This window comes from Roseovarius sp. W115, assembly GCF_032842945.2.
GTDB classification, from domain to species: Bacteria; Pseudomonadota; Alphaproteobacteria; order Rhodobacterales; family Rhodobacteraceae; genus Roseovarius; species Roseovarius rhodophyticola.
In genome coordinates, this window is the sequence record NZ_CP146606.1 from 2,482,583 (window position 1) to 2,933,152 (window position 450,570).

At 57.8% G+C, this 450,570-nt stretch carries 447 protein-coding genes, 3 tRNA genes, 1 other RNA gene, 12 pseudogenes, 1 riboswitch and 2 other annotated features (2 of these 466 only partly in view); of the genes and pseudogenes, 266 read left to right on the forward strand and 197 right to left on the reverse strand.

Going from position 1 to position 450,570, the window contains the following annotated elements:
* The 5 genes from RZS32_RS12595 to RZS32_RS12615 form a co-directional block, all read right to left on the reverse strand.
* A protein-coding gene (locus RZS32_RS12595; RefSeq protein ID WP_317057321.1) for an acyl-CoA dehydrogenase family protein crosses the window boundary here: on the reverse strand, nt 1-706 show its 5' portion. 434 nt of this gene lie to the left of the window's left edge; only the first 706 of its 1,140 coding nucleotides appear in the window; its start codon is at nt 704-706; its stop codon lies beyond the left edge, outside the window.
* 12 nt (nt 707-718) lie between these two features.
* Nucleotides 719-931: a hypothetical protein gene (locus tag RZS32_RS12600; RefSeq protein ID WP_317057322.1), complete on the reverse strand. Its 213-nt coding sequence runs from the start codon at nt 929-931 to the stop codon at nt 719-721.
* 58 nt (nt 932-989) lie between these two features.
* A complete protein-coding gene (locus tag RZS32_RS12605) occupies nt 990-2,768 on the reverse strand; it encodes an acyl-CoA dehydrogenase C-terminal domain-containing protein (protein WP_317057323.1) in 1,779 nt (592 codons plus the stop codon).
* A 40-nt stretch (nt 2,769-2,808) separates the two neighbouring features.
* The gene (locus RZS32_RS12610) at nt 2,809-3,210 is read right to left on the reverse strand and encodes a MerR family transcriptional regulator (protein WP_317057324.1); all 402 of its coding nucleotides are present in this window, start codon (nt 3,208-3,210) and stop codon (nt 2,809-2,811) included.
* 202 nt (nt 3,211-3,412) lie between these two features.
* On the reverse strand, nt 3,413-3,781 hold the full coding sequence (locus tag RZS32_RS12615; RefSeq protein WP_317057325.1) for a MerR family transcriptional regulator: 369 nt from the start codon (nt 3,779-3,781) through the stop codon (nt 3,413-3,415).
* A gap of 117 nt (nt 3,782-3,898) precedes the next feature.
* On the opposite strand from RZS32_RS12615, the gene RZS32_RS12620 reads away from it, so the two are divergent.
* The 4 genes from RZS32_RS12620 (at nt 3,899) to RZS32_RS12635 (ending at nt 7,237) form a co-directional block, all read left to right on the forward strand.
* Nucleotides 3,899-4,318 (forward strand): PaaI family thioesterase, encoded by a 420-nt coding sequence (locus RZS32_RS12620; protein ID WP_317057326.1) that lies wholly within the window; start codon nt 3,899-3,901, stop codon nt 4,316-4,318.
* Entirely contained in the window at nt 4,315-4,824 is a 510-nt protein-coding gene (locus RZS32_RS12625) for a PaaI family thioesterase (protein ID WP_317057327.1), read from the forward strand. Before RZS32_RS12620 ends, RZS32_RS12625 begins: the two co-directional genes overlap by 4 nt.
* On the forward strand, nt 4,817-6,151 hold the full coding sequence (locus tag RZS32_RS12630; protein ID WP_317057328.1) for an MATE family efflux transporter: 1,335 nt from the start codon (nt 4,817-4,819) through the stop codon (nt 6,149-6,151). Before RZS32_RS12625 ends, RZS32_RS12630 begins: the two co-directional genes overlap by 8 nt.
* A gap of 93 nt (nt 6,152-6,244) precedes the next feature.
* Nucleotides 6,245-7,237: a type I glyceraldehyde-3-phosphate dehydrogenase gene (locus RZS32_RS12635; RefSeq protein WP_317057329.1), complete on the forward strand. Its 993-nt coding sequence runs from the start codon at nt 6,245-6,247 to the stop codon at nt 7,235-7,237.
* A gap of 15 nt (nt 7,238-7,252) precedes the next feature.
* Here RZS32_RS12635 and RZS32_RS12640 read toward each other — a convergent pair whose 3' ends face one another.
* Both RZS32_RS12640 and RZS32_RS12645 read right to left on the reverse strand, forming a co-directional pair.
* Nucleotides 7,253-7,918: an SOS response-associated peptidase gene (locus tag RZS32_RS12640; protein ID WP_317057330.1), complete on the reverse strand. Its 666-nt coding sequence runs from the start codon at nt 7,916-7,918 to the stop codon at nt 7,253-7,255.
* 3 nt (nt 7,919-7,921) lie between these two features.
* A complete protein-coding gene (locus RZS32_RS12645; RefSeq protein ID WP_317057331.1) occupies nt 7,922-9,115 on the reverse strand; it encodes a class I SAM-dependent methyltransferase in 1,194 nt (397 codons plus the stop codon).
* A gap of 153 nt (nt 9,116-9,268) precedes the next feature.
* Here RZS32_RS12645 and RZS32_RS12650 point away from each other — a divergent pair, with 153 nt between their 5' ends.
* Genes RZS32_RS12650 through RZS32_RS12665 form a run of 4 tightly spaced genes read left to right on the forward strand, consistent with a single transcriptional unit; the run spans nt 9,269 to nt 12,636 of the window.
* Nucleotides 9,269-9,607 carry a DUF952 domain-containing protein gene (locus RZS32_RS12650; RefSeq protein ID WP_317057908.1) on the forward strand — a complete coding sequence of 113 codons (339 nt, stop codon included), beginning with the start codon at nt 9,269-9,271 and terminating at the stop codon, nt 9,605-9,607.
* The gene (locus tag RZS32_RS12655; RefSeq protein WP_317057332.1) at nt 9,604-10,662 is read left to right on the forward strand and encodes a quinone-dependent dihydroorotate dehydrogenase; all 1,059 of its coding nucleotides are present in this window, start codon (nt 9,604-9,606) and stop codon (nt 10,660-10,662) included. Before RZS32_RS12650 ends, RZS32_RS12655 begins: the two co-directional genes overlap by 4 nt.
* A complete protein-coding gene (arsC, locus tag RZS32_RS12660) occupies nt 10,653-10,997 on the forward strand; it encodes an arsenate reductase (glutaredoxin) (protein ID WP_317057333.1) in 345 nt (114 codons plus the stop codon). Before RZS32_RS12655 ends, arsC begins: the two co-directional genes overlap by 10 nt.
* A gap of 49 nt (nt 10,998-11,046) precedes the next feature.
* Complete coding sequence (locus RZS32_RS12665; protein WP_317057334.1) at nt 11,047-12,636, forward strand: hypothetical protein; 1,590 nt, start codon at nt 11,047-11,049, stop codon at nt 12,634-12,636.
* Nucleotides 12,637-12,737: 101 nt separating this feature from the next.
* Here RZS32_RS12665 and RZS32_RS12670 read toward each other — a convergent pair whose 3' ends face one another.
* The gene (locus tag RZS32_RS12670) at nt 12,738-13,496 is read right to left on the reverse strand and encodes an outer membrane protein (RefSeq protein WP_317057335.1); all 759 of its coding nucleotides are present in this window, start codon (nt 13,494-13,496) and stop codon (nt 12,738-12,740) included.
* Here RZS32_RS12670 and RZS32_RS12675 point away from each other — a divergent pair.
* On the forward strand, nt 13,471-13,710 hold the full coding sequence (locus tag RZS32_RS12675) for a hypothetical protein (RefSeq protein WP_339106650.1): 240 nt from the start codon (nt 13,471-13,473) through the stop codon (nt 13,708-13,710). The genes RZS32_RS12670 and RZS32_RS12675 overlap by 26 nt on opposite strands.
* A gap of 73 nt (nt 13,711-13,783) precedes the next feature.
* Here RZS32_RS12675 and RZS32_RS12680 read toward each other — a convergent pair whose 3' ends face one another.
* Together RZS32_RS12680 and RZS32_RS12685 are read right to left on the reverse strand one after the other, a co-directional pair.
* Nucleotides 13,784-14,218: a DUF1489 family protein gene (locus tag RZS32_RS12680; protein WP_317057337.1), complete on the reverse strand. Its 435-nt coding sequence runs from the start codon at nt 14,216-14,218 to the stop codon at nt 13,784-13,786.
* A 50-nt stretch (nt 14,219-14,268) separates the two neighbouring features.
* The gene (locus RZS32_RS12685) at nt 14,269-15,225 is read right to left on the reverse strand and encodes a DMT family transporter (protein ID WP_317057338.1); all 957 of its coding nucleotides are present in this window, start codon (nt 15,223-15,225) and stop codon (nt 14,269-14,271) included.
* A gap of 218 nt (nt 15,226-15,443) precedes the next feature.
* Here RZS32_RS12685 and RZS32_RS12690 point away from each other — a divergent pair, with 218 nt between their 5' ends.
* Nucleotides 15,444-17,717: an adenosylcobalamin-dependent ribonucleoside-diphosphate reductase gene (locus RZS32_RS12690; RefSeq protein WP_339106651.1), complete on the forward strand. Its 2,274-nt coding sequence runs from the start codon at nt 15,444-15,446 to the stop codon at nt 17,715-17,717.
* A gap of 9 nt (nt 17,718-17,726) precedes the next feature.
* Here the strand turns inward: RZS32_RS12690 and ugpC are convergent, their stop codons facing one another.
* From ugpC to ugpB, 4 genes are read right to left on the reverse strand one after another with little or no spacing between them, the layout of a single operon-like run.
* On the reverse strand, nt 17,727-18,782 hold the full coding sequence (ugpC, locus tag RZS32_RS12695) for a sn-glycerol-3-phosphate ABC transporter ATP-binding protein UgpC (protein WP_317057339.1): 1,056 nt from the start codon (nt 18,780-18,782) through the stop codon (nt 17,727-17,729).
* Nucleotides 18,783-18,784: 2 nt separating this feature from the next.
* Nucleotides 18,785-19,621 carry a sn-glycerol-3-phosphate ABC transporter permease UgpE gene (ugpE, locus tag RZS32_RS12700; protein ID WP_317057909.1) on the reverse strand — a complete coding sequence of 279 codons (837 nt, stop codon included), beginning with the start codon at nt 19,619-19,621 and terminating at the stop codon, nt 18,785-18,787.
* Between the two features lie 17 nt (nt 19,622-19,638).
* The gene (gene ugpA / locus RZS32_RS12705) at nt 19,639-20,520 is read right to left on the reverse strand and encodes a sn-glycerol-3-phosphate ABC transporter permease UgpA (protein WP_317057340.1); all 882 of its coding nucleotides are present in this window, start codon (nt 20,518-20,520) and stop codon (nt 19,639-19,641) included.
* Nucleotides 20,521-20,572: 52 nt separating this feature from the next.
* On the reverse strand, nt 20,573-21,886 hold the full coding sequence (gene ugpB, locus RZS32_RS12710) for a sn-glycerol-3-phosphate ABC transporter substrate-binding protein UgpB (protein WP_317057341.1): 1,314 nt from the start codon (nt 21,884-21,886) through the stop codon (nt 20,573-20,575).
* 525 nt (nt 21,887-22,411) lie between these two features.
* Between ugpB and RZS32_RS12715 the strand changes: the two genes are divergently transcribed.
* The 6 genes from RZS32_RS12715 (at nt 22,412) to RZS32_RS12740 (ending at nt 25,942) form a co-directional block, all read left to right on the forward strand.
* The gene (locus RZS32_RS12715) at nt 22,412-23,536 is read left to right on the forward strand and encodes a TonB family protein (protein ID WP_317057343.1); all 1,125 of its coding nucleotides are present in this window, start codon (nt 22,412-22,414) and stop codon (nt 23,534-23,536) included.
* A 78-nt stretch (nt 23,537-23,614) separates the two neighbouring features.
* On the forward strand, nt 23,615-24,049 hold the full coding sequence (locus RZS32_RS12720) for a hypothetical protein (RefSeq protein WP_317057344.1): 435 nt from the start codon (nt 23,615-23,617) through the stop codon (nt 24,047-24,049).
* Nucleotides 24,046-24,702, forward strand: coding sequence for a MotA/TolQ/ExbB proton channel family protein (locus RZS32_RS12725; RefSeq protein ID WP_339106652.1), 657 nt, complete (start codon nt 24,046-24,048; stop codon nt 24,700-24,702). Before RZS32_RS12720 ends, RZS32_RS12725 begins: the two co-directional genes overlap by 4 nt.
* Nucleotides 24,695-25,075 (forward strand): ExbD/TolR family protein, encoded by a 381-nt coding sequence (locus tag RZS32_RS12730; RefSeq protein ID WP_339106653.1) that lies wholly within the window; start codon nt 24,695-24,697, stop codon nt 25,073-25,075. Before RZS32_RS12725 ends, RZS32_RS12730 begins: the two co-directional genes overlap by 8 nt.
* Nucleotides 25,075-25,434, forward strand: coding sequence for an ExbD/TolR family protein (locus RZS32_RS12735; protein ID WP_339106654.1), 360 nt, complete (start codon nt 25,075-25,077; stop codon nt 25,432-25,434). Before RZS32_RS12730 ends, RZS32_RS12735 begins: the two co-directional genes overlap by 1 nt.
* Nucleotides 25,435-25,462: 28 nt before the next feature.
* The gene (locus tag RZS32_RS12740; protein ID WP_317057347.1) at nt 25,463-25,942 is read left to right on the forward strand and encodes a protein tyrosine phosphatase family protein; all 480 of its coding nucleotides are present in this window, start codon (nt 25,463-25,465) and stop codon (nt 25,940-25,942) included.
* Between the two features lie 43 nt (nt 25,943-25,985).
* Here RZS32_RS12740 and RZS32_RS12745 read toward each other — a convergent pair whose 3' ends face one another.
* Entirely contained in the window at nt 25,986-26,261 is a 276-nt protein-coding gene (locus RZS32_RS12745) for a hypothetical protein (RefSeq protein ID WP_317057348.1), read from the reverse strand.
* 283 nt (nt 26,262-26,544) lie between these two features.
* On the opposite strand from RZS32_RS12745, the gene RZS32_RS12750 reads away from it, so the two are divergent.
* Nucleotides 26,545-26,997 carry a flavodoxin domain-containing protein gene (locus tag RZS32_RS12750; protein ID WP_317057349.1) on the forward strand — a complete coding sequence of 151 codons (453 nt, stop codon included), beginning with the start codon at nt 26,545-26,547 and terminating at the stop codon, nt 26,995-26,997.
* A gap of 124 nt (nt 26,998-27,121) precedes the next feature.
* Here RZS32_RS12750 and RZS32_RS12755 read toward each other — a convergent pair whose 3' ends face one another.
* From RZS32_RS12755 to RZS32_RS12775, 5 genes are all read right to left on the reverse strand, one after another.
* Nucleotides 27,122-27,613 (reverse strand): hypothetical protein, encoded by a 492-nt coding sequence (locus tag RZS32_RS12755; RefSeq protein WP_317057350.1) that lies wholly within the window; start codon nt 27,611-27,613, stop codon nt 27,122-27,124.
* Complete coding sequence (locus tag RZS32_RS12760) at nt 27,610-29,691, reverse strand: NAD(P)-binding protein (protein WP_317057351.1); 2,082 nt, start codon at nt 29,689-29,691, stop codon at nt 27,610-27,612. The genes RZS32_RS12755 and RZS32_RS12760 overlap by 4 nt, the downstream gene beginning before the upstream one ends.
* Before the next feature lie 254 nt (nt 29,692-29,945).
* Entirely contained in the window at nt 29,946-30,743 is a 798-nt protein-coding gene (locus tag RZS32_RS12765; RefSeq protein ID WP_317057352.1) for an iron chelate uptake ABC transporter family permease subunit, read from the reverse strand.
* Nucleotides 30,743-31,486 (reverse strand): metal ABC transporter ATP-binding protein, encoded by a 744-nt coding sequence (locus tag RZS32_RS12770; RefSeq protein WP_317057353.1) that lies wholly within the window; start codon nt 31,484-31,486, stop codon nt 30,743-30,745. The genes RZS32_RS12765 and RZS32_RS12770 overlap by 1 nt, the downstream gene beginning before the upstream one ends.
* Nucleotides 31,483-32,001, reverse strand: a complete 519-nt coding sequence (locus RZS32_RS12775) for a Fur family transcriptional regulator (RefSeq protein WP_317057354.1) — start codon at nt 31,999-32,001, stop codon at nt 31,483-31,485. Before RZS32_RS12775 ends, RZS32_RS12770 begins: the two co-directional genes overlap by 4 nt.
* 56 nt (nt 32,002-32,057) lie before the next feature.
* On the opposite strand from RZS32_RS12775, the gene RZS32_RS12780 reads away from it, so the two are divergent.
* The gene (locus RZS32_RS12780) at nt 32,058-33,143 is read left to right on the forward strand and encodes a zinc ABC transporter substrate-binding protein (RefSeq protein WP_317057355.1); all 1,086 of its coding nucleotides are present in this window, start codon (nt 32,058-32,060) and stop codon (nt 33,141-33,143) included.
* Nucleotides 33,144-33,383: 240 nt separating this feature from the next.
* Here the strand turns inward: RZS32_RS12780 and RZS32_RS12785 are convergent, their stop codons facing one another.
* Both RZS32_RS12785 and RZS32_RS12790 read right to left on the reverse strand, forming a co-directional pair.
* The gene (locus RZS32_RS12785; protein ID WP_317057356.1) at nt 33,384-35,570 is read right to left on the reverse strand and encodes a xanthine dehydrogenase family protein molybdopterin-binding subunit; all 2,187 of its coding nucleotides are present in this window, start codon (nt 35,568-35,570) and stop codon (nt 33,384-33,386) included.
* A 2-nt stretch (nt 35,571-35,572) separates the two neighbouring features.
* The gene (locus RZS32_RS12790; RefSeq protein ID WP_317057357.1) at nt 35,573-36,037 is read right to left on the reverse strand and encodes a (2Fe-2S)-binding protein; all 465 of its coding nucleotides are present in this window, start codon (nt 36,035-36,037) and stop codon (nt 35,573-35,575) included.
* Nucleotides 36,038-36,180: 143 nt separating this feature from the next.
* On the opposite strand from RZS32_RS12790, the gene RZS32_RS12795 reads away from it, so the two are divergent.
* The 6 genes from RZS32_RS12795 (at nt 36,181) to spt (ending at nt 41,213) form a co-directional block, all read left to right on the forward strand.
* Nucleotides 36,181-36,786 carry a TetR/AcrR family transcriptional regulator gene (locus tag RZS32_RS12795; RefSeq protein WP_317057358.1) on the forward strand — a complete coding sequence of 202 codons (606 nt, stop codon included), beginning with the start codon at nt 36,181-36,183 and terminating at the stop codon, nt 36,784-36,786.
* Between the two features lie 266 nt (nt 36,787-37,052).
* Nucleotides 37,053-38,813, forward strand: a complete 1,761-nt coding sequence (locus RZS32_RS12800) for a fatty acyl-AMP ligase (protein WP_317057359.1) — start codon at nt 37,053-37,055, stop codon at nt 38,811-38,813.
* Complete coding sequence (locus tag RZS32_RS19010) at nt 38,791-39,273, forward strand: NAD-dependent epimerase/dehydratase family protein (protein ID WP_422395915.1); 483 nt, start codon at nt 38,791-38,793, stop codon at nt 39,271-39,273. Before RZS32_RS12800 ends, RZS32_RS19010 begins: the two co-directional genes overlap by 23 nt.
* Nucleotides 39,224-39,727 (forward strand): hypothetical protein, encoded by a 504-nt coding sequence (locus RZS32_RS12805; RefSeq protein ID WP_317057361.1) that lies wholly within the window; start codon nt 39,224-39,226, stop codon nt 39,725-39,727. Before RZS32_RS19010 ends, RZS32_RS12805 begins: the two co-directional genes overlap by 50 nt.
* Nucleotides 39,728-39,748: 21 nt before the next feature.
* A complete protein-coding gene (locus RZS32_RS12810) occupies nt 39,749-39,997 on the forward strand; it encodes an acyl carrier protein (RefSeq protein WP_317057362.1) in 249 nt (82 codons plus the stop codon).
* On the forward strand, nt 39,990-41,213 hold the full coding sequence (spt, locus tag RZS32_RS12815) for a serine palmitoyltransferase (protein ID WP_317057363.1): 1,224 nt from the start codon (nt 39,990-39,992) through the stop codon (nt 41,211-41,213). Before RZS32_RS12810 ends, spt begins: the two co-directional genes overlap by 8 nt.
* 123 nt (nt 41,214-41,336) lie before the next feature.
* Here the strand turns inward: spt and RZS32_RS12820 are convergent, their stop codons facing one another.
* The 4 genes from RZS32_RS12820 to RZS32_RS12835 are packed head-to-tail and all read right to left on the reverse strand — an operon-like array spanning nt 41,337 to nt 45,424.
* Nucleotides 41,337-42,242 (reverse strand): hypothetical protein, encoded by a 906-nt coding sequence (locus tag RZS32_RS12820; protein ID WP_317057364.1) that lies wholly within the window; start codon nt 42,240-42,242, stop codon nt 41,337-41,339.
* Complete coding sequence (locus RZS32_RS12825) at nt 42,239-43,204, reverse strand: diacylglycerol/lipid kinase family protein (RefSeq protein ID WP_317057365.1); 966 nt, start codon at nt 43,202-43,204, stop codon at nt 42,239-42,241. The genes RZS32_RS12820 and RZS32_RS12825 overlap by 4 nt, the downstream gene beginning before the upstream one ends.
* Nucleotides 43,204-44,253: an LptF/LptG family permease gene (locus RZS32_RS12830; RefSeq protein WP_317057366.1), complete on the reverse strand. Its 1,050-nt coding sequence runs from the start codon at nt 44,251-44,253 to the stop codon at nt 43,204-43,206. Before RZS32_RS12830 ends, RZS32_RS12825 begins: the two co-directional genes overlap by 1 nt.
* Nucleotides 44,254-44,263: 10 nt before the next feature.
* A complete protein-coding gene (locus RZS32_RS12835) occupies nt 44,264-45,424 on the reverse strand; it encodes an LptF/LptG family permease (protein WP_317057367.1) in 1,161 nt (386 codons plus the stop codon).
* A gap of 162 nt (nt 45,425-45,586) precedes the next feature.
* Between RZS32_RS12835 and RZS32_RS12840 the strand changes: the two genes are divergently transcribed.
* From RZS32_RS12840 to RZS32_RS12880, 9 genes are all read left to right on the forward strand, one after another.
* Nucleotides 45,587-46,768, forward strand: coding sequence for a hypothetical protein (locus RZS32_RS12840; protein ID WP_339106656.1), 1,182 nt, complete (start codon nt 45,587-45,589; stop codon nt 46,766-46,768).
* Nucleotides 46,765-47,001 (forward strand): hypothetical protein, encoded by a 237-nt coding sequence (locus RZS32_RS12845; RefSeq protein ID WP_317057369.1) that lies wholly within the window; start codon nt 46,765-46,767, stop codon nt 46,999-47,001. The genes RZS32_RS12840 and RZS32_RS12845 overlap by 4 nt, the downstream gene beginning before the upstream one ends.
* Nucleotides 46,998-47,549, forward strand: coding sequence for an NTP transferase domain-containing protein (locus tag RZS32_RS12850; protein ID WP_317057370.1), 552 nt, complete (start codon nt 46,998-47,000; stop codon nt 47,547-47,549). The genes RZS32_RS12845 and RZS32_RS12850 overlap by 4 nt, the downstream gene beginning before the upstream one ends.
* A gap of 58 nt (nt 47,550-47,607) precedes the next feature.
* Nucleotides 47,608-48,954, forward strand: a complete 1,347-nt coding sequence (locus RZS32_RS12855) for a lipopolysaccharide biosynthesis protein (protein ID WP_317057371.1) — start codon at nt 47,608-47,610, stop codon at nt 48,952-48,954.
* Nucleotides 48,955-49,127: 173 nt separating this feature from the next.
* On the forward strand, nt 49,128-49,931 hold the full coding sequence (locus RZS32_RS12860) for an aspartyl/asparaginyl beta-hydroxylase domain-containing protein (RefSeq protein ID WP_317057372.1): 804 nt from the start codon (nt 49,128-49,130) through the stop codon (nt 49,929-49,931).
* A 381-nt stretch (nt 49,932-50,312) separates the two neighbouring features.
* On the forward strand, nt 50,313-50,765 hold the full coding sequence (locus tag RZS32_RS12865) for a hypothetical protein (protein WP_339106657.1): 453 nt from the start codon (nt 50,313-50,315) through the stop codon (nt 50,763-50,765).
* A 47-nt stretch (nt 50,766-50,812) separates the two neighbouring features.
* On the forward strand, nt 50,813-51,475 hold the full coding sequence (locus RZS32_RS12870; protein WP_339106658.1) for an adenylate/guanylate cyclase domain-containing protein: 663 nt from the start codon (nt 50,813-50,815) through the stop codon (nt 51,473-51,475).
* Nucleotides 51,476-51,590: 115 nt separating this feature from the next.
* Nucleotides 51,591-52,727: a DUF3095 domain-containing protein gene (locus RZS32_RS12875; protein ID WP_317057375.1), complete on the forward strand. Its 1,137-nt coding sequence runs from the start codon at nt 51,591-51,593 to the stop codon at nt 52,725-52,727.
* A 135-nt stretch (nt 52,728-52,862) separates the two neighbouring features.
* On the forward strand, nt 52,863-53,714 hold the full coding sequence (locus tag RZS32_RS12880) for a hypothetical protein (protein WP_317057376.1): 852 nt from the start codon (nt 52,863-52,865) through the stop codon (nt 53,712-53,714).
* 38 nt (nt 53,715-53,752) lie between these two features.
* Here the strand turns inward: RZS32_RS12880 and RZS32_RS12885 are convergent, their stop codons facing one another.
* The 9 genes from RZS32_RS12885 to RZS32_RS12925 form a co-directional block, all read right to left on the reverse strand.
* Complete coding sequence (locus tag RZS32_RS12885; RefSeq protein WP_317057377.1) at nt 53,753-54,376, reverse strand: Crp/Fnr family transcriptional regulator; 624 nt, start codon at nt 54,374-54,376, stop codon at nt 53,753-53,755.
* Between the two features lie 115 nt (nt 54,377-54,491).
* Entirely contained in the window at nt 54,492-55,910 is a 1,419-nt protein-coding gene (locus RZS32_RS12890; RefSeq protein WP_317057378.1) for an MATE family efflux transporter, read from the reverse strand.
* 375 nt (nt 55,911-56,285) lie between these two features.
* Nucleotides 56,286-56,360: transfer RNA gene (locus RZS32_RS12895), tRNA-Glu, on the reverse strand.
* Nucleotides 56,361-56,462: 102 nt separating this feature from the next.
* A complete protein-coding gene (gene bfr, locus RZS32_RS12900; protein WP_317057379.1) occupies nt 56,463-56,948 on the reverse strand; it encodes a bacterioferritin in 486 nt (161 codons plus the stop codon).
* Nucleotides 56,915-57,190 carry a (2Fe-2S)-binding protein gene (locus tag RZS32_RS12905; RefSeq protein ID WP_317057380.1) on the reverse strand — a complete coding sequence of 92 codons (276 nt, stop codon included), beginning with the start codon at nt 57,188-57,190 and terminating at the stop codon, nt 56,915-56,917. The genes bfr and RZS32_RS12905 overlap by 34 nt, the downstream gene beginning before the upstream one ends.
* Nucleotides 57,191-57,305: 115 nt before the next feature.
* A complete protein-coding gene (gene recJ / locus RZS32_RS12910) occupies nt 57,306-59,048 on the reverse strand; it encodes a single-stranded-DNA-specific exonuclease RecJ (protein WP_317057381.1) in 1,743 nt (580 codons plus the stop codon).
* The gene (gene glpX, locus RZS32_RS12915) at nt 59,045-60,004 is read right to left on the reverse strand and encodes a class II fructose-bisphosphatase (RefSeq protein ID WP_317057382.1); all 960 of its coding nucleotides are present in this window, start codon (nt 60,002-60,004) and stop codon (nt 59,045-59,047) included. Before glpX ends, recJ begins: the two co-directional genes overlap by 4 nt.
* Nucleotides 60,005-60,076: 72 nt before the next feature.
* Nucleotides 60,077-61,363, reverse strand: a complete 1,287-nt coding sequence (locus tag RZS32_RS12920; protein WP_317057383.1) for a homoserine dehydrogenase — start codon at nt 61,361-61,363, stop codon at nt 60,077-60,079.
* Nucleotides 61,364-61,475: 112 nt separating this feature from the next.
* Nucleotides 61,476-61,811 (reverse strand): hypothetical protein, encoded by a 336-nt coding sequence (locus RZS32_RS12925; RefSeq protein ID WP_317057384.1) that lies wholly within the window; start codon nt 61,809-61,811, stop codon nt 61,476-61,478.
* 79 nt (nt 61,812-61,890) lie between these two features.
* Between RZS32_RS12925 and RZS32_RS12930 the strand changes: the two genes are divergently transcribed.
* A complete protein-coding gene (locus RZS32_RS12930; RefSeq protein WP_317057385.1) occupies nt 61,891-62,487 on the forward strand; it encodes a TetR/AcrR family transcriptional regulator in 597 nt (198 codons plus the stop codon).
* 30 nt (nt 62,488-62,517) lie between these two features.
* A complete protein-coding gene (locus RZS32_RS12935; protein WP_339106659.1) occupies nt 62,518-62,979 on the forward strand; it encodes a hypothetical protein in 462 nt (153 codons plus the stop codon).
* Nucleotides 62,980-63,017: 38 nt separating this feature from the next.
* Here the strand turns inward: RZS32_RS12935 and RZS32_RS12940 are convergent, their stop codons facing one another.
* Genes RZS32_RS12940 through RZS32_RS12950 form a run of 3 tightly spaced genes read right to left on the reverse strand, consistent with a single transcriptional unit; the run spans nt 63,018 to nt 66,171 of the window.
* The gene (locus RZS32_RS12940; RefSeq protein ID WP_317057387.1) at nt 63,018-63,668 is read right to left on the reverse strand and encodes a TadE/TadG family type IV pilus assembly protein; all 651 of its coding nucleotides are present in this window, start codon (nt 63,666-63,668) and stop codon (nt 63,018-63,020) included.
* Complete coding sequence (locus RZS32_RS12945; protein ID WP_317057388.1) at nt 63,668-64,228, reverse strand: TadE/TadG family type IV pilus assembly protein; 561 nt, start codon at nt 64,226-64,228, stop codon at nt 63,668-63,670. Before RZS32_RS12945 ends, RZS32_RS12940 begins: the two co-directional genes overlap by 1 nt.
* Nucleotides 64,225-66,171 (reverse strand): TadE/TadG family type IV pilus assembly protein, encoded by a 1,947-nt coding sequence (locus RZS32_RS12950; RefSeq protein WP_339106660.1) that lies wholly within the window; start codon nt 66,169-66,171, stop codon nt 64,225-64,227. Before RZS32_RS12950 ends, RZS32_RS12945 begins: the two co-directional genes overlap by 4 nt.
* Nucleotides 66,172-66,487: 316 nt before the next feature.
* Between RZS32_RS12950 and RZS32_RS12955 the strand changes: the two genes are divergently transcribed.
* From RZS32_RS12955 to RZS32_RS13015, 13 genes are all read left to right on the forward strand, one after another.
* Nucleotides 66,488-67,921, forward strand: a complete 1,434-nt coding sequence (locus RZS32_RS12955; protein WP_317057390.1) for a Glu/Leu/Phe/Val family dehydrogenase — start codon at nt 66,488-66,490, stop codon at nt 67,919-67,921.
* A 183-nt stretch (nt 67,922-68,104) separates the two neighbouring features.
* Nucleotides 68,105-69,358 carry a sarcosine oxidase subunit beta family protein gene (locus RZS32_RS12960; protein ID WP_317057391.1) on the forward strand — a complete coding sequence of 418 codons (1,254 nt, stop codon included), beginning with the start codon at nt 68,105-68,107 and terminating at the stop codon, nt 69,356-69,358.
* Between the two features lie 50 nt (nt 69,359-69,408).
* Nucleotides 69,409-69,672, forward strand: a complete 264-nt coding sequence (locus RZS32_RS12965) for a sarcosine oxidase subunit delta (protein WP_317057392.1) — start codon at nt 69,409-69,411, stop codon at nt 69,670-69,672.
* Nucleotides 69,669-72,599 (forward strand): sarcosine oxidase subunit alpha family protein, encoded by a 2,931-nt coding sequence (locus RZS32_RS12970; RefSeq protein ID WP_317057393.1) that lies wholly within the window; start codon nt 69,669-69,671, stop codon nt 72,597-72,599. The genes RZS32_RS12965 and RZS32_RS12970 overlap by 4 nt, the downstream gene beginning before the upstream one ends.
* A complete protein-coding gene (locus tag RZS32_RS12975) occupies nt 72,592-73,140 on the forward strand; it encodes a sarcosine oxidase subunit gamma (RefSeq protein ID WP_317057394.1) in 549 nt (182 codons plus the stop codon). Before RZS32_RS12970 ends, RZS32_RS12975 begins: the two co-directional genes overlap by 8 nt.
* A gap of 43 nt (nt 73,141-73,183) precedes the next feature.
* Nucleotides 73,184-73,516, forward strand: a complete 333-nt coding sequence (locus RZS32_RS12980) for a hypothetical protein (protein WP_317057395.1) — start codon at nt 73,184-73,186, stop codon at nt 73,514-73,516.
* Between the two features lie 55 nt (nt 73,517-73,571).
* Nucleotides 73,572-75,509 (forward strand): DNA primase, encoded by a 1,938-nt coding sequence (gene dnaG / locus RZS32_RS12985; RefSeq protein WP_317057396.1) that lies wholly within the window; start codon nt 73,572-73,574, stop codon nt 75,507-75,509.
* 114 nt (nt 75,510-75,623) lie between these two features.
* Entirely contained in the window at nt 75,624-77,609 is a 1,986-nt protein-coding gene (gene rpoD / locus RZS32_RS12990) for an RNA polymerase sigma factor RpoD (protein ID WP_317057397.1), read from the forward strand.
* 78 nt (nt 77,610-77,687) lie between these two features.
* The gene (locus RZS32_RS12995) at nt 77,688-77,957 is read left to right on the forward strand and encodes a DUF1294 domain-containing protein (protein ID WP_317057910.1); all 270 of its coding nucleotides are present in this window, start codon (nt 77,688-77,690) and stop codon (nt 77,955-77,957) included.
* Between the two features lie 55 nt (nt 77,958-78,012).
* Nucleotides 78,013-78,435 carry a secondary thiamine-phosphate synthase enzyme YjbQ gene (locus RZS32_RS13000; RefSeq protein ID WP_317057398.1) on the forward strand — a complete coding sequence of 141 codons (423 nt, stop codon included), beginning with the start codon at nt 78,013-78,015 and terminating at the stop codon, nt 78,433-78,435.
* A gap of 137 nt (nt 78,436-78,572) precedes the next feature.
* On the forward strand, nt 78,573-79,043 hold the full coding sequence (gene nrdR, locus RZS32_RS13005) for a transcriptional regulator NrdR (RefSeq protein ID WP_317057399.1): 471 nt from the start codon (nt 78,573-78,575) through the stop codon (nt 79,041-79,043).
* Nucleotides 79,044-79,048: 5 nt separating this feature from the next.
* Entirely contained in the window at nt 79,049-80,155 is a 1,107-nt protein-coding gene (ribD, locus tag RZS32_RS13010; protein ID WP_317057400.1) for a bifunctional diaminohydroxyphosphoribosylaminopyrimidine deaminase/5-amino-6-(5-phosphoribosylamino)uracil reductase RibD, read from the forward strand.
* A gap of 11 nt (nt 80,156-80,166) precedes the next feature.
* On the forward strand, nt 80,167-81,210 hold the full coding sequence (locus RZS32_RS13015; RefSeq protein ID WP_317057401.1) for a hypothetical protein: 1,044 nt from the start codon (nt 80,167-80,169) through the stop codon (nt 81,208-81,210).
* Between the two features lie 9 nt (nt 81,211-81,219).
* Here RZS32_RS13015 and RZS32_RS13020 read toward each other — a convergent pair.
* The 3 genes and pseudogenes from RZS32_RS13020 to RZS32_RS13030 all read right to left on the reverse strand — a co-directional run bounded on the left by RZS32_RS13020 (nt 81,220) and on the right by RZS32_RS13030 (nt 85,795).
* Nucleotides 81,220-83,258 (reverse strand): annotated as a pseudogene (locus tag RZS32_RS13020) (capsular polysaccharide biosynthesis protein).
* Entirely contained in the window at nt 83,258-84,406 is a 1,149-nt protein-coding gene (locus tag RZS32_RS13025; RefSeq protein ID WP_317057403.1) for a polysaccharide biosynthesis/export family protein, read from the reverse strand. The pseudogene RZS32_RS13020 and the gene RZS32_RS13025 overlap by 1 nt, the downstream one beginning before the upstream one ends.
* Before the next feature lie 96 nt (nt 84,407-84,502).
* A complete protein-coding gene (locus RZS32_RS13030; protein ID WP_317057404.1) occupies nt 84,503-85,795 on the reverse strand; it encodes a capsule biosynthesis protein in 1,293 nt (430 codons plus the stop codon).
* A gap of 165 nt (nt 85,796-85,960) precedes the next feature.
* Here RZS32_RS13030 and RZS32_RS13035 point away from each other — a divergent pair, with 165 nt between their 5' ends.
* Nucleotides 85,961-86,548, forward strand: coding sequence for a riboflavin synthase (locus RZS32_RS13035; protein WP_317057405.1), 588 nt, complete (start codon nt 85,961-85,963; stop codon nt 86,546-86,548).
* A gap of 10 nt (nt 86,549-86,558) precedes the next feature.
* On the opposite strand, the gene RZS32_RS13040 is transcribed toward RZS32_RS13035, so the two are convergent.
* The 8 genes from RZS32_RS13040 to RZS32_RS13075 form a co-directional block, all read right to left on the reverse strand.
* A complete protein-coding gene (locus tag RZS32_RS13040) occupies nt 86,559-87,614 on the reverse strand; it encodes a proline racemase family protein (protein WP_317057406.1) in 1,056 nt (351 codons plus the stop codon).
* 12 nt (nt 87,615-87,626) lie between these two features.
* Complete coding sequence (locus tag RZS32_RS13045; RefSeq protein ID WP_317057407.1) at nt 87,627-88,292, reverse strand: DUF3726 domain-containing protein; 666 nt, start codon at nt 88,290-88,292, stop codon at nt 87,627-87,629.
* Nucleotides 88,289-89,968, reverse strand: coding sequence for a hypothetical protein (locus RZS32_RS13050; protein ID WP_317057408.1), 1,680 nt, complete (start codon nt 89,966-89,968; stop codon nt 88,289-88,291). The genes RZS32_RS13045 and RZS32_RS13050 overlap by 4 nt, the downstream gene beginning before the upstream one ends.
* A complete protein-coding gene (locus tag RZS32_RS13055; RefSeq protein ID WP_317057409.1) occupies nt 89,961-90,944 on the reverse strand; it encodes a membrane dipeptidase in 984 nt (327 codons plus the stop codon). The genes RZS32_RS13050 and RZS32_RS13055 overlap by 8 nt, the downstream gene beginning before the upstream one ends.
* Nucleotides 90,941-92,392, reverse strand: a complete 1,452-nt coding sequence (locus RZS32_RS13060; protein WP_317057410.1) for an aldehyde dehydrogenase family protein — start codon at nt 92,390-92,392, stop codon at nt 90,941-90,943. The genes RZS32_RS13055 and RZS32_RS13060 overlap by 4 nt, the downstream gene beginning before the upstream one ends.
* 97 nt (nt 92,393-92,489) lie before the next feature.
* On the reverse strand, nt 92,490-93,371 hold the full coding sequence (locus RZS32_RS13065) for a LysR family transcriptional regulator (RefSeq protein ID WP_317057411.1): 882 nt from the start codon (nt 93,369-93,371) through the stop codon (nt 92,490-92,492).
* 57 nt (nt 93,372-93,428) lie between these two features.
* A complete protein-coding gene (gene glpK, locus RZS32_RS13070; protein WP_317057412.1) occupies nt 93,429-94,916 on the reverse strand; it encodes a glycerol kinase GlpK in 1,488 nt (495 codons plus the stop codon).
* A gap of 68 nt (nt 94,917-94,984) precedes the next feature.
* The gene (locus tag RZS32_RS13075; RefSeq protein WP_317057413.1) at nt 94,985-95,830 is read right to left on the reverse strand and encodes a LysR family transcriptional regulator; all 846 of its coding nucleotides are present in this window, start codon (nt 95,828-95,830) and stop codon (nt 94,985-94,987) included.
* Nucleotides 95,831-95,967: 137 nt separating this feature from the next.
* Between RZS32_RS13075 and RZS32_RS13080 the strand changes: the two genes are divergently transcribed.
* The 5 genes from RZS32_RS13080 to RZS32_RS13100 are packed head-to-tail and all read left to right on the forward strand — an operon-like array spanning nt 95,968 to nt 101,030.
* Complete coding sequence (locus RZS32_RS13080; RefSeq protein WP_317057414.1) at nt 95,968-97,443, forward strand: aldehyde dehydrogenase; 1,476 nt, start codon at nt 95,968-95,970, stop codon at nt 97,441-97,443.
* Between the two features lie 3 nt (nt 97,444-97,446).
* Complete coding sequence (locus RZS32_RS13085) at nt 97,447-98,604, forward strand: aromatic ring-hydroxylating oxygenase subunit alpha (RefSeq protein ID WP_317057415.1); 1,158 nt, start codon at nt 97,447-97,449, stop codon at nt 98,602-98,604.
* Nucleotides 98,601-99,659 carry an LLM class flavin-dependent oxidoreductase gene (locus RZS32_RS13090; RefSeq protein ID WP_317057416.1) on the forward strand — a complete coding sequence of 353 codons (1,059 nt, stop codon included), beginning with the start codon at nt 98,601-98,603 and terminating at the stop codon, nt 99,657-99,659. The genes RZS32_RS13085 and RZS32_RS13090 overlap by 4 nt, the downstream gene beginning before the upstream one ends.
* Nucleotides 99,649-100,245, forward strand: a complete 597-nt coding sequence (locus RZS32_RS13095) for an amino acid synthesis family protein (RefSeq protein ID WP_317057417.1) — start codon at nt 99,649-99,651, stop codon at nt 100,243-100,245. Before RZS32_RS13090 ends, RZS32_RS13095 begins: the two co-directional genes overlap by 11 nt.
* Complete coding sequence (locus RZS32_RS13100) at nt 100,245-101,030, forward strand: alpha/beta fold hydrolase (protein ID WP_317057418.1); 786 nt, start codon at nt 100,245-100,247, stop codon at nt 101,028-101,030. The genes RZS32_RS13095 and RZS32_RS13100 overlap by 1 nt, the downstream gene beginning before the upstream one ends.
* A 132-nt stretch (nt 101,031-101,162) precedes the next feature.
* Here RZS32_RS13100 and RZS32_RS13105 read toward each other — a convergent pair whose 3' ends face one another.
* The 6 genes from RZS32_RS13105 to RZS32_RS13130 form a co-directional block, all read right to left on the reverse strand.
* On the reverse strand, nt 101,163-102,383 hold the full coding sequence (locus tag RZS32_RS13105) for a PAS domain-containing protein (protein WP_317057419.1): 1,221 nt from the start codon (nt 102,381-102,383) through the stop codon (nt 101,163-101,165).
* 92 nt (nt 102,384-102,475) lie between these two features.
* Nucleotides 102,476-102,808, reverse strand: a complete 333-nt coding sequence (locus tag RZS32_RS13110) for a MoaD/ThiS family protein (protein ID WP_339106661.1) — start codon at nt 102,806-102,808, stop codon at nt 102,476-102,478.
* Between the two features lie 45 nt (nt 102,809-102,853).
* The gene (locus RZS32_RS13115; protein ID WP_317057421.1) at nt 102,854-105,106 is read right to left on the reverse strand and encodes a xanthine dehydrogenase family protein molybdopterin-binding subunit; all 2,253 of its coding nucleotides are present in this window, start codon (nt 105,104-105,106) and stop codon (nt 102,854-102,856) included.
* Nucleotides 105,106-105,585 carry a (2Fe-2S)-binding protein gene (locus RZS32_RS13120; RefSeq protein ID WP_317057422.1) on the reverse strand — a complete coding sequence of 160 codons (480 nt, stop codon included), beginning with the start codon at nt 105,583-105,585 and terminating at the stop codon, nt 105,106-105,108. Before RZS32_RS13120 ends, RZS32_RS13115 begins: the two co-directional genes overlap by 1 nt.
* Before the next feature lie 4 nt (nt 105,586-105,589).
* On the reverse strand, nt 105,590-106,447 hold the full coding sequence (locus RZS32_RS13125) for an FAD binding domain-containing protein (RefSeq protein WP_317057423.1): 858 nt from the start codon (nt 106,445-106,447) through the stop codon (nt 105,590-105,592).
* Nucleotides 106,448-106,562: 115 nt separating this feature from the next.
* Nucleotides 106,563-107,450, reverse strand: coding sequence for a LysR substrate-binding domain-containing protein (locus RZS32_RS13130; RefSeq protein ID WP_317057424.1), 888 nt, complete (start codon nt 107,448-107,450; stop codon nt 106,563-106,565).
* A gap of 93 nt (nt 107,451-107,543) precedes the next feature.
* Here RZS32_RS13130 and RZS32_RS13135 point away from each other — a divergent pair, with 93 nt between their 5' ends.
* From RZS32_RS13135 to RZS32_RS13145, 3 genes are all read left to right on the forward strand, one after another.
* Nucleotides 107,544-108,698 (forward strand): aromatic ring-hydroxylating oxygenase subunit alpha, encoded by a 1,155-nt coding sequence (locus RZS32_RS13135; RefSeq protein ID WP_317057425.1) that lies wholly within the window; start codon nt 107,544-107,546, stop codon nt 108,696-108,698.
* Nucleotides 108,695-109,879: an aminomethyltransferase family protein gene (locus RZS32_RS13140; RefSeq protein ID WP_317057426.1), complete on the forward strand. Its 1,185-nt coding sequence runs from the start codon at nt 108,695-108,697 to the stop codon at nt 109,877-109,879. The genes RZS32_RS13135 and RZS32_RS13140 overlap by 4 nt, the downstream gene beginning before the upstream one ends.
* 212 nt (nt 109,880-110,091) lie before the next feature.
* Nucleotides 110,092-110,790: a DMT family transporter gene (locus tag RZS32_RS13145; protein ID WP_339106663.1), complete on the forward strand. Its 699-nt coding sequence runs from the start codon at nt 110,092-110,094 to the stop codon at nt 110,788-110,790.
* On the opposite strand, the gene RZS32_RS13150 is transcribed toward RZS32_RS13145, so the two are convergent.
* The 3 genes from RZS32_RS13150 to RZS32_RS13160 all read right to left on the reverse strand — a co-directional run bounded on the left by RZS32_RS13150 (nt 110,791) and on the right by RZS32_RS13160 (nt 114,935).
* On the reverse strand, nt 110,791-112,854 hold the full coding sequence (locus tag RZS32_RS13150; protein WP_317057428.1) for an ABC transporter permease subunit: 2,064 nt from the start codon (nt 112,852-112,854) through the stop codon (nt 110,791-110,793).
* The gene (locus RZS32_RS13155; protein WP_317057429.1) at nt 112,851-113,918 is read right to left on the reverse strand and encodes a quaternary amine ABC transporter ATP-binding protein; all 1,068 of its coding nucleotides are present in this window, start codon (nt 113,916-113,918) and stop codon (nt 112,851-112,853) included. Before RZS32_RS13155 ends, RZS32_RS13150 begins: the two co-directional genes overlap by 4 nt.
* Nucleotides 113,919-113,990: 72 nt before the next feature.
* A complete protein-coding gene (locus RZS32_RS13160) occupies nt 113,991-114,935 on the reverse strand; it encodes an ABC transporter substrate-binding protein (RefSeq protein WP_317057430.1) in 945 nt (314 codons plus the stop codon).
* Nucleotides 114,936-115,126: 191 nt separating this feature from the next.
* Between RZS32_RS13160 and RZS32_RS13165 the strand changes: the two genes are divergently transcribed.
* Nucleotides 115,127-115,906, forward strand: coding sequence for an MBL fold metallo-hydrolase (locus RZS32_RS13165; protein WP_339106664.1), 780 nt, complete (start codon nt 115,127-115,129; stop codon nt 115,904-115,906).
* The gene (locus RZS32_RS13170; protein ID WP_317057432.1) at nt 115,903-116,667 is read left to right on the forward strand and encodes an SDR family NAD(P)-dependent oxidoreductase; all 765 of its coding nucleotides are present in this window, start codon (nt 115,903-115,905) and stop codon (nt 116,665-116,667) included. Before RZS32_RS13165 ends, RZS32_RS13170 begins: the two co-directional genes overlap by 4 nt.
* Before the next feature lie 5 nt (nt 116,668-116,672).
* On the opposite strand, the gene bchO is transcribed toward RZS32_RS13170, so the two are convergent.
* From bchO to crtA, 4 genes are read right to left on the reverse strand one after another with little or no spacing between them, the layout of a single operon-like run.
* Complete coding sequence (gene bchO, locus RZS32_RS13175) at nt 116,673-117,539, reverse strand: alpha/beta fold hydrolase BchO (protein WP_317057433.1); 867 nt, start codon at nt 117,537-117,539, stop codon at nt 116,673-116,675.
* A 3-nt stretch (nt 117,540-117,542) separates the two neighbouring features.
* Nucleotides 117,543-119,228: a magnesium chelatase subunit D gene (locus tag RZS32_RS13180; protein WP_317057434.1), complete on the reverse strand. Its 1,686-nt coding sequence runs from the start codon at nt 119,226-119,228 to the stop codon at nt 117,543-117,545.
* Nucleotides 119,225-120,229 carry a magnesium chelatase ATPase subunit I gene (bchI, locus tag RZS32_RS13185; protein ID WP_317057435.1) on the reverse strand — a complete coding sequence of 335 codons (1,005 nt, stop codon included), beginning with the start codon at nt 120,227-120,229 and terminating at the stop codon, nt 119,225-119,227. Before bchI ends, RZS32_RS13180 begins: the two co-directional genes overlap by 4 nt.
* A complete protein-coding gene (gene crtA, locus RZS32_RS13190) occupies nt 120,226-120,948 on the reverse strand; it encodes a spheroidene monooxygenase (protein ID WP_317057436.1) in 723 nt (240 codons plus the stop codon). The genes bchI and crtA overlap by 4 nt, the downstream gene beginning before the upstream one ends.
* Nucleotides 120,949-121,040: 92 nt before the next feature.
* Here crtA and RZS32_RS13195 point away from each other — a divergent pair, with 92 nt between their 5' ends.
* The 3 genes from RZS32_RS13195 to tspO are packed head-to-tail and all read left to right on the forward strand — an operon-like array spanning nt 121,041 to nt 124,101.
* On the forward strand, nt 121,041-122,594 hold the full coding sequence (locus tag RZS32_RS13195; RefSeq protein WP_317057437.1) for a phytoene desaturase: 1,554 nt from the start codon (nt 121,041-121,043) through the stop codon (nt 122,592-122,594).
* Nucleotides 122,591-123,637: a 15-cis-phytoene synthase gene (gene crtB / locus RZS32_RS13200; RefSeq protein ID WP_317057438.1), complete on the forward strand. Its 1,047-nt coding sequence runs from the start codon at nt 122,591-122,593 to the stop codon at nt 123,635-123,637. Before RZS32_RS13195 ends, crtB begins: the two co-directional genes overlap by 4 nt.
* Complete coding sequence (gene tspO / locus RZS32_RS13205) at nt 123,634-124,101, forward strand: tryptophan-rich sensory protein TspO (RefSeq protein WP_317057439.1); 468 nt, start codon at nt 123,634-123,636, stop codon at nt 124,099-124,101. Before crtB ends, tspO begins: the two co-directional genes overlap by 4 nt.
* Before the next feature lie 110 nt (nt 124,102-124,211).
* On the opposite strand, the gene crtC is transcribed toward tspO, so the two are convergent.
* Both crtC and crtD read right to left on the reverse strand, forming a co-directional pair.
* Complete coding sequence (gene crtC / locus RZS32_RS13210) at nt 124,212-125,087, reverse strand: carotenoid 1,2-hydratase (protein WP_317057911.1); 876 nt, start codon at nt 125,085-125,087, stop codon at nt 124,212-124,214.
* On the reverse strand, nt 125,042-126,628 hold the full coding sequence (crtD, locus tag RZS32_RS13215) for a 1-hydroxycarotenoid 3,4-desaturase CrtD (protein ID WP_422395969.1): 1,587 nt from the start codon (nt 126,626-126,628) through the stop codon (nt 125,042-125,044). The genes crtC and crtD overlap by 46 nt, the downstream gene beginning before the upstream one ends.
* A 108-nt stretch (nt 126,629-126,736) precedes the next feature.
* Here crtD and RZS32_RS13220 point away from each other — a divergent pair, with 108 nt between their 5' ends.
* The 16 genes from RZS32_RS13220 (at nt 126,737) to RZS32_RS13295 (ending at nt 141,930) form a co-directional block, all read left to right on the forward strand.
* Complete coding sequence (locus tag RZS32_RS13220; RefSeq protein WP_317057441.1) at nt 126,737-127,606, forward strand: polyprenyl synthetase family protein; 870 nt, start codon at nt 126,737-126,739, stop codon at nt 127,604-127,606.
* A 6-nt stretch (nt 127,607-127,612) separates the two neighbouring features.
* A complete protein-coding gene (locus RZS32_RS13225; RefSeq protein WP_339106665.1) occupies nt 127,613-128,236 on the forward strand; it encodes a methyltransferase family protein in 624 nt (207 codons plus the stop codon).
* The gene (locus tag RZS32_RS13230) at nt 128,140-128,760 is read left to right on the forward strand and encodes a methyltransferase (RefSeq protein WP_339106909.1); all 621 of its coding nucleotides are present in this window, start codon (nt 128,140-128,142) and stop codon (nt 128,758-128,760) included. The genes RZS32_RS13225 and RZS32_RS13230 overlap by 97 nt, the downstream gene beginning before the upstream one ends.
* 86 nt (nt 128,761-128,846) lie before the next feature.
* Nucleotides 128,847-129,833: a chlorophyll synthesis pathway protein BchC gene (gene bchC, locus RZS32_RS13235; RefSeq protein ID WP_422395916.1), complete on the forward strand. Its 987-nt coding sequence runs from the start codon at nt 128,847-128,849 to the stop codon at nt 129,831-129,833.
* A complete protein-coding gene (locus RZS32_RS13240; protein ID WP_317057443.1) occupies nt 129,830-130,834 on the forward strand; it encodes a chlorophyllide a reductase iron protein subunit X in 1,005 nt (334 codons plus the stop codon). The genes bchC and RZS32_RS13240 overlap by 4 nt, the downstream gene beginning before the upstream one ends.
* Before the next feature lie 126 nt (nt 130,835-130,960).
* Nucleotides 130,961-132,523 (forward strand): chlorophyllide a reductase subunit Y, encoded by a 1,563-nt coding sequence (gene bchY, locus RZS32_RS13245; RefSeq protein WP_317057445.1) that lies wholly within the window; start codon nt 130,961-130,963, stop codon nt 132,521-132,523.
* Nucleotides 132,523-132,681 carry a hypothetical protein gene (locus tag RZS32_RS13250; protein WP_317057446.1) on the forward strand — a complete coding sequence of 53 codons (159 nt, stop codon included), beginning with the start codon at nt 132,523-132,525 and terminating at the stop codon, nt 132,679-132,681. The genes bchY and RZS32_RS13250 overlap by 1 nt, the downstream gene beginning before the upstream one ends.
* A complete protein-coding gene (bchZ, locus tag RZS32_RS13255; protein WP_317057447.1) occupies nt 132,675-134,147 on the forward strand; it encodes a chlorophyllide a reductase subunit Z in 1,473 nt (490 codons plus the stop codon). Before RZS32_RS13250 ends, bchZ begins: the two co-directional genes overlap by 7 nt.
* A gap of 4 nt (nt 134,148-134,151) precedes the next feature.
* A complete protein-coding gene (pufQ, locus tag RZS32_RS13260; RefSeq protein ID WP_317057448.1) occupies nt 134,152-134,376 on the forward strand; it encodes a cytochrome PufQ in 225 nt (74 codons plus the stop codon).
* Nucleotides 134,377-134,509: 133 nt separating this feature from the next.
* Nucleotides 134,510-134,659: a light-harvesting antenna LH1, beta subunit gene (gene pufB / locus RZS32_RS13265; protein ID WP_317057449.1), complete on the forward strand. Its 150-nt coding sequence runs from the start codon at nt 134,510-134,512 to the stop codon at nt 134,657-134,659.
* Nucleotides 134,660-134,672: 13 nt separating this feature from the next.
* The gene (gene pufA, locus RZS32_RS13270) at nt 134,673-134,840 is read left to right on the forward strand and encodes a light-harvesting antenna LH1, alpha subunit (protein WP_317057450.1); all 168 of its coding nucleotides are present in this window, start codon (nt 134,673-134,675) and stop codon (nt 134,838-134,840) included.
* Nucleotides 134,841-134,957: 117 nt separating this feature from the next.
* A complete protein-coding gene (pufL, locus tag RZS32_RS13275) occupies nt 134,958-135,797 on the forward strand; it encodes a photosynthetic reaction center subunit L (RefSeq protein WP_317057451.1) in 840 nt (279 codons plus the stop codon).
* A 3-nt stretch (nt 135,798-135,800) separates the two neighbouring features.
* Nucleotides 135,801-136,787 carry a photosynthetic reaction center subunit M gene (gene pufM, locus RZS32_RS13280; RefSeq protein ID WP_317057452.1) on the forward strand — a complete coding sequence of 329 codons (987 nt, stop codon included), beginning with the start codon at nt 135,801-135,803 and terminating at the stop codon, nt 136,785-136,787.
* A gap of 3 nt (nt 136,788-136,790) precedes the next feature.
* Nucleotides 136,791-137,909 (forward strand): photosynthetic reaction center cytochrome PufC, encoded by a 1,119-nt coding sequence (pufC, locus tag RZS32_RS13285; protein ID WP_317057453.1) that lies wholly within the window; start codon nt 136,791-136,793, stop codon nt 137,907-137,909.
* Nucleotides 137,910-138,008: 99 nt separating this feature from the next.
* A complete protein-coding gene (dxs, locus tag RZS32_RS13290; RefSeq protein WP_317057454.1) occupies nt 138,009-139,937 on the forward strand; it encodes a 1-deoxy-D-xylulose-5-phosphate synthase in 1,929 nt (642 codons plus the stop codon).
* A gap of 391 nt (nt 139,938-140,328) precedes the next feature.
* Nucleotides 140,329-141,930: a BCCT family transporter gene (locus RZS32_RS13295; protein WP_317057455.1), complete on the forward strand. Its 1,602-nt coding sequence runs from the start codon at nt 140,329-140,331 to the stop codon at nt 141,928-141,930.
* Nucleotides 141,931-142,051: 121 nt separating this feature from the next.
* Here RZS32_RS13295 and RZS32_RS13300 read toward each other — a convergent pair whose 3' ends face one another.
* The 15 genes and pseudogenes from RZS32_RS13300 to bchF form a co-directional block, all read right to left on the reverse strand.
* Complete coding sequence (locus RZS32_RS13300) at nt 142,052-142,486, reverse strand: c-type cytochrome (RefSeq protein ID WP_317057456.1); 435 nt, start codon at nt 142,484-142,486, stop codon at nt 142,052-142,054.
* 87 nt (nt 142,487-142,573) lie between these two features.
* Nucleotides 142,574-143,788, reverse strand: a complete 1,215-nt coding sequence (hemA, locus tag RZS32_RS13305; RefSeq protein WP_317057457.1) for a 5-aminolevulinate synthase — start codon at nt 143,786-143,788, stop codon at nt 142,574-142,576.
* Nucleotides 143,778-144,596, reverse strand: coding sequence for a putative photosynthetic complex assembly protein PuhE (gene puhE / locus RZS32_RS13310; protein ID WP_317057458.1), 819 nt, complete (start codon nt 144,594-144,596; stop codon nt 143,778-143,780). The genes hemA (RZS32_RS13305) and puhE overlap by 11 nt, the downstream gene beginning before the upstream one ends.
* Nucleotides 144,597-144,696: 100 nt before the next feature.
* Nucleotides 144,697-145,827, reverse strand: coding sequence for a magnesium-protoporphyrin IX monomethyl ester (oxidative) cyclase (gene acsF / locus RZS32_RS13315; protein ID WP_317057459.1), 1,131 nt, complete (start codon nt 145,825-145,827; stop codon nt 144,697-144,699).
* Nucleotides 145,824-146,120, reverse strand: a complete 297-nt coding sequence (locus RZS32_RS13320) for a hypothetical protein (protein ID WP_317057460.1) — start codon at nt 146,118-146,120, stop codon at nt 145,824-145,826. The genes acsF and RZS32_RS13320 overlap by 4 nt, the downstream gene beginning before the upstream one ends.
* 16 nt (nt 146,121-146,136) lie before the next feature.
* Nucleotides 146,137-146,613 (reverse strand): photosynthetic complex assembly protein PuhC, encoded by a 477-nt coding sequence (gene puhC, locus RZS32_RS13325; protein ID WP_317057461.1) that lies wholly within the window; start codon nt 146,611-146,613, stop codon nt 146,137-146,139.
* Between the two features lie 12 nt (nt 146,614-146,625).
* Nucleotides 146,626-147,263, reverse strand: a pseudogene (gene puhB, locus RZS32_RS13330) (photosynthetic complex putative assembly protein PuhB).
* 23 nt (nt 147,264-147,286) lie between these two features.
* A complete protein-coding gene (gene puhA, locus RZS32_RS13335) occupies nt 147,287-148,060 on the reverse strand; it encodes a photosynthetic reaction center subunit H (protein WP_317057463.1) in 774 nt (257 codons plus the stop codon).
* 28 nt (nt 148,061-148,088) lie between these two features.
* Nucleotides 148,089-149,528, reverse strand: coding sequence for a PucC family protein (locus tag RZS32_RS13340; RefSeq protein WP_317057464.1), 1,440 nt, complete (start codon nt 149,526-149,528; stop codon nt 148,089-148,091).
* Nucleotides 149,525-150,205: a magnesium protoporphyrin IX methyltransferase gene (gene bchM, locus RZS32_RS13345; protein WP_317057465.1), complete on the reverse strand. Its 681-nt coding sequence runs from the start codon at nt 150,203-150,205 to the stop codon at nt 149,525-149,527. Before bchM ends, RZS32_RS13340 begins: the two co-directional genes overlap by 4 nt.
* Complete coding sequence (gene bchL, locus RZS32_RS13350) at nt 150,205-151,101, reverse strand: ferredoxin:protochlorophyllide reductase (ATP-dependent) iron-sulfur ATP-binding protein (RefSeq protein WP_317057466.1); 897 nt, start codon at nt 151,099-151,101, stop codon at nt 150,205-150,207. Before bchL ends, bchM begins: the two co-directional genes overlap by 1 nt.
* 28 nt (nt 151,102-151,129) lie before the next feature.
* Nucleotides 151,130-154,693 carry a magnesium chelatase subunit H gene (locus RZS32_RS13355; protein WP_317057467.1) on the reverse strand — a complete coding sequence of 1,188 codons (3,564 nt, stop codon included), beginning with the start codon at nt 154,691-154,693 and terminating at the stop codon, nt 151,130-151,132.
* Nucleotides 154,683-156,212, reverse strand: coding sequence for a ferredoxin:protochlorophyllide reductase (ATP-dependent) subunit B (gene bchB / locus RZS32_RS13360; RefSeq protein ID WP_317057468.1), 1,530 nt, complete (start codon nt 156,210-156,212; stop codon nt 154,683-154,685). The genes RZS32_RS13355 and bchB overlap by 11 nt, the downstream gene beginning before the upstream one ends.
* Nucleotides 156,209-157,495, reverse strand: coding sequence for a ferredoxin:protochlorophyllide reductase (ATP-dependent) subunit N (locus RZS32_RS13365; RefSeq protein WP_317057469.1), 1,287 nt, complete (start codon nt 157,493-157,495; stop codon nt 156,209-156,211). The genes bchB and RZS32_RS13365 overlap by 4 nt, the downstream gene beginning before the upstream one ends.
* The gene (bchF, locus tag RZS32_RS13370) at nt 157,492-157,980 is read right to left on the reverse strand and encodes a 2-vinyl bacteriochlorophyllide hydratase (RefSeq protein WP_317057470.1); all 489 of its coding nucleotides are present in this window, start codon (nt 157,978-157,980) and stop codon (nt 157,492-157,494) included. The genes RZS32_RS13365 and bchF overlap by 4 nt, the downstream gene beginning before the upstream one ends.
* Before the next feature lie 353 nt (nt 157,981-158,333).
* Here bchF and RZS32_RS13375 point away from each other — a divergent pair, with 353 nt between their 5' ends.
* The 16 genes and pseudogenes from RZS32_RS13375 (at nt 158,334) to RZS32_RS13450 (ending at nt 177,323) form a co-directional block, all read left to right on the forward strand.
* Nucleotides 158,334-159,137 (forward strand): cobalamin B12-binding domain-containing protein, encoded by an 804-nt coding sequence (locus RZS32_RS13375; RefSeq protein ID WP_317057471.1) that lies wholly within the window; start codon nt 158,334-158,336, stop codon nt 159,135-159,137.
* Nucleotides 159,138-159,171: 34 nt separating this feature from the next.
* Nucleotides 159,172-160,608 (forward strand): transcriptional regulator PpsR, encoded by a 1,437-nt coding sequence (gene ppsR / locus RZS32_RS13380; protein WP_317057472.1) that lies wholly within the window; start codon nt 159,172-159,174, stop codon nt 160,606-160,608.
* 147 nt (nt 160,609-160,755) lie between these two features.
* Nucleotides 160,756-161,658: a chlorophyll synthase ChlG gene (gene chlG / locus RZS32_RS13385; protein ID WP_317057473.1), complete on the forward strand. Its 903-nt coding sequence runs from the start codon at nt 160,756-160,758 to the stop codon at nt 161,656-161,658.
* A complete protein-coding gene (locus tag RZS32_RS13390) occupies nt 161,658-162,905 on the forward strand; it encodes a BCD family MFS transporter (protein ID WP_317057474.1) in 1,248 nt (415 codons plus the stop codon). The genes chlG and RZS32_RS13390 overlap by 1 nt, the downstream gene beginning before the upstream one ends.
* A gap of 2 nt (nt 162,906-162,907) precedes the next feature.
* Nucleotides 162,908-164,085, forward strand: a pseudogene (locus RZS32_RS13395) (geranylgeranyl diphosphate reductase).
* Nucleotides 164,082-164,597 (forward strand): isopentenyl-diphosphate delta-isomerase, encoded by a 516-nt coding sequence (gene idi / locus RZS32_RS13400; protein ID WP_317057475.1) that lies wholly within the window; start codon nt 164,082-164,084, stop codon nt 164,595-164,597. Before RZS32_RS13395 ends, idi begins: the two are co-directional and overlap by 4 nt.
* Before the next feature lie 262 nt (nt 164,598-164,859).
* Nucleotides 164,860-165,435: a bacteriochlorophyll 4-vinyl reductase gene (bchJ, locus tag RZS32_RS13405; protein ID WP_317057476.1), complete on the forward strand. Its 576-nt coding sequence runs from the start codon at nt 164,860-164,862 to the stop codon at nt 165,433-165,435.
* A gap of 91 nt (nt 165,436-165,526) precedes the next feature.
* Nucleotides 165,527-166,402, forward strand: coding sequence for a LysR family transcriptional regulator (locus RZS32_RS13410; RefSeq protein ID WP_317057477.1), 876 nt, complete (start codon nt 165,527-165,529; stop codon nt 166,400-166,402).
* 86 nt (nt 166,403-166,488) lie between these two features.
* Nucleotides 166,489-168,174 (forward strand): NAD(P)H-dependent oxidoreductase subunit E, encoded by a 1,686-nt coding sequence (locus RZS32_RS13415; RefSeq protein WP_317057478.1) that lies wholly within the window; start codon nt 166,489-166,491, stop codon nt 168,172-168,174.
* A gap of 3 nt (nt 168,175-168,177) precedes the next feature.
* Complete coding sequence (fdhF, locus tag RZS32_RS13420) at nt 168,178-170,943, forward strand: formate dehydrogenase subunit alpha (protein ID WP_317057479.1); 2,766 nt, start codon at nt 168,178-168,180, stop codon at nt 170,941-170,943.
* Nucleotides 170,944-171,146: 203 nt separating this feature from the next.
* Entirely contained in the window at nt 171,147-171,851 is a 705-nt protein-coding gene (locus tag RZS32_RS13425) for a GntR family transcriptional regulator (RefSeq protein ID WP_317057480.1), read from the forward strand.
* Complete coding sequence (frc, locus tag RZS32_RS13430; protein ID WP_317057481.1) at nt 171,848-173,122, forward strand: formyl-CoA transferase; 1,275 nt, start codon at nt 171,848-171,850, stop codon at nt 173,120-173,122. The genes RZS32_RS13425 and frc overlap by 4 nt, the downstream gene beginning before the upstream one ends.
* 6 nt (nt 173,123-173,128) lie before the next feature.
* Entirely contained in the window at nt 173,129-173,989 is an 861-nt protein-coding gene (locus RZS32_RS13435; protein WP_317057482.1) for a universal stress protein, read from the forward strand.
* A gap of 167 nt (nt 173,990-174,156) precedes the next feature.
* Nucleotides 174,157-175,140, forward strand: coding sequence for a Bug family tripartite tricarboxylate transporter substrate binding protein (locus RZS32_RS13440; protein WP_317057483.1), 984 nt, complete (start codon nt 174,157-174,159; stop codon nt 175,138-175,140).
* A 128-nt stretch (nt 175,141-175,268) separates the two neighbouring features.
* The gene (locus tag RZS32_RS13445) at nt 175,269-175,796 is read left to right on the forward strand and encodes a tripartite tricarboxylate transporter TctB family protein (RefSeq protein WP_317057484.1); all 528 of its coding nucleotides are present in this window, start codon (nt 175,269-175,271) and stop codon (nt 175,794-175,796) included.
* 12 nt (nt 175,797-175,808) lie between these two features.
* Entirely contained in the window at nt 175,809-177,323 is a 1,515-nt protein-coding gene (locus RZS32_RS13450) for a tripartite tricarboxylate transporter permease (RefSeq protein ID WP_317057485.1), read from the forward strand.
* 60 nt (nt 177,324-177,383) lie between these two features.
* Here the strand turns inward: RZS32_RS13450 and RZS32_RS13455 are convergent, their stop codons facing one another.
* Entirely contained in the window at nt 177,384-178,367 is a 984-nt protein-coding gene (locus RZS32_RS13455; RefSeq protein ID WP_317057486.1) for an NAD(P)H-quinone oxidoreductase, read from the reverse strand.
* A gap of 115 nt (nt 178,368-178,482) precedes the next feature.
* Between RZS32_RS13455 and RZS32_RS13460 the strand changes: the two genes are divergently transcribed.
* The 4 genes from RZS32_RS13460 to RZS32_RS13475 all read left to right on the forward strand — a co-directional run bounded on the left by RZS32_RS13460 (nt 178,483) and on the right by RZS32_RS13475 (nt 183,392).
* Nucleotides 178,483-179,532, forward strand: coding sequence for a ketopantoate reductase family protein (locus RZS32_RS13460; RefSeq protein WP_317057487.1), 1,050 nt, complete (start codon nt 178,483-178,485; stop codon nt 179,530-179,532).
* Nucleotides 179,533-179,752: 220 nt separating this feature from the next.
* Complete coding sequence (locus tag RZS32_RS13465) at nt 179,753-180,700, forward strand: ring-cleaving dioxygenase (RefSeq protein ID WP_317057488.1); 948 nt, start codon at nt 179,753-179,755, stop codon at nt 180,698-180,700.
* The gene (locus RZS32_RS13470) at nt 180,697-181,671 is read left to right on the forward strand and encodes a pirin family protein (RefSeq protein WP_317057489.1); all 975 of its coding nucleotides are present in this window, start codon (nt 180,697-180,699) and stop codon (nt 181,669-181,671) included. The genes RZS32_RS13465 and RZS32_RS13470 overlap by 4 nt, the downstream gene beginning before the upstream one ends.
* A gap of 56 nt (nt 181,672-181,727) precedes the next feature.
* Nucleotides 181,728-183,392: a thiamine pyrophosphate-binding protein gene (locus tag RZS32_RS13475; RefSeq protein WP_317057490.1), complete on the forward strand. Its 1,665-nt coding sequence runs from the start codon at nt 181,728-181,730 to the stop codon at nt 183,390-183,392.
* 36 nt (nt 183,393-183,428) lie between these two features.
* Here the strand turns inward: RZS32_RS13475 and RZS32_RS13480 are convergent, their stop codons facing one another.
* The 5 genes from RZS32_RS13480 to RZS32_RS13500 are packed head-to-tail and all read right to left on the reverse strand — an operon-like array spanning nt 183,429 to nt 186,936.
* Complete coding sequence (locus RZS32_RS13480; protein ID WP_317057491.1) at nt 183,429-183,956, reverse strand: hypothetical protein; 528 nt, start codon at nt 183,954-183,956, stop codon at nt 183,429-183,431.
* Nucleotides 183,957-183,987: 31 nt separating this feature from the next.
* On the reverse strand, nt 183,988-184,632 hold the full coding sequence (gene otnC, locus RZS32_RS13485; protein ID WP_317057492.1) for a 3-oxo-tetronate 4-phosphate decarboxylase: 645 nt from the start codon (nt 184,630-184,632) through the stop codon (nt 183,988-183,990).
* Nucleotides 184,629-185,858: a 3-oxo-tetronate kinase gene (gene otnK, locus RZS32_RS13490; protein ID WP_317057493.1), complete on the reverse strand. Its 1,230-nt coding sequence runs from the start codon at nt 185,856-185,858 to the stop codon at nt 184,629-184,631. Before otnK ends, otnC begins: the two co-directional genes overlap by 4 nt.
* Nucleotides 185,855-186,652 (reverse strand): N-acyl homoserine lactonase family protein, encoded by a 798-nt coding sequence (locus RZS32_RS13495; protein ID WP_317057494.1) that lies wholly within the window; start codon nt 186,650-186,652, stop codon nt 185,855-185,857. Before RZS32_RS13495 ends, otnK begins: the two co-directional genes overlap by 4 nt.
* Nucleotides 186,649-186,936 (reverse strand): putative quinol monooxygenase, encoded by a 288-nt coding sequence (locus RZS32_RS13500; protein ID WP_317057495.1) that lies wholly within the window; start codon nt 186,934-186,936, stop codon nt 186,649-186,651. Before RZS32_RS13500 ends, RZS32_RS13495 begins: the two co-directional genes overlap by 4 nt.
* 171 nt (nt 186,937-187,107) lie before the next feature.
* On the opposite strand from RZS32_RS13500, the pseudogene RZS32_RS13505 reads away from it, so the two are divergent.
* The 10 genes and pseudogenes from RZS32_RS13505 to RZS32_RS13550 form a co-directional block, all read left to right on the forward strand.
* Nucleotides 187,108-187,524: pseudogene (locus tag RZS32_RS13505) on the forward strand (isocitrate/isopropylmalate family dehydrogenase); the annotation flags it as partial.
* A 110-nt stretch (nt 187,525-187,634) separates the two neighbouring features.
* Complete coding sequence (locus tag RZS32_RS13510; RefSeq protein WP_339106666.1) at nt 187,635-188,141, forward strand: isocitrate/isopropylmalate family dehydrogenase; 507 nt, start codon at nt 187,635-187,637, stop codon at nt 188,139-188,141.
* Nucleotides 188,138-189,169 (forward strand): Gfo/Idh/MocA family protein, encoded by a 1,032-nt coding sequence (locus RZS32_RS13515; protein ID WP_317057497.1) that lies wholly within the window; start codon nt 188,138-188,140, stop codon nt 189,167-189,169. The genes RZS32_RS13510 and RZS32_RS13515 overlap by 4 nt, the downstream gene beginning before the upstream one ends.
* Nucleotides 189,166-189,837, forward strand: coding sequence for a GntR family transcriptional regulator (locus RZS32_RS13520; RefSeq protein ID WP_317057498.1), 672 nt, complete (start codon nt 189,166-189,168; stop codon nt 189,835-189,837). The genes RZS32_RS13515 and RZS32_RS13520 overlap by 4 nt, the downstream gene beginning before the upstream one ends.
* Nucleotides 189,838-190,220: 383 nt before the next feature.
* Entirely contained in the window at nt 190,221-191,270 is a 1,050-nt protein-coding gene (locus tag RZS32_RS13525) for a TRAP transporter substrate-binding protein (RefSeq protein ID WP_317057499.1), read from the forward strand.
* A 118-nt stretch (nt 191,271-191,388) separates the two neighbouring features.
* Nucleotides 191,389-192,216: a TRAP transporter small permease subunit gene (locus tag RZS32_RS13530; protein WP_317057500.1), complete on the forward strand. Its 828-nt coding sequence runs from the start codon at nt 191,389-191,391 to the stop codon at nt 192,214-192,216.
* Between the two features lie 10 nt (nt 192,217-192,226).
* Complete coding sequence (locus tag RZS32_RS13535) at nt 192,227-193,669, forward strand: TRAP transporter large permease (RefSeq protein WP_317057501.1); 1,443 nt, start codon at nt 192,227-192,229, stop codon at nt 193,667-193,669.
* 384 nt (nt 193,670-194,053) lie between these two features.
* Nucleotides 194,054-194,806 (forward strand): acyl-homoserine-lactone synthase, encoded by a 753-nt coding sequence (locus RZS32_RS13540; RefSeq protein ID WP_317057502.1) that lies wholly within the window; start codon nt 194,054-194,056, stop codon nt 194,804-194,806.
* A 303-nt stretch (nt 194,807-195,109) separates the two neighbouring features.
* Nucleotides 195,110-195,967, forward strand: coding sequence for a response regulator (locus RZS32_RS13545; protein WP_339106667.1), 858 nt, complete (start codon nt 195,110-195,112; stop codon nt 195,965-195,967).
* The gene (locus RZS32_RS13550) at nt 195,913-196,248 is read left to right on the forward strand and encodes a hypothetical protein (protein ID WP_339106668.1); all 336 of its coding nucleotides are present in this window, start codon (nt 195,913-195,915) and stop codon (nt 196,246-196,248) included. The genes RZS32_RS13545 and RZS32_RS13550 overlap by 55 nt, the downstream gene beginning before the upstream one ends.
* Nucleotides 196,249-196,330: 82 nt before the next feature.
* Here the strand turns inward: RZS32_RS13550 and RZS32_RS13555 are convergent, their stop codons facing one another.
* Nucleotides 196,331-197,701 (reverse strand): cytochrome P450, encoded by a 1,371-nt coding sequence (locus RZS32_RS13555; protein WP_317057504.1) that lies wholly within the window; start codon nt 197,699-197,701, stop codon nt 196,331-196,333.
* 341 nt (nt 197,702-198,042) lie between these two features.
* On the opposite strand from RZS32_RS13555, the gene RZS32_RS13560 reads away from it, so the two are divergent.
* The 4 genes from RZS32_RS13560 to RZS32_RS13575 all read left to right on the forward strand — a co-directional run bounded on the left by RZS32_RS13560 (nt 198,043) and on the right by RZS32_RS13575 (nt 200,887).
* The gene (locus RZS32_RS13560; protein WP_339106669.1) at nt 198,043-198,471 is read left to right on the forward strand and encodes a hypothetical protein; all 429 of its coding nucleotides are present in this window, start codon (nt 198,043-198,045) and stop codon (nt 198,469-198,471) included.
* 17 nt (nt 198,472-198,488) lie between these two features.
* A complete protein-coding gene (locus RZS32_RS13565; protein ID WP_339106670.1) occupies nt 198,489-199,412 on the forward strand; it encodes a sensor histidine kinase in 924 nt (307 codons plus the stop codon).
* Nucleotides 199,413-199,755: 343 nt separating this feature from the next.
* Nucleotides 199,756-199,914: a hypothetical protein gene (locus tag RZS32_RS13570; protein ID WP_339106671.1), complete on the forward strand. Its 159-nt coding sequence runs from the start codon at nt 199,756-199,758 to the stop codon at nt 199,912-199,914.
* Nucleotides 199,901-200,887, forward strand: a complete 987-nt coding sequence (locus tag RZS32_RS13575) for an Lrp/AsnC family transcriptional regulator (RefSeq protein ID WP_339106672.1) — start codon at nt 199,901-199,903, stop codon at nt 200,885-200,887. Before RZS32_RS13570 ends, RZS32_RS13575 begins: the two co-directional genes overlap by 14 nt.
* Here RZS32_RS13575 and RZS32_RS13580 read toward each other — a convergent pair.
* Complete coding sequence (locus tag RZS32_RS13580; RefSeq protein WP_317057507.1) at nt 200,882-201,598, reverse strand: Crp/Fnr family transcriptional regulator; 717 nt, start codon at nt 201,596-201,598, stop codon at nt 200,882-200,884. The genes RZS32_RS13575 and RZS32_RS13580 overlap by 6 nt on opposite strands.
* A gap of 274 nt (nt 201,599-201,872) precedes the next feature.
* Between RZS32_RS13580 and RZS32_RS13585 the strand changes: the two genes are divergently transcribed.
* Nucleotides 201,873-202,571, forward strand: coding sequence for a Crp/Fnr family transcriptional regulator (locus RZS32_RS13585; protein WP_339106673.1), 699 nt, complete (start codon nt 201,873-201,875; stop codon nt 202,569-202,571).
* A 340-nt stretch (nt 202,572-202,911) separates the two neighbouring features.
* On the opposite strand, the gene RZS32_RS13590 is transcribed toward RZS32_RS13585, so the two are convergent.
* The 3 genes from RZS32_RS13590 to RZS32_RS13600 form a co-directional block, all read right to left on the reverse strand.
* On the reverse strand, nt 202,912-203,967 hold the full coding sequence (locus RZS32_RS13590; protein ID WP_317057509.1) for a YeeE/YedE family protein: 1,056 nt from the start codon (nt 203,965-203,967) through the stop codon (nt 202,912-202,914).
* 41 nt (nt 203,968-204,008) lie between these two features.
* Entirely contained in the window at nt 204,009-204,317 is a 309-nt protein-coding gene (locus tag RZS32_RS13595) for an ArsR/SmtB family transcription factor (RefSeq protein ID WP_422395970.1), read from the reverse strand.
* 233 nt (nt 204,318-204,550) lie between these two features.
* On the reverse strand, nt 204,551-204,766 hold the full coding sequence (locus RZS32_RS13600; RefSeq protein ID WP_339106674.1) for a hypothetical protein: 216 nt from the start codon (nt 204,764-204,766) through the stop codon (nt 204,551-204,553).
* 81 nt (nt 204,767-204,847) lie between these two features.
* Here RZS32_RS13600 and RZS32_RS13605 point away from each other — a divergent pair, with 81 nt between their 5' ends.
* From RZS32_RS13605 to hemA (RZS32_RS13665), 13 genes are all read left to right on the forward strand, one after another.
* Nucleotides 204,848-205,588 (forward strand): cytochrome c biogenesis CcdA family protein, encoded by a 741-nt coding sequence (locus tag RZS32_RS13605; protein WP_317057512.1) that lies wholly within the window; start codon nt 204,848-204,850, stop codon nt 205,586-205,588.
* Nucleotides 205,589-205,603: 15 nt separating this feature from the next.
* Complete coding sequence (locus RZS32_RS13610; protein ID WP_317057513.1) at nt 205,604-206,161, forward strand: thioredoxin family protein; 558 nt, start codon at nt 205,604-205,606, stop codon at nt 206,159-206,161.
* A gap of 149 nt (nt 206,162-206,310) precedes the next feature.
* Nucleotides 206,311-206,763 (forward strand): sulfur oxidation c-type cytochrome SoxX, encoded by a 453-nt coding sequence (gene soxX / locus RZS32_RS13615; RefSeq protein ID WP_317057514.1) that lies wholly within the window; start codon nt 206,311-206,313, stop codon nt 206,761-206,763.
* Nucleotides 206,764-206,791: 28 nt separating this feature from the next.
* Nucleotides 206,792-207,214 carry a thiosulfate oxidation carrier protein SoxY gene (gene soxY, locus RZS32_RS13620; protein ID WP_317057515.1) on the forward strand — a complete coding sequence of 141 codons (423 nt, stop codon included), beginning with the start codon at nt 206,792-206,794 and terminating at the stop codon, nt 207,212-207,214.
* A gap of 22 nt (nt 207,215-207,236) precedes the next feature.
* Nucleotides 207,237-207,566, forward strand: a complete 330-nt coding sequence (gene soxZ, locus RZS32_RS13625) for a thiosulfate oxidation carrier complex protein SoxZ (protein ID WP_317057516.1) — start codon at nt 207,237-207,239, stop codon at nt 207,564-207,566.
* Nucleotides 207,567-207,601: 35 nt separating this feature from the next.
* On the forward strand, nt 207,602-208,432 hold the full coding sequence (soxA, locus tag RZS32_RS13630; RefSeq protein ID WP_317057517.1) for a sulfur oxidation c-type cytochrome SoxA: 831 nt from the start codon (nt 207,602-207,604) through the stop codon (nt 208,430-208,432).
* A 90-nt stretch (nt 208,433-208,522) separates the two neighbouring features.
* On the forward strand, nt 208,523-210,220 hold the full coding sequence (soxB, locus tag RZS32_RS13635) for a thiosulfohydrolase SoxB (protein WP_317057518.1): 1,698 nt from the start codon (nt 208,523-208,525) through the stop codon (nt 210,218-210,220).
* An 18-nt stretch (nt 210,221-210,238) separates the two neighbouring features.
* Nucleotides 210,239-211,513: a sulfite dehydrogenase gene (soxC, locus tag RZS32_RS13640; protein ID WP_317057519.1), complete on the forward strand. Its 1,275-nt coding sequence runs from the start codon at nt 210,239-210,241 to the stop codon at nt 211,511-211,513.
* Entirely contained in the window at nt 211,497-212,819 is a 1,323-nt protein-coding gene (locus tag RZS32_RS13645; protein WP_317057520.1) for a c-type cytochrome, read from the forward strand. The genes soxC and RZS32_RS13645 overlap by 17 nt, the downstream gene beginning before the upstream one ends.
* Nucleotides 212,820-212,823: 4 nt before the next feature.
* On the forward strand, nt 212,824-213,531 hold the full coding sequence (locus RZS32_RS13650) for a c-type cytochrome (RefSeq protein ID WP_317057521.1): 708 nt from the start codon (nt 212,824-212,826) through the stop codon (nt 213,529-213,531).
* Nucleotides 213,532-213,557: 26 nt separating this feature from the next.
* Nucleotides 213,558-214,823: an NAD(P)/FAD-dependent oxidoreductase gene (locus tag RZS32_RS13655; protein ID WP_317057522.1), complete on the forward strand. Its 1,266-nt coding sequence runs from the start codon at nt 213,558-213,560 to the stop codon at nt 214,821-214,823.
* A gap of 92 nt (nt 214,824-214,915) precedes the next feature.
* A complete protein-coding gene (locus RZS32_RS13660) occupies nt 214,916-215,344 on the forward strand; it encodes a DUF302 domain-containing protein (protein WP_317057523.1) in 429 nt (142 codons plus the stop codon).
* Entirely contained in the window at nt 215,344-216,561 is a 1,218-nt protein-coding gene (hemA, locus tag RZS32_RS13665; protein WP_317057524.1) for a 5-aminolevulinate synthase, read from the forward strand. The genes RZS32_RS13660 and hemA (RZS32_RS13665) overlap by 1 nt, the downstream gene beginning before the upstream one ends.
* 1 nt (nt 216,562) lies before the next feature.
* Here hemA (RZS32_RS13665) and RZS32_RS13670 read toward each other — a convergent pair whose 3' ends face one another.
* The 8 genes from RZS32_RS13670 to RZS32_RS13705 all read right to left on the reverse strand — a co-directional run bounded on the left by RZS32_RS13670 (nt 216,563) and on the right by RZS32_RS13705 (nt 224,042).
* Entirely contained in the window at nt 216,563-217,627 is a 1,065-nt protein-coding gene (locus RZS32_RS13670) for a YeeE/YedE family protein (protein WP_317057525.1), read from the reverse strand.
* A gap of 64 nt (nt 217,628-217,691) precedes the next feature.
* Nucleotides 217,692-218,639: an MBL fold metallo-hydrolase gene (locus RZS32_RS13675; RefSeq protein ID WP_317057913.1), complete on the reverse strand. Its 948-nt coding sequence runs from the start codon at nt 218,637-218,639 to the stop codon at nt 217,692-217,694.
* Nucleotides 218,639-219,403 (reverse strand): MBL fold metallo-hydrolase, encoded by a 765-nt coding sequence (locus RZS32_RS13680; RefSeq protein WP_339106675.1) that lies wholly within the window; start codon nt 219,401-219,403, stop codon nt 218,639-218,641. The genes RZS32_RS13675 and RZS32_RS13680 overlap by 1 nt, the downstream gene beginning before the upstream one ends.
* Before the next feature lie 651 nt (nt 219,404-220,054).
* Nucleotides 220,055-221,083 (reverse strand): site-specific integrase, encoded by a 1,029-nt coding sequence (locus tag RZS32_RS13685; protein WP_317057527.1) that lies wholly within the window; start codon nt 221,081-221,083, stop codon nt 220,055-220,057.
* A gap of 35 nt (nt 221,084-221,118) precedes the next feature.
* Nucleotides 221,119-221,580 (reverse strand): helix-turn-helix domain-containing protein, encoded by a 462-nt coding sequence (locus RZS32_RS13690; protein ID WP_339106676.1) that lies wholly within the window; start codon nt 221,578-221,580, stop codon nt 221,119-221,121.
* A gap of 3 nt (nt 221,581-221,583) precedes the next feature.
* Nucleotides 221,584-221,793: a helix-turn-helix transcriptional regulator gene (locus RZS32_RS13695; RefSeq protein WP_317057529.1), complete on the reverse strand. Its 210-nt coding sequence runs from the start codon at nt 221,791-221,793 to the stop codon at nt 221,584-221,586.
* A gap of 325 nt (nt 221,794-222,118) precedes the next feature.
* On the reverse strand, nt 222,119-222,766 hold the full coding sequence (locus RZS32_RS13700; RefSeq protein WP_339106677.1) for a hypothetical protein: 648 nt from the start codon (nt 222,764-222,766) through the stop codon (nt 222,119-222,121).
* A 97-nt stretch (nt 222,767-222,863) separates the two neighbouring features.
* Complete coding sequence (locus RZS32_RS13705) at nt 222,864-224,042, reverse strand: tyrosine-type recombinase/integrase (RefSeq protein WP_317057914.1); 1,179 nt, start codon at nt 224,040-224,042, stop codon at nt 222,864-222,866.
* A gap of 18 nt (nt 224,043-224,060) precedes the next feature.
* Here RZS32_RS13705 and RZS32_RS13710 point away from each other — a divergent pair.
* Nucleotides 224,061-225,289 (forward strand): IS3 family transposase gene (locus RZS32_RS13710; RefSeq protein WP_422395913.1). Its coding sequence is split into 2 segments (ribosomal slippage): nt 224,061-224,355 and nt 224,355-225,289, totalling 1,230 coding nucleotides; the frame shifts between segments, so codons are not numbered across the junction.
* Nucleotides 224,348-224,464 (forward strand) — a sequence feature (AL1L pseudoknot). It overlaps the preceding gene by 117 nt.
* A 235-nt stretch (nt 225,290-225,524) precedes the next feature.
* On the opposite strand, the gene RZS32_RS13715 is transcribed toward RZS32_RS13710, so the two are convergent.
* Nucleotides 225,525-225,614 (reverse strand) — tRNA-Ser (locus tag RZS32_RS13715).
* Between the two features lie 205 nt (nt 225,615-225,819).
* Here RZS32_RS13715 and RZS32_RS13720 point away from each other — a divergent pair.
* From RZS32_RS13720 to RZS32_RS13750, 7 genes and pseudogenes are all read left to right on the forward strand, one after another.
* On the forward strand, nt 225,820-226,758 hold the full coding sequence (locus tag RZS32_RS13720) for an SPOR domain-containing protein (protein WP_317057531.1): 939 nt from the start codon (nt 225,820-225,822) through the stop codon (nt 226,756-226,758).
* An 11-nt stretch (nt 226,759-226,769) separates the two neighbouring features.
* Nucleotides 226,770-227,936, forward strand: coding sequence for a D-alanyl-D-alanine carboxypeptidase family protein (locus tag RZS32_RS13725; RefSeq protein ID WP_317057532.1), 1,167 nt, complete (start codon nt 226,770-226,772; stop codon nt 227,934-227,936).
* A gap of 17 nt (nt 227,937-227,953) precedes the next feature.
* Entirely contained in the window at nt 227,954-228,571 is a 618-nt protein-coding gene (gene tmk, locus RZS32_RS13730; protein WP_317057533.1) for a dTMP kinase, read from the forward strand.
* Nucleotides 228,568-229,691: pseudogene (locus RZS32_RS13735) on the forward strand (DNA polymerase III subunit delta'). The gene tmk and the pseudogene RZS32_RS13735 overlap by 4 nt, the downstream one beginning before the upstream one ends.
* An 18-nt stretch (nt 229,692-229,709) precedes the next feature.
* Nucleotides 229,710-230,516, forward strand: coding sequence for a TatD family hydrolase (locus RZS32_RS13740; protein WP_317057534.1), 807 nt, complete (start codon nt 229,710-229,712; stop codon nt 230,514-230,516).
* Entirely contained in the window at nt 230,516-231,313 is a 798-nt protein-coding gene (locus RZS32_RS13745; protein ID WP_317057535.1) for an MBL fold metallo-hydrolase, read from the forward strand. The genes RZS32_RS13740 and RZS32_RS13745 overlap by 1 nt, the downstream gene beginning before the upstream one ends.
* A 4-nt stretch (nt 231,314-231,317) precedes the next feature.
* Complete coding sequence (locus RZS32_RS13750; RefSeq protein WP_317057536.1) at nt 231,318-232,247, forward strand: AEC family transporter; 930 nt, start codon at nt 231,318-231,320, stop codon at nt 232,245-232,247.
* A gap of 244 nt (nt 232,248-232,491) precedes the next feature.
* On the opposite strand, the gene RZS32_RS13755 is transcribed toward RZS32_RS13750, so the two are convergent.
* The 12 genes from RZS32_RS13755 to irrA form a co-directional block, all read right to left on the reverse strand.
* Entirely contained in the window at nt 232,492-233,724 is a 1,233-nt protein-coding gene (locus tag RZS32_RS13755) for a mandelate racemase/muconate lactonizing enzyme family protein (protein WP_317057537.1), read from the reverse strand.
* 80 nt (nt 233,725-233,804) lie between these two features.
* On the reverse strand, nt 233,805-234,890 hold the full coding sequence (locus RZS32_RS13760) for a zinc-binding dehydrogenase (RefSeq protein WP_317057538.1): 1,086 nt from the start codon (nt 234,888-234,890) through the stop codon (nt 233,805-233,807).
* A gap of 69 nt (nt 234,891-234,959) precedes the next feature.
* Nucleotides 234,960-236,180: a TCR/Tet family MFS transporter gene (locus RZS32_RS13765; protein ID WP_317057539.1), complete on the reverse strand. Its 1,221-nt coding sequence runs from the start codon at nt 236,178-236,180 to the stop codon at nt 234,960-234,962.
* Nucleotides 236,181-236,256: 76 nt separating this feature from the next.
* Nucleotides 236,257-237,045 carry a 3-oxoadipate enol-lactonase gene (gene pcaD / locus RZS32_RS13770; protein ID WP_317057540.1) on the reverse strand — a complete coding sequence of 263 codons (789 nt, stop codon included), beginning with the start codon at nt 237,043-237,045 and terminating at the stop codon, nt 236,257-236,259.
* A 21-nt stretch (nt 237,046-237,066) separates the two neighbouring features.
* On the reverse strand, nt 237,067-238,236 hold the full coding sequence (pobA, locus tag RZS32_RS13775; RefSeq protein ID WP_317057541.1) for a 4-hydroxybenzoate 3-monooxygenase: 1,170 nt from the start codon (nt 238,234-238,236) through the stop codon (nt 237,067-237,069).
* Between the two features lie 83 nt (nt 238,237-238,319).
* Complete coding sequence (locus RZS32_RS13780; protein ID WP_317057542.1) at nt 238,320-238,643, reverse strand: 5-aminolevulinate synthase; 324 nt, start codon at nt 238,641-238,643, stop codon at nt 238,320-238,322.
* A gap of 122 nt (nt 238,644-238,765) precedes the next feature.
* The gene (locus RZS32_RS13785; RefSeq protein WP_317057543.1) at nt 238,766-239,986 is read right to left on the reverse strand and encodes an endonuclease/exonuclease/phosphatase family protein; all 1,221 of its coding nucleotides are present in this window, start codon (nt 239,984-239,986) and stop codon (nt 238,766-238,768) included.
* Between the two features lie 5 nt (nt 239,987-239,991).
* A complete protein-coding gene (locus RZS32_RS13790; protein WP_317057544.1) occupies nt 239,992-240,969 on the reverse strand; it encodes a threonine ammonia-lyase in 978 nt (325 codons plus the stop codon).
* Nucleotides 240,966-241,799, reverse strand: a complete 834-nt coding sequence (locus tag RZS32_RS13795) for an alpha/beta fold hydrolase (protein ID WP_317057545.1) — start codon at nt 241,797-241,799, stop codon at nt 240,966-240,968. The genes RZS32_RS13790 and RZS32_RS13795 overlap by 4 nt, the downstream gene beginning before the upstream one ends.
* The gene (locus RZS32_RS13800) at nt 241,799-242,482 is read right to left on the reverse strand and encodes a haloacid dehalogenase type II (protein WP_317057546.1); all 684 of its coding nucleotides are present in this window, start codon (nt 242,480-242,482) and stop codon (nt 241,799-241,801) included. Before RZS32_RS13800 ends, RZS32_RS13795 begins: the two co-directional genes overlap by 1 nt.
* 76 nt (nt 242,483-242,558) lie before the next feature.
* Nucleotides 242,559-243,542: an NADPH:quinone reductase gene (locus tag RZS32_RS13805; RefSeq protein ID WP_317057547.1), complete on the reverse strand. Its 984-nt coding sequence runs from the start codon at nt 243,540-243,542 to the stop codon at nt 242,559-242,561.
* A 9-nt stretch (nt 243,543-243,551) separates the two neighbouring features.
* A complete protein-coding gene (gene irrA, locus RZS32_RS13810; protein ID WP_317057548.1) occupies nt 243,552-243,977 on the reverse strand; it encodes an iron response transcriptional regulator IrrA in 426 nt (141 codons plus the stop codon).
* 157 nt (nt 243,978-244,134) lie between these two features.
* On the opposite strand from irrA, the gene fabA reads away from it, so the two are divergent.
* Both fabA and RZS32_RS13820 read left to right on the forward strand, forming a co-directional pair.
* Entirely contained in the window at nt 244,135-244,644 is a 510-nt protein-coding gene (fabA, locus tag RZS32_RS13815; RefSeq protein WP_317057549.1) for a bifunctional 3-hydroxydecanoyl-ACP dehydratase/trans-2-decenoyl-ACP isomerase, read from the forward strand.
* A 391-nt stretch (nt 244,645-245,035) separates the two neighbouring features.
* Complete coding sequence (locus tag RZS32_RS13820) at nt 245,036-246,592, forward strand: ABC transporter substrate-binding protein (protein WP_317057550.1); 1,557 nt, start codon at nt 245,036-245,038, stop codon at nt 246,590-246,592.
* A gap of 63 nt (nt 246,593-246,655) precedes the next feature.
* Here the strand turns inward: RZS32_RS13820 and RZS32_RS13825 are convergent, their stop codons facing one another.
* Nucleotides 246,656-247,567, reverse strand: coding sequence for a LysR substrate-binding domain-containing protein (locus RZS32_RS13825; RefSeq protein ID WP_317057551.1), 912 nt, complete (start codon nt 247,565-247,567; stop codon nt 246,656-246,658).
* The gene (locus RZS32_RS13830) at nt 247,536-247,817 is read right to left on the reverse strand and encodes a hypothetical protein (protein ID WP_317057552.1); all 282 of its coding nucleotides are present in this window, start codon (nt 247,815-247,817) and stop codon (nt 247,536-247,538) included. The genes RZS32_RS13825 and RZS32_RS13830 overlap by 32 nt, the downstream gene beginning before the upstream one ends.
* On the opposite strand from RZS32_RS13830, the gene RZS32_RS13835 reads away from it, so the two are divergent.
* From RZS32_RS13835 to RZS32_RS13875, 9 genes and pseudogenes are all read left to right on the forward strand, one after another.
* On the forward strand, nt 247,816-249,420 hold the full coding sequence (locus RZS32_RS13835; RefSeq protein ID WP_317057553.1) for a fatty acid--CoA ligase: 1,605 nt from the start codon (nt 247,816-247,818) through the stop codon (nt 249,418-249,420). The two genes, RZS32_RS13830 and RZS32_RS13835, sit on opposite strands and share 2 nt — an antisense overlap.
* Nucleotides 249,417-250,103, forward strand: coding sequence for a dimethylsulfonioproprionate lyase family protein (locus RZS32_RS13840; RefSeq protein ID WP_317057554.1), 687 nt, complete (start codon nt 249,417-249,419; stop codon nt 250,101-250,103). The genes RZS32_RS13835 and RZS32_RS13840 overlap by 4 nt, the downstream gene beginning before the upstream one ends.
* Nucleotides 250,104-250,114: 11 nt before the next feature.
* The gene (locus tag RZS32_RS13845; RefSeq protein WP_317057555.1) at nt 250,115-252,235 is read left to right on the forward strand and encodes a 3-hydroxyacyl-CoA dehydrogenase NAD-binding domain-containing protein; all 2,121 of its coding nucleotides are present in this window, start codon (nt 250,115-250,117) and stop codon (nt 252,233-252,235) included.
* On the forward strand, nt 252,232-253,416 hold the full coding sequence (locus tag RZS32_RS13850; protein ID WP_317057556.1) for an acetyl-CoA C-acyltransferase: 1,185 nt from the start codon (nt 252,232-252,234) through the stop codon (nt 253,414-253,416). The genes RZS32_RS13845 and RZS32_RS13850 overlap by 4 nt, the downstream gene beginning before the upstream one ends.
* A gap of 578 nt (nt 253,417-253,994) precedes the next feature.
* Nucleotides 253,995-255,224 carry a beta-ketoacyl-ACP synthase I gene (fabB, locus tag RZS32_RS13855; RefSeq protein ID WP_317057557.1) on the forward strand — a complete coding sequence of 410 codons (1,230 nt, stop codon included), beginning with the start codon at nt 253,995-253,997 and terminating at the stop codon, nt 255,222-255,224.
* 7 nt (nt 255,225-255,231) lie between these two features.
* The gene (locus RZS32_RS13860; protein WP_317057558.1) at nt 255,232-256,023 is read left to right on the forward strand and encodes an enoyl-ACP reductase FabI; all 792 of its coding nucleotides are present in this window, start codon (nt 255,232-255,234) and stop codon (nt 256,021-256,023) included.
* Between the two features lie 101 nt (nt 256,024-256,124).
* Entirely contained in the window at nt 256,125-256,436 is a 312-nt protein-coding gene (locus tag RZS32_RS13865; RefSeq protein ID WP_317057559.1) for a hypothetical protein, read from the forward strand.
* A gap of 233 nt (nt 256,437-256,669) precedes the next feature.
* A pseudogene (locus RZS32_RS13870) lies at nt 256,670-257,115 on the forward strand (twin-arginine translocation pathway signal).
* Between the two features lie 28 nt (nt 257,116-257,143).
* The gene (locus RZS32_RS13875; protein ID WP_317057561.1) at nt 257,144-257,734 is read left to right on the forward strand and encodes a ferric reductase-like transmembrane domain-containing protein; all 591 of its coding nucleotides are present in this window, start codon (nt 257,144-257,146) and stop codon (nt 257,732-257,734) included.
* A 38-nt stretch (nt 257,735-257,772) separates the two neighbouring features.
* Here RZS32_RS13875 and RZS32_RS13880 read toward each other — a convergent pair whose 3' ends face one another.
* On the reverse strand, nt 257,773-258,642 hold the full coding sequence (locus RZS32_RS13880; RefSeq protein ID WP_317057562.1) for a hypothetical protein: 870 nt from the start codon (nt 258,640-258,642) through the stop codon (nt 257,773-257,775).
* Between the two features lie 110 nt (nt 258,643-258,752).
* Between RZS32_RS13880 and miaB the strand changes: the two genes are divergently transcribed.
* The 11 genes from miaB (at nt 258,753) to RZS32_RS13935 (ending at nt 268,892) form a co-directional block, all read left to right on the forward strand.
* Entirely contained in the window at nt 258,753-260,081 is a 1,329-nt protein-coding gene (gene miaB, locus RZS32_RS13885; protein ID WP_317057563.1) for a tRNA (N6-isopentenyl adenosine(37)-C2)-methylthiotransferase MiaB, read from the forward strand.
* Nucleotides 260,082-260,299: 218 nt separating this feature from the next.
* On the forward strand, nt 260,300-260,800 hold the full coding sequence (locus RZS32_RS13890) for an OmpA family protein (RefSeq protein WP_317057915.1): 501 nt from the start codon (nt 260,300-260,302) through the stop codon (nt 260,798-260,800).
* An 11-nt stretch (nt 260,801-260,811) separates the two neighbouring features.
* The gene (locus tag RZS32_RS13895; RefSeq protein WP_317057564.1) at nt 260,812-261,117 is read left to right on the forward strand and encodes a hypothetical protein; all 306 of its coding nucleotides are present in this window, start codon (nt 260,812-260,814) and stop codon (nt 261,115-261,117) included.
* Nucleotides 261,118-261,260: 143 nt separating this feature from the next.
* The gene (locus tag RZS32_RS13900) at nt 261,261-262,244 is read left to right on the forward strand and encodes a PhoH family protein (protein WP_317057916.1); all 984 of its coding nucleotides are present in this window, start codon (nt 261,261-261,263) and stop codon (nt 262,242-262,244) included.
* 80 nt (nt 262,245-262,324) lie between these two features.
* Nucleotides 262,325-262,813 (forward strand): rRNA maturation RNase YbeY, encoded by a 489-nt coding sequence (gene ybeY, locus RZS32_RS13905; protein WP_317057565.1) that lies wholly within the window; start codon nt 262,325-262,327, stop codon nt 262,811-262,813.
* A gap of 37 nt (nt 262,814-262,850) precedes the next feature.
* Nucleotides 262,851-263,738, forward strand: a complete 888-nt coding sequence (locus tag RZS32_RS13910; RefSeq protein ID WP_317057917.1) for a hemolysin family protein — start codon at nt 262,851-262,853, stop codon at nt 263,736-263,738.
* A gap of 3 nt (nt 263,739-263,741) precedes the next feature.
* Nucleotides 263,742-265,271 (forward strand): apolipoprotein N-acyltransferase, encoded by a 1,530-nt coding sequence (gene lnt, locus RZS32_RS13915; protein WP_317057566.1) that lies wholly within the window; start codon nt 263,742-263,744, stop codon nt 265,269-265,271.
* Between the two features lie 38 nt (nt 265,272-265,309).
* A riboswitch (SAM-SAH riboswitch) is annotated at nt 265,310-265,357 on the forward strand.
* 4 nt (nt 265,358-265,361) lie between these two features.
* Complete coding sequence (gene metK, locus RZS32_RS13920) at nt 265,362-266,528, forward strand: methionine adenosyltransferase (RefSeq protein WP_317057567.1); 1,167 nt, start codon at nt 265,362-265,364, stop codon at nt 266,526-266,528.
* A gap of 76 nt (nt 266,529-266,604) precedes the next feature.
* A complete protein-coding gene (gene trmB / locus RZS32_RS13925) occupies nt 266,605-267,330 on the forward strand; it encodes a tRNA (guanosine(46)-N7)-methyltransferase TrmB (RefSeq protein ID WP_317057568.1) in 726 nt (241 codons plus the stop codon).
* Nucleotides 267,331-267,391: 61 nt separating this feature from the next.
* Nucleotides 267,392-267,481, forward strand: a tRNA-Ser gene (locus tag RZS32_RS13930).
* A 142-nt stretch (nt 267,482-267,623) separates the two neighbouring features.
* Nucleotides 267,624-268,892 (forward strand): DUF6538 domain-containing protein, encoded by a 1,269-nt coding sequence (locus RZS32_RS13935; RefSeq protein WP_317057569.1) that lies wholly within the window; start codon nt 267,624-267,626, stop codon nt 268,890-268,892.
* Here the strand turns inward: RZS32_RS13935 and RZS32_RS13940 are convergent.
* Nucleotides 268,811-269,272 carry a hypothetical protein gene (locus tag RZS32_RS13940; protein WP_317057570.1) on the reverse strand — a complete coding sequence of 154 codons (462 nt, stop codon included), beginning with the start codon at nt 269,270-269,272 and terminating at the stop codon, nt 268,811-268,813. The genes RZS32_RS13935 and RZS32_RS13940 overlap by 82 nt on opposite strands.
* A gap of 640 nt (nt 269,273-269,912) precedes the next feature.
* Complete coding sequence (locus tag RZS32_RS13945) at nt 269,913-270,749, reverse strand: DUF3883 domain-containing protein (RefSeq protein ID WP_317057571.1); 837 nt, start codon at nt 270,747-270,749, stop codon at nt 269,913-269,915.
* Nucleotides 270,750-271,162: 413 nt separating this feature from the next.
* Here RZS32_RS13945 and RZS32_RS13950 point away from each other — a divergent pair, with 413 nt between their 5' ends.
* The 6 genes from RZS32_RS13950 to RZS32_RS13975 all read left to right on the forward strand — a co-directional run bounded on the left by RZS32_RS13950 (nt 271,163) and on the right by RZS32_RS13975 (nt 276,085).
* Complete coding sequence (locus RZS32_RS13950) at nt 271,163-272,080, forward strand: DMT family transporter (RefSeq protein ID WP_317057572.1); 918 nt, start codon at nt 271,163-271,165, stop codon at nt 272,078-272,080.
* Nucleotides 272,081-272,642: 562 nt separating this feature from the next.
* On the forward strand, nt 272,643-273,824 hold the full coding sequence (locus RZS32_RS13955) for a pyridoxal-phosphate-dependent aminotransferase family protein (RefSeq protein WP_317057573.1): 1,182 nt from the start codon (nt 272,643-272,645) through the stop codon (nt 273,822-273,824).
* Complete coding sequence (locus tag RZS32_RS13960; RefSeq protein ID WP_339106679.1) at nt 273,821-274,588, forward strand: CDP-alcohol phosphatidyltransferase family protein; 768 nt, start codon at nt 273,821-273,823, stop codon at nt 274,586-274,588. Before RZS32_RS13955 ends, RZS32_RS13960 begins: the two co-directional genes overlap by 4 nt.
* A 36-nt stretch (nt 274,589-274,624) precedes the next feature.
* The gene (locus RZS32_RS13965; RefSeq protein WP_317057575.1) at nt 274,625-275,452 is read left to right on the forward strand and encodes a phosphocholine cytidylyltransferase family protein; all 828 of its coding nucleotides are present in this window, start codon (nt 274,625-274,627) and stop codon (nt 275,450-275,452) included.
* Nucleotides 275,453-275,552: 100 nt separating this feature from the next.
* Nucleotides 275,553-275,690, forward strand: coding sequence for a hypothetical protein (locus tag RZS32_RS13970; protein WP_298938032.1), 138 nt, complete (start codon nt 275,553-275,555; stop codon nt 275,688-275,690).
* Nucleotides 275,691-275,809: 119 nt separating this feature from the next.
* A complete protein-coding gene (locus tag RZS32_RS13975) occupies nt 275,810-276,085 on the forward strand; it encodes a hypothetical protein (protein WP_317057576.1) in 276 nt (91 codons plus the stop codon).
* Nucleotides 276,086-276,158: 73 nt separating this feature from the next.
* On the opposite strand, the gene groL is transcribed toward RZS32_RS13975, so the two are convergent.
* Nucleotides 276,159-277,793, reverse strand: coding sequence for a chaperonin GroEL (gene groL / locus RZS32_RS13980; RefSeq protein ID WP_317057577.1), 1,635 nt, complete (start codon nt 277,791-277,793; stop codon nt 276,159-276,161).
* A 43-nt stretch (nt 277,794-277,836) separates the two neighbouring features.
* Complete coding sequence (locus RZS32_RS13985; RefSeq protein WP_317057578.1) at nt 277,837-278,124, reverse strand: co-chaperone GroES; 288 nt, start codon at nt 278,122-278,124, stop codon at nt 277,837-277,839.
* Between the two features lie 355 nt (nt 278,125-278,479).
* Here RZS32_RS13985 and RZS32_RS13990 point away from each other — a divergent pair, with 355 nt between their 5' ends.
* A complete protein-coding gene (locus tag RZS32_RS13990) occupies nt 278,480-279,028 on the forward strand; it encodes a 2OG-Fe(II) oxygenase (protein WP_317057579.1) in 549 nt (182 codons plus the stop codon).
* A gap of 16 nt (nt 279,029-279,044) precedes the next feature.
* Here the strand turns inward: RZS32_RS13990 and rpsU are convergent, their stop codons facing one another.
* A complete protein-coding gene (rpsU, locus tag RZS32_RS13995) occupies nt 279,045-279,245 on the reverse strand; it encodes a 30S ribosomal protein S21 (protein WP_090270699.1) in 201 nt (66 codons plus the stop codon).
* Nucleotides 279,246-279,495: 250 nt separating this feature from the next.
* A complete protein-coding gene (locus RZS32_RS14000; RefSeq protein WP_339106680.1) occupies nt 279,496-280,749 on the reverse strand; it encodes an MFS transporter in 1,254 nt (417 codons plus the stop codon).
* Between the two features lie 1,375 nt (nt 280,750-282,124).
* Between RZS32_RS14000 and RZS32_RS14005 the strand changes: the two genes are divergently transcribed.
* The 4 genes from RZS32_RS14005 to RZS32_RS14020 are packed head-to-tail and all read left to right on the forward strand — an operon-like array spanning nt 282,125 to nt 285,157.
* Nucleotides 282,125-283,054, forward strand: coding sequence for a Scr1 family TA system antitoxin-like transcriptional regulator (locus RZS32_RS14005; RefSeq protein ID WP_336623561.1), 930 nt, complete (start codon nt 282,125-282,127; stop codon nt 283,052-283,054).
* Nucleotides 283,055-283,080: 26 nt separating this feature from the next.
* Nucleotides 283,081-283,848, forward strand: a complete 768-nt coding sequence (locus RZS32_RS14010) for a class I SAM-dependent methyltransferase (protein ID WP_317057582.1) — start codon at nt 283,081-283,083, stop codon at nt 283,846-283,848.
* Between the two features lie 41 nt (nt 283,849-283,889).
* Nucleotides 283,890-284,567 (forward strand): oligosaccharide flippase family protein, encoded by a 678-nt coding sequence (locus tag RZS32_RS14015; RefSeq protein WP_339106681.1) that lies wholly within the window; start codon nt 283,890-283,892, stop codon nt 284,565-284,567.
* 8 nt (nt 284,568-284,575) lie between these two features.
* Entirely contained in the window at nt 284,576-285,157 is a 582-nt protein-coding gene (locus RZS32_RS14020) for a lipopolysaccharide biosynthesis protein (protein WP_339106682.1), read from the forward strand.
* A 1-nt stretch (nt 285,158) separates the two neighbouring features.
* Here the strand turns inward: RZS32_RS14020 and RZS32_RS14025 are convergent, their stop codons facing one another.
* The gene (locus RZS32_RS14025; RefSeq protein WP_317057584.1) at nt 285,159-286,208 is read right to left on the reverse strand and encodes a glycosyltransferase family 2 protein; all 1,050 of its coding nucleotides are present in this window, start codon (nt 286,206-286,208) and stop codon (nt 285,159-285,161) included.
* 727 nt (nt 286,209-286,935) lie between these two features.
* Between RZS32_RS14025 and RZS32_RS14030 the strand changes: the two genes are divergently transcribed.
* Complete coding sequence (locus tag RZS32_RS14030) at nt 286,936-287,298, forward strand: cupin domain-containing protein (protein ID WP_317057585.1); 363 nt, start codon at nt 286,936-286,938, stop codon at nt 287,296-287,298.
* On the opposite strand, the gene RZS32_RS14035 is transcribed toward RZS32_RS14030, so the two are convergent.
* The 3 genes from RZS32_RS14035 to RZS32_RS14045 form a co-directional block, all read right to left on the reverse strand.
* Nucleotides 287,295-290,384 carry an efflux RND transporter permease subunit gene (locus RZS32_RS14035; RefSeq protein ID WP_317057586.1) on the reverse strand — a complete coding sequence of 1,030 codons (3,090 nt, stop codon included), beginning with the start codon at nt 290,382-290,384 and terminating at the stop codon, nt 287,295-287,297. The genes RZS32_RS14030 and RZS32_RS14035 overlap by 4 nt on opposite strands.
* The gene (locus RZS32_RS14040; protein WP_317057587.1) at nt 290,381-291,475 is read right to left on the reverse strand and encodes an efflux RND transporter periplasmic adaptor subunit; all 1,095 of its coding nucleotides are present in this window, start codon (nt 291,473-291,475) and stop codon (nt 290,381-290,383) included. The genes RZS32_RS14035 and RZS32_RS14040 overlap by 4 nt, the downstream gene beginning before the upstream one ends.
* Before the next feature lie 87 nt (nt 291,476-291,562).
* On the reverse strand, nt 291,563-293,998 hold the full coding sequence (locus RZS32_RS14045; protein WP_317057588.1) for a GcvT family protein: 2,436 nt from the start codon (nt 293,996-293,998) through the stop codon (nt 291,563-291,565).
* A gap of 178 nt (nt 293,999-294,176) precedes the next feature.
* Between RZS32_RS14045 and RZS32_RS14050 the strand changes: the two genes are divergently transcribed.
* Nucleotides 294,177-295,709 carry a trimethylamine methyltransferase family protein gene (locus tag RZS32_RS14050; RefSeq protein WP_317057589.1) on the forward strand — a complete coding sequence of 511 codons (1,533 nt, stop codon included), beginning with the start codon at nt 294,177-294,179 and terminating at the stop codon, nt 295,707-295,709.
* Here the strand turns inward: RZS32_RS14050 and RZS32_RS14055 are convergent.
* Entirely contained in the window at nt 295,690-296,670 is a 981-nt protein-coding gene (locus RZS32_RS14055) for a LysR family transcriptional regulator (protein WP_317057590.1), read from the reverse strand. The genes RZS32_RS14050 and RZS32_RS14055 overlap by 20 nt on opposite strands.
* A gap of 422 nt (nt 296,671-297,092) precedes the next feature.
* On the opposite strand from RZS32_RS14055, the gene RZS32_RS14060 reads away from it, so the two are divergent.
* On the forward strand, nt 297,093-297,695 hold the full coding sequence (locus tag RZS32_RS14060) for a response regulator transcription factor (protein ID WP_317057591.1): 603 nt from the start codon (nt 297,093-297,095) through the stop codon (nt 297,693-297,695).
* Nucleotides 297,696-297,699: 4 nt separating this feature from the next.
* Here RZS32_RS14060 and argE read toward each other — a convergent pair whose 3' ends face one another.
* The 7 genes from argE to RZS32_RS14095 all read right to left on the reverse strand — a co-directional run bounded on the left by argE (nt 297,700) and on the right by RZS32_RS14095 (nt 303,242).
* Nucleotides 297,700-298,857 (reverse strand): acetylornithine deacetylase, encoded by a 1,158-nt coding sequence (argE, locus tag RZS32_RS14065; protein ID WP_317057592.1) that lies wholly within the window; start codon nt 298,855-298,857, stop codon nt 297,700-297,702.
* 53 nt (nt 298,858-298,910) lie between these two features.
* An RNA gene (rnpB, locus tag RZS32_RS14070) (RNase P RNA component class A) lies at nt 298,911-299,272 on the reverse strand.
* A gap of 13 nt (nt 299,273-299,285) precedes the next feature.
* Entirely contained in the window at nt 299,286-300,014 is a 729-nt protein-coding gene (locus RZS32_RS14075) for an N-acetylmuramoyl-L-alanine amidase (RefSeq protein ID WP_317057593.1), read from the reverse strand.
* A complete protein-coding gene (locus RZS32_RS14080; protein ID WP_317057594.1) occupies nt 299,975-300,745 on the reverse strand; it encodes a hypothetical protein in 771 nt (256 codons plus the stop codon). The genes RZS32_RS14075 and RZS32_RS14080 overlap by 40 nt, the downstream gene beginning before the upstream one ends.
* 34 nt (nt 300,746-300,779) lie before the next feature.
* A complete protein-coding gene (gatA, locus tag RZS32_RS14085) occupies nt 300,780-302,264 on the reverse strand; it encodes an Asp-tRNA(Asn)/Glu-tRNA(Gln) amidotransferase subunit GatA (RefSeq protein ID WP_317057595.1) in 1,485 nt (494 codons plus the stop codon).
* Nucleotides 302,264-302,551, reverse strand: coding sequence for an Asp-tRNA(Asn)/Glu-tRNA(Gln) amidotransferase subunit GatC (gene gatC, locus RZS32_RS14090; protein ID WP_317057596.1), 288 nt, complete (start codon nt 302,549-302,551; stop codon nt 302,264-302,266). The genes gatA and gatC overlap by 1 nt, the downstream gene beginning before the upstream one ends.
* A 31-nt stretch (nt 302,552-302,582) precedes the next feature.
* Complete coding sequence (locus tag RZS32_RS14095; RefSeq protein ID WP_317057597.1) at nt 302,583-303,242, reverse strand: ceramidase domain-containing protein; 660 nt, start codon at nt 303,240-303,242, stop codon at nt 302,583-302,585.
* A gap of 57 nt (nt 303,243-303,299) precedes the next feature.
* Here RZS32_RS14095 and RZS32_RS14100 point away from each other — a divergent pair, with 57 nt between their 5' ends.
* Nucleotides 303,300-303,992, forward strand: a complete 693-nt coding sequence (locus tag RZS32_RS14100) for a metal-dependent hydrolase (RefSeq protein WP_317057598.1) — start codon at nt 303,300-303,302, stop codon at nt 303,990-303,992.
* A gap of 57 nt (nt 303,993-304,049) precedes the next feature.
* Here RZS32_RS14100 and RZS32_RS14105 read toward each other — a convergent pair whose 3' ends face one another.
* Complete coding sequence (locus RZS32_RS14105) at nt 304,050-304,499, reverse strand: nucleoside deaminase (protein WP_317057599.1); 450 nt, start codon at nt 304,497-304,499, stop codon at nt 304,050-304,052.
* Between the two features lie 62 nt (nt 304,500-304,561).
* Between RZS32_RS14105 and RZS32_RS14110 the strand changes: the two genes are divergently transcribed.
* From RZS32_RS14110 to RZS32_RS14120, 3 genes are read left to right on the forward strand one after another with little or no spacing between them, the layout of a single operon-like run.
* Nucleotides 304,562-305,362, forward strand: coding sequence for a pseudouridine synthase (locus tag RZS32_RS14110; RefSeq protein WP_317057600.1), 801 nt, complete (start codon nt 304,562-304,564; stop codon nt 305,360-305,362).
* A gap of 47 nt (nt 305,363-305,409) precedes the next feature.
* On the forward strand, nt 305,410-305,847 hold the full coding sequence (dtd, locus tag RZS32_RS14115; protein WP_317057601.1) for a D-aminoacyl-tRNA deacylase: 438 nt from the start codon (nt 305,410-305,412) through the stop codon (nt 305,845-305,847).
* Nucleotides 305,848-305,901: 54 nt separating this feature from the next.
* Nucleotides 305,902-306,417, forward strand: a complete 516-nt coding sequence (locus RZS32_RS14120) for a DUF2244 domain-containing protein (RefSeq protein ID WP_317057602.1) — start codon at nt 305,902-305,904, stop codon at nt 306,415-306,417.
* Nucleotides 306,418-306,519: 102 nt separating this feature from the next.
* Here the strand turns inward: RZS32_RS14120 and RZS32_RS14125 are convergent, their stop codons facing one another.
* Together RZS32_RS14125 and RZS32_RS14130 are read right to left on the reverse strand one after the other, a co-directional pair.
* Entirely contained in the window at nt 306,520-307,881 is a 1,362-nt protein-coding gene (locus RZS32_RS14125) for a sulfotransferase family protein (RefSeq protein WP_317057603.1), read from the reverse strand.
* A 338-nt stretch (nt 307,882-308,219) separates the two neighbouring features.
* The gene (locus RZS32_RS14130; RefSeq protein ID WP_317057604.1) at nt 308,220-308,693 is read right to left on the reverse strand and encodes a GatB/YqeY domain-containing protein; all 474 of its coding nucleotides are present in this window, start codon (nt 308,691-308,693) and stop codon (nt 308,220-308,222) included.
* Nucleotides 308,694-308,902: 209 nt separating this feature from the next.
* Here RZS32_RS14130 and carA point away from each other — a divergent pair, with 209 nt between their 5' ends.
* Together carA and RZS32_RS14140 are read left to right on the forward strand one after the other, a co-directional pair.
* Nucleotides 308,903-310,051, forward strand: a complete 1,149-nt coding sequence (carA, locus tag RZS32_RS14135; protein WP_317057605.1) for a glutamine-hydrolyzing carbamoyl-phosphate synthase small subunit — start codon at nt 308,903-308,905, stop codon at nt 310,049-310,051.
* A gap of 98 nt (nt 310,052-310,149) precedes the next feature.
* Entirely contained in the window at nt 310,150-312,072 is a 1,923-nt protein-coding gene (locus RZS32_RS14140; RefSeq protein ID WP_339106684.1) for a glycosyltransferase family 2 protein, read from the forward strand.
* Here the strand turns inward: RZS32_RS14140 and RZS32_RS14145 are convergent.
* Complete coding sequence (locus tag RZS32_RS14145; protein WP_317057607.1) at nt 312,046-312,696, reverse strand: GntR family transcriptional regulator; 651 nt, start codon at nt 312,694-312,696, stop codon at nt 312,046-312,048. The two genes, RZS32_RS14140 and RZS32_RS14145, sit on opposite strands and share 27 nt — an antisense overlap.
* Before the next feature lie 127 nt (nt 312,697-312,823).
* Here RZS32_RS14145 and RZS32_RS14150 point away from each other — a divergent pair, with 127 nt between their 5' ends.
* The 3 genes from RZS32_RS14150 (at nt 312,824) to RZS32_RS14160 (ending at nt 315,172) form a co-directional block, all read left to right on the forward strand.
* Complete coding sequence (locus tag RZS32_RS14150) at nt 312,824-313,468, forward strand: pyrimidine 5'-nucleotidase (protein WP_317057608.1); 645 nt, start codon at nt 312,824-312,826, stop codon at nt 313,466-313,468.
* Nucleotides 313,469-313,584: 116 nt separating this feature from the next.
* Nucleotides 313,585-313,800 (forward strand): hypothetical protein, encoded by a 216-nt coding sequence (locus RZS32_RS14155; RefSeq protein ID WP_317057609.1) that lies wholly within the window; start codon nt 313,585-313,587, stop codon nt 313,798-313,800.
* Nucleotides 313,801-313,972: 172 nt separating this feature from the next.
* A complete protein-coding gene (locus tag RZS32_RS14160) occupies nt 313,973-315,172 on the forward strand; it encodes a UbiH/UbiF family hydroxylase (protein WP_317057610.1) in 1,200 nt (399 codons plus the stop codon).
* 59 nt (nt 315,173-315,231) lie between these two features.
* Here RZS32_RS14160 and RZS32_RS14165 read toward each other — a convergent pair whose 3' ends face one another.
* The 3 genes from RZS32_RS14165 to RZS32_RS14175 form a co-directional block, all read right to left on the reverse strand.
* A complete protein-coding gene (locus tag RZS32_RS14165) occupies nt 315,232-316,359 on the reverse strand; it encodes an aminotransferase class V-fold PLP-dependent enzyme (RefSeq protein ID WP_317057611.1) in 1,128 nt (375 codons plus the stop codon).
* 107 nt (nt 316,360-316,466) lie between these two features.
* On the reverse strand, nt 316,467-316,925 hold the full coding sequence (locus tag RZS32_RS14170; RefSeq protein ID WP_317057612.1) for an Lrp/AsnC family transcriptional regulator: 459 nt from the start codon (nt 316,923-316,925) through the stop codon (nt 316,467-316,469).
* Complete coding sequence (locus tag RZS32_RS14175; RefSeq protein WP_317057613.1) at nt 316,922-317,377, reverse strand: Lrp/AsnC family transcriptional regulator; 456 nt, start codon at nt 317,375-317,377, stop codon at nt 316,922-316,924. The genes RZS32_RS14170 and RZS32_RS14175 overlap by 4 nt, the downstream gene beginning before the upstream one ends.
* A gap of 135 nt (nt 317,378-317,512) precedes the next feature.
* On the opposite strand from RZS32_RS14175, the gene ilvC reads away from it, so the two are divergent.
* The 3 genes from ilvC to RZS32_RS14190 all read left to right on the forward strand — a co-directional run bounded on the left by ilvC (nt 317,513) and on the right by RZS32_RS14190 (nt 320,123).
* A complete protein-coding gene (gene ilvC, locus RZS32_RS14180; protein ID WP_317057614.1) occupies nt 317,513-318,535 on the forward strand; it encodes a ketol-acid reductoisomerase in 1,023 nt (340 codons plus the stop codon).
* Nucleotides 318,536-318,642: 107 nt separating this feature from the next.
* Nucleotides 318,643-319,206 carry a GNAT family N-acetyltransferase gene (locus RZS32_RS14185; RefSeq protein WP_317057615.1) on the forward strand — a complete coding sequence of 188 codons (564 nt, stop codon included), beginning with the start codon at nt 318,643-318,645 and terminating at the stop codon, nt 319,204-319,206.
* Complete coding sequence (locus tag RZS32_RS14190; RefSeq protein WP_317057616.1) at nt 319,203-320,123, forward strand: DMT family transporter; 921 nt, start codon at nt 319,203-319,205, stop codon at nt 320,121-320,123. The genes RZS32_RS14185 and RZS32_RS14190 overlap by 4 nt, the downstream gene beginning before the upstream one ends.
* 76 nt (nt 320,124-320,199) lie before the next feature.
* Here RZS32_RS14190 and folP read toward each other — a convergent pair whose 3' ends face one another.
* From folP to RZS32_RS14205, 3 genes are all read right to left on the reverse strand, one after another.
* The gene (folP, locus tag RZS32_RS14195) at nt 320,200-321,204 is read right to left on the reverse strand and encodes a dihydropteroate synthase (protein ID WP_317057617.1); all 1,005 of its coding nucleotides are present in this window, start codon (nt 321,202-321,204) and stop codon (nt 320,200-320,202) included.
* A 17-nt stretch (nt 321,205-321,221) separates the two neighbouring features.
* On the reverse strand, nt 321,222-322,151 hold the full coding sequence (locus RZS32_RS14200) for a dihydroneopterin aldolase (RefSeq protein ID WP_317057618.1): 930 nt from the start codon (nt 322,149-322,151) through the stop codon (nt 321,222-321,224).
* A gap of 245 nt (nt 322,152-322,396) precedes the next feature.
* A complete protein-coding gene (locus RZS32_RS14205) occupies nt 322,397-322,642 on the reverse strand; it encodes a YdcH family protein (RefSeq protein WP_317057619.1) in 246 nt (81 codons plus the stop codon).
* A gap of 147 nt (nt 322,643-322,789) precedes the next feature.
* Between RZS32_RS14205 and RZS32_RS14210 the strand changes: the two genes are divergently transcribed.
* Nucleotides 322,790-323,722 carry a hydrogen peroxide-inducible genes activator gene (locus RZS32_RS14210; RefSeq protein WP_317057620.1) on the forward strand — a complete coding sequence of 311 codons (933 nt, stop codon included), beginning with the start codon at nt 322,790-322,792 and terminating at the stop codon, nt 323,720-323,722.
* Between the two features lie 582 nt (nt 323,723-324,304).
* Here the strand turns inward: RZS32_RS14210 and RZS32_RS14215 are convergent.
* Both RZS32_RS14215 and ctaD read right to left on the reverse strand, forming a co-directional pair.
* Nucleotides 324,305-324,718, reverse strand: coding sequence for a DM13 domain-containing protein (locus RZS32_RS14215; protein ID WP_317057622.1), 414 nt, complete (start codon nt 324,716-324,718; stop codon nt 324,305-324,307).
* A gap of 208 nt (nt 324,719-324,926) precedes the next feature.
* A complete protein-coding gene (ctaD, locus tag RZS32_RS14220) occupies nt 324,927-326,600 on the reverse strand; it encodes a cytochrome c oxidase subunit I (RefSeq protein WP_317057623.1) in 1,674 nt (557 codons plus the stop codon).
* A 486-nt stretch (nt 326,601-327,086) separates the two neighbouring features.
* Between ctaD and RZS32_RS14225 the strand changes: the two genes are divergently transcribed.
* Both RZS32_RS14225 and clpX read left to right on the forward strand, forming a co-directional pair.
* Nucleotides 327,087-327,719 (forward strand): ATP-dependent Clp protease proteolytic subunit, encoded by a 633-nt coding sequence (locus RZS32_RS14225; protein WP_317057624.1) that lies wholly within the window; start codon nt 327,087-327,089, stop codon nt 327,717-327,719.
* Nucleotides 327,720-327,883: 164 nt separating this feature from the next.
* Nucleotides 327,884-329,146, forward strand: coding sequence for an ATP-dependent Clp protease ATP-binding subunit ClpX (gene clpX / locus RZS32_RS14230; protein WP_317057625.1), 1,263 nt, complete (start codon nt 327,884-327,886; stop codon nt 329,144-329,146).
* On the opposite strand, the gene RZS32_RS14235 is transcribed toward clpX, so the two are convergent.
* Nucleotides 329,147-329,875, reverse strand: a complete 729-nt coding sequence (locus RZS32_RS14235; RefSeq protein ID WP_317057626.1) for a DUF4760 domain-containing protein — start codon at nt 329,873-329,875, stop codon at nt 329,147-329,149.
* Nucleotides 329,876-330,122: 247 nt separating this feature from the next.
* Between RZS32_RS14235 and RZS32_RS14240 the strand changes: the two genes are divergently transcribed.
* The 3 genes from RZS32_RS14240 to RZS32_RS14250 are packed head-to-tail and all read left to right on the forward strand — an operon-like array spanning nt 330,123 to nt 331,387.
* Nucleotides 330,123-330,506: an NADH:ubiquinone oxidoreductase subunit NDUFA12 gene (locus tag RZS32_RS14240; protein WP_317057627.1), complete on the forward strand. Its 384-nt coding sequence runs from the start codon at nt 330,123-330,125 to the stop codon at nt 330,504-330,506.
* Between the two features lie 54 nt (nt 330,507-330,560).
* Nucleotides 330,561-331,022, forward strand: coding sequence for an outer membrane lipid asymmetry maintenance protein MlaD (gene mlaD, locus RZS32_RS14245; RefSeq protein ID WP_317057628.1), 462 nt, complete (start codon nt 330,561-330,563; stop codon nt 331,020-331,022).
* A complete protein-coding gene (locus RZS32_RS14250; protein ID WP_317057629.1) occupies nt 331,019-331,387 on the forward strand; it encodes a DUF2155 domain-containing protein in 369 nt (122 codons plus the stop codon). The genes mlaD and RZS32_RS14250 overlap by 4 nt, the downstream gene beginning before the upstream one ends.
* Before the next feature lie 6 nt (nt 331,388-331,393).
* Here RZS32_RS14250 and aat read toward each other — a convergent pair whose 3' ends face one another.
* The 3 genes and pseudogenes from aat to accB all read right to left on the reverse strand — a co-directional run bounded on the left by aat (nt 331,394) and on the right by accB (nt 333,984).
* Entirely contained in the window at nt 331,394-332,026 is a 633-nt protein-coding gene (gene aat / locus RZS32_RS14255) for a leucyl/phenylalanyl-tRNA--protein transferase (RefSeq protein WP_317057630.1), read from the reverse strand.
* Nucleotides 332,027-332,123: 97 nt separating this feature from the next.
* Nucleotides 332,124-333,471 (reverse strand): annotated as a pseudogene (accC, locus tag RZS32_RS14260) (acetyl-CoA carboxylase biotin carboxylase subunit).
* Between the two features lie 12 nt (nt 333,472-333,483).
* Nucleotides 333,484-333,984, reverse strand: a complete 501-nt coding sequence (gene accB / locus RZS32_RS14265) for an acetyl-CoA carboxylase biotin carboxyl carrier protein (RefSeq protein ID WP_317057631.1) — start codon at nt 333,982-333,984, stop codon at nt 333,484-333,486.
* 268 nt (nt 333,985-334,252) lie between these two features.
* On the opposite strand from accB, the gene RZS32_RS14270 reads away from it, so the two are divergent.
* Nucleotides 334,253-335,722: a class I adenylate-forming enzyme family protein gene (locus RZS32_RS14270; protein WP_317057632.1), complete on the forward strand. Its 1,470-nt coding sequence runs from the start codon at nt 334,253-334,255 to the stop codon at nt 335,720-335,722.
* Nucleotides 335,723-335,751: 29 nt separating this feature from the next.
* Here RZS32_RS14270 and RZS32_RS14275 read toward each other — a convergent pair whose 3' ends face one another.
* Together RZS32_RS14275 and RZS32_RS14280 are read right to left on the reverse strand one after the other, a co-directional pair.
* Nucleotides 335,752-336,165 carry a hypothetical protein gene (locus tag RZS32_RS14275; protein ID WP_317057633.1) on the reverse strand — a complete coding sequence of 138 codons (414 nt, stop codon included), beginning with the start codon at nt 336,163-336,165 and terminating at the stop codon, nt 335,752-335,754.
* Between the two features lie 34 nt (nt 336,166-336,199).
* Nucleotides 336,200-337,401: pseudogene (locus RZS32_RS14280) on the reverse strand (pyridoxal phosphate-dependent aminotransferase).
* Nucleotides 337,402-337,515: 114 nt separating this feature from the next.
* Here RZS32_RS14280 and RZS32_RS14285 point away from each other — a divergent pair.
* The 3 genes from RZS32_RS14285 (at nt 337,516) to RZS32_RS14295 (ending at nt 338,766) form a co-directional block, all read left to right on the forward strand.
* Entirely contained in the window at nt 337,516-337,920 is a 405-nt protein-coding gene (locus RZS32_RS14285; RefSeq protein ID WP_317057635.1) for a helix-turn-helix domain-containing protein, read from the forward strand.
* The gene (locus RZS32_RS14290; protein ID WP_422395917.1) at nt 337,913-338,185 is read left to right on the forward strand and encodes a succinate dehydrogenase assembly factor 2; all 273 of its coding nucleotides are present in this window, start codon (nt 337,913-337,915) and stop codon (nt 338,183-338,185) included. Before RZS32_RS14285 ends, RZS32_RS14290 begins: the two co-directional genes overlap by 8 nt.
* Before the next feature lie 80 nt (nt 338,186-338,265).
* Entirely contained in the window at nt 338,266-338,766 is a 501-nt protein-coding gene (locus tag RZS32_RS14295) for a MarR family winged helix-turn-helix transcriptional regulator (protein ID WP_317057637.1), read from the forward strand.
* Between the two features lie 28 nt (nt 338,767-338,794).
* On the opposite strand, the gene RZS32_RS14300 is transcribed toward RZS32_RS14295, so the two are convergent.
* The 4 genes from RZS32_RS14300 to RZS32_RS14315 are packed head-to-tail and all read right to left on the reverse strand — an operon-like array spanning nt 338,795 to nt 341,269.
* Nucleotides 338,795-339,517, reverse strand: a complete 723-nt coding sequence (locus RZS32_RS14300) for a DUF1194 domain-containing protein (protein ID WP_317057638.1) — start codon at nt 339,515-339,517, stop codon at nt 338,795-338,797.
* The gene (locus RZS32_RS14305) at nt 339,514-340,191 is read right to left on the reverse strand and encodes a DUF1194 domain-containing protein (RefSeq protein ID WP_339106685.1); all 678 of its coding nucleotides are present in this window, start codon (nt 340,189-340,191) and stop codon (nt 339,514-339,516) included. The genes RZS32_RS14300 and RZS32_RS14305 overlap by 4 nt, the downstream gene beginning before the upstream one ends.
* A gap of 38 nt (nt 340,192-340,229) precedes the next feature.
* Nucleotides 340,230-340,841, reverse strand: a complete 612-nt coding sequence (locus RZS32_RS14310) for a DUF1287 domain-containing protein (protein ID WP_317057640.1) — start codon at nt 340,839-340,841, stop codon at nt 340,230-340,232.
* Complete coding sequence (locus tag RZS32_RS14315; RefSeq protein ID WP_317057641.1) at nt 340,841-341,269, reverse strand: VOC family protein; 429 nt, start codon at nt 341,267-341,269, stop codon at nt 340,841-340,843. The genes RZS32_RS14310 and RZS32_RS14315 overlap by 1 nt, the downstream gene beginning before the upstream one ends.
* A 228-nt stretch (nt 341,270-341,497) precedes the next feature.
* Between RZS32_RS14315 and RZS32_RS14320 the strand changes: the two genes are divergently transcribed.
* Entirely contained in the window at nt 341,498-342,319 is an 822-nt protein-coding gene (locus RZS32_RS14320) for a thymidylate synthase (protein WP_317057642.1), read from the forward strand.
* Nucleotides 342,319-342,807: a dihydrofolate reductase gene (locus RZS32_RS14325; protein ID WP_317057643.1), complete on the forward strand. Its 489-nt coding sequence runs from the start codon at nt 342,319-342,321 to the stop codon at nt 342,805-342,807. Before RZS32_RS14320 ends, RZS32_RS14325 begins: the two co-directional genes overlap by 1 nt.
* Nucleotides 342,808-342,885: 78 nt before the next feature.
* On the opposite strand, the gene RZS32_RS14330 is transcribed toward RZS32_RS14325, so the two are convergent.
* Nucleotides 342,886-343,092, reverse strand: a complete 207-nt coding sequence (locus RZS32_RS14330; protein ID WP_317057644.1) for a cold-shock protein — start codon at nt 343,090-343,092, stop codon at nt 342,886-342,888.
* Nucleotides 343,093-343,287: 195 nt separating this feature from the next.
* Between RZS32_RS14330 and RZS32_RS14335 the strand changes: the two genes are divergently transcribed.
* Entirely contained in the window at nt 343,288-343,599 is a 312-nt protein-coding gene (locus RZS32_RS14335; RefSeq protein WP_317057645.1) for an ArsC/Spx/MgsR family protein, read from the forward strand.
* 48 nt (nt 343,600-343,647) lie between these two features.
* Complete coding sequence (locus RZS32_RS14340; protein WP_339106686.1) at nt 343,648-344,016, forward strand: hypothetical protein; 369 nt, start codon at nt 343,648-343,650, stop codon at nt 344,014-344,016.
* A gap of 6 nt (nt 344,017-344,022) precedes the next feature.
* On the opposite strand, the gene thrS is transcribed toward RZS32_RS14340, so the two are convergent.
* Nucleotides 344,023-345,969, reverse strand: a complete 1,947-nt coding sequence (gene thrS / locus RZS32_RS14345; RefSeq protein WP_317057646.1) for a threonine--tRNA ligase — start codon at nt 345,967-345,969, stop codon at nt 344,023-344,025.
* Nucleotides 345,970-346,307: 338 nt separating this feature from the next.
* Here thrS and RZS32_RS14350 point away from each other — a divergent pair, with 338 nt between their 5' ends.
* The 4 genes from RZS32_RS14350 to RZS32_RS14365 all read left to right on the forward strand — a co-directional run bounded on the left by RZS32_RS14350 (nt 346,308) and on the right by RZS32_RS14365 (nt 348,780).
* Nucleotides 346,308-346,553, forward strand: a complete 246-nt coding sequence (locus tag RZS32_RS14350) for a hypothetical protein (RefSeq protein ID WP_317057647.1) — start codon at nt 346,308-346,310, stop codon at nt 346,551-346,553.
* Nucleotides 346,554-346,794: 241 nt separating this feature from the next.
* Nucleotides 346,795-346,974, forward strand: coding sequence for a hypothetical protein (locus RZS32_RS14355; RefSeq protein WP_317057648.1), 180 nt, complete (start codon nt 346,795-346,797; stop codon nt 346,972-346,974).
* A 75-nt stretch (nt 346,975-347,049) separates the two neighbouring features.
* Entirely contained in the window at nt 347,050-347,808 is a 759-nt protein-coding gene (locus RZS32_RS14360; RefSeq protein WP_317057649.1) for an alpha/beta fold hydrolase, read from the forward strand.
* A gap of 225 nt (nt 347,809-348,033) precedes the next feature.
* The gene (locus RZS32_RS14365) at nt 348,034-348,780 is read left to right on the forward strand and encodes an alpha/beta fold hydrolase (RefSeq protein ID WP_317057650.1); all 747 of its coding nucleotides are present in this window, start codon (nt 348,034-348,036) and stop codon (nt 348,778-348,780) included.
* A 5-nt stretch (nt 348,781-348,785) separates the two neighbouring features.
* On the opposite strand, the gene phaZ is transcribed toward RZS32_RS14365, so the two are convergent.
* Entirely contained in the window at nt 348,786-350,084 is a 1,299-nt protein-coding gene (gene phaZ, locus RZS32_RS14370) for a polyhydroxyalkanoate depolymerase (protein ID WP_317057651.1), read from the reverse strand.
* 157 nt (nt 350,085-350,241) lie between these two features.
* Between phaZ and RZS32_RS14375 the strand changes: the two genes are divergently transcribed.
* The 4 genes from RZS32_RS14375 to RZS32_RS14390 all read left to right on the forward strand — a co-directional run bounded on the left by RZS32_RS14375 (nt 350,242) and on the right by RZS32_RS14390 (nt 354,320).
* Nucleotides 350,242-352,047 (forward strand): PHA/PHB synthase family protein, encoded by a 1,806-nt coding sequence (locus RZS32_RS14375; RefSeq protein ID WP_317057652.1) that lies wholly within the window; start codon nt 350,242-350,244, stop codon nt 352,045-352,047.
* A 145-nt stretch (nt 352,048-352,192) separates the two neighbouring features.
* Nucleotides 352,193-352,642, forward strand: coding sequence for a phasin, PhaP (locus RZS32_RS14380; RefSeq protein ID WP_317057653.1), 450 nt, complete (start codon nt 352,193-352,195; stop codon nt 352,640-352,642).
* A gap of 133 nt (nt 352,643-352,775) precedes the next feature.
* Nucleotides 352,776-353,348, forward strand: a complete 573-nt coding sequence (gene phaR / locus RZS32_RS14385; protein WP_317057654.1) for a polyhydroxyalkanoate synthesis repressor PhaR — start codon at nt 352,776-352,778, stop codon at nt 353,346-353,348.
* A gap of 6 nt (nt 353,349-353,354) precedes the next feature.
* Complete coding sequence (locus tag RZS32_RS14390; RefSeq protein ID WP_317057655.1) at nt 353,355-354,320, forward strand: LysR family transcriptional regulator; 966 nt, start codon at nt 353,355-353,357, stop codon at nt 354,318-354,320.
* Between the two features lie 54 nt (nt 354,321-354,374).
* On the opposite strand, the gene RZS32_RS14395 is transcribed toward RZS32_RS14390, so the two are convergent.
* Together RZS32_RS14395 and RZS32_RS14400 are read right to left on the reverse strand one after the other, a co-directional pair.
* On the reverse strand, nt 354,375-355,247 hold the full coding sequence (locus RZS32_RS14395) for an aminotransferase class IV (protein WP_339106687.1): 873 nt from the start codon (nt 355,245-355,247) through the stop codon (nt 354,375-354,377).
* Nucleotides 355,248-355,311: 64 nt separating this feature from the next.
* Nucleotides 355,312-356,523, reverse strand: a complete 1,212-nt coding sequence (locus RZS32_RS14400) for a DegT/DnrJ/EryC1/StrS family aminotransferase (protein ID WP_317057657.1) — start codon at nt 356,521-356,523, stop codon at nt 355,312-355,314.
* A 183-nt stretch (nt 356,524-356,706) separates the two neighbouring features.
* On the opposite strand from RZS32_RS14400, the gene RZS32_RS14405 reads away from it, so the two are divergent.
* Nucleotides 356,707-357,300: a ferric reductase-like transmembrane domain-containing protein gene (locus tag RZS32_RS14405; protein ID WP_339106688.1), complete on the forward strand. Its 594-nt coding sequence runs from the start codon at nt 356,707-356,709 to the stop codon at nt 357,298-357,300.
* Here the strand turns inward: RZS32_RS14405 and RZS32_RS14410 are convergent.
* From RZS32_RS14410 to RZS32_RS14425, 4 genes are read right to left on the reverse strand one after another with little or no spacing between them, the layout of a single operon-like run.
* Nucleotides 357,297-358,601: an NAD(P)/FAD-dependent oxidoreductase gene (locus RZS32_RS14410; protein WP_317057659.1), complete on the reverse strand. Its 1,305-nt coding sequence runs from the start codon at nt 358,599-358,601 to the stop codon at nt 357,297-357,299. The genes RZS32_RS14405 and RZS32_RS14410 overlap by 4 nt on opposite strands.
* Before the next feature lie 47 nt (nt 358,602-358,648).
* Nucleotides 358,649-360,010, reverse strand: coding sequence for a glutamine synthetase family protein (locus tag RZS32_RS14415; RefSeq protein ID WP_317057660.1), 1,362 nt, complete (start codon nt 360,008-360,010; stop codon nt 358,649-358,651).
* Between the two features lie 3 nt (nt 360,011-360,013).
* Nucleotides 360,014-360,691, reverse strand: a complete 678-nt coding sequence (locus RZS32_RS14420; RefSeq protein ID WP_317057661.1) for a type 1 glutamine amidotransferase — start codon at nt 360,689-360,691, stop codon at nt 360,014-360,016.
* 60 nt (nt 360,692-360,751) lie between these two features.
* A complete protein-coding gene (locus tag RZS32_RS14425; protein WP_317057662.1) occupies nt 360,752-362,068 on the reverse strand; it encodes a glutamine synthetase family protein in 1,317 nt (438 codons plus the stop codon).
* A gap of 285 nt (nt 362,069-362,353) precedes the next feature.
* Between RZS32_RS14425 and RZS32_RS14430 the strand changes: the two genes are divergently transcribed.
* Nucleotides 362,354-362,587 carry a hypothetical protein gene (locus RZS32_RS14430; RefSeq protein WP_317057663.1) on the forward strand — a complete coding sequence of 78 codons (234 nt, stop codon included), beginning with the start codon at nt 362,354-362,356 and terminating at the stop codon, nt 362,585-362,587.
* 119 nt (nt 362,588-362,706) lie between these two features.
* Here RZS32_RS14430 and RZS32_RS14435 read toward each other — a convergent pair whose 3' ends face one another.
* The 4 genes from RZS32_RS14435 to RZS32_RS14450 all read right to left on the reverse strand — a co-directional run bounded on the left by RZS32_RS14435 (nt 362,707) and on the right by RZS32_RS14450 (nt 366,545).
* On the reverse strand, nt 362,707-363,600 hold the full coding sequence (locus RZS32_RS14435) for a fructose bisphosphate aldolase (protein ID WP_317057664.1): 894 nt from the start codon (nt 363,598-363,600) through the stop codon (nt 362,707-362,709).
* A 102-nt stretch (nt 363,601-363,702) separates the two neighbouring features.
* Nucleotides 363,703-364,482: an SDR family NAD(P)-dependent oxidoreductase gene (locus RZS32_RS14440; protein ID WP_317057665.1), complete on the reverse strand. Its 780-nt coding sequence runs from the start codon at nt 364,480-364,482 to the stop codon at nt 363,703-363,705.
* A gap of 77 nt (nt 364,483-364,559) precedes the next feature.
* The gene (locus RZS32_RS14445; RefSeq protein WP_317057666.1) at nt 364,560-365,153 is read right to left on the reverse strand and encodes a LysE family translocator; all 594 of its coding nucleotides are present in this window, start codon (nt 365,151-365,153) and stop codon (nt 364,560-364,562) included.
* Nucleotides 365,154-365,360: 207 nt separating this feature from the next.
* The gene (locus RZS32_RS14450) at nt 365,361-366,545 is read right to left on the reverse strand and encodes a phosphoglycerate kinase (RefSeq protein ID WP_317057667.1); all 1,185 of its coding nucleotides are present in this window, start codon (nt 366,543-366,545) and stop codon (nt 365,361-365,363) included.
* Nucleotides 366,546-366,685: 140 nt separating this feature from the next.
* On the opposite strand from RZS32_RS14450, the gene RZS32_RS14455 reads away from it, so the two are divergent.
* From RZS32_RS14455 to RZS32_RS14465, 3 genes are read left to right on the forward strand one after another with little or no spacing between them, the layout of a single operon-like run.
* Nucleotides 366,686-367,192, forward strand: coding sequence for a peptidylprolyl isomerase (locus RZS32_RS14455; RefSeq protein WP_317057668.1), 507 nt, complete (start codon nt 366,686-366,688; stop codon nt 367,190-367,192).
* Nucleotides 367,185-367,736, forward strand: coding sequence for a peptidylprolyl isomerase (locus tag RZS32_RS14460; RefSeq protein ID WP_317057669.1), 552 nt, complete (start codon nt 367,185-367,187; stop codon nt 367,734-367,736). The genes RZS32_RS14455 and RZS32_RS14460 overlap by 8 nt, the downstream gene beginning before the upstream one ends.
* Before the next feature lie 3 nt (nt 367,737-367,739).
* Nucleotides 367,740-368,531: a DUF4336 domain-containing protein gene (locus tag RZS32_RS14465; protein ID WP_317057670.1), complete on the forward strand. Its 792-nt coding sequence runs from the start codon at nt 367,740-367,742 to the stop codon at nt 368,529-368,531.
* A 154-nt stretch (nt 368,532-368,685) separates the two neighbouring features.
* On the opposite strand, the gene RZS32_RS14470 is transcribed toward RZS32_RS14465, so the two are convergent.
* Nucleotides 368,686-369,492, reverse strand: a complete 807-nt coding sequence (locus RZS32_RS14470) for an ABC transporter permease (RefSeq protein WP_317057671.1) — start codon at nt 369,490-369,492, stop codon at nt 368,686-368,688.
* Nucleotides 369,489-370,373 (reverse strand): ABC transporter permease, encoded by an 885-nt coding sequence (locus tag RZS32_RS14475; protein ID WP_317057672.1) that lies wholly within the window; start codon nt 370,371-370,373, stop codon nt 369,489-369,491. Before RZS32_RS14475 ends, RZS32_RS14470 begins: the two co-directional genes overlap by 4 nt.
* 134 nt (nt 370,374-370,507) lie before the next feature.
* Between RZS32_RS14475 and RZS32_RS14480 the strand changes: the two genes are divergently transcribed.
* Nucleotides 370,508-371,593, forward strand: coding sequence for an NAD(P)/FAD-dependent oxidoreductase (locus RZS32_RS14480; protein ID WP_317057673.1), 1,086 nt, complete (start codon nt 370,508-370,510; stop codon nt 371,591-371,593).
* A gap of 45 nt (nt 371,594-371,638) precedes the next feature.
* Here the strand turns inward: RZS32_RS14480 and RZS32_RS14485 are convergent, their stop codons facing one another.
* From RZS32_RS14485 to RZS32_RS14510, 6 genes are all read right to left on the reverse strand, one after another.
* Nucleotides 371,639-372,358, reverse strand: coding sequence for a transporter substrate-binding domain-containing protein (locus RZS32_RS14485; RefSeq protein ID WP_317057674.1), 720 nt, complete (start codon nt 372,356-372,358; stop codon nt 371,639-371,641).
* Between the two features lie 30 nt (nt 372,359-372,388).
* Complete coding sequence (locus tag RZS32_RS14490) at nt 372,389-373,165, reverse strand: ABC transporter ATP-binding protein (protein ID WP_317057675.1); 777 nt, start codon at nt 373,163-373,165, stop codon at nt 372,389-372,391.
* Between the two features lie 147 nt (nt 373,166-373,312).
* Complete coding sequence (locus RZS32_RS14495) at nt 373,313-374,053, reverse strand: phosphate/phosphite/phosphonate ABC transporter substrate-binding protein (protein ID WP_317057676.1); 741 nt, start codon at nt 374,051-374,053, stop codon at nt 373,313-373,315.
* 6 nt (nt 374,054-374,059) lie between these two features.
* Complete coding sequence (locus RZS32_RS14500; protein WP_317057677.1) at nt 374,060-374,500, reverse strand: TerB family tellurite resistance protein; 441 nt, start codon at nt 374,498-374,500, stop codon at nt 374,060-374,062.
* A 51-nt stretch (nt 374,501-374,551) separates the two neighbouring features.
* Nucleotides 374,552-375,010: a TerB family tellurite resistance protein gene (locus RZS32_RS14505; protein WP_317057678.1), complete on the reverse strand. Its 459-nt coding sequence runs from the start codon at nt 375,008-375,010 to the stop codon at nt 374,552-374,554.
* A gap of 6 nt (nt 375,011-375,016) precedes the next feature.
* A complete protein-coding gene (locus tag RZS32_RS14510) occupies nt 375,017-375,310 on the reverse strand; it encodes a DUF1330 domain-containing protein (protein ID WP_317057679.1) in 294 nt (97 codons plus the stop codon).
* Between the two features lie 166 nt (nt 375,311-375,476).
* Between RZS32_RS14510 and RZS32_RS14515 the strand changes: the two genes are divergently transcribed.
* Nucleotides 375,477-376,124, forward strand: coding sequence for a hypothetical protein (locus RZS32_RS14515; protein ID WP_317057680.1), 648 nt, complete (start codon nt 375,477-375,479; stop codon nt 376,122-376,124).
* Between the two features lie 6 nt (nt 376,125-376,130).
* Here the strand turns inward: RZS32_RS14515 and RZS32_RS14520 are convergent, their stop codons facing one another.
* From RZS32_RS14520 to RZS32_RS14540, 5 genes are all read right to left on the reverse strand, one after another.
* A complete protein-coding gene (locus RZS32_RS14520; RefSeq protein WP_317057681.1) occupies nt 376,131-377,774 on the reverse strand; it encodes a CTP synthase in 1,644 nt (547 codons plus the stop codon).
* Nucleotides 377,775-377,981: 207 nt separating this feature from the next.
* Nucleotides 377,982-378,350, reverse strand: a complete 369-nt coding sequence (gene secG, locus RZS32_RS14525; protein ID WP_317057682.1) for a preprotein translocase subunit SecG — start codon at nt 378,348-378,350, stop codon at nt 377,982-377,984.
* A 226-nt stretch (nt 378,351-378,576) separates the two neighbouring features.
* Nucleotides 378,577-379,245 carry a hypothetical protein gene (locus RZS32_RS14530; protein ID WP_317057683.1) on the reverse strand — a complete coding sequence of 223 codons (669 nt, stop codon included), beginning with the start codon at nt 379,243-379,245 and terminating at the stop codon, nt 378,577-378,579.
* 23 nt (nt 379,246-379,268) lie between these two features.
* Nucleotides 379,269-379,628, reverse strand: coding sequence for a hypothetical protein (locus RZS32_RS14535; RefSeq protein ID WP_317057684.1), 360 nt, complete (start codon nt 379,626-379,628; stop codon nt 379,269-379,271).
* A 102-nt stretch (nt 379,629-379,730) separates the two neighbouring features.
* A complete protein-coding gene (locus tag RZS32_RS14540) occupies nt 379,731-380,129 on the reverse strand; it encodes a DUF6524 family protein (RefSeq protein WP_317057685.1) in 399 nt (132 codons plus the stop codon).
* Between the two features lie 151 nt (nt 380,130-380,280).
* On the opposite strand from RZS32_RS14540, the gene RZS32_RS14545 reads away from it, so the two are divergent.
* The 3 genes from RZS32_RS14545 to RZS32_RS14555 all read left to right on the forward strand — a co-directional run bounded on the left by RZS32_RS14545 (nt 380,281) and on the right by RZS32_RS14555 (nt 383,373).
* Entirely contained in the window at nt 380,281-381,576 is a 1,296-nt protein-coding gene (locus RZS32_RS14545; RefSeq protein WP_317057918.1) for an adenylosuccinate synthase, read from the forward strand.
* Between the two features lie 9 nt (nt 381,577-381,585).
* Nucleotides 381,586-381,822 carry a DUF2842 domain-containing protein gene (locus RZS32_RS14550; RefSeq protein WP_317057686.1) on the forward strand — a complete coding sequence of 79 codons (237 nt, stop codon included), beginning with the start codon at nt 381,586-381,588 and terminating at the stop codon, nt 381,820-381,822.
* Nucleotides 381,823-382,014: 192 nt separating this feature from the next.
* Entirely contained in the window at nt 382,015-383,373 is a 1,359-nt protein-coding gene (locus RZS32_RS14555) for a DUF3179 domain-containing protein (RefSeq protein ID WP_339106689.1), read from the forward strand.
* 54 nt (nt 383,374-383,427) lie between these two features.
* On the opposite strand, the gene RZS32_RS14560 is transcribed toward RZS32_RS14555, so the two are convergent.
* A complete protein-coding gene (locus tag RZS32_RS14560; protein ID WP_339106690.1) occupies nt 383,428-384,264 on the reverse strand; it encodes a Hint domain-containing protein in 837 nt (278 codons plus the stop codon).
* A 404-nt stretch (nt 384,265-384,668) separates the two neighbouring features.
* Complete coding sequence (gene ribA, locus RZS32_RS14565) at nt 384,669-385,730, reverse strand: GTP cyclohydrolase II (protein ID WP_317057919.1); 1,062 nt, start codon at nt 385,728-385,730, stop codon at nt 384,669-384,671.
* Nucleotides 385,731-385,919: 189 nt separating this feature from the next.
* Here ribA and RZS32_RS14570 point away from each other — a divergent pair, with 189 nt between their 5' ends.
* The 11 genes from RZS32_RS14570 (at nt 385,920) to RZS32_RS14620 (ending at nt 395,263) form a co-directional block, all read left to right on the forward strand.
* Nucleotides 385,920-386,606 (forward strand): response regulator transcription factor, encoded by a 687-nt coding sequence (locus RZS32_RS14570; protein WP_317057689.1) that lies wholly within the window; start codon nt 385,920-385,922, stop codon nt 386,604-386,606.
* A 195-nt stretch (nt 386,607-386,801) separates the two neighbouring features.
* Complete coding sequence (locus RZS32_RS14575) at nt 386,802-387,782, forward strand: alpha/beta fold hydrolase (protein WP_317057690.1); 981 nt, start codon at nt 386,802-386,804, stop codon at nt 387,780-387,782.
* Nucleotides 387,783-387,800: 18 nt separating this feature from the next.
* Entirely contained in the window at nt 387,801-388,589 is a 789-nt protein-coding gene (locus tag RZS32_RS14580; RefSeq protein ID WP_317057691.1) for an exodeoxyribonuclease III, read from the forward strand.
* Nucleotides 388,590-388,750: 161 nt separating this feature from the next.
* Nucleotides 388,751-390,238: an FAD-binding oxidoreductase gene (locus RZS32_RS14585; protein ID WP_317057692.1), complete on the forward strand. Its 1,488-nt coding sequence runs from the start codon at nt 388,751-388,753 to the stop codon at nt 390,236-390,238.
* Nucleotides 390,235-390,642 carry a hypothetical protein gene (locus RZS32_RS14590; protein WP_339106691.1) on the forward strand — a complete coding sequence of 136 codons (408 nt, stop codon included), beginning with the start codon at nt 390,235-390,237 and terminating at the stop codon, nt 390,640-390,642. Before RZS32_RS14585 ends, RZS32_RS14590 begins: the two co-directional genes overlap by 4 nt.
* 1 nt (nt 390,643) lies before the next feature.
* Nucleotides 390,644-391,711 (forward strand): hypothetical protein, encoded by a 1,068-nt coding sequence (locus tag RZS32_RS14595; RefSeq protein ID WP_339106692.1) that lies wholly within the window; start codon nt 390,644-390,646, stop codon nt 391,709-391,711.
* Nucleotides 391,701-391,991, forward strand: a complete 291-nt coding sequence (locus RZS32_RS14600; protein WP_317057694.1) for a hypothetical protein — start codon at nt 391,701-391,703, stop codon at nt 391,989-391,991. Before RZS32_RS14595 ends, RZS32_RS14600 begins: the two co-directional genes overlap by 11 nt.
* 273 nt (nt 391,992-392,264) lie before the next feature.
* Nucleotides 392,265-393,236 (forward strand): hypothetical protein, encoded by a 972-nt coding sequence (locus RZS32_RS14605; RefSeq protein WP_317057695.1) that lies wholly within the window; start codon nt 392,265-392,267, stop codon nt 393,234-393,236.
* A gap of 244 nt (nt 393,237-393,480) precedes the next feature.
* Nucleotides 393,481-394,392 carry a tetratricopeptide repeat protein gene (locus RZS32_RS14610; protein WP_317057696.1) on the forward strand — a complete coding sequence of 304 codons (912 nt, stop codon included), beginning with the start codon at nt 393,481-393,483 and terminating at the stop codon, nt 394,390-394,392.
* A gap of 26 nt (nt 394,393-394,418) precedes the next feature.
* Nucleotides 394,419-395,063, forward strand: a complete 645-nt coding sequence (locus tag RZS32_RS14615; protein WP_317057697.1) for an LON peptidase substrate-binding domain-containing protein — start codon at nt 394,419-394,421, stop codon at nt 395,061-395,063.
* Complete coding sequence (locus tag RZS32_RS14620) at nt 395,060-395,263, forward strand: Trm112 family protein (protein WP_317057698.1); 204 nt, start codon at nt 395,060-395,062, stop codon at nt 395,261-395,263. Before RZS32_RS14615 ends, RZS32_RS14620 begins: the two co-directional genes overlap by 4 nt.
* A gap of 45 nt (nt 395,264-395,308) precedes the next feature.
* Here the strand turns inward: RZS32_RS14620 and RZS32_RS14625 are convergent, their stop codons facing one another.
* Nucleotides 395,309-396,139, reverse strand: a complete 831-nt coding sequence (locus RZS32_RS14625; RefSeq protein WP_317057699.1) for a cysteine hydrolase — start codon at nt 396,137-396,139, stop codon at nt 395,309-395,311.
* Nucleotides 396,140-396,275: 136 nt separating this feature from the next.
* On the opposite strand from RZS32_RS14625, the gene RZS32_RS14630 reads away from it, so the two are divergent.
* The gene (locus tag RZS32_RS14630) at nt 396,276-397,208 is read left to right on the forward strand and encodes a helix-turn-helix transcriptional regulator (RefSeq protein WP_317057700.1); all 933 of its coding nucleotides are present in this window, start codon (nt 396,276-396,278) and stop codon (nt 397,206-397,208) included.
* A 5-nt stretch (nt 397,209-397,213) separates the two neighbouring features.
* Here RZS32_RS14630 and RZS32_RS14635 read toward each other — a convergent pair whose 3' ends face one another.
* A complete protein-coding gene (locus tag RZS32_RS14635; protein ID WP_317057701.1) occupies nt 397,214-397,951 on the reverse strand; it encodes a FadR/GntR family transcriptional regulator in 738 nt (245 codons plus the stop codon).
* A gap of 68 nt (nt 397,952-398,019) precedes the next feature.
* Between RZS32_RS14635 and RZS32_RS14640 the strand changes: the two genes are divergently transcribed.
* The 32 genes and pseudogenes from RZS32_RS14640 (at nt 398,020) to RZS32_RS14795 (ending at nt 429,113) form a co-directional block, all read left to right on the forward strand.
* Nucleotides 398,020-398,826: a DUF2182 domain-containing protein gene (locus tag RZS32_RS14640; RefSeq protein ID WP_317057702.1), complete on the forward strand. Its 807-nt coding sequence runs from the start codon at nt 398,020-398,022 to the stop codon at nt 398,824-398,826.
* Between the two features lie 4 nt (nt 398,827-398,830).
* The gene (locus RZS32_RS14645; RefSeq protein ID WP_317057703.1) at nt 398,831-399,538 is read left to right on the forward strand and encodes a DUF1326 domain-containing protein; all 708 of its coding nucleotides are present in this window, start codon (nt 398,831-398,833) and stop codon (nt 399,536-399,538) included.
* 9 nt (nt 399,539-399,547) lie between these two features.
* Nucleotides 399,548-400,057, forward strand: coding sequence for a DinB family protein (locus RZS32_RS14650; protein WP_317057704.1), 510 nt, complete (start codon nt 399,548-399,550; stop codon nt 400,055-400,057).
* Between the two features lies 1 nt (nt 400,058).
* Complete coding sequence (locus RZS32_RS14655; protein WP_317057705.1) at nt 400,059-400,313, forward strand: hypothetical protein; 255 nt, start codon at nt 400,059-400,061, stop codon at nt 400,311-400,313.
* A complete protein-coding gene (locus RZS32_RS14660; protein WP_317057706.1) occupies nt 400,313-401,416 on the forward strand; it encodes a dimethylsulfoniopropionate demethylase in 1,104 nt (367 codons plus the stop codon). Before RZS32_RS14655 ends, RZS32_RS14660 begins: the two co-directional genes overlap by 1 nt.
* A gap of 58 nt (nt 401,417-401,474) precedes the next feature.
* A complete protein-coding gene (gene acuI, locus RZS32_RS14665; RefSeq protein ID WP_317057707.1) occupies nt 401,475-402,461 on the forward strand; it encodes an acryloyl-CoA reductase in 987 nt (328 codons plus the stop codon).
* Nucleotides 402,448-402,954, forward strand: coding sequence for a GNAT family N-acetyltransferase (locus RZS32_RS14670; RefSeq protein ID WP_317057708.1), 507 nt, complete (start codon nt 402,448-402,450; stop codon nt 402,952-402,954). Before acuI ends, RZS32_RS14670 begins: the two co-directional genes overlap by 14 nt.
* A 1-nt stretch (nt 402,955) precedes the next feature.
* Nucleotides 402,956-403,306, forward strand: coding sequence for a Rid family hydrolase (locus RZS32_RS14675; protein ID WP_317057709.1), 351 nt, complete (start codon nt 402,956-402,958; stop codon nt 403,304-403,306).
* 682 nt (nt 403,307-403,988) lie between these two features.
* Nucleotides 403,989-404,492 carry a division/cell wall cluster transcriptional repressor MraZ gene (locus tag RZS32_RS14680; protein WP_317057710.1) on the forward strand — a complete coding sequence of 168 codons (504 nt, stop codon included), beginning with the start codon at nt 403,989-403,991 and terminating at the stop codon, nt 404,490-404,492.
* Between the two features lie 21 nt (nt 404,493-404,513).
* Nucleotides 404,514-405,479, forward strand: coding sequence for a 16S rRNA (cytosine(1402)-N(4))-methyltransferase RsmH (rsmH, locus tag RZS32_RS14685; RefSeq protein WP_422395918.1), 966 nt, complete (start codon nt 404,514-404,516; stop codon nt 405,477-405,479).
* A complete protein-coding gene (gene ftsL, locus RZS32_RS14690; protein WP_317057712.1) occupies nt 405,479-405,826 on the forward strand; it encodes a cell division protein FtsL in 348 nt (115 codons plus the stop codon). The genes rsmH and ftsL overlap by 1 nt, the downstream gene beginning before the upstream one ends.
* On the forward strand, nt 405,823-407,613 hold the full coding sequence (locus RZS32_RS14695) for a peptidoglycan D,D-transpeptidase FtsI family protein (protein ID WP_317057713.1): 1,791 nt from the start codon (nt 405,823-405,825) through the stop codon (nt 407,611-407,613). Before ftsL ends, RZS32_RS14695 begins: the two co-directional genes overlap by 4 nt.
* A 28-nt stretch (nt 407,614-407,641) precedes the next feature.
* Nucleotides 407,642-409,144 (forward strand): UDP-N-acetylmuramoyl-L-alanyl-D-glutamate--2,6-diaminopimelate ligase, encoded by a 1,503-nt coding sequence (locus tag RZS32_RS14700; protein WP_317057714.1) that lies wholly within the window; start codon nt 407,642-407,644, stop codon nt 409,142-409,144.
* Nucleotides 409,141-410,583 (forward strand): UDP-N-acetylmuramoyl-tripeptide--D-alanyl-D-alanine ligase, encoded by a 1,443-nt coding sequence (locus tag RZS32_RS14705; RefSeq protein ID WP_317057715.1) that lies wholly within the window; start codon nt 409,141-409,143, stop codon nt 410,581-410,583. The genes RZS32_RS14700 and RZS32_RS14705 overlap by 4 nt, the downstream gene beginning before the upstream one ends.
* Nucleotides 410,584-411,666 carry a phospho-N-acetylmuramoyl-pentapeptide-transferase gene (gene mraY, locus RZS32_RS14710; protein ID WP_317057716.1) on the forward strand — a complete coding sequence of 361 codons (1,083 nt, stop codon included), beginning with the start codon at nt 410,584-410,586 and terminating at the stop codon, nt 411,664-411,666. It begins immediately after the preceding gene.
* Nucleotides 411,666-412,085, forward strand: a complete 420-nt coding sequence (locus tag RZS32_RS14715; RefSeq protein ID WP_317057717.1) for an ACT domain-containing protein — start codon at nt 411,666-411,668, stop codon at nt 412,083-412,085. The genes mraY and RZS32_RS14715 overlap by 1 nt, the downstream gene beginning before the upstream one ends.
* Nucleotides 412,082-413,479, forward strand: coding sequence for a UDP-N-acetylmuramoyl-L-alanine--D-glutamate ligase (gene murD, locus RZS32_RS14720; RefSeq protein ID WP_317057718.1), 1,398 nt, complete (start codon nt 412,082-412,084; stop codon nt 413,477-413,479). Before RZS32_RS14715 ends, murD begins: the two co-directional genes overlap by 4 nt.
* 149 nt (nt 413,480-413,628) lie before the next feature.
* A complete protein-coding gene (gene ftsW / locus RZS32_RS14725; RefSeq protein WP_317057719.1) occupies nt 413,629-414,795 on the forward strand; it encodes a putative lipid II flippase FtsW in 1,167 nt (388 codons plus the stop codon).
* Complete coding sequence (locus RZS32_RS14730; protein ID WP_317057720.1) at nt 414,792-415,895, forward strand: UDP-N-acetylglucosamine--N-acetylmuramyl-(pentapeptide) pyrophosphoryl-undecaprenol N-acetylglucosamine transferase; 1,104 nt, start codon at nt 414,792-414,794, stop codon at nt 415,893-415,895. Before ftsW ends, RZS32_RS14730 begins: the two co-directional genes overlap by 4 nt.
* 29 nt (nt 415,896-415,924) lie before the next feature.
* Entirely contained in the window at nt 415,925-417,322 is a 1,398-nt protein-coding gene (gene murC / locus RZS32_RS14735) for a UDP-N-acetylmuramate--L-alanine ligase (RefSeq protein WP_317057920.1), read from the forward strand.
* Nucleotides 417,323-417,387: 65 nt separating this feature from the next.
* Nucleotides 417,388-417,480: pseudogene (locus tag RZS32_RS14740) on the forward strand (UDP-N-acetylmuramate--alanine ligase); the annotation flags it as partial.
* Nucleotides 417,481-417,573: 93 nt separating this feature from the next.
* Nucleotides 417,574-417,837, forward strand: coding sequence for a DUF2484 family protein (locus tag RZS32_RS14745; RefSeq protein ID WP_317057921.1), 264 nt, complete (start codon nt 417,574-417,576; stop codon nt 417,835-417,837).
* Between the two features lie 18 nt (nt 417,838-417,855).
* Nucleotides 417,856-418,134 (forward strand): hypothetical protein, encoded by a 279-nt coding sequence (locus tag RZS32_RS14750; protein ID WP_317057721.1) that lies wholly within the window; start codon nt 417,856-417,858, stop codon nt 418,132-418,134.
* On the forward strand, nt 418,124-419,059 hold the full coding sequence (murB, locus tag RZS32_RS14755; RefSeq protein ID WP_317057722.1) for a UDP-N-acetylmuramate dehydrogenase: 936 nt from the start codon (nt 418,124-418,126) through the stop codon (nt 419,057-419,059). Before RZS32_RS14750 ends, murB begins: the two co-directional genes overlap by 11 nt.
* Before the next feature lie 96 nt (nt 419,060-419,155).
* Nucleotides 419,156-420,034, forward strand: a complete 879-nt coding sequence (locus RZS32_RS14760) for a D-alanine--D-alanine ligase (protein WP_317057922.1) — start codon at nt 419,156-419,158, stop codon at nt 420,032-420,034.
* Nucleotides 420,022-420,906, forward strand: coding sequence for a cell division protein FtsQ/DivIB (locus RZS32_RS14765; RefSeq protein ID WP_317057723.1), 885 nt, complete (start codon nt 420,022-420,024; stop codon nt 420,904-420,906). The genes RZS32_RS14760 and RZS32_RS14765 overlap by 13 nt, the downstream gene beginning before the upstream one ends.
* Nucleotides 420,903-422,237, forward strand: a complete 1,335-nt coding sequence (ftsA, locus tag RZS32_RS14770; RefSeq protein ID WP_317057724.1) for a cell division protein FtsA — start codon at nt 420,903-420,905, stop codon at nt 422,235-422,237. Before RZS32_RS14765 ends, ftsA begins: the two co-directional genes overlap by 4 nt.
* Nucleotides 422,238-422,423: 186 nt before the next feature.
* Nucleotides 422,424-424,019 (forward strand): cell division protein FtsZ, encoded by a 1,596-nt coding sequence (ftsZ, locus tag RZS32_RS14775; protein ID WP_317057725.1) that lies wholly within the window; start codon nt 422,424-422,426, stop codon nt 424,017-424,019.
* A 225-nt stretch (nt 424,020-424,244) separates the two neighbouring features.
* On the forward strand, nt 424,245-425,168 hold the full coding sequence (lpxC, locus tag RZS32_RS14780; protein ID WP_339106693.1) for a UDP-3-O-acyl-N-acetylglucosamine deacetylase: 924 nt from the start codon (nt 424,245-424,247) through the stop codon (nt 425,166-425,168).
* Nucleotides 425,169-425,293: 125 nt separating this feature from the next.
* Complete coding sequence (locus RZS32_RS14785) at nt 425,294-426,145, forward strand: outer membrane protein assembly factor BamD (protein WP_317057727.1); 852 nt, start codon at nt 425,294-425,296, stop codon at nt 426,143-426,145.
* A gap of 21 nt (nt 426,146-426,166) precedes the next feature.
* A pseudogene (gene recN / locus RZS32_RS14790) lies at nt 426,167-427,812 on the forward strand (DNA repair protein RecN).
* Between the two features lie 59 nt (nt 427,813-427,871).
* Nucleotides 427,872-429,113, forward strand: coding sequence for a lytic murein transglycosylase (locus RZS32_RS14795; RefSeq protein WP_339106694.1), 1,242 nt, complete (start codon nt 427,872-427,874; stop codon nt 429,111-429,113).
* 54 nt (nt 429,114-429,167) lie between these two features.
* Here RZS32_RS14795 and RZS32_RS14800 read toward each other — a convergent pair whose 3' ends face one another.
* Together RZS32_RS14800 and RZS32_RS14805 are read right to left on the reverse strand one after the other, a co-directional pair.
* A complete protein-coding gene (locus RZS32_RS14800) occupies nt 429,168-430,193 on the reverse strand; it encodes a Fe(3+) ABC transporter substrate-binding protein (protein WP_317057728.1) in 1,026 nt (341 codons plus the stop codon).
* Between the two features lie 125 nt (nt 430,194-430,318).
* On the reverse strand, nt 430,319-432,031 hold the full coding sequence (locus RZS32_RS14805; RefSeq protein ID WP_317057729.1) for a chloride channel protein: 1,713 nt from the start codon (nt 432,029-432,031) through the stop codon (nt 430,319-430,321).
* 89 nt (nt 432,032-432,120) lie between these two features.
* Here RZS32_RS14805 and RZS32_RS14810 point away from each other — a divergent pair, with 89 nt between their 5' ends.
* Nucleotides 432,121-433,497, forward strand: coding sequence for an FAD-binding oxidoreductase (locus tag RZS32_RS14810; RefSeq protein WP_317057730.1), 1,377 nt, complete (start codon nt 432,121-432,123; stop codon nt 433,495-433,497).
* Nucleotides 433,498-433,695: 198 nt separating this feature from the next.
* Nucleotides 433,696-434,924 (forward strand): IS3 family transposase gene (locus RZS32_RS14815; RefSeq protein WP_422395913.1). Its coding sequence is split into 2 segments (ribosomal slippage): nt 433,696-433,990 and nt 433,990-434,924, totalling 1,230 coding nucleotides; the frame shifts between segments, so codons are not numbered across the junction.
* Nucleotides 433,983-434,099, forward strand: a sequence feature (AL1L pseudoknot). Its footprint overlaps the gene before it by 117 nt.
* A gap of 173 nt (nt 434,925-435,097) precedes the next feature.
* On the opposite strand, the pseudogene RZS32_RS14820 reads toward RZS32_RS14815, so the two are convergent.
* From RZS32_RS14820 to cobT, 3 genes and pseudogenes are all read right to left on the reverse strand, one after another.
* Nucleotides 435,098-435,438 (reverse strand): annotated as a pseudogene (locus RZS32_RS14820) (DUF427 domain-containing protein).
* A 65-nt stretch (nt 435,439-435,503) separates the two neighbouring features.
* A pseudogene (locus RZS32_RS14825) lies at nt 435,504-437,319 on the reverse strand (aminopeptidase P family protein).
* Nucleotides 437,320-437,501: 182 nt separating this feature from the next.
* Nucleotides 437,502-439,379 carry a cobaltochelatase subunit CobT gene (gene cobT / locus RZS32_RS14830; RefSeq protein WP_317057733.1) on the reverse strand — a complete coding sequence of 626 codons (1,878 nt, stop codon included), beginning with the start codon at nt 439,377-439,379 and terminating at the stop codon, nt 437,502-437,504.
* A gap of 82 nt (nt 439,380-439,461) precedes the next feature.
* Between cobT and RZS32_RS14835 the strand changes: the two genes are divergently transcribed.
* Nucleotides 439,462-439,713, forward strand: coding sequence for a hypothetical protein (locus tag RZS32_RS14835; protein ID WP_317057734.1), 252 nt, complete (start codon nt 439,462-439,464; stop codon nt 439,711-439,713).
* A 16-nt stretch (nt 439,714-439,729) separates the two neighbouring features.
* Here RZS32_RS14835 and cobS read toward each other — a convergent pair whose 3' ends face one another.
* A complete protein-coding gene (gene cobS, locus RZS32_RS14840) occupies nt 439,730-440,716 on the reverse strand; it encodes a cobaltochelatase subunit CobS (RefSeq protein WP_317057735.1) in 987 nt (328 codons plus the stop codon).
* Between the two features lie 143 nt (nt 440,717-440,859).
* On the opposite strand from cobS, the gene RZS32_RS14845 reads away from it, so the two are divergent.
* The 4 genes from RZS32_RS14845 (at nt 440,860) to msrB (ending at nt 443,361) form a co-directional block, all read left to right on the forward strand.
* Nucleotides 440,860-441,405, forward strand: coding sequence for a sigma-70 family RNA polymerase sigma factor (locus RZS32_RS14845; RefSeq protein ID WP_317057736.1), 546 nt, complete (start codon nt 440,860-440,862; stop codon nt 441,403-441,405).
* Nucleotides 441,402-442,094 carry an anti-sigma factor gene (locus tag RZS32_RS14850; protein ID WP_317057737.1) on the forward strand — a complete coding sequence of 231 codons (693 nt, stop codon included), beginning with the start codon at nt 441,402-441,404 and terminating at the stop codon, nt 442,092-442,094. Before RZS32_RS14845 ends, RZS32_RS14850 begins: the two co-directional genes overlap by 4 nt.
* A 105-nt stretch (nt 442,095-442,199) precedes the next feature.
* A complete protein-coding gene (locus RZS32_RS14855; protein WP_317057738.1) occupies nt 442,200-442,757 on the forward strand; it encodes a fasciclin domain-containing protein in 558 nt (185 codons plus the stop codon).
* Between the two features lie 130 nt (nt 442,758-442,887).
* Complete coding sequence (gene msrB, locus RZS32_RS14860) at nt 442,888-443,361, forward strand: peptide-methionine (R)-S-oxide reductase MsrB (RefSeq protein WP_317057739.1); 474 nt, start codon at nt 442,888-442,890, stop codon at nt 443,359-443,361.
* Nucleotides 443,362-443,367: 6 nt separating this feature from the next.
* Here msrB and RZS32_RS14865 read toward each other — a convergent pair whose 3' ends face one another.
* The 5 genes from RZS32_RS14865 to moaA form a co-directional block, all read right to left on the reverse strand.
* Entirely contained in the window at nt 443,368-443,991 is a 624-nt protein-coding gene (locus RZS32_RS14865; RefSeq protein ID WP_317057740.1) for a J domain-containing protein, read from the reverse strand.
* 146 nt (nt 443,992-444,137) lie between these two features.
* Complete coding sequence (locus RZS32_RS14870; RefSeq protein ID WP_317057741.1) at nt 444,138-444,521, reverse strand: DUF4177 domain-containing protein; 384 nt, start codon at nt 444,519-444,521, stop codon at nt 444,138-444,140.
* A gap of 93 nt (nt 444,522-444,614) precedes the next feature.
* The gene (locus RZS32_RS14875; RefSeq protein ID WP_317057742.1) at nt 444,615-445,658 is read right to left on the reverse strand and encodes a glycosyltransferase family 4 protein; all 1,044 of its coding nucleotides are present in this window, start codon (nt 445,656-445,658) and stop codon (nt 444,615-444,617) included.
* 35 nt (nt 445,659-445,693) lie between these two features.
* A complete protein-coding gene (locus RZS32_RS14880) occupies nt 445,694-446,974 on the reverse strand; it encodes a 3-deoxy-D-manno-octulosonic acid transferase (RefSeq protein ID WP_317057743.1) in 1,281 nt (426 codons plus the stop codon).
* Nucleotides 446,975-446,993: 19 nt separating this feature from the next.
* A complete protein-coding gene (gene moaA, locus RZS32_RS14885) occupies nt 446,994-448,001 on the reverse strand; it encodes a GTP 3',8-cyclase MoaA (RefSeq protein ID WP_317057924.1) in 1,008 nt (335 codons plus the stop codon).
* Between the two features lie 88 nt (nt 448,002-448,089).
* On the opposite strand from moaA, the gene RZS32_RS14890 reads away from it, so the two are divergent.
* Nucleotides 448,090-448,590, forward strand: coding sequence for a hypothetical protein (locus RZS32_RS14890; protein WP_317057744.1), 501 nt, complete (start codon nt 448,090-448,092; stop codon nt 448,588-448,590).
* Nucleotides 448,591-448,592: 2 nt separating this feature from the next.
* Here RZS32_RS14890 and RZS32_RS14895 read toward each other — a convergent pair whose 3' ends face one another.
* Both RZS32_RS14895 and glmS read right to left on the reverse strand, forming a co-directional pair.
* Complete coding sequence (locus RZS32_RS14895) at nt 448,593-449,303, reverse strand: DNA alkylation repair protein (protein ID WP_317057745.1); 711 nt, start codon at nt 449,301-449,303, stop codon at nt 448,593-448,595.
* On the reverse strand, nt 449,300-450,570 hold the 3' portion of the coding sequence (gene glmS, locus RZS32_RS14900; RefSeq protein WP_317057746.1) for a glutamine--fructose-6-phosphate transaminase (isomerizing). 553 nt of this gene lie beyond the right edge of the window; the window shows 1,271 of its 1,824 coding nt (coding positions 554-1,824); its start codon lies beyond the right edge, outside the window; it ends in the stop codon at nt 449,300-449,302. Before glmS ends, RZS32_RS14895 begins: the two co-directional genes overlap by 4 nt.

Consider the following 450,570-nt stretch of genomic DNA (forward strand, 5'->3'; position numbering starts at 1 on the left):
TCTGGTAGAATCCGCGCCCTTCTTCACCACCCAGAATGTTTTCTGGCGGCACTTCCACATTGTCAAAGAAGAGCTCGGATGTATCGCCCGCCTTCAGCCCGTTCTTGTCGAGGTTACGGCCACGGGTGAACCCTGTCGCGCCATCGGTTTCCACCACCACCATGGAAATGCCCTTAGCCCCTTCCTTGGGGTCGGTCTTGGCGGCCACAATGATCAGATTGGCGTGTTGGCCGTTGGTGATAAAGGTTTTCTGACCGTTCAGCCGGTAGGAGTTCCCATCGCGCAGCGCCTTGGATTTCATCGACTGAAGGTCCGAACCAGCCCCCGGTTCTGTCATGGCCAATGCACCAACCAGCTCGCCAGAAACCATCTTGGGCAACCAGCGTTTCTTTTGATCTTCCGAGCCGTAGGCCAGAATATAATGCGCCACGATGCCCGAATGGATGGGATTGCCCCAGCTTGCCAGATTGGCGCGGCTTTGCTCCATACAGATCACCGCCTCATGGCCGAAATCACCGCCTGCGCCGCCGTATTCTTCGGGGATGGAGGGGCAAAGCAGGCCCAGCTCACCCGCCTGGCTCCAGGTTTCGCGATCCATGATCCCGTCCTTGCGCCAGCGCTCAAAATTCGGGCCCCATTCTTCAGAAATGAACTTATAGGTCATCTCCGCAAGCATCTGGTGCTCGTCTGTCATCCATGTCGACATCGCATCCCTCCCTTATTTCTTGCGCGCCTCAAGCTCTGAATTAAAGAGCCTGAGCCGGTGACCAAACGTGTCTTCGTTGATCACGCTGTCGAAGTTTTCAAAGAGAAAGGACAGCGCCTCGCCTTCATCCAACCCTGCCTCCTGGGCAAAGCGGCGCAAGCGTCGATAGCCATCTTCGGTCATCGCGGCGTTAAACCGCCGGGTCAGGCGAAAGCGTTTGGGCATGATGTCCTCCCAGTCATCTTGCGGGGTAGGGTGGGTTTTCAACCCACCCCGTCTGTCTTTAGAATGCCTCGGCTTCAAGCTCCATGACCGTGTCCGCACCGCTTTCGATACGTGTCAGATGCATGGATGTCGCGGGCAGGCGGCGCTTCATGTAGTAGCGGCCCGTGGCGATCTTTGTCTTGTAGAACGCAGTGTCGCCTTCGCCATTCTCAACCGCGTCCATCGCGGCCTTGCCCATCTGCGCCCACATCAGGCCCAGGCAAACATGCCCAAAGAGGTGCATGAAGTCATAGGATCCGGCCAGTGCCGCGTTTGGGTTTTTCATGCCATTCTGCATGAAATACATACCCGCCGCCTGCAGATGCTTGGACGCTTCTTTCAGTGGGTCGAGGAAATCAGCCTTCAGCGCCTCATTGCCTTCGTTCTCCTTGATGAAGGACTTCACCAGATCAAAGAACGCCATCACATGCTTGCCGCCATCCTGCGCCAGCTTGCGGCCCACAAGGTCCAGCGCCTGAACGCCGTTGGCCCCTTCATAGATCATGGCAATCCGGGCATCTCGGGTGAATTGCGACATGCCCCATTCCTCGATGTAGCCATGTCCGCCATAGACTTGCTGGGCCTGAACGGTCATGTCGTAGCCTTCGTCGGTCAAAAAGCCCTTGATGATCGGCGTGAGCAAGCTCACCAGACCTTCAGCCGCCTCATCGCCACCGCGATGGGACTGATCGATCATTTGACTGCCCCAGAGCAGGAAGGCACGGCCGCCTTCAACAAAGCTCTTTTGGTCCAAGAGGTTGCGGCGAATGTCGGGATGCACGATCAGCGGGTCGGCCGGACCATCGGGGTTTTCGTCACCTGTCACGGCACGTCCTTGCAGGCGATCCTTGGCGTATTCCAGCGCGTTTTGATAGGCCACTTCGGCTTGTGCCAGCCCCTGCATGCCCACGCCGATGCGGGCCTCATTCATCATGGTGAACATCGCACGCATGCCCTTGTGCTCTTCGCCCAAAAGGTAGCCGGTCGCTTCGTCATAGTTCATCACACAGGTCGAGTTGCCGTGGATGCCCATCTTCTCTTCAATCTTGCCGCAGGACGCCCCATTGCGCGCGCCTAGGCTGCCGTCTTCGTTGACCATGAACTTGGGCACGATGAACAGAGACACGCCTTTGATGCCCTCAGGCCCGCCGGGGATCTTGGCCAGTACCAAATGGATGATGTTGTCGGCCATGTCATGTTCGCCAGCCGAGATGAAAATCTTCTGACCGGAAATTTTGAAGCTGCCATCATCCTGCGGTACCGCTTTGGTGCGCATCAGGCCCAGGTCCGTGCCGCAATGCGGTTCGGTGAGGTTCATCGTGCCGGTCCACTCGCACGAGGTCATCTTGGGCAGGTAGGTGGTCTTCTGCTCCTCGGACCCATGTGCAAGGATCGCTGATGCGGCACCATGGGTCAGACCTTGATACATCGTGAAGGCCTGGTTTGCGGCAGAAGACGTCTCGCCCACAGCCGTGTACATGATATAGGGCATGTTCTGCCCGCCATATTCTTCGGGCAGGTCAATGCCGGTCCAACCGCCCGCTTTCACCTGCTCAAACGCATCCTTGAAGCCCGTGGGCGTGCGCACCACGCCGTTTTCCAGAACACAGCCTTCGGTGTCACCAACACTATTCAAGGGGGCCAGCACCTCAGAGGCCAGCTTGCCGGCTTCTTCCAGGATGGCCGATGTGAAATCCCGGTCCAGGTCGGCATAGCCGGGGGTGTCTTGCTCGGACACTTTCAGCACATTGTGCAGAATGAAATCCATGTCTTTGGTGGGGGCTGTGTAGCTGGGCATGTGGTGGTCTCCCTAAATCATCACAAGTTTGCGGCAGAAGTTACTCTGCCGCTTTCGGTGTTTGTCGGATCGAGGCGATCATTTTCTCGCCCCATTTCATTTGGTCTTTAAGATCATCAATAGCTGCGGTCAGTTCATCACGCTGGCGCTCAAGATCATTGAGCCGCGATTTGGCGACCTCATAGGTCTGTGTGAGCTGCGTCAGCTGTTGATCGCCCCGGTCATAGAGGTTCAGCAGTTGCCGAATTTCCTCAAGGCTAAACCCAAAGCGCTTGCCGCGCAGGATCAGCTTCAGTCGGGCCCTGTCGCGCTTGGTGAAAAGGCGCTTCTGGCCTTCGCGCTTGGGGAACAGTAGCTCTTTGGACTCGTAAAACCGCAGCGTACGAGGCGTCACGTGGAACGCATCACACATCTGGCGGATTGTCATCATCTCGGTACTCATATTACCACCTGTTCATCTCGGTCTCGTGGCATTGACCTGGGGGCGCTTCATCTTCGATACAACAGGGAATAGAGTTGACGTAACTGGTACGTAACGTCACTTTTAGGTTTACGTAAGATTAATCAAGGTAAACCGCCCAATTGCACAATTTTATGACGCGCTGGGCAACAGTTTGCCGGTCAAGGTTCAAAGCAAAAGCCGCTTACCCGAGCGATTTCGCGGTCGAATCGCGCATATCCTGAAGCTCTGAAATGCTCTCTTCAAGCTGCGCTTTCTGTTTGCCCAACTCGGCCAGCTTCTGATCGGCAAGATCAATCCAGGTCCGCAGTTGCGCGTTGGTGCCTTCCTCTTCATAGATCAAGAGCCACTGCCGGATTTCCTCCAGTGCAAAGCCCCAGCGCCGACCACGCAAAATAAGCGTCATGCGGACGACTTCTTTATGCGAGTAAAACCGTGACCGGCCTTCGCGCTCTGGGCTGATCAACTCGATGTATTCGTAGTAGCGCAGCGTTCGCGGTGTCACGTCGAACTTGGCGCACATTTCTTTGAAAGACAGTCGTTTGTCCGACATGGCCTCTCCTCCTTATGTGCAATGTTAGAAAAGACCGGCGCGCAGGGCAACCGCTAGCCCTTGAAGCTGTGATCACTTCTGGATCATATAGCGTCAGCCAAGCCCGAAGGTGCGCCAATGGACAAGACCAAGTTTGCCCGACAATTCATTGATGCGATCCCCCATTCCAAAGCTTTGGGCATGGAACTCACCGAAATTGGCGAGGGCACGGCAGAGATTGTCATGGAGTATGACAAACGCTTTGTCGGCGATCCCGAAACCGGTGTCATTCATGGTGGTGCGGTCTCGGCCTTGATGGATACATGCTGCGGGGCCGCGGCCATGAGCCACCCGTCGTCGCCGGGTGCCACGGCCACGATTGATTTGCGCATAGACTACATGCGCCCGGCCACACCTGGCCAGAAAATCAAGGCACGTGCCGAATGCTACCACATCACGCGTTCGGTGGCCTTCCTGCGGGCACAAGCAATGGACGATGATGAAGAGAACCCCGTGGCACAGGCCACCGGCACCTTTACGGTTGAGGCCAAATCATGAGCCGCAAAGCGCCGGAACCCGTTCAGGTCGTCAAACAACGCCGCGATGCCGCTTTGGCCGCCCTGGTGGCCGGGGTGCCTTACATACAGTTTCTTGGCATCAACTTTGACCGACGCGGCGATGAACTGACCGCTGTTATGCCTTTTGAAGACAAACTCATCGGCAACCCGCTATTGCCGGCGCTGCATGGCGGCGCGACGGCGGCTTTTCTGGAGGTCACGTCTATTATTGGCCTGAGCTGGGCGATGCTCTGGGACGAGGTTGAGAGTGGACAGCTCGATCCCGATGCGCTGGCCCAAGGCAAACTGCCTCGTCTGCCCAAGACGATTGGGTTCACTGTTGATTACCTACGCTCGGGTCTGCCGCGTGACGCCTATGCGCGCGCCCATATCACGCGGTCGGGCCGCCGCTATGCGTCGGTGAAGGCAGAAGCCTGGCAGGACAACCGCGCACGCCCCTTTGCGCAGGCGACTGGGCATTTTGTCATGCCACGCCAGAATGGCTGAGACCACAGGCAAGGCCAATGGCGAGATTACCCATAAACGGGTGCTCAACATCGCCATCCCGATCGTGATTTCCAATGCCACCGTGCCGATCCTGGGTGCTGTGGACACCGGCGTTGTGGGTCAACTGGGCGAGGCGGCCCCGATTGGGGCCGTCGGCATTGGCGCCATCATCCTGACGGCCATCTACTGGATCTTCGGCTTCCTGCGCATGGGCACCACGGGCCTCACCAGTCAGGCGCATGGTGCAGGGCAAACCGGCGAAGTTGCCGCGATGCTCACCCGTGCCATGATGATCGGCCTTACAGCGGGTGTGGCCATCATCTTACTGCAAATCCCTATTTTCTATGGGGCTTTCCTCATCTCACCCGCCAGTGCCGAGGTGGAAAGCCTCGCGCGCGATTACATGGCCATCCGCGTCTGGAGCGCCCCTGCGGTCATCGCGCTTTATGGTGTGACTGGTTGGTTAATTGCCCAAGAACGCACCCGCGCCGTCCTGGCGCTTCAGGTGGTGATGAACGGCATCAACATCGTGCTCGACCTGTGGTTTGTTCTTGGCCTTGGCTGGGGGGTTGAGGGCGTGGCCTTTGCCACCTTCATCGCGGAATGGACCGGGCTTGCGCTGGGGCTTTGGCTCTGCCGCGATGTGCTCAAAAGCCCGGCCTGGAAAGACTGGGTGCGCGTGTTTGACCGCGCACGCCTGCGGCTGATGATGGCTGTCAATCGCGATATCCTGCTGCGGTCCCTGATGCTGGAAGCGATCTTTGTCTCGTTTCTGTTCATCGGCGGGGATTTTGGCGATGAACAGCTCGCGGCCAACCAGGTCCTGCTACAATTCCTGCACATTACGGCCTATGCGCTGGATGGGTTTGCCTTTGCGGCGGAAACACTGGTGGGGCAGGCGATGGGTCAACGCAACCGCGCGCGCCTGCGTCAAAGCGCGCTGCGCTCCAGCCTCTGGGGCGGGCTCATCACAGGGGCTATCACGCTGAGTTTTGCGCTCTTTGGCGGGGCCATTATTGATCTCATGACCACATCCCCCGAGGTGCGCGAGACCGCCCGCGTGTACCTCATCTATATGATCCTTGCCCCGGTCACTGGCATCGCGGCGTGGATGTTGGATGGTATTTTCATCGGGGCCACCCGCGCGCAAGATATGCGCAATATGATGGCGGTCAGCCTGGTGGTCTACGTTATTGCTGCGCTGTTGCTGGTGCCGGACTACGGCAATCATGGTCTTTGGATCGCGCTGCTCATCAGCTTCGTGGCCCGGGGCCTCACGCTGGGGTTGCGCTACTCGGCCCTAGAGGCACAGGCGGCCCGCGCCTGATCTGAATAATTTGATCAAATTATGTTTCATGGCTGTTCAAGTGTAGTTTCCTGCATAAAGTCAACATTGCTGACCCATGTGCAGGAGGTGCTCATGTCCACCCGTCCCATCCGCGTAGCCATCAACGGTTTTGGCCGCATTGGCCGCACGCTTCTGCGCATCCTGCTACGGGATGCGGCGGATTTTGAGCTTCTATGCATTAACGAGATCGAGCCGCTTTCGACCTGCGCTTATCTCTTTCAATATGACAGCGTCTTTGGCCCATGGCCGGAACCTGTGAATGGCGAGAATGGCATTCTCAAGATTGGCGGGCGGCATATCCCATTCTATTCCGAACCCGACCTTAGCGCGCTGGATTTGAGTGCTGTGGATGTTGTTCTGGAATGCACAGGCATGGGCGGCACCCGTGCTGTGGCCGAGCGGGGCCTTGTTGCAGGGGCCACCAAGGTGCTTGTCTCCGGCCCATCTGCTGAGGTCGATGTCACGAGTGTTTTGGGCGCCAATGAAGCGCAGATTGGCGATCACAGGATCGTCTCCAACGCCTCCTGCACCACCAATGCGCTGGCGCCGCTTGCGCGTCTGCTGGATGAAGCATTTGGGCTTGTCAGCGGCCAGATGACGACCGTGCATTGCTACACCGGCAGCCAGCCCACCGTCGACAAACCGCGCGCGGCACCCGAACGCAGCCGCGCGGCTGCCATGTCCATGGTTCCAACGACGACCAGTGCCCAGCATCAGACAGGCCTTGTTCTGCCGCATCTTCAGGGGCGGATCGAGGCACGGGCCATCCGCGTGCCCACCGCCAGCGTGTCCTGCATTGACCTGACGGTGCAAACCAACACGCCGGTCAACGCGGCTTCGGCCAATGCGGTTTTGCAAAACGCGGTTCGACCAGGCGGTGTCTTTGGGTGGACCGAACAGCCTTTGGTCAGTGCCGATCTGCGTATGCGGCCTGAATCCGTTGTCATGGTCGGGCCGGAAACCTCGGTCTCCACCGGCGGCCTGCTTCGCGTTTTCGGTTGGTACGACAACGAATGGGGCTTTTCCTGCCGGATGCTGGATATGGCGCGCCTCATGGCGGCCTAAACCTGTCTGCCTCGGTTACTCCTCAAAGGGCTCAATCAATTCCGGCCCGCTGGCGCGGTTGGAATTGACCTTTGGGTCCACCCGGTGAAATCGCAAAGCCTCTTCCGGGGCCGCTTTCATCAGGGCGGCCGCCCCATGCCCGGCCTCACCCAGCCACAGCGCCCAGTCGTTTTCACCCAAAATCACCGGCATCCGGTGGTGGATTGCCTGCATCCGGGGATTGGCCGCCGTTGTGACAATGGCACAGGTGGTAAAGGCGTCCTCCCCCTGCGCCCAATCCTGCCAGACCCCGGCAAAGGCGAGCATTGAGCCTTGCGTCGGCGCAATGTACCACGGCAAACGTTTGCCCTCCGCATCCTTGGTCCATTCATAAAACCCCGTCGCCGGGATCAGGCAGCGCCGCTCTCGCGCGGCTTTGCGGAAGGCAGGTTTTTCGGCAACCGTTTCGCTGCGCGCATTAATCAGCAATGGCCCGTCGGTTGGGCTTTTGTACCAATGGGGTAGGAACCCCCACCGCATCGCGCGGAGCCGCCGCTGACTGTCCTGCGAGGTGACCACATGCACCGCATTGGTGGGGCAAATGTTAAAGTTGGGCACGTCCGGCACATCATTCGCGGGGCGCGCAGCAAAGAGCTGCGCCATCGCGTCTGGCGGCAGGGTCAGAGCAAACCGACCGCACATCTCTCAGCGCAGCACGCTGGAATAGACCAGCAGCCCCCAGGGCGTGAGCTTGCGGTCCACCTGGCTCCAGAGCGCGCCAAAGGCCAATGGGTCCTGTTTTGTGAGCGCGGCAATCTCTTGCAGCGATCTGCGCCCGTCAATCGCCATCAACAGCGCCCCGGTCTCTTTGGGCAGGGACAGGGTTTCGGACAGCGTCGCATCGCCCAGTTTCGGGCTCTGGCCCTGAAGCACGGCTTGTGCCAGAGCCTTGGCTTGTATGCCCTTGATATGGGGCACAAGTTTGCGGTTCGTGCTTTGGGCGATTTGAGGGGCTGTATCTGCTGCGACCGCATAGGCGGTATGGGTGCGGATCGTGCCGTTGAGCTTTTCGGCCACCGCCATTTGGGTCACAGCATCCATGCCCTCGGGCGGCTCTGTGAACCGGGCGAGATCATAATAGACAGATTGCACAAACCCCGATAGCGCCCAGCCTGTGCGCTCCAACGTGGCACATAAGGTTGTCACGTCATAGGTGCGGTCCTGGCTGTGCAACAGCAGGTCATAAAACCCTGCATCCCCGGTCTCGTGATCATTCAGATTGGGGTTCGATTTGAACGGATGCCCCTCGGGCAGCCGGTCAAAGAGCTTGCGCGCCGCCTTGATGCGGTCCTTGGGGATAAGATCCGCATACAGTGCGCCAAAGGCGTCTTGCAGGGGATAGACCCCGGATCTGCCATAGGGCGCATAGACCATGAATCCCATGCCGCCGCCGGGGGCGAGGGCCGCGCGGAGTTGGGAAAACCCTGCGTCGGGATCCGGCAGATGGTGTAGCACGCCGCAGCAATCTATGTAGTCAAACGGACCGTATTTCGGCGCATCCAGAAGGCTTCCGGTGATGAAGGTAATATTGTTTAATTTCCGTATCTTGGCGCGCGCTTCTGCCACATCACGTGATGCTTTGGAGAGGTCAATATAGGTGGCCTCAAAGGGGCGTTTGTATTGTGTCAGAAGTGTTGTCAGTTGAATCAGCCCGTCGCCCGTACCGCCGCCTGCGACGAGAATGCGCAGCGGTTTGTGCCAATCCCGCTGGCCGCCAAAGATGAAATGGTCAATCTCTTGTGGCAACGACGGCGATCCCAGGATCAGGCGCTTTTTCTCGTCGCGTGGGTCGCGTTCGGGATAGGGGAACGCCTCGTATTGATCGCGGACTTTGCTCATGGGCGTTCATAGGCCGGATATGGGCGGCAAATGCAAGAGGGGCAAATGTTTCGCGCGCGAAACGCTGCGGTGCAGAACATGTTCAGGTTGCGTTAAGACTTGGCCTTGGCAATTCGCTTGACCGTTCCTGCGCGCCGGGGCATGACCGAACGCATGCTGATCTACAAGATTTTTCGTCAAGAGGAATGGAAGGCCCTCTGCGATGCAGGCCAGAGCGATGGCGCGCCTGTGGATCTGGCGGATGGATATATTCATTTCTCAACCGCAGACCAGGCGGCGGAGACGGCGGCCAAGCATTTTGCGGGCGAAGAGGATTTAATGCTCTTGGCGGTGGAGGCGGAGGATTTGGGCGCGGCGCTCAAATGGGAACCGTCACGCGGCGGGGCGCTATTCCCGCATCTCTACGCGCCTTTAAAGCTTGAAAATCTCCATTGGGCCTTGCCGCTTTCTCTTGAGCACGGCGTGCATCAGTTTCCGGACCAGATGGTATGAGCGTGATGGACCGGATCGGGCTGGGCCTTCTGCACCGGCTTGACCCTGAACGCGCCCATGGCCTGGCGCTTTGGGCCTTGCGGTCGGGTTTGGCACCTTTGCCCGGAGAGATCACGTCGGACCGACTGCGCACAGAGCTTGCTGGCATTCGCTTGGCCAATCCGATTGGCTTGGCGGCGGGGTTTGACAAAAACGCTGTGGCGTTGTCACCGCTGGCTAAGGCCGGATTTGGGTTTGTCGAAGTTGGCGCCATCACACCGCGGCCTCAGCCGGGCAACCCGAAACCCCGGTTGTTTCGGTTGAGAGAAGATCACGCTGTGATCAACCGGTTTGGCTTTAACAATGAAGGGATGGAGGCCGCAGAACCACGTCTAGCGGCGCGACCCACGGAGGCGGTCATTGGTCTTAACCTTGGGGCCAACAAGGACAGCACAGATCGGGCCGAGGATTTTGCCCGCGTACTGGCCCATTGCGGTGCGCATCTGGATTTCGCAACGGTCAATGTCTCAAGCCCCAACACCGAGAAACTGCGTGATTTGCAGGGCGGAGCTGCACTTCGGGCGCTTTTGGCAGGTGTCATGGAGGTGCGCGACGGGCTGGACCGGCGCATTCCGGTCTTCCTGAAAATCGCGCCGGACTTAACAGATGAGGAACTGGCCGAAGTCGCCGAGGTCGCGCAGGAAAGCAATGTAAGCGCTATCATTGCCACAAACACGACCCTGTCGCGTGATGGATTGCGCAGCCGACATGCCGCAGAGGCGGGTGGGCTTTCAGGCGCACCGCTTTTTGAGCGTTCGACGCGTGTGCTGGCGAAACTCTCGCAGTTAACCGAAGGCAAGATGCCTCTTGTGGGCGTAGGCGGCATTGCCTCAGGGCAGGACGCGTTCCAAAAGATACTCGCCGGAGCCAGCGCTGTGCAGCTTTATTCGGCGCTCGTGTATGAGGGGCTGGGATTGGTTGGGCGGATTGCCAAAGACCTGGATCAACTGCTGGACAGCCAAGGCTATGCCAGTGTTGCTGAGGCTGTGGGGAAAGGGAGAGAGATATGGCTGTGACCGAGATTTGGCACAACCCGAGATGTTCTAAGTCGCGCCAGACGCTGGCGCTTTTGCAGGAGCGGGGGGACGTGGAGGTGCGTCTGTATCTGCAGGATGCGCCAACGGCCGACGAGATTTCTGCCGCTTTGAAGGCCCTTAGCCTGCCCGCTGCAAAACTGATGCGCCGGGGGGAAGCGGTGTTCAAAGAGTTGCGCCTTGCCAAGGAAACGGATGAGGCCAAGCTCATCGAGGCCATGGCGGCGCATCCGATCCTGATCGAACGCCCGGTTGTGTTTGCAAATGGCAAGGCCGCGCTGGGACGCCCACCCGAAGCGGTGCTCGACATCCTATGATTCAATTCTAAGTTTCGCGCGTGAATGACCGGTATGAGGGCGGATTCGGATGCAGAGTAAGGCGGGGGTAGCGGGATATTTCAACGCGGTTGTCTTTGATCTGAGAGATCAAATGCGGCTGTCGTTCCTGCCGCCGCTGATGGTCTACTTCGCGGCTGGGTGTTCTGGGCTGACCCTCATTGTCGGCACGTTCTTCGTTAAAGAATATCTCGACTTTTCAGCCGCCTACATCGCGAGTCTCGCGTTCTGGGCAGGGCTGCCCTGGGCGCTTAAGATGCCATTGGGGCATCTCGTGGACCTCATTTGGAAGTGGAAATGGCTGCTCATCTGGCTGGGGGCGGGATGTGTCGCGGCCAGCGTGGGGATCATGTATTTCGTTCTCACACAGACGGCCATGATGGAAACGATCATGCCGGTCTCAAACTGGTACATCCTGAGCTTTCTTCTGGCCCCCTGCGGTCTGGTTTTGCAAGACGCGGTGGCCGATGCGATGTCGGTCGAGGCGGTTCCGACACGGGACGAAACCGGCGCGCTGATCAGCGAGGAAGACAGCAAGGCGATGCACACCACCATGCAGGCGCTGGGCCGGTTTGCCTTGATCGGCGGCACGGTGGCGGTGGCGCTTCTCAATATCGCGGTGTTTTCCGGCATTGAGAGCATGGATCAGGCGCAGAAGGGCGCGGTCTATGCGCGGGTCTATATGATCGGGTTTTTGATCCCGGTGATCTCGGTGAGCGGCGTGGTTCTTGCCGGGGTGATGAAACGATCAGGCCAGATAAACGGTGCCGATGAACCAGAGACGCAGACCACGCCGAACTGGTGGTATTTCATCGGCGGCGGAGCGTTTGTGGCGCTGTCATTGATCGTTGGACTGGGGCAGGTGCCGTTTGGGCAAGAGATCATCTTTGTTGGTTCCATGGCCGTTGTGGCCTTTCTGATGCGGCAACTGGTGGCAGTGCTGGAACCAGCGCAGGCCAAGGCGCTTGTTGGCACGGCGATCATCATCTTTTTCTTCCGTGCGATCCCAGGGCCAGGGGACGGACAGAAGTGGTTCGAGATTGATGTGCTGGGCTTTGACCAGCAGTTTCAGTCGGTTCTGTCGTTGATCACAGCGGTGGTGACGCTTGTGGTTATTGTGCTTTTGCGCCCGATGATGGCGACGCGGTCCATTGTCTGGATTGTTGTTGTGCTGAGCCTCATTGGCGGGCTTCTGACACTGCCCAATATCGGGCTCTACTACGGTGTGCAGGAATGGACAGCTTCGGTGACTGGCGGGATAGTCGATGCGCGGTTCATCGCGATTTTCGACACAGCGCTAGAAAGCCCGTTGGGGCAGGTGGCGATGATCCCGATGCTGGCCTGGATTGCGCGCAACGCGCCACGTGAGCTGAAGGCCACGTTCTTTGCGGTGATGGCGTCTTTCACCAATCTTGCGCTCTCGGCTTCGACGCTGGGGACGAAGTATCTCAATGAGATTTACATCATCACGCGCGATGTGCGCGAGGGCGATAAGGTCCTGACGAATGCAGATTATTCGGAGCTGGGGATGTTGCTTGTGACCGTCACATGTTTGGCGGTCGTTGTCCCGCTTTTGGTGGTTGTCTTTGTCCAGCGTACGGGGTTTCGCAGCCGGGACTGACCAAAGGGCCGGGGCGAGCACCGATCAAAAAGAGGGGAAACGATGGTGCCCGCCCCATGCGGCCCGCCCCCGATCAAAAAGGGGCGGGTTGGGACAACGCTTTAGAAGCGGAAGGTGCCGCGGATTTGGACGGTCGTGGCCTCTACATCCACGCCTGTGGAGTCGAAGCTGTTGAATTCGTGATAAAGGACCTCACCGCCGATGGTGAAATTCTGGCTGACGAAGTGTTCGTATCCGGCGCCGATGAAATATCCATCATCACTGCCGAGTGTATCGGTGTCTGCAATCGCGTAACCTGCAGTGCCGTAAAGAAGGCCTGATCCGATCTTGTACCCAGCACGCGCGCGAAGGCGGAAAATATTTTCGAGGTCAGCCACACCGCCCGCCACATCGGCGTCGGTAAAGTCATAGTCCAGGCCACCGCCGATCACCACGTTTCCAAGGTCATAGTCGTAGCCCACGAAGATACCGCCGATGAAATCATCATCGTCGCTCGAAATATTGGTGTCGACATTCGCAAAACCGATCTGGCCACCGACATAGAACCCGGTCCAGTCCCGGCCAGTGTTGAAATCAGAGTTCGCATTGCGAGACACGGTGTCCTGGCTCCCGGAGGCGCTTTGACCACTTGCAAAACTCAGTGCAGGAGCTGGCTGCTTGGTTTCGGTCCGCTTCAAGGCGTTTGCCGCAAAGGTTTGTTCATTGGACGCCGTCACGCGCTCTGGTGTGGCAGGTGCGCTGATGTCTGCTGCGATCTTGTCAAAAGACAGATTGCCAACTTCGACATGCGTTGACTGCGCTGCGGCGGGAAGAGCCAGTGTTACAAGAGCAGTGGTGAGCAAGGTTGTCTTTACGGTCATGGCGGAGATCCTTTCCGATCGTTTGTCCAGTGACGTTCTTGGGTGCGTTGTTGGCAGTGATATCTGCATGCTTTCGAGGACGCTCAAGGGCTTGCGTGATCATAGCCGTTCAACTGGCGGTGAACGTCGTGAAGATGGTCAGACAGCATTGTTCGAGCTGGCAGGAGGCAGCGCATCCGAAATCCAAAAAACAACTGATTTTCGATGGCTTTGATCAGTGTGACACTGCTTCACGCTCGCTTGAGCGTGTCGTGTTTCCGGCGTTGGGTCATTTTTGACGTGTTACGTCAGATCACTCCGATGTCAGACAAAGCAGCGGAGAGGTCGGCAGGTAGGGGCTCTTCATTCCGGCGGGCTTTGGGCAAATCCACGGGCGCGTCGCCGGGGTCAAGATAGCGCCAGCCCTGAAATGGGCGTTTGGGGGCTGTTGAGGTGCGGATGAGTTCAGGGTCCAGAACAATGCCGCACCGGCGAATCCCGTCTGCGCGGATAACCTCATCAAGGCGCAAAATGCGCTGTCGGCATTGCACCAGCCCCTGGACCACCCAATAGATGGATCCGCCCTGAAGCAGGTCTGCCTCGCGCCGGGGCCACATGCGTGTGACATGGCGCGGCAGTCCATCGGGGCCTTGCGCCTCGGGGCGGGATTGCCACGCGGTCAGGCTTTCAAAGGATTCCGAGCCGACGCTCAGTTTGATCAGATGTAATTTGGCCGATGCCATGAAACGCCCCCAGCGTGATAGATGATACTCTATTGCGCTGGGCTGGAGTTTCAACCGCCTGCGGAGTGTTGCAGAGGAGATTGGTAGCGGCGCGCGCCCAGGGCAACCATGAGACCGGCGGTAATCACAAGTCCCATGCCGAGAATGCCGCGTGCGTCGGGGTATTCCGAGAAGAACACCACGCCCCACAATAGAGCGAAGCCCACATAGCCATAGTCGAAGGTAGCAATGATATGGGGCGGTGCGATCTGATAGGCACGGGCGACGCCAAGGGTGAAGGCCATCGCCAAAAGCCCAAGCCCTGCCATCAGGGCCCAGTCGTTTGGTGCCATGGCGGCCCAGCCGGTTGTGAGAAAGGGCGTTTGGTCGGACAGGCTGACGGGTAGAGGTACCAATGTATTGAGGGCAAGGCCGATCATGCCGGTCACGATGAAGGCGATGTGCAGGGCGAAGGCCAGGCTGACATAGTCTTCGGATTGACATTTGCTGCGCGTCAGAATCATCGCCAGTGAGTAAAGCAGCGCGCCAGCGATCGGGCCGAGAAGGGGCCAGGAAAATTGCGCATCTGTGGGGCGCAGGATGATGGCGACACCGACGAAGCCGATGGCAATACCCAGCCATTGTATGGGGGTCACGCGCTCTTTGAGCACTGCGGCGGTGATGAGGGCTGTGAAAATGGGATTGGTGTAGACGGCAACGGCAGCGGTGCCGAGATCTAGCCAGGGCAGCGCGCCGTAATAGGCGATCCATCCGGTGACAAGCAACAGGGCGCGCAGGCTAACCCATCCCGGGGCGGTTGGTCTCAGGCGGCGTTTGGCGAGGATGGCGAGCAGGATGATGCAGGGAATGGCAAAGGCCGAGCGCAGCGCGAAAATCTGCCAAAGGGAAAAATCAGCGCTGATAAGTTTGATCGTGGCATCCCCAAGCGCCAGCGCCGAGACAGAGGCGAGGATAATGAGGATGCCAAGAGAGACCTGATCCGTATGTGAGACTTGGGCGCGGTGCATAATGTGGTCACTCTGGGTCAGGGGTGGGGAGGGCGCAACGCCGTTTGCGACATAGTTTGACAGGGCCTGTCAGCAGCACAAATTGCGCCAAGAACGAAGCGATGGAGTGGCGTCACCCTTGGAAATTGGGTATTTGGGACAAGAAAGAAGAAGATTGCATTTTGGACCCCCAAAGTGTAGTGTTCTTGCTCCGTTCTTATACAAGAGATTGTGGTTCTATGACTCGATTCGCTGCCCCGATCGCAGAGTCCATCTGGGATATGAAATACCGCTTCAAGGCTGGCGACGGCACGCCTGTGGATGGGACGGTGGAGGATACCTGGCGGCGGATTGCGCGGTCTTTGGCGGCCGTAGAGGACAAGCCGGACGTTTGGGAAGATCGGTTTTTCAGCGCTCTTGAAGAATTCAAATATCTACCAGCCGGTCGGATCACGGCGGGAGCGGGCACAGGGCGGGCAGTGACGCTCTTTAACTGTTTTGTCATGGGCACCATTCCGGATGACATGAACGGGATTTTCAATGCGCTGCGTGAGGCGGCGCTTACGATGCAGCAGGGTGGCGGGATCGGTTATGACTTCTCGACGCTGCGACCGCGCGGCGCCGAGGTCAAAGGCGTCGGCGCGGATGCGAGCGGGCCGCTGAGTTTCATGGATGTGTGGGATGCAATGTGCCGCACAATCATGAGCGCGGGAAGCCGTCGTGGCGCGATGATGGCGACGATGCGCTGTGATCATCCCGATGTAGAAGAGTTCATCGCGGTGAAATCCGATCCTGCGCGGCTTCGGATGTTCAACCTCTCGGTGCTGGTCACCGATCCGTTCATGGATGCGGTGAAGGCGGACGGGCCTTGGGAATTGGTCTTTGGAGGCAAGGTCTACAAAACCGTGCAGGCGCGGGATCTGTGGAACAAGATCATGCGGGCGACCTATGATTTTGCCGAACCCGGCGTGATTTTCATCGACCGGATCAATGCGGCGAACAACCTGCATTACGCTGAGACGATTGCGGCGACCAATCCCTGCGGCGAACAGCCTTTGCCGCCTTATGGGGCGTGTTTGTTAGGATCTGTTAATCTGGCGCGGTTGGTGGAGGCGCCGTTTGAAGCAAATGCATCTATTGATGAGGCAGCACTCTCAGAGCTTGTGGGCACAGCGATCCGGATGATGGACAATGTGGTGGATGCGTCAAACTTTCCGCTGCCAGAACAGCGCGCCGAGGCGCAGGCCAAGCGGCGGATTGGGCTTGGGGTCACAGGGCTGGCCGATGCATTGCTGATGTGCGGCTTGCGTTATGGCTCGGATGAGGCGGCGGCGCAGACGGAGGTCTGGCTTAAGGCGATTGCGCGGGCGTCTTATCTGGCTTCGGTGGAGCTTGCCAAGGAGAAGGGGGCGTTTCCACTCTTTGAGGCCGATGCCTATCTGGCCAGTGGCACCATGCAGGCGATGGATGACGATGTGCGAGAGGCGGTGCGTGAACACGGTATTCGCAACGCGCTTTTGACCTCGATTGCGCCCACCGGCACGATCAGCCTTTATGCCGGCAACGTGAGTTCCGGCATCGAGCCCGTGTTTGCCTATGCCTACACGCGCAAGGTGCTGCAGAAGGATGGCAGCCGCACCGAAGAAGAGGTGGTGGATTATGCCGTCCAGATGTGGCGCGAGAAGTTTGGCGAGGCAGACCTGCCCGAGTATTTCGTCAACGCCCAGACATTGGAGCCTGAGGCGCATGTGAAGATGCAGGCGGCGGCGCAGAAATGGATTGATTCCAGTATTTCCAAAACGATCAACGTGCCGGCGGATATCGGGTTTGAGGCGTTCAAGGACGTCTACATGCAGGCCTGGGACCTGGGCTGTAAGGGCTGCACGACCTACCGGCCGAATGATGTGACGGGGTCGGTGCTGAGCGTGTCAGAGACCGAAGACAAGGTGCCGGGCGAGGGCGCGGTGTCCATGGAAGGCGGCGAGGTCGTCTATATGTCCGATCCGCTGGACCGTCCGCAGGAGCTGGAAGGGCATACCTACAAGCTCAAATGGCCCGACAGCAACCATGCGATTTATGTCACCGTGAATGATATTATCCTGAATGGGCGTCGGCGGCCGTTTGAGGTGTTCATCAACTCCAAGAATATGGAGCACTATGCCTGGACCGTGGCGTTGACCCGGATGATATCAGCGGTGTTCCGGCGCGGGGGGGACGTGAGTTTTGTGGTAGAAGAACTCAAGGCCGTGTTCGATCCACGCGGCGGGGCCTGGATGAACGGGAAGTATATTCCGTCGATCCTGGCGGCGATTGGCGGGGTTCTGGAAAATCATATGGTGAATATCGGGTTCCTCGAAGGCGAGGGGCTTGGCCTCAAGGAAGACCCACAGGCGCAGGTGGTCAATCACGGCGGCCCGCGTGGTGCGTCCTGTCCGGCCTGTGGCAGTTTTGACATGCGCAAGATTGAGGGCTGTATGACTTGCGGCAGCTGCGGGCATTCGAAGTGTTCGTAACGCGACCTGTCAGCCTGTGATACGGTGACCTGTTGTGCTGTCAAAGAGGTGCGTCATGCCGGGTTGCGCGGCAAAGCGCATCGAGGTCGATTCAGCACCCATGGTGTGAACGCCAGGCAAGCTGATGGTGATGTCGGTCTTGATACTGTCCAAGCGGCCGTGCAGCAGGGTGTTGGCGCCAAGCGGCTCGGTCATTTGAACGCGGACCTCGAAGGGTCCCGCATCGTCCTTTGCAAAGTGTTCAGGCCGAATTCCCAGTTTGACCGGACCGTCCGGGCCTGACGCTTTGGCCACGGTCTGACCGCCAATGTGAACCTGACCGGAGTTCAATTCCGCATCAAAAACGTTCATTGCCGGGCTGCCGATGAATTGCGCGGCAAAAAGCGTGCGCGGGGTTTCATAGACCTCAAGCGGCGTACCGATTTGCTCGGCCACCCCGCCATTCATCACGATCATGCGGTCGGCCATGGTCATCGCCTCAACCTGATCATGGGTGACATAGAGCGAGGTTACGCCAAGTTTGGATTGTAACTCTTTGATCTCAAGGCGCATTTGCACACGCAGTTTGGCATCAAGGTTTGAGAGCGGCTCGTCAAAGAGAAACACGGCCGGTTCGCGCACGATGGCACGGCCCATGGCGACGCGCTGGCGCTGGCCGCCTGAGAGCTGGCGGGGTTTGCGGTCGAGCAGGGCCTGAAGCTGCAAGAGTTTCGCGGTCTCTTCGACCTTGGCGGTGATCTGGTCCTTGGGCAGACCCGCGATCTTGAGCCCATAGCCCATGTTCTGGCGCACGGACATGTGCGGGTAGAGCGCGTAGTTCTGAAACACCATGGCGATGTCGCGGTCCATGGGTTCCTTGTCATTGGCCCGTTCTCCACCGATGAGCACATCGCCCGCGGTGACGGTTTCCAGCCCCGCCACCATGCGCAGCAAGGTGGATTTGCCACAGCCGGAGGGTCCGACGATCACGATGAATTCGCCATCAGCGATCTCGACATTGATGCCGTGGATCACGTCTGTCTGCCCAAAGCTTTTCTTGATGTCGGTGAGGGTGACGGTGGCCATTGTTACTTCTCGCTATCGACAAGGCCGCGGACAAAGAGCCGCTGCATGGAGATGACGACAATCACTGGCGGGATCATCGCAAGGATCGAGGTGGCCATGATCGTCGGCCAATGGGCAAAGTCATCGCCGGATGGGAACATCTGTTTGATGCCCATGACGATGGTGTTCATTTCCGGGTCGGTGGTGATGAGCAGCGGCCAGAGATACTGGTTCCAGCCATAGATGAAGAGGATCACAAAGAGCGCTGCGACATTGGTGCGGCTCATGGGCACAACGATGTCCCAGAAAAACCGCATCGGCGAGGCGCCATCGACTCGCGCTGCTTCGGCCAGTTCGTCAGGGATGGTCAGGAAAAACTGCCGGAAGAGGAAGGTGGCGGTGGCTGAGGCGATGAGTGGGAAGATGAGGCCCGCGTAGCTGTTGAGCATGCCAAAGCCCGCGACGACCTCGAATGTGGGCACAATGCGCACTTCGACGGGCAGCATAAGGGTCAGAAAGATCAGCCAGAAGAAAGTCGTGCGGCCGGGGAAACGAAAATAGACGATGGCAAAGGCCGACAGGAGCGAGATGACGATCTTGCCCACGGCGATGCCCACGGCCATGACCATGGAATTCATCAACATGGTCGCCACAGGCACGTTGATCCCCGAAAAGAGGGCGTTTTTGTAGTTCACCCAAAACTGATCACCGGGCCAGACGGGCATGGGCGGGTTGGTGATCTCGGGCTGGGTGACGGTGGAGGCCACGAAGGCGAGCCATATCGGGAAGAAGATCACCAAGACGCCCAGGATCATGAAGGCATGTGTGAGCCACAGCCCTGCGCCTCGCTTTTCGACCATGCCATGCACCTGCGCCATCAGTAATGCACCCGCTTTTCGATGTATTTGAACTGAATGACCGTCAGCAGTCCGACAACAATCAAAAGGATCACGGATTGTGCCGAGGAGGAGCCGAGATCCTGGCCTACAAAGCCATCTGAGAAGACCTTGTAGACAAGGATTGTCGTGGTTTGTTGTGGGCCGCCTGAGGTGATCGTGTGGATGACGCCGAAAGTCTCGAAGAAGGCGTAGACGATGTTGACCACCAGCAGAAAGAAAGTGGTGGGCGACAAAAGGGGCAGGACAATTGTCCAGAACCTGCGCCAGAAGCGGGCGCCGTCGATGGCGGCGGCTTCAATTACTGAACGAGGAACGGCTTGTAACGCCGCAAAAAAGAACAGGAAATTGTAACTGATCCGCCCCCAGGCGGAGGCGACGACAACAAGACCCATCGCCTCGCCGCCATTGAGCACGTGGTTCCAGTCATATCCCAGCGTGCCAAGGTACCAGGAGATCACGCCCACACGGGTGTTGAACATGAAAAGCCACAGCACACCCGCGACCGCAGGGGCTACGGCATAGGGCCAGATCAGCAGCGTGCGATAGACCCCAGAGCCTTTGATCAGACGGTCCGCGAGAACGGCCAGAAAGAGGGCGGGGACCATTGAGCAGAGGGTCACAAGGATAGAAAAGACCGCCGTGGTCAGGAAGGACGCGCGGTAGAATTTGTCATTGAGGAGGAACTCAAAATTTCCCAGCCCCACAAATTGCGCCGAAAGCCCAAATGGATCGGGGATGAACAGCGACTGCCAGATGGCCTGCCCGGCGGGATAGAAGAAAAAGACCGCCGAGATGATCACCTGCGGCGCGATCAGTAAGAGCGGCAGCAACCAGCCACGAAATGTGACGCGTTTTTCCAAAACTGTCCCCTGTCGGAAAAAGGCGGGCCGCCTGGACCCGCCTTAATCTTACTTACTTGTTGGCCGATTCAAAGCGACGCAGAAGTGCATCGCCACGCTCTTTGGCGCTGTCCATGGCTGCTTGAGCCGTTTTGTCACCGGACCAGATCGCCTCCAGCTCTTCATCGATGATACCGCGGATCTGATCAAAGGACCCAAGGCGCAGGCCCTTGGAGTTGGCCGTGGGTTCCTTGGCGGTCATCTGGATCACGGCAATGTCCGTGCCGGGGTTTTCGTCGTAGAACCCAGCAAGGCGTGTGGCCTCACCCGCAGCAGCCGTGATCGGCAGGTAGCCGGTGTTCTGATGCCAGGACGCTTGTACGTCTGAACTGGACAGGAAGCTCAGGAAGGCGCCCACGCCTTTGTACTCCTCTGCCTCATGGCCTTCCATGACCCAGAGAGACGCACCGCCAATGATGGTGTTTTGCGGCGCGTTGCCGATACCTTCCCAATAGGGCAAGGGGCGGACATCAAAGTCGAACTGCGCTTCGGCCTTGATCCCGGCGTACCCGGCTGAGCTTTCGGTAAAGAGCGCGCATTCACCGGCTCGGAAATTGGCCCCACCTTCGTTGCGGCGACCAGTGTAGATGAACTTACCATCCTTGGCCCATTCGCCCATGGCTGTCAGATGTGCCACCTGCGCTTCGCCGTTGAGCATGAGTTCGGTATCCAGCCCGGAGAACCCGTTGTCTTTCGACGCAAAAGGGACGTCGTGATAGGCCGAGAAGTTTTCCAGATGAATCCAGCTTTGCCATGCCGTGACCAATGGGCATTCCGATCCGCCTGCCTTGAGCTGATCGAGCACAGCATCGACATTCTGCCAGGTGGACAGGTCGGTGTCCGGGTCCACGCCTGCGGCTTTGAATGCATCCCGATTGACCCACAGCACAGGCGTGGAAGAGTTAAACGGCAAGGATAGCATCTCGCCGTCTGTGGTGGTGTAATAGCCTTTAACCGATCCAATAAAGGCATCGGGGTCAAACTCCGCTCCGCTCTCGGCCATCACGGAATAGACCGGCTTGATCGCGCCTTGAGCGGACATCATCGTCGCCGTGCCGACTTCGAACACCATTAGGATGTGAGGTTGCTCTTGTGCGCGAAACGCGGCGATGCCAGCGTTCAGAGTTTCAGAATAGTTGCCCTTGTGGCTTTCGACGACAACATAATCGCTTTGGCTTGCGTTGAATTCTTCGACCTGGGCTTTAACCAATTCTCCCAGACGACCTGTAAAGGCGTGCCAGAACTGAACTTCGGTTTGGGCGTAGGCCGCAAGTGGGCTTAGCATAGTTCCAGATAGCGCCAGTCCGGCGATCAAAGTCTTATTCATATTTTCCTCCCTTGCACCAAAGTTGGCGCATCGACTGATTGGTAAGCCACGCATGTTCTGCGTTTTTCTAGTTGGCTGGTTCAGGCAACTTGACGATACACATCGTAGAACGGATTTCAAACGGTCATGGCAGGCTTCAAAAATCTTTCACAAAGCAAATTCGGCAAGAAAGTTCCGAAAGCGGTGAATGCGTCGATTTCCGGGCGTTTGGATAAGAAATTACCGCGTTGCAACGCACTAAAGCATTCCGTTTTCGCGCCTGTTCAGCACTGTATCCAAGTGCGGCAGCACGTGAGTTCACAATGATGTAGGATGACCTTACACTTGGAGCGATCGGAGGATACAACGCAACCTGTGCATTCCAACGAGATGTGTACCTGTGATAAACACGTCATAGCCTGGCATTGCAAAAGTGATGATTGCGATTAACTCGTCCATGAGAAGAGCTTTTGCATTGCAGATTTCTGATGTCAGCGCGCGCAATAGAGGCAGGGTTTCTTTGCACTTCACGCAACGAGTTGCCACATGATCAGAAGGTCCGGCATTGTCGCCATTGCGGCTATAATTCTGTCACTGATCCTGCACGCGTTGGGCCTGGGCTTCAGCGCGCGTGACGCGAGCGCGCCCTCATCTGAATCCGGCACAACTGACGTGACCGATACCGGAGGCGCGTTTGAGGATTTTGCGGAGTCAGCACCGGAGGCCGAGCAACCTGAAGTGACGCCTGCTGACCCAGTTTCCGAAGAAACGCCAACGTCAGAAGCTCTTGTGGCCTCAGATAATCCGCAAGAGACGTTGGCACCTGATGCGGCGGCAGCATCAGAGCCTTTGCCAGAGGTGGACGAGCAACCGGAAGGTGATCCGCAAGCGGACGAGGCCGAGGAACAAAGCGGTGAGGATGAGGAAAACGTAGGCGAGTTGGCAGCACTGCAACCCGATGAGGTGACGACCGAGGGCTCAACGCCAGAGACTGTGCCGGAGGAGCCGGAGCCAGAAGCCAGTCCAGAAGAAACGCCTGAGGTGGTGGAACCTGAGGTGCCTGAGCTTGCGTCAGAAGAGGAGGCGGACAGCCCCTCGGAAGTGGATGTGTCTGAGGTTGAGCCGTCCGATATCGTTGTAGCATCAGTGCCGGAAGACCCGGAAATTCTAACGACTGATGACGCTGAGGACCTGACTCAATCTGCTGTAACGCGCTCTTTGCGTCCGCCAACACAGCGACCTTCAACAGAAGAATTGGGAGCCACCGAGTATGTCCAGCAGCAGCGGCAGGCCCGGGTTATAGAGTCGCCGCTGGATGTTTATCGCCGAACAGGTGTCGATCAACTGGCGCTGGGCAGACGTAGTGGTTCTGGATCAACAAGTTTTGCCGGTTCAGGCGGCACAGGAAATGCCACGACGACCAATTATGTGGGTCGCGTTCTGGTACAGCTCAACCGTTTTCCGACGGGCAGAACATCCGACAGCGGCACAGCAAGCGTCCAGTTTCAGATCAACCCAAATGGCACGATCGCATGGGTACGTATTGTGCGCAGCTCTGGCTCGGCCGCTGTCGACCGGGCTGCTGCAGCACAAGTGCGCCGTGCAGCACCTTTCCCGCCAACCCCAACCGGCACAAGCCAAAGGTTGGTCTTTTTGTATCGCAACAGGTGATTGGGATGGGCTGCTCGGGCACCGCTATAACTCGGTATCAGACATTGAAGAAATGACGACCATGCAATGGAGACACAGATGAACATCACTGCAAAGGTTGCCGCCGTTTTGACGGCTGGCCTGACATTTGCCACAAGCGCATGGGCGCAGGACGACGAGGTTGGGGAGGCAGTCTTGATTGAGCTGAATGCCGTGAAATCCAATGAGGCGAGTTGCACGCTCTCCTTCCTGGCCTTGAACGGGCATCCAAGCCCGATCGAGAAGGTCGTCTACGAGACAGTCCTGTTCGATGCGTCAGGACAGGTAGACCGCCTGACCTTGTTTGACTTTGGGACATTGCCGCCGGGCCGTCCACGAGTGCGACAGTTCACGTTGCAAGGTCTGAAGTGCGATGGGTTGGGCAAGGTCTTGATCAATGGCGCCCACACCTGTGAAGCGCCGGGTTTGCCCGCCAATGCCTGTGAGGCGGATTTGATACTCGACACGCGAACCAAAATTGAGGTGATCGGATGAACGCGATACTTGAAAGCCTGAGACAGATCGCGGCACTGGGCGGACCGGTTGTGGTCATCCTGTTGTTTATTTCCGTCGTGACGCTGGCCGCTATTCTCTACAAACTCTGGCAGTTTTCGGTAGCAGGTGTTGGGCGACACAAGGCGTTGCAAGCGTCTGTGGCCGCTTGGGATAGAGGCGATCGCAGCGGGGCTGTGGCCGCTCTCAAAACTTCCAAAAGCTATCTAGCTCCGGTGGTGGAAATGGCCTTTGCCGCGAGGCCCGGTGATACCAAACGGCTGGAGGCCGAAGCGGAAGTGCGCTTTGCCCGGCTCGAAGGCGGGTTTCGTCTGTTGGACAGCGTGGCGCAGCTTGCCCCGCTGCTGGGTCTCTTTGGCACGGTTTTGGGTATGATCGAGGCGTTTCAATCTCTGCAGGACGCGGGATCGCAGGTTGATCCCTCGCTTCTGGCCGGGGGGATCTGGGTGGCGCTTTTGACCACGGCGGTCGGGCTTGCCGTGGCGATGCCAACGGCCATGGTGCTGAGCTGGTTCGAAAGCCGCATGGATGCCGAGCGCGTGACCGCGGAGCGCGCGATTGCCTCAATCCTGCACCCGCAGGGCAGGTGGGGTGACGCGGCTCAAGATGCCATAGAGGAGCCGTCTCTTGCGTAAGCATGTCAGACGCAGGCGCTTGTCTTTAACGTCGTTGATCGACGTCATTTTCCTGTTGCTGCTCTTTTTCATGCTGTCCTCAACCTTTTCCAAATTCTCTGAGGTCGAGCTGGCGGCAGCGAGCGCAGGGTCCACAGGCACAAGCGACGTTCAACGCAGCTTCCTGCAATTGGGTGAAAATACCCTCAGCCTGAACGGGGAAGATATTGCGCCCGAGGCTCTTGCGGAGAGATTTGGCCAAACGGCGCCGGAGGCCGAGACACTATCGGTGATTGTCAGCATGCAAGACGGTGTCACAGCCCAACGGCTGACCGACATCCTTGTTGTGCTGCGCGGTATCGACCGGCTCAAAATCAACGTGTTGGGGTCCTGATGCGCCGCCACAGACAAAGCGCCCGGCGAGAACCTACGATTGCGCTGATCAACGTGGTTTTCCTGATGCTCGTGTTCTTCATGGTGGCCAGCACTTTGGCTCAACCGTTGGACCCGGACCTCAAGCTTGTGCGCACATCAGAGCTCGACGGCCGCGCGCCGCCCGACACACTTGTTCTGCACGCGGATGGACAGCTCGCATATCGCGGAGAACCTGTCGCTTCCGCGCAGGATTTTTATGCGGCCTTACCTGATGATGAAGGCGAAGTTGTGCGTATTGTCCCGGACGAGGCAGCACCTGCCGCCACCTTGGTGAACCTGGCGCGCGCGCTACGCCAAGAGGGGCTACGCGGGTGCTGATCGTGACAGAGCGGGGATTGGAGCAAAGATGACGGATCTGCCGCACATTCTGAATTGGCGTCGTTTGAATGATCGGATCACCACGTCTGGTCAGCCTTCTGAGGCCCAACTTGCCGAGATCAAGGGCCTTGGCGTGACGCATGTCATCAACCTCGGGCCGCGTCACAACAAGGGCGCGCTTGAGGACGAAGCAGGCACAGTCGATGCATTGGGCATGACGTATATCTACATTCCTGTGGAGTTCGAAGACCCGACAGACAAAGACTTTGACGACTTCCGCAAGGCGCTGGACGGATTGCAGGACACGAAGGTTCATGTGCACTGCATCTACAACGCCCGTGTCAGCGCGTTCTTTTTTCGATATGGCAAAGGCAATCCATCGGCTCTTGCGGTGGATACCAAGGCAAACATGGACAGCATCTGGAGACCGGGCAACGATTGGGCGGATTTTGTTGGCATTCCAGACGCGACAGGGAAGCCAAATCGTTATGCGGGTGAAGATTACTGACGGGTGTGTTCTGAATGGCCGGGGTCTTTGCACCAGCTTCGCATCACGTCTCGTCCGGCCATTTCCAGGCCATTGCGCCGAGGTAATTTCCGGTTTCCACCGACACAACCGTCATGCGTTCTGGAGCATAGCCATCTGCCTTGCGTGGATTGCGGAAATCTTTCCGGTTCCGAGCCAATCGCGTCAGGCCGGAGACTGTGAGGACGAGAAATTCTCCTTCTCCGCGGAGGGGCACGGTGTCCAACGTTCTCCACTCTGATTGGAGCGCCTGTTGCAGCATTTCAAACGGATCCCGACGCTTTGGCGTAGTATGCTTCATGGAAGATGTCTCAAAATTAACCTCACCCGGGCTGTTTTTAACTGAAATGCCGGTGTTTCTTCAATAGTGCAAACCCGGAATTGAACCGATACCTAGCAGGTTAAAACCTTTCAAGACTTTGCGGATCGCTTTCATTTCAAAGAGTTTTCAGGCTGCTTTGATCCTCGTCAAATCGCATCGCCCCATAGCAGAGTACCCTGACCCCAAGACCGCGCCACAGCGTCATAGATATCATGCATGTCACGCTGCGTGCGAAACGCAATCCCGTCTGAGGAAGTGATTGATGAAAGTCCTGATTATTTTCGAGTCTGTTGAGGGCCAAACTCAAAAGATCACAGACTTTGTGGACCATCAGCTTTCTGCAACTGGCCACGCTGTTAAGGTCTTCAACACGGAAAACAGGACATCACCCATTGATTTGGAAGACTTCGACGGAATTGTTTTGGCGGCCCCGGTGCATGAGCGGCGTCATCCCAAAGCCTTCGAGGTTTTCGTTTCGGCCAGTCGTGAGGACCTGGATAAAAAACAAACACTTCTTCTGTCAGTGAGCCTCAAAGCAGCGTTTCCCGAAGGGCAAGAAGAGGCCTGGGACTACCTCACAGAAATGAAGATGCGGACGGGGTTTACGCCATCTAAAGAAATGATCGTTGCGGGGGCGGTTCGTACGGACAGCTACGACTATTTTGAAAAGCAGGTACTTAACAATGTCGTGCTGGCGGGCGAAAAGTCGATTTAGTAGACGGTGTGCGCGAATTCACCGACTGGGACAAATTGAGCGCTGAGATCGACGCGTTTTGTTCGCAGCTTTAAAGGTCAAAGCTGTTCTTTTAGGCCGATCTGGGTTTTGAAGTGTTTCGCGATCATCCGGGAGACGGGTTTGTCGCGAAACGTTTGAGGTACTGTACCAACGGTTGGGTGCTGCTTTGGTCACCCTTGGCCTCGCGTTCGAGAAATGCGATGGCCGCAATTTCGTGCGCTGTGAGAGTTCTCAATGGAGCCAGATCTTCTGCGGGGGCCATCGCTTCTAGTGCTTCAAAGTCATCAATGTAGCCGGGAAAGGTGCCTCGCATCTCTTCTAACAGGAGAACCCAGTCAGCAGGTTTGGCGTCTGCTTGGCTACGGCCTGACGCGGTTAACTCGGTGGCGGGCCTTGGGGTCAGTTTGTACTTGTCGAGCAAGGGTTTCACCGCGGCCGCAGCATAGGTTTCCACCTCTCCAAGCAAGCGCATCTTGGCGCTGTGACCCGGATCATCGAGCCGCTCTGACATGCGAAAGAAATACGCTTCGCCTTCGATCTCTTCTTCATAGTAAAGCTTGAGCGTCTCCAAATACTTAGGATGCAGTGTCGTCATGGTGCATTGTCCGCAAGATGCACCCCATCGGGTGTTTGGCGCACATCCACACGGTCATGCAGAAGATGCGGTTCGGCCTCCAGTTCGCGCGCATACCTATGTCCGGCATAGACTGCTGCCGCGATGATCGCGGGCGCCTCGCAATCGCCGACGCGTTTCAGGCTGAAAGGCAAGGCGTCGACATCTCCGTCTGCCATCGCCAAGAGGTCGTGCCAAAGAGCGTCGTTGGGTGCGCGGTGCGTGACCATGACGACATGATCAAACGGCAGCAATTTCTCTGCGCCGGAGTAGCTGCATGACAGCTTTGCGGCTTGACCGTCAAACCAGCTCAATTCCTGCGCCAGTTCCAACGAGATACCAAGTTTTTGCAGTCTGGTGCGCACGCGCCAGCGCTCAGACGTGTTGCCCGCCCATTCCGACACGACATCAGAGGGTGTGGCTAGGGTGACGGGCACCCCGGTGGCACCGACGACTTCGGCGATGACACCGCCCAGGTAATAACCATCTTCATCGTAAATCAGCGTTGGCCCGTCCGGCATGCGGCCCGCCATGATATCGTCTGGCGTCAGCAGACTCACATCCGGTGGGGCAACGTTTTCAGCAAACTGACCCGTCCAGCGCTGGGTCAACCATTTGGCTCCAGTGGCCAATGCCACATGATCTGCACCCACGTCGATGACATCCTGCGCGCCAAGCGGGCTGTCATAGAAAATCTCGACATTGGGCATCTGCACAAGCTGTTGCACGCGGTAATCTCGGACGCGAGCATAAGTGGAAAGGCCGGGCAGGGCGGCCTCGCGCGTGACACGCCCGCCAAGCTCGGTTCCGGCTTCGGCCAGCATGACCTTGTAGCCGCGTTTGCCCAAGGCACGCGCGGCCTCCAGCCCGGTTGGACCACTGCCGACGATCAGAACGGAGCTGTCACTGGCCTTGTCCGGCATATGCTCAGGATGCCAGCCGCGCCGCCATTCTTCCCCCATTGTGGGGTTTTGCGTACAGCGGATCGGCACTCCAATGCTGTCACCCGAGTAACAGACATTGCAGCCGATGCACTCGCGTATGTCGTCTTGCAGACCTTCGTTGATTTTCCTGGGCAGGAAGGGATCGGCGATTGAGGGGCGCGCGGCCCCGATGAGGTCGGTGATGCCGCGTTTGATCTGGCTGACCATGGTGTCGGGAGATGTGAAGCGACCGACGGTGACAACGGGCTTGCTGGTGACGGATTTCACGTAGTCCATGTAGGGTTCCAGCGCCGCCTCCGACGTAAACCGCGCCACGCCCATTTCCAGCGCGTAATTGGCGATGTTGATGTCCCACAAGTCCGGTAACTCGGCCAATAGGCCAAGCATATCGCGCCGCTCGCCATGAATGGGCACGCCGTCCTCGCCGATCTCTTCATCGGCTGCAAAACGTACGGCCACGGCGCAGCGGTCGCCGACGGCCTCCTTGGTCTCTTCAATCAATTCGCGCACGAGCCGGATCCGGTTTTCCAGAGACCCGCCATATTCATCACTGCGCTGGTTGATCTTGGGATTGAGGAAGTTTGACAGCAAGTATGTGTGCGTGGCGTAGACATAGACGATATCAAACCCGGCATCACGTGCCCGCAAAGCCGCATCCCGATGCCATCGGCGTAGGTTGCGGATGTCTGTCTTGTCCATCGCGCGCGTCTGAAAGGGATTGCCCGACATATGCGGCATGGAAGCGATGTCCATGGGCACGTCTCGTGTCAGCAAGTTCGCCGAGCGCGCTCCGCCATACCAAAGCTCAGCCCCGGCCAGAGCCCCATATTCATGTACCTTGTCGGTCATCATGCGATGGGCCGCGATATCGCTTTGATCCCAAAGGCTCGCTGATGGGTGAGGCAAATCATCCGACGTTGGATGAATAGAGTTATACTCGGTGCACACAACGCCCCAGCCACCTTCGGCCTTCACACCACGCATCTCGGCGACCATGCGGGGCCGCAGCCAACCCATGCCTGTGCAATGGGGCACTTGATAGAACCGGTTGGGCGCGGTCACAGGGCCAATATCTATTGGATCGAACAGAGAGTCATATCGGGGATCACGGGGCAAATCGGTTGGCCTTCTGGAATTTGGTTGCCAAGTCAGTTGTGGCGCCAATGTATTGCGGGACCAGAGGCGTTTTAATGCGACCCGGACATGTTAGTTTGTCGGCCTCTCTGGGTTTTCTGGCAGACTTTCACTTTTAGATGTTTCCTGCAACAGCATGCTGCGTCACGACCGTCTTGTTGCAGTTTGGAGTTAACCAGCAAAAGCCGATACGTGCCCGGTTCCGTCGGATAAACGAGTGTGGCTCATGCTGTCTCCTAAGGACCCATGCGCTCCTTGCGACCCACAACACTGACCACGGCAAAGATCACAGCCGCGACGCATACGATGGACGGCCCTGCCGGGGTGTCGAATAGATACGCGGCGCGCAGGCCCGCTATGGCCGATATCGCTCCAATCAGAGCGGCCGTTGCGGCCATGACTTCGGGAGTGCGTGCAAAGCCTCGTGCAGCTGCGGCTGGGATGATCAGCATGGCTGCGATGAGCAGAACACCCACCACCTTGATTGCGACGGCCACGGTGACCGCCAAAGCAAGGGTCAGGATCAGTTGTTCGCGCTTGGGGTTGATGCCGCTGGCATAGGCCAGCTCTTCGTTTAAGGTTGACGTCAGAAGAGCGGACCATCGCCAGGCAATGAGTGCAACCACAATGGCAGCTCCGCCCCAAATGACCAAAAGGTCGGTGCGGGAGACCGATAAAATATCACCGAAGAGATAGGCCATCAGGTCAATGCGCACGCCGGAGAGAAATGATACTGCCACAAGCCCAAACGCAAGTGCGGAATGCGCCAGCACACCCAAAAGCGTATCCATCGCGTACCCGCGCCCCGACAGAAGGGTTACGGTTATTGCCATGAGCAAGGCGATGGCCACGGCGCCGGTGAAAATGGACATTTGCAATGCAAGGGACAAAGCCACGCCAAGCATGGCGGCATGTGCTGTTGCATCCCCGAAATAGGCCATGCGCCGCCAAACCACAAAACATCCCAAGGGGGCAGCGGCACAGGCAACACCAACGCCGGCGAGCGTGGCGCGGGTCATGAAATCGTCGAACATTACTCTGCCGCCTCGTGCCCGCAGGCGTGATCGTGATCATGATCATGATCGTGGTCATGCCGATAAAGCGCCAAAGCTCCTCCGGTTCCTGAGCCAAAAAGTGCGCGGTATTCCGGCGCAGAGGCCACAACGGCAGGTGTGCCCTCGCAGCAGACATGCCCATTGAGGCAGATCACCCTGTCAGATGCGCTCATCACCACATGCAGTTCATGGCTGATCATCAGCACAGCGCAACCTGTGTCCTGGCGCACAGTCTCGATCTGCTGATAAAATGCAGCCGACCCGCGCTGATCCAGACCTTGCGTGGCCTCGTCGAGCAGCAAGACATCGGGCCGATTGATCAAGGCTCTGGCCAATAAAACCCGTTGGAACTGACCGCCGGACAATGCGGACATCTGACGTTTTAAAAGGTCAGGGACGCCAGCAGCTTCAAGGGCATTGGCGCAGTCTTTTGTGTCGACGCGCTGCGTCAGACGCATGAAACGTTCGACGGTGATGGGCAGCGTCGGGTCAATATGCAGGCGCTGCGGCACATAGCCAATCTTTAGTCCGGGCTTCTGCGTGACCTGACCCGCAGCAAGCTGGGCGGCACCGATAACCGCCTTGAGAAGACTGGTCTTACCAGATCCGTTCGGGCCAACAATGGTTACAATCTCACCCGGCTCAACGGACAGGCTAACATTGCGCAGCACCGTGTTCGCGCCGTATCTGACGCTGATATTTGTTGCGGAAATAAGACTCATATTGTGGCGTGATCCGCGCAACTGGGGCAAATGCCTTCTGCTTCTACCACTGTGCGTTCAATCTGGAAACCGGCGTCCCGCGCAGCCGCCCCAAGCGCTGTTTTGGCTGGGGTAGAGTGCGCTTCGGCAACGGTTTCGCATTTTCGGCAGATCATAAAGGCGGGCGAATGGTCTTCACCTGGATGTGTGCAGGCGACAAAGGCATTCAGACGTTCAATTTTGTGCACAAAGCCATGTTCTGTTAAGAAATCGAGGGCGCGATAGGCCACCGGCGGTTGAGATCCAAAACCGGCGTCTCGTAATAGATCGAGAATGGCGTATGCCCCAAGGGCGCGGTGCTTTTCCAAAAGCAGCTCGAGAACTTTGCGGCGCACTGGCGTGAGCCGCAATCCATTGCGTGTGCATTGATCCTCAGCGGCCGCCAGCGAAGACGCAACACACACCCCGTGGTCATGATGTCCGAACCCGGTGACGAATGCGTTTTTGTCCTGTTCGGGAAATGTGTCGCTTGTCATGTAAAGCAGTCTCAGCTATGTCTCATGTAATGTTATAAAATCACATGAGATCTCTGATGTCCAGAAAACTTCTTGCCGTATCTGCCACCGCGTCCCTTATCGGGAGTGTCGCTATGGCGGAAGCCCCCAGAGTTGCTGTTGATATCGCGCCGGTTCATTCTCTTGTTGCTCGTGTCATGGAAGGCGTTGGGGCGCCTGCATTGATCGTGCCGCCGGGAGCATCGCCGCATGAATACAGCCTGCGTCCCTCAGAAGCCCAGGCGCTGCAGGATGCGGATCTGGTGTTCTGGATGGGCGAAGACCTGACACCCTGGATGGCAGGTGCGGTGGCCACATTGGCCAAAGGTGCGCAGATAACGACCCTGCTTGAATCAGAGGGCACGACCTTGCTTGAGTTCCGCGAGGGCGCGCTCTTTGAAGCGCATGATCACGGCCACGATGCGCATGATGAAGATGAGCACAGCCACGATGATCACGCGCACAAAGATGAGCACGATCATGAAGAGCACGCCAGTGAGAAAGATCATGACCATGACCATGACGAGCATGCTCATGATGCGACCAAGGAACATGACCATGACGACCATGCACATGATGATCACGCACAGGATGATCATGGGCATGCCCATGGCGCGCATGACCCGCATGCATGGCTGTCACTGGACAACGCCGACTCCTGGCTCAACCTGATCGCGGCACAGCTTTCAGCGACAGACCCGGATAACGCAGGGGTATATTTTGCCAACGCGGCCACAGCACGCGAAGAGATGGCTGCGCTCAAAACCGAGGTCAGCGGTCTGCTTGATCCGGTGCGGGGCGGTAGTTTTATCGTGTTCCATGACGCATACCAATATTTCGAGACGACGTTTGCGTTCTCTGCATCTGGAGCGATTTCACTCAGTGATGCCACAGACCCCAGCCCGGCAAGGGTTGCCGAAATCCAGGGCCGTATTCGCGCGGAGGGCATTGATTGCGTTCTGGCCGAACCGCAGTTCAATGCGGGTCTTGTTGAAACCGTTTTGGATGGAACAGAGGCAAATACCGGTGTGATTGACCCGCTCGGAGCCACTCTTGAACCGGGGTCGAATTTGTACCCTCAACTGATCCGCAAAATGGCCAAGACTCTGGCAGCCTGTCTGTAGGATCAGACCTTGGCGCATCTGGCCTGAGTCTTTTGATAGTGTAGTGTGGCTCTGAGGCGGTGAGCGATACTTGAACCGCGACTCCTGCTGATTTTGGGCGCGCCCTGCCTTTATTTGATGTCATTTGTTAAAGGCCGGATGATTTAGGCTGGCGTGTCGGCCAAGATCCTATTTCGAAAAATCCGGTCATTTGAAAAAATCCCCGCACTGATAACCAGTATCAGCGCGGGGAAATTTGGGTCATGCGAATGCGACGCCGTACTCGGCCATCGGCAGGGTTGTCACCAACTCACCAGACACCTTTGCCAAGGCATTCGCCAAAGCGGGTGCAGCAGGGGGTGTCCCGGGTTCCCCTACTCCGGTGGGGGCTTCGGCAGATGGTACGATGTGCACGTCAATCCGGCCAATGTCGCCTATACGAAGTGGCTCGTAGTCCGGGAAATTGAACTGATCTACGGCACCTCCGGTTAGCGTGATCTGATCCCGCATGGCATGACCAAGGCCATACCCAATCCCGCCTTCCATCTGCGCCTTCACAATGTCGGGGTTCACGGCAATGCCGCAATCCACCGCGCAGGTGACCTTCTCAATCTTAATGCCGGATGACAGATCGCCGGAAACCTCGACAACCTGCGCTGCATAGGACCCAAAGGATTTATGCACAGCGATGCCCTGCACCCGGCCTTCGGGCGCGTTACCCCATCCGGCCTTTTCAGCGACAAGTTTGAGAACGTCCGCCTTGCGGCTCTGATCCGCGTTGGTGTCATCGGCAAGATGCGCCAGACGAAACGCGACCGGATCTGTGCCCGCAGCTTTAGCCGCTAGATCCATCATGACTTCCATCACGTAGGCGGTGTGAGTGTGCCCGACGGACCGCCACCACAACACGGACGTGGCTTTGGGTGTGTCCGTCAAACCCACGGCCATACCTGGTATGTCATAGGGGCTATCGGCAACACCTTCGACGGAACTGTGGTCCACGCCGTCATGCACCATCATGGATTCAAAGGCGGTGCCCTTGATAATGGACTGGCCTGCGATCTGGTGCTGCCAGCCAACGATCTTGCCTACATCATTAAGGCCCACGCGCACCTTGTGGCCAAATGCAGGGCGGTAGTACCCGCTGCGAATGTCATCTTCGCGTGTCCAGATCAGTTTTACAGGCCGCGATCTGTCGGTGACCACGAAAGCAAGTGCCGCTTCAACCTGATAGTCCGCATCCGGTGTTGCGCGCCGTCCAAAAGACCCACCCGCGAGCATCGTGTTGATCTGAATCTTGTCTGCCGGAAGGTTGAAGATTTCCTGATAGGCCATGTGTGGCCCGGTGGGTATCTGACATCCGTCATGAAGAACGATATTGCCCTCAGCGGTCTGTTCAATCGTGCAATTCAGTGGCTCCATCGGGGCGTGGGCCAGAAGCGGGAAGTAGAACGTCTTTTCAAGAACCGTTGACGCGCCATCAATGGCCGCGCTGACTGCAGCTCTGTCTGCTTTGTTGACGTTGTAGGTGGGCTCTGCGTCCAAAGCGGCCATAATTTCCGCCTTGATGTCGTCAGAGCTTCGTGTCTCTGCCGCGGACATATCCCACTTAACGTCAAGCATCTCTCGGGCCTGAATTGCGGCCCATGTGTTTTCGGCATAAACTGCGACACCGGCTTTGTTCGGCAGGATGGTGGCGTTGACAAAGCCTTTCACGCCTTTTGAGGCCGTGTCATCGAAACTTACGGCCAAACCGCCGCGCGATTCAGGACGTTTGATCACCGCGACCATCTGGTTGGGCAAGTGCAGGTCCATGGCATACATCGCTTGACCGTTGCCTTTGATGGCTGAATCTTTGCGGCGCACCGTTTCGTTTCCAATCAGCTGAAACTCTGATGGGTCCTTCAGACGTGGCTCGGCGGGTGCATCAAGCAACGCCGCAGAGGAAACAAAGGCCGCAATGGGCGCTGCGTTGGCGTCTGTCTTGACGATACCTTCCTCAATCTTGATGTCTGCGGGATCCACTCTCCATTCACTCGCCGCCGCCGAGATCAGCATTTCGCGCACGGCAGCCCCGGCCTGACGGTATTGCATCCAGGAATTGGCCATGGCGGTGGACCCGCCGGTGCCCTGGAACTGGCCAAAGGCCAGGTTGTTGTAGACGCCCGGGTCGGATGGTGCGAATTCGTAGTCGATCTGATCCATCCGCAGACCGATCTCTTCGGCGATGAGCGTGGGCAGGCCGGTCGCAGGTCCCTGGCCCTTTTCAAAATGTTTGACGATGGCCGTGACGTTGCCTTCGCCATCGATTTTGACGAATGGATTGAAGGACGCGGTTTCACCTGATGCGGCGGCAAGCGCCCCGTCATTGCGCAGGCCGACCACAAGCACGGCGCCCGCTGCGGCAGCCCCTTTGAGAAAACTGCGACGTGAGGAATTCAATGTCATGATCAGCCCTCCAGGATTTCGGTGGCGCGGTGAATGCCTGCGCGAATGCGTTGATACGTGGCACAGCGGCAGGCATTGCCGGACATGTAGTCATCTATCTCTGCGCTGCTGGGTTTTGGGTTGTCGGCCAGCAATCCGACAGCCGACATGATCTGACCCGATTGACAGTAGCCGCATTGAACCACGTCCAACTCGACCCAGGCCTGTTGAACCGCTGCTCCGATTGCGTTGCTTTCCATCGCTTCAATCGTCGTGATTTCAACACCCTCAACGTCCTCCACATAGGTTTGGCAGGATCGCGCCGGCGCGCCGTCAAGATGCACCGTGCATGCCCCGCAGGACGCCACGCCACATCCGAATTTCGTTCCGGTTAATTTCAATTCATCTCGGATCACCCACAAAAGGGGTGTGCCCGCTTCGGCGTCGACGGTTTTCGTCTCACCATTCAGGTTCAGGGTAAACGCCATCTGGCATTCCTCCGGGTTGGTTAGGGAAACTTGATTGGTGTAAACTAGCCCGTTTACAGTAGGGGCAAGATGTACGAATGTAAACTCACAAGTTTACACATGGAATTGACGGGTGAAGATGCGCGTGGTTTAAGGCTCAACTTATGGCCGACCACAATACTCCAAGCGAATGCAAACGCGTGCAGATCATTGACGCTGCTGTTGCTGAGTTTCAGGAAAACGGCTTTGCCGATGCCAGTATGGATCGCATTTCAACCCGCGCCTCGGTTTCCAAAAGAACGCTTTATAAGCACTTCGAAAGCAAAGAAAATTTGTTCCGCTCCATTGTGTTGGAACTCTCGGACCGCTTCGCAGGTATGCAAGAGATCCGATATGTGTCTGAACGAGATATCCGTGACCAGCTTTTGGATTTGGCCTGGGCAGAAGGCCGAATTCTCTTGCGGTCAGACGTCATGGCGATGGCGCGCATGATCATAAGCGAAACATTGCGCAACCCGAAACTGGCGGAAGAAGCGCAAGGCAAGCTCGACAAGACGGCGACGTTCATACGCATGCTGAAAGACGCGGATTTAGACGGCCAGCTCAGTGTCGGTGACCCAGACGCGGCAGGTCAGGAGTTTATCGGCCTGATCAAAGCCAAAGCATTCTGGCCGATGCTGTTCACGGGCTCTGTCGTCAGTGAAGCGGAAATGACCCAAATCGTCGAAAGCGCCGTCGACATGATGATGAGCCGGTATGGCAAGGCATAACGCGACGCAGTAGAGAACTCTCTTTCTTTGTTTGATTCATGTTCGGGTCACTGTGATTCCATTCCTCAAACCTGTACTCAGTCGAAGGCGCCAATCGCCCGAATGTAACACAATAGTGACACGAATTTTCGTGCGTCAGCCTAAGCTTGTGTTGAATCTTGGCCGCACTTCGGGTCTTGATCCAGAATAGCGCCTGAAATGGCTTTTTAAATGACGTCGATTTGAAGCAAACGGTCGATACAGCGTCAAACTCGGAGTTGCGATACATGACTACCCCCACCTCGAGTGTGAGCGGGCTCGACCACGTACCCGGTACTTTTCGAACGCTCTGGCAAGCACTGGACTATGCTGCGCAGGGTCAGACTGGTGTCAACTTTTACAACTCTGAGACGGCGGTCTACGCCTCGCTTACATATACAGAGCTTCGTGACAGGGCGCGTGCACTGGCGGGTAAACTCGCCGCTCGGTTTCAACGTGGTGCACATATAGGCCTTATCGCAGAGACGTCACCGGATTTTGTGGTGTCGTTTATGGCTTGCCAATATGCGGGTATGATTGCTGCGCCGATGAGCCTGCCTGCTGCATTTGGTCGGCGCGAGACGTATAAGTGGCAGATTGCGAAAATCACCGAAACAGCAGCGCTGGCTACGGTGATGACATCTGCGGACTACAGAGCTTTGATTGAAGACATCGTCGCAGAGCAAAGCATTCCCGTCTTCGATCTCAGTGGCGATGATCTTGGAGAGGCAACAGCCGAACCGATTGCTTTTGAGGCGGATGAGCCATCTTATTTGCAATTCTCGTCGGGCAGCACCAGCGAACCAAAAGGGATTTTCGCAACCCAGCAAAGTGTGATGGCCAACGTGCATGCGATCAGTGATGAAGGTCTGAAGATCACGGGCAAAGACCGCATGGCGAGCTGGCTTCCTTTTTACCATGATATGGGACTGGTCGGGTTTTTCCTCGTTCCGATGTGCAATCAGTGCTCTCTTGATTGCATGTCGCCGTCGACTTTTGCGCGCCGTCCGGGCCTCTGGTTGCGCGTTATCAGCGAAAACCGTGGCACGATCACATACAGCCCAAGCTTTGGCTACGGCCTTTCTGCGCGCAGATATCGAGGTGAGGAGCTTGATTTGAGCTGCCTGCGTGTGGCGGGCATCGGTGGCGATATGATTGAGCATGACGTTCTTGCTCGGTTTGCGGACGTGTTTGGACCGTTGGGTTTTACACATAACGCATTTGTAGCCAGCTACGGTATGGCCGAGGCTACATTGGCAATATCATTTGTGCCTCTCAACCGCGGGCCGTATTACGATACCGTCGGACTGCAGGATCTGCAGACAAAGTCCAGAGCTGAAGCCCCTTCAGATGGCGCGCAAAAGCAGCGTATCTTCACAGCCTGCGGTGTCCCACTTTCTTCCTTCGATATGGCCATCAGGAATGCGGATGGTGATGCCGTTGCATCTCGCGAAATTGGCGAGGTCATGCTGAAAGGCCCGTGCCTCGCACAAGGCTATTTCCGCGCGGGTAAAGGCGTGGAGCCTCTATGTGACGCAGACGGGTGGTTTGCGACCGGAGACCTTGGGTATTGGCTGAATGATGAGATTGTTATTACCGGACGTTCAAAGGACCTCATGCTTTGGAACGGCAAGAACATCTGGCCACAAGACCTTGAGTGGGTCGCACAGAAGGCTGCTGGGACGCAAATCTCGCGTGCAGCGGCCTTTGATTTCCGAAAAGAAGACGGCACATCGCAGGTCATGCTGCTTGCCGAGTGCCGGGTGAAAGACAACGAGGTGCGGGAAAAGATCAGGCGCGACATTGTCAGTGCTGTGCGTGATGTTGTCGGGGTGCCGTTCAAATTTGTTTTTGTCATGATGCATTCCCTGCCTGTGACAAGTTCAGGCAAGCTGAGCCGGTCGGCCGCAAAGGTACGCTATCTCGAAGGTGAATTGACCGATCCCTACGCGGATAATGAGGACGCCGATTTGCCATCCCCCAAACATGTATCCGCTAGTGCCGGTTGAAGACTCAAAATGTCTGGCGATTACAGGGGCGACCGGCTTTATCGGCCAGAGGTTTTTGGCGGATTGCAGGGCCTCCAACATTCCGGTTTCCGCGCTCACACGACGTCCGCAATCTGTGACAAACGGTGTTCGTTGGGTGCATGGGGATTTGTTTGATGCCGAAGCCCTTGAAGATCTGCTGGACGGCGCGGACTGCCTTGTTCATCTTGCCGGGGCCACAAAAGCTCTGCGCCGAGAGGATTTCGACAGGATCAATACTCAGGCGACCGTTGAGCTTGCGCAACTTTGTCGAGCCAAGAACGTACGTCACTTTATCTTCCTGTCCTCACTGGCGGCCACAAGACCAGACGTTTCACCCTATGCAGTCTCAAAAGCGGACGCAGAGAAAGCGCTTGCTGAGCAGGGGGGATATGGCGATTTCCGTAATACGGGCCCCTGCAGTTCTTGGCCCGGGCGATAGCGCGACCTATCCGCTTTTTAGTAATCTCGCCAAGGGCATCTTGGTGGCACCAGGTTCTGCCCGCAACTTCTGCTTCTCAATAATTGACGTCGCAGACCTCAGTAAATTGCTCGTCGCACTCGCAAAAGTCACGACACCGGTGAGTGAAAGGATCGCGCCCTATGGTCATGCGCGCCTTGATTGGCCATCCATCGCACAAAGCGCGCAACGCACGTTGAACCGTCCAATTCGCACACTATATATTCCGCCTTGGTTGATGAAAATTGCTGCGCATGCTGTTGATTTTTTTGCGCGGCTGAGTGGAAAAGCACAGGTTATTTCAGCAGACAAACTTGGCGAAGTTAACGCGGGTGATTGGATAGCGGAACATCCCGTTGAGAACCCGGTGCCGCTTGATGAGACGATGCGGCGATGTCTCGCCCCTTTTGGCAACCTCAACGCAAAGGATGCCTGACGGCACATTAGGATCATGAGAATGGTAAAAGACACATCAGAGATTTACGATCAAGTCGTTGCAATCATGCAACGGCATAGCCAAGAAAACGTTGCATATTCGATGGATACGCATATTGCGTCTGATCTCGCGCTAGACTCGGTGGAAATGTTTGAGCTTTTGATGGACATTGAAGAACACTTCGATATCGGCCTCTCGGTGGAGGAAGGTTCATCTCTCGACACAATAAAGTCCCTCGTGGAAGCGATTTCGGAAAAAACCAATGCCTGAGTTAGCAGTGACCCCAAACAGTCTTTTCTCGAAGTTTAGCGATGTGCGTAAACGCGTAGAGCGGATCGACGCCTTCGGAGATGTACGACCATTCGGCGTCGTCTTTGAAGAGTTGCTTTCGCCGACGAGAGCGATGGTGGATGGGCGCGAAGTTGTTCTGGCTGGAACCAACAACTATCTTGGACTGAGCTACGATGAGACCTGCGTAGCTGCAGCGAAAACCGCCCTGGATCAGCATGGCACTGCGACAACGGGTAGCCGATTGGCCAACGGAACTTATTCCGAACACGTGCGCCTTGAGGAAGAGCTGAAAGACTATTTCGATGCGTCCTCTGCAATTGTTTTCACCACAGGGTATCAAAGCAATCTTGCCGCAATCGGAGCGTTGGCGGGGAAGGGTGATCACCTGATCATCGACACAGACAGCCATGCTTGCATCTACGACGGCTGCCGGCTCAGCGATGCGGAGACGCATGTGTTCCGGCATAATTCGCCAGAAAACCTTGAACGGCGTTTGGCCCGACTGCCTGAAACCGGAGCGCGTCTTGTCGTGATAGAGGGGCTTTATTCTATGTTCGGCGACGTGGCGCCGGTCGCGGAACTGACTGAGGTCGCCCACAAGGGCAATGCGATGATCCTTGTTGATGAGGCGCATTCGGTTGGCTGCTATGGCTACAAGGGCCATGGTGTCAGCGCGGCGCAGGGTGTTTTGGACAAGGTCGATTTCATAACCGGCACGTTTTCCAAGAGCTTTGCGTCAATTGGCGGCTTCTGCGTATCTCGGCATCCGGAATTGGAGATGATCCGTTTCACAAGCCGTCCCTATCTGTTCACAGCTTCCGGGTCTCCCGCAAACGTGGCCGTCGCGCGCCAGGCGCTGGATATTATCGCAAAAAGTGGTGCGAACCGTGCCAACCTTTGGGCTCGGGTACGCCAGCTTTATGATGGGCTGTTGTCTCTTGGGCTGACTCCTCTTTCTCCTCCCGGGCCTATCGTTGCTGTTGAGATATCCGACGAGCTGACGGCAGTGCGAGCCTGGAACGACCTGCTGAACCAGGGTGTGTATTTGAATCTTGCGTTGCCGCCCGCTACGCCACAATCGAAATCGCTTTTGCGCTTGAGTGTCTCCGCTGCGCATAGTGAAGACGAGATCAAGAAGATCCTTGATGCTTTCCGCGTGGTTCCAACAGGCAAAACGCTGCGCACCGCTTCTTAAAAGCGCCTCACTTTCAACCTGATACATCAGCGAAAGCGAAACGCGTGCAAAGATTGGGTGTCGCGCGGCATTTCGCGATCATCTGTGAGCCGGGTTTATCGCGAAACGCTTTAGCCCGCTGCCTCAGCGAAACGCACCGGCGCGGTAAAGCCGCCACGCAATGACTGGTGAGTACAAGATCGGATGCCTGTGTGCGGCATCGCTCAGCTCGATCTCGACACCGGAGTGACTGCCGACCTTTTCGAGCAGGTAATCCAATCCTGCATCAAAGGTCAGTGCAGCTTTGAGAACACGCAGCGCGCCTCGCGGCTTGCCCGTCATGCGGCGCAGCCACCATTTTGCAGTGCATAGCCTGTGTGACATCGGCGAGGGCGAACGCAGCTCTTCGGATAGAATTTCAGTCAAAGCTGCGTAGCGCTCCTTATTGCGCGCCACGATTTCTGCGGCACGTGCGAAGGGCCGTTCTGGTCGAAGTTCTGTACGGTAGCTTTCCGCCAGGCCACGCGTCCAAACACTCTGTGATTTGTCTGTGATAAGTGGCGCTGTTTGACGATAGAAATGTGCGCAGCCCATCGCGAAGCTGGCGATGATTTTGTCGCGTATTTCGGCGCTGCGTGCATGAATGAGCGAGGGTTGCACGAAACGCGCCCAAAGCATCGTTTCAAGCCCGCCGCTTACCCGTCGATGAAAGCCGGCTTCAGACACGATTGCATATTTGGCGCGCAGCCTGTGTCCGTCATCGGTATTTACCTGCAAAAAGTGCACACCGGGTGGCAATAAGGCGGTCGCGAACCGCAAGAATGGGTTCGGATAGACTGAACGATAGTCTTTCACGACAACGTAGAAATCGAGCATTTTGTCCGGGTCATCGCTTTCACGCAGGGCAGAGCCATAGAAAACGAGCGCGATCACGGCATCACCGTGACGTGCCTCAATTGCTTGCGCCATTTTTGTTGCCGGTTGTGAAAGCGGTCGTTGTTCTGCGGCAAAGACAGCGCGCAGTTTTTTCAAAGTCACGTCATCCGTCATCGCAAGAACCTGATCTGATCTGATAGCGTCACATGTACCGGGTCTTGCGCGCTGAAATCAAAGCTTTCCCCGTCGATCATAATGGGTGCATGCGGGGTCAGTTTTACAGCGTCTTCCCGATGACTAAAAAAGCCCAGCTTTTCGAGCCGATCCGGCTGCTTCCAGACCAGTGCCTGAAACAGGCCGCGCCGAAAATGGGGCATGGGCCACGTGGCGTATGTGAGCGAGATCGAACCAGAGCCTTCGCCCCAGAACGGGTAGAGCCCAAGGCTTAACCGTGGCAACGAGGTCATGATGCTAAGGCCGTGCGGTCCGTCATAGGCTAGGTTGTCGCCCTGCAAAGCAATCTGAGAGCCCGCAACGACAGGTTGACCGTTTTGATCCAGATAGGCGTGTGGGGCGCTCAAAAACCTTAAAATTGCTTGCCCGACTGAAAAAGAGCCGCGATGGCCGGGGCCGTGAAGCTCTTCCTGAACGTAACGCATTGCGCGCGCAAGCGTACCGGTCGACAAAACGAACCCAAGCTGCGGTGTCGACAAACCTGGGCTGTCTATCTTTAGAGCGCGTTGTTGCGTCACTTGCTCACGTTTGCCCGCCAAAAGCCCTGCAAACCGTTTTTGAAAGTGGCGTGGGCCAAAGGCGCGAAATCCAAAAAGTTTATGCGCGAGATTTGTGCTTCCGCCAGGTAGAATTGCGAATTGTGGTGGGGTTTCAAACTGATCGGCAAGTGCGTGACAGGCTGACAAAACGGCCAGAACAGTGCCGTCTCCTCCTTCAATGAAAATCGTGGAAACGCCATCTTCCATCACCTTACGAAGCTGAGGCATCAGAGCGGTGTCACCAGAAAACTCAAGTATGTTCAAGTCTGGTGCGGCTGCCGCCGCCTGCGATACCCAGGATCCTTTTCGGGCAACACGGTGACTCTTGGGATTGGTCACAAACGCTATGGATTTGGCATCCATCAACTTCGACCATTCCGCAAGGCCAACACAACGCAGACGAGTAAAAGACAGGCCAAAGGTGCCAATGCCGCTGTCGGCGCTGCAACGTTCATCGTGTCGGGCAAAGTTTTGGAAATACTATTAAAAATGACGTATACAAAGCCACCTGCCATGGCCACAACCAGAATAAGCTCGGGCTTTGCGTTGCGCCCAAACCGCTGCATTACAATGACGGTGACAACCATGAATGTCAGCGCGGCAATAGGCAGTGCCAGGCGACTGTAAATCCACACCTGATAAGCGGATGTGGCGCGATTGCCGGAAACCTCAAGCATGGAAAGCTTCCATAAACTCCTTACAGATAGATAGCGTGGTTCAAGTGCCAGAAGACGTAAGGTATCGGGGTCCAATGTGCTGCGCCAATACCGGGGCAAAGCAAATTCCTGATTATCGTAGCGGACCTGTCGCACGCCGCTGAGACGCCAACCGGCTACATCGGCTTTGGCCGAAGTCGCAAAACTCACTGCGGCCATCTTACCCTCTTCGGCCATGTGAAACAGCGTGATTCCCTTAAGCATTCCACCCTCGACCGACTTAATTCGGACCAGCAGCTTTTCGTCTGTTATCCACAGATCATCCGATAGTGTCGGTGTTTTGACCACTGCCTCGGGGCCAAGCCACGCCGTGAGCGCCTTTTGTGCGCGTGGAGCGGCCTGATCGATCAAGGCGACATAGGCCAGACTTGCCATCAGAACCGCAGGTGCAAGTGCCCGGATCTGACCCATGGCGGACAGACCGGCATAGACAACGGCCACCAGTTCATTGCGCCGGATCAATGCCACATAGGTGATCAGAAGTGAGAGCAGAAAGGCGAAAATGAAGACCTGCTCAAAGATTAAGGGTGCGCGAAGCAGCATGAACTTCATGTGGTCCTGTAGCCCTGCATCAGGCGGTAGAATGTCGCCTTTGCTAAGCGCATCGAGCACGCCGAGGATCGCAACCATGCCAAGGCTGACTGTTAGGTTTCGCGCGAGAAACAAGCGGGACAGATATCGAGACAAACCGTGCATGTGTCAGGGCTCAAGCACCTTCGGCTTTCACCAAGTTTGCACCCTCCAAGGCGTGCCGTCGTTGCAGCCGCAAACGGTTTCCATTCGCACGATGAAACAACACGAGCGCGATCAAGGTCACCGCGAAAAACAGGGGCCATGCGCCTGCCCATGCAGGTATCACACCCTGTTGCGCTTTTAAGAGGCCAAACTCCAACAGTTTCTGGATCGACAGCAACACCAAAATACCGATCACAAGCCCGCCGGTGCGCTGTCGTCGCTGCAAGTTGAGGCCGAGGACGAAACCCACAAAAGTCAGGGAGACCAACATGGCCGCCCGGACCACCCGGTCATGTAGATCTGCTGTGGCAATTATGGGGTCAACGTCATGTGTGCTTTCTTCATAAGACTTTGAAAAAAGCTCGGTAAGTGTCAGTTCTCGTTCATCCAGGCCCCTAATTCTGAAGGGGCCTGATCCAACGGACATCTCCCAGTCGATTTGTTTGACTGTCGCGTGGGTGGCCGTCGTGTTTTCGGTGATGTCTGGCAAGTCACCAATCATCGCATCCCTGAGCGTTATCACCCATTTTCCGTCTTGCGATCGCCGCAGCTCCCCCGATCCACCTAGCATAAATTGCTCTCTGCCGTTTTCGGCCGTCTCGAAAATGAACGTTTCGCCAAGGCCGTCGTCACCTGTATCGGTGCCGCCTGTCCAAACAGTCCAGTTATCGTATTGAATAAATTTCCGATCCTGGAATGCCGTCGTGATGTTGTTCTGACCGATTTCAAAGACCACTGCGCGAAAGCTGTATCGGGAAAGCGGCTTTAGATACCCCGAAGACAGGATGGACAGCGTGGCCAGGATAAGGCTCACCATAACGAATGGCCGTACCAGCCGATACAGCGACACACCGGAAAAAATCATTGCAGTCAGCTCGCCATTCCGGCTCAGCCTGTTGATCGTGAGAATTGTGGTCAGCAACAGTGCTCCGGGCAAAGCCAGTTCAATGTAATGCGGCAACAGCCGGGAAATGAGACGCACCGCATCAAATGCAGGATTCTCGGATCCCGACACGATTTCAGTCAGCCTCACCAGCCGTTCAATCAGCAAAATCGAGCACGCCAGTGCAAGAAATCCGAGAAACAACCAGGAGCTTTCGGTGATAAGGTAACGGTCAAAGCGCCGATACACCTTTGCGACCTCCTGTTGCCTGCAAATTCAAAGGTTACAATAGCTTGATGGTGGTGTAACGGCAAACGTCATTTCTTTTTTTACGCCACGTATCAAGCAGATGTGGAGGAGTGTTTGACCTTTTGGGTGCAGTCCGCGAACATCTGCCGAAATGGAACGAACATGAGAGATTTTTGCCAAATGTCGGCATCGGACACATCGGTTTTTGAAATCTCTCCTGTGCGCAGTCGTCAGGATCGTCAGGCATTTTTGGATCTTCCCTATCGGGCCTATCGTGCAGATCCCAATTGGCGCGCGCCGCTGAGGATGATGCAGGCGGACCAGATTTCGCCAGCCAAGAACGTGGCCCTGTCTACAATGGACTATGAGTTGTTTCTGGCACGTAGAAACGGGAACGTAATCGGGCGGATCGCCGCGATTGTTAATCGGACCTACATTGCCCGGTACCAAAATCAAACGGGGCATTTTGGATTTCTCGACACGCTGGAGCCCGAGCCGGATCTCGTGGGGGCACTTCTGAAGACAGCCGAGCAGCATCTGAAGGCCAGTGGAATGCAACGCATGCTTGGGCCGTTCAATTTTTCGATCAACGAAGAATGCGGTCTGCTTGTTGATGGGTTCGATACGCCACCGATGATTTTGATGCCGCATGGTCGGCCCGAATATGCGTCGGCTTGTGAGGCTGCGGGTCTGACCAAAGCCAAAGACACAATCGCGTATCATTTCCGGTTCCCGCCCGACCATGTAACGCCCCCAAAAATTGCGCGGGTTAGGCAGGCTGTCGAAAGAGAACCCGACCTGCGTATAAGGCCTTTGAACATGAAGCGTTTCAAAAGCGAGATGGCGATTATTCTGGATATGTTCAACGATGCGTGGTCACAGAACTGGGAGTTTCTGCCGTTCAGTGAAGACCAAATCAATCATATGGCCGCAGAACTTCGTCCCTTGGTCACAGAGAACTCAATTCAAATCGCGGAGTACAAAGGCAAACCCATAGCTTTTGCGGTTTTTCTACCAGATCTCAATGAACTTGCGCACGGTCTGAACGGGCGTCTTCTGCCATTTGGTTGGGCTCAGCTTCTGTATCGATTGAAAATCCGCGGACCGCGGCGCGCCCGTCTTCCGCTGGCAGGCCTCAGGCGCGCGCATCACAAAACCAAGCTGGGTTTTCTGGCGGCAGTGGGCAGTTTTGAAGCCGCGATCGCAGCCCAGCACGCGCAAGGTGTGGAAGAGATCGAAGCCAGCTGGGTTCTTGAAGATAACGACGATCTGATTGCCATGTGCCGGACCTACGGCTTGCAGCCGTACAAAACCTATCGGATTTACGAAAAGGTCTTTGGATGACCAACAGCAAACCGACGGCGATAGGGGCCTTGGTGCTGGCTGGTGCGCGGCATGCGGGCGATCCGCTTTGTGCGCAGGAAGGCGTGGCCAGCAAAGCGGTCCTCGATATTGGCGGCAAGCCCATGATCATCCATGTGCTTGACGCGCTTAACATGGCGAATATCGAAGGCGATACGTGGGTCTTGGGGGCGATCAAACAACGCTTGCTCCAGCTCTTTCAGGCCATGATGTGACCCATCTGGAGGCCAGCGGCGCCGGTCCGGCCGCCAGCCTGTGCGCTGCGCTTGCCGGGCCCGTCGGTCCGCCGTTGCTTGTGACAACAGCTGATCATCCGCTTCTGAGTGCGGAAATCATCACCCATTTCGTAACTGCGGCGCAGAGTTCAGGGGCCGACCTTTGTGTTGGCTTCGCGCGGCGTGGTGTGATCGAGACCAAGTTCCCGGACACACGTCGCACGTATTTGCCGATTGGGGCGCGTGATCTGTCCAGCTGCAATCTGTTCTATGTCGCCAACCCGACCGCCAAACGTGTCCTCGATCTTTGGCAAACGGTGGAGTCCGAGCGCAAGCATCCCTGGCGCATGGCCAGACGTCTTGGTCTTTGGTTCCTTTTGCGGCTCTTTTTGATGCGGCGCTCCGAGGCGCAGGTCTTCTCGCTGCTGTCCAAACGTTTGGGCGCATATGTCCAACCTGTTATCCTACCGTTCGCTGACGCCGCGGTGGATGTCGACACGCCGGACGACCTGACGCTGATGCGTGGAATTTTCGAGGGTCGACGGTAAATGCTACCAACTCTTGAAGTTTTCTGATTATAGCTCTCGCAACGGTTCGGAGAGCGTCGTGGTTGAAACTCAGCAACAAAGATCGGCCGGGGAAGAAAAGCCGCCAGAGCTTGTCAGCCCCGTACGCAGAGCGCTCAAGAATGCAGGATGGCTTTTGGCGGGCAAAGGATTGGGCGGTGTGTTCAGCCTCATCTATATGGGCCTCGTCGCGCGCAGTCTTGGTATTGAGCAGTTCGGTATTTTCGCGCTTATTTTGTCTTATATTCAGGCTATTGCGGCATTGGCAAAATTTGAATCCTGGCAAACCGTCATTCGCTACGGCGCGCAACATCTCGAACAACAGGAACCCCAAAAGCTGCGGCGCATCATGAATTTCAGTACCGCACTTGATTTAGGGTCTGCGCTGGTTGGCACCGCGATTGGGGTGGCCGGTGTCTATATCATTGGGCCGCAACTTGGCTGGAATGAGGGGGATCAAACCATTGCGGCATACGCCTGTGTTTTCCTGCTTTTCAACATCCGGGGCACACCTTTAGGCATATTGAGGCTGTTTGACCGGTTTGACATCGCTGCTTTTGCAGAGGCTGTGTTGCCAAGCGTTCGTCTGGTTGGGGCGTTAATCGCCTGGGCCATTGGCGCATCGGTCTTTTCGTATCTTCTTGTGTGGGTCATCGCCGAACTGGTCACCGCCGTGGCGCTTTGGTGGAGTGCCCTGCGCGAACTGCGTGCGAAAAACGAAGAGGTTTTCAAGGCATCAGTCTTTGACGTCGTAGGCGTTCGCGCTGAGAATCCCGGGGTTTGGAAATTTGCCTGGACAACCAATCTCGATTTTTCCCTCAAACAAGTGTGGAAACATTTGCCGGTTCTCGCCGTGGGATGGTGGGTTGACGCTGTGGCGGCAGGCGGCTTTCGGATCGCAACCAATCTGGTGAATGCTGTGGGCAAACCCTCAACCCTGCTGTCCTGGGCAATTTTTCCCGAACTGGCAAAGCTCAAAGTAACGGAACCTGGCCAGATCGGTATGGTTGTGCGCAAAACAAGTATTGCCTCTGCCCTCGTCGGCGTTGTCGCGCTTTTGCTGACCATCCTGTTTGGAAAACAGGCCCTTTGGGCGCTGGGTGGGGATGGTTACGATTTTGCTTACCCGGTTCTGATCATATTGGCCGTAGCGACGGTGATCGAGCTTTGCGGGATGACACTTGAATCTGCCATCGTCGCGCTCGGATTCCCGGAGGCGATGTTGACTATCCGCTCAATTATTGCCGCGACCTATGCAGGTCTGCTGGCCACGATGGTGCCCGCATTTGGCATTTTTGGTGCGGGGTTCACCGCAATAATTGCATCTGCTCTTTTGCTGGTTTTGATCCTGTTCAAGTTTCGCGCTATAGCACGCTCAGTCACGTAAAGTTTAACCTGCCACTCCGATATGGATTCTTCGCTGGTTTTTGGCAGTAATATCCAATTACAGGCTTTGGGCTTTTTAGAAGGCGCATTGCATAAAGTGTGTCGGTCAGCCAAAGAAGGTTGCGCCGAGCAGGTAAAAACAGCATTGAGAAGATTGGATATGTGGGGTCCCGCATGAACGCAGAACAGCCGATTAAGCCCGAGGGGTTGAATAAGACCAAACGCAAAGTCGTAAAGCGTCTGGGAAAACGCATCATGCGTTGGGTCGCCGACTTCCAATCGCGTCAAAGCTTGGTGCCGGACACTCCGTTTATCGATCCTGCACTTTTTCCGTTTTTGCAGGAATTTGAAGAGCAGTCAGATGCCATTCTCACCGAGCTGCGGGGGATACTCGAACATCGCGAGGCGATTCCGGGATTTGAGCAGGTGTCGCCTGATCAGTATCGGATTGCGGTGGCCAAACAGTGGAAGACATTTGTTCTTTACGGGTTCGGAGAGGCGCTTCCCAAAAATTGCAAATCCGCGCCAGTCACCGCAGAGCTTTTGGGGCGAACACCAAACATTCAGACCGCATGGTTCTCGATTTTGGCACCCGGTTATCACATCCCCGCGCATACCGGCGTCACCAAGGGCATCGTGCGGGCGCATTTGGGGCTGATCATCCCTCAGGAGCGCGAGAAATGCCGTATTCGCGTTGATCAGGAATACCGCGCTTGGGAAAAAGGCAAGATTATTGTGCTCGATGATACCTACGAGCATGAGGTCTGGAACGACACAGACGAAGAACGGGTTGTTCTGCTTTTCGACTTTGATCGTCCCATGAAGTGGCGCGCCAGAGTTTTGAACAAGCTTCTGATGCGGGCGTTGAAAATGACTGCCTTCTACCAGGAGCCCCGCAAAAACCTGGCTGATTTTGAGTCTCGCTTCGAGGCCGCAACGCAACGCGCCGATAAAACCCTTGAGAGCTTGAGCGACTAGGGAGTCGGACCGTTCAGTCGGTACTTCGAACGGCTGAATTTATGTTCAACGGCAGCGGTGCGAGCAGAGATGACTTTGACCCCTCGCGCGGCTTTTGGTCAATGGCTGGGCTTACAAGGCTCACTGCTGAGATCTATGGCAAACAGTCGGTCAGTTGATGACGAATGGCTGCCGCAAACATTTCCTTGGGCAGGCTGTTTGCAAACAGCCAAGTCGCACTGTTCCAATTATACTGATGCGCCTCGTGACCCGAGCCGTGGGAAGTTAAATGTCATTTGGTTGCAACAGAGGCTGGGGTGACGAGAGCCGTTCGGATCATGTCGTCAGAAATAGATTCTATGCGTCGTGTATTTCAGCACCTATTTTAATGTAATGGATCACTTGGCCAAGCTTACCAACTGGATGATGAATGAAGGTCGCCGCTCGGGCGACCCCATCAAAGTCGTGTCGCATTTTTGCTCCTCGCTGATCGACGCCGGTGTGCCGCTTTGGCGCGCCAATATTGGTCAGCGGTTTGCCAATCCCTTGCTGATTGCCTGGGGTGTGGTTTGGAAACCCGAAGAGACTGAAGTCTATGACGTCATGCATGAAGTCACGCTGACCGACAGCTACGTCGGCAGCTCGTTTGAGTACATCATGGAGCACAAAAGGCCGCTGCACAAAAGCCTGCGCCAGCTTGATACTGAGAGCGACCATATCTCGTATCTGGAGTTTGCCGAGATGGGCGGCACAGACTACTACGCCACCTTGCTTTACTATGGCGACGGATCGCTGCATGGCTGCACGTTTGTGACACGGGATCGCGATGGGTTCCTGCCGCAGCCCTGGAGATGATCGAAGCGGCGTTACCGGCGCTGTCCTGTGCTATGGAACCCATTACCATGCGCAAATCATCCAAAGGCCTCTTGCGTACATATCTCGGGGATGGGCCGTCTGAGGCCGTTTGGAACGGCACGATCAAACGCGGTGAGCGCACGACCATCGAGGCGGTTGTCATGTTCTGCGACCTACGCGGCTTCACCGCGATGTCCGATAGCTCGTCTCAAGAGCAGGTTTTCGAGGCATTGAACGGGTACTTTGATCTTGTTGTGCAGTCGGTCGAGGAAAATGGTGGCGATGTCCTTAAATTCATAGGCGATGGCATACTGTCGATTTTCCCGATTTCAGACCCAGCGGATCGCGCCAAACAATGTCGAAACGCGGCGCGTGCGGCGCAAGATGCGATGGCCGGACTGGCGGCTCTCAACCTCAATCGAAACGAGGCAGGCCAGCCGTCTTTAGATTTCGGTGTTGGGATCGACGCGGGACGGGTCAGTTACGGCAACATTGGTAGTCCCGGCAGGCTGGATTTTACGGTGCTTGGCGGCGCGGTGAACATCGCAAGTCGTATCGAGGGGCTGACCAAGACCACCGGCAGCCGGATTTTGGCAACAACCGTTGTGGCGGCTGCCACGCCTGATTTGTTTTCCTCGTGTGGTCCCTTCGAAATACGTGGACTGGCGGATCCAATAGAGTTGTTCACGCCTATCGAGCCGTCAAATTAAGTAAAGACGGAGGGTCTGGACAGCGAAGTAAAGGACTGTGAAGTCTGTGGGCATTGGGTGTGAATGCTCTAGGCTCAGCTCTTCAAGAGCGTTATGTTGCAGTATGGGCAATGTAATGACCGAATTCTCGTTCTACGACGGTTTACCCAAATTCACCGATTTCGCCGACATGTCCGACGAGGGGCATTATTCCTCATTGCCCGACGACTGGTGGATCGGAACGTCCGACGTCAAGGGTTCAACCGAAGCCGTCCAAAACGGAAAATACAAAACGGTGAACATGGTCGGGGCCGCTGTGATTTCGGCCCAAATCAATGTGCATAGCGGGGCTTGTTTCCCGTATATTTTCGGCGGTGATGGCGCAAGCTTTGCTGTCCCGCCTTCTTGGAAGGACCGCGCGAGCGATGCATTGGCTGCGGTGAAGCTCTGGGCGCAGGAAGAATTTGAAATGCACCTGCGCGTCGGCATGGTGCCCGTTTCACACATTCGCGCAGCGGGGTTTGATGTAAAGGTCGCCCGGTTCCAAGCCTCAGAAGGCGTCGACTACGCGATGTTTACCGGCGGTGGGCTCAACTGGGCGGAAACGCAAATGAAAGCGGGCAAGCATTCTGTTCCAGAGGCAAATGAGGGGGCGCAGCCAGATTTAACCGGGTTGTCTTGCCGGTGGAGCCACATGCCCAGCAAAAACGGTGTCATCCTGTCAATGATCGTGATGCCACATGATGATGTGCCTTGGCCCACATTCACCGAATTCGTTTCGCGCGTGCTTGACCGGACAAATCGCCTGGAGTCCTTTGGCCACCCCTCCGCAAAGGAAGGTCCGGGCGTTTCGTGGCCTCCCGCCGGTGCCACGCTTGAGGCGCATGCACAGCGCGGGACAGGATCGCTTGGCAAAGCGCGTCGGAAGGCGTTGTTTGAGAGTTTTGTCGCGTGGGTGCTCATCAAAACCGGCCTCAAGGTTGGAGGCTTTGATGCCCGCAGGTATCGTCGCATCGTTGGGGAAAATGCTGATTTTCGAAAATTCGAGGACGGGCTCAAAATGACGCTGGATTGCGACACTGAGACCGAAGCGGATTTGCGGTCTTTGCTCGAAGAAGCTGCGAAAGATGGGATTATCCATTTTGGCCTACATACTCAGTCCGAGGCCATGCTGACTTGCATTGTGCCCTCTATCATGGAGGACAATCATGTTCATTTCGTTGATGGGGCCTCTGGTGGGTACACCGCAGCTTCCCGGTTTTTGAAAGTCTGACGTGATGCGAGTGAAGACCTCACATCTGTTCACATTGAAGCAGGCAGGTCCGGTTGAACGTTTGGTCTGGTTGATAAGACCACAGCTTATGCCTAAACTGACTCAGGGCCTTTCAGCGATTTTGGGGATGCAATAATGTTCAATCCCGCCGCAGTGGTGACCGCTGCTTTTGGCGATCATCTTGCTGAAACGTACCTGCAAGCCTTTCCGGAACAAAAGCCACACTTCGCGGATTTCTTAAATGACGTGGCGCGCGAGAGCCTGGGCCGTATTGGTGCCAGCGATGCACCCTATCACAACGCAGAGCACACGATGCTGGTCACGCTGACAGGTCAGCAGATCATCCTTGGCAAGCAGAAAACGAGCGCCGTGCTCCCGGAAGATTGGCTCCACTACATCGTGGCGCTTTTGCTCCATGATATTGGTTTCACGCGTGGCCTATGTGAGGGTGATACGCCCCAAGAGGTGGTGATCAACGATGCAGGAGAGCAGATTTGCCCGCCGCGCGGTGCCACGGATGCGTCCCTTGCGCCCTACCACGTGGACCGCGGCAAGATCTATGCCCGTCACCGTTTTGCAGATCATGATTTCGTAGACGCAGAGCGTATCGCACAGGCGGTCGAATACACGCGTTTCCCGGTGCCGGATGATCCAGCTTATCAGTGCTTTGACAGCGAACCGGCGCTGGTGCGGGCCGCGGACCTCATTGGTCAAATTGCTGATCCTCGCTATTTTTCCAAAGTAAGCGCGCTGTATCAAGAATTCCTGGAAACCGGTTTTGCGCATGAGCTTGGTTTCAACTCCCCCATGGATTTGGTCGAGCATTTTCCAAGCTTTTTCCATGAACAGGTAGAGCCACTCATTGGCCCGGCGCTTGAGCATTTGCAGCAAACGAAGGACGGCAGAGGGTTGATTGAACAACTCCACAGCCATGTGTCCCAAGCCTCAGGCGGAGAAAACACACCCGGACCGTTCTCTGGCCCGTAAGGCGCACCGGATCACGATGCCGCCTGGCTTTGCATCAGCTACGCCTCTTGCGTTTGTGCGGCGTTGGCCACGAGCCGTTTGGTGACGAGGCGCATCACGGACATGGCAAATTTAGGGTCTTCATACTGCAACCGCGTAAAGCGTTTCTCATTGACTTCGTAGACAACCGTATCCTCTACGCACCGCACCGTCGCCATGCGCTCAGCACTGCTGTTGAAGAACGCCATTTCGCCAAAGATATTGCCCGCAGGGACAGTCACATTCTGCCCTTCGATTTCGACGAGCCCCTCGGCCAGGTAATACATGCAGTCAACCGCATCACCCTTTTCGAAAAGGACATCACCCGCCTCGATGTCCCGTCTTTTGCCATAGGCCATAGCCGCGGAGAAATCAGCTTCGGACTCGTCCGTCATATGCGTCACCAGTCTGCGAAGTGCGATGAGTTCATAGAGCCGATAGGCGTTGATGGCGAGCAGGATGACCTCAATCGCCAGAAGCGGCCAGATCTGAAACACTGCGCTATAGATGATGAAGCAGACCGACGACAAAATCACGAGGACACGCAGCCAGATCATCGAATTCATCGAAAACGTCGCCAACTTGAAGGCAACTGCGAGCCAGCCAACGGCTTCAATGATATGGTGTGTGGTGATGGATTCCATTGGCTTATTCTCCTAAGGCGCCAGCTGAACCAAAATCAGATCAGGGATTTGGCAAATCGCTCAGGTCTTGTTGCCGCGTCCCTGCAAAATTGTACAGTTTTTGTCGGCGTCAGCGTCATTTGCCGTCCATATGTTTCTGGAGGGTATGGGCAATGAGGCTGCCATGACCAAAAAGCGCGCTGTGGCTGCGATGGCGCATGTTTTCCTGCGGCGGATTCTTGATCAGCCGCCAGCCCAACACAATCGCGATTGAGGCAAAAATGACGCTGCCAAGCGCCTGTCCGATCAAAACGCCCTGCGCCCCCATCAAGACGCCACCGGCGACGACAAACGGCCATGTGCCCAGGGTGTTCTGCCCCCAATTCAACCAGGTCGAATAAGACGGGCGACCCAGCGTATTGAACGACGCACTCGCCACAAAGACGGCGCCACTGAAGAACGACGAGAGCGCAATGGGAAAGCAGTAGAGGAAAATTAACTCCCTTGTCAGGTTCGCGGCATTGAAAAGATCAGCAACCGGACCCCGGAAGGCCAACAAAATCATGGTCACACAGACCACATAGATCGCAACAAACTTGATGGCATCGAGATAGGCGCGTCTGACCCGGTCCACATGGCCGGCCCCGAAATTCTGTCCGATGATTGGCCCGATGGCGCCCGACAGAGCCCAAATGACCGAGAAGGCCACTGGCGTCATTCTCCCGATCACGGCCATCCCGGCCACGGCCTCAGACCCGAATTTCGACATTTCGCGTGTCACGATCGCCGTGCCAATGGGTGTTGCCACACTGGCCAGCACGGCCCGGCTGGCGAAATGTGTCACCGTCTGAAGATCACGCCAGAGCAAGCGCAAGTTAGGGCGGACAAACGCATTGTGTTTGCGCAACGCGGGATAAAGGGCAAGGCCCAGCGTGACGAACCGCGCTGCGACTGTGGCCCATGCTGCGCCCGGCAGACCCATGCCAAGCGCGAAGATGAAAATCGGATCAAGCACCGCATTGGTCAGCGCCCCGAAAAGGGATGGGTACATCGCCAACCGATGCTCACCGTAGCATCTGAGCGATGCGACCGTGACCATCGACAGGCCTGATACCCAAGTGAATGGCACAACAATCCAAAGATAGGTTGCCGCCAGCTCAGCCACCTCACCCGTGGCCCCGAGAAGGCCCACGAAAAATTCGACATTAATCAATAAAATCAGAGGAATGGCAATCCCGGTCAGCATAACAAGCATCGCGGTGCTTGTGGCGTATTCGCGGGCCTCCAGCTCATCCTCCTCGCCGATCGAGCGTGACACCAAAACGCCCGCCGCAACCGACAGGCCAATATTGATTGCGCTGGTAAAGAACATCAAAGCGCTGGCATAGCCCGCCGCAGCGGCCATCTCCTCGTGCCCGAGCATCGAGATGAAAATCAGGTCAATCAGATCGACCGCATAGATCGCCATCAGGCCAATGCTGGCCGTGAAAGAGGAAACCGTAACGTGCCGCATGACACTGCCGGTCGTAAATTTCGCGTTGCTCCCGGTCGTCATCTGAGGTCCCTCATAGTTGGGCCGATCTCCACATCAAAAGCACTGCCAGGGCGCATAAATTCCCCGTTATATGCGACCAGTGTATAAAGGATATACGCAAGCTGGTAGCTTTGAGTTTCACAGGCCCCAAGCCAATGGGCCTTTCAACTGCGCCTTAGCTGTGATTGGAAAAAATCTGTATGTGTCATTGCCGATCTCGGAGCGAGGGCAGCGCTTTATCGATAAACCCGTGTCGTTCTGATGAGGTCGGCCCATAAATTGCCTTGCCCGGTGAGGTGGTTTGGACCTTAAGCACGCCTTTTGGAACCATGTTATGGCTGTATTGGAGGATGATAGCCCTCAAAAAGTGAATGACTAAAATGGTTTGGGAAGGTTTGGCAGCCCGTAGGGGAATCGAACCCCTCTTTCCAGGTTGAAAACCTGGCGTCCTAACCGATAGACGAACGGGCCATGCCTTGGCGTGAGGCGTTTCCTAGGGAAAACCGGGCCGTTGCGCAAGAGGGATTCGCAAAAAACCGTGGTTTTCCTAGCTTTGAAAAACAGACGTGTGGCTTACTCTGCCTCATCCATCCTGGACGCGTTCAGTTGGGCGTAATTTTCGGGGCCGATTTTGTCGAGAAGGTCGAGCTGAGTTTCAAGGAAATCAATGTGGCCTTCTTCGTCTCGTAAAAGACCATCAAAGAGATCCTTTGACACGTGATCCCCAACCTTGTCGCAATGTTCTCGGGCTTCTTTATAAAGCGCTCGGGCCTCGTGTTCCGCCGCCAGATCACACTCGAGGGTTTCTTTGGGGGTTTGACCGATGCGCAGGGCGTCCAGTTTTTGCAGATTGGGGTGACCTTCGAGAAAGATGATGCGCTCCATTAGTTTATCGGCGTGATGCATCTCCTCGATGCTTTCCTCGCGACTCTTTTTGGCCATATGGCCGAGGCCCCAGTCCTCCTGCAGTTTGTAGTGCAGCCAATATTGGCTGATCGCGGTCAATTCGCTGCGCAGGGCCGCGTTCAAATAGTCGATAACTTTACTGTCGCCTTGCATTCTCTTTTTTCCTGTGTTGATCCGCATCTTATGTTGCGGAGTTCCATGGGTACTTCCAGATTGGGGTTGCTGCGCATCGTCGCCAGAAAAAGCGACATGCATCCGCCGCAATCCGCCGACTTTCCAAGTGCTTTGTATACTTTGCCAGGTGTGATCAGTGTGGTGTGATCAGAGGCCCGCATCCAGTTTATTGCGGCGTGAACGTCGCGGTCGGTAATGGTTCGGCAGTGACAGATGATCATGTGATAACCCACACGGTTGCAATTGCGCAGGTTTATTCCTGACTAATAAAATCAGGAAAGTCAATCCTGACAATTTTGCTAAGCCAATCTGTCGCAGGCTTGCAGTGAGCTTTCGTCAAGCGAGGGCAGCATCTTCCAGCCGCAGTTGCACGGTCTGGCGGCCGCCCCAAGTGTTGATGTCGAGCCGTCCGGCCAGGTGGAAACGTGCGCCGCCATGTTGTTCCAAGGCCTGCCCGAGCGGCGTGTCAAAGGCCCCAAAAGCAATGGCATCAAGCGTGGGGCCGGTGCCGTCGCCAAAGCGCAATTTCAGGTGGCTGTCGCCGACGCGTTTGGCAAAACTAACACCTTGATCGGCAAAGGCGTAACGGGGGCCCGGCGCGCCTGCGCCGAAAGGGCCAGCGGCCTCAATCTGTTCGACAAGCTCGGTTGTGGCCCCGCCCGGCATCAGCAACCCGTCCAGTCGCAAATCAGCCGGGCCGGATTGGCCCGCGCCCTGTTTCGCCAGAAGCTTGGAGAGCCGGTCCATGGCGGCCTCAAGTTTTTCTCGTGCGACGGTCAGACCGGCGGCCATTTTGTGCCCGCCGCCTTTGATCAAAAGCCCCTCTGCGGCCAATTTCTGGATCGCATGTCCCAGATCGACGCCTGAGACTGAGCGCCCCGAACCTTTGCCTTCATCACCGTCGAAGCCTATGACAATGGCAGGGCGGTTGGTGGCCTCTTTCAGGCGTGAGGCGACGATGCCGACAACACCGGGATGCCAGCCGTCTCCGGCGGCCCAGACAAGCGGGGCCTCCAGCCCGCGCTCTTCGGCCTGATCCAGTGCAGCAGCGCGGACACCTGCTTCAACATCTTGCCGTTCTACATTGAGTTCGTTGAGTTTTTCGGCCAGAGACTTGGCTTCATGGAGGTCATTGCACGCCAGAAGACGCGCCCCCAGATCGGCGCGCCCAACACGTCCCCCGGCATTCACGCGCGGCCCAAAAACAAAGCCGAGGTGATAGGCATTGGGCGCAGCATCAAGCCGAGCCACATCGGACAGCGCCACAAGCCCCGGGCGGGCGCGGTTGGCCATCACGGACAGACCTGTGCGCACAAAGGCGCGGTTCACATCGCGCAGCGGGGCTACATCTGCGACCGTTGCCAGCGCCACGAGGTCGAGCATGGCCATGAGGTCGGGGCCTCGCTTGCCTGCCTCACGCAGTTGGCGGCCGGCCTCGACCAGCATAAGAAACACGACAGCCGCAGCGCAGAGATGCGCCAGTTCGCCGCTCTCGTCTTGGCGGTTGGGGTTCACCACGGCCAAAGCGGGCGGCAGGGTTTCACCTCCCAGATGGTGATCCAGCACGATCACGTCCGCGCCCTTTGCCGCGGCCAGTGCATCGTGGCTGAGCGTGCCGCAATCAACGCAGAGGATCAGGTCATGCGCCGCCGCAAGTTCGGCCATGGCCGGGGCATTGGGGCCATAGCCTTCGTCGATGCGGTCCGGCACATAGAGGGTAGCGGCGCGCCCCATCTGACGCAGCCAGTCGATCAGCAGTGCTGCCGAGGATCCGCCATCGACATCATAATCGGCGAATACAGCGATTTTTTCTTTTGCATCCACAGCCTGCAAAAACCGCGCAGCGGCAGCTTCCATATCTTTCAAACTGCGCGGATCAGGCATCAGGTCGCGCAGCTTGGGCGCAAGATAAGCCTCCGCTGCGTCGCTGGAGACACCAAGGCGGCTCAGGGTTTGGCACAAAGCGCGGGGCAGGGCGGTGGCCTGCGCCATGGCCTCGGCCAGCCGGTCTGTCTCGGGAGAGGGGCCGACCCATTGTCGGCCCGTCAGGGAAGAGGTGACGCCGAGAAAGCCGGTCACGCGACCGGGTGGCGGCAGGTCATGACACGGCGTTCTCCGGTGGACGAACGCAGGAGAAGCGTTTGTGTCTCAACATACCCCGCACCGGGCTTCAAACCGGCCACAAGTGAGCCTTGCGTGACACCAGTGGCGGCAAAAATGACATCGGACGAAACCAACTCATCGCGGCTATAGACCCGGTCAAGATCGGTGATCCCCGCCTTGGCGGCGCGGCCTCTCTCGTCATCGTTGCGGAACAAGAGCCGCCCCCAGATTTGCCCGCCCAGGCATTTCAACGCGCCTGCGGCCAGCACACCTTCGGGTGCGCCACCAGAGCCCATATACATGTCGATGCCGGTGGCTTCGGGGTCGGTGCAATGCATGACACCGGCCACATCGCCATCGCCGATCAGATACACGGCAGCACCCGTGCTGCGCAGGGCGGCGATGGTGTCTTCGTGGCGGGGGCGTTCCAGAACGCAGACGGTGATGTCGGATGGGGCACAGCCTTTGGCCTTGGCCAGGGCTGTGACGCGCTCTTCGGGCGACATATCCAGCGAGACCACGTCCTTGGGGTAGCCCGGACCAATGGCCAGCTTGTCCATATAGACATCCGGTGCATGCAGCATGGTGCCACGCGGGGCCATAGAGATCACGGTCAGCGCGTTGGGCATGGCTTTGGCGGTGATGGTGGTGCCTTCCAGCGGATCGAGCGCGATGTCCACGGCGGGACCAGTGCCGCTGCCGACCTCTTCGCCGATATAGAGCATCGGGGCCTCATCGCGTTCGCCCTCGCCGATGACCACGGTGCCCGCGATGTCCATCTTGCCCAGTTCCTCCCGCATGGCGTTCACAGCGGCCTGATCGGCGGCTTTCTCGTCGCCATGGCCGATCAGCGGGCGACAGGCCAACGCGGCCTGCTCGGACACGCGCGCCAGAGCCAGCGAGAGCGTGGCGTCATCAAAGTCTTGGGTCATAAAAGCTCCTTCGGGCTCAAATCGCGAAAATCATTAGCTGCCAGGCAGCAATTGCACAAGGAAAAGGGTGGGTTAAACGCTTTCGATCCGAAGCGCTACGGGCGCGCCTGTGAGCACATCCAGATTAGTCATCTCGGTCAACGCCTCATCCAAAGCGGCAGGTGCGGTTTTGTGCGTGACGATCAGCACAGGGGCGGTTTCATCATCATGCCGGTACTGCCGCATGCGGTCGATCGAGACACCGGCGTTGCCCAGAACGGTGGCAACCTTGGCCAGCGCACCAGGTTTATCATGCAATGCCATGCGCAGGTAATAGGGAACTGGCGTTGCGGCGGTGGCAGGTGAGGTTTCGGCCAGTTCCTTGGCTGGGATGCCAAAGGTCGAGATGCGCAAACCGCGTGCGATGTCCATCACATCGCCCATAACCGCGCTGGCTGTTGGCCCCATGCCTGCGCCTGGCCCACGTAGAACCACTTGTTCGACTGCGTCGCCTTCGAGAACGACCATGTTGGTGCCGCCTTCGAGCTGACCCAAGGGGCTGCTGGCTGGCACAAGGCAGGGGGACATACGCTGTTCGAGGCCCCGCCCGGTCTTGCGCGCGACGCCCAAAAGCTTGATGCGATAGCCCATATCGGCGGCCTGATGGATGTCTTCGATGGTAATGTTTTGAATGCCTTCGAGCGAGACACCGTCAAAATCCACCTGCGTGCCAAAGGCGATCGAGGCCAGCAGGGCCAGCTTGTGCCCGGCATCAATGCCGCCCACATCCAGGGTCGGATCGGCCTCAAGATAGCCCAGTTGATTGGCTTCTTCAAAGACCTCGTCATAGGGCAGGCCCGCGCTTTGCATGCGGGTCAGGATATAGTTGCAGGTGCCGTTCATCACACCCATAACGCGGGTGATCTCGTTTCCGGCCAGACCCTCGGTTAGGGATTTGATCACCGGAATGCCGCCTGCGACCGCCGCTTCAAAGCGCAGCACGTGACCTGCGTCTTCTGCGGACTGCGCCAAGCCATTGCCATGCAGCGCCAGAAGCGCCTTGTTGGCAGTGACAACGTCCTTGCCCGCGTCAATCGCAGCTTCGGTGGCCGCCTTGGCCGGGCCATCCGAACCGCCCATCAGCTCGACAAACACATCCACGTCGTCACGTGTGGCCAGTTTCACCGGGTCATCTTCCCACGCGTAACCAGTCAACGACACGCCGCGATCTTTGTCGCGGGAGCGGGCGGAAACTGCGGTTATCTCAATGGCGCGTCCTGCACGCTGTGCCAGCAGGTTTGCCTTTTGGCGCACAATTTTCACCACGCCGGTGCCAACAGTGCCCAATCCGGCAATCCCAAGACGTAGAGGGGCGGTCATGGCAGTCTCCATTTACTGGATGTGTTGCGGTTGGGGGCGATGTACCGCGCTCCGCGCGCGCTTGCAACGCAGCTTTTTCGTGGCCTTGACGCCTGACTGGTGCGCTGTCTGATCAACCTTCGGCGGGGATGTCGGGCTTTTGTTCAAGCCGCGCGCGTGCCGACTTATTGAGCACAGTGCCCTTGAGGCGGGCTGCTCGGCTGCGCAGAGCTGCGGCGCGGGCCTCCAGTGAGGTTGTGGTTGTGTCAGTCACTTGTTGCTGAGGAGCGTCTGCCAGAAGGACTTCTACCGGAACGAGGGCGGGAAAACCTCCGCTGCGCGCTTCGGCACTGACACTTTGGTTCAATTCTGGAAACTGCGTGCAGGCTGCAAGGGCAATGCCGCCCAAAAGAAGGGTGCCCCGGCGCAGCGGCGCGAAAGACAGACGGCTTTGCAAGTCAGAACGCATAACAACCTCATGCCATTACTTCGGGGGCACAGGCAAGCAGGGCTTTTATATGAACATTTGTTCAGTTAAGTCTTTCGGCATGGCACGTACACAGGGATCTCATTCCGATATCACCGGCCCCAAGGTCCGCGAGGCCGCGCTCAGACTTTTCGCGCGGCACGGGTTTGCTGCTGTGTCGATGCGCCAAATTGCAACCGAGGTCGGAGTGCAGGCCGGGGCGCTTTATAACTATACCTCTGATAAACAAAGCCTTTTGTTTGATCTTCTAAAGGCACATATGGATGGCCTATTGGCGGGCTGGAAGCAGGAAGCAGTCCGGTTAGAGGCCTCTGACCCGCGCGCGGCGCTGGAGGCGTTTACGCGGTTTCATATTCGCTTCAATACGCAGCGGGCCGATGCGGTGTTCATTTCCTATATGGAACTGCGCAATCTGAGTCCTGAGAATTTTGAGGCGATAGGCGCCTTGCGGCGAACCTATGAGTCGTCTTTGGAAGACATTCTTGCACAAGGCGCGCGTTTGGGGGTGTTCTCGGTACAAGAACCGCGCATCACAGCGATGGCGTTGATTGCGATGCTGACCGGGGTTAACACCTGGTTTCGTGAGCAAGGGCGGCTTTCGCTGCCTGAGGTGGAAACGCTATATTGGAACATGGTGCGACAGACCGTGGGCGCGTAGGCCCAAAACGAGAGCCGGGCAGGAACGAAAATGACGTCTGATTCAGAGATTCTGGCGATTGTGCGCGCTTCACCCGGGCGTCGTGTGCTTGGGGTCAGCGCAATGGGAGTTTTGGGACTACTGACGGTCTATGTGGCTATGGCACGACCGCCAGATGCATTGGTCTGGCAGGCGTTTTTACTCTTGATCGGCGGACTATCTCTTTGGCTGGCTGATGCGATGCGCCGGGCCACGGCGCTTGCGGTGGAGCTCACGCGAGACGGATTGCGGACCAGCGACGGAGAGGTGATTGCCCCGCTGGATCAGATCGAGACGCTGGATCGTGGGATATTTGCCTTCAAGCCGTCCAATGGGTTTCTGATCAAGCTCAAAAGAAAGCCCCGGCGCGATGGCAGCCGGGGCTTTGGTGGCGTTTTGGCAAGCGGATTGGCGTCGGAGGTGTCACACCGGGCGCGCAATCACGGGCCATGGCCGATATCGTCACAGCGCTGATGCGCGATGACATATAGACTTGGGGCACGGTTGATAGATCACGTACCGCCGTCGTTGTTGTTTGCAGTTGAGTCGTCATCGTCGCTGGCGTCCGGTGGCGTGCCGTCATCAGGGCCGCAAACACCCTCGTAGCAAACCTGAGATGCGAAACGGATCGCTGTGAACATGCGCGTGTCTACCAAGAAGCGATCCAGTGCGAGCCCCAAAAACGGCTCGTAGAACGAATTGGATTCGACCAAAATGATCTGATCTCCATTGTCGACAATAGGAAGTGTGTCATGCGCGTTCCGCACATCATCGGTCTCAAGCGGATCAAGCGTTGTTCCCGTGCCGCGCAGCTGTGACCAGACCACCTCGTAGATGTCGTTGATCTCATCGTATTGAACAACCGAAACCCGCATCAGATTGGTGCCTGTATCGTTGGACATCTCGTTGAACAACGTCATGGCGTTGTCCAGATAAGCTACGTTCAGACCTTCTTCGCGGGTTTCACGCGAAATCATATCCGCTACGGTGTAGGTGGCTTTTTCACGTACGCTTTTGTAGCGGTGCACCTCAAAGAATTCGTATGTGGCGGCGATCCCCCAAAAGAGCAGAGGGATCGTGATCACCGCTTCAACCGTGAAGGAGCCGCGTGTTTCTTTCGCAAAACTTTCCAAAGCTGTTTTGATACGTGCATAGACTAACATCAGAGTGGCTCCTGTACAAAAGCAGTCAAAGACACGACTGCTGCTTCGCCTTCAGCGTTTGTACTCAGCGCCGAGCCCAGCACACCTTCGGGGAAAAGCGGCTCATACTTGTAACACGCACGCAGAAGCATCAGCTGATTGGCCGTCCCGGTGCTAAACCGTACGGGCGCGGCATCCTCGGGGCGGTCTGTACATTTCACTTCCGTGTCCAGAGAATTGAACGCAAAGGGATCAGCAACGACCATCTCAAGCTGAAGCTTATTCTCGCAATTCACCAAAACAATGGAGTTGTTACAAACAGTCTGTTTGATCAAGTTATGTGTGGCTTCTTGCTCTTCTTCAGTGTTTGATTGAAACGTACCCGTTCCCAGGCGAAGGTCGCGCACGGCTATGTCCAAACCTCTCTCAAGCATGGTGTTGCGCATGGTAATCAGGCCAAGCTCGACCGAGAACACCATCATGGAAAGGTAGACTGGGACGATTATGACAAACTCTACGGTAGAGTTGCCATCTTCCTCCCGGGCGAAACGGCCCAGGAGTGAACGAAATGGCCAAATCATTGTGTCAACCTCAGCGATTGCACGTTGCCCGCGATTGAGCTGAACGCGCCTGTGATGTCGACCCCTTCCACACGGTAGTAGTTGGTCAAAGAGGATGCACAGCCTTGCAACGCCGTCTCCGCAATGCCGCCTTCCGCAATCTCAAAACCAATAGTGTAGATCACCACACCGTTGGATTTGGCGGCTGTGCAGACATTGCCCATCCGCGTATCTTTTTGCGAACCGGTAACGTTGCTGTCGGAGTTCTCATACTCGTTGTCTGGGCCGCGGTCGCCAGTGAGGTCGCCATACTCATCCGGTGTCATCTGGCCCCAGGCCTCTTCCCAGGTCATGCGATAGCGCGCCACGAAACCATCACCAATCTCTTCTTCGAGATTTACGAATTCGAAACCATCGATCCGTTGACCGGTGAAGGCATTAATATACCAACGTCCATCAAAGTTACGATCATCCTGAACATCATCGCAATCCACATCGAGAATGGAATCGCAGCTGTCATATTCGGACAGGTTATCTGCATCATTGCCAGAATTCGTGTTGTTCAATCCCGGTCCATACTCTGCGTCTTCGTCGCGGATGTAGTAGTTCTCGCGATCCACGGACTGGTATTCACACAACCAGTTGGGATAAGCGGAGGAGCAAAGATACTCATAGACCGAGTTTGATGATCGTATATTCGCGTTGAAACGGTTATAGACATACAGAAACTGGTCTTCAGTGTAGCTGAGTTTGAACACTGTGGAATCTGGTCCGCGGTAGTCGCTGTTTTCCGGCAGGAAGTACGTCGTCGTGTTCTGTCCGTCGCCCATCATCACAATGGCCTTCACAGTGTCGTTTTCATTGTAAGCGACGGGCACGTTGCTGAGTGCGCTGTCCATGCTGCCCGACGCAATCAGAGCCGTTGTCACATCATTGAATGTCGGGTCGAGCAGGGCAGCACCCCATTTCACCCCAAGGCTACCTGTGGTGTTGCCGTCGGCGATCATGTCGTCGATGTAACCATGCAGCTGAGCTTCGTTCGCCGAGAAGGGCCTGATCCGGTAGCCGTCTTCTGTGTAGCAAGACCGCCAGGATTGGTTCAGGCTATCAATCCCAAACTCGGTGCCGAACCCGTTTGAGTTGTCAAAGCGCGATGTATAGATCGCCTGGTCAATCGGCTGCAAAGTAATCGAAGAGCTTGAAGCCGCAGCATCGGTTAGCAGGGCAGTGCTGTTGTAATCGTCGTCATCAAACACAAGGCAATTAGAGTATGTATGCGTTTCATTTACGAGCAAGGCGTCGAAAATTTCGTCTGAAGGAGCCACTGACGTGCTGAAAGGTACAATCGAGATAACCGCGTTGTTTTCCTCAGCTGAATTAATGATCGTGGTCACAAAATCCTTCGCGGCAGTTTGAAGGTTACCGATTTTGTTGTTGTTGTTCATCGAATTCGATACGTCGAGCACCAGCGCGATTTCCAGTTTTGGAATGCGTGTTTCGGCCGTTGCAGACGCCACGGCCGTCAGGTTTTCAACACCGGACAACCGCATCAGAAATGTGTCCATGGTCATTTCGGCGTTCGCATGGACGCTCGATGCGTTCAATGAGGTTACAACGTCACCTTCCTCAAATTCGCTGAGGAATTCAGACATCTCAGCCTTCACGAAGTAATCCCGCACAATGGCTTCAGGATCTTCGCCAAATGGTGCACCCGCACCGGCGAGAACAGCGGCATCGAGTGTGGCCTGAAGACGGGCGCGTTCCATCTCAAATCGCATCATGTCGATACCGATACCGCCCATGACCAGCATCATGATGAAGATAAACAGCGTCAGCACCGTCGCTGCGCCGTCTTCGGCCTTGCGGAAAACTCGTAGAAGTCGAGCAGTGGATTTAGGGTTAAAGGACGACCGGGCACACGCACCCGAACGTCCCTTTTTGGTTGGTCCAGTATAAACCATCATAATGACACCTCAATTGGGCGGACTACGCCCACAGAAAACGGAATTCGACGTAGCGTTTATCGTAGAGGTCTGTGTTCAAATTATGGCGCAAGGCCTTCAAAATAGGCTGGATTGAAGTGCCTCTGCTCTACAAACAGAGTTCATACCTGTTTTTGTTTTCCGTCCGGAGACAAACCTTTCAATCAAGGCTGTCCAGCAAGTATTCTTCGAATCCCTGCTTTGTGTTGCTGGACAAATTTCCGTTCTCCTTTAACGATGTGGTGAAAAGCGCCGGATAGAAGCAGCTTATCAACATACCGCGAAGGGAGGAGACCCAATGAACGCGCCTATCAAAGAACCAAGCTTCCGAGAAAGTGTGGATCTCATGTTCAACCGCGCCGTGTCGCTGATGGACTTGCCACCTGGCTTGGAAGAGAAAATTCGAGTGTGCAACGCGACTTACACCGTGCGGTTCGGTGTTCGATTGCGCGGTCAGATCCATACGTTCACCGGGTATCGCAGCGTGCATTCTGAACATATGGAGCCGGTCAAGGGCGGCATCCGTTACGCCATGGGCGTGAACCAGGATGAAGTTGAGGCGCTCGCTGCGCTTATGACTTACAAATGTTCTCTTGTTGAGGCTCCCTTTGGCGGCTCCAAGGGCGGGTTGCGGATTGATCCGCGCGAATGGGACGATCATGAACTTGAATTGATCACGCGTCGCTTTGCCTACGAACTGGCCAAACGTGACCTGATCCACCCATCACAGAACGTACCGGCCCCCGACATGGGCACGGGCGAGCGTGAGATGGCGTGGATCGCGGATCAGTATCGGCGCATGAACACCACCGATATCAACAGCCGGGCTTGTGTCACGGGAAAACCTGTCAATGCCGGTGGCATTCAGGGCCGGACCGAGGCCACGGGGCGCGGCGTGCAATATGCGTTGCAGGAATTCTTCCGTCACCCGGAAGACATCAAAGCCGCTAAGATGAGCGGCACACTGGATGGCAAACGGGTGATTGTGCAGGGCCTGGGCAATGTGGGCTATCACGCCGCCAAATTCCTGCAAGAGGAAGATGGCTGTGTCATCACCGGGATCATCGAGCGCGACGGCGCGCTCTTCAATGAAAAGGGTCTCGACGTCGAAGCGGTGCGCAACTGGATCATGAAGCATGGCGGTGTGACGGGCTTTCCCGATGCGGCACATCAGGCCGAAGGCGCGGCTGTGCTGGAACAGGATTGCGACATTCTTATCCCGGCGGCACTTGAGGGCGTGATCAACATGGGCAATGCGGACCGGATCAAGGCGCCGCTGATCATTGAGGCCGCAAACGGCCCTGTGACGGCGGGTGCCGATGATGTGCTGCGCGAAAAAGGCACCGTCATTATCCCGGACATGTATGCCAATGCCGGGGGTGTGACCGTGTCTTACTTTGAGTGGGTCAAAAACCTCAGCCATATCCGATTTGGTCGGATGGGTCGCCGTCAGGAAGAGGCGCGCCACCAGTTGATCGTGGATGAGCTGGAACAACTGAGTGCCGACAAAGAACTGGGCTGGACCCTGACACCGGGTTTCAAACAGAAATATCTGCGGGGCGCAGGGGAGCTTGAGCTTGTGCGCTCGGGCCTCGATGACACAATGCGCACGGCCTATCAGTCGATGCGCGAGGTCTGGCATGAGCGGGACGATGTGACCGACCTGCGCACAGCGGCATACCTCGTGGCGATTGACAAGGTGGCTGCGAGCTATCGCGCGCTGGGCCTATAAAACCAAGCTTTGAGCGGTTTCAGACGGCATCCATTTTGTGGATGCCGTTTGTTTTTGGCGTAGCGGCTGTTCTCCAAGTCAAAACCCGGCAAATGTCGGTTTCTTATCTTTCATTTGCCGCAACTGATTGCGCCCGCCTGCGCAAATTGGTTCACTCCGGTCTATGTACCAAAGGAGAATATGATGCGGTTTTCGGGGCTGCGTGTGATCAAGGAAGGGTTGACCGGCAACAAAGGCTGGTCGGCACACTGGCGGGATGCCAGCCCCAAGGATGCCTATGATGTGGTGATCATCGGCGGTGGCGGGCACGGCCTGTCGACGGCCTACTATTTGGCCAAGGAACATGGGATCACCAATGTCGCCGTGCTTGAAAAAGGCTATCTTGGTGGCGGGAATGTCGGACGGAACACGACGATTGTCCGTGCGAATTACTTTCTTCCAGGAAATTCAGAGTTTTACAGCCATTCTTTGAAGCTCTGGGAAGGCTTGGAAGAAGACCTGAATTACAACGTCATGCATTCGCAGCGTGGTCAGATCGTTCTGTTTCACTCCGACGGTCAGCGTGACGCGGCCATCCGGCGGGGCAATGCGATGCGCAATCAGGGCGATGATGCCGAATTGCTCAGCGTCGCACAGCTGAGGCGCATGGTGCCCTATCTGGATTATGATCAGGCACGTTTTCCGATCTATGGCGGGCTGTTGCAGCGGCGTGCGGGCACGGCGCGGCATGACGCCGTGGCCTGGGGCTATGCGCGCGGGGCGAGCGACCGGGGCGTGGACCTGATCCAGAATTGCGAAGTTACCGGTATTGATGTGGAAAATGGGAAGGTCACGGGCGTGCAGACCTCACGCGGGACTATTCGCACCAAGAAGGTCGCGATGATCACTGCCGGACGCTCCAGCCAGACCGCTGCCATGGCCGGGATGCGCCTGCCGATTGAAAGCCACGTGTTGCAAGCCTTTGTCACTGAGGGGCTGAAGCCCTGCATCGACCATGTGATCAGCTTCGGCATGGGGCATTTCTATATCAGCCAGTCGGACAAAGGCGGGCTGGTCTTTGGCGGGGATTTGGACATGTACGCCTCTTATGCCGCGCGGGGGAATTTGCCATTGGTCGAGCATGTGATGGAGGCGGGCATGACGCTTATGCCGATGATCGGGCAGGCCAAGGTGCTGCGCAGCTGGGGCGGGATCATGGATATGAGCCCGGATGGCTCTCCCATCATCGACAAGACGCATATCGACGGGCTCTACCTGAATTGCGGCTGGTGCTACGGCGGGTTCAAGGCGGTGCCAGGCTCGGGCCATTGCATGGCGCACCTGGTCGCAACAGGCACGCCGCATAAAGCAGCGGCACGTCTAAGGCTGGACCGCTTCAAGACGGGTTTTGGCCTCATGGATGAGGAGGGCACCGGTGCGCAGCATAACTTGCATTAAAGCGTTTGTATGTTCGAGTGCTTTTCCCAGAAGAGGTAGGGGGTTGTGAGATGAGGATCACATGCCCTATCTGCGGCGAACGCGACCGGCGAGAGTTCTATTACTCTGGTCATGCGCTGGCGCTGGACCGTCCGACCGAGGATGCCGGATCTGAGGCTTGGGACGATTACGTACACAACCGCGACAACCCCTGCGGCGAGACGCGCGATCTTTGGTATCACGAGATGGGTTGTGGCGCCTGGGTCGTGGTCACGCGCAACACCGCTACGCATGAGGTGATTGCTACCAAGCTGGCAGAAGAGGCGTCGTCATGAGGCTGGAGGGACAGGGCTTGCTTGACCGCAGCCGGCGGATCGGTTTCTCCTATGATGGGCGACGGTATCTCGGGTTTTCCGGAGACACGCTGGCCTCTGCGCTTTTGGCCAATGATATCAAGGTTGTGGGGCGCTCTTTTAAGTACCATCGACCGCGTGGTGTATTTAGCGCGGGGAGTGAAGAACCCAATGCGCTGGTCACTCTGGGGCATGGTCCGGGCCAGGAGCCGAATGCGCGCGCCACGATGGTGGAACTGGCTGAAGGTCTAGAGGCATATAGCCAGAATTGCTGGCCCAACGTTGATTTCGATGTGATGTCGGTCAACGACCTCTTTGCGCCCTTTCTGGGCGCAGGGTTCTATTACAAAACCTTCATGTGGCCCAAGGCCTTCTGGGAAAGGATCTATGAGCCGGTAATCCGTCGCGCGGCGGGTCTGGGCGCGCTCAGTCCAGAGGCTGCACGGCAGAAGTATGACAAGGCCTATACGTTCTGCGACCTTCTGGTCGTCGGGGCGGGACCTGCGGGGCTTATGGCGGCGTTGAGCGCGGCAGAGGCAGGGGCGGATGTGATCCTCGCTGAGGAAGATACGCGCGTCGGCGGGCGTCTGAATGCCGAACGTGAAGAGGTTGAAGATCAATCTGGAAGCGCCTGGGCGCAAAAGATTTTCAAGCGTTTATGCGAGATGCCTAATGTGCGCGCGATGACGCGCACCGCCGTGGTCGGGGCTTATGATCAGGGCACCTATGGCGCGCTGGAACGCATGGCCCCTGAGGTGGCCGCGCGATCCGGAGCGCCAAAGGCGACGTTTTGGCGGATCGTGGCCAGACGCAGCATTTTGGCAGCAGGCGCGCTTGAACGCCCCATCGCGTTTCAGAACAACGATCGGCCCGGTATCATGATGGCGGGGGCCTTGCGCGCCTATGTCAATCGCTGGCGGGTTTGCCCGGGTCAGCGGGTGGCGGTCTTTGCCAATTCTGATGCGGGCCACCGGACTGTGGCGGATTTGCAGGCGGCGGGCGTTCATGTCGCGGCCCTAATCGACGTGCGTCCTGAGGCGGAGTGCACCCTGGGCATCCCGTTTTATCCGGGCGCGCAGGTGAGCAATGCCGAAGGCCGTCGTGCGCTGGAGGCCATCACCATCAAGCAAGATGGCGATGTTGAGAAAATCCAGGCGGATTGTCTCGCGATGTCAGGTGGATGGAACCCCTCCCTGCATCTCAGTTGTCACATGGGCGGGCGTCCGGTTTGGGACGAGCGCATCGTGGCCTTTGTCCCAGCAGACGGCACCATTCCTGGCATGACCGTGGCAGGTGCCGCGAAAGGTGTTTTCTCGACTGCGGGCTGTCTGCAAAGCGGGGTTGAGGCGGCGCAGGCTGTACTTGATGATCTTGGGATCAAGCGTGCGAAGGTGAGCCTGCCCAAAGCTGAGGATGGCAGCTACGAAATCACACCGCTGTGGTCGGTGCCGGGCAAGGGGCGCGCGTGGCTGGATTTTCAGAATGACGTGACCGTCAAGGACGTGACACAGGCCGCGACCGAGAACTTCCGGTCCGTCGAGCATATGAAACGCTACACCACGCAGGGTATGGCACCGGATCAGGGCAAGAACTCCAACATCGCGGCGCTGGCTGTTCTGGCGGATTCCATGGGGCAGGGGATTCCTGAAACAGGCACAACGACTTATCGTCCGCCCTTCATCCCGGTGCCCATCGCGGCGTTGGGCGCGGGTGGGCAGGGCAAAGGTTTTGCGCCCGAGCGGTTCACCACCTCGCATGACCGCACCATCGCCTTGGGCGCGCCGATGATTGAAGCCGGGTTGTGGTATCGGCCAAGCTATTTCCCGCAGGTTGGTGAAACGCATTGGCGGCAGTCTTGTGACCGCGAGGTGCGAATGGTCCGCGACGCGGTCGGTGTTTGCGATGTCTCGACCTTGGGCAAGATTGACGTGCAGGGGCCGGATGCCGGAGCTTTCCTCGATTTTGTCTACACGGGCATGATGTCAACTTTGAAAGAGGGCCGGGTGAAATATGGCCTGATGCTGCGCGAAGACGGGCATGTCATGGATGACGGCACCTGCGCGCGGCTTGGGCCAGATCATTTTCTCGTCACAACCACCACGGCCGCGGCCGGACAGGTGATGCGACATCTCGACTTCGTGCAACAGGCGTTTTGCGCCAAAATGGCGGTGCGCTTTGTCTCGGTCTCGGAGCAATGGGCGCAGTTCGCCGTGGCGGGACCCAAATCACGTACATTGCTGGAAGACATGCTGGGGCAGAAGCTCGATGATACCACTTGGCCCTTTATGGCCTGCGGACATGTCTCAATCGGCGATGTACCTGCGCGGCTCTTCCGTATCTCGTTTTCCGGCGAGCTGGCGTATGAACTGGCCGTGCCCGCGCGCTACGGGGCGGCGCTCTTTGATGCGCTTCTTTCCCGCGCCGAGGCGCTGGAGGGAGGTCCATACGGGATGGAAGCCCTCAATGTCATGCGCATTGAAAAAGGGTTCATTGCGCACGCCGAGATTCATGGCCGCGTGACCGCGTTAGATATCGGCATGCAGGGGATGATGAGCCGCAAGAAGGATTTCATCGGCAAAACGATGGCCGCCCGTCCCGGATTGGTGGATGAGGCGCGTGAGCAGATGGTCGGGCTGAAGCCCATTGGCACGGTCAAGCAACTCATTTCCGGAGCGCATCTTTTTAATCCCGATGCCGAGGCGCAGAGCGAAAACGATCAGGGCTACATCACCTCAGTTGGGTTTTCCCCGGAGCTTGGGCATATGATTGGGCTGGGTTTTTTGAAAAATGGTCGCGCACGGCTTGGGGAGCAGGTGCGCATGGTCGAGCATCTCAACGGCATCTCGACGCTCTGCGAGGTGGTGGACCCGGTGCAGTTCGATGCCAAAGGAGGGCGGATGCGTGGTTAAGCTTGAGCCGACTACGCCCTTGCAGGGCGCGACGCCCGTCGAGGTGGGCACGATGGTGGTGCAAGAGGTGGGCGACCTTGGGCCAGTTACCTCGATTGCGCCTTATCCGGGGCGACAGAAAGCGGTGTCCGATTTGTTGAAAAAGGCACATGGGATCACCTTTCCCAAGCCAAACATGTTTTTGCCGGGCAAAGAGGCGAGCTGCCTTTGGTTCGGACGCGACATGGCGCTTTTGATCGGGGCGGAACCGGACCCGGCACTGGCTAAGGAGGCCGCGTTGACGGATCAGTCGGATGCCTGGGCGGTGCTTTCGCTGCGCGGCGAGGGAATTGAAGCGGCGCTGGCGCGGCTTTGCCCGATCGACACGCGGCTGAGACAATTCCCGATCAACAGCACGGCCCGCACGGAAGTGGCGCATATGACGAGCTCGCTCACCCGTATGTCCGAGACCGAGTTCCAGCTGATGATCTTCCGCGCCTTTGCCCGCACAGCGCTGCATGAGATCACTGACGCGATGGAAGGGGTTGCGGCGCGTGGCTGAGCCTGCCAAAGTCGCAAAAAATGAGGCGTGAGGGACCAGTAATATGCCACGTATCGCAATCGCGCTCGGCGCGGGGGTGCTTATCGGCGCGATAAGCCCTGCATTGGCAAGTGACGAAAAACAAAAAGAAACCTGCGCTGTGACGGCCGGAATCGTGTCGCAGGCTGTCGCTGAACGTGCTGGCGGGGCAGATGTCAACGCCGTCAAAGACGGGTTCATGACTGGCGACTCAGCCGTAGCGGAGAAATACCAACCCACTGTCGGACCATTGGTGGATTGGGTGTACACGCTTGAGGCAGAGGTGATTGCCGAAGATGGCGCCGACAAAACCATCGGCGCGACCTACGAGAAAAGCTGTTTGGGCTACGATCCCTGAGAATACTCTGCGGATGCGCCTTGGCGAGCGGCCAGTCTTGCCGCATATATAGTCCATGAGCCTGCCACCCGGATTCCTTGATGAGTTGCGCACTCGCACGTCGATCGTGCAGGTCGTGGGCCGCAAGGTCATGTGGGACACGCGCAAGTCCAATCAGGGCAAGGGCGATATGTGGGCACCGTGCCCCTTCCATCAGGAAAAAACCGCCAGCTTTCACGTCGATGATCGCAAGGGCTATTATTATTGCTTTGGCTGTCATGCCAAGGGCGATGCGATTTCTTTCGTGCGCGAAACCGAGAACGTCGAGTTCATGGAAGCGGTGCGCATTCTGGCCGGAGAGGCCGGGATGCAAATGCCCGAGCGGGATCCACAAGCGCAGGAAAAGGCAGACAGGCGCACGCAGCTCGCCGAGGTCATGGAGGCGGCTGTGCGCCACTTCCGGCTGATGCTGAAAGCTGGCGCAGGGGCAGCGGCGCGGGATTACCTTGCGGGCCGGGGGCTGGACGAGGCCGCGCAAGAGCGCTTTGAGATCGGCTTTGCGCCCGATGCCTGGCAGGGGCTTTGGGACGCGCTGAAGGGCAAGGGCATCGAGGATGACCTGATCCTGGGCTGTGGTCTGGCCAAGCCAAGCCAGAAGGGCGGCAAGCCCTATGACACATTCCGGGGGAGGATCATCTATCCAATCCGCGATCCGCGTGGCCGGTGCATCGCCTTTGGCGGTCGCGCGATGGACCCCAACGACAACGCCAAATACCTCAACAGCCCCGAGACCGAGCTTTTTGACAAATCCCGCACGCTTTACAACCATGGGCCTGCGCGTGAAGCGGCAGGCAAGGGCCAGCCTTTGGTCGTGGCCGAGGGGTACATGGATGTCATCGCCCTGGCCCAAGCCGGGTTTGGTGCAAGCGTCGCCCCTCTGGGCACGGCTGTGACCGAGCATCAGCTTGCCATGCTCTGGCGGATTGCGGATGAGCCGATCATCGCGCTGGATGGGGATACGGCCGGCCTACGCGCCGCGCACCGGGTGATTGACCTTGCGCTGCCGCTCTTGGAGGCGGGCAAGAGCCTGCGCTTTGCCATCATGCCTGAGGGTAAGGACCCAGATGATCTCTTGCGGTCTGACGGTGCTGGGGCGGTGCAAAAGCTGCTCGATCAGGCGCTTCCGATGGTGCAGCTTTTGTGGCGCCGCGAAACCGAAGGGCAGAACTTCGACAGCCCCGAACGCAAGGCCGCCCTCGACAAGGCTTTGCGCGAAAAGATTAAACTCATTCGCGATCCATCCATCCGAAGCCATTATGGACAGGCGATCAAGGAATTGCGCTGGCAGCTCTTCAATCCCCGCCGTCAGGGTGGGGGTGCGGGCCGCTGGAAGAAACAAGAGCCGGTGCGCGCCAGCACCAAATCCTCTTTGCTGGCCGCATCTCGCGAGGAAAATCAAATTGAACTTCGCGAGGCGGTGATCCTGGCCACGCTCATTCGGACACCTTCGATTTTCGAGGAATTCGAAAGCGCACTGGAGGGTCTAAGCTGCGCGGCACCGCATCTGTCGCAGATCCGCAGCGTGATGCTTCGCTACGACCCGCATGGGCCTAAGGAACTTTTTGATCATCTGACCGCTGATTTAGGCGAAGAGGCGGTTGAAAAGCTTCTCACGCTTCCCCATGTCGCTTTGGTGCCCTCCGTGCGTCGCCCGGGGGACATTGATATTGCGCGTATGACAGTGACCGAAACCCTTGCCAAGCTCGTGACAGAGCAAGGGCTTGCGGCCGAGGTTTCCGAGGCGGAACAGGATCTGGCTGGCGTGGCGGATGAGGCGGTGACCTGGCGTCTGAGCGAAGCCGCGGAGGCGCGCAACAAGGCTTGGAAAAGCCAGAATGAGGACCGCACCGAGTATGACAAGGGCGACAATGGCGCCCAGATCAGCCGGTCGGAAAAGGAACGATTTGATGCGCTGCTTGAGCAAATTGGGTTTGGAAAAGCGTCCGATCGGTAACGATTCGCTAGGATTATTCGAAAAATAAGGGATATCTGATTGCGAATCACTCATTCGCACTATTGATTCGGATTACGCGAATCACCCTTGCGCAACGGGATGCAGGAGAGCTGAATGGCCGCCAAAGATAATGACGACTCGAAGCCGGAAGACCAGGACTCGGAAATCTCTCTTGATATGAGCCAGACTGCGGTCAAGAAAATGATCGCCGAGGCGCGTGAGCGCGGCTTTATCACCTATGATCAGCTGAACAAGGTTTTGCCGCCGGATCAGGTGTCTTCTGAGCAAATCGAAGACGTCATGTCGATGCTCAGCGAGATGGGTATCAACATCATCGAGGAAGAAGAGGCCGAAGAAGAAGAGGCCAAATCCACCGCCGTGGCCGAGATTGGCCGCAAGGGCGAGATCACGCTTGGCTCGGGCAAGGAAGAAAAGCTCGACCGCACGGACGACCCGGTGCGCATGTACCTGCGCGAGATGGGCTCGGTCGAATTGCTCAGCCGCGAAGGCGAGATTGCCATTGCCAAACGCATCGAGGCCGGCCGCAACACGATGATTGCGGGCCTCTGCGAAAGCCCCCTGACATTCCAGGCAATTACAATCTGGCGTGACGAACTTTTGGGTGAAGACATCCTGCTGCGCGATGTGATCGATCTGGAGACCACGTTCGGCAACCAGATGGGTGACGAAGAGGGCGAACCGGTGGTGGAAGCCGCCAATATGACAAGTGCTCCTGCGGCCAAGCCTGAAGCCAGCTCCGAGCCGGAACTGGACGCTGATGGCAATCCGATTGCCACCGATGACGATGATGATGACGACGAACAGGCCAATATGAGCCTTGCTGCGATGGAGGCCGCGCTCAAGCCGCGTGTGCTTGAAACGCTGGATCGCATCGCGGCGGATTACGAGAAACTCTCCGAGATGCAGGACAGCCGGATCTCGGCCACTCTGAACGAAGATGGATCTTTCTCGGACAAACAGGAAAAGACCTATCAAAAGCTGCGCGCCGAGATTGTTGAGCTGGTGAATGAGCTTCACCTGCACAACAACCGGATTGAAGCGCTGATTGACCAGCTTTACGGCATCAACCGCCGGATCATGGCGATCGACAGCGCCATGGTGAAACTCGCCGATCAGGCGCGCATCAACCGAAAGGAATTCATCGAGGAATACCGCGGGCGAGAGCTTGATCCCAACTGGCTTGACGACATGGCCAAGAAGGACGGCCGCGGCTGGAAAATGTTCATGGAGCGCAGCCCCGACAAGGTCGAGGAACTGCGCGCCGACATGGCCCAGGTTGGGCAGTATGTGGGCCTCGACATTCCTGAATTCCGCCGCATCGTGAACCAGGTGCAAAAGGGCGAGAAAGAGGCGCGTCAGGCCAAGAAGGAAATGGTCGAGGCGAACCTGCGCCTGGTGATTTCCATCGCCAAAAAGTACACGAACCGTGGCCTGCAATTCCTTGATCTTATTCAGGAAGGCAACATTGGCCTGATGAAGGCGGTGGACAAGTTCGAGTATCGCCGGGGCTACAAATTCTCGACTTACGCCACATGGTGGATCCGTCAGGCGATCACCCGGTCGATTGCCGACCAGGCCCGCACGATCCGTATTCCGGTGCATATGATCGAGACGATCAACAAGCTGGTGCGGACAGGGCGCCAGATGCTGCACGAAATAGGCCGCGAGCCGACGCCGGAAGAGCTGGCCGAAAAGCTGCAGATGCCGCTTGAGAAGGTCCGCAAGGTGATGAAAATCGCCAAAGAGCCGATTTCTCTGGAAACGCCCATTGGCGACGAGGAAGACAGCCAGCTTGGGGATTTCATCGAGGACAAGAATGTGATCCTGCCTTTGGATTCGGCAATTCAGGACAACCTGAAGGAAACCACAACCCGGGTGCTGTCATCCCTCACGCCCCGCGAAGAACGCGTGCTGCGCATGCGCTTTGGCATCGGCATGAACACCGACCACACATTGGAAGAAGTGGGCCAACAGTTCAGCGTGACCCGCGAACGCATCCGCCAGATTGAGGCCAAGGCGCTGCGCAAGCTGAAACATCCGAGCCGGTCGCGGAAGTTGAGGAGCTTCTTGGACCAGTAAGGCGCTGTTGTTGGTTCGGACTTCGGTGTGATTACTCCATTTGTTGTAGTCGTTATCTGGTTCCAGATAACATGCAGCGTGTGCGCGCTTTTAATGGCTTGGGACAAACGCTGCGCACAAAGGCATAGCTGGCGCGTGTCGGAGAATACATTGTTGACTTGGGCTTTTCTTGGTGGTGCGTTGGGCGGCAAGTATGCTCAATGGGTATGCAGGCACAAAACGTCCAAAGAGCCATTTCGGTCTTCTCTGAATGCTTTGGTGTGCTGGAACACTATTTTGTATCTGGTCGCTATTGTTCCGCCTTTGAGAGAACGAGCCTTGTTCGTTCTGGGCAACTTACTGTTTTAAACGTACGCTTGGATGAGTTGGAATTCTGCGTTCGGGTAAAATGAGAAAGTGCCCCATGCCCCAAACCACCTTCACGATCTCAACCCACGGCCAGGGTCTTTATGAATTCACCCGCGAGGTGACAGGCTGGGTGGCGGAGCAGGGGATTTCCACCGGCCTGCTCACCCTCTTCATCCGTCACACCTCGGCGAGCCTGCTTATTCAGGAAAACGCCGATCCTGAGGTGCAGACCGATCTGCGGAATTACTTTTCCCGACTGGTACCGCCCACCACAGATCCTAGCATGTCTTACCTCACCCACACCTATGAAGGCCCCGATGATATGCCTGCGCATATCAAGGCGGCGATGATGCCGGTGAGCCTTAGTATTCCGGTGGTAGACGGGCGTCTGACCTTGGGTACATGGCAGGGGGTTTACCTTTTTGAGCACCGCGACAGGCCGCATTCACGTGAGATTGCCGCGCATTTATGCCCCTGACATGACCAAAAAACCGCAACATGCAGCGGTTTCATTTCCCCTCTACCCAAAACTTTGCGGACGCCCTATAGTCACGGTAGATACTTGGGCAGCAGACCCATGATCAACAGAGGCAGAGAAGAAAAGGGGAACGGCCGATGCGCTGCCCGTTTTGCGGAAATATTGACACTCAGGTAAAGGATTCGCGGCCTGCGGAGGATCACGTTTCGATCCGGCGGCGGCGGTTTTGTCCGGCCTGCGGGGGACGGTTCACCACCTATGAGCGCGTACAGCTGCGTGACCTGGTGGTGGTTAAATCCAATGGACGCCGTGAGGATTTTGACCGCGACAAGCTGGAACGCTCGATCCGCATCGCGCTGCAGAAGCGCCCGGTGGAACCTGAACGTGTCGAGCAAATGATCTCGGGCATCGTCCGGCGATTGGAGTCGCTGGGTGAGACGGACATCCCGTCAAAGACCGTGGGCGAGATCGTCATGGAAAGCCTGGCGCGGATCGATACAGTGGCTTATGTGAGATTTGCCAGTGTTTACAAGAACTTCCAGGCCGCAGATGATTTCGACAAGTTCGTTAGCGAACTGCGTCCGAACACCGCTCCAGAGGAAACTTAGGTCACGTGCACGAGGCCGACATCCGGTTTCTAAAGCTGGCTCTGGCGCTCGCGCGTCAGGGTACCGGCACATGTTGGCCCAATCCAAGTGTCGGCTGTGTGATCGTCAAAGACGGGCGCATCGTAGGCCGTGGGCGCACTGCGCCCGGAGGACGACCTCATGCTGAGCGGGCGGCGCTAGATCAGGCTGGCACTGCGACGCGCGGTGCCACGGCCTATGTCAGCCTTGAACCCTGTTGCCACCATGGTCAAACACCGCCTTGTGCAGATGCGCTGATTGAAGCCGGCATCGCGCGCGTCGTGGTGCCTATTGTAGATCCGCACCCGAACGTATCCGGGGGTGGGTTTGAGGCTCTGCGCACTGCCGGGCTCATTGTCGAAACCGGTCTTTTGGCGCAAGAGGCGGAAGACGTATTATCAGGCTTCCTGACGCGGGTGCGTCTTGGGCGACCTTGGGTAACGCTCAAGCTTGCCACGTCGTTTGACGGTCGGATTGCAACTGCAAGCGGGCACAGCCAATGGATCACGGGGCCAGAGGCAAGACGGTGGGTGCATGCCATGCGCGCGCGCCACGACGCCGTGATGGTGGGGGCGGGCACGGTACGGGCCGATGACCCATCCCTGACCGTGCGAGACCTCGGCGTGACACATCAACCGGTGCGGATCGCTGTGTCGCGCCGTCTCGACCTGCCCCTGATGAGCAACCTGGCGCGCACAGCGCGTGACGTGCCGGTCTGGCTGTGCCACGGACCGGATGCAGATGCCTCGCTGGTCGAGGCATGGAATGGCGTCGGGGCAGAACTTTTGACTTGTCAATTGACCGGCAGACAGCTCAATCTGACATCAGTTTTGATGGAGCTTGGCCAAAAAGGGCTGACGCGCGTGTTCTGCGAAGGGGGCGGCGCATTGGCCGCCTCACTTCTGGCCGAGGGGCTGGTGGACGAATTGGTGGGCTTCACCGCAGGCCTTGCCATCGGGGCTGAAGGACGGCCCGGCGTGGGGGCGCTGGGACTGGATCGGCTGGACAATGGACGACGCTTTCGATTGGTGGAAAGCCGTGCTGTTGGCAGTGATGTCATGCATCGCTGGGTCGCCCAACACGAGAGCGAATAGGGAACGGAAAAATGAGGGTTTTGCGCGCATTGCTCCTTGCTGGCTTACTGGCAGGACCGGTCCTATTGGGTGTCTCGGCACCGGCCACCGCGCAGACCAGCTTCAACGAGGCGGTTGAACTTTGGTTGCAGGGCAATGACCGTGACAGCCTGCCGGCACTCGCAGTTTTGGCACAGGCCGGAGACAGAAACGCACGCATTTTGCTGGCCCGAATCGAAACATTCGATCGGGGCCCATCCCCGTTTCGCTTTTCGCTCAGCGGGGCAGAGCGGCGTGCGCTTTTCCGGCAGGTGCCGCCGAATGAAATCTTCGGCAAGAGCTGGCTTAAAGTTGAGGCCGAGCGCGGCAACAAATTGGCAGAGAGATTTTTGAAATCACGCCACCCCACGCCGGATCTGGGTCTGATCAAGGACCTCTGGGATGCTGGAGAAGGGCAGGCGACGGACTATCCAACACGCGTTATCGCACTTTACGGAAATGCCGAACAAAAACAGGCCTTGCTGGAAAGCGGGCTTGTTACGGATAGCCTTGCCCCGTTTCTCGAATATTTATCCGGCGAACCTGAGCCGCGTGGTGATGGTTTGGCGGCACTTCGGTTGATTACAGGGGAAAGTAAAACCGACATCAACCCCGGCAATCCACAAGCCTTTGGCATGGCAGGTTTTCTTGCATTGGGGTTTGGCTTTGGCGACGCGTCGCCTGACAATGCATATCGCGAAGACGTGGAAAAATGGGTTTTGGAGAACTCGGCAACCAGACCGATTGCTGACTTGTGCAACGAGGCATGTTCACAAGAGGCTGGCGCTTGCGCCTATGCATTCCTTGCGCTCTCAGGCGGCTATTTTGAAGTCATTCGTCTGGACACCCCCTATCAATCACTTATCTCGCAGCAGCAGTTTCTGGAAAGTCCCCGGGCGCGCATCATGACGTTGCGCCGCGTGGCCTTGGCGCGGGTTGAGGCGAACACGCGTGCGCTGGCCACAACTGAGCAGATTGCAGAAATTTCGTCTTGCGCGGCGGATTTGGTGGCGGCGGAACGTGCGCTTTACAAGTGACGCCCAAGATCAGCGCCACAGCCCCGCATAGGTCGCAAACACACCTTGCAGCTTTGACAAAAGCCGGTTGGCTGCGCCGGGATGCGGGATGTCACCTTTGGCGAGTCGATCCAGCACAATCTCAACCGGGCAGGCCTGATCCGTGACCGGATCAAAGTAGCGCGGATAGTCGATGAGGGCCGCATGCACGAGCCCATGCAGATGGGGTCGCGCGCTGCGACGGGCAGGGACGTCACCTAGATCATTCGTCAGCCCCCAACCGGCATAGAAGGGTGCACCGGTGGTTGTAACCGGGACCCCTCTGAGCAACGCTTCGAACCCCATAAGCGACGTCATGGTCCAGACCTCCTGAACCTCTTTCAGAACCGTATCCGGGTCGGTCTTGGCTAAAGAAACGGCTCCAAGCTCATCAAGTGAGGCTTGTGGCACCTGCCCATCCCGCAGCCCTGCCTCGACATCTGGGTGAGGTTTGTAGAGCACGACGGCATCAGGATTGTCGGCACGTACCCTTTGCAGCAGAGCAAGATTGGTGTTGATGTCACCGGCCCCCTTGAGGATCGACGCATCATCTTCGACTTGGCCGGGCACCAGAATACGGTGTCCTTCAGGCAGGTCCGGCGCATCGCCAGAGAGATTGTATTTGCTCAGACCCAACGCGCGAATCTGCGCAATCAATTGTTCTGCGCGGCGCTCCTGATCCGGGCGCAGCTCTGCGCGCTTGGCAATCCAGTGTTCCAGGCGGCTTTCGCTGGAAGGATCATAGTAAATCCCAAGGTCATCGCAGACCAACGATAAGGCGGGGACAAGTTCCGCGCCTAACCCGCGGGAGCGCAGAAATCCGTCTTCTACGCGGGTGGCCTCTGGGACCGCGTCCGCTTGGCTGGCCCAGACCATATGAGCGCGACCTGTGGTAGAAGCTTTGCGTGAGGCGCGTTCTGCATCATTTTGAAATATAATGCTCTTTTGTGATCCAAAAAACGCTGCAATGGCTTGCGTTTCCACAATCGCATACCTGTTGCAACCCACCCCTCCTGGTCCTCACGCCAAGCTCTCGTTCGGGCTTCCAGCGTTGCCAGCACATCCTCCAACTCGCACAGACGGTCCCGATACGGATCGTACCAAATCGGATAGAGGATCATCGCAGCGGCAAAGAGTTGTGCTTTGCTCAGGTTTCGACCGCGTCGGGCCAGTTCCAGAGGGTGACGATCCTCTGTCAGCCCCCAGCCTGCATAAAACGGCTGCCCAAAGACACGCGGTTTGTGGTCGGCGTAAATTGCCTCAAAACCGAGCTGAGAAGACACGGTGTAGACGCCAATGGCCCCTTCAAAGAGCGTCCAGGGACTGATCGGGTCTGAGAAAAGCGAAATCCGGTCCGTTTCGTCGTCCTTGCTGAAGTAACCCGGACGATGACCTGCCAGTGTCTCGGGATGGGTCTTGATCAGGACGCGTGCGCCCGGATGATCTTCTTGCGCGCAAAACAGCATTTCGCGGAATGAATTTGCATCGGCCCTGCCATGCGCAACAGAGGCATCACCATGGGTCTGATCGATCACAAGCACATAACCCGGCTCGGGTGCAGGGGTATCCAGCGCAAAGCCGCTGTATTTCGTCAGATGCGCTTCTTGCAGCCGGGTAATGGCGGCGCGTGCTCGGTTCATCAGCGCGGTGTCATCCAGAGGATGGCTGGCCAGAAGGGTTTCCAGATCAGAAGGCCCCGAACAGTCAAAATGCACGCCGGTATGGTCGATGTTGAGGCCCAGCGGCGGCTCGCCGTCGCGGCCGGGGTGCAAGGATCGCAAAAATGCGTCTTCCACCCGGATCAGCGCCGCGCCGGTGGCTTCGGCCACAGCCTCGCCGCGCCGGGCATAAGGTGAACGGCCCCAAACGGCGATCTGGTCCTCGGGCCCTGGTTTGCCAAGCTGCAAGGGCAACCCGGCGAGTTCCATGATCCGGCGGATTTGCTTTTGGCGCAGAAAACCTGCGTTAAAATAGACAACCCGCCCAGGCCTTGCGTCTTGGGCGGGGTCTTGGATGTCTGGTTGTGGCATTAGTTGCCGCTGAGCGTATCGCCTGCGGTCGAGACAGATCCCACAGCGCCCAACGTACCTGTCAATGCGCTGATCACCTTGCTCCATTGGGTGAATGGCGCTTCTGTCACGTAAAGCGTGTCCTCGTCGCGAATGGCAAAGTCACGCGCCATGAAAAGCCCGTTCGGTTGTGTCAGATCAAGCACATAAACCACACGCTGCGCCCCGATCAGATCGGTCCGGCCCAGCACCTGATTGGCGATCTCGGCAGGCTCGTTGCGCATCACGAAGACACCGGTGGGATCAGCCGTGTTGGTGTTCAGACCACCCACCTGTGCCAGTGCTTCCACGGCGGATATGGTAGGAGACGGGAAGGGCAGGCGGGCCTGACCTCCTGTGGCCCCCAAAGCGGTAAAGGCGCGGGTGTCTTCTTCGACAAGAATGCGGTCGCCATCGCGCAGGGCGATGTCGAAATTAGGATGGTTGAACAGATCCTGGAACCACACTTTGGAGCGCATATTGCCCCGAATAACAGTGACTTGCGCGATCTCAGGCTGGATTGTCACGCCACCGGCATTGGCCAGCATGGTCGACAAGGTCCGCGTCGGGCGCTCGATGGGGTAAACCCCCTGACCGCCCACAGAACCAATCAGAGACACGGATGCCCCATCACCTGCAAGGCGGCGCACCTCGACCTGCGGATCGGGTGTCTGCTCATCCAGCTTTGAGGTAATCACACGGCGAATGGCCTCGGGCGTGTTGCCTGCCGCGCGAATGCGCCCGGCATAGGGCACAAAGATAAAGCCCGCACCATCCACCTGCACCTCTTGCAGGACAGTCTGGTTCACACCTTCTCCAGCCAGAAGACCGTCATCGACGTTTTCCCAGATCGTCAGGCCCAGCGTATCGCCGGGCCGAATTGTGTCAGAGCCGACAAGACCTGCATTTTTGAACTCATCCGAAAAGCCCAGTGTTGGCTGCACAGCGGTGGCTCGTGTCACCCGGTCATTTACGCTCACAACAAAGGCGTCGCCGGATTGCTGCACCGAGCCTGCAAAGATTTCGCTCTTGTTTGGGCCAGAGCGGGGCAAGACGCCACAGGACGCCACGGTGCTCGCCACAAGCACAATAGCGACGGACTTCGCCCATCGTTTGGATTGGATTTTCACTGCCCGGTCTCCTCGACCTGTTTTTTTACTGCCTCAGTATTTTCGCCTAAGGTAATGGGGTCTTTTGAAAAAATCCAGCCTGTGCCGCTGCGTCGGCTATTTTACGACATATAACTGTTGCCGGGGTGCCGCGGTGCCCGAGATCAGCGCATCGTAGGGATCATCGGCGCTCAGCATCATATCAACAGTCTGGCGCAAAAGCTGTCGGCGGCCGCGTGCGGAATAAAACCCGCCTGCCACCTGGCTGGTTTCCAGCAGATAACGCCGGTAATCGGCATAGGCTTTGCGATCCGGCCGCTCAGCTCCAGCAAAGAAGTCGCGCAAGGGTTTGGTCGAGGTGAATTCCGGCTTGGCATAGACCGCCTGACCAAAGGTTTTAAGCGGAATACCGCGCCACAGAACCTGTTGGGCGGCTGTGGAATTAACCGTCACGGCGCTGCGCGCTTCATCCAGGAGCTGCGCCAGCTTGCCGCCACGCACATAATGCACGCGATCCTCGATATTATACTTTTTTGCCAGCCTCTTAAGCTCTGGCTGGATCGGTGCACGCCCGTCTTCCAGAGGATGCGCCTTGACCACGAGATGGTGATGCTGCGGCGCACCCTCGGCAAAGCTTTCGGTCACCGTTTCCAGAAAATCGGTCATCGTCGAAAAGGGCGAATGCATTTGGAACGACGCGTCATGCTCCAGCTGCAGCAACGCCAGGTGATAGGGGAACCCGCCATGGCGAATGCGTGATGTGGCGATACGGCGTTCAATCGCCTGCGCTGGCATCAGCAACAGACGTTTGAGATAGAGCTTGAACTCCTGCCCCACGCTCAACGCGCGATGGGGACGGAAATTGCGGTAGTTTCCGTTCAAAAGCAGAACGGCGCCGTGATAAACAGCGCCATAAAACACATGCTGGCGCATATCACCCCAGGAGGCCGGGGGCAGGGCGCTGTCCATATCAGAATTCTTCAGGGCGGTGCGCATATCGTCCACGCTCATATGCATCAGCCGTGAATGCCCGTTCGAGCCGCCGCGCTCATAAGTCACCCAATAAGGGCGCATGTACCCTTCTTCAAAGACATGCACAGCCAGACCAAGCGCCTTGGCCTCTTGCACGGCATGGGCGTGGATGGGGCGCGTGTCGCCGTAAATGACAATGTCGGTCACACCCTTTTCGGCCACAAGATTCCGGAACGTGGGGCGCCAGTCGGTCTGCGTGCCATTGAAAGGGATGTAGCTGTCCTTGTCGCGCCAGAAGAGTGCGTCACCTGCATTGAACCCCACGCGCCACACCGACGCGCCGGTTCGTTTGAGCATATTGCCCAAACGCGCAAAAAAGGGCCCATGAGGACCCTGCAAAAACAGGAAGGTTCGTTGGCCTACAGACGGCACACTCATAAACACTCGCCTCTTGTCACGTTTCACGCGCTGCTCATTTTTGTCATTATTACAGCAGGATTAAGGCAAAATTAAGGCTGAATCCATGGGTGTTTGCCTCTCAACATGTCTTGTCATGCCAGTTCCCGCGCTTTAGGTGCAAAGGGGCAAGTTGGGAGACATGCGATGTTTACAGGCATTGTGACCGATATGGGAGAAATCCGGCAGGTTGAGCAACGCGGTGATCTGCGGGCCCGCATCGCCACGCGCTATGACATGAGCCGCGTTGATATCGGCGCGTCGATTTCCTGTGATGGAGTGTGCCTGACCGTGGTGGCCAAGGGCGCGGATTGGTTTGACGTGGATGTCTCGGCTGAGACCGTGTCGAAGACCAATCTCGGCACATGGGCGGCGGGGCGTACGGTCAATCTTGAACGTGCTCTGCGCGTCGGCGATGAGCTTGGCGGGCACATTGTATCAGGGCATGTGGATGGCTTGGCCGAAGTGGTGGAGGTCCGCGACGAAGGCGACAGCACCCGCGTCAGCCTACGCGCGCCCGATAGCCTCGCGCGGTTCATCGCCCCCAAAGGGTCGGTGGCGCTGAACGGAACATCTCTGACTGTGAATGAGGTTGAGGATCTGGTGTTCGGGATCAACTTTATTCCGCATACCAAAGAGGTGACAACCTGGGGCCGCGTGGCCGTGGGGGATCAGGTCAATCTGGAGATCGACACGCTGGCACGCTATGTGGCGCGCCTTGCGGAAATGTCGTGAACACAAGGGTTTAGGCCCAGATATCCCCGATTGTGAAGCCTTCCTGAAACGGATCGGTCGGATCAAGCGTGTAGTTCGACATGCCATAGATCCACCCCTGACCGGAGAGTGTCGGCACGATGGCCTCATATCCGGCCACGTCTGTCAGTTCCTCGATCCGTCCCGTGAAGTTCGTTCCCAGCGGTCCGGCATGCACATAGTCCTGTCCCGGCTTAAGCAGCCCGCGTTTGTGCAAGACCGCCATGCGCGCGCAGGTGCCTGTCCCGCAAGGTGACCGATCCAGGGTACCGGGCAGCGCATGAGGCCGCGCCGGATCAAACCCGCCGGTGGACACGGTGACGGCGTTCTTCCCATCTGTGTCGGGGTCAGTGGGCGCACCGTAAAGCTGGCTGATCGTGGGGCCGGTGATGTCGGGGTTTTCGGGGTGCGTCACCGGCAGTTGCGCACGTGCGGCGGCCAATATGCGCTCGGAGGTTTGCACAATCTGCGCGCCGTTCTCTGCCTCCAGCGATACCCCAAGCGCATCGGCATCGGCCATGACGTAAAACATCCCGCCCCAGCCGATATCAACCGTGATCCGCCCCAGCCCCTCGACCTCCAGCGACGCGTCCAGATGCATCGCAAAGGCCGGGACATTCTTGAACGTGACACGCGTGACTTTGCCATCTGCGCAGTCCGCTCTGACGCGGATCAGCCCTGCCGGCGCTTCGAGGGTCAGCTCAGTCACAGGCTCGACCATCGAAAGCATGCCGGTCTCCAAAAGGACCGTGACCACGCAGATTGTGTTCGATCCCGACATGGGCGGATATTCCGTCTGCTCCATGATGATGAACCCGGCATCGGCATCGGGGTGACAGGGCGGCACGATGAGGTTGGCGCAGAGTGCAGGTTGCCCACGCGGCTCGCGCAGCATGAGCTTGCGAAGATCATCTACATGCGTTTGCATGTACTGCATCTGCGCAAACACCGTCTCGCCTTGCAAAACTGGCGCACCGGCGGTGATGACACGCCCCGGTTCGCCCTCGGCATGAGCCTCAACAGCGGTGATCACTCGGGATGTACGCATATGTCCCCCGGCTCAGTCATTGTCCGTCAGACCCGCGCCAGCGCCGCTGAGACGGCTTTCCTCGGTTTCAGGCGCATAGGTGCGCTGGGCGAAGGCCGTCAGAGTGGCGGTCGTTTCTGCTGACATGTCCGCGCGGTAACAGCGGGTCAGCCGCGCGCCTAGCGTGGGTTTGACCTCTGGGATGGTCGCAGGCGACAGGCGCACCCACTCTGCCCTTGACGTTTGCCGCGCATTCTTTGGGTCATCAAGATAGGTCTCACCATCCGCGCGGGTGAGTGTCAGGCCTTCCCAGCTGAGGGACAGCGCCGCACCGGTGCGATCAGCAGCCCAAACCGCGTAAGGGATCAAAAGCATAGGCTGCAGCACAGGGCCAAGCGACAAAGACGCACCATTGGCCCAGTCAGAGGCCAGATCACACAACACGGCACCGGTCGTAATCGGGCAGAGCGCGCCACTTTTGGCCGTCCAGGTCTTTGAAAGCGAAGCAGGTCCCAACTCAGATGTGGCAACGCCATCGGTCTGCGTCAAAAGCTGGGCCAACGCTGCAGCGCCCGGCCATCCTGCGGCAGAGGTCCAGCGTGTGGCCTTGCCTGCTTCTTCTGCCAGCCCCCAGCTATAGCCCGCGCCTCGCGCGGCCTTACGCGCGAGACCTTCCACCTCGTTCAGGGACCAGCTCATTGCGCCGCAATGGGCAGAGGCGGCAAGGTCCAGTCGTCGCTCGCCTGCGCCAACTCGTGGGGGAAGGGCGCGTGCTGGTACATGTTGATCCTGAGCCAGCGGTCTGAGCGGGGATCGAAATGGCAAGCGCCAAAGAAACTGAGTTTCAGGCGCAGCATGTCGATGGGCAACATCTCGGCGCTCAGGGTATTGTCGCGGATTTCGGCGTAAGGCAGGCGTGCTGCGATTTGCGCGCGGCGGGTCACATGGCGATGCTCGGGATGGGCCAGAAGGAAGGCTGCCACGGTGGTCTCGTCGGTCTGTTTCAGCGCCGTGTAAAGACGTGTCGCATCTCGTCCCGGACCAAGAGGTTGCTCATAAGGCTCAATCGGCTCTTCAAACCGCTCGCCAAGGCGCGGCTCCAGCTTGGCCTCTGACACATACCAAACGCGCGCGTGGCTCTCCGGCGTGTCCCAATCAATATCCAGCGCCCAGCCATAGACATCCTCAAGGATGGTTTGCAACGTGGCCACGGACATTGTGCCGTCAATCGGAAAGGTCATATGCTCGTCAGTGGCCATGCAATCGGTCAACCCGTCAACAAGGTCACCATACGGCTCTAGCAGCAGTGCGGCCAGCTGTTCCTGCCCTTCCAAGGACAATTCAGTCTGCGCCCAGACCCAAAGCCGGTTCCAGGGTTGATCAGAGGTCAGATCAACCGTTTCCACATGCGCCTGCAGCGCCGCCATATCCGAGCGTAATGCGTTTAACTTCTTGATTTGAAGGGGATGTTCTGACCTCCATGCATTCGCATGAATTTTGGCGCGCGCAACAAAGCGACGAAGGGCCTGCACGTCTGTCACTGTGGCCTCAGGCAGGGACCGCACCCGGGACAGCGCCTCTTCGCGCGCGGCAATCCAGGCGTTGAGCAAGGCAGGATGGGTGACCAGAAACGGCGCCATGCCGAGGCCAGTGGAATTGCCAATGCCAAACCGTCGCCGCAGGTTCGGGTCGAGCGGCACAGCCCTTTCGGGTGCTCTCATACGGGCCATATGCTCGACGAGATCCATCACGAAAGCGCGGGTCAGAAACACCGACAGCATCTCGATCTGAAAGGGGCCAGCACATTCCGGACGGTGGCGTGTTTGCTCGCGGTCCGCCGCGCCGAACTTGCCCGAACCATAGACGGCGGTGGTGCGCATCAGATATCCGACATCGCCCACTTTGGTCTCATCCGGCTGTTGCCCCGAGGCCAGCGCCTCAACCACGTGATCCCATAGCCGCACAGACCGGTTGGCGCGCGACAGGCTCAACTCGCGGTCGCTGACGCGTCCGGCCTCTTGCAAGGGCACGTTTTGCGACAGCCGCGTGATATCATCTTGCGTTGGCACGCCGTCAAACAGGGTGAACGTGGCATCCCAAGCAGTCGCAATCACCCGGTCAGAGCGCTGCTCGGGGGGCAGATCATGGGCAAAGGCCAACAAGGAATAGGTGCGGTCCGGCCCCTTGGCCGTGTAGACCGCGTGGCCCTCCCCATTTGCGTCAATGTCGAAGACAGGGACGTCAAATTTCCACGCCTCACGGCTCAGCCGCCGCAACAATTGCCGCATAAAGCTCAGCCGACACTGATGCGCCGAGCCAAGCCGCGCCAGCGTCATGACCTCATTGGGGTCGCGAGGTGGGATCACTTCAACCATCTGACGGCACAAAGTTTTTCTCAAAGAACCGGAACCAGTTGTCCCCCATAATGTCCGCAATTTCCCGCGCGTTAAAGCCCACCTCTTTCAGCCCCTCTTCCAGTCGCGGAAAATCGGCATTGGTGTGGAACCAGTAAGGTTGCTTGGGAAAGCCCGGATTGGCGGCAGAGCCTTCGCCATAGTCGATTTCCTTGGTCCAGCGTCCCACGCGCATCCATTCCACCACGCTGTCAGGCTGGTTCTGACACAGGTCAGACCCGATGCCGAAATGCGTTACGCCATAGCGTTCTGCCGTGTCGGCAATCATCTGACAGAACCCTTTGAGCGTGCAGTCGCTGCCCCCGGCCAGGTGATGCGGATAGATCGAAAAGCCCATCATCCCGCCATTTTGCACCACGGCGCGGATCACGTCATCGGGTTTGTTGCGGCGCGCGGCATGCCAGTCAAACGGGTTGGCATGGGTGATCGCGATAGGCCGCTCGGAATGGTCCGCCGCCTCAATGGTCGACCGGTCGGCGGAATGCGACATGTCAACAACAAGCCCCACGCGGTTCATCTCTCGGATCACCTGCTTGCCCATGCGCGTGAGGCCGGGGTCCTCGTCCTCGTAACATCCCGTCGCGAGAAGCGACTGGTTGTTATAAGTCAGTTGCATAAACCGCGCGCCTAGGTCGTGCCAGACTTCAACGAGGCCGATGTCGTCCTCAATCGGCGAGGGGTTCTGAAAGCCAAAGAAAATCGCCGTGCGTCCGGTGTCATGGGCCAGTTTCACATCACTGGCCCAGCGACCCTTCATGATCAGATCAGGATGTTGTTCGAACCACCGGTTCCACTGTTCCACATTCAGAACCGTTTCGCGGAAATTTTCGTGGTAGGAAATGGTGACGTGCACCGCATCAAGCCCGCCCTCTCGCATCTGGCGAAAGATGTCTTCCGACCAGTTGCAATATTGAAGGCAGTCGATGCGATAGGTCATTTTGGCACCCCTGATGAGATATAGGCCGTCTTGACCACTGTATAGAATTCGCGCGCATGAATGCCCTGTTCACGCGGGCCATAAGAGCTATCGCCGCGCCCGCCGAACTGCACGTGATAATCGGTGCCTGCGGTGGGTAGGTTCACTGTGACCACACCGGTTTGCGCATTCCGACGGAAGTGGTTGGCGCGGGCGAGGGATGTGGTGACAATGCCTGAGGTGAGGCCGAAATTGGTGTCATTCACAACGTTGAGCGCCTCGTCATAGCCCGAGACCTTGATCACCGCTGTGAGCGGCGCGAACATCTCTTCGCGGTTGATGCGCATGTCGTTGGTGCTGTTCAGGAAAACACCGGGGGACATGTAATAGCCCTCATGCGGCATCTCCAGCCGTGCCCCGCCGCAGGCCAGCTCTGCCCCTTCGGATTTGCCCAGCTCAACATAGGCCAGGTTCTCATTCAGTTGCTGTTCAGAGACCACCGGCCCCATCTGCGTGCCGTCCTCCAGCGCATGGCCGACTTTCATCGCCTTGGCCCCGGCCATGAGTTTCTCGACAAAGGCGTCGTGGATGCCCTCATGCACCACAAGGCGCGAGGAGGCCGTGCATTTCTGTCCAGTGCCGCCAAATGCGCCGCCCAAGGCCAGAGTGACCGCCAAATCAAGATCGGCGTCCTCCATCACGGCCAGTGCATTCTTGGAGCCCATCTCAAGCTGGAGCCGAGTGAAATTCGCTGCTGCTGTCGATGCAATCTGGCGGCCTACTGGCACGGAGCCGGTAAAGGAAATCGCCTGAATGTCAGGGCTTTCAATCAGAGCCTGACCAATCTCGCCGCCCGCGCCCATCACAAGCTGAAAGAGGCCCGGTGGGATGTCCTGCTTGGCAATAATCTCGGTCAGGGCCACAGCCGAGGCCGGCGTGATATTGGCCGGCTTCCAGATCACCGCATTGCCATAAGCTAGCGCCGGGGCAATCTTCCAACTCGCTGTGGCCGTTGGGAAATTCCAGGGGCTGATGATCGCCACGGTGCCCACCGGCTCGCGGCGCACGTCAATTTCGATATCGGGGCGCACGGAGTCGGCATTCTCGCCCAACTGGCGCAGCACTTCATGGGCGTAATAGGTGAAAAACTGCCCCGCGCGATAGACCTCGCCTTTGCCCTCCGCAAAAGGCTTGCCCTCTTCGCGGCTCAAAAGCGTGCCCAGGTCCTCGGCCCGCGCCATCATCTCGGAACCGATGGCATGCAACACGGCCTGTTTGCGCTCCAGCCCATGGCTGGCCCAGGTGATTTGCGCCTCCTTGGCGGCGGCAATGGCATCATTCAACTGCGCGCGGCTGGCCTGCGTAAAGTGGCCGATCACGTCGCTCAGATCAGAAGGATTGCGGTTTTCGACCTCTGATGGGCCGCTGACCCAGTTCCCTGCGATATAGTTCTGTTTCAGCTCAGCCATGTGATGTCATCCCGTGAGTGGTGGAGTTTCACTTTTTTCTTATCCTGCGAATTAAGGCAAACGAGAAATTGTTTAGGAAATTTCAGATTTTCTGTATTCAGACATGCGCAAGGCGAATGTTCTGATTGCGAATGACCTCTGTCAAAGCCACCGCGGCAGGGGACATGTCCTGATCCGGCGGTGTCAGCATCCAAATCTCGCGCCGGAGCGTTTTGTCCGACAGCGGCAAGAATGTCAGGTCATCCCCGGCATCAAACGCGGCCAATTCCGGCAAGACGGTCACGCCCATGCCTGCGCGCACAAGGCTCAGGATCGAAGCTGTGTTTCGGACATGTAGCGTGGCGCTATCCTGAATACGGCGAAATTCTGGATCAGGGATCAATTGCCCCAGATCATTGGCAATGAAAGGCGTGTCCTGAAGGTCGGACCAACCCAGATCGTCCCAGTTTTTTGTCAAAGGATGATCTGCGGGACAGATGACACCAAACCGGTCAGAGAACAGCAAGTGTCGTTCGAACCGTGGCAACGGACGCAGGCTGGCCAGCGCAATATCGACGCGCCCTGCCTGAAGCTCGTGGCCGATGCTGGCGCTGTCAATGTCGCGCATGTCGATGCGCACATCCGGATGGTGATTGGCAAAGCTGCGCAGGACATGCGGCATCAAAACTTTGGCCACAGAGGGCGTCACAGCCAATCGCACATGACCCGCCTCGGCGCGCGACAGCCCCTCAATCGCAGCCACAGTGCGGTCGAAATGATTGAGCTCTCGTTTGGCTTCGATGCGCACCAAATCGCCCAGCCGGGTCAGGTGCGACTTGCGCCCCGGTTTGAACAGCGGCGCGCCGATGTGATCTTCCAGTTGTTGCAACATCATCGACACCGCAGAGGGTGTGCGCCCAAGCTCTTTGGCCGCATCACTCAGGTTGCCGCGGTCGGCCACAGTTAGAAAACAGCGAAGCATGTCAATTTTGATTGCCATTTTCACTTTATCTGAAAATTAGGAGTAGAATTCAAGTCAGGCTGAACTCTTTTGCGGTCAAACAGCCATAGTCGCCGCCACAGCGCGCTTCCACGCGGCATAGCGTGTCTCGCGCAGTTCATTGTCCATGGCGGGTTCAAATCGCTCATCCAGCGCCCAGGCCTTCGCAAAACCTGCTTGATCCGGGTAAACTCCAGCCTGCATCCCCGCGAGCCACGCGGCCCCAAGAGCTGTGGTCTCCAACACCTTGGGCCGGTCCACAGGTGCGCCGCTGATATCGGCCAAAAACTGCATGGTCCATCCCGACGCGCTCATGCCGCCATCCACGCGCAGCACCTGATCGGCGTCCGAGGCATTCCAATCGGCTGTCATTGCCTCCAACAGGTCGCGGGTTTGGAACCCCACGCTTTCCAGTGCGGCCCGCGACAACTCTGCCGGGCCGGTGCCACGGGTAATCCCGAACAGGGCCCCGCGACAGTCTGGGTTCCAATAGGGAGCCCCCAGACCGGTAAAGGCCGGGACAAGAATGGGCGACTGATGAGGATCCGCGGCATCGGCAAGGCTTTGGGTCTCGCCAGCCTCCTTAATGACCTTCAGCTCGTCCCGCAGCCATTGCACAACAGCCCCCGCGATAAAGATCGACCCTTCCAGTGCATAGGTTGGCTTGCCGTCTAACTGATACGCGATAGTTGTGAGCAACCGGTTTTGCGAGCGCACCGGCGTGCCGCCGGTGTTCAAAAGCGCGAAACATCCCGTGCCATAGGTCGATTTCATCATGCCCGGAGAAAAACACGCCTGTCCGACCGTCGCCGCCTGTTGGTCCCCTGCGACCCCGAGGATCGGAATTTCGCGACCAAAAAGGTCGGCGCGTGTGCTACCATAATCAGCGGCACTATCGCGCACCTCGGGCAGCATCTGCATAGGCACATCCAAAAGCGCACAAATCTCCTCGCTCCAGGCCCCTTTGCGAATGTCATAAAGCAGTGTGCGTGCGGCATTGGTGGCGTCTGTGGCATGCACCTTGCCGCCCGTCAGCTTCCAGATGAGATAGCAATCCACCGTGCCAAAAAGCAGATCGCCCGCCTTGGCTTTGGCCCTCGCGCCCTCAACCTGATCCAGGATCCAGGTCAGTTTTGTGCCCGAGAAATAAGGGTCAAGCAAAAGCCCCGTGCGCTCGGTCACCATCTCTTCGTGCCCGGCCTCTTTCAAAGTACGACAAAACTCCGCGGTGCGCCGGTCCTGCCAGACAATAGCGTTGTGAATGGCTTTGCCGGTTGAGCGATCCCAGACCAGTGTCGTTTCACGCTGATTGGTGATGCCGATGGCGGCGATATCGGTTGCATTGATGCCTGCAAGTTCAATCACCCCACGGCAGGTGGCGGCGGTGGTGGCCCAGATGTCATCCGGATCATGCTCGACCCAGCCGGAATTGGGGAAATGCTGGGTGAATTCCTCTTGTGCTGTGGCGGTGACGTTAAGCCTATCGTCAAACAAAATGGCCCGGCTGGAGGTCGTGCCCTGATCAATTGCGAGGATATGGGTCATGGTCTTGGTCCTTTGTCGCGCGCAGCGAACCATGCAGGCGTGGTAGAGTCAAAGCAAGATGCACGCACTTAGGCCACAGGCGCGGACAAGGCCTCGACCAGTGGCGCGAACCATGTCCAGTTGCGTGCCGCCGTGTCCCGCACAATCAGGCTTTTCTTGCGATAAAACACCGGGGCATCTGTGGGTAAATGCAAACGCATTTGATCAACATATGGTGCCGCCAAAGCGCGCGGCAGATAGGCAGACCCGCCATGTTCCAGCATGTGCTGCAATGCCCACCAGGAGCTGTCAAAGCTGATCCGTGCCACTCCGGCATGGTGGTAAAATTCATCATGCTGCTGGCGATACTCCGCGCCGTGATCGACAAAGATGTAAAGCGGATCGTTGTCGATTGGCGTGTCAGGTCGGTCGGAGTAAAGCACTAGCTCTTCGGGAGGAAGCGGATGCACCGTCTGCGACCCGCGCGCCACCTGATCATAGGTCAGGATCACGTCCACCATCCCCTCGGCCAGCCAGCTTTCCAATTCCGCCGCACTGCCCTGACGCACCGCCACGGCCATGTCATCGCGCCCGCCCACCACGCCGTTGAAAAACGCCCGTCCCGGCCCGTGCCACAGCTCGCGGTCACAGCCAAAAGTGCAGACTGAGGCCAGACCAGCGGGCAGGGCGGTTTCATATTTCGCCTGCCGCCACAGCCCGGTCATCGTGCGCGCATAGCGCAGGAATTTCGCGCCTGCAGGGGTCAGGGTCGTGCCGGATTTCTGCCGATTGAGAAGTTGCTGGCCCAACGCGTCTTCCAACGTCTTGAGCCGGGCTGTGACAGTTGATTGCGTGACGTTCAGCTCTTGTGAGGCCCGCACGAGGCTTCCGGTGTCGACGATGGACAGAAAGGTTTGGACGGCGGCAAGGTTCATATAAGTGGCTCGGTCAATAATTCGAATAATCCGAACTTAATCTGCAAAACAATTCGATTTCAAGAATTGTCATTCCGTGCCAGACTGGGCGTGTTGAGGGGATCGACCCTCGTTACAGCCTTTGGGAGGAGGACACGATGGTCGAGAGCTATTCCATGTTGATCGGTGGGGCGTGGGCGCAGGCCAGCGATGGCGGCACGTTTGAGACGTTCAACCCGGCTACTGGCGCGGTTTGGGCGCGGGTGCCCGAGGCCACGGCAGAGGACGTGGATCGCGCTGTGCAGGTGGCGCATGCCGCCTGCTATGACGGGCCTTGGGCGTCCATGACGGCCACCCAGCGTGGGGCGTGCCTGCGCAAGCTGGGCGATTTGCTGGCGGATCGTTCTGAGGCGCTAGGCGAGATCGAGACGCGCGACAGCGGCAAGATGTTCAAGGAAACCCGCTGGCAGGCCAAGTATATCGCTGAATTTTTTTACTTTTACGCCGGTGCGGCGGATAAGATCGAGGGCAAGACCCTGCCCATCGACAAGCCCGACATGTTCGCCTTTACCGAACGTGAGCCTTTGGGCGTGATTGCCGCCATTGTCCCCTGGAACAGTCAGCTTTTCCTCACAGCGGTCAAAATCGGCCCGGCTTTGGCGGCGGGCAACACCGTGGTGTTGAAAACGTCCGAGCATGCGCCTGCGGTGATCCTGGAGTTTGGCAAGCTCATCGCCGAGGCGGGTATTCCCGATGGTGTGGTCAATATCCTGACCGGGCATGGCGATCCTTGCGGCAAGGTCCTCACATCGCATCCTTTGGTGGCGCGGGTGAGTTTCACCGGTGGCCCCATGGCCGCGCGGCATGTCATTCACAACTCGGCGGAAAACTTTGCCGAAGTCAGCCTGGAACTGGGTGGAAAATCGCCCTTCATCGTGTTCGAGGACGCGGATATCGAAAGTGCCGTTAACGCCAGTGTGGCGGGTATTTTTGGCGCGTCTGGGCAATCCTGTGTGGCAGGAAGTCGGCTTATCGTACACGAGAATGTCGCCGACCAATTCCTTGAAAAGATGTCAGAAATTGCCGCTGGCATTCGCATTGGCGATCCCATGGCGGAAGAGACCGAAATGGGCCCGCTTTGCACCCATGGGCAGCTTGAGCATATCGAGGCCCAGGTGAAGGGCGCCGTGTCTGAGGGCGCGCGTCTGGTCTGTGGCGGGGCGCGGGCGGATGCGGCAAGCGACATGTTCTTTCAACCGACGATTCTTGATTGCCCGTCGCCCGATCTGACCATCGTGGACACAGAGCTTTTTGGACCGGTTCTCAGTGTGTTGCGGTTCAAAACTGAAGCAGAGGCACTGGCCTTGGCCAACCAAACCAAGCACGGCCTCGCAGCAGGGATATTTACCCGCGATTCCGCGCGCTCGGTGCGTATGGCACGCAAGGTCCGGGCCGGGATTGTCTGGGTGAATACCTATCGCGTGATCTCTCCCATTGCCGAGTTCGGCGGCGTCAAAGGTTCCGGTTATGGCCGCGAGAGCGGGTTTCAGGCGGTCTACGACTACACCCGCCCCAAGACGGTCTGGGTGAACCTGTCGGACGCACCCATGGCCAACCCGTTTCAGATGAGGTGAGCGATGGCCCTCGACGACACGCTCCAACATGCGTTGCAAGCCTGCCGCGCGCCGGCGGCAGAGGCGTATTCCATCCCGCCACGCTGCTACACCGATGCGACCGTTGAGGCGCTGGAGGTTGAGCAGCTCTTTCGTCAAGGTTGGATTGGGGTTGGCCGCGCGGATCTGGTGAAAGCGCCGGGCGATTTTGTAGCACTTGATCTGGCCGGGCAGGCGATCATCCTGTTGCGCGACATAGATGGCGGGTTGCGCGCCTTTGCCAATACCTGCCGCCATCGCGGCGCGCGGCTTGTCGAGGGGCAGGGCACCTGTCGCGGCCTGCGCTGTCCGTTTCATTCGTGGTTCTATGGGCTGGACGGGCGGCTCGTCGCGGCACCTGAGATGGATGCGGTAGAGGGGTTTGACAAGGCCGATTATGGTCTCAAAACCTACCGCGCCGAAGAGCGTCTGGGATTTGCTTTTATCTGCCTCAATCCCGACGCGCCCGCGCTCGATACGGTTCTGGCTGAGTTCCCGGCTATTCATGCGCCCTGGCCACTGGAGAACCTTGTCACCACGCGCCGCCGCGAGATGGTCGTGGGCTGCAACTGGAAGGCCTTTCTGGAGGTCTTTAACGAATATTACCACCTGCCCTTCGTGCATGCAGACTCGATTGACGACGTTTATCTGCCACCCGATGTGCCCGACCCGGTGCAGGGGGCCTTTGCCACGCAGTTCGGCCCAACTGAGGGCACCGGCGGGCTATTGCAGGACGAACAAGACAAGGCGCTCCCGCCCATGCCGGGGCTTTCGGGCCGCGCCGCAGAGGGCGTGCGCTATACTTGGGTCTTTCCAAATATGACATTCGCCGCAGGGCGCGATGCGCTTTGGGTCTATGAGGCTTATCCGCTGGGGCCAAATCAATGCCGCGTCATTCAAACTGCGTGTTTCCCACGCGAAACGCTGGACCTTACCGGCGCGGATGAGGCTCTTGCCGCCTACCATATTCGGCTCGATGCCGCGATTGATGAGGACATTCCGGCGTTGGAAAACCAACAACGCGGTCTTGCCTCGCCCGATGCGGCGCAAGGGCGGTTCCAACCACTTCTAGAGGCCAATGTCGCGCGGTTCGCCGCGTGGTATTCCGACACACTTTTGCACTCGAAAGGGGAGAAGACATGAAATTTCATCTTGCCATCAATCTGGAGCGGATGACCCCGGACACAGATATGAAAGCGGTGCGCGATCATACGCTGGATATGGTCAAAATGGCCGATGCCGCCGGGTTTGAAATCGCCTGGGCCGCTGAGCATCACGCGCTTGAGATGACCATCGCGCCCAACCCGTTTCAGATCCTGGGCTGGTGGGGCGAGCATGCCAAAAACATCCGTCTGGGTGTCGGTGTTGTGAATGCGGCCTACTGGCATCCCATCAACCTGGCTGGCGAGGCCGCGATGCTTGATCTGCTCAGTGACGGACGGCTGGAATTTGGCATCGGATCAGGGGCTTATCAGCGAGAGTTCGACCGAATGAAACCTGGCCTCGATCAGAAAGACAGCTGGCGCTACATGCAGGAAATGCTGCCTGTGGTGCAAAAGCTCTGGGACGGTGACTATGCCCATGACGGCGAATTCTGGCAATTCCCGAGTGCGACGTCCTGCCCCAAGCCGGTTCAGTCGGACGTGCCTGTCTGGGTGGCCGCGCGCGCGCCCATTACCTTTGACTATGCGGTTGAACATGAATGCAATATCCTGAGCTGGCCGCTCACCATGCCGATGAGCGAGGTGGAAACCTATGCCAAAAGGCTCAAGGATGCGGTCGACGCGGCTGGCAAACCGTTCAAGGGCACATGGGCCATAATGCGCCACACTGCTGTCTACGAGACAGAAGCCGATCGTCAAAGTGCGCTGGGCTCGCTACGCCACGTGCTGGGGCAATTTGGCAATCTGATGATGAAACGTGGTAAGGTGATCAACGGCTTCCCCGAACAGGTGCCCCTGGAAGAGCTGGATGGCAATGCGCGCGTGGACCCCGAGATGCTGGAAACCAACCTGATGTTCGGAAGCCCTGCGCAGGTGGTTGAAAAACTCAAAGCGCATCAGGCTCATGGCGCGGATGCCTTTGTTTACTATGCCTCGATGGGGGCCGATATGGACCTGCAAAAGCGCAGCTTGCAGCTTTTCATCGACAAGGTCATGCCGGAATTTGCGGCGCAGGAGCTGGCTCATGCCGGTTGAGATAAGGCGCACGCTTCTCGTTGAACAGACCACCTATCGGGAAGGCTGGAAAGAGGTGACTGAGCCAACCAAGCTTATTGCTGCGATCGCCATCATCCGTAACCCGTGGTTCGGACGCGGGCATGTCGAGGATATGGGCCCCGAGATCCGCGAACACGGCCCCGTACTGGGTAAGCTGCTCACCGAAATGATCATGCAGGCCACCGGCGGTGCGGTTGAGGGCTACGGCAAGGCGTCGGTGGTCGGCATGGGGGGCGAACAGGAGCACGGACAGGGGCTGACGCACACGCTGTGGTTCGGCAATCAGTATCGCGATGCGGTGAAGGCCAAGAGCTATATGGTTTTTGCCAACACGCGGGGTGGGGCGGGAACGTCGCTCGTCATTCCCTTGATGGACAAGGATGATGGTGGCAGGCGTTCGCATTATCAGACCATCCATGCCAGCGTACCGGATGCGCCAGCCGAGGACGAGATCATCATTGCTCTAGGGGCTTCAATGGGCGGCCATCCCAATCACCGGATCGGAGATCGCTATGCGGACCTCGAAGAGATGGGGCATGATCTGGATAACCCGGCGGGTGTATGATGTGGAACGGCACTGCTTTTGACCTGAGCGGTCCCGAAGATGCGCCCGTTGTGGCGCTGATCCACGGGCTGGGGCTCAACCGTCAGATCACCTGGCACGGCGTGCTGCCTGGGGTGTCGTCGCGTTACCGAGTGTTGAGCTACGATCTACTGGGCCATGGTCAAAGTGCTGTGCCGGAGGGCGAGGTCACATTGACGGCGCTCTCACAGCAACTCGTTGATCTCATGGACCATCTGAAAGTTGAGCGGGCTGCTTTGGTGGGCTTTTCGCTCGGCGGCATGATCAACCGGCGCGTGGCGCTTGATCATCCCGAGCGCGTGTCGGCGCTGGCGATCCTGAATTCTCCGCATGAACGCGAACCGGAAGCGCAGGCGATGTACGAAAAGGCCGCGCGCGACAGTGCAGCGGGCGGGCCAAAGGCTACCGTAGATGCCGCGCTGAAGCGGTGGTTCACCGAAGAGTTTCACGCACAATACCCCGATACGGTGGCCCGCGTACGCCAGATTGTCGTGGCAAATGATCCGGCAAACTATGCCGCACACCGCTACGTTCTGGCGGCGGGTGTGACCGAACTTATCCGCCCTGATCCGCCAATAGATGCACCTGCATTGGTCATGACCTGTGAGCATGACAGCGGCTCAACTCCCGCCATGAGCTGGGCCATCGCGCATGAGATGGCAGAGGCTCAGGTCGAGATCGTGCCGGACCTGCGGCATCTGGGGCTGGTTGAGCGGCCGGAGGTGTTTGCGGAGGCTGTGCTGAGGTTTTTTGAGGAGGCGATGTGACACTTTAGATGAACGATGCCTTTGGTCCGCATCCAGCATCTGTGCAAACATGCGCCTTTGCTAAGGTCGTGTCGCAGCCGTTTTCGTCGTGCCCCGCCCTGGGAATCCGGTCCAACATAAAAAATGCACGTCTCAGGCGGCTGCCCGACGCCCAATCAAGATGTCGACGTCGCTGCGCATATGCTTGTTGGCAACATCTACGGCATCCAACCCTTCGCCCAGAACCGATTGAAACTGTCCCAGATCATCGATCAGGTGATCGAGGTTGTTTAGTGAATTGTCGATCGATGCGCTTTCGATCTTACCGATGACCCGGATGACCTTGAGACTGGTTGATAGTCGTCGCATTTCCGCGCAGGATTGCGAAAACAGCTCGATTTGAGACGATATTGCACGCAACCCTTTGAGCGCCTGCTCGGAATAGTTTTGCTGTTGTGTGCGCAAATGCTGCATCTCTACGTCTTGATTGACGGCCGCACAGGTCTCTTCGTATTGGAAAATGTCGATGACCTGGCGCTGAACCATGGTCGTGCTGGTCAAAAACCAACCCGTGCCAACCGCCTGTGACACGTTGCGGCAATTCCTAACAAATTCAGACATTTGCTGCTGAATCTCGTTGGAAATCATGGTGTAGTTGTCCGAAATTGTCCCAATCGGTGTGCCAATATCGCCAAGCTGTGCAGCATGTATTTTCAGGTTCAGTGGGATATGCTTATTCTTTGAAAACACATCGGCAATGTTGCTCGTGCAGTAAAGCAAGTCTTCCGCTGATTTGGCGAGTCTTTCAAAACAGGTCTGACTCGCATCCTTCGTACGGCCCAGATTTTCATTCCGCGCGCTGATTTCCAAACTGAGCGCTTGCGCCATGAAAGCGCTGTAGCTGTCGTATCCCAAACCTGCGAGATTGTCTGTTAGTCGAGCCGCACTTTCTTTGGGCGACACGTTCTGCGTCACTTCGGCATCCCGCAAAGCTGCGTATTGCTTTTTGACGGCTTCGAACACCGTACTGCTTGGTTTGAGCCTGACGGACAAAAATCCACCTTCGATGGGTGTCACAGCCGCAAAAACCCAGTAGTAGCGTCCATCTTTTGCAAGATTTTTAACGTAGGCGCCAATGGGGTTGCCCTTTTGAATGGTGTCCCACATGAGCCAGAAAACGCCACGCGGCATGTCCGGATGGCGGATAAGACGATGTGGTGCATGAAGTATTTCATCCCAGGAATAGGCGCTTATGGATTGGAAAACGCTGTTTCCGGCCTGAATGACTCCGCGCTCATCGGTGCGTGAAAAGAACAGTTCGTCAAATTCGAATGGTCTTTCCTGGTCCAGGGGGACTGACGTTTTCGGGGTCACGTAAATTTCTCTTCGGTCTTCAACGGACGGGAACGTGATCGTGGTAACAGGCACGACCAGGCGACGTTTTTTCGTCTCTTAGCTGCATGAAACTAACGATTGGTGAAGAAGAGCGAGGAGATATCACATCGCGATTTTTTTGGCGCAGAGTTTCTTAAACCGGACGGTGCGAGACCCGGTCTATCCCCCTTCAACCGTGCCAAGAGCACGACTTCACTCTCCGGCTCAATCGGCTGAAACCAGCTGTCATTGTAAATCCGCCCATCGATTGACACCGACACGCCGCGCTCCAGTTGCGGTTTTAATCCGGGGTAGCTTTCGGCCAACCCGTCAAGCAACTCGCGCAGGGTGCTGGCCTCAACCTCAACCTCGCGCTGATCCTCGGTGAAGGTGGCCAGAGAGCCCCAGATTTTCACTTTGACCATGGCGCGCCTCGGGTGGAGGTCCCGGGGCTGGCCCGGGACGTCGCTTCACTGATCTTGTATGGCTTTCAACACCTTAGGGGGTGACATTGGCAAATCCTGCATCCGTACACCAGACGCCGCACTCACCGAGTTGGCGATTGCGGCCAAGGGCGGCACGATGGATGTCTCGCCCACACCACGCACCCCGTAAGGATGGCCCGGGTTGGGGATTTCCAAAATCACCGTGTCGATCATCGGCAGGTCAGAGGCCACAGGGATGCGGTAATCCAGGAACCCGGCATTCTGCAGGATGCCATCCTCGCCGTAGATATATTCCTCGTTCAAAGCCCAGCCGATGCCCTGCACCGCACCGCCCTGAAACTGACCCTCGACATAATCGGGATGCACGGCCTTGCCTGCGTCCTGAAACACCGTGTAGCGCAGGATTTTCACTGCACCTGTGTCCGGATCCACTTCGGTGTCGACCATATGCGTGGCAAAGCTGACGCCAGCGCCTTCTGGGTTGGCCTCGTGATGGCCCGCGATTGGCCCGCCGGTGTTGGACGCAATCTCGGCAATCTCGGCGAGGGACATGGGCGGGTGTGTGCCCGCGTTTGGACCAGCCGGATGCGCGGCCCCGTCTTTCCATTCCACCGCCTCGGGCTCAATGCCCCACACCATGGCGGCGCGTTTGCACATTTCGCGCTTGGCGGCGCGGGCGGCCTCAATGGTGGCCAGACCCACGGCAAAGGTGACGCGAGAGCCATCTGTGACCTCGTTTTGACCAAGCGAACCTGTGTCGGCCACAATCGTGCGGACCTTCTCATAGGGAATGCCCAGCTCTTCTGCCGCCATCATCGACATCGACGCACGAGAGCCGCCGATATCGGGGTTGCCTTCCGACACGGTCACCGTGCCATCGGGCGTGATGTTGAGAGACACACAGGTGTCGCCGCCAAAGTTGAACCAGAAGCCGCACGCCACGCCGCGGCCCTGGTTCTCGCCCAATGGGGCTGTCCAGTGCGGATGATCCTTGGCCGTGCGCAACGTCGCTTCAAGGCCAATGGCGGGGTAGGTAGGACCATAAGAGGCCACCGTACCCTCGCGCGCGGCGTTTTTCAGGCGCACCTCAAGCGGGTCGAGATCAAAGCCCTTGGCCAGTTCGTCAATCGCTGACTCCACCGCAAAGGCGGCCATGGGCGCGCCGGGGGCACGATAGGCGGCTTGCTTGGGGCGGTTGGTGACGATGTCCCAGCCGATTGTCTGCACGTTTTCAAGGTCATAGGGGGCGAAGGCCGACATGGAACCGAATTCCACAGGCGATCCGGCATAGGCCCCACCCTGATAGCGCAGCTCGGCACTTGCGGCGGTGATCTGACCGTCTTTGGTCATGCCGATGCGGATATCGACAGAGCTTGAGGCGGTGGGCCCCGTGGCCCGAAGCACCTCTGAGCGGGTCATCACCATCTTTACTGGGCGCGAGGATTTCTTGGCCAGCATCAGCGCGACAGGTTCCAGGAACACTGTTGTCTTGCCGCCAAAACCGCCGCCAATTTCGGACGCGGTGACGCGCAGTTGTCCCTGATCGAGGCCCAGAATGGCGGCACAGGTGTTGCGCACCATGTAATGCCCTTGGGTGCAGCACCACAGGTCGGCTTGCCCATCAGGCCCCATCTGCGCCAGACAGGCATGCGGCTCAATATAGCCTTGATGCGTGGCCTCGGTCTTGTAGCTGCGCTCCAGCACGCGGTCGGCGTTCTTCAGCCCGGCCTCGACATCGCCATGACCGAACTCATAGCGCGCCATGATGTTCTTGCTGCTGCCCTCTGGCACGGATTCATTGCCGCCGCCCTCATGCAGGATCGGTGCGCCGGGTTTGATCGCCTCATCCACATCTGTGACGTGATCCAGAACTTCATAGTCGATCTTGATCGCTTTCAGCGCCTTTTTGGCGATGTGGTTCGAACTGGCCGCAACCGCAGCAACGGCATGCCCGTCGTAAAGGGCCTTGTCGCGTGCCATGCAGTTGTCGAGCACGTCAGCGGTGAAATCATCGTCCTCAATGGGTGCGAAATCTGCGGCGGTGACCACCGCGTGCACGCCGTCCATGGCCTCAGCCGCAGAGGTATCAATCGACTTGATCCGCGCATGCGCGTGTGGTGAGCGCAGCACCAAGCCCACCAGCATGCCGGGCGCTGTGATATCCGCGCCAAACCGAGCCTTGCCGGTGACCTTGTCAACCCCATCGGGGCGCAGCACGCGTGTGCCGACAACCTTGAATTCCCGTGTGTCCAGAACCTGTTTGCTGTCGAGTGCCATTAGGATGCCTCCCGCATTTCCTTGCCCGCGGCCATCACGGCGCGGATGATTTTGTCATAGCCTGTGCAGCGGCAGAGATTGCCCGCCAGCCAGTACCGGGTTTCTTCCTCGGTGGGGTCGGGGTTGTGCTCCAAAAGCGATTTGGCCGCCACAAGGATGCCCGGCGTGCAGATCCCACATTGCAGGGCGGCGTTTTCTATGAAGTGCCGCTGCAGCGGGTGCAGTTGATCGCCCTCGGCCATGCCTTCGATAGTGGCGACCTCGGCCCCCTCGGCCTCGGCCCCCAGCACAAGGCAGGAACAGACCAGACGGCCATTCACAGTGACCGAACAGGCCCCGCAGTCGCCCGTGCCGCAGCCTTCCTTCGAGCCGGTCATGCCCAGCTGATCGCGCAGCACATCGAGAAGCGTCTCGTCAGGTTCACACAGGAACTCGGTCGGGTCGCCGTTGATCTTGGTGGAAACGTGAATTTTTCTCATGATCTCAAGCTCCTGCGCGGGATGCGGCAATTTTGGCGGCGCGTTTCGCGAGCACGCCGGAGACATGCGTGCGGAACTCGACCGTGCCGCGTTTGTCGGCGATGGGGGTGGCGGCGGCGGAACATGCAGCGGCAAGCGCGTCCAGCGCGGCTTCGTCCACCTTGGTGCCCATCAGGGCCTTGGCGGCGTCCTCGACGATGATGACCTTAGGGCCAACCGCGCCGAGCGCCACACGGGCATCTGTACAGGTGCCATCGCCATCAAGCGTCAGCGACAGACCACAACCCACTACGGCAATATCCATTTCCGTGCGCGGGATGAACCGCAGGTAGGCATCGCCTGAGGTGTCGGGGCGGGCTGGCAGGAAGACCGAGGCGACGAATTCGTCCTTGGCCAAAGAGGTCTTACCGGGCCCCGTGGGCACGTCCTCAACCGGGATATCGCGCGTGCCATTGGGGCCCGCAATCCGCGCGGTGGCGCGTGCGGCCACCAGGGCCGGTACGCTGTCGGCGGCAGGGGAGGCGTTACAGAGGTTGCCCACAACGGTGCAGCGTCCCTGAATCTGCGTCGAGCCAATGAGACCTGCAGCTTCTACCACACCGGGCCAGTCGGCGGTCAGGCCCGCATGCTCGCCCATCTCGGCTCCAGATACTGCCGCGCCCAGACGCCACCCGCCATCCTCTGCCGTGATGTCGCGCATGCCGTCTATGCGTTTGATATCCAGGATGTTGTCCGGTTCGGCAAAGCCCGAGCGCATCCGCACCAAAAGGTCCGTGCCCCCGGCCAAAATCCGGCAGTCTCCCAGATCCGATCCAAGCAGTTGTGTTGCATCCTCAAGGGTCGCAGGCGCATGATAGCGCATCGGCCTTCTCCCAGGTTATTTGTCTCTATCTTACAAAATCAGCAAACACCAAACCTGCCCAAGCTTCAATCGACTTTGATAGGTCTGAAACCGACACCGCGGCTCCATGGTCGCCTTATCGGATCAAAGTAGCGGATTTCAGATGCCGGGCAAGCTTGTGCGGGCTGTCACCGGAATTGTCGCGTACCAGAAGATAATAGCCATAGTCAGGACGCACGGAGATGTGCAGGGGGCGGATCAGCAGGCCATCGGCCAGGTCCTGATCCATCAATGGGCCCCATCCCAGGGCCACCCCAAGCCCCGCGCGCGCGGCATCCAGAAGGGCCATATAGCTGTTGGTGCGCAACAGCACGCGGGCGCGGGCCGGGTCAAACCCGGCTTCGGTCAGCCAGATGCCCCAGTTGATCCAGTTCCAGCGGATGTAGTCGAGGTCAATGAGTTCGGCCTCCAGCAGATCGGAAGGATCACGCATGGGATATCTGGCGAGGTAGCTTCTTGAACATACGGGATAAATTTCGTCCGGAAAGAGCAGCTCTGCGGTAAAGCCGGGCCAGTCTCCGGCCCCGTGAAGGATGGCCACATCGGCATTGAGTACCTCGTCTTCGGTGTCTGACACCGTCAGGTCCACGGCAAGCCCGTGTGCGCCCAGAAGAAAGCTTTCCAGCCGGGGCATCAGCCAGAGCTGCGCAATGGACGTGTCCGCCGATAGGCGCACGATGGGGCGCGATTCCCTTTGGCGCAGGGAATGGGTGGCAGAGGTGAGGTGTTGTAGCGCGACACTGACCCCGTTGAGCAACTCGCGGCCTTCAGGCGTGAGCGTGATGGTGCGGTGCCCGCGCTCAAAAAGCTTGGTGTTGAGCAGGTCCTCTAGCTTGCGCACGCGTTGTGAGATGGCTGATTGCGTGACCGAAAGTTCTTTGGCGGCACGGGTAAAGCTGCCGAGCCGGGCCGAGGCCTCGAACGGTTCTAGCAGGTCGAGTGGCGGTGTAGGCGGCTTTCGCATAAGAAATTCTTGGTCAAATGGTGTAGAAAAGAGCGTTTGCCAATATTCAGAATAATGTGTTGATCTGTCAATACGCGCCAACAGGAGGATGCCATGACCCTTCCGATTCTCAACTTAATGCCAGGTGATCTGCCGTTTCGGGCCGACCCCAGCGACAGCTACACCTTGCCTGCCCGGTTCTACCATGACCCTGCCATCTGGGAGCATGAGAAACAGGCGATTTTCTACCGCAGCTGGAATTATGCGGGGCATGTCAGCCAGGTGGCCGAGCCGGGCGCGTTTCTTACGGTGCGTATTCATGAGCAAAACGTCTTTGTTGCGCGGACGCGGGCCGGCGAGTTGAAGGCGTTTTACAATGTCTGCCCGCACCGGGGGCATGAGCTTGTCTCGGGCACGGGGCGCAAGAATGTCATCACCTGTCCCTACCACGCCTGGGCGTTTGATTTTGACGGCACACTGAAATCAGCGCGGAATACCGAAACCGTTAAAGGCTTCGACAAATCGCAATTCTCGCTCAAGGAGGTGCGGGTTGAGGTGTTCTGTGGTCTGGTTTTGGTCAATCTGGATGCTGATGCCATGCCATTTGCCGAACAAATGGGCGATCTGGAGTCTGAAATTCGTCATTATGTCCCGTCGGTCGATGATCTTCAGTTTGCGCAGCGTGACACCTATGAAGTCGAGGCGAACTGGAAGGTGCTCGTGGATAACTTCCTGGAATGCTACCACTGCCACCCGGCGCACAAGGATTTCGTCGATCTGGTGGACATGGACAGCTACCGCACGATCACGTCGAAATATTACTCCAGCCAATGCGCGGGGAACCCCAAGTCGCTGAGCAACCGCGCCTTTTCCTTCCAACCCGGTGACGTCGATTTTGGTTATGCGGGCTGGTATGTCTGGCCGAATTTTACCATCTGGGCCTATCCCGGAGAGGCCAACCTGTCGGTGCTGCAGATGAACCCGACCGCGCCAGAGCGCTGCGTCGAGTTTCAGGACTGGTTTGTGAAGGACGGACAGGTCACAGATCAGCTGCGCGATGCGATCAACTATCAGATCGACGTGCTGCAACCTGAGGACATCGGTCTTTGTGAAAGCGTGCAAAAAGGTTTGAAGTCTAGCGGGTACAACCAAGGCCGTTTCGTCGTGGATGCAGGCAAAACCGAGCTGAGCGAACATGCGGTGCATCATTTCCAAAACCTTGTCGCAGAGGCGCTGGGAGCAAATCTGGACCCGGAGACAGGCACATGATTTCGAGCGATGGCAAAACCCGTGATCTGATCACGTCTCGCCCCGGGTCGGGGTGGGATTTTAACATGCACCGGCATGTATATCACGATCTCGAGGCCAAACACGGCCCGCATTACACAGTCTATAACCGCCGGTTCATGTGCGTTTACATGGATGATCTGGACACGGACGAGGGCTATTGGCTTTTGCGGACCAAGGCGGCTTGCCTGCACACCGGGGAATGGCCCATTGAGATTGTCGGCCCCGATGCGACCAAACTGATGGACCTGCTTTTTGTGAACAATGTGGCCAAGGTCAAGGTGGGGCGCTGTGGCTATGGGATCGCGTGTTTTGACGATGGCGGGCTGCTTGTTGATGGGGTTTTTGCTAGGCTAGAGGAAAACCGTTACTGGTACGTGCAGGCCGATGGCGATTTCATCAACTGGGCGCGTGCCCATGCCAAGGGCATGGATGTTGAGATCATCGGCACGTATATCAATGTCAGTCAAATTCAGGGCCCGACCTCGATGGATATCCTCGAAGCGGCGGCCAAGGACGGGATTCCATCGCCTTTTGGATATTTTGGCAGCGCCTGGGTCGATTTCGGTGGTCAGCGGGTGCTGATCACCCGGACGGGATACACCAATGAACTGGGCTGGGAGTTTTATACCGAGCCGCATCATGATGCCCATGCGCTCTGGGCGCATCTGGAAAAGGCGGGCGCGCCGCATGGGATGCGCATGTTTGGGCTGGATTCCATGAACATTCGGCGGCTGGAAGCCGGAATTCTCAACGCCAATTCGGATTTCGACGAAACAACAACGCCTTACGATGTGGGGTTGGGTGGTTTCGTGGCGATGGACAAGGATGATTTCATCGGAAAAGCGGCACTAGAGAAAGCCGACAAACGCCAACGCCTGTATGGCATCCTCTGCCCCGAGGCGACACCGCGTATTCATGGGCGCGTGGAGTGGAACGGGGCGGTAGCCGGGCGCGTGACCGCCGGGGCGTTCTCTCCCTATCTTCAAAACGGGATTGGCTATGTGTTGATGGATAGCCCCGAGGCCGGACCCGGCACCGAGGTTAGAATCGAGGGCAATGACGGTCAGATGCATCCCGCGATGCTGGCGGAAACGCCGCTTTATGATAAGGCTTGTGAAATTCCGCGTGGCAAACTGGTGGATATACCAGAACGCCCCTAACATCTGCGAAAGCGTGACATGACGGACGGCAACCGACTGGCTGTGTGGGCTGGCCTCTTTGCGGGGATGTGCTGGGGCATATTCTGGTTGCCTTTGCGGCTGGTCGAAGAGGGCGGGTTTGACGCGCCCTGGGCGATGGCGTTTTTCACGGGCATTCCTGCGCTGATCTGTTTGCCATTGGTTTGGGTGCTTCGCGCGGATTACCGTCTGGGATGGGCGCTTTTGGGCGGCATTCTGGGGGGTGCGCCTATGCGCTTTATGCCGCTGCCCTGCTTTACACCGATGTGGTGCGGGCGGTTTTGCTCTTTTATCTCATGCCGATCTGGGGGTTCTTGCTTGGCTGGGCGTTTCTGGGCGACCGGATGACGTGGTACCGTTGGGCGGCGATTGCGCTGGGCGTGGCGGGCATGATGGTTGTGTTCTCGGACGAAGCCGGATTGCCCCTGCCGCGGGTCTGGGGGGACTGGTTCGGATTGATCTCGGGTGTGTTCTGGGCGCTGGGATGCACCTTGATCCTCACAGAAAAGCGGGTGCGTATCGCGACGCAGGCGACGAACTTCTTTCTTGTTGCGGCACTGGTTTCCGTAGTGGTGGCGCTGGTGTCCACCTCGCAAGGCACGGCATCACCACCGCAGGGCGCGGCAGTGGGTGGCGTGCTCATCTGGTTCCTGCCCGTGGCGCTTTTGCTCATTATTCCAGGGGGATATGCGTCGATCTATGCGCCCTCCAAGCTCAATCCGGGGTTGGTGGGGCTGCTCTTCATGGCAGAGATCGTGGTGGCAGCTGTCTCGGCGGCGATCTGGGCCGGAGAGCCCTTTGGCTGGCGCGAGATGGTGGGCTTGCCGCTAATCCTTTTGGCCGGGTTGATGGAGCCTTTGGCGCTGAGCCGAAGGGCTCGCAGCCCTGCCTGATCACGCCTGACCGAGCGCGGCCTGACCTTTGCGGCTGTAGGCTTTGGTCATGCGGTCGGCAATCATTGCCAGAATGGCCATGCCGATCCCCGCGACCATACCAACGCCGAAATCACCGTTGTTGAGACCGATATAGATTTCCTGTCCCAAATCGCTGGTGCCGACAAGCGCGGTGATCACAAGCATTGCGACGCCGAACATGATCGTCTGGTTGAGACCCAGCATAAGCTGGGGCAGGGCCAGTGGAAGCCGCACGCGCCAGAGCATCTGAAGCCGTGTGCAGCCACAGGCGCGTGCGGCCTCGATCACTTGCGGCGACACCCCCCGCAAACCGTGCTCGGCATAGCGGATGGCAGGCACGATGGAATAGGCCATGATCGCCAGAAGGGCGGTGAAGTCGCCCAGTTTGAAGAACATCACGAAGGGGATGAGGATCACAAAGAGCGGCATGGTCTGCAGCGTGTCGTTGATCGGGCGCAGAAAGGCCGAGACGGTATCGTTTTCCGAAGCCAGAACGCCCAGCGTGGTGCCAATCAGGAAGGACAGCAGCACGGCGATGCCACAGAGATAAAAGGACACCATGGTTTCGGGCCAGACGCCCGCAACCATCAGGAACACAAGGCCGATGCCCGTGCCAATGGCCAGTCGCACGCCGCCTGCCTGCCAGGCGAGCAGGACCATGACAGCGGCAACAGACAGCCAGGGCAGGCGGGTGATGCCGAAATAGATGAGAATGGCCGCCAGCGCGATGCCAATGGCCAGGTTGATGCGGTCGCGCAGGGCGGCGTAGGCCACGAAGCCCGACATCACGACACCAAAGCCGATTTTCATCGGCGTGGTGAATTCAAAGCCCCAGGAAAACGGGCTGATGGTTTGCTCCAGCCCGGATTTCACCGGCAGCATGATGTAGAACAAAGCGAAGGTTTTGATCGTCTTGATGGCGGCGGCGTATTCCACCAGCACATAGTTGAAGGCGTCATTCATCGCCTGTGCCGGGTAGAACTCCCACGCTTGCGGGTAGCTTTTGAGGAACGGAAAGACCTGCGCCAGAGCGAGGATGGCGATGGTCAGAACACCTGCGGCAATCCAGTAGCGGTTGCGCTGGGCAAAGCTTGGTTCATCGCCGCCATCCGGCGCGCGTGCTGTTGCGGCCTGAGCGGTGAGCCGATCCATGACCATGGCCATGAGGGCTATCACGATGCCTGCAAGAATGGCTTCGGCCACGTTGGCCTTGCGGATTTGGGTGAGTACCTCCCAGCCGATATCCGAGGTGCCACCGATGATCGAGGCGATGATGATCATCGAAAAGGCCGCCATCATGGTCTGGTTGATGCCCAAAAGGATCTGCCGCAACGCGTTTGGCACGCGCACGCGCCAGAACATTTGCATGGCCGTGGCTCCGGCCATCGTACCCGCTTCGATGACTTCTTCATTGACGCGTCTGAGGCCAAGGGTCGTATTGCGCACCATGGGCGGCACAGCATAGAGGATCGAGGCGATGAGGCCGACCATCGGCCCAAAGCCAAAGAGCAGCAGGATGGGCAAAAGATAGGCAAAGACCGGTATGGTTTGCAGCACATCCATCGTGGGCGAGATGATCCGGTCGGCGCGGTCTGAATAAAAGGCCGCTGTGCCCACGGCAAATCCGATCATGACCGCCATGGGTACTGAGATCAGGACCAGTGCGAGTGAGTTCATGGACTCTGACCAGTATCCGATCAGGACCATGTAAAACATGGCGAAGAATGTAAAAATCGCCAGCTTGACGCCGGAGACGGCGTAAGAGGCGAGCATCAGCAACCCGATGGTGAGCGCCCAGGGCGTGGATTGCAAAATGGTTCGCACCCAGGACATGGGATGGTCCATCAGAGAGGAAAACCCGCGGAAAAATGGGCCGAACGTGTCGATAATCACGGCCATGATCGCGTTGAGCCAGTCGGTGAGGGGAACCTCCCACGCCTCTGGGAAGGACATCAGCCAGTCAAGCCGATCGCGAAACCCCAATGTCACCAGCGTCAGGCCAATCAGCGCGAACCACGCCCAATGCGTGCGCGTCTCACTCATGCCGTCGCCTCAGCTTTGTCGTCCTGATCTGACAGACGGGCCAGAGCAGAGATCACGCTTTGAGCTGTCACGATACCCTCAACTGTGCCGGCGCGGTCCACAGCCACACCTTCCGGGTGGGCGGCCAGCATGGGCAGGAGCGTTTCAACAGGCGTCTCGGCGGGCACGCGCATGCGGCCTTCATCCGGAACCGCGTCGGTATCTATCACCTCATGCGCGCAGAGCACGCGGACCAGAGGCACGTCATTGGTAAACTCGGCGACATAGTCATCGGCAGGGTTGGTGATCAACTCAGCCGGTGTGCCGGTTTGCACAACCTGACCGCCGCGCATGATCATCATGCGGTCGGCCACGCGCAGCGCCTCAAGGAAGTCATGGGTGATGAACACGATCGATTTGTGCAAGTCATTCTGAATGCGCAGGAATTCGTCCTGCATTTGCCGCCGGATGAGCGGATCAAGCGCTGAAAACGGCTCATCCAGAAGCCATAGATCAGGGTCCACCGCAAGCGATCGGGCGATCCCGACACGTTGTTGCTGACCGCCCGAAAGCTGATGAGGATAGCTTTTCTCGCGCCCCTGAAGACCCACAAGGTCGATGACCTTGTCCACGCGCGGCTTGGCATCAGCAGGTGTGCTGCCCTGAAGGCTGAGCGGGAAGGCGATGTTTTCATAGACTGACAGATGCGGCATGAGGCCGAAATTCTGAAACACCATGCCGATCTTGTGGCGGCGGACCTGGATCATGTCCTTGTCCGACTTGGCCAGAAGGTCCTCGCCATCCAGCACCACTTCGCCATGAGTCGGGTCGACAAGCCGCGACAAACAGCGCACCACAGTGGATTTGCCCGAACCGGACAGCCCCATGATGACAAAAATCTCACCCACGCCCACATCAAAGCTGACATTGGCCGCTGCAGGTATCGCGCCTTCGTCCCGCATTCTGGCGACAAGCGCATCAGGATCATCGGTTGCAGCACTTCCCTTGAAATAGCGTTCCGGGTCTTTGCCGTAGACCTTCCAGATGTTGCGGCAGGACAGGCGGATGTCGGAGGATGAGGTCATGGGATGCGGGCTTTTCTGCAAGGTGACAAAGGCCGGGGGTTATCCCGGCCTTTGCACATAGTCTTCAAAAGGTTACTGCTTGGCCGCGAGGCCTGCATCCACCCAGGGTTTCCACGTTGCCTCATTGGCGTCGATCCATTCGGCAACCACCTCTTCGAGCGGGCGGCCTTTCTGGTCGATTTCCAGCATCAGAGCGTTCTGAACACTGTTATCAAGGGACATGGCCTCAAAGATGGCGTTGGCGCCGGGGTAATCCGTCGCAAAGCCCTTGTTGGCAATCTTGTCAATCGAGGCTTGCTGGAAACCACAAGCCTTGCCACGTTCCTGGCCGGATTCCTCGACACATTCGCCATCAGCAGCGTCCCAGGCCACCCATTCCATGTCCATATCGGCAAAGAGCCAATGGGGTTGCCAGAACATCATCAGGATCGGATCACCTGTGGCGACAGCGGATTTCGCTTCGGCAATCATGGCTCCCTCTGAGCCGCCAGCAACAGGTTCGAATGGCAGTTCGATCATGCCAACCACGTCCTTGGAGCGTGTGCCCCAGTCGGCTGGATAGGTGACCAGACGACCTTTGGGGAATGTATCCGCCGCAGCAAAGGCCTGTGCGCATTCGTAAAGCGCCTCATAGGCAGGAAGGCCGGGACATTTCTCTTTCATATAGGGCGGGAAAATCCAGCCTTCTTGCGGCTGCAGCCCCAGCTGGCCCAGCACAACGATATCGCCGCTCTCCACGGCTTTGGGATAAATGTCGCCAACATTGTTGGTCCAGACCTCTGGCTGCAGGTGCAGATCGCCCTGAGCGATGGCGGCAAACTGTGGTACCGCACCGGCGGTCACATATTCCACTTCGTAGCCAGCTTTTTTGAACAGCGTGCCCGTGATGTGGGCCGAGATATGCTGTCCGGTCCATTCATTGATCGGAATCTTGATCGGATCGCTGCTATCGGCCAGTGCCATGCCAGAGCCGGCCAATGCCATGACTGCCGCGGAAATCAAGGACTTAGCTTTCATTGTGTATTCTCCCCGTTGATTGGTTCTTTTACTGAGGCCGAGTATGATACGACCTTGGATTGAGGCCAAACAAAATCTTTATTGACTGGTAAGTCAATCAAAAATGAGTAACCTAAACCTCCGCTGTGCTGGATTTGAACAGACCAAGCGGCTAGCGTTTCTTTTGTGTGTCAGCGTCAAAGGGGGACTATGTGGGACTTGAGGTTGCGTCACGTTGGTTTGCTGCAAAGCAGATTGAAGAGGGTGTGGTGCATATTCATGAGCCGCATGTGGCCTCGTGGCTGCGGTGCAATATCTGGCATGTGCAGGGGCGGGACCGGGATCTGGTGATCGACACTGGCATGGGTTTGCGTCCCATGCTGGACGAGGTGCCAGAGCTGAGCGCGCGGCCTTTGACAGCGATCATGACACATTCGCATTTTGATCACGCCGGGGGTCTGCACGAGTTTTCGCACCGGTGCGGGCACCCGGCCGAGGCCGACGTTATGGCGCGTCCAACGGCGCAGAACACGGTCGCGGATACAGGCTATGTCCGGGCCGAGACGTTTACGGCACTGCCCTATGCGGGGTTTGATCACACGACCTATCATGTGAAACCAGCGCCTTTGACGGGATATCTGGATGAGGGCGATGTGATTGATCTGGGCGACCGGGTGTTTCAGGTATTTCATCTACCGGGGCATTCACCGGGGTCTATCGCGCTTTATGACAGGGCCAACGAGACACTCTTTAGTGGCGATGTCATCTATGATGGTGATCTGATTGATGACCTCTATCATTCGGAGGCCGAGGTTCTGGCGGAGTCCCATGCGCGGCTCCGCGAATTGCCCATCCGGGTGGTGCATGCCGGGCATTTTACCTCTTTTGGGCGCGACCGGTTGCTTGAGCTTCTCGACCTTTATCGAGATGGCGGGTTGCGAGTTGGAGATGCAAGTGCATGGATTACCAGTGAAATGGAGGGGGAGACATGAGCCGAACTGCGATTGTCACGGGCGGGCTGAGCGGGATCGGTCTTGAGATTGCGCGCGTGCTGATGGCCGAAGGTTACCGTGTTGCCATTGGCGCGCGGCGCGGGGCCGACCCTATGCAGCAGGATATGGCGCGCGAGAGCTTGGGCGAAGACGTCTTTATCGCCCCGCTGGATGTGCGCAAAAAGGGGTCCGTCGCAGCGTTTTGCATGGCGGTCAAAAATCGCCTTGGCGCGGTGGAGATTTTGATAAACTCAGCGGGGATTGAATACAAAGAACCTGTGGCCTCTCATAAAATCGACGCGTGGAATGACGTGATTGAGACCAACCTGACAGGGCCGTTTTTGATGTGTCGTCAGGTGATGCCGGATATGATCGAGGCCGGCTGGGGGCGGATCGTCAACATTGCGTCGACTGCGGCGCATACAGCGAAACCTGAGCATGCGGCTTATTGTGCCTCAAAGGCGGGGCTTTTGGGGCTCACGCGCGCGACCGCGCTGGAGGGCGCGCCGCACGGCGTCACCTGCGTCAGCGTAAGCCCGACCTGGGTGGAGACCGATATGCTGCAGGGGTCGGCGGCCAAGGTGGCCGAAACTGAGGGGCGCGAAGTGGCTGATGTCATCGCCGAGATTGCCCAGGCCAACCCGCAGAACCGTCTGGTACAGCCCAGCGAGATTGCTGATCTGGTGGCGTTTTTGTGCTCGGATGCGGCCCCGGCGCTGACGCTGGAGGATATCCAGGTGAACGCTGGCGCTTTGTGGTAGAGACCTCAGGCCTCCAGCCAATCGAGGATGATCTTGGTGACTTCTGTCGGTGCTTCTTCATGTGCCAGATGCCCCAAACCGTCGAGCTTCTGCACCTCCGCATTTGGCAGCCGCGCGGCGGCGCGGTCTGAGACGGAGGGCGGCACGGCCCCGTCGCTCTCTCCGGTGATCAAAAGGCAGGGTGCGGTGACCTGAGGCATGCGGTCCCAGATGCCATCGGTGTTCCAGGCCGCCATCATTTGCAAGGTCCCGTCCACATGGGCGCGGTCCGAGAGCAGGCGGTTGTAATAGGCCAGACCTTCGTCTGTCAGCTTCGATCCGGTGGAGCGGATCACGTTACGCGCGCGGTCGGGCCGTCCGCCCCCTGCGGCAAAGGCCATGGCCGTGAGTGGGTTCATGGCCAGAAATTTGGCGAGCATCGGAAAAAGCCACCCGGCCATGCCTTCGAACCGGTCCAGAGCGGCGTTTATGCCAATGACTTTAGGTGGTGTGCTGTCTGGTGTTGTGAGGCGCAGCGACAACTCAAGCGCAACAGCGCCACCAGCAGAATGACCGATGATCGCAGATGGGCACCAGCCCTCGGCGGCGCTCAGGGCTGCGATGTCATCGGCGGTGCGCTCAAGCCCGAGGCGAAACCGGCTTCCGGCCTGCGTGAACCCGTGCCCGGGAAGATCAAGCGCGATGACGTGGTGGGTTTGGGCCAGTGTGGGGATCAGATCGCGCCATGTGTGGGTCGTCGCGCCGGCCCCATGCAGCAAAAGAAGGATTGGACCTTCGCCCAGCTCTTGCACATGCCAGTCATGGGGACGATGCCGGATGCGTCGGGAGTGCGCGCTGAGCGGCCAATCGGGGAGGTCACGCTCCCAATCCACCGCTCAATGCTCCAGCGCGGCAGTCACCGAGGCGCTGATCTTGTGCGCATCGGCGCGGGGCAGGGCGAGGTAGTCTGCCCCCAGACGCGCTGCAATAGAGCGGGCGCTCTCGGCGGGGCGGTTGGCTGTGTCGACGAGAACACCGGGCACACCCTGACGCGCGAGACCTGCGGCGATGGTTTCGGCGTCTTGCCGGGCCTCAGCACGATCAGGCGTGCCGCTGAGCGGGATGTTTGCGCGCCCATCGGTCAGCAAAACAAGGGTAGGGCTCATCCCGCGTCCGCGCGCGTGTTGGGCAAGTTCAGATGCGGCAACCAATCCTGCCGCGAGGGGTGTGCCGCCCCCGCCGGGCAGGGAGGAAAGCTGCCGTTTGGCTTGCACCAGAGACCTTGTGGGGGACAAGAGGAGTTCCGCCCCGTCACCGCGAAACGCGATAAGTGCAACATGATCCCGCCGGGCATAGGCCTGCGCCAGCATGAGTTCCACGGCCCCTTTGGCTTCGGCCAGACGGGCGACGGCGGAAGACCCGGAGGCATCCACAGTGAAAATGAGAAGGCGGTCTGAGCGATCCTCAAAACGGCGCAGGCGAATGTCTGAGGGATAGATGATCACTGGGCGGTGCGCATTCTGCGGCGTGCGGCGCAGGCGCTGCCAGGGCGCGGCGCTACGCAGGGTGGCGACAGGATCAATGCGCGCCTGCTGAGACGGACGACCGGGGCGTGAGGGCAAAGGTCGCCCCCGGCGGTTGCCACGCCGTTTGGAGCCAGCGCCACTGCTGGCAGCGCGGGCTTGGGCGGCGCGGGCCACTTTGAGGCGGTCAAGCAGATCCGGGGGCAGCAAGGCGGCAATCGCCTGTACCAGGATTTCATCGGGCAATTCGCCTGCACCTTTGCCGCTGCCCTCATCTGTCGCGTCGTCCGGCGGCTGGGGCGTGTCTGGCGGCGGGTCCATGGCGGGATCCTCTGCCTCTGCCGGAAAACGCGTGGCGCGGCTGGGGTAGACCAGTTCGACCGCTTCCATCAAGGCCGCTTCGCCGACTGACTTTTCACGGTCCAGAGCCGTGAGAGCGCGCGCAGTGCGCAGGGCCAAAAGGGGTGCGCGTAGGCTGTCGATCCCGAACCGCGCGGCCAAGGCCACCAGAAGCCCCATGGCATCTTCGGGCACGGCAATGCGCGCCAAACCTTTGCGCGCCGTGTCCAGATCGGCGCGTGCAGGCAGGCGCAGCGCTTGGGTCCGAAGCGCTTCATCCTCCGGTTCGATATGAAAGGCGAGCCGGTCTTGCAGCGATAAAGGCGGGGCTTCTTCTGCTGTCGCCCCTTCATCCAGAAGGACCAAAGCATGCCCAGTATCAGCATCCAGAATTTGCGACAATCTTGCGGCCAAATCAGCACCAGTGCGTTCTGCCATGGTCAGAACCAGAAGTCCGGGCGTCTCAGAAAGCCCCTTGTCGCGCACGGGCCGGCCTTCGGCGAGTGACGCGGCGATGTTGAGGCCGCCAAAGAGCTGCAAATCAGAAATGCCGGGGTGAATGCGGCGGGGTGTGTCAGGCATGTGTTTCAATGCGGTCTCAAACGCATGCCGCACGGGCGACATGCGCGCGCGCAGGACTATGCCTTTCAATCCGCCGGGGTCCACCGCCAACGCCGCCAGCGCGCGTTCCATTCGGGTCGCGGCGGCAGGGCGGGTCATCCCAGAACGTCCGCAACCATGCGGCTTACACGGGTCACAGACCCGGCCTCATCCAGTGGATCGCGCCGCAATCGGTGCGCCAGAGCCAGCGGCGCCACTTTGCTCAGGTGGTCGCGCGTGATCGTGGGCGCGCCTTCATAAGCGGCCAAGGCCCGCGCGGCGCGCAGCAGCGTCAGTTCCCCACGCAGACCATCCGTGCCAAGCGCAAGGCTGAGCGCGGCGCAGTCTTTGAGGATTGCATCGCTGCTTTCCGTGTCGCGCAGCCTGTCCCGCGCGGTCAGGATCGCCTTGCGGATCTTGCCGTCCTGGCGTTTCCACTTGGTCATGAACCGGTCCGTATCGGTTTCAAACGCGTCTCGGCGGCGGATCACCTCGATCCGTTCGTCAATGTCGGTGGGTGACATGACTTCGACAGAAAGACCAAAGCGATCAAGCAGTTGCGGGCGCAGCTCGCCCTCCTCGGGGTTGCCGGAGCCAACGAGCACAAAGCGGGCGGCGTGCCGGATCGAGAGACCTTCGCGCTCGACCGCGTTGACACCTGATTGCGCCACGTCGAGCAACAGATCAACGATGTGATCCTCAAGCAGGTTCACCTCGTCAATATAGAGATACCCCCGATTGGCGCGGGCCAGAAGGCCCGGTTCAAAGCTCTTTTCGCCTTGGGTCAAAGCGCGTTCAATATCGAGCGCGCCGGTCACGCGGTCCTCTGTGACGCCAAGGGGCAGGTCCACCACCGGGGTAGGGCGTTTGACGATTTTCTTCGAGCGCACCTCCGCCCAGTCGGGGCAATCCTCAGGACGCGCCGCGTTCACCGGGCAGCCCTCAACCACCTCGATGGGTGGCAGGAGTGCGGCCAGCGCGCGCACGGCGGTGGATTTGCCCGTGCCCCGGTCGCCAAAAACCAGAACACCGCCCAATCCGGGGTCAATCGCGGTCAGAATAAGCGCCTGCTTCATCGTGTCCTGACCGACGATGGCAGAAAAAGGGAAGGCCAAAGTCATGCTGCATGCCTCAGATGTTCAAGGGGGTCGCGCCCGTGCCATGTGCCACGGCTGTCGAGGATGCGAAACCGCGCATAAAGCTCTTCGCGGAACCAGTTTCCATCGCGCACGGCCTTGATCGCGCGGGCGTGCGGGCCGTCCTTGCGGGCGAAATTGGCCATGACATGCGTGTCTGGCCAGACCGAAAAAGTAATCTGGTGCAAAAGAGGAATCTCGCCGATGCCGATCTTGAAGGCGACATTGGGGTCTTGTCCGATCACAGAGCTGATGTCCGGAACACGACGCCAGAAACTCAACGCGGCCAGCGGGCTGATCGTCGCGCGCGTAAGGGCGGCAATCGGACCGGTGTCTGATACCGGGTTGCTGTCAAAAGGCGCCGCACCGGACCAGATTCCGCGTGCGGACAGAGTGCTCATGAACAGCGTATAGTTTTCCTCAGATTTAGCTTGATAGCGTTTGAATATATATTCAGAATCAGTACGTTCCTGGGCGACCTTCAAGTTTGGCCATGTGGCGAGGATGGCATAGACCCCGGTATTTGGAATAGGTGTGAACCCTTCGCCGGTGCCCGAGCCGCAGAGTTTCCAAAAGCCAATATCCGGCACGCGGCGCAGGCTTGGCCGCGCCAGACCCATCATGGCAAAGGCCCAGAGCCGCGCGGCACCGCGCGGGAAGCGGAAAAAGCTGAGGCTTACGGTTTGGATCGCACTATTCCTCAAAGCGTGCCCTTCGATTGGGCGCCGTTGGTTTCTAGATAAAAGAGCGGGAATGCAAGATTGTCAATTTAGATTGACACATGTAGGGTTTGAATATGTTGACACGTATAGACCCGACCCTTCAGCAGGCCGTCGAACGCGCCACCGCGCCACATGCGGTTGTGATCGGGGCGGGGTTGGGCGGATTGGCGTCGGCGATGCGGCTTGGGGCCAAGGGGTATCGCGTGACGGTTCTAGACCGGCTGGAAGGGCCGGGCGGACGTGGTTCGGCGATTTGGCAGAACGGGCATCGCTTTGATCTGGGGCCGACGATCGTGACCGTACCGCAGGTGTTTCGCGACCTCTGGGCGGCCTGTGGGCGGGATTTCGAGGCTGAGGTGGATCTGCGACCGCTTGATCCGTTTTATGAGATTCGCTGGCCCGATGGCAGTCACTTCACCGCGCGGCAGGATACCGATGCCATGCGTGCCGAGGTGGCCCGGCTGAGCCCGCCTGACGCCAAGGGTTATGACAGGTTCCTGAAAGACAGCGAGGCGCGCTATCTCTTCGGGTTCGAAGACCTTGGTCGGCGCTCAATGCACAAGCTTTGGGACCTGATCAAGGTGCTGCCGACCTTTGGGATGCTGCGCGCGGACCGGTCGGTCTATGGCCATGCTGCCAAGCGGTTTCGTGATGAGCGGTTGCGCATGGCGTTTTCGTTCCATCCGCTGTTCATCGGGGGCGATCCGTTCCGCGTCACCTCAATGTATATCCTCGTCAGCCATCTCGAAAAAGAGTTCGGCGTGCACTACGCCATGGGCGGGGTCGAGGCGATTGCCAAGGCGATGTCCGATGTGGTGCAAGAGCAGGGGGGCCTTGTGCGCCACAAGGCGGAAGTGGATGAAATCCTTGTTAAATCCAACCGTGCTGCTGGCGTGCGTCTCACCGGTGGAGAGGTGGTCGCTGCTGATGTTGTCGTTTCAAACGCGGATGCCGGGCACACTTATTCGCATCTGATGCGCAATGTGTCGCGCCGCCGCTGGACCGCGCCACGGTTGAAGAAATCGCGATGGTCCATGGGGCTTTTCGTCTGGTATTTCGGCACCAAGGGCACGCGCGGCGACTGGGCGGATGTGGGCCATCATACAATCCTCAATGGACCACGTTACAAGGGGCTGGTGGATGACATCTTTATCAAGGGGCATCTGGCCGAGGACATGAGCCTTTATGTGCATCGGCCCACGGTGACAGACCCCACAGCCGCGCCTGATGGCGATGACACGTTCTACGCGCTGAGCCCGGTGCCGCATTTGGGGCATGACAATGACGTGGATTGGTCGCAGATGGCCGAGTCCTATCGTGAGAAAGTTCAGGCCGTGCTCGAAGATCAGCTTTTGCCGGGGCTGGGGGGCAAGATCACAGCCTCCGAAGTGTTTACGCCCGAGACGTTCCGAGATCGCTATCTCAGCCCCTTTGGAACTGGATTTTCCCTTGAGCCGCGCATTTTCCAAAGTGCCTGGTTCCGGCCGCACAATGTCAGTGAAGAGCTTGAAGGACTGTATTTGACCGGGGCAGGAACGCATCCGGGCGCCGGGTTGCCGGGGGTGGTGTCCAGTGCTGAAGTGCTGGGTCAGCTTGTTCCGGACGCCGCAGAGGTCAAAGCGCGATGATGCAGCCAAAGGATATGGCGCATTGCGCAGAGGCCATTCGCGATGGCTCGCGCTCATTTCATGCCGCCTCCAAACTGTTGCCGCGCAAGGTGCGGGATCCGGCCTTGGCGCTTTATGCGTTTTGTCGTCTGGCCGATGATGCGGTGGATTTGCACGCCGAGAAGGCCGATGCGGTTCTGCGCCTGCATGAGAGGCTGGATCTGGCCTATCGCGGCACGCCGCGTGATGCGCCTGCGGATCGGGCTTTTGCGGCAATGATCGAGACCTTCGATATGCCGCGCGAATTGCCTGAGGCTTTGCTGGAGGGGCTCGCCTGGGACGCGATGGAACGGCGCTATGCGACTTTGTCAGATTTGCGCGCCTATTCCGCACGGGTCGCTTCGGCAGTCGGCGCGATGATGTGTGTGCTGATGCGGGTGCGCGACGCCGATGCTCTGGCGCGGGCCTGCGATCTGGGGGTTGCGATGCAGCTGACCAATATTGCCCGCGATGTGGGTGAAGACGCCCGCGAAGGGCGGCTTTACCTGCCAACCGATTGGCTGATTGATGAAGGGCTGGACGTTGAGGGTTTTCTGGAGAAACCAGAAATGACCATGGCCTTGCGCCGGGTCATCAAGCGGCTCTTGCGCGAGGCTGATGCGCTTTATGTGCGCTCCGAGGCTGGGGTTTCGGCGCTTCCGCTGTCTTCGCGTCCGGGGATTTTTGCGGCGCGCTACATCTATGCCGGGATTGGTGGGCAATTGCGGCGGCTCGATATGGACTCAATTGCGCACCGGGCTAGGACAACCGGCGCGCAAAAGATCGGTTGGCTGATGCTATCTCTGGGTCGTGCGGCGGGCACGCTTGTGATGCCGCGCTCATCGGTCATTCACGCACGACCTTTGCCGGAAACGGCTTACCTTGTAGAGGCGGCCTCTGATCTTGGCCACCGTGCACCGGATTGGAGTGACGCGCTTTATTCAACAATGGCGACCTTGCGGGCGCGCGACGTCACGCAAGCCACCCAAAGACAGGCGCGACCACGCGCCACCAGCGCCGCATGAGCTGGCTTGTCTTCGGCATATTCCTCGTGGCCTGCCTGTCGGCAGGGGCCACGGGCGGGCTTTTTCCGCCGGGCAAGTGGTACGAAGCGCTGAGTAAACCCGCGTGGACGCCCCCCAACTGGGTCTTTCCCGTGGCCTGGACAACGCTTTACCTTTGTATGGCAGCGGCAGGCGCGCGGGCTGCGGTGCGACCTGACAATAGCGTGGCTATGGCGCTATGGGCGTTGCAGATCGCGCTCAATGGGTTGTGGACACCAGTGTTTTTTGGACTGCAGCGGATCAAGCTGGGGCTGGTTGTGCTGATCGGGCTTTGGCTGTCAGTGTTCTTTGGGATGATTGCGCTCTGGCAGGTGGACTGGGTCGCGGGGCTTTTATTTGTGCCTTATCTGGCCTGGGTGTCGACGGCGGGGGCGCTTAACTACTCTGTGATGCGACTGAACCCCGAGGCGGCCAAGGCGGGGTAGAGACTGGAATTTTGCAAAATTCCAGTCTGGAAAATTGCAATTTTCCATCATCTTTAAAGGGCCTCACTGGCGTCAAAGAAGCCAGAGAACGAGTCGAGACCAGGGCTTGATTAGAGGCCAAATGTCCAGCCAGAGCGGCGCGGCACGCGCAGGGCGAGCATCGGCTTCAGGAGTGGCGAGCGAAAGCGTTTGAGATCAAGCGCTTCATGCACGCCTACGGTGTCTTCTCCCTCGATCACTGTGCGCACAGCGGCGCGATTGTAAAACGGGGCATCCAGCATCGGCATCACTTGCGTCGGTTGGTGCCCAGGATCTGCCCGGGCTTCGCGGTAGAGCGCCCAGAGGCTGCGTTTCATGCGCGCCTTGGGTGGGGGCGTGACGACCTCTGCGCGGCCCTCGCCATCAAAGCGGATGCCCATGCCCAACTCGGAACCGTCAAGCCGGGTGGCGTCATAAAAACATGTGCTGCCATCTCCCGTGGGAAAGCGCCCCCAGGTCCAGAAGGTGAAGTCCTGTTCCAGCGCGCGGGTGCCGAAATTAGCGTCGAAATAGCCGTGCCCGTCCCATTGCCAGCCCTCCTTTTCCAGATCGACCTCGATCTTGGCAGTCGGTGCGAAGGGGCGCCAGATATGCGCGCCATCCTCGGTGAGCGGCAGTTCCACTTGGCTGAGCGCGCTGGGCGTGACTGTCACGCGCCCGCGCACGCGGCTGACCAGAGGCGGAGAGCTGATTTCGTTAATCTCAATAATGAGTTGTCCGTCGCGCCACTGCAGCGAAGAGGGGCCAACGGTAAAGCTGTCTTCGGTCTGGCGCAGGGCGCTTTGCCCCCGGTCGGTCATGGTGAATCGCCCGCCGGGACCATAGGTGGCCACATTAATGCAGACGTGGTTTTCCGGGTTGCGGCGGCCTGACCAGGCGTACCAGGGCGAAAAAACCGACCCTATGAACGCGATGATGGAGATGGCGCGTCCGCCGCCATCCTTGATCCCGTCGATATACCACCACGCGTAGCCATTGGGCGGGACGGCGAGGTTGAAATTCGGTCGCTCAAGATCGCCGCGGCCGCGTGCCGGGCGGAGAGGGTGGCCATCGGGACGCCCGCCCCCGGATGGGTCCCGCCCCCCACCAAGTAGAGCCCTGCGACCGGGGTCCGTGCTGTCGGCCTTTGAAAGGCCGCCATTGTTCCATGCGGGCTCTGCCCGTAGAGGGATCCGTCCGAGGCGGGAAACAGCCGGTCGAAGCCCGAAGGCGTCGTCAGCGCCGCGCGTCCCGGTGTCGGACTGAAGTTCAGCCCGAAACGGTCCAGCGTGCGGAAGGTGCGTGTCTGACATCTGGTGAACTCCTCTTGCGCAGGCCAGCCGCCCATGGGCGGGGCATTCGCGATGATCTCAAATCGTTCCAGTTCGGGTCGGGCCTCTGGCAGACCGCGATCCTGGGCGCAGACGTAGAGTGTGGGGTCGGCCACGCGCTCGCCGCGCAGAAGGGCCTCGAATTCCGGCTTGGGTTCGGCGCGGAAAAAGACATTGTGATGCGCCAGATCGAGGCCCTGCGGTGTGGCGGCAAAGGCCCAGACCTCGGCGGAGAGGCTGCGCTGAGCGTGCTTGGTTTGCGGTGCAACATGCGCCACGTCTGATCCGAGCGCGCCTGTGGTCAGCGCCTTGGGGTCGCCGTTGAAGAGAACGCAGTCGGCGGTCACAACGCTTTTGTCGCGCAGCTGGATGCTGCGCACCGCGCCTTTCTGAGTCTCTATGTGTTCGACATGGGCGTCAAAACAGAACTCAGCGCCGCGCGCTTTGGCCAGGTTCATGAGGGCCAGCGCCAGCTGATGCATGCCCCCCTTGGCCACCCAAACGCCTGCAGCTTCGGCTTGCCAGATCAGCGACAGAAGCGCGGGGGACTGATAAGGCGAGCCGCCAACATAGGTAGCGTAGCGGCCAAAAAGTTGTGCCAGACGGGCGTCGTCAAAACTGCTGTCCAGTAGACCCGCGAGGGTTTTGTGCGGAGCCATCTTGGGGATGAGACGCGGGTGCATCAACACATGTGTCGCAAGCTTGGGCAGGCTGGGTGTCGCGGCTTGCATCATTGGCCCATCAAAGCCGTCAAAAAGTTCGCGCGCGCGTGCGCAGAAGCGGCGGAACTGGGTTTGGGCTTTGGCTCCGGCAAAATCTGCAATGGCCTGCGCGCTGGCGTCTTCGCTGTCAAAAAGGTCAAGCTGACTGCCATCAGGCCAGAAATGGCGCGCAACCAGCGGCTGCCGGATCAGGGTTACGTGATCCTCAAGGCGTTCGCCCATGCTGGCAAACAGCTCTTCGAAAACAGGGCGCATGGTCAACACAGTGGGCCCTGTGTCCACGGGGCCGGCGGGTGAGGGCAGGGTACGCAGTTTGCCCCCCGCGTGGCTGTGGCGTTCAAATACCGTCACATCGAGACCCGCATGGGCCAGCCGCGCAGCCGCCGCAAGCCCGCCGATCCCGGCGCCGATCACGGCAACCCGGCGCGATCCTTGGGCAGAGGTGCGCTGTTCCATCATGGAGGTATTGTTGACTCGACGGATCAATGTGTCCAGTATAGTTTACACATTGCTTGTCATGATTGTATGACAGATCCGCTTTTGACCCCTGGCTAGGAGCCTGAAATGCCGCTGTCTCACCGCATAAACTCTGCCGTTTTGAACGCGTTGGAGATCGCGCAGGCCGCGCCTGCTCCCGGCAAGCTGGCCGAGGCGCTCAGCTATGCCACCACACCAGGTGGCGCGCGCATCCGGCCCACAATCCTGCTCTCGGTGGCCAAGGCCTGTGGCGATGATCAGCCTATGCTCACCGATGCAGCCGCCGCAGCACTGGAGCTGATCCATTGCGCCTCACTGGTGCATGATGATCTGCCGTGTTTTGACGATGCCGCGCTCAGGCGGGGCAAACCTTCGGTCCATCTGGCCTATTCCGAGCCACTGGCGGTGCTGACGGGTGACAGCCTGATCATTCTGGCCTTTGAGGTTCTGGCGCGCGCTGCACACCATGACGAGGGCAGGGCGGCCAAACTGGTGCTGTCCCTGGCGCAGCGCACCGGTATGCCGGGCGGCATATGTGCTGGGCAAGGTTGGGAAAGTGAGGCTGAGGTTGACCTGACAGCCTATCACCGGTCCAAAACCGCCGCGCTCTTTATCGCCGCTACTGAAATGGGCGCGATTGCCGCGGGCCATGATGCCGAATCTTGGCATGACCTTGGGGCTTTGATCGGTGAGGCGTTCCAGGTGGCGGATGATCTGCGCGACGCGGTTCTTGATGAGGATAGCCTTGGCAAACCGGTTGGGCAGGACGACCTTCATGGGCGACCCAATGCGGTGGCCACATACGGGGTTGATGGGGCGGTGTCGCGGCTCAAGGATATTCTGGCCGGGGCGATTGCCTCGATCCCATCCTGCCCCGGAGAGGCGCAGCTGGCCGAGATGGTGCGGCTTCAGGCGCAGGCGATCATGCCGAAAATGCCTGCCAAATACCGGACATAGCCACCCATGGCCGTGCGAGACCCGGATATGCGCCAGACCTGGTCGCCATCGGGGTGGTTTGCACGGCTGATCGCGCGCCCCGGATTTCAGAATGTTGCCAGCGCGCTCCCGTTTGGGAGGGGCATGGCGCGGCGTGACGGCGCGGAAATTTTCGATATATTGCAGGGATTTGTTGCTAGTCAGGTGCTGGCTGCGCTGATCGAGCTGAATATCCTGCGGACGCTTCTGGATGGGCCGCAGAGCGCCGAGAAACTGGGCTTTGACCATGCCGTTCCCGCCGACCGTATGGATCAGCTTTTGCGCGGTGGCATGGCGCTTGGCCTGCTCAAACGGCGGCGAGATGGGCGTTACGCGCTGGCACGCAAGGGTGCGGCCATTCTGGGTGTACCGGGATTGGAGAACATGATCCGACACAACCGCGAATTCTATGCCGACATGGCCGATCCCGTGGCGCTTTTGCGGGGGAAGGTGAGACGCATTTGGCGCGGTTCTGGCCCTATGTGTTTGGCGCGCAGGGGGAGATCGCCCCGGACGTGGCGGACCGGTATTCCACTCTTATGGCCGAAAGCCAGGTTTTGGTGGCCCGCGACACCCTGTCGATGTTGCCGATCAAGGGCGATGTCACCGTGATGGATGTCGGCGGTGGCTCTGGCGTGTTTCTTGCCGAAGTGCTGCGGCGCAATAAACAGGCGCGCGGCATTCTGTTTGATCTGCCCCAGGTCATGCCGCAGGCCGAGACCCGCATCGCCAACCTCAAGCTCAGCAAGCGGGTTGCCCTGCATGGGGGCAGTTTTCGAACGGATCCTTTGCCGCGGGACGCAGATGTCGTTTCTCTGATCCGGGTTCTCTATGACCATGAGGATGCAACGGTCGCGGCGTTGTTGCGCGCAGTTTTTGAGGCGCTGCCGAACGGCGGGCGGTTGATTATCTCCGAGCCGATGGCTGGCGGGGCTAAATCTGATCGGTCGGGTGATCTTTATTTCGCCTTCTACACAATGGCGATGGGCACAGGTCGCGCGCGTTCGGCAGAGACCATTGCCCGCATGTGCAGAGAGGCGGGGTTTGAAGGCGTTCAAATACCATCGGCACGCCGACCTTACATCACCAGCGCTTTGAGTTGTCGCAAACCAGGCGGTGATGTTTCAAAAAATTGAGGCTTGTCAAGTTTCTGGGTCAGAGAAAACTGTAAAGAAAACTTGACACTTTAAGCTGTGCCAATAAACTTACACTCAGGCCCGAAATGCGACATGAGTTCGCACTCAAGATCGGGCCGGGGAGTGAAGACTTGGAAGCCCGTGCCGTATTTTTGAATGGTCCCAAGGACCTTAGGCTGGATACTCTGGCGCTGAAGCCGCCGGGCGAAGGTGACCTTGTGGTCGACATCTCTTACTCAGGAATTTCCACCGGAACTGAAAAGCTCTTCTGGACCGGAGAAATGCCGCCTTTTCCGGGGTCTGGCTATCCTTTGGTGCCCGGATACGAGGCCGCAGGCGAGGTCGTTGAGGCGGGCTCTTCCACCGGATTCAAACCCGGAGATCAGGTTTTTGTGCCCGGTGCGGATTGCTTTGCCGATGCGTTCGGGCTCTTTGGTGGTGCTGCGTCTCGATTGGTGACGCGGGCCGACCGGGTGACGCGCATCGATTCGGGTATGGGCCCTGAAGGGGCGCTTTTGGCGCTGGCCGCGACGGCCCGCCATGCGATGGCAGGGCTGAACAAGCGCGTGCCGGACCTCATTGTGGGGCACGGCGTTCTGGGCCGTCTTCTGGCGCGGCTGACAATTGCGGCAGGCGCACCGGCGCCAACCGTTTGGGAAATCAGCAAAGCGCGTCGCAGCGGGGCGGAGGGCTATGAGGTCATCGACCCGGCCGATGATCCGCGCCGTGACTATGAGGCGATATATGATGCATCCGGCAATGCCGCGATCCTGAATGACCTGATTGGTCGCCTGACCAAGGGTGGCGAGATTGTTCTTGCCGGGTTTTATCCGCAGGGCCTGAGCTTTGCGTTTCCACCTGCCTTCATGAAAGAGGCGCGCCTGCGTGTCGCTGCGGAATGGGCGCGTGAAGACCTCACAGCGGTGAGCGCACTTCTCGACAGTGGCGCGCTGAGCCTGAATGGGTTGATCACCCATCATGTTGCCGCCGAAGCCGCCAAACTGGCCTATCCGGCAGCTTTTGAAAATCCCGATTGCCTGAAAATGATACTGAACTGGAAGGACGCCGCGTGAAAGACGATGTGCCAAACCTGAAAGACTTCGACAAGCGCTTGCGCGACGAGGCGTCCGAGGAGCCGACCCTGGAGGTGCCGCAAAGCGAGCCCACCAAGAAAACCCAGATCATTGCGATCTATGGCAAGGGCGGGATCGGCAAGTCGTTCACGTTGGCCAATCTCAGCCACATGATGGCCGAGCAGGGCAAGCGCGTGCTGCTCATTGGCTGTGATCCGAAATCGGATACCACCAGCCTTCTTTTCGGGGGCAAGGCGTGCCCCACGATCATCGAGACCTCGACCAAGAAGAACCTCGCAGGTGAGCAGGTCAAGATCGGCGATGTCTGTTTCAAGCGCGGCGGCGTGTTTGCCATGGAGCTTGGCGGACCCGAAGTGGGCCGGGGCTGTGGCGGGCGCGGGATCATTCACGGGTTTGAGTTGCTGGAAAAGCTGGGCTTCCATGATTGGGATTTTGACTATGTCCTCTTGGATTTCCTGGGTGACGTGGTCTGCGGTGGCTTTGGACTGCCGATTGCGCGGGACATGGCGCAGAAGGTTATTTTGGTTGGCTCCAATGATTTGCAGAGCCTTTACGTGGCCAACAATGTTTGCTCGGCGGTGGAGTATTTCCGCAAGCTGGGTGGCAATGTGGGTGTCGCGGGGCTTGTGATCAACAAGGATGACGGCTCTGGCGAGGCGCAGGCTTTTGCTGAGGCTGTCGACATTCCGGTTCTGGCGTCCATTCCGCAGGATGATGACCTGCGTAAGAAATCTGCGAATTATCAGATCGTTGGCACATCTGAAAGCCAATGGGGCAGCCTTTTTGCCGGCTTGGCTGAGGAGGTTGGTATTGCACCGCCTGTGCGGCCTGCGCCATTGGATCAGGATGGGTTGCTTGAGCTGTTTGACGGCTCGGAAACGGGTGCCGGTGTGACGCTGGAACCCGCCACTGACATGGATATGCGCGGCAAGAATGCCGAGCCGAAAGTGAGCCTGGAGGTGGTCTATGACGATGTCTGAGGTTTCTTCGAACGCCCAGAAAGACGAGGGGCGCACGATGCTTCAGCGGGCGCGCAAAGACCAGCTGCAGAGGCTTCTTTTCGACATTCGCGCCTCGGGTGCCACGCATTCAGTTGAAGGAACCGCATGAGCGACGAAGTCACATATGACAGCGCCGCTGAGGCCGAAGTGATCAAGGGCAAGCCGCGTGAAGATGCGCCGGAACTGACCGGTGATCCGGGGCTGGGATGTCATTCCGGCAAGGATATGGAAGTGGCCGCACGCATGGCCGGGCAGAGTGATTTTCTTGACCAATATGCGCGCGACTACCCGCAAGGCCCGCATGACAAGCCACAGAGCATGTGTCCCGCTTTTGGAAGCTTGCGTGTGGGCCTGCGGATGAAGCGGGTGGCGACGGTTTTGAGTGGCTCGGCGTGCTGTGTTTATGGGCTGACGTTTGTAAGCCACTTTTACGGTGCGCGTCGCTCGGTGGGCTATGTGCCGTTCAACTCAGAGACATTGGTGACCGGCAAGCTTTTTGAGGATATCCGCGATTCCGTTCATGAATTGGCGGACCCCGACCGGTTTGATGCCATTGTGGTGACAAACCTCTGTGTGCCCACCGCAAGCGGCGTGCCGCTGCGGCTTTTGCCGGATGAGATCAACGGTGTGCGCATTGTGGGCATTGATGTGCCCGGATTTGGCATTCCGACCCATGCCGAGGCCAAGGATGTGCTGGCGGGGGCGATGCTCAACTACGCGCGCCAGGAGATCGAAGCGGGGCCTGTGGCCGCGCCCGAGGGTGGCAAATCGGATCGGCCAACCGTCACCATGCTGGGCGAGATGTTCCCCGCCGACCCGATGATGATCGGCCAGATGCTGGCGCCTATGGGGCTGGCAGCGGGACCGGTGGTGCCGTGCCGGGAGTGGCGCGAGCTTTATGCCGCCCTTGATTGTGGCGCTGTGGCGGCGATCCACCCGTTCTACACCGCAGCCATTCGCGAATTCGAAGCCGCAGGGCGACCCATCATCGGCAGTGCGCCTGTGGGCCATGACGGTACCGCAGACTGGTTGAAAGCCATCGGCGAAAGCTTTGGAATTGCTGCAAAAGACATCGCCAAGGCGCAGAACACCTTCCTTCCTGCCATCAAAGGCGCTTTGGGGGCCAAGCCCATCAATGGCACCATTACGTTAAGCGGGTATGAAGGCAGCGAGCTTCTGGTGGCGCGGCTCTTGATCGAGAGCGGTGCGGATGTGCCTTATGTGGGCAGCGCCTGTCCCAAGACCGCCTGGTCTCAGAGTGATATCGACTGGCTTGAGGCCAAGGGAGTCAAAATTAAATTCCGCGCCTCTCTGGAAGAGGATTGCGCGGCGATGGAAGGGATCAAACCCGACCTCGCCATTGGCACAACGCCGGTTGTGCAAAAGGCAAAAGAACTCGGTATTCCAGGGCTTTATTTCACGAACCTCATCTCGGCACGGCCCTTGATGGGCCCCGCTGGCGCGGGCAGTCTGGCCGATGTGGTCAATGCGGCCATCGCCAATAAGGAGCGCATGGATCATATGCGCGAGTTCTTTGAAGGTGTGGGCTCTGGTGACACTGCGGGGGTCTGGGAAGGCACCCCCAATATTCGCGAGGATTTCCGCGCCACGAACCTCAAGAAGCTCGAAAAAGCGGCGCGGGCCGCCAAAGCGCGGGAGATGATCTGATGCGCGTTTGGGGTTCAGAAATCCACGTCGGTATCACGTCGGTATTACGTCGGTATCGCGTCGGTGCGCAGCGCGGTGCGGCCAGCCGCGGGGTTTTGGGTATTTTTGACAAGAAAGAAGCCGGGCTGTCCTCGAAACTGGAGGGCATGGGATGCTGATCCAAGATCATGATCGCGCGGGCGGCTATTGGGGGGCGGTCTACGCCTTTTGTGCCGTGAAGGGCCTGCAGGTGGTGATCGACGGGCCAGTGGGCTGTGAGAACCTGCCGGTGACGTCTGTTCTGCACTACACCGATGCGCTGCCGCCGCATGAGTTGCCAATTGTGGTCACGGGCTTGGGCGAAGAAGAACTGGGCCGGGAAGGCACTGAAGGCGCGATGAAGCGTGCCTGGGGCACGCTTGATCCCGCGCTGCCCGCTGTGGTGGTCACAGGCTCGATTGCCGAGATGATCGGCGGTGGGGTCACGCCGCAAGGCACGAATATCCAACGTTTCCTGCCGCGCACCATTGATGAAGATCAGTGGGAGGCCGCGGATCGGGCGATGACCTGGCTCTTTACCGAGTTCGGCATGACCAAAGGCCGGATGCCACGTGAGAAAAAGCGCGAAGAGGGGGGCAAGCCACGGGTGAACATCCTGGGGCCGATGTATGGCACGTTCAATATGCCGTCCGATCTCGCCGAAATCCGGCGTCTGGTCGAAGGGATCGGGGCCGAGGTCAACATGGTGATGCCCATGGGCGCGCATCTGGCGGAGATGCGCGATCTGGTGAATGCGGATGTGAATATCTGCATGTATCGCGAGTTTGGCCGAGGTCTCTGCGAGGTTCTGGAGAAGCCCTATCTGCAAGCGCCCATTGGTGTGGACAGCACAACGAAGTTCCTGCGCAAGCTCGGCGAGTTGCTGGAGCTTGATCCTGAACCCTTTATTGAGCGCGAGAAACACTCGACGATCAAGCCGGTCTGGGATCTGTGGCGCTCGGTCACGCAGGATTTCTTTGCCACGGCCAGCTTTGGTATCGTGGCCAATGAAACCTATGCGCGGGGCGTGCGCAATTTCCTGGAAAATGACATGGGCCTGCCTTGCGCCTTTGCGGTGGCGCGCGTGGCGGGGCGCAAGACCAATAATGAAGAGGTGCGCGCACTTGTTCAGCAGCACCGCCCACTGATCCTGATGGGGTCGATCAACGAAAAGATGTATCTGGCCGAAATGCAGGCCGGGCATGGGCCGAAGCCCGCGTTTTTGCCAGCGAGTTTTCCCGGCGCCGCGATCCGACGCGCCACGGGCACGCCGTTCATGGGCTATGCCGGGGCGACGTACCTGATCCAGGAGATTTGCAATGGGCTATTCGACGCGCTGTTTCACATCCTGCCGCTCGCGAGCGAGATGGATGCCACCGCCGCGACGCCCACACCGCTCAGACGGGATTTTCCCTGGGATACGGATGCACAGGCTGAACTCGATCGGATTGTGGAAAGCCACCCGGTGCTGACGCGGATATCTGCCGCCAAGACACTCCGCGACGCCGCCGAGGATGCGGCGCTCAGACAGGGCGACGCGCGGGTCGTTCTGGAAACCATACAAGCGCTCGCGCCCAGCGGGCCAAGACTTCAACAGGAGGATTGATCTTATGACGGATCTGACATCCAACCCACCCCAACGCGGTTCAACAAACCGCCGCAGGACATTGGAATATTGGCTTTATTTCGTGCCGATCTTCTTTCTGGCGCTGCCCTTTACCTTTTGGCGCTGGGGGCGGGATATCGTGAACATGAAGTCGCTGAATGTCCGGGGGCCGCTGGCGCGGGCCTGGTCAGAGGCAGACCGGATCACGCCACTGATTTTCTCGGCCTGAGCGCATCGCGCGTGAGGATCGAGATCCGTTCTGCCTTTCCGCTTTGGCGGGCAGACGCCCCAGGACCGAAAGGCCCCCAGGGAACCCGGCCGCGGGGTACGCGGCGTCAGCATAACGTTCCGGAGGAAAGTTCATGGCTGATAACACCGACCTGTCGATGACGGGTCTTACCGACGAGCAAGCCCAGGAGTTGCATGCGGTCTATATGAGCGGCCTTTGGCTGTTCACGCTGATTGCATTGGTTGCGCATATTGCAACCTACATCTGGGCGCCTTGGTTCTGAGGAAGGATCGGAAATGTCTAAGTTCTACAAGATCTGGCTGGTTTTCGATCCGCGCCGTGTGTTTGTCGCACAGGGTGCATTCCTGTTCCTCTTGGCCGCGATGATCCACCTGGTGGTTCTGTCGAATGGGGTCAACTGGTTCGAGAATGCGGCTGCGTCACGCGCTGCGGCCTCTGAGTGATCAAGGCTTGCTTCGTTGAAAACTGTTGCGGGCGGGCCAGCGCCTGCCCGCAACATACCAAAAGAATAACATCGACCGGGCCAATATGGCCACTGGTTGAAAGAGCGGAGAGAAGCAATGGCGTTGCTCAGCTTTGAAAGAAAATACCGCGTCCGCGGGGGGACCTTGATCGGAGGCGACTTGTTCGACTTCTGGGTCGGTCCATTTTATGTGGGCTTTTTCGGGGTCACGACGTTTTTCTTCGCGACGCTGGGGACGATCCTGATTTTCTGGGGGGCGGCGCATCAGGGCACGTTCAATCCCTGGCTCATAAACATTGCCCCACCGGACCTGTCCTATGGGCTTGGGGCCGCGCCGTTGATGGAAGGCGGGTTGTGGCAGATCATCACGATCTGTGCCATTGGCGCTTTCTGTAGCTGGGCGCTCAGAGAGGTTGAGATCTGTCGCAAGCTGGGGATGGGCTATCACGTGCCTTTTGCCTTCAGCGTCGCGATCTTTGCCTATGTCACGCTGGTGGTGTTCCGTCCGGTGCTGATGGGGGCCTGGGGGCATGGGTTCCCCTACGGGATTTTCAGCCATCTCGATTGGGTGTCCAACACCGGCTACGCCTATCTGCACTTCCACTACAACCCGGCGCATATGCTGGCGGTGACGCTCTTTTTCACCACCACTCTGGCGCTGGCGTTGCATGGTGGTCTGATCCTTTCGGCGGCCAACCCTGAGAAGGGCGAAGAGATGCGCACGCCGGATCATGAGGACACATTCTTCCGTGATTTCATCGGCTATTCGGTGGGCACGCTGGGCATTCACCGTGTCGGGCTTCTTCTGGCGCTCAACGCCGGGTTCTGGTCGGCGATCTGTATCATCATTTCCGGCCCGGTCTGGACTAAAGGCTGGCCTGAATGGTGGAACTGGTGGCTTGAGATGCCGATCTGGCCATCTCAGATGGGGGTGTAAGCCATGATTGAGTATCAGAATATCTTCAATCAGGTGCAGGTTCAGGGTCAGCCCGAATGGGGCATGGACGATGACGGCACCTTGACGGCAGAACGCGGCTTTGCCCCACGGTTCAGTAAGCTTGTTGGCTGGATTGGCAACGCGCAGCTGGGGCCCATAAATCTCGGCTGGACCGGAGTTGTCAGCCTGGTGAGCTTTGTCCTGGCGCTGAATATCGTGGGGATGAACATGTTGGCGCAGGTCAACTATTCGATCCCTGAATTCCTGCGGCAGGGCTTCTGGCTGGCGCTGGAGCCGCCGGGACCGGAGCATGGGTTGTCCATTCCACCTCTTAATGAAGGGGGATGGTTTATCATTTCCTCATTCTTCCTTTTGGTGAGCGTGATGAGTTGGCTGGCGCGGACCTGGATCCTCGCGGCGAACCACAAGATGGGCAAACATATCTTCTGGGCCTTTGCCTCGGCCATCTGGCTGATGCTGGTGCTCAACCTCTTCCGCCCGATCCTGATGGGGTCGTGGTCAGAGGCGGTACCTTATGGCATCTTCCCGCATCTGGATTGGACCACGGCGTTCTCGATCCGTTACGGAAACCTTTACTACAACCCGTTCCACTGCCTTTCGATCGTGTTCCTTTATGGCTCGACGCTGCTCTTTGCGATGCATGGGGCGACCATTCTGGCGGTGACGCGCTATGGCGGGGACCGCGAGCTTGAACAGATCGTGGACCGGGGCACAGCCACCGAGCGTGCGGCCCTCTTCTGGCGCTGGACCATGGGGTTCAACGCGACGATGGAGGGCATTCACCGCTGGGCCTGGTGGTTTGCGGTGCTGACACCGATCACGGGTGGCATTGGTATTCTGCTGACCGGGACGGTTGTGGACAACTGGTTCATCTGGGCGCAAGAGCACAACTTTGCCCCCGCTTACGACGGCTCTTACGGCTACGAGGCTTACGGGTCTTACGAAGCCTTCATCGGTAAGGAGGAGTAAGACATGTTTCCCAAATGGTTCAAAGAGTGGAACAAACACAATCCCACCAACATCTACGGGCCAGCGATCTTTGTGGGTGTCGTGGGGGCGGCAGTGTTTGCGGCGGCCATTCTGATTGCCCTTGGGCAGCCCTATGCAACTGAGAGCCTTCAGACCGGGCCGCGCGGGACGGGGATGTCGATCACCGAGTTTGACAGTGACAGGGTGGTGCCGGACCCCGATATTGCAGAGCTTATTGAGGATCCGCCATTCCCAATCGAAGCCGATGAGCCGATTGCATCGGATATCTATGAGAACGTGCAGATCCTTGGCGGGCTGACGGAGTCCAATTTCAACCGGCTGATGGCGGCGATGACACGCTGGGTCGCGCCCGAAGAGGGCTGCGCGTACTGTCACGGAGATGGCGACGTAGAGACGTATGGCGAGGACAGCCTCTACACCAAAGTTGTCTCGCGCCGGATGATCGAGATGACGCAAAACATCAACGAGAACTGGGATGGTCATGTGAATGCCAATGGCCAAGTTGGTGTAACCTGCATGACCTGTCACCGTGGTCAGAACGTGCCAAGCGACATCTGGTTCAAGCTGTCGCCGGTGAATGAGCGTGTGTCCGGATGGGCGGCTGTTCAAAACCGGGCCACACCGCTCAGCTCCTTTACATCGCTGCCTTCGGATGCGCTTGAGACCTATCTGGTCGAGGGCGAGACCATCGGTGTGCATGATCTGGAAAGCCGGGTGGCAGGTATTCCGGGGCAGGACGGGTATCCTGGTATCCAACAGGCCGAGCGGACTTATGCGCTGATGAACTACATTGCCAATTCGCTGGGTGTGAATTGTGTCTTTTGTCACAACAGCCGCGCCTTCTATGACGGGGCCGAAGTGACGCCGCAATGGGGCACTGAGAGCCTTGGTATCTCGATGGTTCAGGAATTGAACAACGACTACCTCATTCCGCTCAAAGACACCTATCCGCCCGAACGGTTGGGCCCGGTGCATCAGGATGCGCCCAAGGCAGCCTGCCGGACCTGTCACAAAGGCTACCAGCAGCCGTTGCAGGGCACGAATGTGATTGCAGATTGGCCGGAGCTGGCGACGACGGGTGTGCCGGATTACGGCAACTGAAGCTTTGGGTCAGGCCTTGCAAGAGGCCTGACCCGTTAAATCGCGCACCTGCTGCCCGAGTGATGCGGGTTGCGCCCAAGCCGCCTTGAGGGGGGTGCGATGCCAAAAGATACACCAACAACACCGCTTCTGGATCGGGTCGCTGGCCCGTCCGATCTACGACAATTGCCGGACAGTGATCTGGCCGAAATTGCGCGGGAACTTCGATCAGAGGTGATTTCCGCGGTGTCCGAGACAGGCGGGCACCTGGGCTCGTCTCTTGGGGTTGTCGAACTGGCCGTGGCCATTCATGCGGTGTTCAACACGCCAATGGACAAGTTGGTCTGGGATGTGGGGCATCAATGCTATCCGCACAAGATCCTGACCGGGCGGCGGGACCGCATTCGCACCTTGCGCCAGAAGGACGGGTTGAGCGGGTTCACCAAACGCGCTGAGAGTGAATACGACCCCTTTGGCGCGGCGCATAGTTCAACGTCGATCAGTGCGGCACTTGGGTTCGCGGTCGGGCGCGATATGGGACGGCCTACGGGCGATGCAATTGCCGTGATCGGCGATGGCTCGATCAGTGCGGGCATGGCCTATGAGGCGATGAACAACGCGGGTGCCGAAGGGCGGCGGATGTTTGTCATTCTCAATGATAATGAAATGAGCATTGCCCCGCCTGTGGGCGCAATGTCGTCATATCTCAGTGGCCTTTATGCCAATGAGCCGCTGGCCAAGATGAAGAGCCTGGCCGAGGGGTTTGAAGCGGCGCTGCCTGCGCCGATGCGCGAAGGGGCGAAGCGCGCGCGACAGCTTGTGACTGGAGTGTCCGAGTCCGGCACGCTCTTTGAAGAACTTGGGTTTGAATATGTCGGGCCGATTAATGGCCACGACATGGATCAACTCTTGCCCGTGCTGCGCGCAGCGCACACGCGGGCCACTGGGCCGGTTCTGATTCATGTCTGCACGGTCAAAGGCAAGGGGTACACCCCTGCGGAGGCCAGCGCGGATTGCTATCATGGTGTCTCCAAGTTCGATGTGGAGACCGGGGCGCAGGCCAAGAAATCGGCGTCCGCGCCGTCTTATACGTCCGTATTTGGCCAGGCGCTGACGCAAGAGGCGGCGAGCGATCCCAATATCGTGGCTGTGACGGCGGCGATGCCGTCGGGCACAGGCGTCAACATCATGGCCGATCGGTTTCCGAACCGGGTGTTCGACGTGGGCATTGCCGAACAACATGGCGTAACCTTTGCAGCCGGGATGGCGGCCAGCGGGCTGCGGCCCTTCTGCGCGATTTATTCGACTTTCCTGCAACGCGGCTATGACCAGGTGGTGCACGACGTGGCTTTGCAAGGCCTGCCGGTGCGGTTTGCGATTGACCGGGCGGGGCTTGTGGGCGCCGATGGGCCGACCCATGCAGGGGCGTTTGACATCGGGTATCTGGGCGCTTTGCCCGGTATGACCTGCATGGCGGCGGCTGATGAGGCGGAGCTGACGCATATGGTGGCGACGGCCGCGGCGCATGACGAGGGACCGATTGCGTTTCGGTATCCGCGTGGCGCGGGGACCGGTGTGGCCATACCTGAGCGCGGCGAGGTTCTAGAGATTGGCAAGGGCCGGGTGCTCTTTGAAGGGTCTGACGTTGCCATCCTGTCTTACGGAGCACATCTGACCGAGTGTCTGGAAGCGGCGGAGATACTGGAGAATGCAGGTCTTTCGGTCACTTTGGCAGATGCGCGGTTTGCCAAGCCTCTGGACCGTGATCTGGTGCTGCAACTGGCAAGCCATCACCGGGTGCTGATCACGGTGGAAGAAGGCGCGATGTGCGGCTTTGGAGCCATAGTGTTGCAAACGCTGGCCGCCGAGGGCGCGTTGGATCGTGGTCTTGCTATACGCACGATGCACCTTCCGGATCGCTACATTGATCAGGCAAGCCCGGATGAGATGTATCAAGCGGCGGGGCTGACGGCACGGGACATTGCGCTCACTGCGACACAAGCCGCCGGGTCAACTGCTGATGTCGTGCCGCTTGGGGTTGTCAAATAGAGGGTGACTCCTTTCGAGTGAGCGCACGATTCTGACCATGTCCCGGCAGAAAAAGTCTATTTTCCGACAAGCTGTTAGGACGAATTTCCCGTCACAGGCGGAAATCACCGGCGGTTTTCAAACGCGATTCTGTTGTTTTTTCTGCCTTGCAGCACGATATGCGGGCATGTTCGCGTTGATTGTAAGAAAATTGATTTTTCACAATTCTGTGCGGGCCCAGCTTAATCTTTCATTTTGCGTCTACTGTGGAGGATCTTTCTGCAGAAAATGCCGCAGGTGCTTGGTCAAATGGTTCAGATGTGGTCCAAGAAATTCTTTGACTTAGCGGCACTGGCGCAGAACCCTTGTCGTAATGCCGGGACAAACCGGCGGGGCAAGAGGGAGCCAAAACATGACCACATCTGAAGACCCGCAAAGCGCGGGCGAAGGCCACATGGAGTATTCGACAGACTACGAAATGGGCCAGGACAATATCAGGCCGATGGGGCTTGATATTCATAACCCGGTATTCCTGATTTCAAGTGTTGTGATTTTTGGGTTCGTGCTGATTGCGCTTGCCAATCAGGAGGCCACCGCAGAGTTCTTTGGCTGGCTGCGGCCATGGCTGACAAGCACGTTTGACTGGTTTCTTGTTCTATCCGTTAACGCAATCACGCTCTTCTGTCTGGTTTTGATCGTTTTGCCCGTAGGCTCGGTCAGGATTGGCGGTAAGGACGCCAAGCCCGATTATTCCTATGCTGGCTGGATCGCGATGATGTTCGCCGCCGGTATCGGCATTGGGCTGTTGTTCTTCGGGGTTCTTGAGCCGGTTTACTACAACTTCGCTGAAGATGGCGGCGCGCGACCTCTTGGAGTCGATATCACGCAGCCGGGCAATGAATATGTGGGTGTGGTCGGAACCATTCACCACTGGGGCCTCGAAGGGTGGGCGATCTATGCCGCCGTTGGTCTGAGCCTTGCCATCTTTTGCTATAACCTCGGCCTTCCGCTGACGCTTCGGTCTGCGTTCTACCCCATTCTGGGCGAACGTGTCTGGGGCTGGTGGGGCCATATGATCGACACGCTGGCTGTCTTTGCGACGCTCTTTGGTCTGACCACATCGCTGGGCCTCGGCGCGCAGCAGGTGGCGGCAGGTCTCAACGAGATCTTTGGCATTGAGCCTTCAAACACGGTCACCGTTGTCCTGATCATCGGCATCACGCTGATTGCTCTGGGCTCAGTCTGCCTTGGCATGGACAAGGGCGTCAAGCGGCTCTCGGAGATCAACATGGTCATGGCGGTCTGCCTCTTTATCTTCGTCATCCTCGTAACCGGTGTTGGTGCAGCGATTTCGCGGTATTTCAGCGTGATGGTTGATTACGTTGTGATGCTTCCGGCACTGTCCAACCCGTTTGGTCGAGAAGACACCAGCTATTTCCACGGCTGGACGACCTTCTACTGGGCCTGGTGGATCGCATGGTCGCCTTTCGTCGGCATGTTTATCGCACGCATCTCCAAGGGGCGTACGGTGCGTGAGTTCATCATCTGTGCACTGCTCGCTCCCACGGCTGTTTGTGCGCTCTGGATGTCGACCTTTGGCGGTGCTGCCATCGACATGCTGAACGCGGGCGGTGCCGAAGGCGTCAAAGCCACGGTGATCGACAGCTATGCCCCCGAGGGCGCGCTCTTTGGGTTCCTCAAGGAACTGCCGCTCTACAGCATCGTGGCACCGATTTCGCTGATCCTGATCGTGATCTTCTTTGTCACGTCCTCGGACAGCGGCAGCCTTGTGATCGATACGATCACGGCAGGCGGCAAGATGGATGCGCCGGTGATCCAGCGGGTCTTCTGGTGCACGCTGGAAGGGCTGGTTGCCATTGCGCTCTTGCTGGGCGGCGGGTTGTCGGCGCTGCAAGGGGCGGCGGTGTCTACGGGCATTCCGTTCACGCTTGTGGTGCTGATGATGTGCTACTGCTTGTGGCTGGCACTTCGCTCAGAACGCGCCAAGCTCTAAGAGCAACCTGAAGATTTAAGATCGGCCTGGGGAGACCCCGGCCGATTTTCTTTTGGGCTGCACAAAGAAAAGGACCGCTCTCTTGAAAGCGGTCCTTTCTCATTTGATATGTGCTGGTCGCTTAACTTTCAGGGCCAACCGAGGCGAGGTAAGCCCAGATGTTTACGGCGTCCTCTTCCTTTCGCGCCTTGAACGTCATTTTGCTGCGCGCTTTGTCATTTCCGGTGACTTCTCTGAGGTAAGCGGTCGGATCTTGAACGTAGGTCACAAAAGAGGCCTCATCCCAGGCCAGGCCGCCTTCACCGGCAGCAACCATGTCTTTCGAGTATTTGAAGTCTTCGGTACCTGCGGTCCGACCGACGACGCCGAAAAGGTTCGGCCCGGTTTTGCCGCCTTTGACAATGGCGTTGCCATCGGCATCCTGAACCATGTGGCAGGACTTACACTGTTTAAACGCTTTTTCGCCGGCTGCGGGATCGCCTGAGGCGGTGTCTGCAGCGAAAGCTGGGGCTGCGATACAGAAAAGCGCAGCCGTGGCTGTTACATAAGATTTCATTACGTCCTCCGTGGTGTTGGCTTGAGCAACACATAGAACCTGAACGCTCGAGTCAACAGTGTTATGGTCAATTTGCCGCTATTAGCATCAAGCCACTGCATGAGCGATGGCGCATTGCTTCCACAAAACGCTCAGCGCTTCGACAAGATGATCGATATCTGCTTCATTGTGCAATGGTCCGGGCGTAAAGCGCAGGCGCTCTGTGCCTTTGGGAACCGTGGGATAGTTGATGGGCTGCACATAGATGCCCCAGTCACGCATCAGGATATCGGCCAGCATCCGGCATTTGACCGGATCCTTGATCATCACGGGGATGATGTGGCTGGGGTTATCCAGGTGCGGAATGCCCTGTTTGTCCAGTTGATTGCGCAGATAGGCCACGCGTTCGCGTTGCATCTGGCGTTCAATCTGGCTTTGCTTGAGATGGGCCACGGATGCCTTGGCAGCGGCGGCCACAGCCGGGGGCAGGGCGGTGGTAAAGATGAAGCCCGAGGCAAAGGATCGGATAAAGTCACACATTGCCGCTGATCCCGTAACGTAGCCGCCCATGCAGCCATAGGCTTTGCCCAAAGTGCCCTCAATGAGGGTGATGCGGTCGGCAAGCCCCTCTCGCTCGGATACGCCACCGCCTCGGGGGCCGTAGAGCCCAACCGCGTGCACCTCATCGAGATAGGTCATGGCGCCATGTTTTTCAGCCACTTCGATGATTTCTTTCATCGGGCAGATGTCGCCATCCATTGAGTAGACGCTTTCAAAGGCGACAATCTTGGGTGCGTTGGCGGGCAAGGCGGCCAGTTTGCGATCCAGGTCTTCGGGATCGTTATGCTTCCAGATGACTTTGCGGGCGCGGCTGTGGCGCATTCCCTCGATCATTGAGGCGTGGTTGAGCTCATCCGACAGGATCACCGCATCGGGCAGGCGCGCACCCAGGGTCGACAGAGCCGCCCAGTTGGAGACATAGCCCGATGTGAAAAGCAGGGCGTCTTCCTTGCCGTGCAGATCGGCCAACTCTTTTTCGAGCTCCACGTGATAGTGGTTGGTGCCCGAGATGTTGCGCGTGCCCCCGGCGCCGGTGCCGCAAAGGTCGATGGCGTCTTTCATCACTTGGCGAATGTCATCGTTCTGGCCCATGCCGAGATAGTCGTTGGAGCACCAGACGGTTACCTCGTCAGGGGCATCATCATCATAGCTCTTGGCCTTGGGAAAAGACCCGCATTGGCGTTCAAGCTCGGCAAATATGCGATAGTTGCCTTCCTCTTTGAGTGCATTGAGTTGCGCGTTGAACATGGCATCAAAATCCATGGGATCCCTCCGGTCTTGTCGTCTTGGTTTGTGTCGGTTTGGGCGCAGGGAGCATCCAGCGCCAGAGTTTGGCATCCGGCAATGGCAGCACCATCAGCCAATGTTCGAGCAGCGCCAGCACGGTGATCGCGCTCAGCAAGGCAAAGCCAGTGATCTCTGCCGGTGTGGTTGCCGCATAAAGCCTTTCCAGCCAGCAGGCGATGGCAAAGGTAAGTGCGGTGATTGAAACGGGAAACACCCAGTTGAGCCGCTGAATGCGGAAATGGCTGGCCAGATGGCCCAAAGCCTCGGGCAGAAACTCGGTATTGATCTTGGGCACGCCGAAATAGAGGTTCAGCTTGGCCGAGATGCGGGCGAAATAGAGGATCGTGAAGGTCCAGAGACCCACGGAATTCTCCGCCCCTGCAGCATAAAGCCAGAGACCTGCAAAGATCACGGTCAGCAGCAATTCGTGATAGGCAATCGTGCCCCAGGCGCGGGCAAACCGCTCCCATTCCGGGAGGTCATCGGGGCAATCACGCAGGTTGGGGCCAGTGATGGCACCCGACAGGAACGACAGCTCCACCCAGCCCCAGATCGCCAAAGCCGCCAGGAACGCCCCATAGGCGGCAGTCACTGTGCCCATGTCCAAAGTGGTGACAAACCCCCAAAGGCCCACACCCAGAAAGGGCAGGGCCATCAGAGGCGAGAGCAGCCGCGTGCGAGCGCCCTTGGTATCGGCATGGCGCACGACCATCAGGATCACTCCCGTGGAGAACCACCAGATGAACAGTGCGAAAACCGCAGCGATCCAGGGCGAAGCGGACATCACGGGCCTCCCGCGTCCCGGGCTTGACCCGGGACCTCGTCGCCGTGGAGGTCCCGGATCAGGTCCGGGACTGCGGCTGCCTTATGCCAAAGGGCGTGTCTCAATAGACAGGTTCCAGTCTTACGTTAGCGGGCACTTGGTGTCCCTTCGATGGGATGAGCAGAAGCTGCACAAAGGCCGTGGCAGCACGCGCCGAGGCGCTCATGCGTTTGATAAAGCCAATTGGCCCGCCCTGTTTCTTGGCCGCGTCCAGATCGACATTGGCCTTTTGCAGACGCTCCAGAAGCGGCTGCCATTTGGGGCTGTCGATATCGAGCGTGATCGGGAAGATCTGTTTGGAGAGCTCAGAGGTTTTCGTGAAAACCTCATGTGCATACCAATCGGGATCCACACCAAGCGCCGCATGGAAGGCCGGACGCTGGTGGTCACGCACATACATCGTGGCATAGACCGCCGTCAGGAAGAACTTGATCCAGTAGACATTCTTGCCCGAGGTCAGCTTGGGATCTGTCTTCATCAGAAGGGCAAAGGCCTCGCCATGGCTGAACTCGTCATTGCACCATTCCCGGAACCATTTGAAGATCGGGTGGAAGCGGTGTTCTGGGTTCGCCTCCAGATGGCGGAAGATGGTGATGTATCGCGCATATCCAATCTTTTCAGAGAGATACGTGGCGTAGTAGATGAATTTTGGTCGGAAGTAGGTGTATTTCTTCTTCTGAGTCAGAAAGCCCAGATTCACCCGTAGACCTGCTTCGCGCAGCGCGTCGTTGATAAAGCCAGCATGTCGTGCCTCATCGCGCGCCATCAGTTGGAAAAGCTGGGTGATGTCCTTGTTGTTGCCGCGGCGCTTCATCTCTTTGTAGAGGACGCAGCCCGAAAACTCAGCGGTGCAGCTTGAGATCAGGAAGTCGATGAATTCCTTCTTCAGCTGTGGCTCCATGTTTTCCCAATCAACATGGTCCCAGTCTTCGTTCTTTTTGAAATGCCCGCGGTTCGGGTCTGCCTCCATCTGGTCAATCAGCTTGTCCCAGTCTTCGCGCACTTCGCTGACGTCGATGGCGTCAAGCTCATCAAAATCGGTGGTGTAAAAGCGCGGCGTCAACAGGGTGTTCTGCATCGCAGTCTCGGTGGCCATTTCGTTGGTGTACTGGCGGTCTTGCTCTTCAGCGATAGCCAGACCTTCTTCGACGGTGGTGGCGTCGGCGGTGTGTTTTCCGGAATGCGCATTCATAGCGTGACCTCCTCTGAAAAGGAGAACTCGCAAAGCTCCATCACCTCAAAATCGCCGGTCAGGCGGGTCCAGAGCTGTTCAAGTTTGCTGGCACGAATGATGGTCGCTTCGCGCTGTTCGCGGACCACTTCACCGAACGGCGCCATGATTTCGTCGCCATGTACCTTCACCTCGTCGCCGGGATAGATCACCGCGCCATTGTCGAACCGCACATGCGCGTGCAGGCTCTCAAAGCAGTGACTGACCTCAACCGTACAAGGTGCCCTCTCAAAGTCTTTCGTAAGCCAACCCATTTCTTGGCCTCCTCTCCTATTGTGCCAAAAGGCGTGCAAACGCCCTGGCGTTATCTGCGCCGAACCCCATCAGATCGGCGCTCCACCCCGTGCTGGGGTCGTAAATTGCGATGCGTCCGGTTTCGTACCGGACAAGCGTCAGCGGGCCGTCCTCGGCCACGCGGTGTTTCGTGCGCTCGCGCTGAATCACGCGCCAGACGCCGGAAATGAATCCGCCTTCCTCAGGGGAAAGATCGGCGATCAGCGTGCCGTTCAGTTCGGTCACCGTGGCACTTCCGGCCATGTCGCCGGTGAGATGGAAGGTGCGCTCATGCGTGATCTCACCCTTGGGCGGCACATAGGTGACGGGCTGATCCGTCACCCGGGCCCATGTCACCAGCGCCAGAATGGTCAGAACCAGCGTGCAAACTGCCACGATCAGGATGCGCGGGACAAGTTCCTTGTCATGCGATGCCTGTGGTGCGGGAGGCAGGTTGGTGTCGGTTCGGGCCATTCTTCTTCGTCCTTATTCGGCGGCGACGGTTGCGGGGCTTGGTCTGCGGGCCACTTGCGGTGTGTTGATGCGTGCCTCTGCCGCCTCGGCCATCATTTCGGCAATGCGCTGGGCATCCGGGATGCAGCGCAGGGCGGGCTGGGTCTTGCTGATCCGCCAGGGGCGGACATGCGGCCAGCACACCAGATAGCTGAGTTTGGTGGTGCCCAAGAGGTCAAAGGCAATGGTGCCGGTTCCGGATTTGCGCAGGTCCAGATCGGCGCGGGCAATCTGTGTGTAGGGCAGGTTGAGCGTAACGGTCAGAGCAGCCCCGATGCGCATGGCGACGCGTTTGTTGGTGATGGTGTAGATCGTCGCGCGCGCCTGCACATAGCCAATGATGATCAACAAGGCCGCTGCGATCCCTCCCAGGATGATGAAGGGGAAGGAGGCGGCAAAGGCCGTGTCAAACGGCACGCGGTCAATCAGCGTGATAAAGCGCCAGGCAAAAAGCCCCACGAAATAGGCAATGACCCAGTAAAGATTGAGCGACTCGCGGGTGAGGGCCCACCAGTTGGGGCGACCCTGCCATAGGATCTGCTCGCCCTCGGGGGGCGTTCGGGCAGGCCGGGAACCGGTTCTACTGCGAAATCATCATGATCGTGAGGCATGCCGCCCTCCGTTTGCGCTTGGCTTAGCCGATGATCGGGCCAAAGCGGGCGTCATTGCCGTAAAGCGTGCCGCCGCCGTAATAGGCCGATATTTTGTCTTCTTCGAGCTTGGTCACCTGCCGGTTCGAGGCATGTGTTGGCACGTCAGCGAACTGGTGGCCCATGATCTTGAGGACCTTCACCTTGTCCTTCCAGACCCGCACCAGCGTCATCGGGACAAGCCGCTTGCCGCCGCCGTGCTCTTCGCTGAGCTCATATTCAAGGTAGCGGACAAGCTGTTCCGGCTCGTCGATCCAAAGATCTGTGATGGTGCCCACCGCTTCGCCGTCGGCTGCCACAACAGGCAGCCCACGCGGGTCGCGCCCTGCAGCGACGTGGAAATGTTCTGTGGCGGCCATCGGCACGATCTTGGGGTGACCATGACCATCTAGCTCGGGTTGATCTTCGCGCGGGGCCCAGGATGCGGGGCCGACGCCATCGGTCATCGGGTTGCCGGTGGGCTGGAAAGGAAAGCCGTTGCCATGGGCAGTCTTTGCCAGCGGCAGGTTGTCCCGGTCGCCGCGTTGGCCCGAGGGGACAGTCAGCTCACCGCGGCCATGTGGCAGGATAAAGGTTTTGTCCTCTGGGACGGGAAACATGCCCTGATTGGCCGAGATATTGCCATCATCATCCTCAAGCGGATAGCCCTCGCGCATGTTCTCGCGCTGAATGTAGTAGATCAGCCCCGCGAAGAAGAACCAGAAGAGCCAAATGGCCACGCTGGCGAGGTCGAAGTTACCGAAAAATGCATTGCTCATGGCATCATCCTTTCCATGGCTCGGCCCGTCATGTCGGGAAATCGGCCAGGCCGATACGGGCCGATCCTTGTGGGTTTGTGTCGGAGGTCAGCTTGACGTGGCGCACGAGGGGTCCGAGGACCGCGAGTGTCACGAAAAGCAGAACGATTTCTGTGTGATAGACAAATGTGTAGCCGGTGGCCGTGCTATCGAGCACCTCGCCCCATGCGCCGGATGTGGCCATCGCATTGACCCCGTCACGCAGTGCGCCGCCAAAGGCAATCGAAAGGCCCGCCGCGGTGGCTTGGGCCGCGCCCCAGGCCCCGAGTGCCAGCCCGTGACCGGCAAGGCCGCGTGCAGGCATGTTCATCGCGGCTGTGAGTGTTGAGACAGCAAAGATGCCGCTGCCCAGGCCAATAAGGCCGGCACCGGCAAAGAACATCGCTGTGGACTGCACAGGTGCGGCAAAGACCACGATGGAGAATGCGGCGACGCCCACCAGAACGCCAAGTGCCGCCAGACGGTAGGGGTTGCGCCCCTGGGTGAGAAGCCTGCCACTGAGGACAAACCCGGTCAGTGCGCCGACGGCCCAGATAGCCGTGAGTGTCGTGGTGGCTGCAACAGACAGGCCAAGCACTTCGCCGCCATAAGGTTCCAGCAGCACATCTTGCATGTTGAATGCCATGGTGCCGAGGAAGACCACGGCCAGAAGCCGACCCGCCTCGCCGCCCTGCATCAGGTCGGCCCAGGCCTCACGGAAGCGCGGGCGGGGTGCGGCGCGTTCTTCCTTGGTCATCGGAGCCATCTTTTCCTGTTTCCAGAGCGCGATCAGGTTGAGGATGATCCCCACCATGGCCGCCCCCTGGACGACCTTCACAAGACCCAACTCGGTGAAGTCCCGCAGCAGGAAGCCCACGATGATGGCCGAGAGACCCATACCCAGCAGGAACATGACGTAAAGCAAGGCCACAACACGTGGCCGCGTGTCGGGGTCGGCACGGTCTGTGGCCAATGCCAGACCGGCGGTTTGGGTCATATGGAGGCCAAGACCAGTCATCAGGAAGGCAATGGCGGCCAGCACTTCGCCTGCCCATGTGGGGCCTACGGCTTGCTGTCCTGAGAGCACCAGAAGGGCAAAGGGCGTGACGGCCAGACCACCCATTTGCCACAGCGAGCCGAACCAGAGGTAGGGAATACGCTTCCAGCCGATGGCGCTGCGATAGGTGTCGGAGCGGAAGCCGAGCAGCGTGCGGAAGGGAGCAATGAGCACGGGCAGGGCGATCATGACCGCCACGATGGTGGCCGGCACCGAAAGCTCGACGATCATCACGCGGTTGAGCGTGCCTAAAAGCATGACCGTGGCCATGCCCACCGAGACCTGAAAGAGCGAAAGCCGCAAAAGCTCACCCATAGGCAGACCTTCACTGGCGGCATCTGCAAAGGGCAGGCTGCTCAACGGAAGCTGCTTAAGGCGTGAGGAGAAGCTCATGCAGTCACCTCCAACGCCTGCGAGATGTAAAAGCCGGATGTGATGCGGTTCAGAGGTGTAAGCCTGCCCGGTGCGCCGGTGTCGGCATATGCTCGGGCCAGACGTGTCGGGCTGTGCGGGATCATGGTGGGCGAGCGGTCAGAGCGCGGGAAAAGCTTTCCCGCGTACCACATGGCCATCAAAAGCGGCGTGCGGGGGGCGACAGTAAAGACAATGCGTCCCGTGGTGCGGTGCATCAGAGTTGCGAGCGATCGGGCAATATCGGCGTCGCGGTAGTAAATCAGGCTGTCCATGGCCGTGACATGGTCGAACCGGCCAAGTTCCTCGCGGAGCATGTCGCCGGTGTGAAAGGACACGCGCGGGCGCAAAGCCTCTGGCAGGCGGGATTGCGCGATGCCCACCAATGAGGGCGAGATATCCACGGCGACCACATCCGCGCCGCGCTGGGCCAGTTCCGTGGTCATTTGACCGGCACCGCAGCCTGCGTCGAGCACACGAGCGCCGCGCAAGTCATTGGGCAGGCGCGCCAGCATTTGCGCGCGCATGGCATCGCGGCCCCGACGCACGGTTTCGCGGATCTTTGAGACCGGCGCATCACTGGTCAGCCGTTCCCAGGTGCGGGTGGCTGTCTTGTCGAAATAGGTTTCGACGTCAGAGAGCGTGCGGTCGTAGCTCATCAATCAAATCCCAGAAGTTCAAAGATATCGCGGTCTTCCATCGGTGCGGGCGCCAGCGGCTCTGTGCCGTTCCAGAGTGTTTCGGCCAGCCGGACATATTCCGCGCGGCAGGCGATGATGTCGTCTTCGTCGTCCATCTCGAAAAGCGTCTTTTTCTTCAGGCGCGAGCGGCGGATGGCGTCCACATCGGGCATATGGGCGATCCGGTTGAACCCCACAGTGTCGCAATAGCGGTCCACCTCATTGGTGTCCTTCGACCGGTTCGCGACGCAGCCCGCCAGGCGCACCTTGTAGTTGGCGGATTTGGCCTGGACCGCGGCGATGATGCGGTTCATCGCGTAGATGCTGTCAAAGTCATTTGCCGTCACTATGACCGCGCGGTCGGCATGTTGCAGTGGCGCGGCAAAGCCGCCGCAGACGACGTCGCCGAGAACATCAAAGATCACCACGTCGGTGTCTTCCAGCATGTGATGCTGCTTGAGCAGTTTCACCGTCTGCCCCACAACGTAACCACCACAGCCCGTGCCCGCAGGCGGGCCGCCCGCTTCGACACATTTCACACCGCCCCAGCCATCTGCCACGAAGTCTTCGGGGCGCAGCTCTTCTGGGTGGAAATCGACCTCTTTGAGGATGTCGATCACTGTGGGTTGCAGCCGTCCCGTGAGTGTAAACGTGCTGTCATGCTTGGGATCGCAGCCGATCTGCAGAACCCGCTTGCCCATCTTGGCGAAGGCCGCAGAAAGGTTCGAGGAGGTCGTGGATTTGCCGATCCCGCCCTTGCCGTAGACCGAAAACACCTTGGCGCCTTCGATTTTCAATGACGCGTCCTGATGCACTTGCACCGATCCTTCGCCGTCCTGGCCCTTGAGGGCTGGTATCTCGTCGCGCGGGCTCATATCTGGCCTGTCCTTTCGAGGGTCATTGTCATTCTGCGGCCACTCCTTCGAGGTGATCTTCCAGCGCATCGGCTGCGTCACGGAGGGCGGCAAGGGTGTCTTCGTCGGGTTGCCAATAGGCGCGGTCATGCGCCTCAAGCAGGCGGTTGGCCATGCGTGAAGAAGCGGTCGGGTTGAGATCGGCCAGCCGCTGGCGCATGTCGTCATCAAGGATGAAGGTCTCGGAGAGGCGCTGATAGACCCACGGCTCGACCTGTCCGGTGGTGGCGGACCAACCCATGGTGTTGGTGAAGGCGCTTTCGATCTGGCGCACGCCTTCGGCACCGTGTTGCAGCAGGGCCTCGTGGAATTTGGGGTTGAGGGCACGAGAGCGGGATTCAAGGGATACCTGATCTGCCAGGGTGCGTACCTTGCCCGCGCCGCGCGTGGTGTCGGAGATGTAGATCGCCGCCTCTTCACCGCCACGGGCGCGTTTCACTGCGCGGGAAATGCCCCCCAGCGTGTCAAAGTAATGATCCACCGTGGTCACGCCCAGCTCAACCGACTCCAGGTTCTGATAGGCCAGTTCCACATCGCTCAGCGCGGTTTGCAGTAGCGTGTCATTGGCCGCCGCCTTGCCGTCGACGCCATAGGCAAAGCTCTTGCGCGCCACATAGGCATCGGCCAGCTCGTCCTCATCGTCAAATGCAGAGCTGTCGACCATCATGTTGACGTTTGAGCCATAGGCGCCTTCTGCGTTTGAAAAGACGCGCAGGGCGGCGGTTTGCAAGTCACAGCCGATTTTCTCGGCATAGCTCAGCGCATGGGCGCGGATGAAATTCATCTCCAGCGGCTCATCGGCTTGCGCTGCTTTAAGGGCGGCTTCGGCCAGTAATTTGGTCTGCAAGGGTAGCAGATCGCGGAATATGCCCGAAAGCGTCATGATCACGTCGATGCGTGGACGACCCAGCTCTTCGAGCGGGATAAGGTCCGCACCGCAGAGCCGCCCGAAACTGTCGAAACGAGGCGTCGCACCCATAAGCGCAAGGGCCTGCGCCAGTTGCTCGCCGTCTGATTTGATGTTGTCCGACCCCCACAGCACGATGGCCACCGTGCGGGGCAGGGTCTGATGCGTTTCAAGCAAGAGCTGCGCCTGTTTGGCTCCGGCGCGGCAGGCAAATTCGCTTGGCATGCGGAAAGGGTCAAATGCGTGGATGTTGCGGCCCGTGGGCAGGATGTCAGGCGAGCGGATCAAATCGCCGCCATGTACCGGCGGGGTGAAACGGCCCTCAAGCGCGTGCATCAAAGCGGGGATTTCCGTGCTTTGCTGAAGCTGGTGATCGACCTCTGCGCGGGTGGTCTCATCGGCATCGGTGAGAAGCGACAGGTATTCGGCCCGCGCCTCGTGTGACATCGGTTTGCCCAGCACGTGCAGCCCCTCGGGGATAAGCGCGTCCTCGGTCTCCAGAAGCGCGAGCCACAGATCTTCGGGCGGGGCGCCGCCCATATCCACCGCCTCGGCCTGTTCGGCGATGAGCGTCTCAAGCTCGGCACGTTCCGGCGCGTCGGGCGCAGTTTTGCGCCACCGGGTCAGGCTATCCTTCAGCTCGGCCAGTCCTTTGTAGAGGCCTGCGGTGACCAGAGGGGGCGTCAGGTGCGAGATGGTGACAGCGCCCGAGCGGCGCTTGGCAAGGCTCGCCTCAGAGGGGTTGTTGGCCGCATAAAGATAGATGTTGGGCATCTCGCCAATAAGACGATCCGGCCAGTCGCGTGGACCCATACCCGCCTGACGTCCCGGCATGAATTCCAAAGCGCCGTGCATGCCGAAATGCAGGATGGCGTCGGCCTCAAAGCGGTTTCTGAGCCAGAGGTAGAACTGCACAAAGGCGTGGGTGGGCGCAAAGCTGCGCTCAAAGAGAAGGCGCATCGGATCGCCTTCATAGCCAAAGGCAGGTTGCACGCCGACAAAGACATTGCCGAAATGCTGTCCCAGAACAAAGACGCCGCGCCCGTCGGATTGCACCTTGCCGGGGGCAGGGCCCCAGACCTCTTCGACCTCGGCCAAAGGCGGCGTGCCTGCGACAATCTCATCGGCGCTTACATGAGCGGCGACATTGGCCTCTTGGCCATATTGCGTCGCGTTGCCCTCAAGCACGGAGGCGCGCAGGGCGTCCACGGTTTCGGGCACATCAATGGCGTAGCCATCTTCTTTCATCTGCAGCATCGTGTTGTGCAAGCTTTCAAAGACCGACAGATACGCAGCCGTCCCCACAGCCCCGGCGTTGGGCGGGAAACCGAAGAGGACGATGGCCACTTTCTTTTCCGCCAGTTTGCGGCGGCGCAGGCGGATGAGGCGGTCAACTTTCTCGGTCAGGGTCTCAATGCGCTCATGGCAGGGGGCCATGGCCTTGTCAGTTCCCTGATGCGTACACATATGGGCGCAGCCATCACAGCCGCCTTCGCCATGACGACCAGCAAAGACCGTGGGGCAGGTTGCGCCGTCGAGCTCGGGTAGAGCGATGAGCATGGTGGTCTCAATCGGGCCAAGCCCCTGAGGTGAGGCGGCCCATTGGGCGAGGGTCTGGAATTCCAGCGGATGTGCGGCCACGTAGGGCACATCAAGCGCGGTCAGTTCCTTGATTGCCGCGTCGTTGTCGTTATAGGCCGGCCCGCCCACAAGCGAAAAGCCGGTGAGAGACAAGAGCGTGTCGATCTTGGTGCCTGTGGGCCCTTTGAAGAACCCGTCTATCGCAGGGCGCGCATCCAGCCCACCGGCAAAGGCAGGCAGCACATTCAGCCCGCGGGCCTCCAGCGCGCGGATCACCGCGTCGTAATGCGCGGTATCGCCAGAAAGCACATAAGACCGCATCATCAAAAGACCGACCGTCGCCGCGCCCTTGGTGATATGCGGCAAGGCACTTGGGTCAGTTGTGATACGTTCAGGCAGGTCTGGGTGATAAAGTGCGGTATCGGGGTATTCTACAGGCAAGGCGGTCTTGGCCCCGCGCCAATCGTCATAACGGCAATAGCGCGAAATCAGAAAACGCAGCATGCCTTCGACATTCTCATTTGACGCCCCGAGCCAGTATTGCATGACCAAAAACCACGCGCGCAAGTCTTGGGCCTTGCCGGGGATCAGCTTGAGGATGCGCGGCAGGCGGCGCAGCATCTTCATCTTCTTGGCGCCGGAATCGACATTCTGCTTGGTCTGCCCGCGGAGCTTTTTCATCAGCTTGCGCGTGGCGCTTTCAGGGGCCGACATATCCAGCGTGCCCATGCGTGTCAGCTTGACGATCTTGGCATCGGCAATCACACCTACCATGGCATCGCAGTCCTCGCGCCGGGCGGTGAGGTCTGGCAGGACGGCGTTGATGTGATCCTCAAGGAACAGAAGATTTGCGATGATGATGTCGCCCCGGCCGATATCGGCGCGTGCTGCCTCAAGCGCGGCCGGACTCTCGCCCCACTCCGCGGCGGAATGCAGGCACAGCTCAAGGCCAGGAAAATCCTGAGCCAAATTGTGCATGGCCTCGGCGCAGGGGGCGTTGGCGTGGCTGTCCAGGGTCAGGATCACCACGCGGTAGGGCCGCGTTATGGAGACGTCATCGCGCATAATGGGCCTTGGCCTCGTAAAGCGTGTCGATGGAAATCTCCTGCACACCTCGTTCGGCGGCAAAAATCTCGGTGTTGCGGCGGGCTTTGCCGCGGACGAAGAAGGGGATCTTCTTCAACTCTTTTTCCGCGTCGGCGAGCCAGATGATGTTGTCGTCCGTGGGTGTGGTTTGCACTTCGGTCGGCTCGGGCGTCTCAACGCGCGCCTTAGCGGCATGGCCGTGGTGGCTGGCGCCCGCATCATCGTGGAACTCGAAATCATCGCGGAACATGTGCAGCAGGTGCTCTTCCAGACCCATGACCAGCGGATGCACCCACGTGTCGAAGATCACGTTGGCCCCTTCGATGCCCATTTGCGGGCTGTAGCGGGCCGGGAAGTCCTGTACGTGGACAGGGGCCGAGATGACGGCGCAGGGAATGCCGAGGCGCTTGCCGATATGGCGTTCCATCTGTGTGCCCAAGATCATTTCCGGGGCCAGTTCCTCGATGCGGGCCTCAACGTCGAGATAGTCCTCGGTGATCAAGGCCTCGACGTTAAACTCTTTGGCCAAGGCACGGATATTGCGTGCCATTTCGCGGTTGTAGCAACCCATGCCGACCACCTCGAAGCCCATCTCATCACGGGCAATGCGGGCTGCGGCGGCCACGTGGGTGCCGTCCCCAAAGAGGAACACGCGCTTGCCGGTGAGATAGGTGCTGTCAACGCTTGACGAATACCAAGGCAGGCGGAGACGGGAGGTGTCGAGCTTTGGGGGCAGCCCAGTGATCTCGGCCACTTCCTTGACGAAATCCTGCGTGGCTCCAACACCGATGGGCACGATTTTTGTGTAAGGCTGGCCCAGCTCGCGCTCCATCCAGCGACAGGCCGCCTCGCCGGTTTCAGGGTACATCAGAACGTTGAAATGCGCGGCACCCAGCCGGGTGATGTCTTCGGGTGTAGCATCGAACGGAGCGCAGACATTGACCGAAACACCCATCTCTTCGAGCAGGGCGGTGATTTCGGTGATGTCGTCGCGATGGCGAAACCCAAGGGCCGTGGGACCAATGAGGTTCGCCGTGATGTGCGTGGTGCGGTCAGTTGGTTTGGCGAGCATGCGAACGATCTGAAACAGCGTCTCGTCCGCGCCGAAGTTCTCTTTGCGCTGATAACTGGGCAGTTCGAGGGGAACCACGGGACAGGGCAGACCCATAAGTTCGGCCATGCCGCCGGGGTCATCCTGAATGAGTTCAGCGGTGCAGGACGCGCCGACAATCATCGCCTGTGGCTGAAACCGATCATAGGCCTCTTTGCAGGCGGTTTTGAACAGGTTGGCGGTGTCCGACCCCAGGTCGCGGGCCTGAAAGGTGGTGTAGGTGACGGGCGGTCTGTGATTGCGCCGCTCGATCATGGTGAACAAGAGATCGGCATAGGTGTCGCCTTGCGGCGCGTGCAGGACGTAGTGCAGGCCCTTCATCGCGGTGGCGACACGCATCGCGCCGACATGCGGCGGGCCTTCATATGTCCAGACAGACAGCTTCATTCCGCCGCCTCCAACCGCAACGCATTGCGGCGGTGGATGGGGCGCGAAAAGAGCCCGGCCAGATCACCGGCCTGTTCGTAGAAATGCACCGGTGTGAAGACCAGTTCGATGGCCCATTTCGTGGTCAGCCCTTCGGCCTCCAATGGATTGGCGAGGCCAAGACCGCACACAGTCAGATCCGGTTGTGCGGCGCGGCAGCGCTCCAGTTGCAGATCGACATCCTGCCCTTCGGCCAGTGTCGGGCCTTCGGCCAGAAGCTCCAGGTCGGGGCCAACGACACCTTTGTGAATAAAGGGTGCGCCAACCTCGATCGCCTCCATCCCGCATTCGCGGGTCAGAAAGCGCGCCAGCGGGATTTCCATCTGGCTGTCTGGAAAGAAGAACACGCTTTTGCCATCGAGATGCTCCGCAGCCTTCGCGATGGCCTTTTTTGCACGTGCGCGGGGCGCGTGTGTTACAGTGTCGAACAGGGTGAGGTCGACACCGAATTCCATTGCCACGGCGCGAAGCCACGAAGTCGTGCCTTCTTCGCCGAACGGGAAAGGCGCTGGAATGTGACGCGCCCCGCGCCTTCCTAACGCGGCGAGGGAGCCGCCCAGGAATGGCTGGGTTAGTGCAAACACGGTATTCGGACCGACCGCCAAGGTGCTGTCAGCGCGTCGCGCTGGCAGCACTTTGACATTGTCGATCCCAAGTTTGCCAAGAAGATCAAGCATTTGATCCTCTACGACATCGGGAAGAGCGCCAACCACGAGGAGCTGGCGTTCATCAGTTTCCGGCAGGGCCGGAATCATTGCGGCAAGACAGGCATCTTCCCCTTCGGTGAAGGTGGTTTCGATACCAGAGCCGGAATAGTTGAGCACCCGCACATGCGGGGCATATTGCGCCGAAAGCTTCTCGGCGGCGCGGGCGAGGTCCAGCTTGATGACCTCGGACGGACAGGAACCCACGAGGAAAAGCTGGCGAATATCCTTGCGCCGTTCGAGCAAACGGGCGACTTCCCGCTCAAGCTCTTCCTGCGCATCGGCAAGCCCTGCAAGATCGGTTTCTTCGAGGATCGCTGTGCCAAAGCGCGGTTCGGCAAAAATCATCACACCGGCCGCAGATTGAAGCAGATGCGCGCACGTTCTGGACCCAACAACCAGGAAAAACGCATCCTGCATCTTGCGATGCAGCCAGATGATTCCCGTCAGCCCACAGAACACCTCATGTTGTCCACGCTGTTTGAGAACCGGTGTGTCGAGGCAACCACGTGTGCCAGGAGGGGGCGCATGCGAGTTCATGCCATGGCCTCGGATTGAAGCCGAGCAGCGCGCAGTTTGAGCAGGAACTGACCGGCATTGACGACGTAAGCTGCGTAGGCTGCGAGCGCGAGGAGCATCAGCCCAACCGGCGACAGAGTGCCGGTGAGAAGCGCCCAGACATAAGCGGTGTGAAGGGCGATCACAGCAAAACTAAAGACGTCCTCCCAGAAGAAAGGCTCGGCGAAAAGATATTGACCAAAAACGACTTTTTCCCAAATCGCGCCGGTGATCATGATCAGGTAGAGGAAGCCGGTTTTTATGAGTATCGACCCTGTTGCGATCTCATAACCCAAGCCAGTCGCGAGGTAACGCAAGACGAGGATCAGGGACACAATAAAGACCAGAAACTGTGCCGGAGCCAGAACGCCCTGAACCGTGGTCCAAACCGTTTCATCGCGGCGCGCTCGTTGCTCAGCCGTATAGAGTGCAACACGCTTGTGCCCGTCTGCCAATTCTGGCGTCATGAATTCCCTCGCAGCTCCCCTGATTGCCTTTGATGCTAGTAGGGTCACTCACGAAGTGTCAATTAAAATTTACACTTTGAGTTGATGGGCAGTGTAAATTAAAGCCATCACCTCCCTGAGTCGGGGCGTTCACGTTCCATTTACCAATATTTTAAAGAAATTATTGCGTCATGATACGTTCAGATTTGTCTCAATTTAAACGCTATAACAAGGCGTTGGGCCTGATATTCATGGGTAATTGTCAACATAAATTGACATTGAATTGTTCTAAGCGCACACTGATTGCAGTTAAAATTTAAAATAATGACAGGTATACATAAAAGTGAGGTGTATATGCCTCTAGGGAGAGTTGCGTGGACGACCAGTCAACACACAAAGACCGAGGTCTGTCAGAGGCGCAACGGCCTGCGATCCGGTTTCTTGTTGAATCTGCGTTGCGCACCGTGATGACCAATACGGCCAATCGCGAACCGAAAACACGTGATGAATGGATAGGGCGGCTTTGCGAAGCTCTGATGTCAGAGGCGGAGTCCAGTTATCATTCTGTCTTGGCGGCGTTGATCTCGACCGGTGTCACGCAGGAAGATGTTTTTCAGTCCTATGTGCCCGCTGCGGCCCGTCACCTCGGCGAGCTTTGGGTCAGTGACCGCGCCAGTTTTGTGGATGTCACTGTAGCGGCGTCGCGATTGCAGAGCCTGTTCCGTCAACAAGAAGGGCGCATTGCCACGCGGTGGACGGATCGCAGCGTGCCTTTGGGGCAGTCGGTTCTGGTTGCTATTCCCGAATTTGAACAACATGCGCTGGGCGCATTCGTGGCGGCGGACAATCTGCGCCGACATGGGCTTTGGGTGCACATGGCGATTGGTCTGAAGAACGAAGAGGTGACAGAACTTATCAATTCTCAACGTTTTGCCATGATCGGCATTTCGATTGCCACGCCAAATTCGGTTGAACAGACGACGGATTTGGTGGATTACATACGAACGAATACGAGCCATACGCCACCGATTGTTATTGGCGGTCGTATGGTGGAGGAGAACGAAAAGCTTGTCCTGCGCACTGGGGCTGATCATGCGGTTCGCACCGCACGAGAAGCGATAGAGAAGTGTGGACTTGCGAGTGTGGCCGAAGCGTTGCCTTTCAGCGGGATAAGCTGATGGTGGTGGTTGGGTTTGATTTTGAGGCGAGCAGGTGACTCGGGAGAGACGCAAATCCGAACGGCTGCGTGCTGGCGCATTGCCAGACCCGTCCAGTGTTCAGGGTATCGTTGAGCTGGCCGCTGATTTGGCGGTTTATCTTTCGCCCAATGGAGAGGTTGAAGGGATTTCCGTCAACCCGGATTGTCCGTCTCTGGGGTGTCTCGATCATTGGGTCGGACGTGATTTCAAATCTTTCCTGACCATCGAAAGCGTTGCCAAGCTGGATGAGCGCGTCGCAGAGATGCGCGCGGATGCCAGCATGACACCACGCTGGATCGAAATTAATCACGTGGACAATGCCACGTGGGAATTCCCGATCCGCTATTCCATACATCGCACCTATAGCAGCGACCACCTGTTGCTGCTGGGGCGCGACATGCAGCCCATCGCCGAGGTACAGCAGCGTCTTGTCTCGGAGCAACTGGCGCGTGAACGGGATCAGCAGCGGCTGCGCAGTGAGCAGACCTTTTACAACGTGGCGCTGGAGGCGTCGGATACCGGGCTGATCATGGTTGAGCCGGAATCTGGGAAGATCCGCGATTTGAACTCTGCCGCCGCTTTGCTCTTGGGCACAAAGGCTTCTACCCTGTCCGGATCTTCGCTCGCGCAAGCCTTTGAGGGGCGCAAGCGCGAAGAGCTTTTGGATGAGCTTCAGGATGCCGCGCGTGCAGATGAGGCCAAGGGTGTTGAGCTTATGGCTCGGCGCAACGGGCATTCGCTTCTCCTCTATCCCGATTTCTTTAGAGCCGCGGGACAGCTTTTCATGCTCTGCCGCCTTTTGCCGGTTGATGCCAATATGAGCACCAGTGCCGAGGTGGCGCAGTCCACGGCTCTTTTGTTTGCGTCAACCAGTGACGCGATTGTTTTGACCGATGCCAAGGGCATGGTGCGCGAAGCCAATGAATCCTTTCTTGTTATGGCTGACGCCGCACAGATGCGGGATATACGCGGCACATCCTTCGCGGATTATCTGGCGCGGGGGTCGGTGGACCTGAAGATCATATTGGAAGCGGCGCTCAAGAAGGGGCGGCTGAGCAATTACGCCACCAAGATCACCAGTGTCGCCGGGACGCGGACAAGCGTCGATATTTCCGCCTCGCGTTTGGAGCATCAGGGCGGTGATTTCGGATTTGGCTTTGTCATTCGAAGCGTTGCGCCCAGTGAGATGGGTGACGGGGATGCGACTGCCGGTGCGGTGAGTGAGGACGCCATGAAGAATGTCATGGACCTTGTCGGAACGGCCTCCTTGAAGGAACTTGTCTCTGCCACTTCCGATGTTGTGGAAAAGCTGTGTATTGAGACAGCGGTGCAGTTGACGGGCAATAATCGTGTCGCGGCGGCTGAAATGCTGGGTCTGTCACGGCAGAGCCTTTACGTGAAGCTGCGCAAGCATGGCATCATGAAAAGCGACAGTGACGATATATCCTGATATATCAGCAGTTTATTTTCCTTACCTTGTGTGAATCTGCTCCGCTGACAACAGAAATCTGTTAAGGTCGCGGTACCATATGCCGTTTATCGCCCTGCTGCAAAAAAGACCTTTCCCGAATCCAGAATGTAAGGTTTAATTGACACTATGGGTGTCTCATTAAACCTACATGCCGGGCGTCGATTGCCACAGCCGCGTGCGATGCTGACGTTGATCAAGCCGATCACGTGGTTTCCGCCGATCTGGGCCTATCTTTGTGGTGTCGTCTCGTCCGGCACGCCGGTTTTGTCGGCGCCGTGGCTTGTGCTTATTGGCATGGTGTTGGCCGGGCCGGTGGTTTGCGGGATGAGCCAGGCGGCCAATGATTGGTGCGACCGGCATGTGGATGCCATCAACGAACCTTACCGGCCGATCCCGTCCGGGGCCATTCCGGGGCGCTGGGGGCTATGGATTGCCCTTGTGATGAGCGCACTTGCGCTGGCGTTGGGCTACACGCTGGGGCCATGGGGTTTTGGCGCAACGATCTTTGGCGTGCTGGCCGCCTGGGCCTATTCGGCAGAGCCGGTGCGTCTCAAGCGCTCGGGCATCTGGGGGCCGGGGCTGGTTGGTCTATGCTATGAGGGTTTACCTTGGTTCACAGGTGCCGCTGTTTTGTCAGCAGGTGCGCCGTCCTGGCAGATTGTCGTCATTGCCTTGCTCTATGCTGTTGGCGCGCACGGCATTATGACCCTCAATGATTTCAAGGCTTTGGAGGGTGACCGTCAAACTGGCGTTAACTCTTTGCCCGTCACGTTGGGGCCAGAGCGCGCGGCGCGCGTGGCCTGCTGGGTTATGGCGCTGCCACAGATCGGGGTTATCGCGCTTCTCTTTGCGTGGGGGCAGGTCTGGCATGCACTTGCTATCGTGGCTGTCCTTGTCGCGCAAATCCTGGCTATGCGCGTGATGCTGAGCGACCCCAAGGGCAAGGCGCCGTGGTATAACGGCACGGGCGTCACGCTTTATGTCAGCGGCATGATGATTGCCGCCTTCGCCATTCGGGGGCTGGTGTGATGCTGGGCTGGGGCGGAATCCTGCGCTTGTGTCTGGCCAATGCCGCGATTGGTGGGCTTTCGGCCTTACCCGTGAACCTCTTTAACCGGCTGATGACGGTTGAATTGGCGCTTCCTGCGCTGCTTCCCGGCTTTCTGGTGGCTTTGCATTACGCCGTGCAACTCTCGCGCCCCGTCTGGGGGCATCGCTCTGATGCCAAGGGCGGGCGTACACCGTTCATTCTTGGCGGCGTGGCTGTTGTTGGCCTTGGGCTGGTTATGACCGGGTGGGCTATTGCCTACGCGCCGAGCACGACCGTAGCCATCAGCATCTGGATCCTTGCCTATGCTCTCATTGGCTTTGGTATCGGGGCGGCGGGCACATCTTTCCTGGCACTTTTGGCCACAGCGGTTTCAGATGAGCGCAAGGGCGCGGCGGCCACGCTGGCGTGGCTGATGCTGATTGCCGGGGCTATTGCGGCCTCGGTCGGGTCGGGCATCGCGCTCAAACCTTATTCTCCAGACCGCCTGATGATGGTGGTGCCCTGCGTGGCCATCGCCTGTTTCGCGCTGTCTTTCATCGCCACATGGCGCACCGAAAGCCGCCTTGGCGCGGTGCCTGCGCCGTCCGAACCGGCCCTTGGTCCGGCCATTCGCGCAACATTGGCGGATCCAGCGGCAAGGGCCTTCACCGGGTTCGTGTTCCTGTCGATCCTGGCATTCTACCTCAGTGAATTGGTGCTGGAGCCCTTTGCCGGTCACATTCACGGTCTGACACCAGACGCCTCGACAAAACTGTCCGGCGGCAAAGACGGCGCATCGCTCTTGGGGATGATCGCGGCGGGAGGCCTGTCGACCTTTGGCTTTGGAAGCCTGCGGTTCTGGGCCGTTGCTGGGTGTGTGATCTCGGCCGTGGGTCTTGTCGGACTTGGCATTGGTGCGGCCCTGGTGCCGTTTACGGTCATTCTGGGACTTGGCAACGGGCTTTTCGTGGTCGGGGCTATTGGCTCAATGATGCGTCTGGCCGCAGCGCAAAAAGGCGCCACCGGCACACGCATGGGCGTCTTTGGCGCGTCTCAGGCCGTCGCGGCGGGGCTGGCTGGCCTGATTGCCACAGGCACACTCGATTTAGCGCGTCTCACCATGTCGGATGCCACTGCCTATGGCGTGGTTTTCGGGCTTGAGGCGCTTTTGTTCTTAGCTGCTGCATTTGTGGCGACACGGATTCTTCATCGACCGGTCGCGCCGCAGCTTCAACCGGGAGAATGAAGATGTATGACGTTGTCGTCGTCGGAGGGGGCCTGCAGGCGCCACAGCAGCCGAAGACCTGGCACGGTCCGGCCACAGTGTGGCGCTGTTGGATCGGGCAGGGCGGATCAAGCCCTGCGGCGGGGCCATTCCACCGCGTCTTATCGCAGATTTCGACATTCCTGACGACATGCTTGTGGCCAAGATCACAACGGCGCGGATGATTTCCCCCACCGGGCGCAAGGTGGATATTCCTATCGAAAACGGCTTTGTCGGCATGGTGGATCGCGAGGACTTTGACGAGTTCCTGCGCGAGCGCGCGGCCAAAGCGGGTGCTGTGCGGGCCACTGGCACGTACAAACGGATTGAGCGCGACATTGGTGTGACCAAAGTGATTTACCGCGACAAGGTCAGCGGCAATGAGCGTGAGTTGCCCTGCAAGCTGGTGATCGGCGCGGATGGCGCGCGCTCCAACGTGGCCCGTGACGAAGTCGAAGGCGGGGATCGCATCCCTTATGTGATCGCCTATCACGAAATCATCGAGGCGCCGGGGGCGGTCGGCGACTATGACCCGGATCGCTGTGACGTGGTCTACGACGGGCGTATCTCCCCGGATTTTTATGGCTGGGTGTTCCCGCATGGGAAATCCGCCAGTGTCGGCATGGGGTCTATGGTCAAGGAGGTCGATGTCAAACAAGCCACCGCCGATCTGCGCGTGGCCAGCGGGCTGGATCAATGCGAGACCATCCGCAAGGAGGGCGCGCCCATTCCGCTGAAACCGCTGGATCGTTGGGACAATGGCAAGGACGTGGTTCTCGCCGGGGATGCGGCGGGTGTTGTCGCTCCAAGCTCGGGCGAAGGGATTTATTATGCCATGGCCGGAGGACGCGCAGCCGCAACAGCGGCAACCGCCTGTCTGGCGTCGGGGCGCGTGAAGGACCTGCGCCTTGCACGGCAGATGTTCATGAAAGAGCACAAGATGGTCTTTCGCGTGCTGGCCTCAATGCAGAACGCCTATTACAAATCTGATGAGCGGCGGGAGCGCTTTGTTTCGCTCTGCCATGACATTGACGTTCAGCGCCTCACATTCGAGGCCTATATGAACAAAAAGCTGGTGCGCGCCCGGCCCATGGCGCATATCAAGATCGGACTGAAGAACTTGGCGCATCTGACACGGCTGGTGCCGACTGGATTTACATGAAGATCATGATACCGACATGGGTGGGCGGCGACCTGGTTGCCGTCGAAAAGCTTGAGGCGCATCAAAAGGGGCTGCGCCACAAGGCTGTGTCTGTCTTTGTGATGCATGGCACAGAAGTGCTGATCCAGCGCCGGGCAATGTGCAAGTATCACACGCCAGGGCTTTGGGCGAACACCTGTTGTACGCATCCCAAATGGGGTGAGGAACCAGAGGATTGTGCGCATCGTCGCCTGGACGAAGAGTTGGGGATCACCGGCTTAAAGCTCGAACCGCGAGATCGGTTGGAATATCGCGCTGATGTAGGCGGCGGTCTCATTGAGCATGAGGTCGTGGACATCTTTACCGCACAGGTCCCAGAGCGGATCTCGGTGCTTCCGAATCCTCTGGAAGTGATGGATGTGGATTGGGTGGATCTTGACGTGCTCGCAGGTTTGGCAAGAAAGGACCCGGGGAAATACACCCCCTGGTTGAGGATCTACCTTTCCGAGCATGCAAATCAAATTTTTGCATAGAAAACAGGAAACTTAGTCGCAGGCGTGGTTGATCTGAATCAAACTGCGATTTCTCAATTTATGCCAAGAGTGGCGCATGGGGCGGCGGGTTACAGGCTGTTCCGATATGCGCTTTGAGGCGTTCCAAAACCAACAAGATGGCATCTTCTGGTGTGCGGGGTAGAGGCGGCAATTCGGTCGGCTCTAGGGTGGCCTAGGCAAGGGCTTTTGTCCTGAATGAGTTCTCAAAGCAGACCTCACGTTTGTGGGGCCGGGGAATAAAATGGATGACTTGGTACAGCCCAGGATTGGGTCTGATGCGGTGCTTCAGACTCTGGATGCCTTGGGCGAAGTTGGTGGCGAACTTCTGGCGCACAAGGTTCTGGAGGCCGCAGGGCTTCGGCATGTGCTTGATCAAAAACTTCAGGAGATGGTTCCGCAAAATCTCTTTTTAGCGCTTGTTCGGGCGATTGAGGATACGCTCCCGAGGTCGCAGGTCGATTTGGTTGCGGTGAGTTCAGGGCGGAAAAACGGGAGTGTTTTGCTTGAACAATACATCCCTGATATGGCACAAAAGCTGCTGCACACCTTGCCGCCTCACGTTGCAGGGCCTTTGTTGCTTCAGGCACTGGAAAAGCATTCGTGGACATTTGCCGGATCTGCCAAAGTTCATTATGAGGCGGGGCCGCCGCTCCAGTTAGTGATCGAGAACAACCCGATGGCTGTCTGGGGGTGCCTGTGGCAATGCGCATTGCTTGAAACAGTGTTCCGTGGCCTCATTTCGGCGGATGCGCGGGTCTGGCACATGGCGTGCTGCGCGGACCACAGGCCGTCCTGCGTCTACATGATCGAGATCTAAAACTTAAGGCGCGGTGGCTTCATTCTGGTCAAGAATTCCTGCTTGGGTTATCACATGTGTCCAATGCGAGTGATACCCCAGAGGATGCCCTTTGCTCAGTCTTAAAGATTTGCACTATTTAACAGCTTTGGCGCGGCAAAAGCACTTTGCCCGTGCGGCTGAGGAATGCGGTGTATCACAACCGGCTTTTTCCATGCGGATCAGCAAGTTGGAAGAGCATCTTAAGACCAAGATTGTGCGTCGGGGCAATCGGTTCGAGGGGCTGACACCCGACGGCGAGTCGATTGTGCGCCACGCGCTGCAAATCCTTGAGGATGTGGAACGGCTTGAGCGGGAATTCAGTGCGGAGCCTGGCGACGTGACTGGTGTTTTGCGGCTTGGTGTTGTGCCGACCGCATCAGCCTATGCCGCGAAGCTAACGAAAGCCTTGCGAGAGGCCAACCCTGGCATCACCGTCAAAATCAAATCGACCTCGTCCATGTCGATCCTGCTGGGGATCGAGGAGGGGCTTTTTGATGCAGGCATCACCTACACCGAAGCGGTCGACAAAGCGTCGCTGGAGATGCAGCCGGTGCATGAAGAAGAATATGTGCTTCTGGCACCTTCGGGCATGGTGGATCCGGATCAGGGCGATATCACCTGGAAAGAGGCCAGCCAATTGCCCATGTGTCTGCTGGAGCCGGGTATGCAAAACCGGCGTATTCTGGACGAAGTCTTCCATCAGGTCGGTGTGCAACCCACCGTGGTCGCGGAGTTGTCGGGACTCACAGCCGGTGTTGTGATGGCGATCTCCGGCGCGGCGGCGACAATTGTGCCGCGTGGCGTGGTGGAGAGCATTGGCACGTTGGAGGCGGTGGAGGTGCATCCACTGACCGAGCCGGTGGTGCGCAAGTCCCTGAGCCTGGTGACGCCCAAGCGCGGACCGGGGCTTCGGACGCTGCAAGCTCTACGGGATGCTGTGCAATAAGATTTGCTTATCGTAACTTTTGAACATACGAATTTTGCCTGTGATTTCTCTGCGTTACGGTCCGCGCGGCAGACAGGAGATCACGCATGGCTTTGGACGATCGCAACGGCGTTTGGAAATCTGGGAAGGGCAAGGGGCGCCACACGCCCAAGGGCCGTCAGCTGACGGATCAGGCCTGGCAGGAGGTGCGTGATCTGCTGGGCGACACGCCGCGTCGTCGCGATCTGCTGATCGAGTTTTTGCACCTGATTCAAGATAAATATGGCCATCTCTCAGCCGCTCACATCCGCGCGCTTGCCGAGGAGCTGCGCATCGCGCAGGCTGAGATTTATGAGGTGGCCACCTTCTACGCGCATTTCGACGTGGTGAAAGAGGGCGATGTCCCGCCACCAGCGCTCACCATTCGGGTGTGCGATTCCCTGTCCTGTGAGTTGGCCGGTGCGCAGCAACTCAAATCCGCTTTGGAAGAGGGTATGAACCCCGCCCATGTACGCGTCCTGCGCGCGCCCTGCATGGGCCGCTGCGACACAGCACCGGTGCTGGAGTTGGGCCACAACCATATTGATCATGCGACGGTCGAAAAGGTGGAGGCTGCGATTGCGGCAGACGACACTCATGCACATGTGCCGGAGTATGAGGGTTTCGCGGCCTACAAGGCGGCAGGCGGCTATGCCAAACTCGCTGAGATCCGTGCGGCTGGTGAGTTTGAGACCATTCAGCAAGAGCTTTTGGACTCAGGTCTGCGTGGTCTTGGTGGGGCGGGTTTCCCGTCGGGCCGGAAATGGGGTTTTGTGCGGGCTGAAGCGGGTCCGCGCTATCTCGCTGTGAACGGCGATGAGGGCGAGCCGGGTACGTTCAAGGACCGCTATTACCTCGAACGCACGCCGCATCTGTTCCTGGAAGGCATGCTCATTGCCGCTTGGGCGGTCGAGGCCGAGACCTGCTTCATCTACATGCGCGATGAATACCCCGCTGTGCTTGAGATTTTGGCACGTGAGATCAAGGCTCTGGAAGACGCGGGCATTGTGTCTGAGGGATATATCGACCTGCGCCGCGGAGCAGGGGCCTATATCTGCGGCGAAGAAAGCGCGATGATCGAAAGCATTGAAGGCAAGCGCGGTCTGCCGCGTCACCGCCCACCTTTTGTGGCGCAAGTGGGCATCTTCAATCGCCCGACATTGGTGAACAACGTTGAAACGCTTTACTGGGTGGCCCGTGTCTTGCGTGAAGGCAAAGAAATCCTGTCCGGTGTCGAGAAAAATGGCCGTGTCGGGTTGCGCTCTTACTCGGTCTCGGGGCGTGTCAAAAACCCCGGCGTGCATCTGCTGCCCGCAGGCTCAACGATCACCGATATCATCGAGGCGTCGGGCGGTATGCTTGATGGTCACACATTCAAAGCGTACCAGCCGGGTGGACCGTCCTCGGGGCTGTTGCCCAGCTCTATGAACGACATTCCGCTCGATTTTGACACGCTGCAACCGCATGGCAGCTTTATTGGCTCTGCTGCCGTGGTGGTTCTGTCGGATCAGGACAGCGCGAAGGAAGCGGCGATTAACATGCTTAAATTCTTTGAGGATGAAAGCTGTGGTCAATGCACACCCTGCCGCGTGGGCTGTGAGAAGGCCGTCAAGCTGATGCAGGCGGACACCTGGGATCAGGGCCTTCTGGAAGAGCTGAGCCAAACCATGGTCGATGCGTCCATCTGCGGATTGGGGCAGGCGGCCCCGAACCCGATCAGACTGACGATGAAACATTTCCCGGAGGAGGTGTAAGCCATGAGCGATACAGTCAAATTCACACTGGATGGTAAGGAAATCACCGCCGAGAAGGGGCTCACCATTTGGGAAGTGGCGCATGGTCGGGGTCTCGTGATCCCGCATCTCTGCCACAAACCCGCGCCGGGCTATCGCCCCGATGGCAACTGCCGGGCCTGCATGGTTGAGGTGGAGGGCGAGCGCACGCTGGTGGCTTCCTGCATTCGCGAAGCGGCGGATGGGATGGTCGTCACCACCAATTCCACCCGGGCTGAAACAGCGCGCAAGATGGTGGTTGAGATGCTGGTCACCGACCAGCCAGAGCGCGCGGAAGCGCATGATCAATCGAGCCACCTGTGGGATATGGCAGACATGAACGGTGTTGCGCAAAGCCGTTTGCCCAAGCTTGAGAAAGACCGCATTCCACTGCTGGATGACAGCCATGTCGCGATGAGTGTGAACCTTGATGCCTGCATTCAGTGTGGCCTTTGCGTGCGCGCCTGCCGTGAAGTGCAGGTCAATGACGTGATTGGCATGGCGGGGCGCGGGCATGATGCCTATCCGGTGTTTGATCAGGCCGACCCGATGGGCGACAGCACCTGCGTGGCTTGTGGCGAATGTGTGCAGGCCTGCCCAACCGGCGCGCTGATGCCAGCCTCAGTGGTGGATGATGCGCAGGTCGGGGACAGCAAGGACTATGACCACGAGGTCAAAAGCGTCTGTGCCTTCTGCGGTGTGGGGTGTCAGATCAGCATGAAGGTCAAGGACGGCAAGATCAAATATGTCGAGGGCATCAATGGGCCCGCCAATGAGGGGCGTCTCTGTGTCAAAGGCCGGTTCGGATATGACTATATCCACCACCAGCACCGTCTCACCAAACCTCTGATCCGGCGTGAGGATGCGCCGGCCAAGGGGCTCAACGTGAACCCGGATAACTGGCAGGACTTCTTCCGTGAAGCGTCATGGGATGAAGCACTGGATGTCGCGGCGGGCGGTCTGAAGGGACGCGGTCGTGAGGTGGCGGGCTTCGGCAGTGCGAAATGCACCAATGAAGAGGCGTATCTTTTCCAGAAGTTTATCCGTCAGGGCTTTGGCCATAACAACGTCGACCACTGTACGCGACTGTGTCATGCCTCCTCTGTGGCCGCTCTCATTGAGAATGTCGGCTCTGGCGCGGTAACGGCTGGGTTCAATGACATCAAGGACGCGGATGTGGCGATTGTCATCGGGGCCAACCCGGTTGAGAACCACCCTGTTGCGGCGACCTATTTCAAGCAGTTTACCAAACGCGGTGGCAAGCTCATCGTGATGGACCCGCGCGGCGTCGGCTTGCGCCGGTTTGCCACGCATATGCTGCAGTTCAAGCCCGGTGCGGATGTCTCCATGCTCAACGCGATCATGCATGTGATCGTCGAAGAGGGGCTCTACGATCAGCAATATATTGAGGCTTTCACCGAAAACTGGGAGGCTGAGAAAGAGCATCTGGCGCAATTCGCCCCTGAAAAGATGGAAGAGCTTTGCGGCATTCCGGCAGAGACTTTGCGGGCGGTCGCCCGTGATTTTGCGACCGCCAAGGCGGGCATGATTTTCTGGGGCATGGGGATCAGTCAGCATATCCACGGCACGGACAACTCACGTTGTCTGATCTCATTGGCACTGATGTGTGGCCATGTGGGCCGTCCAGGCACAGGTCTGCACCCGCTGCGCGGGCAGAACAACGTGCAAGGGGCGTCTGATGCCGGGCTTATTCCGATGTTCCTGCCGGATTACCAATCGGTGACGGATGACGGTGTGCGGTCTGCCTTTACCGATGTTTGGGAAACTGGCGACTTCTCCAACGAGAAGGGCCTGACCGTGACCGAGATCATGGATGCAGTGCATGACGGGGCCATCAAGGCGATGTATGTGCTGGGCGAAAACCCGGCCATGTCTGATCCGGATGTGGAACATGCGCGTGATGCGCTGGCCAAGCTCGATCATTTGGTGGTGCAGGACATCTTTATCACCGAGACAGCCAACTATGCGGATGTGATCCTGCCAGCCTCAGCGCTTTATGAGAAATCCGGGACCGTATCAAACACCAACCGGACCGTACAAATGCTGCGCCCGGCTGTGCCGCCCCCGGGTGAGGCACGAGAGGATTGGTGGATTGAGGTGGAGCTGGCCAAGCGCTGCGGTTTGCCTTGGACGTACACGCACCCATCTGAGGTCTTTGCCGAGATGGCGGTGAATATGCGCAGTCTCGACAACATCACGTGGGAGCGGCTTGAGAACGAGGCAGTCACTTACCCGTCGCTCTCACCAGAAGACCCCGGCCAGTCGGTTGTGTTTGGCGACGCCTTCCCACGCCCAGAGGGGCGGGCACGCTTCACACCTGCGTCTGTGATCCCGCCAGATGACCTGCCGGATGCTGATTTCCCGATGGTACTGACCACCGGGCGGCAGTTGGAGCATTGGCATACCGGGTCGATGACGCGCCGTGCCACGGTTCTGGATGCGGTGGAGCCTGAGGCCAACTGTTCGCTGCACCCCTCGACTTTGCGCCAGCTTGGGGTGGAGCCTGGCGGCATGGTGCGGATCACCACCAAGCGCGGCTCGATTGAGATCATGGCGCGGGCGGATCGTGCGATTGCGCCCGATATGGTCTTTGTGCCCTTTGCCTATGTCGAGGCGGCGGCGAACATTTTGACCAACCCGGCGGTTGACCCCTATGGCAAGATCCCCGAGTTCAAATATTCCGCCGTACGGGTTGAGGCGGCGGATGCAAGCGTTGTTGCAGCGCAATAAGCTGAGCCCCCGGAAACTTTATTAGTTTCCGGGGGCTTTAAAAGAAATCGGGTCTGGAATTTTGGAAAATCCCATTGTGGCAAATTGCAATTTGCCAAGCTGTTTTCTTTGAAGAAAACAGGCAAACATTGGTGTTTGCCTTGCTCTGATCTGGCATCTGGTATACCAGATAGCAGAATCGAAAGAGGTCTCTGCTGCCGCCCATGAAACTGCAACCCATAGATACGTCGGTCACGCTCAAGGACCACATCTACGAGCGGATGCGCGCGGCCATTCGGGACATGGACCTCTATGCCGAAGATGCCGATCTGCGCCTTGATGAGCGCAGTCTTGCAGACCAGTTGGGTGTCTCCCGCACACCTCTGCGCGAGGTGCTGATCCGGTTGGAACAGGAGGGCCTTCTTGCGGTCAAACCCCGTCGGGGCATTTTTGTTCAGCGCAAGACGTTGACTGAAATTCTCGAAATGATCGTCGCCTGGGCCGCGCTGGAAAGCATGGCGGCCCGGTTGGCGGCAGAGGCCGCAACCGACGATGAGATCGCGTCCTTGCGCGAAATGGCCGCGAAGCACTCTTTGACAAAAGCCGGGGCTGAGATTGCAGAATACTCCGATGACAACATTCGCTTTCACCAGCGGATTCTGGACATTTCCCATTGCAAGCTACTTGGAGTGATGGCGGAAGGGCTCTTTGTGCATATGCACGCCGTGCGCCGCCGGGCGATGGGCGAGGAGGATCGCGTGTCCAAATCCGTGGTCGATCACATGGGCATCATCGAGGCGCTGGAGGCGCGCGATGGTGGTCTTGCGGCGGATCGGGTGCGCGACCACACTATGCGATTGCATGATCACGTGCGCCAGTTCTGGCGCGGGGCAGAACAGACTGACATTTCCAAAGGAGAGGCCCGATGAAGGCGTTGGACGGTATCAAAATTCTGGATTTCACCCATGTTCAATCAGGGCCGACCTGCACGCAGCTTCTGGCGTGGTTTGGGGCCGATGTGCTCAAGGTCGAACGCCCTGGTGTGGGCGATGCCACGCGAAAGCAGCTGGTGGATGTGCCGGGCGCGGACAGTCTTTATTTCACCATGCTCAACCACAACAAGCGGTCGATTGAGCTCAATTCCAAGAACGAGACCGGCAAGGAAGTTCTCACACGTCTTATTGAGGAATGCGATGTGCTGGTCGAGAACTTTGCGCCGGGTGCCTTGGACCGGATGGGGTTCAGCTGGGAGCGTATCCAAGAGATCAACCCGCGCATCATCATGGCGTCGGTCAAGGGGTTTGGGCCGGGCAAATACGAGGACTGCAAGGTCTATGAGAACGTGGCGCAATGCGCGGGCGGGGCAGCCTCGACCACTGGTTTTCTGGACGGCCCGCCGCTTGTGACCGGGGCGCAGATCGGCGACAGCGGCACGGGGCTTCACCTTGCCCTTGGCATCATGACGGCACTTTTCCAGCGTGAGCGCACTGGCCGGGGCCAAAAGGTGCTGGCGCCGATGCAGGACGGGGTGTTGAACTTATGTCGCGTGAAGTTGCGCGATCAACAGAGGCTCGATGCGGGACCACTCAAGGAATACAGCCAGTTTGGCGAGGGCATCCCGTTCGGCGAGGCGACGCCGCGCGCGGGTAACGACAGCGGCGGTGGTCAGCCGGGGCGCATTCTGAAATGCAAGGGCTGGGAGACAGACCCCAACGCCTATACTTATTTCATCACGCAGGCCGCTGTGTGGGAGCCGATTTGCGATGTGATCGGCAAGCCGGAGTGGAAGACAGCAGAAGGTTACGCCACCCCGCCGGAACGGCTCGACAAACTCAACGAGATTTTTGGGGCAATCGAAGAATGGACCATGACCAAGACGAAGTTCGAGGTGATGGACATCTGCAACCCGCTTAACATCCCCGTGGGACCGATCCTGTCAACGAAGGAACTTATCGAGGATGAGGGCCTGCGCGCGACGGGCACGATCGTGGATGTGGATCACCCCGAGCGCGGGACCTATGCGAGCGTCGGCTGTCCCATCAAGCTCAGTGACAGCCCGGTGGACGTGACGCGTTCACCGCTTCTGGGCGAGCATACGGTGGAGATCCTGCGCGACGTTCTGGGCTATGAGGGGGAGGCCCTGCAAGCCGTCATCGAAAGCGGCGCCGTTGGCGAGGCCCAGAAAACGGCAGCGGAGTAACCGGATATGGCCTGTGCATTGCATCAGATCACATTGCCGGTGCGCGGTGACGGCAAAGGCGACAATGTCTTTGCCCATGCCGCCGCGATTGCCAAACGCTTTGGCGCGCATGTGCAGGTGGTGCATTGCCGCCCGGCGGCGCAGGATCTGATGCCTTATGGCGTGGTTGTCCCCAATTTCCTGCGCAAGCAATTGGAGGACGTGTCCAGGAACATGGCCGATGTGACCGAAGAAACCCTGCGCGACGAGTTCACAGCGTTGGCCGAAAAATTTGGCTTGCCGGTGCAACTTCCGGCGCGGGGTCAGGCAAATACATCGTTTCTGGAATACACTGGCAAGCAGGCCGATGCGGTGCGGCACTACGGGCGGCTGGCGGATCTGATCTGTGTGCCCAAGCCCGAAAAATCCACCAATTTGGGATATAACACACTGAAATCTGCGCTATTTTCGTCCGCACGACCTGTGATGATGTGTCCAGAGGTTGAAGCGGTCGCACCCGATTTGGGGCGGCATGTCTGCATAGGCTGGAACGGATCGCTGGAGGCCACCCGCGCGCTGGCGATGGCGATGCCCCTTATTGAGGCGGCCGAGGCTGTCACGATCCTGACGGCCGGGCAGGACACACATGCGACCAGTGCAGAGGAATTGGTTAACTATCTGGATGTCCGGGGTGTCAGTGCGCGCATCAACAGCTTTGAGAAAGACGGCAATGTCGGCCGCAAGCTCTTGGACCATTGCGCATCAGAAGGCGGCGACCTTTTGGTCATGGGCGCTTACCACGACAGCTATGAGCGCGAGTCGATTTTTGGCGGGAACACGCAAACCGTAGTCGAGGCTGCGGAAATTCCGATTGTTTTGGCGCATTAAGAGTTTGCCTTACTGGAATATGTGCTAACTATGCGGCAGGCGGGTATTTTTGTTTCGTTAAGCACGTTGATGAAGCAATAAAAATACCAAGGTATACAATGCCGCGCTGACGTTGCTTTGGCAGCGTAATTAGGCCCGCAGGGTCAAATGAATAGGGAGGACGTCGAATGACGCTATTGAAAACACTAACGGCAAGTGCCGCTGCACTTGCTTTGACGGCTCCGGCAGCCCTGGCGGAATGGCAACCGCGCAAGCCGGTTGAATTTATCATCATGGCCGGCACAGGCGGTGGTGCGGACCAGATTGCACGTCTGTTGCAGGGTCTGATCGAGAAAAAAGATCTCAGCCCACGTCCGTTTATTCCGATCAACAAGCCGGGTGGGTCTGGTGCCGAGGCGCTGCGCTACATGCAGGACAAGGCGGGTGACAATCACACCGTGATGATGACCCTCAACAGTTTTTACACCACACCGATCATCCAAGAAGACCTTGGGGTCGACGTGACGCAATTCACACCCATTGGCCTTATGGCGATGGACACGTTCCTTTTGTGGGTCAACACCGACCGCGAGGACATCACGGATCTGGACAGCTATGTCGAGACGGTGAAAGCGGCGGGGCTCGACTGGAAAGTGGGCGGCACGGGCTCGGGTCAGGAAGACAGCGTTCTGACCGCAATGATGGAAGCGGCGTTTGAATATGACGTGACCTATATCCCGTTCCCGGGTGGTGGCACCGTGGCCAAGAACCTGGTGGGCAATCAGATTGATTCAACCGTGAACAACCCCTCTGAGCAGATGGAGTTCTTCCGCGCGGGCAATTCCAAGCCTCTGGTGCAGTTCACTGGTGAGCGCATGGCGGCCTTCCCGGACACACCAACGGCCAAAGAGCTGGGCGTGGACATTGAGTATTACATGCAGCGCTCGGTCAACGGCCCTCCGGGCATGGATCCCGAAGCGGTGGAATGGTACACGAACCTCTTCCAGGAACTCTTTGACAGCCAGGAGTGGCAGGATTTCTGCACCTCTGATGGTCTGACCTGTGAGGCGATGATGAAGGGCGATGATCTGGCCAACTTCCACGCCACGCAGAAAGATGCGCATGTGAAGCTGATCGAACAGGTCGGCGCAGATGCGATCACAGGCGAATAAAGACGCCGGTACAAGGCTCGCTTCGGCGAGCCTTGTTTTCCTCGACATTCTGAAAGGCGAGAGGCCTGCCATCTGGTGTGGTCATGTGGTCTTTCATGCAGATAGATCTTCTTTGAACGGAGCACGGAATGACGGTTCGGACGGCTGAACTCTTGATGGGGATTGCGACCTTGCTGGTGTCGCTTGGGTTGATGCTCAATGTCTATCTGGATGGTCTGACCATCGGCTGGGTCGAGGGGCGGGGACCGGGGGCTGGCATGTGGCCCTTCTGGCTGTCACTTGGCATGGCGCTGGCCTCGCTTGCGACAATCCTGCGGTGGTTCATGGGGGCGACGCCGGAATCGCGCTCAACCGATCCCTACATTTCGCAGGAAACGATATTCATCGTGGGCGTCTCAGTCGTCGCCCTGTTTGCGTTTTTGCTGCTGATGACCATCATTGGCACGTATCTGGCGCTGGTGCTCTTCATGTTCTTTTACGTGCGGATCATCGGGCGGCATGGCTGGGCCATGACGACCGCTCTGGTCATCGGCACGCCGGTCTTTGTCTACCTGCTCTTTGAGGTGGCGCTGACCAAATACCTGCCCAAAGGCTGGCCGATCTTTGAGGAAGGGTTCCTTGTGATCGATAACCTGCGCTACGAATGGTTCTATTGAGGGAGCGGCGAGATGGACATTATCTTTACATCCCTCGGTGCGGGTCTTCTGCAAGCGTTTGAGCCGCTCAACCTCTTCATGATTTTCGCCGGATGTCTGGCGGGGCTCTTTGTCGGCTGTATGCCGGGGCTTGGGTCGGTCAATGGCGTGGCGATCCTCTTGCCGATCACGTTTCTGGTGCCCCCCACCGCTGCCATCATCTTTCTGGCCGCTCTCTATTACGGCGCTATGTATGGCGGCGCGATCAGTTCGATTACGCTTGGCATACCTGGGGCCTCTACGGCTGTGGCCACGGTCTTTGACGGGCGGCCCATGGCGCAACAGGGCAAGGCGGACAAGGCGCTCATGGCTGCTGCTGTGGCGTCATTTATCGGCGGCACGGTGTCGGTCATTCTTTTCACGCTTTTCGCACCACCGCTGGCGGCTTTCGCCCTCAAATTCGGACCGCAGGAAGAGTTTGCGCTTATGGTGTTGGCCTTTGCCACTTTCATTGGCCTTGGCGGGGATGACATCCCCAAAACGATCTTTTCCATCCTACTCGGGCTCGTTCTTGCCGCCGTGGGCTTTGACATCATCTCGGGTCAGCCGAGGCTCATCTTCTTTGACATGGTCGAGTTCCAGCGTGGCATCGGCTTTCTGGTGCTGGCCATTGGGATTTACGGCATCGGCGAGATGCTCTGGACGTTGGAAAGCACCAACGGCCAGATCGCGATGCATAAGGTCAAAGTGACCTGGGCCCGGATCCAGGCCAATTTCGGAGACATCAAGCACTACATCAATTCCACTTGGCTGGGCTCGTTCCTGGGCTTTTTCGTGGGCACATTGCCCGCAGCCGGGGCCACACCGGCGTCTCTGATGTCCTACGGGTTGTCCAAGACTTTCTCCAAAGATCCCGACAGCTATGGCAAGGGCAATATCGCGGGTGTGGCAGCACCAGAGGCCGCCAATAACGCGGCGTCTACCGGCTCGATGCTGCCGATGATCACGCTGGGCATTCCGGGCTCACCTACCACGGCGATCCTTCTGGGTGGCATGGTCATCTGGGGGCTGCGCCCCGGGCCGCTGCTCTTTACCGAAAGTCCAGATTTCGTGTGGGGTCTCATTGGGTCGATGTATGTGGCGAACTTTGTCACGGTGCTGCTCAACATCGCAATGATCCCGCTTTTCATCCGCGTGCTGGCCATGCCGTTCAGTATCCTGACGCCGATCATCTTCGTACTCTGTGTGCTGGGGGTTTATGCCACCACGGACCGGATGTTTGACACCTGGATCATGCTTCTCATCGGGATTGCAGGGTATTTGTTGCGCAAGCTCAACTACCCGGTGGCACCTGCCGTGCTGGCTATCGTTCTGGGGCCATTGGCGGAACGGTCGATGCGGCAATCCCTGATCGGCAGCCAGGGGGATGTGATGACCTTCTTTGAAAGGCCCATATCTCTGACTTGTCTGATCCTTGCCTTTGCGCTGATGTCCTATCCGCTGGTCTTGAAATACATGCGCAAACGCAAAGCGGGGGCGGGCACATGAGGGATTGGAATTTTGCAAAATTCCAATCTGGAAAATCGCAATTTTCCATCCGCGCTGGGCTTATGGCGTCAACAGGATTTTCCCACGATGCTGTGCCGCTTCCATCATGCGATGCGCCTCAGCGGCCTGGCTAAAGGGAAAGACCTGATGGGTATGTGTGCCAATCTCGCCCTTGCTCAGAAGCGGCCAGACATGTTTGCGCAAATCGGCGGCCACACGCGTCTTGAACGCCTCAGGACGCGAGCGCAGGGTCGAGCCGGTATAGGTCAGGCGCTTGAGCATAATCGGCATAAGGTCAATTTCCATCCGCGAGCCCGCGTTGAAGGCCAGCTGCACAATACGCGCATCCGCATGCGCCGCCTTGACGTTGCGCGCCACATAGTCGCCGCCGATGATATCAAGGATGAGGTTCGCGCCACCCGCTTCGCGCAGGATGGACACGAAATCCTCCGTCTTGAAATCAATCGCCCGTTCCGCGCCAAGGCCCGTGACATAGGCCATGTCCTCGTCGCCCGTGCAGGTTGTGAACACCCGCATGCCCTTGGCGCCGCCAAGCTGAATGGCGGTGGACCCAATGCCGCCCGCGCCACCATGCACCAAAAGGACACTGCCCTCAGCGATGTTCTGATCGAGAAAGAGATTGCTCCAGACAGTAAAATACGTCTCGCAGAGCCCTGCCGCATCCACCGCATCCATGCTGTCAGGCAGGGGCAGGCAGTGCGAGGCGTCTACCGCCACAAATTCGGCGTAACCACCACCATTCGTCAGCCCGCAGATCGCGTCGCCTTCAGACCAGCTGGTCACATCTGCGCCGACGCCCACAACCTGGCCCGAGACCTCAAGGCCGAGCAAGTCAGATGCGCCCTTGGGCGGCGGGTAATGCCCGCGCCGCTGCACCAGGTCCGGGCCGTTCACGCCCGCCGCAGTGACCTTAACCAGAACTTCACCGGCGCGCGGCTCGGGCAGCGGGCGCGTCCCGAGCGTAAGAACCTCCGGGCCGCCTGGCTCGGTCATCTCCACCGTTTTCATGGTCTCTGGCAGCATCGCATCCTCCCTGATCGCTTTGCTGCTTGTGACCACATGCGGCACAGAGATACAAGTTTTTCACCACATGCCGTCGTCTCAAAAGACGCGGCACAGCACAATCAGGGGACCTCACATGGCCTATAAAATTCTGATCCTCGGAGCCTCTTATGGTTCTTTGCTTGGCACCAAAATGGCGATGGCCGGTCATGATGTGGACCTTGTCTGCCGCGAGGCGACGGCGGCGCTGATCAATTCGGAAGGCACCGAGGTGCGCATCAAGCTCAAAGGCGAAGAGGATCACCGCTCAATCTTTTCCAAGGACTTGGCCGGCAAGGTGGGTGCGGTGACGCCCGAAAATGCAGATCCCAACGCCTATGACATGATTGGTCTCGCGATGCAGGAGCCGCAATATAGCACGCCCGTGCTCAAAGAGCTGATGGGCCGCGTGGCGGCCTCTGGCAAGCCGTGCCTGTCGATCATGAACATGCCACCCCTGCCGTATCTGAAGCGCATTCCACAACTGAAGGACGCGGACCTCACAGCTGCCTTTGCCGATCCAGAGGTTTGGGACGGGTTCAACCCCGATCTTGTCACGCTCTGCAGCCCCGACCCGCAGGCCTTCCGTCCACCAGAGGAAAAGGCCAACGTGCTGCATGTTGGCCTGCCAACTAATTTCAAGGCCGCGCGCTTTCCCGATGCGGGGCATAACGCAATCCTTGATACGCTGGAGGCCGACATTGCGGGTGTGACGATTGAGGGCAAGGATGTGCCGGTGAAGCTCAAGGCGTTCGACTCGCTTTTTGTGCCGTTGGCCAAGTGGTCCATGCTGCTCACTGGCAATTACCGCTGCATCACCGACGGCGAGCCGCGCGCGATCAAGGACGCGGTGCATAGCGACCCGGAGATGTCGGCGGATGTCTATGCCTATGTGGTGAAACTGGCCGAAAGCCTTGGGGCGGATGCCGCCGACATGGTGCCGTTTGAGAAATACGCCAATGCGGCGCAGAATTTGTTGAAACCGTCGTCTGCGGCCCGCGCCATCGCGGCAGGGGCCACGCAGATCGAACGGGTGGACCGGCTAGTACAGCAGATCTCCAAGAGTGCCGGGATGAGCCATCCCGAAGTGGAGGCCACCGTGGCGACGGTGGATATGCAGCTGGAGCGGAACAGGGCGAAAGGGTAGCTCCCGCGATGGTGGGCAGAATGCCCACCCTACATATGACACATTAAGTGACGTAGGGCGGGGTTTTCCCCGCCTTTTCAGGCTTCGCACATCGTGGGGTGAAACCCCACCCTACGACATGTGCGCATCCGCACAAAACCCCTATATCTGTGCGTCTATACCTATCCACTAAAACGCTTTACCTGTTCTCCAAACACATGACCCCTTTCGGGAGGACATCATGATCAAAGAGATCAAAGGCCTGCATCACGTCACGTCGATGGCGGGTGACGCCAATCGCAACAACGCGTTCTTCACGCAAATCCTTGGCCTGCGGCGGATCAAGAAGACCGTCAATTTCGACGCGCCGGAGGTCTATCACCTCTATTTCGGTGATGAGACCGGCACGCCCGGCTCGGTCATGACGACCTTTCCCTTTGGCGCGATGCCACGGGGACGGCGCGGTGTGGGCGAGGTCGGCGTGACGGAATTCGCCGTCCCGCATGGGGCGTTGCCCTATTGGTCCAAACGGCTCGCTGCGGCAGAGGTGATCGGGCTGGAAGAGAGCACAGCCTTCGGTGAGACCCGTCTGAGCTTTGACGGCCCGGATGGGGACGGCTTTGCTCTGGTGGAAACCGATCCGCGTGGGCGCACCCCCTGGACCGGAGCGGATGTGCCCGAGGATGTCGGTATCCTTGGTTTTCATGGCGCGCGGTTCGCGTTGCAGGAAAGTGCGGCGACAGCAGAGTTGTTGAGCTTCATGGGGTATCAAAAGGTCGGAACTGAAGGCGACCTGACCCGGTTTGTCATCGAGGGAGGCAATGCCGCCGACACGATTGACCTACAAGAATTGCCCGGTGCGAACCCCGCGGATCAGGGCGCAGGCTCTGTCCATCACATCGCCTTTGCCGTGGAAGACCGCGCCGCGCAACTCGCCGTGCGGGACAGGCTTCTCCACACGGGCTATCAGGTCACCCCGGTGATTGACCGAGACTATTTCTGGGCCATTTATTTCCGCACGCCGGGCGGCGTCTTGTTCGAGGTCGCCACCAATGAGCCGGGCTTTGATCGGGATGAGGATACCGCCAACCTGGGTCAGGCCCTGAAATTGCCCACGCGCTATGAGCCGCTGCGGGACAAGATCGAGGCAGGCCTGCCCGACATCACAGATGAAAGGATCACCGCATGAGCTGGAACCCGACACATTCGCCTGATTGTCCGAATAGCGGACAGCTTGAGACGCTGATCATCCCGCGTGCCCGTGATCTGGGTGGGTTTGAGGTGCGTCGCGCCTTGCCGAGCCCCAAGCGGCAGATGGTCGGGCCCTTTATCTTCTTTGACCAGATGGGTCCGGCGGAGTTCATCACCGACGGGGGCATTGATGTGCGCCCGCATCCGCATATCGGGCTGGGCACGGTGACCTATCTCTATCAGGGCGAGTTTGAGCATCGCGACAGTTTGGGCACGCATCAGATGATCTACCCCGGTGAGGTCAACTGGATGTTGGCCGGGCGTGGGGTGACGCATTCTGAGCGCACCAGTGATGAGACACGCGCAACGTGTCACAAGCTCTTTGGCATCCAGACCTGGGTCGCCTTGCCCGAGGACCGCGAGGATATGGCCCCGGATTTCGAGCATCACAAACAAGAGGCGCTACCGGAGATATCCGACGGCGGGGCCGAGGCGAAGCTAATCCTTGGCACGGGCTGGGGCGCGGCCAGTCCTGTGACCATGCAGTCCGAGATTTTCTATGCCGATGTCACGCTGGCCGCTGGTGCGCAGTTTCCTCTGCCGGATGATCATGAGGACCGCGGCATCTATGTCACCCAAGGCAGCATCGAGGTGGCAGGAGACGTGTTTGAGGCCGGGCGCATGATGGTGTTTCGACCCGGTGACAAGATCAGCGTGAAGGCTGGTGCACAGGGCGCGCGGCTGATGGCGCTGGGCGGTGAAACACTCAATGAGGCGCGCTATATCTGGTGGAATTTCGTATCGTCATCCAGGGATCGGATCGAGGAAGCCAAAGAGGCCTGGAATGCCGCCGATTGGGACAGCGGGCCGTTCAACCTGCCACCCGGGGATGCAGACGAGTACATTTCGATCCCGCCTGAGCTGGAGAGGACACGGCCCAAAGAATGGCCGCAGCGAAACGGCGGTTGAAGATCGCGTTCGCCCCGGTTTAGGGTGCCGCAACTGTCACTTTGAGGACCGTGGTCATGCGCAACGGAGGTCAGCTTCTGGTCGAAAGCCTGGTGGCTTTAGGCGCGAGCAAGAGTTTTGGTGTGCCGGGAGAGAGCTACCTGGCAGTTCTGGATGCGCTTTATGACACAGCCGGTCAGCTTGATTTCGTGCTGTGCCGCAACGAAGGCGGGGCCGCGTTTATGGCGGCGGCTTATGGCAAGCTCACGGGCAGCCCGGGCATTTGTCTGGTGACACGCGGGCCGGGGGCGACGAATGCCTCAATCGGCGTGCACACCGCCCGACAGGACAGCGCGCCGATGCTTCTTTTTGTGGGGCAGGTGGGCACCGATCAGAAGGGCCGCGAGGCCTTCCAAGAGGTAGACTACCGCGCGGTCTTTGGCACGATGGCCAAATGGGCGGTTGAGATTGACCGGGTAGAGCGCATTCCAGAAATCCTCTCAAGGGCGTGGTCCGTGGCGCTGTCCGGGCGGCCCGGGCCGGTGGTGATCGCGCTGCCTGAGGACATGCTGACCTCGCTCACTGAGGTGTCTCCGCTGAGCGGGCCGTTTGAGATAGCCGAGCCTGCGCCGACATCAGACGGATTGGCCCAGGCACGCGTGATACTGGAGGCCGCAGAGCGCCCTTTGGTGATCACAGGCGGGTGCAACTGGACGGCAGAAGGCCGCACAAATCTTCAAGCCTTTGCTGAGGCCTCTGACATCCCCGTGGTGGCGGCCTTTCGCTATCAGGATCAGTTTGACAATCACTCCGCCTGCTATGCCGGAGAGGCCGGGGTGGGCATGCCGCCACATGTCAAAGACCTTATCCGCCGCGCGGATGTGGTGTTGGCCGTGAACATCCGCTTTGGCGAGATGACCACCGATGCCTATACGCTTTTCGATGTGCCCGAGCCGCGTCAGACGGTGATCCATGTGCATCCTGATGCGGCGGAGATTGGCAAGATATATGCGCCGCGTTTGGGGATGGTTGCAGGACCGAACGCCTTTGCCGACGCGTTGCGCCCCGTGCGCGGTGCCTGGGCGGCATGGCGCGCAGAGGCGCGTGCGGCCTATGAGGGCAGTCTGGAGCTGCCTGACCTGCCGTCGCCGGTGGATATGGGGCAGGTGTCCGCACATTTGCGCCGCGTTTTGCCTCAGGATGCGATTGTGACCAATGGGGCGGGAAACTTTGCCGTGTGGCCCAACAAATTCCTGCAATTTGGGGCCAAGGCCAAACTGCTTGCACCACAATCGGGGGCCATGGGATATGGCCTGCCAGCCGCGATTGCGGCAAAGGTCGTGCACCCGGAGCGGTGCGTGGTCTGTTTCGCCGGCGACGGCGATTTCCAGATGAATTGCCAGGAGCTGGCCTCTGCGGCACAGGCGGGAGCACAGCCCATTGTGCTCATTGTCAACAACGGCATCTACGGCACGATCCGCGCCCATCAGGAGCGGCATTTCCCCGAGCGGGTGTCAGGCACGACGATGGTGAACCCGGATTTCTCGGCCTTGGCGCGGGCATATGGGTTTTATGCCGAGCGGGTTGAGAGAACGGAGGATTTCGCGGCTGCGTTTGATCGGGCGCTGGCATCGGAAACTGGGGCTGTTTTGGATTTGAACGTGTCACCCGAGGCGCTGACACCGCGGCAATCCCTGAGCGAAATGCGGGCGGCGGGGTTGAAGGCGCGGGCGGAAACCTGAACAGTTATAGGATTATTTCTACGCCAACTTTTTGGTTTAAGCTTGGGCCAGATATTTGTTGGTCTTGGCCCTGACTTCTTCCAACGTTGCTGTCAGTCTGTTGAGTTCCGTGTGCTGTGAAGCACGTTCCGGTGCATATCTTGAAATCAAGTATTCGCGACGCTTGGTCATTTCTTGAAGGTGCTTGGCTGTTTTCTTTTTCAAGATCAGTTTTGTTACGAATTCCTCATCCGCGAGGTTGTGCATCCTAGCTCGGATACTCTCTGCACTTTCTCCTCTGTTTCTCAAAAAAGCGTTTAGAAACAATTCAATCGCGTGAATTGAACAAAGACGGGCGGGTGCGTAAGACAGCGGCCCGTTCTTTTTTGCTGTGTCGAACAAGGCATTGGCTGCGTCATAGTAAGCTTCGGCCAGCTCTAGAATTTGCGCGGCACAAGCATCAGAACCCGGATATGACGACGAAGTTTGCGAAAAATCTTTCATCCTAAAGTTGATATAAGGGAGGTTTGTAGGAATTGCTGCATTCTGCGGCGGAGACAAAGTGTTTCCAGTTTGGGCATCCAACTGGAACTCTCCGGATTGTGGCACCAGTTATTCACACATCCAAATCAAACTTCGCCGCCAACGCTTGTACCTCAGCATCCTGCAACAGCCTCGGGTTTGCCCCACGGGTCAACAGCGCCAGCTTCGCCGTCTCTTCCAGTTCTTCCATCGCATAGACCGCCGCCCAGAGGTCTTTGCCTGCCACCACCGGGCCGTGATTGGCCAAAAGCACGGCGGCGCGTTTGCCTGCGAGACCACGTACCGCGTCACCCATGGCGGCATCGCCGGGCAGGAAAAAGGGCAGGAGCTTCACCCGGCCCAGGCGCATCAGGGAATAAGGTGTGAGGCGCGGCAGCACGTCGTCTGGGTCGGTGTCTGGCAGCACCGAGAGCGCGACGGAATGGGTAGAGTGCAAATGCACCACGGCGCCGGTGCCGGTGCGGGTCTCGTAGAATGCAGCATGCAGCGGGATTTCCTTGGTGGGCGGATCGCCGGAGAGATGCGTCATGGTCTCGTCCAAATGGCTGATCCGCGCCGGGTCGAGAAACCCCATGGAACTGCCTGTGGGCGTCATAAGAAGCGTACCATCGGAGAGCCGTGCCGAGATGTTGCCGGAGGCGCCACAGGTCAGGCCGCGGTCAAACATCGACTTGGCAATGGCGCAAATCTCTTCGCGCAGTTTGGCCTCTTCGCTCATGGGTTGCCTTCCATTCGAGCCAGCGCGCTGGCAAAGAAATCCTCATCGCCAAAATTGCCGGACTTGAGGGCCAATGCAATGGGGCGGTCCTGCTCTAGGCGCAGGGCGGGTACGCCGGGGGCAAGGCGCGGGCCGATTTGGAGCACATTCGCTTTCAACCCCGACACCACTGCGCCCGAGGTTTCGCCGCCTGCCACCACAAGACGTGATAGGCCGTTTGCGACCAGGGTTTTCGCGAGGTCTGAGAAAAGCGCCTCAATGGCCTGGGCCACGGTGTCCTGGCCGTATTTGTCTTGAGCGGCACGAACGATCTCTGGATCGGCAGAGGAATAGATCAGCGGCGCGCTGGGTTGGGCCAGTACCCATTCGGCAAGGTCGGTTGCTGAGAGGCCATGGTCGAGCACGTCTTCCGCTGTGATTTCTCTGTGAGGTGCCTTGGCTTTGAGACGGGTGACTTGCGCGCGCGTGGCGATGCTGCATGACCCCGAAAGAACTGCGCCGGGACCTGTGATCGCTTGCCAGTCTGGCGTACCGGGGCCGGCCCCGAAATTGGCGGGCAGACCCATGGCAATGCCGGACCCGCCACAAAGGAGGACTTCATCCTGCACGGCCATGCCGATTTCCATGAGATCATCATCGCGGATGGCATCGACGATGATGTGACCTTTTTCGGAAAGTGCCGCCTTGATGGCCTCAGCCCCTTGCATCACGATCAAAGCAGGGACATGGCCAATCTCGCGCTGGCTTTGGCGCGCAAGGACACGGCGCAGGTCTGCATCCCGCATCGGGGTGAGCGGATGATCTTGCATCCCGCTTTCATTCAAAAGCGTATCGTTCACAAAAAGATGCCCCTGATAGACACTGCGCCCGTTTTCCGGAAAGGCGGGGCAGGTGATCGTGCGAGGGGTGTTCAGCCGCTCGGCAAGCGCGTCCAGCACGGGGCCGATATTGCCGGTATCGGTGCTGTCGAAGGTGGAGCAGACCTTGAAGATGATCTGGGTGGCGCCCTGATCCGTGAGCCAGTCACAGGCGGCGCGAGATGTTTCCACTGCCTGATCGACCGGGCAGGTTCGGGTTTTCAGGGCCACCACGCCAGCCTCAATCCCAACCGGGGCAGGCGCATCGGGCACGCCGATGAACTGCGCTGTGCGCATCCCACCTTCGGCGAGGGTAAGCGCAATGTCGGAGGCACCGGTGAAGTCGTCTGCGATGACGCCGATCTTCACAGGGGAACATCCTTGATCGGGCCGCGGTCGAGGCGGGTGATGTGATCCGCCGGGCCGAGTTCAAACAGGTCTCGCACAAGCGGGTCATGGCCCGGAATGATAAGTTCTGGCCGGCCTGCAAGACGTTTGAGTGTGTTGTAACCGCTTAGCATGTCCTCCACATCCACAACGATGGGGAAGGGTTTGGATTTCAACACGTTTTCATAGAAATGAGACGCGTCCGAGGCCAGCACCATCCAGCCTGCGGAGGTGTGCACACGCACCGCCTGTAACCCGCGAGAGTGGCCGCCGATCAGGTGCAGGCTGAGGCCGTCTTCCAATTGGTGATCGCCGCGATAGAAACTGACCTTGCCATTGTACAGCCGGTGGATTGTCTCGCAAACATGGCCGGTGGTGAAGGGCATACGCAGGGTGTCGTGGCACATGCAGGGACCCGTGGCATATTCCATTTCCGCCGCTTGCAGGTGGATTTGTGCGTTTGGGAAAAGATGCAGCCCGCCTGCGTGGTCATAGTGCAGATGCGTGACGATGATATCCGTAACGGCCTTGGGGTCGATGTCCAGAGGGGCCAGAGCCTCTGTCGGAGACATCCGGATGGGACGGCCGCGCGCGTTGCCTTCGGCCTCGTCATAGCCGGTGTCTACAATGATCACACGACTGTCGTGGCGCAGGACCCAGATGAAGTAGTCCATGGCGTGCGGCGCGTCGTGGTTGTCATCGAAGATAAAGCTGTCGGCGCGTGTGCGTGCGTTGCGGTCGGCGTATTTGACCGCAAAGACCTCCCATTCCTTCATCTGATGACCTTTTCAAACAACCGCGCGTCTTTGCTGTCTACCATTTGCGCGGTGGCGGCATCAAAGGTTTTGAAGTGCTGAGAGGCGAGGTGCGCGTCGAAGGCCGCCTTGCTGTCATATATCTCATAGAGAAAGACAGTTGTTTCGCCGGGGGTATGGCAGATATCGAAAAGCTGGCATCCCGGCTCGTCCCTTAGGGAAGTTTGTGCGTTTTCCTGCACGAGCGCGAGAAATCTGTCCACGTTTTCCGGTTTGATCTCAAAGGTGACGGTAACGGCAAACATGGTGTTGGCTCCGGTAGACGTGGCGAAGATTTTCTGCTGGCTCTTGCGTATTTTTTAATGCATACATTGTCAATGCCAAGCCATGCCAGTCAGGATGGCAGGCGGATCGGGGGACATATGCAAAACTTCGAGATTGCGGTTTTTGAAGGAGATGGGATTGGCCCGGAAATCATGCGCCCGACGCTTGATATTCTGAGCAAACTGTCGTCGGCGTCCTTGGGCTATGACCTGACGTTTTCCATCGTGCCTGCAGGGGCGGCACATTATGCCGAAAGCGGTGAATCCTTTCCTGATCATTCCATGGAGGTGGCGCGCCGGGCGTCGGCGATCTTGCTGTCGGCCATGGGGTTGCCGGACATCCGCTATCCCGATGGCACCGAAATTTCCCCTCAGATTGATATTCGCAAGCGGCTTGATCTCTTTGCCGGCGTGCGCCCTGTGCGCGTGCATGCCGCGGCGCTCTCACCACTCACTATACCAGACGGCAAAGAGATCGATTTCGTCCTCATCCGTGAAAGCACAGAAGGGTTGTTTTACACGCAAGGCACCGGAGAGGTGGAAGAGAATGAGGCGCGCGAGACCCTGAGGATCACGCGCGAGGTATCGGAAAAGCTGTTTCAGTTTGCCTTTGCCTTGGCGGCACAGCGCAAATCGCAGGGGCGGGGGCTGGCCTTGTCACGTGCGTGGACAAAGCGAACGTGTTCCGCGCCTTTGCGTTCTTCCGCGAGATGTTCGACGCCGAAGCGGCGCGGCATCAGGAGATTGCATCGGGCCACGCTTATGTGGATGCGATGGCGCTCTGGATGGTGCAGCGGCCCTGGGATTTTGATGTGCTGGTCACAGAGAACATGTTCGGTGACATTCTATCTGATCTGGGTGCCGGGATCATGGGCGGTCTGGGTGTCGCGCCGTCGGCTGATATCGGGTTGGAGCACGCAGTGTTTCAGCCCTGTCATGGTTCGGCGCCGGATATTGCCGGGCAGGGGGTGGCCAATCCTTTTGCGATGATCCTGTCGGCGGCGATGATGCTGGATTGGCTGGGTGTAAAACATGATCATCCGGCTCTTTTGGCCGATGGCGCGCGGTTGCAGGCTGCGGTGGATCAGGTCTTGGCGCGTGGAGATGTGTTGACCCGTGATCTGGGCGGTACTGCAGGCACGCAAGATGCCGCACAGGCTGTGATGGCTGCGTTGGACGCAGGATGAGCGGCGCGGGTCGCATACGCGTGGCCTGCCTCGGTGCGGGGTATTTTGCGCAGTTTCACTATGACAGCTGGGCGCGGATGGCTGAGGTGGAGCTTGTGGGGTCCTGCGACATGGATCTGGTCAAGGCGGCGGCCACGGGGCTTCCGGCCTATGACGATCTGGGCCAGATGCTGGACGAGGCGGATCCGGATGTGTTGGACATCATCCTGCCGCCCAACGCACATGCCGCCGCTATCGAACAGGCGATTGCGCATGGGGTGAAGACCATCATCTGCCAAAAGCCCTTTTGCCGTGCGCTGGCCGAGGCGCGGCATATTGCACATCGGGCTGAGTCTGCGGGTGTGACGCTCATTGTACACGAGAATTTTCGGTTCCAACCGTGGTATCGCGCGATCAAGTCCGCGCTTGCCGCCGGGGCGGTTGGCCAGTTTCATCAAGCGACGTTTCGATTTCGGCCCGGCGATGGGCAGGGGCCTCGGGCCTATCTCGATCGCCAGCCCTATTTTCAGAAGATGCCGCGGTTTTTGGTGCATGAAACGGCGGTGCACTGGATTGATACGTTTCGGTATCTCTTTGGCGACCCGGTCTCGGTCTATGCGGATTTGCGCAAACTCAACCCCGTTATAGACGGAGAAGATGCAGGATACATCCTGTTTGAATATGCAAATGGTGCGCGGGCCCTCTTTGATGGGAACCGGCATCTGGATCATGCCGCTGACAATCTGCGCCGAACCATGGGCGAGGCATTGATCGAGGGTACTGATGGGGCGCTGAGCCTGTTTGGCGATGGGGCTGTGAGTGTCCGAGCCCAAGGGGCACTTGAGGGGCAGGTCATACTTGGACCAGATGAGTGGAGCGGGTTTGGCGGGGATTGCGTGCATGCCCTGCAAGAGCATGTCGTTGCTGGTCTAAATTCTGGCAGCGCATTGGAGAACACCGCGCCTGACTATCTAAATGTGCTTGAAATCGAAGAGGCGGTCTATGCGTCGGCGAAGCTGGGACAGAAGATCGATTTGAGGGCCAAATGACACGAGCTGAACCACAATCGAACTATCAAAAAGCGCTCATGGGATTGCGTGAGTTGATTTTCTCCGGTGAATTGACTGCGGGTTCGGACCATCTTGAAACAGAACTGGCCGAGCGAATGGGCATGTCACGGACACCTGTCCGCGAGGCGCTTCTGACGCTGGAAAGTCAGGGCTTGGTAAAAGTCAGGCCTCGGCGCGGTGTTCGCATTGTTCCGGTGTCGGCCGAAGATATGCGCGAAATATATGAGGTGCTGACCGAGCTCGAAAGCCTGGCGGCTGAAAACGCGGCGCGCGCCGGATACCATGAAACCGAATTGGTCGCGCTGGCCGATGCAATTGATGCGATGGACGCGGCCCTGGCACAGCAGGATTTGGTGGCGTGGGCGGCCGCAGACGAGCGGTTTCATGCAGAGCTTGTCCGGCTTGGTGGCAATACCCGGATTGAGACGATTGTGGATAGGATGCAAGATCAGGTGCGCCGCGCGCGGGCTTCGACACTTTACATACGCCCCAAACCGCTTCAGTCGAACGAAGACCATCGTGCGGTGTATCGCGCGATCCGCGAAGGCAATGCACAAAGCGCGCGTGCTCGCCACCGCACCCATCGGCAGGAGGCCAAGAAAACGCTCATCGCTTTGCTAGACAAACATCAGTTGAAAGGGCTGTGACACCGCGACCCTGACTTAGATCAAGGCGGCATGATGTTGTGGGCATGATGTTCAAATCTCAATCTGCGACAAAAGGAGGATGCTACATAAGAAATCAAGGTATCAGGAGAGCAGGTGACTCGCATCTACTGAAACGTGATCCCCGCCGGAACTTGAACGGGAGTATGCTCATGCTTTCAAGTTCATTTTGAACCGGTGCATTTTAGGGGCTGCATCAGTGAGATAGCAAGCTATGCTGTCTTGATTCAAATCAAAGAGCCATAGTGGTTCTCTACGTAGGACTGGGTATTAACACCGCGAGGTCACCCTGTTATACGAGCCGAATTGGTAAGAATCTTTTACCGCCGGTCCAATGGGCCTTACGAAACTCTGGGAGGATACATATGAAAATCCGTAATTTCGCTGCCGCGGCGGCTGCGAGCATCGCAATGACTGGCGCAGCGAGCGCGCAGGAAACTTTCGAAATGACATCTGCTTTCGGGAAAAACCTGCCGATTCTCGGGACGGCTGCTGTTGGCTTTACTGAAAAAGTGAATTCGATCTCAACTGAAGTTGAGTTTGAGCATTTTGATCCAGGTGAGCTTGTTCCGGCGTTGGAAGCGCTTGACGCTGTTTCGAACGGGTCGGTTGATGCCGCCTATACCACCGCAGGCTACTGGCAGGGCAAAATCCCCGCCGCGTCGCTTTTTGCGGCCGTACCATTTGGCCCAGAAGCGGGCGAATTCCTGGCCTGGATGATGTATGACGACGGTCATGCACTGTTCCAGCGCATGTATGATGACAATGGTTATAACGTCCACGTCATTCCATGCGGCATCATCGCGCCGGAAACATCGGGCTGGTTCAAAAACGAGATCAACTCGCTGGCCGACCTTGAGGGTCTGAACATGCGCTTCTTCGGCCTTGGCGCCGAAGTGATGCAGAAACTGGGCGTGTCCACGTCGCTTCTGGCGGGTGGGGACATCTTCCCGGCGCTGGAGCGTGGCGCGATTGACGCGACAGAGTTCTCGATGCCCCGCATCGACGCGCGTCTGGGCTTTTACAACATCGCGAAGTACAACTACTTCCCCGGCTGGCACCAGCCTGCGACGCTGTTTGAGCTTTTGATCAACAAGGACCGCTGGGAAGATCTTGACGAGATTTCCCAGAACCAGATCAGCATTGCTTGCATGGCCAACATCACTGACAACTATGCGGAAGGTGAAGGCACCAACTTTGCCGCGATGCAGGAAAACGTTGAAAAGAACGGTGTGACCATCAAACAGTGGTCGCCTGAGATGCTGGCCGCCTTTGAAGGTGCCTGGAACGAAGTGGCTGGTGAACTGGCCGCAGAAGATGCCTACTTCAAGGAAGTCTGGGACGACCTGCAAGAGTTCCGCGCAGGCTACAAAGTGTGGAACAACAACATCTACCTGAAGCGTCCACGCGACTAAGCGGTTTGCTTTGACACATCTGGTCAGGGCGGCACAATGCGCCGCCCTGGCTTTTGCCTAAAGGCCGTCTGGGGAGAGGCGGTGTGCCGGGCGACATTGCCTTGAGGAGGGACGCCACATGCAATCCGCAGAAGAAATCGCTGCCATTACCGATCCGGGTGAGGTCGGACGAGAACATCACAACACGGGCGATCGGCTGACGGTTGCGATTTCGAATATCTTTGCATGGCTCTTTCCCATTCTGATGGCGGTGATCTGCGCTCAAGTGGTGTTGCGGACACTGGGCCGGTCGGAAATCGGACCGGGCAACCAAGCGTGGATGGACGATTTGCAATGGTGGCTTTACGGCGCTGCGGTGCTTGTGGGCATCGGTTATGCGGTCACAACCAACAGCCATGTGCGGGTCGATATCCGCTATGACAATTTCTCGAAGGAAAAGAAGCTGCGCACGGATATCTTTGCGCTGGGCTGGCTTTTCCTACCGTTTATCATCCTGTGCTGGGACGTGACCTTGCACTATGCGATTGCGTCTGTGGTGGCCAACGAGGGCTCGGACAGCCCCAATGGGCTGCACAATCTATGGATCCTGAAGCTGGTCATGAATGCCAGTTTTATGCTCATTGGTTTTGCCACATGGTCCGCCTTTGTACGCTATCTTGGGCAATACACGCGCCCTGTGCTCTGGAAGAAACTTCTGTTCGCATTTCCGGCAACCATGTTTCTCGTCAACCTCGCGATCTTTTATGCGTTGTGGTGGTTCGTCTACTTGACTGGCGGAGAAGAGATGAATGCCCGTCAGGTTGGGCGTCATCCGCTCTTTGATGAGTTCGAGCTGGGCAGTTACGATATCAAATACACAATCGTTATCACGCTTGTCGCCACCATCCTGTTGATCGGGCTTGCCCGGTTGATGGATCGCGGCCCACGCGACGACGCTGCGGTCTGAGGGGGCGGACATGTTGGAATTTATCGGTCAGTTTCTGACGCTGAACGAAATTGCCGTTATGGCAATGTTCGGCACATTTATCTGGATGCTATTTCGCGGTATCCCTGTGGCAATGGCGCTTGTGGGCGTAAGTCTCGTGTTCGTCTTGATTGCAGAGTTTTTCCTCGATCCATTTCGAGGTCAGCTCCGTGATTTGATAGATTTCGACCGGACCGGAATAGAATACCAAAAACTTCAGGCGTTATCGGGACGATTGTTTGGTAACATCGTCAAGAACCCGGTGCTTGTGGCCCTGCCGATGTTCATCTTCATGGGCCTCATGCTGGATCAGTCCGGTGTGGCGCAGCGGATGATGCATTCGATGCAAAAGCTCTTTGGCTCTTTGCGGGGTGGCCTGTCGCTGACGGTTCTGCTCATCGGTATTATTCTCGCGGCGTCAACCGGTGTGATTGGGGCCTCTGTCACGCTTCTGGGTGTGATGGCGCTTCCGGCGATGATGAAACAGAATTATTCCAAGCCAATTGCCACGGGCACGATTGCCTCGGCAGGGACGTTGGGCATTCTCATTCCGCCGTCGATCATGCTTGTGATCATGTCGGATCAGTTGGCGATTTCACTGGGTGACCTGTTCATGGGTGCTCTGTTTCCAGGGTTGATCCTGGGTGCTCTCTACATTGTCTTCATCGTAATCTACGGGTTCATCAATCCAAGCGCGATGCCTGCGCCGGAAAAAACCGACGGTGTATCCTGGGAGGATGTGAAAGAAGTGTTGTTGGCTGTTGTGCCGCCAATGTTCCTCATCTTGCTTGTTCTGGGCTCAATCTTTGCAGGCTTTGCCACACCAACCGAGGCCTCGGGTCTGGGTGCTATGGGGGCGACGCTTCTGGCTCTCTTTAACCGCAAGCTGAATTGGACCGTCTTGCGTGACGTGAGTCGCTCAACGCTTAACACGGCCGGTTACATCGTTGGTATCTTCCTCGCGGCGAACTTCTTTGCCTTTGTGCTGCGGCGCTATGGCGGGGATGAGATCGTTCAGCACCTTGTGCTGTCGGCCTTTGATGACCCGTATATGACAGTGCTCTTCATTCTCTTCATCGTGTTCCTTCTTGGGTTCCTGCTGGATTGGATTGAGATCACAATCATCATCATGCCGCTGATGCTACCGATCATTCTGTCGCTGGATCTGGCCGTGCCTGGCTTTGATCAGGTGCGGGATCCTTCGGTGGTCTGGTTCGCGATCCTGGTGGCGGTGACGTTACAGACGTCGTTCTTAACGCCGCCGGTTGGGTTTGCGCTCTTCTATCTGAAGGGGGTCTGTCCGCCGGGGGTCACGCTGGGGCACATCTACAAGGGCATCATCCCCTTCGTGTTGCTGCAGCTCTTGGGTCTCTTTATCGTCTTTGAGTTCCCGGCATTGACCACGTGGCTTCCATCAGTGGCCTACGGGAACTAGAACTGTGCCCTAAAGCGCCTCACCTTTAGCCTGCGACATCCGTGAAAGGCGAAACGCATGTAACGATTGAGTGTCGCGCGGCGTTTCGCGATCATCTGTGAGCCAGAGGTATCGCGAAGCGCTATAAACGCGATTGTCATTGACGTTACGTCACTGAAACAGCATGAAATCCGCGCCTGATGGCGCGGATTTTTTCTTTTGTTGTCCGCATTTACTAACGGTGTTCCCGGAAATTTGATCGCAATGTGGCTAAAAAAAGGCACTAGACTGTGTGAAAGTTGCATGCCACAGACGTTTTTCGCCTAACAATGACGTAATCACATGTTTTTTCCCATAGGGAACTGTGGAAATCTGGCATAATTGGGGCGGGATTGTGAGCGGTGGATGAAACACGCACGTGCTAATATAGGAACGGCTTCTGCACGCCGTGCATTGCCAGAGCTTGCGCCGGCAGTGCCACCTGTCGAAACGACGGATCCCATCGTTGCGCGCGAAATCCGGCCTGTTCGCAAAACATCAAAACCGCCATCAACCGAAGATCTCGGTAACATCAAAACTACGGCGATGTCATTTCGGAACATGCATGAGCATGGCGACCTTTTGTTGAAATACATGGAGGCGCGTAAGAAGATCTTTATCGATCGCCTAAAGTGGCACGTGCCACAAAACGACGGCCTCGAATTTGACCAGTATGACACGCCGTTTTGTCATTGGGTTGTGCTGCATGAATTTGGCGAGGTCATCGGCGGTGTGCGTTTGGTGCCCACAAATGCGAAATGCGGAATATACACCTACATGCTTCGCGACGCCCAAGCCGGAATTTTGCCAGACCTTCCGACCGATGTTCTGTTCTTCAAAGCGCCGGTGGAAGTGGGTATCTGGGAAGCGTCAAGGTTCTTCATCAGTGAAACGGTTCCAGCTAAGCGTCGACGTGTTGTACAAAGCATGCTCTTTGGGGCGATGAATGATGTGGCCAAAGAAAACGGCGCGCTTTTCATCCTGGGGATTGTGCCCTACGTGTGGGCGCGGTGGGCAAGACGTCTGGATGTATCGGCTACACCCATTGGCGCAAAGTTCGACATTGAAGGCACGCAGAGCCAGTCGGTTCTCTTCAACACCAGCAGCCTGAACTCTTAACACCTTTCTGATCGGATGACGTCGCCTTTGTGCCGACAAAAGGTAGAAAGGATTGTTGTTTCGGCAATCGGGAGTGCCGTGCCAATGCGTTAACGGGACAATTCCCGAGCGAGGTATTTGTTGAAGGCAACTGCTGGCCAATTCTACGAATAAAAAGACTTTGTTTACATTAGCGAAACAAAAAAGCCGATTATGGCGGAAATAAGGCGCGCAAATCCAAAACAGACCCCGCTTGCGCCTCACATTCAACCCACTCTTTAACTACCCATCCCTCATACAGTCTTCACAAGAATGGCTTTGGCGATGGAAAACGAGAACAACGGGAACAACCGATTCCAGGAGAAACTGGAACATCGAGCACAAAAGACGCCGCAACTCAAAGTGCTGGTCGTGGATGACGATCCCAGCATTCTTGAACTGTTGAAAACGGCGTTGACCACGATTGACAGTTACAACGTGACTGTCGCCAACTCTGCCGAAAGTGCGATCGACGCGCTAGAGGCGGCGACCACGCCGTTTGACTGTTTGCTTTTGGATATTCAGATGCCCGACACGGACGGTATCGTCCTGTTGCGCGGCATCCGCGCGCTGCCTGATTACTCGGAAACTCCGATTATCATGCTGACCGCGATGAGCGAGCGAAGCTATGTGGATGATGCCTTTATGGCAGGGGCCACAGATTACGTCTGTAAACCATTTGACCTTCTGGATCTGCGTGGCCGTATGAATTCAGCGCGTCGTCTGGTCAAAGAGCGTTTGAAAACGGAAAAGAGCCTGCGGTCAGTGAAAATTCTCAAGCAGGAGCTTGAGAACAACCAGCAGTTCAATTTTGAAGACCCGCTTACCATTGACGATGCGGACCGGTGCCTGCGCTATGTTGAGTTTGACAACTATGTCGGTCAGCTCTCGAGGGGCGTCTGTTCAACTCTTACGCCATTGCGATCAAGCTTCAGGACGCATCGATCCTCTACGACATCACCAGCTGTGGCTGTTTCCGCCGCGTGGTGCATGACACGGCGCATTGCATTCAAAGCGCCACGTCCGAGATTGACTGCATCTTCTCCTATCGCGGCGAGGGCGTGTTCCTTGTGGTGGTGCACGAAGAAATGCCATCGTCAGAATTCCCAAGCGAGGAAAAGCTCAACAACTATGTCAGCGTGATGCTGCGCGAACGCCATGCAGCGGCCTGGGTGCATGTGCTGGTGGGCGAGCCGATCTCGATGCGTTCGTTGTCGCGTTCCGGTGCCAGCACAGCCATGACCCGCGCCGTGACCAGCGTGGAAGAACGCGAAGAGACTTTGCGCGAGAAAAACTCGGTTCTGTCAGGCGCAGAAGCTGATGTTGAAGTCACCGCTGACGGCGCCACCGTGCCACGCAAGCGCATGTATGAGCGTGTCCTGATGGAGCTTTTCGGTGAAGAGAGCTATCTTTCCATGAAATAGAGAGTTTCGCGACACATCTGACTCAAAGATGATTGCGAAACGCTTTGTTAAATCGGGCCCTTCGGGACCCGTTTTTATTTGGTCACAAGGCCCGTGTGCGCAGCATGATGGGCCCATCGGCGCGCATGGTGAAAGTAAGCACTGGGCGCGGAATAGGCGCATCGCCCAGCTCAAACGCCACGCCACGCAGGATTGACGCCATCAATACCATCATTTCCGCTTCGGCATATTGCGCCCCTATACAAACCCGTGGGCCGTCTCCAAAGGGAATGTATTGACCGCGCGGTGGGGGTTTATCCAGGAAACGTTCGGGCTTGTATGCATCTGGATCATCCCAAAGCATGCGGTTGCGATGCAGGGAATAGACTGGGAAGAAGAGCGCGTCGCCCTTGGCAAACTTGATGCCTTTTATCGTGATGTCATCGCCCGCATCTCGGGCAAAAAAGGCGGCCGAAGGATACAGCCGCAGCGTTTCCTTGGTATGGGCGCGCAGGAGCGGCATTTGCTCAAGGTCCTCATAGGTGATCGGCTCTTTGGGAGAGACGTTTATGATTTCCTTGTGAATCGCCGCTTGCTGTTCGGGATGCAGCGCCAGTAGATAAGCGCCCCAGGCCATGGCGTTGGCCGACGTCTCATGGCCTGCGACCACAAAAGTCAGCAAGTTGTCGACAGTGGTTTCTATATCCTCGAAATCCTCTTCCAGGGCGGCAATCATTAGATCGAGGAAGTCCAGCGGAATAGGGCGGCTCTCAGAACGGCGGCTTTCAATCACCTGACGCGCGAGGGCGCGCATGTCCGTCACCGGAGCTTTGCTGTAGAACCATTTTTTGCGCGGTATCCACGCTGGTAAGCCCATGACGTCGAAAAGCGAGATGTTTGAAATGTACTCAAAGTAGTTGCGCAGCCCGACACGGATCTGCTCGGCGCTGACCTCTTCGTTGCCTGAAAAGATTACACGCGAGATATTGGTCAGTGTTGCGGCCGGTGCCATTTGCGCGACATCTACAAAACCAGGACCCTCGCGCAGCGATGCAGCGATCTCTTTGCCGGTTTCCGCAAAGTGCTGGCATAGCATGGGCAGATTGCGCGCGGCAAAGAGAGGAGAGTAGCGGCGGCGTTGGGCTTTCCATTTCTCGCCCTCTGACAGCATCATCGAATTGCCAACAGCAGAGCCAAGAATGTCTTTTGTAAACTGCGCCTTGGGGAAACGGCGACCGGCACCAACCAGCAATTCTGTGATGATTTCGGGGTCGCAGATATAGTGGATTTTCAGTGGTCCCTTGAGATAAGTTTGGGTCGTGGTCTCAATTGGGATGACTTCGAGCATGTTGCGCCCGGCAAGCTTGGCGAATTTCAAAAGCCCCACGGGCCTCTCCGCCAGCTGAGCCGCGATAGGCAGGGAGCTTGCCACGGACGCACCGGTTTCGCGCTCTGTTTGTATTGTGTCAGTCATTTGTTGATACAACGTCTGGAACAGAAATCCGGGTCGGCATAGAGTATCCCTCACAAAAAGCCGCATATCGCTACGCTGACAAAACCACCCAGCGTCAAGCCTACCAGAACACAGTATTCAAGCAAGTGGCTCTGTTAACCAAAGTTAATAGTTTTATTATACATTTAAAACATAAGCTTAAGTACTTTTCTTAAGGTTATTTTTCCAATCCTGTGCAAGTGTTCTGTTGAGCTTTCGCGTCATGTCATGAAATTTGCCCAAATCTGACCGGAATGCGGACCCATTCTTAGCCAAAATATGTGAAATCACGCCTCTAGAGCAGAGCAAAGAGATGTGGTGGCATGGCGCTCACGGACACTAAAAAAGCAGAAGCCGTAGAGCCGGAAGCGGTTGGGCCGGACGACGAACTTCTTCAAAACCTCAAAGATTACACAGCGATGGCTTTCGCTCTGATCTGGCAGAGACAAGCTATTTTTCTGTCTGCGACGCTGTTAACTGCGTTTTACTTCAACCCGCTAAACGCGTTTCTTTTCTACGTTCTGATCCTGTTTTTCGAAGTGCAGGACATTGTCTTGGCGCGCAGGGTGGCTGTGCTCAAGGTGCACCAGCGCAAGGCAATCAACCTCAGTCTTTTCTGGATCCTCGTGAATACGGTTCTGAGTTCTCTTGCGATCTGTATCTATGCCATCTCTGTTGCATTCAGTCAGGAATCCGGGGGCACTTTACACCGCTCTTCTTCTTGTTTGCAGCGGCTCTTTTCGCTGCGATGAACAACCACCAGCTGGTTATGGCCCTGGCAATCCGGCTGGCGCTATATGGTGTTTCCTTTGTGATTATTGTCGTACGAGATTTGTGGGTTGAACGGCCACCACTGACCTCCGAGCTGTGGCTGCATTTCTTCACCGTTATCTTCGTGATGTATTTCCTGATCGACTGTTCGATCGTGTTTTTGAAACTTTATCGCAAGAATTTGGCGCATCTGAACAAGCTGCACAAAGAACATGAGCGCACCAAAGCGGCCTACAAGATCAAATCTCAGTTTGTCTCAACGGTCAGCCACGAGCTTCGTACGCCGCTTACGTCGATCAAAGTATCGCTTGATTTGCTGAACACCGGGGCTTTGGGACCGATCCCTGCCAATATGCAAACAATTGTTGAAACCGCCGGTAAAAACAGCGACCGGCTGTCGCGGCTGATTGACGACGTGCTTGACCTGCAAAAGCTGGAAGCAGGCGAGATGACCTACCGCATGGAGGTTCTCAACGTTCAGGTTTTCCTGACCGACGCCGTAGAAGGAAATGCCGGTTTTGCAGACATGCACCGTGTCACGCTAATGCCGGAGTTTGACGAAAAACCATGGCTTTTCGTCGAGGCAGACGAAATGCGCCTGATGCAGGTGCTGTCCAATGTGATTTCCAACGCTGTGAAGTTTTCTAACCAGGGTGACATCGTTACCGTAGGGTGCATGACGCTTGATAGCCGTGTCCGGATTTACGTTCAGGACAGGGGCAAGGGAATTCCACAGGGTTCAGAAGAGAAGGTATTTGGACGTTTCAGCCAGATCGACTCGTCCGACCGACGCCAGGTCGGTGGTACCGGTCTTGGCATGAACATCTCACGCGAGATTGTGGAGCATTTCAAAGGCACTCTGACCTATGAAAGTAGCGAAGGCCAAGGCACGACATTCTTCATCGACCTCCCCCTGCGATGATGGAGGGCTCGGGTTCTCGCGCGGCGGAATAAGTTCGGATTGGCGCCATTTTGCGCGTTGTGGCTAGGGTGAGAAACTTGACAAAAGTCAAGGAAATCAAGGCGCCCGGTTGTGCAAGAATATGTGCATGAAGCTTGATCTTGGCACGTGCGATGAATTGAATTTGGTCCTCCCGACCAGCCAGGATTGTGCATCTGTTTACCCCGTGTACGGTTTGAAGAGCTGAAACGCGTCTCCCCGCGTTCCCAAGCCCTGCTGCTGTGCATGTCTCTGACGCGACGGGTGGTACACTCCCGCGCCACCTGTCGCAGCAGAGAACCTCAAACCGTACAGGTTCAAAGCCATGTTGAACGAAACGGAGACAGTGCGTGAAGACATAGTCGTGTTTTTGCCCAGCCAGATTGACACGCCCGGCATGCCGCATGACAGCCGATTGTCTTTGCTGTCAACCGGAACAGATGAGTGCCCTTGGGTACATGGATGGCCGTATGACCCTAGATGATCTCGACTGGCAGTTGATGAATGCGTGGCAACGCGCGCTCCCGCTTGTGCCGAGGCCGTTTGAGGTTGTTGGAGACAGTCTTGGGTTGAAAGAACCCGATGTTATTAAGCGTTTGCGCGGACTTCTTGAGGTTGGTGCCATAAGCTGTATTGGTGCAACATGCCGACCTGAGACCATGTCGACGGGCACACTTGCGGCCATGTCTACGGGCGCAGACCAGGTCGATAAGTTTGCCGGGCTGCTGTCGGAGTTGCGGGAGGTTGATCAGGTCTATCAGCGGGAAAATCCCTGGAACATCTGGTTTTCCGTTTCTGGACAGACACGCAGTTTGGTGGACCAGACTCTTGGTGAGATCGAGCGCAAAACGGGCACCCAATTGCTTGACCTGCGCTTGGTACAGCCTTTCAACATTGATCTCGGGTTCGATCTGGGCGGCAACAGCGATTTACCGGTGCCGGAGCCGTTTGACGACACTGTGCCTGTTTCGCATTTGGACCGCACGATTATCCGGGCTTTGGCTGAAGGGATCGAGCCGGTAGAACGCCCGTTTGAGAACCTGGCGCATAAGCTGGGCCATGACGAAGACGTCATATTGGGACGTATCCGCATTTTGGCCAAAGCGGGGGTGCTCTCGCGGATCGGGTTGATTGTGCGGCGTCGCTCCTTGGGGTGGCGGTCAAATGCAAAGGTTGTGTTCAACGTGCCGCCTGAAGACATCGGCGAAAAGGGCAGGGCGCTTATTGACGTGCCGGGTGTGACGCAATGCGACGAGCGCAAGCCTATGTCAGAGCACTGGCCCTACACGCTCTATTGTATGATCCATGGGCGCAGTCGGGCGGAGACGCTGGATGTGCTCACGCATGCTCGCGTGCGGGCTGGACTGGTAGGATATGATTACCGGGTGTTGTTTACCACGCGCTGCTTTAAGCAGATACCGGCCTTGATCGATTGCGCAGAACTTGTGATGTCATAAGGTTTCGGAACGCTGTTGCGTGCTCCAGGACTCCGCGGGATCCTCATCTGCATACTCAGACAGTCGCTCTATGGACTCTATTATCGCATGATCTTTTTGAATGCTGACGCCGTAAGGTTTCAAGCGCCTGAAAGCGCGCGAGAGCGATTCGGGTTTCATGCCGAGCCAAGCGGCGATCAGTACCTTGTCATAAGGTAGGATCACCGTGCAGGATCCGGTTTGCGATTTGCAGAGGGACAGAAGAAAATCAGCGATGCGTTGCGCCCCGGTATGCGATTTCAGCTGTTCGACATGCTGAACAAGCGCGCGATTTTGGTCCATGGACCCCGACAATGCGGCCTGACAGAGAGCGAGGTCGGATTCAATCGCCTGAGCGAAATAGAGCCCGTCAATTTGCAGCAGCATTGCGTCTGACACGGCCTCAGCGCCGGTGACATATGAGTGATCTCTGAGCGCGGCCTCTTCCCCGAAGCAGCCGTTTTCCGTGAAAATACCGACCACAGCTTCGTTGCCGCAGGGGGTGACGCGATAGGTTTTGACCCATCCTTTAAGCACAACAAAAAGACTGTGAGCACCTTCACCCTGAATATAGATCGATGCTCCGCGCTCGACGCTGCGGATCAGGGATTTTTGCATAATCACTTCGACTTCAGGCGCAGGGATGTTTTTCAACACCGCCGCCTGCTTGGCTATGTCAAAGTAAGACCCCATCAAGTCGCATCCCTCATGGCTCGTCACATCGGCTTAGGGCGCACGCAAACTATCACATCGAAGAAAATCGCGAAGATAGATTGGCGCAGGTGTCGTAAATTTTAGATTTCACCCTGCGTTCACGATACTGAAATCGCTCACTTAATCTTTGAGAAAGCTCAAAAATCAGGCTATAATTGAAAATATATTTTTGGCGCCTGCGACACTAAGCCGGATTTTCTGAACCTTTCAGGTGCGTCACATTTCGTCCGCGCGAACCATCACAAAGAGAAGAATGACAATGGATGTCGCGTTTTTAACCGATTCCGAACAACAAATCGTTCGTAAGTCCGCGTTGTGCTCCAGCATGACGGAGGATGTGTTTCAGCATGTGCTTGCCCGTGGCAGTGTTACTGACTTCAAGCGCGGTGAATACCTTTTTGATCAAGGGCGCCCGGCTGAAGTTCTGTATCTCGTTCTGCAAGGATGGGCACAGATCAAACGGGTTGAGCAAGACGGATCTTGCACGCTGATTTCAACATTTGGGACGGGCCAAACCATCGGCGAGACCCCAGCATTTCTTCACAAGCCATATCCAGCCTCGGCACAGGCTATGACACATGTGCGTGTCTTTGCGATCAGTGGTCAGACTGTGGTCGAGATTATGCAGGAAGATCCAGAAGTGCTCTCTTCTGCATTGGCGTCGGTGTACATCAAACTGCATGAGTTGGTGAACGAGGTCGAGTTGCTGAAATCTCGGACCCTGAGAGAACGCCTGGCGCTTTTCTTGCTGGAACACCTGTCTGAAGAAGTTGCGCCCACGTCAATGCAATTGCCATTCGGCAAGGCTCTGATTGCCGCCAAGATCGGCACCAGCCCGGAACAATTGTCGCGGACCTTCAAAGAGCTAAAGCCGCACGGTGTTCACATTTCTGGCAGCACAGCAAAAATCGATGACCCCGAAGCGCTGCGCAGAATGCTGCACAAGGTTTAAGCCGCTTCGCGACATCAACGGCGGGCGAGAAGCGTCATATCGATTGATGTGGCGGAGCTCAGGGATTAATACTTACTATATATCATACTGTTAAGTATAACTGTTTAAGGAAAAGTAGAAATTAATACCACATAAAAGACCACAATTTAGTATTGGTTTGGATTTCGGAAAGTACAGTTGTTGGACGCCCCGTTTTTGCGACACAAACCTACCGATGATGTAGTCAATGGCCGCTCTAGCACTGGTGTTTCTCTGAGTGCTGAGTGAGATGAAGGATTTCAGCGTTTTCTAGCCAGCGACTGTTGTCATTCTGGCAGGTCGCTGCGTCCTTTGTCGCCGGTTACTCTGCTGGAGAGAACCCTGCAATCAATTGGCGCAAGCCCAGCGATGTGCCTGCAAAGATGGCGAGGAATGTGACCGGCGCGCTGTAAGCAAGTACTGAGAAGGCTGATATGCCTTGTCCGACACTGCAACCCACGGCGAGGATGGCGCCTGGTCCCATAAGTGCAGCCCCTGTTATTTGACGTTTAAGTTCGCGTGGGTCTTCGCAGGCTTCCCAACGGAAATGCCCCTTGGAATAAGAGCCTAGGGCGGCGCCTATCACGACGCCCACGACTGAACCTACGCTGAAGGAGAGCGTGTTGCCTGAAGCGGTCATGGTGTAGAAGATCGTGTCGCCTATTGGTGCCGCGAATGTGTGGGTCTCGACTGGTTCTGCTTCAAAGCCCGTTATTGCTATCCAATAGGTTCCGGTCCAGCCCGACAGGATGGCAAGGCCCACGATGACGCCCCAAAAGATCAGCGCGGGCGATTGGCGCATGTCACGGCTTGAAAGTGCCACGACGAGGATCAAACCACCTATGACAAGTCCTGTTATCGTCGGGGAAACACCTAGGGCGGTTTCGGCGAGCTGGCCAAACCCTTGGGGGGTCGTTGCTCCTATTTCGACCGGGAAAAGGGTGACCCGCAGATGCGCAAGCGGACCGGACATAACAAAATAGGCCGACAATCCCATGACAATGACGATTACAAAGGAACGAAGGTCGCCGCCGCCCAACCGCGCCAGCGCGCCGTAACCGCAATTGCCGCTGAGGGCCATGCCATAGCCGAACATGAGCCCGCCGACGATCGTGCCGATCGGGTTCCAGACGCGGTCAAGATAGGCGGTTTCAGCAGCGTCCAGGTAACCGTAAGCAAATGCGGCCTGAGTGCCAATGATGGCCGTTGCGATGGCAATTCCCCACATGCGCATCCGGCGATCATCAGAGCCATAAAGAATGTCTTCGATGGCACCCAATGTGCAAAAGCGGCCAATTCGTGCCGCCAATCCCAAGGCGATGCCACCGATCAGTCCGATCAGGGTTGCAGCGTTGGCTTCTCCCAAAGTCTCCAGCATTCTCGACCTCCTCAAGCCTGAGAAGGCCACCAGATTTATGGTCAGTCTTCCCTACAGAACATGTCGTATACGACTTCCATGATTTTCTTTGGGCGATCATCTGTCAAGCTGTAGTAGATCGCCTTACCGTTACGACGAGGTGTAACAAGCCCTTCTAGGCGCAGGCGCGAGAGTTGTTGCGATACAGCGGCCTGACGGGCCGACAGGAGATCTTCGAGCTCTGTCACGGATTTCTCGCCAGAGGCCAAGTGACACAGGATCATTAACCGACCTTCGTGGCTGATCGCTTTTAAGAAGTTTGAAGCACGTTGGGCATTGTGCATCATCTTCTCCATATCCTCAGCACACATATTGGCGTCGAGGATTGGGAGACTCGAGGATGTCTCCGTCGAAGTGTCGGTTTCTGATGTCACGTGAAGTGTCATATCGGATTAGCCCGTTTGTTCCAATGAGATATTCGCGCGTTCAAACATGATCGTCAGTAGCCCCCAGAAAAAATCTTCGCCAGGGTATCCTTCTATCCGACCAACTTCTTGTCCGTCTTCCACCAAGATGAAAGTCGGCGTGTAGTGCACACGGCTGTTCAAAACGGCACTGGGTGTTTCACTGTGTAGGTCATAGCGGCGAAGGGGGCCGTTTTGCCCTCTGCGGTCTTTGGGTAGATATGTGCGATCTCTTCATTCCAGCGCGCACACCAATAGCATCCCTGCTCTTCCGCCATAAGCAGATATGTCTCTGCGAAGGTAGGCAACGGAGTCCACGCAAGAGCGGCTATCAGCAGTGCTTTCAATCGCAACATATGTCTATCCAATTGACGCGAGTTCAAATGTTATCATAATCTAATATTTGAATACTTCAAGAAAGAGCGGCGGGATCACAGATGTTTGACGTGACCATTTATGGGGCGCTGATTGCAGGTCTGCTGTCTTTTTTATCGCCCTGCATTCTGCCGATTGTACCGTTTTATCTTAGTTATTTGGCTGGGGTAGGGATGAACCAAATCTCGGCTGAGGCTGAGGTTTCCGGTGCCGTTCGGTTGCGTGCCTTTTTGGCCGCGAGTTGTTTTGCCTTGGGTGTCATCACGGTTTTTGTGGGTCTTGGGGCAACCGCCACGGCGTTTGGCCAGATGGTGCGAGAGTATTTTGATATTCTGCGCTGGGTGGCTGCGGCGATCATCATCGCGATGGGATTACACTTTCTTGGCGTGATCCGAATTGGTATTCTTTATCGCCAGTTTCGTGCCGAAGCAGGTGACACCAGCAATGTGAGTCTGCTGGGAGCATATGTGATTGGATTGGCTTTTGCCTTTGGCTGGACACCATGTGTGGGGCCGGCCCTGGCGGCGATCCTGTTCACGGCGGCGGGGCAAGACACGGCAGCCCAGGGGGCAGGTCTGCTGTTCGTCTATGGGCTTGGAATGACGTTGCCGTTTGTGGCGGCGGCGTTGTTTATCGGGCCATTTATGCGTTGGATGGCTCGGTTCCGAAAATACCTTGGGCTGATCGAGAAGTTGATGGGCGCGCTGCTTGTACTTTTTGGCGTCCTGATCGCCACGAATTCCATCAACATTATCGCGCAGTGGATGCTGGAAAACATCCCGTGGTTCAGCACCATTGGCTAACTGGGAGGACTTGAGATGAAACGACTTCTGATTGCGATTGCGGCACTGTTCATGGGTGTGCAGCTACAGGCGGCCGAGATCGGGGATGATGGGCTGCACAAGGCGCCGTGGATGCGCGACACGTTCAAGGATCTGGCTGAGGACCTAGAAGAAGCGAATGCCGAGGGCAAGCGACTGATGATCATAATCGAGCAGCGTGGATGTATCTACTGCAAGAAGATGCATGAGGAAGTCTTTGTGATACCGGAGATCGAAAAGTATATCGAGGAGAACTTCTTTGTCGTCCAGATCAATATGTTTGGTGATGTGGAGGTCACAGACTTCGATGGCACCGTTTTACCTGAAAAGGATATGGTGAAACGCTGGGGCGCATTGTTTACGCCGAGTATCTATTTCTTTCCCAAAGAGGTGAGCGAGGATGCAGTCGCCTCGCAAGTTGCGGTCGCCAACATGCCTGGAGCGTTTCAGCGCGGCACCACCCTAAGTATGCTGAAATGGGTCGCGGAAAAACGATACGAGGGTGATGAGCCGTTTCAGAAATACCATGCGCGGCGGCTACAGGAAGAAAGCTAAGTCTATTATTGTGATGTAATATTACCAGAAATGCTGCGCATGCGAACAAATACAAAAATTCATGTAATTGAATTTGTTGTTGCGTATTCTTGAATGCGTGCGATAGTGTGCTGAAGAGGGACCCACAAGAATCGCCCGAGGGAGGATGCATGAATAACGCATTGGGAGGAGCTGTACTTGCTGTCTTGAGCGCAACTGCAGCCCATGCAGAGGCAGTGAAGCCAACGGAAGTTCAATTCAATGATGGCGCTGTAGAGGCGTCTTTGACGAGCCAGGCTGGGGATGCTGCAGCAGGCCGGGCTGTTTTTTCAAACCGCAAGCAGGGCAATTGCTTGGCGTGCCATGTTAATTCAGACATGCCAGAGGAATCCTTTCATGGCGAGGTTGCGCCGCCCATTGATGGTGTGGCCGGTCGTTGGAGCGAGGCGGAATTGCGCGGAATTGTGACGAATTCCAAAATGATGTTTGAGGGCACGATCATGCCTGCCTTCTACGTCGACAGCGGCTACGAGCGCCCGCTGGATGAGTTTGCAGGTACGTCGATCCTGACCGCACAACAGGTCGAGGATGTAGTGGCGTATTTGCTAACACTCAAAGATTAGTGAGCTTTTAGAGATCAAGGAGATCGACATGCAACTGACACGGCGCAACTTGCTTTTGCTGAGCACGGCTAGTGTTGCCGCAACGGCGATGGGGGCATTTCCTGCCTTCGCTTCGCTGACTGACGATGAAATTGCCAAATTGACCGGTGGGGCCAATCTAGGCGAGGGGGCAATCACCCTGACTGCGCCTGAGATCGCAGAGAACGGGAACACTGTACCGATTGAAGTCAGTGCCCCCGGAGCAATAGCAATCACGCTGTTTGCTGATGGCAATCCAGTGCCGAACGTGGCGACGTTCAACTTCGGTCCGCTGAGCGCATCGCGCAGCGCGTCGACACGAATTCGCCTGGCACAGACTCAGAATGTTGTTGCCATCGCCAAGATGGAAGACGGCTCATTCCAGAAAGCGTTGGCTAACGTGAAAGTCACTATCGGCGGCTGCGGCGGCTGACCCAAAGACGAGGAGAAAGAACATGGCAAAAGGTGTGAAACCCCGCGTCAAGGTCCCTAAGACGGCTGGAGCAGGCGATACGATCACAATAAAAACCCTGATCAGCCACAAGATGGAAAGTGGTCAGCGTAAGGACGATGATGGCAACATCATACCGCGCTCGATCATCAATCGGTTTACAGCCGATTTTAACGGCCAGAATGTTATCGATGTGACGCTGGAGCCGGCGATTTCGACCAATCCGTTCTTCGAATTCGAAGCGGTCGTGCCTGAATCCGGTGAATTTACTTTCACCTGGTACGATGATGACGGGTCGGTTTACGACGAAAGCAAAAAGATCGAAGTGTCGTAAAGCGGCACTTAGGATCTTGCCAGGGAGGGACAAGAATGCACCTAGCAAAGTGGGTCACAATTGCAGCGGTTAGCCTAGCCGGAGCCGCAGCAGCGCAGGACGGCAATACTTTGAACATCGAAGGTGAAGAGTTGGTCACGGAAACCGCTGCACCTGAGCATATGGAAAACGTGAAGACGATTTATTCGGGTTGGCGGTTCCGCTCTGCTGAGACGCAAGCGCTTGAAACCGATGATTTCGACAATCCGGCTTTTGTCTTTGTCGAACAGGCGATGGATCTGTGGGACAAGGTTGAAGGGGCCGCGAACAAATCCTGTTCGTCCTGCCATGAAGATGTGGCTGACTTTGCAGGCTTGCGCACGCAACTGCCGCGCGTCGAGAACGGCGAGCTTGTCGCAATGGAGGAACTCATCAACACCTGCCGAACTGAGCGCATGGAAGCGGAAGCCTGGGAATGGTCGAAAGGCAATATGACCGCGATGACCGCTCTGATCGGACTGCAGTCGCGCGGAATGCCAATGAACGTTGCCATCGACGGCGAGGCGGCGCCTTTCTGGGAGCAGGGAAAAGAGCTTTACTATACGCGCGTAGGTCAGCTCGATATGGCCTGTTCGAACTGCCACGAGGACAATTACGGCGTGATGATCCGGGCTGACCACCTGAGCCAGGGTCAGATCAATGGCTTCCCAACTTACCGGTTGAAAAACGCCAAGTTGAACTCTATCCATGGCCGGTTCAAGGGTTGCATGAAGAACATTCGTGCCACGCCGTTCGCTGAGGGTGGGCCTGAATTCAAGGCGCTGGAGCTGTATCTGGCATCGCGTGGGCAGGGCCTGTCGATCGAAACACCGTCGGTCCGCAACTGATTTAATCGAAGGCCCTGCGTCTGATGGCGCGGGGCTTTATTCGGCGCATAACATTCAAATATGCGCATATGTAAAGAAAGACATGATCCGATGATTTCACGTCGTGATTTTTTGCAAGTGGGCATGGCGGCCTCGGCACTGGTTGGGGCGTCGGGTTTTGGCAACTGGGCGCGTCTGGCGGCGCAACAAGCGCTGACACAGGACCAGCTGTTGCAATTTGAGACATTCGGAAACGTGTCACTCATTCACGTCACCGACATCCACGCGCAATTGAAACCCATCTATTTTCGCGAACCTTCAGTGAATTTGGGTGTTGGCGAGAACAAAGGCGCGGTGCCGCATGTTACCGGCGCAGATTTCCGCAAGTTGTACGGCATTGAAGATGGAAGCCCCAGTCACTACGCCTTAAGCAGCGGTGACTTTTCAGCACTCGCCCAAGGGTATGGCCGCGTAGGTGGCCTGGATCGGGTTGCCACTGTGGTGAAAGCCATGCGTGCGGACCGACCGGACGCAATCTTGTTAGATGGCGGGGACACGTGGCACGGGTCCTATACCTGCTATCACACCGAAGGCCAGGATATGGTCAATGTTATGAACGCGCTTCAACCTGATGCGATGACGTTCCACTGGGAATTCACACTGGGTTCGGATCGCGTGGCCGAGATTGTCGAAAACCTCCCGTTTGCTGCGCTCGGCCAAAATATTTTCGATGCCGAATGGGACGAGCCGACCGAGCTGTTCCCGCCCTATAAGATGTTTGAGAGGGGCGGAACTAAGATTGCCGTGATCGGTCAGGCCTTCCCCTACATGCCCATCGCCAATCCCCGCTGGATGTTCCCTGAATACGCATTTGGTATCCGCGATGAAAACATGCAGGCAATGGTGGATGAGGTGCGTGCCGAAGGTGCTAAGTGTGTTGTCGTGCTAAGTCATAACGGTTTCGATGTGGACAAGAAGATGGCGACGGTTGTGAGCGGCATCGACGTGATCCTGTCTGGGCACACGCACGATGCGTTGCCCGAACCGGTCTTGTCGGGGGAGACGATCATTGTGCCGTCGGGCAGTAACGGGAAATTCGTAAGCCGCGTGGATCTGGACATCCGGGACGGACGGATGATGGGGTATCGACATAAGCTGATCCCGATCTTCTCGGACGTGATTGAGCCAGATGCCGAAATGGCGGCACTGATTGATGAACAGCGCGCGCCCTATGAGGACAAGCTATCAGAGGTGATCGGTCAAACTGAAAGCCTGTTGTATCGGCGAGGCAATTTCAACGGCACTTGGGATGACCTGATCTGTGAAGCGCTGATATCTGAGCGTGAGGCAGACATCGCCCTAAGCCCTGGTGTGCGTTGGGGACCAAGCCTGCTACCGGGGCAGGACATCACGCGCGAAGACATCTGGAACGTCACCTCGATGAGCTATGGCGAAGCCTATCGCACCGAGTTCACGGGCGAGTTTCTGAAAATTGTTCTCGAAGACGTGGCTGACAATATTTTCAACCCGGACCCCTACTATCAACAGGGTGGCGATATGGTGCGTACAGGCGGTCTTGCCTACAGCATTGATGTCAGCAAGCCGCAAGGCAGCCGGATCAGCAACATGACACTGCTGAAAACTGGCGAGGCGATTGATCCTGCCAAATCTTACGTCGTCGCTGGCTGGGCCAGCGTGAATGAGGGCACCGAAGGGCCGCAGATCTGGGACGTGGTCGAAAGCCATATCGCAAAACAGGGTAGCGTGACGGTTCAAGAAAACAACAGCGTCGAAGTGACCGGCGTTTAACCAAAGGAGAGGTCAGACATGAGCGATCTTTTCAAATCCAACACATCGCGGCGGGCGTTCCTGCGCGGCTCAACGGCCACGCTGGCGGGTGCCGTCGTGGGTGGGGCGGCTGCCGCCAATAGCGAGCCTGATCCGCTGATTGCAGAATTGCAGGACTGGGCATCTTACACCGGTGTGGGTGTGGACGAAACGCCTTACGGGATGCCTATCAGCTTCGAGTCCCATGTTGTACGGCGCAATGTCGAGTGGCTAACGGCCTCGCCGATCAGTTCGATCAACTTTACACCGATCCACGCGCTGGACGGAACGATCACGCCGCAGGGCTGTGCGTTCGAACGCCACCATTCAGGGGCCATCGAGCTGCGCAAGGATGATTATCGTTTGATGATCAACGGCTTGGTTGAAAAGCCGCTGGTGTTCACTTATGAGGACATCGAACGCTTCCCGCGCGAAAATCACGTCTATTTCTGCGAATGCGCGGCTAATACCGGTATGGAATGGGCCGGTGCGCAGCTGAACGGCGTGCAGTTCACGCACGGCATGATCCACAACATGGAATATACCGGTGTGCCCTTGCGAACGCTGCTGCAAGAGGCTGGTGCGGATATCAGCCTTGATAAATGGGTCTATGTAGAAGGCGCGGATGCGTCCTCGAATGGCCGGTCCATCCCGATGGAAAAAGCGCTGGACGATGTGCTGGTCGCGTTCAAGGCTAATGGCGAGGCGTTGCGGATGGAGCACGGGTACCCGGTGCGTCTGGTAGTGCCGGGTTGGGAAGGCAACATGTGGGTCAAGTGGCTGCGCCGCGTCGAGGTTGTCGACCGCGCTGTGGAAAGCCGTGAAGAAACCAGCAAATACACCGATGTCTATGCCGATGGCACGGCGCGGAAATGGACATGGGTGATGGATGCCAAATCGGTCATCACCTCCCCCAGCCCACAAATGCCTATTACCCATGGCAAGGGCCCGCTTGTTATCTCAGGTCTGGCATGGTCGGGCCATGGGCAGATCACACGCGTGGATGTGTCCAAGGATGGGGGTATCACCTGGGAGACCGCACGGCTTGGCAAACAGGGCGACACCAAGGCCCTGACCCGGTTCTATCTTGATACCCATTGGGATGGCGCACCCATGCTGTTGCAGGCCCGTGCGATGGACGAGACGGGCTATGTGCAGCCCACCAAAGAGCAACTGCGAGAGCAGCGCGGCGAAAACGCCGTTTATCACAACAACTGTATCCAAACCTGGTACGTGAGCGCAGAAGGAATGGCTGAGAATGTCGAAGTCTCCTAATATTTTTGTACCGGCTCTAGGTGGCGCTGCTTTGGTTTTGGGCGTAGCGTTTGCCTATGCCAGCAAGGACTATGGCGCTGACAAGATCGAGGTCCTGGAAACGCGGGTGGAGCAAGCCGAGGCGAACGCCTCGACAGCCAGCGCACAGGCCGCCGCCGAGGCAGAGCAGGTCTCAGCGCTGCAGCTAAAGATTGCCGAAGTTAAAGCAGCCGCATCCGAGCGCGCCGCAAGCGGTGCAAATTTGACAGCCGCCGCCCCACAGATGGAGGGCGGTTACGGGCTAGGACGCGCAGCTCATCCCGAGGAGATAGCGGCCTGGGATGTGGATGTTTTGCCCGATGGTCGTGGCCTGCCGGAAGGGTCAGGGGATGTGTTCACCGGCGAGGAAGTCTTCATCGACAAATGTGCGGCATGCCATGGTGATTTTGCCGAGGGTGTCGACAACTGGCCGGTCCTAGCCGGAGGGTTCGACACGTTGGCGGATGAAGACCCGGTCAAGACGATGGGGTCCTACTGGCCGCATCTATCGACCGCTTGGGACTATATTCACCGTTCTATGCCGTTCGGCGAGGCGGGCACGCTAACGGCGGACGAAACGTATGCGATCGTGGCATACCTGATGTATTCCAACGACATGGTGGATGATGACTTCGTGCTGAGCCACGAAAACTTCACCGAAGTCGGAATGCACAATGCTGACGGGTTTGTCGTCGATGATCGACCAGAGCTGGAGTACACCGCCTGGCGCACCGAGCCATGCATGGCGAACTGCAAGGATGAGGTGCGGGTGACCATGCGGTCTGTCTTTTTGGTTGAGACGCCGCCCGAGGGCGGCAGCGACTCGATCATGAACAATGCTACGATCGACGGGTTGCCGTCGTTCTCGGCGGATGGTCCTGCCTTTATTCCCGAGGCGAAGCCAAAGCCTGCTGAAGAGGTAAGTGCGGCAATCACAGAGACTGCTGCCGAAGAGGTGGACGAGGCCGCACAACTGATCCTGGCGGGCGAGAAGGTCTTTAAGAAGTGCAAGGCCTGTCATGCAGTTGGCGAAGGAGCTCAGAACAAGATTGGACCTCATCTGAATGGTGTGATGGGCCGCGGCTTTGGCACAGTTGATGGGTTTGGATATTCCGGCGTCTTTCAGACGGCTGCGGGTGAGGGGCGTGTGTGGGACGAGGCCGAAATGGCCGCTTTTCTGGCACAACCCAAGACGCATATGCAAGGCACCAAGATGAGCTTTGCCGGTCTCAAGAAAGAGGCTGATATCGAAGCTGTGATCGCTTATCTGAACAGTTTTGGCGAGTAAACGCATGGCATCCAAGCGCCAAATACTGACCTTATTGTCCGGTTTGATCTGCGGAGCGTCCAATGCTTTGGCCGACACAGCAGACATTGAAGCGGGCAAGGCGATTTTCAACCAGTGCAAAGGATGTCATGAGGTCGGAAACGGGGCCAGGCACCGTATTGGCCCTCATCTGAACGGTCTATTCGGACGAACCGCTGGAAGCCACGACGATTTTCGCTACTCTAAGAGTTTTCAGCGAGCCGGAGCCGGTGGATTAGAATGGCATGCGGAAACCCTGGACACCTTTCTGGAAAACCCACGGTCGATGACAAGCGGGACACGGATGAGTTTTCGCGGTTTGAAGGATCCAAAAGACCGTGTGAACCTGATTTCCTTTCTACGGACGTTCTCGGACGATCCGGCCAACATCCCCGAAGCTGACCCCACATTTCCGTCAACGGATCACGATCTTGATCCGACGATATTGGCACTGAAGGGTGATCCTGAGTACGGCGAGTATCTGAGCGGTGAATGCACGACATGCCACCAGGCCGCAGGCGGCGATGACGGTATTCCGTCCATCGTGTTGTGGCCAGAAGAGGATTTCGTGGTCGCCATGCACGCCTACAAACAGAAGCAACGCAAGCATCCGGTCATGCAGATGGTGGCCGGGAGTTTGGGCGACGAGGAGATCGCCGCACTGGCCGCCTATTTTGGCCAACTTGAAGAATAACAAAAACATCTATGGGAGGAGATGATATGAAACTTAGCAGACGCACGTTCCTGGGAACGTCTGCAGCCGTGGCAGGCACCCTGGCGGCCCCCGCTGTCTTGGCGGATGGGCATGGTAAACCCCGCGTTGTGGTCGTGGGCGGTGGCGCCGGTGGCGCCACGGCAGCGCGTTACATCGCCAAGGACAGCAAGGGCGAGATTGACGTCACCCTTATCGAGCCGACGCGCACCTACTACACTTGCTTTTTCTCGAACCTCTATCTTGGCGGGTTCAAAGAGGTCAGCGATATCGGTCATACCTATGGCGCCTTGGCGGCAAGTGGCGTGAATGTTGTGCATGATTGGGCGGTGGGTGTGGATCGTGATGCAAAAACCGTGGCGCTGGCCGGTGGTGCCAGCGTGCGGTATGACAAGCTGATCCTTAGTCCCGGGATCGATTTTGTCGAAGGTGCCGTAGAGGGTTGGGATATCAGCGCGCAGAATGCGATGCCGCACGCCTATAAGGCTGGATCACAGTCTGAACTGCTTAAGGCGCAGCTGGAGGCCATGCCAGAGGGCGGCACTTTTGCCATGGTGGCCCCGCCAAATCCGTTTCGCTGCCCACCCGGACCCTATGAGCGAATTTCGATGGTAGCGCATTTCCTAAAAAACAATAATCCCACCGCGAAGATCATCGTGGCAGACCCAAAGCCGAAATTCTCGAAAATGGCGCTGTTCCAGGAAGGCTGGGCCAACCACTACGAAGGCATGGTGGACTGGATCGGCGAAGATTTTGGCGGTGGCAATGTGTCGGTCGATCCGGCTGCCATGACCGTCACGATCGACGGTGAGGAAACCAAGGTTGATGTCTGCAACGTGATCCCCGCGATGAAGGCTGGCCGTATTGCGGAATTGGCAGGCGTGACCGACGGCAACTGGGCCCCCGTCAACGCCGCTGACATGTCGTCTAAGGCAGATCCGGACATCCACGTGCTGGGTGATGCCGCGGCACAGGGTGACATGCCCAAATCGGGCTTTGCTGCCAACAGCCAGGCCAAGGTCTGCGCCAATGCGGTACGCGGGGCACTGACCGGGTCCAAGGTCTTCCCGGCCAAGTTCTCGAACACCTGTTGGTCGCTTATTGCCGCGAATGACGGCGTCAAAGTTGGTGCCACTTACGAGGCCACGGAAGAGAAGATTGCCAAGGTTGATGGTTTCATCAGCGAAGTCGGCGAAAGCTCGGACGTGCGCAAGGCCACCTATGAAGAATCCGAAGGCTGGTACACCGGCATCACCACGGACATGCTGGGATAATTCCTTCTCTCGTGCCCCGGATTTGACATTGCTCAACGTCCGGGGTGCGCAAATCTGCCAGCCTATTTGTGTCATGAATGGAGAATCTAAAGATGAAACACCTGATCACTGCAATATCGCTTGGGCTGGCTACAACTGCTTATGCGGAAGAGGCCGTAACGGTCCCATTTGATGGCTCTTTCGAGGATGCAGCTTTTGCCGTTGAAAGCGCTATCGTGGATAAGGGGCTGGTGATCGACTACGTCAGCCATGTGGGCGAAATGTTGGCCCGTACAGGCGCCGATGTAGGCAGCGACAAAATGCTCTTCAAGGAGGCCGATATCTTCATCTTTTGCTCGGCCGTGGTGTCGCGCGAAGTGATGGAAGTGAACCCGATGAACATAGCACATTGCCCCTATGGGATTTTTGTGGCTGAAAATGCTGATGGCGTCGTGATCGGCTATCGCAGCTATCCCGAAGGTGAAATGCAGAAAGTACAAGACCTGTTGGCCGGTCTCGTTGCCGAGGCTGTGGAGGACTAATGGATTACCAGGCGTTCTTTCGGGCCAAGCTGGAAGGTCTGCGTGCCGAGGGCAACTATCGCGACTTTGCCGAGCTTGAACGCAAGTGCGGTGCATTTCCGCAAGCAAAGTGTCACAGCGGGCCCGAACACGTCACGGTATGGTGTTCCAATGACTATCTGGGCATGGGACAGCATCCAGCGGTTTTGTCCGCAATGCACGATGCGCTGGACAGCACGGGGGCAGGGGCTGGTGGTACGCGAAATATTTCTGGCACAACCCGCGCCCATGTAGAGCTAGAAAAAGAACTCGCTGATCTGCATGGCAAGGATGCCGCGCTGTTGTTCACCAGCGGCTATGTGTCAAACTGGGCGGCCCTCGGAACGCTTGCGGGGAGTATCCCCGGACTTGTGGTCCTGTCGGATGCATTGAACCACGCCTCAATGATCGAGGGCATCCGTCACAGCAGGGCGCAAAAGGTGATTTGGAAGCACAATGATCTAAACGATCTTGAGGCAAAGCTGGCAGCTTTGCCAGCCAATGCGCCCAAGCTTATTGCTTTTGAAAGCGTCTATTCAATGGATGGGGATATCGCGCCGATCAAAGAGATTTGTGATCTAGCAGATCGTTTTGGGGCCATGACATATCTAGACGAAGTACACGCTGTCGGTCTTTACGGTCCGCGCGGCGGAGGAATTGCCGAGCGCGAAGGGCTGATGGATCGCCTGACGGTGATTGAAGGCACACTAGGTAAGGCTTTTGGCGTAATGGGCGGATATATCGCCGCCTCTGTCGAGCTCTGCGATTTTGTGAGGTCTTTTGCCAGTGGCTTCATCTTTACTACAGCCCTGCCACCAAGCGTGGCAGCAGGTGCTGTGGCGGCTGTGCGGCATTTGAAAGAAAGCAATACGGAACGCGAGGAACAACACGCGAAAGTGTCGGATGTGCGGACGCGCCTGGATGAGATTGGCTTGCCCCATATAGACAATTCGAGCCACATCATCCCGGTGATTGTGGGCGATCCGAACAAATGCAAGTTTATCTCGGATATTCTGATGCGAGACTACGGGATTTATATTCAGCCGATCAATTATCCGACGGTGCCGAAGGGCACAGAGCGGTTGAGGATCACACCTTCTCCGGTTCATTCCAAAGCGGATATCGATCATCTGATCAACGCGCTGGGCACTTTGTGGTCGCAATGTGAGCTGGTGCGTCATCCTCTGGCGGCGCAGTAGCCTATCCAGCTTTAGCTCTTGCGAAAACAGCGGCCTCCAGAACACGCTGGGTCACCAAGGCACCGATCCACATGAAAAGCACGGCCAGCCAGGCCGTCACGGCCAAGACCGAGCCACCTGTCAACCCTGCACCAACCGCGCAGCCGCCGGCCAACATGCTGCCGAACCCCATCATAGCACCACCAAAAATGTACCTCTCCATCGGCACGTCTGGTTCAAACCGTTGGATGCGGGCTTCGCCAGATGCAATAGCGAAAATTAGCGCGCCCAAAAAGACGCCGACCACCAAACCAAATCCGAACGTAAGAGGTATCTCGCGCGAGCCGACCAGCGCCATCAGCGTGTCGGTCGAAGGGCCTGTGAATGTCACAGATTGCACGGCAATGACTTCGAAGGACGCAGCTGCGATCTTCGCTGTCAGAAACCATCCTGTGCAAACCGCAAGGCCTACCAAAAAAGCCGCAACAAGTTGAGATATTGCGAGCTTTTGCCTAGCCCCCCAGATCAAAGCCCCAATCAAAAAAAATGTGCTCAAGAGCGTGACTATGCCCGCGTCCACTCCGACAGCGTTGGCTATATTTCGCGTTTCGCCGCCTGATATAGTCCAAGACATTGCGAGGCGCTCGCGCAGTGGAGCAAGTACGCCACTCAGGGACGCCTGAGCAACCAAAACAACTACCAAACCGGTCACAATGGCGCGCAGATTTCCAGACGCTGACAGCACCAACAGACGGCTCACACATCCGCGGGCGAGGATCATGCCACTTCCAAATACAAAGCCGCCGATCATGGCGCCTGACAGGCTCCCGGTGGTCGAAAGCTGGCGCGCTGCGCTTAAATCCACGAGCCCTGTAAGTAGCAACCCTTGAACCGAGGCGAGAGCCGCGAAAAAGGCTATTAACCAGACAACAAGCCGAGGACCGAGGGAGCCTTGTGTAACCTCCACTGTGGCGGCTCTAAGACAAAACCGCGAATGGTAGGCCGCCATCCCAAACAATATGCCAACAATGCAACCGACCCCTGCCAGCAACCAAGCCTCACCAAATCTGTCGATCAGGTTTTCCATGCAGATCCACTACCGATACCGGCAAGAGGTGTCTTTGATTTGGCTCAAACTGCGGCACTTAGCGCTATTCAAATTCCATCTGCTCGTAAACGCGCCCGGCATTTATGGTCGCAAGTTCGTCAAAAGTGTGCAGATGCGCGTATGGCGATTGGTCTACGTAGTAGGCGTCCGCCAAATCACCCCCATTGTCCAGATGCTCACCAATCTTCTCGCGTAAATAGACGAGGTAGTCTTTTGTGTAGCGCCGAACTTGGGCCATGTTTGTCGGGTGGCCGTGGCCGGGGATGACATAGGTTGCTCCCAAAGTCTCAAACTCAGTTTCCCAAGTTTCCAGCCAGTCTGCAGTCATGGTGTCCTCAAAGATGGGCAGCATGCGTTCATGAAAGGCCATGTCGCCCGCGATCACCAAGCTTTGCTCTGGTAGCCAGACCGAGATATCGCCGGGACTGTGGGCTGGGCCAAGGTAAAGCGCTTCGATTTTGAAGTCGCCCATTTCGATGAGGTATTCTTCCTCAAAAGTCTCGGTCGGGCTGGCCAGAAAAGTACCTTCAGCCTTTTCAAGGTTATAGCGCTTCATTCGCTCTAGAATCTGGGCCCCATATTCTTCGAACTCGTCTGCCGCGTCCACATGCGCGACAATTGGCACACCCTGCTCGGACCAATAGCCGTTCCCCAGCATCGCGTGCCCCTGACCGTTCTCGTTGAGCACCAATTTCACGGGTTGGTCCGTGATTTTTTTGATTTCTTCGTGCAAGGCTTTGGCCAAAACGTAAGCCGCACCGCCGTTGATCACGATCACGCCATCGCCGGTGACTATGAAGCTTAGGTTGTTGTTGTGGCCGGTGTTTTCGTAGGTGGGCGGGGCGGTTGCACCGATGGCAGACCAAACATACGGAATCACCTCCACCGGCTTGGAATAGAGTGCTGAGCCAGGGTACTGATCTGCGATATTCTCATCCGCCAGCGCCGGACAAGCTAACACCAAAGCAATTGGTCCAATCAGATTTCGCATCATAGATTTTCTCCAACAAAGCGATAGGCATTGCCGGTCGTTTCGACCCGCCCCATACCGCCATCCGGTAGGTGAAAGCCTACCATGGTCATCTGTTCATGCGCTAAGCGGTCAAGCAGGCCTTGTCGGGTCACAGCCGCTTGCTCCATGTCTTGGTCTGACCCGCTCAACCAATCAGGACGTGCAAAAGCCACATGGTGATTGCCAATGGCATCGCCCACGACCATTGCCGCATCAGATCCATTGCGCAGTTCAAAGCTCATATGGCCGGGCGTGTGGCCAAAGGAAGCTACCGCCGCGATGCCAGGCAGTATCTCCTGACCATCGTCGATAAGTGCGACCTGATCTTCGATGCTTTCCATGCGGCGTTTGGCACCGACTGCAAAGGCCGCACGGGCCTCACCAATGGTGTTCACGGTATCAGGGTCCCACCAATAAGCCCACTCATCCCGGCCCATCATGTACGTGGCTTCTGTGAAGAGAGGGTCATCAAACTCGTCAAGCAGACCCCATATGTGATCTGGGTGCGCGTGCGTAAAAACAACATGGGTGATGTCGTCCGGAGAAAGACCCAACTCTTCCAACGACTCAACCACCATACCGGCAGTTGGCATAAAGTCGGGACCAGAACCGACGTCAAAAAGCACCGTGTTTTGTCCATCGCGGTAAAGTGCAATATTACAAGCTGATTTCAGCTGATCTTTGGACAGACCGAATTCTGCAATCACTGGGTCTAGCTCGTCCTGCGGCATCGAACTGAACAAGAAATCACCTGGCAAAATCAAGTGCCCGTCACTGACCGTTGTAAGGCTTCCAGATCCAAGTCTTGCTTCCGCAAATGTGCGATGCGGAAGGCTGGCAAAACATGGCCAACTCACCATTCCAGAAACAAAAGCTCGCCGAGAAATCACCATCATTCAGCCCCTTTAAATTCTCACATTAGAATATGTATGATTAACGACTGATTTGCAATGATCCAGAGAACGATGTTGCCTATTATGAATTGCTTCAAACCAAGATGACAAAGCGTCCAAGTGAAAGTGCCAAAGCAGCGAGCACGCAAAAAGAGGCGATCGGAATCCGAACCGCGCAATCTGACCAGTCGACAATCTGCGAAGCAAGTCGACGGCTGGCTCTTCCGCACGGCAGCCTTCGGCCTTGATTTCGCGTTAGGGGCGTCATCATTGGGTCTAAAACTAAACTCAGCTACGTAATCAATGTCGAGTACATTGAAGCTGAAGTTGCTTCTTGCCATTCGCATGTTGGATACAGCAATACCAGTGCTAAATGTGGTATAATATGTGGTATTTTTATGAATTTATTTGAAATTATAGATTATTAACAGTTGTTTATATAATTTATAATGCAGACGAATCCGCCAAGCTATTCTCCGACGTGGAATTGAACATTCAAAATCACTGATACGAATGCCTAGACAACTTCGTAATTTCCTCGATCTGCTCCCGGCTCGTGAGCTTGCTGTAACTGTTGAGCGTAGTGGTGACGTCTGAATGACCCAAATTTTGGGTAAATGCTTTGAATGAACGGGGTGATGTACAGATGTCCATGCCAATATGGGTCAGCATGTGGCGAAAGCTGTGCGGTCCGTAGGCCGGTATGTGGACCCTCTGGAAGGCGTCTTTGACAATTGTACGGATCGAACCCGTCTGCGCCCAATGCGCACGCGCAACTTCTTCGCAGACAAAATTACGGTCAGGACTGATTTTGCGATCTGTTTTCGGAAAAAGAGGATCCTCTGGACCAAACAGCTTCTCATCATAGAGATATGTAACCCAATCCGCGAACGCGTCCCAGACGTCCTGTTCTGCAACGTAGAATGCTGTCACGAATGTCTTGGCGCCTTTTGTATCCACATCACGCGCATCTTGATGAACGGCTCTCTTGATCAAGTCGATCCGCTTTAACTTCAAAGATGCCGTAGCTTTGACTCGCGCGCCTGTCATCATCAAGAAGGCAAAGATCGCTCGATCGCGACGCTGCAATTCTGTTTTGGAAGGCATTGCACGGAATGCGATCAAAGCATGTTCCGGCAGGGGGTACTCAGGATCACGATGTTCGTTTGCTACACGTTCATCTTTACGGCTGAGTTTGTAGCAATCGGCATCCCCCCATCCGATCCGAGATTTATACCCGGGTTTGTCCGCCAGCCATTTGATGAAGTCGCGCACATGGCGCATGTGGTTGGAGCGCGTGGAGATGCTGAGAGGTTTCCCGGCGCAGCTGTTGGCCTCGGATAGCGCCTCTTTAAAGCGCTCCGGCCATGTCAGATTATGGCGCTTGAAATCTTTGTATCCCATGGCTGCTTCAAATACGCTCAGCGATGCTGCGACCTTCTCGACGGTTGCTTCTGGCAGCTGTTTGGCGCCGCGCAGATATCCGAAGTAATTGCGCTTCATTCGAGTGTTTTGTGAGTTGTGTTTCATGACTTGTCGCGCTCCTGCTCAAAGTACCAATGTCACTAGGAGCTTTCGGAGTCGGTTAGTGTCGTTGACCCCGACTGGTGTGTGACATCCAATGTTGTGCGAATCTTGCTGATCTGGTCGGTCCGGCAAAACTTCATGATGGCGCCATCACAGGTTCTACAGATGCTCGAGAGGCGCCCCTTTACGGGAGTTGCCGGGATATAGTCAGCCATGAGAAGGTATGGTTTGCGATAACCCTTGCACCGGAAGCAGAGGAAGTAGTTCCACGGCGCATTGGTTTCCGGCATGCTCCACTTCTGCGCTGCGGATTTTTGCCGTGCGAACTCCCGCAGATCACGCCCATCGAAAAGAAACGGCTTTTGATCTGCCATGCAGTATAAGCCCTCCTTGGTCCAATTGCGGATGGTCGCCACGGAACAGTTTAGGGCCTTTGCCGCTTGCGCGATGTCATAGGAGAAGTGCTTTTTGACCCGCCGCCAGTTGTATTTCCTGGCCATTGGTCAAACCTCACCATTGCCAGCTTCGACCCGGTTGGCTTCAGCCCAGGCGTTGAGATCTTCACCGCGGTAGATGATCTTACGACCCAGTTTGTAATACGAAGGGCCAATGCCCTTGTGTCGCCACTGAGCCAGTTTGGGTCGATCACCGATCAGATCCAGTTCCGGGTCACCCGGAAGGTAGTTGCGATTCTGCTCGAATAGGTTTGCCATTTCGTTTGCTTTCCAATGGTTGCCATCGGTCACAATCAAACAGGTTCGAATTTGGATTGAAAAATGCAGTAACAGCGCTCTTGGAAGGTGTTATTGACCATCACCTTTTTCGGACGGTTTTATAGCCAGTCGCGCCAGAATCTCATCTTCAGAAGGTGGCGGCGCGCCGTTTCGAATTATGGTGGCAAGAAGTGAATTACCTTCGGGCGCAGTATCACTTTCCGTCATTTGACCTACTGCCCACTCCGAATAGGTTCTCGGGTTTCCAGAGATATTCAACAGGCCGAAAGTCTCCTTAACGGCGCGCATATAGTCTGTAGAAGGTTCACCTGAATCGCTGAGGTGCCATACGTTGGCAGTTGGTTGGTTTTTTTGCGTAGAGCTTTGCGAGGCGAAGTGCGATTGCGCGGGCATAGTAATCTGGAGCGCGATACGGGACGTTCCAGAACTTATCCCGCTGGTTTTCAAGTTCTTGCAGTCTGTCACTAAGTGCCGTCCTCAACGTAAGAACAGCAACCATTGTTGAACTGAATCCTCCAACATCCGCCATAATTTTCTGCACCAATGTGTGACTTTGGTTGAGGTCACCGATCGGCGCACGGTCTTTGATCTTTCCAGTTAGAATACCCCCAAGACCAACAAGTGCAGATTTGCGTTCGTCTTCATCTCCATGAGCCACCAAGCAGCCAAAGAGCTTTCCGCAAAATTCTATGCCATCCTTGACGGCTTTATATTCATGCTGAAATTCAGCCTTTGTTTCGTGTTGATTGGGCCGCGTAATGTCAAAGGGGCTTCTACGGGTTTTAATTTGACTAGTAGCCAACGCGTTTTGTGGAAAATAGCGTTCGCTCGCTAAGCCAAAGCGTTCCAACATTCTGTCAACGACTTGATGTAACTTCTCAAGAAGGTCAACGGTGTCGGTTGGTTCAGCCTCACTATTCATAAAGGTGAGGTAGGCTTGACCTTTTCGCATTACACCCTGCGGCGTTTCGGTTTTGTTCGATTGCTCAAAGTTTGCTCAAAGGCAGGACAGGTGGACCCTTTTCGCATTAAAATTTTCACGCTTTTTGTCAAAAATTTGAGTTTGAGGCGTTGCCACAGACAAAGAGCGACCAGTTTTCCATCAAAGAACGCCGCTTTTCGAGCAAGTCAGAACGAGCGTAGGCCTGCTCAACCTGCGATCCGATTCGATGCGACAGGCTCATTTCTGCAACTTCGCGCGGTGCATTAGCGGCTTCTGCTGCCCAGTCCCTGAATGTCGACCGAAAGCCATGTACGGTGGCACCTTCGATTTTCATCCGGCGCAATAACATCAACATCGCCATATTGGATAGTGGCCGATGACGTTTCTGCCCCTCAAAGACATATTCGGATTGCATTGCTGTTAGTGGCTCAATGATCGCCAACATCTCAGACGTGAGCGGTACGCGATGTTCTTCTCCAGTCTTCATGCGCTCGTCAGGACAGGTCCAGACGCTAGTTTCAAAATCAATTTCACCCCAACGCATGCCAAGAACTTCGCCGGTGCGTGATCCTGTGAGGCAGGTAAACATCAAAGCCTTGGCGGCCATCGCATTGCGAGACTTCAAGTCTGCATAGAATGCCGGAACATCTCGCCAATCCATGGCTTTGTGGTGTTTAGGCTTACTTTTAACCTTGGGAAGCACACCGGCTTCCTTGATTGCCGTCACTGGGTTTTCACCTTCCCGAAAGCCTTTCGCGCGTGCCACGTCAAGCACGGTCTTTATACGCTGCATCAACCGTCGAGCAGTTTCATGTTTCTCTGTCCAGATCAGCGACACGCACATCAAGACTTCGGGTTGACCAATGCTGTCTAACGGCATCCGTCCCATCTTTGGAAAAGCATAGTCGCGCAGCGTGTTGATCCATTGCTGGCCATGCTTGGGATTGCGCCACGTGGGCAGGCGCTCAATATGCACTTGCTGCGCAAATTCCTCAAAGGTCGGAACGTCCTGTTTCGTATTGTAGCGCGGGTTCAAACCTTGTTTCGCCATGCGCCTATACTCTAGCGCGCGTTCCCGCGCCATGTTCAGCGTCACCACATCCGCGCCACCCAAACCAAAATCAGTGCGCAGTGGTCCGCCTCTGCGGTTTTTCTGCCCTTTGATCGTGACACGCACAATCCAACGCCTTGCGCCTGAGGGATCGACAACAAGGTAAAGACCGCTACCGTCACCGTGTCGCCCAGGACCGAGGTTTGAACCGCCCCTTGTTTGCCGGAGACCCAGAAGTAAGGATACTGGGTTATGGGAAAGACGAAGAACGGAACACGTTATCCAGAGGAACTGCGCGCCCGAGCGGTGCGGATGGTTTTGGATCACGAGGCAGAATATGCGAGCAGATCGGCAGCAATCTTGTCGATTTCTCAGAAGGTTGGATGCAGCAGGGACAGCCTGCGCATCTGGGTCAAACAACATGAGACAGACACGGGTAAGCGTGATGGTCTGACGACGGTTGAGAGGGAACGCATCAAGGAACTTGAACGCGAGAACCGGCAACTGCGTCAGGCCAATGAGATCCTCAAAAAGGCATCTGCTTATTTTGCACAGGCGGAGCTCGACCGCCCATTCCGCAAATGATTGCCTTCATCAAGGAGCACCGAAGCGTGCATGGGGTCGAGCCGATGTGCCGTGTTCTGCAGATTGCCCCGTCGACTTTCTACGAGCATCTGGCCGTTGAACGCGAACCTGACCGTGCATCGGATCGCGCCAAGCGGGATGCGTATCTGCGCAAAGAGATGAAAGACGTTTGGGAGAAGAACAGATCAGTCTACGGCGCACGTAAACTGTGGCATGCAATGAAGCGCGAGAGGATCGATATCGCCCGCTGCACGGTTGAACGCTTGATGCGCCAGCTTGGTATTCAAGGCGTTCGGCGGGGCAAGAAGGTCAAAACCACCTATGGTCAGCCTGCCGATCAATGCCCACTGGACAAGGTTAATCGCCAGTTCCGGGCTGCGATGCCAAACGAGCTTTGGGTGTCCGACTTCACGTTTGTGTCCACCTGGCGGGGCTTCGTCTACGTGGGCTTTGTCATTGATACCTTCGCCAACCGGATCGTCGGCTGGAAAGCATCGACAACACAGGACACGCAGTTTGTCTTGGATGCGCTCGAACAGGCGATCCATGCGCGCAGACCTGCTGAGAAACTGATCCATCATTCAGATCGCGGATCGCAATATGTATCGATCAAGTACACAGAGCGTTTGGTCGATGCAGGATTGGAACCATCCGTCGGCAGCGTCGGCGACAGCTATGACAATGCACTGGCTGAGACAATCATCGGCCTGTTCAAAACGGAAGTCATCAACAGGCTGGGGCCATGGAAGTCCAAAGATCAGGTCGAATGGGAAACCCTGCAATGGGTCGATTGGTTCAATAGGGAACGCTTGCTCGAACCTCTCGGCTACATCACACCAATCGAAGCGGAGGAGAAATACGAACAAGCCTTGAAATCAAACAAAATCGCAGCTTGAAATACGAACTCAACAGTCTCCGGCAAAACCGGGGCGGTTCAGGTCTCAACCAGCTTCTTTGTCAGCTTTCCAGTAAGCGCCGCCATCCAAAATACCACATTTCATACCACTTAATGAAAGTGTATCTGCGTTATCGAAATAAATCCAGCATTATTAGAAAGCGGTCTAAGTGGTTGTTAATAATAAATTTAAGGCATCACTGGAGATGCACTGAAAAAATTAAAAAAGAGTAAGGTGGCGGAGGCTCAGGGATTCGAACCCTGGGGACGCTTTCACGCCCGCTGGTTTTCAAGACCAGTGCATTCGACCACTCTGCCAAACCTCCGCGTTCGGACTTGTTACTGTGGCTTTTGTGATTCTGAAAGACATCACATTAGAGGATTTTCGCCAAAATTCTTTTGCGGACTTTTCTTAAAGCTGTGTTAGGGTTATTCTATCCAGGTGCAGGACACCTGTGCAAAACGAGCAAAACGCTGGCAAAGCTGGCACTGGCACCAAAAAATGTGCCGAAAACAGGCAAGGGACTGGTCATGAAATTTTCTCCGACGGGCAAAACTGCGCGCGTGCGCGCGATGTTAACTTCGGGCGCGGCGCTGGTGTTTCTGGCAGGGTGTTCCGAGGAAGGGCAGCTCAATCTGTTTAAGCCGGAATCGACAAACCCGGATACGGTGACAGCAGCGGATAACTCGATCAAACTGGTTGAGCGCGATGTGGAAGCGCCGGAGGTATTTCAGGTTGCCGATGATGGCCTCTGGGATGGTCGTCCGTCGCTTGGTGGTGTCTGGGTTGCGCATCCGGATGTGAAAGAGCCTGAACGTGTCATCATCCGCAATGAGAACAATTCGAAGTTTGTCATTGGGGCGTTGTTCCGTCGCGAGCGCGATAATCCCGGCCCGGCTCTTCAGGTGTCATCCGATGCAGCCGCAGCGCTTGGAATGTTGGCTGGCGCCCCTGTGAACCTGAATGTGACGGCTCTGCGTCGTGAGGAATCCCCTGATCCAGCCGCGGCCTTGGAAGCTTCGGTCACTGATGCAGGGGCAGAGGGTCTTGCTGCGCCAGAGTCTGTCGAGACTTCAACCCTGGAACCTCTTGCCGGTGCTGCCGCCGCGATCGAAGCGGCGGAATCCAGCGCAACGCAAACTGCGGCTGCGCCAGAAGCGGTAGCCGATATCGAGCCGACAAATGTCGCGGTCGCACCAGCAGCAGTTGCTACGCCCAAACCTACATCAAGCTCTCTGGATAAACCCTTCATTCAAATCGGTATTTTCAGTGTAGAGCAAAACGCTAAGAATACCGCTGTCGCCATGCGTCAGGCGGGTATGGTGCCCACGGTTCTGGCGCAAAATTCGCAAGGCAAACCGTTTTGGCGCGTGGTCGTGGGGCCAGCCCAAAGCGCCGATGAGCGCAAAACGCTCTTGAACAAGATCAAAGGTGTAGGCTTTGATGATGCCTATCCTGTGACCAACTAGGCAGACTTTACATGTTGGGTCTTTTTCGACTGATCTCAGTCCTTATTTTATCTTCTGCCCTGGCCTCGCCGGGGCAGGCTTTTGATACAAGTGCCAAATCCGCATTCGTTATGGATGTGGGGACGGGCACTGTATTGCTGGCCAAAAACGCAGATGAGCCTTTGCCGCCCGCGTCCATGTCCAAGCTGATGACGCTCTACGTGGCGTTTGAGGCGTTGCGTGATGGGCGGTTGTCCTTGTCAGAGACGCTGTCTGTGTCGGAACAAGCTATGAGCTATGGCGGCTCAACCATGTTTCTGGATACGACCGACAAAGTCACGGTCGAAGATTTGCTGCGCGGGATTATCGTGCTTTCGGGCAATGACGCTTGCGTTGTAATCGCCGAGGCGCTCAGTCCGGATGGCACCGAAGCCGGATTTGCACGCTTCATGACACAGCGCGCGCAGAAGATGGGCATGACGAACTCCACTTTCACCAATTCCAACGGATGGCCGAATGCGGATCACAAGATGAGCATGCGGGATTTGGCTCTATTGGCACGGCGTATTATTGAAGATTTCCCCGAGTATTACCCAATGTTTGCCGAGACAGAGTTTGCGTTTGACGGGCGAGCGCCAAAAAATACACAGAACCGAAATCCTTTGCTCAAGGCGGGGATCGGCGCGGATGGGCTGAAGACAGGCCATACCCAAGCCGCGGGCTATGGCCTTGTCGGGTCGGCCAAACAAGGCGACCGCCGCGTGATTTTTGTGATTTCCGGCATGGATAGTGCCGCCAGACGCGCCGAGGAATCCGCGAACCTTGTGAACTGGGCGTTTCGGCAGTTTTCAGAGGCCAATGTTGCACAAGCTGGTACGGAAATCGCCCGCGCGAACGTGTGGATGGGCGTGCAAAGCTCAGTCGGTCTAACCACGGCCGAGGATATACGTACGTTGGTGCCGGTGCTTGGCGGCAACGAGATCAACGGTGAAGTGGTCTACACTGGCCCTGTACGCGCGCCAATTTCCAAAGGGGACGAGATTGCCGAGTTGATCTTTGCTCCCGAAGGACTTCCCGAAATGCGTGTCCCGCTGGTGGCGGCAAATGATGTGGCCAAGGGCGGATTCAATATCCGGCTGAAAACCGTGGCGCAGCTCTTGCTGACGCGGTTGCAACAGGGGCCTGAGGGCGCGCTTTGAGCAATCCGAGGCGGTCATTGGGTCGCTTTATCACTTTCGAAGGCATTGACGGATCGGGAAAGTCGACGCAAGCCCGGCTTTTGGCGGAGCATTTGCACGCGGATGGACATGATACTGTCCTGACGCGTGAACCCGGAGGCAGTCCGGGGGCCGAAGACATTCGTAAACTGGTGCTGGAGGGCGCGCAGGATCGGTGGTCGCCTGAAACCGAGCTTTTGCTCTTCACAGCGGCACGTCGCGACCATCTTGAGAGGGTGATCGACCCCGCGCTGGAGCGCGGCGCGATTGTGATCTGTGATCGCTACGTGGACAGCACACGTATGTACCAAGGCATCGCACGTGGCCATCAGCGCGAGCAGGTGGATGCCTTGCACGATCTGATGGTCAAACGAGATCCTGATTTGACGTTGCTCATTGATATGGAGCCGAAACGCGGTCTGGACCGGGCTTTGGGGCGCGGCGGAGACGAGGAGCGGTTTGAGTCCTTCGGGGAGGGGTTGCAAGCGCGCATACGACAAGGTTTTCTTGATTTGGCTGAAGAATTTGCGGATCGGATCGTGGTTATTGATGGCAACCGGCAGATAGACGATATCGCTGGTGAGATACGGGCGCTTGTGACAAAAACGCTTGCATGAGCGAAGACCCCTTGCCAGAGCCTGACCGCATTGATGGCGCGCCGCATCCGCGTGAGACGGTGCAGCTTTTTGGCCATGACGTGGCTGAGGACACCTTTCTGACTGCCTTTAACGCAGGCCGGTTACACCACGCCTGGCTGCTGTCGGGCCCGCGGGGGATCGGCAAGGCGACTTTCGCCTGGCGATTGGCACGCTTTTTGCTGGCGACGCCCGATGCAGACGCGGGGGGCTTTTTGGCGATGCGCTGCCTGCGCCTGACACATTGGATGTTCCCTCCGATCATCCCGTTGCAAGGCGCATTCTGGCAGGATCGGATCCGGGGCTGTTTCATATCCGTCGGGCGGTGAATGAGAAAACCGGCCGGCTGCGCGATCAGATCGTGGCCGACAATGTGCGGGATCTGAACCGGTTTCTTGGTCTGAGCGCCACGGATGGCGGGCGGCGTGTGGTGCTGATTGATGTGGCTGATGAGATGAATGTTCAGGCCGCAAACGCGCTTCTTAAGATGCTCGAAGAGCCACCGGTGCGCACAACCTTCCTGCTTGTCAGCCATCAGCCCGACCGGCTTTTGCCGACGATCCGGTCGCGCTGTCGCGATTTGCGGCTGATGCCGCTCTCGGCGCAAGATATGCAATCGGCGCTGGCGCAGGCTGGGATAGAGGCGGGTGCGGATGCCGCGGCCCTGGCGGAGCTCTCGGGCGGATCAGCGGGCGAGGCTGTACGGCTTCACAACCTCGATGGATTGAAGATCTATGCTGAATTGCTGAATCTTTTCGCCTCGCTGCCACGACTGGACCGTGCGCGGGCTGTGAAACTGGCCGACGCATCTGCTGCGCGCGGTGCCGAAGAAAAGCGCGATATCCTATTCTATTTGCTGGATCTTTTCTTGGTGCGCCTTGCGCGTGCCGGGGCTGCCGGGCAGGTGCCGCAGCCCGTTCTACCCGCAGAGCCCGAGGTCTTGAGCCGCCTGTCCGCAACGCCGCAGCAAGGCCGCGCCTGGGCCGATTGCGCGCAAGAGATCAGCGCGCGGGTGCAACATGGGCGCGCGGTCAATCTTGACCCTGCCGCGTTGGTGCTGGATACGGTGTTCAAACTACAAAAAACGGCCGCATCCTTCTGATCCGGCGGAAAGAGCCTGATGAGCGACCTGATTGAGATCACCGACAGCCATTGTCACCTCGATTTCGACAGCTTCGATGCGGAGCGCGATGAGGTTGTTGCGCGGGCTGTTGCGGCAGGTGTCACGCGGATGGTGACGATCTGCACCAAGCTGCGCGTGGAACCTCAGGTGCGTACGCTGGCGGAGCGGTATGATCCGGTGTTTTATGCGGCAGGCACGCATCCGATGAGCGTGGCAGATGAGCCGATGGCGACGGTCGAGGCGCTTGTGGCACTGGCGCAGCATCCCAAGATGGTGGGGATCGGTGAAACCGGGCTGGATTACCACTACACGTCTGAGAGCGCCGAGGCGCAGCAACAAAGCCTGCGCATCCATATCGAGGCGGCGCGGCAGACCGGGCTTCCTCTGATCATCCATGCGCGGGATGCGGATGAGGACATGGCGCGTATTCTGAGCGAAGAATACCGCAATGGGGCCTACACCTGCGTGATGCATTGCTTTTCATCGAGCGCTGCGTTGGCGAAGGCGGCGCTTGAGCTTGGGTTTTACCTGTCGATGTCGGGCATCGCGGCGTTTCCCAAAAGCCAGGAGTTGCGAGATATCTTTGCGGCGGCTCCCGTCGACCGCATTCTGGTAGAAACCGACGCGCCCTATCTTGCGCCACCGCCCTATCGGGGCAAGCGCAACGAGCCGTCTTATGTGGTGCACACCGCACAGGTCGGGGCAGAGGTGTTTGGGATGGAGTGGCCCGCATTTGCCGCGCAGACGCAGGCCAATTTTGACCGGCTTTTCTGGAAAGTCGCGCAGTATAAGGCGGCGGCCTGATGGGGCAGATGCGTTTTACCATTCTGGGCTGCGGCTCGTCGGGCGGTGTGCCGCGACTGGGTGGCAATTGGGGCGATTGTGATCCCGAGAACCCGCGCAATCATCGCAGGCGGTGTTCGCTTTTGATCGAGCGTGAGGGCGAGGAGGGCACAACACGGGTGCTGATTGACACGTCGCCTGACTTGCGTGCGCAGCTTTTGGATGCGGGCGTGGGGACGTTGGATGCGGTGCTCTACACCCACAGCCATGCCGATCATGTGCATGGGTTGGATGATCTGCGCATGGTGGTGTTTAACATGCGCAGACGCCTGCCGGTCTGGGCCGATGGCGATACGCAAAACGCCCTTCTGTCGCGCTTTGGCTACGCCTTTGTGCAGCCCGAAAACTCCCCCTATCCACCTATCCTTGACATGCACACGATTGATGGTGACGTGGTGATTGAAGGCGCGGGCGGTGCGATCACGCTGCGCCCCTTTGAGGTCAATCACGGGTCTATTGACTCGCTCGGCTTCCGGGTCGGAGATCTGGCCTATCTGCCTGATGTTGCTGCGATCCCGGATGAGGCGTGGCGCATGCTCGAAGGGCTGGATTGCTGGATTTTGGACGCGCTGCGCCGCACGCCGCATCCGACGCATTCGCATTTGGAAAACTCTCTGGAATGGATCGAGCGCGCCGCGCCGCGCCGGGCGATCCTGACCAATATGCATATTGATATGGACTATGAGACGCTTGTGGACGAGACCCCCGACCGCATCACCCCGGCCTATGACGGCATGGTGATCACTTACGAGGACTAGCGCGGTGCAGGCGCTTGTCGACGTCATCCTGCCGGTCTTTTTGGTGATCGGCTTTGGCTATCTGGCGGTCTGGCGCAACTGGTTTTCAGATGCGGGTGTGAACGGGTTGATGAAATTCACCCAGAATTTCGCCATCCCCTGTCTTCTCTTCTCGGCCATCGCCGGGCTTGATCTGAGCGCGAGTTTTGATCTTCGGCTGGTGTTCAGCTTTTACACAGGGGCGCTGAGCGGCTTTGTCTTGGGGCTGTTTGGTGCCTTGGTTGTTTTTAAAAGACCCATAGAAGACGCTGTTGTCATTGGGTTTTGTTGTCTCTTTTCCAACTCTGTCCTGCTCGGGCTTCCGCTGACCGAGCGCGCTTATGGACCGGACGCGTTAGAGGCCAACTTTGCCATTATCGCGCTGCATTCACCGTTTTGCTATGGCGTGGGTATCACCGTGATGGAGGTGGTGCGTGCCAAGGGGCAGGCGGGACCCGCGCTTTTGGGCCGGGTGCTCAAAGCGATGTTTTCCAATGCGCTGATTGTGGGGATCGTTCTAGGTCTTTTGGTCAATTTGAGCGGCATCGCCTTGCCGCAGGTAATGCAGGACGGGCTGGACCTGATGTCGCGCGCAGCTTTGCCTGCTGCGCTTTTTGGTCTTGGTGGAGTCTTGGCCAGCTACCGGCCTGAGGGCGATATGCGGCTGGTGATCTATATCTGCCTTGTGTCGCTGATCGTGCATCCGCTGATCACGCGGGGCTTGGGTCTGATGGTGTCACTGCCGGTGGATGCGACACGGTCTGCCGTTCTGACGGCGGCGATGGCACCGGGGGTGAATGCCTATATTTTCGCCAGCATGTATGGCCGTGCCATGCGCGTGGCGGCGACAGCGGTGCTGGTGGGCACGGGCCTAACCATTCTGACGGCGTGGGTTTGGTTGGGGGTGTTGCCGTAGGGGAGTGTGCTGATGCTTTTGGCGTGCTCTTAGGTCACCGATGAGCTCTCTCTAAACCTTTGTTCATCTCACCAAAGGCACGGAATCAAGGCCGCAGGCCGCCGTGCCAGCGACGGACCGGCCCGATGGGCCGTCGCTTTGTCTGCCGCATGCGCAACGAATGGCTGTTGGACGGCGTTGACAGGGATAAATCACGCCCCTCATATCGCAGAGGCGACGTCCCCCGGTCCGTCGCTGTCACGGCTCAACCATCCTTTACCGGCGCGCCACCTGCAAAACTGTTGCCATTCACGTAGTCACACGGCGCGTCCTGCATCTCCAGATGCAACCCCTCACCATCAAAGGGATTGGCTCGCGCAAGCGCTTCGTCCACTTCAATGCCAAGGCCCGGTGCTTCAGGTGGGACGATAAACCCATCCTCCACCTTGATGCCGCCTTTGATCAACGCGTCATGAAACGGGGTTTCAATGGTTTCGCACATCAACAGGTTGGGAATGGAGGTGGCCAGATGCACATTGGCGGCCCATTCGATGGGGCCTGCATAGAGATGCGGGGCCATTTGCGCGTTGTAGACCTCTGCCATAGCGGCCACTTTCTTCATTTCCCAGATGCCGCCAGCACGGCCCAAAGCCGGTTGCAGGATTGTCGCCGCGCCTTGACGCAATACGGGGGCAAACTCCGTCTTGGTGGTCAGGCGTTCGCCAGTGGCCACAGGGATTGAGGTCGCCGCGGCCACCTTGGCCATTTCGCCGACATTGTCCGGTGGAATGGGTTCTTCGAACCACAAGGGGCTATAGGGTTCCAGCGCTTTGGCCAGCCGAATGGCACCTCCGGTGGTGAATTGCCCATGGGTGCCAAAAAGCAGATCGGCGCGGTCGCCCACAGCTTCGCGGATGGCTTTGCAGAAGGCGGCAGAAATTGAGATGTCGGACATGGCCGGCATATGCCCACCGCGCATTGTGTAGGGACCAGCTGGGTCAAATTTCACTGCCGTGTAACCGCGCGCCACACAGTCTAGCGCGGCTTCGGCGGCCATTTCCGGCGATGTCCAAAATTCAGCGACCTCATGCTTGGGCAGGGGGTAAAGATAGGTGTAAGCGCGTAACCGATCATTCATCCGCCCGCCCAAAAGCGCCCAGACAGGCCGCTCGCGCGCCTTGCCGAGGATGTCCCAACAGGCAATCTCCAGCCCTGAAAACGCACCTATGACTGTCAAGTCAGGGCGTTGCGTGAAGCCAGAGGAGTAAGCGCGGCGGAACATCAGTTCGATGTTTTCGGGGTTTTCGCCCGCCATGTGGCGCTCGAACACATCTTCGATCACGCCGCGCATGGCCTCGGGGCCAACGGAGCTGGCATAGCATTCACCCCAGCCAGTAATCCCGTTGTCTGTTGTCAGCTTCACAAGAATCCAATAGCGCCCGCCCCAACCCGGAGGCGGCGGGGCGGTGATGATGATATCGAGGTCTTTGAGTTTCATGATCCGTCTCCTGAAGGGCGCGGAAAATTGCAATTTTCCGAGGCGTTTTCTTGCAAGAAAACGTCTCCCCGGGTGTGGCCTTAGCGCAGCATGATCACGTTGCGCCGCGCGGTGCCGGTTTTGGTGTCGGCAATGGCTTCGTTGATCTGACCCAGTGACCAGCGGTTCGAAATCAGCTCATCAAGCTTGAGGCGGCCCTGTTCATACATATCCACCATCCAGGGGATATCGCGCTTGATCACCACATCGCCCATTTTGGAGCCGACCAGGGATTGCCCCACGGCGGCGAAATTGGCTGGCTCATAGGTCGAGGAGGCCCCGGTGGGTGGCATGCCCACCATGATCACCTGTCCGCCATAGGCCATATACCGAGGCGCTTCGTCATAGGCGCGCGGTACGCCGACGGTGACAAGCACGGCATCGGCCCCGCGGCCCATCAATTGTTTGGCCTCGCGCCAGGGGGAATCGCCGGTGGCCAGCACACCATCCGTGGCCCCGAAGCTGCGCGCGTCATCCAGTTTGTCTTCGGACATGTCCACGGCCACGATACGCCGTGCACCGGCAATCCTCGCGCCCTGAATGGCGTTGAGCCCGACACCGCCTGCGCCGATGACCACCACGTCTTGTCCCGCACGCAGCTTGGCGGCATTCACCACCGCACCAACGCCAGTAACCACGCCACAAGCCAGCAGGCTGGCGGCGTCCATGGCGATGCCTTCGGGCAGCTTCACGACCTGGCTGTGGTGTACGACGACGCGTTCTGCAAAGGCGCCGCAGGCCATGGCCTGATGGAGTTTGCCTCCGTCTTTCGTCTTCAGCGGGCCGTGATCGCCGTCATAGGGGGTCTCGCAAATCGTGGGCTGTCCTGCGCCGCAGCTGGGGCATTGTCCGCAGGCCCGGATGAGTGTGACCACGACAGGATCGTCTTGGACAAGACCGCTTACACCCTGACCTACACCCGTGACGCGACCCGCGGCTTCATGACCATAGACGGCAGGCAGCGAGCCGCCCCAGGCGCCTTCGGCATAGGAGATGTCAGAGTGGCAGATTGCGACGGCATCAAGCGTCACCTCAATCTCACCGGCTTCCGGCGCACGCAGGTCCACGTCTTCGACGACCAGGGCTTTGCCAAATTCATGGCACACGGCGGCTTTGATGGTGGTCATGATCCCTCCCGATGGTATTTTCGTCACCCTGCGCGCGATTGTGGTGCAAATTCAAGGCGGAAACCGACGTTACGTGACGCGAATGTCATCTTGCGCCTTGCGCCTGCGCAAAAAGAGCAGGAGGCCAGCGAAGGCCAGGACAAGCGAGGCGAGAAAGGGCGCGCCGGGGAAATAGACAGGTGCGTTGGGGGCGGTGAAGACAGCAAAGACATTCGTCATCAGCAAAGGCGAGAGGATCATCGCCAATGCGCCCACAGAGGTGAAGATGCCCTGCAACTCGCCCTGCGCATCCTCTGACGTCTGGCGCGACAGGATGGCTTGCAGGGCAGGGACTGACATCGCGGCCATGGCCGAGACAGGGGTGAGCGCCAGCGCGGCCCAGCCATTCGTGAGGAAGGCCAGAATGGAAAAGGAGATGATGGCAAAGCTGAACCCTGCCATGACGGTGCCGACCTCGCCTAGATGTTTGATTGCGATGCGAATGAGCCCGCCCTGAACCAGCGCCATGGAGATACCAAAGACCGCCAGGGATATGCCGATCATACGCGTGTCCCAGTCGAACCGCGCTTGGGTGAAATAGGCCCAGATCGCCGGGTAGGCGTTGAAGGCCAGCTGGTAAAGCAAGAGCACTGTCAACAGGCGGCCCAGACCGGGCAGAGCACGGATGTGCTTGATGGCCCCGAACGGGTTGGCGCGTGACAGGGTAAAGGCGCGGCGGGTCTTGTCGGTGACGGTTTCGGGCAGGACGATGAGACCAAAAAGAAAGTTGATGAACGCCAGCAATGCTGCAGCATAAAAAGGCGCGCGTGGGCCCAGATCACCCAAGAGTCCCCCGATCAATGGTCCCAGCACAAAGCCCAGACCAAAGGCGGCACTGACCAGCCCAAAGCCTGCGCCGCGTTTCTCGGGAGGGTTTGTATCGGCCATAAAAGCGGCTGCGGTGGATTGCGTGGCCCCGGCAATGCCGCCGACGATACGGGCCAAAAGCAGGATCCAGATGCTGTGGGTGATGGCCATGACAACGTAGTCAGCAGCCATAACAAAAAGCGACACCAAAAGAATAGGCCGACGCCCATACCTATCTGACAGGTTGCCAATCAAAGGGCCAAAGAGAAACTGCATCACCGCAAAGCTGGAGGACAATATCCCGCCCCAGATCGCCGCATTGGCCAATGTACCGCCTTCGATGTCCAGGATCAGCGCAGGCATAACTGGGATGATGATGCCGATGCCCATGGCGTCGATCATGACGGTCATCAGGATGAACAGAACAGGCAGGCGAGAGGACATGGCGGCTCTTTGGGGCGGTGTGCCCTCGGAATTAGCTTAGTGGGTCATGCGCGGGCGCAAAAGCCTGTTTTTGCGCTCAAATATGCCCAATCCTGCGCAGGAACGCCGTTAGGTGCTTGGCATAGGTTTCGGGCTGTTCCACGCAAGGCAGGTGCCCCGCGCGGCGCATAAGCTGAAATTCCGAGCCGGGCACGAGGTCAACGGTTTCTCGCACAAGATCAGGTGGGGTGGCGCCGTCCTCAGATCCTGCGATGCCCAATAGAGGAAGGCGCAGGCCGCTGGTGGGGGTGTAGAAATCCGTGCCTGCAATGGCGGCGGAACAGCCGATATAGCCATCGTCGGATTGGCTGATCAGCATCTCACGCCACGTGTTGAGCTTAGGGCTTGCCAGAAAGTCGCGTGAAAACCAGCGGTCCATCACCGCATCGGCTATGGATGCAATGCCGCCTGCGCGTACCGCGTCGATCCGGGTTTGCCACAGTTCTTTTGTGCCGATCTTGGCGGCGGTGTTCGACAGCACAAGCGCGCGGATTTGGTCGAGCCGTTTGACCGCCAGCCCCTGGCCGATCATTCCGCCAATGGAAAGACCGACAAAGACGCAATCGCGGATTTTGAGGTGATCCAGCAGGGCCTCGGCATCGCTCACGAGCGCGCCCATCGCGTAGGGGGCCGGGGGCACCTCAGATTGCCCATGCCCGCGCTTGTCATAGCGGACGATACGCAAGCCGTTGGGAAGATGGGGCAGGATCGGGTCCCACAGGTGCAGGTTGGTGCCGAGCGAGTTGGCGAAGACAAGTGCGGGGCCATCGGATGGCCCGTCATCGCGGTAGTGCAGGGTGATGTCATTTACCTTGGTAAAGGCCATAGCGGGGTCCGTTCACAATGTTTAATAGGGCAGGCCGACATAGTTCTGGGCCAGCGCCATCTGCGCTGCGCGGTTCTCAGCCAGATGCGCAAGCTCAGCCTGTTGAATGTTATGATCAAATTCGGATTGATCCGGGAAATGGTGCAAAAGTTTGGTCATGTACCAACTGAACCGCTGGGTTTTCCAGACCCGGGCGAGGGCGGTTTCGGAATAGCGCGACAGAGCGGCCTCATCGCTGTCATCGTAGAATGCCAAGAGCGCCTGCCACAGATAGTAGACATCGCTCGCGGCGGTGTTCAGTCCCTTCGCTCCCGTCGGCGGCACGATGTGGGCCGCGTCCCCACACAGGAACAACCGTCCCCATTGCAGCGGTTCGCAGACAAAAGAGCGCAGCGGCGCGATGGATTTTTCAATCGACGGCCCGGTGATCAGGGTATCCGCGGCCTCCTGCGGGATGCGGCGTTTCAATTCGTTCCAGAACCGGTCATCGGACCAGTTGTCTGGGCTGTCGCTCAGGTCGCATTGCACGTAATAGCGGCTAAGCGTCGGGTTGCGCATAGAGCATAGCGCAAATCCACGGGTGGAATTGGCGTAGATGAGTTCGTCACTCACGGGCGGCGTCTCGGACAGAATTCCCATCCAGCCGAACGGGTAAGCCTTTTCAAACTCGCGGCGTTTTTCCCTGGGAATGGCCTGTCGGGAAGGGCCGTGAAACCCGTCGCATCCGGCGATGATATCGCAGGTCAGGTGTTTGGTTTGGCCGTCATGTGTGAACTCGATTCTAGGATTCTTTGTTTCAATATCACAAAGGGTTACATTGCTGCATTCATGTAAAGTCAGCAAGCCCGAAGTATCGCGCGCCTCGTAGAGATCCTGCGTCAGTTCCGTCTGACCATAGACCGTAACATATTGATCAATCAGCGCTTTGAAATCGAGGTGAAACATGCCGCCAGGATAGGCGATATTGGTGCCATGGTGCAGAAAGCTTTCCCGTTTCAGACGCGCACCGACACCCGCCTCATGCATCAGGTTGACGAGCCCGGCCTCCAGCACGCCCGCGCGAATGCGGCCCAGCACATGCGCGCGGCTTTGGCGTTCGAGAATGACCGTGTCGATCCCCGATTTGTGCAAAAGCTGACCCAGCAAAAGGCCCGAAGGCCCGCCGCCGATAATGGCCACTTGGGTGCGCATGACATTTCCCTGTTCGCGTTTGCGACAGAAAGCCATGGCGCGATGCGCATGTCTATGGCTATTCGGGCATGGGGTGTGCCACGCTAATGCGAGATCACCGCCAGCCCGGCCAGAACGAACGCTCCGCCCATGGCATCGCGGCCTGAAAGACCTTCTCCGATGGCGAATGCGTATGTGAGCACAACCAGCGTTTCGATGCCGATGATGATGAGATAGAGCGCGCCCAGTGAGATTTCGCGCATCAGGATGATCTCGACCTGCGTTGCCGCGACAAATCCCAAAACGATGAGCGCCAGGGCCGCAATCGTCCAGTGACCTGAGGCCATTTTCATGCCGATGGTGGCCACGGCATAACCCAAAGCGGCAATGACGGCCAATCCGAGCAGCCGTGTTTCAATAACTTCCATACTTAAATCGACGGCTCATGAACCGTTCATGTTCGTTAGTAGTAAACGGGGCCGCCGCCCCTAAAGTAAATTGTTTTAATCAAAGTAGGGTCAGGGTAGCACAAAACTGGCTTCCACCAAAGTCAGCTTTTGTTGTTCGCGCCACGCATCCGAACATGCGCCATGATTTGTCCGTGGTCAGAGGCAAGCTTGTTGTAGGGCGCCTCGGGGTGCGAGCCGTCGGTGAGGTGGTCGTTAAAGACACTGAAATAGCTCATTTCGCCGACGCGGTCGGTAAATTCGGGATGAAAGTGTTGGGACATGAAAATCTGGTCAATGCTTTCATACACCCCGCCAAAGGCCGAGGTATACACCATGTCGCGCAGGGATTTACGCACAAACAGCTTCTCGGCCGAATGCAGCCGCACGGCCTGGATGTCTTCGGTGATCTGCGCGCTCTCTTCCTCGGAATAGCGGTCAGAATATTCTTTTGCGTCGTGGCGCAGCATCCAGGCGTAGTTTTTGAAGGGGGTTTCGCCTGTGATTATCTCGGTCGAAACAGCGTGTTCGCCATCGTTGAAATCGCCCAGCACCATGACAGGATGGCCTGCTTTCAATTCGGCCACAATTTCGCGCCTGAGCACCCAGGCTTCGGCCATACGTCGCAGCGCAGAGCGCAATGAGCCGAGCGCGCGGCCGACGGGGTCGTAGTTGGTCAGGTCTTCTTCGGGTGCAAAATCCGCGCCATCGGGTCTGATGTGCTCACCCAATTTGGATTTCAGGTGACAGTTGAACACGGTCACGCTTTGCCCGCCTACGGGGATGCGTGCCTTCAGGATCGGGCGCGACAGGCGGCGCAGCGTGTAGTGCCCGGCATCCTTGTCGCCCTCCATGCCGCGCAAGGTGTTGAAGGGAATATGCAAAGGCTTATCAAGATCTTGCAAGATTTCGGGGCGCCCCTCAAAACCCAGCCGAGACAGGATCGCCACGCCCGGGCGCCGCCGCCCTGCCTCACCGCTATCGGCGGCGTTGGGGGCAAAGGCCAGGGTCGCATCATCATAGGGTGTCACCGCCAGTTTGCGGAAGATCGCCTTGCGGTGATAGCGCTTGGATTTGTCCGGGATGCTGGCGTCATTGAGCGCATGTGCGCGGCGCGAGGTTTCCTCGATCACATCACGCAGCGGCTCTTCCTCGAAAATCTCCTGAAACCCGACAATGTCCGCATCAAGTGTCAAAAGCTGATCAGCAAGCCAGTCTTTCTTCCACGCGTATTCTTCGGGCGAGTAGGTCTGGAACTGATAATATTCCTTTTCCGCGCCGATGAGGTTCTTGACGTTGAAAGAGGCGATGGTGAAGTCGGTCATACTCTTTACCTTGTGAGTTGAAGGGCGCGTTCAAACATCGGCGCATCTACATTGCCGCCCGAGATGGTGCAGATCACCGTATCGGCGTTCAGCTCATCTCCGTGGAAGAGCGCAGCGGCCAGAGCGGCGGCACCGCCGGGTTCTGCGATGACTTTGAGTCGTTCAAAGGCGTGGGCCATGGTGCGCAGGCAGTCGTCTTCGCTCACGACGATGCCGGGGCCAACGAGGCGTTGCAGAATCGGAAAGGTGATATGGCCCGGCGCAGGGGTCAGGATAGCATCGCAGATATTGCCGGACATCTGGTTGTTGGTTTCAATGTTGCCCGAGAGAAGGGAGCGTTTGACGTCATCGAACCCATCGGGCTCTACGGGGCGCACTTTGAACCCCGGCGCGTCGGCCTCACAGGCCAGCGCAATGCCGGATGTCAGCCCGCCGCCACCGCAACAGACCAGCACCTCGGCGTCTTTAATGCCAAGCTCAGCCGCCTGTTCGGCAATCTCCAGCCCGCAGGTGCCTTGACCCGCGATAACTTGGGGTTCGTCGTAGGGTCGGATCAGTGTCAGCCCGCGTTCAGCCTGAAGCGTATCCCCCAACGCCTCGCGGCTTTCGCCGCCAGCACGGTCATAAAGCACCACGTCGGCGCCCAGGGCACGGGTGTTGTTGATTTTAATCTCCGGTGCGTCCTTGGGCATGATGATCACCGCAGGCACACCAAATTCTCGCGCTGCCAGTGCTACGCCCTGGGCGTGGTTGCCCGACGAAAAGGCCAGAACGCCTTTGGCGCGGGTGGTGTCATCAAGCGCGGACACGGCCGAGCGCCCACCGCGGTATTTGAAGCTTCCGGTATGTTGCAGGCATTCGGGTTTGACGAAGACACGCCGCCCGGCGATCTCATCAAGGAAAGGCGAGGACAAAAGCGGGGTGCGCCGGGCATGGCCCTTGAGCCGCTCGGCGGCGGCGCGAATCATGGTGATATCGGTCATTTGGTGGCATCCAAAAGTTGGTGAATGGCTGAGAGCGCCTCTGGCTCATCAAGAAACGGGACGTGGCCACGATTGGGCACGGTCACGGCAATCAGGCTAGGATGACGGGCTTGCATTTTCTCAAAGGTTTCAAAGGATAAGAGGTCGGAGTTCGCGCCGCGAATGGCGGCAACAGGCAGGTCTTTCAACCCATCGAAAAGCTGCCAGAGGTCGGGCGCTTCGCCTGCTCCCGCCTGACCGATCATCGCATCGCGCAGCTTGGCGTCATAGCGCAAAGCGACCCCGCCGCCCGGCGCATCGGCCCACATGAATTCCGCCTGTTCCCGCCAGCGGCTGAGTGGAACATCAGGGAAACCTTCAGCGTGCCCGGCATGCAGGGACTCGGCGGCTGCGTCGAGATTGGAAAAAGGGGGTGTTTTGCCCACGTAATCCATGATGCGCTCGATCCCGATGGGGGCGACTTCTGGTCCAATATCGTTGAGGACAACCCCATTCATCCGGCCCGGATGCGTGACCGAGAGGGCCATGGCAATGAGGCCGCCGCGCGAGGTGCCGATCAGGGTGAAGCGGTCGATCCCAAGATGGTCCATAAGCTCAATCGCATCCTGGCCTTCGCGCAGGATCGAATAGCTCATGAAGTCGTCTGCGTAGTCCGATTTCCCGCGCCCGCGGTAATCCATGCGGATCACGCGGTGGCCCGTCAGATGTGGCATCAGATAGGTGAAGTCTGTGACATTCCGCGTCAATCCCGCCAGGCACAGGATCGGAGCGCCCTGACCTTCGTCTTCGTAGTAAAGCGAGAGGCCATCGGATGTGGTGAAACGCGGCATCAGGCGGCAAGCTCCGGAATGGTGGTCAGGTCTGGGAGGAAGTGGCCGGGCCTCGCAGGCAATCGGTCAACCGGTTCGGAGGCCCGGTTGACCCAGACGGTTGTGAATCCGTATCCTGCCGCCGCACCTGCGTCCCAGCCATTGGAAGACACGAAAAGCACCTCGTTCTTGGCACAGCCAAAGCGCTGCCCAACAAGGTCGTAGACCACATCTGCCGGTTTGAAGATCCCAACGCTTTCCACCGAGAGCACATCGTCCAGCACCTCGCCGATGCCTGCCGATTGCACTGCACCGTCCAGCATGGCGGGGGAGCCATTGGAGAGGATCGCGGTGTTCATCCCCTTGGCCTTGAGCGCCTGCAGCATGGCGGGGACTTCCGGGTAGGCTTCCAGCTCCCAGTAGAGCTGCAACAGGCGGTCGCGCAGTGTGGCATCGCCGTCCAGCCCTTCGGCTTCCAACGCCCAGTCCAGCCCATCTTGCGTGACATCCCAAAAATCAGTGTGTTCATTCATCACCGCACGCAGCCAGGTGTATTGCAACTGTTTCAGCCGCCAGTGAGAGGCGATGGCGGGCCAGTGTTTGGCAAAAGCTTCGCGCCCCGGCTCGGAGGCGACGTTGCGCGCGGCAGCCGCCACGTCAAAGAGTGTGCCATATGCGTCGAAAACACAGGTGGTGATGGGCATGGTCCCTCCGCAGGTCAGGGTTTGACGGCAGAGTGGCATGTCCGGCGCGGAGGGGAAAGCGGGTTTTACCTGACGTTCAGATGCTCAGCAAAACCGACCCGCGCCGACCGGCTTGCATGACGCGATCATGGGCAGCGGCGCAATCCTCAAGCGGCAGGGTTGCATCGATGGATGGGGTGAACGCGCCCTCGGCCAGTGCCCGGTGCAAACGTTCAATCGCGGCGGCGCGTTCGGGCGCAGGCAGGATGTAGATCAGCGTGATGTCGATCTTGAGCGCCTTGAAGAGATAGGGGCCAAAGGGCAGTTCCGGGGTCATGGCTTTGCCGGACCCGTAGGTGGCGATGGTGCTGGGCGGTTTCATGACCTCAGCCAGAAGGCTCGCGTTCTGGCCAAATTCGACTTCCACCGCGCGGTCGATGCCGCCCTCAGTAGCGTCCAGAATTTTGGCGGCTAAATCGGGATCGGCATAGTCCAGAACCACATCTGCACCGGCAGCTTTGACATACGCGGCTGCACCTGCTGAGGCGGTGGCAATCACCTTCGCGCCGCCCCATTTGGCCAGTAGCACCGCGTTGTGGCCAACCGATCCGGCGCCGCCCGAGATCAGCAATGTCCGACCCGCCACATCGCCTCCGCCGAAAACAGTGTGACAGGCGGTCAGGCCGGGAATGCCAAGTGCTGCGCCGGTTTCCAGAGAGATGCCATCCGGCAGTGGGACGGCTTGCTCCGCGGGCAGGGCGATGTATTCGGCGGCTGTGCCAAAGGCGCGCTGCCATTGGCCGTTCCAGATCCAGACGTGCTCTCCGATCCGGTCGCTGGCGACGCCGTCTCCGACAGCTTCAATCACGCCAGCCCCGTCGGAATGGGGGATAATGCGCGGGAAGGCAGGTTTGGTGACGCCGGGCCGCGCCCCGGCACGGGCTTTGGCATCAGAAGGGTTCACACCAGAGTACGACAGCCGCACAAGGATTTCGCCCGGCGCCGGGGCGGGGGTCTCTATATCACCAAGCACCAGCACATCTTGGGCTGGTCCAAAGGCATCATAGCTGATGGCACGCATGTTGAGGGATCAGGAGGCGGTGCGGCGCAGGCGGATGACCACATCCACGCTGGCGATCTCGGCCCCTTCGGGCGCATCAGGCAGACGCGAAATCTGCAACTGATCGGCAGGCGCGTCTGTCAGGCGTTCTTCCCCTTCCCAGAAGAAGTGGGGGTGGTCATGGGTATTGGTGTCGAAATAGCTTTTGGAGCCGTCCACCATAACCTCTTGCAAAAGCCCAGCATCGCAAAACGCGCGCAATGTGTTGTAGACCGTCGCCAATGACACCCGTGCGCCGGTTTTCTGCACGGACGTGAACAAGCTTTCTGCGGTGACATGACGGTGTTGCCCGTCGCCGATCAGCAATGCGGCAAGCGCCACACGTTGCCGCGTGGGGCGCAACCCGGCCGCTGAGAGCCATTCTGATCCGCGTGTTTCAGCTTTGGTGATCGACATGCCACTTTCCTTTTACACCGCACAATATAGGGTCTGAGTCGGTATAATTTCAAACACTTTCGACCACGCAACGTGCGGTGGTCGGGCTTGCGTGCGGGTTTTCCTCGGTGATAGAGGAACAAAGAACGCAATTGACGACCCAGAAAGGGCCTTACTCATGGCCAACTACCCGAGCCGTTTCGACAAAGACGACCTGCTGAAATGCGCGCGGGGAGAGCTTTTTGGTCCCGGCAACGCGCAATTGCCCGAGCCGCCGATGCTGATGATGGACCGGATCACGGATATCAGCGGCGATGGCGGGGCGCATGGCAAAGGCCATGTGGTGGCTGAGTTTGATATCAAGCCTGATCTTTGGTTTTTCGACTGTCATTTTCCGGGCAATCCGATCATGCCGGGCTGTCTTGGGCTGGATGGTCTGTGGCAGCTCACCGGCTTCAACCTCGGCTGGCGCGGCTGGCAGGGGCGGGGCTATGCGCTGGGTGTGGGCGAAGTGAAGCTTACCGGCATGGTGCGGCCCGACCGCAAGATGCTGACCTACTATGTGGATTTCACCAAGGCCGTGCAGACCCGGCGTTTAACCATGGGTGTCGCCGACGGGCGTGTAGAGGCCGATGGCGAGGTGATCTATCAGGTCAAGGATATGAAGGTGGCGCTGAGCGAGAGTTAAGCTGGGGCGTTAGGTGGGAATGGCGGCTATGAGCCCAATCTACCGATGCTGCATCGCGCTCGAATGGGCGTGATGAGCACAGAGCGGTCATCCTCGGGCGGGGTGACTCCTCCGGTCGACTCTTGAGAAGATTCGTGCAGCCACCCGCATGCGCAATCGATAGAGCTATTCACCGGAGACGCCTTCTTTGGCGGGAAAGCTACCGAGACTGAGCTCAACTTCAATATGCAACTGGTTAGGATTTGTACATGATCCAAAAATTTTTTCAGTTCTTTTGCGCACAGGCCTGCCGATACAACTTGAGTGTCCAATCCGGTGAAACGTCGGCTCAAACAGCGGCCCCTGCTGACGGGCGTGCGGTCGCAAATCGGAACATTCAGGGAGAACGAACATGACTCTTATCAAAGGCGGCCTTCTCGATCGCCGCGGATTCTTGAAAACCACTGCAGCGACAGTTGCTGCCGCGTCGTTGCCATTAGGTGCGGCCAGAGCCGCGCCCAAACGAGGTGGTCATTTGCGGGTTGGCCTTGGGCATGGCCAGACAACCGACACGCTGAACCCCGGCCTGTATGATTCTGGCTTTATGATTGCGTGGACACATGCTGTGCATGGCCGTCTGACCCAAGTCGGTCCTGACGGTTCACTTACGCCAGAACTGGCGGAAAGCTGGGAAGCATCAGAGGACGCCGCAGAATGGCGTTTCAAGATCCGCAAGGGCGTTCAGTTCCACGATGGGCAAGAGCTTACCGTTCAGGACGTTGTCAATTCGATCAACTTCCACCGTGGCGAAGGCTCAACCTCGGCGGCAGCGCCGCTCGTCGAGCCGGTACGGGATATCACTATCGAGGGCGACGACACCGTTGTCTTCAAACTGAGCGGTGGCAATGCCGACTTCCCATTCCTTCTCACTGATTACCACCTGCCGATCTGCAAAGCAGATGGCGACTCGATTGACTGGCAGTCGGGAAATGGCTGCGGCACGTATAAGAGTGCCTCCATCGACTTAGGCGTTTCGGCCAATTTGGAGCGGCATGAAAACCACTGGCGCGATGACGTGGCTTTCTTCGATTCCGTCGAATTTCTGGCGCTGATCGACCTGAACGCCCGGACCACGGCGCTTGTTTCGGGCGATGTAGATGTGATTGACCGGGTAGATTTGAAAACTGCCGGGCTTTTGGGGCGCAAGCCGGGTGTCAATGTCCACTCAATTTCGGGCAAGGCGCATTACTCGATCCCGATGGATGTACGCCGGGCGCCCTATGACGACAACAATGTCCGTCAAGCTCTGAAATACGGCGTCAACCGTCAAGAAATGGTGGACAAGATCCTGTTCGGCTTCGGCTCGATTGGCAACGATCATCCGGTCGGCGCTGGCGAACAGTACTTCAACTCTGAGCTCGAGCAGAAACAATACGATCCAGATAAGGCCAAGTGGTATTTGCAGCAGTCCGGCATAGACAATTTGCAGGTGAATTTGTCGGCTGCGGACGCGGCCTTTGGCGGTGCGGTGGACGCTGCGGTGCTTTTCCAGGCCTCGGCCAAGGCGGCTAGTATCGATATCAACGTGATCCGTGAACCCAATGACGGCTACTGGTCTGATGTCTGGATGAAAAAGGAGTTTACATTCTCATACTGGGCCGGCCGTCCGGTTCCGGACCAAATGTTCTCGACTGCCTATCAGTGCGGCGCGTCCTGGAACGAGAGCTTCTGGTGTAATGAGCGGTTTGACGACCTCTTGATCAAGGCGCGTGCCGAACTCGACAATGCCAAGCGCCGCGAGATGTATTGGGAAATGCAGGAGATCTGCGCGACCGATGGTGGCGCGATCATTCCAATGTTCAACGACTGGGTTTTTGCAGTCAACGACAAGTTGGGGCTGCCCGAAGTCATGGGTTCTGACTGGGATCTCGACGGCAACCGCTTTATGGAGCGCTGGTGGTTCGCCTAACCTCATGAAAACCGGGGTGTCGGTGGGTCCGACACCCGAAACCCAATTCAAAATGTTTTACAGTCAGGCGTTAAAAAACCGCATGGTCGGGTCGGCCTCGATCTGTTCGAACAGCCATGCGACAAATGTATCGAGCTTTGGATTGGGTGCACGTTCTTTTTGCATCGCTAGATACCAGCGACCTGGCTCGGGCACCGAAATGTCGAACGGTCTGACCAGGCGCCCCCTTTCAAGATCCCGCGCGCAAAACGGTGCCCTTGCGACGCTGATGCCGTGATTGTTTAGAACTGCCTCACGGACAAGCGGGTAATTGTCGAAAATCGAGCCAAATTTCATAGTACCGCGGTCCAAGCCCGCCGCATCCAACCAACAATCCCAGTCATCCGGCTCATTCCATGTGTTTGGGATACTCAGCAGTAGGAAATTACTTAGCTCTTCCAGCAGAATTCCACCGTTTGAGGAATTCAAGGCCTCCGGAGCACATACCGGGTAGATATCTGTTTCGAACAAGGGGCTATAGTCAAATCTCTTATCGAACGGTGGCGCGTTGAACACGCCAACATCGAACCGGTGCATATCATAATCACCGTCTTCAAAAGTAGAGACAATGCGCACGCGCGTATCCGGATTATCCTGAAGAAATTCAGCCAATCTGGGCTGGAGCCACATCGTATTGAAACTTGCGTAGGACTGAACGAGCAACACGTCCGGTTCCTCAGGTGTCTGGATGCGCCGCGTGGCTTTGACAATACCCTGAATATGTTCGCGGATCGGCGGGTAATATTGCTCCCCGGCCGGTGTCAGTTCGACCGAACGACTTGTGCGTTCCAGCAGTTTGACACCGATTGATGTTTCCAGCGCTTTGACCTGGTGGCTGACTGCCGCATGCGTCACACAAATCTCGTCAGCTGCCTTGCGGAAGCTCCTATGGCGCGCCACTGCCTCAAACGCGCGTAGCGAAACCAATGTTGGCATTTGGGTCTTCACCGGTTGGCCACCTCGATGATTGCAGTCTGCTCATCACTGAGCGGGGATAACCGACGACAGAATCGGGAATTCCTGAGTCTTCATAGATTTTTTCATAGCTTTTCAGCTGGTCACACGCAATTCTCAGCGCTTTGGCATTGGTTAGAAAATCTTGATGAAGGGAAAATTCTTTCAGTTCTTCGACTGGGTGAGAAATGTCAGACTGGCAAGTAAAGAAGTTCAAGGATTCCACCTTCATGCAAGCACCATCGCCTTCGTCAAATGCATATGGCTTTCCGTTGCTGATCAAACACTTGCTGAACGGACCCCACTTCGCCTCAACCTGCCAGGAAATCGTCAGCGGCACCGAAATGCGGCTGAGCTACGCGGAGTTGGGCAAACGCGTGCGCCAACTTGCCAATTCTCTAAAGGCCAGCGGGATACATGAGGGCATGCGCGTCGGTGTCATGGATTGGGATACGCACCGTTATCTTGAGTGTTTTTTCGCGATCCCGATGATGGGCGCGTCCCTTTTTACGATCAACGTCCGTCTATCTCCTGCCCAGGTTCTTTATACAATCAACCATGGGCAGCCGGACCTGATCATCGTGCACCGCGATTTCATGCCGCTCATTGATGATATCAGACCGGGCTTCGATCGGGACATCATCATCGTGCCGATTGGAGACGGTGAAGGGTATGACAAGTGGATAGGCGAGGCCCCAGACAGCTTTGACTTCCCGGACTTCGATGAAAACCAAACCGCAACCCTGTTTTATACGACCGGGACAACCGGCAATCCCAAAGGGGTGAGCTATTCACATCGGCAGTTGGTCCTTCACACATTGGGCTTGATCGCCGGCTTCGGTGCGTGGCCGGGGAATTCCGGGTTTCATCGCGGCGACGTCTACATGCCGCTGACACCCTTGTTTCACGTCCACGGCTGGGGATTTCCATATGCCGCAACGATGCTGGGGCTGCGTCAGGTCTATCCCGGTCGATATGACCCTGACATAATCTTGCGATTGATTGCAGCCGAAGGCGTCACCTTTTCCCATTGCGTTCCCACGGTTCTGTCCATGGTGCTCGACCATCCCAACTGCCCGCAAACTGACCTGAGCAAATGGAAAGTTATCATTGGGGGCGCCGCTTTGCCGCGCAGTCTGCAGGACCGGGCGGCGGCGGCAGGCATATCCTTGCATGCGGCATATGGTATGTCCGAAACCTGTCCGTTTCTGACGGTGGCCGATTTGTCCAGCGACGATCCAGAGGTGCAGGCGCAAACCGGCTTTCCCGGCCCGCTTGTCGACCTTCGTGTTGTGACACCGGATATGAAAGACGTCCCGCATGACGGCGAAACAACCGGTGAAGTTGTTGCTCGGGCTCCCTGGTTGACACAAGGCTATCTGGATAACGCGCAAGCCTCTGATGAGCTTTGGGACGGTGGGTATCTGCATACCGGGGATGTTGGGTATATCCGCGAGAATGGGTCTTTGCAGATTACTGACCGCCTCAAGGACGTGATCAAGACCGGCGGCGAATGGATTTCCTCGCTGGCACTGGAAAACATAGCATCGTCTTGCAGCGGCGTTGAGGACGTCGCCGCGATCGGACTGCCGCACGCGAAGTGGGGCGAACGGCCAGTGTTGGTCACTCAAGCCGCAAAAGATGCCGATCCGGATCTTGTGCGTTTAAGCGTCATGGCGGAAATTCAGTCGCGCGTTGACGCAGGTGAACTTTCGAAGTGGGCCGTTCCTGACGAAATTTTCTTTGTCACCAGCCTGCCTAAAACCAGCGTCGGCAAGCTCGACAAGAAACTCGTGCGGCAAGATGTTTCAACGTGCGCGGACTTAAAATCATGACAGACAAGCAACGCCGTATTCAGGCGCTTATTCAATCCATTGTCACCTATCTGAAGGCTCACAGAGCTGCCACGCGCGGCGTTGATCTGACGTTGGACAAGCTGGCAGCCATGGACCTGTCCGATGAGAGGCTCATTGACTTACCTCCCCAAGGAACCCGGCATGATGAGGTTCTGAAGAACGCCATCGAAGGGGTTGTCGCCCCCGAATTGCAGGATATCGCGGGTTGTCTGAAAGCGGCGAAGGATGATCTGGTGTGGCGCGAAGACAACGCCCAATTCTATCCCCCTGGTGCCGATCTGGGCGAGGGATACACAAAGTGCAACCTGCATACCCTGCTCATCGGGCCCGATGCATGTGGGCATCACCATCCCGACTTCAACCTTGGCATTTTCATGCTGGGCCCAAGGACACTGTATCGCGATCACAACCACGACGCGCCCGAGCTGTACTTGAACCTGTCCGAGAAATCCGGTTGGCGGTTTGGCAGCCGTGACTGGCAGGATTATCCGGCTGGATCACTTATCTGGAACGCGGCGGGCGATCCCCACGCCACAAGGGTCTATGACCAGCCATTCATCTCGGTCTTTGTCTGGCTCGAGAACGTGCATTCACCCTGCAACGTGATCCATTTCGACGACTGGGCCGAGGTCGAACAGGATCTTTCCAAGCAGCCTGATTGAGGTTTCCGAACATGATTTCCATTGAACGCACCGAGGGTGTCGCTTTCATCGAACTGAATGCCCCGCCGGTTAACGCCCTCGGCCTGAAGATGCGGCAGGCGATGTCTAGGGCCATTCACGACCTTGAATCTGATGACCAGGTCACAGCCATCGTTCTGTGTTCGGCCCTGCCGTTCTTTTGTGGCGGCGCTGATATCGTTGAGTTCCGCACCAGGGCTGTTTGGGACAAGCCGGACCTGCCGGACCTGTGTGTCACGATTGAAACCAGCAGGAAGCCGGTTATCGCAGCGATAGCAGGCCCTGCGATGGGAGGTGCTCTGGAGATTGCGCTTGCCTGTGATTACCGTGTCGCGACTCCGGATGCCGTGATGGGCCTGCCTGAGATCAAACTGGGGCTGCTGCCCGGTGCCGGCGGCACCCAGCGACTACCCCGGATTGCAGGGCTGGAAGCGGCAACGCAGATGATCCTGTCGGGTGATCCTGTGAATGGCGAATATGCCCTGTCTTGCGGGCTGGTCGACGCGCTGATTGAGAACAACCGGGATTTTCGCGCGCATGTTTTGGGTTTCGCTACCCGTGTCAGCCAAGAGGGCGATCCGAAACGCAGTTGCGCGGATATGACCGTCACACACCCTGATCCAAAGGGATTTCTCGCGGGTTTCCGAGATCAGATTGCACCAAAGTCCAAAAACCTTGTCGCCCCTGAACGATGCCTGAAATCGCTTCAAGCCGCGTGCGAATTGCCGCTGACCCAAGGGCTGGGACAGGAAAAGGCAGGATTTGCCGAATTGCTCGACACACCTCAATCGCGCGCGGGGCGGCATCTGTTCTTTGCAGAGCGTGAATGCACCAAGGTTCCGGGCGTTACTCGTGCTGACCGACCACGTGACATTTCATCGGTCGCCGTGATCGGCGCAGGAACAATGGGGCGCGGCATTGCCATCGCCTTTCTGCAGGCGGGGTATCCGGTCACGCTTCTTGAAACTACGCAAGGCGCGCTCGAACTGGGGCTGGAAAAGGTCCGGGAGCATTTCCAGCGCGCGACCCAAAAAGGGCGGCTCAGTGCCGATCGGGCAGAGGCAATCGCCGCCAACGCCACCGGGACGCTCAGCTACGGCGACCTTGCAGAGGCCGACCTGATCATTGAAGCGGCGTTTGAAAGCATGAATGTCAAACGCCAAATTTTTGAAGCGTTAGACCGGCACGCAAAACCTGGCGCGATACTGGCCTCAAACACATCGACGTTGGATCTTGATGAAATCGCCGCAGTGACGTCACGCCCGGAGGATGTGATTGGTCTCCATTTCTTCAGCCCGGCGAACGTCATGTGCTTGCTAGAGGTGGTGCGGGGCGCCAAGACCGCTCCCGATGTCATTGCAACGGCAATCACGGTCGCAAAGAAGATCCGAAAGCTCCCTGTCACGGTTGGCGTGTGCTACGGCTTTGTTGGAAACCGGATGCTGGAACCATACTTCCGCGAAGGATCCCGTCTGCTTCTTGAGGGGACGACGCCGAAACAGGTGGATGACGTCCTTGAAGGCTTCGGCATGGCCATGGGCATTCACGCGATGGCAGATCTGGCCGGAGTCGATGTGGGCGCCCGCGTGCGTCAGGAACGGCGTAGTGAAATCGCGCATGACCCGACATACCAGGCTGTGCAGGACAGGTTGTTTGAACTAGGCCGACTGGGTCAGAAAACCGGGCGAGGAAGCTATGTCTACGAGGGACGGACACGGGTCGAAGACCCTGAGATAGTTCAAATCAGTGCCCATTTGGCGGACCTGCATGGTGTGAAGCGCAGGGACATCGAAGATCAGGAAATCCTTGAACGTTGTCTGTTCCCCCTGATCAACGAGGGCTTCTTGATCCTTGAAGAGGGCATTGCAACGCGCCCGGGTGATTGCGACCTGATCTGGGTCAATGGCTATGGCTTTCCGGACTGGCGTGGCGGCCCAATGCACTATGCCGATGAGATTGGATTGAGCCAGATTCTGGAACGAATGAACCACTATCGGCAGTCGCTTGGTACCTATGGCGAGATGTGGTTCACACCTGCGCCTTTGTTGGAAGACCTCGCAACCTCGGGCGTGACACTTGCCGCGCATTTTGATGCCAAAAAGGAAAAATCATGAGAGAAGCCGTCATCGTCTCAACCGCACGAACCCCTATTGGGGTGGCCTTCAAAGGTGCGCTGAACAACATCAAATCCCCCACCATGATGGGGCACGCCATTCAGCACGCAGTTGAACGTGCAGGCGTGGACCCCGGTTCGATCGAAGATGTTGTCATCGGATCGGTCCTGACTGCGGGAACCGCAGGCATGAATGTCGCCCGGTTGTCGGCGCTGGCCGCGGGCCTCCCCAATACGGTGGCAGGACAGACGATCGACAGGCAATGTTCATCCGGGTTGATGGCCATCGCGACGGCTGCAAAGCAGGTCATTGTGGATGGTCAGAACGTCGCCGTTGCTGGCGGGCAGGAAAATATTTCAGCCCTGCAGAATGCCTATCTGAAATGGGCGGACGATGAGAAAGATCCAAACGTTATCGCGAGGTCCGAGCATGCCTACATGCCGATGCTGATGACGGCGGAAAATGTGGCGCGGACCTATGGGATCAGCCGCGAGGTGCAGGATGAATACGCAGCGCTATCACAGGACCGGACAGCACGTGCTCAGGCCGCTGGCGCCTTCGACGATGAGATCGTTCCGATCACTGCGATAAAGCGGGTCAAGAACCGCGAAACTGGAGAGGAAACCCTGGAAGAGGTGACCTTGTCAAAAGACGAAGGCAACCGGCCGGGCACGACGGCCGAAACTCTTGGCCAGCTAAACCCGGTTGTCGAAGGCGGCGTGATCACTGCCGGAAACGCAAGCCAGCTATCTGACGGGGCCTCGGCTTGTGTTCTCATGGAAGGCAAAATGGCTGAGCAGCGGGGCCTCACACCGCTAGGTATCTATCGCGGTATGGCAGTTTCAGGAAACGCACCGGAAGAGATGGGCGTCGGCCCGATCTTTGCAATTCCAAAGCTGCTTAAGAATGCAGGTCTTCGCATCGAAGACATCGGCCTTTGGGAGCTTAACGAAGCCTTTGCCTGCCAGGTTCTCTATTGCCGCGACCATCTTGGGATCGATCCCGAAATCTACAATGTGAACGGCGGTGCCATCTCGATCGGCCATCCCTATGGTATGACAGGCGCGAGACAAGTCGGGCATGCTCTGCTTGAAGGGAGGCGTCGTGGTGTGAAATACGTGGTTACGTCCATGTGTGTTGGCGGAGGCATAGGGGCCGCAGCGTTGTTCGAAGTCGCCTGACCCTGCTGAAATGAGTTCAGACAAAAAGTTACCTGGCTGCGACATTGACATCTGGCATCTGTGAAAGTCGCTTTGTTCCCGCACCGCGTTTTATGTCGGGCGCAATGTGCAATTAGCAGCCGTTTGAGAACTCGCAGCGAAAGTCTGAAAGGTCCCGCATAGCCGCCACTCCTTCACCTTACCAAATGCACGGAATCAAGGTGCGGCACGCGCCGCCGTGCCAGCGACGGACCGGCCCGTCACGCCAGAGGCGTGCCGACATGAGATGGCGCAACTTTGGTGCGACAGGGCCGTCGCTTTGGCTGAGGTCTGTGCAACGAAATTCCTGCAGGCGAAACTGGTTGGCATAAAGTGCGTTTATCGCAACATAGTCGCGCCGTCCCCCGGTCCGTCGCTGGCACGGCTATCATTTCGCGCAGTCCCGGACTTGATCCGGGACCTCCCAACCCAAAGAGACCCCGGGTCAGGCCCGGGGCAGCGCACCGCATTTCGCGCGTTGCGCCCGCACTGTCCTAACCGCTTGCCCCTCAACAACGGCTGTCCTACACATAACGAGACCAACCAAGGGGGAGAGCGCAATGCGCCGTGTCGTCGTCACAGGCTTGGGGATTGTCTCCAGCATTGGCAACAACGCAGATGATGTTCTGTCCTCTTTGAAAGAGGGCAGATCGGGCATCACCGCGAACGCGTCTATGGCCGAGCATGGCTTTCGCAGTCAGGTGGCCGGGGCACTTAACATTGATGTCACCGAGCATATCGACAAGCGGGCCTTGCGGTTCATGGGGCCAGGGGCGGCCTATGCGCATATTGCCATGAGCCAAGCGATTGCCAATGCCGGGCTTGAAGAGAACGAGGTTTCCAATCCACGCACGGGCGTTGTGGCAGGCTCTGGCGGGCCATCCACCTCGGCCATGCTGGCGGCGCATCAGGCGGTTCTGAAATCCGGGGCGACCAAGCGGGTTGGCCCTTTTGCTGTGCCCAAGACCATGTGTTCGACGGTGTCGGCCAATCTCAGCACCGCGTTCAAGATCAAGGGGATCAACTATTCCATCACCTCGGCCTGTTCGACCTCGCTGCATTGCATCGGCAACGCGGCCGAGCAGATCATGATGGGCAAGCAGGATGTGATGTTTGCTGGTGGTGGGGAAGAGTTGGACTGGACGCTGTCTTGCCTCTTTGACGCCATGGGCGCGATGAGCTCAAAATACAACGACACGCCAGAGCGCGCGAGCCGCGCCTTTGATGCGGATCGCGATGGGTTTGTGATCTCGGGCGGTGGCGGCATCGTTGTGCTGGAAGATCTGGAGCATGCCAAGGCGCGCGGTGCGAAAATCTATGCCGAGGTCACAGGCTATGCGGCAACGTCCGATGGTCATGACATGGTTGCCCCCTCGGGCGAGGGCGGCGAGCGGGCCATGCGCCTGGCGCTCAGCCAGCTCAGCAATGAGCGCAAAGTGGGCTATATCAACGCTCATGGCACCTCGACGCCGGTGGGTGATGTGGGTGAGGTCGAGGCGGTGCGCCGCATCTTTGGCGAAGGCCATGTGCCCCCCATCAGCTCAACCAAATCCATGACGGGGCATAGCCAAGGGGCCACAGGCGCGCAGGAGGCGATCTATTGCCTGCTGGCGCTGCACAATGATTTCATCATCCCGTCGATCAATGTCGACACGCTTGATCCCGGCATTCAACCGGCCGAGATCGCGACAAGCCGCGTGGACGACGCGGGCCTTGATACGGTGATGACCAACAGTTTCGGTTTTGGCGGCACGAATGGCTCGATGTTGCTGAGCAAGTTTGACGGATAGGACACCCATGATGCACTCAATGAAAGGCAAACGTGGCCTGATCATGGGCGTCGCCAATGATCGCTCAATCGCCTGGGGTATTGCCAAGGCTCTGCATGAGGCGGGGGCCGAGCTTGCCTTTTCCTACCAGGGCGAGGCCTTTGCCAAGCGGGTGGAGCCACTGGCAGAGTCGCTGGGGTCTGATATCCTGATGGATGTGGATGTGACCGATGATGCCTCGATTGAGGCGGCGTTTGGCCGGCTGGGCGCACGCTGGCCGACGATAGATTTTGTCGTACATGCCATCGCGTTCTCCGATAAATCAGAGCTCTCGGGCCGGTTCCTCAACACAACGCGCCCCAATTTCAAGCACTCCATGGACATTTCGGTCTATTCCTTCATCGAGGTGGCGCGCCGCGCCTATCCCTTGATGAAAGAGAACGGGGGCACGATGCTCACGCTCACGTATCAGGGCTCAAACCGGGTTGTGCCCAATTACAACGTGATGGGCGTGGCCAAGGCCGCGCTTGAGGCGACGACACGTTATTTGGCCAATGATCTGGGCCCGGACAAAATCAGGGTCAATGCGATTTCACCTGGTCCAATGAAAACACTGGCCGGAGCGGCCATTGGCGGCGCACGCAAAACGTTTCGGCATACCGAGGATAATGCACCGATGCGGGCCAATGCCACGCTGGAAGCCATCGGCGGCACAGCGGTCTATCTGGCCTCTGATGCAGGTGCTTGCACCACGGGCGAGGTGATCCGTGTTGACGGTGGTTATCATGTTCTGGGGATGCCTCAGCCTGAAAACCTTTGAGTCAAACCAGGCTTGAAGCCTAAGGCGCCGCGCTCAGGAATGTCGCGATTTGAACAGTGCATTGCCCAAATCTTGCCATCAAAGCTTGGCAAGCTTTGCGGATGACTGCTGCTGCCAGACCAGAATTCTCGCGTGCTGACATCAATAAAGCACGGTCCGTAAGGGCAAAGCGCGCTGCGTCCTATGTGCGTGCGGGCCTCATCATCGCGGTGATGGCTGCGGCGTGGCAAGAGCGCGCCTTCTGGCCGTTCTTGCACGACCGGATGCAGCTTACCTATGACTTTGGATTGAACCTCTATGACAATTCCGCAGATGCCCGAGGGCAGATTGCGGCATTGACTGGGTTTGACAACCAAAGCTCCAACAGTGGCAGCACTGCGATTGTCGACACGCTCAAAAAGCTGAGCGAGTGACGGGCGGTCGCTTGTTCCCAAAGCATTATTGAACAACATTCGGCTGAAATAAGCTGATCTTGCGCGTGAGTGGTCACGAAGCTGTGACTCCTGCTGTTGAAGAAACTTCCATGACATAGCTCGGAAAACAGCACGTTTGTGCTAATTTCCTTATTTACAGCGGCAAAGGAGACATACCTATGAGCAAGTCACTCCTCACTCGTCGTCATGTTCTGGCCGGTAGTGGCGCGGTTATGGCAACAGGCGCGTCGGGCCTGTTGGTGCCAGCGCGCGCTGAAGGCATTGCACCGACTCCGACCATGCCGGGGGTGCAAACAACTATTATCCGGGCGCGCCGATTGTTGAGCGCATTGGCGGGGGCGGGTTTCTGATGACCGGGTCCGTGCGCCGCGCCGGAGACGGCGCACCGCTTGAGGGACGCCGCATCCAAATGTGGGCGCATACCACCGAAGGTCATGAACGTGAGCCAGAAAGCCACGGTGCGACACTCACCGATGCCCAGGGCGCGTTTCGCATGGACATGCCGCAGATTGTTCCTGCATTTGGCCAACCGCATGGCCATCTGGCCTATGATGCCGAGTTTGATGATGCCGCGTTTGAGACCGTGTTCCTGCGCCCCATTATGGCCAGTTCAAGCGATACCACGCTGCATGTTGAGTTCGTATTGAAACCGGTTTGAGCCAGGCTGTCGTATCGCCCTGCCAGTCATGCGTGCCACTCTGATTTGGGTTGCCGTTGGGCTGGCCGTTGTCGTGCCTGTGTTGGCCGCAACGCAGAGTCCGTTATTGCAATGGCGGGAGCCAGTTTACATCATCGCGGGGTTTGCTGGCATCTTGGGTCTGGCCCTGATGCTGTTGCAGCCACTCCTGGCGGTCGGGGTCTTACCCGGATTGCCAGCATTGACAGGTCGGCGTGTGCATCGCTGGATTGGTGCCAGTCTGGTTTTGGCCGTCGTGGTGCATGTCGTGGGATTATGGATCACAAGCCCGCCGGATGTCGTTGATGTGCTGCTCTTCCGATCACCCACGCCGTTCTCGGTCTGGGGCGTTATCGCAATGTGGGCTGTGTTTTTGGCGGCGCTTCTCGCACTTCTGAGAAAGCGCCTTCGACTTGGTCCCAGGCTTTGGCGCCGGGGTCATACCAGCCTAGCCGCCGTGATTATCACCGGAACCGTGGTCCATGCGCTCTTGATCGAAGGGGCGATGGAGCCCATCAGCAAATGGGCGCTTTGCATACTCGTTGGTGCGGTTTTCCTAAAGGCTGTGATCGACCTGCGCATCTGGGCGCGGCGGCGTTAAAGCGTTTCGCTGATGTCTCAGGTTGAAGGTGAGGCGCTTTAAAACCACTGGCCGGGTTCCATGAGACCCAAATCCAGCAATTGTCGCGAATGCCACTCGAACTGAGTTGAGTTGTGCCATTTGAAGGTCTCGATATCGAAGGTCGAGCCGGGGTTGCGCTTGAGCGCTTTGGCGGCGCGGAAAGAAATCACAGAGGCCGTGACGTTGTGGTGCCAGGGGCAGGCATAGGTGTTGTATTCTTCGTCATTGAACGTGTGATCGGCGCGCATCTTGAGCCCAGGCTTGGCGCGGAAAAGCGAGATCCGGTCAATCTTGCGCCGATCTTCGGGAATGTGCTCTTCATAGCGCCAGCGCAAACCGCCGAAGAAATTCAGCTGACGTTCCTTTGGGTGGTTGTGATTGTCCGGGTCGTTGCGTGCCAGAGCGTAGTAACCGGACTTGTCCAGATGCGCGTCTTCCAGCGACACGGCATTGGGATGCTTGTTCAAGTCCCCGGCATAGACATCCACCACGTAGGACAGCATTGCATCACGCCGTTCTTCGAAATGGAAGGTCAGCAATTCGCCCACCGTACGGTTCTCGCAGAACGGGTAGAACAGGTATTCTGCGTTGAAGCAGAAATAGAGCCATTGAGTGTTGACCGCCTGAATCACTTGGTTGATCAGGTCCACATAGGAGGCGTCGTGGGTGACATTGTATTCGATGCGGTGCACTTTGCGGGCCACATCATCGGCCAGCTTGAAATCCTTTGGCATAAAGCTCAGAACTGACTTGAACCCGCAATCAAGGTGATGACGCAGCGTGGTGTCGACTTCGACCTCGTCTTCGATGAAAATCAACGCAATCGGCCCCTTGGCAAGGGCCTGGGGCTTTGCATTCAGGAATGTTGTCAGATCTTCGTGCTGCATGTCGTTGTCTGCTCTTTTTGTGCAAGGTCGATCAAAACGCAGCGCATTGCAAGACATGGGTGGTTTGATGTAGGCAGGCGCCCTGAAACCGCGACAAAGGTGGGCGTCCCATGTCCAAGGCCAAACGGCTCTATATCAAGACCTACGGGTGTCAGATGAATGTCTATGACAGCGAGCGCATGGCCGAGGCCATGGGCGGCGCTGGATATGTCGAGACGGACACGCCCGATGACGCGGATATGATCCTTTTGAATACCTGCCATATTCGCGAAAAGGCGGCGGAAAAGGTCTATTCCGAGCTGGGGCGTTTCAAGGGGCTGAAAGAGGCCAAGCCGGATCTGAAGATTGGCGTGGCAGGATGCGTGGCGCAGGCCGAGGGTCAGGAAATTATGCGTCGGCAGCCGATGGTCGATCTGGTTGTGGGGCCGCAGAGCTATCACCGTCTGCCGGAGTTGGAGGCGAAGACGCAAGAGGGGGCCAAGGCGCTCGATACCGAGTTTCCGGTGGACGACAAGTTTGACACGCTACGCCACCGGCCAAAGGCCAAGCGAGGGCCGACGGCGTTCCTGACGGTGCAGGAGGGTTGCGATAAGTTCTGTGCGTTCTGCGTGGTGCCTTACACGCGAGGTGCCGAAGTGAGCCGCCCGGTGGGGCGCATCGTCGAAGAGGCGCAAGACCTCGTAGAGCGTGGCGTGCGTGAGATCACCCTTCTGGGTCAGAACGTGAATGCCTATCACGGGGCAGGTCCGGATGGGGTGGACTGGTCTTTGGCCAAGCTCATTTGGGAGTTGGATAAGGTCGACGGGCTGGAGCGTATCCGCTTCACCACCAGCCATCCCAATGACATGACCGACGACCTCATTGAGGCGCATGGCGCCTGTGCCAAGCTGATGCCGTATCTGCATTTGCCGGTGCAATCGGGCAGTGACCGTATTCTGAAGCGGATGAACCGCAGCCATACCGCCGAAAGCTATCTGCGCCTGATTGAGCGTATCCGTGCGGCGCGTCCTGATATTGTGCTGTCGGGCGACTTCATTGTGGGGTTCCCGGAAGAGTCCGAGCAGGACTTTCAGGATACAATCGACCTTATCGAGGAAGTGAAATACGGCTACGCCTATTCCTTCAAGTACTCCACCCGTCCCGGCACACCGGCGGCAGAGCGGGATCAGCTGCCAGAGGACGTGAAAACAGAACGACTTCATCGCTTGCAGGCGCGCATCACCCATCATCAGCGGATCATTCAGGACGACATGGTGGGGCGCACAGTCAGTGTTCTTTTTGAGAAGCCAGGCCGCTTGCCGGGGCAGATGGTTGGCAAATCCGATTATCTGCACGCCGTGCATGTTGCAGATGCGGACGTGGGCATAGGCCAACTGGCTCAGGTGGAAATCATTGAGAGTGGTTCAAATTCCCTCGCGGGACGGATCGTCTCCAAATAAGGTTTACCCTTTCACCATCCTATGCTGCGGCAGCGGTGATGCTGCTCACAATATGTGGTGTCTTTTTTCTTCCTTTGTGACGCGAGTTTGCTAAGCTTGCGAAAATTCGAGAGCCCGCGCTGCCATGCGGATCTTTCTGGGGGGACAAGATGACATCAAAAAAGACCGGGACAACACGTGTGTTCAAATCACTCTGTGTTGTTCTGACAGGTGCTGCGATGAGCGTGAGCGCTGTTACAAGCCACGCCCAAGCGCAAAGCGGTGAGCGCTATGTGCCCACAATCTGGGTTGATCCGGATGGCTGTGAACACTGGGTGATGGATGACGGAACCGAAGGGTTCATGACGCCGCATGTCAATCGCCAGGGCAAGCCGGTCTGTCATAGAGGCATCGTATGCGGTGTGGTCAGCACCGATCAAATGTTTCCCACCAACAGCGCCCGCATCAGCAACGCAGGTCAGATCAGGCTGGCCAAGTTCTTTGCAACTGCAGATGCCAAGTCTTTCATCATCACAGGTCACACCGACAGCCGAGCGTCTGACGAGTATAATCTGGACCTGTCTTTGCGCCGGGCCAATGCTGTGGCGCGTGTGGCGTCGGGCGTCGGGGCGAAAATCACCGATGTGCGGGGCTATGGTGAACGCAACCCCACAGCGACAAATGCCACAGCGGCAGGTCAGGCCAAGAACCGCCGCGTTGAAATCACATGTGTGCGGTAAAGGGGCAGGGCATGACTTTTTTGAAATTTGTAGCGGCACTGCCTTTGATCAGCGCGCTGGGTGCATGCGGTGAACTGGGCACGAAGGCGGATAAGACGGTAGACCGGGGTCTCGACAGCAAACATCTCAGTGAACTTAAGGCGGGCATCTGGATTGACCCGAATGGCTGTGACCATTGGATCATTGACGACGGGGTTGAGGGGTATCTCTCACAACGGCTGGATCACGATGGAAAACCAGTCTGTTCCGGAGCCGGAGAGCCCAATACTGCGGTTGGTCCGTTCAAATCTGGTTCGTCTGTGGCGGATTCGGTCTGAGTTCAGAAAACGGTCATGCATTTGGCGTAATTCGGAGCAATCACTTGAGCCGAAACCAGCCGGGCTTGCACATGGTCGTGCAACTTGGCACCATCACTCCGAATCCGCTCACAAGGGAGCTCTGATTGGCCACACATGTGCTGATGCCGTCCAACGATCCGAATGCCATTGATGAAACCGTCATCGAGTTTCCTGACAATTTCCTGTTGATCGACCTGTGCGGTGAATATGACCGCAACCTGGCTGATATTGAGAAATCGCTGGGCGTACAGATACTGCGCCGGGGCAACCAGCTTGCGATCATCGGGGATACCGACAGTGCCGAAGCGGCGCGGGACGTTCTGATGTCACTCTACCAGAGACTGGAAGAGGGGCGCAGTGTTGAGCCGGGCGATGTGGACCGCGAGCTTCGCATGGGCAGTTCCGAGGCTGCGCCAGAGAATGGTGATCAGCTTGAAATGTTCAAAGGCGGGCGGGTTGAGATCAAGACCCGCAAGAAGCCGGTAGAGCCTCGTACGGATGCGCAAAAAGCCTATGTGAACGCGCTTTTCACCAATGAGCTTGCGTTTGGTATTGGTCCTGCGGGGACGGGCAAGACCTATCTGGCGGTTGCCGTGGGCGTCAGCATGTTCATCGAAGGCCATGTGGATCGCATTATCCTGAGTCGTCCTGCCGTCGAGGCGGGGGAGAAACTGGGCTATCTGCCTGGCGATATGAAGGACAAGGTCGATCCCTATATGCAGCCGCTTTATGACGCGCTGAACGATTTTTTGCCGGGCAAACAAGTGGCGAAACTCATTGAGGAAAAACGCATTGAAATTGCGCCACTGGCCTTTATGCGGGGACGGACTTTGTCCAACGCTTTTGTCGTGCTGGATGAGGCGCAGAACGCCACGTCGATGCAGATGAAGATGTTCCTGACGCGTCTGGGCGAAGGCAGCCGGATGGTGATTACCGGGGACCGGTCTCAGGTAGACCTGCCGCGCGGGGTGACCAGTGGGTTGCATGATGCGGAGCGCCTTTTGAAGGACATTCCCAAGATCGCGTTCAACTACTTCACCGCCAAGGACGTGGTGCGCCATCCGCTGGTGGCGGCCATTATCGAGGCCTATGACGCAGATACGTGATCCGGGAACACATTTTCTTGCAAGAAAATGGTTTGGAAAATTGCAATTTTCCAAGTGCGCTTCGGTTGACGTATAGCGCGATGATTGCGGATGTCATTTTGGAAGATGGCCGCTGGTCTTGTCTTGATATAAAGGAGATGACCCAGCGGGCTGCGCACGCAACGCTCACCCATCTTGACCTTGACCCGCAAGGCTTTGAAATATCGCTTTTGGCCTGTGATGACACGCGCATTGCAGCGCTCAATGAGGATTTCCGCGACAAACCCCAACCCACGAACGTCCTGAGCTGGCCCAGTGCAGAACGTGGCGCGGCGGTCGATGGGGCAACGCCGCCTGCGCCAGATCCTGCCCAAGAGGCCGAGTTGGGGGACATTGCCATTGCGTACGACACCTGCCTGCGCGAAGCAGAGGCGGCGGGCAGGCCGATGGCCGATCATGTGACGCATCTGCTTGTTCACGGAATTTTGCATTTGCTGGGTTATGACCATGAGCGTGACCTGGATGCCACCCTGATGGAACGACTTGAGGTCGAAATACTTGGCAAACTGGGTCTACCTGACCCATATTGAGCGTGTGAGGGGCAAACCCTTTTTCGAGAAAGTGACAATGGGCGACAGTAACGAAGGATCCTCTACCGCAGCGCAGGGCGCGCAATCGGTAGATCACGACAGCGACGATCACCAGAGCGGTTTTTTCAGCAGGCTCTTTGGCGCGCTGTCCCCAAATGACGAAACAGAGGCGGATCCCGAGCAATCGGATCAGGTCATGGCGACCACAGGTCTTGGTCTTGGCAACCTGCGGCGCTTGTCGGTTGAGGATGTGGCCATTCCTAAGGCAGACATTGTCTCGGTCTCTGCGACCTCAAACAAAGATGAACTGGTCCAGACCTTTCGCGACAGCGGTCTCACGCGGTTGCCGGTCTATGAGGGCACACTGGATACGCCCATTGGGTTTGTGCATCTTAAGGATTTTGCCCTCAAGCACGGCTTCAACGGCGGCGGGCGGTTTTCTATGAAGAAAATGCTGCGCCCGCTTTTGTTTGTGCCGCCTTCGATGTCCATTGGCGTGCTCTTGCAAAAGATGCAGGCTGAGCGGCGGCATATGGCGCTTGTGATTGACGAATATGGTGGTGTGGATGGTCTTGTGACCATCGAGGACCTGATCGAACAGGTCGTTGGTGAGATCGCGGATGAGCATGATGTTGTCGAGGGGCAGTATTGGACTCAGGAAAAACCAGGCTGCTACATGGCGCTGGCCAAGACACCGCTGGATGAGTTTGAGGCAGAGATTGGTATGTCCCTGACCGAAGTGGAAAAGGTCGATGAAGAAGAGATCGACACGCTTGGTGGGCTGGTGTTCATGCTTTTGGGCCGGGTGCCGGTGCGCGGCGAACTCGTAGAGCATCCCAATGGCATCGAAATTCAGGTGGCCGAGGCAGACCCGCGCCGTATTCAGCGGCTGCGCGTGCGCCTGCCAGAAGGGGCCGAGGGCTAGGGCATGACAGACATGGTCGCGCGCGTTCAGCGTTTCAGCGAAGCGCGGCGGCTTTATCGGTTCGCCGGTCTTGGTGTGCTGGGCGCGCTGGCGGCTTTGGGGCAGGCGCCCTGGGGGCTATGGCCAGTTACTTTTCTGTCTGTTGCACTTGTCTACGGTCTTTACACACATGCCCCAGATTGGCGGCGTTCTGCTTCTATCGGGTTTTGGGCTGGGGTAGGATACTTTGCGCTCTCACTCAGTTGGATTGTCGAACCTTTCTTCGTTGATGCCGTACGCCACGGTTGGCTGGCACCATTTGCAATCCTCGGCGTTAGCTTCGGGTTTGCGATCTTCTGGGCGCTTTCCTTTGGCGTGGCACGCGCCTTGGGGGGCGGTGCATTGGCGTGGATCGGCGCATTTACTGCGCTTGAGGCGCTGCGCGGCTGGTTGATGACCGGCTTTCCGTGGGCGCAGGTGGGGCATGTATTGATCTCTACGCCCTGGCTTTATTGGGCCTCCTGGTCCGGGGCGCTGGGCCTCATCCTGTTGGTTTTGGTCGGGGCGTCTGCGCTTTGGAACGTATTCGCAGGGCGACGCTTGATCGGAGGCTCTTTTGTTCTGGTCTTGGCATGCCTATTTGGTGCAGGCGCCGCGCTGACGCCTCCACCAACCACCTCTGACCAGATGGCCGATGCCCCCATCGTGCGGCTGATACAGCCCAACGCACCACAACACGAAAAATGGGACCCCGACAAAATGCAGGGGTTCTATGACCGGCAAGTGGCCTTCACAGCTGAGCCTGGTGAGGACGGGCGCCCCGACATGGTGATCTGGCCAGAAACTGCGCTTCCTGTGTTGCTGAACCATGCGGATGAGACGCTGGCCGCGATTGCCACTGCGGCACAGGGCAGCGAGGTGGTTTTGGGGTTGCGACGGCTCGAAGGTGATCGGATTTTCAATTCGCTGATCTTTATGGACGGTGAAGGCAAACTCGCGGGGCTCTACGACAAGCATCACCTTGTTCCTTTTGGGGAATTCATGCCTTTGGGCGGATTGCTCGCAAAATTTGGAATCAAGGGGCTGGCGGCGGAAACCGGCGCTGGTTTTTCATCAGGCCCCGGCGCGCAGGTGCTTGAGATGGGGTCGATTGGAAAGGCGCTGCCTTTGATCTGCTACGAGGGTGTCTTTGCGCGCAATATCCTCTCGGCTCCGGAACGTCCCAATGTGCTCTTGATGATCACCAATGATGCCTGGTTTGGAAAAGTGTCTGGCCCCTATCAGCATCTGGCGCAGGCGCGGTTGCGCAGTGTAGAGCAGGGCCTGCCCATGGTGCGCGCGGCGAATACGGGCGTGTCGGCTGTGATTGACGGGGCGGGGCATATTCTGGCGGAAATTCCATTGGGCGAGGCGGGTTGGATAGACGCGCCTTTGCCGCCTGCTTTGGCAGCGACACCTTATTCCAGATTTGGTGATCTGCCTTTTGTTGCGCTTGCCTTGTTGCTCTGCGCGATGGGGACCGCAACGCACGCCCGTCGCAGCAATTCGTTTTAGGCGTTGACCAACAATCCTGCGCTGAATATGCAGGCGTTTGACCGTCACAACGGCTTCCTGGCGTGGCGGATTTTTTGAATGGAGCAATCTATGTCCCGAAAGAACTACGTGTTCACCTCTGAGTCTGTGTCAGAGGGACACCCAGACAAGGTCTGCGACCGGATCTCCGACGCAGTATTGGACGCCTTTTTAGCCGAAGAACCCACGGCACGTGTTGCATGTGAGACCTTTGCCACAAGTGGTATGGTGGTTGTGGGTGGCGAAGTCGGCCTGTCCGATCAGGAACGGTTGAAAAACTACATGGGCCGCATTGGCCAGATCGCGCGCGATTGCATTCGCGACATCGGCTATGAGCAAGAGCATTTCCATTGGAACACCTGCCATGTGCTCAATTTCCTGCATGAGCAGTCTGCCCATATCGCCCAAGGCGTGGACAAGGACGGGGCAGGCGACCAGGGCATCATGTTTGGCTATGCCACAACCGAGACCGAAGCGTTGATGCCCGCACCTATTCAGTATAGCCACGCGATCCTGCGTCGCTTGGCCGAGGTGCGGAAATCTGGCAAGGAACCAACGCTGCGTCCCGATGCCAAGAGCCAGATTTCCTTGCGCTACGAAGACGGTGTGCCAGTCGAAGTCACCTCCATCGTGCTATCGACCCAGCACGAAAGCGAAGACCAGACCAGCGATGACATTCGAGCGATTGTGGAGCCTTACATTCGTGAAGTCCTCCCAGCGGAGTGGATTTCTGACAAAACCGAATGGTGGGTGAACCCCACCGGCACATTTGTGATTGGTGGCCCTGATGGGGATGCAGGCCTGACCGGGCGTAAGATCATCGTTGACACCTATGGCGGTGCGGCCGCGCATGGCGGGGGCGCGTTTTCCGGCAAGGACCCGACCAAGGTGGACCGCTCAGCGGCCTATGCGGCGCGGTACTTGGCGAAAAACGTTGTTGCTGCTGGCATGGCCGAACGGTGCACGATTCAGCTCTCATATGCGATTGGCGTGGCGAAACCTTTGTCGATTTATGCCGAAACCTATGGCACAGGGGAAGTTGCTCCAGCTGAAATCGAAAAAGCTGTGGCACAGGTGATGGACCTGACGCCACGCGGCATTCGCGAACACCTGGGTCTCAACCGCCCGATCTATGAACGCACAGCAGCTTATGGCCATTTTGGTCGTGAACCGGAGGCCGATGGCGGCTTTAGCTGGGAAAAGACCGACCTGGTTGAGAGCTTGAAGAAGGCTGTGTAAGCTTTGTCAATAAATGCACTTGGGCCGTCTCAATCCGTAGGCGGCCCTTGTTTCTTCAGACGAGACATTTGACGCAATGTCCAATCCAAAAAACACCGGTTCCCATCCTTCTGGCGCGCCCTGGCGAAATTTCTATGGTCGGTTCAAGGGTAAGCATCTTCGGGATAGCCAGAAGACCTATCTGGATGAAGATCTGGCCGCACTCTCGCCGGGTGCCGTGGATTGGGACGTGAATCCGGACCGTACGCCGCTTGATTTGGACCGCCTATTCGGGGGCAAGCCATTGTGGCTGGAAATCGGTTTTGGCGGCGGGGAGCATATGGTGCATCAGGCGGCCCTCAACCCGGATGCGGGGTTTATAGGCTGTGAGCCCTACATCAACGGTGTGGCGATGCTTTTGGGCAAAATCCGTGAAAGTGGCCAGGACAATATCCGCATTCATCCCGGTGATGCGCGGGACCTGTTTGACGTGTTGCCAGCGCAGAGTGTCGCGCGGGCCTTTCTGCTTTATCCTGACCCATGGCCCAAAAAGCGCCATCACCGGCGGCGGTTTGTAACATCTGAGCATCTGGAACCCTTGGCGCAAGTGATGCAGAAGGGCGCTGTTTTCCGCGTGGCCACGGATATTCCGGACTATGTGCGTCAAACGTTGGAAATGGTGCCAAAACATGGGTTTGAGTGGCTTTGTGAAGGTCCCGAAGACTGGCGAAACCCGTGGGAAGACTGGATTTCAACGCGGTATGAGAAAAAGGCCCTGCGAGAGGGGCGCGTGCCGCATTACCTGACATTCCGCAGGGTATAGTCAGCCACTTTGGAAAATCCGCTTGAACTGCGCACCATACGGGCGCTAAAGAGAGCGCGCCGGAGAGGTGGCCGAGTGGTCGAAGGCGCACGCCTGGAAAGTGTGTAGGCGGGAGACCGTCTCCAGGGTTCGAATCCCTGTCTCTCCGCCATTTTTTCCAAAAGCGCTAGATATTAAGGCACTGATAGTAGGGCGTAATCCGGCGTTTTCGCGCTGAAGGCGGTGTTCGGTCTGCTTGATTTGCTGCACATTTTGCTACACAATTTGCTGCACAAACGGGGGATTTCTCCGCCATGAGCATCTCGAAACGAGGCCGTCTCTATCACCTCCGCCGCCGCGTCCCGCGCCGGTATCGGGGTATCGAGCCGCGCGAAACCGTCTGGATCAGCCTGCACACCGACTCGGAGACAATCGCTCGGAGCAAGGCGGATCGGGCGTGGAGCCAGATGATCGAGGCGTGGGAGGCGCGGCTGGCCGGGAATAGCGTGGATGCGGAGGCCCGCTACGAGGCCGCGCGTGACCTCGCCCGGGCGCGCGGCTTTCGGTATCTGGATGCGGGGGCCGTGGCCAAGCTGCCGGTCGAGGACGTTGTTGAGCGCGTCGAGGCGATCCCCGCGCCTGCGAACCAGCCTGACACGATGGAAGCGGCCGCCCTTCTCGGCACGGTGCCTGAACCCCGCATCACGGTCACGAAGGCGCTGGGACTTTATTGGGGGCTTGCCAAAGAAAAGACGCTGGGAAAGAGCGAGGACCAGCTGCGCCGTTGGGAAGCTCCGCGCAAGAAAGCCGTAAACAACTTCGTCGCGGTGGTCGGCAACAAGGAGATCGCCAACATTACCCGCGACGACATGTTGGACTTCCGCCAGCACTGGCTCGACCGGATCGAAGCAGGCGAGGTCACAGCGAACTCTGCCAACAAGGACCTGATCCACCTGGGCGACGTGTTGAAGACCGTGAACATGATGAAGCGGCTTGGACTGGTGCTGCCGCTGGGCGAGTTGTCCTTCAAGGAGGGGGAGAAGCTGACGCGCCCGCCATTCAGCGAGGAGTGGATCAGGACGCGCCTGCTCGCCCCAGGCGCGCTGGACGGGTTGAACGGTCAGGCCCGCGCTCTGCTGCTCGGGATGATCAACACGGGCTACCTGCCCTCCGAAGGCGCAGCGCTCACGGCGGACACGATCCGGCTGGACTGCGACGTTCCCCATATCTCCATCGAACCGGAGGGACGGCAGTTGAAGAGCCACTACGCCCGCCGGGTGATCCCGCTGACCGGTGTCTCGCTGGAAGCCCTCAAGCAGTACCCCGAGGGCTTTCCCCGCTACCGGAACCGCGCCACCCTGAGTGCGGTTGTGAACAAGTTCCTCCGCGCCAACGGCCTGCTCGAGACCCCGCGCCACTCGATGTATTCCCTGCGACATGCCTTCGAGGACCGCATGCTTGCCGCCGGGATCGATGACCGCATCCGCCGCGACCTCTTCGGTCACCGTCTCGACCGCGAACGGTATGGCAAGGGCGCGTCGCTGGAACACGTCGCAGAACTCGTCGCCCGTCTCGCCTTCTGAGCCAGCAGCGCCCGCGCCCGGCGTTGCGCCTCCGACAGCCGTTTCTCCTTCTTCACGGCCGCGGCCAGTTCCGCCTCCAGCCGCTCGAAGACCGGCGCGAAGGCTGGGTCTCCCGCGACCAGCAAAGCGACCTTCACCAACGCCGCCTCGATCCGCGCGGCATCGACCGGCAAGGCCGGTTCGGTGCGCGTTGCTGATGGGCGTGACGGTGCCATGTCGAGCAGCATGCGGCGGCGCGTGCGTCTTGTGCAGGGCAAGCGAACGCGTCGCGCAAAGCGGCCTGTCACAGCGTGCAAATCGGATGGGCAGGCTCCCGAACGCGGCTCAAATCGAAGCACCGAAGTGGGCATCTTGGCGGCCGCGCCCGGCCCCCGACTCATGCATCTGGGAGCGTCGCCCGAGTCTGCATATTTGGGGCTTTGGACGCGCGCCAAGAGCTGGTTTCGGAGGGCTGCGGAAGACAACAGGAAGAAGGGCAAGATAAAAGCGCCTGCCACGAATGCCGCAAGTCACTGACGTGACTAGCGTTTTCGCGTGCATGCAAATCGGTCGTGTGCAGGTTTCCTGCAATTTCGCAGTGTTTTCAGACCGCTGGTATGCACAATGCGGAAACCTGCTTTTGGCAGCTACTCCGTAGACGAGGCGACGAGTCCGAGCATCAAGAGTTGGCATCTTGCGCCCAACAATGGGAGCGCAAGATAAAAGAGGTGCGGCAACACGTGCCTAGGTGTCTGATGTTGATGAAGAAATCGCACGGCAACCCTCCAACACTTGCCGCTTAAATTCACCTAAATATTTGATTTGGCGTTAAATTTGACGCCGCCAAAAGACGCCCATTGGGAATGTGCCGCTGAATTATTCCCGCGAAGTTAGTGCGTTAACCGTATTGTTGCCGCATCGCGCACAGGGGCGCGGCTGAATAAAGTCAGTCACAACAACCAGTTGCGTGCCGAATGCGGCCCCCTTTTATCTCGCGCTCCATTGATGCGATTTTTCCAGGCCATGTCTCGTCAACACAATTCAGTGAAAGCTTGCTTGAAAGCTGGTCGCCGTGAGCGACACATGCGCATCAAGCGGCGGGCGCAACTCGAAAGCCTTGGGCGTACGTGCGAAGCTCCAGAGGCGAAACAAGCACCATTCCTCGCGCCGTTCATCTGCCACTGCAAGCTCGTTGCGCGAGATATGGAACGGCGTGCGTTCCCACCCGTTTGTGGTCTTCACCTCGATGAGACGCTGCCGTCCGTCTGCATCGAAACTGGCAATATCATAGCCCGCGCCATCCCCGTCTTCTTCGGAAACCCAGCGGATTTGATGCGCCAAATCCTCACGCCCAGATGCGGTTAGCGTGTCACGCTCGTGCTTCAAGACGCGCTCTTCCCCAGCCTTGCCAAGGGCATGGTTGCGTTCATCCCGCGCGGCCACGTCGAATTTCTTGGCGATGTGGAGCATCTGCTCGAGCTCGTCCGGCGGCGGTTGGTTGGTCAGGGTCGGTGCAGGCCCGACCCAGAGTTGCGCCGCCTCGGCCATGCCATCAACTGGCCGGGAAGAAAGGGTGCGGTGCGTCCAACCGGGGTTAATAGCCAGCCATCGTGCGACGGCGTCGATCAAGCTGGTCTGGAATTTGAAGGCCGGTTTGTACCCGGTAATCCAGACCTCACCGAGCCCCTTGAGCACAGCGCTGATGTTCTGATGTTTGAACTCGACCGATCCGTCCGAGCGGTCGTTGAGTCGCGGTAGAAGCTGCCGCCGATGCTCGGTCTTGTTGTAGGGACCGCCTGCCACATCGTTAGCCAGCATCGCGAAGTAGTCCGCGACGATCAGGTCATTCTCGGCATCTGTCCACGCTTGGTTCGACATCGCGCCAGGCTAGGGGAAGGTTCGGAGTTTGTCACGAAAGCGCGGGTTGCGGACCTTCGGCGTGATCCGCGTCAAAGCCCGCATGGCTGGACGAAGGGTGAATTCGTTGCGTTTGCGCAGAAGGCTGCTTCCATACGCCTTGCAGACCTTCACCTTGGATTGCACACGAGGCAAAAAAACCAGCGGTTAAAATACTGATGCAAAGGGACAATCTTTTCAATTCTCCATCGGTTGCCTAGCCCTAAACCCATAGGCATGTTTGTACTGTTCCGTAGGTCAGTCGGCAGCAAATGCTTGGTCTGAGGCCATTCCTTGGCATCTATTTGTCACGAACAGTTTCGGTGTCGCAAACGGAAGGCTAATGCGGCAGCCGTATCGCTAGCAATGAGACAGAAATGTCTTACGGAGCCTGAATGACTGCCATGAACCAATCGTCACTCGGCACTGACGGGCACCGGTTCGGTGTCCTGTTTGTCTTTGGCGCTGGCGTGCTTTGGTCGACCGTCGGGCTTGGAATACGGCTGATCGAAGACGCAGTTGTGTGGCAGATATTGCTTTACCGTTCGGTCAGCCTGTCACTTCTGCTTTACGTATTCATTCGCTTGCGGTCCGGAGAAAGCCCCTTTGCCCAGATACGCCGCACGGGGTTTCCAGCGGTGATCGCGGGGCTGTCGCTGGTTGCTGCCTATTCCGGCGGTATATATGCGATCCAGGCGACATCCGTGGCAAACGCCATGCTTTTGTTTGCGACAGCACCCTTCATGGCGGCAGTTCTGGGGTGGATCGTGCTGCGCGAACTTGTTCGTCTTGCCACCTGGGTGGCCATCGCCGTTGCCATTGCCGGTATCGCGATCATGGTCGCAGATAAATCCGGGGGCGTTGCCTTGACCGGCAGCCTTGCGGCTTTGGGGTCCGCCTTTGGGTTTGCGGTCTTCACTGTGGCGCTTCGGTGGGGAAAATCAGGTGAAATGCTGCCGTCGGTTTTTCTGTCCGGATTATTCGGCATCATCGTGACATCCGGCATATGTCTGTATTTGGAATTGTCGCTTGTGTTGTCGTTCCGGGATGGCGGCATAGCAATGGGCATGGGGGTGTTTCAGGTCGGCGCAGGGTTGATCCTGTATACTCTGGGGTCTCGCAGCCTTCCCGCTGCGGAACTTGCGCTGTTGTCACTGGCTGAAGTTCTGCTTGGCCCGTTATGGGTCTGGTTGTTTATCGGCGAAACGGCCACGCTGAACACATTGACTGGAGGCGCAGTTTTGCTTGCGGCCATCGCTGGAAACGCTCTGTCAGGCAAGCGACGCAAGCCGCCGCCGATCACGTCACCTTAGGGAATTGGGGACAACCTATTTCTGATGGAGCTGCCGTGGGCCAGGAGTTGCATGTGTGATCCGATCCACGTGCGCATGATAAGTGTTGCACTTGGCGTTCCAATATACGTGTTGCTTTTGCGCGGCTTTAGCCCTAGGGCTATATCTCTGGAGCGCTAATACGCCGTGCGACAGTATTTTTTCGGCCAATCTTGATCGCTTACCTTATCGTCCTGCGTTGACCCAAGCATTTGCACGTGTGCCACGCTGGCCAGATTACGATCAATTGGCCGCATAGCTAACGACCATTTCTGTTCGACCCTACGATACCGTCGCCAAGATGCTGCCAAGCCGCATCTAAGGCGCTCCTGGTCCGCTCACATTGGCAGGATCAGGTACTCCATATTTTTTCCATACCCGTCCAATTTTCGGACGATACGACAACAGCCCCCAGTATGGCTGTGTTTTCGAACTCGATTTGTGCCCTCTCGACGTCTCTGTGCGGTTCGCGCTCAGGGGCACATCATGGGCGTACCGGCGTTAGAACCAAGAGGTTGCAGCGTCGTTGGAGCATGACCTGAATTTGGACAAACAACTGCTTTTCACCCCCGGCCCTGTGAATGTGGCCGAGACTCTGCGTACCGCGATTTGCAAAGAGGATATCTGCCATCGGGAAACTGATTTTGATGCCCTTCTTGCAGGTATTGAGCACAAATTACTCTCCCTGTTTCAGATAAGAAAAAGAGAACGCTACCGCGCGGTGGTGATCACCGGCTCCGGGACAGCGGCGAATGAGGCGATACTGTCCTCAGTTGTCGGAGATGGTGCCGTTCTGATCCTGTCGAACGGAGAATTTGGCGGTCGACTGCACAAGACATCACTGATCCACAACAAGAAGACCCATCTGATCGAAATGCCCTGGGGCATCGCCTTCGACATACCACAGATCGCAACTTACCTTGCAAAACACAAGATCGATGTGGTGGCTATGGTTCACCACGAGACGTGTTCCGGCATGCTGAATCCGCTGGCCCAGATCGGAGCTTTGGTAAAAGCCAGCGGCGCACTCTTTGTGGTGGATGGGGTCAGCTCGGTTGGTGCCGAGGTGATCGACATGGAGGCGTGCAACATCGCGTTTGTGTCCAGTTCCAGTTCCAAGGCCTTGGGGTCATATCCCGGCTTGTCTTTTGTCGTGGGGCGAAAGAAACAGTTCAAACGGCTCAAACACCACGCGGCCAAGACGACTTACCTGAACCTCGCGACGTTCTACGCATTCCTCAAGACCCACAGTCAGACGCCAAACACACCCGCCGTACCGTTGTTTTTTGCTCTGGATCAGGCGCTCACGGACATTCTGAGCGAGGGCGTCCTTATGCGCTATGCCCGCATCAAGGCGCGGGCTGATCTGCTGCGGAACGGCATGCGCAGGCTCAACCTCGACTTTTTGGTTGATGAGGCGGACATGTGTTCGATGCTGACGACAGTGCAGGCTCCGGCATCAGTATCCGTGCATGATCTGCGTGCGGGTCTGCGTGATCATTCCATCATCATCTATGAAGGTAAGGGATGCTTTGCAGGCAAGGTTTTTCAGGTCGGCAATATAGGAGAGCTCTCGGATGACGACATCCGGTATTTCCTGTCCACCCTCAAGGACGTGTTGCTGACGCTTCAGGCAGATGCGGCAGACCTTGTAACTCTGGTCAGCCCAAAGCAAAAGCCCCCCGCCTTGTTGCCAGTGCCTGCAGATCTGCGGGTGGTATCTTGAACGATAAGCTGAAACGGCTCTGGGCGACCAAGACCCGCGATGACGAATGGTGGTCGTCTTTTGTCACGGCCCCGCTGGCTATCGCTGCCAATTATGGTGCTGTCGACATCCCTTGGGTTACACCCAACCGGATCACATCGGCTTCGTTCCTTGTGGCTATCGTGGCAACCTTTGCGATTCTGATCGGCGGGACTGCGTGTTTCATCGCGGCGGCCATCCTGATCCACATCAGCCATGTCCTGGATTGCATGGACGGTCAGTTGGCGCGTTACAGACAGGTTTCGTCCCCCGTCGGCAGTTACTACGACCGTATCACCGATCAAGTACAGGTCACATTATGGTTCGGGGCGGCAGGCTTTGCTGCATATGCGCAGACAAACAGCGTCACGCCGGTGTTTCTGTCGCTAGTCGGTATCGCGTTCTATGGACTGCGCGGATACGCCAGATACGTGGCATTAGAGATCGAAACGGGACGCGACCCGGATTATCCTGCTCAGATCGCGCAAATGAAACAGGTACAGACCACCGCAGGTCCAGGGTTTGGTCTAAAGGCAAATCTAGTCTGGTTCCGGCGAGAACAAAGCAAGGTGCTCGCCTTTGATGAAGGCGTCTTCATCTTCATGCTCTCTGCGGCACTCATCTTGGACCAACTCATACCTATGCTTTGGGTATTTGCGGCAAGTCAGGTGTTTTGGGGCCTCTACAAATCGTGGCTGCGCGGAAAAAACATCAACGAAAATCTGAAAGTTCCAACGCAAAAGTAGCCTGCTTCAATACGGGTCATTTAGGATTCAAGTATCATGAAAAACGAAAAACACCGTGCGCCGGTTGCCGTCATTCTGGCCGCTGGCATTGGCTCCCGCCTCAGCCCACTGACCGACAATTGCCCCAAAAGCCTACTGACTGTGGGCGGATCTGTCATCCTTGAACGCATGATCCGTAACTGCCTGAGCTGCGGAATGTCGCAATTCGTTCTGGTTCTGGGTCACCGGGCTGATGAGATTAAGAAATTTGTAGACAAGGCATTTCGCGGCATCCGTGTCACCTATGTGATCAACGACCGATACCGCGAGACGAACACAGGCTACTCCCTGATGCTGGCGGCCAAAGCGATTGGCACAGCTGAGTTTGTGAAATTCGATGCGGACGTCGTGTTTGATGTCAAAATCCTGCGCCAACTTTTAGACAGCGACCACGCAAACATCTTGTGCATTGACCGCAACATCGCGCTTGAGGACGAAGAAGTTAAGGTCATCGCAGACGAACAGATGCAGGTCCTTGAAGTTGGCAAGTCCGTCGATCCTAAGCGCGCGTTGGGTGAATCAATCGGCGTCGAAAAGATCAGCGCCGGAACGGGTGCACTGCTATTCGCAGAGCTTTCAGAAATGATGGAGAGCCGTGGAAACCTTCAGGCGTATTACGAGGCCGCTTACGCGCAATTGGTCGACAAAGGTACGCATTTTCATGCTCTTGATATCAGCGGTTTGGACTGGACTGAGATTGACACAGCCAAAGATTTTGCCGCTGCAAATGCGATGTTTGGTAGCCCTGTCACTACCATATCCCGTAGCCAGCAAAAGGTGCTGGACGAGGCTGTGGAAGAATCAGCCGTCCAGACGCACGTCTGATGCATCTACTGCCCTGCGCCGCAATTCTGGCGCGCGGTTTACAGCGCAGTGAAGCCCTTGCCATCCCGGCACAGGATCGCTGCATTTGAAAGGACCTCTCATGGCCAAAGGCAACAACAGCAAACGTGGCAACAAAGAAGCCAAAAAACCCAAGCAAGAGAAACCAAAGGTTTCTGCGACGGCCAATTCTCTGGCTGGAAAACCCGCGCTCGCAATTGGCGGCAAAAAGGTAAAGTAGCCAGAACGTTTCGGATTTCGTCCGTCTGAGGTATTCAGCTTGATTTAGTTGCGCACCTTGGCACGGGCGGCGCCCGAGACTTGTCCCAAAACGCCTATTATTTAGATTTGGAAGACCCAATGAGCGAAGTTGAAGAGTCCAGCACAAAGGTTCACTATGTCTGCCAGACATACATCGCCAAGACGACTGCGCGCGGGCAGCAAGGCAACCTTCAAATCGACAAGCAACTACAGTATTCTACACCCCATGAAGCTCAAGAGCGGGCAGAACGTGAATTTCGCGCGGAATATTGCGTCGGTGCCGACGCCTATATGGTGGTTGAAGACAGCAGTAGCGGCGAAGTAGGAGCCCCTACATTTTTAGTAAGACTTGGGTCTGTCCCTGAGCAGGATTGACTTCAAAATCGGCAGTGCGTTGAAGACATAGGTTGGCCCGCAAGCGTTTACCTGCGGGCCAGTAGGTCGTGATTTACATCATGCCTTCCATACCCTCCATGTCGGGTATGTCGTGGCGGTTCGGCTTGGCGGGTTTGTCAGCCACCATCGCTTCGGTGGTAACGAGCAGGCCTGCAACCGATGCCGCGTATTCAAGCGCGATCCGAACGACCTTGGTCGGATCGATGACACCGGCCTTCAACATGTCGCCGTACTGGTCCAGCTGCGCATCATAGCCGAACGTCTTGCTGGTGTTCTCAAGTACTTTTCCAGCAACGACCGAGCCATCGACACCGGCGTTTTCTGCGATCTGGCGCAACGGTGCCTGAAGGGCTTTTCGGACGATCTTGATACCCGCATCCTGATCCGCGTTATCGCCCTTGAGTCCTTCCAGAACCTTGCCTGCATGGACAAGTGCGACGCCACCGCCTGGCACGACGCCTTCCTGGACGGCCGCACGTGTTGCGTTCAAGGCGTCATCAACCCGATCCTTGCGTTCTTTCACTTCGATCTCGGTCGCGCCACCAACTTTGATCACCGCAACACCGCCCGCCAGTTTGGCCAGCCGCTCCTGCAATTTTTCCTTGTCGTAGTCCGAGTTGGTCTCTTCGATCTGTGCACGGATTTGAGTGACACGCGAAGCGATAGCTTCTTTGTCGCCTGCGCCGTCGATCACGGTTGTTGTGTCCTTCGTGATTGTAATCTTCTTGGCATCGCCAAGCATGTCCATCGTGACGTTTTCGAGCTTGATGCCCAGTTCTTCGGAGATCACTTGTCCGCCCGTCAGGACGGCAAGATCTTCCAGCATCGCTTTGCGGCGATCCCCAAAACCGGGCGCTTTGACACCGGCCACTTTCAGCCCACCGCGCAGTTTGTTCACCACAAGGGTTGCGAGCGCTTCGCCATCAATATCCTCGGCCATCACCAAAAGCGTCTTGTTCGCCTGCATGACAGCCTCGAGCAGCGGCACCATGGGGGCCAGAGATGTCAGTTTTTTCTCATGAAGGAGGATAACGCAGTCTTCCAGAGTCGCCGTCATTTTAGCAGCGTCTGTAATGAAATACGGGCTGAGATACCCGCGATCGAACTGCATGCCCTCGACCACTTCGGTCTCGGTCTCCAGCCCTTTGTTTTCTTCGACGGTGATGACACCTTCGTTGCCGACCTTGGCCATCGCGTCCGCGATCTGTTGACCGATAGCAGATTCACCGTTTGCCGAAATGGTGCCGACTTTGGCGATCTCGGCCGTATCGCCCACAGGCCGTGACATTGCCTTGACCTCGGCAACAACGGCGGTGACCGCTTTGTCGATACCGCGTTTGAGGTCCATCGGGTTCATGCCAGCAGCGACTGACTTCATACCTTCCTTGACAATGGCCTGCGCCAGAACTGTCGCGGTGGTTGTGCCGTCGCCAGCCTCGTCATTGGTGCGCGATGCAACATCTTTGACGAGCTGTGCGCCCATGTTTTCGAACGCGTCGGAAAGTTCGATTTCCTTGGCGACCGTAACGCCGTCCTTAGTGATGCGCGGCGCGCCATAGGACTTGTCGAGAACCACGTTGCGGCCCTTGGGGCCAAGCGTGACCTTGACGGCGTTGGCGAGCGTATTAATGCCCTTGAGCATGCGGTCACGGGAGTCCGTGCCGAATTTGACGTCTTTTGCAGACATGTCGGTATTCCTAAATGAAAAATGGGGGAGGGTTCAGCGTCGTTCAGGCCATAATGCCTAAGATGTCGCTCTCCTTCATGATCATCAGCTCTTCGCTATCAATCTTAATTTCAGTGCCCGACCATTTGCCGAACAAAATTTTGTCGCCAGCTTTGACGTCCATTGCGATACGTTCGCCTGCCTCGTCTTTTGCACCAGCACCGACGGATACGACTTCGCCTTCCTGCTGTTTTTCTTTTGCATTGTCAGGGATAATCAGGCCGCCCGAGGTCTTTTCGTCACTTTCAATGCGACGAACCAGAACGCGGTCGTGGAGTGGGGTAAACAACATAGATATGCTGCCTTTCAAGATTTACGGGGGTGGATGGCATGCTTAGGGACACATTGGCACTCGCCACACCTGAGTGCCAATACGACTGAGATGGCTATCGTTGAGGTTGGCTACAATAGACTAGTTGTAAATATTTTAGGGCCTAGTACAGAATTGGGCGCGCCCGACCATTGATCTCTGCAGCCGCTCCAGACCGGCATCACCTCTTCAGCCGCCAGCAATCTATACCCACTCAAAAAGCAGGGTACTGCTTTGGATTTAGGTCGTATTCCCGCGCTTTGGTCGAAAATGGATAAGCATGGCGTGCAAAATGACCTGCATTGTCGAGTATAATTCAGGACAAGGGACTTAGCAGGTGAACGTACATTCTATTGACGATGGATTTACGCCTGCCGAATGCAGCGTAATCGTCAACGCCGTGGCATCAGCTCCAGCGAGAGAAGCTTTGCTTGTCGGCCAGAACCGGGATCATAATCTGCGCCGCGCTAAGCTCGTTTGGCTGGATGAGATCGACGGCATGGCGTGGGTCATGGAGCGACTTATCGACGTTGTGAGAACCTCAAACCGAAACTGGTTCGACTTTGATCTCAGAGAATTTGCCGAGAGCCCACAGGTTGCCAGCTACGATGCCACGGATGGCGGTCATTTTACATGGCATTCCGACATCGGTGATGGCCCAATGGCACAAAAACGAAAACTGACATTGGTCGCGCAGCTTTCCAAGCCCGGAAGCTATGATGGCGGTGATCTGGAAGTTATGCCGGGCGCGCACATTATCGCGGCAAACCGGACGCAGGGCTCTATTACTGTTTTCCCAAGTTTTCATCTGCATCAAGTGACGCCTGTGTCACGAGGGACCCGACATTCTTTAACCGTCTGGGCGCACGGTCCCAGGTTTCGGTAGATAGAAGAACGTAGAGTTACGTTTCGCGTTCCAGTTTTTTCCGCGCCAGTTTGCGGGCACGGCGGATTGCTTCAGCTTTTTCCCGGGCCTTTTTCTCAGAGGGTTTTTCGAAATGTTGCTTCAGCTTCATTTGCTGGAAAACACCTTCGCTCTGGAGCTTCTTTTTCAAAACTCTGAGTGCTTGATCGACGTTGTTGTCGCGAACACTGACCTGCATTTGGTTTTCTCTACCTTGGAAGACTTACCTGCATGAGAGTTCCTAGAACCCCCGCCTTGTCAAGTAATTTTGGTGTCGTCCACATTCCAACATCAGCGTTCAGCCGCCCACGCTCCTCTTGAACCCAACATCTTAAGCCGAAGGGTGCGGTCACTCTGGCACTGGCTATCAAATACGCGCGGCAGACCAACGCATAGGCCATCGTGCCGATACACCGCTACGGCGAATAGGGGTCAGCTGGAGACTGACCTCAGGTCTCGGGAAAAGGTACCTGCCGCTCTCCCTGCAATGGTGGAACAGGTTTCAAACGATTTTCGCCCAGACGCGGATGCAGCCGCCCGGCAATTCCCCAGGCCAGCAGGCTTGCCGCTCCGGCGGCGGCAAAAATGCCGGATATCGGTGCCACCAAAAGGATCAGCCAGGCCACACCCGGTGTCAGGATGCCGGACACATCCCGATAGGATGAGTAGACTGCCGACATTTCGGTGCGTTCCGATGGTTTGACGGCCATCAGGAACGGCAATCCGGCACAAATATCCAAAAGGATCAGAAAGAAGCTGCCGACAAAGAGAACGAATACTGTTGCAGACGGGGCTGCTGAAACCAAACTGGCGGTACAGAACAGACATGCGAAAGCCATGAAGCCGGTTTGAACCGAGCTGCGCACGGAATGTTTCTGCATCCATCTCAGCATCACCGGCGACAAAAACAATCCGGCATTTGTGATGGACAAGAGCGTCCCGCCCAGCGTTTCTCCAAGGCCATTCTCGACGGCGAAGATGGGCAGATAAACAACATAGGCCCACCACCCGCAGGAGCGGATAACCGCAAAGAGCCAACCTGCGATCAGGCGGGGTTGTTGCAAGAAACGCCCCAGAAATGCCAACGGATTAACAGGTGCACGCTGTGCCCGGGTGATCAGTTTGCCATTCCCCAGCCGTAGAAAGATGAACACACCCAGCATGGTTGCAGCGGCCACGCCGGAAATCACGAAAGGAGCGGGCCGCCACCATTCCCACAAAAGTACGCCCAGCATGGGGCCAACGGTCCATCCAAGGGCCGAATAGAACATGCGCAGCGTTTCGCATTTTCCGAGATCAATCCGGGAGATGTAATCCAGCACATAGGCGTTGAAGCACACAAAGGTGACGACAGTGGCCAGCGAGTTCAAAACAAGCCCCAGAACGATCATCTCCGGGGATCCCAGAGCTGCGAGGCCCGATCCGACAATGAATCCCGTTGCCCCGATACTGTACATCCACCGCCTCGCTATCCAGCGATTGAGAAAGGGAACGAGAAGCCCAGTCAGCAATGAAATGATGCCGATCAAGAAATAAACTGAACTGATCCGAGCCGCGTCCTGAAGCGCGTCGTACATCGCAACCGGAAAGACGGAAATCAGGATCCCGCGTGCAACCGCCTCAAATGCGGCAAGGGTCGCAAAACCCCGCACTGATGGTGCGGGTGCATGACGTAGCCATTCAGGGATTCGACGCTCAAACATCTCTAACGGGCCTAAAAGTATGACTCCGAGCATGCGCAGTGTTCTTGGCGCGTCTGTTCGAAAAGCGGCACCGACAATGGTTCACGACGCATTTTTCGAGTTTGACGTTCATTTCTTTGTGTCTCGGCCATCGGAAGTAACACCAACGGCGGAGCTTGGAAAAAACAAAAAATCGCCATGGGCGACTTTCACTGTTTGCTAGATCGCACGGTTTTCGAAACATTCTCCCTACCCAAGCGTTAAGGCCATTGTTGCCCTGTACCCTAAGTCGACCGAAAATCACCAAAACCTTGATCGCTTCGCCTTGGGACAAATTGCCATGCCCCGCTACAAGCCTCGCGCAGCCCTTACATCACGATGGATCCGGTGCTCTTCAAATCTCACCAATTCGCACAACCATCAAACAGCCGACTGAGCGTGACAAAGGGCGATTCCACGTTGCACATACAGTGCACACGGCACTAATTAAGCTATTGAATTTAAGTCTGAATCATTCCAGATATCTCAAAATTGACGCAAAGCGCAGCTTCGAATGGCGGTTTTGTAGCGATGTTCAGACCTTGGTGAATGTTGCAGTATTTGGAAGTTTGGGCTGATTGTGTTGAAAACCCAAAAACTCGGCTTCTTCAATTTTCCGCCAATTTCCATTGCGTCAGCAAAGTCGACGCCAATTGCCCAGAGCAGGCCAGACTGCCTTTCACATCGCCAAACCGGCGCTTTGGTCGACACCCTGGCAAACCTCGACAGCCTCTCAACGGGCAGGTTTTTCGCCAGTTTTCGCAAAAACAAGAGTTTTTCAACACAATCGGCTCGGAGCAGTCGTTAGCTGCGCGACAGTTGAAAGGCTGGTATGGAGCCGAGCATTGAGAGTGCGGTACATGCCAAGCCATGGTTGGCGTCAGCCGAATTTCGCTGGACCACCATCTTTACCACTTTTTGCTGCACTTTTTGCTGCACAAGTTGCAGCACCCAAAATAGTTTTCTCCACCAAATACAAGAGCTTAAGACCATGATGTTAAACGCTTTCCGGACTGTCTCTCCGCCACTAATTTTCGTCAATTTTTTGTCTCGTGCATTTTTGAATTGCCGCGTAGTTTCAAACGCTTTCCGCTCTTGTGTGCCAACCTAGACGCACAGGGACGTACCTCATTCTTCTGAAACCCTCCTTTGTCCCAGCGGGCCAGTCGCGTCGGTTTGTTCTTTTGCACAGGCGGTCAATATCGACCGCGACATTGCGTTCAATGATCACACTAGGCCAGAAACGCATCTCCTGCTCCGTTTCTACTGTAAAGCGGCCCTAATTCCCCGTATAAATTGCGAAAAGACGAGCAGACGAACAGGAGTGGTAAAAATCTCCCTCAGGAACCTGATTCTTGTGCGACGTGCTGGCAAGCCCTTACGCCACCTTGGATCTGCCGTGATGCGGGGCGATCAGCTTGCGCGTTTAATTCGTCCGCATTTGAGCGCGGAGATTCGTGTCCATGTCTTGCCGTTTCATGCAGGCCTCATACCGCCAGTAGCAATGCGGGCAATTGCCCTGTCGGTGCCTAGGGGATCGGTCGTTGTTTTCGTCAAATCGGCAGCTAAAGGGCTGACAGCAGAGCATCTTGAACCTTTGCGGCGACGCGGCGCACGGATCGGGCTGGACAGTATCGACTGGCCGTTGGATGCAATCGACTTTGATTTGTTCGATTTTCATATCGCTGCCTCGCTTGCCGGAAAGGCCGCGCTGGAAGAACGGCTGAGGTCTCTGGAGATGGCGGACACACCGGTCGAACTATTGCACCATCACTACGATCCAATGATTCCTCTTCCAGGCCGAGAGGTTCGCCCGTTTCGCTGTGGCTATGTCGGTGAACCTCCGAATGCACTCATTCCGGACCGGATTGCAGGCGAAATTGACACTGTGGAAGTGCACTATGCTGCAGATTTCGAGAAAGCGTTGGGTCGTATTGCAGAATTCACGCTGCACTATGGCGTGCGACCGGTTCCTGCTCCAAGCACATCTGGAGCGCGTCAGTACAAACCCTTTACCAAAGGCTTCACTGCGGCGGCTTTCGAGGCAAATATTCTGGTCAATCGCGAGGCTGACGATGCGGTTTCCATGCTGGGTGAGGACTATCCGTTTCTGGTTTCCGCCAGTGACCTCGACAGCGTCGTCGCTGGCTTCGAACGCGCAAAGAGTGGTGTTGGAAGCACCGAATGGCGCGAAGGACTAGAGCGCATGCGCGTCCTAAAAGAACTGGTTGCACCCGCCGCACTGGCGGCGCGAATGCGCGATATTGTAAGCGTCGTTTCGGCATAGAGAAAATCGAAAAACGAGGTCGTTGGATGGATTGGGAAGAGGCAGGAAAACCGGGAGAAGCCTTCTGGTGTTTGGCTGAGGGTCGTTTCGGTCAACGTTTGCGGCGTGGCTTGCGCCAAGGGCTAAGATGGGATCCCTTCTATGGCGATGCAAAATCTTATGCTTTTGCCCATGGTCGTGTGACCGCCAGCCGTATCGCAATCGTCAACCATATGATCCAGTTGAATGGCTACAAGAATTACCTCGAAATTGGGGTGCGCCGCAAAAGCAAGATGTTCGAAGAGATCCGTTGCGAACACCGAATTAGTGTCGACCCCGATCCGGCAGCTGAGGCGGATTATCGGCTTCCTTCAGATGACTATTTCGCGCAAAATGAACACCGCTTCGACATCGTCTTTATCGATGGTAATCACACAGGTGATCAGGTCGAGCGCGATCTGGTGAACTCGCTGGAGCGGCTCAATCCGGGTGGGGTAATTCTCTTGCACGACATGAACCCGCCGACCCGCTTTCATGCGCGTGCGACCTATGAGATTGATGGCAGGCAGCCGTCGTGGAACGGTACTTCCTGGAAAGGCTACGCTGCCCTGCGCAAAAAGCGGGATGACTTGACCATGCGTGTCGTTGATACTGACTGGGGCGTGGGCATTGTTCATCAGGGCAATCAAGAGCGCTATCAGGGCGCCTGTGAGAGCTATCTTGACCTTGCGCGGGATCGAAAGGCGCTTTTGAATCTGATATCAGTGCCGGAATTCCTGCAGCTCTACGGTGTGCCTCTTGCCAAGGCAGGCTGACATCATCTGTGCGCTCTGGCGGTACTAGCATGCGCTGGCCCATGGGAAAGATTGCGCACGGATCGCTGGCCACTTTTGCTGTTCGATTGGTGGGATTGGGACTTGGCTTCCTTCAAACGCTCATCCTGGCGCGTTTATTGGGACCTGAGAGTTATGGGCAGCTCGTTGCCGTGGTCTCGGTCGCTACGTTGGCAGGGTGGATTGGTGTGCTGGGCCTGAATGGCCTTGCAGTGCGCGAGGTTGCCCGATTGCGTTTGCGAGACGATGGCGCGGCAGAAAAAGCGTTCATTCGTTTTGCCGTCCTTGTGACCTTAGCGGGAGCGCTGATAGCAGCGAGCTTGGCGACTTACTTTGTACATGACTCTCTACAGGGCAATGCCTTCTGGATCGCTCTGATTGCCCCTACAATTGCACTAATGCTGGTGTTTCGAGGTGTCGCTGCGGGACGCAATCGGTTGATCCTGTCGATGGCGCCGCTTGACGTGTTTCGGCCAGCGTTCTTTCTTGTTGCGATCTCTCTGCTAGGGATCGCTGGGAGCGTTCAACGCGCAATCGCCTTCAATGCAGTAGCGTTCGTTCTGGCATTGATCGTTGTGACGGTTTTGCTTTGGCGATCAAACACGACAAGGACCAAGGTGACGCCGCCTCGCGCTGGCTTACTGAAAGAGGCCCTGCCTTTTTTCTTTCAGGCGTCTTCTTCTCTCTACAATCTGAAATGATGGTGTTGATGCTAACAGCAATGTCTACATCGGATCAGACTGGCATCTTTCAGGTCGCCTTCCGCCTTAGCACGCTGCTGCTTGTCGTGAGGCAAGCGATTGATGTTCCGTTGTCGCCGCGCTTTGCCACGCTTTGGGAAGAAGGCAAAACTGCCGAGCTTGAGCGATTGGCCTGCTTGTCAGCTGTGATTTCGACTGCCGCCGCATTGGTGATCTTGGTCTCGTTCGTTCTACTCGCCGGACCGTTGACAGGGTTGTTCGGACCTGAGTTCCAGGCTGCGCAAGTCAGTCTTGTCATCCTTGCTTCCGCACAGGCTGCCTTTGTGGCCGCAGGCCCGCTGCCGGCGTTGCTGAACATGGCTGATCGCGCAGGGGCGGTGACTTGGGCAATGGCAGTCGCACAGATGGTGCAATTCGGATTGGGGTTTGCTTTGATTCCGACGCTCGGCTCTTTCGGAGCGGCCATCGCAATGTCAGCCGCCATTCTTGTCTGGGCCTTGGGAATGTGGTTCGCAGCATACCATTACCTTAGTGTGCGGGTGTCGCCCGTGCGAGGTCTCGCAATTCTTATGAAACGCGGGTTTCGATAGGCTACTTCCTTGCAAGGCGTGCGAGAGCCTTACGTGCGGTTGCAGGTCGCTCGGCTATCGCTTTGGCAAGCGTGGGCAGGAAATCTGCTGCATGGAAGAGGAATCGCAACGTATCTATCGGACGCTTGATCGCCGTGCCGCGAGACAACACCGCGTCACCTAACAACCCCGCCGCCGTTCGTTGCATCCACGCGCGGTCAGCTGGGTCGGCAAAAAGGTCTTTGTCATACGACAGCAATTTGCGCATCGCGACAACAGCGGTTTTAACTCTTGAACCACGCGCTTCCTGCCCTTCGCTCAAAAGAGCGGTAAGCGGATCAAGTTCGGCCAACAGAGCCGGGGGCAATCGTGCGGCAAGGTTGCGCTGTGAGATTTTACGCGCATCCTCTGCCTGCCTCTTTTGTTGCGCGACCGAGATGCCGCCTGCGTGCCTACGATAATCGATCAACACGTCTGACAGCACGCGTCCTTTCCCTTGCTCAGAGAGCCGCGACCATAGATCAAAGTCCTGAGCTGTACGGAACGCTTCGTCATAGCGCACCACCCTGCCATCCGGTGCAAGCCTTCGGAAGAAGTAAGTGGGATGAAAGCTGGGTGGGGAAAAGCCCAGCAACCAGCGGATACGCGCATCGCTAAGAGCAACTGAAACCTGGCCCTGCGGCGTGCCGTGTTCGTTGATGATCCTATAGCCCGATCCAAGGATGATGAGATCCGGATCGCCGAGCATCGCCTCAAGTTGTACCTCCAGCCGGTTCGCGTGGCAGAGATCATCGGCATCGATCCGGGCGATGTACTCTCCCTGCGCCTGCTCTAAGCCAACATTTAACGAGCGTGTTAGACCCATGTTACTCGAATTGCGGGTCAGTTTGATGCGGTGGTCCCGAGCTTCCAACGCCTCAAGCACTGCAGTGCTGCCATCGTTCGAGCCATCGTCAATGATGATGAATTCGAAATCGGTGAGGCTCTGCGACAACACGCTCGCTAGGCAATCTTCAAGATACGGCATCCCGTTATGTACCGCCATAACGATGGATATCTTAGGCACGCTCATGACTTTTGGTGGCGGTCAAGCGCGTCGACCACTGCCATCCCCCAATCAGGACATCTGGTAACACACGCATCGCGGAAGGTTGCAACATCTCTGCGTATCAATTCACGTGCGAATATCCCCAATCCGGTGGTGGCTGAAGAAATCGGTTGGTGCGAAACGTCAAATTGATCCAGAAGACCACAGGCAATGTTCTTATGACGCGAGAGCACAAGAACTTCGTCCTCGCTGTCCCGCGCGGTCGCTAGCGAGCGCTTGAAGAACAGAACATCAGCAGGTGGACAATTTTCAAGAGTGCGCACATGGGTCGTCCGAGCAGTTACAAGGCAGGAATTACAGACAATTCGTGGTACCGCAAGCTTTTTAGGCAAAGCTACAGGCCTTGCGTGAGGAGTGATGTGGCAAAGCCAACCTGCGGGTGCGGCGGATCTTTGTTATAGTGTTTGGCTCCACAACAGAAAGGTCGTTTTGCTCGTGCAGCATGGGAAAATCTTCCCTCGGCTCGGCAGTGTCAGTTGAATCTGCTTTCGGGCGGGCAGGGCGGTTCCGGAGTCTTACTTGACGACCAAACCCAACAAATTACTGAAGTTCAAACAAGCTCCGAGACCATCCGTCTGACAGCACCGTCAGATACCCCTCTCGTAGGAGCGTGCAACAAGGCACGATTTAGTTTGCGTCGGAGCCTTCGGCGGGGATAATTTGAGCCAGAAGAATTGTGGGAGCCTAAGGGATGAAACCGATCAAAGCGCATGAGCGGCGGGTGGCGAATATCGCGGATGCAGCCGCGTTTAAGGCATTTGATGATGAGAACGAACCGGGCACCTCGATACTCAAGCTCAACACGGACTTGCCGCGGGATGTAGGGTTTTACATCTACAAAATGGATCCCGGATCACGCTCAACCCCGCACCAGCATGGCGGCGCGGAGGAATTCCTGATGCTCGAAGGCGAATTGATCGACAATGACGGGACAGTGTATCGGCAGGGGGATGTGGTCTGGCTGGCGCCGGGGACCGAGCATTCCTCGCATACGGAAACCGGATGTTTGATTGCTGTCTTTGCTGAAGGTGAGGAATCAGCACCTCAAGGCTAGAGTGCGGCGGGTTTCTCGCTCAACTCTGCTTCCAGACGACGCTCCAGCGCGCCCTGGGGTTTGGTGAAGCGCGCCAGCAGGTCGTAAAGCACTGGCGTGACCACCAGCATCAGCAGACTGGCCAGCAAGAGGCCGGCGACAATCACCGTGCCAATCGCCTGACGGCTTTCGGCACCCGCCCCGGTGGCGAGAACCAGCGGCATGGCCCCGAGGGCCGTCGAGATCACCGTCATCACGATCGGCCGCAGGCGCAGGACCGAGGCGCGGATCACCGCCTCGCGCCGTTCTAATCCCTCGCTGCGCAGCTGGTTGGCAAATTCCACGATCAGGATGCCGTTCTTGGCGACAAGGCCCACCAATAGGATGATCCCGATCTGGCTATAGACATTGAGCGTCAACCCCCCGATGGCCATGGCATAGATTGCCCCGGCGATACCCGCTGGTACGGTGAGCATGATGGTGATCGGGTGCACAAAGCTTTCAAACTGCGCGGCGAGAACCAGGAAGACAATCAACATGGCCAGCGCAAGGACCAGCCCGATCCCCGCTGAGGTATCTTTGAAGGTGCGTGACTGGCCGGAATAGCCAAGCTTGGCTTCTGGCGGCAGGATCTCAGCAGCGCCGTCTTCCACGGCGCTCAGCACATTGCCGAGACTGGCACCGGGGGCCAGCGAGCCGGAGAGCTGGATCGAGGGCAGGCGGTCAAACCGGCGCAGGGACGGGGCGGCGGCGTTTTCCTCTAGTGCCACCAAAGCACCCAAAGGCACCAGCGTCTCTCCGTCGGCCGCGCGCACAAAGATATTGGCAATGTCCGATGGTGTGCGGCGCTGGTTGCCTTCAGCTTGCAGGATCACCGGATATTCCCGGCTTTGACTGACAAAACCGGTGACCTCGCGCGAGGCCAGCATGGTTTGCAGCGTGTTGGCGATGGTTTCTACGGATATGCCGAGGTCGTCGGCGCGCTGGCGGTCGATGCGCACGTCAAGCTGTGGCAGGTTCTGTTCAAAGTTGATATCGGGGTCGACCAGCCCGTCGATCTCTTTCGCGCGCTCCAGCAGGTCCTGAGACCAGTCCTTGACGCTCTCGAAATCTGGCCCGCTGATCACCACACGCACCGGTGTGGAATTGCCGCGCAGGCCAAGCCCGGCAGGGGTGACGGGGAAGCCACGCGCAATCGTGACCTCATCAATCCGCTCGCGGATCTGGTCGACCACATCACTGACCGGGACATCGCGCTCTTCCCATGGGGCAAGCCGGAAGACAACGAAAGATCGGTAGGCGCGATTGCCCCATCCGGTGAAGGTAAAGACCGTTTCGATCACGCCGGTTTCGCGTATGGGGTCCAGGATTTCCTCAACCTGTCGCGCGGCGAGGTCGGAATGGGCGACTGTGCTGCCTTGCGGCGCGGTCAGGGGCACGAACCCCACGCCACGGTCCTCACGCGGGGCCAACTCGCGCGCGAGGTCCTGATAGAAGAGTGCCGCTCCCGCGGTGACACAGCCGCCGAGCACGATCACCACGAGCGGCATGGCCACAGCGCGTGTGAGCAGGGCCTCATAGGCTTTCTGGGGCCAGGTGCGGTGATCCGGAGTGCGTTCGGTGCCCTCGCGGCGCGCGCGCAGAACCTTGGAGGCCAGAGCAGGGCAGGCGGTCAGCGCTACAAAGGTTGAGATGGCAACGGTTCCCGCCATGACCCAGCCAAATTCGATGAACAGGCGACCAACCTGTCCGGGCATGAACGAGAGCGGCACGAACACCGCCATGAGCGTGAGCGAGGTGGCAATCACCGCAAAAGTCACCTGTCGCGCGCCACGATAGCTGGCGACAAGCGGGGTTTCCCCCAACTCAATGCGGCGTTGGATGTTTTCTAGCACCACAATGGCGTCATCCACCACCAGGCCGATGGCCAGTAAGAGCGCAAGAAGTGTGAGCGTGTTGAGCGAAAAGCCCCAGGCTGAAATCAGGATGAAACAGCCCACCAATGAGACGGGGATGGCAATGGCGGGCACCAGCGTGGCGCGCAGGGATCGCAGGAAAACGAGGATCACCAGCACCACAAGCGACAAGGAAATGGAAAGCGCAATCAGCACTTCGCGGATTGAGGCCCCGACAAAAAGCGCGTCATCAGAGCCGACGATGATTTCCATGCCTTCGGGCAGGGTGGGTGTAATGGCGTCAATCTCGGCGCGCACAGCATTTGAGATAGCAAGCGTATTGGAGCGGCTTTGGCGCAGGACGGCGATACCGACCGCATCACTGCCATTGGTGCGCACGATTGTGGTCTCGTCAGACACACCCGGCTCAACCCTTGCCACATCACGCAGGCGCACGGGGTAGCCTGCCACGCGGTCGATGACCAGATCGCGAAAATCCTCGATGCTGCCCAGGCGGCTGTTGAGGCGTACCGAAAGCTGACGACTGTCGGATTTCACCTCGCCTGCGGGGAGTTCGATGTTGTTGCGCCTGAGCGCCGTCTCAATATCGGCCACGGTAAGCTTGCGCGCCGCCAGGGCACGCCGGTCGATCCAGATGCGCACGGCAAAAGGGCGTTGACCGTAGATGCGCAGGGTTGAGACCCCCTCGACGGTCGAAATCCGGTCGGCGATGAACCGATCGATATAGTCCGTGATCTCGGCGGTGGTCATGCGGGTTGAGGTGATCGCCAGACGCATCACCGGGTCGGCATCGGCGTCGGATTTTATGACCAGAGGCTCCTCGGCCTCTTCGGGCAAGCGGCCGCTCACGCGGGAGACTGCGTTGCGCACGTCGGCTGCGGCCGCGTCCAGATCGCGGCTGGCCTCAAATTCGATGGTGATGCGTGACCGTCCAGGGCGCGAGCCGGAACTGATCGACCGGACGCCGTTGATGGTTGCCAGCGCGCCTTCCAGCGTTTCGGTGATGTCAGAGTCGATCACTTCGGGCGCGGCACCCACATAGGTGGTGTCGACAGAGACAACGGCGTTGTCCACATCCGGCAATTCGCGGATCGGGATCGACTGTACGGCGGCAAGGCCAAAGACAAGGATCAATAGGCTGGCCACCGCGGCCAGAACCGGGCGGCGCACGGCCATGTCCGACAGCCTCATGAGTCGCCATCCTGCGCCGCGGTGCCTTCGTTCCCTTCGGCTTTGATCACCACAGTTGATCCATCGCGCAAGCGTGCAAGGCCGCGAATGGCTACGATGTCGCCTTCTTCAAGACCGGACAGGACGGCAATGCGCCCATCGCGGCGCGGCCCTGTGGTGACCGAGACCCTGCGGGCCTCTTCGCCTTCGATCAGGAACACGTAAGTGGCGGCGGCCTGAAATACGATGGCCTCTTCGGGCACGGTTAGCGCTTCCAGCTCGGATAGGATCAGCGTCAGGGACATGAACATGCCCGCCGGCAAGAGGCCTTCCGGGTTGGGGATCACCGCGCGTGTGCGGAAAGCGCGTGCGATAGGGTCAATGCGGCTATCGACGGCTTCTATCCGGCCTTCGAACCGTTTGTCAGGGAAAGCGGGGCTGGTGGCGGCGATAGAGAGGCCAGTGTTAACCCGGCCAAAGAGCGTTTCCGGCAAGGAAAACTCAAGCTCCACCTGGCTGAGGTCATCAAGCCGCGCGATCATATCGCCGGCCTCGATGCGCGCCCCTGCGTCGATCTCGGAGAGGCCAACGATGCCGTCAAACGGTGCGTCAATGGTGCGGTTGGCCAGCCTCTGGCGGGCGCGCTCCAGCGCGGCTTCGGCCTCGGCCAGACGTGCGGTGGCCTCTTCCAGCGACGCCTGGCTTACAGCGCTTGTGCTCAAAAGCCGCTCGATCCGGGCCAACGCAAGCTCTTGCTCTGTCATGCGCGCGCGGGCCTCCGCCAGATCGGCGCGCTCAATGGTTTCGTCAAGTTTTACAAGCACATCGCCCTGTTTGACTTTTGCCCCCGGCGTGATGTTGAGGGTCACAACGCGGCCTTCATCCTCGGGCACGATCTCAATCGAACGCAGCGCACGGGTGGTGCCCACGGCCTCGACCGTTTCGGAAATTCGGCTTGTCTTGGCCTTGGCCACCTCGATGGTCACCGGGCGTGGCGGATCGTCGGTTTCGGCCTCTTCTTGGGGGAGCAAGTAGGCGCGATAGCCCTCATACCCGCCGTAAGCGAGCCCTGCGAGACAGCACAGGATCAAGAGTTGTTTGACTACCGACATCCGGACCTTCCCCAAGGCCGCACCCAAAGCGTGGTGTGCTGCGAAAAGGTAAACAAGTTCCGCAAAATGGCAAGTTTGCTGACGCTTCTAACCGCGCGGCAGGGTCATATCCGGGTCATATGGCGAAGCAGGGATCACCTTGGCGGGGGTGAGATGGCCAATGATGTCGATATGCGTTTCCTGGCCCATCTCAGAAAATGCAGGATCTACAAAGGCATAGGCCAGATTTTTGCCGACCCTGTGCCCCCAGTCGCCGGACGTCACCGTGCCAATCACTTTTTCGCCATCCATCACCGATGCCCCACCATGGGCGGGGGCGTCTCGGCTGTCGATTTCCAACGTGACCAGTTTCTTTTGCGGACCCTGCTTGCGCCGGTTTTCAAGTGCTGCCTTACCAATAAAATCCGGTTTGTTCATGCGCACGAACCGATCCAGGCCAGTCTCGAAGGGGTCGAACTCTGTCAGGATGTCGGATTTCCAATGCAGGAACCCTTTCTCAAGACGCATCGACTCGACGGCCCGAGAGCCAAATAGGGTCAGGCCATGCAGCTCCCCAGCTTGGCGCAAAGCCAGATAGGCGGCGTAAAGCTGGTTGTTTGGGACATGAATTTCATAGGCTAACTCTCCGGAAAAGCTGAGAGAAAAGACTGTAGCTGGAGCGATGCCGATGAAGCATTCGCGCACGGAAAGCCACGGAAACGCCGCCGCTGACCAATCTCCACGGCTGGCCGATGACAGCACATCGCGCGCCTTGGGCCCAGCCAGCACAAGGATGGTCTGGTCATTGGTCAAAGACCGGATCTGCACATCCTCATCAGGGCGCAGATGGGCACAGAGCCAATCCATGTCATGTGCCTCAGATGCCGCCGCAGAGCCATACCAAACCCTGTCAGGGCCACGATCGGAGGCGGGCAGGTTGGCGATGGTGCATTCCCCCTTCACCATGCCGTGGTGGTTGAGCAGATAGGCCAGACCCGCACGACCAGATTTGCGCGAGACAGATCCACAGACCATACGGTCCAGGAAGCTGTGGACATCTGAACCGGTCAGCTCAAAGCGGTTAAAGCCGTTCACTTCTGTTAATCCCACGCCGGTCTGAATGGCCTTCACCTCTGCCGCGACCACATCGAAGGTTTCATTGAAGCGGAAAGAGTGAGTTTCCTTGAAGTCAGGGGATGGTTTGAAGAAATCCACGCGTTCCCAACCGTTTACGACGCCAAATTCAGCCCCTTCTGCGGCCAGAACCGGCGTCAGGGGCGTGGTCTTGATCGGACGACCGGCGGGACGATGCTCATGCGGAAAGTGGAAGCGGAATTCGTTCTGGTAGTCTTCAATGGCCTTCAGGGCGGTGAGTTCCACATTGCCGTGCCCAGTAAACCGCCGCGGATCGAGCGGCCAGGTGTCATAGCACGCCTCACCATGCACAATCTGCTGTGCCAGCAACCAGCCATGTCCGCCGCCTTCTCCAAGACCGGCGCGTAAGCCTATGATGCAAAACGCATTTCTCTTGCCTGGTATGGGTCCAACCAGAGGCGCGCCATCAATCGTGTAGGTGATCGGGCCATTGACTACGGTGTGAATGCCCGTCTCACGCAACGCAGGCATTCGGGCAAACGCGCCTTCAAGCACGTCCATAACCCGGTCCAGATCATCAGGGCAAAGCGCATTGACGAAATTCGGATCAATCCCGTCCATGCCCCAGGTTTTACAGTCTTGCTCATAAAACCCAACGAGCAGCCCGTTCTTTTCCTGCCGGCAGTAATAATCGCTAATGGGGCAGCGGATCAGGGGCATACGGTGACCGGCATCCATGATTGCCTGAATCGGTTCGGTCAGGAAATACTGATGCTCCATCGACATGACCGGGTGATGCACGCCCATCATCGCGCCCACTTCGTTCACCCGGTACCCGCAGGCGTTAACCACCACCTCACAACGGATGTCGCCATGTTCAGTGTGCACCGTCCAGCTGTCATCGGCATGCTGGGTGAGGGCGGTCACGGGCGTGTTGCGATAGACCTCAGCGCCTGCCTTGCGCGCACGCCGCGCCAGCGCCTGACAAAGCTGCGCGGGGTCGATATCGCCATCCAGCGGGTCCCACAGTCCGCCAATCAGGTTGTCGGTGGAAATAAGCGGATGCCGCCGGGCGCATTCCTCGGCGTCGATCACTTCGAAATGCACATCCATCCCGCGCGCCATAGAGGCGAAGTGACGGTAGCCCTCCATATGCGCTTCGGTGTTGGCCATGCGGATGCCGCCATCGCCGTGGTGATAGTTGATCGGGTATTCAGGATCGTTCGCCAACTCTTTGTAAAGGTTTATGGAATGTGTTTTCAGTCCGACCATGGTCTGGTTCATGCCAAAGTTCGTGACCTGCGCGGCAGAGTGCCATGTCGTCCCGGATGTCAGCTCGTTACGCTCCACCAGAACGACATCGGTCCAACCTTCCTGTGTCAGGTGATACAAGGTCGAGCATCCGGCGATACCGCCGCCGATCACCACGCACCGGGTCTGAGTTTTCATGGCTCCACTCCAAGCTGTTCATCTGGTTAAGGCCGGGAAATCGTCTTTTCGTCAATCATAGGGTCAATGAATTCGAAAAATTCGAATTAGATTTACGACTTATTGATCTGACTTCGAATTCACTTGCCGGTTTGTGCCGAATGCCGCTCCATGAGGCCGAGCATTGAGGAGGTCGCTTATGCCAAATGAGGCCAGAAAACCGTCGCGTCGGTCCGGACGCCGCGAACGGCTGGCCAAGGCAGCGGCGCCACCTGCGATCAACCCAGCCCCACCTGGACAAGTCGGCGGTCAATACAAGCCACTCACGGACACCGATCTGCAGCAGATTTTTGACACTGCGCTGCGCCTGTTAGAGGAGCTGGGGATGGGTGAGGTGCCGGACCGCCTTGCGGCGCTCTTTCTTGCAAATGGCGCCCATGAATTGCCCGGAGACCGCATTTCCCTGCCGCCAGACCTGATCAAGGCGGCGATTTCCAGTGCGGCCAAGACGTTCACCTTTCAGGGTCGGGACCCTGCGCGCAGCATTACCGTGGGCGGACAGGCGGTGCACTTCGGCACAGGCGGGGCTGCGGTGCAGACGCTTGACCTTGAGACCGGGGTATACCGCCCCGCAACATTGACCGACTTGCATGATTTCACCCGGTTGCAGGACACACTGACCAATGTCAGCTGGTTCACGCGCTGTTGCATCGCCACGGATATTGAAGACCCGTTCGATCTGGATGTGAACACGGCATATGCGCTGATCAGGAACACGACGAAGCCTGTCGCGACGGCGTTTACCTTGCCTGAGCACGTCGCGCCGATTGTCGAAATGTTTGATATCGCGTCGGGAGGGCCGGGAACTTTTGCCAAACGCCCATGGCTCAAGGCACATATCAGCCCGGTCATCAGCCCGATGCGCTACGGTGAGGACGCAGTGGATGTCACATTTGAATGTTTGGCGCACAACATCCCCGTGTCGCTCATCACGGCGGCACAGGCCGGAGCGACGGCACCCGCCACGCTTGCAGGGTTTCTAGCTCAGTCATTGGCCGAAACGCTGGCGAGCCTTGCGATGGTGCATGTGATCAAACCGGGCCATCCGATGGTCTTTTCCAACTGGCCGTTGGTGATTGACCTGCGCACTGGGGCTTTTGCCGGGGGCGGGGGTGAGATAGCTGTGCTCAATGCCGCGTCAGCTCAACTTAGCAACTGGCTGGGCCTGCCCAGTGGCGTGGCTTGTTCGATGTCCGATGCCAAGGCAATCGACGCGCAATACGGCGCGGAAAAGGGGCTGACCTCGCTTGCGGCGGCGCTGGCGGGGGGCAATCTGATTTACGAGTCCTCAGGCATGACCGCCTCGCTCTTGGGGGTCAGTTTCGAGGCGTTTATTCTCGACAATGAGATGCACGCCGCCACTTATCGCGCGTTGCGCGGTGTGGAGGTGTCCGAGGCCAATCTGGGCATTGACGCGATTTGCGAAGCGGTGCTGGGCGAGGGGCATTTCCTGGGCGGTGCGCAGACGTTTGAGGCGATGGAGCGCGACTATGTTTACCCAGAGCTGGCCGACCGGGACATGCCGCGCAGTTGGCAAGAAAAGGGCGCGCCCGATGCCTGGAGCGTGGCGCGCGACAAGGCGCGGGAGGTTTTGCAGACGCATACGCCCAACTACCTGACGCCCGAACAAGACGCGGCCATCCGCGCGCGGTTCAAGATTCTGAGCGATTGACTGGCAGCAATCGAAAGGCATCCCGCAACCAGGGTTCCGCGTCGATCACAGGCTGCACCGCGCGGGTCTCAATCAGCCGGCGCAGGGTCTCGGTAACCGTTTGCATCACCACAGGATCGGCGAGGTCGGTGGCATAGATCGATAGCGTGCGCGCAAATCCCTTGTCGGGGAAAGGGGCCAGCCGGACCTGACGATGAAACCTCTGCGCACGCAGGTAGTTCATCGGTGTGGTGATGGCCCAACCCGCGCCCTCGGCCACGAGACGCATCAGGGTTTGGGTGCTTTCAAATTCGTACTGGTCTGACAGATCCCGGTTCAGGCGGCGCAATTGCTGTTCAATTTGCCGGGCCATGAGCTGATTTGAGGAATAGCGCAGAAAGGGCAGGTCGGTTTGCCCGGCAATGAGCCTGTCTTCGGCCAGCTTGACGCCAGCGGGCAAGGCCAGAACATAAGGGTCGCGCAGGATGGCGTGCTCGCTGAGCGCGTCCGGTACGGACTGCGGGCGAGCCGCGAGGCCGACGTCAATCTCCTGTGCGCGCAGCATGTCCAGGATTTCATGGCTGGGCCGGGTGAGATGGCGAAACCGGCATTTTGGCATGGCGGTGGTCAGGTGACGCGCCAGTTCGGGGGCAATGTCGCCATCAAAATCCTCGATAAGGGCGAGGGCCAATGATCGCGTTTCGCCCACCGACCCGGCTTGTGCTTCGGCTTCGGCCTTGCGAATGAGTTTCAGAGCGCCCTCCACATCCCGCTGAAACACGGCGCCTGCCGCCGTGACCCGCAAGGGGCGACGGCTGTGATCAAAAAGCGGTGTACCCAGTTTGGTTTCCAGCGACTTGAGGTGATGCGAGACGGTGCTCACCGATAGACCGGCCTGCTGTGCGGCCGTCTGTACCGAGCCGCTTTGCGCGGTCATCAGAAAAACCTCAAGCCATCTGAGGCTGAGCTGGGATGGTTTCATGCCGCCAACCTTTGGGGTTATTTGAACAGTTCGAATAAAACCTTTGAAATTATCGAAAGTAAAGCGGCGCCAGGTTTATTCCTTGGGGTGGTTCGGCCAGTCAGTTCTGTCCCGCATGGATGATCAAAGTCCTGGAGAATCATCTACATGATTTGTATGAAAGCGCCTCTTCACTGAAGAAAATGTGCGGAAACACACAGAAACGACGGCCAAAGACCCTACCGCAATCCGCCAAAACCACGTAAACTATGCCTGTTGTTTCCATATTTGGTAAACTCAAAAGTAATTCGCCGGTTTGTCTCAAAGGTGCGACTAATCCGCGGCACGCCATCATTGTGTGGCTCGGACAAGTGCCTGTAGTCTTGACCCCGTTGGTTTACAGTCGGCTGCTGCGTTTTTGCAGCATGAACACGGAAATAGAAGTGTCGAAAATACTATTCGCTGGCGGCCATGATTTGGTGCGCGAAGCCCTGACGGACTATTTGCGCAGGCAAAGCGGTTTTGAAGTTCTGCAAACCAAGAACGTCGAAGCTGCAAGCGAACTGTATGACAAAGAGGGTCCTTTCGACCTTGTGCTGCTCGGCTGTCTGGGGACGGATAACAAGGCGCTTGATGGCCTGTCTCAGATGCGGTCGCAATATGGGTGTTCCGTGGCCATACTGTCGACGAAGACAACCTCAGAAGCCGCCCAACGTGCCCTTGATGCCGGGGCGTCCGGGTTCTTACCCAAAAGCCTAAAGCCCGAGGATATGGTTGCCGCCATGCGGATAATGCTGTCGGGCGAGGTGTTTTCTCCTGATGCGTATCTGACCGAAAACGCGCCTGCCGGGGCCGTACAGCTTACACCGCGCGAACGCGATGTTTTGCAGGGTCTTGTGGCAGGCAAGCTCAACAAGGAAATCGCGCGCGATCTGGATATTCAGGAGGTCACGGTAAAGCTTCACGTCAAAACCCTGTCGCGCAAGCTTTCGGCCAAAAACCGGACCCATGCTGCCATGCTGGCACGGGATATGGGGCTGGTGTGAGGGCTCAGGCGATGCGGGCGCTGAGTCGTTCCAGCATGCCGACACATTGCGAGAGTTGGTCTATCGCGACAAACTCATCCGCTTTGTGCGCCTGTTCGATAGATCCCGGCCCGCACACCACCGCGGACAAACCAAGGGTCTGAAAAATCCCGGCCTCTGTGCCAAACGCCACCAGATCAGCCCCATTTGCCCCTGTCAGTTCCATAAAGATATCGCGCGCTTCATTCTCTGACGCGGGTTCCAGCCCTTCGACCTCGGCGATGATCTCGGTCACGATCCCTGACTCGTCCGATATGGCGCGCATGGCGGGTAGGAGTTCTTCTTCGCAATAGCGTTCAAGATCGGATTTCACGTAATCCGCATCTGATGTCTGCACCGGGCGCATTTCCCAATCCACAGAGGTGCGTGAGGGGATCACATTGTGGGCGACGCCGCCATGCAGCGCGCCGACATTGATCGTGGTCCAGGGTGGGTCGAACCGGCTGTCTTTGGGGGCACGGGCGCGCAGGGCGTCTTTGAGATGCAAGAGCCGCGTGACATAGCGCGCGGCATATTCGACGGTATTCACGCCCATGTCGGGGGCAGAACCATGCCCGGCCAGCCCGGTGAAATGCGTGGAATATTCGTAACAGCCCTTATGCCCCTCGATCACGCGCATGGACGTGGGTTCCCCGATCAGCGCCACACCGGGGCGCACGCCCTTGGCGCGCAACTGCTCAGCCAGGGCTTGAGCGCCGAAACAGCCCGACTCCTCGTCATGAGTGAAGGCGAAATGAATAGGGCGCGCTCCGACGCGCTCGGCAAAGAGAGGGGCAAGGGCAATCGTTGCGGCGATAAAACCTTTCATGTCGCAACTGCCGCGCCCGTAGAGGCGCCCTTCACGTTCGTCCATCACGAACGGATCGCTGGTCCAGCTTTGATCGGACACAGGCACCACATCGGTATGACCAGAGAGCACAACACCGCCGGGCATATCAGGCCCCAGTGTGGCAAAAAGATTGGCCTTCTTGCCCGTCTCGTCATGGTAAATGCCCACGCACGCACCAACGCTGTCCAACCGTTCTGCCAGATAGGCAATCATGTCGAGATTGCTATCGGGCGAAATCGTGGGAAAGGCGATCAGGTCGCCAAGGATCGCAATTGTGTTCTGAAGATTGTCCATGCGTCGACTGTGTGAGGCATGCATCGATGCGTCAAGCGTTCAAAGCCGTGAGTAAGCGCGGAGGGCCTGTAAGCCGGATTCTGTCTGACCCCAAGAGGGGTGAGACGGCCATTCATCTGCGCCTGCGATTGCCCGCAGGCTCTAGCTGCCAACCCGGACCACGGGGCCAAGGCGGCCCATATGCGATCCCTATTTGGCATTGCTCCCGGTGGGGCTTGCCATGCCGGTCCGGTTGCCCGTCCCGCGGTGGGCTCTTACCCCACCGTTTCACCCTTGGCCCGGAAGTCCGGGCCGGTCTGTTCTCTGTGGCGCTTTCCCTCGGGTTGCCCCGGCCGGGCGTTACCCGGCACCGTTGCCTTGTGGAGTCCGGACTTTCCTCGCAAGGTCACCCTCACGCAGCCGTCCGGCCCTCCGCGCGATCCAGAGCTTTAGGCGGCAGGGGGTGGGCCGTCAAATGGAAAACGCCGCGCAAGATCCGCCATTACGGCGCAATCCGTGGCATCAAGAGGGCCATCCTCCCACGGGCGAAACCGGCTGCGGAAGGCCTGTAGAATGTCATTTTCTGTCGCCTCTGGGGAATAACCGAACTGATGAGCTGAATTAGCAAATTCTATTTTTTTATCAGATGTTTGCGGCCAAATACTCAAGTTACTTGCGGCCAGCCGATACCAATCAAATCGCGGACCGGGATCGTATTTGCGATCCGGGGCCATGTCCGAATGTGCAATCACCCGTTCCGGCGCGATTCTGTGCCGGTGCATGACATCGCACAAAAGGCGCTCAAGCACTGTCATTTGCGGTTCTGGAAAAGGATGGCTGCCAGTATTGGCCAATTCTATCCCAATGGACCGGGAATTGACATCCGTCACATCCCCCCATTGCCCGGCCCCGGCGTGCCAGGCGCGCATGTCTTCTTCAACCAGCTGCCAGCAGGTCCCGGTTTCGGAAATCAGGTAATGCGCCGAAACTTCAGCCTGAGGATCACACAGCCGGTCTCTAGCGGCGTCACAGCTCTCCATTGCCGTGTAGTGCAAGACCACAAGGTCAGGCACTGCCCCGCCGCGTCGCGGGCCAAAATTCGGAGACGGATGCCAGATCGGCTTTTGCGCCAACAGTGTCAGCCACCCACCGCTGTGCGGAATGGGCGCGGGTCCCATGCGCAGGCGTAGCCATCGCCGTCGGGGTCAAGCCCAAGCTTGTCGCGTGACGGGCCACCTTTTTCCAGGAAATCACTCTGAGCGAGGTCAGGTGAGGCGTATTTGGCGCAGTTGCGTTCAAAACGGGCGGTCTTGTTGATGCCCACCCGGCTATGGATCTGCGTGCCCACCGCGTGTTTGGTCGAAAGCGCATATTCCACGATGTTAGGCCCGGTGCTGCCGCTGCGTTGGGGCAGGGCGGTAGGTTGGACTACTTTGTACTGCGCGCGATTTTGAGCGATCAACTCGGCATCGTCGTCAATTGAGCGCACATTGCCCACAGCGTTGAAATCGTTTTCCGCTGATATGCCTGCATCACCCGCGACGGTTTGCGGTGCGGGGTTCGAAGGGCTGGCATGGACCACGGCTTGCCCTGAATTGGCGGAGGTTTCCGCCAAACGGGCACGGGTTTCGGCGGCGAGTTCTTCTCCGGTGCTGGCTGTGGACGGCTGGGTGCCAGCAGCATATGCCGTACCTGCCGCGCCAGAGCCGGGGGTTTCATCCGATATCGCCCCGGCACCAGGAACAGCGTTCCCTGCAAGGGCCGCATCACGTGCACGTTGTTGTTCAAGGTATTGATTGTAATTACCAAATCCCACACCTTGCCCGGTGTTCGGAACGCCGCTGTCTGGCACAGGGGTGGAGCAAGCGGCCAGTGCCGCAAGCGCGGTTACGCATAGTGAAAATCGCATCTGCATTGGTCCTGCCGTTTTGTTTTGGCGGAATTTACCACCATTTCGTGGGCTTGGCTACAAATCCTGCTGCATTTTCCAGCGCGTAGGCGGTATTGAGCAAATCGCCTTCTTCCCAGGGCCGGCCAATCAGCTGCAGTCCCAGAGGCAGGCCTTGCTTGTCAAGACCGGTGGGAACCGCGATGCCGGGCAGACCGGCCAGGTTCACTGTCACGGTGAAGACATCATTGAGATACATCTCAACCGGATCGGAAGTTTCGCGGCCCAACTCGAACGCCGCAGATGGGGTGGCCGGTGTCAGGACGGCGTCAACGCCCTGATCAAACACCTCTTCAAAGTCGCGCTTGATAAGGGCGCGCACCCGTCGGGCGCGGTTGTAATAGGCGTCATAAAACCCGGCTGAAAGCACATATGTGCCAATCATCACCCGGCGTTTGACTTCGGCCCCGAACCCTTCGGCACGGGTTTTTTCGTACATCTCGGTGATGCCATCGCCCTGCGCCATCTGCGCGCGATGGCCATAGCGCACGCCATCATACCGCGCGAGGTTTGACGAGGCCTCGGCGGGCGCAATGACATAGTAGGCGGGCAAGGCGTACTTGGTGTGGGGCAGGCTGATATCGACAATCTTGGCGCCTGCATCGGCCAGCATGTCCTTACCCTGCGCCCAGAGTGTTTCGATCTCGTCCGGCATCCCGTCCATCCGGTATTCTTTGGGAATACCAATAGTTTTGCCTCTGATGTCCCCGGTCAGCATGGCCTCAAAGTCGGGCACAGCCAAGTCAGCAGAGGTGCTGTCTTTTGGATCATGGCTGCACATGGTCTCCAGCATGATCGCCGCATCGCGCACGGTCTTGGTCATTGGTCCGGCCTGATCGAGGGACGAGGCAAAGGCCACAATGCCCCAACGCGAACAGCGCCCATAGGTGGGCTTGATCCCGGTGATGCCAACAAAGGCGGCAGGTTGGCGGATCGAGCCGCCGGTGTCTGTGCCCGTGGCCCCAAGGCAGAGATCGGCAGCCACCGCACTGGCCGACCCACCCGACGAGCCGCCAGGGGTGAGGGCGGTTTCCTCGTTGCCGCGCCGCCAGGGGTTCACGGCGTTGCCATAAACGGAGGTCTCGTTGGAGGACCCCATGGCAAACTCGTCCATGTTGAGCTTGCCCAGCATGACCGAGCCTGCGTCAAACAGGTTCTGGCTGACGGTGGATTCATACTCCGGCTTGAAGCCGCTCAGAATGCCTGAGGCGGCTTGTGATGGCACACCTTTGGTGCAGAATAAATCTTTAATTCCCAATGGGATACCGCACATACTTGGTGCATCGCCTTTGGCCAGACGTGCGTCAGCGGCTTTGGCCTGATCCCGTGCCAGATTTGGGGTGTGATGTACAAATGCGCCCAAGGCATCAGCACCTTCAATGGCATTGAGGCATGCTTCGGTTAGCTCAAGCGAGGTGACATCCTTGGCGCGCAGTTTGTCGCGGGCTTCGGCGATGGTCAGCGTGTTGAGATCAGCCATTATTCGACCACCTTCGGCACGGCAAAAAAGCCTTCGCGCGCATCTGGCGCGTTCGAGAGAACCTTGTCCTGTTGATTGCCGTCTGTGACTTCATCAATCCGGCGTTTGAGCCGCATGGGCGTGACCGATACCATCGGTTCAACCCCCTCCACATCGACCTCATTGAGTTGTTCAATGAACCCAAGGATTGTGTTGAACTCCTGCGCCAGCGCAGGCAGGTCGTCTTCTTCCACCCGGATGCGGGCAAGTTTGGCCACTTTGGCGGCGGTCGCGGTGTCAATGGACATGCGTCTCTCCGTTGCGGTTTTCGCCTTGCGTTTAGCCTTGTGCCGCTGGCGGTGCAAGTCTGTGACGGCGATAGATTTCGATCATCCAGGCCAGCATGACAGCGTTGAGGATGTGCCAGAGGAAATGCGTGCCAAGCGGCAGGGTCTCGCAAAGCGGCATATCCAGACTTCGGAAGGTGAGCGAAAGCATCAAAAGACCTGCTCCGATTGCCAATCCACGAGACAAAGGCGGGTTCGCGCGCAAGAGGATCGCGTAGATCGCGATGAATATTGGGACGAGCAGATAGCCTGCCGATTGCCCATAGAGCGGCACGGATTGAAACACCGGTATCAGCGCGGCGGACAGGGGCAAAAACGCCATCATGATTCCGAGGGACCACAAAGTGGACAAGCCCAGAAAATCGCGGCTGGCGGCAAAGATGTAGATCAGTATGAACGCAACAATTGGAACAACATCCAAAGCGCCCGCCCAGGGTTGCGCAAAGGTGTGAAAGAGGAAACTGCCGATTCCGATCAGGCCCAGAACGGCCGTAAGACTCCATGCCAGCGGGGCATGAGTCGTGCGCAGCCGGTACACCATCACAAGAGCCGCGATAACAAAGGCCGCATTGGTCACGGCGTTGACGGGTTCGGCCCAAAAGCTTGGATCAATGCGTTCGCAGTATCCGTCAACATGTTCGGTCCAAGTCATCTTGGTTTGCTCTGGGCCTGTCTATGGGTAGATTGTCGTAAACATAGGAGGTTTCTCATGAAAATCATCTGGCTTGGCCATGGCAGCTTTCGTATCGAAATCGCAGGGGAGGTTTTGCTCATTGATCCCTGGCTGACTGGTAATCCAGTGTTGCCGGAGGACAGTCATGAGGCGGCGGTGGCGGGAGCCACGCATATCCTGTTGACCCATGCGCATTTTGACCACGCGGCGGATTTGCCGGATCTGGCCAAGCGTTTGGACATCCCGGTGGTTGGCCAGTACGATCTGATGTCCTGGTGGGAGGAAAGTCAGGACGTGGCAACCGTGGGGTTCAACAAAGGCGGCACTGTGCAGCTCGGCGATGTGGCGGTGACCATGGTCAATGCACTGCACTCCTCCAGCTTTGGTGGACCGGACGGGCCACATGTGCCTGGCACGGAATGCGGGTACATGATCGCGGGTGAGGGGCATGTGATTTATCTCTCTGGAGATACAGACGTGACAGCGGATATGGGCATCTGGAATGATCTGCACACGCCGGATATCGGCATTCTGTGCGCCGGTGGGCATTTCACCATGGATATGCGCCGCGCAGCTTATGCCGCCAAGACGTTTTTCAATTTCAAGACGGTCATCCCGTGTCATTACAAAACCTTCCCGATTCTCGAGCAATCGGCGGATGTGCTGAAAAATGCCTTGTCCGGGGTGGATGTCGTTGAGCCCAAGGTGATGCAGGCGATTGAGATCTGAGGCAGGCCAAGTCTTTTCTGAAAAGACTTGGCAAAAGCTTTTTGAAAGCTTTTGCGCCTAGCGTCGGGCGGCGAAGAAGGCTTTGAGCAGGGCTTCTGCCTCTTTCGCCGCAATCCCATCGAAAACCTCTGGCACATGGTGTGTTTGCGGATGTGTGAAAATGCGCGCGCCGTGGTCTACCCCGCCGGATTTGGGGTCTGATGCGCCATAGTAGAGCCGGTCAATGCGCGCATTGGCCATCGCCGTGGCGCACATCGCGCAGGGTTCCAGCGTGACGGTCAAAGTATATCCGGGCAGGCGCTCGGACTTTGCCGCAGCACAGGCCGCGCGCAGCGCCAGGATTTCCGCATGGGCTGTCGGATCGCTCAATTCCCGGGTTCTGTTGCCCGCCTGTGCCACGATGCGCCCCTTGGGGTCCGCAACAACGGCTCCCACGGGCACTTCGCCACGTGCGGCAGCGGCGCGGGCTTCCTCAAGGGCGGTGTCCATATGGCTTTTGAATGTCATTGGACCAGATGGCCCAAGCCTGGGTGCTTTCGCAAGAGGCGATGATGCGCTAAGGGCAGAGGATGAGCCAGACATCCCCTCCCAAGACGCCCCCCGGTGACCGTATCGCCAAGGTGATTGCCCGCGCTGGCCTTGCCAGCCGGCGAGAGGCCGAGCGCCTGATCGAGGCCGGGCGGGTCAAGGTCAATGGCAAGGTGATCGATCGTGCCGCGCTGAATGTGACGCCGAAGGACAAGATCGAGGTGGATGGCCGCCTGCTTGACGCGCCGGAACCACCGCGCCTGTGGCTCTATCACAAGCCCACCGGGTTGGTGACAACCACGCGCGATGAGCAGGGGCGAGAGACAATTTTCGATGCACTTCCCGAGGATTTGCCGCGCGTCATGAGCGTCGGGCGGCTTGATCTCAATTCAGAGGGCCTGCTGCTTTTGACCAATGATGGCGGGATCAAGCGTAAGCTGGAACTGCCCTCCACTGGCTGGGTGCGAAAGTACAAGGTGCGGCTCAAGGGGCGTCCGAAAGATGAGACATTCGCGCCCTTGCGCAAGGGTTTGGAGATTGATGGCGAGCGGTTTCAGCCGATGCAAGTGACCCTGGATCGTCAGCAAGGCGCCAATGCCTGGATCACTGTCGCGATCCGCGAGGGCAAGAACCGCGAGATTCGCCGCGCGATGGAGGCTGTGGGATTACAGGTCAACCGGCTGATCCGCCTCAGTTACGGGCCGTTTCAGCTGGGACAGTTGAAAGCCGGTGAGGTGCTCGAAATCCGACCTCGCGTGCTGCGCGATCAATTGGGGCTTGAGGATGAAAAGGCGCAGGCGGTGCCGCAGAAACCCAACAAGGTACGGCGTCGGCGGCGGTGAGATTTGGGTATTTTTGACAAGAAAGAAGCGGAAGCGAGGGGGATGCGATGCGGGCCTTGATCCAACGGGTGAGCGAGGCACAGGTTCGCGTTGAGGGACAGGTAATTGGTCAGACCGGAGCGGGTCTTTTGGTGTTGGTTTGTGCCATGCAAGGGGATGAGGACGCGCAGGCACAGGCGCTGGCCGCGAAAGTGGCCAAGTTGCGGGTCTTTCGGGATGAGGCAGGCAAAATGAACCGCTCGGTGCGCGATGTGGGTGGCGGCGCTTTGGTGGTGAGCCAGTTTACGTTGGCTGCAGACACTGCGCGCGGCACCCGGCCTGGGTTTTCCGGCGCAGCAGCACCTGAGGACGGACGGCGGCTTTATGAGCTTTTTGCAAAGGCGCTGGCGGCGGAAGGCGTGCCGGTGGAAACCGGAGAGTTCGGCGCGGATATGCAGGTGAGCCTTGTGAATGACGGGCCAGTGACGATTTGGCTGGAGGTTTGAGCGCGCGCCAAATGTCGCGCTTTTCCTTTTGGATCGTCGCGCTAAACTCCGCACATGCCGTATCAATGGTCCTCATCTGAGACATCACATGGTGACGTGGAATGCCTGCGCCTTTGGCCGCACCGGTCCCTGCCGCGCTGGGGTTTTGCCGTGTTTATTCTGATCACCTGTGTGATGTTCACCATGCCGCTTTTCCCGCTTTTGGGCACGGCCACTTTGTGGGGCTTGTTGCCCTTTCTGGTGCTGGCGGTCTGGGGTGTGTGGTACGCGCTGCAGCGATCCTACCGTGATGGCGCGATGGGAGAGGAACTGACCATTGGGCGTGAGGAGGTGCATCTGCGCCGTACCAATGCACGCGGCCCTGCACAGGAATGGGAAAGCCAGAGCTATTGGACCAAGGTGCACATGCACCCCACGGGTGGGCCGGTGCCGCATTACGTGACACTGAAGGGCAAGGGGCGCGAGGTCGAGATCGGGGCGTTTCTGTCTGAGGATGAACGCAAGGCGCTTTATGGTGAGATTGCAGAGGCGTTGAAGCGGATCGGTGAGCCGGATCCGGTCGTGGGGTAAGAAATGGCGCCGCTTTAGGGTGGAGGATGGCTGCTTTGAGCCCAAAGTGACCGACGCTGCGAACGTCAGCTACGTGAATTTTCCATTCCTTTGTGAAACGCTTCAATCATCATGGGTCGGCTGTGTGTCGAAACCATACTTTTCGAAATAATCTCTGTGCCTAGCTTTCAAGTCTTCGGCATTGATCGCATACTCTTCGTTTGAGTATCGATGTCGACCGTATTTACCTTGTTGATTGTCGGCAAGGTACACTTTCATCCGCTCCTCGAATTCGGATGTGACCTCCATCTCGAACTTTTCGTAAATCCTGCGAACCATTGCGATCGGATCTGCAAAAGTGTCGCTATACACCGCATCGATAATCTGACTTTCGCGTTCCGGATGCGCGTTGCGAAACTCCAGCGGTCTTTGCCAACACAATCCGCTGAATTCGACGACCATTTGGCCAAACGCATGTTTATCAATACTCCCCTCTACATCAAACGGGATACAGGCACTCTCCACGAGGCGGGCGAAAGAGGCTGCGTTCTTGGCTGGATTGCGGTGAGTAACAACAACTCGTGCGTCATCGAATTCATCAAAGATTGAGCCAAAATAGAGAGCGTAGCTGGGTGCCTTGTTGATCCAATGCGTGCCTGCCGGAGCATAGGCGTCCAACATAGTAAAAAAATTGCGTTCGTATTTCAGCAATGCGGGCGCAACATCGGGCTGAGCCAAACGTAAGGCGTATTCGAGCCCAGCCTGAACACCGTTAGCTATGTTCATGCCATGGTGAAACTGCATATAAAGCAGGCTCTCTTCTTTTTCAGTGGCTGACCACAGATGGCTTTCGTTGAGCTTTTGAATGAAGCCCGGCGCGTATTTGGCAAGCAAGTTTATGGAGGCGGCGCTTTTCTTGATCCTGTCACTTATCATCGGGTCTTCTCCCGATTTGAGCGGTGGCAGAACTTGTTCCATTTCGTATGTATAAGGCGACCGGGATTGTGGATCTTCTGCCAGTAGCCGATGTAACAGCGTGGTGCCTGTCCGAGGATATCCTGTCACCAATAGCGGCGCTTTGTACTTTCCATTTGCTTCAATAAATTCCGCGTTCTCTTCGAAAAACTCGATAAACTCCGTTCGATTTCGCAAATAAGTCAAATAGACGGTCTTAATCAGCATCCGGCCAATGGAGGAAATATGCGGGTTGTTGTCGAGGCCAGTGGCGAACATCTCCAGGCAATCCCGCAAAACCCGAATGTCATTTGCTGATCCCCAGCGAGGATGAAGGTCACCCGGCTTGTCAAACTCTTTCAAACTCGCCTTGGTCAGATTGAATGCACTGGATCCAGTCAACGCTTTCTTGGTGTTGTCGATCCACCGAACCGGAGCCAATAGCTTCGAATACTTCACATGATTGCCCGGATATCGCCCCGATGCGTCACCAGCTGTTGTCAGTGGATCTACGTGATAATAATGCGTCATGCATTCCCCTAGCATAAATCTTTTTTATTCGGACTTCTTGTCGCCGTGCAGAATTAAGAACTAGTGCTGAGGCCCTAAGTTCAGGGCCTTCTTACTGGTACACCATCAAGAACGGGTGCGAATGGGCAAAACTGCCCAAGAATTTCGAATGCGTTGGATTGCCTTGATTTTTCTATCATCAAGCCATTTTTCGGCTACGAAAAGGTCAAGTGGATATGTGTTTGTCCTGAAATTCTCACGAAAAAAAGCGACGATCTGTGCAACTGCAGCGAAAGCACACTTCGTCCGCAAAGCAGGCAATCCCGCAGACGGATCAATCTTTCAAAATCGCCTTGGGTTCACGCCCCTGCGCAGAGCTTATCTTTCACTTTCGGGCCCACGGCTCCGAAGTCCATCTGGCCGGTATACTGGTCCTTGAGGTGGCCCATGACCTTGCCCATGTCGCGGATTGACTCTGCGCCGGTGGCGGTGATGGCGGCCTTAATCGCGTCGCTCACTTCGGCTTCGTCGAGTTGACGGGGCAGGAACTCCTCGATGACGCTGATCTCGGCGCGTTCCGTTTCAGCAAGATCAAGACGTCCGCCTTCTTCATAGGCGCGTGCGCTTTCCATGCGCTGCTTGGTCATTTTGCCCAGAATGGCCAGGATTTCTACGTCGCCCACACCTTCACCGGTGTCGCTGTCGCTGCCACGTTGCGCGATGTCCTGATCTTTGATCGCGGCGTTGATCAGCCGCAACGTTCCCAGGCGTGTGGCGTCTTTGTCTTTCATTGCCTGTTTGAGCGTATCGCCCACGCGTTTGCGCAAACCCATTGTTCATGCATCTCCGTGCCATGTCACAAGACATGATGCTTAGCCCAAACCGCGCAAGGGCGCAACCGCTAGAAGATTGCGTAAATCCCTTGTTTTGCAGGGGTCGATGTATGACGTGACGCGACGTTTCTGTTCAACGGGAACGGCCTTGACCCTGCGCAGTGTGAACCTTAGGTTCGCGCCAATTTGCGCATTTGGAGATTCTGCACATGGCCGCTGCTGCTGATGCCCACCCAACCGCATGTCTGGCGCTTGCAGACGGATCACTATTTTACGGGAAAGGGTTTGGAGCGGCAAAACAGGTCTCTGCGGAGCTGTGTTTTAACACCGCAATGACCGGGTATCAGGAGATCATGACCGATCCAAGCTATGCGGGACAAATCGTGACGTTCACCTTTCCGCATATCGGCAATGTCGGCGTGAATCCCGACGATGACGAAACCGCTGATCCGGTGGCCGCAGGTATGGTCGTCAAATGGGACCCAACCGAGCCGTCAAATTGGCGTGCAACGGAACGTCTGGGCGACTGGCTGGCGCGGCGGGGCCGGGTCGCGATTGGTGGCGTGGACACGCGGCGTCTGACCCGGGCGATCCGTCAACAAGGCGCGCCGCATGTGGCGCTGGCACATGACCCGGAAGGGAAATTCGATGCGGAGGCGCTGGTTGCCGAGGCTCGCGCGTTTGCCGGGTTAGAGGGCATGGACCTGGCCAAGACAGTCACCTGTGCGCAGTCCTATCGCTGGGACGAAATGCGCTGGGCCTGGCCTGAAGGGTATACCCGCCAGACAAACGCCAAGCACAAGGTCGTCGCGGTGGATTATGGTGCCAAGCGCAATATCCTGCGCTGTCTTGCCTCGGCTGGCTGTGACGTCACGGTTCTTCCCGCCACGGCCACAACCGAGGATGTGCTTGGTCACAATCCCGATGGTGTGTTTTTGTCCAATGGGCCGGGCGATCCAGCGGCGACAGGCGAATACGCCGTGCCGATGATCCAGGGCGTTCTGGAAAAAGACATCCCGGTCTTTGGCATTTGCCTGGGCCACCAGATGCTGGCGCTGGCGCTTGGGGCCAAGACGATCAAGATGAACCACGGGCATCATGGGGCCAACCACCCGGTGAAGGAAATTCAGACCGGCAAGGTGGAAATCACCTCGATGAACCACGGGTTTGCTGTGGATGGACAAACCCTGCCCAGCGGCGTGGAAGAGACGCATGTGTCGCTCTTTGACGGCTCGAATTGCGGCATTCGGATGAAAGATCGCCCGGTCTTTTCGGTTCAGCACCACCCCGAAGCCAGCCCCGGTCCGCAGGACAGTTTTTACCTCTTTGAACGCTTCGCGGCCTCCATGGCAGGGTGATCGCGCCCGGATCGTCATTTTGGGTTAAACACATCTTCACGTCATCTTAACCATGTTTGACGCACCTTGCCCGTGATGCATTGGCAAGGGACGATCATATGGCGATGACCGAGTTGCAGACTCCGCCGCCTTCGGACGAGCAGGTGGCCTCTCATAGTGTCGCGGATGCTGCTCTGGAACAGCTATTGGTTCAATCCGGACGTTTGAGTGCCGAAGACCTGGCAGATGCCCGAACGCTTCAGGCGCTTTGCGGGCAACCCTTGGACAAGGTGCTGGTGGCGGACGGGGGTCTCTCAGCGCAGGTTATGACCGAGTTGCGTGCACAGATTCACGGATGCCGCGCCATATCACGCATCGAACTGGAAGAGCTGCGCCCGATCCCGGTGGGCATTCCGGCGCAAGTGCTGCTGAAACATGCGGTTTTGCCTGTGCGGGATCGAGATGATACCGCGGCTGTAATATGTGCATCCCCTGAGGATCTACACCGCGCGCGGCCCTTTTTGCCCGCCTCCTTGCAGGATGCGAAAATGGTTCTGGCCAACCGGGATATGGTGGCGCAGCGCATTGGAGCCTTGCACAAATCCGCATTGGTTCAAGCGGCCGCCGCACGCACACCCGCCGCAGAAAGCTGCCGGACCTGGGCCAATACGCGCAGGCAGCGGGTCAGTCTTTTTGCGGTTTTTCTTTGCGGGGTGCTGAGCCTGAGTGTGCTGTATCCCCAAATGATATTCTCCGGCCTTGCTGCTATTGCGGCGATCACGCTGATTGTTTCGGCCTGTTTTAAGGCACTGGCCTTTTCGGCTCGCGCCATGTCGCCGATGAAACAAAGTGTCCTGTCTGATGTTTCTGACATCAAAAGACTGCCGAAAGTCTCTGTTCTTGTTCCTCTTTTTCGTGAAACCGAAGTGGCCCACGTGCTGATTGCACGCCTCAAGCGGCTCAGTTATCCCAAATCGCTTTTGGACGTGGTTCTGGTGCTTGAAGAAGAGGACGGACTGACCAGCAAAACCCTTGCGAAAACCAATCTGCCGCCCTGGATCAAGGTGGTTGTGGTGCCAGATGGGCGTCCCCGAACCAAGCCGCGCGCGATGAATTATGCGCTCGATTTTTGCGAAGGTGAGATCATCGGCGTTCTGGATGCCGAAGATGCGCCTGACCCGGATCAGATCATGCGCGTTGTGCGCCGGTTTGACGCCGCCCCAAAGGATGTCGCCTGTCTTCAGGGCATTCTGGATTACTACAATCCGCGGCAAAACTGGCTCGCGCGGTGTTTCACCATCGAGTATGCAGCCTGGTTTCGTATGATCCTGCCCGGCGTGGCGCGGTTGGGGCTGGCCATTCCGCTGGGCGGCACGACGCTCTATTTTCGGCGAAATGAGTTGGAAAAACTGGGCGGATGGGATGCCCATAACGTGACCGAGGATGCCGATCTGGGCTTTCGCCTCGCGCGGCATGGGTACCGGACCGAGATGCTTGTGACAGTGACCGAGGAAGAGGCCAATTGCCGCCCGTGGGCCTGGGTCAAGCAACGCTCGCGTTGGCTCAAGGGGTACATGACGACCTATCTGGTACACATGCGTCAGCCCGTTTTGCTGTTCCGGCAACTGGGCGCGCGCAAGTTCTGGGGGTTTCAGGCGCATTTTGTCACTGCTCTGTCGCAACCTTTGCTGGCGCCGTTTCTTTGGTCCTTCTGGCTTGTGCTGTTGGGCCTGCCGCATCCGCTCGACCCTCTGGTGTCGCGCTCTGCGTTGATGGCGGTTGGCTTGTTGTTCCTGATGATTGAGGCCGTCAATATCTGTATCGGCCTTGCGGCAGTGTCCAAACCCAAGCACAGGCATCTTCTGCCGTGGGTTCCCACGTTGCACCTTTACTGGCCTTTGGGCGCGATTGCCGCCTACAAGGCGCTTTACGAATTGGTTTTAAAGCCGTTTTTTTGGGACAAGACACAGCACGGGCTGTCACTCAACCATATTTCAACGGCGCGCAAACCCGCGTCAGCCAAAGGTCTCGATCTCACCTGAATCAAGCTTCAGCCGCGTGACGAAAGCCTTCGAGATATGCGCTCGCAGAGCCTCTCCGGCAGCGGCGCCATCGCCGTTTTCGATGGCTGTGACAATCGCATCATGTTCGGCTAGTGCATCAAGCGGACGGCCCACTGCCGCAAGGGATGTGGTCGCCATGAGCGCCATGGAGCGGTGCACAAGATCAAGTTGCTGCACCAGAAACCGGTTGTGTGAAGACAAGTGTATCTGCTTGTGAAAGCGCCGGTTGGCCTTGGCCATAGCACTTGGGTCCTCAATCAGCTTGTGATCATCGGTCACCATATCGCGCAGCACGCGCACCTCTTCGGGTGTCGCGTGACGTGCGGCCAGATTGGCGGCCAACCCTTCCAACTCGGCCCGCACCACATAAAGCTCGGCCAGTTGGTTGTGGTCCAGCGACGATACAATCAGGCTGCGCCCGTCGCGCGTCAACAGGGATTGCGTCTCAAGCCGTTGCAGCGCCTCGCGAATGGGCGTGCGTGATACACCAAACCTCTCTGCGAGATCGCTTTCCACCAAGCGGTCGCCGGGCTTGTAAATCCCGGTATCAATCGCCTCCAAAACAAGCGTGTAGGCATCTTTTTGCGGCGTGGCTATGGTCATCGCGCTCTCTGTCGTTAGGTATGGTCGATGTGTCAGACTATCCGTGGCGCAATGGGTGTTTCAAGCCCAGAGGCGCGGATGGGGAAAATAGTTGGGCCAAGGTCCAAGCAGATGAGGGACAAACGGGATGCCAAAGCAGCATTTTGAGCATGTTGAGACATGGGTCTTTGATCTCGACAACACGCTTTATCCCCCATCCGTGCGCCTCTTTGACCAGATCGAAGTCCGCATGACGCAATATGTCATGACCGAACTTGGCGTGGATCGGGCAGAGGCGGACCGGTTGCGCAATCTCTACTGGCATCTGCATGGCACCACGCTGGCGGGTCTGATGCGCGAACATGACCTTGATCCCTTGCCTTATCTTGAGGATGTGCATGACATCAATTTTGATGCACTGGAGGCAGACGTAGATCTGGCCGCGCGCATCCGGGATCTGCCGGGGCGCAAGATTGTCTACACCAATGGCTGTGCTCCCTATGCTGCGCGCGTGGTCGAGGCGCGTGGTCTTTCGGGACTGTTTGATGCGATCTACGGCGTTGAGCATGCCGATTTTAACCCCAAACCGGATCGTAAGGCGTTCGACAAGGTCTTTGCACAAGATGGGTTAGAGCCAACGCGTGCTGCAATGTTCGAAGACGAGGCCCGCAACCTAGCGGAGCCGCATGCGATGGGGCTGCGCACGGTTCATGTCGCGCCTGAGCCTCAGGAATTGGATCACGTGCATCATCATACCGATGATCTTTCCGAGTTTCTCGCACGCCTTCTGTGACAGGCTGCCGCGCTGCGTCGAAATGCGCCTTTTGCTTTGAAAAAGCGGACATATCTCGTGCCTTAGCGTACGCGACAGGAGATCTCGTGCCTTAGCGTACGCGACAGGAGAGAGACATGACCGCGACAGACACCTCACAGCTACCCCATACGCAACGCCGCCCGGAGCGGAGCGAGGCCACCGAAGTGGCGATGACAATCTTGACAGTAGCGGTTCTTGTGGCGGCCTGGGCGACAGCCGTGGTTATCTGGGGTTTGCCCGGGCTGTATATTCCCGCTGTGGCCATGGTGCCAGTCATGTTTGCGGCTTTGATCTACATCGCCTGGGGATGAAGCGTCGTATTGGCTTTGGCCCTCAAATCGCACTAAAGCGTTTCGACATTGACCTGAGACATCAGCAAAAGGCGAAACGCGTGCAACAATCGAGTGTCGCGCTGCGTTTCGCGCTAATCTGTGATTCGGGTTCATCGCGAAACGCTTTAGCTTGCCGGTGAGGAGAGCCGATATGAGCCAATTTGACTGCGATATCCTTGTGTCGGGCGGCGGTGTTGCCGGACTTTCGGCAGCGGCTGTGCTGGGGCATGCAGGGTTCGATGTTGTCTGCGTAGATCCGGCACCTCCGATCATGGAACGAGACGCGGAAGGCGCTGACCTGCGAACGACCGCCATCCTGCAGCCCGCGCAGGCCCTGTTAGCGGACGCGGGGCTGTGGACGCGGCTTGAGGATCACGCGGCCCCTTTGCAGGTCATGCGGATAGTTGATGCAGGTGGAGCTGAGCCGGAACCGCGCATCGTCAAGGATTTCAACGCGTCGGATATCTCGGATAAGCCCTTTGGCTGGAACCTGCCCAACTGGCTCTTGCGCCGAGAGATGGTGGCGCATCTTGAGACACTGCCAAATGTAACATTCCTGCCGGGCACGGCGGCAAAGGCGCTTTTTACCCGCGAAAGCGAGGCGCGCGTGACGCTGTCCGATGGAATACGCAAGATATGCCGCCTCGTGGTCGCCGCAGATGGGCGCGGTTCGCCGATGCGTGAGGTCGCGGGCATCAAGGCGCACACAACGCGCTATGGGCAAAAGGCGCTGGCCTTTGCCGTCACGCACGCCATTCCGCATGACAATGTCTCAACCGAAATCCACCGTACTGGTGGGCCGTTCACGCTTGTGCCTTTGCCCGACTACGAGGGCAGGCCGTCATCCGCCATAGTCTGGATGGAACGCTCTGCGGAGGTGAGCCGTCTGGCCGCATTGGATGTCCCGGAATTTGAAGCCGAGATGAGCGCGCGGTCCTGTCATCTCTTTGGCCCGCTGACACTGGCCTCGCGGCGCACGGTTTGGCCCATCATCAGCCAGTTGGCAGAGCGCATGTGCGCCGAACGTGTGGCGCTTGTGGCGGAGGCGGCACATGTGGTGCCGCCCATCGGGGCGCAGGGGCTCAATATGAGCCTTGGCGATATTCGGGCGCTTTTGGAGTTGGCACAGGCGCAGCCCGATCGCTTGGGTGATGCAGACATGCTTGAGACCTATCACAAGCGCCGCCATCTGGAGGTCACCGCGCGCGTGAAAGGAATTGATGTGCTCAACCGGGCTTCTATGGTGCAAACGCCGGTGTTGCGCGACGCGCGTGCCGCAGGGCTGAATGCGCTTTACGCAATGGCCCCAGTACGCAAAACGCTCATGCAGATGGGGCTTGGCGTGCGTTGAGCCTGCTCATCAGCCCTTATGGCCTTCTTCGCGATGAAGCCCAATAGGGCTGAAGAGCGCTACAGAACTTTGTCGATCACCTCTTGCAGCCGCGCCTTGGCGGCGGTCACGTCATAGAGCTTATCCAGACCAAAAAGCCCCAGGCGGAAGGTGCGAAAACCTTCGGGCTCATTACACTGCAGCGGCACGCCCGCGGCGATTTGCATGCCTTCGGCGCTGAACTTCTTGCCATTCTGGATGTCCGGGTCGTCGGTATAGCTGACCACCACACCCGGCGCGCCAAACCCTTCGGCAGCGACGGAGGTCACGCCCTTGTCGGCCAGCATCGCGCGCACGCCATTGCCCAGCTCCCATTGCGCATCACGCAGCTTTTCAAAGCCAAACGTCTTGGTCTCCAGCATGGTATCGCGAAACCCGCGCAGGGCATCGGTGGGCATCGTGGCGTGATAGGCATGCCCGCCGGTCTCATAGGCCGCCATGATCGAACGCCACTTCTTGAGATCAATTGCAAAGCTGTTGGAAGTCGTGCTCTCAAGCCGTTCCAGCGCGCGCTCTGACATCATCACCAAGCCTGCCGAAGGCGAGGCCGACCAGCCCTTTTGCGGGGCGGAGATCAGAACATCCACCCCAGTGGCCTTCATATCGACCCAGGCACAGCCCGAGGCGATGCAATCGAGGATCATCAACGCGCCCACCTCATGCGCGGCCTTGGCCAGTTCGGTGATATAGTCCTCGGGCAGGATAATGCCTGCGCTTGTCTCCACATGCGGGGCAAAGACTGCGTCTGGCTTGGCTTCACGGATTTTTGCGGTGACCTCTTCGATGGGCGCAGGAGCGAAGGGGGCCGTGGCCCCATTGCCCGTCTGCCGCGCCATGCACACGGTGGTGTCTGAGGTGAACTGACCCGCATCAAAGATCTGCGTCCAGCGGAACGAGAACCAGCCATTCCGCACGATGAGCGCATGGGCATCGGTGCCAAACTGTCGGGCCACCGCCTCCATCCCATAGGTACCTCCACCGGGAATGAGGGCCACGCCATCGGCGTTATAAACCTCTTTCAGCATAGATGAGATATCATTCATAACCTTCTGAAAGGATTGACTCATATGATTCAGAGAGCGGTCTGTGAAGACCACGGAATATTCCAGAAGGCCATCGGGGTCGATGTCGGGGAGAAGGGCGTTCATTGTTGGGCTCCAGAGCGATTTGCGAGGAAGACGTTAGCGGAAACATATCATGCCCACGCCATATGTGCATCGCGTATTCCCGTCAAAGAGATGCGGCTTTTCGACCTCTACCCAATAGGTCCGGGCCGCTTTTCCTCACTCAGAAGCACATTTGCCTCTACATCCCCGACACCCGGCAGGGTCATGATGCGCCGCCGCAAAACGCGTTCAAAGTCAGAGATATCGCGCGCCACCACCCGGAGGCGGTAGTCATACATGCCCAGGACGTGTTCCACGGTTTGCACTTCCGGAATGGCGCTGACGGCGGTCTCGAAATCCTGCAGGCTCACGCGGCCCTTGGTGGCCAGTTTTACGCCCAGAAACACAGTCACGCCAAAGCCCAGCTTCGCGGCGTCCAATTCCAATTTGCGCCCGGCCAAAACACCGGCCTCGCGCAGCCGCTTGATCCGCCGCCAGACCACAGGTTGCGAGGCGTCATAGCGACGGGCCAAGGCCCCGGTGCTCACCCGCGCATCCCGCGCCAACGCGCCCAGAAGTTTGCGGTCGAGATCATCCAGCTCAATCATATCGGCAGGCTTTCATCGGATTTGATCCGCGCCACATGCATAAGCGCCTCGATCTCTGCGATATGGGGCAGGGTGAGGATGCGGTCGCGGTAAATTTCCTGATAGTGCGCCATGTCGCGGGCAATGACCGAGAGGCGCAGATCGACCCGACCCAGAAACGTTTGACACTCCAGCACTTCGGGCACCTGGCGGGCGGCATCCAGAAATTCGTCAAAAGCACGGGCATGGGTTTTGTCGAGCGTGAAGCGCAGTGAGACTTCCACAGTGTACCCCAGGTGCTGCCAGTCGATCTGCGCGGTCACGCCTTTGATGATCCCCAACTCCTCCAGCCGCGTGATCCTGCGCGCAGCACTTTGCGGGCTGATGGCGCAGCGCTCTGCCAGCTCAGCCGGGCTGAGCGTGGGGTCAGATTGCAGGTAGCGCAGAATCCGGCGATCCTCATCTTTGAGCATTAAAAATCCAGTATATACAAAAATTCAGAATTGAATTATCAGTATTAGGATCGAATTAACAGAGTCTAAAACTGTTTCACGCGCGAAACATCCGGTATCACCTGCCTCAGATAGAAACCGGAAGGACGTGAAACCATGCGCGTATATTATGACCGCGATTGCGACATTAACCTCATCAAAGACAAGAAAGTTGCCATTCTGGGCTACGGCTCTCAGGGGCACGCCCATGCGCTCAACTTGCGCGACAGCGGGGCGAAGAACCTTGTCGTGGCACTGCGCGAAGGTTCAGCCAGCGCCAAGAAAGCCGAAGGCGAAGGCCTTAAGGTCATGGGCATTGCCGAGGCGGCAGCCTGGTGTGATCTGATCATGTTCACCATGCCCGATGAGCTTCAGGCCGAGACTTATAAGAAATACGTCCATGACAACATCCGCGAAGGCGCTGCCATGGCCTTTGCGCACGGTCTCAACGTGCATTTCGGCCTGATTGAGCCTAAGCCCGGTGTGGATGTTATCATGATGGCCCCCAAAGGTCCCGGTCACACGGTACGCGGCGAGTATGTCAAAGGTGGCGGCGTGCCTTGTCTTGTGGCGGTGGACAATGACGCGTCCGGCAAAGCGCTTGAAATCGGCCTCAGCTATTGCTCGGCCATCGGGGGCGGGCGCTCTGGAATCATTGAGACAAACTTTCGCGAAGAATGCGAAACCGACCTCTTTGGCGAGCAGGCGGTTCTCTGTGGCGGTCTGGTGGAACTCATTCGCATGGGCTTTGAAACGCTGGTCGAAGCAGGCTACGCGCCTGAAATGGCCTATTTTGAGTGTCTGCACGAGGTGAAACTGATCGTCGACCTGATCTATGAAGGCGGCATTGCCAACATGAACTACTCGATCTCGAACACCGCGGAATATGGCGAGTATGTCAGCGGCCCCCGTGTGTTGCCTTATGAGAAGACCAAGAAAGAGATGAAGGCGATCCTGACAGATATTCAGACCGGTAAATTCGTGCGGGACTTCATGCAGGAAAATCAGGTCGGGCAGCCCTTCTTTAAGGGAACACGCCGCATGAACGACGCACACCAGATCGAAGAAGTGGGCGAGAAACTGCGCGCCATGATGCCATGGATTTCGGCTGGCAAGCTTGTGGATCAGGAAAAGAACTGATCTGACACGATCATGAGTCGGTTGAGGCGCCCGGCAACTTGGGCGCCTTTTTCTTTTCAGGAACGCAGATGCAGAAGAACCCAGCGGTAAGTTTGCGAGACGCGACTATGGAGGATCTGGCCTTCATTCTCGAGGGGTGTCGTGCAACCTTTGAAAGGCACAAAGAAACATTTCCTCTGATGCTCAGTGACGAAGCGTTTGAGGCATTCTATGCGCCTATGGTGACATCCGCGGTAAAAAACCGAGGCGCAAAGATACACGCCTCTGCGGGATGTGCGCAAGTGGCGACTTTGAATGGGCAATTCGCTGGTTATGCGATGTTGGTTCCATCAAGCTATGGCAGTGGTTTTGAAGTCTTCGATATTCACGTTCTTGAATCTTTCCGAAAACAGGGTTTTGGTAAATCACTGCTTAATTGGTGCAAGGCTCGCAGCAGACAAGCCGGGGCGCATTCGTTGGATGCGACAGTCTGGAATCTCGATGATACCCGCGAGAAATTCTTTGAAAAATCCGGTTTTGCTAAAGTGAACTCTAGATGGCGTGCCGGAAAACTGGAAATGCCATCGCTATTTAATAGGCCGAGAGTCGTCGGAAAGTGGGGTTTCCTTTGGGATCCGCCTCTTTTGTGGGGTGCGATCATACTCTTGATCATTCTGTTGGTCGCAACATGACAGAGATATCCATCGCCAACTGGCTGCGTCTTGTCACGCTTGGCATGATCTGGGGCGCGTCCTTCATGTTTGTCACCATCGCTTTGGAGGGCGTGGGGCCTCTGACACTCGTAGCGGTGCGGCTTTGTCTGGGGGCAGCTTGTCTGCTGGTTCTGACCGCAGCACTGGGCGCGGGTTTGCCGCGTGTGACCGGCGCGGGCGCAGGCAAACTTTGGGGCTTCATTCTTGCCATGGGGTTGTTTTCCAATGCCGTGCCCTTTGCCTTGCTCAGCTGGGGGCAACAGGTGGTGGCCTCGGGGTTTGCCGGGGTGTGCATGGCGGTGGTGCCGCTCTTTATTCTGCCGCTGGCGCATATCTTTGTGCCCGGCGAGTCCATGAGCCTGCGTCGATTGGTTGGATTTGTGACCGGGACCATTGGTGTCATCGTTTTGATCGGACCGGGGGCTTTCGCCTCGACGGGTGCAGAGTTTGAGGCCCTGGCCAAGCTGGCCTGTGTTGGCGCGGCATCCTGTTATGCCGTTGGGTCTATTTTCACCCGGCTCTGTCCTGAGGTGAATCGTTTGGCCCTGGCGGCGGCGGTCCTGCTGGTCGCGGCTTTGCTTTTTACGCCCTATGCACTTGTGACTGAGGGGTGGCCACAGATGCCGCAAGGCACGAGCTTTTGGGCTTTGGTTTACCTTGGTCTTTTGCCCACGGGTCTTGCGCAAATTCTGCTTGTGCAGGTTATCCGTGAGGCGGGGCCGGTTTTCATGAGCCTCGTCAATTATCAGGTCCCCATATGGTCGGTGGTGTTTGGTGCGGTCATTCTCAATGAAGCCTTGCCGCCAAGCCTCTATCTGGGGCTGGCATTGATACTGGCTGGCGTGGCGCTGAGCCAGCTTGGTGCACTCAAGCGCCTCTTTTCCGGGCGCGCGTGATCGGGGCTTGTGTTGCGGTTGAGTATTTTGAGAACAGTGAAAGTTTCCACTGTTTTCATCGTTCTCAAAAAAATACTCAAATACCGCCGGTTGTCGCTTGCCAGAGCTTTAGCGCCTCGGCGGTTGCCGTGACATCATGAACACGGTGTAGCTGAATGCCCTGAGCAATGCCGGCCAGGGTGACGGCAAGCGAGCCGGGCATCCGAGCGCCTGCATCTTCTGTGCCGCCTATCGTGCCGATAAAGCGTTTGCGCGAAGCCCCCAGCAGGATCGGGCAGCCCAGCCCATGAAAGAGCGCGAGGTTTTGCAGAAGCGTCAGATTGTGTTCCAGCGTCTTTCCGAATCCGATGCCGGGGTCTGCGATGATGCGGGAGCGGGGGATCCCGATGGCGACCAGGGTCTCGATCCGGGTCTCAAGGTAATCGTAAACATCCAGCGCTACATTGTCGTAGCGCGGGTCCTTTTGCATCATGTCCGGTGTGCCCTGGGCGTGCATGACGCAAACCGGTAGGCCAGCCTCGGCGCAAAAGGGGGCAAGGGCGGGATCAAAAGTGAACCCGGCCACGTCATTCACAAGCGAGGCACCAGCCTCATGCGCCGCGTGTGCGACCGCCGCTTTGCGCGTGTCGATGGAGATGGGAATTCTGCTTTCAGAGCGCAGGGCCTCGATCACCGGGGCGGTGCGGCGGATTTCTTCGTCTATGGCAACCTCCTCGGCCCCCGGACGGGTAGATTCGCCGCCGATGTCGATGATGTCTGCGCCGTCGTTGATCATGTCACGCGCATGGCTGAGGGCGACGTCTGGTGCAGTGTACCGGCCGCCGTCGGAAAAGCTGTCTGGTGTGACGTTGAGGATGCCCATGAGGCGCGGGGCATCAAAGCCCAGCCCGGCAATAGGCAGGCGCGGCGCGCTGAGGCGCTTGGCAACATCGCGCGGCAGGTCATAGGCCTGTATGATGTGTGACGGGTCTTCCCGGCTGATGACCTCAACCGCATCAAACCAGCACCAGCCCCCGGCCAATGGCAGGGCTGTTTTGGGGCGTGCGTGATCACATTGGGGCAGAGGGCGGTAGTAGCGCATTGGCTTGGTCTTTGAGGTCATAACCCGGATTGCGCGATATCCTGCACCAGAACCGGCACGGGGGAGCGTTCGGGCGGTGCCTCTCCGATGAGCAACAAATCAGAGGCGTCCATATGCCCGGCAAACCAGGCCGCGAGGGCAACCGGATCATCGGGGCCAGTTTTGGGGCCGTCGACCGCATCGAGCACGATCTTGGAGGGCGCCCAGACGCTGATCTGGTCGTTTTTCATGGCCCAGTCCAACTCGGTGCGGGTGTTCACAACGACACAACGGTCATCGCGCCCGGCCAGCATCCAGGCGTTTTGCTCCAGCGCCAGGAGGTCCACGCGCCGCTGGGTCATCTTGTGACCGGTTTTGGGGCTGGGCACTTCGGCATGGCCAACGCAGAGGATGACCGGCTCGGCGCGGGCCTCCAACTGGTCCAGCCAATGCGCAAGGTTGGGGGAGCGAATGGCCTGATTTGTGAGATAGACCACATGCGGATGTGGTGTGATGTCAGGAAGGTGGCCCACAGGTTTGGTGGCCAGATCGGCGACTGAGCGTACGATCTCAACACCCAAAGCGCCCGGCCCGCGATCCAGTTTTTCAATCCGTACAAAGGTGCGCACCGCCTGTGGCTCCAGCAGGATGCGTTCGGCAATACGCTCGGCGAGCGTTTCCAGCAGGTTCAGGCGCTCGGCCGCCAGTTCGGCGGCAATGGCCTCTGTCACGCGGTCATAGCTGAGGATGCGATCCACATCGTCGTCAATGGCAACATCCAATGGGCGCACCTCGACCACCACGTTGAAAGACACACGTTGCGTGATGCCGCGTTCGGCCTGAAACGCGCCAATCTCGACCTCAACCACATGTTCGCGCACGGAAATGCGATCCAGCGGGCCATCGGGCGCTGTGGCATCGGCACGGGCCGACGGGTGCTCAAAGGCAAGACGGATTTCATTCGACATGAGGGCGATCCCAAGGGCTAGACTTTGCCCGGGGATAACATGGCCCATACTGGCAGCGAAAGGCGGAATGCGACAGGCAAGCGGACAGGTCCGCCAAGCCTGTCAATGAAGGGGAGGTTCGGTTCCGAGCCCGATATCTCGAAACCGAACCTCTTGGCACCGCCGCCGCGGTGTTCATGTCAGGTCTGCATCTCCCCAGCTTCGACCTGACACGTCAGACGTTTTTGTGAGTGGCTGTCTGTGGCTCAGCCCGAGTGAAACTGTGTCTGCCAGCAATGCCCCGCCTTTTTCGAATGCATTCGAGACAAAAGCGTTTGTGTCATGCGGATCGCGTCGCGCAGGCCAAGCTTTTCTTGCTTGAGCTGTTTGATCTCAGTGAAATCCGGTGCTGTGCGCGATTGAGCGTTGGAAATGCGTTCGTCCAGCTCGCGGTGACGGCGGCGCAGGGTGTCGATGCGGGTCTGGAGCGAGTTTAGTGAGACTTTTCTCATTTGGACTGGGGCCTCTTTTCTGTTGGGTGAACCTAATGAACTTCAATGTGGGGGTGATGTTCCTATAAAAAATCCTATTGGACCTGAAAGTTTGATTTGAAAAACCTATCTAACACCGAGGAGACGTTAAGAAGGGCGCAACGCGTTATGTTGGAACAGGTCACATTACGGCAGTTGCGCTACTTCGTGGCGCTGGCTGAGACCGGGCATTACCGCAAGGCGGCGGAGCGGTCGGGCATCAGCCAACCCTCTCTGAGCCAGCAGATTGTCAATCTGGAGGCGGCGCTTGGGCTTGATCTGGTTGAGCGCGGTCGTCGGGGGGCTGTTCTGACACCGGGCGGGCGCGAGGTGCTGTCGCTGGCGCGCAAGGTGCTGGATGATGTTGATGCCATGCACGTTCTGGCGCGGGACGCGCGCGAAGGGGTGGGTGGCACGATCCGGCTTGGTTCAACCCCAACATTGGGGCCGTATTTTCTGCCCTATCTGACGCGCCGATTGCGACAGGCCTATCCAACACTCAAAGTGATCATCCGGGATGCCGCCCCTGTGGTGCTGCAGGAGGAACTGGTGGCTGGGGTGCATGACATCATCCTGACCCAGCTTCCCGTGCAATCCGGGGATTTGCAGGTGGAACGTTTGTTTCGCGAGCCCCTCAAGCTGGCCGTGGCGCAGGATCATCCGCTGGCGCAGCAGATGCAGGTGCGTGATGCCGATCTGGCGGGGGAGGATATTCTGACACTGTCGCGGTCTTATGTGCTGCACAATCAGATTGTATCGCTTTGCGAAGAACTGGGGGCGCATGTCCGCCAGGACTATGAAGGCACCAGCCTTGATGCGCTGCGCCAGATGACGGCGCTCAATATGGGTCTGAGCTTTCTGCCGGCGCTGTATGTGCGTTCAGAAGTGGCGGCTGAAAGTGGCGATGTCGCCATTCTGCCGTTTCGCAATGACTTGTTCACGCGCTCCATCGGCGTGGTCTGGCGCAAACGCGCGGCCCACCGTCAGGCGGTGGCCCGGATCGCAGCAGTGGCACGGGAGGTGGCGTTGGAGCGGTTCAGGGGGCTGGTTTTGGTGGAGTAGGCGACGTGACTGCGTTTCGGCTTTCGCTGATGTCTCAGGCCAATGTCGAGGCGCTTTAGGACTCCGACCTGCGCGGCCTTATGCGATTTCTGACAAGACCTATGGCGACAAGGCTCCAGCCGAGGATGGCTTGGCCATGCGCGGATAGGTTTTGGGGACCCTGAAAGAACAAAAGGGTCAAAGCTTCGTAGGGGCTGCGCGGGGGCCAGATGACCCATTGCACGGGCAGGGTGGGAATGAGGATGCGGTAGTACTGATAGTAGATCTGAGGCGAGACCCACACAAAGACCCAGAATAAGGTCAGTGCTCCCAAGAGACGGAGCCAAACGGGTCTGTCTCTGAAGAGACGCCACGCTGTGATTAGGAAGAGGACGAAGAGCAGCAGGCTCAGACAAGCAAGGCCAATCTGGCCCCAGGTCGACAAATCGAAAAAAGAGTCATTTTCGTACATGGGCATCAGGTGTTTCAAAACTTTTGATTATTGAAAACAGATTTGTTGCATCTGCACTTTCAATGCTTTGTGTGTCTGGCATAAAAAAACCGCCGGTGTCGGCGGTTTTCTTTGTTTGTAAAGCGCAGCTTTTACTTCAGCGGTGCGACCGCAAGAATAACCGTGAATTGTTCGCAATAGATGTAAAGCTCGTCATACTTGTCGGTGTCGATCCCGGCAGGCACTTCGAATGTTGCGGTGCCTTTTTTGACGGTCAACTTGTCATGGATCTTGGAGCCCTTGGCGTATTTTTCGCCGCTGCCGAAGCCGATCTTGATGTCCGGTGGGTTTTTCTTGGGATCAAACACGTAGTCATCGGCGAGGACGACCTTGGTTTTTCCGTCAACTTTTTTGACTTTTACAGTGCCGGACACGTTGTACCCCTGACGGCCAGAAAGGCTGCCCTTGCGTACGTCTGAACCGGCGAAAGATGGAGTAGCGCCTAGGGTTGTTGCGGCGGCTGCGGCCAGTGTCAGGCCCGCGAATTGGCGACGAGTAACAGTCATTGAGGTGTTCCTTTGTTTGGATCGTGCGGCAGAACATGGAGCCTTTTTGTCGCAGCCGCTAGGGGCTGAACCGTCACGTGCGATCAAGTTGGGGTGAAAGATTGTAGCAATCTGCTTTGTGCTGAGCCGGATATTTCGCGCCTTGGCCAAAAGAAACAGGCCTCAGAGGATCTCTGAGGCCTGTTTTTATAGTGTACTGAAACGGTGTTCAGTGTGCCGGTTGCTTGTCCCAGTCTTCCTGCTTGGGCAGGATCTCGAACGTGTGCTCCGGCGGAGGGGACGGCAGAGTCCATTCCAGCGTGTCTGCATATTCGTTCCACGGGTTGTTTTCTGTCACCCGCGCACCCCGGAAGAGCGCGTAGGCGATGACACCGAAGAAGAAGATGAAGCTGGCGAATGAAATGAACGCGCCAATCGAAGACCAGTAGTTCCAGAGGGCAAACGCCTCAGGATAGTCGATGTAGCGGCGTGGCATGCCCTGACGTCCCAGGAAGTGTTGCGGGAAGAAGGTCAGGTTCGCACCCAGGAACATTGCCCAGAAGTGCAGTTTGCCGGCCCATTCAGGATACATGCGCCCGGTCATCTTGGGGAAGTAGAAGTAGATGCCCGCGAAGATCGCAAAGACCGCACCAAGGCTCATCACATAGTGGAAGTGGGCCACAACATAGTAGGTGTCGTGATAGGCCCGGTCGACGCCAGCCTGCGACAGGACAATCCCGGTCACACCGCCCACGGTGAAGAGGAACAGGAACCCAAACGCCCAGAGCATGGGTGTTTTGAACTCAATCGATCCCTGCCACATAGTGGCGATCCAGCTGAAGACTTTCACGCCTGTAGGCACCGCAATGACCATCGTGGCCAGCATGAAGTAGGACTGCTGCGTCAGCGACATGCCCACAGTGTACATGTGGTGCGCCCAGACAACGAAGCCCAGAGCGCCAATGGCGATGAGAGCCCAGACCATTGGCAGGTAGCCAAAGACCGGTTTGCGCGCGAAGGTCGCAATCACGTGGCTGATGATGCCAAAGCCGGGCAGGATGATGATGTACACCTCCGGGTGTCCGAAGAACCACAGGATGTGCTGGTAGAGGATTGGATCCCCACCACCGGCCGGGTCGAAGAAGGTCGTCCCGAAGTTGCGGTCGGTCAGAAGCATGGTGATCGCGCCCGCCAGAACAGGCAGCGAGAGAAGGATCAGCCAGGCTGTGACGAAGATCGACCAAGAGAAAAGCGGCACTTTGAAGAGCGTCATGCCCGGTGCCCGCATGTTCAGGAAGGTGGTGATCATATTGATCGCACCCAGGATCGAGCTTGCACCTGAGACATGCACAGCGAAAATCGCCAGGTCCATCGACATGCCTTGCTCGGTGGTCGAGAGCGGCGGGTAAAGCACCCAACCCACGCCAGACCCAAGTTGGCCATTGCCCCCTGGTGCCAAAAGTGAGGCAACGCCCAGAGATGTACCTGTCACATAGAGCCAGAAGCTGAGGTTGTTCATGCGCGGGAACGCCATGTCCGGCGCGCCGATCTGCAATGGCATGAAGTAATTGCCGAAGCCGCCGAAGAGGGCGGGGATCACGACAAAGAACATCATGAGGACACCGTGATAGGTGATCATAACGTTCCACAGATGCCCGTTTGGCGTACATTCGCCCGCGGCAGCCGCCGTAAAGCGCGCGCCTTCCAGACACATGTACTGAACACCCGGCTCCATCAGTTCGAGCCGCATGTATACGGTAAAGGCCACCGAAATCAGGCCGACAAATGCCGACACGATAAGGTAGAGGATACCGATATCTTTATGGTTGGTGGACATGAACCAGCGGGTAAAGAACCCGCGATTGTCTTCGTGTCCGTGCCCGTGAATGGCTGCGTCTGCCATCTAGGTGCCTCCTGTTGGTCAAAATATGGGGACACCGGTAATGCCTCCGGTCAAATGAGACTCAGAGACAAGGGCGTGTCCCGCAACACGCGTTGTTTCTAGAATGTCACGCGTTCGGGAGCAATGCATGAGTTTGATTTGGCACAAAGAATTCTGTCTGGGCTGCAGATAATGGCCAGTAGAGCCCATGCGCTTCTGTCTGATTAAGGAAAAATTATTATTTTCAGCACTTTATGTGGCGAGGTTTTCGCGCGGTTCCTGGGTTAGCTGTGCAGAATTGGTAAGAATTGAGCGCAAATTGCCGAGAATTTCTTCTCAGGCGCGACATACTGGCGCGCCGGGTTGAAAACTATGCGTGAAATCTCGCGGTGATATGCTCCGCAGGAATTTACCGAAGCGCTCTTGCAGCCCCTTCTGGGGGCCACTACAGTTTTGAAAGAGAGCGGCCCCTTGAGGGTCGTGCGACACATATCAGGCAGGCACATCATGCAAGATCCGATCGACACCTATATGAACACGCTCGTCCCAATGGTTGTAGAGCAAACCAGCCGGGGCGAACGGGCCTATGACATTTTCTCGCGGCTGCTCAAAGAGCGGATCATTTTCCTGAACGGCCCGGTTCACGACGGCATGTCGAGCCTCATCGTGGCGCAGCTTCTGCACTTGGAGGCGGAGAACCCGTCCAAAGAAATTTCCATGTATATCAATAGCCCAGGCGGCGTTGTTACATCAGGTTTGTCGATCTACGACACAATGCAGTACATTCGCCCCAAGGTCAGCACACTTGTCATCGGCCAAGCCGCGAGCATGGGTAGTCTGCTTTTGACCGCAGGCGAGGCAGGCATGCGGTTTTCCCTACCGAATTCCCGAATCATGGTTCACCAGCCCTCTGGCGGGTATCAGGGTCAGGCGACAGATATCATGATCCATGCGGAAGAAACGCTGAAGCTTAAACGGCGCCTTAATGAAATATACGTCAAACATACCGGACAAACGCTGAAGAAAGTCGAAGAGGCGCTTGAGCGTGATAACTTCATGGCACCCGAAGACGCTAAGGCTTGGGGTCTCATCGATGAAATCGTTGAAAACCGCGCCAAAGGTGAGGACGAAGACAGCTGATAGCGCAGGTGAATTAAGCGTTGTGGTGCTCCTGCACCTATCTTAAGCTGCGCGACATGGATTAACGTGTTCGATCTTCACAGACGAACGACATGAGGTAAAGATGAGCTGCGTGTTTTGCGCGGGATCTGGGCGAGAATTTTGAGGCCCGAAAGGTACGAGAGATGGCAAACAGTTCTGGCAGCGACAGTAAAAACACCTTGTATTGCAGCTTTTGCGGCAAGAGCCAGCACGAAGTGCGCAAGCTGATTGCAGGTCCAACAGTTTTCATCTGCGACGAATGCGTCGAGCTTTGCATGGACATCATTCGTGAAGAAACCAAGACAGCCGGTCTGAAATCTTCCGACGGTGTGCCGACCCCGCGAGAGATCTGCGACGTGCTTGACGATTACGTGATCGGACAGGCGATGGCTAAACGGGTTCTGTCGGTGGCGGTGCACAATCACTACAAGCGGCTCAATCATTCGGGCAAGAATGACATTGAATTGCAGAAGTCGAACATTCTTCTGATCGGACCCACAGGCTGCGGTAAGACACTTCTGGCGCAGACATTGGCGCGTATTCTGGATGTGCCGTTCACAATGGCCGATGCCACGACGCTAACTGAGGCGGGCTATGTGGGTGAGGACGTCGAGAACATCATCCTGAAACTTCTGCAGGCCAGCGAATACAACGTTGAACGTGCACAGCGCGGCATTGTCTATATTGACGAGGTCGACAAGATCACGCGTAAATCTGAGAACCCGTCGATCACCCGCGATGTGTCAGGCGAGGGCGTGCAGCAGGCACTTCTGAAATTGATGGAAGGGACCGTTGCCGCTGTTCCGCCGCAAGGAGGACGCAAGCATCCGCAGCAGGAATTCCTGCAGGTGGATACGACGAATATTCTTTTCATCTGCGGCGGGGCCTTTGCCGGTCTCGACAAAATCATCAGCCAACGTGGCAAGGGTTCTGCCATGGGTTTCGGGGCTGATGTGCGCGATGTGGATGATCGCAACGTGGGCGAAGTGTTCAAGGACCTGGAGCCAGAGGACCTGCTGAAATTCGGTCTGATCCCGGAATTCGTTGGCCGCCTGCCGGTCATCGCAACACTGGAAGATCTGGATGAAGACGCGCTTGTTACGATCCTGACGCAGCCCAAGAATGCGCTGGTCAAACAGTATCAGCGCTTGTTCGAGCTTGAGACAGTGCAGCTGAGCTTTACCGACGATGCATTGGTGGCCATCGCCAAACGCGCGATTGAGCGTAGAACCGGCGCCCGCGGGTTGCGCTCTATTCTGGAAGACATCCTGCTTGATACGATGTTTGACCTGCCGGGTCTTGAGAATGTCGAGGAAGTCGTGGTCAACGAAGAGGCGGTGACCTCCGAGACGGCACCTTTGATGGTGCATTCCGATGCAAAGCCGGAAGAAGCCAGCGCGAGCTGATCATTCTGTCGGAACAGGGCGTTCGTTTGGTGTGCAGTCTCGGTCTTTTGCATTTGGGTCGCGCCAGCTTGCGTATAGGTCGATCAAATGTTCAAAAGTTTTTAAATTCGTTTTTTGTTCTGCTGCGATCAAATACCGGGCGTCGTCTACCAATCTGCACATCACACCCCTTATGGTTTTCTTAAGCATGGCTTCATCAAGATCACCATCGGCCAACCCAACCGCCAGAAATTCATAGTAGTTTAGAATGACACTAAGTGCCTCGGCTGCACTTCTTCTACAATCCATAGAAGGGGCATCGGTTGAGGTGGAACTATATTCTGATACGTAGTCTGTATAGAACTGCTCTGGGTTTATGTCTTTTCCAGGTGGATAAACCTGTTTTCTTGTTTTGTTCAGTTGACTGTAGGTTTCAGAAAGGCGCGTTTCCAGGAGAATTGTGATCGTATGCTGCTTGCGACGATCTTGCTGAGTTTTACGGGTTGTTTGGATGTAGGTCCAAATAGCGAAACCAAGGCCAAGAATGGCTGTCAGAGTCGAGGCCGCAATAGAGAAGAGGGAAACGAGGACTTTGTATTCTTCGGACGGCGTGTCTGGGATTTGTCGCAAAAGCTGATCAAATTCGCTGGTCAGTAGATGCGTGCTTATGGCTGCGAAAAACAAAATAGCTGCGGCCAATAAAACCGCAGCTGCGAATAAAAACAATACTTTAAGACTATTGTCGAACACGTCGCCGTTCGATCAACCGTTGCCCATACCTTCAAATGTCATTTTGCGGTTCCCTTTTCTGGTTCCACACACTTGCTATCAAATATAAGCGTGGATTGCAATTTCACCAGTCCCCACCGTGCTTTAAATGAGTTAACAATTTGTTAACGCACCAATAATTGTTCCGAAACGCTTTTGCGCTCTTACTGCACTGGACCTCGGACGCTATCTGCGGCATATCTGGAACAGGGAAAACCGGAGGGACTCCATGGGTCTTCTGACAACGCTTCTTCGATCTGTGACCTGGTGGAACGGTGCCACGCTGAACACGCTTATTCACACGCGCCGCAAGGGCGTGAAAGTGGGTGAGGATGATCAGGGCAATATCTTTTATCGGGATCGGGAGAACAAGCGGCGCTGGGTGATTTTCAACGGTGAGGCTGAGGCGAGCCGGGTGAGCCCGGACTGGCATGGCTGGCTGCACCACACTTATGCCGAGCCGCCGACCGAGGCACCGTTGCCGCGGAAGACCTGGGAGAAACCGCACGAAGAAAACCTGACAGGAACGGCGCTGGCCTATGCGCCAGCGGGATCGATCCGGCGTGGGGATCCCGAAGACCGACGCGACTATGAGGCATGGTCGCCAGAATAAGTGGGTGTTCGATGGTCGAACGCCAGATAAAAGCAGTGAGGCCGGGGTGACCCGATGAGCAATGAAAATCTGACAGAGGTCGCCGTAGGCGGCGTTGTGCTTGCGGTTGCCGCAGGCTTTTTGTTTTACGCAGGTCAAGTGACCGGCTTTTCCGCAGCCCCGAGTGAATATGCTCTGACCGCAAGCTTTCGCAGCGCGGATGGCGTGGATGTGGGCACGGATGTCCGGCTGGCCGGTGTCAAAGTGGGGCGCGTGACCGAGCTTGAGCTTGATCCCGAAACGTATCGTGCGCGCGCGGTGATCAGTGTCCGTGACGATATCGAAGTGCCGGACGACAGTGCCCTGGCCATCAGCTCGGAAGGGCTTTTGGGGGGCAACTTCGTAGAAGTCTTGCCGGGCGGCTCTCCGTTTTATTTTGCGGCGGGCGACGAGATCGAGTTCACTCAAGGCTCGATCAGCCTGATTTCTCTTTTGACCAAATTTGTTGCCGGTGACAGCGAGGACAGCAGCGAATGAGATGCCTCGGCCTCGGTTTCTGGGGGCTGTGTGTTGTGCTGAGCACCTCCGCATGGGCTCAGGAGCAAGTTGAGCCAGGCACGGGGGTTGTTTTGCGCTGGCTTGATAAGATCAACGGCGTCACTCAAGACATTGAGATGGCCAACGCCACATCGCACCAGCAAAGCTCGCTTCGGATTGAGTTGGGTGAATGCCGTCATCCAGTGGGCAACCCGGCGGGGGATGCCTATGCGTTTCTGACGATCCACGCGGAAAATGACACCAAACCGGTGTTTTCGGGATGGATGATTGCGTCCTCACCAGCGCTCAATCCCATGGAGCATCCGCGTTACGACGTGTGGGTGCTGCGGTGTTTGACGCAATAATACAGATTAAAGCGTAGAAGCCAGAGGGTGCGCCAGGATATCGGCGTTTACGTCCAATGCGTCGCTCAGATGCGATCTGTAGGTGGCGCGGCTGATCTCGATTGCGCCCAAACGCGCCAGATGAGGTGTGAGAAACTGCGTGTCAAACAGCACAAAGCCACAGCGACGCAGGTGATTGACGAGATGCGCTAGCGCCAGTTTTGAGGCATCTGTGCGCCGCGAAAACATGCTTTCGCCGAAAAACGCGCCCCCAAGGGTGACACCATAGACACCGCCGGACAGGGCCTCGTCTTGCCAGATTTCAAGAGAGTGAGCGTGCCCAAGCCTAAACAGGTCTGAATAGAGTGCCTGAATTTCGTGGCTGATCCAGGTGTTTGGGCGATCTGCGCAGGCATCCAGAACACCTTCGAAATCCCGGTTCAGGCTGACGCTGTACTCGGCGCGCCTGATGCGTCGTGCGAGTGAGCGGGATGTGTGAAACCCATCGAGCGGCAGCACACCACGACGGCTGGGATCCACCCAGAAAAGTTCATCATGGTCGCGGGACTCCGCCATGGGAAAGATGCCGGTCGCATAGGCGCGCAGCAGTATTTCCGGGACGAGACCGTCTCCGTTCTGCGCCAAATCACGTGCCCCCATTTTGACAATGTTGTGGGGCGTTGCCCCGTGGTGCGATGGCAACTATTCTACTGCGTTCGATGGGACATTCAAAGAACACTCTTCTCTGACGTGTGATTTAGTCCTGCAGGTTGGTTTCTAACCAGTGTTCCAACCAGTGAATATTGTACGATCCATCCAGAACGTCATTTTCCTGCAAAAGCGCATGGAAGAGCGGCACGGTGGTCTCGACACCGTCGACGATCAATTCCCCAAAGCGCGGTCCAGACGCGCCAGTGCAGAGGCGCGGTCGGGCCCGTGCACGATCAGCTTGGCAATCAGGCTGTCGTAATAGGGTGGAATCGTGTAGCCGTCATAAAGGGCGGAATCCATGCGCACGCCCAACCCGCCGGGTGCGTGAAACTGGCTGATTGTGCCAGGGCGCGGGGCAAACTCGGGAAGCTTTTCGGCGTTGATGCGCACTTCAATAGCGTGGCCATTGATGCTCAGGTCGTCCTGATTGAAAGACATCGGCAGACCCGCGGCGACGCGGATTTGCTCGCGTACCAGATCGACACCGAAAATAGCCTCGGTGACGGGGTGTTCCACCTGCAGGCGCGTGTTCATTTCGATGAAATAAAACTCGCCATTCTCGTAAAGGAATTCGATTGTACCTGCGCCGGCATAGTCGATCTTGGCCACAGCATCGGCGCAGATCTTGCCAATGCGGGCGCGTTCCTCTTCGGAAATGCAGGGGCCGGGGGCTTCTTCAAGCACCTTTTGGTGGCGACGCTGCAAGGAGCAGTCGCGTTCGCCCAGATGCACCGCCTTGCCCTTGCCATCGCCAAAGACCTGAATTTCGATGTGGCGCGGCGTGGTGAGGTATTTTTCGATATAGACCTCGTCATTGCCGAAGGCAGCTTTGGCCTCTGATCGGGCGGTTTGAAACGCCATGTCGATGTCATCTGCGGTTTGCGCCACCTTCATGCCGCGCCCGCCGCCACCGGCGGTGGCCTTGACGATCACCGGATAGCCGATGTCTTTGCACAATGCGCGAGCGGTTTCGAGATCAGGCACTCCGCCGTCAGAGCCCGGCACACATGGCACGCCGAGGTCTTTCATCGTGTCTTTGGCCGTGATCTTATCGCCCATGACCTGAATATGCTTGGCGGTGGGGCCGATAAACGTAAGGTCGTGGTCATCAACGATCTGCACGAAATTGGCATTCTCGGACAGAAACCCGTAGCCAGGGTGGATGGCCTGTGCACCTGTGACTTCGCAGGCGGCAATGATCGACGGGATCGAGAGATAGCTGTCGGTGCCGGGGGTGGGCCGATACAGACGCTTTCGTCTGCCATGCGAACATGCATGGCGTCGGTGTCGGCGGTGGAATGGACCGCGACACTCTGAATGCCCATCTCGCGCGCGGCGCGGATCACGCGGAGTGCGATCTCGCCTCGATTGGCAACAAGGATTTTATCGAACATCGCGGACAGGCCTTATTCGATGATCATCAGCGGCGTGCCAAACTCGATGGCCGCGCCGTCTTCGACCAGAATGCGTTTGACGGTGCCTGCGCGCGGGGCGGGGATGTGGTTCATGGTTTTCATCGCTTCCACAATGAGAAGCGTATCGCCTTCTGATACCTGATCCCCAACGGAGACAAAGGCCGGAGAGCCGGGTTCGGCCTGCATGTAAACGGTGCCGACCATGGGCGAGGTCACGGCGCCGGGATGACTTGCGGGATCTTCAGCCGGGCTCGCCTCTGCTGCGGGCGCGGCGGCGGCGGTTGCCGGGGCGGCCGGCGCGGCGGCAGGGGCTGCAACCGGGGCGGCAGCCACTTGCGCGACGACTTTTTGTTTGCGGCTGACGCGGACATTGAGGGCATCATCGGCACCGTAATCACGCTTGACCTCAAGCTCTATCAGGTCGTTGTCTTGAAGCACTTCTGCCAGGGCCTTGATAAAGGCGACATCCGCCTCGTGCGATTTATTCGGCATCCTGTATCCTCGAACCTTGCATGTTTGCCCTGTCCCCAAGGCTTTGCGTCTTTTTTGGGCGCTTATAGGGGATGCGTCATCCCTTGAAAAGCGCGGAATTGCCTAGGAATTTGGCGCATTTGCCGCCCGATTGCGAGGGGGAATTCCAAAAAAGGTGACGCTACGTCCACTTTACGCGGTTTGCGCCTGATTTTACCTGAGAATTCGCAAGTGAGATAGATTGCCGGAGAACGCTTCAGGTGGTTTTGTGACCTTGGAGGGCACGTTCATGAATATTGCGGGCTGGCTGGAAGATCAGGCAAAGGCACGGGGTGCGGCCCCGGCGATCTTTTATGGACATGATATGGTCTGTGACTATGCCGGGTTTCGTGATCGGGCGGCACGCATGGCCGGGGCATTTTTGGCGCGAGGCCTGAAACCTGGTGATCGGGTGGCGATATTTATGGGCAATCATCCCGATTACCTCATTTCGCTCTTCGGCGTCTGGTACGCAGGCCTGGTGGCTGTGCCGATCAATGCGCGACTGCATGGCAAGGAGGCGGCGTGGATTATAGACAACGCCGGGGCGACGTTGTGTGTGTCGACGGGTGCGCAGGCGGAGGTCTTGAAAGGCGTGGTGGACGTACTGACCCCTGAGGTCCTTTCCAGCGCACCCGTTGCATATGATGCCTCGCGCGTTTCAGCCGACCTCGCGTGGTTGTTCTACACCTCCGGCACAACGGGGCGGCCCAAAGGAGTGCAGATCACCCATGGGATGCTGCGGGTGATGTCGGAGAGTTATCTGACGTCTGTTGACGAGGTCACATCTGACGATGCCACGCTCTACGCCGCGCCAATGAGCCATGGCGCGGGGCTATACGCGTTGGTGCATGTGCTCAAGGGCGCGCGGCACATCGTGCCGGTGTCTGGAGGCTTTGATCCCGGCGAACTTCTTGATCTGGCGGCGCATTTTGATCGGCTGCATGTGTTTGCGGCTCCGACAATGCTCACTCGCCTGACGGTTTGGGCGCAGGAGGCGGGACGCACTGGTCGAGGGTTGCGCAGCCTCGTGCTAGGGGGTGCGCCGCTCTACGAGGTGGACTTGCGCGCCGCGCTTGCGCAGTTTGGGCCTGTGTTTCTGCAAATTTACGGGCAGGGCGAGGCACCGATGGGGATCACCGCGCTTGGTCGGGAAGATATTGTGGCGGGGCGGAAACTTACCACAGTGGGGCAAGCTCAGAGTGGCGTTTCTCTCAGGATTACAAATGGTTCTGGTGCAATATTGAAGTCAGGGCAGATTGGTGAGGTTGAGGTGCGAGGAGACCTGGTGATGCCGGGGTATTGGCAAAACCCCAAGGCAACGGCCGAGACGCTGCGCGATGGGTGGTTGCGCACGGGCGATATGGGGCATCTGGATGATGAGGGGTATCTGACGCTGGTGGATCGGTCCAAGGATATGATCATTTCTGGCGGGCAGAATATCTATCCACGCGAGGTAGAGGAGGTGCTTTTGACCCATCCTGACGTCGTTGAGGCCTCGGTGATCGGGCGTCCCTCTGAGCAATGGGGTGAAGAGGTGGTGGCCTTTGTCGTGGCGCATAGAAAAGGTCTGAATGAGGCGGCGCTTGATGCCCATTGCCTTGCAAATATCGCGCGGTTCAAGCGACCCAAGGCCTATGTTTTTGTCGAGGATATACCGAAGAACAACTACGGGAAAGTGCTCAAAACCGCACTTCGAGATCGTCTTTCAGGCGGTTGATCTAAAATGATTTAGTGGGATTGGAGGCTTTAGTCTTCATCATCCCCAGCCAAAAGTCGATCCGCCTTTTTGCGCACCAGAACCGAGCGCAGGTCGTGCATGGCCAGCAAAAGCGCATCTGTGACCTCTTCGAGATCTTCATCACTGGCGCGCGACTGGGCCCAATGGGTGGTGGTGTTGAGGTAGTCCACCGCGCGGTGAACGTCGTCAATATCGCGCTGAGCCAAAAGCGCGGTGCGCTCGGCCATCCACGTCTGAATGGTCTCCAGGTCTTCTTCGCTCAACTCCCGGTCGCCATGCGGTTTGATTTGGCCGTTGCGAATGTTGATCACCGCAATCTGCTCCATCTCAATACGGCGTTGACGGTTTTCGGTGTCTACGCGAAAGACGAACGCGCCGTTGTCACGGACACGGAAGTAATAGTCTGGAAGCTCGCCGCTCACATTTGGCTCCGGTCTCAGTAATTGGTCAGTTTGCTTAGCGCAGTTTGCTGCAAAAGTCCTGAATCCGGGTGCAGGCCTCTTTCAACGCCTCATCAGATGTGGCGTAGCTGACACGGAAGTTGGGCGAGAGGCCGAAGGCGGCGCCAAAGACCACGGCGACACCCACCTCGTCCAGAAGGGCGGTGGCAAATGCTTCGTCGCTGCCAATTTTCGCGCCCTTCGCGGAGGTCTTGCCAATAAGCCCGGCAATCGAGGGATAGACATAGAAGGCCCCATCGGGCGTGGGGCAGGTGACGCCGTCAATCTCACTCAGCATGCCAACTACGAGATCCCGGCGGCGCACAAACATCTCGTTATGTGGCGCGATGAATTCCTGTGTGCCGTTGAGCGCCTCGACGGCGGCCCATTGGCTCACCGAGCAGGGGTTGGAGGTCGATTGCGACTGGATCTTGCGCATCCCACCGATAAGCACCTCCGGTCCCGCAGAATAGCCAATGCGCCAGCCGGTCATGGCATAGGCCTTGGACACGCCGTTGCAGGTCAGCGTGCGGTCATAAAGCCCCGGCTCGACCTGTGCAGGGGTGCAGAATTTGAAATCGCCGTAGGCGAGGTGCTCGTACATGTCGTCGGTCATGACCCAGACATGCGGGTGACGCATCAAAACGTCGGTGAGCGCCTTCAACTCGTCCCAGGAATACCCTGCGCCGGTAGGGTTGGAAGGCGAGTTAAAAATGAACCAGCGGGTTTTTGGCGTGATTGCCGCTTCAAGCGCCTCAGCGCTGAGTTTGAAGCCGGTCTCAAGACCAGCCTCGACAATCACAGGTGTGCCACCCGCCAGGAGGACCATATCGGGATAGCTCACCCAGTAGGGTGCGGGGATGATCACTTCATCGCCAGGGTTCAGCGTCGCCATCAGGGCGTTGTAAAGGATTTGTTTACCACCAGAGCCAATACTCACCTGTGAGGGGGTGTAGTCGAGATCATTGTCACGTTTGAACTTGTCACAGACGGCCTGCTTCAGCTCCGGGATGCCATCGGGCGCGGTGTACCGCGTTTTGCCCTCTTCGATGGCGCGAATGCCTGCGGCGCGGATGTTTTCGGGTGTGGGAAAGTCCGGCTCCCCTGCGCTGAGGCCGATGACGTCTTCGCCAGCGGCCTTTTTTCCATCGCCAGGGCCGAGATGGCCATGGTGGGCGAGGGTTTCACGCGTGAAAGTGTCGCGGAAAGAGGATTCATGTCGCGCTCCAGGTGGAATTGGGTCTTCGGCTGTCTTAGTTAGAGCACGGATTGGGTTCAAGACAACATTGCGGGTTACGTGCAAGCAAGACCCTGGAGCCTGGAGAGTGAAACATGAACGCACCGAGCAAAGACGACTGGTATAATCCCGAAGCGACGACATTTGGGGATCGTGTGGCAGGCGCCCGCGAGGTGGCCGGCATGACGCAGGAAGAATTGTCGCGACGTCTGGGGATCAAGCTCAAGACGCTGCGCGCTTGGGAAGACGATCTGAATGAGCCGCGCGCCAACAAGCTTTCGATGCTGGCGGGGGTTCTCAACGTGTCTTTGCTCTGGTTGATCAGCGGTGAAGGCGATGCGCCGGATGGCCCGGATGAACGGAACGGTGGCAACCCCGACGTGGCTCATATTTTGAAGGATATGCGGGACCTGCGCATGCAGATCACCGCGTCTGCGGACCGGCTTGCGATGCTGGAGCGCAGCTTACGGTCCTCTGTGCGAGAGCAGGCGGTTGAGTGAAGACGGTCACACCCGTTTGAAACGGCTGCACATGCGCTCAATGCGACGCGGCACCAAGGAAATGGATATCCTTCTGATGCGCTTCGCGGAGGCGCATCTGGCAGGGCTGAGCGCTAAGGAGCTTGATCTCTATGAGGCGCTTTTGGAAGAAAACGATCAGGATCTCTATATCTGGATCAGCGGACAGGATCATGCGCCGGAGAAGTTCAGGGGCATCATCTCGCGTATTTTAGAGAGCAGCGCGCCCAAGTCTGCGGCATTTTAGACGTTATTGCACGTATTTAACTGAATATTGGGCATTTTCCGCCAAACCCATCGCCGAGCAGTATCGCACGGAGATGTATAATGAGTTTTCAGTCAAACATGCCCTCGCAGATGACGGGCGACGGGTTTTTCACAAACTACCTTGATGCCCTGGCGCTGGTCGAGCGGTTGCACCGGCTTTTGCTTGACGTGATCAAGGATGAGTTTGAGCGCGTGGGGATCCTCGATATCAACGCGGTCCAGGCGCTGTTGTTGTTTAACATCAGCGACAATGAAGTGACCGCCGGTGAGCTTAAGTCGCGCGGGTATTATCAGGGCAGCAATGTCAGCTATAACCTCAAGAAGCTGGTCGACACCGGCTATATGCACCACCAGCGCTGTGAGATTGACCGCCGGTCGGTGCGCGTGCGCCTGACCGAGAAGGGTCGCGGTATTCGCGATGTGGTGGCGGCTTTGTTTGAGCGGCATGCCGAGGGGCTGGAGAGCAAAGGCGTGCTTGGCAATGACGGGATCGACATGATCACGTCATCCTTGCGTCGGGTGGAACGCTACTGGGCCGATCAGATTCGGTACATTTACTGAGACTGAGGCAGGTTTCAGCGCTGTGCATTCACTTTGTGGGGCGCAACAAAGATAGGTTCGGGAGGCGTAACTCCCGGATCAGTTTGCGGCGCATGGCCTCGGTAAAATCCTTATGTTTGTCGGCGCTTTCAACAAAGGCGCCGGGACCGCGCAGAACAAACTCGCTGTAATAGGTGAGCAGGGATTTTACGTTGTTCAGGTTCTTGGTTGTGTTGGCGCGAGATTTGGGGCCGATAACCAAACCGTTGATTGTCATATCGCCTAGCATTTCTTCGGTGATGGCCTGAGGATGCGCCCCAACATTCGCAGGACCGTCACCTGAAATGTCCAACGTCTTTTTCCAACACTCGGACTGTTGCGCCAACTGGCTTGCGCCAAACAACATGGCGGCTGCGATGGCGGTGGTGGCGTCGTTGGTGAAGCGCTGGTTCGTGCTGAGCAAATTCGCGGCGATCTGATCAAGTTCTGTGCTGGAGCGGATTGTGCTCCAGGGAGTGATAATCCGCTGGTTAGAAAGCCCGCTCCATTCGTAGATCATCAACCGCACGGGCCTTTCTGGCACGGCAAGAAAGGCCGCGCGCACGTCATCTGAGGTCAGAGCGGTCGCAAGCCCGTCAAGTTGCAATCGGTATTCGCGCGCGTCTACAGAGCCCGAGACATCAAGGCCGAGGGCAAGCGCCTGACGGCACTGAGCTTGCGCCGCTGAAGTGGCCAAAAGTACGGCGAGGGCAAAGAGCGTTGTTCGGATCATCCCGGCTCTTGCGGCGACGGGGCGCGGCCCAGGACGATATCGTTGATCTCGCGGTAGAGTTTTTTGGTCATCGCCTCTCGGAATTCTTCAAACCCGTTGGCCACGACCAGAAATGCACCCGGTCCATGCAGGACCTCTGTGCCGTAATATGCCAGCACATTGGCGTCCTCGCCGAGGATGACCAAGCCGTTCACAGTCACGTCTTTTAACGGAAAGTGCTTATACGCTTCACGTGGACCATATCGGTAGTTGTTCACACCGTCGCCCGAGACATCAATCACCTTGCGCGTACAGTTTGGTGCGCGTTGCAAAAGTGATGCGCCAAAGCCGAGGGCAGGGCCCATGGAGGTGGGAAAGTCGTCATGGCTGCGCCGCATGTCGGCCAAGGTGGCCACGGCGGCTGTGATCGTGCCCTCGCTGTCAAGGATGGTCCAGTCCAGCTGCAGCTTGTGTTGGTAAAAGCCGCTCCATTCATAAACCGCGAGCGCCACGGTTCCGGGGGCGCCATGCAGAATCGCGTGGCGTACTTCATCGGCGTCCAGAGCAGCGGCAAGGCCAATACGCTGCAGGTCGTATTCCCGCTGATCGACAGACGACGACACATCGACAGCCAACACCAGAGCGAGGCGGCAGCTTTGTGCTGCGGCGTGAATAGGCAGGCAAAAAAGGGTCAAGCAGAGCGCGCAAATGCTGATTTGACGCCCCATCACCATCACTCGGACAGGCGGCGCAACTGCGTGCGTGCGGCGTCGTCCAACCGGGCCCGCATGACCATCTGGTGAACGAACAAAATATCTTCGGTGCGCGTGCCCTGACCAATATTGTGGGTGATGAGGGGGCGTGTTCCATCTGCAGTCCGCTGGGTGCTGACGATCCCGATATGCGGAAGGTTGGAGCCCACCAGCCGCCAGCTGACGATGTCGCCGGGGGCAAAGTCATCCGGATCGTCACTTGGCGGACGCGCTACGCCAATCCGTTCGAGTAAGGTCTCAAGGTTAGGCACGCGGCGGTGGTCAATATTGCGGTCCGTGGTGCTCAGGCCCCAGATCGCGGGGTACGCCGAGAAAGCCGCTTTCATGTCCCGGTTCACAGCGACTTGCAGGTCGATGTTATGCGCATCGCGCAGGGCGCGGATCACCACATCGGTACACACGCCGCGATCACGTGGGATGTCCCCGCCGGGGAACGAGAGGCCCTGATAGGAGGGATCGTAGTACACGGTCACGCCGACCTGTTCTGCCGCCGCATCGGCCAGTGGATCGGCCAGCGCACCGGATGCCCAAATTCCCAGTGCCGCCGCGGTCCATATCAGACCTTCGCGCATCACCAATGCCCTGTGTTTTCCATACTCGCCCAAGGCTCGGCCGGGGGTAGGGCATCACCGGCCTGCAAAAGCTCAATCGAGATGTTGTCGGGGCTACGCACAAAGGCCATATGCCCGTCGCGCGGCGGGCGGTTGATGGTCACGCCATTGTCCATCAGGTGCTGGCAGGTCTCGTAAATGTTGTCCACGAGATACGCCAGGTGCCCGAAATGACGGCTGTCCGAGGGCAGGGCATCATCGCCATCCCAGTTGTAAGTGAGCTCGACAGGGCACTCTTCCTGCCCTTCAGGCGCCAGGAAGATAAGCGAAAACCGTCCACCTTCATTGTCATAGCGGCGGGTCTCTTTGAGGCCCAGAAGCTTGTAGAATGACAGCGACTCATCGAGGTCTTTGACCCGGACCATCGTATGCAGGTATTTCAGACCCATATGCATCTCCCTGAAATTTGTTTTGCGTTATCCAAGAGGTAGCGGATTTGGGGGTGAGTCCAGAGACAGATTCGTGAACAACGGGTCTGTCCAGACCAACTAGATTCAGCGCGGCTTCCCTTACTTCCACCTGATATTGAGGTTTCAGCGCTCTTCGCTGCCATATATAGTCGGTATCGACTCGGCCTGTGGATTTTCAAACGGGCTATCTTCGCCGGATGGAAACGCATGCAACAATATCATGACGCCCTGCAGCAGGTTCTCGATAGGGGGCAGTCCTCCTCTGACCGGACGGGGACTGGCACGATTTCGACCTTTGGATTGCAGGCGCGTTATCCGCTGTCAGAAGGATTTCCTTTGGTCACAACCAAAAAGCTGCATCTGCGGTCGATCATTCATGAGCTTTTGTGGTTTCTCTCAGGCGACACGAATATCCGCTATCTGAAGGAGAACGGGGTTTCGATCTGGGATGAATGGGCTGACGAGGATGGTGATCTCGGTCCGGTTTACGGCCACCAATGGCGGCGGTTTCCCGCACTTGAGCCAACGGATGATCCCGAGCTGTTTCGCCGCCGTGAGATTGATCAGATCTCCAACCTAATCGACATGATCAAGACCACGCCGGACAGCCGCCGTTTGATCGTGTCGGCCTGGAACCCCGGCGATGTGCCGGACATGGCCCTGCCACCGTGTCACACGCTGTGGCAGGTGCGGATCATCGGGCACAAAATGCATTTGCAGCTCTACCAACGCTCGGCTGATATGTTCCTCGGCGTGCCGTTCAACATCGCTTCTTACGCGCTGCTTTTGGAAATGTTGGCGCATGTGACGGGATACGAGGCGGGGGATTTCGTGCACACGATTGGCGACGCGCATATCTATTCGAACCACACCGAACAGGTGGCACTTCAACTGACGCGCACGCCAAAACCCTTGCCCAAGTTGCGGATCACGCGGGAGGTCCGGTCCATCTTTGATTTCAAATTTGAGGATTTTGAGATCACGGGCTATGACCCTGATCCGCATATTTCGGCACCGGTGGCGGTCTGATGATTTCTTTGATTGTTGCGCGCGACCGAAATGGGGCGATTGGCCGGGATGGAGATATTCCGTGGCATGTGCCAGAAGATCTGAAGTTTTTTCAACGCGAAACGATGGGCGGCGCGGTCATTATGGGGCGCAACACGTGGACCAGTTTGCCGCCGGTGGCGCGTCCCTTGAAAAACCGTTTGAATCTCGTGGTGTCGTCCGGCGCGCCTGAAGGGGCTGAGCATGTGTTGCCATCGGTTGAAGCCGCGATTGAGGCGGCCAAGGCTGCGGGGCATGCGCGCATTTATGGGATCGGTGGGGCAGGGATTTACACGTCTATGTTGCCGCTCGCACAGCGGCTCTTGATCACCGAGGTGGATTTGGACGTGGACGGGGCGGATACCTGGTTTCCAGCGGTTGAGATGGCAGACTGGTCCGAAACACTTCGCGTTGATCTGCGCTCAGAAGGGCCGAAATGTGTTCTGGTGGAGTATATGCGCCGCATTTGAGCCGGTGCTCCGCGCGCTTTGGTTCAGGCCGAGGGGGGTCAGCCTGATCCATTGTCGTATCGCTTTTTGGCCTCTGGCTCAGAGCGGCTTGATGTCTGACGCCATCTGCCGACCGTCGCGGCCTTCTTCAAGCTCGTAGCCAACCTTTTGATTGTCAGCCAGACCTGTCAGTCCGGATCGTTCCACCTGACTGATATGTACAAAGACGTCCTTACCGCCTTCGTCGGGTGCGATAAAACCGTACCCTTTTGTGGTATTGAACCATTTCACGGTGCCGGTTGGCATTCCGCTTCTCCTTCTTGACTTCCAATTCCCCGGAAAATGCCGGGCCATAAGGTGATGCTGGCCCACGTTTACGTTGGGAAACGCAGGATTTTGATCACATGTAAAAAGATTGGGCATGGCTTGTAAAAAGCAAGTGAAACCCCCGTGATCGGGCGTTAAAGTCGCGGCAAGAGATTAAAATACAGGCAGTCACCTATGATCCTATACGGTTTGAAATCTTGCGACACATGCCGCAAAGCATTGAAATCAATGCCAAATGCGCAGTTTCGGGATGTCCGCGAAGATGGTGTGCCGCAAGGCGTGCTGGATTCCGCCTATGCGGCTTTGGGTGATGCGTTGCTTAATACGCGCTCGACAACATGGCGTGGGCTGAAGGAGGCAGAACGTGCCGAAAACCCCCTTTCGCTCATTGCAAAACACCCAACTCTAATGAAGCGTCCACTGATTGAAAAAGACGGGGAATTTTTTCTGGGTTGGAGCAAAGACGTACAAGCGGCCTTGGTATGATATGTCAGTCCGCATACATCGGGTCCAGCAAATGAATGGAGACATCTGATGCGTAACGCGGCCCTTGTTTTGGGGATTATCGGTGGGGTTCTGGCCCTGTTTGTCGGGTTTTTCAGCTTTGGGTACACCGAGGTCGTGCGCGAGTACGGTGAAATTGAGGGCATCGCCGAAAAGCTGGACCGTGAGGGGCTGATCCGTGCGGTCAGTTTTCTGGCTCCAATTCTTGCGATTGCAGGCGGCGCCATGGCTCGGATTCGCGCACTTTGGGGTGGGGGCCTTATGCTCTTGTCCGCGGGCATGATGGCCTACACCTTTGGATTTGGTGTCTTCACCATGTTCCCCATCGGGTTCACCGCGCTGGGCGGGCTCTTGGCCGTCGCGGCGGGCAAGCCGGACGAACCAAAAGCACATTTTTAAGCAGGATCAGGCGAGGTCCGGCGGCGTGGCCTCTTTGGTCAGCGCCTCAGTGACCTCTGAGAGCGGCTTCACAGCGGTCTGTTTTTCACCCAAACGGCGGACGGTTACGGTCTTGTCTTCGACCTCGCGCATGCCCACGGCCAGGATCACCGGCACTTTGCCGACCGAATGTTCGCGGACCTTGTAGTTGATCTTTTCGTTGCGCAAATCGGCCTCGGCCCGCACGCCTGCCGCGCGCAAGTTCGCGACCACCTCTTCGGCATAGTCATTGGCCTCGGAAATAATCGGCGCCACGACGACCTGGCGCGGGGCCAGCCAGAAGGGCAGGCGACCGGCTGAGTTCTCGATGAGGATGCCGACGAACCGCTCAAAACTGCCCAGGGTCGCGCGGTGCAGCATATAGGGGCGCTGCTTGCTTCCGTCGGGGGCAATATAGGTCGCGCCCAGCCGCTCGGGCAGGTTGGGGTCCACCTGAAACGTGCCGCATTGCCAGACCCGGCCAATGGCGTCGGTCAGGTAGAAATCCAGTTTTGGTCCGTAAAACGCGCCATCGCCGGGCTCGAGCGTAAAGGTGCGCCCGGTGGCCTTGATCGCGCCTTCCAGCGCGCCCTCGACATGGTCCCAGCTTTCGTCGCTGCCCACGCGCTTTTCGGGACGGGTTGCGAATTTGATCTCAAATTCCTCAAAGCCCAGATCGGCATAGATGTCCGCAAGGAAATTGATGAACCGGGCGCATTCTTCCTCAATCTGGTCCTCGGTGCAGAAGATGTGCGCGTCATCCTGTGTGAACCCGCGCACGCGCATGATCCCGTGCAATGCGCCGGAGGGCTCATAGCGGGAGCACGAGCCAAACTCGGCCAGCCGCAAGGGCAGGTCGCGATAGGATTTCAAACCTTGATTGAACACCTGCACGTGGCACGGGCAGTTCATCGGCTTGAGCGCATTGATCGCCTTTTCCTTGGCGTGTTCTTCTTCCACCTCAACGATGAACATGTGTTCCTGATACTTGTCCCAGTGACCCGAGGCCTCCCACAGCTTGCGGTCCACCACTTGGGGCGTGTTGATCTCGTGATATCCACCGGCGCGCTGTTTGCGGCGCATGTAGTCCTGCAGCTCGGTGTAGATGGTCCAGCCATTGGGGTGCCAGAACACCTGACCGGGGGCCTCTTCCTGCATGTGAAAGAGGTCCATTTCGCGGCCCAGACGGCGGTGGTCGCGCTTTTCGGCTTCCTCAAGGAAGTTGAGATATGCCTTGAGCTTTTCCTTACCGGTAAAAGCCACGCCATAGATGCGTTGCAGCATGGCGCGGTCGCTGTCGCCGCGCCAATACGCGCCTGCGATGGACATCAGCTTGAAAGCATCAGCGGGCACTTGGTCGGTATGCTGCAAATGCGGACCACGGCACAGGTCCTGCCAGTCACCATGCCAATACATGCGCAAAGGCTCATCGCCCGGAATGGCGTCGATCAGCTCGACTTTGTAAGGCTCATTGTTGTCCTTGTAGTGCTGGATGGCACGGTCCCGCTCCCACACTTCTGTGCGAACGGGGTCGCGCAGATTTATGATTTCCTTCATCTTTTTCTCGATGAGGCCGAGGTCCTCGGGGGTAAATGGCTCTTCGCGGTCGAAGTCATAATACCAGCCGTTTTCAATAACCGGGCCGATTGTCACCTTGGTATCAGGCCAAATCTCCTGCACGGCGCGGGCCATGATATGCGCCAGATCATGGCGCACCAGTTCATTGGCGGCGGTCTCGTCCTTCATGGTGTTGATGGCGATGGAAGCATCAGCCTCGATAGGCCAGGCCAAGTCCCAGTGTTGCCCGTCGACATGGGCCGATATGGCCTTTTTTGCGAGCGAATTGGAAATATCGGCAGCCACCTCGGCTGGGGTGATTCCAGCCGCGTATTGGCGTGCATTGCCATCAGGAAAGGTCAGGGAAATCTGGGCCATGATAGGCTCTCCTCGTCGATTTGGCGCCCACGGAACGCCCGATTGCGAAAAATATGTGCGCTGCTTTTGAACCTCAGATGCAGCCAAGTCAAGGCTCAGGATGCTTTGATGCAAGGAATGCGGAATTTGGGTCGTCGAGTATTAACAAGGGGTTAGCCATAGAGGTGATTTATGTGTGCAAACGTATGCTGAGAACGGTATTCAATGGCATTCCGCATGCCGAATAACATATTGAAGAAATTTGCCTTTTTCTCCTTTACGGCGTGCTGTTCATGCTTATATTAGCCTCAAGCTAATGCACGATCAGTATTTATTATTGCTTGGGAAAGGCGCGTAAGATGGCTCGTTACAATGTCGATTTTCAGTTGTCTGTTGAGGATATGGAATTGATCGAAGATGCGTTGCGGCGCTCAAAGTCTGAGCTTGCAAGCACGATGATCGAAGAGGGAATGCCCAGTCCTGCAGAGTGCGAAAAATCGCAGGTCGCAGATATGTCGGTGCGGCGCATCCATGACCTCTTAGGGCGGTTGCATAACCAGAAGGTTTTCTATCGCCCCAAAAACGCGCCTTATGTAGGCGGATAGTTCAAGGTCCCTCGAATGCAGATTGGGGCGTGCCCGGCACGCCCTTTTTTTGTGCCAGTGCGCATTGTGTGCGGGCGTGTGCATTTGTATTTGATTGTACGCGCGTGCATGCGAATGTTTATCGTAACACAATGAAATAAAAAGATATTTCCATATCAAAATTTGCCTGTTAACAGTTTTATGTAGGGCGCGAGTCAAATGACGCCTCAGGTTTAGAAAAACAACAAAACGGCGTGAAAACATGGCCAGGTTAGAGACAGAGTTCCGGCCCCAGGATGGGCCACATGAGGCAGGCACGACAAGCCACGCACAAGTTGATGTGTGGCAGGGATTTCCAAGAGCAGCGCTAGAAGAGAGGCCCGGGCACGAGCGGCAGTATCCGCTTGACCGGATTGAGCGCATCATCGGCTCGATTATGTAATTCCAGCCAATTGCGGCTTGAAAGCATGACGTCTTCGGAGGACATTTGCCCAGATTTGATAAGGGCAGGGATCTTATGGGCGACACGCAGTTTTTGACATCTCCGCACGGACGGCGGTTGGCCTATAACCTGACAGAGGGGGACGGGCCGGGCGTGGTGTTCCTGGGCGGGTTCAAGTCCGACATGGAAGGCACCAAGGCCATTCATCTGCAAGACTGGGCGCGCCGCACCGGGCGTGCTTTTCTGCGGTTTGATTATTCTGGGCATGGGCAAAGCTCTGAGGCGTTTACCGACGGATGTATCGGCGACTGGGCGGCAGATGCGCGCGCAGTGATTGAGGCGCTGACAGACGGGCCTCAGATTCTGGTTGGGTCCAGCATGGGGGGCTGGATTTCGTTGCTGACAGCCCGCGCGATGCCTCAGCGTGTGGCGGGATTGGTCACCATTGCGGCCGCGCCGGATTTTACCGAAGACTCCATGTGGGCCGGATTTTCTGATGTGCAAAAAGCAGAGCTGGCGGAAAACGGGCAGGTCGCTTTGCCGAGTGAGTATGGTGAGCCCTACATCATCACGGCCAAGTTGATTGAAGAGGGTCGGCAAAACCTCGTGCTGCGCGACCCTCTGCATCTTCCTTTCCCGGTGCGGTTTTTGCAGGGCACGGCGGATGCAGATGTGGACATGTCAGTAGCTCTGAGACTGCTTGAACATGCTGCAGGTGACGATATGCGCCTGACACTTGTGAAAGGGGCAGATCACCGATTCTCGGATGGCCCGTGCCTGGCGATGATAGAGGCCGCTGTCGAGGATGTTCTGGTCGCTGTCAAAGTGGATTAACGCAATGCGCAGCTCCTTTGTGATAAGCGTTTAGCCGCCTTATCTGTCTGAAAATATGAGATTACTCAAGCGCTCCTGCAGGGGCTATGCGACTGTTGCATTTATCCTCTGCTGGCTAAGTTTATCGCATCCACTGTCGCACAGGCCCCTTGCAATTTGCGCATCACATGGCACTGTCGAGAAAAAATAAGCGACAGGTTTCGCGAGCAGTAAGGAATAATAACAATGCAAGAGCCCCTGGTTTTCCTGCCGGGCATGATGTGCGATGCGCGTCTGTTCGGTCCGCAGGTTACGGCGATGAGCCGCGATATGGCAGTCACGGTTGCGCCGATAACAGGCGGCAATCGGATCGAAGAAATTGCCTCTTCCTTGTTGGATCAACTGCCCTTGAAGTTTGCTCTGGCCGGGCTTTCGATGGGCGGCATTGTGGCCATGGAGTTGTTACGCCGTGCGCCGGAGCGGGTCACGCGGATTGCGCTGATGGACACCAATTCCTTGCCGGAAACGCCTCAGACAGCCGCGGACTATGAACCTCTGATTACAAAGCTGAAGGCGGGCCTTTTGGATCAGGCGGCCGCCAGCATTGTGCGCCCTGAGTACCTTGCGCCCGGGCCAGAGCGGACAAGTATCCTCAACCTGGTGGCCAAAATGGCCGAGAATGTTGGGTGCGAGGCGATCATCCGACAGGCGCGTGCCCTGCAGCGGCGGCGCGACTATCAGGCGACTTTGCGCAAATGCAATGTGCCGGCGCTGGTGATGTGCGGGGAGCATGACACGCTGACACCTGTCAAACGGCACGAATTCATGGCGGGTATGATCCCGCATGCGGATCTGGCAATTATTCGCGACGCGGGACATTTGCCGACATTGGAGGCGCCGGATGCCGTGACCGCGGCTCTGCGGGCGTGGATCAAACAACCGCTTGTGTTGCGCACCAAAATGGTGCGGATTGAGCAGCCCCTCGCGTCCTGACGACCTTATTCAGCGGCGATTTTCCGGGATTTGCGGGTCTTTTTCGGCGCGGTACGTGCGCGTTTCGCCGGGGCCTCAGAGTTGGCGTCGATGAAATCGAGCACCAGAGGTCGGATGTTGTTACGCCATGAGCGTCCAGCGAAGATACCGTAATGTCCGGCTTCGGGTTCGATATAGCTGGCTTTCATGTCGTCAGGCAGGCCGGTGAGCAGGTCCAGAGCTGCCACGCATTGACCGGGGGCTGAAATATCATCCTTGCCGCCCTCGACGGTTTTCACCGCAACGCGGGTGATGGCACCAATATCGACCTTATGGCCCGCCACGACAAATTCATTGCTGGCGATCTCGCCGGCTTTGAAAATACGTTCAACGGTTGAGAGGTAGAACTCGGCCGGCATATCCATCACGGCAAGATATTCGTCATAGAACTTATTGTGCGGGTCGCGGTCGCTTGCTTCGCCTTGTGCCACGCGGCTGATCTGATTGACGAAAGCCTTGCCGTGGCGCTCGGCATTCATCGACATGAACGAAGCCAATTGCAGCAGGCCCGGATAGACCATGCGGCCCACGCCCTTGTATTTGAAGCCCACACGCTGGATCATAGTCTCTTCGAGTTGCCCCATGGTCACGCGATGGCCGAAATCGGTTACTTCGGTTGGCGCTGCGTTCGGGTCAATCGGTCCGCCAATCAAAGTCAATGACCGTGGCTGTGCATCAGGATCAAGTTCGGCCAGATAGGCGGTGGCGGCCAGCGTCAGCGGGGCAGGCTGGCAAATGGCAATCACATGCAAGTCGCTGCCCAAGGCGCGCATGAAGTCCATCAGGTAAAGCGTGTAGTCTTCGATATCGAACTTGCCGTCCGAGACGGGGATGTCGCGGGCATTGTGCCAATCGGTGACATAAACCTCGCAATCGGGCAGCAGGGATTTCACTGTGGAGCGCAGAAGCGTCGCATAGTGGCCCGACATCGGGGCCACCAAGAGCACCCGGCGGTCCATCTCATCGCGGCCCTGCACATCAAAATGGATGAGATCGCCAAAAGGCTTTTCCACGACTGTTTCGATTTTGATCAGGTGATCGCGCCCGTCCACGCCGGTTATGGATTCAATGCCCCAGTCAGGTTTGACCACCATCCGCTGAAATGTGCGTTCGGTGACTTCGCCCCAGGCGGCCATCCATTGAAAGGCCGGATTTGGAACCATGCTGAACATAGGATAAGATGCCATGGAAAGCGCGGTGGCGCCTAACCACTGGTTCATATTTCGTGACGCTTCCATCAGGTCATACGTTACCATATAGCGCATGTGCTTACTCCTTTGACCTGAGCGGCCCGGTTCTATTCGTCGCAGTCACAACACACGGCGACATGTCTATATCCGGTGCATGCAGCGACTCGGTGGTAACAGGTTTAGTGCTGCGCTGCTATGCTGCATAGCAGAAAAATACGGGAAGAATGTTAAAATGGCAACTCAGGATGATGCACAGAACACCAATCTGGACCGCATGAGCGCCAATCTTGAGCGGGTTGAAACGCTGTCTCAACGTTTGGTGCAAGCATTGACTGCGCGCACGCCTCCCGCGCAGGAACTGAATGGCCCGTCACAGGATGTTTTCGTAAAGGCCGCCGGATCTTACTGGAAATCCTTCATGGAAAATCCGGGAAAGATGTATGAGCAGCAGCTTGAATACTGGGGTAAATCCGTTCGTCATTTTATGGAAGCGCAGCAAAGTCTTGCCAAAGGCGCACCTTTACCTAATGGGGCGGATGAAGAGGACCCGTTGAAAGGGGATCGCCGGTTTTCCAATCCGCTTTGGGATACGCATCCCTATTTCAGCTACATCAAACACCAATATGCGATCAACAAACTGGCCATAGAAAACGCCGTGGCCGAGGCTGAAGAGCTGAACGACAAGGACAAGCAGCGTTTGCAGTTCTTTGCGGCGCAGATCATCGACATGATGAGCCCGACGAATTTCCTGTCCACAAACCCCGATGCGCTTGAAAAAGCCGTGGAGACCGAGGGCGAGAGCCTTGTGGCAGGGCTGGAGAACCTTGTTGCGGATCTGGAAGCCAATAATGGCGAGATGGTCGTGCGGCTTTGTGACGAGAACGCGTTTGAGCTGGGTGAGAACGTCGCCGTGACCGAAGGCGAGGTCGTCTATCGCAATAAGATGATGGAACTCATCCAGTATACGCCCACGACCAAACAGGTGCATAAGACACCGGTTGTGATCTTCCCGCCCTGGATCAACAAATTCTACATTCTGGACCTCAAACAGGAAAACAGCCTGATCAGGTGGATCACTGATCAGGGCTACACGCTGTTCGTAGTGAGCTGGGTGAACCCGGATGCGTCCTATGCCGATGTGGCCATAGACGACTATATAGAGGACGGTTACCTGACCGCGATCCGTGAGGCCAAGGCCATCACGGGTGAGCGCCAGGTGAATACTGTTGGTTACTGTATCGCGGGCACCACGCTTCATATGACATTGGCGCTTATGGCCAAGCGGGGCGACAAGTCGATCAAGTCCGCCACCTTCTTTACCGCACTCACCGATTTCAGCGATCAGGGTGAGTTTGTTCCTTTCCTGCAGGACGACTTTGTCGACGGGATCGAAAAGGAAGTGAACGAAAAGGGCGTGCTGCGCTCTTTCATCATGGGGCGGACCATGTCGTTCCTGCGGTCCAATGACCTTATCTATAAGCCGGCTATTCGCAGTTATATGATGGGGGAAACGCCCCCGGCCTTTGATCTGCTTTATTGGAACGGGGATGGTGCGAACCTTCCGGGGCGGATGACGGTGCAGTATTTGCGCGATCTGTGTCAGAAGAATGCCTTTGTCACCGATGGGATCGAGATGTGCGGCGAGACTTTGCATATCAGGGACGTCACCGTGCCGATCATGGCGATCACCTGTGAGACCGATCATATCGCGCGGTGGAAAGACTGTTACCGCGGCTTTTTGCAAACCGGATCAAAAGACCGGACATTCATCGTCTCGGAGTCCGGCCATATCGCGGGGATCGTGAATCCGCCCAGCAAAAAGAAGTATGGCTTTTACGCCAATAAGGACCTGCCGGAGACGGCAGATGCGTGGTTGGAAGGAGCCAAAGAGCAGGAAGGGTCTTGGTGGCCCACTTGGGAAACCTGGCTGAAAAAGCGATCTGGACCCATGGTTGCGGCCCGTATGCCGGGTGATTCTGAGCATCCTGCGCTGGCTCCGGCGCCGGGAACTTACGTGCGGAAACGCGCAAGCCTCTGATTTAAAATTAAAATCATCCTTCTGAAACTTTATGCTGCAGTGCAGAAAAAAGCTTGCAATGCTGCGTTGCAGCATATATATAGTTTGCAGACGCAGAAAGCAGGGCGGTCCTGCTTGCGACCGAACAAAGTTTTAGGAGGCCACCATGGCTAAAGCACAAGACTTCAACGCCGTCATGAAAGATTTCATGGGCGCATTCCCTGTCGACACCAAAGCATTTGAAGAAGCTTTCAAAAACCAAGCAACTCTGAACGAAAAAATGTCCGGCGTTGCTCTGGAAGCAGCTGAGAAATCCGCTGAGCTTTCCGGCAAATGGGCCAAAGAAACTCTGGCGAAACTGTCCGACGTGACAAAAGCCAAAGCAGAGCCTGCTGACTATGCCAAAGCGATCACCGATTTCGCATCGGCCAACGCTGAAGTAGCTGCAGAAAACATGGCTGCTTTCGCTGAGATCGCCAAGAAAGTCCAAATGGACACAGTTGAGCTGATGATGGCGGCTGGCAAAGACCTGCAAGAAGATGCAGCCAAAGCTGTTAAAAAAGCAACTGACGAAGTGACAGCTGCTGCTAAGAAAGCAACATCTGCCGCGAAGTAAGTTTAAGGTTTCCGGGCTCTTCTCCTCCCAATCTGAGCCCGAACCTGTAAGGGCGAGCCATCGGCTCGCCCTTTCTTTTGTTCTGCAGTAGCATAAGCTGTGCTGCAGCGCTGCATTCGTGGGAGGGTAGGCCGTGGGAAAATCCGAAAAATCACTGTTGATCAAGCGGTATGCCAGCCGAAGATTGTACAACACCGAGACGTCCGACTACGTCACGCTGGAAGATATTGCTGAATTTATTCGCGATGGCCGCGAGGTTCAGATCATCGATCTGAAGTCGGGCGATGACCTGACGCGGCAGTACCTTTTGCAGATCATTGCCGAGCATGAAAGCCGCGGTGAGAATGTGCTGCCGATCAATGTGCTGAACGACCTGGTGCGCAGCTACACGACACAAGCCACCTCGATGGTGCCTGATTTCCTGTCAGCGTCATTTGAAATGCTGCAAAAGGGCCAGAGCCAGATGATGGAAAATATGGCCCGTGCCAATCCTTTGGCGGGTATCCCGGGGATGGATGCGATGCGGGCCCAGCAGGAAGCGTTCCTCAAGGCGATGACCGGTGGGATGCAGGCGATGAACACCATGCCTGCGGCTGATGATGAGACCGAGGCCGAGACGGCACAGGAGGAAGGCGAGGAAGATCTCGACGCCATCAAAAAGCAACTCGCCGAATTGCAAAACAAACTCTCCAAACTGGGCAAGTAACCCCCTATGGTCGACAGCCCCGGCAAGATCACGCTTTGGGGGATCGAAGTCTTCATGGCGGCCGCAGATGAGCGGTCGATTTCCGCAGCAGCCAAGCGGCTTGGGGCAAGCCCGTCTGCTGTAAGCCAGCAGCTCACCAATCTCGAAAGCGCCGTGGGCGCCACGCTCTTGCAGCGGAATGCGCGGCCCGTGCGTCTCACCCCGGCGGGTGAAATCCTGCGTCGGCGGGCGCAGGTCATTCTGAACGAAGCAGCCCAGGCTCGGGCAGAGCTGGCGATGTCGGATCTCTCGATGTTGACGCGGTTCCGCCTTGGGATGATCGAGGATTTCGAGGCGGACGTGACGCCGCAGCTTTTGACGCATATGGCGGGTGAGCTGAAATCCAGCCAGTTTCTGCTGGAAACCGGGGCCAGCCATTACCTTTATGAGCTGCTGGAAAACCGCGCGCTGGATGTGATCGTGGCCGCCGAACTCAATGCCGGGGACGACTGGGCAGAGGTGCATCCGCTCTTGCGGGAGGGGTTTGTCGCGGCAGTGCCCAAGGGCAGGGTGGAGGCCGGTGGCAATGTCTTGAAACAACTGATGCGCCTGCCACTGATCCAATACACCCAGCGGCACTACATGGGTCGCCTGCTGACCTCGCATCTTGCGCGCGAAAAGATCACGCTGTCGCATCGGTTCGAATTGGACAGCTATCACGCCATCCTGGCGTTGGTGGGGCAAGGGACTGGATGGAGTATCCTACCGCCACTGGCGTTAATGCGGGCACGGCGGTTCGCCGATGAAATAGACGTGTTGGAACTGCCCTTTGAGCCGCTCAGCCGTACGATCAGCCTGACGGCGCGCAAAGATATCCTGCAAGACATGCCGGGGCAGGTGGCCCAAAGCCTGCGTCCGATCCTGCAAGAGACGATTGTGACGCACGCCTTGGCGGCATATCCGTTTCTCAAAGACAAGCTTACGATGTTGTAACGGCTTTAAAGCGTTTCGCGTTTACCCTGAGACATCAGCAAAGTGCGAAACGCTTTAGGTATAGGCGATTTCAGTTCGGAATCGCGAATCTTCCAGCCGCGCGAAATAGGCTGATCTCAGCTGTAACCCAACCGGTCCGGCCGCACCGTTGGAAAACTGCCGATCATTGATGCGCGCCACAGGCGTTACACCGCCGCCGGAAGAGGACAAAAACACCTCATCGGCTTCCAAAAGCGCGTCGATAGGAAGCGCACGTTCTTCGACAGTCAGACCAGCCTCGACCGCCAATTCAAGAACGGTGCGCCGTGTGATCCCGTGCAAGACGCCGCGATCAGGCGTCACCAGTGTATTTCCTTTGAGTGCGAAGACGTTAAAGCCCGGACCCTCGGTCACATTGCCCTCATGATCCGGAAGTAAGACAGTCTCAAACCCAGCATCCTTGGCCTCAAAGAGGCCTTGGGTGAAATCACCCCAATGATAATTCTTGGCCAGTGGATTGACACTGTCCTCAGGAATGCGGCGGGTCATGTTCGATAGATACACCGCCGCCCCGGTTTCGGCAGTTTCGGGTTTGATCACATGCACATAGGGCACACACCAGGCATAGAAATGATTGGCGCAGGCGCGTGGGTCACGGATGCCATGGACCATAGGCGTGCCGCGTGCCGCGACCATGGCCACATAGGCCTTTTGCAAACCAGATGTCGCAACCATGGTGTGCAAGGCCTCCTTAATTCCCCTGCGGTCGATGCCGACGTCCATGCGCGCGGCATCCATTGATGCCTCGAACCGTGTCAGGTAGTCGCCCAGCCGAAAGAAAGCTCCGCTCCAGACCGGCACGACGTCATAGACGCAATCGGCATGGGTCAGGCCCCAATCGGTAACGCCAATCGTGGCCTCGCTGATTGGAATGACCTCTCCGCGCATCCACGCGGCGCCCTGTGAAAAGTCGCGCTTCATTCACCCATGGGCATGTGTCTGTTGTCCGAAGTCAAGTCCCGTAGGCGCGGGGTATGCCCATAACATCCTGCGCGGCCATCACCAGCGCCTCGGAAATGATATCAAGTTCTTCGCGGCTCAATCGCGCAGGCAGGCGCACATCGCAGGCCCGCATCAACATGGCCCGTGTCTGCGGCAGATCTGGCACTGGCCCATCCAGAAACTTCCAGTTCCAAAAGGCGCGGGCGTTGTCGGTGCTTTGGCCGAACACCTGTACTTTCACACCTCGTTCGGACGCCGCTTTGGCAAAGGCATTGGTTTCGGCATCGCTCAGACCCACCAGGTTGAACTGAATGGAGTCCGGCGCGCGCTCTTCTTGTTTGAGTTTGTCAGGCACATGCAGCCAGGGCGACGTGTTGAGACGGGCCGCGACGTAGTCATGATTGGCGCGTCCATCCCGCACCCGGCGCGGGATTTCCGCCAATTGCGGGCGAATGATCGCCGCCGACAGGTTGCCCATACGCAGATTGTAAAGCGGCAGGCGGTTCTGCCATTTGGCAAAGGCGGCCTCGAGCGCAGGATCCGAGCCAGCCATATGCTTGGCCCAGTTATGCTCGTAGGCGCCTGACATAATCACCGCCTGCGCCACAAGATCGGCGTCATCGGTGATCATGATCCCGCCTTCACCGGCATTGACCAGTTTGTAGGACTGAAAGCTGAAACATCCCACGCGGCCGATTGTGCCGATATTGCGCCCGGCCCAGAGTGTGCCAAGGCTATGGGCGGCGTCTTCGATCACTGGGATACCGCGCGCGTCGCAGAGCGCCATGATCGCGTCCATATTCGAAGTGTGTCCGCGCATATGGCTGATGATCACAGCGTCTATATTCGCATCAAGTTTTCCCTCAAAGTCATTGAGATCAATGCGGTAATTGTCTTTGACGTCACATAGGACAGGCACGCATTCGGCATGCACGACCGAAGATGGCACCGCCGCAAAGGTAAAGGCGGGGATCAAGACCCGTGCGCCGGGGCGCAGGCCCAGAGCCTTGAGCGACAGAAAAAGCGCTGCTGAGCAAGAGGACACCGCCAATGCGTACTGGCTGCCCATCATCTCAGCGAAGTCGCGTTCGAGCAAAGCGACCGGAGCATCCTTTGCGGCGGTGTAGCGAAAAAGGTCTCCTGATTTCAATAGCTTGTCTATTTCAGTGCGGGCGCTTTGAGGAATGGGTTCGGCATCATAGACATTAGGCGCAAGTGTCATGTTCGTATATACCTAATTTAGTTTTCAGATTTTCCGAAAGTATAGCAAAGACTGGTCATATCGCAAAGTGAAAGTTTTTTGACAAAAAATCACATTTGCGCTCACCGCATTGCACGGCGTCTGCGTATCGCGCAGAGCTTGGGCAAGCGAAGGATCGCGCAACATAACAACGGACATCACGTCTTGACCCGTCTGGCATTCCTCATGCTGCTTTACGCAGTCATGCTCTGGCCCGCGCGCTATGCGTTCTATGGGCTGTTCGCGGAATGGTATTACCCGCAAATCATTTATGAAACAGGGGTTTGGACCATATACTTGCTGTTGGTGACGCTGTCGGTCTCGCCGGTTTTAACTCTGCTGAACCGTGTGGGCCAGGGGCGCAGCTTGGGGCGATGGCTTTTGCAAAACCGGCGCCATTTTGGCCTTGGCAGTTTTATCCATGCCAGCCTGCATGTGATGCATTACACAATCGAAACCAATAGCGCTTCGTGGATGCTGATTGAGGCCATATCGATTGAGTATTTTGTGGCCTGGATTGCCTTCGTGATCCTCGCGCTTCTTGCAGTGACATCCAACTCTTACTTTGCCCGCCGTTTGGGGCGTCGGTGGAAAAAGCTGCACATTTGGATTTACCCGGCTGTACTGCTCAGCCTGGCTCATTGGTATTTCTTCGACTACACAGAAGAGCGTTTCGTCCTTTTGGGCGGCTGCTTTATTGCACTCAAGCTGGCGCATCTGGGTCTGCGACGTCTGCCACGGCGTGCCGCACACGGCTAAAACCCCAGTCTGTCCCGCGTGGCATACCAGGTCATCGCCAGCACCAGGAGTGGAGAGCGGAGGGCTGCACCGCCGGGGAAGGTGGGTGTTGGCACGCGCGCCATGGTGTCAAACCCGCCTGCGTCACCACCAATGACATCGGCCATGAGCTTGCCCGAGAAGGTGGCGGTGCCCACGCCATGCCCGGAATAGCCCGAGGCGGTCAGAATGTTAGGCGCCAACCGCGCCAGATAGGGCATCCGCTTCATCGTGATGGCCAGAGTACCGCCCCAGGCATAGTCGATTTTGACGTCCCGCAAATGCGGGAAAATCTGCGACATGGGCTTGCGCACGAGCGCCGCAATATCGCTGGGAAAGCGGTAGCCGTAACTTTCCCCGCCGCCAAAGAGCAGGCGCTTGTCATGGCTGAGGCGGAAGTAGTTGACGACGAACTTGCTGTCCGCCACCGCCACATCGCGGGTCAGTACGCGCGCAGCCTCATCGCCCAAAGGCTCCGTGGCCACGACGAAATTATTGATCGGCATGACCCGCGCGGCCACTTTGCGATCAAGCCCGCCCAGATACCCGTTGCAGCCCAGGATCACGTGATCCGCTTTGATCCGCCCCTTGTCCGTTTGCACAAGGGCAGGTGTGCCCGGTGTGATGTTGTGCACGTCACTGCGTTCATAAATCCGAACACCGGCTTTCACAGCCGCCCTCGCCAGACCAAAGGCATAGGCCAGCGGATGCAGATGCGCGGCGGTCATATCAAGCGAGCCGCCCACATAACGCGGCGAGGGACAGAGCGCCTGCATTGCATCATAATCAAGCTTTTCCAGTGCGTCATAGCCATAACGCTCTACCAGAAAATCGGCATAGGCATGCTCCTCGGCCACCTCTGCCTTACTAAACCCGGCATGGGCAATGCCCGGCTTTAGGTGACAGTCGATCTTGTGTTTGGAAACCAGTGCCTTGACCAGCGCCTTGGCCTCTTCGGCCAGCTCCCAGAGTTTGGCGGCATCCTCGCGCCCGACAAGTTTCTCAAGGCTCTGCTGATCCTGTCGCTGCCCACTGCCCAGCTGCCCACCATTGCGCCCTGATGCGCCAAACCCAACGCGATGCGCCTCCACCAGCGCCACGTCATACCCGCGCTCGGCCAGATGCAGTGCCGCTGACAGCCCAGTAAATCCTCCGCCGATCACGCAGGCATCGGCCCTTGTCTCACCGCGCAAAGGCTCGAACGGCTCTAAAGCCTCTGTTGTGGCGGCATACCAGCTTGGCGGATACTGGCCCGGGCGGTCATTGGAATAGAGCAGGTTCATTGTTTCACTGTTCCCAAAATACTCAGATCCAGACCTGCGCCAAAGGTTCAGACGTTCAGCAAGAGATGCTCCCGTTCCCAAGGCGAAATCACCTGCAGGAATTCGGCATATTCGGCGCGTTTCACGATGGAATAGACGCGCGCAAAATCCGGCCCGAGGATCTTGTGCAGGTCCGTGGCCTCGTCAAAAAGATCAAGCGCGGCCCCAAGTTCATTGACAAAATCCGGCTCGCCCTCATAGGCGTCGCCGCGATACTGCGTCTTGGCGCGGGTCTCATTCTTCATCCCCAAAAGCCCGCAGGCCAGGCTGACCGCGATGCCCAGGTAAGGGTTGCAATCCATGCCCGCGATGCGGTTTTCCACGCGGCGCGCTTCGGGCGGGGAGAGCGGCACGCGGATGCCTGTCGTGCGATTGTCGCGCCCCCATTCCAGGTTGATGGGTGCTGCATTGTCTCGCACGTAGCGGCGGTAGGAATTCACGTAAGGGGCCATCACGGCAAGGGCCGAGGGCAGGTAGGTCTGCAAGCCGCCAATGAAGTGATAGAACATGTCTGTCTCACCACCCTGAGGGCCGGAAAACGCGTTCTTGCCGGTTTCGCGATCAATGATTGAGTGATGGATATGCATCGCGCTGCCGGGTTCAGCCGCGATGGGTTTGGCCATGAAAGTGGCAAAGCAGTCGTGCCGCAAAGCCGCCTCGCGGATCAAGCGCTTGAAGTAAAACACCTCATCGGCCAGCTTCACCGGGTCCCCATGGCGCAGGTTGATCTCAAGCTGACCTGCGCCGCCTTCCTGCGTGATGCCGTCAATCTCAAAGCCTTGCGCCTCGGCAAAGTCGTATATGTCGTCGATCACCGGGCCGAACTCATCCACCGCTGTCATCGAATACGCCTGCCGCGCGGCCGCAGGTCGGCCCGACCGGCCGACCATGGGCGCAATTTCCTGACGCGGGTCGAGGTTGCGCGCGATGAGGAAAAACTCCATCTCAGGTGCCACAACCGGCTCCAGCCCCATCTTTTCATACATCTTCACTACGCGCTTGAGCACATTGCGCGGGGCGCAGTCGATGGGTTTGCCATCTCGGTCATAGGCGTCGTGAATGACCTGCAGGGTCCAGTCGCCCGTCCATGGCGCGGCGGAGGCGGTGTCCATATCGGGCTTGAGCACCATGTCGCGCTCGATGAAGCCTTCATCGCCTGCCGCTTCGCCCCAATCCCCAGTGATGGTCTGGTAAAAGATTGAATCCGGCAGATGAAAGTAAGCCTGCTTGCCAAACTTGCTGGCGGGAACCGCCTTGCCGCGTGCGACCCCAGGCAAATCGGCAATGATACATTCCACCTCATCGAGCCGATGCCCTTCGAGATAGGTTTGCGCCGCTTCGGGTAGTTTTGAAGTCCAGTCTTTGGCCATGGCTCAGGCCCCTTTTCTGAAATGGTCTGCCATGCGCTCGGCAAATGCGGCGCTGTCGATGGGCGCGTCGGCCTCATTGCGCGCGGTCTTGAGTAGGTCATCGGGCACGACACCCTTGCCCCGCTGGTCGATGATCGTGGTCAGGATATGTGAGGTGAATTCCGGGTGTGGCTGGATCGTCAGGATCGTGTCGCCGATCATCATTGCAGCGTTTTCGCAAAAGTCAGAATGTCCAATGATTTTAGCGCCTTCAGGCGGTGTGATCACCTGATCCTGATGCCAGGCATGCATCGCAACGGTCTGACCTTCGATCTCATATTCGGTGCGACCCACCGACCAGCCGCCGTCGAACTTCACCACCGTGCCGCCCAGGGCTTGCGCGATGATCTGGTGGCCGAAACAGACGCCAATCAGCGGCTTGCCTGCGTCTCGAATGTCGCGAATGAATGCCTCCAAAGGTGGGATCCAGGGGTGATCTTCGTAAGCGCCATGTTTGGAGCCGGTGATCAGCCACCCATCTGCGTCCTCGGGGCTGGAGGGATAGACCTCGTCCACCACGTCGTAGCGCTCAAACTCAAACCCCTTGTCTGCCAGAAGTTGGGCAAAGATTGCGTCGTAGTCGCCCGTGTCCTCGATCAGATCGGGAAGGGCATGGCCGGTCATCAAAATACCGATTTTCATAGGTCACCAAATTTGATCAAATTCAGGCTAGCCGTGCGTCAGCAGCACATCAAGCCTGATTTACACGGTTTCAAGGTAGATTTTCCAGTGATCGGCCACCGGGCGCTCGGACATCAGGCGCATTTCCTGGCGCTTGGTCAAAACGAGGTTTCGGATGAGGTCGGCATGGAAAATCCGCGCCATCGCATCGCTGCCTTCAAAGAGGGCGATGGCCATGTCCCAGTCCTCGGCCAGCTGCGGCAGGTCCTGATCATAGGAATTGCCTGTGATCGGGGCAGGGGGCAGGGTGGCATCCTCAATCCCGTTCATGGCCGCGCCAAGAACACCGGCAAAGGTGAGGAAGGGGTTGGTGTCGCCCCCAGCGACGCGGTGCTCGATCCTCCGTGCCTTGGGTGACCCGCCAGGCACGCGCAGGGCGGCGGTGCGATTGTCATAGGCCCAGCAGATCGAGGTAGGCGCATGCGCGCCAGGCACCAGCCGGTCATAGCTGTTGGCGTGCGGGGCAAAAAGGAGTGTGCTGTCCCGCATTGCCTCCAGACATCCCGCTAGCCCGTGCAAAAGCGCCTCTGAGCCCTCGGGCCCACCATTGTCAAAGACATTGCGCCCCTGTGCATCCAGAACGGAAAAATGCATATGCATCCCGTTGCCCGCATCATCGGCAAAAGGCTTGGCCATAAACGTTGCCGCATGCCCGTGCTTGCGCGCCATCCGCTTGATCAGCCGCTTGAAGAGCCAGGTGTCATCGGCGGCGCGCATGGCATCCTGATGGGTGAGGGTGAACTCGAACTGTCCAAGGCCGGACTCGCAGGTCGCGGTTTGCACCGGAATCCCCATCTTTTCGCAGGCTTTGTAGAGATCACTGAGAAAGGCATCGAAAACATCAAGCTGCGCCAATGATAACACATCGGGCAGCTCAAGCGCTCTGCCTGAGTCAGGGTCTTTGATTGGGGCCAGTGCGTCGCCGCCGTCATCCACCAGCGTGAATTCCAGCTCGGTTGCGGCAATCACATGCCAGCCGCGTGCGCCGTAGCGCGCCAGAACGGTGGCCAGCGCATGGCGTGGGTCGCCTTCAAAGGGCGTGCCATCTTCATGATGCATTGCCATGGGCACCAGCGGCTGGTCCACCTCCAGCCAGGGCAAGGGCACCGGGCCACGCTTTGTGGGCAGCAGCACGCCATCGGCATCGCCGGTCTCAAAGACCAGTGGGCTGTCTTCGATGTCAAAGCCGAAAATGTCGACATTACTGGCCGAAAATGGCATGCGCACCGCGCCTTGATCCAGTTTGTCGGCATAAGAGCCCGGCACACGCTTGCCCCGCATCCGGCCATTGAGGTCAGAGGCGGCCACCCGAAAGGTTTGATATTCGCTTAGGTCCATGATCCGCTGTCCCGCAGAGTTTTGCGCAGCCTAGTGGGAAGCAGGCAAAGCTTCCAGATGCATTTGATCAAATTGCGCAGGCTGCGGTGCCAAAGCCGGGAGCAGACTTCGGTGCGTCGGCGTCATGCGTAGTTTTGCACCAAGGTGACGCTTACGCCGATTGCATCCGGACGCCTGCGAGAAGTGGGAGCTTTAACTGTTGTGAGAGCCCCCGCGAGCGACTAGAGTGGATCTGACCTCCAAGGGCGGACACAAGAAACTTAATCGCAGAAAGCGCAGCTGACCATGAATTCTTACAAGATTTGGGCCCTTCTTGGGGCCGTTGGTGGCGCGGGTTTTGGCCTTGTTGTCACCCCGTTGATTTTTATCCTCGTGAATTTTTCCTCTGGCGGTGTCACGTTTGGTGAAACGGTCCGCTTTGCTCTTGCCAATGGGGTCACCTGGGGTGCTTTGGGCCTCTTTGCAGGCATCTTCCTTGGGGTGGTCAATACCGTAAAGAGCCAGCCTGCAGAGGACTGATCCGCGGGTCAGACCAAAGTGTAGCTTCAAGCCGCACAGGGGCGCTTGGTATGCGCTTTTTCGCGTGCGTCCTTGTGATGGTGCGCCGCTTTAACACCGCGCACCAATCCCAATGCCCATCACCCCGCAATCGACGCGCGGTAGATGCTGTCGATGGTTGCGCCAATCGTGCTGTTGAAGGCCTCATCCGACTGATCTGCGGACAGACCTTCGGTGAGCGCGCGTGAGAAGCTGGCGATCATGCCGGTGTTTTTCGACAACCGGTCATTGGCCTCGTCGCGGGAGTATCCACCAGAGAGGGCCACAACCCGCAAGACTCGGGGGTGATCCACCAGCGCTTTGTAGTGGTTTGCCGTCTCGGGCAGGGTGAGTTTGAGCATCACATCGCGCCCTTCAGGCAGAGCGTCGAGGTTCTTGGCAATTTCCGCTGCCAGAATATCTTCGGCCTCAGCCTTGTCGGCGATAGAAATGGTCACTTCCGGCTCGATGATCGGTACCAGACCATGATCCAGGATGGTGCCTCCCACCTCAAATTGCTGTGCCACATTGGCGGCAATGCCCGAAGACGAGGCCGCATCAATCACCGAGCGCATCTTGGTTCCATAGATCCCGGCTGTATTGGCGCGCTCCAAGAGCGCCTCGAGATCCGGCATCGGCTTCATCAGCTTCACGCCATCCGCCTCATCCGCCAGACCTTTGTCCACCTTCAGGAAGGGCACGACACCGCGCTCTTCCCACAGAAACTCTGCCGAGGGGCGGCCCGCGATCTGGCGGTCCATGGTCATCTCGAAAAGGATCGCGCCGATGACCTTGTCGCCAGTAAAATCGGGCGCTTGCGCGATGCGCGCCCGCATGCCGTGGATCAGGTCGAACATTTCCGCTTCGCCGGAATAGGCGTCCTCGTTCACGCCATAAAGCTTGAGCGCCTTGGGCGTGGAGCCGCCGGATTGGTCCAAGGCTGCAATAAAGCCCTGGCCCTGACGGAGTTTTTCGGTTTGAGCGGATTTCGACATGGGGCGCCTCTGATCAATAGATAAACAACTGCGGCTCTCTTAGAGGGGCAGGCAGGGCCATGCAATTCTGATAGCGCTATCAACCGTTTCCGTTTCGGGAACTCAATGTCCTTTGCCCATGATTTTTGAGGCCACAAAGGTCGTGACACGTCGGGGTGAAATGCGCGGCAGGAATGCAAAGACCTTGTTGAGAAAGCCGGTGACGACCACCCGCTTGCCCGCGCGCGCAGCGATCCAGCCCTGTTCGGCCACATCCTTGGCCGACATCGGCTTGGCCAGTTTGAGCAGCCGCACACCGTCCATGTCGGCGACGTCAAAGAAATTGGTGGCCGTGGCCCCTGGGCAAAGGGCGGTAACGGTCACGTCTGAGCCGCTCAGTTCCTCGGCCACGGCCTCGGAGAGCGACAGCACAAAGGCTTTGGTCGCGTGGTAGACCGCCATGTTGGGGCCCGGCGTGAAGCCTGCGACAGAGGCCACGTTGAGGATACGCCCGCCGCCATGACCCTGCATATGCGGAATGGCCTGTTTCATCAGATAGGTAAGCGCGATCATGTTCACGTTCATCGACGTCAGTTCCTGCGCCCAACTCTCCGGATCGCTGAAATCGCCGTTCTTGCCAAGACCGGCATTGTTCACAAGCCGGTCGATCACACGACCTTCGCTGACCTTGGCCCAGAGCGCCTCGGTCTGGGTGAGATCTGACAGATCGGTGGGCATGACCTCGACCTGCACGGCGTCACTGCGCAACTCCTCGGCCAGGGCGTTAAGCTTGTCCTCTGTGCGCGCCACAAGGATGAGGTTGCGCTTTTCCTTGGCCGCCAGCTTGGCAAACTCCACACCAAGCCCTTCGGAGGCTCCGGTGACTAATGTCCAGCTCTCCATCTCTGCGCTCCTTGTATTTGGAGGAACTTGCACCGCAGCTTAGGCAAAGGTGGATCGGGCGTCGAGTGCGGTGTTCTTCACATTGCAAGTGTCGCCACAGAAGCGAGCAGGAGCAGAGCAAAGGTAATGTTGACCGCACGGGCAGCGCGCGGAGAGCGCAGGTGCCGCGCCAGTTCCGCGCCGGTCATCAGCCACAGGACATTGACGATGATGATCACGCCGAGGATCAGGGCCGCTTTCCAAAGCCCGTCAACAAGCGGGTTGCCCGCGATCAGCACATAGCCCGAGAAAAGCGCGGCCATCGCGGCATAGGCCTTGGGGTTGGCCAGGGTGATAAAGATGCCGTCAATGAGGCGCGGCGGGCTGGCGTCGGTATTTTCCAGCTCGCCAATCGCCGGGGCCGTGGCGATTTTCCACGCCAGGTAGAGGAAATAGATAATGGCAAGCGCAGTGATCACCGGCGTCACACCGGGCAGAGCGAGGATCGCACCGGAAATGCCCGTACCGACAACCAGCGCCACGAGCATCACGCCGACCACCAGCCCCGCGACGTAGCGCAAACCGCGCAGCCGCCCAAAAGAGGCTCCAACCGCGGCGGCACTCAGCGTGTTCGGTCCGGGACTGCCCGTCAGGGCAAAGGCGGCCAGCAGGAAGGCGGTGAGGTTCTCCATGGCGTGGAGGGTAGGGGTGGAGAGGTGGTGGTGCAAGGAGATGTAGGGTGGGCAAGATTGCCCACTATTTTGGACGATAAGGTGGGGTGAAACCCCACTCTACCGCGCGGCTGTGCTTTGCGATTTTTGTGTCATCCTCGGGCTTGACCCGAGGAGTTCGTGATTAAGAGATCCCCGGTCAAGCCCGGGATGACGGTCAGCCCTTGCTCACCCCCCAAGCGCCGCCACACCAGGCAAGGTCTTGCCTTCCATCCATTCCAGAAAGGCACCGCCTGCGGTGGAGATATAGGTAAAATCCTCCGCCGCGCCGGCCTGATTGAGGGCGGCGACCGTGTCACCGCCGCCGGCGACCGAGACAAGCGCGCCTGCGCGGCTTGCTTCTGCGGCATGACGAGCGGCGGCGTTGGTGGCGGCATCGAACGGCTCCAGCTCGAACGCGCCCAAAGGCCCGTTCCAGATGAGCGTTTTGGAGGCCTCAATCGCGGCATTCACCCGCGCCACGGCTTGCGGCCCGGCGTCGAGGATCATTGCGTCTTCGGGGCAGGCATGGGCGGGCACTACCTCATGTGCGGCATTGGCCTTGAATTCCTTGGCCACAACCACATCGGCCGGCAGCAGGATCTCGCACCCGGCGGCCCCGGCCTTGCCCATGATCTCGCGGGCGGTGTCGGCCATGTCATGTTCACAGAGCGACGTGCCCACGTTCAAACCTTGCGCGGCCAGAAACGTGTTGGCCATGCCGCCGCCGATCACCAGCTTGTCGACCTTCTCGACCAGATTGCCCAGAAGATCGAGTTTCGTTGAGACCTTTGCACCGCCGACGACGGCCAGAACCGGGCGCTCAGGTGCGCCCAACGCTGCTTCCAGCGCGCTCAACTCGGCCTGCATCAACCGGCCTGCACAGGCGGGCAGGTGGCGCGCCAGTGCCTCTGTCGAAGCATGCGCGCGGTGGGCGGCGGAAAAGGCGTCGTTGCAATAGACATCGCCTAAACTTGCAAGGCGCGCGGCAAATTCCGGGTCATTGGCCTCTTCGCCGGGGTGAAAGCGAATGTTCTCCAAAAGCAGCACCTCGGCCGCCTTGGCCTCCGCCGTCAGGTTCTCGGCGCCTTCCAGCGTCTCGATGAACTGTACCGAGTGCCCGATGGCCTCGGACAGGGCAGGCACCACGTGGCGCAGCGACATCTCGTCCACGACCTTGCCCTTGGGTCGTCCGAAATGGGCCAGCAGCATAGGCTTGCCCCCGGCGGCCAGAATGGCGTCAATCGTAGGCTTGATCCGGTCGAGGCGGGTGGTGTCGGTGACCTGACCGTTCTCGATGGGCACGTTGATGTCCACGCGTGTGAGTACGGTCTTACCTGTAAGGTCCACATCATCAAGCGATTTCCAACCCATATCACCCTCTCCCTTGTAGTCTGACCGGTTCGGTGTCGCGCGCCTTTTGGCTTGGCTCCGCCGGGGCGTCAACCTCTGGCTTGGCAATCGGGAGCGAAGCGCCTAGGTATCGGGGAACGTTTCATTCAAAGGAGGCCCGAATGGCCGAGATCAAAGATCCAGAAAACACAGTCCTGATCGAGCTCAAGGACGGCACCGTGACCATTGAGCTTTTGCCCGACGTGGCACCGGGCCATTGTGAACGGATGAAAGAGCTGGCGCGGTCGGGGGCCTATGACAATGTGTGTTTTCACCGGGTGATTGATGGCTTCATGGCGCAAACCGGCGATGTGGCGAACGGCAACCTGGAAAAGGATTTCAACATTCGCCTCGCGGGCACGGGCGGCAGCGACCTGCCTAACCTGAAGGCCGAGTTCTCCGGCGTGCCACATGATCGCGGCACCTTGGGCGCGGCGCGCAGCCAAAACCCTGACAGCGCCAATTCTCAATTCTTTATCAACTTCAGCGACAACCACTTTCTCAACCGGCAATACACCGTCTATGGCCGGGTGATTGAAGGTATGGAGCATGTCGACGCGATCCTGCGCGGTGAACCTCCGATGAACCCCGACAGGATGATCAGCGTGAAGGTGGCTGCCGATGTATAAGACGTTTCTTGCTGCAAGCCTGATCGCTCTGGCCGCACCTGCCGTGGCCACGGAAATGACGATTGAGATCGTGGGCGAAGCCATGGGCACCGTCACGATTGATCTTCTGGAAGATGTGGCGCCAGGTCACGTGGCGCAAATTTCGGAGCTGGCAAACGAAGGCGCCTATGACAACGTGGTGTTTCATCGCGTGATCGATGGCTTCATGGCACAGACCGGTGATGTTGAGTTCGGCAAAGAAGGCGAAGACATGCGTCTGGCTGGCCGCGGTGGCAGTGAACGGCCCGATCTGGCGGCGGAGTTTTCCGATGTGCCGTTTGATCGTGGCGTTGTGGGTATGGCACGGGCACAGGACCCCAACAGTGCCAACAGTCAGTTCTTCATCATGTTTGATGCAGGCCACTTCCTGAATGGGCAATACACCGTCGTTGGCCGCGTAACCGAAGGTATGGATATTATCGACGCCATCAAGCGCGGCACAGGACCAAACGGAGCCGTGGTGGGCGCGCCAGATGTGATGCGCAAGGTTTCGGTCAGCGAATAAGCCATGGTACCCACGGGCTATGAGCCTCTGAACACGCTCAAGCCCGTGGCTGAGGGCCTCTGGATTGTCGACGGTCCAGCGATCAAATCCTATGGGTTTCCGTTTTCAACGCGCGCCACTGTGGCGCAGTTGGAGAATGGAGACATCTGGGTGCATTCGCCCACGCAACTGACCGATAGCCTGCGCGCTGAGCTGGACGCGCTGGGACCTGTTCGCCACCTCATTGCACCCAATCAGATCCACTATCTAAACATTGCCGATTGGTGCAATGCGTATCCCGAAGCAACGTTTTGGGCGGCCCCCGGTGTGCATGACCGGGCCGCCAAGAATGGTCTGAGCCTGCCCGAAAGCACGGCGTTGCGCTCCAATGGACCTGAAGAGGCTTGGAAGGGACAGATCGACCAACTCATCGTGCGCGGCAGCCGCTGGCACAAGGAGGTGGTGTTCTTTCATCGTGCGGGGGAAACACTTGTGCTGACGGATCTCATCGAGGCGTTTGAGACAGAGAAACTGCCAGCGCATTGCCGCCCCTTTGCCTGGCTCAACGGGATTGATGACAGCGACGGGAAAACACCACCCCTCATTGCCTGGAGCTTTCGGGACAAAGACGCCTTTGCCGAGGACATCGAGCAGATGATTGAGTGGCGACCGCGTCGGGTGATTATCGCCCATGGGCGGTGGTATGAACGTGACGGTGTAGGGGAGCTGGAACGCGCCTTCCGCCGAGTTTTGCGCGCGCGGCGCTGGGATAGCGCGATCAAGGATATGAAAGACCGCGAAAATTCCGAGCGGTAGGTTTGTGGCAAATCGCGGAGCCTCCGGCGGGGATATTTTCAGCAAAGAGAAAAGGCGGGTTCTGGACTTTCTTCTTGCCTGAAATATCCCGGGGTTTGGGGCAGCGCCCCAACTCAGAATTGTTTTGCGGCGCAGCCGCTCATCTGGCCTGCGGTCAGCGGATGATATTCATGCGCAGTTTCAGTTTTTGGCGGTTGTCCTGAGGCAGGTGGCGGTTGAGATAGCGGTTGATCAGCCCGAAAAGCCCGATAACGCAGAGCGTCAGTAGGATGAAATAGCCTGCGAGGATCGGGTAGGGCACAAACGGGTTGAAGGTCTTGTCGGCGAAGTAGCTGGCGTAGTAGAGCGCGTCTCCGCGTTGTTGCCAGGCAGGAAAGGCCGAAAAGAAGACCAGTGTGGTGGCATGGAAGAGGAAAATCGCCTCGTTTGTATAAGCAGGCCAGGCCAGCCGCAGCATGGTGGGCCAGATGATCTTGCGAAAGCGTGGCCAGCCCGAAAACCCGTAGGCATCAGCGGCCTCTACATCGCCCTTAGGGATAGAGCGCAGTGCCCCGTAGAAAATCTCGCCCGAATAGGCGGCAGTGTTGAGGAAAAGCACGATGAGCGCACCCAGCCAGGCGGCGGTGAAGGGGTCAAAGACCGGATTCACCTGTTTCAGGCTGAGAAAGGCGAAATAGGCAAAGAAGAACTGGATAAAGAGCGGCGAGCCGCGAAAGAGGAATATGAACCACTCTGAGGGTTTGCGCAGCAGTGGATTCTTCGCACCTTTGCCAAGCGCAACCGCCGTTGCGAGTAAAAAGCCGCATAACAGCGCCAGAACACCAAAATAGATGTTCCAGATCATGCCAGAGCCGATCAGGGTGAATTGCTGACAGAGGGTGAAATCCTCTTTTGGCAAAAGCCGTTCGCCAAAACCGATTGAGCGAAAGGCGTAGGCTTGTACTGTCTCCCAGCAACTCATGCCGCGGCCTTTCGTTGAGACTCGCCGCCCGTGGTGGCTTGCCCGTGGGTCAGGCGGGTCATGAGGCGTTCCAGGAAGACCTCGGAGACCTTGGTCAGGCCAAGATAGAACACCAAGAGTGCGAGGAAATACCACATGCGCCAGTCGCCATGGGGATACTCGGTAAAGCGCGGCAGGGCTGTGCCGCCCAACTCGCGGGCCCAGTAGACGATGTCCTCGACGCCCAGCAGGAACAAAAGCGGTGTAGCCTTGGTCAGCACCATCCACAAATTGGACAGGCCGGGCAGGGCGTAGACCCACATTTGCGGGACGAGGATGCGCCAGAAGCTCTGGCGTGGGCTCATCCCATACGCCTCTGCAGTCTCAATTTGAGCACGCGGCACGGCGCGCATGGCGCCAAAGAGCACATTGGCGGCAAAGGCGCCAAAGACGATGGCAAAGGTCAGAACGGCGATGAAAAACCCGTAAGTTTCGTGCACCCATTGCGGCGCTTCACCCAGCGGGAGCTTGGCGGCCTGACAGACGACAAAGTCATTTCCCTGGCGCACCGGTTCGGACCAGTCGGGGCACTTCACGCGGTGGCGGATGTATTCGAACGCCTGATCCAGCGCGATGACGAAAAAGAGGAAGAAGGCGATGTCGGGCACGCCGCGCACAATGGAGATGTAGCCCTTGCCGAACCAGCGGAGTGGCAGGATGCGTGAGCGGGCCGCTGTGGCGCCGGCAAAGCCAAAGGCGAGGGCCGTGGGGGCTGTGATGGCCAGAAGGACCATGACGGTGATGAACGAATAATAGAGATTGCTGTGTTTCGTTGTGGTCAAATAACACGACAGCCATTTGACGCCAGACAGGGTCTCGGGATCAACACAGTAGCTGAACATTAAATTCGATCGCATCCCGCCGTTTGTTCACTCCCAGTGGTCCCGCATTGCTTTGTGGCTGTCAATCTCAATTCGCGTTATGCAGCTGGTAATGCGACCCAGGATCGCGTCAATTTGGTCGAAGGGACAGCAGAATGGCACAGAACGTGATCATTGTCGGTGCAGGGATCATCGGGGCAGCGGTGGCGTACCGGCTGCAGAGCCAGGGCGCGCAAGTTACCGTGGTGCATGATGGCAGAGCACGCGCAACTGATGCGTCATTTGGCTGGATCAACGCGTCGTTCTTTCTCGATCATGCGCATTTTCGCTTGCGGCATGAGGGGATCGCGGCTTGGCAACGTCTTATGCGCGCTGTGGCTTTGCCGATCCGGCAAACCGGGTGTTTGTGCTGGGAACAGCAGGGCGCGGCCTTGCAGGCGCAGGCACAGGAGCTTGGGGATCTTGGCTATCCACTGGAGATTATTGATCGGAACCAGTTTCAAGCTCTGGAGCCGCATGTGGCCAATGCTCCGGAACAGTGCCTCTATTTTCCCGATGAGATGGCCATTGATTCCGTGGCCGTGACACAAGTCTTGCTGGATGCCGCCGTGGCGGAGGGCGCAAAAGAGTTGTCGGGGCTGGAAGTGCAAGAGATCTTGCGCGACGGCGGGCGTGTGACAGGCGTGCAAACGCCGCTGGGGCCGCTTGTAGCGGATCAGGTTTTGGTGGCAGCAGGAACCGGGACGCAGGCGTTGATGCACAAGGTGGGTGTGCATGTGCCCTTGGTGGAGCGTCCTGCGCTGGTACTGACGACCAATCCATTGCCCAAACTGGTGGACCATGTGCTGGTCTCAGAGTTGGGGGAAGTGACGCAATGCGAAAACGGTGACCTGATCCATCCGGTTGCAGTGGGGCATCAGAGCGATGCGGCAGAGCGGATTGATCTGGCCCCGGATGAGGCAGGGGATGCTGCTCTGTTGCGACTAAAAGCGATGTTTCCGGGCGTTGCGATGTCGCGTGCAGGCGTGCAGCTTGCCCATCGGCCTGTGCCGGAAGATGGAATGCCGGTTGTTGGGGGCGTTGAGGGTGGGCTTTACGTGGCGGTCATGCATTCCGGCATCACGCTTGCCGCGATTATGGCGGAGTTGATTGCAGACGAGCTGCAACAGGGCGTCAGCAATCAGAGCGGTGGATGGCTTGGCCCTTACAGACCAGAGAGGTTCGCAGCGCCCCAAACGTAAAACGAGCCGCGCAAGGGCGGCTCGTTCTGTCGGAGATCGGGCGGATCAGAAGCCCGGGCCGATTTCCCATTTTTCGAGCAGCGCATTGAGCGAGCCATCTGCCTTCATGGACTCAATGGCCGCATCCAGCTTGGCTTTGAGCTCTGTATCGCTTTCGCGCAGACCCAAACCAACGCCTCCACCAATCAGTTCTTCTTGGTCAAGCATGACCAGATCGCCGTCTTCTGCGGCAATCGGTGTCAAAAACGCTTTGTCAGCCAGAACGGCGTCGGCTTCGCCATTGCGGACTGCGGCGATGGTTTCTTCGGGTGTTGCGAATTCCACAAGAGTATTGCCGGATTCTGCAATGAACGCCGCCTGAATCGTGTTGGACTGGGCGGCAACCACACCACCCGAGATGTCAGCATCTGCTGATGTTGCAAGATAGGCTGACGGATCGGGCTGTGTGTAGTTCTGTGTGAAATCAATGACTTCGTCGCGTTCGGCGGTGATCGACATGCCGGCGATGATGACGTCGTAGTTGCCGGACACCAGGTTGGGGATGATTGAGTCCCATTCATTGGTGACCCACTCACAGGTCAGTTCTGCGCGTGCGCAGAGCTCGTCGCCCACTTCGCGCTCAAATCCGTCAACTTCACCGGCGTCGTTGATGAAGTTGTATGGTGCATAGGCGCCTTCGGTGCCCAGGCGGACAGTTTTGTCCTCGGCCATTGCAAGGCCGCTGGACAGTGCCAGCGCCAATGCAGAAACGACTAGTTTTTTCATTTGGTTACTCCCTTTTCTTAAAGTTTGTTTTCAGGCGGCCATGGTCGAGCTGAGAAACTGCCGCAGCCGGTCTGATTTCGGGGCGCCGAACAGTGTTTCTGGCGCGCCTTCTTCTTCGATGAGACCCTGATGAAGAAAGATCACGTGATCCGACACATCATGGGCCAGCTTCATATCATGTGTGACAATCATCATAGTACGGCCTTCCGCGGCCAAGTCTTTGATAACTTTCACAACTTCCTGTTCCAGCTCGGGGTCAAGCGCCGAAGTGGGTTCGTCAAACAAAAGCGCTTCGGGCTCCATCGCCAGCGCACGGGCAATGGCCGCGCGTTGTTGCTGTCCGCCCGAGAGCTGCGCGGGGTAGACATCGCATTTATCGCCAATGCCGACCTTGTCGAGGTACTTGCGGGCCGATGCCTCCACCTCGCCATGATCCCGGCCCAGCACAGTCACCGGGGCCTCCATCACATTTTCCAGAATTGTCAGATGGGCCCAAAGGTTAAATTGCTGGAACACCATGCTGAGGTTCGTGCGGATGCGCAGGACCTGTTTGGAGTCGGCGGGGCGGCGCGACATGGCCTGACCCGACCATTTCACCGGTTCACCTTTGAAAACGATATCGCCGTCCTGGCTGTCTTCCAAAAGGTTGGCACAACGCAGAATGGTGGATTTGCCAGACCCCGATGAGCCAATCAATGAGACCACGTCGCCGCGCTTGGCGGTGATATCGACACCCTTGATGACCTCCAAAGTGCCATAGGCTTTGTGCAGGTTGCGAATTTCAATAACGGGCGTCGTGTCGGACAAAGGCAGGTTCCGGTCAGGTGGCAGATGGTTAACACCCGGTACTAGGACGCAAAAAAATGCACAATGCAACTTTCAAATCGCCGAAAAACACCATTTGATTGGTGTTTTTGCCACCAAAGCGGAGTTTTCAGGCTTCTTTCCGCAACGTCATGTGTTTGGTGGCGCCGGAGTTCGCACGCTCAAATAACGCGCTGCGGGGATGTCTACGAGACCATAGAGCGAAAGGGCGTCGCGATCTGTTTCGCTCAAATTGTCGATGGCTTTGGACAGGGCTGCACGGATTGGGGCCGCATCCTGAGTTAGGGAGGTGATGAAAGGCAGGGTTGGTGTCGGATCTGTCCGCGCAACAACGCGCAAATGCGCTGCAAACGCATCATAGCGTTGGATGTGCCGCCATGTCAGTGCATCTATCGCCGCAAGATCGGCACGACCGTCGGCCACGGCCTTTGCCGAGTTGAGATGTCCGCCGGTCTTCAGGGGGTTGGAGAAAGAAAACCCACGATCAAACGCATAATTTGCAGCAGCGGCCCAGCCGCTTTGCGACAATGGTTCATTGAAGGCAAAGCGCGCTGTGGAGAATGCCCCGATATCCTGTCTGGGGTCATCAGCGCGTGCGACGAAAACAGAGCAATACTCCCCGGGCGCGCAGCCTTCCAAACGGTTGTCTGGTGTCCCTACAAGCTGAACCTTTCCATGCAGTCGAGCCCGGTAAGGAAAGCCACAGGTTTGCGATAGAACCAGATCCGATGAGACCCAGTGATCCCAGATGTCACCATTACGTGTCACAGTTGCCGGCCCGATCCTCAGTCTGTCACGTATCGAGGCCCACAGCCGATCATTGGCCGCCTGCAATTCAGGGCGGTCATACATCGGCAGGCTGGCGATCATGCGGGTTTATCCAGTGTTAGCAACGCGTTGCCGCGCCTTGGCGCTGTCAACGTCATTCACGCCCAAAAGGCTTGCAGCCAGACGAATGAGCGCATCTTCTTCGGCATCGCGGGCGCCGTCGGCAAGGGCAACTTTCCACAGGGCTTCGACCACGCCGATACGGTCGTCATAAGCCACCGCATCCTTGATCGCGCGGGTGAAGCGCACCGTGTCGGGGGCTTCGGATTCCAGCGTTTCAGCTTCACTGCGCAAGGTCCGTGTGTCGGTCGCGCTGAGCGCGTAACGGGTGGAAATGATGCTTTCGATACGTGCCGCCTCGGCGGCGGAGTATTCGCCGTCCGTGCGTGCAAGTCTTACGAGTAAGGCCGAAAGCGCCAAGCGTGCGTCGCTATCGGTCAACGGCTCTGGCTCTGGTGCCACCAGATTCTTGAGAAAATCAGCAAACATACAAGGTGATATAGGCGAATGGTGAGCGTGCGCCAATGGGCGACGTGTGGTTCATCCCATTTGTTGCATCGCTTTCGCTTTGGCCTCGATGCTGTCTTCCTCACTCAGTCCCAGGACGGTTTGCACCTGTGAGATCACATCGATTTCCTGAGACTGAATAGCACCATCCACCAAAACCACTTCCCACAGCGCTTCCAGAGCATCAAGGCGGGCATCAAAGCTCACCATTTGCCGGATGATCTGGGCAAACTTTTCAGTGTCAGGCGCCTCCTTGTCGAGACGTTCGCAGGTGGCGCGCATCTTGGCGGCTTCAATCGGGCCCAGGCCAAAAAGCCGCGTCAGGAGTTTGTCGATCTGGCTGATCTCCGCAAAGGCGTATTCCAGGTCAGACTTGGCCACGCGCACCAGTAGCGTACCGAGAGCCAGTTTTTCATCTGGTTCCGGGAGCGGTGCAGGTTCGGGCGCGTCGAAGGCGTGTAAAAGACGGTGCAGAAACGATTTCGGGTCCATATTTGTTTATCCGCTATACCCTTTGACAATGACGAGATCACCGGTCGAGACCGGATCGCGCAAAGCCTTGGCGTCCTGATAGATTTTAGAGTTATAGCATGCCAGAGCCGCCTTGTAGGTAGGAAACTCGATGACAACCGTGCGCGCCCGCGCGTCACCTTCGCGCAGCTCGCGCGCGCCGCCACGCACCAAAAAGCGCCCCTCAAACTCTGTAAAAGCCGCAGCATTTGCGGCTTTGTAGGCCTCATATCCTTGTGGGTCGTCCACATCCACATGCGCGACCCAATATCCCTTTGCCATACTGTCCTCCCAGTGCGTGGTTTTGCGCAATTCTGCTTTAGGAAACACAGCATTGCAAACATCGTTGCGAATGTCTCAATCGCGTCACATTTGCACCGCAGAAAGAGCGCTTTCCAAGCCGATAAATTGGGCTCAGGACGCGTGACTTTTGTAGATGTGAGGCAAGATGCCAGCAGAGGCAACTTTCAAGGACTTTAACTGGTCCATAGGCACACAGGATGAGCAACTTGAACTGGCCCAGACAGGGACAGATGATGAGCTGCGTGCGTTGGCCATGGCCTATGATTGGCGGGCGCATCCCGAGGTTGTTTTAAGCTGGATCATGGCGCAGAAATGCATTGATCTTGGCTCAGCCATCACCGCGTTTCTCAATGGCGAACCAGAGCGGTTCAACTATATGCCAAAACGTGATGTTCCGGACCGTTGGAAATCCACAGCGCGGCTTCTGGACAACATTTGTCTGCGAGTGAACTCTGGTTTCTACCTTGCCTGGCCGGACCGCGATGTGCTGGACCGCCGTCGTTTGGACCGCTGGCTGATTGCACAAGCCAAGGACCGCGAAGACAACCGTCAGGGGCGGTTTGTTCTGGATGAGGCGATTATCGCCTCGCTAACAAAAAACGAGCTGCGCCTGGATCGCGAACATGAGACGGCTGTCTATGCCGAAAGCCAAAGTCTGTTGCGCGACCTTCTCAGCCCGGTGATGGAACTGGGCGTGTCGCGTCGCATGCTGCGGTATTTGCCCGAAGAAGAAACCGAAGAGCGCGACTTGCGCAAACCGGTGCCGCGCAAGCGGCTGTCCAAGGGGCGGTAGACGATCTTAGACCAGCCGAGAAGTCTCCAACGCCGCGCGCACGAAGTCAGCAAAGAGCGGATGCGGGGCGAAGGGTTTCGATTTCAGCTCGGGGTGGAATTGCACGCCGATGAACCAGGGGTGGTCCTCCCATTCCACGATTTCCGGCAGGCGACCGTCGGGTGACATGCCGGAAAAGGTCAGGCCGCATTTCTCCAGCTTTTCGCGGTACTTGGTATCGACCTCGTAGCGGTGACGATGGCGTTCATCGATGGCCAGGCTGTCGTAGACCTGTGCCACCTTTGATCCTTCCTTCAGCACCGCGTCATAGGCCCCAAGCCGCATGGTGCCGCCTTTGTCGTCGGTCACATTGCGTTTGACCTTTTCGTTGCCCTGCACCCATTCCTTGAGGTGATAGACCACTGGCGTAAAGCGTTTCTTGCCGGCCTCGTGGTCAAACTCTTCGGACCCGGCGTCTTTGAGACCCGCCAAGTTGCGCGCGGCCTCGATCACGGCCATTTGCATCCCCAGACAAATGCCCAGATAGGGAATTTTGCGTTCGCGCGCGAATTGCGCGGCCTTGATCTTGCCCTCGGTGCCGCGCTCACCAAAGCCGCCGGGCACAAGGATTGCGTGGAAGCCTTCGAGATGCGGGGCAGGGTCTTCGGTATCGAAGATTTCGGCATCGACCCATTCAACGTTGACCTTCACGCGGTTGGCCATGCCGCCATGGGTGAGCGCCTCTTTGATCGACTTATAGGCATCCTCAAGCTGCGTGTATTTGCCAACGATGGCCACATTGACCGCGCCATCGGTGTTGTGGATGCGGTCCACCACATCCTGCCAGGTGCTGAGGTCGGGACGCGGGGCAGGGGAAATGTTGAACGCATCCAGCACGGCCTGATCCAGACCTTCGCGATGGTAGGCCAGCGGTGCCTCGTAGATCGAGGTGAGGTCATAGGCCGCGACGACAGATTCTTTGCGCACGTTACAGAAAAGCGCGATTTTCTCGCGTTCTTTGTCGGGGATCGGTTGTTCCGAGCGGCAGACCAGAATATCGGGCGCGATGCCGATGGATTGCAATTCCTTGACCGAGTGCTGTGTCGGCTTGGTTTTCAACTCACCCGAGGCTGCCAGATAGGGCAGAAGTGTGAGATGCATGAAAATGCATTCGCCGCGGGGGCGGTCATGGCTGAATTGGCGGATGGCCTCAAAGAAGGGCAGACCCTCGATATCGCCAACGGTGCCACCGATTTCGCAGAGCATGAAATCGACCTCATCATCGCCGATCTCGATGAATTTCTTGATCTCATTGGTGACGTGGGGGACGACCTGAATGGTTTTACCAAGGTAATCGCCGCGCCGCTCACGTTCGAGCACGTTGGAGTAGATACGCCCCGAACTGACCGAATCCGTCATCCGCGCGGGCACACCGGTGAAACGCTCGTAATGGCCCAGATCGAGGTCTGTTTCGGCCCCGTCGTCGGTGACGAATACCTCTCCATGCTCAAAGGGCGACATCGTGCCGGGATCGACGTTGAGGTAAGGGTCAAGTTTGCGCAGCCGTACGGAAAAGCCTCGGGCCTGTAGTAAGGCACCCAGAGCCGCCGAGGCCAACCCTTTGCCCAGTGAGGAGACAACACCACCTGTAATGAAAACGTAACGAGCCATGGTCTGGCGTCTCTACCCCCCGTGTATTTTGGCTGACAGCGCCTGATGAACGCCCGTTTTCAGGGCTGTTTTTGAGGCTCGAAATGTCCTGGAAAGACCGCAAACCCACGGGACTAAACCCATAAAGGATTCGTTTGATATGCGCAAGCAAACCGCAACATGATGTTGCGGTCTTTTTGGACCTGTCTACCGATTGTGGTGTTTTGCCTATTCAGCCAACGGCACCAGAGGTGCGTCATCATCCAGTGAAGGCGGCAAGAGACCTTCGCCTGTCGTCGGCAGACCCGGCACCGAGGACCCGGCGTCGCTGGCGGGCGCATCTGTGATCCGGTCAAGCACCGAACTGCCGCCGGAATTCTGCGCTGCGATCACGGTCAGAACCAGCGTGGTGCAGAAAATCGAGATGCCCAGGACCCAGGTCAGCTTGCCCATGGCCGTGGCCGCAGCACGGCCCGTGGAGACGTTGCCGCCCCCGCCGCCCATGCCCAGACCGCCGCCTTCGGAGCGTTGCAAAAGCACAACCGCAATCAGCGCAAGCGCCAGCAGAAGGTGGATAAGCAGAATGACATTTTCCATGGATCGGCCCTTTGGGTCTCGGATGAGCGGTATCTAAGCAATAAGTGCACGTCCTGCAACCCGGTGTTTGGCGGATTGAGGGAGGTGTGTTTGAGGCGTGGAGTTTTTCTACAGTGAGCCGATTGAACCCAAGAATAAAGCCGTCTTGGTAACGGGGCGAAGCGTGGTTGAAGATATGTCAGGAACTGCGATCACAAGTCGTGTCCATACGCCCCCGATGGTCCCATCACTGTACCAGCAAATGCAGTCTGCGCGCGCTTGTGTCGAGAATAGCCAGAAGCAGTATGCTTTCAGCGGGCTTTTGACCGACAGAGTTACAGGATAGGACCTTTTGCGGTGTGTCAGTCTGGTTTGGATCAAGGTGCACAAGGGCACAGAGATATGACCCCGACATCCCCTTTTCATCCGGCCAATTGCGGCTTGAATAATGTCCGCGCGCAGGCAGATACCCGCTTGACGCAGCCCGCCGTGGCAGCGGTTTCCAGTCCAGAGCGCCGTCGGCAATTTCGAACTGGTCAATTGTCCAGACACCAAGATCCGTTGCCAGTGAATCGAGCCTGTACCGAAAGGCCGCACCCTCAAGCGAAACAGGCAACGGATCGGATGCCGTGACCGTGTAGACCGCTTCGATTTCCTGGACGCGCGTACCTTTGGTGGCTTTTCGATAGAAAAGAACTTCCTGACTGTCGGACGCAACCGGAAAGACCGAAAGCAGCAAGACCCGAGCCTCGCGTTCTGCCTTGGCCTCGAAAAAGACAAAGGCCATGGCTGCCACCAGAACGACAAGCACTGTTGCAACAAACTGTTTGGCGTTTTTCAACCGCCCCGACTTCCAAAAGAAGAACGCAACGACAAGCGTAGAGGCAGTCATCATGAAAAGCGTGGTCATCGTCATGCCCTGACCTTTAACAGATTAAGTCAAAAAACCGGAACGCCGAAAAGATAGAACCATGGCGCGAAAAGCACTTTCAGATAGTCCGTGTTCTGTCCGCCCATGCTGGCGGCGGCATCGCCCCAACGCGATATGCCAAAGGAGCAGCCCAGCCACATGATGCTAAAATACTGCCATTTTTCCATAAGCTTGCCGCCAAGTGTGCTGGCCTCCAATCGACCAGCAGCGGCCAGAGGCACGAAGACCAAAGGTGCGAAATTGGCGACAATCGCGAAGAGGGCGTAGATTGCAATCGGGAACACAACCAGCGCGCTGATGAAATTGACCGTGGGAATGGCGAGGATCACGGCAGTAACGATGGCGATGTTGCGTTTTCTTCTGTTCACAGTATGACCGGTTCGTTAAATCAACACGCCGTTTAGCCGAAACACTGCCTGACGCCAGACCATTCTAGGGATGTAAAAACGGCGACGGCAACCGCCGTCTCCTTATTCATCCACGTCATCCATATCCGCCTGACCGCTCAGACGACGGCGGACGTGGCTCCAGCTTAGCCCGATGCCCAGCACCAGGGAGAGCGCAATGAGACCAAGCCACAAGTTGGCTGTAGGGTTGTCGAGGTTGATCCAGCCGAAATCGACCAGCACCCAGATGAGGGCCGCGGCAATGGCCAGCACCAATCCCATGCCGAACCCCCCGATAGAGCGCAAAGTGGCGCGTAGATAGATGATGTAGCCCACCAGAAGGATCAGGCCCAGAAGCACCGCGACAGGCATCTGGTCGCCCCAGTTTGCCCGAACCCAACGGACGTAATTCCACTCTGTCGGGTTGAAGGTGGCTGCCAATAAAACAAACGCCACCCCCCATCTTGCCAAGAACCCTGCCATGTCTGCTCCTTTTGCGTTTTGCGCGCAGAGTGCCAAGGGGCATGGCCTCTGTCCAGCCATTGTGCCGCGCCATGCGCCTGAAATTCCGGTTTCCCCCGCCTTGGCCTCTCGCTATACCGGCGCGGGGTTCACCGAAACCAGAGGGGTCTTCATGGCGAATGTTGTGGTTGTCGGCGCTCAGTGGGGCGACGAAGGAAAAGGCAAGATTGTCGATTGGCTTTCGGAGCGTGCCGATGTGATCGCGCGGTTTCAGGGCGGGCATAACGCCGGGCACACGCTGGTCATTGATGGCAAGGTCTACAAGCTCAACGCGCTGCCTTCGGGTGTGGTGCGGGGCGGCAAGTTGTCGGTGATTGGCAATGGTGTGGTGCTGGATCCCTGGCATTTGGTGAATGAAATCGCCACCATTCGCGAGCAGGGGGTCGAGATCAACCCAGAGACGCTGATGATTGCGGAGAACACGCCGCTCATCCTGCCCATCCATGGTGAGTTGGACCGCGCGCGCGAAGAGGCGGCCAGCAAAGGCACCAAGATCGGCACCACAGGGCGCGGCATTGGTCCGGCCTATGAGGACAAGGTCGGGCGGCGCTCGGTGCGGGTGGCGGATCTGGCGGATGACGCCACGCTTGAGGCGCGGGTGGACCGGGCGTTGCAGCATCATGATCCGCTGCGCAAGGGGTTGGGGATTGAGCCCATTGATCGCGACGCGCTTCTGGCACAGCTGCGCGAGATTGCGCCGCAGATTTTGCAATATGCGGCACCGGTCTGGAAGGTGCTCAATGAGAAACGCAAGGCGGGCAAACGCATCCTCTTTGAAGGGGCGCAAGGCGCGCTTCTGGATATTGATTTTGGCACCTATCCCTTTGTGACCTCGTCCAACGTGATTGCGGGACAAGCGGCCACGGGTGTCGGTATTGGCCCAGGCTCTATCGACTATGTGTTGGGCATCGTAAAAGCCTATACCACGCGGGTGGGCGAGGGGCCGTTTCCGTCCGAGCTGGAAGATGAAGACGGCAACCGGCTTGGCACGCGCGGGCATGAATTTGGCACCGTCACAGGCCGCAAACGGCGCTGCGGGTGGTTTGATGCCGCTTTGGTCCGCCAGACCTGTGCGACTTCGGGGGTGACAGGTATTTCGCTGACCAAGCTCGATGTGCTTGACGGGTTCGAGACGCTGAAGATTTGTGTGGGCTATGAGCTTGATGGCCAAAAGCTGGATTACCTGCCAACGGCCACAGATCAGCAATGGCGCTGTCGGCCTATCTATGAAGAGATGCCCGGCTGGTCGGAGACGACTGAGGGCGCGCGCAGCTGGGCCGACCTTCCGGCCAATGCGATCAAATACGTGCGCCGGGTCGAAGAGTTGATCCAATGCCCGGTGGCGCTACTGTCTACCTCACCGGAACGGGATGACACGATCCTCGTGACCGATCCCTTCGCCGATTGAGGAGCCGTCATGGCACTGCCTTACAAAACCCGCCGCAAGCTGTCGCTGCTGATCCTGCTCATCGCGCTGCCGCTTTACATCGTGGTGGCGGTGAACCTGACGGATTGGTTGCGCGCGCAGTTCGAGGTCGGGTTTTTGACGGAACTGGCGGTGTTTGTGGTGCTGGGTATCATCTGGATTGTGCCGTTGAAGTCCGTGTTCCTTGGCGTGGGACAGGCGGACCCGGATGCTCAGGACGACCATTAGAGGGCGAGATGTCTTGAAAAGACATTGGACCTAAAACTTCAAACGTTCGTAAGCCTCCGTCCCGATGGCCGGGACCTGTCCCTCAAAGTTCAGAGCTTTTACCACCTCACAGTCATGCACATTGAGGTGAAACCGGGCTGGCAGCCGCTTCAAACTCACGTACAGTTTTGGTCCTGATTGAAGGGGATTTCTTTGCCGCGATTTCTCACACATCTGTTGGGTGCTGCACTTGCGGTGGGGCTATTTCTGAGGCCCGCATTTGCAGAAACCGACTTTTTGGCGCTCAGCAAGGATATGCTGATCGGAACGGATGCCGTACGGTCGGCAGCGGCAGAGGTGATCGTCGCACGCGACAATCCGGACATGATCCCGTCTTTGGTGCTTTTGATGCGCATTGGCGGATCGCATGTGGTCACGCAACGCGCGCTCAAGGCGTTGACCGGGCAGGACCTGCCCGACTGGCGGGCGGCGATGCGCTATCAGGAAGCCAACCCGCAGATCGAGCCGCATCCGAGCTATTATGACCTCAAGCTGTGGTACTGGGGCGGGATAGATCGCGATTTCCATGCGCTCTTTGAGACGCCAATAGATCGTGCCTCGATGCGCATTCGGTTCGAAGAGATTACGTGGGGCGGCGCGCTTTTTGACGACATTCCACCATTGGATACTCCCAAAATGATACCTGCCGATGTGGCGGATTACATGCTGGATAGTGACCTGGTCTTTGGGGTCGAGATTAACGGAGACGTGCGCGCCTATCCTCTGCGCATCATGGGATGGCATGAAATGTTCAACGAGGTTATCGGTGGCGTGCCGGTTGCCTTGGCCTATTGCACGCTTTGTGGAGCGGGTATCCTTTTTGAAACTGACGTTGAAGGGTACGAGGCCCCTTTCGTGTTCGGCTCGTCTGGGCTGCTTTATCGGTCCAACAAGCTGATGTTTGACCGTCAGACAAAAAGTCTGTGGAATCAGTTCACGGGAGAGCCTGTTTCGGGACCTCTGGCGCAGTCGGGTATTCGGCTGAAGATCAGGCCGACGACGATCACAACATGGGCAGATTGGCGCGCAGCGCATCCGCATACAAAGGTCTTGTCCCTCGATACAGGGCATATTCGCAACTACGATTCCGGGGTTGTTTATGCAGAGTATTTTGCTTCTCCAGACTTGATGTTTCCGGCGCTCACGGATGAAACCCGCCTGCGCCAGAAAGACTATGTCTACGGGATAAGAGTTGCAGGTGGGGCCAAAGCCTGGCCTCTGACGGCATTTGAGGCTGAGCCGGTGATCAATGATCATGTCGGGCTGTCTGAAGTCGTTCTGATTGGTGACGCGCAAACGCGGACCGTCCGTGCCTATGCACGGGACGGTCAGGTGTTTTCCGGTGACGCCATAAATCTCGTGGGACCCGGAGGGGCGTGGAGCCTGACTGAAGAGGCGATTTTAGGACCCAAAGGCGAGCGCTTGCCGCGTATGCCGGGCCACGTGTCATACTGGTTCGCCTGGGATGGGTATCTGGGGGCGGAAAGCGCTCTATACGGTGTGGTTGAGTGATGCCGTGTATCTGAGTGTACGATCTTGGCGCCTGTTACCTGAAGCTTGCCATGTTCAGGCCGTCGCGGCGCCACAGAGCTCGGATTGAAGCCATTTGCGGTTTTTCCTGTGGCGATCAATCAGTTTCTTGGCCCGTTTACCATCGGCAAAAGGACGTGCCGGGGCCATCGGTTCTATGGCGAACTGGCAAACGTGTTCAAACTGCTCTTTGGTCAGCATGCGCTTTGCCATCGGACCAAGAAAGAGCGTCTCCGTCGGCACACCTTCGGCCAAGATGATTTCATGCCTTGCGCATAACACATGCACATAGTGCACTGCATCTATACCGGTCTGCCTGGTGACGCCCGGCAGTGCAAGGAGATGGCGCGCTGCCACCAAAACCTGATCACAATCAAACATGAGTTGGACAATGCGCGACGATGCCACGATACGGTGTTGCGGCGATACGAGGAGATGGTTTTTCGGAAGGCCAGGTCCAAGGGCATCCGGCTCGATACAGATTGGGGCCTGTCGTTCTCCTGGTCTCAGGAGGACCGAATGACCGACCCAGAGGATTTTTGATTGACTACCCTTCGCAGTTTTCACGAGGTCACCTTCCCGGAGCGCTTCGACTCTTTTCGCGCCCGATGGTGTTGCGATCAGCGTGCCCTTTGCGAAGCAAACAGTCGTGTTATCGACCGATTGACCAATGCCGGTACCGGAAAAATTGGTTTCGACCACCGACAGCAGTTCAATCCCGGCTATGTCAAGATTGTCGAGCCCTGTTCCTGACGTCATGAAAACGTCGCCGTTTTCCATCTGCCGGATATTGACGTTCAAGGTTATCGCGCCGCCGCCGACGAGCGTGATTTTCGCCTCAAAGAGGTTCGCGGAGTCCTGATGAACGGACACAGTGCCATGTCCAGCGTCATATTGAACGACGTCATTCACACTGGACGCGAATTCATTATCGATAATCCCACCGTTGTCGTCGCCATCTATCTCGGTGATGTTTACCAGACTGTAGCCTGTATGCGTTCCCAGCAGATCCGCTGCGTTTTCGCTGGCAGCATTGGTTTCTGACGGGTCGATATCCGCAAAGTTTCCCAGATAAATCCCTGTGATACTGTAGCTTGCCACCGGCTCTCTCCCGAATATAGGTCCGAAGACATATTCAGGTTCAGGTGTTGATGACGTTAATTCGGATGCAGCGGAACGCGCGGCTTTTTCTGAAAATTCAATTTATGCTTCAGGCTTCGGTCTGACACTGGGCATGGCCAGAACAAACCATCTTTGCCGAAGCGCGGTTCTCACACCTACAACAAATGTCCCGACTTCTTGGCTTTGGTGGCCAGATAAGCACGGTTGTGTTCGCCTTCACCGACTTTGAGCGGCACGCGTTCGGTGACGTCGATGCCGTGGGCCTGCATCATTTCAATTTTGGCGGGATTGTTGGTCAAAAGGCGAACTGACGAAAACCCCATGTCCCGCAGGATCGCGGCACCAATGCGGAAATCGCGTTCATCATCTTCAAAGCCCAAACGATGATTGGCCTCGACCGTGTCGAACCCCTGGTCCTGTAGGGCATAGGCGCGCATCTTGTTGGCAAGGCCGATGCCGCGGCCTTCCTGGTTGAGATAGAGCAACACACCTGCGCCTTCTGCACCCATCTGGCCCAAAGCTCCGCGAAGTTGCGGGCCGCAATCGCATTTGAGAGATCCCATCAAGTCACCGGTAAAACACGCTGAATGCAACCGCGCCAGAACCGGTGCGTCGCGATCCGGTGCGCCGATTTCCACGGCATAGTGTTCTTCTGCGCCATCTTCCGGGCGCCAGATATGCAGACGCCCCGCCTCAGAAACGGACAGCGGTAGGCGCGCACTGACGACGCGGTGCATCGGGCTTTGATCTTGCAACGTTTGAGAGAGGCTTGCCGCATTCAGACGCGTGAGCGAAGCATCAACGCTCTCATCGCTGACCAGCATCACTGCGGCGGGCAAAAGCCGTGCGGATTTGACAAGAGTAATCGCTGTGCGATGCAAATCTGCTGATCCGCTGCGCTCTGACAAAAGAGGGCCTTTCATCGGTGTATTGAGATCATCCGCCGGATCAGCAACACCCTGAACCCAGTCCAAAGAGGCCTCCTGGGGCAGAACAATGCGCGCGACGTCGCCATCATAGGGTCTTGCCTTAAGCGTTTCTGCACGCCGAGCGGAAATGACCAGAACGGGCATGCCGCTCCGCTCCTGCAACGCTTTCAGGCGCGCGGCGCTCAGTGTCTCTGCTGCAAGGACAAGCGCCGACTGATCGGTTGCTTCCAGAACAACAGGCACGCCCATGCGCAGGTCAGCCCGCGCGCGGGCAATGAGGTCTGTCATATCAGGGCCAAGACCGGTCACACTATGTCCTCTATCATCATCTGGGTTCACCGAACCGCCTACAGGGTTTTGAAACCAAATGAAACATTTTGCCCCTCAGTTACACTTGGGCGTGATTGCTCTGTCACAGACCTTGCCTGCAAGCCGGGCGTGTCACAAGTAGTTGGCCAAGCAAAGAGGAAAATTGGTATGGCTCAGCTTAAGAAAATTCTGCTTGTCGATGATGATGAGGATTTGCGCGAGGCGCTTAGTGAACAGTTGGTGATGACAGAAGACTTTGATGTCTTCGAGGCGGCCAACGGAACCGACGCCATGGCGCGGGCCAAGGATGGCATCTACGATCTGGTGATTCTGGATGTGGGTCTTCCCGACACCGACGGGCGTGAGCTGTGCCGGTTGATGCGCAAACAGGGTGTGAAAGCGCCGATCATGATGCTGACAGGCCATGATGGCGATGCCGACACGATCCTGGGTCTCGATGCCGGAGCCAACGACTACATTACCAAACCTTTTAAGTTTCCGGTGCTTCTGGCCCGCATCCGCGCGCAGCTGCGTCAGCATGAGCAATCCGAAGATGCGATTTTCCAGCTTGGGCCGTATACCTTCAAGCCTGCGATGAAGATGCTGATCACCGAAGATGACCGCAAAATTCGCCTGACCGAGAAAGAAACCAACATCCTGAAGTTCCTCTATCGCTCACCCGATGGTGTGGTGGCGCGCGATGTGCTTTTGCACGAAGTCTGGGGCTACAACGCCGGTGTGACCACGCATACGCTTGAGACACATATCTATCGTCTGCGTCAGAAAATTGAGCCTGATCCCTCAAACGCGCGGCTCTTGGTGACCGAATCCGGAGGCTACCGGCTTTTGGCGTGAAAACTTGACTCAAGTCAAAGAGAGCGAGTCGCCGACCTGCTATCTCTGACTTACACCGCAGCATATGGCGGCTAATATATGCACCTCCCTGTTGGACTGACCCCGACTTTGCCCGGGGTCTTTTTTTGCCCAGTGGGGGTCTGTGATTGCGGTCAGGCGGGCGGTTGTTATGCTCGAGCGCAAAAAGGGTAGCTGATGCGGTGGATTACCAGATCCTTGTTCTGGCTTGGCGTGGCTGCGCTGGCGGTGTTGTTCGTGGGGCGGGGCGCGGCTTTTCTGAGGGAAAGCGAAGAGCGCACTGAAATACTTCCTTCTGAAGGACGGCTGGTCGAGACCTCCGAAGGGTCGATTTTTGTCTGGGAAGAAGGGCCGGAAGATGCGCCGATGCTGCTCTTTGCGCATGGTACGGCCGCGTGGTCGGGCCTATGGGCGCCAACTTTAAAACAGATGGGCGCCGAGGGATGGCGCGCAGTCGCCTTTGACATGCCGCCCTTTGGGTTTTCTGACCATGCCGATGATGGCAACTACACCCGGACGCGGCAGGCCGAGCGTCTGCGTGCCCTGGTCACAGCTCTTGGCACCAAGCCTATCCTGGTGGCGCATTCGGTCGGGGCTGCGCCGGGCGTCGAGGCGGTCATGCAAGATCTGTCGGCATTCACGGCGCTCATTGTCGTGGATGGCGCGCTGGGATTGGGCAGTCACGACAGCGGCAAGACCTTGCCCTTTCCGCTAGGTGTCAAAGTGGCGCGCGATGCCGCGACGGCTCTGACTATGACGAACCCGATGCTGACCCGGACGCTGCTCAAGGGGCTTATCCATGTCAAAGAGGCCGCGAGTGATGAGGTGGTGGCCGTGCTGACGCAGCCTCTGGTTCGTGCGGGCACCACAAGTGCGTACTCAGATTGGCTGCCTTCGCTCCTGGTGCCGCCCCAAGACGCGCGGAGCACACGGCCCGAAAGCTATGCGGCGCTGACGCTTCCGGTGGTCTATATCTGGGGCGAGGAAGACACTGTCACGCCAGTGGATCAGGGCTATGCGCTCAAGGAGATCACCCCTGGATCAGAGCTCATTGTGCTGCCCGAGCTGGGCCATATCCCGCAGATCGAGGATCAAGACGCCTTCTTGCTTGCACTTGAGATGGCGCTGGGGCTTATTGCCGATCACCCCGCTCAGTAATCCAGTCAGGACGCTGCCATGCCCTTTACCCTTGCCACCTGGAACATCAACTCCGTGCGCTTGCGCGAGCCGATTGTCGCGAAGCTGTTGAGCGAAGAGGGGCCGGATGTCCTTTGCTTGCAGGAATGCAAATCTCCAGTTGAGAAAATCCCGACCGAAGGGTTTGCCGCCTTGGGCTACACCCACATGATTGCGCGCGGGCAGAAGGGCTACAACGGTGTTGCGATCCTGTCGAAGCTGCCGATTGAAGATTTGGGTGACAAGGATTTTGCCGGGCTGGGCCATGCGCGTCACGTGGCGGGACGGCTGGAGAATGGGACGGTCATTCACAATTTCTACGTCCCTGCGGGAGGTGATGTGCCGGACCGTGAAGTGAATGAAAAGTTTGGTCAGAAGCTCGATTATCTGACCGATATGCGCGACTGGTTCAGGGCCGAGCGGCCTGAGAAAGCCATTCTGGTGGGCGACCTCAATATTGCGCCACGTGAGGATGACGTCTGGAGCCACAAGCAGCTTTTGAAAGTTGTGAGTCACACACCGATTGAGGTGGAGCATTTCGGTGATGTCATGGACGCAGGCGGCTGGTCAGATGTCACCCGCGCCGATATCCCTGAAGGTCAGCTTTACAGCTGGTGGTCCTACCGCGCCCGCGACTGGGATGCGGCCGATAAAGGGCGCAGGCTGGATCATATCTGGGCCAGTGCTGATATCACCGCAGCAGCACATTCCAGCCGTATCCTGCGTGACGCGCGCGGATGGGCGAAACCCTCGGACCACGCGCCGGTTTTTGCGACATTTGACCTCTGACTGCCCTCAAAGAGACCTTTTTCTATACAGAAAATGGCCCAGAAAATGCGCATTTTCTGTTGCAAACCCAATGTGTTGATTGAAAAAGTCAGGGTTTCCGGACCTGGCATTTGGCGCCTTTGCTGCAAAGATGGCATTATGGGGCGTGAGAGAGGGATGCGATGCGCAAGCTTTCGAGACGTGCGCTTTTACTGGGCGGCGGAGCCCTGATCGGCGGGTTGGCGACGCACCGGCTGGGTGTAGATTTGCCAAGCTATGACGGTGTTACCTGGATCAAGCCGAGCGGGGCAGAGGGCATGCTCAATGATGCCAGTGGTTTGTCTGAGACACCCATTCGCAAGCACCTGATCCTCGAAAACAGCCGTGGCGACGCGTTGGTGGAGGCGCTGCGCGATGAAATCCGGATTGCGCGCACCTCGGGCCGGGCGGTGAATGTCAGTGCCGCGCGTCATTCCATGGGCGCGCAAGCTATTCCGCGCGATGGGCACGCAATCACCTATCAGGGCGGTTTTGTGGAGCCTGACACTGACGCCGGCACCTGCCGGGTGCAGGCGGGTACGACTTGGGCCGAGGTGATCTCGGCACTCGACCCTATCGGCTTTGGTCCCAAGGTGATGCAATCAAACCACGATTTTGGCGTTGCGGCGACGTTTTGTGTCAACGCCCATGGTTGGCCGGTGAAGATGGGGCCGATGGGGGCGACTGTTCAAAGCTTTGACATGGTGCTGGCAGATGGGGAATTGGTGACGTGTTCGCGCACGCAGAACGCCGATCTCTTTGGTCAGACGATGGGGGGCTACGGGTTGACCGGCGCGATCACCGAGATGGTGGTCGAGATGGAACGCAACGCGCGGCTTGTCCCGACATTCGAGGAACTCCCTTCCAAAGACTATGGCAAGCGGTTCGTCGAAGCCCTCTCGGACCCGGCGGTCACGATGGCCTATGGGCGGCTCAATGTGGAGCGTGAGAGCTTTTTCGAAAAGGCGCTGATGATCACATATCGCGCCACCGAAGATCAATCCGGTCTGCCTGCTGCGTCAGGCTCTGGCGCAATGGCGCATATCGCCAGCCGGGTCTACCGCTGGCAGCTGGGCAATGAGCCTGCAAAATCCCTGCGCTGGTGGTTTGAAACCGATCTTGGCCCGTCCATTGGGGACGGTGTGGCCACACGCAATTCGCTGATGAATGAACCGGTTCTCACGCTCGATGATCGTAATCCGGATCGCACGGATATCCTGCATGAGTATTTCGTCAGCCCGGAGCGATTTGCCGAGTTTGTCGAATTGTGCCAGCGCGTGATCCCCGGATCCTTCCAAGAGTTCCTGAACGTGACCTTGCGCTATATCGACACCGATCCCGATAGCTGGCTCGCTTATGCGCCGGTGCCACGGATTGCGGCGGTGATGTCGTTCAGTCAGGAAATGACACGGCGCGGTGAGGCCGACATGGCGCGCATGACGCGGGAGTTGATTGACGGGGTGATTGCCATTGGCGGGACTTATTACTTGCCGTATCGCCCGCATGCCACGGTCACCCAGATGCGGCGCGGATACCCGCGTACACAGGAATTTGCAGAGGCCAAACGGGCGCTTGATCCAAGCCTCGTTTTTCGTAACAACCTTTGGGACCAGTATTTGAGCCAGCTATGACTTTATTGCGTAAAATTTGTTTGTTCTACACTGTGGCGCTGCTTGTGGCGGCGTCGCTGAATTATATTCCTGGACTGACCGATGAAAATGGGCTGGCCTTTGGTATCTTCGCGCTCGATCCGTTTGACGATGCGTTGCATGTGGTCTCAGCCCTCTGGGCGCTATCGGCGGCCCTGATTAGCCATCGTGCAGCGAAGATTTTTCTGGTCATCTTTGGCGCGCTGTATCTGGCCGACGGGATCTTTGGGATATTCACGGCATACGGCTTTCTCGATCTGGCGATCTTCTCCAACCCCTCTGAAGGCTTCTCGCTTTCGGTGCCGCGTATCCTGGCCAACCTGCCGCATATCGGGCTGGGGGGCTTTGCGCTCTTTGCCGGGCTAAAGCTCGACCGGGGGGCGTGACGTGATCCGGCGTTTGTTCAAATGGGCCGTGCGGCTGGTCCTGTTGCTGGTCGTATTGGTGATCGGCCTGCTCTTGCCTGCGGGCTATAATGAGCTGGCCTGCATTCCAAAAACCAAGGATGCCACATACACCGCCATCCTGCCGCCTGAGCATCACCGCTCTGAGGCGCGCACGCTGATGACTTACCCCGAATGGCATATCGTGCACGCCTATGACGACTATGCGCAGGTGATCAGCACGGGCGATCCGCATGATTTTGGCTATCTGCAGGCCATTGGCGGCTTTTGGTCCTCGCTTTGCGAGCTGAGTTTTGCCTCGGCCGATCACGGCGGGATGGATTGGGACACCAAGCGCATGGTCTATGTGATTGGCGTCAGCTTCACAGCAGAGCTTTTGGCCAAGGCGGCTTATGAGGAAACGCTGGGCCGGGCGGCGGCCTGGCAGCGGGGCGAGGCGCGCGCGCCGCTTGATGAGCTCTCTGCCGATCAGGCGCGGGCCTATGCGGCGTTTTTGCAGCAGGTGCCGTGGTTCAAATGGGATTTCGACAGCGACCGCGAAGACCTTTTGACCAATGCCACGGATCAGTTCCGCGATGTGGAACGCGCAGCGGCGCTGGGCACGGAATACAAGATCAAGGCCGCTTACGCGCGGGTCATTGGCAACGCGGTTGAGCAGGTGGGGCCGGATGAGCTGAGCCTGCGGATGATCGTAAGTGGGCTAGAGCGTGAGCAGATCGAGGCGCTGGACGGTGTCACGTTCATTGACACTCGCGCCGAAGGCATCGAGATCGAGACGCCGCGCTACCGCGAATTGACAGAGCTGCTTGTCCAGATGGCCGGGCAGGGTGCGGAGTTTGTCGAGATTGCGGGCAATGACGATATCATGTTCACCGCCCTGTCTCAGGCCGAGACCACCGATGGCGCGCTGCACAGCTTTGCGCGGCAGGGCTATGGCGACACCCGTCATCTGGTGCTTTTGAAGGTCAGTGATCTGGCCGAGCGTCTGCGGCAGATGCAGGTGGCCAGTGGTCCGGACCGGCTCAGGCTGGAACATATCCATGACTATTAGGACGTGGGTGATTGCGCTGATCTGTGTGGCAGGAGGGTGGTTGGCCACAGTTTTGACTGTGATGGTGGCCAGCGACGCGGCCCCCGGCGCGATTGTTCTTTTGCCGAGTGACGACTTTGTGGCCAACTTGCCCGAAGGCGCTGCGGTGGTCGGCGGTGGTGGGCTTTGGGTCGCCGTGCGCGGCGACACCGAGGGTCTGGGCCTGGCGCTTTACCGGGCAGGGGGGCGGGTGGTGCTTCCGGCAGGATTGCCGGGATGTCTGCCGTTGCCGAAGGTCTAACACGCCCGGAGCACATCTGATTATAGACCGCCGCCGGCACAACAGGCCTGCGGCACGTGATGTCATGTGTGTTGAAACGAACGAAGGTCCGCCAAGAGCTCCAACTCAAGATCCAATGAGTTTGGTTAGAAAAGAGACTGTTTTGAAAGGCGGTAGTGTGGACTTTGCTGCCGTTCGCAACCATAGGGCAAGTGTCCGACTACGAAAAATCGGCCTAGGTTGGCCAATTTTTGATCTTGGGCTAGAGCTAGCTAAAAGCATTGGTAAATTTCAATGAGAAACCCAACATGGGAACCCATATCGGTAGAAACGCTGGCGCTGCCAGATTCTAAGGCATCGATAGTTGCGACTTCGGTCGATGCCAAAGGAAACGCGTTGTTATTGACCGCCAATAGGGACGACCAAGCCAACGCATCTGCAAAAGAGACCCGAGGAATTGGCATTTTTCCCAAGTCGCGTTCTGCGTCTGACTTGGATTTTTCGCTTGTCGTTCAGAGCGGCGCAGGAGCGGAAACGATTAAACTTCCGGCAATGAACATTACGTTCCCGTACGTTGATCAGTTCTCTGATGGGGGGTCCCTATTGGTTGGCGCAAGAAGCTCTTGGCGTTCCAAAGAAGACTTTGACTTGAATGGCGCACTGATCGAACGGGGAGCCAAGACTGCAAAACGCGTTTGCTTTGGAGACGGTATTGAAGATGTCGGCATAGATTGTACTGACCGAATTTGGATTTCCTATTTCGATGAAGGGGTGTTCGGCAATTTTGGCTGGTCGCACCCGGGGCCAACTGGGCTGGGCGCGGGTGGGGTCAATTGCTTCGACCGTACAGGGGAGCTGCTCTGGCAACACAATCGAGAAGAAGCCAGCGAGCATATAGATGATTGCTATGCGATGAACGTGAGTCCGCTCGGGGTTTGGTTTTACTTCTATACCGCCTTTAAGGTCGCAAGGGTCACTGATGACTTTTCAGTTGAATACATTGAAACCCCAATAGGTGGCTCACACAGCTTCGTCACAGATGGCCATAGGTTTGTGTTTTCAAGCCAGTATCGCGAACCTGACACCACTTTCCATGCAACAAATCTGTACAAGGGGAAGCTGGTTCATAGGCGCAAGCTTTCACTTAGCCTGCCTGCAGGTATCAATGCGGATGAGATCAAGATGAGGGCGCGGGGCAACAAACTACACGTATTCACTGACAAAAACTGGATAGTCTATGATTTAGGGTCATTAGACTACGAGTAGGAGAAACGCCCCCGAGCTTTGCCGATTATTCAAGGCAACCGCGCGGAGCAGACATTCGGACACCGCGCGGCATCTGTCGCTAGGGGCTACAAGCCGCCATAGCACACAAACCTCACTTTAAGCGTCGGGTCGTACTGAAGCCAAAGGTTAAACTCATTCACCCTTAAACACTGCCTCTTGCAGAACGCGGCGGGCTACGCCATGTAACGGCCAACTGATCCAAATGATGAACCCGGAGGCTGTTATGCTTGAACTCGGTGGTCAAACCCCAGCTGCAGATGATCTGATCAAGGACGTCTCAGAGGCGGACTTCATGACCGAAGTGGTCGAGATGTCCCAGACTGTTCCGGTGATCGTGGACTTCTGGGCACCCTGGTGCGGGCCTTGCAAAACACTGGGTCCGGCGCTTGAGGCCGCGGTGGCCAAGGCCAAGGGTGCGGTCAGGATGGCCAAGGTCAATGTGGACGAAAACCAGATGATCGCGGGCCAGCTTCAGGTGCAATCGATCCCGACGGTCTATGCCTTTTACAAGGGCCAGCCGATTGACGGGTTTCAGGGCGCCGTTCCGCCGTCTGAGATTGACGCGTTTGTGGCGCGCACCGTTGAGGCCGCTGGTGGCGATGCCAGCGGCGGTCTGGATGAGGCCGTGGCAGCAGCGCAAGAGATGCTCGATCAAGGGGCAGCATCGGATGCGGCTCAGACTTTCGCGGCCATCTTGCAGGAAGACGGTGAGAATGCTGCGGCTTATGCTGGGTTGGTGGCCAGCTATCTGGCGCTGGATGATCCTGATCAGGCAGAGGCCATCCTGAACGGCGCGCCTGCCTCAATCGCAGAAAGCCCTGAGCTTGAGGCCGCCCATGCGCAGCTTGCATTGGCGCGACAGGCGGCGGATGCTGGTCCTGTGGCCGAGTTGCGAGCCGCTGTTGAGGCCAATGCCGATGATCATCAGGCGCGTTTTGACCTTGCGCAGGCGTTGCAAGCCGCGGGTCAGAGCGAAGAGGCGGTCAATGAGCTTCTGGAGCTCTTCCGTCGGGACCGCGAGTGGAATGACGCGGCCGCGAAAACGCAGCTCTTTACCATTTTTGAAGCGCTAAAACCCAATGATCCCATCGTCCTCAATGGACGCCGAAAATTGAGTTCAATGATATTTGCCTGACGCAGGGAACGCCCTACATCACCACCATGAAGCATCAGGGTGATCTTCCAGACACGATTTCGCTGTTTCCGCTGCCCGGCGCGCTCTTGCTGCCGCGTTCGCGGTTGCCACTACATTTGTTCGAGCCGCGCTACCTGGCGATGCTCGAGGATACTTTGAAAACGCCGCACCGGCTGATTGGCATGATCCAACCCAACCCGCTCAAAGGGGAAAATGGTGCCGGCCTTCATCGAATTGGATGCGCTGGACGTGTGACGCAGTTTTCCGAGACAGATGATGGCCGCTATATGATCACGCTTTGCGGCATGTCACGATTTCGCATTCAGCAAGAGGTTGACGGGTTCACACCCTACCGACGGGCAGAGGTGTCCTGGGACGGGTTTGAACGGGATCTGGGACCGGGTGACCGCGACAGGGCCTTTGATCGCGACGGGTTCATGAACCTCCTGGCACGATACTTTGAGGCGCGCGAGTTGCGCACGGATTGGGAGTCGCTTCAGGATGCGGATGATGAGTTGCTGATCAATTCTTTGTCGATGCTTCTGGGGTTTGATCCAGAAGACAAGCAGGCGCTTTTAGAAGCTCCTTGCCTGTCCACGCGGCGCGAGACATTGGTGACATTGATCGAGTTTGCCCTGCGTAGCGGGGACGAGCGGGAAGTCATGCAATGAGCGATGCTGAAACGAGCGTGACAGAGGTCTCAGAATTTGACCGCCGGATGCTTGAAGCCTTGATCTGTCCGCAGACACATGCCTCGCTGAAGTACAGCGCCGAGAGCGAGGAACTGATCAGTGAGTCAGCGGGGCTGGCTTTCCCAATCCGTTCGGGTATCCCGATTATGCTGATCGATCAGGCCAGGCGAATTGAGTAATTGCGCCGCTCGTAAGCGACGCAATTTTCTCCATTAGGCAGACACTTATCCGGCAGCTTTGATGTTCGCGACGGTTTCTTCCGTGCTCCAAACTGCGTTGGCCATGTAGCGGAAATTGATCAGGGCCGCGAGGTAGCCATCGCCTTCGGGCAGCATGGCAGCAGCCGTTGCATCGCGCACCACAGCAACTTCAAAACCATCTTCCAAAAGCTCTCGCATGTGACTTTCGGTGCACAGGTTGGCCGACATACCCGCAAGAATGACCTGATCCACGCCGTTCTTGCGCAGTTGCAGGCTCAGATCATTAGTATCGTTGCCATAGACCTTGTGTGGTGAGGTGACGATGGTTTTGCCGTCCTCGATATAGGGTTTGTACTGGGGCATGAAATCGGCACCTGAGCCTTCGAAGCCATCCAGGTTGGTCGGCCCAGTGCGGTCGAACATGCCGATTTTGTGCATCAGCTTTTCAAGCGCACCTTCGAAGCGCCAGCCTTTGTCGGTCGGGTAATAGTAGTGCGGTGACACCGCGACGGTCAGATCGGCGCCCTTGGCGGCCTTGAAGAGAGTCTCGATGTTCTCAACGGTGTTGTGCTCTTCAACGCTGGCTCCAATCACACCCCAGGTCACGCCATCGGGGTGCAAAAAGTCTATCTGGGGATCGGTCACGACAAGAGCGGCACGGCTCAGATCAAGTTTCATATTCGATGGGGGCAGAGCAGGTTCGGCCGGATCCGCATATGGGTTTTCCTGTGCCGCCGCGGATGATGCGACGGTTGTGGCGGCCGCCGCACCAACCGCAGCGGCTCCGGTTATTGCCGCGCGACGCGAGATATGCGGGCGGTCATCTTTGTGATCATGATCATGTCCATTGCACATGGGAGTCCTCCTTGGGGGTGTTTGTTTATCTTCAGGAGTCAAAATATGGACAAGGTCGGGTATCTTTTCGTCCGAACACCGTGCGTTTGTGTCTTTGAACGTATCTTTTCGTCCGAAACCCGTTTATCTCCCCAATATGGATTTTGATCAGGTTCTGGACCGGTTGGAGATTGCGCCCGACCCGTTTGCGGTGTGCGAGCTGAAGTGCAATTGTGATGTGGGTTTGGGGCAGGATACGGGTGCAACCTTGCATTACATCTTGTCTGGGCAGGGCGAAATCGTCTTGCGTGATAGGCCCGCGCTCTCGGTGTCGGAAGGCTCCTTGGTATTGATTCCCGCAATGTGGCATCATCGGATGCGCAGCTCTGGTCTTTCGCACAACCCCGCGCCAGCGTGTCAGCCAGCTGAGCTAGAGCTGCGGCGTTTGCTCAAGGATGCGCCAGGCGGTGACAGCGGCTCTCACATCGTTGCGCTGTGCGCGCATTTGCGTGTGGGTCTGCGCGGTGCGCCTGATATCGTCGATCTGATCCGCGCGCCGCTTTATGGACATATCGCTGAGGCGGAGGGCTTGGCGCCGGTTCTGCAAGCTTTGCTCAAGGAGTTGAGCGCACCGCAGCCCGGTAGCCGCGCGATGATCCGTGCGCTTTTGACCCAATGCTTGATTGATCTGATCCGGCGGCGGTCGTCACGGGACGCATTGGGTGCTGGATGGATGAACGTGTTGCGCGACCCTGCGCTGTGGCCCAGCCTGCGTGCCATGCTGGATGACCCCGGTGCGGCGCACACCGTCGACAGCCTTGCCGCCCTGTCGGGGATGAGCCGGTCCAGCTTTGCGGAACGATTTGCTGCCGCCTACAGGATTGGACCGATTGAGTTGCTGCGCGACCTGCGGATCAAAAAGGCCGGTATCTTGCTTCGAGAGGGTGATTTGCCGGTCAAGCGCATCGCGTATTTCGTGGGGTTTTCCAGCCGCACTGCGTTCACCCGTATGTTCGAGCGCAACACCGGCGTAAGCCCGACGGATTTCCGCAAAGGTCTTGGTGGGAGCGCGCCGGATGGCTTTGATTGACAAGCCTAGCCTGACTTGCGGGCGCGTGCTGCCATGACATCGCGGCCAAGCTCAAGTGTGTAGACCTCAAGCTGCCGCAAGGTTTGATCGGCGGCATCGGGCGCGTTGGCTTCCAGCGCGTCAGTCAGTGCCGTGTGAAGCCCAACAATCTCTTCGCGGGAACGGGCCGTGAAAGTGATCATGTTCATCAAAGGCTGCATCGCCTCAACCGCGCCGGCCAACTGGTAGCTGAGCACCGGGTTGCCTGCAGCATCGACCAATGCGCGGTGCAGGGCGACATCTGAGGCACAAAAGCTTTCGTCGCTCAGGCCTGGTTGGGACTGGCGGTGAATTTCGGCGCGCATGGTGGCCAGATGATCGGGCGTTCGGCGGTCTACAGCGCGGGGTGCGCAGGCGCGTTCCATGGCATAGCGCGCCTCGCAGGCGGTCTCAAAGCTGACTGCGTTCATCGACAGTAAAAGCGTCGAGGTGGTGATGTGCTGGCTATAGGCATCCTCGTAGCTCAGGCGATTGACAAAGGCCCCGCCAAACGCGCCGCGTTGCGTGCGGATCAACGATTGTGCTGCAAGCCGCTTGAGGGCTTCGCGCACCGTCGAGCGAGAAACGCCAAACTGCTCTGACAATTCCGCTTCCGAAGGCAGGCGTTCATCCACGATCATGCGGCCTTCGATGATGGCGTCGCGGATGGCCTGGGCGATTTGCGCCGAGAGGTCCTGTGGCTTGCTGTCAGAGGAAGATTTCATTTGTCAGACCTTTAAATGTCTGACAATTATATCGCCAGTTGAGACTCAATCCAAGGGCCACGAAGCTCATGTCCGTTCTGTCGCTGCGTTCCATCGCCTGGCTCGCGTTTTTTGCCACCATTCTGATGGCCTGGATGGTCATGTATATGATGGCCATTGGCATGGACCTTGACCTGATTGGGCGTCCTGGACCCATGGCGGAAAAGATGCGCGCAATGCAGCCTGGCATGCCAATGTCGATGGGCGAAGGCATGATGGCGATGGACCGGTTTGGGCCGCTCTTTGCCATGTGGGCCATCATGATGGCGGCGATGATGCTGCCCACCATGGTGCCGACGCTAAGGGCCTATGAGGATCTGATCAAAAGCGCAGATGGCACGACCTCGGGCTGGCTTGGCGTGCTGATTGGCTATTTCGCTGTCTGGGTGGGCTTTGCTGCCCTCATCACACTGGTGCAGCTAGGGCTGTTGTTTGGCGGTGTGATTGACATGCTGGGCATTGCCAAATCAACGCTCATATCCGGTGGTCTGCTGATTGTCGTGGGGGCGTTTCAGTTCACCCGCGCGAAAGAAGTCTGCCACGGGGTGTGTCACAGCCCGATGACCTATTTCCTTGGCCACTGGCGCACCGGCTTTGACGGCGGGCTGCGTATGGGGCTGGGCATGGGTGCCTTTTGCGTCGGCTGTTGCTGGGGCTTCATGGCGCTGGGATTTGTCGGCGGAGTGATGAGCCTGCTCTGGATGGGGTTGGCCACGCTCTTTATGGTATTGGAAAAGTTACCACAGATCGGCCATAGGGTGATCCGACCCATGGGCGTGATCTTGATCGCAGGCGGGTTGGCCGTATTGGCCGCGCCGCTGGTTATGGGAGGATAGAAACATGGCCCTGAAACGTCGTCAGGATGCAGATAAGCTACCGGTGTCGCAGCGCATCGACAACCGCATGGAGAACCCCAAGCGGCGCAAGATGACGCCCACCGAATGGGCCATCAAAGGCGAGCTTTTTCTCAATTGCTCTTGCGAGGTCTTTTGCCCTTGCGTGGTCAGTCTCGGGGCGCACCCACCGACCGAAGGGCACTGTCACGCCTGGATGGCCATTGCGATTGATGAAGGGCATTTTGAGGGCGAAGACCTGTCTGGTCTAAATGTTGGTCTGATGGTGGATATTCCCGGACGCATGGCAGAGGGCGGCTGGAAAGTGGCGGCCTATGTTGATGAGCGTGCCTCTGGCAAAGCCTATAACGGCATCCTGCAAATTTTCTCAGGTGCCGCTGGTGGAACCACGGGTCTTTTCACCATGCTGGTGAGTGACATCGTGGGGGCCGAGCGGGAGAAGGTCGAAATTGTACGCGAGGGCACCAAGCGCGGACTTTACATTGGCCGCAAAATCCAGGGCGAGATCGAGATGGTCGAAGGCGCCAGCAAGGATCACCCTGTGATGATCAGCAATTCCAAATACTGGATGGGCCCGGACATCATCGCCGCGCGTGGGATCAAATCCAAAGTGCGCGATTACGGTCGGATTTGGGATTTTGGCGGCAAGTCCGCCGAGATTTGCCCGATCGACTGGAAAGGCCCCAAGCCCTAGGCAGCGCAGATGATCACGCCAGACTATTGTCAGATGATGGCGCGCTACGGGGCATGGCAAAACCGCCAGATCTTTGACGCGCTGGATGGTCAGCCGATGACGGTTCTGACCAAGGATCGCGGTGCGTTCTTTGGATCTATCCTTGGCACGCTCAATCACTTGCTTTGGGGTGATCAGATATGGATGAGCCGGTTTGATCCCTCAGTAGAGGCACCCGAGGGCGGCATTCCGGAGAGCCCGATGTTGCATCCAACGCTGGGCGCGTGGAACGCTGCGCGCTTTCACTTGGATGGCAAGATCCGGCATTGGGCCAACTCGCTGCGCAGCGTCGACCTCGCAGGGGACCTCAAGTGGTACTCGGGCGCTGCACAGCGCGATGTGACCAAGCCCGTTGCGCTTTGCGTCACCCATATGTTCAACCATCAAACCCATCACCGCGGGCAAGTTCATGCCTTGTTGAGCGCAGCAGGGTTGGCTGCGCCGGTCTCGGACCTCTTCTTGATGCCTGAGGACGCTTAGGATGCCGCTGGCTTTTGTCCTTGCGCTGGCCGTGATCGGCTTTGTCTGGTGGGCCTGGGGGCGCCAGCGGGCTGGAAACGCGGTCGCCGGTAAGCTCGATCAGGTGTTTCGAAAGCGGGACTGTAAATGGTCAGAAACCGGCGATCAAAACGGTCGCTTTGTCGAATACCGCTGTGCCACTTGTGACATCGCGGCCTACTCCACGACGGGCAATGCGCCCACCACATGTAAACGCAATTTACGAGGAAAAAGCTGATGGCGCTTTTGTCTCCATCGCGGCGTCTGCGCCGCACTCCCTTTTCCGATGGTGTCGAAGCCGCCGGGGTTAAGGCGTACACCGTCTATAATCACATGCTTTTGCCGACCGTGTTTCGCTCGGTTGAGGAAGACTACAGGCACCTTAAAGAAGCGGTGCAAATCTGGGATGTATCCGTTGAGCGCCAGGTCGAGTTGCGTGGCCCGGATGCCGGACGCCTGATGCAGATGCTCACCCCGCGTGATCTGCGGGGCATGACGGCGGGGCAGTGTTTCTATGTGCCGATTGTCGATGAGACGGGCGGGATGCTCAACGATCCCGTGGCGGTGAAGCTGTCGGAAGATCGCTGGTGGATTTCGATTGCTGACAGTGACTTGCTCTACTGGGTCAAGGCGATTGCGCATGGCTGGCGGCTGGATGTTCTGGTGGACGAGCCTGATGTGTCGCCTCTGGCCATTCAGGGGCCGAAATCCGATGAGCTTTTGTCGCGGGTCTTTGGCGACGGGGTGCGAGACGTTCGCTTTTTCCGCTTTGGTGTGTTCGATTTTCAGGGCCGTGATTTGGTGATTGCGCGCTCAGGCTATTCCAAGCAGGGCGGTTTTGAGATTTACGTCGAAGGCAGCGACATCGGCATGCCGCTTTGGAATGCGCTGATGGAGGCGGGCAAGGATCTGGATGTGCATGCGGGCTGTCCCAACCTGATTGAGCGGATCGAGGGCGGGTTGCTGAGCTATGGCAATGACATGACGGATGATAACACACCGCATGAATGCGGCCTGGGCAAGTTTTGCAATACCCACAGTGCGATTGGGTGTATCGGGCGCGATGCATTGCTGCGCGTGGCCAAGGAAGGCCCGGTGCAGGAAATCCGGGCGATTTCCATTGATGGACCACCTGTGCCCGGCTGTGACAGGTGGTGGCCGGTAACGTCTGAGGGCACTGTGGTGGGGCGCGTCAGTTCCGCCGCCTGGAGTCCGGACTTTGACACCAACGTGGCGATCGGCATGATCCGTATGACCCATTGGACTCCGGGTACGGTTTTGGATGTCGAGACCCCGGATGGCACGCGTCGCGCCACGGTGAACCGGTGTTTCTGGATTTGAGTATTTTTTGAACGATGAAAGCAGGGCGTGGCTCTGCAAGGACAGGATGGAGAGCGATATGTTCAACGCATTGGTTGTTGAGAAGGACGAAGAGAGCGGCAAGACCTCGGCTGCGGTCAAGGAAATCAGCGACGCAGACTTGCCCGAGGGTAATGTGACCGTCGCCGTCGAGTATTCGACAGTGAATTATAAGGACGGTCTGTGCATTGGACCGGGCGGTGGATTGGTGCGCACCTATCCGCATGTGCCGGGCATTGACTTTGCCGGCACCGTCGAGGCGTCTGAGGATGACCGTTACAGCCCCGGCGATAAGGTGGTTTTGACCGGCTGGCGCGTAGGTGAAGTGCATTGGGGCGGCTATGCGCAAAAGGCGCGGGTCAACGCCGACTGGCTGGTGCCGCTTCCCAAAGGGTTGGATACACGTCAGGCGATGGCCGTTGGCACAGCAGGGTTCACCGCGATGCTGGCGGTGATGGCTTTGGAAGATCACGGGATTAAGGATGGTCCCGTGCTTGTGACCGGGGCTGCGGGTGGTGTTGGCTCTGTCGCCACGGCCATTCTGGCCAACCTGGGACATGAGGTGGCCGGTGTGACCGGGCGCCCAGAGACGGCGGATTATCTCAAAAGTCTTGGAGCCACGCAGATCGTGGCACGCGAAGAGATCAACGAGACAACCAAACGCCCGCTTGAGGCCGAGACCTGGGGTGGCTGTGTGGATGCCGTGGGCGGCGAGATGCTGGCGCGCGCGCTTGGACAGATCAAATATGGCGGCAGTGTCGCGGCTGTGGGGCTGGCCGGGGGTGCGGGCCTTCCTGCGACGGTCATTCCGTTTCTGCTGCGCGGCGTGAACCTGCTTGGCATCGACAGCGTGATGCAGCCTTATGACAACCGCCTGCGCGCGTGGGAGCGGATTGCCAAGGACCTGCCGATGGACAAACTTGAGGCGATGATACAGCCTGCGACACTGGGTGATTTGCCGGGTTTGGGCAAAGACATCCTCAAAGGCCAAGTCAAAGGCCGCGTGGTGGTGGATGTCAACGCCTGAGGGATTGATCATAAGGCCAGTGCGCGACGCAGATCGTGACGCGCTCTGGCCGATCCTGCGCGATGTGATCCGGCCCGGGGATACCTATGTCATTGATCCGGATATAACGCAGGAAGACTTGCTGGCATTCTGGTGCGACATGCCTGCGGCGACCTATGTGGCCGAGCGGGATGGCGTTATCCTTGGCACCTATTACATCAAGACCAATCAGCAGGGCGGCGGTGCCCATGTCTGCAACTGCGGTTACATTACGGCACCGGCCGCACAGGGGCAGGGGATTGCCCGGGCGATGTGTGTTCACAGCCAGGAAGCGGCGCGAGACTTAGGCTATGTGGCCATGCAGTTCAATTTTGTGGTCGCCAGCAATGTGGGGGCGATAGCGCTTTGGACGAAGCTGGGGTTTGAAACTGTGGGGCGGTTGCCACGGGCGTTTCGGCATCCCGAGCAGGGCTTGGTTGATGCGCTGGTGATGTTCAAGTGGCTTGGAGATTGAGGTGAAACGCATACCCGGAGAAGCCAGAGGTCGATGTTCTGCCGTACAGGCCAATGGATTGGCTTACATCGTTGCCACCGATCCGGTTTGCGCGGATGGGATTTCGGCGCAGACCGCAAATACGTTGGAGGAGCTTGAAAGGCTTCTGGGCGAGGTCGGCAGCGACAAGACGCAGCTGCTTCAGGCGACGGTGTATCTGAGCGATATCGCCTTCAAACCAGAGATGGACGTTGTATGGAACGATTGGATCGGTCCGGAGGCGAACTGGCCACAACGGGCCTGCGTAGGCGTGGCGCTGGATCCGGGGTATCTGATCGAAGTTGTGGTGACGGCTAGGTCGGTGGAAGAGTAAGCCCCCCGTTTGCAAGGGCTAACGCCCCCTGTTTTCAAACATTTTGCGACTGAATTCCCCATCTGGATGGGATTGCCTGGAACCGAGTGGTGTTTGCGCCGGGAAATCATGGAATCTTCGATGATCTGACGCGAATCACTTGTGGAATTTCAGGCGAATTTTTGATTTGAAATCAAAATGTTCTTGTTTTGATCTCATCCTGACTGTAGTGCTTTGAGAAATATCCGGGAAAATATGGGAATTTTTAGGTAAGGAAATTATACACTATATGTTGTGTTAATAATTTATTATGACCCCAAATTATGTGTTGTTTTACCCAATAGGTATACAAGATATTGTTTTGGGAGAGCTGAAAAAACCATATTCAGTAGTTGATTGGGTAAATTTTTATTGAGTTCCAGGAAGTACCATGTATTACTGATTGCACGATGAGGACGGGATAAGAGGGGCATTTAGAACCCCGAAAAATTCCAAGTCAGGTTTCATACAGGCACCCGCTTCATCACAACGAGAGATCCGGCGCGCGGGCGAGCAGACATCCCCCCAGGTGGCGCGCGCAGCTGGACACCCCGCAAAGCGGGACGAGGGCGGCGGATTGGGCAGTGGCAGCAGCTCAATCCGTCGTTTCGTTTCAGGGGCTAAAAAATCGAAACGGGGGCAGAACAAGAGGGGCAGGCGCGCAGTGACGCTGAGCTTCAGAGGCGAGTTTAACCAGAAGGTTGACGGCAAGGGTCGGATGTCGATCCCTGCCGATTTTCGCGCTGTGCTGGCCGATGGCGACCCGCGTTGCCCAGAAATTCCCCTGCCACGGATGGTCGTGTTGCACGGCCCCCATCTCAAGAATTGTTTGCAGGCTTACACGATTGAGGCGATGGCCGAGATCGAGGCCGATATCCGTGCCATGCCGCGCGGGTCCGAGGCGCGCAAGCGCGCCAGCAAGATGATCCTGGGCAAATCCTGGGATACCGAAATTGACAAAGACGGTCGCATTGTCCTGCCGCAGCGTTTGCGCCAGCAGATTGGGCTGGATGGCGAGGCAACGATGGTCGCCATGGGCGAGTATTTCGAAATTTGGAATGCCGACACCTATGAAGGCACGGAAGGGGCCGAGATGGAGGCCTGGCTGTCCGAGCAGTCGGACGACTTCGATCCCCTCACTCTGGTTTACCCACCGGGCGAGGATTGAGCGATGGGGAGTGCTGCCGCAATGTCCCCTCATATTCCTGTGCTTATCGGGCCGCTTGTTGCGGCTGTTTCTCCGGTTTCTGGCCGGTGGCTTGACGGCACATTGGGTGCGGGTGGCTACACGCGCGCCATGCTGGATGCGGGTGCCGATCATGTGACCGGTCTGGACCGTGATCCACTTGCGATGGACTTGGCTCAAAGCTGGGCTGCGACCTATAGCGATCGGATCACATTGGTGCAGGGGCTGTTTTCCGAGTTGGATCAACACGCGCAGTCCCTTGATGGTGTTGTGCTCGACCTGGGCGTGTCATCCATGCAGCTCGATCAGGCGCAACGTGGCTTTTCCTTCATGAAAGACGGCCCGCTTGATATGCGCATGAGTCAGGATGGCCCAAGTGCGGCGGAGCTGATCAACACGATGGAAGAGGCGGCGCTGGCCGATATTCTCTATCTTTACGGCGAAGAGCGCGCCAGCCGTCGCATAGCGCGTGCCATAGTGAACAAGCGCGCCGATGTGCCAATCGTTACGACGCTACAACTGGCGGAAATAATTGAGAGCGCTCTTCCCCGTGCCAAACCGGGTCAGGCGCATCCTGCGACCCGCAGTTTTCAGGCGATCCGCATTGCCGTGAACGATGAATATGGCGAGCTGGTTGAGGGTTTGGAGGCGGCAGAGCGTGCGCTGAAACCCGGCGGGCATCTTGCCGTGGTCACGTTTCATTCGATTGAGGACCGCATGGTGAAGCGGTTTTTGCAGATCAAGACCGGTTCTACTGGGCAGGGCAGTCGCCATGCCCCTGAAATGGCCCGCGAGGCGCCGCAATTCACTCAAACCACCCGCAAGGCCATTGTGGCGGATGCGGATGAAGTTGCTCAAAACCCCCGCGCGCGCAGTGCCAAGCTGCGTGTGGCGACGCGGACTGATGCACCGGCGCGTCCGGTAGATCGCTCTGCTATTGGTATGCCGATTGTGAAAGGACGACACTAATGCGCTCTTTTTATTATGTAATGACCTCTCTGATGGTGATTGGTTTGGCCTTTTGGGCCTATCGAGAGAATTACGAGACACAAGAGGCGCAGGCGCGGTCGGTTGCCGTGCAACAACAGATTGCCGAAGCGCGCGAGCGGCTACGGTTTCTCAATGCTGAATGGGCCTATCTGAACCGGCCTGAGCGGTTGCGGTACCTGGCCGAGATCAATTTCAAGCGGTTGGGGCTTTTGCCGCTACAGCCCAATCAGTTTGGCAAGGTTGATCAAGTGTCGTTCCCGCGTGTGGAAGAGCCGCTGGATATCTGGAGCACGGTTGAGGTGATGGACCGGGAGGCAGAGCAATGATCAGAACACCGCTGCGCCCGCTGGCGCAGATCCTCAAGGCGCGGGATGCGGGGCAGAATCCCGACGCGATTGAGCGCGAAAACATTCGCCTGCGCCATGAGGAAATGCGCGATCAGGCGCGTCAGCGTGCCGAGGGGCGGCTTTTGGTCATGGGTGTGTTTTTCACACTGGCGTTTTGTGTCATTGGCGCGCGCATGGGGATCATGACTCAGTCAGAGCCGGTTGAACCGCGGGCCGGTGTGGCCGGGGTTGAGATCTTGGCGCAGCGTGCGGATATCGTGGACCGCTACGGACGTATCCTTGCGACAAATTTTGAAACCCACAGCCTTTATGCCCAGCCCCAGCAGATGGTTGAGCCGGAGCGCGCAGCCAAAGAGCTGGTGGCGCTGTTTCCCGATCTGGATGAAAAGCGTTTGCTAAAAGACTTCACCGGAAGCCGTAAGTTCCTGTGGGTCAAAAAGAAACTCAGCCCGGAGCAGGTGCAGGCGGTGCACGATATTGGTGAGCCGGGGCTGCTCTTTGGACCGCGCGAGATGCGGCTTTATCCCAACGGACGGTTGGCGGCGCATGTCATGGGCGGGGCCAGCTTTGGCCGAGAAGGGGTGCATGCGGCCGAAGTGATCGGTGTGGCGGGTGTTGAGAAGTACTTCGATGATCGGCTGCGTGACCCTGCCCAAGGGCATGAGCCGCTCACGCTTTCGCTGGACCTTTCGGTGCAATCTGCTCTGGAGCGTGTGTTGCAGGGTGGCATGATGTTGATGAATGCCAAGGGTGCTGCGGCGGTCTTGATGAAGGTTGAGACGGGTGAGGTTCTGGCTGTGGCCAGCCTGCCGGATTTTGACCCCAACGACCGACCCCGTCCTCCGACCGAAGGCAATCCCGAGGACAGCCCGCTGTTTAACCGCGCTGTGCAGGGGGTGTATGAACTAGGCTCTGTGTTCAAGAGCTTCACCGTCGCGCAGGCGCTTGATTTGCGGTTGGTGAACCCGTCGACCATCATAGACACCAAAGGGCCGCTGCGGTGGGGCAAACACAAAATCCGTGATTTCCGCAACTACGGCCCTGAGCTATCGGTGACGGAGGTCATCGTGAAATCCTCCAACATCGGCACCGCACGAATTGCCCAGATGATTGGGGCCAAACGGCAACAGGATTTCCTGAAATCCTTGGGCCTGTTTGAAGCCACGCCCATCGAGATCGTTGAGGCCAAAGGCGGAGAGCCTCTTTTGCCGCCCAAATGGTCTGAGCTGTCGACCATGACCGTGGCCTATGGCCATGGCATGTCCACGAGCCCCATGCATTTGGCTGCCGGATACGCCACGCTGGCCAATGGTGGGTATTTGGTGAAACCGACCTTGCTCAAGCAGCCGCGCAATCAACGCGGTCCGCAGGTGATGTCCAAGGCCGCAGCAGATCGCACGTTGAAAATGCTGCGCGAAGTTGTGGGCGGTGGCACGGCCTCGTTCGGGGAAGTGCCGGGCTATGAAGTGGCCGGCAAAACCGGCACGGCGGATAAACCCAAGCCCAATGGCGGATATTATGACGAGAAAGTTCTGGCCACCTTCGCCAGCGTCTTTCCTGCCAGTAAACCGGAATATGTGCTGGTCGTGACGCTGGATGAGCCGGTGGAAACCTCGGGCGATGAGCCACGCCGGACCGCAGGATGGACAGCCGTTCCCGTGGCGGCAGAGATCATCCGCCGGGTGGCGCCACTTTTGGGTTTGCGGCCCGAGTTTGAACCTGCCGCGTTAGACGGTATAACGCTGACATCGGGTGAGACCCAATAGACAAAAGCTGGATTAAGGCTGGACAGAGGTGGTGGGGCAGACAAAATCCTTGGCGGATCTGGGACTGACGGCGCAGCAGGGGCGGCGTGCGGACGTCACCGGGCTTGCGGTGGACAGCCGCGAGGTGAAAGAGGGCTATCTATTTGCCGCCCTGCCGGGAAGTCGTGTGCATGGCGGTGAGTTTATTACCTACGCGTTGCGCATGGGAGCGGGGGCGATCCTGACGGACCCCGAAGGCGCGCGCATTGCCGAAGCAGAGCTGGCTGAAAGCGATGCCGCGCTGATCATTGCCGAAGATCCGCGCCAGACGCTTTCTTTTGCGGCGGCGCTTTGGTTCGAAGAACAGCCTGAGACCATGGTGGCGGTGACGGGCACCAATGGCAAAACTTCGGTGGCGAATTTCACCCGGCAGATCTGGATTGCGCTGGGGTTGGAGGCGGTCAATCTGGGCACCACAGGTGTGGAAGGCGCATGGGAAGCACCGCTGGCTCATACCACGCCTGAGCCGATCACGCTGCACCGCGCACTGGCCGGGGCGGCGATGCATGACATCACCCATGCGGCGATGGAAGCGTCCAGTCATGGATTGGAACAACGCAGGCTTGATGGCGTGCGGCTGTCTGCTGCCGGGTTTACAAATCTCAGCCAGGACCATCTGGACTACCACAAGACGTTTGAAGCGTATTTTGAGGCCAAAGCCGGGCTTTTCTCTCGCGTGCTGCCTGAAGACGGGACAGCGGTCATCAACATAGACGACCCGCGCGGCGCGGACATGATTGAGGTGGCCAAGCGCCGGGGGCAGGATGTCATGCGCATCGGGTCGGCAGAAGGTGCGGACCTGCGCATTCTGGACCGGCGTTTTTCTCCTACGGGACAAACGCTGCGCTTTGACTGGCGCGGGCAGGTGCATCAGGCCGAGGTCAACCTGATCGGCGGGTTTCAAACGGACAATGTGCTGATGGCCGCCGGGCTTGCGATTGCGGCGGGGGCTGATCCTGACCTGGTGTTCAACACCTTGCCACGTATGGACACTGTCCGGGGGCGGATGCAGCTTGCCGCCACACGCAAAAATAGGGCGGCAGTGTTTGTCGATTATGCCCATACGCCCGATGCTGTCGCCACTGCGCTCAAGGCTTTGCGCCCGCATGTTCTGGGTCGGCTTGTGGCGATTGTGGGGGCCGGTGGAGATCGTGATCAGGGCAAGCGCCCCTTGATGGGCGCTGCTGCCGCAGAGCACGCCGATCAGGTGATTGTCACCGATGACAACCCACGCTCAGAAGATCCCGCCGTCATCCGGGCAGCTGTGATGGAAGGTGTGACCGAGGCAGGCGCGAGTGATCATGCGATGGAAGTCGGGGACCGTGCCGAAGCGATCCTGCGCGGTGTTGATGCGCTCGGGCCAGGAGATGCGCTTTTGATTTGCGGCAAAGGGCACGAAACCGGGCAGGTTATCGGCGATGACACCCTGCCATTCGATGATTGCGAACAGGCAAGCGTGGCGGTCGCCGCACTCGACGGGCTGGGCGTATGAGCCTCTGGACCGCATCTGAGGCCGCAGAGGCCACGGGCGGGGAAAACACGCAGGATTGGGTGGCCTCAGGCGTTTCGATTGATACGCGCACGCTGCAGCCTGGTGATTTGTTCGTGGCGCTCAAAGATGTGCGCGACGGGCATGATTTTGTTGCGCAAGCGCTTGCCAAGGGTGCGGCCGCCGCGCTGGTCAGCCATGTGCCTAAGGATGTGGACCCCGAGGCGCCGCTTCTGGTGGTGAAAGATGTTTTACCTGCGCTGGAGGCTTTGGGGCAGGCCGCGCGCGCACGGACAGAAGCGCGTGTTGTTGCCGTGACCGGATCGGTGGGCAAAACTTCGACCAAGGACATGCTGCGCACGGTACTGACCGGGCAGGGACGGACGCATGCGGCAGAGGCCAGTTACAACAACCATTGGGGTGTTCCGCTGACGTTGGCGCGGATGCCCGTAGACACCGAATTCGCCGTCATCGAGATCGGCATGAACCATCCCGGAGAGATTGCACCTCTATCACGCATGGCGCGTCCAAATGTGGCGATCATCACCACCGTGGCACCTGCGCATCTTGAGGCGTTTGAGAATATCGAAGGCATCGCGCATGAAAAGGCGTCGATCTTTGAAGGGTTGGAGCCCGGCGGCACGGCGATTGTGAATGGGGATGTGAGCACAGCCAAAATCCTTCGTGATACCGCAGATCGCCTTGCCGGTACTGTGGTGTCTTTTGGTGAAAGCGAAGGTCTCGATTGGCGGCTTAAGGACGTACAGATCCATAACACGTCGACTGTGGCCAAGGCGCAGGTTGCGGGTGAACAGGTGCTCTTCAAGGTCGGCACACCCGGCGCGCACTTCGCCGCCAATGCGCTCGCGGTTTTGGCCGCCGTGGATGCCATGGGTGCGGACCGCGATGTCGCGGTGTCGGATCTGGGGCGCTGGCATCCGCCCTCGGGGCGCGGCACGCATGAGACGCTTATGCTGGACGTCGCGGATGAAACCCTGACCATTGCGCTTATTGATGATGCGTTCAACGCAAACCCTGCCTCAATGGAGGCGTCGCTGGCGGTTTTGGCGGGAACGGTTCCCGAGGATGACATCGGGCGCGTCGCGGCTGGTCGTCGTATCGCCATTTTGGGAGACATGTTGGAACTAGGCCCTGATGAGGCAGTGCTTCATGCAGATCTGGCCAATCTTCCAGCCATGCAAGTGCTTGACATTGTCCATTGTGTCGGGTCACGGATGCGCGCGCTTTACGATGCGCTGCCAGAGCGCAAGCGAGGACGCTGGGTGAATGAAGCCGAAGAGCTTGCCCCCAATGCGGCCCGCTTGATTGACGCAGGTGACGTGATCCTGGTCAAAGGCTCGAAAGGCAGCCGGGTGAGCCTCGTGGTTGAGGCGCTTAGACGTGCAGCGCGCGGTGGGACGCGTGAAGAAGAGGATGTGTAGATGCTTTATTGGTTAACCGCGCTGTCGGACGGCGGGGATTTCTTCAACCTCTTTCGATACATCACGTTCCGTGCCGGAGGCGCTTTTCTAACGGCGCTCTTTTTCGGTTTTATGTTCGGCAAACCGCTGATCAACGTGCTGCGCCGCAAGCAGGGCAAGGGCCAGCCGATCCGCGAAGACGGCCCCGAAAGCCATGTCGCCAAGTCGGGAACACCCACCATGGGCGGCTTGCTGATTGTGGGTGCACTTCTGACGTCGACATTGTTTTGGGCCAGGCTCGACAATCCTTTTGTGTGGCTGGTGCTTTTTGTCACTCTGTCCTTTGGTCTGATCGGCTTTTGGGACGATTATGCCAAGGTGTCCAAACAAACGGTGAAGGGCGCTCCGGGAAAGGTGCGTTTGGCGCTTGGTGTCGCAATCGCGGCGATCGCGTCATACTGGGCGACGATGTATCATCCCGAGGCCTTGCAATACCGCCTTGCCCTTCCGGTGTTCAAAGACACGCTGATCAATCTGGGCTTTTTCTTTATTCCCTTTGCAATGTTCGTCATCGTGGGTGCGGCCAATGCCGTCAACCTGACCGATGGGCTTGATGGGCTGGCCATCATGCCGGTGATGATTGCGGCGGGCGCGCTGGGTGTGATTGCCTATGCCGTTGGGCGTGTGGACTTCACCGAATATCTAGACGTGCATTACGTGCCGGGTACAGGCGAGATCCTGATCTTTGTGGCGGGGCTCTTTGGCGGCGGGCTTGGCTTCTTGTGGTACAACGCCCCGCCTGCGGCGGTCTTTATGGGGGATACCGGTTCATTGGCCTTAGGTGGTGCTTTGGGTGCCATTGCTGTGGCCTCCAAGCATGAGGTGGTGCTGGCGATTGTAGGCGGGCTTTTTGTGGTAGAGGCGCTCAGTGTGATCATTCAGGTGCTCTACTTCAAACGTACCGGCAAACGCGTGTTTCTGATGGCACCCATCCACCACCATTTTGAAAAGAAAGGCTGGGCCGAGTCGCAGATCGTGATCCGGTTCTGGATCATTGCCCTCATTCTCGCGATGATCGGGCTGGCCACGTTGAAGGTGCGCTGATGACGTCGGGCGCGCCCATCAAGGACACGGCCGCGATGATTGCCGGCATGGCCCCGATGCGTGACCCGGAGACTTGGTTTTTCTGCACGACAAACGATAAGGTCTTGGCGGCCAAGGCTGTGCCGCATGCCCTGACCGTGTTTGCCGAGGAAGAGGGACAGTCGCTGATCCTGCCAGAAGTTGCGGCACGGGATCTGGGCTTTGAGCTTGAGATGCCCATGACGCGCATCACGCTGTCGGTGCACTCCGCGCTCGATGGCGTGGGCCTGACAGCGGCTGTGGCGACGGCTTTGGCCGGGGCGCATATTCCCTGCAACATGGTGGCGGCCTATCATCATGACCATGCTTTTGTGCCCTCCGAATTGGCGGATCAGGCCATGGATGTTTTGCTTGAGCTGGCACAGGCAGGTGCGTCATGATTGCAGTGCAGGGCTTCAAAGATCAGAAAGTGGCCGTGCTGGGTCTGGGTCGCTCGGGGCTCTCGGCGGCGCGTGCGCTCAAGGCGGGCGGGGCAACACCCATCTGCTGGGACGACAACCCAGGTGCACGCGAAGCGGCGCATGAAGAGGGGTTTGATGTGGCCCCCCTCGGTCGTGCATCGGATTACGAGGGCATTGCGGCACTGATTGTCAGCCCAGGCATTCCGCATCTTTATCCCGCACCCAACAAGGCCGTCGTGGCGGCGCAAGCGGCGGGCGTGCCGGTGGACAACGACATTGGCCTTTTCTTTCGTTCTTTGGCGACGCGCGATTGGGACGGGTTTGACACCGCGCCTCGTGTGATCGCCGTCACCGGCTCTAACGGCAAATCGACGACATCGGCGCTGATACACCATGTGCTCACCGAAGCGGGGCGGACCGCGCAACTGGCCGGGAACATTGGCCGGGGCGTGCTGGATATCGACCCGCCGGAAGATGGCGGTGTGGTGGTGCTGGAACTCAGCAGCTATCAGACCGAACTCGCGCGCGCACTCACGCCTGATGTGGCGGTGTTTACCAATCTCAGCCCTGATCATCTGGACCGCCACGGCGGCTTTGGCGGATATTTTGCCGCCAAACGTAGGCTTTTTGCCGAGGGCGGACCAGATCGCGCGATCATTGGTGTTGATGAGTCCGAAGGGCGCTTTTTGGCGGGGCAGCTCTCTGAAGGACCGGGCGATGACCGGGTGATCCGGGTCTCTGTTGATGGAAAGTTGGAAGGGCCTGGTTGGTCGGTTTTTGCACGCAAGGGTTTCTTGTCGGAGTACCGCAAGGGGCGACAGGCCGCGTCGGTGGACCTGCGTCCGATCAAAGGCCTGCCTGGGGTGCATAATCACCAAAATGCCTGTGCCGCTTTTGCGGCATGTCGAGCACTTGGGTTGGCTCCGCGGGTAATTGAAGGCGCTTTTCACAGTTTCGCCGGTCTGCCGCACCGTAGCCAGATTGTGGCCGAGAAAGACGGTGTCACCTTCGTTAATGACAGCAAGGCCACAAATGTCGACGCGGCCCTTATGGCGCTTCTGGCGTTCAAGAACATCCGCTGGATTTGCGGGGGGCTTGCAAAGGAGGGTGGCATTGCCGGGCTGAAACCGGGGCTGCCGAATGTGACCAAAGCTTATGTCATTGGGCGTGAGGCGGATGCGTTTGCGCTTCAGCTAGGTGATACTGAAGCTGAGACCTGCACCACAATGGCGCGCGCTGTAGCGCGTGCTATAGAAGAGGCACAGCCAGGCGATACGGTGCTTCTGGCCCCGGCGGCGGCCAGTTTTGATCAATATGACAGCTTTGAGAAACGCGGTGAGGATTTTATTGCCGAGCTGCGCGCCCGGCTTTGAACGCAGCTTTTGGGTATTTTTGACAAGAAAGAAGCGGAAACACGCCTTCGGTGACGTGCAAAAAGACTGGCCGAAAGCGTGAAAATTCGATAAACTGTCCCGAACAGACCCCATAAGGGGCGTTTTGAGGCAGTGTTCGGCGGTTTTAAATGACAGAGATGGTGTATGGCACGGTCCCCGCGCGGGAAGTTGAGCCGATTCTTCCAAAATGGTGGCGGACGATCGACAAGTGGTCGATGTCCTGTATTTTGATGCTCTTTGGCGTCGGGTTGCTTCTTGGCTTCGCCGCCTCGCCGCCGCTGGCCGAAAAAAACGGGTTTGCACCCTTTCACTATGTGCAACGGCAAGCCGTTTTTGGCTTTATTGCGCTTCTGGCGATGGTGCTGACCTCTATGATGCGCCCGTCACTGGTGCGGCGCCTGGCAATTCTTGGGTTCATTGCGGCCTTTGTGGCGCTGGCGTTTCTGCCTTTCTTTGGCACGGATTTCGGCAAGGGCGCTGTGCGTTGGTATAGCCTTGGCTTTGGGGCAATTCAGCCTTCGGAGTTTTTGAAACCAGGCTTTGTGGTCGTGGCTGCCTGGCTCATTGCGGCCGGGCAGGAAATCAACGGCCCCCCAGGCATGCGCATGAGTTTTATCCTGACGATCCTGATTGTCTTCATGCTTGCGGTGCAACCTGACTTTGGTCAGGCCTGTCTGGTGCTTTTTGGTTGGGGCGTGATGTATTTTGTGGCTGGTGCGCCTATTGTGCTGTTAGTGATCATGGCCGGGCTGGTGGTCGGCGTGGGCACGCTGGCTTATTCCAATTCAGAGCATTTCGCGCGCCGAATTGACGGGTTCCTAAGCCCGGATGTGGACCCCAATACGCAGCTTGGGTTTGCAACAAACGCCATTCGCGAAGGTGGCTTGTTCGGTGTTGGTGTTGGCGAGGGCTCCGTCAAATGGTCGCTGCCCGACGCCCATACTGATTTCATTATTGCGGTTGCGGCTGAAGAATATGGTTTGGTTCTGGTTCTGTTTATCATCGCGCTCTACGCGGCTATTGTGGTGCGGTCGCTCACGCGTCTGATGCGGGAGCGTGACACGTTTATTCGTCTGGCGGGTACCGGGCTGGTGGCGATCCTTGGCGTGCAGGCGATGATCAATATGGGCGTTGCGGTACGGCTTTTGCCAGCCAAGGGCATGACCTTGCCATTCGTGAGCTACGGTGGCTCTTCGCTGGTGGCGATGGGGATAGCCGTGGGCATGCTCTTTGCCTTCACCCGCGCGCGCCCTCAGGGTGAAATCAACGATATTCTGCGCGGACGGGTCCGGTGAGTGACAAACAGCCTCTGTTGGTGATCGCTGCAGGCGGCACCGGCGGGCATATGTTTCCCGCGCAATCGCTGGCCGAGGTGATGCTGCGCCGGGGCTGGCGCGTGCGGCTCTCGACCGATGCGCGCGGCGCGAGGTACACGGGCGGCTTTCCTCATAGCACTGAGGTGGAACAGGTGTCTTCCGCCACCTTCGCGCGGGGCGGTTTGGTCAACAAAATTCTGGCACCGCTGCATATTGCGGGTGGTGTGATGGGTGCGACGCTGCGTATGGCGCGGGTGAAGCCCGATGTGGTGGTGGGGTTCGGCGGCTACCCCACGATCCCCGCGCTGAGTGCGGCCACGATCCTGCGTCTGCCGCGGATGATCCACGAGGCCAATGGTGTGCCGGGGCGGGTGAACCGGCTTTTTGCCAAAAGGGTTGACCGTGTGGCTTGTGGAGTGTGGCCCACGACCTTGCCGGACGGCGCAGAGGCGGTGCATGTCGGCAACCCTGTGCGGCTTGCGGTGCTAGAGCGCGCGGCGGCGGGCTATATTCCTCCGGGAGACTATCCGATGTCGATCCTTGTGATCGGTGGCAGTCAGGGCGCGCGTATCCTGAGTGACGTGATCCCGCCAGCGCTTGCCGCGCTGCCGTCGGACATGCTGCGCAACATCCGCGTGAGCCATCAGGCGCGAGATGAGGATCAGGCGCGCGTGGCCCAGTTTTACGCCGATCAGGGCATCAATGCCGATGTCGAGCCGTTCTTTCGCGATTTGCCCAACCGCATGTCAGAAGCGCAACTGGTGATCAGCCGGGCGGGGGCCTCTTCGGTGGCCGACATTTCGGTGATTGGCCGACCCTCGATCCTGATCCCCTACGCGGCGGCCGCAGATGATCATCAAACCGCCAATGCCAAAGGGTTGTCCGGGGCAGGGGCTGCCATTGTGATCCCTGAATCGCGGCTGGACATCGACACGGTTTCAGAGCAGATAGCCACGGTGCTGAACTCACCCGAGGGCGCGTTGCAGATGTCACAGGCCGCGTTGAGCGTGGCTATGCCGGACGCGCCGCAGCACCTGGCGGATATGGTAGAAGAACTTGCCAGGAGCAGAACGACATGAGGGACCTTTCACTTGAAGGAGCCAAACCGATGAACGCAGCCACCAAGCTTCCGGGCGATGTGGGGCCGATCCACTTTGTGGGCATCGGCGGCATAGGCATGTCGGGCATCGCCGAAGTGCTCCTGAACCACGGCTATACCGTGCAGGGCTCAGACCTCAAACGCTCCAAGATCACAGACAGGCTGGAGGCACAGGGGGCCACGATCTTCGAAGGTCAGGTGGCTGAGAACCTCGAAAATGCCGAAGTCGTGGTCATCTCAAGTGCCATCAAGCCGGGCAATGCAGAACTTGATGAAGCGCGCAAACGCGGTCTGCCAGTGGTGCGGCGTGCCGAGATGCTTGCTGAGTTGATGCGGCTCAAATCCAACGTCGCGGTCGCGGGGACCCATGGTAAGACAACCACTACGACCATGGTCGCCGCAGTGCTGGACCACGGTAAATTCGACCCTACGGTGATCAATGGCGGCATCATCCATGCCTACGATTCCAACGCGCGTGTGGGGCAGGGCGAATGGATGGTGGTGGAGGCCGATGAAAGCGACGGGACCTTTAACCGTCTGCCCGCGACCATTGCGATTGTCACCAATATCGACCCGGAACACATGGAGCATTGGGGCACTGAGGAAAACCTGCATCAGGGTTTCCTCGATTTTGTCTCGAACATCCCGTTCTACGGTCTGGCGATCTGCTGTACCGATGATCCGGATGTGCAGACACTTGTGGGCAAGATCAGCGACCGGCGCGTGGTGACGTTCGGGTTTAATGCGCAGGCCGATGTGCGGGCGATGAACCTGACCTATAAGGCCGGTGTGGCGCATTTTGACGTGGCACTGCAGGCCGAGGATAAAGTGATCGAAGGCTGCAGCTTGCCGATGCCGGGAGATCACAACGTGTCAAATGCGCTGTCGGCGGTGGCTGTGGCGCGTGCGCTTGGCATGAAGCTTGAGGAAATCCGCGAAGCACTTGCGGCGTTCGGAGGGGTGAACCGCCGCTTTACGCGCGTGGGTGAGGTGAATGGCGTGACCATCATCGACGATTATGGCCACCACCCGGTGGAAATCGCCGCCGTATTGAAAGCAGCACGCCAAGCCACAGAAGGGCGTATTATCGCCGTGCATCAGCCGCACCGGTTCACGCGGCTCTCAGGCCTGTTTGACGATTTTTGCGCGTGCTTTAATGACGCTGATGTTGTGGCTATTGCCGAGGTGTTTGCCGCAGGTGAAGACCCCATTGAGGGCGCAAGCCGGGATGATTTGGTCGAGGGGCTTATCCGACACGGTCATCGTCATGCCCGCGCTATTCTGGGCGAAGATGATCTGGAACGGCTGGTGCGGGAGCAGGCAAAACCCGGCGACATGGTGGTGTGCCTTGGGGCCGGTACGATCAGCGCCTGGGCCAACGGGTTGCCAGAGCGGTTGAAGGCGTAGCTTTGTCGCTTTTGGTCATATCCGGTCTCTGGGTGATCGCTGCGACCATCGTGGCGTTTCTGCCCATGCAGTACCAATACGCTCCGGGCATTGCGCTATTGTTGGCGGCGCCAGTTCTCATCTACATGATTGGCCGTGATTTTGGGCTTTTGGTGGGCGTGCTGGCGCTTTTCGCCTTTCTCTCCATGTTTCGCAATCCGCTGCGCTATTTTTTGGAAACGCGCTTTGGGGCAAAAGCCGGAGGTGCCAAAGTGAACCTTTCATTGATCCTCGCCTGCCTCTGGGCCATTGCGGCCAACGTTTTGGCCATGATCCCAAGCAAGGATAACCTGTGGTTTCGCGCCTATGTGCTGATCGGCATCGGTATCCCGCTTTTGGGCTATGTGGTGTATCAAAATGGACCTTGGGTCGGGTTGTTCGTTCTCGCCGCGGGTATGAGCCTCTTGCGCTGGCCGGTTGTTTATCTGGGACGTTGGGGGAGACGCATGCTGGGACGTGGCAAAGAACAATCGTAGCGGTTCGGGAGAAAGACATTGGTTATTGTTGGCCTTGTTCTTGCCATCGCTGTGGGCGTTTTGCTGCCTGCTGTGATCAGCGCTTTGTCCATCCGTCATAGGAGAGGCTGGATTGCGGGGCTGATGGGGGTGGGGTGTTTGATCGGACTTGTCGTGAACAACGCAGCCTCAAATGCCCCCAGTTTCGAAGCCATCGACAACATGGTCCTATCGGCTTTTGTCTTTGGACCTGCGCTTGCTGGAACACTGGCAGGTGCGGCGTTTGGCTGGTGGAAATGGCGGCGCAATGACGGCTGATCTCCCCACACCACGCGGTAAGCTGACACCAGATCGCAGCCTGGCCGAATTGACCTGGCTGCGTGTCGGAGGGCCTGCGGACTGGCTGTTTCAACCGGCTGACGAGGATGATCTTGCGGCGTTTCTGAGAGAGCTTGATCCTGCCGTTCCTGTTTTTCCGATGGGGGTGGGATCAAACCTGATTGTCCGCGATGGCGGTCTTCGGGCCGTTGTGATCCGCCTCGGGCGCGGCTTCAATGCCATAGAGATTGACGGCACGCGGGTCACCGCCGGAGTGGCCGTGCTTGATGCGCATGTTGCCAAACGTGCGGCCGAGGCAGGTGTCGACCTGACCTTCCTGCGCACCATTCCCGGCGCCATCGGCGGAGCCGTGCGCATGAATGCCGGCTGCTATGGGTCATATGTTGCCGATCATTTTGTCAGTGCGCGTGCTGTGACACGCGCAGGCGAGGTTGTGACGCTGACTGCCGACGACCTGAATTTCCGGTACCGCCAAACTGATCTGCCCGAGGGCTGGGTGATCACGCAGGCAACGTTCGAAGGTCGCAAGAGCGATCCGCAAGAGCTTGCCGACCGTATGGAGGCACAGCTAAAAAAACGCGATGAAACCCAACCCACAAAGGACCGTACGGCCGGATCGACCTTTCGTAACCCGGCTGGATTTTCCAGCACCGGGCAGGCAGATGACACGCATGATCTCAAAGCCTGGAAGGTGATTGACGAGGCAGGAATGCGGGGGGCCATGCGCGGTGGCGCGCAGATGAGCCCCAAACATCCCAACTTTCTGGTCAACACCGGAAACGCCACAGCCGCCGATCTCGAGGGATTGGGCGAAGAAGTGCGAAAAAGGGTTTTCGAATCCAGTGGAATAGAGTTACATTGGGAAATCATGAGGGTCGGCGAAACGGCCCCGTCCGGCACTTGAGGCGGACCCAACAAAACAAGGGCTGAAAACAGTCCGAATATTTGAGGCAGTACGGTGGTTTCTTCGAGCGGAAACACCCCGACTGTTGCGGTGATTATGGGCGGCCCCTCGGCTGAGCGCGAGGTGTCGCTGTCCACAGGCAAAGAGTGCGCCGCGGCACTTCGGGACGCAGGATACACGGTGGTCGAGGTCGATGCAGGCCGCGATCTCCCTGCGCGTCTTGCCGAGATTTCTCCTGATGTTGTGTTCAACGCCTTGCATGGTCGCTGGGGTGAGGATGGTTGCGTGCAGGGCATCCTTGAGTGGATGCGCATCCCGTACACCCATTCCGGTGTGCTGGCCTCGTCACTGGCCATGGACAAGCAGAAAAGCAAAGAGGCGTACCGCGCAGTGGGCTTGCCGGTTGTTGAGAGCGTGATTGCGCCACGTGATAAGGTGCGTGCGCGCCATGTGATGGCCCCGCCTTATGTGGTCAAACCCAACAATGAAGGCTCTTCGGTTGGCGTTTATCTGGTGCATGAAGAGGCCAACGGCCCGCCGCAGCTTGACGATGATATGCCGGGTGAAGTCATGGTTGAGGCCTTTGTGCCGGGGCGTGAGCTGACCACCTCCGTGATGGGCGATCGGGCCTTGGGTGTGACCGACATCATCACTGAGGGCTGGTACGATTATGACGCCAAATACAAGGAAGGTGGCTCACGCCATGAAGTGCCTGCAAAGGTCCCGGATGAGATTGCAGCCGCCTGCGAAGACTACGCTTTGCGTGCCCATGCCGCGTTGGGCTGTCGTGGGCTGAGCCGGACGGATTTCCGCTGGGACGAAACACGGGGGCTGGATGGTCTAATCCTGCTTGAGACCAACACGCAACCTGGCATGACGCCTACGTCGCTGAGCCCGGAACAGGCGCAGGTGGCGGGCATTTCTTTCCCCGACTTATGCAAATGGCTTGTGGAGGACGCATCATGCGACAGGTGAAGCGACCCAAGCTGCGCCTCGATCCCGCGCCGTCACGCTGGTCTTATCGGTATCAGCGCCTGATGCTGACGCCGCTTTTCCGTAACATGCTGTTTGTCGGTCTGCCTTTGGGCATCTGTCTTGGGCTTGCGGCCGCTTACCTGGCCCAACCTGAGCGCCGTGAAGCGATTGCGCAGGCCTACACCGACATGCGTGAGCAGATTGAGACGCGACCGGAATTCATGGTCAACCTTCTGGCGATCGAAGGGGCAAGTCGCGACATCGAAGACGATATCCGAGAGATTTTCCCGCATGATCTGCCGTCCAGCTCTTTTGACATTGATCTAGAGGCTGTGCGCGAGATGATCGTGGGTTTGTCGGGCGTAGCGGATGCCCATGTGCGCATCCGACAGGGCGGTGTGATGGTGGCCGAGGTGTCTGAACGTGTGCCGGTTGTGATCTGGCGCACACGCGACGGGCTGGGCTTGGTTGATGCAGAAGGCATTCTTATCGGTGAGGTAGATTCTAGAGCTGCGCGCGCTGACTTACCGGTCATTGCTGGGCAGGGGGCCGACCGCCATGTGCCCGAGGCCCTGGCGTTGATCCAGGCTGCGCGCCCTTTGGGGCACCGGTTGCGCGGGTTGGTGCGGATTGGTGAACGCCGCTGGGACGTGGTGCTGGATGGCGGTCAACGCGTCCTGTTGCCTGAGGCCGCACCTGTGCGCGCCTTGGAGCGGGTGATCGTGCTGGACGATGTGCAGGACATGCTGTCGCGCGATCTGGTGGCGGTCGACATGCGTCTGAATGCGCGGCCCACACTTCGGATGAACACAACGGCAACAGAAGACTGGTGGCAGGCCAAAAGCCTGAACTTGGGGATAAACGCAGAATGATTGAACTATACGATTCACAGCGGGCTATGCGGAACATGCGCCGGGCAGCGATGCAGCGCGGTGTTGTGGCGGTGCTGGATGTGGGAACGTCCAAAATCGCCTGTCTTGTGCTGCGCTTTGATGGATCAGACCGGTTGCATGAGGCCGAGGGTGTCGGCGCGCTGGCAGGGCAGGCAGGGTTCCGTGTCATCGGTGCTGCGACCACGCGGTCGCGTGGGGTGCGCTATGGCGAGGTCGCCACGATGGGCGAGACCGAGCGCGCCATTCGCACGGCGCTTCAGGCGGCGCAGAAGATGGCCAATATCCGCGTGGATCACGTGATTGCCTGTTTCTCGGGCGCGTCACCGCGCAGCTATGGGCTGGCCGGGCAGGTCTCGATTGAAGACACGATGGTGTCAGAACAGGATATCAGCCGCGTTCTTTCGGCCTGTGACGTGCCGGACTATGGCGAAGGGCGCGAAGTGCTGCATGCGCAGCCGGTGAATTTTGCGTTGGATCATCGTTCTGGCCTCATCGACCCAAGAGGGCAGTTGGGACAGGATCTTGCTGTGGACATGCACATGCTGACCGTTGACGGCGCGGCGGTGCAGAACCTGGCGCATTGTATCAAACGCTGCGATCTCGAACTCGCGGGGCTGGCCAGCTCGGCCTATGTCTCGGGCATTTCAGCGCTGGTCGAAGACGAACAGGAACTTGGTGCCGCTTGCATCGATCTTGGCGGTGGCAGTGCAGGCGTGTCGATCTTCATGAAGAAACACATGATCTATTCCGACAGTGTGCGCATTGGCGGCGAGCATGTGACGGGCGATATCTCAATGGGCCTGCAGGTGCCTCAGGCGACCGCGGAGCGAATCAAGACCTTTTATGGCGGCGTGGTGGCCACCGGCATGGATGACCGCGAGATGATCGAGATCGGCGGTGAAACCGGCGATTGGGAGCATGACCGTCGTACCGTGAGCCGTGCAGAGCTGATTGGCATCATGCGACCCCGCGTGGAGGAGATTCTTGAAGAGGTGCGGGCGCGGCTGGATGCTGCAGGGTTCCAGCATCTTCCCAGCCAGCAAATCGTGCTGACCGGTGGCGGCAGCCAGATCCCAGGGCTCGACGGTCTCGCCACGCGCATCCTTGGCCAGCAAGTGCGACTCGGTCGACCATTGCGCGTGCATGGCTTGCCGCAGGCGGCCACCGGCGCGGGATTCGCCAGTGCTGTGGGCATGTGCCTCTTCGCTGCGAATCCCCAGGATGAGTGGTGGGATTTTGAAATTCCTGTGGATCGCTACCCGGCGCGGTCCCTCAAGCGAGCCGTAAAATGGTTCAAGGACAACTGGTAACCGCAATATCTGGAGGTTTCGGCGAAATCCCGCGGCTGTGGATAAGTTTTCCACCAGATTTTGTGTCATTTTTGTGTTTTTAGGGTGACGTAGACGTTAACCAAATGTAGTATCGCGGCAGATTGGCGGAGTCGGGGCTGCCATTTGCAGAACCGGAAAACAGGCATTCAGAAAGCGGACGGAGCAATGACATTACATCTCAGCATGCCAGGTCAGGACAATGACCTGAAACCAAGGATCACCGTATTTGGCGTTGGTGGCGCAGGCGGAAACGCCGTGAACAACATGATCGAAAAGGCGCTTGAAGGCGTGGATTTCGTCGTGGCGAACACTGACGCGCAGGCTCTGTCGCAATCAAATGCCGATGCGCGTATTCAGCTGGGTGTCAAAGTGACCGAAGGGCTGGGCGCGGGGGCGAAAGCGACCGTGGGTGCTGCCGCTGCTGAGGAAAACATTGAACAGATCGTCGATCATCTGGCGGGGGCGCATATGTGCTTTATTACCGCTGGCATGGGTGGCGGCACAGGTACAGGAGCGGCGCCTATCATTGCTCAGGCAGCACGTGAACTTGGTGTGCTAACTGTCGGTGTTGTAACAAAACCTTTCCAATTTGAGGGCGCAAAGCGCATGCGTCAGGCTGAGGAAGGCGTGGAGCAGCTCCAAAAGATGGTCGACACGCTGATCATCATCCCCAATCAAAACCTGTTCCGCCTGGCCAACGAAAAGACAACGTTCACCGAAGCGTTCAGCCTAGCCGATGATGTTCTCTATCAGGGCGTCAAAGGCGTGACGGACCTGATGGTGCGTCCGGGTCTGATCAATCTTGACTTTGCCGACGTCCGCGCGGTGATGGATGAGATGGGTAAGGCCATGATGGGCACCGGCGAGGACGCTGGCGAAGAGCGTGCCGTGCAAGCCGCAGAGAAAGCGATCGCCAACCCGCTTCTGGACGAGATCAGCCTGCGCGGAGCCAAAGGTGTCCTTATTAATATCACCGGCGGTCATGACCTGACGCTCTTCGAACTCGATGAGGCGGCGAACCGGATCCGCGAAGAAGTGGATGCCGATGCCAATATCATTGTTGGCTCTACTCTTGATCCGAGCATGGACGGCCTCATGCGGGTATCAGTCGTGGCCACGGGCATTGATGCGACGGTGGATCACTCTGACATTCCGGTTCCGCGTCGTTCGATGGCGGAACCTTTGACGCCAGCAGCAACGATTGCAGCGAGCGAAGCAGTAGAGGCCCCTCAGGCCGAGGTAGCTGCCGCAGTGGAAGAGCCAAACCTTTTCCAGGGTTTTGATGCGCAGCGCGCTGCGGCAGAGGACCAGATGGAAGACATTTTTGAGCCATCACCTGCAACGGCTGATGACGGCTTGCCTCCTCCGGCCTACACACCTGCGCCCGAGCAGCCTGTGTTTGCGGAAGAAACTCCAAGCGAAGAATTCGTGGCACCTCGCGCCCCAGCGGCTGGCACGCCTTCGCCTGAAGCGATGGCCCGCCTGCAAGCGGCTGTGCAGCGTGCTCCGGCAGCCTCGCTTGCGGCAACACCGCCGGCAGCCCCCATGCCTGCGGCTGAGATGCCGGCAGAGAAACCTCGCTTTGGGATCAATTCATTGATCAATCGCATGACAGGACACGCTGCGGAAAGCGCACCGGAAATGCCGCGCCAGGCACGCCAGCAGCCGCCGGTTCAGTCGACCCAAACCGCGCCTGAACCGCGTGCGGAAGAGGAAGACCAGATCGAAATCCCTGCGTTCCTACGTCGGCAGGCGAATTGACGCTTGGTCAAAAGGACAAGTTTTTCTAAAAGCGGGCTGCATATCGCGGCCCGTTTTTGGTTTAAAAACAATGCACTGACGGTAAAAAAAGCTGACTCGGCGAAATCTTGCCGCGATGACGCCAAGGCATGTTTCAACACGTTGCAAAGAGTGAATTGAGCAATGCCGCAGCTGCACATACACAACAAGTGCCTTCAAGTCGAGGGTGTGGGACAGAGGTTTGTCGTGCAGACAACGATCAACATTCCAGCGACGTTTGCGGGCGTCGGCTTGCATTCGGGTGAGCCGTGCTCAGTGACGATTCGCTCTGCGGGCGCCGATCATGGTATCGTTTTCCGCCGCATGGATGTATCTGCTGACCAACAAGATCTCCCTGCAACTTGGGACAAGGTGAAACAATCGCCACTCTGCACATGTCTGCAGAATGATGCCGGTATCACCGTGTCGACCATCGAACATATCATGGCAGCCTTGTGTGGCTGTGGTGTTCACAACGCGCTGATCGAAGTGTCGGGCCCCGAAGTGCCGATCCTCGATGGCAGCTCAGCAAAGTTTGTTCAGGGCATTCTTGCCGCTGGTGTGCTTCCGCTTGATGCTCCGATCAAAGCATTTCGTGTGCTCAAACCGGTTGAAGTCCGTCGCGGTGATGCGTTGGCGCGGCTGTTGCCGAACGATACCCTGACTATTGAATTCAAAATTGAGTTTGAAGATTCGGCCATTGGGGCACAAAGCAAGGTGCTCAACATGGCCAATGGCAGCTTCATACGTGAGTTGTCGACCTCGCGTACATTCTGTCGTCAGGCGGATGTTGATGCGATGCAGGCCAATGGTCTGGCGTTGGGTGGAAGCTCTGGCGAGAATGCAGTTGTGTTTGACGGAAATCGGGTCGTCAGCCCCGGGGGCTTGCGTCAGCCGGATGAGCCTGTGCGCCACAAGATGCTGGATGCCTTGGGCGATCTGGCTTTGGCCGGCCTTCCAATTCTGGGGTATTATCAGGGGGAGCGCGCTGGTCATGCATTGACCAATGATCTTCTGCGCGCACTTTTCGCTGATCCGGAGGCCTTTGAGGTCGTAACATGCGACGCGGCCATGGCGGCACGCTTGCCCGGCGCAGGTGTCCACTGGGGGGAAATCCCGGAGGTTGCGTGACTTCACATCACTTGTGAAACGCAAATGTGCCAAAGACGTTTTGCACCGGAAAATTATATGCTAGGACGCCAAAGGGTAGGACGAAATTCCTGCGGAGCGTGGGTTACTAAAGGGAACGTGCAAGCATGACTGGCGGCAAATCGCGGATTTGGTTGGCGCCCCTGGTGGTGAGTGCAGCAATCCTGATGGGTTGTAGTGGCGTCAACGGTCGGATTGAGCGTGGTCAGATTGACTACGAGAACTTTACCGCAGAACAGATCTATGGCCGTGCCGAATTCGATCTGGCGCGGGGACGTCATGACCAGGCGGCCACGCTATTTGCCGAAGTGGAAAGGCTCTATCCCTTTTCCGAATGGGCCAAGCGCGCCGTAATTATGCAGGCCTTTGCGCATCATAAAGATGAAAACTACGAAAGCAGCCGCGCCGCTGCGCAGCGGTATATCGATGTCTATCCTGCCGATGGCGATGCGGCCTATGCGCAATATCTTTTGGCGCTGAGCTACTATGATCAGATCGACGAAGTCGGCCGCGATCAGGGCCTGACGTTTCAGGCGCTGCAGAGCCTGCGCGAAGTGATTGAGCGTTACCCTGACAGCGAATATGCCAGCTCGGCGATTCTCAAGTTTGACCTCGCCTTTAACCATCTCGCGGCCAAGGAAATGGAGATTGGGCGTTATTATCTGCGCCGTGATCACTTTACGGCGGCGATCAACCGGTTCCGTGTGGTTGTCGAGGATTTCCAAACCACGACCCACACCGCCGAGGCACTGCACCGACTGGTTGAGGCATACCTGTCACTGGGTTTGACCGATGAGGCCCGCACGGCCGGAGCTATTCTTGGCCATAACTTCCAGGCAACCGAGTGGTATGAAGACAGCTATGCTCTGCTGACAGGTCGCGGTCTGACGCTGGAGGCGTCGGGCGACAACTGGTTGCGTCAGGTTTATCGTCAAATGATCCAGGGCCGCTGGCTCTGATCGGCGGGCAAGGGGCGCTCTATGCTGCGCGCGCTTGAAATTCGCGACATCCTCATCATTGACCGGCTGGAGTTGAACTTTCAGCCGGGCCTCAATGTGCTGACCGGTGAAACCGGCGCGGGCAAGTCGATCTTGCTTGATTCGCTCGGGTTTGTGCTGGGCTGGCGTGGGCGGGCGGATCTCGTGCGGCAAGGGGCCGAGCAGGGGGAAGTGCTGGCTGAGTTTGACCTGTCCCCGGATCATCCTGCCCATACGGTGCTCCAAGAGGCGGGTATCCCGTCGGACGACACGCTGATTCTGCGACGGGTTAACACCGCTGAAGGGCGCAAAACAGCTTGGGTCAATGACCGGCGCTGTTCGGGTGAGGTGCTGCGCGCCCTGTCGGAGTGTCTGGTGGAGTTGCACGGGCAACATGATGACCGTGGATTGCTCAACCCGCGAGGCCATCGCGACCTGCTTGATGCTTTTGGAGAGCTGGAGGCGCCGCGAGAGGCTGTGCGACTCGCTTGGCGGGCGCGCGCTGAGGCGTATAAGGCGCTGGCCGAAGCTGAGGCGGCGCTGGAGAAAGTACGCGGTGAAGAGGATTTCCTGCGTCATGCGGTGGCTGAGCTTGATGCGCTGGCCCCCAAGCCGGGGAGGAGGCCGACCTTGATGCGCGCCGCCGCCTGATGCAACAAGCGGAACGCATTCGCGAAGACATTGCGCGCGCCAGCAGCACGATCAGTGACGGGGCCGAAAACGCGGCGGGTGAGGCGCTTCGTTGGCTCGAAGGCGTTGCTGACCGTGCCGAAGGGCAGCTTGATGCGCCCATTGCAGCTTTGGGGCGGGCCCTGGCCGAGCTGGATGAGGCTGCCAGCGGTGTGACCCGCTGCCTGGAGGCGCTCAGCTTTAACCCGCTGGAGTTGGAAGAGGCCGAGGAGCGCCTCTTTGCCATCCGCGCACAGGCGCGCAAACATGATGTGGCCCCCGATGATCTGGCGGAATTTGCAGAACGCCTGCGTGTGCAGCTTGCGGCTCTGGATCAGGGAGATGCCGATCTTGCCGACTTGAAGAAAGCGGCGGAAGAGGCTGATAAGACGTATGAAAAATATGCAGGTACTTTGAGCAAGGCGCGCGCTGAGGCCGCCAAGGCTTTGGATTCGGCTGTTATGGCCGAACTTGCACCGCTCAAGATGGAACGCGCGATATTTGCCACGCAAATCGACGCCGCCGATCCCGGCGAAAGCGGAACCGACACCGTGACCTTTACCGTGGCGACCAACCCGGGCGCACCGTCGGGGCCTCTGGGAAAGATTGCGTCGGGTGGTGAACTGAGCCGCTTTCTTCTGGCATTGAAGGTCTGCCTGACGGAAGGGCAATCGGGTTTGACCATGATCTTTGACGAGATTGATCGGGGTGTGGGCGGTGCGACCGCCGATGCGGTTGGGCGGCGTCTGGCGCAACTGGCCGAGGATGGTCAGGTTCTGGTCGTGACGCATTCTCCGCAAGTGGCTGCGCGCGGCGCGCACCACTGGCGGGTGGAAAAGCGCGTTGAAGGTGAGGCCACGCTGTCAACCGTGACACCGCTCAAGAACGATGCGCGCGTGGATGAAATCGGACGCATGCTGTCTGGCGACAAGATCACTCCAGAGGCGCGGGCAGCGGCAGAAGCGCTCATGGCCGGATGAGGCGTTTGCCCCCGGGCTCCTGACTGATAGAGTATCCCAAAAGCGTCCAGAGCAGGGTCATGCGCTCCTTTTTTCTTTACTTCATATGTTTCCTGAGCCTTTCCGCAGGGTTTTCTACGGCACAAAGCCGTGCCGAAATTGAGGCGCAGTATCAAGCTTGGTTGAAGCAGGATATCTGGCCTGAGGCCAGTGCACGCGGCGTGTCACGCACCACATTTGAGCAAGCGTTCAAGGGTGTGCGGCTCAACTGGGATCTGCCCGATCTGGTGATCCCGGGACAGACGGCCAAGACGCCGAAGCAGCAGCGTCAGGCAGAATTTGGCAGTCCGGGGCGCTATTTCAATCGCGGCAGCGTGGACGGCGCGAGCTCGGTGGGCCGTCAGATGGCGCGCACGCATGCGGACACGCTGGCACGTGTGGAACGTAAAACCGGCGTGCCGGGGCGCATCATTCTGGGGATTTGGGGCCGAGAAAGCGGCTATGGCCGCGTGGACATCCCGCACAATGCCTTTGAGGTGCTGGGCACCAAGGGGTTCATGAGCCGCCGTGCTGACTATTTCCGGGGTGAGCTTCTTGCCGCGCTGCAGGTTGCAGAGGCGGGCCATGCCGGGGGCGTGCGTCTGCGCAGCAGTTGGGCCGGGGCGCTGGGCCAGCCGCAATTCATGCCATCGAACTTTCTGAAATACGCAGCCGACGGGAATGGCGATGGCAAAGCCGATATCTGGCGCTCTGAGGCGGATACGATTGCCTCCATCGCGCGCTATCTGGCGGAGCATGGCTGGGTCAAAGGGCGTGACTGGGGATTTGAGGTACGCGTGCCTGCGTCGGTGTCCTGCGCTTTGGAAGGTCCTGATCAGGGGCGGCGCATTTCAGACTGGGAGGCCATGGGCATCACCCGCGTTTCAGGCAGACCCTTCCCCGAGCACGAGAAGAAAGGTGAGGGGTTCCTGATGATGCCCGCCGGGCGCAATGGACCGGCTTTTATCGTGACGCCGAATTTCTATGTGCTGAAGGACTACAACACGAGCGATCTCTACGCACTTTTCGTGGGTCATGTCGGTGACCGCATTCAATTTGGCGTGGGAGATTTTGGCGCGCCCTGGGGCAAGGTCGGCGGGCTCTACCGTTCGGATGTCGCCGCGATGCAGGCCGCCTTGGTCGAGATGGGGCATGATGTGGGCGGGGTCGATGGCCTTCCGGGGTTCAAAACCCGCCGCTCGATTGGCCGCTGGCAAGAGGCGACAGGTCAGGCGCCGACCTGTTTTCCCGAGGCACAAATGAAAGCGCTTCTTGTGAAATAAGCGAGGCCGGAAAATTTCAAATTTTCCGGCCCCTCTCAGAATGTTTTTTGGTGTTTACTGCCAGCCAACCGCGTTAAAGATCTTCTGCGCCTCGGGCAGGTTCTTGGCCACGTCCGACAGGCTGACCTCATCGGCCTTGAACTCGCCCATCGCCGCCACGCTGTCCGCCAATGGCACCTCTTTCACAGCCGGGAATTCGTCATTGCCGGCCGAGAAATACTGCTGCGCGCTGTCGCTGGCGAGGTATTCCAGGAACTTGATGGCGTTCTCCTTGTTGGGCGCATGAGCCGCCACGCCGCCGCCAGAGAGGTTCATATGCGTGCCGCGATCGCTTTGGTTGGGGAAGACCCAGCCCAGCATGTCGGTGGAGCCAGAGAGCCCATCCACATCTTTGCGCAGCGACCGTGCGAAATAATAGGTGTTCGATACGGCAATCTCGCATTCACCCGAGACAACGCCGCGAAGCTGATCGGTATCGCCACCTTGGGGGTCGCGTGCCATGTTGGCAACAACACCTTCGGCCCAGGCCTTGGCAGCCTCTGCGCCGTCATGGGTGATGATGCTGGCCAAAAGGGTCTGGTTATAGACGTTGCTAGACGAGCGAATGCAGATCAGGCCTTTGTATTTAGGATCCGCCAAATCGGCGTAGTTTTGTGGCGGTTCGCTGACATCTGCTTTGTCATAGAAAATGATCCGACCGCGTTGTGAGAACCCGAACCACTGGTTGTCGCTGTCCTGCAGGTTGCCTGCGACACGCTCTTCCAGAACGGCGCTGTCAACCGATTGCAGAATACCCGCATACTTGGCGCGTTCCAGCCGCGATGTGTCAACGGTGAGCAGGATATCTGCCGGAGAGTTTTCGCCCTCAGCCGCCATGCGCTGGATCAACTCATCGCCTTTGCCTTCGATCCGGTTGATGGTGATGCCGGTTTGCTCTTCGAAGTCCGAATAGAGCCGTTCATCGGTGTCGTAGTGGCGCGAGGAGTAGAGGTTGAGCTCGCCCTCGGCATAGGCGGGAAGGGCGGTGCAGGTCGCGAGGACCAGGGCGGAAACTGTTCTGAAAGGTGTGGTTTGTGCCATGTGAGAGGCCTTTGCTAAATCCAACTATATTTGTCAGGTAAGCCAAGTGCGCACAAAGATGCAAGCGATATCTTGATTATTTTTGTCGGAAAATAAATTGCCCGCTTGGCAAACAGACCGTGGCTTTAGCTGTGCTCTTCCTCAGACACCGCCGCCATGCCGCGATTGTAGGCCTTGAGCGCATCAACATGGAACAAAACGCCGCGCAGCTCGGGCTTGGCATCCTCGCCGGTCAGGCTGACCACGGGCAGGAACGGCGTGGCAGACCGGTCAAAGATGGGCATCGCAGTTTCCAGTGTCGCGTTGGCATCGATGTAAAGCCCTTCCTCGATCTTGGCCCAACAGGTGTCGGGATCAATTGCCTTGGCGTCTTCCATCGACTGCATCACTTTTGAGACGCGATACATCGACAAGAGATACGCGTGCGGACCGGCGGCAAGGTGAATGCCACGTCGCTCAATTTGCGTCAGGAAGAACGAGCGTTTGACCAGCCGTGCGCTGAGCGCCGTGGACATCGAGACGGCAACCATCACTGCAAGGCCGGTTTGCCAGTCTCCGGTCAGCTCAAACACGATTAGCGTGGTGGAAATCGGTGCGCCAAGGACTGCGGCGGCGACAGCCCCCATTCCAGCCAAAGCGTAGAGCGTGCTGGCCCCAGAGATGTCGGGCAGGATCGAGGTGGCGACGATACCAAAGGCCAGCCCCGTCAACGCCCCCACCATGAGCGAAGGGGAAAACACCCCACCACCCATGCGCCCACCAATGGTGATGGCCACGGCGGCGACCTTCACAATGGTAAAGACAACAACCTCATGCAGCAAAAGCTGCCCGGTGAGGGCGGCTGAGGTCGTCTCATATCCGACGCCGATGATATGCGGGAACCAAATGGCGATCACGCCCAGAAGCAAACCGGCCACCGCAGGGCGAAGCCAGCGGGGCAGGCGGCTGCGCACTTGCACAGCACTGGCCCAATCATCGGCAAAGAAAATGGCGTGCATGAGCGCCGTGGCTACCAGCCCGCAGAGCAAGCCCAACAGCAGAAAGGCCGGTAGTTCCACGTAGAACTCCAGCGCCGAGGCGGTGGGCAGCATGAATTCTGTCACGTCGCCGAATTCCAACCTGTTGATCACGGTGCCTGCGACAGAAGCAATCACGATGGGGGCGAATGCGTGCAGGGCAAAGTGGCGCAGCACCACTTCCAGCGCGAAAAGCGCGCCCGCGATGGGGGCGTTGAATGAGGCCGAAACGGCAGCGGCCACGGCACAGCCCAAAAGGTCCCGCCCGGTGATCCCGTTGGCATGAATGCGGTTGCTGACCCAGGTGGAGATGACCCCGGCCATATGCACCACTGGCCCCTCGCGGCCAGATGAGCCACCCGTGCCCAGCGTGATCATCGAGGCCAGCGCCGAGGCAAGCCCGGCGCGCATTTCTACCCGCCCGTCATGTAGCGCGGCACCTTCGATTACATCCGCCACTGAGCGCACACGCGCATCGGGCGTGAAGTTGTGCAGGATAATCCCGACGATCAGGCCGCCTATGGTCGGGATCAGCACCAGCCAGTACCATGGCAGCGACTGCGCAAAGCTATGGATCATGGTGATGTCTTCGACACCGTAAACCAGTTGCTGCAGCGCCGTGATGCCTTTGCGAAAGAGCAGGGCGGCAAACCCGGCGGCAATCCCTATGGCCAGAGCGATAAACCAGAACTGGATCTGGCTTGGCCCTTGCTTGCGCAAGGCTTTCAACCCCGCTTTGCTGCTGCCCTTGACCGCGCGCCAACGGCTGCGCAGGAAACCTCGCAGGGGGTCACGGGCAGGGGGTTGCGGATCGGGGGTCATGAGCGCATGCTGCCTCTGTGCACGTCCACTTTCCCCCAAATGACACTTGGCCTAATGTGGCGCTGCGCGTGTATCGGGGGAAAAGACTCATGGGCATCCAGGACGCAATCGGTGAATTGTCTTCTCTCTTAGGCCAACGGCTCAGCCGGTCCAAGTCCGATCTGGAGTTGCACGGGGCCAGTGAGACGCATTTTCCTCTGACACCGCCGGATGCAGTGGCCTTTCCCAAGACCACGGAAGACGTTGCGCAGATCGTTGAAATTTGCGCGAGGCATCGTTGCCCGGTTATCGGGTTTGGAACTGGCACCTCTCTGGAGGGGCAGAGCCAGGCCCCAGAAGGTGGCGTGACGGTGGATTTTCAGCATATGAACCAGATTCTTGAGGTATCCCAAGGCGATATGTTCGTGCGCGTGCAGCCAGGTGTCACCCGCGAGGCGCTCAACGAAGAACTGCGCGCCACGGGGCTGTTCTTTCCGGTCGATCCCGGGGCCAATGCCTCGCTGGGCGGGATGGCCTCAACCCGGGCGAGCGGGACAACCGCGGTGAGATACGGCACGATGCGCGACAATGTTCTGGGGCTTGAGGTTGTGACAGCCAAAGGCGAGGTTCTGCGCACCGGGACACGGGCACGCAAGTCCTCATCGGGTTATGATCTGACTGGGCTTTTGGTGGGGTCCGAGGGCACGCTGGGCCTAATTACGGAACTGACTCTGCGCCTGCATGGTATCCCCGAGGCGACCTCGGCGGCGGTCTGTGCCTTTGAGGATGTGCCGCAAGCAGTTGAGACAGTGATTGCGACTATTCAGATGGGCGTGCCCATGGCGCGCATTGAGCTGATGGATGTCGACAGCGTGCGGGCTGTGAACGCTTATGCCGGATCAGATTTGGTCGAAAAGCCGCATTTGCTTTTGGAATTCCACGGCTCGGAAAGTGCGGTCGCCGAGCAAGCAGAGATTTTTGGCGACTTGGCGCAGGATTTCGGCGGCTCAGGATTTCAATGGGCCGCAAAGCCTGAGGACCGCACGGCGCTCTGGTCCATGCGTCACAATGCCTATCACGCGATCCTCGCCAGCCGCCCCGGCGCGCGCTGTCTGGTGACGGATATCTGCGTGCCGATCTCGCGTCTGGCCGAGGCTGTAGAGGCGTGCCGCGCGGATTTGCAAAGCTCGGATATCGAGGGGCCAATCCTGGGCCATGTGGGGGACGGGAATTTCCATGCCTGTTTGCTCTTTGATGAAGCGAACGCGGAGGAGCGCGCGCGCGTCCTGGAGGCCTCCGAGCGACTGGTGGACTTAGCCCTTTCCATGGGCGGCACCGCCACAGGCGAGCACGGCATCGGCATCGGCAAACGCCGCTACATGGAGCGCGAGCATGGGGCAGGCTGGGCGATGATGGGGGCGATTAAAACGGCGCTGGATCCGGATAACATCATGAACCCGGGGAAACTGGTACCGCCGAGGAATTGAGGGGTGTGCCGGGTTCTTGAGCTCAACGGAAACAGAGCTTCATTGCCCCGAAAGGCACGGAATCAAGGGCCGTAGGCCCGCCGTGCCAGCGACGGACCGGCCCGATGGGCCGTCGCTTTGGCTGACATATTCGCGTCGATTATTCTGTGGTGAACCGCCCCTTGTTTGCCGGAGACCCAGAAGTAAGGATACTGGGTTATGGGAAAGACGAAGAACGGAACACGTTATCCAGAGGAACTGCGCGCCCGAGCGGTGCGGATGGTTTTGGATCACGAGGCAGAATATGCGAGCAGATCGGCAGCAATCTTGTCGATTTCTCAGAAGGTTGGATGCAGCAGGGACAGCCTGCGCATCTGGGTCAAACAACATGAGACAGACACGGGTAAGCGTGATGGTCTGACGACGGTTGAGAGGGAACGCATCAAGGAACTTGAACGCGAGAACCGGCAACTGCGTCAGGCCAATGAGATCCTCAAAAAGGCATCTGCTTATTTTGCACAGGCGGAGCTCGACCGCCCATTCCGCAAATGATTGCCTTCATCAAGGAGCACCGAAGCGTGCATGGGGTCGAGCCGATGTGCCGTGTTCTGCAGATTGCCCCGTCGACTTTCTACGAGCATCTGGCCGTTGAACGCGAACCTGACCGTGCATCGGATCGCGCCAAGCGGGATGCGTATCTGCGCAAAGAGATGAAAGACGTTTGGGAGAAGAACAGATCAGTCTACGGCGCACGTAAACTGTGGCATGCAATGAAGCGCGAGAGGATCGATATCGCCCGCTGCACGGTTGAACGCTTGATGCGCCAGCTTGGTATTCAAGGCGTTCGGCGGGGCAAGAAGGTCAAAACCACCTATGGTCAGCCTGCCGATCAATGCCCACTGGACAAGGTTAATCGCCAGTTCCGGGCTGCGATGCCAAACGAGCTTTGGGTGTCCGACTTCACGTTTGTGTCCACCTGGCGGGGCTTCGTCTACGTGGGCTTTGTCATTGATACCTTCGCCAACCGGATCGTCGGCTGGAAAGCATCGACAACACAGGACACGCAGTTTGTCTTGGATGCGCTCGAACAGGCGATCCATGCGCGCAGACCTGCTGAGAAACTGATCCATCATTCAGATCGCGGATCGCAATATGTATCGATCAAGTACACAGAGCGTTTGGTCGATGCAGGATTGGAACCATCCGTCGGCAGCGTCGGCGACAGCTATGACAATGCACTGGCTGAGACAATCATCGGCCTGTTCAAAACGGAAGTCATCAACAGGCTGGGGCCATGGAAGTCCAAAGATCAGGTCGAATGGGAAACCCTGCAATGGGTCGATTGGTTCAATAGGGAACGCTTGCTCGAACCTCTCGGCTACATCACACCAATCGAAGCGGAGGAGAAATACGAACAAGCCTTGAAATCAAACAAAATCGCAGCTTGAAATACGAACTCAACAGTCTCCGGCAAAACCGGGGCGGTTCAGTGGATGTGCTTGGCGGGCATCAAGTGCTCTAGACCTATGGGCAGACGCGCCGTCCCCCGGTCCGTCGCTGGCACGGCTGAACTTAACGTCCGCTCCGTCCCAAACAGCCGTCATTCCTTGGGGCGGTGCCCTCAAATTTCCTCCACGGTCACCTTGTCGCTGGCATCAAACGCCAGGTGGTCTTTGATCCGTGCCACGTCGTCCTTGGGGGCCTCGTAGCTCCACGCGGCGTTCTCAATCGTCTCGCTTTTGGTGACGATGGAAAAATAGCTCGCATCGCCCTTATGCGGGCAGTGGCTGCTGTGATCGGTGGCATCCAGAAACGCCATGGCGATATCACTGCGCGGGAAATAGATCACGTCCGGCAAATTGCCTTCACTCAGCACCAGCGCGTCTTTGGATTCCCCAAAACAGCGCCGCCGGCGCGGACGCTCCAGGTGCCTGGTGCCTTGGTGATCGTGATCTTTGTCATGCGTTTTCCTTCCCCGGTCGTGCGTGTCTTGGTCTGTTGTCACCCATCGGTGTCACAGAACTATGTCATAGCGGTTCGGTCGCCGCCAGAAGCCATTCGCGCACAGCACCGGTGACGCGCGGTGCGACCTTTTCCCGACAGGCGGTGTGATAGGCATTGAGCCAGTCACGTTCTTCCCGGCTCAGCCAACCTGCGTTGATCAATCGAGTGTCGATGGGCACGAAATTCAGCGTCTCAAAGGCCAGGAAATCACGGGCATCCGCGCCGGGCAGGGGTGGGGCCTCGGTCACGTAAACAATGTTCTCGATACGAATGCCAAACGCGCCTTCCCGGTAGTAGCCCGGCTCGTTGGAGACGATCATTCCCGGCTCAAAGGGCACGGAGGAGACCCGCGAGAGCCGCTGCGGTCCTTCATGCACGCACAGATGCACGCCAACGCCGTGACCTGTGCCGTGGTCATAGTCTTGCCCGGCGGTCCAGAGTGGGAAGCGGGCAATGGCGTCCAGATCACGGCCCGCCAGCCCCTTTGGCCAGCGCAGGCGGCTCATGGCAATCATGCCTTGCAGAACACGGGTATAGGCGGCGCGTTCGTCTTCACCCGGTGTTCCAATAGGAAGCGTGCGGGTGATGTCGGTGGTGCCGTCTTCATACTGCCCGCCGCTGTCGAGCACCAAAAGCTCGCCCTCCTGCAGTGTGCGATTGCTGGTCTCGGAGACGCGGTAATGGGGCAGGGCGCCATGGGGGCCCGAACCTGCGATGGTCTCGAAACTGATATCCAAAAGTTGGCCGGTGTCGCGCCTGCACGCCTCAAGTTTGCGCACCACGTCGATTTCGGTGATCGTGCCCGGCGCTTGCGTGTCAAACCAACTCAGGAAGGTGCACATCGCGGCGGCGTCACGCAGATGCGCCTCGGTGGTCGCCGCAATCTCGGCCTTGGTCTTGCGCGCCTTGGGCAGAACGCAGGGGTCATCGCCAAACACATGCGCCACATCAGCGTCGACCAGCGCGTCCAGAACCGCCTTTGGCGCGCTGGATTTGTCTATGCGCACAGGACCGGCGAGGGTGGAAAGCGCCTTGGTAAAACCATCAGGTGGCGCAATTTCAACGTCGTTGCCCAGATGCGCCCGTACCTCGTCATTCAGCTTTGCCGGGTCGATGAACAGCGCCACCTTGCTGTTGTCTTTCAGAATGGCAAAGCCATGCGCCACTGGGTTGCGGGGAATGTCACTGCCGCGAATGTTCAAAAGCCAGGCCAGCGAGATCCGTGAGCGTAATGACCGCCGCCTTGTGACCCGCTTCGTTTAAAGCCTTGGCCAGTTCGCTGCGCTTTTCGGTATGGGTTTTCCCGGCCAATGCGTCGGGATAGACCCGCACGGCCCCTTGTGGCGGTGCCGGGCGATCCGGCCAGATGCGATCCACAAGGTTGCCTGTCGCGACAAGAGTAATGCCGCTGTCTACTAGACCCTTTTCAATCGCCTCCAATTGCTCGGGCGTGTAGAGCCAGGGGTCAAATCCCACCTTGCCGCCGTTGGGCAAAGCGTCTTTTAGCCAGTCGGCCGGCTTCGTCTCGGGCCAGTTCACCGGCGCGAAGTGCTTTGTGTCCACTTGCGCCCGCACCTGCGTGCGGTAGCGGCCATCGACGAAAACACCTGCACGGTCCATGAGCGCAATGCAAAATCCCGCGGAGCCTGTGAAACCTGTGACATAGGCCAAACGATCATCACACGGGGCCACATACTCGCCCTGATGCGCATCGGCGCGCGGGATCATGAACCCGTCCAGACCCTCGCCACGCATCACGTCGCGCAGTTGCGCAAGCCTTTGTGGCCCTTGGTCAGGCGAGGCGGTTTCAACGAAGGATTGAAAAACGGTGTCAGGCATTTGGGTCATGCCCTAGTGCTAGACAAGCAGCACTGTCAGATCAACGGGGGTTTTGAATGGAAGGGGCAGAGACGAAGGCCGGTCGGGCGGGTTTCAGCCTGCGACTTGATTGAAATACCGGGGTGAACCCCGGCCTACAGGTGTGGGCGTCGTTTTTCTCATCTCCGACACTCGGAGCGCTTTTAACTCGCCTTGCGCATGCCCATCACACGAGCCCGCGCACGTGGATCGCTGTCAAAGAGGGCGGCCAGCTGTTCGGTCATCGCACCGGCCAGTTGATCCGCGTCAGTGATCGTAACGGCGCGCTGATAGTAGCGCGTTACGTCATGGCCTATGCCAATCGCCAAGAGTTCGACTTGCCGGCGCTTTTCCACCATAGTGATCACATCGCGCAGGTGTTTTTCCAGATAATTCGCGGGGTTAACGGACAAAGTTGAATCGTCCACCGGCGCGCCATCTGAGATCACCATCAGAATTTTGCGCGCCTCGCGGCGGTTCACCAGACGTCTGTGCGCCCATTCCAGCGCCTCGCCGTCGATGTTTTCCTTGAGCAGACCTTCTTTCATCATCAGGCCCAGATTGGTGCGGGTCCGGCGCATCGGTGCGTCGGCGGATTTGTAGATGATGTGACGCAAGTCGTTCAGACGTCCGGGCAGTTGCGGACGGCCCTCGTTGAGCCATGCTTCGCGGCTTTGCCCGCCTTTCCAGGCGCGCGTTGTGAAGCCCAGAACCTCGACCTTCACGTTGCAGCGTTCCAGCGTGCGCGATAGCACATCTGCGCAGATGGCGGCGATGGAAATCGGTCGTCCGCGCATCGAGCCTGAATTGTCCAGAAGGAGCGTGACCACTGTGTCGCGGAACTCGGTGTCTTTCTCCACTTTGAAGCTCAATGGCGTGGTGGGGTTGGCCACCACGCGCGCCAGGCGGCCAGCATCCAGAATGCCCTCTTCGCGGTCAAACTCCCACGAGCGGTTCTGCTGCGCCTGAAGGCGACGTTGCAGCTTGTTGGCCAGACGGCTTACCGCGCCCTTGAGCGGCTCTAACTGTTGGTCGAGATAGGCGCGCAGACGTTCCAGTTCGACGGGTTCCGCCAGGTCTTCGGCATGGATTTCTTCATCAAAACCAATGTTATAGACGGCATAGTCGGGATCAGCGTCCGAGATGGGCTGCGGCGGAGGCGGCTCTAGCGGTGCCTCGCCTTCGGGCATCTCGGTCTCATCGCCCATTTCCTCGTCAGCCATGTCATCCATGCTGACCTGGGCCTGGGCTTCGTCTTGCTGATCTTCCTGGCTTTGCTCAGGGTCGGCATCTGCCTCGGACTCGTCGCTGTCATCGTCGCCGGTGCTTTCCGGCTCGTCATCCTGTTCGGTCTCTTGCTCGGCCTCGTTTTCCTGCTCGTCATCCATCGAGTCAGGATCATCGCCAAGCTGATCCCCATAGCCCAGATCATCAATAATCTGACGCGCAAATCGTGCAAATTCCGTTTGATCCGAAAGCTTTGCCTGCAGATCATCAAGTGTACCGCCCGCTTGATCCTCGATAAAACCTTGCCACAGCTCCATGACGTTGGCCGCCCCTTCCGGAAGGTCTCGTCCCGTGGCCAGATGCCGGATCAGATAGCCCGCGGCCGTGGCCAAAGGTGCCTCTGAGGCATCCTTGATCTGATCATAGCCCTTGCGCAACGCCTCGGCGCCGATTTTGGCGTCGATATTGCTATGCGTGCCCGGCATGTCGCGCGCGCCCATCGCCTCGCAGCGGGCGGTTTCCATCGCCTCATACAGATCGCGTGCCATCTCGCCGGGAGGGCAATAGCGGCTGTGCAGACCTTCATCATGATACTTGTGCCGCATGGCCAGCGCATCGGCCGTGCCGCGCGCTTGCAAAACCTCATCACGGGTCATCCGGCGGCTCACCTGCGGCAAGCGCATTGTATCGCCTGACAACCCGGCAGGATCGACGGAGTAAGTCACGCTCAGTTCAGCATCATCGGCGAGAACCTTTGTGGCCTCGGCGAGCGCTTTCTTGAACGGATCAGCAGGGTTGTCGATGGGTTTGGTCATAGCTTTGGAAAATGGAGGCGGGTTGGGGTGAAGTCCAGTTGTTAATCAAGTATTAAGTGTAGGTTTGCAATGGTCCGGACGGATGACTATCTTTCTTGAAAGACGAGGTGTCCTGATGGCGGACAACACGGAAAATCACACAGTCCAGCTGGTGCGCGAGATGCGCAAAGAGATGAAAGACGGCTTTGCAAAAGTGGATGAGCGCTTTGATGAAGTAAACCTGCGCATCGACGGGCTCACATACATAGGTACAATGCTTGCGGGCAATATGGGTGGGCATGATCAGCGTCTGGAAGCCCTTGAAACAGCTGTCAGCGACCTTCAAAAGACCTAGTGCTTCGCCCACGTCCTTACCCCAAACTTGTGCTCGCAGCACTTTCCGGCAGTTCCTCGTCAAAACAGCGCTGATAAAACTCCGCCACGGTCTGGCGCTCCAGCTCATCGCATTTGTTCATAAATGTCAGTCGGAAAGCATAGCCGACATCCCGGAAGATATGCGCGTTCTGGGCCCAGTTGATCACGGTACGCGGGCTCATAACGGTACTGAGATCACCATTCATAAAGGCCGTGCGCGTTAGGTCCGCGACCGTCACCATCTGACCAATGGTCTTGCGTCCGGCCTCGGTGTTCATCACAGGGTTCTTGGCGATGACAATCGCCGTTTCGGCGTCATGGCTCAGGTAGTTTAGCGTCGCCACAAGGCTCCACCGGTCCATCTGTGCCTGGTTGATTTGCTGCACACCGTGATAGAGCCCGGTCGTGTCGCCCAGACCGACGGTGTTGGCCGTGGCAAAAAGGCGGAAACAGGGGTGGGGCGTGATGATCTCGTTCTGGTCAAGCAGTGTCAGCTTGCCGTCATGTTCCAGCACGCGCTGGATGACGAACATCACATCGGCACGGCCCGCGTCATATTCGTCGAACACAATCGCCACGGGATTGCGAAGCGCCCAGGGCAATATGCCCTCATGGAATTCAGTGACCTGCTTGCCATCGCGCAGCTTGATCGCATCCTTGCCGATCAGGTCGATCCGGCTGATGTGGCTGTCGAGATTCACCCGAACGGCAGGCCATTTGAGACGTGCAGCAATCTGCTCGATATGAGTCGATTTGCCCGTCCCGTGATATCCCTGGACCATCACACGGCGGTTGTGAGAAAAACCAGCCAGAATGGCCAAGGTCGTGTCGGGGTCGAACTTATACGTGCTGTCAATCTCAGGCACGCGATCCGTGGCCTCTGCAAAGCCCTTAACGGTCATGTCTGTATCAATCCCAAACATGTCACGGACCGAGATTTCCTCGGTCGGTTTCACATCGCGGTCCATGGTGCCGTCGGCCATTTGCCTCGTCCTTCAATCATCGTCTGTTCGCTGCGTCTCGCTGTGCAACATATCGCTCGGAAGGGCAAGGGAAAGGGAAAGATTTACTGGCCGCTCCCCGCGATGCGCCCTAGGTTTCTACAGGCAAGGCGCGGAAGCTAAGAATGGATCGCAAAGAGCTTGAAACACTGATTGCCAAATGCGCTCTGGGAGACCGGGCTGCATTTGATGCGCTTTATGCTGCGACCTCGTCGAAACTTTTTGGCATTGTTTTGCGTATCTTGAAGACTCGCGCTGAGGCTGAGGAGGTGCTGCAGGAAGTATATGTCAAAATCTGGCAAAAGTCGGACCGTTACGCCGCGGGCGGATTTAGTCCAATGACCTGGGTGATCACGATTGCTCGAAATGCGGCCATTGATGCGTTGCGGCGGCGCAAAGGTGGCGCCGAGGCTTTGTCAGAGACGGTTATCAACACGGTGCCTGATGCTGGACCCGGGCCAGAGGTGCTGGCGGTGCAGGCCGGAGAGCGGGCGCGCTTGATGGGCTGTATGTCCGAGCTGGAACCGGATCGTGCAGAGGCGGTGCAGGCCGCCTATCTTGAAGGTGACAGCTATGCAGACTTGGCGGAACGGTATGATGTGTCGATCAATACGATGCGAACCTGGCTGCGGCGCAGCCTGTTGAAACTAAGGGAGTGCCTGTCGCGATGAGCGCAGACGCAGACAAAGACGACGATCAGGCCCTGGCCGCAGAATACGCGCTGGGCCTCATGTCTGCTGAGGAGGCGGCAGCGTTTGAAGCGCGCCTGGCCTCTGAGCCTGCGTTGCGCACGGCCTATGCGCAATGGGCCGAGAATTTTGCGGCGATGGCAGAGGATATTCCCGAGGAAACGCCGCCTGCACGGGTGCGCGCCAAGATCAAAGCGCAATTGTTCCCGGATGCGGAGCCACAACGGGGCAATTGGATGAGACGGTTTGGTCTGGGTGCTGTGGCGCTTGCGGCGTTGGTCGCGGCGCTTTTCCTGACTGTGGATTTGCCCGGCCAAGGTGTGTCGCCACCTGCAAACCCTGTTTACATCGCTGATATGGCCTCGGACGATGGCGCTTTGGTCGTGCATGCGGGGTATGACGCCGAGACCTCAGAGCTTTATATCAAGCGAGAGCAAGGTGAGGCGCGCTCTGGCCGCGCCTTGGAGCTTTGGCTCATCGCTGGGGAAAATCCACCAGTCTCGCTTGGTGTGTTGCCTGAAGATGATGCGACGCGTGTTCCTGTGACGCCTGAATTAGCGGCCTCGCTTGAAGGTGGTGTATTGGCAATTTCCGATGAACCTTTAGGTGGGTCTCCCACTGGCGCACCGACTGGCGATGTGCTGGCTGTAGCACCGCTGTCGGAGGTCTGATTTCAAAAAAATCGCACTAAGGTGAAACTTTCTCCTTTCGCCCGCGTGACTGCTGTCGTGGTCAGGCAATTGGCTTGGCGTCGGGTCAAAAGAGGAGAAACCCAAATGTTCGATCTGAAAACCATAGCCGCGACTGCTGCGGTGTACTTAGCCATCACGGCGTCTGCCGCCTTTGCGGGCAACCCAGAGGTAGGTGGGGCGCCTATGTATGCGTCCAAGAATATCATCGAGAACGCGGTGAATTCTGCGGACCACACTACGCTTGTGGCCGCTGTCAAGGCTGCTGATTTAGTCGATACCTTGATGGGCGAAGGTCCATTTACGGTTTTCGCGCCGACAAATGATGCCTTTGCTGCTTTGCCCGAAGGCACGGTGGATGCGCTCTTGAAGCCGGAGGCCAAAGAGCAACTGACGCAGGTCCTGACCTGTCATGTTGTGGCCGCAGATGCGATGAGCGCAGCGATCAAAGGCATGATTGACGATGATGGCGGCAGCCATGTGGTGCCGACTTTGGGCGGTTGCATGCTCAACGCCACGTATAATGGTGATGCGATCATGCTTGAGGACGAGCAGGGGCGCATGATCTCGGTGACCATCGCCGACGTGCAGCAATCCAACGGCGTTATCCATGTGGTCGATCAGGTTATTCTCCCAGCCAAGTGACGAGTGACACCCCGGAGAGAAGTGCAACAGGCGCACCATCTGTCCCCCGGGGCGCGCGGGGCAGGAGGGAGACATGGACCACCATGCCTGCCCCGCAACTTACCCATAAGTCGCTAAAACGGAGAGAAATATGCAACGACGGGCGTTCATTCTTAGTGTTCTGTCTGGGAGCTTCGGCCTTTCTGGCTACCGCGCCACCGCCGCAGAGGACGCGTTTGAAATCACCCGTACGGAGGCCGAGTGGCGTGCGATGCTGACCGAATTGGAATACCTTGTGATGCGTGAAGAAGAGACTGAGCGCAAATTCAGCTCACCGCTCAACAAGGTGTACGATCCGGGAACATATCACTGTCGGGGCTGTGATCTTGCGCTCTATGCGTCTGAGCACAAATATGACAGCGAAACAGGCTGGCCGAGCTGGTGGCAGGCAATGCCGGATGCCATCGGCACCAAACCGGACCGGTCATGGTTTATCACGCGCACCGAGTGCCATTGTCGCCGCTGCGGCAGTCACCTTGGACACATCTTCGACGACGGGCCAGAGCCAACCGGCGAGCGGCACTGCATCAACGGGGTGAGTTTGGTATTCAGGCCTGCTGCGTAAGTCGGCTTACTTGAAATTCCGGCTTTGCTTGATCTGGTCCCAGGCCCAGACCACTTGTTGCAACTGTTCTTCCTGGCTTCGATCGCCGCCGTTGATGTCAGGGTGAAGCACCTTGATCAGCGCTTTGTAAGCCTTGCGAATTTCGGCTTTGGTCCAATTGTCCTTGGCCTCAAGAATTTCAACGGCACGGCGTTCGGTCGGCGGTAGCTTGCGTTGGCCCCCTCGGTTTTTGCCTGGGTTTTGCGTCGCATTGCCGCCCAGAACCTGATGCGGGTCTTCGATACCCAAACGCGCCCAGGCGCGGGCCTCGGGGTCTGACATTGGTTTCGTCTGGCGCTCCCATACCTTGTCAGACGACATCTGAGCGTTGATTTCCGCCTCGGTGGTGCCGTTAAAGAAGTTCCATCGCAGATTGTATTCGCGCACATGATCTTTGCAGAACCAAAAAAAGTCATCCAACACATCGGGCGCCTTGGGCGCACGATACTTGCCCGGCTCGTTGCATCCGTCAAAGTCGCATATCCGAGTTGATGTTTCGGACGCACCAGACATGCCCCTGCGACCGCGGGGGTTCTTCTTCTTGGCTGAAGAGACGGACATGTCGAATCCGAAAGGATCTTCTTTGGGCATGTGTCTAACCTAGGTGACTCGGAGCAGAGAGTTTATGTCATTGGCAGGCGATTAGAAGGGGTCTTGGCAGAAATTTTTCCGTGAATTCGTTTGGAGATTGGCTTTGGCAATGCTTTGCCGGTCTTAACTGCTACTTTTTTGGGCACTTAGGCCTTTTCGATCTCTGGTTCGTCTGTTTCTACGACATCTTCAGAGGTGTCGACCTCGTCAACTGGTTCGTCCCGTTCGGTCTCGTTTTCATGAGCTTCGTGGACATCCTCTTCGTCCGCCCGCGCCTCGACCAAGGCTTCTAGCGCATCTGCTTCGGTCAGTCGGCGGAATACCAGCACACTGCGATAGATGGTCTGCGTCGACGTCAGACCCTGGCGTTCTTCGCTGGGCAGAATATCGGCGCGTTGAAACTCCCAGCCGTCTGCCGCCAGTTCATTCATCGCAGTTTCCAGAGCATGGGCAAATCTGGCCTCCGCTCCTTTGACACCACGTTTTTTCTTGCCCTTCGCGGGAGCGGGAATGACCTTGTATTCGTACATAAAAAACGCCTGCCTTGGTCCAAATGAAGCCGGTATCCTAACCTTGTACGGGACACATGCAAGGGCTTAAAGCATCCGGTCTTTTTGCACAGTCTACCCTTTGGCCCAGAGGTCCTCGTAGACTTTTGAGATTTCGTCCGCTTCTCGTGCCGCGCTGAGTTGAAGAATTGCGGCTTCCTGCGCGGCATAGGACATGGTCTCAAGTCGTTCTGGCGCGTGCAAGAGTTCTGAGATCGTTTTTACAGTCGCCTGCTGATCTTCATCAGGCATAATCACACCACAGGTGCCTTGCGCCGCAAAGCTTCGGTAGTACCCCTGATCCGTGGCGACGAAAGGCACGCCTGAGGCCATGCCCTCCAACGGGGTCATGCCGTAGCCTTCGTAGCGTGGCAGTTGCACAACAAGTGACAGCGCCCGCATCAACGCCGGCAGCTCTTCGGCTGGAACCTCGCCGGGAAAAAGAATGCGGTCTGAAAGTCCGGCCTGTTCGACTTTGCCCTGCAATCGCTCCAGAAAGGCTTGGTCAGACCGCGCAGCACGGCCCAGAACCAGCGCCGTTAGACCGGGATGGCTCGGCAAAAGCGCAATCATCGCCTCGACAAACCGATCCGTGCCTTTTTCGCGCCGGATACGCCCGATCGTGGCGACACCCTGCGTTCCGGGAAAGCCTGTGAGCGACCACGCCTCGGCCCGGTTGCTGGCGGGATAGAACGTGTCCGTGTCCACGCCATGTGGGGCGATGGCGCGCACATTGGGCACAAAACTGGCGGCTTCGACGGTTGTGGCAATGACTGCGTCCATGCGCGAAATCAGCCAGCGTGGAAAGGCTGAATGCCGCCGGATCGCCGCCGAGGTGAAAACGATTTTCACTGGCAGGCGCAGCACATCGCGTGCCCAAAGGGCCGCGCGCATTTCGGTATTGCGGCGGACGTGCCAGATTGTGAAGGGGCGGTCCTTGGGGCGTTGGCGCGACAGCGAGATTGCCTGGGATTTGGAAATCGGAGTTGGGCAGCCGGGCAGGGGCTGACCGGCTAGTGCAAGGTCGTATGTCTGCATATGCTGACGGACCACGTTGGCCGCGGTCGCGGACACACCGGTGAAGTTCCGGTTGAAATTTGTGACGATCAGCTCTGGCACAGCGCCGCGCCCCCAACGTTGATGCGCTTTCGTGACTACCCCAGGCCCAATGCCTTGGAAAGGGTCCGCGCAAAACTCTCAAGCTCATCGGATTGCGCCGCGGCAAAGGCGCTTGCGGTGTCGCGGTGTTTGGTAAGCTCGTCGGGGGCTTGAGCCAATCTGATGATCATTGTCCCAAGTGCCTGGGCATCTGCCACCTGCTGGGCGGCACCAGAGGCATGCAGATCGGCATATGTGTCGCCGAAATTGGCATAAAGCGGCCCGTGCAGGATCGCGGACCCGGCATAGGCCGGTTCATAAGGGTTGTGCCCGCCAACATCCGAGAAGGACCCGCAGAGACATGTCAGCGGGCACAGGCGATACCACAACCCCATCTCGCCAAGGGTATCGGCCAGATAAACGTGGGTTTGCTCGGTGATGGGTTCGGATTTTGACCGCCGTGCCAATGAGAGCCCCGCACTGTCAATCAAGGCCTTGATATGATCCGCGCGCTCAGGGTGGCGCGGAGCAATGACGAGCAGAGCGTCCGGTTTTTCCTTCAGTAAGGCCCGGTGCGCGTCCAGCACGATCTCATCCTCGCCGGGATGCGTGGACGCGGCCAGCCAGACGAACCGCGTGCCAATGGTTTTAGTCGTCTGGCTGAGCGCATGGTCATCATAGGGCAGTGGCCCTGCAAGCGATTTGAGGTTTACGCCTTGTGCAGCGTGGATGAATCCCAAAGACCTCATATGCGCTTGGGTGCGTGCATCCTGACAATGGATCATTGTGAAATGCTGCAACAAATATTGTGCTGTTGTCCGAAACCGCGCCCAATTTCGTGCTGAGCTCTCCGAAATACGGGCATTGATCAGGGCGAGTGGGGTACCTGCCGCGTGTGTTTCAAGGAGCATCTGCGGCCAAAGCTCGCTTTCCACAAAAGCGGCAGCGTCAGGCCGCCAGTGACTCAGAAACCGTGTCACGGCAGCGTGGGCGTCCAGGGGCGCAAATTGATGCTGCGTTCTGGGCGGAAGGCGGCGGCCTATGATGTCTGCCGAGGTGGCGGTGCCTGAGGTAATGAGAAACGACATGTCGGGCGTATCAAGGCCCATCTGCTCAATCAGGCGCAAAACCGACAGGCTTTCCCCCACCGAGGCCGCGTGAAACCACAAGAGCCTGCCATCGGGACGGCCCGCAGTGGCATGGCCCATCCGCTCGGGTACGCGAGACGGATCTGTGCCTTGGTCCTTTAACTTTCTTGCGACCCGGCGATACGCCAGAGGCGCCACAAGATTGGCCGCACTCCGGTAGAGGCGCAAGGGCAGGGGCGCCTTAGTCATTGTGGGTTTTGCCTGATCATCAGCCGCCGGTGTGGCTCATGTGGCGCGACACGCGCCCATCCACGGTTTGGCGGGAATAGTCGAAATCATGGCCTTTTGGTTTGCGCTCAATCGCGGCGCGAATGGCGTCCTCCAACGGTACATCATTACCAGGATTGTTGCGCATCGGCGCACGCAGATCGGCCATGTCCTCCTGGCCGAGGCACATGTAAAGCTCTCCCGTGCAGGTCAGGCGCACGCGATTGCAGCTTTCGCAGAAATTATGGGTGAGCGGTGTGATGAAGCCGATTTTCTGACCGGTTTCCTCCAGTTCAACATAGCGCGCGGGGCCGCCCGTGCGCTCACTCAGTTCTTTGAGCGTGTACTGCTCGGCCAGCCGCATCCGCAGGTCTGACAGTTTCCAATACTGGCCCAGCCGGTCCTCATTGCCGATATCTCCCATCGGCATGACCTCGATAAAGGTCAGGTCCATGTCGCGGGATTTGCACCACTCGACCAGGGTGAACAGTTCATCTTCGTTAAAATCCTTGAGCGCCACGGTGTTGATCTTAATCCGCATGCCAGCGCGTTGAGCGGCATCAATGCCTTTCAGCACCTGAGGCAGCCGACCCCAGCGTGTAATGTCGGCAAACTTCTGTTCGTCGATTGTATCAAGCGACACATTCACCCGCCGCACGCCGGCCGCATAAAGATCATCGGCAAAACGTTCCAGTTGCGACCCGTTGGTGGTCAGCGTCAGTTCCTTGAGATTACCGGCCTCAAGGTGGCGCGTCATGGCGTTGAAAAACATCATGATATTGCGCCGCACGAGTGGCTCACCGCCGGTGATGCGCAGCTTTTCCACCCCGAGTCGTACGAAGGTCGAGCACATGCGATCCAGCTCTTCCAGAGTCAGCAGTTCTTTCTTGGGCAGAAAGGTCATGTTTTCCGACATGCAATACACACAGCGGAAGTCACAGCGGTCGGTGACTGAGACGCGCAGGTAGGAAATCGCGCGCTGGAATGGATCGATCAATGGGGCCGTCATAAAGGGGAAGGTAAGCAAAACCGCGCGGTGCGACAAGAGGGCGATGTCGGTGATTGAAGTCGCGGTCATGGCGGCCTAGTCTTAGGGTATGCGACATGTACTTTTGGTCATTTTGTCCAGTTTCATACTTGTTGGTTGTGCTGTGCTGCCCGAAAGCTGGCGTCCCGCGGCGGATAAGTCAGGTCAGGCGGCAAGTGAAGACAGCGAATTGCCCTCCGAAGCGCAAGCATCTGGCGATGTCGCGCCGCCAGCAGATGCGCGCACCGTCGAGGCCTTTGACACAACGACCAAACAAGAGCGCGCCGCGGCGGTGGCCGGGCCCTCTGGAGGAGAAAAACGCCTTGGCTCTACGATTGCCGCCTTGGGTGATGTGGCCGAGCCGGGGCTTTGGATCAAAACGCCGCTGGTGGATGCGCCTGCCAAAGGACGGGTCTTGCATGTGCCGACGGGCAGCAGTGTGGCTGTCGATCTTATCCCGCTTGAGGCTGATGCTGGCGCCGGAAGTCAGCTTTCACTGGCGGCAATGCGGCTTTTGCAAGTGGGATTGACGGATTTGCCAGAAGTTGAAGTGTACCGCGCAGGTAGCTGAATTTACAAATATTTTTCGGCCTCTTTACGGGCAAACCGTTTCATCTGTGGCGCATGTTCGGACATGAACGCGCGCACGCGATCAGGGTCATGCTTTGACAAGTCGCGCAGCCACCAGGCCACGGATTTTTGAATGAACCATTCCGGATCACGTACATAGGTTGCTGCCCATCCCAAAACGCGCTCCCGCGCGGTGTTCTCATGCGGTTTGGGGTGGTTTTGTTTGGTCAGTGGAAGGGTGATGACCATCGCGGCACGGCGGGTCCAGTGGCTGTGGGACTGGGTCCAGGTTTCGACCTCGTCTATGCGTGAAAGATCGGCCATCAGGCGTTTTTGCCCAGCCATCATGGCATGGTCTGCAATGGCCCAGCTGTCAAAACCGGGCAACCAGCTTGTAATCAGGGTCCAGACACCCTCATCCGGGGTGATCCGCGCTTGCGTGAGCAATTTGGCCGCAGCCAGCCGGGCCTCGAAGATATTTGTGTCCCATAGGGATTGGGCGAGTGCCACGCGATCATTAATCTGCATAGACTGCCGCCAGTTTTTGGCCAGATCGTTCAATGCTGGGTTTGGCACGCCCAAATAGGTGCGCGGGACCTTGTGGTAACCTTCCATGCCCTCGGCGCGTCCGGGTTCCACATGCGCACGCAGGGCCTCAAGTGCTGTTTCAAGTGAAATTGGCCCGGAACCTGTGTCCGGGGCAGGCGCGCTCATTCCACAGTCACCGATTTGGCCAGATTACGCGGTTGGTCCACATCCGTGCCTTTGGCGACCGCGGTGTGATAGGCCAAGAGTTGCGCTGGGATGGCATAGACAATCGGTGTCAGCACTGGGTCGACTTGCGGCAAGACAAGCGTCATCCATGTGTCTTCACCTGCGGCTTCGGCCCCTGGAGGATCGGTGATGAGGATCACCTTGCCTTCGCGCGCCATGACCTCTTGCATGTTTGAGACTGTCTTGCCGAAAAGCGCGTCTTGCGGGGCCATGACCACGACAGGCATTTCCTTGTCGATCAATGCGATCGGCCCGTGCTTCAACTCTCCAGACGCATAAGCTTCGGCATGTATATAGCTGATTTCTTTTAGCTTTAATGCACCTTCCAAGGCCAGGGGATACATCAGGCCACGCCCGAGAAAGAGCGCGTTGCCCGAATTCGCCAGACGGCTGGCCGCTTTGCGGAAGTCGTCATTGGTTTCAAGCGCAGTGTTGAGAACCGCGGGAATGGCGCGCAAACGAGAGAGTACTTCTTTCAGTTTTGTGGCCTCTATCTCGCCACGGTCCGACGCCGCCTTGAGGGCCAGCAAAAGCAAAACGGTCAGCTGACAGGTGAAGGCCTTCGTTGAGGCCACACCAATTTCGGTCCCGGCAAAGATGGGCAGGGCAACATCGCTTTCGCGGGCAATTGAGCTTTCGGGCACGTTGACCACCGACAGGAGTTTGGTGGCCTTGCCTTCGCAGTATCGCAGGGCCGCCAACGTATCGGCCGTCTCTCCTGATTGGCTGACAAAAAGCGCCGCAGTACGATCCGACACGGGCGGTTCACGATAGCGGAATTCCGAGGCGATATCGACCTCAACGGGCATACCGGCCAGTTGTTCGAACCAGTATTTGGCCGTGAGGCACGCGTAGTAGGCCGTGCCGCAGGCCACCATGGTGAGCCGGTCATAATCCTTAAAATCAAGGCCCGCCTGCGGCAGATTCAGCGTGGCACCATCTTCATTCAGATAGTGCCGCAGCGCATCGCCTATCACGCCGGGTTGTTCGGCGATTTCCTTGGCCATGAAATGCTTGTGCCCGGCTTTATCAACACGCGCGTTATCCAACTGCACCGTGCGAATTTCACGATTGGCCAGGTTGCCGTTTTCGTCCTTTATTTCAACGCTTCCGCGCGTGACGACCGCAATATCGCCCTCTTCGAGATAGGCGATACGGTCGGTGAGCGGGGCCAGCGCAATCGCGTCTGAGCCGACATACATCTCAC

Excerpts from the sequence above, each read along its gene's own strand:
- RZS32_RS14895 (WP_317057745.1), bottom strand. The coding sequence starts at position 449,303 with ATGAGCGCGCCTGCCCCGGACACAGGTTCCGGGCCAATTTCACTTGAA.
- RZS32_RS13015 (WP_317057401.1), top strand. The coding sequence starts at position 80,167 with ATGAGGGTTTTGCGCGCATTGCTCCTTGCTGGCTTACTGGCAGGACCG.
- RZS32_RS13875 (WP_317057561.1), top strand. The coding sequence starts at position 257,144 with ATGCGTGCCACTCTGATTTGGGTTGCCGTTGGGCTGGCCGTTGTCGTG.
- RZS32_RS14705 (WP_317057715.1), top strand. The coding sequence starts at position 409,141 with ATGAGCCTCTGGACCGCATCTGAGGCCGCAGAGGCCACGGGCGGGGAA.
- RZS32_RS12920 (WP_317057383.1), bottom strand. The coding sequence starts at position 61,363 with ATGACCGCCCCTCTACGTCTTGGGATTGCCGGATTGGGCACTGTTGGC.
- RZS32_RS13225 (WP_339106665.1), top strand. The coding sequence starts at position 127,613 with ATGGCCGTGCGAGACCCGGATATGCGCCAGACCTGGTCGCCATCGGGG.
- RZS32_RS13130 (WP_317057424.1), bottom strand. The coding sequence starts at position 107,450 with ATGCGAAAGCCGCCTACACCGCCACTCGACCTGCTAGAACCGTTCGAG.
- nrdR (WP_317057399.1), top strand. The coding sequence starts at position 78,573 with ATGCGCTGCCCGTTTTGCGGAAATATTGACACTCAGGTAAAGGATTCG.
- RZS32_RS14040 (WP_317057587.1), bottom strand. The coding sequence starts at position 291,475 with ATGTCGGTAGTCAAACAACTCTTGATCCTGTGCTGTCTCGCAGGGCTC.
- groL (WP_317057577.1), bottom strand. The coding sequence starts at position 277,793 with ATGTCTGCAAAAGACGTCAAATTCGGCACGGACTCCCGTGACCGCATG.
- dxs (WP_317057454.1), top strand. The coding sequence starts at position 138,009 with ATGCCAAAAGATACACCAACAACACCGCTTCTGGATCGGGTCGCTGGC.
- RZS32_RS14660 (WP_317057706.1), top strand. The coding sequence starts at position 400,313 with ATGGCGCTTTTGTCTCCATCGCGGCGTCTGCGCCGCACTCCCTTTTCC.
- bfr (WP_317057379.1), bottom strand. The coding sequence starts at position 56,948 with ATGCAAGGCGACAGTAAAGTTATCGACTATTTGAACGCGGCCCTGCGC.
- RZS32_RS12805 (WP_317057361.1), top strand. The coding sequence starts at position 39,224 with ATGGCGATTTCCGTAATACGGGCCCCTGCAGTTCTTGGCCCGGGCGAT.
- RZS32_RS13465 (WP_317057488.1), top strand. The coding sequence starts at position 179,753 with ATGATCAAAGAGATCAAAGGCCTGCATCACGTCACGTCGATGGCGGGT.
- RZS32_RS13140 (WP_317057426.1), top strand. The coding sequence starts at position 108,695 with ATGATTTCGAGCGATGGCAAAACCCGTGATCTGATCACGTCTCGCCCC.
- RZS32_RS14355 (WP_317057648.1), top strand. The coding sequence starts at position 346,795 with ATGGCCAGGTTAGAGACAGAGTTCCGGCCCCAGGATGGGCCACATGAG.
- RZS32_RS14580 (WP_317057691.1), top strand. The coding sequence starts at position 387,801 with ATGCCCTTTACCCTTGCCACCTGGAACATCAACTCCGTGCGCTTGCGC.
- RZS32_RS19010 (WP_422395915.1), top strand. The coding sequence starts at position 38,791 with ATGTATCCGCTAGTGCCGGTTGAAGACTCAAAATGTCTGGCGATTACA.
- RZS32_RS12945 (WP_317057388.1), bottom strand. The coding sequence starts at position 64,228 with ATGATTTGGCCATTTCGTTCACTCCTGGGCCGTTTCGCCCGGGAGGAA.
- RZS32_RS14310 (WP_317057640.1), bottom strand. The coding sequence starts at position 340,841 with ATGCGCGAAGGTCTGATATGGACCGCGGCGGCACTGGGAATTTGGGCA.
- RZS32_RS12810 (WP_317057362.1), top strand. The coding sequence starts at position 39,749 with ATGGTAAAAGACACATCAGAGATTTACGATCAAGTCGTTGCAATCATG.
- RZS32_RS12605 (WP_317057323.1), bottom strand. The coding sequence starts at position 2,768 with ATGCCCAGCTACACAGCCCCCACCAAAGACATGGATTTCATTCTGCAC.
- RZS32_RS13060 (WP_317057410.1), bottom strand. The coding sequence starts at position 92,392 with ATGGCTGAGCTGAAACAGAACTATATCGCAGGGAACTGGGTCAGCGGC.
- RZS32_RS14155 (WP_317057609.1), top strand. The coding sequence starts at position 313,585 with ATGACCGCGACAGACACCTCACAGCTACCCCATACGCAACGCCGCCCG.
- RZS32_RS12770 (WP_317057353.1), bottom strand. The coding sequence starts at position 31,486 with ATGAGTCTTATTTCCGCAACAAATATCAGCGTCAGATACGGCGCGAAC.
- RZS32_RS12935 (WP_339106659.1), top strand. The coding sequence starts at position 62,518 with ATGACGTCTGATTCAGAGATTCTGGCGATTGTGCGCGCTTCACCCGGG.
- RZS32_RS13835 (WP_317057553.1), top strand. The coding sequence starts at position 247,816 with ATGCAAGCACCATCGCCTTCGTCAAATGCATATGGCTTTCCGTTGCTG.
- RZS32_RS13035 (WP_317057405.1), top strand. The coding sequence starts at position 85,961 with ATGTTTACAGGCATTGTGACCGATATGGGAGAAATCCGGCAGGTTGAG.
- RZS32_RS14610 (WP_317057696.1), top strand. The coding sequence starts at position 393,481 with ATGCTTGAACTCGGTGGTCAAACCCCAGCTGCAGATGATCTGATCAAG.
- RZS32_RS14315 (WP_317057641.1), bottom strand. The coding sequence starts at position 341,269 with ATGGGTCTGAAATACCTGCATACGATGGTCCGGGTCAAAGACCTCGAT.
- RZS32_RS14550 (WP_317057686.1), top strand. The coding sequence starts at position 381,586 with ATGGCACTGCCTTACAAAACCCGCCGCAAGCTGTCGCTGCTGATCCTG.
- RZS32_RS14095 (WP_317057597.1), bottom strand. The coding sequence starts at position 303,242 with ATGACTTGGACCGAACATGTTGACGGATACTGCGAACGCATTGATCCA.
- RZS32_RS12955 (WP_317057390.1), top strand. The coding sequence starts at position 66,488 with ATGAACGCGCCTATCAAAGAACCAAGCTTCCGAGAAAGTGTGGATCTC.
- RZS32_RS14855 (WP_317057738.1), top strand. The coding sequence starts at position 442,200 with ATGTTCGATCTGAAAACCATAGCCGCGACTGCTGCGGTGTACTTAGCC.
- RZS32_RS14510 (WP_317057679.1), bottom strand. The coding sequence starts at position 375,310 with ATGGCAAAGGGATATTGGGTCGCGCATGTGGATGTGGACGACCCACAA.
- RZS32_RS13135 (WP_317057425.1), top strand. The coding sequence starts at position 107,544 with ATGACCCTTCCGATTCTCAACTTAATGCCAGGTGATCTGCCGTTTCGG.
- RZS32_RS12940 (WP_317057387.1), bottom strand. The coding sequence starts at position 63,668 with ATGTTAGTCTATGCACGTATCAAAACAGCTTTGGAAAGTTTTGCGAAA.
- RZS32_RS13545 (WP_339106667.1), top strand. The coding sequence starts at position 195,110 with ATGGAAAACGAGAACAACGGGAACAACCGATTCCAGGAGAAACTGGAA.
- RZS32_RS12775 (WP_317057354.1), bottom strand. The coding sequence starts at position 32,001 with ATGACAAGCGACACATTTCCCGAACAGGACAAAAACGCATTCGTCACC.
- RZS32_RS13075 (WP_317057413.1), bottom strand. The coding sequence starts at position 95,830 with ATGAACCTTGCCGCCGTCCAAACCTTTCTGTCCATCGTCGACACCGGA.
- soxA (WP_317057517.1), top strand. The coding sequence starts at position 207,602 with ATGCACCTAGCAAAGTGGGTCACAATTGCAGCGGTTAGCCTAGCCGGA.
- RZS32_RS12965 (WP_317057392.1), top strand. The coding sequence starts at position 69,409 with ATGAGGATCACATGCCCTATCTGCGGCGAACGCGACCGGCGAGAGTTC.
- bchY (WP_317057445.1), top strand. The coding sequence starts at position 130,961 with ATGAGCGACGAAGTCACATATGACAGCGCCGCTGAGGCCGAAGTGATC.
- RZS32_RS13720 (WP_317057531.1), top strand. The coding sequence starts at position 225,820 with ATGAAATTTTCTCCGACGGGCAAAACTGCGCGCGTGCGCGCGATGTTA.
- RZS32_RS13090 (WP_317057416.1), top strand. The coding sequence starts at position 98,601 with ATGAAATTTCATCTTGCCATCAATCTGGAGCGGATGACCCCGGACACA.
- rsmH (WP_422395918.1), top strand. The coding sequence starts at position 404,514 with ATGTCCCCTCATATTCCTGTGCTTATCGGGCCGCTTGTTGCGGCTGTT.
- RZS32_RS14530 (WP_317057683.1), bottom strand. The coding sequence starts at position 379,245 with ATGACGATGACCACGCTTTTCATGATGACTGCCTCTACGCTTGTCGTT.
- RZS32_RS13940 (WP_317057570.1), bottom strand. The coding sequence starts at position 269,272 with ATGAGTCGGGGGCCGGGCGCGGCCGCCAAGATGCCCACTTCGGTGCTT.
- RZS32_RS14080 (WP_317057594.1), bottom strand. The coding sequence starts at position 300,745 with ATGCGATTTTCACTATGCGTAACCGCGCTTGCGGCACTGGCCGCTTGC.
- RZS32_RS14105 (WP_317057599.1), bottom strand. The coding sequence starts at position 304,499 with ATGACATTCAAAAGCCATATGGACACCGCCCTTGAGGAAGCCCGCGCC.
- RZS32_RS13250 (WP_317057446.1), top strand. The coding sequence starts at position 132,523 with ATGCGCGTTTGGGGTTCAGAAATCCACGTCGGTATCACGTCGGTATTA.
- ftsZ (WP_317057725.1), top strand. The coding sequence starts at position 422,424 with ATGACATTACATCTCAGCATGCCAGGTCAGGACAATGACCTGAAACCA.
- RZS32_RS12745 (WP_317057348.1), bottom strand. The coding sequence starts at position 26,261 with ATGAAGCATACTACGCCAAAGCGTCGGGATCCGTTTGAAATGCTGCAA.
- aat (WP_317057630.1), bottom strand. The coding sequence starts at position 332,026 with ATGGGGGCACGTGATTTGGCGCAGAACGGAGACGGTCTCGTCCCGGAA.
- RZS32_RS13945 (WP_317057571.1), bottom strand. The coding sequence starts at position 270,749 with ATGTCGAACCAAGCGTGGACAGATGCCGAGAATGACCTGATCGTCGCG.
- RZS32_RS14850 (WP_317057737.1), top strand. The coding sequence starts at position 441,402 with ATGAGCGCAGACGCAGACAAAGACGACGATCAGGCCCTGGCCGCAGAA.
- RZS32_RS13560 (WP_339106669.1), top strand. The coding sequence starts at position 198,043 with ATGGCGCTCACGGACACTAAAAAAGCAGAAGCCGTAGAGCCGGAAGCG.
- RZS32_RS14015 (WP_339106681.1), top strand. The coding sequence starts at position 283,890 with ATGGGAAAGATTGCGCACGGATCGCTGGCCACTTTTGCTGTTCGATTG.
- RZS32_RS14165 (WP_317057611.1), bottom strand. The coding sequence starts at position 316,359 with ATGAACGCCCTTCTCCCCGACATCGACCCCGATGGCCTTCTGGAATAT.
- RZS32_RS13575 (WP_339106672.1), top strand. The coding sequence starts at position 199,901 with ATGACCCTAGATGATCTCGACTGGCAGTTGATGAATGCGTGGCAACGC.
- ftsW (WP_317057719.1), top strand. The coding sequence starts at position 413,629 with ATGACAGAGATGGTGTATGGCACGGTCCCCGCGCGGGAAGTTGAGCCG.
- RZS32_RS14795 (WP_339106694.1), top strand. The coding sequence starts at position 427,872 with ATGCGCTCCTTTTTTCTTTACTTCATATGTTTCCTGAGCCTTTCCGCA.
- RZS32_RS14055 (WP_317057590.1), bottom strand. The coding sequence starts at position 296,670 with ATGAAACCATCCCAGCTCAGCCTCAGATGGCTTGAGGTTTTTCTGATG.
- RZS32_RS13795 (WP_317057545.1), bottom strand. The coding sequence starts at position 241,799 with ATGCCGCGTTTCACCACATCCGATGGCCTCTCGCTTTACTACGAAGAC.
- RZS32_RS12785 (WP_317057356.1), bottom strand. The coding sequence starts at position 35,570 with ATGACATTGAATTCCTCACGTCGCAGTTTTCTCAAAGGGGCTGCCGCA.
- RZS32_RS12960 (WP_317057391.1), top strand. The coding sequence starts at position 68,105 with ATGCGGTTTTCGGGGCTGCGTGTGATCAAGGAAGGGTTGACCGGCAAC.
- RZS32_RS13800 (WP_317057546.1), bottom strand. The coding sequence starts at position 242,482 with ATGCCCATCACCACCTGTGTTTTCGACGCATATGGCACACTCTTTGAC.
- idi (WP_317057475.1), top strand. The coding sequence starts at position 164,082 with ATGAAGATCATGATACCGACATGGGTGGGCGGCGACCTGGTTGCCGTC.
- RZS32_RS13965 (WP_317057575.1), top strand. The coding sequence starts at position 274,625 with ATGAAAAACGAAAAACACCGTGCGCCGGTTGCCGTCATTCTGGCCGCT.
- phaZ (WP_317057651.1), bottom strand. The coding sequence starts at position 350,084 with ATGCGCTATATGGTAACGTATGACCTGATGGAAGCGTCACGAAATATG.
- pufA (WP_317057450.1), top strand. The coding sequence starts at position 134,673 with ATGTCTAAGTTCTACAAGATCTGGCTGGTTTTCGATCCGCGCCGTGTG.
- acsF (WP_317057459.1), bottom strand. The coding sequence starts at position 145,827 with ATGAATGCGCATTCCGGAAAACACACCGCCGACGCCACCACCGTCGAA.
- miaB (WP_317057563.1), top strand. The coding sequence starts at position 258,753 with ATGTCCAAGGCCAAACGGCTCTATATCAAGACCTACGGGTGTCAGATG.
- RZS32_RS14495 (WP_317057676.1), bottom strand. The coding sequence starts at position 374,053 with ATGATCGCCAGCCTGCCGATGTATGACCGCCCTGAATTGCAGGCGGCC.
- soxZ (WP_317057516.1), top strand. The coding sequence starts at position 207,237 with ATGGCAAAAGGTGTGAAACCCCGCGTCAAGGTCCCTAAGACGGCTGGA.
- RZS32_RS14650 (WP_317057704.1), top strand. The coding sequence starts at position 399,548 with ATGATCACGCCAGACTATTGTCAGATGATGGCGCGCTACGGGGCATGG.
- RZS32_RS12830 (WP_317057366.1), bottom strand. The coding sequence starts at position 44,253 with ATGCACGGTTTGTCTCGATATCTGTCCCGCTTGTTTCTCGCGCGAAAC.
- RZS32_RS14460 (WP_317057669.1), top strand. The coding sequence starts at position 367,185 with ATGTATAAGACGTTTCTTGCTGCAAGCCTGATCGCTCTGGCCGCACCT.
- RZS32_RS12765 (WP_317057352.1), bottom strand. The coding sequence starts at position 30,743 with ATGTTCGACGATTTCATGACCCGCGCCACGCTCGCCGGCGTTGGTGTT.
- glpX (WP_317057382.1), bottom strand. The coding sequence starts at position 60,004 with ATGACCCAAGACTTTGATGACGCCACGCTCTCGCTGGCTCTGGCGCGC.
- RZS32_RS13975 (WP_317057576.1), top strand. The coding sequence starts at position 275,810 with ATGAGCGAAGTTGAAGAGTCCAGCACAAAGGTTCACTATGTCTGCCAG.
- pobA (WP_317057541.1), bottom strand. The coding sequence starts at position 238,236 with ATGCGCACCCAAGTGGCCATTATCGGCGGCGGGCCTTCGGGCCTTTTG.
- RZS32_RS13850 (WP_317057556.1), top strand. The coding sequence starts at position 252,232 with ATGAGAGAAGCCGTCATCGTCTCAACCGCACGAACCCCTATTGGGGTG.
- RZS32_RS14505 (WP_317057678.1), bottom strand. The coding sequence starts at position 375,010 with ATGGACCCGAAATCGTTTCTGCACCGTCTTTTACACGCCTTCGACGCG.
- RZS32_RS13170 (WP_317057432.1), top strand. The coding sequence starts at position 115,903 with ATGAGCCGAACTGCGATTGTCACGGGCGGGCTGAGCGGGATCGGTCTT.
- RZS32_RS13650 (WP_317057521.1), top strand. The coding sequence starts at position 212,824 with ATGGCATCCAAGCGCCAAATACTGACCTTATTGTCCGGTTTGATCTGC.
- soxY (WP_317057515.1), top strand. The coding sequence starts at position 206,792 with ATGCAACTGACACGGCGCAACTTGCTTTTGCTGAGCACGGCTAGTGTT.
- RZS32_RS13045 (WP_317057407.1), bottom strand. The coding sequence starts at position 88,292 with ATGAGCTGGTCCCTGAACGAGGTGGAAGGTCTCGCGCGTAAGGCCGCG.
- RZS32_RS12780 (WP_317057355.1), top strand. The coding sequence starts at position 32,058 with ATGTCCAGAAAACTTCTTGCCGTATCTGCCACCGCGTCCCTTATCGGG.
- RZS32_RS13340 (WP_317057464.1), bottom strand. The coding sequence starts at position 149,528 with ATGAGCTTCTCCTCACGCCTTAAGCAGCTTCCGTTGAGCAGCCTGCCC.
- RZS32_RS12825 (WP_317057365.1), bottom strand. The coding sequence starts at position 43,204 with ATGGATGCCAAATCCATAGCGTTTGTGACCAATCCCAAGAGTCACCGT.
- RZS32_RS14270 (WP_317057632.1), top strand. The coding sequence starts at position 334,253 with ATGAATATTGCGGGCTGGCTGGAAGATCAGGCAAAGGCACGGGGTGCG.
- RZS32_RS12690 (WP_339106651.1), top strand. The coding sequence starts at position 15,444 with ATGACTCGATTCGCTGCCCCGATCGCAGAGTCCATCTGGGATATGAAA.
- folP (WP_317057617.1), bottom strand. The coding sequence starts at position 321,204 with ATGCGCTACTACCGCCCTCTGCCCCAATGTGATCACGCACGCCCCAAA.
- ugpC (WP_317057339.1), bottom strand. The coding sequence starts at position 18,782 with ATGGCCACCGTCACCCTCACCGACATCAAGAAAAGCTTTGGGCAGACA.
- RZS32_RS13985 (WP_317057578.1), bottom strand. The coding sequence starts at position 278,124 with ATGTTGTTTACCCCACTCCACGACCGCGTTCTGGTTCGTCGCATTGAA.
- RZS32_RS12685 (WP_317057338.1), bottom strand. The coding sequence starts at position 15,225 with ATGCACCGCGCCCAAGTCTCACATACGGATCAGGTCTCTCTTGGCATC.
- RZS32_RS14640 (WP_317057702.1), top strand. The coding sequence starts at position 398,020 with ATGTCCGTTCTGTCGCTGCGTTCCATCGCCTGGCTCGCGTTTTTTGCC.
- RZS32_RS13845 (WP_317057555.1), top strand. The coding sequence starts at position 250,115 with ATGATTTCCATTGAACGCACCGAGGGTGTCGCTTTCATCGAACTGAAT.
- bchL (WP_317057466.1), bottom strand. The coding sequence starts at position 151,101 with ATGAGCCCGCGCGACGAGATACCAGCCCTCAAGGGCCAGGACGGCGAA.
- RZS32_RS13535 (WP_317057501.1), top strand. The coding sequence starts at position 192,227 with ATGTTGGAATTTATCGGTCAGTTTCTGACGCTGAACGAAATTGCCGTT.
- RZS32_RS12890 (WP_317057378.1), bottom strand. The coding sequence starts at position 55,910 with ATGACGACCGGGAGCAACGCGAAATTTACGACCGGCAGTGTCATGCGG.
- RZS32_RS14760 (WP_317057922.1), top strand. The coding sequence starts at position 419,156 with ATGGGCGGCCCCTCGGCTGAGCGCGAGGTGTCGCTGTCCACAGGCAAA.
- RZS32_RS14635 (WP_317057701.1), bottom strand. The coding sequence starts at position 397,951 with ATGAAATCTTCCTCTGACAGCAAGCCACAGGACCTCTCGGCGCAAATC.
- RZS32_RS12650 (WP_317057908.1), top strand. The coding sequence starts at position 9,269 with ATGCTGATCTACAAGATTTTTCGTCAAGAGGAATGGAAGGCCCTCTGC.
- soxC (WP_317057519.1), top strand. The coding sequence starts at position 210,239 with ATGAGCGATCTTTTCAAATCCAACACATCGCGGCGGGCGTTCCTGCGC.
- RZS32_RS13900 (WP_317057916.1), top strand. The coding sequence starts at position 261,261 with ATGCCGTCCAACGATCCGAATGCCATTGATGAAACCGTCATCGAGTTT.
- RZS32_RS14415 (WP_317057660.1), bottom strand. The coding sequence starts at position 360,010 with ATGGCCAAAGACTGGACTTCAAAACTACCCGAAGCGGCGCAAACCTAT.
- RZS32_RS14145 (WP_317057607.1), bottom strand. The coding sequence starts at position 312,696 with ATGACCATAGCCACGCCGCAAAAAGATGCCTACACGCTTGTTTTGGAG.
- RZS32_RS13425 (WP_317057480.1), top strand. The coding sequence starts at position 171,147 with ATGAAACTGCAACCCATAGATACGTCGGTCACGCTCAAGGACCACATC.
- RZS32_RS14335 (WP_317057645.1), top strand. The coding sequence starts at position 343,288 with ATGATCCTATACGGTTTGAAATCTTGCGACACATGCCGCAAAGCATTG.
- RZS32_RS13580 (WP_317057507.1), bottom strand. The coding sequence starts at position 201,598 with ATGGGGTCTTACTTTGACATAGCCAAGCAGGCGGCGGTGTTGAAAAAC.
- ftsL (WP_317057712.1), top strand. The coding sequence starts at position 405,479 with ATGCGCTCTTTTTATTATGTAATGACCTCTCTGATGGTGATTGGTTTG.
- RZS32_RS14185 (WP_317057615.1), top strand. The coding sequence starts at position 318,643 with ATGGAGGATCTGGCCTTCATTCTCGAGGGGTGTCGTGCAACCTTTGAA.
- RZS32_RS13470 (WP_317057489.1), top strand. The coding sequence starts at position 180,697 with ATGAGCTGGAACCCGACACATTCGCCTGATTGTCCGAATAGCGGACAG.
- RZS32_RS13895 (WP_317057564.1), top strand. The coding sequence starts at position 260,812 with ATGACTTTTTTGAAATTTGTAGCGGCACTGCCTTTGATCAGCGCGCTG.
- RZS32_RS12885 (WP_317057377.1), bottom strand. The coding sequence starts at position 54,376 with ATGGAATCCATCACCACACACCATATCATTGAAGCCGTTGGCTGGCTC.
- RZS32_RS14880 (WP_317057743.1), bottom strand. The coding sequence starts at position 446,974 with ATGACTAAGGCGCCCCTGCCCTTGCGCCTCTACCGGAGTGCGGCCAAT.
- RZS32_RS14000 (WP_339106680.1), bottom strand. The coding sequence starts at position 280,749 with ATGTTTGAGCGTCGAATCCCTGAATGGCTACGTCATGCACCCGCACCA.
- RZS32_RS14360 (WP_317057649.1), top strand. The coding sequence starts at position 347,050 with ATGGGCGACACGCAGTTTTTGACATCTCCGCACGGACGGCGGTTGGCC.
- crtD (WP_422395969.1), bottom strand. The coding sequence starts at position 126,628 with ATGGAACAGCGCACCTCTGCCCAAGGATCGCGCCGGGTTGCCGTGATC.
- RZS32_RS14810 (WP_317057730.1), top strand. The coding sequence starts at position 432,121 with ATGGGCATCCAGGACGCAATCGGTGAATTGTCTTCTCTCTTAGGCCAA.
- RZS32_RS13910 (WP_317057917.1), top strand. The coding sequence starts at position 262,851 with ATGGGCGACAGTAACGAAGGATCCTCTACCGCAGCGCAGGGCGCGCAA.
- RZS32_RS13935 (WP_317057569.1), top strand. The coding sequence starts at position 267,624 with ATGAGCATCTCGAAACGAGGCCGTCTCTATCACCTCCGCCGCCGCGTC.
- RZS32_RS13805 (WP_317057547.1), bottom strand. The coding sequence starts at position 243,542 with ATGCGTGCCATCAGCTATGATGCCTTTGGACCAGCCCAAGATGTGCTG.
- RZS32_RS14400 (WP_317057657.1), bottom strand. The coding sequence starts at position 356,523 with ATGACACTTGCGCCTAATGTCTATGATGCCGAACCCATTCCTCAAAGC.
- RZS32_RS14420 (WP_317057661.1), bottom strand. The coding sequence starts at position 360,691 with ATGAAAATCGGTATTTTGATGACCGGCCATGCCCTTCCCGATCTGATC.
- RZS32_RS13970 (WP_298938032.1), top strand. The coding sequence starts at position 275,553 with ATGGCCAAAGGCAACAACAGCAAACGTGGCAACAAAGAAGCCAAAAAA.
- RZS32_RS13740 (WP_317057534.1), top strand. The coding sequence starts at position 229,710 with ATGAGCGACCTGATTGAGATCACCGACAGCCATTGTCACCTCGATTTC.
- RZS32_RS13590 (WP_317057509.1), bottom strand. The coding sequence starts at position 203,967 with ATGCTGGAGACTTTGGGAGAAGCCAACGCTGCAACCCTGATCGGACTG.
- RZS32_RS13880 (WP_317057562.1), bottom strand. The coding sequence starts at position 258,642 with ATGCAGCACGAAGATCTGACAACATTCCTGAATGCAAAGCCCCAGGCC.
- RZS32_RS13180 (WP_317057434.1), bottom strand. The coding sequence starts at position 119,228 with ATGACCCGCCCTGCCGCCGCGACCCGAATGGAACGCGCGCTGGCGGCG.
- RZS32_RS14445 (WP_317057666.1), bottom strand. The coding sequence starts at position 365,153 with ATGGAGAACCTCACCGCCTTCCTGCTGGCCGCCTTTGCCCTGACGGGC.
- RZS32_RS14130 (WP_317057604.1), bottom strand. The coding sequence starts at position 308,693 with ATGGGTTTGCGCAAACGCGTGGGCGATACGCTCAAACAGGCAATGAAA.
- RZS32_RS13115 (WP_317057421.1), bottom strand. The coding sequence starts at position 105,106 with ATGGCACTCGACAGCAAACAGGTTCTGGACACACGGGAATTCAAGGTT.
- RZS32_RS14350 (WP_317057647.1), top strand. The coding sequence starts at position 346,308 with ATGGCTCGTTACAATGTCGATTTTCAGTTGTCTGTTGAGGATATGGAA.
- bchM (WP_317057465.1), bottom strand. The coding sequence starts at position 150,205 with ATGAGCTACGACCGCACGCTCTCTGACGTCGAAACCTATTTCGACAAG.
- RZS32_RS14150 (WP_317057608.1), top strand. The coding sequence starts at position 312,824 with ATGCCAAAGCAGCATTTTGAGCATGTTGAGACATGGGTCTTTGATCTC.
- dnaG (WP_317057396.1), top strand. The coding sequence starts at position 73,572 with ATGAGCCTGCCACCCGGATTCCTTGATGAGTTGCGCACTCGCACGTCG.
- RZS32_RS13150 (WP_317057428.1), bottom strand. The coding sequence starts at position 112,854 with ATGAGTGAGACGCGCACGCATTGGGCGTGGTTCGCGCTGATTGGCCTG.
- soxB (WP_317057518.1), top strand. The coding sequence starts at position 208,523 with ATGATTTCACGTCGTGATTTTTTGCAAGTGGGCATGGCGGCCTCGGCA.
- RZS32_RS12845 (WP_317057369.1), top strand. The coding sequence starts at position 46,765 with ATGACCAACAGCAAACCGACGGCGATAGGGGCCTTGGTGCTGGCTGGT.
- RZS32_RS13685 (WP_317057527.1), bottom strand. The coding sequence starts at position 221,083 with ATGAAACACAACTCACAAAACACTCGAATGAAGCGCAATTACTTCGGA.
- RZS32_RS13645 (WP_317057520.1), top strand. The coding sequence starts at position 211,497 with ATGTCGAAGTCTCCTAATATTTTTGTACCGGCTCTAGGTGGCGCTGCT.
- RZS32_RS14545 (WP_317057918.1), top strand. The coding sequence starts at position 380,281 with ATGGCGAATGTTGTGGTTGTCGGCGCTCAGTGGGGCGACGAAGGAAAA.
- RZS32_RS14515 (WP_317057680.1), top strand. The coding sequence starts at position 375,477 with ATGCCAGCAGAGGCAACTTTCAAGGACTTTAACTGGTCCATAGGCACA.
- accB (WP_317057631.1), bottom strand. The coding sequence starts at position 333,984 with ATGCCGAATAAATCGCACGAGGCGGATGTCGCCTTTATCAAGGCCCTG.
- RZS32_RS13050 (WP_317057408.1), bottom strand. The coding sequence starts at position 89,968 with ATGGTTGAAGTGATCCCACCTCGCGACCCCAATGAGGTCATGACGCTG.
- RZS32_RS13365 (WP_317057469.1), bottom strand. The coding sequence starts at position 157,495 with ATGAACTCGCATGCGCCCCCTCCTGGCACACGTGGTTGCCTCGACACA.
- RZS32_RS14430 (WP_317057663.1), top strand. The coding sequence starts at position 362,354 with ATGAATTCTTACAAGATTTGGGCCCTTCTTGGGGCCGTTGGTGGCGCG.
- RZS32_RS14010 (WP_317057582.1), top strand. The coding sequence starts at position 283,081 with ATGGATTGGGAAGAGGCAGGAAAACCGGGAGAAGCCTTCTGGTGTTTG.
- hemA (WP_317057524.1), top strand. The coding sequence starts at position 215,344 with ATGGATTACCAGGCGTTCTTTCGGGCCAAGCTGGAAGGTCTGCGTGCC.
- RZS32_RS13495 (WP_317057494.1), bottom strand. The coding sequence starts at position 186,652 with ATGAAGGAATGGGAGGTCTTTGCGGTCAAATACGCCGACCGCAACGCA.
- spt (WP_317057363.1), top strand. The coding sequence starts at position 39,990 with ATGCCTGAGTTAGCAGTGACCCCAAACAGTCTTTTCTCGAAGTTTAGC.
- pufC (WP_317057453.1), top strand. The coding sequence starts at position 136,791 with ATGTTTCCCAAATGGTTCAAAGAGTGGAACAAACACAATCCCACCAAC.
- RZS32_RS14175 (WP_317057613.1), bottom strand. The coding sequence starts at position 317,377 with ATGCTCAAAGATGAGGATCGCCGGATTCTGCGCTACCTGCAATCTGAC.
- RZS32_RS14465 (WP_317057670.1), top strand. The coding sequence starts at position 367,740 with ATGGTACCCACGGGCTATGAGCCTCTGAACACGCTCAAGCCCGTGGCT.
- hemA (WP_317057457.1), bottom strand. The coding sequence starts at position 143,788 with ATGGATTTTGATGCCATGTTCAACGCGCAACTCAATGCACTCAAAGAG.
- RZS32_RS14440 (WP_317057665.1), bottom strand. The coding sequence starts at position 364,482 with ATGGAGAGCTGGACATTAGTCACCGGAGCCTCCGAAGGGCTTGGTGTG.
- RZS32_RS14035 (WP_317057586.1), bottom strand. The coding sequence starts at position 290,384 with ATGAGGCTGTCGGACATGGCCGTGCGCCGCCCGGTTCTGGCCGCGGTG.
- RZS32_RS14520 (WP_317057681.1), bottom strand. The coding sequence starts at position 377,774 with ATGGCTCGTTACGTTTTCATTACAGGTGGTGTTGTCTCCTCACTGGGC.
- RZS32_RS14365 (WP_317057650.1), top strand. The coding sequence starts at position 348,034 with ATGCAAGAGCCCCTGGTTTTCCTGCCGGGCATGATGTGCGATGCGCGT.
- RZS32_RS14645 (WP_317057703.1), top strand. The coding sequence starts at position 398,831 with ATGGCCCTGAAACGTCGTCAGGATGCAGATAAGCTACCGGTGTCGCAG.
- bchB (WP_317057468.1), bottom strand. The coding sequence starts at position 156,212 with ATGAAGCTGTCTGTCTGGACATATGAAGGCCCGCCGCATGTCGGCGCG.
- thrS (WP_317057646.1), bottom strand. The coding sequence starts at position 345,969 with ATGGCCCAGATTTCCCTGACCTTTCCTGATGGCAATGCACGCCAATAC.
- RZS32_RS13295 (WP_317057455.1), top strand. The coding sequence starts at position 140,329 with ATGACCACATCTGAAGACCCGCAAAGCGCGGGCGAAGGCCACATGGAG.
- murC (WP_317057920.1), top strand. The coding sequence starts at position 415,925 with ATGAACGCAGCCACCAAGCTTCCGGGCGATGTGGGGCCGATCCACTTT.
- pcaD (WP_317057540.1), bottom strand. The coding sequence starts at position 237,045 with ATGGCCTTTACCAAGGTAAATGACATCACCCTGCACTACCGCGATGAC.
- RZS32_RS12750 (WP_317057349.1), top strand. The coding sequence starts at position 26,545 with ATGAAAGTCCTGATTATTTTCGAGTCTGTTGAGGGCCAAACTCAAAAG.
- RZS32_RS13525 (WP_317057499.1), top strand. The coding sequence starts at position 190,221 with ATGAAAATCCGTAATTTCGCTGCCGCGGCGGCTGCGAGCATCGCAATG.
- RZS32_RS14785 (WP_317057727.1), top strand. The coding sequence starts at position 425,294 with ATGACTGGCGGCAAATCGCGGATTTGGTTGGCGCCCCTGGTGGTGAGT.
- RZS32_RS14170 (WP_317057612.1), bottom strand. The coding sequence starts at position 316,925 with ATGATTGAGCTGGATGATCTCGACCGCAAACTTCTGGGCGCGTTGGCG.
- RZS32_RS14045 (WP_317057588.1), bottom strand. The coding sequence starts at position 293,998 with ATGAAAACTCAGACCCGGTGCGTGGTGATCGGCGGCGGTATCGCCGGA.
- RZS32_RS13830 (WP_317057552.1), bottom strand. The coding sequence starts at position 247,817 with ATGAAGGTGGAATCCTTGAACTTCTTTACTTGCCAGTCTGACATTTCT.
- RZS32_RS13145 (WP_339106663.1), top strand. The coding sequence starts at position 110,092 with ATGGGCGCTTTTGGGCGGCATTCTGGGGGGTGCGCCTATGCGCTTTAT.
- RZS32_RS14590 (WP_339106691.1), top strand. The coding sequence starts at position 390,235 with ATGACTTTATTGCGTAAAATTTGTTTGTTCTACACTGTGGCGCTGCTT.
- RZS32_RS14205 (WP_317057619.1), bottom strand. The coding sequence starts at position 322,642 with ATGAGAAAAGTCTCACTAAACTCGCTCCAGACCCGCATCGACACCCTG.
- RZS32_RS13745 (WP_317057535.1), top strand. The coding sequence starts at position 230,516 with ATGGGGCAGATGCGTTTTACCATTCTGGGCTGCGGCTCGTCGGGCGGT.
- RZS32_RS12800 (WP_317057359.1), top strand. The coding sequence starts at position 37,053 with ATGACTACCCCCACCTCGAGTGTGAGCGGGCTCGACCACGTACCCGGT.
- RZS32_RS12925 (WP_317057384.1), bottom strand. The coding sequence starts at position 61,811 with ATGCGTTCTGACTTGCAAAGCCGTCTGTCTTTCGCGCCGCTGCGCCGG.
- RZS32_RS13565 (WP_339106670.1), top strand. The coding sequence starts at position 198,489 with ATGGCCCTGGCAATCCGGCTGGCGCTATATGGTGTTTCCTTTGTGATT.
- fdhF (WP_317057479.1), top strand. The coding sequence starts at position 168,178 with ATGAGCGATACAGTCAAATTCACACTGGATGGTAAGGAAATCACCGCC.
- RZS32_RS14480 (WP_317057673.1), top strand. The coding sequence starts at position 370,508 with ATGGCACAGAACGTGATCATTGTCGGTGCAGGGATCATCGGGGCAGCG.
- RZS32_RS14340 (WP_339106686.1), top strand. The coding sequence starts at position 343,648 with ATGCGTAACGCGGCCCTTGTTTTGGGGATTATCGGTGGGGTTCTGGCC.
- RZS32_RS14390 (WP_317057655.1), top strand. The coding sequence starts at position 353,355 with ATGGTCGACAGCCCCGGCAAGATCACGCTTTGGGGGATCGAAGTCTTC.
- rpoD (WP_317057397.1), top strand. The coding sequence starts at position 75,624 with ATGGCCGCCAAAGATAATGACGACTCGAAGCCGGAAGACCAGGACTCG.
- RZS32_RS14110 (WP_317057600.1), top strand. The coding sequence starts at position 304,562 with ATGAGCCAGACATCCCCTCCCAAGACGCCCCCCGGTGACCGTATCGCC.
- RZS32_RS13440 (WP_317057483.1), top strand. The coding sequence starts at position 174,157 with ATGACGCTATTGAAAACACTAACGGCAAGTGCCGCTGCACTTGCTTTG.
- RZS32_RS14500 (WP_317057677.1), bottom strand. The coding sequence starts at position 374,500 with ATGTTTGCTGATTTTCTCAAGAATCTGGTGGCACCAGAGCCAGAGCCG.
- ftsA (WP_317057724.1), top strand. The coding sequence starts at position 420,903 with ATGATTGAACTATACGATTCACAGCGGGCTATGCGGAACATGCGCCGG.
- RZS32_RS14380 (WP_317057653.1), top strand. The coding sequence starts at position 352,193 with ATGGCTAAAGCACAAGACTTCAACGCCGTCATGAAAGATTTCATGGGC.
- RZS32_RS12950 (WP_339106660.1), bottom strand. The coding sequence starts at position 66,171 with ATGATGGTTTATACTGGACCAACCAAAAAGGGACGTTCGGGTGCGTGT.
- RZS32_RS14450 (WP_317057667.1), bottom strand. The coding sequence starts at position 366,545 with ATGGGTTGGAAATCGCTTGATGATGTGGACCTTACAGGTAAGACCGTA.
- RZS32_RS14630 (WP_317057700.1), top strand. The coding sequence starts at position 396,276 with ATGGATTTTGATCAGGTTCTGGACCGGTTGGAGATTGCGCCCGACCCG.
- RZS32_RS14295 (WP_317057637.1), top strand. The coding sequence starts at position 338,266 with ATGAGTTTTCAGTCAAACATGCCCTCGCAGATGACGGGCGACGGGTTT.
- irrA (WP_317057548.1), bottom strand. The coding sequence starts at position 243,977 with ATGTCGATCACCAAAGCTGAAACACGCGGATCAGAATGGCTCTCAGCG.
- cobS (WP_317057735.1), bottom strand. The coding sequence starts at position 440,716 with ATGGCCGACGGCACCATGGACCGCGATGTGAAACCGACCGAGGAAATC.
- carA (WP_317057605.1), top strand. The coding sequence starts at position 308,903 with ATGGCCGCTGCTGCTGATGCCCACCCAACCGCATGTCTGGCGCTTGCA.
- RZS32_RS13600 (WP_339106674.1), bottom strand. The coding sequence starts at position 204,766 with ATGTTGCGATTGAAAGCACTGCTGATAGCCGCTCTTGCGTGGACTCCG.
- RZS32_RS12755 (WP_317057350.1), bottom strand. The coding sequence starts at position 27,613 with ATGACGACACTGCATCCTAAGTATTTGGAGACGCTCAAGCTTTACTAT.
- RZS32_RS13570 (WP_339106671.1), top strand. The coding sequence starts at position 199,756 with ATGTTGAACGAAACGGAGACAGTGCGTGAAGACATAGTCGTGTTTTTG.
- RZS32_RS13725 (WP_317057532.1), top strand. The coding sequence starts at position 226,770 with ATGTTGGGTCTTTTTCGACTGATCTCAGTCCTTATTTTATCTTCTGCC.
- RZS32_RS14395 (WP_339106687.1), bottom strand. The coding sequence starts at position 355,247 with ATGCGCGGAGAGGTCATTCCAATCAGCGAGGCCACGATTGGCGTTACC.
- dtd (WP_317057601.1), top strand. The coding sequence starts at position 305,410 with ATGCGGGCCTTGATCCAACGGGTGAGCGAGGCACAGGTTCGCGTTGAG.
- pufQ (WP_317057448.1), top strand. The coding sequence starts at position 134,152 with ATGACGGATCTGACATCCAACCCACCCCAACGCGGTTCAACAAACCGC.
- ribA (WP_317057919.1), bottom strand. The coding sequence starts at position 385,730 with ATGACAGACCTCATTGCCCGCGCGCGGGCTGACCTGCGCATGGGCGTG.
- murD (WP_317057718.1), top strand. The coding sequence starts at position 412,082 with ATGATTGCAGTGCAGGGCTTCAAAGATCAGAAAGTGGCCGTGCTGGGT.
- RZS32_RS14800 (WP_317057728.1), bottom strand. The coding sequence starts at position 430,193 with ATGGCACAAACCACACCTTTCAGAACAGTTTCCGCCCTGGTCCTCGCG.
- soxX (WP_317057514.1), top strand. The coding sequence starts at position 206,311 with ATGAATAACGCATTGGGAGGAGCTGTACTTGCTGTCTTGAGCGCAACT.
- bchZ (WP_317057447.1), top strand. The coding sequence starts at position 132,675 with ATGCTGATCCAAGATCATGATCGCGCGGGCGGCTATTGGGGGGCGGTC.
- RZS32_RS14050 (WP_317057589.1), top strand. The coding sequence starts at position 294,177 with ATGCCAAATGAGGCCAGAAAACCGTCGCGTCGGTCCGGACGCCGCGAA.
- RZS32_RS14695 (WP_317057713.1), top strand. The coding sequence starts at position 405,823 with ATGATCAGAACACCGCTGCGCCCGCTGGCGCAGATCCTCAAGGCGCGG.
- RZS32_RS13780 (WP_317057542.1), bottom strand. The coding sequence starts at position 238,643 with ATGGAAGTTATTGAAACACGGCTGCTCGGATTGGCCGTCATTGCCGCT.
- RZS32_RS14805 (WP_317057729.1), bottom strand. The coding sequence starts at position 432,031 with ATGACCCCCGATCCGCAACCCCCTGCCCGTGACCCCCTGCGAGGTTTC.
- RZS32_RS13080 (WP_317057414.1), top strand. The coding sequence starts at position 95,968 with ATGGTCGAGAGCTATTCCATGTTGATCGGTGGGGCGTGGGCGCAGGCC.
- RZS32_RS13320 (WP_317057460.1), bottom strand. The coding sequence starts at position 146,120 with ATGGGTTGGCTTACGAAAGACTTTGAGAGGGCACCTTGTACGGTTGAG.
- RZS32_RS13475 (WP_317057490.1), top strand. The coding sequence starts at position 181,728 with ATGCGCAACGGAGGTCAGCTTCTGGTCGAAAGCCTGGTGGCTTTAGGC.
- RZS32_RS14240 (WP_317057627.1), top strand. The coding sequence starts at position 330,123 with ATGGGTCTTCTGACAACGCTTCTTCGATCTGTGACCTGGTGGAACGGT.
- cobT (WP_317057733.1), bottom strand. The coding sequence starts at position 439,379 with ATGACCAAACCCATCGACAACCCTGCTGATCCGTTCAAGAAAGCGCTC.
- RZS32_RS13390 (WP_317057474.1), top strand. The coding sequence starts at position 161,658 with ATGCTGGGCTGGGGCGGAATCCTGCGCTTGTGTCTGGCCAATGCCGCG.
- RZS32_RS13675 (WP_317057913.1), bottom strand. The coding sequence starts at position 218,639 with ATGCGAAATCTGATTGGACCAATTGCTTTGGTGTTAGCTTGTCCGGCG.
- RZS32_RS13760 (WP_317057538.1), bottom strand. The coding sequence starts at position 234,890 with ATGACCACCATCAAAGCCGCCGTGTGCCATGAATTTGGCAAAGCCCTG.
- RZS32_RS12630 (WP_317057328.1), top strand. The coding sequence starts at position 4,817 with ATGGCTGAGACCACAGGCAAGGCCAATGGCGAGATTACCCATAAACGG.
- RZS32_RS13120 (WP_317057422.1), bottom strand. The coding sequence starts at position 105,585 with ATGAGAAAAATTCACGTTTCCACCAAGATCAACGGCGACCCGACCGAG.
- ugpB (WP_317057341.1), bottom strand. The coding sequence starts at position 21,886 with ATGAATAAGACTTTGATCGCCGGACTGGCGCTATCTGGAACTATGCTA.
- RZS32_RS13455 (WP_317057486.1), bottom strand. The coding sequence starts at position 178,367 with ATGCTGCCAGAGACCATGAAAACGGTGGAGATGACCGAGCCAGGCGGC.
- otnC (WP_317057492.1), bottom strand. The coding sequence starts at position 184,632 with ATGAGCGAAGAGGCCAAACTGCGCGAAGAGATTTGCGCCATTGCCAAG.
- RZS32_RS14425 (WP_317057662.1), bottom strand. The coding sequence starts at position 362,068 with ATGGACCTAAGCGAATATCAAACCTTTCGGGTGGCCGCCTCTGACCTC.
- RZS32_RS14845 (WP_317057736.1), top strand. The coding sequence starts at position 440,860 with ATGGATCGCAAAGAGCTTGAAACACTGATTGCCAAATGCGCTCTGGGA.
- RZS32_RS14620 (WP_317057698.1), top strand. The coding sequence starts at position 395,060 with ATGAGCGATGCTGAAACGAGCGTGACAGAGGTCTCAGAATTTGACCGC.
- RZS32_RS13655 (WP_317057522.1), top strand. The coding sequence starts at position 213,558 with ATGAAACTTAGCAGACGCACGTTCCTGGGAACGTCTGCAGCCGTGGCA.
- RZS32_RS12610 (WP_317057324.1), bottom strand. The coding sequence starts at position 3,210 with ATGAGTACCGAGATGATGACAATCCGCCAGATGTGTGATGCGTTCCAC.
- pufM (WP_317057452.1), top strand. The coding sequence starts at position 135,801 with ATGATTGAGTATCAGAATATCTTCAATCAGGTGCAGGTTCAGGGTCAG.
- RZS32_RS13585 (WP_339106673.1), top strand. The coding sequence starts at position 201,873 with ATGACAATGGATGTCGCGTTTTTAACCGATTCCGAACAACAAATCGTT.
- argE (WP_317057592.1), bottom strand. The coding sequence starts at position 298,857 with ATGGACAATCTTCAGAACACAATTGCGATCCTTGGCGACCTGATCGCC.
- bchI (WP_317057435.1), bottom strand. The coding sequence starts at position 120,229 with ATGACTTTGGCCTTCCCTTTTTCTGCCATCGTCGGTCAGGACACGATG.
- RZS32_RS13055 (WP_317057409.1), bottom strand. The coding sequence starts at position 90,944 with ATGACCTATCGCATCGACTGCCTTCAATATTGCAACTGGTCGGAAGAC.
- fabA (WP_317057549.1), top strand. The coding sequence starts at position 244,135 with ATGGCCAACTACCCGAGCCGTTTCGACAAAGACGACCTGCTGAAATGC.
- RZS32_RS13540 (WP_317057502.1), top strand. The coding sequence starts at position 194,054 with ATGAAACACGCACGTGCTAATATAGGAACGGCTTCTGCACGCCGTGCA.
- RZS32_RS14125 (WP_317057603.1), bottom strand. The coding sequence starts at position 307,881 with ATGACGCATTATTATCACGTAGATCCACTGACAACAGCTGGTGACGCA.
- RZS32_RS13700 (WP_339106677.1), bottom strand. The coding sequence starts at position 222,766 with ATGCGAAAAGGTCAAGCCTACCTCACCTTTATGAATAGTGAGGCTGAA.
- RZS32_RS14375 (WP_317057652.1), top strand. The coding sequence starts at position 350,242 with ATGGCAACTCAGGATGATGCACAGAACACCAATCTGGACCGCATGAGC.
- RZS32_RS14455 (WP_317057668.1), top strand. The coding sequence starts at position 366,686 with ATGGCCGAGATCAAAGATCCAGAAAACACAGTCCTGATCGAGCTCAAG.
- bchJ (WP_317057476.1), top strand. The coding sequence starts at position 164,860 with ATGGATGACTTGGTACAGCCCAGGATTGGGTCTGATGCGGTGCTTCAG.
- RZS32_RS14120 (WP_317057602.1), top strand. The coding sequence starts at position 305,902 with ATGCCGTATCAATGGTCCTCATCTGAGACATCACATGGTGACGTGGAA.
- frc (WP_317057481.1), top strand. The coding sequence starts at position 171,848 with ATGAAGGCGTTGGACGGTATCAAAATTCTGGATTTCACCCATGTTCAA.
- RZS32_RS14140 (WP_339106684.1), top strand. The coding sequence starts at position 310,150 with ATGGCGATGACCGAGTTGCAGACTCCGCCGCCTTCGGACGAGCAGGTG.
- RZS32_RS12680 (WP_317057337.1), bottom strand. The coding sequence starts at position 14,218 with ATGGCATCGGCCAAATTACATCTGATCAAACTGAGCGTCGGCTCGGAA.
- RZS32_RS13825 (WP_317057551.1), bottom strand. The coding sequence starts at position 247,567 with ATGCCAACATTGGTTTCGCTACGCGCGTTTGAGGCAGTGGCGCGCCAT.
- RZS32_RS14570 (WP_317057689.1), top strand. The coding sequence starts at position 385,920 with ATGGCTCAGCTTAAGAAAATTCTGCTTGTCGATGATGATGAGGATTTG.
- metK (WP_317057567.1), top strand. The coding sequence starts at position 265,362 with ATGTCCCGAAAGAACTACGTGTTCACCTCTGAGTCTGTGTCAGAGGGA.
- RZS32_RS12625 (WP_317057327.1), top strand. The coding sequence starts at position 4,315 with ATGAGCCGCAAAGCGCCGGAACCCGTTCAGGTCGTCAAACAACGCCGC.
- RZS32_RS12725 (WP_339106652.1), top strand. The coding sequence starts at position 24,046 with ATGAACGCGATACTTGAAAGCCTGAGACAGATCGCGGCACTGGGCGGA.
- RZS32_RS14470 (WP_317057671.1), bottom strand. The coding sequence starts at position 369,492 with ATGAGTTGCTGGGAGACAGTACAAGCCTACGCCTTTCGCTCAATCGGT.
- ctaD (WP_317057623.1), bottom strand. The coding sequence starts at position 326,600 with ATGGCAGACGCAGCCATTCACGGGCACGGACACGAAGACAATCGCGGG.
- RZS32_RS13530 (WP_317057500.1), top strand. The coding sequence starts at position 191,389 with ATGCAATCCGCAGAAGAAATCGCTGCCATTACCGATCCGGGTGAGGTC.
- RZS32_RS13605 (WP_317057512.1), top strand. The coding sequence starts at position 204,848 with ATGTTTGACGTGACCATTTATGGGGCGCTGATTGCAGGTCTGCTGTCT.
- RZS32_RS13755 (WP_317057537.1), bottom strand. The coding sequence starts at position 233,724 with ATGAAACTCAAAGACCTCGATATCATCATCACCGCCCCGCCGCCTCCG.
- RZS32_RS13040 (WP_317057406.1), bottom strand. The coding sequence starts at position 87,614 with ATGCGTACATCCCGAGTGATCACCGCTGTTGAGGCTCATGCCGAGGGC.
- rpsU (WP_090270699.1), bottom strand. The coding sequence starts at position 279,245 with ATGCAGGTCAGTGTTCGCGACAACAACGTCGATCAAGCACTCAGAGTT.
- RZS32_RS12635 (WP_317057329.1), top strand. The coding sequence starts at position 6,245 with ATGTCCACCCGTCCCATCCGCGTAGCCATCAACGGTTTTGGCCGCATT.
- RZS32_RS13515 (WP_317057497.1), top strand. The coding sequence starts at position 188,138 with ATGAGCGGCGCGGGTCGCATACGCGTGGCCTGCCTCGGTGCGGGGTAT.
- RZS32_RS13195 (WP_317057437.1), top strand. The coding sequence starts at position 121,041 with ATGTTGACACGTATAGACCCGACCCTTCAGCAGGCCGTCGAACGCGCC.
- RZS32_RS13660 (WP_317057523.1), top strand. The coding sequence starts at position 214,916 with ATGAAACACCTGATCACTGCAATATCGCTTGGGCTGGCTACAACTGCT.
- RZS32_RS14540 (WP_317057685.1), bottom strand. The coding sequence starts at position 380,129 with ATGGCAGGGTTCTTGGCAAGATGGGGGGTGGCGTTTGTTTTATTGGCA.
- RZS32_RS12640 (WP_317057330.1), bottom strand. The coding sequence starts at position 7,918 with ATGTGCGGTCGGTTTGCTCTGACCCTGCCGCCAGACGCGATGGCGCAG.
- RZS32_RS12655 (WP_317057332.1), top strand. The coding sequence starts at position 9,604 with ATGAGCGTGATGGACCGGATCGGGCTGGGCCTTCTGCACCGGCTTGAC.
- RZS32_RS14325 (WP_317057643.1), top strand. The coding sequence starts at position 342,319 with ATGATTTCTTTGATTGTTGCGCGCGACCGAAATGGGGCGATTGGCCGG.
- RZS32_RS13095 (WP_317057417.1), top strand. The coding sequence starts at position 99,649 with ATGCCGGTTGAGATAAGGCGCACGCTTCTCGTTGAACAGACCACCTAT.
- bchF (WP_317057470.1), bottom strand. The coding sequence starts at position 157,980 with ATGACGCCAGAATTGGCAGACGGGCACAAGCGTGTTGCACTCTATACG.
- RZS32_RS13155 (WP_317057429.1), bottom strand. The coding sequence starts at position 113,918 with ATGACCTCATCCTCCGACATCCGCCTGTCCTGCCGCAACATCTGGAAG.
- RZS32_RS12645 (WP_317057331.1), bottom strand. The coding sequence starts at position 9,115 with ATGAGCAAAGTCCGCGATCAATACGAGGCGTTCCCCTATCCCGAACGC.
- RZS32_RS12970 (WP_317057393.1), top strand. The coding sequence starts at position 69,669 with ATGAGGCTGGAGGGACAGGGCTTGCTTGACCGCAGCCGGCGGATCGGT.
- RZS32_RS14285 (WP_317057635.1), top strand. The coding sequence starts at position 337,516 with ATGAACGCACCGAGCAAAGACGACTGGTATAATCCCGAAGCGACGACA.
- RZS32_RS12870 (WP_339106658.1), top strand. The coding sequence starts at position 50,813 with ATGCGCAAATCATCCAAAGGCCTCTTGCGTACATATCTCGGGGATGGG.
- moaA (WP_317057924.1), bottom strand. The coding sequence starts at position 448,001 with ATGACGGCCCCATTGATCGATCCATTCCAGCGCGCGATTTCCTACCTG.
- RZS32_RS14870 (WP_317057741.1), bottom strand. The coding sequence starts at position 444,521 with ATGTACGAATACAAGGTCATTCCCGCTCCCGCGAAGGGCAAGAAAAAA.
- puhC (WP_317057461.1), bottom strand. The coding sequence starts at position 146,613 with ATGGCCCGAACCGACACCAACCTGCCTCCCGCACCACAGGCATCGCAT.
- RZS32_RS12840 (WP_339106656.1), top strand. The coding sequence starts at position 45,587 with ATGAGAGATTTTTGCCAAATGTCGGCATCGGACACATCGGTTTTTGAA.
- RZS32_RS12620 (WP_317057326.1), top strand. The coding sequence starts at position 3,899 with ATGGACAAGACCAAGTTTGCCCGACAATTCATTGATGCGATCCCCCAT.
- clpX (WP_317057625.1), top strand. The coding sequence starts at position 327,884 with ATGGCAAACAGTTCTGGCAGCGACAGTAAAAACACCTTGTATTGCAGC.
- RZS32_RS14075 (WP_317057593.1), bottom strand. The coding sequence starts at position 300,014 with ATGGGACCCGCGCCCATTCCGCACAGCGGTGGGTGGCTGACACTGTTG.
- acuI (WP_317057707.1), top strand. The coding sequence starts at position 401,475 with ATGTTCAACGCATTGGTTGTTGAGAAGGACGAAGAGAGCGGCAAGACC.
- RZS32_RS14330 (WP_317057644.1), bottom strand. The coding sequence starts at position 343,092 with ATGCCAACCGGCACCGTGAAATGGTTCAATACCACAAAAGGGTACGGT.
- RZS32_RS12820 (WP_317057364.1), bottom strand. The coding sequence starts at position 42,242 with ATGACGGATGACGTGACTTTGAAAAAACTGCGCGCTGTCTTTGCCGCA.
- RZS32_RS13555 (WP_317057504.1), bottom strand. The coding sequence starts at position 197,701 with ATGACTGACACAATACAAACAGAGCGCGAAACCGGTGCGTCCGTGGCA.
- RZS32_RS14890 (WP_317057744.1), top strand. The coding sequence starts at position 448,090 with ATGCGACATGTACTTTTGGTCATTTTGTCCAGTTTCATACTTGTTGGT.
- RZS32_RS13450 (WP_317057485.1), top strand. The coding sequence starts at position 175,809 with ATGGACATTATCTTTACATCCCTCGGTGCGGGTCTTCTGCAAGCGTTT.
- RZS32_RS13125 (WP_317057423.1), bottom strand. The coding sequence starts at position 106,447 with ATGCGCTATCATGCGCCTGCGACCCTTGAGGATGCAACACAACTGCTT.
- RZS32_RS12980 (WP_317057395.1), top strand. The coding sequence starts at position 73,184 with ATGCCACGTATCGCAATCGCGCTCGGCGCGGGGGTGCTTATCGGCGCG.
- RZS32_RS14100 (WP_317057598.1), top strand. The coding sequence starts at position 303,300 with ATGAAAATCATCTGGCTTGGCCATGGCAGCTTTCGTATCGAAATCGCA.
- RZS32_RS13300 (WP_317057456.1), bottom strand. The coding sequence starts at position 142,486 with ATGAAATCTTATGTAACAGCCACGGCTGCGCTTTTCTGTATCGCAGCC.
- pufB (WP_317057449.1), top strand. The coding sequence starts at position 134,510 with ATGGCTGATAACACCGACCTGTCGATGACGGGTCTTACCGACGAGCAA.
- RZS32_RS14250 (WP_317057629.1), top strand. The coding sequence starts at position 331,019 with ATGAGATGCCTCGGCCTCGGTTTCTGGGGGCTGTGTGTTGTGCTGAGC.
- RZS32_RS13065 (WP_317057411.1), bottom strand. The coding sequence starts at position 93,371 with ATGGCAATCAAAATTGACATGCTTCGCTGTTTTCTAACTGTGGCCGAC.
- gatC (WP_317057596.1), bottom strand. The coding sequence starts at position 302,551 with ATGTCCATTGACACCGCGACCGCCGCCAAAGTGGCCAAACTTGCCCGC.
- RZS32_RS13865 (WP_317057559.1), top strand. The coding sequence starts at position 256,125 with ATGACTGCTGCTGCCAGACCAGAATTCTCGCGTGCTGACATCAATAAA.
- RZS32_RS14410 (WP_317057659.1), bottom strand. The coding sequence starts at position 358,601 with ATGAACCTGCTCTATTCCAATGACCGCCCGGGCCAGTATCCGCCAAGC.
- RZS32_RS13220 (WP_317057441.1), top strand. The coding sequence starts at position 126,737 with ATGCCGCTGTCTCACCGCATAAACTCTGCCGTTTTGAACGCGTTGGAG.
- RZS32_RS13840 (WP_317057554.1), top strand. The coding sequence starts at position 249,417 with ATGACAGACAAGCAACGCCGTATTCAGGCGCTTATTCAATCCATTGTC.
- RZS32_RS12665 (WP_317057334.1), top strand. The coding sequence starts at position 11,047 with ATGCAGAGTAAGGCGGGGGTAGCGGGATATTTCAACGCGGTTGTCTTT.
- RZS32_RS14190 (WP_317057616.1), top strand. The coding sequence starts at position 319,203 with ATGACAGAGATATCCATCGCCAACTGGCTGCGTCTTGTCACGCTTGGC.
- RZS32_RS13355 (WP_317057467.1), bottom strand. The coding sequence starts at position 154,693 with ATGCGCGATGACGTCTCCATAACGCGGCCCTACCGCGTGGTGATCCTG.
- RZS32_RS13860 (WP_317057558.1), top strand. The coding sequence starts at position 255,232 with ATGATGCACTCAATGAAAGGCAAACGTGGCCTGATCATGGGCGTCGCC.
- RZS32_RS13030 (WP_317057404.1), bottom strand. The coding sequence starts at position 85,795 with ATGAGTGTGCCGTCTGTAGGCCAACGAACCTTCCTGTTTTTGCAGGGT.
- RZS32_RS14020 (WP_339106682.1), top strand. The coding sequence starts at position 284,576 with ATGCTAACAGCAATGTCTACATCGGATCAGACTGGCATCTTTCAGGTC.
- RZS32_RS13765 (WP_317057539.1), bottom strand. The coding sequence starts at position 236,180 with ATGTCCTCTCGCCTGCCTGTTCTGTTCATCCTGATGACCGTCATGATC.
- RZS32_RS14615 (WP_317057697.1), top strand. The coding sequence starts at position 394,419 with ATGAAGCATCAGGGTGATCTTCCAGACACGATTTCGCTGTTTCCGCTG.
- mlaD (WP_317057628.1), top strand. The coding sequence starts at position 330,561 with ATGAGCAATGAAAATCTGACAGAGGTCGCCGTAGGCGGCGTTGTGCTT.
- RZS32_RS12670 (WP_317057335.1), bottom strand. The coding sequence starts at position 13,496 with ATGACCGTAAAGACAACCTTGCTCACCACTGCTCTTGTAACACTGGCT.
- RZS32_RS13550 (WP_339106668.1), top strand. The coding sequence starts at position 195,913 with ATGCCATCGTCAGAATTCCCAAGCGAGGAAAAGCTCAACAACTATGTC.
- RZS32_RS14215 (WP_317057622.1), bottom strand. The coding sequence starts at position 324,718 with ATGACTGTTACTCGTCGCCAATTCGCGGGCCTGACACTGGCCGCAGCC.
- RZS32_RS14300 (WP_317057638.1), bottom strand. The coding sequence starts at position 339,517 with ATGATCCGAACAACGCTCTTTGCCCTCGCCGTACTTTTGGCCACTTCA.
- RZS32_RS13610 (WP_317057513.1), top strand. The coding sequence starts at position 205,604 with ATGAAACGACTTCTGATTGCGATTGCGGCACTGTTCATGGGTGTGCAG.
- RZS32_RS14600 (WP_317057694.1), top strand. The coding sequence starts at position 391,701 with ATGACTATTAGGACGTGGGTGATTGCGCTGATCTGTGTGGCAGGAGGG.
- RZS32_RS13000 (WP_317057398.1), top strand. The coding sequence starts at position 78,013 with ATGCCCCAAACCACCTTCACGATCTCAACCCACGGCCAGGGTCTTTAT.
- RZS32_RS13690 (WP_339106676.1), bottom strand. The coding sequence starts at position 221,580 with ATGGCCAGGAAATACAACTGGCGGCGGGTCAAAAAGCACTTCTCCTAT.
- RZS32_RS14200 (WP_317057618.1), bottom strand. The coding sequence starts at position 322,151 with ATGTCGAATGAAATCCGTCTTGCCTTTGAGCACCCGTCGGCCCGTGCC.
- RZS32_RS14865 (WP_317057740.1), bottom strand. The coding sequence starts at position 443,991 with ATGCCCAAAGAAGATCCTTTCGGATTCGACATGTCCGTCTCTTCAGCC.
- RZS32_RS13695 (WP_317057529.1), bottom strand. The coding sequence starts at position 221,793 with ATGGCAAACCTATTCGAGCAGAATCGCAACTACCTTCCGGGTGACCCG.
- arsC (WP_317057333.1), top strand. The coding sequence starts at position 10,653 with ATGGCTGTGACCGAGATTTGGCACAACCCGAGATGTTCTAAGTCGCGC.
- RZS32_RS14485 (WP_317057674.1), bottom strand. The coding sequence starts at position 372,358 with ATGAAAAAACTAGTCGTTTCTGCATTGGCGCTGGCACTGTCCAGCGGC.
- ilvC (WP_317057614.1), top strand. The coding sequence starts at position 317,513 with ATGCGCGTATATTATGACCGCGATTGCGACATTAACCTCATCAAAGAC.
- RZS32_RS14030 (WP_317057585.1), top strand. The coding sequence starts at position 286,936 with ATGAAACCGATCAAAGCGCATGAGCGGCGGGTGGCGAATATCGCGGAT.
- RZS32_RS12615 (WP_317057325.1), bottom strand. The coding sequence starts at position 3,781 with ATGTCGGACAAACGACTGTCTTTCAAAGAAATGTGCGCCAAGTTCGAC.
- RZS32_RS13160 (WP_317057430.1), bottom strand. The coding sequence starts at position 114,935 with ATGAAAGCTAAGTCCTTGATTTCCGCGGCAGTCATGGCATTGGCCGGC.
- RZS32_RS13595 (WP_422395970.1), bottom strand. The coding sequence starts at position 204,317 with ATGTGTGCTGAGGATATGGAGAAGATGATGCACAATGCCCAACGTGCT.
- RZS32_RS12735 (WP_339106654.1), top strand. The coding sequence starts at position 25,075 with ATGCGCCGCCACAGACAAAGCGCCCGGCGAGAACCTACGATTGCGCTG.
- RZS32_RS14625 (WP_317057699.1), bottom strand. The coding sequence starts at position 396,139 with ATGTGCAATGGACATGATCATGATCACAAAGATGACCGCCCGCATATC.
- secG (WP_317057682.1), bottom strand. The coding sequence starts at position 378,350 with ATGGAAAATGTCATTCTGCTTATCCACCTTCTGCTGGCGCTTGCGCTG.
- trmB (WP_317057568.1), top strand. The coding sequence starts at position 266,605 with ATGTCCAATCCAAAAAACACCGGTTCCCATCCTTCTGGCGCGCCCTGG.
- chlG (WP_317057473.1), top strand. The coding sequence starts at position 160,756 with ATGGGTGTCTCATTAAACCTACATGCCGGGCGTCGATTGCCACAGCCG.
- RZS32_RS14670 (WP_317057708.1), top strand. The coding sequence starts at position 402,448 with ATGTCAACGCCTGAGGGATTGATCATAAGGCCAGTGCGCGACGCAGAT.
- puhE (WP_317057458.1), bottom strand. The coding sequence starts at position 144,596 with ATGTCCGCTTCGCCCTGGATCGCTGCGGTTTTCGCACTGTTCATCTGG.
- mraY (WP_317057716.1), top strand. The coding sequence starts at position 410,584 with ATGCTTTATTGGTTAACCGCGCTGTCGGACGGCGGGGATTTCTTCAAC.
- RZS32_RS13820 (WP_317057550.1), top strand. The coding sequence starts at position 245,036 with ATGACTCTTATCAAAGGCGGCCTTCTCGATCGCCGCGGATTCTTGAAA.
- RZS32_RS13460 (WP_317057487.1), top strand. The coding sequence starts at position 178,483 with ATGGCCTATAAAATTCTGATCCTCGGAGCCTCTTATGGTTCTTTGCTT.
- RZS32_RS14320 (WP_317057642.1), top strand. The coding sequence starts at position 341,498 with ATGCAACAATATCATGACGCCCTGCAGCAGGTTCTCGATAGGGGGCAG.
- RZS32_RS12905 (WP_317057380.1), bottom strand. The coding sequence starts at position 57,190 with ATGATCATCTGTCACTGCCGAACCATTACCGACCGCGACGTTCACGCC.
- RZS32_RS13950 (WP_317057572.1), top strand. The coding sequence starts at position 271,163 with ATGACTGCCATGAACCAATCGTCACTCGGCACTGACGGGCACCGGTTC.
- ugpE (WP_317057909.1), bottom strand. The coding sequence starts at position 19,621 with ATGGTCGAAAAGCGAGGCGCAGGGCTGTGGCTCACACATGCCTTCATG.
- RZS32_RS14160 (WP_317057610.1), top strand. The coding sequence starts at position 313,973 with ATGAGCCAATTTGACTGCGATATCCTTGTGTCGGGCGGCGGTGTTGCC.
- RZS32_RS13100 (WP_317057418.1), top strand. The coding sequence starts at position 100,245 with ATGTGGAACGGCACTGCTTTTGACCTGAGCGGTCCCGAAGATGCGCCC.
- ybeY (WP_317057565.1), top strand. The coding sequence starts at position 262,325 with ATGATTGCGGATGTCATTTTGGAAGATGGCCGCTGGTCTTGTCTTGAT.
- RZS32_RS13445 (WP_317057484.1), top strand. The coding sequence starts at position 175,269 with ATGACGGTTCGGACGGCTGAACTCTTGATGGGGATTGCGACCTTGCTG.
- RZS32_RS13890 (WP_317057915.1), top strand. The coding sequence starts at position 260,300 with ATGAGCGTGAGCGCTGTTACAAGCCACGCCCAAGCGCAAAGCGGTGAG.
- RZS32_RS14765 (WP_317057723.1), top strand. The coding sequence starts at position 420,022 with ATGCGACAGGTGAAGCGACCCAAGCTGCGCCTCGATCCCGCGCCGTCA.
- msrB (WP_317057739.1), top strand. The coding sequence starts at position 442,888 with ATGCAACGACGGGCGTTCATTCTTAGTGTTCTGTCTGGGAGCTTCGGC.
- RZS32_RS12795 (WP_317057358.1), top strand. The coding sequence starts at position 36,181 with ATGGCCGACCACAATACTCCAAGCGAATGCAAACGCGTGCAGATCATT.
- RZS32_RS14835 (WP_317057734.1), top strand. The coding sequence starts at position 439,462 with ATGACTATCTTTCTTGAAAGACGAGGTGTCCTGATGGCGGACAACACG.
- RZS32_RS12600 (WP_317057322.1), bottom strand. The coding sequence starts at position 931 with ATGCCCAAACGCTTTCGCCTGACCCGGCGGTTTAACGCCGCGATGACC.
- RZS32_RS13785 (WP_317057543.1), bottom strand. The coding sequence starts at position 239,986 with ATGACCGACTTCACCATCGCCTCTTTCAACGTCAAGAACCTCATCGGC.
- murB (WP_317057722.1), top strand. The coding sequence starts at position 418,124 with ATGACGGCTGATCTCCCCACACCACGCGGTAAGCTGACACCAGATCGC.
- RZS32_RS13670 (WP_317057525.1), bottom strand. The coding sequence starts at position 217,627 with ATGGAAAACCTGATCGACAGATTTGGTGAGGCTTGGTTGCTGGCAGGG.
- RZS32_RS13415 (WP_317057478.1), top strand. The coding sequence starts at position 166,489 with ATGGCTTTGGACGATCGCAACGGCGTTTGGAAATCTGGGAAGGGCAAG.
- RZS32_RS12880 (WP_317057376.1), top strand. The coding sequence starts at position 52,863 with ATGTTCAATCCCGCCGCAGTGGTGACCGCTGCTTTTGGCGATCATCTT.
- RZS32_RS13085 (WP_317057415.1), top strand. The coding sequence starts at position 97,447 with ATGGCCCTCGACGACACGCTCCAACATGCGTTGCAAGCCTGCCGCGCG.
- RZS32_RS12930 (WP_317057385.1), top strand. The coding sequence starts at position 61,891 with ATGGCACGTACACAGGGATCTCATTCCGATATCACCGGCCCCAAGGTC.
- RZS32_RS14655 (WP_317057705.1), top strand. The coding sequence starts at position 400,059 with ATGCCGCTGGCTTTTGTCCTTGCGCTGGCCGTGATCGGCTTTGTCTGG.
- RZS32_RS12790 (WP_317057357.1), bottom strand. The coding sequence starts at position 36,037 with ATGGCGTTTACCCTGAACCTGAATGGTGAGACGAAAACCGTCGACGCC.
- RZS32_RS13520 (WP_317057498.1), top strand. The coding sequence starts at position 189,166 with ATGACACGAGCTGAACCACAATCGAACTATCAAAAAGCGCTCATGGGA.
- RZS32_RS14225 (WP_317057624.1), top strand. The coding sequence starts at position 327,087 with ATGCAAGATCCGATCGACACCTATATGAACACGCTCGTCCCAATGGTT.
- glpK (WP_317057412.1), bottom strand. The coding sequence starts at position 94,916 with ATGACCCATATCCTCGCAATTGATCAGGGCACGACCTCCAGCCGGGCC.
- RZS32_RS14605 (WP_317057695.1), top strand. The coding sequence starts at position 392,265 with ATGAGAAACCCAACATGGGAACCCATATCGGTAGAAACGCTGGCGCTG.
- tspO (WP_317057439.1), top strand. The coding sequence starts at position 123,634 with ATGAGCTGGCTTGTCTTCGGCATATTCCTCGTGGCCTGCCTGTCGGCA.
- RZS32_RS12860 (WP_317057372.1), top strand. The coding sequence starts at position 49,128 with ATGAACGCAGAACAGCCGATTAAGCCCGAGGGGTTGAATAAGACCAAA.
- crtB (WP_317057438.1), top strand. The coding sequence starts at position 122,591 with ATGATGCAGCCAAAGGATATGGCGCATTGCGCAGAGGCCATTCGCGAT.
- RZS32_RS13500 (WP_317057495.1), bottom strand. The coding sequence starts at position 186,936 with ATGTTTGCCGTTACCGTCACCTTTGAGATCAAACCGGAAAACGTGGAC.
- bchC (WP_422395916.1), top strand. The coding sequence starts at position 128,847 with ATGCGACATGAGTTCGCACTCAAGATCGGGCCGGGGAGTGAAGACTTG.
- RZS32_RS14575 (WP_317057690.1), top strand. The coding sequence starts at position 386,802 with ATGCGGTGGATTACCAGATCCTTGTTCTGGCTTGGCGTGGCTGCGCTG.
- puhA (WP_317057463.1), bottom strand. The coding sequence starts at position 148,060 with ATGAGCAATGCATTTTTCGGTAACTTCGACCTCGCCAGCGTGGCCATT.
- RZS32_RS12875 (WP_317057375.1), top strand. The coding sequence starts at position 51,591 with ATGACCGAATTCTCGTTCTACGACGGTTTACCCAAATTCACCGATTTC.
- RZS32_RS14715 (WP_317057717.1), top strand. The coding sequence starts at position 411,666 with ATGACGTCGGGCGCGCCCATCAAGGACACGGCCGCGATGATTGCCGGC.
- RZS32_RS13790 (WP_317057544.1), bottom strand. The coding sequence starts at position 240,969 with ATGACCGATATCACCATGATTCGCGCCGCCGCCGAGCGGCTCAAGGGC.
- pufL (WP_317057451.1), top strand. The coding sequence starts at position 134,958 with ATGGCGTTGCTCAGCTTTGAAAGAAAATACCGCGTCCGCGGGGGGACC.
- RZS32_RS13110 (WP_339106661.1), bottom strand. The coding sequence starts at position 102,808 with ATGGTCAAAGTGAAAATCTGGGGCTCTCTGGCCACCTTCACCGAGGAT.
- fabB (WP_317057557.1), top strand. The coding sequence starts at position 253,995 with ATGCGCCGTGTCGTCGTCACAGGCTTGGGGATTGTCTCCAGCATTGGC.
- lnt (WP_317057566.1), top strand. The coding sequence starts at position 263,742 with ATGACAGACATGGTCGCGCGCGTTCAGCGTTTCAGCGAAGCGCGGCGG.
- RZS32_RS14025 (WP_317057584.1), bottom strand. The coding sequence starts at position 286,208 with ATGAGCGTGCCTAAGATATCCATCGTTATGGCGGTACATAACGGGATG.
- RZS32_RS12715 (WP_317057343.1), top strand. The coding sequence starts at position 22,412 with ATGATCAGAAGGTCCGGCATTGTCGCCATTGCGGCTATAATTCTGTCA.
- RZS32_RS12740 (WP_317057347.1), top strand. The coding sequence starts at position 25,463 with ATGACGGATCTGCCGCACATTCTGAATTGGCGTCGTTTGAATGATCGG.
- RZS32_RS14210 (WP_317057620.1), top strand. The coding sequence starts at position 322,790 with ATGTTGGAACAGGTCACATTACGGCAGTTGCGCTACTTCGTGGCGCTG.
- RZS32_RS13435 (WP_317057482.1), top strand. The coding sequence starts at position 173,129 with ATGGCCTGTGCATTGCATCAGATCACATTGCCGGTGCGCGGTGACGGC.
- RZS32_RS14585 (WP_317057692.1), top strand. The coding sequence starts at position 388,751 with ATGCGCAAGCTTTCGAGACGTGCGCTTTTACTGGGCGGCGGAGCCCTG.
- RZS32_RS14435 (WP_317057664.1), bottom strand. The coding sequence starts at position 363,600 with ATGTCGAAATCCGCTCAAACCGAAAAACTCCGTCAGGGCCAGGGCTTT.
- RZS32_RS12720 (WP_317057344.1), top strand. The coding sequence starts at position 23,615 with ATGAACATCACTGCAAAGGTTGCCGCCGTTTTGACGGCTGGCCTGACA.
- RZS32_RS14475 (WP_317057672.1), bottom strand. The coding sequence starts at position 370,373 with ATGTTCAGCTACTGTGTTGATCCCGAGACCCTGTCTGGCGTCAAATGG.
- gatA (WP_317057595.1), bottom strand. The coding sequence starts at position 302,264 with ATGGCTGATCTCAACACGCTGACCATCGCCGAAGCCCGCGACAAACTG.